Genomic DNA, 461373 nt, shown 5'->3' on the forward strand with positions numbered 1-461373 from the left:
CAAGCGGTCGTCAGGCGGATAAAGAGCGCAAACCTGTTTGAGCCAAAGGCGAGTTTGTTTGTGCTCCCGACTGATGATTGCTTGACTTGGGAACCCGCGCAGCGGGCAACGGCTTCTGCGTCGCCTTCTTTTGCTTACTTTTCTTGGCGAAGCAAGAAAAGTGAGTAGCCGCCGGGCTACCCCCGGCAAGTCACCACGGAGAAGCAAAAATATTAATAACAAAAATACTCACCAATAAAAAATGCCGCCCAGTCAAAACTGAACGGCATTTTCTAATTGAGCCGCTTTGCAACGGCAAACTGCGATCAAACAAACGAGCTTATCAACCCACCCATTTACGTGCATTCCTGAACATCCGCATCCATGGTGAATCTTCGCCCCACGAATCAGGATGATAAGACTGCTGCACACTGCGGAACACGCGTTCTGCATGTGGCATCAAAACCGTAAAGCGGCCATCCGGTGTCGTCACTGATGTAATACCCTCTGGCGAACCATTCGGGTTGTACGGATAGGTTTCGCTGGCGTGACCCTTGTTATCGATAAAGCGCATCGCCACGATAGCCTCGTCGATGTCGCCAGTCAGCGAGAAATCTGCATAACCTTCACCATGTGCGATGGCGATCGGTGCCTGCGTGCCGGCCATATCGTTGAAGAAGATGGATGGTGAATCTGCTACTTCGACCATCGAGAAGCGCGCCTGGAATTGCTCCGCCTTGTTACGTGTGAACTTTGGCCACGCCTGTGCACCAGGAATAATCGATTTCAGATTACTCATCATCTGGCAGCCATTGCAGATACCCAAGGCAAATGTATCTGCGCGATCAAAGTAGGTTGCAAACTCTTCTGCCAATTGCATATTGAACAGAATGGTTTTTGCCCAGCCTTCGCCGGCGCCCAGTACGTCACCGTAAGAGAAGCCACCAACTGCGATCAGACCTTTGAAATCACTCAAGAATGCACGACCAGAAATCAGATCGCTCATGTGCACATCGACTGCCTCAAAGCCTGACTTGTGCATCACATACGCTGTTTCCACCTGTGAATTGACGCCCTGCTCGCGCAGAATCGCCACGCGTGGCCGCGCTCCTTTGGCGATGAATGGGGCAGCGATATCTTCCTGCGGATCGAAAGTCAGTACGGGCTTGATACCGGGATCAAATTTGTCGAGGATGCGATCGTATTCTGCATCGGCGCAATCCGGATTGTCACGCAAACGGGCAATGCGCCAGCTGGTTTCGCTCCAGAAGCGATGCAAGTCCATGCGCGACTGGCTGTAAATAACCTTCGCATCACGGGTGAATTCAATTGTTTCGTCATCGCTCAGCTTGCCGATGATGTGACTGCAGGCACCAAGATTGTATTCACGCAGCACATTCATGACATCCGATTTCTCGGCCGCGCGCACTTGAATCACCGCACCCAGTTCTTCGTTGAACAAGGCACGCAAGGTCATGTCGTTGCGACGTTCTGCAATCTGGCTGGTCCAGTTTTTCGCATCACCACCATCGCTGGCATGTTCACCTTCCAGCGTCAGGATGTCCAGATTGACAGACAGGCCGCTATGACCGGCAAACGCCATTTCGCACAAGGTTGCGAACAAGCCACCGTCTGACCTATCGTGATAGGCGAGCAGTTTCTGTTCCTTGTTCAAGCGTTGAATCGCGTTAAAGAATCCTTTCAGGTCTTCTGCGCTATCAACGTCCGGCGTCTCATTACCGAGCTGCTGTATGACTTGCGTAAAGGCAGATGCGCCTAAACGGTTCTTGCCGCGCCCCAGATCAATTACGATCAATACGGTATCACCCACATCGGTGCGCAGTTGCGGCGTCAGCGATTTACGCACATCATAGACTGGTGCAAATGCCGATACGATCAGTGAGACAGGTGAAATAACGGCCTTGTCTGCGCCATCGTCCTGCCATGTCGTACGCATGGACAAGGAATCCTTACCGACCGGGATGCTGATGCACAGGGCCGGGCACAATTCCATACCGACAGCCTTTACCGTATCAAACAGCGCTGCATCTTGCCCCGGTTGGCCGCAAGCAGCCATCCAGTTAGCAGACAACTTGATATCGGAAATGTCAGCAATCGGTGCTGCAGCAATATTGGTCAGCGCTTCGCCCACCGCCATACGGCCGGACGCTGCTGCATTGATGACGGCCAAAGGCGTACGTTCGCCCATTGCCATGGCTTCACCGAGGTAACCTTCAAAGCTCATCGCGGTGACAGCGCAATCGGCCACCGGTACTTGCCACGGACCGACCATCTGGTCACGCACCGTGGTACCGCCGACGGTACGATCACCGATCGTGATCAGGAATGATTTATCGGCGACAGTAGGCAGGCGCAACACGCGTACCGATGCTTCCAGCAAATCGATGCCGGTCAAATCGACTGCAGGCAAGGTTTGCTGGACGTGGCTGACGTCTCTGTGCATTTTCGGCGGCTTGCCGAGCAAGACATCCATCGGCATGTCGACAGGCTCATTGCCGTGTTGCGGATCGATCACCTTCAGTTGACGTTCTTCGGTCGCGGTGCCGACGACGGCAAACAGACAGCGCTCGCGTTTGCACAGGTATTCGAATTGCGGCAGGCTTTCCGGCGCAATCGCGAGAACATAACGTTCCTGCGATTCATTGCTCCAGATTTCCTTCGGTGCCATGCCGCTTTCTTCCAGCGGAACTGCGCGCAGATCAAAGATCGCGCCGCGTTTTGCATCGTTGGTGATTTCCGGAAATGCATTCGACAAACCACCGGCACCTACGTCATGTATCGACAGAATAGGATTGTCATCCTGCATGGCCCAGCATGCATTGATAACTTCTTGCGCCCTGCGTTCCATTTCAGGATTGCCGCGTTGTACCGAATCGAAATCCAGATCCGCAGTATTTGCACCAGTCGCCATCGACGAAGCGGCGCTGCCGCCCATGCCGATGCGCATGCCCGGGCCACCCAACTGAATCAACAAGCTGCCGACCGGCAGATCGTGCTTCTTCGTATGTTTGGCCGAAATGCTGCCGATACCGCCGGCGATCATGATCGGCTTGTGATAGCCGTTGACCGAGCCGGCCACGTTTTGTTCGTAGGTACGGAAATAACCGCCCAGATTCGGACGGCCAAATTCATTGTTGAACGAAGCCGCACCGATAGGACCCTCGATCATGATCTGCAAAGCCGATGCGATGCGATCAGGTTTGCCGTACACATTAGATTCTGAATCTTCTGTAATCGCGATGGTGACATCGTTAGCGTTTTCCCACTGCTGCACCGCATCCGGCAACATCAGATTGGAAACCGTAAACCCGCTCAAGCCAGCCTTCGGCTTGGCGCCGCGACCAGTTGCACCTTCATCGCGAATTTCGCCGCCGGCTCCCGTCGAAGCACCAGGAAATGGCGAGATCGCAGTCGGGTGATTATGCGTTTCGACCTTCATCAGAATATGCGTCAACTCTTCCGATGCTTGATACACGTTGCCGCTGGCTGCGCCGCGTGGATAGAAACGCGAAACGGTCGCACCTTCAATCACCGATGAATTGTCACTGTATGCAACCACGGTGCCGCGCGGTGCCAGTTGGTGGGTATTCTTGATCATGGCGAACAGGGATTTATCCTGCTTCTCGCCATCTATCGTCCAGTCGGCATTGAAAATTTTATGGCGGCAGTGTTCACTGTTTGCCTGTGCGAACATCATCAATTCGACGTCGGTCGGATTGCGTTTGGCCGTGGTGAATGCGGCCAGCAGATAATCGATTTCGTCCTCAGACAAGGCCAGGCCGAGTTCGGTATTGGCATTCACTAATGCGTCTTTGCCGCCTTGCGCGATATCGATGAATGCCAATGGCTTGGCTTCGAGTTCGCCAAACAGGCCAGCGGCTTTTTCGGCGCTGCGCAACACCATTTCCGTCATGCGATCGTGCAGCAAAGCCTGTACGGCGGCGATGCCTTCATCTGATAATTTTTTAACGCCGCCAAGCAAACCTGATTTCAGGTGCACGACATACAGGATGCCGCGTTCTATGCGGCGGATATCCGTCATGCCGCAATTGTGCGCAATATCGGTGGCCTTGCTGGCCCATGGCGAAATCGTGCCGAAGCGCGGGATCACGACGAATTCTTCGCCTTCGATCTTGCCATCAAATGGCTCACCGTAAGTCAGCAAACCAGCCAAGCGCTTGACATCGTCAGGCGCGATAGCCACAGCGGAATCGACAAAATGCATATATCGTCCGGTAATGCTGACGATTGCATGATCGATTTCTTGCAGTTGCAGTAAGAGGCGTTCGGTACGAAAAGCAGACAGGGCGTTGGAACCTGGCAAAATCAGCATGGCGAGAAGGTAGTTGATGCAGAAAAGCAGAGTAAATCCGCTGCCGTCCCGCGAGTTAAATCAGAAAGCGTGATTATACCGCGACAGAGACCGTTTAACTGCCGGGTAACTGTCTAAAAACTGCCTGAACGGCAAGGATTACTGTCATCGAAATGCATAAGGGACGCATTTCCATGCGTCCCTTATTGATCCATACGGCATATTCACAGCGGGTGTAGTCTGGCCAGGATCAATTCCACCTGCCGCCACGACCACCCAGGCTAAAGCGTCCCGCCCCAAGGAAAGCCAGTGCCAGCGCTGTCACCAGGAACATGCCTTGCAGTTCCAGCGCCCAGCCGCCCTGCTCGTTCAGCGATCCCAACTGTTTCATATGCACGAGGAAAATCGCAAAAGCCATATTGCCGGCGATGATCAATGCTGCCGGTCGTGACCAGATGCCGACAATTAACAAGATTGGAGCGAGGACCTCGCCCACATAGACGAGATAAGCCAGTTGCGACGGCAAGCCGGCCGCCTTTACCGAGGCAATAATAAATGCCGGACCAGCAATGATCTTTGCGATGCCGTGCAACAGGATCAATATCCCCAGCACTAGCCGCAAAAGCAGCTTTCCGAAGTCATCAGTATTTTGCATAACGTTCATCCTTGATTGATGGTGTTTGGTAAATAAACTCTAGAACCATAGCGCCAACAATAGTGCGCCGACTTAGTTGACAGACACATAATACGCCGACTGATGGAAATGCGGCACATCCAGTGAAAACTGGCTGGCAAGTGATCATTCACCTAAAAGTTCGGCAATAACTTGCCAGCCCTCTATGTGCTCCGAAATGACTTTGACGATCACGATGATCGGAATCCCGAGCAGCATGCCCCACACGCCCCATAGCCATGTCCAGAACAGGAGCGACACAAAAACTGCCACCGTATTCATCCTTGCGATGCGCCCCGTCATCCAGGTCGTCACGAATGTTCCTACGATAGTGGCAATCGCCAGCGTGGCACCAGTGACAGCCAATACAGAAGCGAAGGTTCCGAACTGCATGAAAGCAGATACGCCTGTGGCCGCGACGATCAGCAACGGCCCGAAATAAGGAATGATGTGCAGGAATCCGGCCGCAACTGCCCACGCTCCTGCATTTTCAAGGCCTATCCAGCGTAGCGCAATCCACATCAGCAAGCCGAAAATGACATTGGTAATCAACATCATCAACATGTAATTCTGAATCGAAGTATTGATCGCATCCAGAATGTGCACGGTAATTTTGCGGGATGACAGCGAATGGCCACTGATTTTTACCAGCTTGCGCTTGAACATGTCACCAGACAGCAAAAAGAAAAACACCAGGAAAATCACCATCAAGGCCTGGCTTACAAAAGCAACTACACCTACCGAACCAGACCACAACCATTGGCTTAAATTAAATACGGATTGCTCGGTGCTGCCGCTTTTTACCACCGGCCGCGCTCCGGTGGCCTGATTGGTTGCTTTTTCAATTTCTGACGCCGCAACCTGCATTTGCTGGATAGTGCTGGTTTGATCGCGTTGTAACTGCTTGATAGAGCGCGATAACTTTTGCGTCGCTGCCGGCAAACTGACCAATATCGAATTGAATTCATCCCGCAGATTATTCGCTGTCCACAATGCACTGGTTAATATCGTCGTGATTACCACCACGGTCCCGATCACACGTGGAATACGTAAGCGTTCAAGGCGAACCACCAATGGATTCAAGGTATAGGCAATGAAGATGCCGAATACCAGCGGGATGAAAAATTTATGCGCGGCCGATAGTGCGAATACAAAGGCCACGCTAGCCAGAATGGTCAGCGCCACACCACGCGCATTGACCGGGATATGGATGCGCTCCATCTCTGCGGCACCTGAAGGTGTCTGAAACTTAAGCTCATCAGGCACTACCATGTCATCTTGTTTATCTGTCTTATTATTATTCATGATTGTGTACCTGAAAAATTGATCGCCGCATTAAGAACACCATACTGATGAAATAAACGTGCAGCGATTGTCCCATAGGCTTCTCTATAAATCATGGCCATTCACACCATAAATCCTATCGATGTATCTATGTTCGATAACGTACAGAGGAGCAATAGGCGTAGCGCTAAACTGCGAACAAGCTAATTGCAAATCTACTGGATTACTGCGATCGCTATTTTTATCGGCATATGTACATACGATACCGGCGTAAGTTGCCGGCGATAAAAATAGAGCTTAAAGTTGCTATAGCGAGCATTCCATCATGAACCAATAAATCGAAAGGAAATTGCCATGCTCTATACCATTGCAGTCGTACTTGTAATCCTGTGGCTGGTCGGTCTGGTCAGTTCTTATACCATCGGCGGTTTCATCCATATTCTGCTGGTAATTGCCATCGTGATTATCCTGCTGCGTATCATCAGCGGCCGCAAGCCCTTGTGACGATAGACGCCAAGTCGGCCGCTTACTTGCCGATTTACTTAAAAACCGTGCTTCAGGCACGGTTTTTTTATGGGTACGTCAATATTAATTAAAGCAAATTTCGCTTGGCACGGCCCCAAGCTATCGCATCCGTGCAACTTATTAGCGATTTCACCTTGTTGTGCTGGCGTATTGATAGGGCCGCTTGGTAACATGGCGAGCTAATTCCAGGAAGGATAGAAGTAATGCAAGTAGCAGTTGTTGGTGCGGGTGTAATTGGTGTCTGTACTGCCTATTTTTTAGCTGAAGCAGGACACGAAGTCGTCGTCATCGAACGTCGCAACAATGTGGCGGAAGAAGCCAGCTTTGGCGACTCCGGCATACTCGCCCCTTCCAGCATCGCACCCTGGGCAGCGCCGGGCGTGCCGCAATCCTTTTCCTCTTATCTGCTGAAAGCAGAATCGCCTTTATTCTTCAATCGCGTGCTCGACCCGTCACTGTGGCGCTGGATGCGCCGCTGGCTGAAGGAATCCGATATCGCCCGCTATCAAATCAATCGCGAACGCATGCAACGCATTGCTTTTTACAGCAGCGACATCATGCAGCAACTACGCGACCGGCATCAGCTGGACTACGAACAGGCGGCAGGCTATCTTCAATTGTTCCGTTCAGAACGCGACCTGCAGTTAGCGAAACCCGGCATCGACTTTCTGGCTGCTAATGGCATTCGGCATGACTTGCCTGATGCGGATGCATTGCGCGCGATCGAACCGGCGCTAAATACCAATACGCCGCTGGCCGGCAGCCTGCATTTGCCGGCAGATGAATCCGGCAACTGCCCGTTGTTCACCCGTCAGATTCGCCAGCTTGCGCAAGCGATGGGAGTTGAGTTTCATTTTGCCAGCAACGTCAAATCGATACGCCAGATCGCGCGCGGGGTGGATATTCGGATTGACGATTACAGCTATTCTGCAGACAAAGTGGTACTCGCAAGCGGAGCCGACAGTGCCAAACTCCTGGCTCCGATGGGCGTGCATTTACCCGTTTATCCAGTTAAAAGCTATTCCGCTACAGCGACCATACGCAACTTTGAATCTGCGCCAATCGCCGCAGTCTTCGATGAGGCATACAAGGTGGCGATCACGCGCATGGGTAATCGCATACGCATTGCTGGCACTGCGGAATTGGGCGCACGCACACAGGAACTGCGCCAGGCAGCATTGAACACCTTGCTTAAAGTGGGCTATGACTGGTTCCCGGATGCATGCAACTTGAATACTGCGTCTTTCTGGTCCGGCACCAGCCTGATGATGCCGGACGGCCCGCCTGTGCTGGGCGCAACGCCAGTCAGAAATGTATACGTCAATATCGGCCACGGCGCGACGGGCTGGGCCATGGCGGCCGGCTCGGCCAAAGTAGTGGCGGATATCGTTTCTGATCACACGCCGGATATCGACCTGGATGGTTTGACGCCGATGCGCTTTGGCTGATTGCAGCCAATCAACGCTACTTATTCTAAATCCGCGTGCTGTTTGCAGTACAACGGATCGAAGTGAAAGCGGATTGGACTAGAATCAAGATAATTTGTCATTGCAGCCTGCTTTCACATTTTTTCAGATTGCACCATCCGATGCCCAGCAACCTCACCCTTTATACCGTTGCAGAAATCCGCCAAATCGAACACGCGGCGTTCGCAACATGCCCGTCTTATACGCTGATGCAGCGTGCAGGGACGGCCGCTGCCGACTATGCGCGGCAATTGCTGGCAGATCATGATGGCGGTGCGACGATACTGGTCCTGGTCGGCCCCGGCAACAATGGCGGCGATGCGCTAGAGGCAGCAAGTCAGTTGGCGAACTCCGGCTGGGATGTCGCGATTCATTTTTCTTGTGATCCGGCTCGCCTGCCGGCGGATGCGCAACAGGCCTTGTTGCGCGCACAGGACAGTCCTGCTCATGTGATCCACGACATTCTTCCTACGCATAACGATTGGGCACTGGTCCTAGATGGCTTGTTCGGCATTGGGTTAACGCGTCCGATTACTGGCGACATTGCCAGACTCATCGAATATATCAACAACCTCCACTGCCCTGTACTCGCACTTGATGTTCCCAGCGGGCTGGACGCAGATACCGGCATGATTGTCGACGCCAACGCCTTCATTCCAGGAGATGGCAGAGCCGCTGCAATCCGGGCGACGCATACGATCACCTTCATCGGCAATAAAGCCGGATTACATACCTGTGATGGCCGCGATTACGCAGGCCAGGTACAGGTCAGCGATTTGGGGCTGGAGGCGGCTTTATATCCGCCATCGTCATCACAGTTGAATCATGTTGAATTGTTTGCAAACACGCTGCAACACAGGCGGCAAAATTCACACAAGGGCAGTTACGGCGATGTCAGCGTGCTTGGCGGCGCGCACGGGATGGTCGGCGCCGCAGTACTGGCTGCGCGAACGGCTGCAAAATCTGGTGCAGGCCGCGTATTCATTGCCGGCATTGACGAAGCATTAAACTACGACAATGCACAACCCGAACTCATGTGTCGACGGGCCGCCGACTTCGACTTCAACAGCGCGACGATTGTGGCAGGGCCAGGGCTGGGAACGTCGCGGGATGCCCACGATTTTTTGCTCCAGGCGCTAGCCGCAAATGTGCCGCTGGTATTGGATGCCGATGCCTTGAATCTCATTGCAGTGGAAAGCGGCCTGCAACAAAAATTATTGTCGCGCAAAGCCCTCTCGCTCTTGACGCCGCACCCTTTGGAAGCCGCGCGCCTGCTCGGAATTTCAAACTCGCTCATACAGGCAGATCGTTTGGCGGCAGCGCGCACTATTGCAAAAAAATTCAATGCAGTGACGATACTGAAAGGTTCCGGCTCAGTCATCGCGGCACCGGATGGTGCAGTCGTGATCAACACAACAGGTAACCCGGCACTGGCGACTGCCGGTGCGGGTGATGTGTTGTCGGGCTTGTGCGGAGCCCTGCTGGCACAGAAATGGCCGGTGTGGGAAGCTGCGCTGGCCGCCGTCTGGTTGCACGGCAAGGCGGCGGACAATCTGGTGGCAAGCGGCATCGGGCCAATCGGCGTCACCGCAAGCGAGTTGATTCCTGAAATACGTGCGGTACTGAATCAGCTCGTATCAAGACAGCACTCGCCGCGGTAGCTGCGGCAACAATCAGTGCGACAACAATCACCTTCTATACAAGACGACCCGCAGCGATCGTGATGGTGCGTTTGCACAAGGCGGCAATCGATGGATCATGCGTCACCAACACCAAAGTCGACTTGCGCTCCTGGTTCAATTCGAACATCAATTTGATTACCGACTCGCCAGTCGCAGCGTCCAGACTGCCGGTAGGTTCATCCGCAAACAGCAATGGTGGCTCACTGACAAAGGCGCGCGCCAATGCAACCCGCTGCTGCTCGCCGCCCGAAAGGTATTTCGGGTAATGCTTCAAACGACTGGAGAGGCCCACGCGTGCCAGCATGGCTTCAGCTTTCTCTCGCGCCTTGCCATCATTACGTAATTCAAGCGGCAACATGACGTTTTCCACTGCATTCAAATGTCCCAGCAATTGAAACGACTGGAAAACAAAACCGAGTTTTTCCTTACGCAAACGGGCGCGGCCATCTTCATCGAGCGCGAAGATATCCACGTTGTCCAGTTTGACCGTTCCATCGGATGGGGTGTCCAATCCCGCCAGCAAACCGAGCAGGGTTGACTTGCCAGAGCCCGATGCGCCGACGATGGCCAGCGTATCTCCCGCTTGCACGGTAAAATCAACCGCTTGCAGGATGGTCAGCTCCCCCGTTGCATCGGCCACACGTTTAGTCAGATTGATTGCTTCGATTGCAGGATAAACAGTAGAGGATTCAGGCATGCGGATAGATTTCAGGTTTTCGTATCAGATGGGAAAAGGATTAAGGACGACATTGCACGCGCTGATGTTGGCTGCCTTGATGTCGTTTGGAACGAGTGCTTATTCTGCATCAAAAACCATACTCGTGCTCGGCGACAGTCTGTCAGCAGAATACGGGCTGGTCCGCGGTGAAGGTTGGGTCACTCTGTTGCAGAAAAAAATGGAGACCGAAAAGATTGCTGCACCAATCGTCAATGCCAGCATCAGCGGTGAAACTACCAGCGGCGGAAAAGCAAGACTACCGGCCTTGCTCGCAAAGCATCAACCAGCCGTTGTGATCATCGAACTCGGTGCCAATGATGCGCTACGCGGTTTGTCACTCACCGCCACGCAGCAGAATTTGCGCAGCATGATCCGAAGTGCGAAGGATGTGAAAGCAAAAGTGTTATTGGTGGGCATGCAGATACCGCCTAATTACGGTGGCGATTACACCAAACAATTTGCCGCCCTCTTCCCCACGCTGGCCAAGGAAAACAAGATTGCGCTCGTCCCCTTCATGCTGCAAGGCGTGGCTGAAAAACCCGAGCTGTTTCAAGCAGATCGTATTCATCCCAGTGCTGCGGCACATCCCAGAATACTCAACAATATCTGGCCGCAACTGAAGCCACTGATTATCACTTTAAAATAAAAAAAGCCGCTAGTGATTAGCGGCTTTTCATATTCTCAAACATCTTCCGAATTATTCAGTAGTCTCGGATTTGGCAGCGAGCGGCTTCACAATCTTCACTTTGGCCTTTTTCTTCAAGGCCTCAATATAGGCATGTGTTTCCTGCTGAGCCAATGCTGCGGCAATCTGTTGGTGCTCGGCCTGGCGCTTGGCACTATCAACATTAGTCGGCTGCACAACCCGAACCACTCTCAGCACGGCATAACCTTGCGGCGCTTCCAAACCGGCATAAGACGGCAACTTGCTGGTGTCTGCCTTCATCACGGCCAAAAATACTGCAGGATTCAGGCCCTGGCTTTTTGCTCGCGAAACGGTTTGCGTTGCGGAGAAACCAGTCGCATCATCCTTCTCTTTCAAGGCAGCCAATTTCGCTTCGCCAGCCTTTTTCGCCAATGCGTGCGCTTCAGTCTGAATCACGCGTTCTTGCACCAATGCCTTAACTTCATCAAAAGGACGCTTGGTCGCTGGCTTGTATTCAACGACACGACCTGCGATCAGCGTGTTCGGTGCAACTTCGACCGCCTCTGTATTGCGTTTGTTTTTCAGTGATTCATCCGAGAACAAAGCCGTCAGGAATTTTTGATTATTGTAAGGGGCGGTAGGTGCCACAGCAGGATTCACCTGACGAGTCAGCGTACCGGTCGTTTCAATTTTCAACTTCAGTTTGTCTGCAACCGCTTTCAAACTATCTGCCTGCTCGTAGACCGTGTTGTTAAACACATCTGCTGTTTCCGCATATTTTTTGCCGACCAATTGCTTTCTGATGTCGTTGGCAATTTCACTTTTTACTTGTTCCAGCGGCTTGACCGCAGCAGGTTTGATAGCGGTGACTTTGATGATATGGAAACCATAATCCGATTGCACCAGATCGCTCACTTCATCCTGCTTCAACTTGAAGGCAGCATCTTCAAATGGCTTGACCATGGAACCCTTGCCGAAAAATCCAAGATCGCCACCGCGTTCTGCGGAGCCTGTATCAACCGAATTTTCCTTGGCCAATTTGGCAAATTCCTGCGGATTCTTGCGCAGCGAAGCCAGCAATTTTTCTGCCTTGGCCTTGGCCGCAGCTTTATCTGCATCGGATGCATCTTTATTGACGCCGATCAGAATATGACTGGCACGACGCTGTTCTTCGGTGCCGTACTGTTTTGTGTTTTGTTCGTAATACGATTTGATGTCAGCATCGCTGACATTGATTTGCGCCGCCAGAGCATCTGCAGTCAACACTACATATTCCGCTTTAACCTGCTCCGGCAAATCAAACTGATTACTCCTTTCGTAGTACGACTTAAGCATGTCGTCACTTACCTTGACCTGCGCTACATAATCCGATGCGCGGAACGCCAATTGCTGCACTTCGCGCTCTTGCTCGCCCAACTCCGACAAGCGCTTAGCCAATGAGTCTGGCGCAAACGCAGTACTTTGAATTGCCGCATTGACTTGCTGCGACGTCAGATCCTGGCGCAGACGTGCTTCATAGGTAGTTGGCGTCATGCCTTGCGCAGCAAGAATGGATTTGTAGCGCTCGACGTCGAACTTGCCATCGGCAGTCGTCAAGCCACCCATATTGATAATGGTTTGCTGCAGGGATTGATCCGACACAAAGAGTTTGTTTTGTTTGGCTTCAACTGCGAGCACGCGTTGAGCAATCAGGTTATTCAAAATTTCCTGTTTGGCTTCTGGCGTATCAAACATCTTTGCGTCGAACTGTTCGCCGAACATTTGACGAAAACGTTCCATCTGTTCGCGTTGCGCCGCATCCCATTCAGGTTGCGTAATAGTTTGATCACCGACCTTCGCCACTGTATTTGAAGCGTCGCCCATGCTGGTATAGCTTTCCAGTCCGACGAAAGCGAACGAAGGCAGAATAATCAACAGCAGTACAAACTGCATGAGGCGTCGATGGGTGCGGATAAATTCGAACATGGCTAACCAATCACAAACAGATTATTACGTCGCATATGAAAAAAGGCGAACTCTCGTTCGCCTTTTTTGCTTTTTTGGCGGAGTGGACGGGACTCGAACCCGCGACCCCCGGCGTGACAGGCCGGTATTCTAACCAGCTGAACTACCACTCCTAAACTACTTGATGATTATTTGCGAGTTTGACTGATGGTGGGTGCTGACGGGGTCGAACCGCCGACCTACGCCTTGTAAGGGCGCCGCTCTACCAACTGAGCTAAGCACCCGACTGCGTATATTTCCCGCACTTGCTTAATTCAGCCAAACATACAGCGTTGTCACCACGCCGCAAAGAAATTATTTTACAGCATGTTGAAGCAATTTGCACCAGCAAATTGTGTTCAGCAATGATTAATTAACGGCGTCTTTCAGAGCCTTGCCTGGTTTGAATTTAGGCACTTTGGCTGCTTTGATTTTAATCGCTTCGCCTGTGCGTGGATTTCTACCTGTGCGTGCTGCACGCTTGCCTACAGAGAATGTACCGAAACCAACCAAGGTTACTGTGCCACTTTTTTTCAAAGTTGTTTTGACTGCAACGATAACAGCATCAAGCGCGCGCGTTGCAGCAGCTTTGGAAATGTCGGCGGAACCAGCAATGTGGTCAATCAATTCTGTCTTATTCACTAACGTCCCCTCACAAAGGTTGAAAGCCGCATCATCATGCTCGCCGGGATCAGCAAGACGAGGATGCGGTCGCAGAAAAATCTGCAGCAGGTATTAAACAAGCCGCAAAGCCTTGTGTCAAGCGCTTTGCGGCGTTTTCCCCTATGAAAACAAGGCGTTCATGTTCGATTTTCCATGTGCTTGTGCAGCATTCCTTTTTTAAACGAAAAAAAAGCGCTCCGCAGAGCGCTTTCTTAGCAAGAGACAACTTAGTGTTTCACGACACCGGAATCCGTCGGTTCGGATGGTTTGGCAACAGCAGCTTCCACCACAGCAGCCTCCTCGTCTGTCAAGGCAACTGGTGCGCGCTCTAATGCAATCTCAAGCACTTTATCAATCCAGCGTACCGGCACGATCTCCAACTTGTTTTTTACATTGTCGGGAATCTCTGCCAGATCCTTCACATTTTGCTCTGGAATCAAAACAGTCTTGATACCGCCACGATGCGCTGCCAGCAGTTTTTCCTTCAAGCCACCAATGGGCAAGACTTCACCACGCAAAGTAATTTCACCCGTCATGGCTACGTCTGCACGTACTGGAATGCCGGTAAAGACCGATACCATCGCAAGCGTCATCGCAACACCGGCCGACGGTCCGTCTTTCGGCGTCGCACCTTCAGGGACGTGAATGTGGATATCGCTCTTTTCGAAAATGTCAGCTTTGATACCGAGTTTTTTCGCACGACTGCGCACAACCGTGCGGGCCGCTTCGATTGATTCCTTCATCACATCACCCAAAGTCCCGGTACGGATAATGCCGCCCTTGCCTGGCATGCTCATAGCTTCGATAGTCAGCAAATCACCGCCAACTTCAGTCCATGCCAAACCAACGACTTGGCCGATTTGATTTTCTTTTTCAGCTACGCCGAAATCGAATTGACGCACACCGAGGAACTTGTCGATATTTTTCGAAGTGACCGCAATTTTTTTCTCCTGCTTTTTAAGTAGAAGCATTTTTACGACCTTGCGGCAGATTTTCGAAATTTCACGTTCCAGCGAACGCACGCCAGCTTCACGTGTGTAGTAACGAATGATGTCGCGTATCGCTGATTCCGCCACGCTGATTTCACCTTCTTTCAGACCATTGTTCTTGATCTGCTTAGGCAACAAATAGCGTTGTGCAATGCTAGTTTTTTCATCTTCGGTATAACCCGACAGACGAATCACTTCCATACGATCCAGCAATGCAGGTGGAATGTTGTACGAGTTTGAAGTCGCAACAAACATGACATCCGACAAATCGAAATCAACTTCGATGTAGTGATCAGAGAACGTGTGGTTCTGTTCTGGATCAAGCACCTCAAGCAAAGCTGATGACGGATCGCCACGGAAGTCAGCGCCCATCTTGTCAATTTCATCGAGCAAGAACAATGGATTGCGCACGCCAGCCTTGGCCATGCTTTGCAAAATCTTGCCCGGCATCGAACCGATATAGGTACGACGATGACCGCGAATCTCTGCTTCATCACGCACGCCACCTAAAGCCATACGAATGAACTTGCGGTTCGTCGCGCGCGCAATCGATTGACCGAGCGAAGTTTTACCCACGCCTGGAGGACCGACGAAGCACAAAATCGGAGCCTTCAGTTTGTCGACACGTTGTTGTACGGCGAGGTATTCCAGTATGCGTTCTTTTACCTTGTCGAGACCATAGTGATCATCTTCCAATACTTTTTCGGCATTGCTCAGATCGTTGTTCACTTTGGATTTTTTCTTCCAAGGCAAACCGACTAGGGTATCAATATAGTTACGTACAACTGTTGCTTCAGCTGACATAGGCGACATCAGCTTCAGTTTTTTCAACTCATTTTGAGCTTTGGCAAGTGCCTCTTTCGGCATCTTGGCTAGCAGCACTTTTTTCTCGAGTTCTTCGAAATCAGCGCCCTCTTCGCCCTCACCTAATTCTTTTTGAATCGCTTTGACTTGCTCGTTCAAATAATATTCGCGCTGCGATTTTTCCATCTGACGTTTGACGCGGCCACGGATACGCTTCTCGACTTGCAAAATATCGAGCTCGCCTTCCAGTTGACCCAACAGATGTTCGTAACGCTTGGAGACGTTGAAAATTTCCAGAATGACTTGCTTCTGTTCCAGCTTCAGCGGCAGGTGCGCAGCAATGGTGTCAGCCAGACGACCAGCATCATCGATTCCTGCCAACGAGGTCAGAATTTCTGGTGGAATTTTTTTGTTCAGTTTGACGTACTGGTCGAACTGCTGAACGATCGCGCGCCGCATCGCTTCGACTTCAGATTCTTCGCCCACTTCAGATTCGATCGGCGTCAAATCGGCCACAAAGTGTGTGTCGAGTTCGCTGATGTGATGAATGCGCGCGCGCTGTGCACCTTCGACGAGTACCTTGACGGTTCCATCCGGCAGCTTCAGCATTTGCAAAATATTGGCGACGCAACCGATTTCATATATGTCATCGGCGGAAGGTTCGTCCTTGGCAGCGGCTTTTTGCGCCGCAAGCATGATGCTCTTGCCTTGCTCCATCGCAGCTTCGAGTGCCTTGATGGACTTCGGACGACCGACGAACAGAGGGATCACCATGTGCGGGAAGACAACGACATCGCGCAACGGCAATAGAGGTAGTTGGGTTTGTTCAGTGGAAATAGTAGTCGTCATGGCGAGCCTTATCGATAAACATGTTAATGATGTTGGCGCTAACGGCCAAAACACAAGCCCGGACAGCAACAAAAATCAGCCCGAAAAACAAAAAAAGCCACCCGCGAAGTTGTCTTCGAAGTGGCTTTACGATGTAAGCCTGAATGATCTCTGCTGACTTTATTGTACTGCGTTTTAAATTAAAAACAGGCTCAAAAGAGCCTGTTTTTTGATATTTCCTGCTGTTTTTGCAGATATTTACTATTTTGCGCCAGAAACCTTAGGTTGCTCGTGATAGATCAGCAATGGTTTTGCACCGTTGGTAATCGTGCCTTCGTCGATGACGACCTTCGAAACATTTTGCTCGTTTGGCAATTCATACATAACGTCGAGCAATGCGTGTTCCAGAATCGACCGCAAACCACGTGCTCCGGTCTTGCGCGCAATTGCTTTCTTCGCGATTGCTTGCAAGGCAGCAGGACGGATTTCCAGTTCAGCGCCTTCCATTTGCAACAATTTGGAGTATTGCTTGATCAACGCATTTTTCGGCTCGAGCAAGATCTGAATCAGTGCTTCTTCATCCAGTTCACGCAAGGTGGCGACGACTGGCAAGCGGCCTACCAATTCAGGAATCAGACCAAATTTGATCAAATCTTCTGGCTCGGTATCCAGCATAACTTGACTTGCCGTACGCTCTTCACGGCTCTTCACGGTAGCTGAGAAGCCGATACCGCTCTTCTCTGAACGCTCGGAAATGATCCTGGCCAAACCGTCGAACGCACCGCCGCAAATGAACATGATATTGGTGGTATCAATCTGCACGAAATCCTGGTTAGGATGCTTGCGACCGCCTTGTGGCGGTACTGAAGCCATCGTGCCCTCGATCAGTTTCAGCAAAGCTTGTTGTACGCCTTCACCGGAGACGTCGCGGGTAATCGAAGGGTTGTCTGACTTGCGTGAAATCTTGTCGATTTCATCGATATAGACAATCCCTTTTTGCGCGCGCTCGACTTCGTAGTTACAGTTTTGCAGCAACTTTTGAATGATGTTTTCTACGTCTTCACCAACATAACCCGCTTCCGTCAGCGTGGTAGCGTCGGCGATAACGAAAGGCACGTCCAGCGTACGGGCAAGTGTTTGTGCCAGCAATGTTTTACCGGAGCCGGTTGGACCGACCAGCAAAATATTACTCTTTGCCAATTCAACGTCGTCTTTTTTACCCAGATGTTTCAGGCGTTTGTAGTGGTTATAAACCGCTACCGACAAAATGCGTTTGGCTGAATTTTGGCCGATCACATATTGATCAAGCAACTCGCACAATTCCTGCGGTGTTGGCAGGTCGGTGCGCGGGCCACCAGCCAGCGTTTCCACGCTGGAGGCTTCATCGCGAATAATGTCGTTGCACAAGTCGATGCACTCATCGCAAATGAACACGGATGGTCCCGCGATGAGCTTTTTAACCTCGTGTTGGCTCTTGCCGCAAAACGAGCAATAGAGCAATTTTTCGCCGCTTGAGGATTTTTTTTCTGACATGGTGCGCGTTATCTTTGGTTGATACAGATTGATCTTGATTGCGGGTTGATATTACCTGTGAATTACAGATTCGTCACGTCGTGCACGAAATCAACATTAACCAAGATCACAATGTAAAACGCCCGAACGTTGAAGCGCCCGGGCGTCACTTTGTACAACAATTACAATCCTATCAGGATCGCGTTGCTAAAACACTATCAATCATGCCGTATTCGACAGCAGCCGCGGCTGACATGAAGTTGTCCCGATCAGTATCTTTGCTGATCTCATCAATTGACTTGCCGGTTCTTTCAGCAAGAATCGCATTCAGACGTTCACGCAGATAAAGAATTTCGCGCGCTTGGATTTCGATATCCGAAGCCTGGCCTTGTGCGCCGCCCAATGGCTGATGAATCATGATGCGTGAATTAGGCAAAGAGAAACGTTTGCCTTTTTCACCAGCAGCCAACAGGAAAGCACCCATCGATGCAGCCAGACCGGTACACAGCGTCGAGACATTCGGTTTAATGAATTGCATCGTATCAAAAATCGCCATGCCTGCCGAAACAGAACCGCCTGGCGAATTGATATACAAGGAAATATCCTTGTCCGGATTTTCGCTTTCAAGGAACAGCAACTGCGCAACAATCAGATTGGCCGAATGGTCATTGACCGGTCCGACCAAAAAGATAATGCGCTCTTTCAACAAACGCGAATAAATATCGTACGCGCGTTCGCCGCGACCGCTCTGCTCGATCACCATCGGGACCATACCGAGCATGTCAGTATCGAGAGCGGAAGTACGAGTCATGCTAGTAGTCATGTGCTTTCCTTATGGAGCGCACAAAGCGATTAGCCTTGTGCGTTATTGCCCATCAATTCATCGAACGCAACCGACTTGTCGGTTACTTTGGATTTACCCAACACGTAATTGACGACGTTTTCTTCCAATACAAGAGCTTCTACTTCGCCCAAACGATTACGGTCGCTGAAATAATACTTCAGAACCTGAGTTGGGTCTTCGTAGCTCTGTGCGAACTCTTCAACTTGCGCTTTGACTTGTTCTGGTTTTGCTTGCAGGTCGTTCGCTTTAACGACTTCGGCCAGGATCAAGCCCAAACGTACGCGACGCTCTGCTTGCTCGGTGAACAATTCAGCAGGGAAAGGCAAGTCGCTGACTTTCATGCCGCGCTGTGTCATGTCTTGACGCGTCGATTCCATCAAACGCTGGGTTTCTTGATCGATCAGCACTTTAGGCACATCGAATTCGCTGATCTTGATCAATGCATCCATGACGCTGTCTTTGGTACGCGCTTTTACGCGATTGCTGACTTCACGTTCCAGATTTTGTTTGACGTCTGCACGCATTTTGGTCAGATCGCCGTCTTCGATACCCAGCGATTTTGCAAATTCTGCATCGACTTCTGGCATGTGCGCCCATTCGATTTGCTTCAGGGTGATCGTGAACTCGGCGGTTTTGCCGGCTACATCTGCACCGTGGTAATCGGCTGGGAACGACAATGGGAAAGTTTTGGACTCGCCGACTTTCAAGCCGATGGTGCCGGCTTCGAATTCAGCCAGCATGCGGCCTTCGCCCAAAACAAATGCGTAGCCTTCTGCTTTGCCGCCTTGAAATTCAACGCCGTCGATAGTGCCAACGAAATCGATGGTTACGCGATCGCCGTTTTTAGCGGTCAAATCCGAACCGCCGTCGCCGTGTGCGCTTTGCTCGCCTTTGACGTGGTAATGCACACGTTGCTTGCGCAGGATATCGATGGTTTTATCGATTTCAGCGTCGCTGACTTCAACAGTTGTCTTTTCGATTTCTGCTGTAGCCAGATCGCCTACCTTGATTTCTGGGTAAACTTCGAATGTTGCGTTGAAAGCCAATGTGCCTTCAGCGACGTCGTCGTTCTTGGCTTCAATTTTTGGATAACCAGCGACCCGCAGCTTGTTTTCGCTGGTTGCTTCGCCGAATGCCTGGCCGACTTTGTCGTTCAGCACTTCGTTTTCGATTTGGTAGCCATATTGTTGCGCGACCATTTTCATCGGTACTTTACCGGCACGGAAGCCTGGCGCCTTGACCGTGCGAGCACGGACCTTCAGACGTTTTTCAACTTCCGCTTGTACATCAGCCATTGGCACGGTGATCGTGATACGGCGTTCAAGTTTGTCCAGAGTTTCGACTGCAGTTGCCATGTGAATCGTCCAAATAAATAAGAATTCTGTGGTGCGAGGAGGGGGACTCGAACCCCCACACCATTGCTGGCGTCAGGACCTAAACCTGGTGCGTCTACCAATTTCGCCATCCTCGCGGGAATGTGCACTAAGTGCGCAAATACAAAAGCAAAGGGCGACCTGGAAGTGAAACTGTGGGTCGCCCTGCACTGCCTTTTGTATCGGCCGTTCAACTTCAACCCGGGATTTTACTGGATTTTGCAGCACCTGCGCAGATTTTGACAGTTTGCCTACGTCATTGTCTTGATTAGCCCATACCCGAAAGGCGTTCTGCCCTTGTTTAAAGGCAATTCCAGATGTCTATCGCCAACAAAATACATGAGAATTGTTGCAACGCATATTTGCCTGTAAGACACGCATTTTCATTTACTATGCGGGCTGGCCTCCTGCTTCGTTGGCATGGATTTACGAGCAGATCATCTCTACGCGCATTGAATTACTCCATCCATGGCTGTCGATCACTACGAAAATTTTCCTGTCGCCTCAATTTTGCTGCCTGCACGATTACGTCCTGCGGTCGAAATCATTTATGCCTTTGCCCGTAGCGCCGACGACCTTGCAGATGAAGGCGATGCAGACGCGGATGAACGCCTTGCAGCGCTTGCTGCATATGAGAATGGTCTGGACCAGATCGCGGCGGCAGTTATACCCAGCGACGCCTTATTTCGCGACTTGGAAAAGGTGATTACTGAATATCGATTACCCTTGCAACCCTTTCGCGACTTGCTATCAGCCTTCAAACAGGATGTGGTCACGACACGTTATGCCGATTTTTCAGTGCTACTCGATTACTGCCGTCGCTCAGCCAATCCGGTCGGCACCCTCATGCTTCATCTTTACGGTGCCGCGACTGAAAAAAACCTGCGCGATTCCGATGCCATCTGCTCGGCGCTACAGTTAATCAATTTCTGGCAAGACGTTGCTGTCGACATACAAAAAGCGCGTATTTACATACCACTGGATGACATGCAGAAATTTTTGGTGAATGAAGACCACATCACAAGCCAGCGGCCTGACGATGCTTGGTGCAAGCTGATGCAATTTGAAGTGGCCCGCGCCCGCAGCATGCTGCTTTCAGGCGCACCCTTGGCATTACGCTTGCCGGGCCGTATCGGCTGGGAATTGCGCCTGGTCGTCCAAGGTGGCCTGCGGATTCTCGAGGGTATAGAGGCCGTCGATTACGACGTCTTTCAACAGCGTCCCAAACTAGGTAAAAGCGATTGGCTGCTACTGGTTTGGCGCGCGATCACAATGAAAGTGAATTCAACGGCAGGGCCGTCAAGATAAAACAATTAGTACAACCATTTTGTACGCAGCGTTGTATTCCCATCAAAAGAATCAGACACAAGACAGCGACATTATTTGTCCCGATTGCCTTAGTCGGCTAGCATAGCGGCTTCATCAGCGCCAAGCGCTCTACCTGCTCTACTTGCCCTACTTTTATGTCACCCGACGATTACTGCCAACAAAAAGCCGCTCAGAGCGGTTCCAGCTTTTACTACAGCTTCCTTTTTCTGAAGGCGGATCGCCGACTCGCCATTACTGCGCTGTATGCATTCTGCCGCGAGGTCGATGACACCGTTGATGAATGTACCGATGTCGGAATTGCGCGCACCAAGTTGAGCTGGTGGCGTTCCGAGGTGGCCGCGATGACATCAGGCACGCCAACGCATCCGGTTGCGAAAGCGCTGCAACCTCATCTGGCGACCTTTTCACTGGATACACAACATTTGCTGGCGATCATCGATGGCATGGAAATGGATCTTGATCAAACGCGCTATCTCGATTTCCCCGGTCTGCAGAAATACTGCTGGCACGTCGCCAGCGTTGTCGGCATTTTGTCCGCCAAGATTTTCGGCGTCACTCATCCGCAAACGCTGGAATATGCGGAAAAACTGGGACTCGCATTTCAACTCACCAATATCATTCGCGACGTCGGTGAAGACGCCCGCAAAGGCCGTATCTACCTGCCGGTCAACGAGCTGCAGCAATTCAACGTCACCGCTGCCGATATTTTGAACGCGCGCCACAGTGAAAATTTTGAAAAGCTGATGCAGTTCCAGGCAGCGCGTGCACAAAAATATTATGACGAGGCATTCGCCTTGTTGCCGAAAGAAGACCGTCGGGCACAACGTCCAGGATTGATCATGGCGGCGATTTACCGCGCTGTTCTGAATGAAGTGGAACGTGACGGCTTCCACGTTTTGAACCAGCGTATTTCGCTCACACCGATACGCAAGCTCTGGCTCGCATGGATCACCTATGTCCGCGGTTGATGCGGCTTATGTATAGCGCGCCCTGCTTGATATGAACAAATCATGAGCAAATCCATCGCTGTCATCGGTGCCGGTTGGGCAGGATGCGCAGCGGCGGTCGAACTGGCGACAGCCGGCCATAACATCACACTGTATGAATCGTCGCGGACATTAGGCGGTCGCGCACGCGCGGTCGATATCAACGGCCAACTGCTGGATAACGGACAGCATATTCTGCTGGGTGCATATTCAGAAACCTTGCGCATGTTGCAACGCGTGGGTGTCGATGCTGACAAAGCCTTGCTGCGCCTGCCTTTGCAAATGCGCTATCCAGGAAATTCCGACGGAATGGATTTTGTGGCACCACGACTTCCCGCTCCTTTCCATTTGATCGCCGCCTTGTTGCGCAGCAAAGGCCTTGTTGGCGCTGACAAAATGGCTCTCGCTCGCTTCTCTTCAGCCGCTCGCTGGATGGATTGGCGTTTGAATACCGACTGCAGCGTCAGCGAATTATTGCAACGCTTTGACCAAACCGAACGTCTGATCAAGTTGATGTGGCGACCGTTATGCATTGCTGCACTCAACACGCCACCAGAACGCGCTTCCGCACAAATTTTTCTGAATGTGCTGCGCGATAGCCTAGGCGCGCGACGGGCCGCATCCGACATGTTGATTCCTCGTGTGGATTTGAGCAGCTTGTTTCCGCAACAAGCCGCCGCGTTGATTCAGCAATATGGTGGCGCAATCAAACTCGGCACGACGATTAAAACAATTGTCAGGAGCGGCGATGGCTGGCGCCTCACGCAAGATAAAGCAGAAAGCGAGATGTACGACGCGATTGTCGTCGCCACCTCGGCAAGCCAGGCTGGCTCTTTGCTGACCGATCCAGCCATGGCGGCAGATATCCCTGCTTTTGAATACGAACCAATCACCACTTGCTATTTGCAATATCCATCCGCCACAAAGCTTGATATTCCGTTTTATGCGTTAAATGATGATCCCGAAGCACAATGCTGGGGACAATTTGTATTTGATAGAGGTCAACTGGACGCCACGCAAAGCGGTTTGTTTGCGGTAGTGGTTAGCGCATCAACAGAAGCGATTGCGTTGGGACATGAGGCGTTGTCAGCAGCAATTGCAAAACAACTTGCCGACGCTCTGCAAATGCCACATTTGGCGACGCCGGAATGGAGGCGGGTTATTACCGAAAAACGGGCGACGTTTTCCTGCACTCCCGCCTTGCAACGTCCGCAAGAACATACCGGGCTGCCGGGTCTTGTTTTAGCGGGCGACTATCTGGCCAGCGACTATCCGGCCACGCTGGAATCCGCCATACGCAGCGGTATCAAAGCGGCAAAGCTTTTGAATGAAAACCTCATGTCAGTCTGAATAAGCAACTTGGCCAAACCGGCCTTTTGCTTTCATTCATATTCCCGCACACGATTCAATGCTTCATCAATCCGTTCGACCGCGATGATGGTTAAGCCTTCTATCTTTTGTTTGGGTGCATTCGACTTGGGAATCAAGGCTAGCGAAAATCCCAGCTTGGCCGCTTCGCGCAAACGTTCCTGACCACGCGGTGCCGGACGAATTTCACCAGCCAGTCCTACTTCACCAAACACGACCAAACCGCGTGGCAAAGGTTTACTGCGCATCGAAGAATGAATCGCCAGCAATACCGCAAGATCGGCCGCAGGTTCAGTAATTTTGACACCACCAACCGCATTGATGAAAACATCCTGATCGAAGGCGGCGACGCCGGCATGCCGGTGCATGACCGCCAACAGCATCGCCAACCGATTTTGCTCAAGCCCGACTGATAATCGGCGCGCATTCGGCAAATGCGAGGTATCCACCAGGGCCTGAATTTCTACCAGCAATGGCCTCGTTCCTTCTTGCGTCACCATCACGCAAGCGCCGGGGACAGGATTATCATGCTGGGACAAGAATAAGGCGGAAGGATTGGACACACCTTTCAATCCTTTTTCCGTCATCGCGAATACGCCCAATTCGTTGACTGCGCCAAAGCGATTTTTAATCGCGCGGACCAAGCGAAAACTGGAATGTGTATCCCCTTCGAAATACAAAACCGTATCGACGATATGTTCCAGCACGCGCGGCCCGGCCAATGCACCTTCCTTGGTGACGTGACCGACCATGATGATGGTAATACCGGTCTGCTTGGCGACCCGCGTTAGTTGCGCTGCGCACTCGCGCACTTGCGCAACTGAACCCGGGGCCGAACTGAGCGCGTCCGAATACACCGTCTGTATTGAATCGATAACCGCAACATCCGGCTTGTGTTCGGCCAAGGTATTAAGAATTTTTTCCAGCTGAATTTCAGCTTGCAGCTTCAAATCTTTTGCATCAACCGCAAGACGCTTGGCGCGCAGTGCAATCTGTGCACCCGACTCTTCACCGCTGACGTACAAGACTTTTTTGATCTTCGATAGATTCGCGAGCGCTTGCAGCAACAGGGTCGATTTGCCGATACCCGGGTCACCACCGATCAACACCACTCCGCCCGCAACCAGACCACCACCAAGCACACGATCAAACTCTTCGATACCGGTACCAAAGCGCGGTACGTCGGTCGCCTCGATATCGGCCAGACTCAATACAGGCGCGGATTGCGTCAAACCCTGGTGTTGCACCGAAAAACGATTCGACCCAGTTTCCACGACAGTTTCCACCAGGGTATTCCATGCGCCGCAAGCCGGGCACTGACCACCCCACTTATTGGTAATACCGCCACATTCGCTACAGGTGTAATTGGTTTTGGCTTTTGCCATCAGGGTCTATTTCAAATGGAGTGGTTAGGTTTCTCAAGCACATCGATTTCGGCAATCTGTACACGTGGTGCGATCGCACACATCAATTCATAACCGACAGTACCCGCAGCGTTCGCAACTTCATCAATCGGCAGATCGTTTCCCCACAACACGACTTTGCTGCCGACACGAGCATGGGCAATCGGCGTCAGATCGACAGTAATCATGTCCATCGATACGCGCCCTACCATCCGCGTCCGAATGCCATCGACCACGATCGGCGTACCGGTGGGAGCATGACGCGGATAGCCATCAGCGTAACCGCATGCCACTACACCAATCGTCATTGCCTTGTCGGCGACAAAGCTGCTGCCATAACCAACAGCATCGCCGGCAACGATATGCTGGATGCCGATGATTTCGCTGCGCAGGGTCATGGCAGGCTTTAAACCAAATGTCTCAGCAGTCGTGTTTGCCGGCGTTCCGCCATACAGCATCACACCTGGCCTAACCCAATCCGCAGCGCACTCAGGATGAATTAGATCAGCAGCAGAGTTTGACAGGCATCGCTCGCCGGGCAAACCTTCCACGGCAGTGTGAAAGCGCCGTACCTGCTGCGCCAGCGATACTCTGGGATTGCTTGCATCTTCTGCATTGGCAAAATGCGTGAGGAAGGAAATATCCTGTACAGCGGGTATGGCGTGCAGGCGTTGATAAACGGCCTTGCATGCCGATGGCAGAAAACCCAAACGATTCATGCCGCTATTGATTTTCAGATGCACATTCAGTCGACCGCCCAGTTGCGTACTTTCCAGCATCTCGATTTGCTCGATGCAATGCACAACCGTATCCAGCCTATGCTCAATTATTGCTGCCAGGTCAGACGTGTCAAAAAAACCTTCCAGCAAGACGATGCGTTTTTGCCAGCCGAGCTGCCGCAACCTTGCTGCATTATCTACTTCGATCAAGCCCAGACCGTCCGCCTCGGCGAAGCCGCGCATGCTTCGCTCAAGACCATGTCCGTATGCATTTGCCTTTACGACTGCCAAGACTTTGGAATTCGGCGCGCAACGTTTTGCGACGCCAAGGTTATGTCGCAAAGCAGCAATGTTAATAGTGGCAACGAGCGGTCGAGGCATACGCAAATGTAAAGAAAGTTAAATCACAAGCCAGGTTCAAGAAGAGTGCCTTATTTTACCGGACGCATCCCACTGAATGACGGCCATTTCAATCGAAGTTCCATATTTTCATGGTATAAAGCAGACCGGAGATACATAGACAAATAGATCAATACGGATGAATCGCGGTTTTTACACCATCATGGCGGCGCAGTTTTTTTCATCGCTCGCCGACAACGCCCTCCTCATTGCGGCTATCGCTTTATTGACAGTAATGAAGTCACCCGATTGGATGACTCCATTGCTGAAGCTTTTCTTCGTCCTGTCTTATGTATTGCTGGCTGCATTTGTTGGCGCTTTCGCAGATGCCCTGCCTAAGGGGCGCGTCATGTTCGTGACCAATCTGATCAAGATCTTCGGTTGCGGCATGATGTTCTTTGATGTGCATCCACTGATCGCGTATGCAGTAGTCGGCTTTGGCGCGGCAGCTTATTCACCCGCCAAGTACGGAATTTTGACTGAACTGCTACCGCCGGAAAAACTGGTCGCTGCAAATGGTTGGATCGAAGGTCTTACGGTTTCGTCCATCATTCTCGGTACCGTGATGGGTGGCGCATTGATCAATCCTGGCATCGCGGCAAAATTGCTTGCTTTCGATTTTCCATTCTTTAATTTCGGCATCGATACACCCGCGGAAACCGCCCTGTGCATCATCGCCGTTGTCTATCTGCTGGCCGCGCTGTTCAATCTCAAAATCCCGGATACCGGTGCGCGCTATCCGCATCAGGAACGTAACCCGATCAAATTGATCGGCGATTTCGCACACTGCTTTACGACCTTGTGGAAAGACAGGCTCGGTCAGATTTCACTTTCTGTCACGACTCTGTTCTGGGGAGCCGGTGCGACCCTGCAATTCATCGTCTTGAAATGGGCGGGTCAATCATTGGGCATGCCGCTGGACAAAGCCGCCATCCTGCAAGGAGTTGTGGCCGTTGGCGTTGCCATCGGCGCTGTCGCAGCGGCCCGCTTTGTCCCCTTGAAGAAATCATTATCCGTGATGCCTCTGGGTGTCATTATGGGTATCGTCGTTATTGTCATGACCATGGTGCACTCGGTCTGGCTGGCCTATCCTTTACTGGTATTGGTCGGTGCCCTGTCCGGTTATTTCGTCGTACCGATGAACGCTCTGTTGCAACACCGTGGCCACGTGTTGATGAGTGCAGGTCATTCGATCGCCGTGCAAAATTTCAACGAAAACCTGTCGGTGCTGACGATGTTGCTACTCTATGCGCTGATGGTCAAACTCGACTTGAACATCAACATTGTCATCGTACTGTTTGGACTATCTGTTTCCGGCATCATGTTGCTGATCATGCGCCGCCATGCTGCCAATCAGCGTGAACATGATTCGCTATCCTTGATTGGCGAACACAAGCATTAATCTTCGTATTTAATCTTCAACTGATGAGCCAGATTGTCTCTAGCCTTGCTTCGTGGCCCTTTATGTCGATGAATGTGCCAGCTTCACTCTTTGTCCAGCACGCGTACGCCAGTCATCCGGCACGATAAATCCGCGTCGCACCTCCGTCGCCACATCACCATTTACTTCAAGTAACGCAATCAGCACGGGCATCGTATCGTCAACGAAATATTCAGCCAGGTGGCGCTGTAATGCTTGCTTATCCATCGCCTGCTGCGCAGGCAATTTGGCTGGTGCGAGCCACTGCAAACGCGGCAAGATAATGTAGCGCTCGGCGCGTAAATTCACGGTCTCGGAAAACGTACACCAGAAGCCGCGACAATGCGCAACTGATGTGCCGAACAAAGGGGAGTGTTGTGGCTCATTGTGCGGATAAAACAGCCAGCCTTTGACGAGCGCCTGCGCACAGTCAACAGGTTCGGGGAGGTGGATTTGTGCGGCGGGATGTGTGGAAAGAAGTAATTGCCGGTCAAGTATCTTGTACATTTTTGCACCCAGCGTGTCCGCAAGATTAGGGCCAACAAAGTAGTCAGCATCGTCGCCCGCACCGCTGGACTCGAGCAAATAGAATTTGGTGGCGAATTCCCAATGGATTAGCTTTTCATTTATCCATAGCAGAAAATCGAATTCTCCTATCGTGCTATTTTTCCCTGCTCGCACTTGAACCCCATGCGCAAAGAGTACGTCCTGCCCCTCAAGGAAAAAAGCCATCAACTTCTCGGCATAACGACCTAGTCTCGCGAAGGGTTGCAACTCCAGATAGCTGTGAAGGACGTCCGGCTGGCGATCTAGATTTTGCAACCAGACATCCAGACCTTCCAGCATCTGTACTGGCATCGTCGCGATCTTGCCATGCCATTGTGGCGCGTATGTATCGAGCAGATCGGGCGCCAACAATAACCACGCCAACGCGCGTACGTGAGGATCGTTCAGATATCCACAACGCCGGTGGAATTCAAATTGAAAACTATCCGCAGATTTAAACGACTGCACTGCTGGCATAGGTTTGCATGGCCAGACACAAGTCGGCCCAAGTCTTACTCTTTTCTGCTGGACTGCGCAGCAAGTACGCCGGGTGATAAGTGACGATGACAGGTAGCTCGGCATAGCGATGCACGGTCCCGCGCAACTTGCTTAATGTTGTCGCCGGGTCCAGCTTCAGCAAAGACAGCGCCGCTGTTTTTCCAAGGGCGACGATGACCGTCGGCTTGATCAATGCAATTTGCCGCTCAAGATAAGGTAGGCACGCATTTACCTCATCTCCAGTGGGCGCTCGATCGCGTTTATTCGAGTCCGTCGGTCTGCACTTCACGACATTGGCAATGTACGTGTTTTCACCGCGCCTCACCCCCATGGCGCCAAACATATTGTCCAGCAGCTTGCCAGCCGGACCTACGAAAGGCTCCCCCTGGAAATCCTCGTTTCGTCCCGGACCTTCGCCGACAAACAACCATCTGGCTTTTTGATCGCCAACGCCAAATACCGTTTGAGTGCGGCTTTTACATAAATCGCATTGCGTGCAAGTCGATACTATCGATTGCAGCTGGTTCCACTCCATGTGCGCAACATCGTTGACAGGCATCGCGGGTTTCACTAAAGCTTGTACCGGTGCGATAATTTTTGCCGGCTCTGCATCCCCCCATGCCGATGACGTTGGTTCGGCAATCCGGGCCTCGGCGGCCAGTACGATAGGGGGAGTTGCAGGCTGCGTGACCAGCGCCTCTTCGTCGGCTTGCAGCAGGGCTGCGGCACTACGTTGCGACCATACCGGCCCCAAGCCCATTTCAGTCAAGAATGTCACACGCCGGTTTTGATCACTCATAAATCCAACTTCATTACTATTGCATCTTCCCTTTGATTATTCGGAGCCGGGTAATATCCTTTGCGAATACCGATGCGGGCAAAACCATAACGTTCATAAATTTTTTCAGCACGAGTATTGGATGGACGCACTTCGAGTATCAGCGCAGGCAACTTTCTTTCAAGCATGATGGCCTTCGCCTTGTTCAGCAATAACAGTCCTATCCCCTGACCTTGCAAATCGCGTTGTACCGTGATGTTTAGCAAATGTGCATCATCAACGGATGGCATCAACAAGAAATAGCCATTCAATATGCCTGCCCCATCGCGAAGTATCCAGGTTTCATAGCCGCTGTTGATGGAATCAAGAAAATTCCCACGCGTCCACGGGAACGGATAAACGTCATTTTCAATCGCCAGCACATCGCTGATATCAGCCGACTGCATTCGATAAAAATACAACTTCAGGGTACGCGGTGGCGGTGATGGCAACGGCGGAATCGGACTTTGCACAGAACTCATGCAGCCTCCTTAGCTACCTTCGCAAGACGTTCGTTCGTCGTCAGCGCAATTTTGTTACGCAAATACAGAGGTTCGGCAGCGGCAACAGGCACACTCAATCCCTGAGCCAAGGCAATCGCACCCAAATGTGCAATGTGGATCGCGTGCGGCACCCAATCTTTCAACGCCGTGCTAAAAAAAGATCTTGATGAAAATGCTGCAGCATAAGCATTCAATCCATTACCACATGCAACGACATCCCCCATTGGCAACACATCCCCCGGCGCTGACAAAGTCGGAGGTACAACGATATGCCACGCTCCATCAAATTTGTACTGCGCCCAATATACTTCGCCCATGCGCGCATCCAGCACGGTCAATACATCGCATGCACCATTTTTTTCATGACAAGCCTGCGCCAGTGCCAGTAATGTCACTGTAGGCAACACCGGAAGATCCGCACCGTAGGCCAATCCTTGTGCGATCCCGCAGGCGGTACGCACACCGGTAAATGAACCTGGGCCGGAGCCAAACGCAATCGCATCGCAATCGGCCAGCTTGATATACGCATCGGCAAGCAGCTTCTGCACCATGGGCAAGATGCTTTGGGAATGCGTAACGACACCAGTCGCCTCTGCTGACGTCATGACACCGTCATGCAACAGAGCTGCGGAAGCCAGTTCCGACGAAGTTTCTATAGCGAGAATAGTAGACATGGCGGTATTTTACAGCGCGTACGCGGGAAGTCGCTTGGAACGTACGCAACTGTTCAGAGAAATAGTCAAAAAATTCTATACCTGCAGTGATTCACTCTCGCCCGGGAGAAACCGGTAAAATACCGCCATGCCAAGTGTCACCCTAAAACCGGAAAACCTGCATCAGCTCGCGCAACGCATGAAAGATGACGTATGGGTTGTTGCCTGCCTGTGTGCGGCCTGGTGCGATGTATGTACAAGCTACCGCCCAGGATTTGACGAACTGGCAGCGCAACATCCGGACAAGCTTTTCGTTTGGATTGATATTGAGGATCGCGCAGATTTAGTAAGCGATTTTGATGTTGAAAATTTTCCTACGCTGTTAATTCAACGCGGTGACGATGTCATGTTCTACGGCACCACGATGCCTGATCCTCGCATCGCCAATCGCCTGATCACATCACATGCAGAAAAAAATGAATCTGAATTAAAGAAGCAGGCACAAGGCAGTGCCGAATATAGAGAGTGGCAGCTAGAGCGCAATCTCCGGAAGGCATTGACTCAAGCCTGAGGTGCATGCGCGTGCCACTTGCGCCTTGAGCTTCACCTCAAAATTTTGAATACCCAACCAAAATTCAGACAAAAAAAATCCCCGGCGAACCGAGGATTTTCTATTTCGCTTGATTCAGCTTAGATAGGCTGAATGTTCGAAGCTTGCTTGCCTTTAGGGCCAGCAGTCACTTCAAAAGAAACGCGTTGGTTCTCTTGCAGTGATTTGAAGCCGCTCGACTGGATAGCCGAGAAGTGAGCGAACAGATCTTCGCCGCCTTCGTCAGGGGTGATAAAGCCGAAGCCCTTCGAATCATTGAACCATTTTACGATACCAGTTGCCATTGCAATTCCTAATTTCAGTTAAGTTGGGCAGTTGCCCGTTAGATCGTTTCAACCAAGACAGGAATGACAGACAGACTGCACCACTAGCTCGAATCTCAACGATGATTGATTATATACCGGATAAAACTAAAAAAGTTAAACTTTGATAATTACGCAATATTGCAATGAAAAACGAATGATTTCCAACATTTAAATAGCCTTGCCCGCGCGGAAATATGCGGCTTTTCAAGCTGATCAAACTCTTTCATCCTGTCAACTTTACAAGTGGACGCAATATCAATTTGCTTTCATACCTTCTTTTTCAGCCTTCTTCTGCAGTATTTCTTTCTGGCGAGCCTCCGAGGCTTTTACCTTTTCCTCATATTTTTTAATATTTTCAGCCCGTTTTAGCTCTTCAACGGCCTCATTCGCCTTTAAATTCTGCTGCCTCTCGACATATTCCGCATTTTTCTTTGCATAAGCATCAGCACGTGCCTTGCGCTCAGACTCCTTCGCTACACTATTTTTTTCGCTTTCGCTATTTTGCGCATCCGTTACTGCTCTATTCTCACCCGATGTTTCATTCAACATCGGCTTGCCTGCATTCTCGGCCGCTTTTTCTGCCAAGCGACGATCGCGTTCAAGCACACGAGCATGACGTATATAAGCATTTGCCTCGACTTCTAGCGGTTTTACCGCTAACAAATCCACACGGTGGCGCTCAGCCGCCTTGTTCAAGCATGACGTCGTAAAGAATTTAGGATGACAGATACGTTGATCTACCTTGTAGCGGGCTTCAATATTGGCACGTGCTGCTGCCACCATTTGAAGAGCGCTACTTGCTGCTTCTTGCGATTGAATCGACCCGGCTGGATATTGCTCAAGCACCTCTTGCACCGAATACGTTTGCAAGGCTGCCTCGTCTATCCGTGAGGTTTCCGCCGAAGAAAACTGGCAGGAAAAAAGTATCGAGCTGGCTGCGAATATCTTTAATATCAATTTCATAAATTACAGTTTCGAGTAAGGTTAAATGCCGCTTTTATAAATTGCATTTTCTGAATACCGGCGTTAATTCTTGTCCGGATAAGTTACTACATGGCATTTCCGGTGCGACGACGCTCGGCTTCCATATATTCGGTCGATTGCATTTCGATCAGACGCGACACGGTACGCTGAAATTCCATCAGCAACGCGCCGTCGGTGTAAAGCTTATTCATTTCGACAGCGGCCGACATGAGTAGTTTGATTTTGTGATCGTACAGCACATCAATCAGCCAAATAAACCGGCGCGCCTCGGAAGACATTCCTACCGACATGGCAGGCATGTCCGACAATACAAGGGTATGAAAACGGCTGGCAATTTCCAGATAGTCATTTTGCGAACGCGGTCCGCCACATAGCGTAGCAAAGTCGAACCATATCACACCGCCTGCCCGCCGCAACGCCCTCAACTGGCGCCCTTCAACATTAATGAGTGGATTTTCATCGCTTGTTTCCGCAATGCGCGCAAAGGCGTTACGCAAGGCCTCATCTGCCTGCGCCCCCAAAGGAGTGTGATAGGCGTGGACCTGGGTTAATGCGCGCTTGCGATAATCGTTACCGCCATCGACGTTTAAAATATCCAGCTTTTCTTTCAATAGCGCAATGGTCGGCAACATGCGATCTCGATGCAAACCATCTGGATAAAGTGTATCGGGTTCAAAATTGGACGTGATGATGAACGACACGCCATTGTGAAACAAGGCCTTGAACAGGTTGTACAGAATCATTGCATCCGCAATATCCGTGACGTGAAACTCGTCAAAACAGATCAGACGATACTTCTTTGCAAGTCGCCGCGCCACTTCATCCAATGGATTGGCGATCATTTTCAACTCATCAAGTTCGCGATGCACACTGCGCATGAACTCATGAAAATGCACACGTGTCTTGCGCACGACAGGTACGACAGAATAAAAACTATCCATCAAAAATGATTTGCCGCGACCGACGCCACCCCACATATATACACCGCGTGGAATCTCAGGTGGTTTGAGAAAACGCATGAAAGCATTGGCACGTTGCGCCTTGTAATCTACCCATTCGTCGTAGGTTCGCTGCAATTGAATAACCGCAACTCTCTGGGCTTCATCTGCCTTGAAACCACGCTCCGACAAGGCTTGATCATAAAACTCCTGAACATTCATCCTGTTCGAATCCAATTCGCTTCTGTTTTAATAGACGGCTTAATATTTATTCACATATGAGATAAAAATGGGCGAGTCATGACTCGCCCAGAAATCCCCAGTTCGACACGTCTAATGCAAACGCTACTGTGGATACATATTCACCACAATCCGCGGCGGATAATTGCCACCGGAAGACATGATGGGCAGGCTGAAACCCAAGCCGACTCCCACGCCCCCACTACCACCACCCAAACCAAGACCGACACTGGCCCCGGATGGTCGAACATAAGCGGGCAATCTTAACTCAGACGTGCGATAACCGATCCGGTTACAAACTACTCGCAGTTCGCTATTGGCTTCGCCCAATTGCAAGGTGGCCGGGGTTGTAATCTTCCAGCTACCGGCACCAGTCGTCACCACGCAATGTGCACCACTGAACTCGTAACCATTGCTTGCTGTCACAATCGACACCAGGCCGTCACCCTGCTCTGTGGTCGCGCATGCGGCGAGCAGTACCGATACAGATAAAGCCACAAAAGTAAAAATACGCATTTGCAGACCCTAGAAGTTCAGTGCCCGACCATCCACTGCGAGAGCTGCCTCTTTTACCGCTTCAGACAAAGAAGGATGGGCATGGCAGATACGTGCAATATCTTCCGATGATGCACGGAATTCCATTGCCACGACTGCTTCCGAAATCAATTCAGAGGCTTGCGGCCCGATAATATGTACGCCTAAAATTTCATCAGTCTTGGCATCAGCCAAAAACTTGACGAAACCTGTGGTGTCGCCCAATGCACGTGCACGACCGTTAGCCAGAAAAGGGAAAGACCCCGTCTTATAAGCGACCTTCTCGGCTTTCAATTGCTGTTCGGTTTTGCCTACCCAGGCAATCTCCGGTGACGTGTAAATCACCCATGGAATCGTGTTGAAATTAACATGACCATGCTGGCCTGCAATGCGTTCCGCGACAGCCACACCCTCTTCTTCCGCCTTGTGCGCCAACATGGGACCGCGTACCACGTCACCGACTGCCCACACATTCGCGAGGCTTGTTTTGCAATCGCCATCCACTGCGACGAAGCCGCGCTCGTCAAGCTTCAATCCCACTGCTTCAGCATTTAAGCCAATGGTGTTTGGAATGCGACCGATAGACACAATCAACTTATCAAACACAGCTTTTTGGGCTACGCCCTTGTCATCAACATAGTTGACCGTAACATCGTCCTTGCCCGCAGTGATAGCACCGATTTTTACGCCTAGACTGATTGCAAGACCTTGCTTGGTGAATTGCTTCTGTGCTTCCTTCGCGACCTGTTCATCCACGGCACCAAGAAAAGCCGGCAATGCTTCCAGCACCGTGACTTCGGAGCCAAGGCGGCGCCATACACTGCCCATTTCCAGACCAATCACACCAGCACCGATCACGCCCAGACGCTTTGGCACCTCCGCAATCGCGAGCGCGCCTGTATTCGACAGAATCAATCTTTCGTCGAAATCTGCACCTGGCAAGACACGCGGGTTGGAACCTGTTGCCACGACCACATGCTTGGCAATAATGCTTTCTTCGGTAGCGCCGGCAATCTTGATTTCATGCCCGCCATCCACCGCTTTGACAAATGATCCGCGGCCGTGAAAGAAGGTCACTTTGTTCTTCTTGAACAGGTACAGAATGCCATCGTTGTTTTGCTTAACAACCGTATCTTTACGCGCCAGCATTTTTTTCATGTCAAGCGACAAGCCTTTGACTTCGATTCCATGTTCGGAAAATGCATGTCCGGCGTGTTCATAATGTTCCGACGATTGCAGCAAAGCCTTGGATGGAATGCAACCGACATTGGTACAGGTTCCACCGGGTGCTGCACCGCCTTTGGCATTTTTCCATTCGTCGATACAGGCAGTTGAGAATCCCAATTGCGCTGCACGAATTGCCGCGATGTAGCCGCCCGGGCCACCGCCAATTACCACCACATCAAAATTTTTCGACATATCTTTATCCCGCGAAGTGTTTCAGATAAGTAAAAAGGCACGGAGGCATGGCTCGGTAAATTGAATCCAATGCGCTCGCGTGCCCTTTTATCTGTTCGGTCTTAAAGATCCAGCAGCAAGCGTGCCGGATCTTCCAATGCCTCTTTCATCGCGACCAGGCCCAATACAGCCTCACGTCCATCGATGATGCGGTGATCGTAAGACATCGCCAGATAATTCATCGGACGAATCACAATCTGGCCGTTTTCAACCACTGCGCGCTCTTTGGTTGCATGCACCCCAAGAATCGCCGATTGCGGCGGGTTAATGATAGGCGTCGACAACATAGAACCGAAGATACCGCCGTTCGAGATCGAGAAGGTGCCGCCAGTCAAATCGTCGAGCGTCAACTTGCTTTCTTTTGCCTTGTTGCCGAATTCGCCGATTTTCTTTTCGATGTCGGCAATCGACATTTGATCTGCATCGCGCAAGATAGGGACAACCAGGCCGCGTGGCGAACCGACAGCAATACCGATATCGAAATAGCCGTGGTACACGATGTCATTGCCATCAACTGATGCATTGATGATCGGATATTTTTTGAGTGCAGCTACCACTGCCTTGACGAAGAAAGACATGAAGCCGAGTTTGACGCCATGTTCTTTTTCGAACTTGTCCTTATACTTGGTGCGCAGATCGATAACCGGCTGCATATTGACTTCGTTGAACGTGGTCAGGATCGCGTTGGTCGATTGTGACTCCAGCAAACGTTCGGCAATACGTGCACGCAAGCGGCTCATAGGGACGCGCTCTTCCGGGCGATTGGCAAGCGCAGCGGGCGAGTTTGGCGTGGCGACTTGTTGCAGTGCAGGTTTGGCAACCGGCGCAGGCGCAGCAGGTTTTTCCAGCTGATTGATCACATCACCCTTGGTCACACGACCATCTTTGCCCGTGCCGGCAACATCTATCGCAGCCAGTTTATTCTCAGCCAACATCTTGGCAGCCGCCGGCATCGCAATACCGCTCGCCGCATTCGAAGCTGCAGGTGTACTGGTCGTCGCGGGCGCCGTAGCCGCCGCTGGAGCAGAAGCCGTTACAGCAGCTGGCGCTGCTGCTGCGGGAGCAGCCACTGCCGACATGTCGGTATCGAGCAGTGCAATGACTTCGCCAGCCACCACAACACTATTGTCATCGCGGACGATTTGGGTGATCACACCAGCTTCCGGCGCAGGCAACTCCAGTACGACTTTATCGGTTTCGATATCGATCAGGTTTTCGTCACGGGTGACGGTCTCGCCTACTTTTTTATGCCATTGCAGCAAAGTTGCTTCTGCAACGGATTCCGACAGTTGCGGAACTTTGATTTCAAGAATTGCCATTTAACTCTCCGTTTCGGTTTGTTCATACGACATCCCAGCGTCTGGTATGTCGCAGGGTCATTATTTCGTTTGGATAAAACCTTTTAACTTGCTGAATGCTGTTTCTATCAACGCCTTTTGTTGCGCGTAATGCTTATCGTAATACCCAACAGCCGGCGATGCACTGGCTGGGCGTCCTGCATATGCCAGCTTTTGTCCATCGGCCATGTTTTCCAGAATGTTGTGTTGAATCTGGAACCAGGCACCCTGATTTTGCGGCTCATCCTGCGTCCAGACCAAATCGCCTGCATTCGGATATTTCTTGAGTTCAGCCGCAAATGCCTTGTGCGGGAACGGATAGAGTTGCTCGATACGAATAATCGCCACATCGTTTTGCGCGCGTTCCTTGCGCGCATTGACCAGGTCGTAATACACACGGCCCGAGCAAGCGATGATGCGCTTCACTTTTTTCGCATCGATCGTCGCATCCGTTTCGCCGATAACGGTCTGGAATGAGCCTTTGGCCAATTCATCCAGCGGCGAGCCGGCCTCCTTATTTCGCAACAAGGATTTTGGCGTCAGGATCACCAGTGGTTTGCGGAATTTGCGTATCATCTGGCGACGCAGCAAATGGAAAATCTGTGCCGCGGTGGTCGGCTGTACCACTTGCATATTGTTATCTGCGCACAATTGCAGGAAACGTTCAGGACGCGCAGAAGAATGTTCCGGCCCCTGCCCTTCGTAACCATGCGGCAGCATCATCACCAAGCCAGATGCGCGACCCCATTTCACTTCGCCGGAGCTGATGAACTGATCAATGACGACTTGCGCACCGTTGACGAAATCGCCGAACTGCGCCTCCCAGATGACCAGCGTATTCGGCTCTGCTGTGGAATAACCGTATTCGTACGCAAGCACTGCTTCTTCCGACAAGACTGAATCGATTACACGGAACCAGGCTTGCTGATCGGAGACGTTTTGCAGCGGGCAATACGTACCGGCATCCCAGCGCTCGCGATTTTGATCATGCAAGATTGCGTGGCGATGAACGAAAGTCCCGCGCCCGGCATCCTGCCCGGTCAGACGAACCGCGTAACCGGAAGAAACCAGCGATGCATAGGCCAGGTGTTCGCCCATGCCCCAATCCAGATTCAATTCCCCACGTCCCATGCTGGCGCGATCGGCCAACACTTTTTCAACCAGAGGATGCACCTTGAAACCTTCTGGAATCGCGGTAATACGCTTGGACAAGCGTTTCAGTTCCGTGATCGGAATGGCGGTGTCAGCGGCATCAGTCCACTTGCGATTCAGGAACGGCAACCAGTCAACCGCATACTTGCTTTTGAAGTTGGAAATAACAGGATCTATCGTGTGCTTGCCGGCATCCATCGCATCGCGGTAAGCCTTGACCATCGTTTCCGGCTCGTCAGCCACTACCGTTCCCTGAGTAAGCAGTTTGTCGGCATACAGCTTGCGCGTTCCCGGATGCTGGGCAATTTTCTTGTACATCAGTGGTTGCGTCAGTGCCGGTGTATCTTGTTCGTTATGACCGAGTTTGCGATAGCAGACGATATCGACCACGATATCCTTGCGGAATTCGAGACGGTAATCGAGCGCAATCTGCGCGGCAAAAACGACCGCCTCAGGATCGTCGCCATTCACATGTATAACTGGTGCTTCAATCATTTTCGAAACGTCTGTGCAATACAAGGTTGAACGAGAATCGCGCGGATCCGAGGTCGTAAAACCGATCTGATTATTGATAATGATATGCACCGTACCACCGGTGCCGTAACCGCGTGTCTGCGCCAGATTCAACGTTTCCATAATGACGCCCTGACCGGCAAAAGCCGCATCACCATGAATCAGAATCGGCAACACTTGCTGCGAAGGATCGTGTTGTCCGCGACGCTCGATACGCGCACGCACCGAACCTTCAACCACTGGGTTAACGATTTCCAGATGTGAAGGATTAAAGGCCAGTGACAAATGTATCGGGCCGCCCGGCGTACTGATATCGGATGAGAAGCCTTGATGATATTTGACATCGCCGGAAGGCAAATCATCGCCATGACGGCCTTCAAATTCGGCAAACAATTCCTGCGGCATTTTGCCGAGAATATTGACCAGTACATTCAAACGGCCACGATGCGCCATGCCGATAACGATTTCCTGCACGCCTTTTTCACCGCCGCGCTGGATGACTTCATCAAGAGCTGCGATAAAGCTTTCACTACCCTCAAGAGAAAAACGCTTTTGGCCGACGTATTTTGTATGAAGATAGCGCTCCAGACCTTCTGCCGCCGTCAGGCGCTCCAGAATATCCTTCTTCTTTTCGCTGGAAAAAGTCGGCGTCGAGCGTATCGATTCAAAGCGTTCCTGCAGCCACAATTTTTGCGCAGGATCGCTGATATACATGAATTCCGGTCCGATAGAACGACAGTATGTATCGCGCAGAGCATTCAGCAAATCGCGTAGCGAAGCTGTTTCAGAACCGAAGTGGGTATTGCTGATATTGAAAACGATGTCCATATCCGCATCGGTGAAACCATAGAAAGCTGGTTCCAGTTGCGGAATCGATGGACGTTCCTGGCGTTGCAGCGGATCGAGATTGGCCCAGTTATTACCGAGTACGCGATAGGCAGCGATTAGTTGGGTGACAGCGACCCGCTTGCGTCCCATCTCGACATCTTCCGACGCCGTAACGGTTCGAATAGGACCGTGTTTGGCACGTTCGGCAAAAGACGCAATGACCGACGCATGAGCGACGTCAGGTTTGCTGGATCCATCGACGGCAGGCACGTGCTGCATGGCATCGAAATAGGCGCGCCAGTTGTCTGGAACGGAGCCCGGATTGTCTAGATACGCTTCGTACAGTTCTTCAACGTACGGCGCATTGCCTCCAAACAGATAAGAGTTGGATTGGCTTTGTTGCATCATCTTGCTCACCTTTCTTCGCGTTTCGCGAGATTAGCGGGTTAATTTAACCTTCCGCGGCACGGCCTGACCGTTTGGCGGATTGCACATCAAGTTGTGGGGAAGGACTTTTTATTCGCTGGCTTAAAATTCTATAACTAAAAAAATAATGTGAAACGAGAATAACATAAAACAAATCTGCAAAAAACGAATCACCAGACCCGCTTTTTGCACTTTTTTTACCTGATTGTTTACTTATCTAATCAGGCTGGACGTTTTGACATCTCAGGTACATCGCGCGCTTTTTCGCCGATATACAACTGACGTGGGCGGCCGATTTTTTGCTCTGGATCTGAAATCATTTCATTCCATTGCGCAACCCAACCTACCGTACGTGCCATCGCAAAAATACCGGTAAACATTGAAACCGGAATACCCAAGGCTGATTGAACGATGCCTGAGTAAAAATCGACATTCGGATACAACTTGCGTGACACAAAGTATTCATCTTCCAGTGCGATTTTTTCCAAAGCCATTGCCAACTTGAATAATGGATCGTCATGCAAGCCCAATTCTTCGAGCACTTCATGGCAGGTTTCACGCATAAGCTTGGCACGAGGATCAAAGTTTTTGTAGACACGATGACCGAACCCCATCAACTTAACACCAGAGTTCTTGTCCTTGACCTTTTCAAGGAACTCGGGAATCTTGTCAACCGAGCCGATTTCTTTCAGCATGTTCAAGGCGGCTTCATTGGCGCCGCCATGAGCAGGCCCCCATAAACAGGCGATACCTGCGGCGATACAGGCAAATGGATTTGCGCCTGATGAACCTGACAAACGCACTGTCGATGTTGAGGCGTTTTGTTCGTGATCTGCATGCAGGATCAAAATCCGATCAAGCGCACGAACCAAAACCTCATTGATTTTGTATTCTTCATTCGGTGTCGAAAACATCATATGCATGAAGTTGGCACTGTAAGACAGATCGTTACGCGGATAAACGAAAGGCTGGCCTACTGAATACTTGTACGACATTGCCACCAGAGTTGGCATCTTGGCGATCAAACGAATAGCAGATACTTCGCGATGATGTGCGTCGCTGATATCGAGCGAGTCATGATAGAAAGACGACAGTGCGCCAACGGTTCCTACCAATACCGACATAGGATGCGCATCGCGGCGGAAACCGCGGAAGAAAAATTGCATCTGCTCATGCAACATCGTATGACGCGTCACCGTCGTGACAAATTCCTTGTTCTGCGCTGCGGTAGGCAACTCACCCTTCATCAGCAAATAGCAGGTTTCCAGGAAATCGCATTTCACTGCAAGTTGTTCAATAGGGTAACCGCGATAAAGCAACTCACCCTTGTCGCCATCGATATAGGTAATGGTCGAGTTACATGCTGCGGTCGACATAAAGCCTGGATCGTAAGTGAATTTACCGCTTGCGCCGTAGAGCTTGCGAATATCAATCACGTCAGGACCGATGGTGCCCTTATAGATCGGGAACTCCACTGATGGCGAACCGTCGGAAAACGACAGTGTGGCTTTGGTGTCAGATTGAGATTGGGGCATGGCTCTTCCTTCTAAATAACAAGCGGGTAGTCGATTCAAGAATAAATCGCTAAATTAAAAAACCTTTATCGCTGCACGCCTGATGGACTTCAATCAGATAGCGCGCAATCTTGTGAGCAGCGCATGCACATGAGGCACATCGGCCTCGTCCTGTGGTTCATTGCGTGCCAACAGCAAATTCAGTAAATCGTTATCCGGCAATTCCAGCAATATCGAAAAGGCTTCCACCTCTTCATCCGTCAGCGTTTCTTCGTGTTGATCCAGAAAGCGCGTCAGGAGCAAATCATTTTCAAGCAAGCCGCGGCGGCCGCGCCATCTGAGGCGTGCACGCTTTACGGGATCGGCTTGATGGGTGTTCGACATGGATACTCACTCAATCTGTTTAACGCTTTTCCACGTCACTTATTGCGACCACTAATCGTCTATGACCAAGAAAGAAACAATGCGGCAAATCAAACGATTCGCCGCTACGCGAACGCTACACAGCCCGCCGCACCATCAGTTCCTTGATTTTTCCAATTGCGCGGGTTGGGTTCAAACCTTTAGGACAAACGTCCACGCAATTCATAATTGTATGACATCTGAACAATCGGTATGGATCTTCCAGATTATCAAGACGTTCGCCGGTCGCATGATCGCGGGTATCGGCAATGAATCGGTAAGCCTGCAACAAACCTGCCGGGCCGACGAATTTATCAGGATTCCACCAGAACGACGGGCATGAGGTCGAACAGCATGCGCACAAAATGCATTCGTACAAGCCATCGAGCTCTTCGCGCTCGGCCGGAGTCTGCAAACGTTCCTTCTCAGGCGGGATTGTATCGTTAATCAGGTAAGGTTTGATCGAATCGTATTGTTTGAAGAATTGCGTCATGTCCACGATCAGGTCGCGTATCACCGGCAAACCAGGCAAAGGACGCAACACAATCGGCTCGGTCAGCTCGTTCAGATTGGTCGTGCAAGCCAGTCCATTCTTGCCGTTGATATTCATCGCATCCGAGCCGCACACCCCTTCGCGGCAGGAACGGCGCAGGGCAAGCGAGTCGTCCACATCGGCCTTGATACGCTGCAGGGCATCCAGCAGCATTTTGTCATTCGCCTGCAACTCAACCGTCACATCCTGCATGTACGGTTTTGCATCCTTGTCAGGATCATAGCGATAAATCTGAAGTCTGAGCGTACGTGCCATGTCTGACCTTTTAGAAAGTGCGTGGTTTAGGCTTGAAGGTATCAACCGTCAATGGTTTGGTGACCACTGGCTTGTAATCAAGCCGGTTGCCTTCAGAGTAAAACAGCGAATGTTTCATCCAGTTTTCATCATCGCGTTTTTCGAAATCGCGATGTGCGTGCGCGCCGCGTGATTCCTTGCGCGCTGCGGCTGAGGTAATCGTCGCCTTGGCGGTTTCGATCAGATTATCGAGTTCCAGCGCTTCGATGCGCGCGGTGTTGAATACCTTGGATTTATCCTTGAACGACACGTGCTTGCGGCGCTCGTCCAGTTCCATGATTTTCTTGTAACCGGTCTGCAGCAAGGCATCCGTGCGGAACACGCCGCAATACTGCTGCATGGTCGCGCGAATATCGTTGGCCACGTCCTGTACACGCTCACCGCCAGTGCTGTGCTCAAGATGGGAAAGACGCGCCAATGCAAGATCTGCCGCATCTGGCGGCAAAGGCTTGTGCTGACGCTGTTTCAAATTGCTCTGCACAATGTGATTGCCGGCGGCGCGACCGAATACGATCAAATCGAGCAATGAATTGGTACCAAGACGATTTGCACCATGTACCGATACACAGGCACATTCACCAATCGCATACAGGCCATTGACAACGTGATTTGGATTACCGTTCTTCGGTTCGACGACCTGGCCGTGAATATTGGTTGGAATACCGCCCATTTGGTAATGGATGGTTGGTACTACTGGTATCGGCTCGCGTGTCGCATCGACATTAGCGAATTTGTGTGCGATTTCCAGAATCGATGGCAAGCGCTTTTGAATCGTCTCAGCGCCAATGTGGCGCAAATCCAGCATCACGTGATCCTTGTTCGGACCACAACCGCGCCCCTCCTTGATTTCCTGATCCATGGAACGCGAGACAAAGTCGCGCGGCGCCAGATCTTTCAAGGTCGGTGCATAACGTTCCATGAAACGTTCACCCTGACTATTCACCAGAATCCCCCCCTCACCGCGCACGCCTTCTGTAATCAGCACGCCAGCACCAGCGACACCGGTTGGGTGGAACTGCCAGAATTCCATATCTTCCAGAGGCAGGCCGGCGCGTGCCGCCATGCCCATACCGTCGCCAGTATTGATGAAAGCATTGGTTGATGCAGCCCAGATACGGCCGGCACCGCCAGTGGCAAACATAGTCGTTTTGGCTTCCAGCATCATGACGTTGCCGGTTTCCATTTCCAGCGCAACCACGCCGATCACGTCGCCTTCGGCGTCGCGCATCAAATCGATAGCCATCCACTCAACGAAGAAATGCGTACGAGCGCGCACATTGCGCTGGTACAGCGTGTGCAGCAAGGCATGACCGGTACGGTCGGCAGCAGCGCAAGCACGTTGTACCGGTTTTTCACCGAAATTGGCAGTGTGTCCACCGAAAGGACGCTGATAGATCGTGCCGTCCGAATTGCGGTCGAAAGGCATGCCGAAATGTTCCAGCTCGTAGACAACTTTAGGCGCTTCGCGACACATGAATTCAATCGCGTCCTGGTCGCCCAGATAATCTGAACCCTTGACGGTATCGAACATATGCCAATACCAATTGTCTTCCGCCATATTGCCTAGCGATGCGCCGATGCCGCCTTGCGCCGCAACGGTATGCGAACGCGTTGGAAACACCTTGGACAACACTGCAACGTTCAAGCCTGCTTCTGCAAGCTGCAGCGATGCGCGCATACCAGAGCCGCCGGCACCGATAATGATGGCGTCAAAATGGCGTGTAGGAATGCTTGTTTTAATTGCTGCCACGTTACGCTCTCCAGAGAATCTGTGCCGCCCATCCGGCACAAGCGACCAGCCACACGATCGTGGCAACCTGCAATGCGAGGCGTATGGAAACCGGTTTGATGTAATCCATCCAGATATCACGCATACCGACCCATGCGTGATAAAACAATGCGAGGAAGGTAACGAAGGTCATCATTTTGAACCACTGCTGCGCAAACAACCCGGCCCAGCCTTCATAACTGAAATCGCTGGCAAACAAGAAAGCGACCAGCAAAACCAGCGTATAGCTGATCATGATGATGGCCGTTACACGCTGCGCCAGCCAATCCTTGAAGCCGTAGTGCGCGCCGACGACGAGGCGATGCGGACCGATATTATCTTTTGGCATCAGAACACTCCAAACAGTTTGAGCGCGACAAGTGCAGTTAATGGCAGGCTGACGGCCAATACCACTGCGGCCGATTTTTTTGCCTGTTCTTTCTTCAATCCGAAATGGACATCCATGAAGAGATGGCGAATGCCAGCACAGAAATGATGCAGATAGGCCCAGCACAGCGCGAGAATGATGAGTTTGATGAACCAGTGGGAAACGATGCCTTTGAAATATTCGAAAGAAATTTCAGACAGCAGACTCTTATCGAGCAGCAGCAAAATGAATGGCAACAACACAAACATGAAGGCGCCACTGATGCGGTGCAAAATAGACAGTATCCCGGCCAGCGGCAAACGGTAGCGTACGAGATCCGTCACATGAATATTGCGGAATTCCGGCTTGCTGGTTTTGAGTGAATCAGACATGACGTGACTTTCCCAAACGAGATGAACGTGTAATTTTCACCGATTTTGGTGCAGCACACCAAAATAAATTGCACTTAATTAAATCACTTTGAATAATTTTCATCCGCTTGCCTGTTTGACAAATAACATGCATGTGAGAACAACCCACTTCATGCTCAACTCAGTTCGTTCTGATAATGATGATGATTTGTCACATATAAAGAGCGTCTGACCTCGACCGCCTTATCTCCATATGTAAACGAAACCCGATTCACACTTAACAAGGGTGTGTTCAATTCCACTGCCAGCAAGCCTGAAGCACTCGTATCCGCAAGCACTGCACGGATATTTTCAACCGCACGGATCATCTGGATACCGAACTCAGTTTCCAGTAACGCGTACATTGGCCCCTTGTATTCCAGCACGCGCTCGACCGACAAGCCTTTGAAAATCACTCCCGGTAGCCACAATTCTTCCAGGATAGTCGGCGCCTCACCGAAGGATTGAACGCGCTTGATGAAATACACCGAGTCGCCGGTTTTGATATCCAGTTGGCGCGCAATATCCGCAGGCGCCCGCAGGCGCTTTGCTTCTACAATATTATTGTCAGGATATTGCGCCTCGCCGACATCCGGCTTCAGACGCAAGAAACGGAACTGTGCGCGGGCCTCGTGATGTGTCGCGACAAATGTCCCTTTTCCCTGTCGGCGCACTACCAGATTTTCGGCCGAAAGTTCATCGATTGCCTTGCGCACCGTACCCTGGCTCACCTTGAAACGATTGGCCAGTTCGATTTCGCTAGGGATCAACTCACCAGGGCGCCACTCACCCGACTGCAGGCTTTGCGTAATCAATGCTTTGATTTGCTGATAGAGCGGACTGAAGGTAGGTGAAGATGTCGCAGACTGGCTACCGGTAGCGGAAGAAGCCGGGTTGTTGATCGACGAGGAATGGGCTGAGCTCATGGATCAGGATTTCACCACAAAACAAGCAGTGCCGTCCAGCAAAAGATTAAATTAATATGTCTTATATAAGACATAAGATACATATTGACAGTGCAATATCGAAAGTCTACACTTCCCGCAGCATCGTTTTGCGACCGTTACTTTGACTTGATTTTGTTCAGCAGTCATCAAATAGGTGGTTTGCTGGTGAATAGCCCCGCTGACTTCTCAGGTATACAACTGTATCATTGCGCCACGCGGAATATTTTCCCCATACCCAACTTCGATTTCATCATTACCTTGGAGATTCAACATGGCTAAAGCCCCTATGCGTGTTGCCGTCACCGGCGCCGCCGGCCAGATCGGTTATTCCCTGTTGTTCCGCATCGCTAACGGCGATTTGCTGGGCAAAGATCAACCGGTCATTTTGCAGTTGCTGGAAATCGATAACGAAAAAGCTCAAAACGCGCTGAAAGGCGTGATCATGGAAATCGATGATTGCGCATTCCCTTTGCTGGCCGGTGTTTCCGCTCACAGCGACCCAATGACCGCATTCAAAGATGCGGATATCGCATTACTGGTCGGCGCCCGCCCACGTAGCGCCGGCATGGAACGCAAAGACTTGCTGGAAGCGAATGCCCAGATCTTCACGGTACAAGGCAAGGCGCTGGATGCAGTTGCCTCACGTAACGTCAAAGTGCTGGTGGTCGGCAACCCAGCCAACACCAATGCTTACATCGCAATGAAATCGGCACCAAGCCTGCCGGCGAAAAACTTCACAGCGATGCTGCGCCTGGATCACAACCGTGCCTTGTCACAAATCGCAGCGAAGACCGGCAAACCGGTTGCATCGATCGAAAAACTCGCGGTCTGGGGCAATCACTCGCCAACCATGTACGCTGACTATCGTTTCGCTACCATCGATGGCAAATCGGTCAAGGAAAGCATCAACGACGACGCATGGAACAAAGACACCTTCCTGCCTACCGTGGCCAAACGCGGCACCGCCATCATTGAAGCACGCGGCGTTTCGTCGGCAGCATCGGCAGCGAATGCAGCAATTGATCACGTGCGTGACTGGGTACTCGGCACCAACGGCAAATGGGTGACGATGGGCATTCCATCGGATGGCTCATACGGCATTCCTAAAGACACCATGTTCGGCTTCCCGGTAACTACCGAAAACGGCGAGTACAAAATCGTTCAAGGTCTGGACATTGATGCATTTTCGCAAGAACGCATCAACCTGACGTTGAAAGAATTGTCAGAAGAACGTGAAGGCGTCAAACACCTTCTGGCCTGAAAATAGCCACGGGCAAATGACCGTTACGGTCGTTTGCCCTTCCTTCTGCAGCCAGCCAATAGCCAGCGCGAATTAACCCACCATTCATGCATCCTTCAGAAGTTCTCTTTCAAGGCACCTTGCCCCCGGTTTCAATTCCGGTCTGCGATCACTATGCAGGCTCTGAAAAACTGATGCGCAAGTCGTTGGCTCTGCAAAAAGAACTGGGACCTGTGTTCGATATCACCTTCGATTGCGAAGATGGCGCCGCACATGGCAATGAGCAAGCGCATGCAAAGTTAATCGGCAGCCTGATTGCCGGAGAAGAAAATTTGTTCGGTCGCATCGGTGCACGCGTGCACGATGTCACCAGTGAATTTTTCGAGCAGGATATAAAGATCATCCTGCAACATGCCGCGCAACGACTTGCTTACCTTGTTATTCCCAAAGTCGATAATCTTGCTGACGTAGAGAATGCGATCAGCCTGATCAATCGCCACGCAAATGGCCGCGCTGATCTGCCAATCCATGTCCTGATCGAAACACATGGCGCATTGAAAGATGCGTACGCGATTGCCGCTCTGCCGCAGGTCGAATGTCTGTCCTTCGGCATCATGGATTTTGTTTCTGCGCATTACGGTGCCATTCCCGGCAGCGCGATGCGTTCCCCAGGACAATTTACGCACCCTTTACTGGCACGCGCCAAGCTCGAAATCGCTGCTGCCTGCCATGCCCATGGCAAGACGCCTTCGCATAACGTCACGACGGAAATCAGCGACACTTCGATCGTCGCCGGCGACTCGCAACGCGCGGCAGCCGAATTTGCGTATACGCGGATGTGGAGTATTCATCCTAGCCAGATCAAGCCTATTCTGGAATCGTTTGCACCTCAGCTCTCGGAAGTGAACGAAGCGGCCGCCATCCTGTCGCAAGCACAAGCGATGCAATGGGGCCCGATCCAGCACAATGGTAAATTGCATGACCGGGCCAGCTACCGTTATTACTGGACGATACTGCAGCGCGCACAATCGAGCGGTCTGGCCTTGCCCGATTCGGCTCGCACTATTTTATGAATATCTGTTCGTTTGCAACACATAAGGATGCAAACGAACCATTAAAATTTATTGGAGATTTGGAATGAAGAAACTGCTCTACGTAATGCTGCTGGCGGGTATGTCGTCGATGGTCAACCCCGCTTTTGCGCAATCAACAACCACCGCGCCCAAAAAAGAAGCGGTCAAAAAACCGGTCAAGAAAAGCAGCAAGAAAACAGTAGAAGAAAAAGCCGCACCTGCAGCTGCGGCCGCCAGCGAGGATGAAGATGAAGATTTGGGCGAAGCCAATATTGAAGGCTCCACCGTGACTCACTTCAATTGTGAACTCGGGAACAAGATCACGACTTACTACAATGCCAGCGATGACAAGCACATGGCGATCCGCTGGAAAGACAAGCTCCAGCGCCTGCGCAGAGTCGGTACCAGCACTGGTGCAAATCGTTTTGAGAATCGCAAAGCCGGCCTAGTCTGGATCAACATTCCGACCAAGGCAATGTTGCTCGATTCCAAAAAAGGCCAGCAACTGGCCAATGAATGTAGAGATCCGGATCAAGCCAAAGCCTTCGCTGCCAAGATCAAGAGTTAACAGTTAATAGCGATGCTGCCATCAATGAATGACAGCATCGCATAAGCAAGCATTAGCAAATTTTCGTATCGGTTATTTTGTATCAAGGAGAAAGATCATGTCGCGCAACACATTGAATACGCTTAAGGAATTCAATATTTCAGGCTCAAAAAAGGGCGCGTTTTATTCGCTGCCTGCATTGGGTAAAAAACTCGGCGTGAATGTTTCTCGCTTGCCGATTTCGATTCGCATCGTACTGGAATCGGTACTGCGCAATTGCGACGGTAAAAAAGTAACCGAAGAACATATTCATCAACTGGCCAACTGGTTGCCAGGTGCAGCGCGTACCGATGAAATTCCTTTCGTCGTCGCGCGCGTGGTGCTGCAGGATTTCACTGGCGTACCTCTGCTTGCAGATCTGGCAGCCATGCGTGGTGTCGCAAAAAAAATGGGCAAGGACCCGAAGAATATCGAACCGCTGGTGCCTGTCGATCTGGTCGTCGATCACTCGATCCAGATTGATCATTTCCGTCAAAAGAACGCGCTGGACCTGAACATGAAACTGGAATTCCAGCGCAACAACGAGCGCTATCAGTTCATGAAATGGGGCATGCAGGCCTTCGACACTTTCGGCGTGGTGCCACCGGGTTTCGGCATCGTGCATCAGGTGAATCTGGAATACCTCGCACGCGGCGTACACAAACGTAAAGATGGCGGCAAAACCGACGTCTACTACCCGGACACGCTGGTCGGGACCGATTCGCACACCACCATGATCAACGGCATCGGCGTGGTCGGCTGGGGTGTGGGCGGGATTGAAGCAGAAGCAGGCATGCTGGGCCAACCGGTTTACTTCCTGACGCCTGACGTGGTCGGCGTGAACTTGACCGGCATGTTGCGTGAAGGCTGCACAGCTACCGATCTAGTGCTGACCATCACAGAATTGCTACGTAAGGAAAAAGTCGTCGGAAAATTTGTTGAATTCTTTGGCGAAGGCACCGAGTCCTTGTCGCTGACAGATCGCGCCACTATTGCCAATATGGCACCAGAGTATGGCGCGACTATGGGCTTCTTCCCGGTCGACGATGCCACCATCGATTACTTCAAAGGCACTGGCCGTACCAAGGCAGAGATCGATGCATTTGAAAACTATTTCAAGGCGCAAGGTTTGTACGGCGTGCCAAAATCGGGCGAGATCGATTACACGCACGTCGTTGCGCTCGACCTCGGTTCCGTCGCGCCGTCCCTGGCTGGCCCGAAACGTCCGCAAGATCGTATTGAAATCGGTAACGTCAAAGCCAACTTTGCGGAACTGTTCGCCAAACCAACGGCAGAAAACGGTTTCAATAAAAAAATCGAAGATCTGGACGCGACCTACACCAATAGCGATGGCGTCAAAGTTAAAAACGGCGATGTGCTGATTGCTGCAATCACCTCATGCACTAACACATCGAACCCTAGCGTCTTGCTGACGGCCGGTTTGCTGGCGAAAAAAGCTGTTGAAGCTGGCCTGAAAGTTTCGCCGCACATCAAGACTTCGCTTGCACCTGGCTCACGTGTAGTCACTGAATATCTGCAAGCTGCCGGCCTGCTGCCATATTTGGAAAAACTTGGCTTCGGTGTCACCGCTTACGGTTGCACGACCTGTATCGGTAACGCCGGCGATTTAACGCCGGCAATGAATGAAGCGATCGTGCAAAACGATATCGTTGCCTCAGCCGTGTTGTCAGGTAACCGTAACTTTGAAGCACGTATTCATCCGAACATTCGCTCCAACTTCCTGGCATCGCCACCACTGGTTGTTGCATACGCAATCGCCGGCAACATGACGCGCGATCTGATGACGGAACCTGTCGGTCGCGGCAAAGGTGCCGACGGAAAAATGCGCGACGTCTATTTGGGCGACATCTGGCCGACTTCGCAGGAAGTTTCCAAGCTGATGAAGTTTGCGATGAACGCCAAGGTATTCAAGGACAACTACGCACAAGTCAAAACCGCACCGGGCAAGTTGTGGGAAGGCATCAAGGGCGTCGCCGAAGGCCAGGTCTACAACTGGCCAACCTCGACCTACATTGCAGAACCGCCCTTCTTCGATGACTTCACGATGGAACCGAAAGCAGCGGCAACCGGCATCACTGCGGCGCGTGCGCTCGGCGTCTTTGGCGACTCAATCACCACCGATCACATTTCGCCTGCAGGCTCGATCAAGGACAGCAGCCCGGCTGGCAAATGGCTGACTGAAAAAGGCGTATTGAAAGCGGATTTCAACTCCTATGGCTCACGTCGCGGCAATCACGAAATCATGATGCGCGGCACCTTCGCCAACGTTCGCATCAAGAATTTGATGATTCCGCTCAAACCGGACGGCTCACGCGTAGAAGGCGGCATCACCCGCTTCCAGCCTACCGGTGAAGAAATGTCGATCTATGACGCAGCAATGCGCTATGTCGCCGCTGGTACGCCGACCATGGTTTTCGCAGGCGAAGAATATGGCACCGGCTCTTCGCGCGACTGGGCGGCAAAAGGTACGCAATTGCTAGGCGTGAAAGCAGTGATCGCGCGTTCATATGAACGTATCCATCGCTCCAATCTGGTCGGCATGGGCGTACTGCCGTTGCAGTTCCTCGGCGATGACAGCGTTACGACCTTGGGTATCACTGGCGCAGAAACCTTCGACCTGAAAGGCCTGGAAGGCAATCTGCGACCGCAGCAGGAAGTGACGCTGGTGATTCATCGTGCAAACGGACAATCACAAGATGTCAAAGTCTTGTTACGCATCGACACCCCGATCGAAGTTGACTACTACAAACATGGCGGCATTCTGCCTTTCGTGCTGCGTCAATTGCTGTCAGCCTGATCCCGTTTCTGGCCGAAGTTAGCGAAACAAATAAGTCAGTACAAGATAAAAGCCACATGCTGCATGCATGTGGCTTTTTTATTGGCGGCCAGCAAACCGGAGGCTATGCAACACAGCGTGAATCACGCTTCATTCATCAAAGTGCGATCTAAATGTGATGCCGGCGTTTGGCATGCACGTAATCCACTACAATACAAATTCCATCGCCCTATTCAGATCGTTCTTTCATGCGTCGTCCATCAAAAAATAGTAACCATAAACTGTCAGCTGACAGCCAGCGATTGGCTACGCTTGCACAAGCGATCATTCAGGCTGCCAGCCGTCTGGAAGAGCGCAACTGGGAACGCCAGCTGGATACGCTGCTGCGCAAGCTGTTGAAAGGGAATCATCAAGATGTAGTCGACGCTGCGCTCGATCACTTGTTCAAACTGGAGTCGGCGGCCTACGATGCCTTGATGGAATGTGCCGAAGCCGCCAGCGAGTCGTGTCAGGTCGAACAGGATGGCACCAGCTATGACGCGCTGCTGGTCGCCATACCCATCCTTGCATGGACGCGATTTACCATTGCATCAGGTCCGATTGCGACCGATATGGTGTCTACCTTATCGGCCCACTTGCACGCCCATGTATTAGCTCCAGACACAAAAATGGCGATGGCGCCGAATCTGTTTTCTATCGATCAGTTACCACGCAGTCATGCAGAAACTTTCGCGCTCACGCAACGCATGGCAGTGGCGGCACTGAAAGATAGTGCATTGAAGCAGCTGGCGCAGCCGGCTGAAACAGCCCCTTTTCTCGCTGATACACGCTATCTGCTAGTCGTAGTCATTGCAGCGACAGGGGAGCCACTATTTCGCTGGCAGGCGTCGGCCAATCTGGTTGAGCGTGACGAAGCCTTGTCGCAATGGAATACGCAAGCGATGCCCACCATCACGCGACTGCTGACGGGTTGCGGTATCGAGTTGCTGTTGCCTGAAGCATATTTCGTTGCCTGCCGTGAAGGTGACAAGCAAATCCGCCCTGCGTCCATACGCGCTGCCGTGCATTATTTGACTTACACGTTGGGCGTAGAGCCACATGAGCTACATGCCATTATCGGCAGCTTTGGAGAAGAATCTGCCGAAGCACGCGTCGATGAATACCGAATCAGCTTTGCACGGACGGAAAATTTTGAAGTAATTTATGGCATCGTGTGGCCGCTGTATGGGCAGGAAGATGAAGAAGAACTGCAGTATCGCGATATGGATATTCCGGTCGACCCCGTTATTTCTGCCGACGTCGAACGCAAATCACCCATTGAAGAAATTCTTGCACTGCTGGAGGAATGTGGCATCACCAATGTGAAGCGCCACGCCGAATTGTTTGCGATGGAGTTTTGCGATGATTGCGGCGCACCGCTGTTCCCGGATATGGAAGCAGAACTGGTACACGCAGAAATGCCGGAAGATGCACCGACAGGTTCAACCCATCTGCATTAACAGCACTAGTTGGCGCGGTATGCACCGCGCCGCAGCTACCTCACCAGGCAGAGTATGGGTGGCGTAACAGGTTTGCATTGAAGTAGCGCGCATCCTCTGTCACTTCTTCTGCGATCCAGTCCGGTTTGGCAAACGCTTGCGCTTCGCTTTCCAATTCGATCTCCGCAACAACCAGGCCCAGATTGTCGCCAAAAAACTCATCAACTTCCCACGTCATGCCTTTATACGCAATCCGTGTACGGATTTTTTCGATCAACGGCCGTTCGCACAAATCCGATAACAACTGATCGGCGTCTGCCAAGGGAATCGGATATTCCCATTCCCCGCGTGTGATGCCGGTCGTTCGCCCCTTGATAGTCAGCGTGGCCTTTTCATCTTCAATTCTTACGCGTACCACCCGATCCGGATTCGTAGACAGATATCCCTGACGTATCGCAACACCCTGCGCCAGCGCTTTCCATTCCGTTCCCCGCACCAGGAATTTTCTTTCTATCTCCACACTCATCGTGCACCTCGCTCCACGTTGTGCAGAATCGCTGGAAGTATCTGCTTACCCAGTTGTGCGCTACGTGCGCCGTTCCAACCTACTTTGGGCTCAGGGGAACGAGCATTGTCCTTGAACGGCATCTCGAGTGTCAGCGATACACATTTGAATGTATGGCCGATATATTTGGATGCCAGCTTCAACATCTCTGCGCGATACTTACCACTGCCGTAACCGAATTCAGTTTGAAAATCCTCGCTGGCACGCATGAACTGCGTGATGAAAGCCTGCTGCTCATCTGCCTGCTCTTGCGTAAAACCTTCCAGCATTTCACTGCCGGCAACGAATACATAAGGCAAACCTTCATCACCGTGGATATCCAGAAAAAGATCGCAGCCGGCCTCATGAATCGCGTTCTTCACATGAAAAACTTCCGGGCTACTTTCCAGACTTGGCGTCATCCATTCGCGATTCAGGTTTGCACCTGCGGCATTGGTACGCAAGTTGCCGTTTACCGCGCCATCCGGATTCATATTGGGAACGATATAGAACACCGCATGTTGCAAGATCTTTTGCGCAACTGGATTTGCCGTATCCAGCAGAGCATCGATCATCCCTTCAGCAAACCATTCCGCCATCGTCTCGCCCGGATGCTGACGCGCAATGACCCAGACTTTTTTGCGTGCGGCTGGATTGCCTATCACGAGTAGATTCAGGTCCCGACCTTCGATGGTAGAACCGATATCTTTAACACGTGCCAGCGGCGATGCTTGCGCTCTTGCTAGCAGATTAAGATGGCGTTCCCACGAATATGGCTCGAAATATGCGTAATACACACTGTCGAATTGAGGCGCGTGCGAAATCGTCATCACGCTGCCATCGAACGAAGTCGGCACACGAAACCAGTTCTTGCGATCGTAACTGGCGACTGCCTGATAATCCTTCCAGCCATCGGGATAAGTTGCTGCGCCTGCATTCAAGAATCGCATCGTACAGCGCTCATTACGCGCGCCCTGCACGCGAAAGTAAAACCATTGGGCAATATCAGCATGCGTGTCTTTACGCAAATTAAGGTCGATCGCCTGCGTGGTTTCCGCGCGCACGACATCGATCGAGCCCGCATCGAAATGGGAGCTGATTTTAATAGACATTATTTTCCCGAAAAATGAAACTGAACATTGCCTACAGGATAACGTATATCACTAACAGCGGGCAGCAGCACACGCGCGGGCGATTGCAACTTTTATTAAAGTGTTGATCACTGACGTCTATCTAGAGGAATGCAAGAAATGCGAGACGGATTTTCAAGATGGCAGCATGATGAGTGCTGACTACGAAGAAGTGATGTTGATGTATTGCAGGTTGATGTATTGCAGGCAAATGGATTGCGGTTGAATTATTGCCACTGAGGCAGTGCACGCAATACAAGAAATTGGTGCCGGTATATTTTCGAACCGCCGGCTCCGGTGATAGTGAGATGCATCATATTGCACATTTCATATCACTAGTATCGGAATAACACTGAACAGCATGTAGGAAAAACGGAAATATATCGCGCAATTTCTTCACTGAAAAATGCGTATTCAGAGCAAACCAAATTCTTTCATTGCAGGTAACAGATTGGCATTTTTGTGCCCGGAACGCGTGAGCTTGATCAGGGCAAAACGCTGCAAGTCGCTTAATCCAGACCAATGCGCATTGGTCGGCAAAGGCAAGCCAAGTTCCTGAAGAGAGTCGATCATATTCTGTGGCAATCCATCCCTGTTTTGCCATGCTGGTGCTTGCTCGACTTCAACCAATTCGATAGACGCATCAGGATTATCCGCGTGCTGCGCCAACATTGCCGCAAGGCGCGCACGATAAAGATCCTTCTCATAATCTGATTCGCACGGCATGCAAACCAGTTCCTCACGCTGCTCCCGGCTCAAAGTGATCCACGCAGTCAGTGAAATTTTTATGCCGCATGCATCCAGATTGAAACGCATGACCATAGGAATACGGCGCAAAGGGTAACGACCATCCTGCTCAAATTCAAAAAGTCCCAGCATGGTCAAAAGCTATTCCAAAGAAAAATACGTTTCATCCTACTTGCATTCATTATTTTTTAGTTGCCACAAATAGATAAGTCGATACGCATGGAGTTGGCGATACCTGAACTCACAAAATCAGGTCTTCTTAATTGAAGCCATGCTTATTTAAAATACCTTGCGCCGGAGCTAGCATGATGAACTTCACAAAATCTTTTCCGACAATAGAATTCACGTCTGCGGCAATACCGTATTCACTGCGTACATTCAGTTCATCCGAAATACGTACCACATTCAAATGCGGCAAGGCCTGTTTGGTGATGACCGCATTGGTGCAATACATGATGTACGCATGAGCCTTGTCGTCTTCAAAAGCCGTAATGTATGGCAGCTTTTCGCCGGCTGCCGGTACGCTGCTACCGGACAGCTTGCGTGCCTTGGCATCGAGTAATTTATAGATGCCGGGCTGCTTTTTTTCCGCATTCTTGAAGAACTGCCATGTGTAATCTCCCATTGGATCGCTCACTGGTGTCGAGGTGGCGATACGCACGGAAGGCTTGCTCAAGATTTCCAGCATATTCGCGGCATTCAAATTTAGTTCAGGCCGCACGACTATGCAAAGATCATTGTGTGTGAACACCTTGGAGGGCCCCAATAATTTTTTCTGTGCCAACGCTTGCGTATGATCGGTTGAAGCGGAAGCAAATACATCCACTTTTGCTCCCGCCTCTATTTCTTGCCGCAGCTTGCCCGACGGACCATATTTTGCCGTGAAAACCGTCCCGCCTTGTGTCTGGTATGCATGAATAATTTCATCCATCGCAGTGCGTAGGCTACCTGCGGCAAATATGACCGTTTTCGCCTTTTCCTCCAATGAAGGCGTCACCTGCGCAAAAACGGAAAATCCATGAGTCGCCATTATGATTCCTGCCATGATTATTTTTCTTGAAGTTTTTTTCATCACTGGAACACAACAAGGATTGAAAGGGAATGACGCGTCTTCATGCATGGTACGCATCATTTCAAAGGACTCCAATATGAATACGTATGCATATTATCCGTGAGGGGTACCGCACTGTTGATTTACATCGAAAGCTTACCCACGTTTAGAACACAATCCTACTGAGTTATCTGCGCGCTAAAACTGTCTAGCCAGCCTATGCTGATCGACGTTCTCCCACGTCTCTCGACAAATAGGCGTTCAAGCTTTCGGCCTGGTTAAAAACCGAGGCGACGAAGCCACGCAAGCAAAGGCGGACTTTGAAACAGATGCACATCAATCTTTGTGCGGTGGGATTTAAAGGGTCGTATGACCGGGTCGCAGCCTTCGCCAGACCGTGGAACGTGGATCACAGCTGGAGGGGGTCAATTCTGCGAGCAAATCAACAATATTGACAATTAACGAGATTTTTCTAGGGCATTAACAGTGCACGGATTGATAAAAACAAAAAGGCCAATCAAAAGATTGGCCTAAGTATTTGATTCTATTGGTCGGGACGGAGTGATTCGAACACTCGACCCCTTGCACCCCATGCAAGTACGCTACCAGGCTGCGCTACGCCCCGACAAGCGCAAAATTATACCAGAGCAGAACTGTATTTTTGTCATGAAAAATGCCCCGCCTGCCTTAACAACCGGATTTACTTCAGCAGAGTCAGAATTTCCATCAGTTCTTTGCGAATCGCAAGCATGGCATTCGGGTCTATGGTTACACCATCGAGCGGCAGATCATCGTCGCCACGCGCATCCAGAATCCGGCTATCAAGCTTGTTGCGTGCACCGCTGATCGTGAACCCTTGTTCATACAACAATTCGCGTATGCGACGAATCAGCAGTACTTCGTGATGCTGGTAGTAGCGCCGATTACCGCGCCGCTTGACGGGTTTGAGTTGTGTAAATTCCTGTTCCCAATAACGCAGAACGTGCGGTTTCACACCGCACAACTCACTCACTTCACCGATCGTGAAGTAGCGTTTTGCTGGAATTGGCGGCAATGCGACCAATTCAGGTTTGTTGAGCCGTTCGTTCATCTATCAGCTTGTTTGGGCAAACGTTTTTTGGCTGGAAGTGTCGACCATACCTTTGAGCTTCTGGCTCGCATGGAAGGTAACTACGCGGCGCGCCGTGATAGGAATTTCTTCACCGGTTTTTGGATTACGGCCTGGACGTTGCGGCTTGTCGCGCAACTGAAAATTACCAAAGCCGGACAGTTTGACGGCTTCGCCACGTTCCAAGGCATTGCGAATTTCGTCAAAAAAAGTCTCGACCATATCCTTGGCTTCGCGCTTGTTCAATCCGACTTGCTCAAACAGCAACTCGGCCAGCTCGGCCTTGGTTAAGGTAGGCAGATCCTTTTCCGCTTGCGAGCGCACTTGCGCCTCCAGCATTGCGCGGTTCAGGTCTGCTGCCAATACAGATTGGAGTTCAGCGGAATTCACATCATTCATATTCGGTATATTCACTGCTTGTTTTGACCTTGAACCTAAATCTGAACTTGAAAGTCGGAATCATCTTTTGCATGGTTTCTGCAGCAAGCTGATTCCGGATTCAAGTGAACTGCTTATGCGCGTAATTTAGCGCTGTGTTTGATACCAGCAGCCGCTACAAAGGCAGACATTGCGGCATCGACCAAATCATCCTGCAGGGTTAATTGAGTATCTTGCAAGGTGAAGCGGAAAGCAAGGCTTTTTTCGTCGCTTTCCAAGCCTTTACCGCGATATTCATCAAATAAAACAACCACTTGCAGAATATTACAGATTGGATTAGCTTGCTTTTCCGCAACAAAAACATCCATTAAATCCTGCATCGAGACATTGTTTTTGACGACTAAAGCAAGGTCGCGCGTGACCGCAGGGAACTTCGAAATTTCCTTATAGAAAGGAATATCCAGCTTTTGCAAAGCACTGGCATCGACCTCGAATAAAACAGGAGCCAGAGGCAAATCGTACTTTTGCTGCCAACGCGGATGTAACTCACCGATAAAACCAACGACTTTGCCATCCAGCAAGATATTGGCGGACCGGCCAGGGTGCAGAGCCGGATGTTCCAACTTGGCAAAAGTAAGAGCCTTGGGCGCAAACAAGGCTTCCAGATCAGCCTTGACGTCGAAGTAATCGACGTTACGCGAATCCATGCCCCATTGCTCTTCCACGATTGGACCGTAGGCAATGGCAGCGACACGTTTAGGCTGATCATAACCAGCTACGGAGAGCGGACCGTCCTGCTCGATGCTATTGCGCAGATAAACCGCACCGATTTCAAACAGCCTTATGCGGCTGACCTTGCGATTCAGGTTGTAGCGCACATTGGCGATCAGATTGCCGATCATCGATGAACGCATCACGCTCATCTGGCTGGCAATCGGATTCAGCAATTTAATCGGGTTGCTGTTACCGGCAAAATCTGATTCCCACGCTTGCTCAACAAAGCTGAAGTTGACCACTTCCTGATAATCGGAGTCAGCCAATTGACGACGGATCGTAAATAGCGAGCGCGTGTTCTCAGGACGAATGCGCATTGCATTCGCCGCTACCGGCGGCAAGGCTGGAATGTTCTCAAAACCGTAGACGCGCGCGATCTCTTCAATCAGATCTTCTTCGATTTCGATATCGAAACGATAGGACGGTGGCGTCACCGAAAACACGCCATCTTTTTGCGTGAATGGCAAAGCCAGACGTGTGAAGATATCAGCGATCTGCGCATCAGTCAACGCGACGCCGATAACCTTGACGGCACGCGCAGTACGCACGCTGACAGGGTCACGTTTAGGCAGATTGACAATGTGGTCGTCGATAGGACCAACGGCTGTTTTATCTTTTTGTCCGCAGATCTCGACGATCAGTGCTGTGATGCGTTCGATGTGTTCGACCGTAGTTGCAAAGTCGACGCCACGCTCAAAGCGATGCGCTGCATCAGTCGAAAAATTGAAGCGACGTGCACGACCTTGAATCGCGTTTGGATACCAGAATGCTGCTTCCAGATAAATGTCTTGTGTGTCTAGCGATACGGCTGTTGCATCGCCGCCCATGATGCCGGCCAGCGATTCGATCTGATTGTCGTCGGCGATCACGCCTATCCATTCATCAACAGCAACCGTGTTGCCGTTCAGGAGCTTTAGCGATTCGTCTTTTTTACCCCAGCGCACATTCAAGCCGCCGTGAATTTTATCCAGATCAAATACATGCGTAGGACGACCCAGTTCGAGCATGACGTAATTGGAAATATCGACCAAAGCAGAAATCGGACGTTGCCCGCTGCGCTCCAGACGTTGCTTCATCCAATCGGGAGTCTGTGCTTTCGCATTCAAGCCGCGAATAATGCGACCGGAAAAACGACCGCATAGATCCGGCGCGGAAACCGTCACTGGCAAAACATCGTTAATCGTCGAAGCAACTACTTGATAAGACGGTGCTTTCAAAGGCGTACCGGTCAATGCGGATACTTCGCGCGCAACGCCCAATACGGACAGGCAATCTGCCTTGTTCGGCGTCAGCTTGATCGTGAATTTCAGATCATTCAGTTGATAGTAATCGCGGAAATTCTGGCCGATCGGTGCGTCCGATGGCAAGTCCATCAAACCGGCCTGCTCGTCCGATAATTTCAATTCTTTTGCCGAGCACAACATGCCTTGCGATTCCACGCCGCGCAATGCGCCAACCTTGATCTCAAACGGCTTGCCATCTTCACCTGGCGGCAATATTGCGCCAGCCAATGCACACACGACCTTCATGCCTACGCGCACATTCGGCGCACCGCAGACGATGTTCAATATTGTTCCTGTGCCAGCATCCACCTGACAAACATTCAGGCGATCAGCATTCGGATGTTTGGCGATCTCACGCACTTCAGCCACGACGACATTCGAGAATGGCGGCGCGACCGGTTCGACTTCTTCGACTTCCAGACCAGACATCGTCAACATGTGCGCCAATTCGTCCGACGTCATGTTCGGATCGACCATCGTACGGAGCCAGCTTTCGGAAAATTGCATGATTTAAAAACCTTTTGCCACAGACATCACAAATACAGAAAAAATCAGCGCACGCGCTTGTTCAGCATGCACTGCCTTGTACTGCTAGTTGAATTGTTTCAGGAAACGCAAATCGCCTTCGTAGAACAGGCGTAGATCATTGATGCCATAACGCAGCATAGTCAGGCGTTCGAGACCGGAACCGAACGCAAAGCCGATGAATTGTTCAGGATCGAATCCCATATTGCGCATCACGTTCGGATGCACCTGGCCAGCGCCCGACACTTCGAGCCAACGGCCTTTCAATGGACCACTACCAAAAGCGATGTCGATTTCAGCCGACGGTTCGGTAAATGGAAAATACGATGGACGGAAGCGAACTTGCAAATCGTCGGTTTCGAAAAACGCTTTGACGAAATTGAGGTACACACCCTTCAAGTCGGCGAAGCTGATGTTCTCGTCGATCCACAAACCTTCGACCTGATGGAACATAGGCGAGTGCGTTGCATCGCTGTCGACGCGGTAGGTACGACCGGGTGCGATCACGCGAATCGGCGGTTTGTTCATCCGTGCATAGCGCACCTGCATAGGGCTGGTATGCGTACGCAGCAGCAGAGGCTTGCCTTGCGTATCGTTGCCTTCGATGTAAAACGTATCCTGCATCGAACGTGCCGGATGATTTTCCGGGCTGTTCAATGCGGTGAAATTGGTCCAGTCGTTTTCGATTTCGGGGCCGTCTGCCACGTCAAAACCGATCGAACCGAAAATTTCCTCAACGCGCTGCCATGTACGCATGACAGGGTGAATACCGCCGGTACCGCGACCACGGCCAGGCAAGGTAATGTCGATGGCTTCCGCATTCAGGCGGGATTCCATTTGTGCATTGGACAAGGCATCGCGACGCGCCGTCAGCGCAGCCTCGATCTTCTCTTTTGCGGAATTGATGATAGCGCCTTGCGTCTTGCGCTCATCCGGCGCGAGCTTGCCCAGGCTCTTCATCTGTTCAGTAATCTGTCCGGTTTTACCGAGGTACTTCGCTTTCGCGTTTTCCAGTGCGGCGGCATCGTCTGCGGCGGCGAAATCAGTCTGGGCTTGTGTGACTAGCTGTTCTAGGGGATTCATGCGGTTTGTTTTCGTCCTTAGCAAGGAAGCCGAAAAAGAAGCCAAATAGGGAAGTAAAAATAAAAACGGGACATAGGTATGAACCCTGCCCCGCTTCGATATTGCTGCATCGTCCGAAGACGATGCATACGATCACAACACTTAAGCAGCGATGGTTGTTTTCACCTGATTCACGATTGCCGCGAATGCTGGTTTATCCATCACAGCCATATCGGCCAGGACTTTACGGTCCAGCTCGATTGATGCGCGTTTCAGACCGTTCATGAACACGCTGTATGTCAGGCCATGTTCACGCGATGCTGCGTTGATACGAGTGATCCACAATGCGCGGAAAACACGTTTCTTGTTACGACGATCACGGTATGCATATTGACCAGCGCGCATAACTGCTTGCTTGGCAATACGGTAGACCTTGCTGCGGCGACCACGATAGCCTTTGGCTTTGTCGAGGATTTTTTTATGACGGGCCCGTGCTGTGACCCCACGTTTTACTCTAGGCATGATTGCTCCTGATTATTGAGTGAGGTTAAGCGGTCGGCATCATTGCGCGAACGGAATTCATGTTGGTGTCATGAACACCGACAGAACCGCGCAATTGACGTTTATTTTTTGTGGTTTTCTTGGTCAAAATATGACGTTTGAAAGCTTGACCGCGTTTAACGGTTCCACCTGGACGTACACGAAAGCGCTTTTTGGCGCTGCTTTTCGTTTTCATTTTAGGCATGACACTATCTGTCCTTTGGGGACAGCTCCATTTTTAACATGATTGCAGGTGGTAGCAATTTCGCTACACTTGGATGCCTACTCTCACTTGTTATGCAGTGGAATCGAGTCCACCGCTATTTTGTGCGAGTCGCCCGTTACCGGTCGATTCGCACGAAATTCTATTATTTCTTTTTCTTCGGCGACAGAACCATTATCATCTGACGGCCTTCCATCTTCGGAAACTGCTCAACCTGGCCGTATGGCTCCAAATCAGCCTTCAAGCGTTCCAACATACGGAAACCAATGTCCTGATGCGCCATTTCACGACCGCGGAAACGCAGCGTGATTTTGGTTTTATCGCCATCGTCCAGGAATTTAATCAAATTGCGTAGCTTGATGTTGTAATCACCATCATCGGTACCAGGCCGGAATTTGACTTCCTTGACCAGAATAACCTTCTGCTTGAGCTTGGCTTCGTGCGCCTTCTTTTGTTCCTGGTATTTGAACTTGCCGTAATCCATCAGGCGTGCGACCGGTGGTTGCGCAGTTGGCGCAATCTCTACCAGATCGACGTTAGCTTCTTCCGCCAAGCGGAAAGCATCTGCCAGACTAACGATACCGAGTGCCTCATTTTCGACACCACTCAAACGCAACTCAGGCGCTGTAATTTCACCGTTGATCCGATGCGACTTATCAGTAGCTATTGCAATTTCCTTTTAAAATCAAATAATTAAGCCGTGCTCTTGCGCTACGGGTTTGATCCCTCAGGCTTTGGTTTCGACCTCATTATTGAGGCGATCCACCAATAAATCGACAGGCATGACACCCAGATCGACATTACCTCGCGCTCGCACGGCCACTGTACCTGCGTCCCGTTCTTTATCACCAATCACGATGATGTACGGCAGCTTCTGAACGGAATGCTCGCGTATTTTATAGGTAATTTTCTCATTACGCAAATCGATGTGCACTCTAAACCCTTGTTTCTTCAGGTTTTGTGCAACAGCTTGGGCGTAATCAGCTTGCGCGTCAGAGATATTCAACACCGCAATTTGGACTGGCGCCAGCCATAACGGCAAGGCGCCGGCGTGATTTTCGATCAACATGCCGATAAAGCGCTCGAAGGAACCGAGGATCGCGCGGTGCAACATGACCGGAATCTTCTTGGTGTTGTCTTCGGCGACATATTCCGCACCTAAACGTGCCGGCATCGAGAAATCGACCTGTATCGTGCCGCATTGCCACATACGGCCGATCGCATCCTTCAGTGTGTATTCAATCTTCGGGCCGTAGAAGGCGCCCTCGCCAGGCGAAATTTCATACGTGCAGCCAGAACGGTCCAGAGACGCAATCAGCGCGGCTTCAGCTTTATCCCACGCTTCATCGGAGCCAACACGTTTTTCAGGGCGCGTAGCCACTTTATAAATAACATCATTGAAACCGAAATTGCGATAAACCTTTTGCAACAATGCAGTAAAGGCGACGCACTCATCCAGAATTTGGTCTTCGGTACAGAAAATGTGGCCGTCATCCTGCGTAAAGCCACGCACACGCATCATGCCGTGCAAGGAACCGGATGGCTCATTACGATGGCACTGGCCGAATTCGCCGTAACGCAACGGCAGTTCGCGATATGAACGCAAATCCGACGCGAAAATCTGCACGTGACCCGGACAGTTCATCGGCTTCAACGCATACGAGCGGTTTTCCGACTCGGTCGTGAACATATTCTCTTTGTAGTTTTCCCAGTGGCCGGATTTCTCCCACAGGCTGCGATCGAGAATCTGCGGCGCTTTAACTTCCTGGTAACCATTGTCTTGATAGACGCGGCGCATGTATTGCTCAACTTGCTGCCAGACCGTCCAACCTTTTGGATGCCAGAAAATCAGGCCTGGTGCTTCTTCCTGGAAGTGGAATAGATCCAGCGCGCGACCCAGCTTGCGGTGATCGCGCTTCTCGGCTTCTTCCAGCATGTTCAGATAGGCTTCTTGCTCTTCCTTCTTCGCCCACGCAGTGCCGTAGATACGCTGCAGCATTTCGTTCTTGGAATCGCCGCGCCAGTATGCGCCAGCCAATTTCATCAGCTTGAATACTTTCAACTTGCCGGTCGATGGTACGTGTGGACCACGGCACAAATCGGTGAATTTGCCTTCGCTATACAGCGAGACATCCTGATCAGCCGGAATCGACGCGATGATTTCTGCCTTGTAGGCTTCACCGATAGATTTGAAATACTCAACTGCTTCGTCGCGCGGCAAAACTTTGCGAGTAACTGGCTCGTCTTTTTTAGCCAGTTCGGTCATTTTCTTTTCGATCGCCAGCAAATCCTCTGGCGTGAACGGGCGCTTGTACGAAAAATCGTAGTAGAAGCCGTTATCGATGACAGGACCGATCGTCACTTGCGCATCAGGGAAGAGCTCCTTGACTGCGTAGGCCAGCAAATGTGCGGTGGAGTGACGGATCACGTCAAGGCCATCGGCATCCTTGTCGGTTATGATCGCCAGATCGCTATCCTGCTCAATCAAATACGAGGTATCAACCACATTGCCGTTGACCTTGCCAGCGAGTGCCGCCTTGGCAAGACCGGCACCAATATTGCCAGCGACTTGCGCCACGGTGACAGGGGAATCGAATTCGCGTTGCGAACCATCAGGAAGGCGGACTGTAATCATTTTGCTCTCCGTTTCAGCGGGGACCTGCTTGCTGACGCTAGATTAATTGAACAACAAAAAATGCGGACGAAAAAAAACGCGGGCTAGCCGCGCTTTTTCAAATTGCAATGACGAAAAAGAACCCGACTTAGCGTCGCTCAGAAACCAGTATGGTTGTCGTTCGCGGTGTCATAACCGGGTTTGCCTTTCTCGCTCTTACAGGTTTTACCAATTTTTCGTTGGTAGGCACGATTGGACTCGAACCAACGACCCCTACCATGTCAAGGTAGTGCTCTAACCAGCTGAGCTACGCGCCTAAAGAAGCGAAATTATAGCGACAAATTATCTTCTTAGCTAGCCCCTAAATGAACTTGTTTTAAAAAACACGATGCGGCCCGACTTTGAGTGCGCGCCGGCAGGGAGCGATTTCCAGAAAATCGATCAATGACGCTTGGCTTCCACCACACCATTGACTTCTCGTATTACCGTCAGCGCCTTCTGCAATTGCGCCGTCGATCCGATTTCTGCCGTAAATGCCATACGCGCCTGGCCCTTGACACTCTGCGTACTGACGCCAATGACATTGATTTTTTCGCGCAGGAAGATATCCGAAATATCGCGCAACAAACCTTGCCTATCGCCGGCCAAGACGAAAATATCCACCGGATAAACCGTTGACGATTCGGGACCGCCCCACGCAGTATGAATCACACGCTCAGGTGCCTTGCGCCGCATCTCGGAAAAATTTCTGCAGCCAGCGCGATGAATTGACACACCTTTGCCACGCGTCACAAAGCCGACGATAGGATCTGGCGGTGCCGGTTTGCAGCATTTTGCCAATTGCGTCATCAAGCCGTCGGTACCAACTACCAGCACGCCTGACTTCGCGCCCTGCACCACACTGGATGCGCGGCTCTTGCGCGGAATGACGGTATCGTCGAGTTCGGCCTGTTTGGCAGCACTCGCCTCATCAGCGTGCAAGGCATGCTCAACCGTACGCAGGCTGAACTCATCCTTGCCCACGGCCAGAAATAGATCATCAAGCTTGGAGAACCCAAGCTTGTGCGCGAGTTCTTCCAGATTGACAGCGGTCTTGCCTTCGCGCTGCAATGTTTTTTCTATCAGGCCACGGCCGGTAGAAAGTGTCTCTTGCTGGTCGATTGCGTTGAACCACGCACGCACCTTGGCACGTGTGCGTGAACTCGCCGCATAACCGGGTGCAAGCCAGTCACGCGAAGGGCCAACCGTGCCCGTGACCGTACTAACACCTTTCGCGGTGATGATGTCTACAGTCTGGCCGTTTTTCAAAACGGTATTCAGTGGCACCAGCGTACCGTCGACGCGCGCACCGCGGCAACGATGGCCGACATCGCTGTGCAAGTGATAAGCAAAGTCAATCGGCGTAGCGCCATTCGGTAATTCGATCACCCGTGCTTGCGGCGTCAGTACATAGATGCGGTCGTCCAGTGTCGCGGACTTGAGTTTTTCCACCCAGTCGCGATGTACGTCTTCTTGCCCGACGACGGTATCGACGACTTCACTTTTCCAGGCCAGCAATTGCCGCAACCAGGCGATTTTTTCATCATACTTTTGCCCTGAAAAATTCGAGCCGCCAGCTTCCTTGTAACGCCAGTGCGCGGCCACGCCGTACTCGGCGAAGTCATGCATGTCGTTGGTGCGTATCTGTACTTCGAGCGGCCGGCCGTCTTCGGCCATGACAATCGTATGCAGGGATTGATAGCCGTTGGACTTGGGGCGAGAAATGTAATCATCGAACTCCGACGGTATCGGCGTCCAGATGTTGTGCACAATACCGAGCACCGTGTAGCAGGTTTTTACATCATCAACGATGACCCTGAATGCACGTACATCGTACAAATCGGAGAATTCGATTTCCTTGCCGCGCAACTTGCTCCAGATACTGAAGATATGTTTCGGTCGACCGAATACTTCGGCCTTGATACCGGCAGCCGCCATTTCTGATTGCAGGCGCTTGATCGAATTTTCAACGAAGGCTTCACGCTCCACACGTTTTTCTTCCAGCAAGGAAGCGATACGCTTATACGCTTCCGGCTGCAGAAAGCGGAAAGACAAATCTTCCAGCTCCCATTTCAACTGCCATACCCCGAGCCGATTTGCGAGAGGCGCATACAGATCAAAGGTCTCTCGCGCATACTGCCGCGAACGTTCATTTTGCAATTTGTTGTCCGCAAAATAACGCAGTGTCGTCACGCGCGTGCCCAGACGCACCAGCACCACTCGCATATCCGTTGCCATTGCCAGCAACATCTTGCGCACGACTTCCAGTTGCGATGCAGCTTCTTGTGCAGCATTTTTACCGCGTGTTGCTTCGTGCTGCACAAAGGTCACTTCATGCAGCCGCATCAGTTGACGCACACCGGCAACCAGATCGTCGACTTCCTTGCCGAAACGCTCGCCTATCTGGTCTGCCGCCGTAGGATTGATGGTTGCCAACTCAAACAGCAAGGCGGCAATACGCGTATCTGCATCTGTTTCCAGCTGTGCAAGCACCGTGGCAACACCTTGCGCAAACTCGAAGGCGTCCTGCTCACTTTCGAAGGCATCCTGTCCGGCAGAAACGGATTTCCCGGTATAGAACGGTTTGACGAACGCAAGCGCATCCATCACGCGTGCGCTGTCATGTTCTGTCAAGCCTGAGCGAAGAAGCTCTTGTGTGTCACTCTGTGAGGATGCTACGGAAACCATGTTGAACCTAGGAAGATGCTGCAACCACAATTATTTCAATCAAGCGCTTCGGATCAGGGAAGCGGACCGCGACAGTTGCTCTTGGTGGCGCATGTCCTTCTGGCACCCATTCATTCCACGCTGCGTTCATGCCATCGAAATCGTTCACGTCGGCAATAAAAATCTGACACGACAGAATCCGGGTTTTATCGCTGCCGGCCTCGGCCAGCAGACGATCGATATGACCAAGCACTTCGCGTGTCTGGCCGTGAATATTCTGCGTCGTATCTTCGGCGATTTGTCCAGCCAAGTATACCGTGCCATTGTGAATGGCAATTTCGGATAGCGTATCGCCTATATGCAAGCGGGTAATATTCATGAGGTTCCAAATTCAAAAAGTATTCGAAGGCAAAATGGGTATCAATATGCATTCGACAAGAGCTAGCCAAGGAAGAAATTTTTCGCTATAGCGATTTGCGTGTCGCTGAGAAAGGTCGGAGCATGCCCGACGCCTGCAATTTCCACCACTTGTGCTTTCGGCCCACGTTGCGACATCGCAGCAGCTGTTTCCCTTGTTAGCAAATCTGAGTCGGCACCACGCACCACCAGCGTAGGACAGGAAATTGCCTCATATGCAGCCCACAAACGCTGTTCATCCACTTGTACACTCTGCGCCGTTGTTGCCTTGAATGGCACGGCGAGCGCGGGGTCGTAGACAAACGTCCATTTCCCTTCTGCATCCTGTCGCATCACGTCGGATGCCAGCTTGCGCCATTGCTCATCGCTATGCGGCCCGAAGGACAGCGAAATTGCACGAACGTACTGCCACGCCTCATCAAAAGTGGCAAAGTGTACCTTCAGTCCTACATATTCCCCTATACGTTTCAGCGCTTCGGCGTTGAGTGAAGGACCTATATCGTTGAGTAATAATTTGCGTACCGGGTTGCCCGGTAGCGATGCCAAAATCATTCCGATCAAACCACCCATAGACGTTCCCAGCCATTGGATGGATGCAACATCAAGACGCGCAAGCAGCGTCACCATATCGCTGACATATTGCGGCACTTGATAAAAATTCGGATCACGCAAATGTTCAGACCTTCCGCGCCCGACTATGTCTGGACAAATCACGCGATAGTCGTTCGCCATTGCTTTTGCCAACGCATCAAAATCATCCGATACCCGCGTCAAGCCATGCACGCACACTAATACATTCGGATTACTAGGATCACCCCATTCCTTGTAGGCCATGCGGTGCAAACCGGCAGGAGAAAGACATTGAACAGTTTTGATATGGGCTTGTGTCATATTGGTCGCAAGAAGATGAACGCAGTATTCTACGGGTGTAAGCTAGCGATGTTATACGTAAAATCTTATCAAAGATCGCCGCTTCCGAATGTCAGTCTGAAAGGCACATCATGCAGAGTACTTCACTTCAAGGCAAAGCTGCCTTGGTCACCGGTTCCACGTCGGGCATAGGTCTGGGCATTGCACGTGCGCTGGCACAACAAGGAGCGCATATCGTGCTGAATGGTTTTGGCGCTGCAGATGAGATCAAGGCTTTGCAAATAGCCTTGCAAAAAGATTTCGGCATCACAGCCATTCATCACGCCGCCGACATGTCCCGGCCAGCGGAAATCGCCGCCATGATGCAAGTCGCCGTTGAGAAATTCGGCGCCGTCGATATCCTGGTCAACAATGCCGGCATCCAGCATGTTGCGAACATTGAGGATTTTCCGATCGATAAATGGGATGCGATCATCGCCATCAATCTCTCTTCTGCATTCCATACGACACGCCTCGCGCTGCCCGCAATGAAAGAGAAAAACTGGGGCCGCATCATCAATATTGCATCTGCACATGGCCTGGTCGGCTCGGCGCAAAAGTCAGCATATGTCGCCGCCAAACATGGCATCGTCGGCTTCACCAAAGTCACTGCACTGGAAACTGCACAAACTGGCGTGACCTGCAATGCCATCTGTCCGGGCTGGGTATTGACACCGCTGGTACAGAAACAGGTGGATGCGCGCGCCGCCAATGAAGGCATCTCCAATGACGAAGCCAAGAAAGGGCTGCTATCTGAAAAGCAACCATCAGGAGAGTTTGTCACACCAGAACAACTAGGTGCGTTAGCGGTCTTTCTTTGCAGCGAAGCTGCGAATCAGGTACGCGGTGCCGCCTGGAATATGGATGGTGGCTGGATTGCGCAATAACCCCCCAAGTACTCAATAATCTCGCCCCGCTTCTAGGTCGGGCGCACGTGACGAGAATCACATTTAGCGATCACGACCGGCGTCGCGTTTTCCGGCCAATCAATGCACCGCACTCACGTCCAGCGGTGCGCCGGTATCCGCTACTACTTCTTCTTTGCTTACACCCGGAGCCAGTTCAACCAGACGCAATCCATTCGGCGTGATGTCGATCACCGCCAGATCCGTAATGATGCGATCAACCACGCCGACGCCGGTCAGTGGCAAATTGCAAGACGATAAAATCTTGTGCGAGATCGCGCCATCTTTGGCGCGCGCAACATGCTCCATCAGCACGACGATGCGTTTGACGCCAGCCACCAGGTCCATCGCGCCGCCCATGCCTTTCACCATCTTGCCAGGAATCATCCAGTTGGCGAGATCACCCTTCTCCGACACTTGCATCGCTCCCAGCAAAGCAATATCGATTTTTCCACCGCGTATCATTCCGAATGAATCTGCCGAGTTGAAATACGACGAGCCAGGCAGAGATGTCACCGTCTGCTTGCCGGCATTGATCAAATCCGGGTCCACTTCGTCCTCTGTGGGAAACGGACCTATACCCAGCATTCCGTTTTCTGATTGCAGCCACACGTGAATATCCGGCGCGATGAAATTTGCAACTAATGTCGGCAAGCCGATACCCAGATTAACGTAAGCGCCATCTTGCAATTCTTGCGCTGCGCGTGCTGCCATTTGATCTCGTGTCCAGGCCATATCGTTCTCCACCTATATTGCTATTGTCGTTGCGTTCAGAAGCAAACACGCGCCTGCATTGATCACTGCTCTTTGCATGGCGCGTCATTTCACTTAGTGCTTAGTGTGCGCTGCTCGATGCGCTTTTGCGGATGCGCATTGAGTACGATGCGATGAATGAAAATGCCCGGCGTGTGCACGTGGTCAGGATCGATTTCCCCTATCTCAACCAATTCTTCCACTTCCGCCACGGTAATTTTTCCTGCCATCGCGGCGTTCGGATTGAAGTTGCGCGCAGTGTGGCGATACACCAGATTGCCGGCCTTGTCTGCCTTGTAAGCCTTGACGATCGCGACATCGGCAATCAATGCGCGCTCCATCAAGTATTGCTCGCCATCAAATTCGCGCACGTCCTTACCTTCGGCGACGATGGTACCCACACCGGTTTTGGTGAAAAATGCCGGAATACCTGAACCACCGGCGCGCAATTTTTCGGCCAGTGTGCCTTGCGGCGTAAATTCGACTTCCAGTTCGCCAGCGAGGTATTGGCGTTCGAACTCCTTGTTTTCACCGACGTATGACGCAATCATTTTCTTGATCTGACGCGTCATCAGCAATTGCCCCAAACCGGCATCGTCGACCCCAGCATTATTGGAAATCGCCGTCAGGTTCTTGACACCGGAATCGCGTAGCGCAGCAATCAGTGCCTCGGGGATGCCGCACAGGCCAAAACCGCCGACAGCAATGGTTTGCCCATCTTTGACGATACCGGCCAGAGCAGTTGCTGCATCGGGATAAACTTTATTCATAGTTACCCTTCTTTGTGTAGAGTAAGGGGAAGACGTGTGTAGCGCATCTCTCAGCATAAGGCGATGCCGCTATCGTCACAATACCGTAGAACTACTAGCGCCTCTTGATGCGCCTGGGCAAATCTGAACAACGAGGCATTGCATGACGATATCAGCAACGATCGATTATGAAAGCATTTTTCAGCATGCGCCTGTCGGCATGTGCGTCTCGCAGCATCGCGTGATTCACGCCTGTAATGACGCACTCGCAACCATGTTCGGTTACCCCAAAGATGCGCTCAGCGGACAGTCGTTTGCCATCCTGTATCCCAGCTATGCCGAATTCGAACGTACCGGTGCACGTATCGTTCCCATCATGAATGCAAAAGGATATTATTCAGACGAACGCATCATGAAACGCGCCAATGGTCAGTTATTCTGGTGTCATGTCAGTGGTCGCGCATTATTGGCCCACGATCCGCACGCGGCGGGCATCTGGACGTTTGAAGATTTGAGTGAGAAAAGACCCGTAACGGCAGCATTGACACCACGCGAACGAGAAATCGCTGCCATGCTGGTCGATGGAAAAACCAGCAAGACAATTGCGCGACAACTTGGATTGAGTCCGCGCACGGTAGAAATGCACAGGTCGAGATTAATGCGGAAATTTGCCGCCACAACTGCCAGCGAATTAATCAATCGATTGCTGGGTGTGTCGCGGCAAATTGAAACGACGGAAACACATACTGAAGTTTAATTGACGAACTTATTTGATAAGTTCGTCCATGCCTTAGCTGATGCTCATCCCATCATCAGCTGTCATGATTGCGCCATTAATGAAGTGTGACTCCTCAGCAGACAATAGCAGCAACAAGCCATCCAGATCTTCGGGCTTGCCGACGCGTTTGCGCGGCAATGTATTCATCAATTGCTGACCTTGCTCGCTCCCGAGATAATCCAGATTCATTTCTGTCTCTATGTATCCCGGACAGATGGCGTTGACATTGATGCCGAACTTGCCCCACTCCACCGCCATCGATTTCGTCATGTGCACGATCGAGGCTTTGCTCATGCTGTACAAGCCAAGTTCAGGCACCACGCGCAAGCCGGCGACCGATCCGATATTGACGATACGATGCTGCTTTCTGGCGTCGCCCTTGTAGCGCGCAATCATCCGCTTGGCGACTTCCTGTGCGACGAAGAAAGCACCGCGTTGATTGGTATCCATCACAAACGCATATTCTTCCGGCGTCACGTCGACCAAACGACCACTGGCAGAAACGCCAGCGTTATTGACCAGAATATCGATAGCACCGGCTTCTGTTTCGGCGTGGGCAATCGCCGATTTGATACTGGCGTAATCGGTAACATCCAGCGTCACGACATGCGCTGCGCCGCCCTCTGCCTCGATCTCTGCACGTAATTCCTTGAGCCTGTCTACACGTCGGGATGCCAGTATCACTTGCGCTCCGGCCATCGCCAGCACTTTCGCGAAACGCGCGCCAAGTCCGCTGGAAGCACCTGTGATCAGGGCGACTTTACCTTCAAAATTAACTTCAATACCCACGAATTTCTCCTGACGTTCTCTTGATTAATTAACGCACTGAAAATGAAAAGTGACGTTAGAGGCGTTATGATTACACGAAAGCGCAGCAATGCGCGGTTTTGCACTTCGCATTCACTACGAAACCGGGGACAATAACGGTTTCGCACGCACATAATCTGACTGTTATTACACCATGACACCAAGCGCATCCACAGCATCCAGCCTGCTAGAACAATACGGCCCCCGCGAAGCGATGGAATATGACGTCGTGATCGTCGGCGGCGGACCGGCAGGCCTCGCTGCAGCGATTCGACTCAAGCAACTTGCCGCTGAAAAAAACCAGGACGTGTCCATCTGCATACTGGAAAAAGGCGGCGAGCTGGGCGCGCATATTCTTTCCGGCGCAGTGATGGATCCGCAAGCATTGACCGAGTTGCTGCCGAACTGGAAAGAACTGGGCGCACCGCTCAATACAGAGGTATCTGAAGATCGCTTCCTGTTCCTGACCAAAAGCAAAGCCTACAAGACGCCAAACTTTCTGCTGCCGGCCTGCTTCCAGAATCACGGCAACTATGTCGTCTCGCTGGCCAATGTCGTGCGCTGGCTGGGCCAGCAGGCCGAGGCACTGGGCGTCGAAGTATTCCCTGGTTTTCCTGCTGCAGAAATTTTGTACAACGATGATGGATCCGTGCGCGGGGTTGCTACCGGCAATATGGGTGTGGATCGCGCCGGCATACCGACCGCGGCCTTCCAATTGGGTATGGAATTGCAAGCCAAGTACACCTTGTTTGCCGAAGGCGCACGCGGCCATCTGGGCAAGCAGTTGATCGAAAAGTTTGATCTGAACAAAGACATGGCACCACAAACCTATGCGATCGGCATCAAGGAATTGTGGGAAATCGATCCTGCCCTGCATCAACCGGGCCTGGTGATCCATACCGCCGGCTGGCCGCTTGCTAGCGACACGTATGGCGGCTCATTTTTATATCACCTGGAAAACAATCAGGTTGCCGTCGGCTATGTGGTCGGGCTCGGCTACGATAATCCCTATCTGTCGCCGTTTGAAGAATTCCAGCGCTACAAAACACACCCGGAAATCAGCAAATTCTTCAAGGACGGCAAGCGAGTTTCCTACGGCGCGCGCGCGATCACCGCGGGTGGTTTGCAATCCTTGCCGAAACTGGTCTTCGCCGGAGGCGCACTTATAGGCTGTGACGCGGGCTTCCTGAACGCGAGCCGGATCAAGGGTAGCCACGCTGCGATGAAGAGCGGCATGATGGCTGCAGACGCTGCATTTGCAGCATTGGCGGGTGGCCGGCAATTCGACGAGTTGAGCGATTATCCGCAAGCGTTCGAAAAATCCTGGCTACATGAAGAACTGCATGTCGCGCGCAACTTCAAGCCGTGGATGAGCAAGGGTTTGTACACCGGGGCATTGATGGTCGGCATCGATCAATTGCTCTTGCGTGGCAAGGCACCATGGACCTTGCGCAATACGCACGCCGATCACACCTGCCTGCGCCCCGCTTCTGAATTCCAGCCGATTGAGTATCCCAAGCCCGACAATACGCTGACCTTCGATAGATTGTCCTCGGTCTTCATCTCCAACACCAACCATGCAGAAGATCAGCCCATCCATTTGACATTGAAGGATGCCAGCGTACCGGTAGCCATCAATCTGGCGCAGTATGCGGGGCCGGAGGCGCGTTACTGTCCGGCTTCCGTGTATGAATTTGTCAAAACAGATGCAGGCGAAGACAGGCTGCAGATCAATGCGCAGAATTGCGTCCATTGCAAAACCTGCGATATCAAAGACCCTACGCAAAACATCGTATGGGTGACACCCGAAGGTGGTGGTGGGCCTAATTATCCGAATATGTAAAAAGATGCACCGAACAGACAAAAGAAAAAAGCCGCTATGCGGCTTTTTTTACCATCATCATTTCTGCTGCTAACATCAAAGCTTCCATGTACCGTTCAGAATTTTTTCCAGCCAGAACGCGCCGATCAACGTTTTCACATCGGTAATCTTGCCTTCCCTGATCCACGCCATCAAATCTTCGGGTGCGGCCTTGAAGGTATCGAGAAACTCTTCATCATCGAGCTTGCGCTCACCCTCGATCAAGCCGCTAGCCAGATATAAATCGAGATGCTCGTCCGAATACGCGATGGCATTGTGTATCGTGCAAACGAATTGCCAGTCGGTCGCGGTGTAGCCGGTTTCCTCCAGCAATTCACGCTTGGCACATGCAAGAGGAGCTTCACCGGGATCTATTTTGCCGGCAGGAAATTCGATAAATACGCGGTCAAGCGGATAACGGAACTGCCGCTCCATCAGTACCAAGCCATCGTCCAGCAGGGGAAGAATCACCACCGCACCAGGATGCTTGATGTACTCGCGCGTAGTCGGGTGTCCATTCGGCAGACGCACCGTATCGCGCTGCACTTTCAGGAATGATCCATCGTAGGCCAGTGCGCTATCGATGCGGATTTCTTTTAAATGATTATCCATATTTCATCTCCGAAATACGTCAGGCAGGAATGGCAAATTGTATGGGCGCCAGAACAAAACGGGGAATGGGACCGCACATGGTGCGCATCAGGCGATCTATCAATGATGTCGCTTGCGCATGTAGCGCATGACAAAACCCGGGTAGGCAAGCACGAGAAACAAGCAACCGGTCACGGCAAAAAATTCCCAGCCTTGCGGAAAAATACTACCGATGCGGGATTCGAGTCGGCGCGCAACGAGGCCGACTAGAAAATACAGAACGAATAGCTCAATCAAGCGCAACCAGATTGGCTTGATCCCCGAAGAGAGGGGAACAAGCGCGAACAGGCGTTCATTGAAGAAAGGAAGGTTGGCGCAAAATAGCGCCAACAGAATGACAAACCAGCTTGCTAGAGAGACATCCACTCGCTCAGCAAGCAGTCATCAGGAAGCCAGCGTTTTGACGATAGCAGCAGCGCATGCTGTCATCAATGGGCCAGGCACCAGGCCCAGCACCAGCAAGGCTGCACCATTGATACTCAATGCGACGGTTACATCTTTGCTTGCAACGATTTTTGAATTGTCGACAGGTTCGTCAAAGTACATGACTTTGACGACGCGCAGATAATAGAAGGCACCAATCAGTGAGAACAATACAGCGATCACTGCCAACCAGATCTGACCGGTACTCAACACAGCCTGCAACACTGACAACTTGGCGTAAAAACCAACTACTGGCGGCACACCTGCCAGGGAGAACATCAGCATCAAAGTGACCAGTGCAAACCATGGGCTGCGTTGGTTCAATCCTTTGAAATCGTCAATGTTGTCAGCCTCGAAACCGGCACGCGACAACAACATGATGACGCCGAACATGCCCAAAGTGGTCAATACATAAGTAATAACATAGAACATCGCCGCACTGTAACCGTTGGTCGTCGAGCCATCAGCGCCCGCCACGATACCGGACAACAAACCGAGCAATATGAAACCGATTTGCGAAATGGTCGAATACGCCAGCATGCGCTTGATATTGGTTTGCGCGATCGCGGCAATATTACCGATCGCCATAGACAGCACGGCCAGGATGGTCAGCATTTGCTGCCAATCGATAACCAGCGCTGGCAACGTTTCCACCAACAGACGAATCGTGATCGCGAAGGCTGCCAGTTTAGGCGCACCGCCCAGCATCAAGGTCACGGCGGTTGGCGCACCTTGATAAACGTCAGGCACCCACATATGGAACGGGACCGCGCCAAGTTTGAACGCCAGACCTGAAACCACAAACACCAGACCGAAAATCAATACCGGTTTATTGACGGCACCGGTAGAAATAACACGTGCAACCTCAGTCATGTCGAGCGAACCGGTCGCGCCGTACAACATCGAGATACCGTACAACAGGAAGCCTGAGGCCAGCGCACCTAGTACGAAGTATTTCATCGCAGCTTCGATCGCAGCCGTATTCTCGCGACGGAAGGCAACCAATGCATACAACGCCAGCGACATCATTTCCAGACCGAGGTAAATGATCAGGAAGTTGTTGGCCGAGATCATGACCATTTGGCCGAGTACGGTAAACAAGGCCAGAATGTAGAACTCACCGCCCAGACGACCGTTTACCATTTCGCGTTGCTCAAGATACTGGCGCGAATAGACCAGCGTCAGCGCTACGGCGATGCAGGTACAGACCTTGAGCAGACCAGACATAGGATCAGACACGACCATATTGCCAAAGCCGTAGACAGTTGCACCGGTATTGAAGTCACACAGACTGAGTGCGGCGCTGCCTATCAATGCCGCAATCGACAATACATAAGTGATATAGCGTTTCGCGTCCGACAGAAACAAGTCAATCAGCAAAATTGCGCAGATCGCAATCGCCAGGAATATTTCAGGAAGGACGGATATCAGATTCAAATTATTCATTTTGTCGCAGTTAGTGTGCGTTCAGTTGCGCGATTGCGGAGCCGTTTATTAATTAAGTTTCGAAATCGAGACGTGCTTCAGCAAGTCGGTAACCGAAGTTTGCATTGCATCGGTGAAGGGTGCCGGGTACAGACCCATCGCCAACACAGCAATTGCCAACACGCCTAGCATCAGGAATTCACGCTTGTTAATATCTGTCAGTTCCGCGACGTGATGATTGGTTACTTCACCGAAAATCACACGCTTGGCCAGCCACAGGGAATACGCAGCACCAAGGATCAGCGCAGTTGCCGCCAGCATACCGATCCAGAAATTGAACTTGACCGCACCCAGAATCACCATGAACTCACCGACGAAACCGGAGGTTGCTGGCAAGCCGGCGTTAGCCATCGAGAACAGGATAAAAAAGGCAGCGAACTTAGGCATCTTGTTCACCACTCCACCGTAGTCGGCGATGTTACGGGTATGCATGCGGTCATACAGCACGCCGATACACAGGAACATCGCGCCGGAAACAAAGCCGTGCGAAATCATTTGTACGATACCACCCTGCACCGCCATGTCGTTGAACATGAAGAAGCCGAGTGTTACGAAGCCCATGTGCGCAATTGATGAATACGCAACCAGCTTTTTCATGTCGGTCTGTATCAGCGCAACCAGACCAATATAGATCACGGCGATCAGCGACAGGGTAATCATGAAACCGGAAAGGTAATGACTGGCATCAGGCGTGATCGGCAGCGAGAACCGCAGGAAGCCGTATGCGCCCAATTTCAACATGATCGCAGCCAGTACGACGGAACCACCGGTAGGCGCTTCAACGTGAGCATCAGGCAACCATGTATGTACTGGCCACATTGGTACCTTGACCGCGAACGCCATCAGGAACGCCAGGAAGATCAGTATCTGTGCATCCATCGGCAACGGCAATGTATGCCACGCCAGAATATCGAAACTATGACCCGACTTGAAGTACAGATACAACAGGGCCACCAGCATCAACAATGAACCGAAGAACGTATATAGGAAGAACTTGATCGATGCATAAACACGATTTGCACCGCCCCAGACACCGATGATGATGAACATCGGAATCAGTGTCGATTCAAAGAATACATAGAACAGCAAGCCGTCGAGTGCACAAAACACGCCGATCATCAGACCCGACAGGATCAGGAAAGCACCCATGTACTGGGCGACGCGCTTTTCGATTACTTCCCAGGCTGCGATCACGACGAAAATAGTAATAAAGGCCGTCAGCACGACAAACCACATCGACAGTCCGTCAACGCCAAGCGAATAGTTGATATTGAAAATATCAATCCACTTGAATTTTTCGACGAACTGCATGCCATGGGCGGCATTGTTGAACTGGGAAACCAGTGGCAAGGTCACCAGGAAACTGACGATGGCACCCACCAGCGATACGGTACGCACAACGTTTGGATTATCGTCACGGCCAAAGGCAATTACGAAGATACCGAACGCGACTGGAAGCCAGATCGCGAGACTTAAAAGGGGAAATGTTGACTGCATCATGATTTTTATTTGCTTTACTTCGCTAACTTATTGGGCGAACGATGGGAACGGCAAGAAATAAATCAGGAAACCCAGCACGCCGAGAATCATGACAAATGCGTAGTGATAAATGTAACCGGTCTGAAAGGTACGAACGATGCGTGAGAACCATCCGACAACTTTTGCACTACCGTTCACAATTAATCCATCGATCAGTGTCTTGTCACCGACTTTGGACAAACCGCCACCCAGCAAACGTGCACCGCCTGCCCAGAAAAAGTCGTTGAACTTGTCCATGTAGTACTTGTTGTCCAACAGTGTGTGGATAGCACGGAAGTTCTTGTAGAACCAGGCTGGCACACGTGGATTGATCATGTAGCAGTAGTACGCAGCGGCCACACCACCAAAAGCCAGCCAGAATGGTGCCGTCTGCAAGCCGTGAATCGCCATCGCCATCGCGCCGTGGAATACTTCATTCAGTTCCGTCATTGCGCCATGTTTAGGATCGACAAAGATCACGCCTTTGAAGAAATCGCCGTGCAACATAGGTTCGATCGCAAAGTAACCAATGATGACCGAAGGAATCGCCAACAAAATCAACGGCAAGGTCACTACCCATGGCGACTCGTGCGGTTTTTGACCTGGAGCCAGACCATGATGTTCATCATCGCCATGATCGTCATCATGAGCGTGTGCATCATGAGCGTCGTGATGATCGGCAACCTTGGCATGTGCATGATCGTCGTGATGGGCGTGTGCTGCATGTTCCTTACCGAAACGCTCTTCACCGTGGAAAACCAGGAAGTACATGCGGAAAGAATAAAAAGCTGTAACGAACACACCTGCCAGCACCGCAAAGTTGGCAAAGCCTGCGCCGGTAATATGCGTCGCATGCACTGCCTCGATAATGCTGTCTTTTGAGTAGAAGCCCGAGAACAATGGCGTACCGATCAATGCCAGCGAACCCAACAAGGACGTGATCCAAGTGATCTTCATATATTTGCGCAGACCACCCATGTTGCGGATGTCCTGGTCATGATGCATGCCGATGATGACGGAACCCGCAGCAAGGAACAGCAATGCTTTAAAGAATGCGTGTGTCATCAGATGGAACACGGCAACTGAATAAGCCGATGCGCCGAGCGCAACCGTCATGTAACCAAGCTGCGACAACGTCGAGTAAGCAACCACGCGCTTGATATCGTTCTGGATGATACCCAGGAAACCCATGAACAAAGCCGTGATCGAACCGATGATCAAGATGAATGACAAAGCGGTATCCGACAGTTCAAACAATGGCGACATGCGTGCCACCATGAAAATACCTGCGGTAACCATTGTCGCCGCGTGAATCAGAGCGGAAATCGGTGTAGGACCTTCCATCGAGTCCGGCAGCCACACGTGCAGCGGGAACTGAGCCGATTTACCCATCGCGCCGATGAACAGGCAGATACAGGCTACGGTCAACAACATCCAGTCTGTACCAGGCAAAGTCAGGGTCGCGAGTTGTTCTTTCTTGGCAAAGACTTCTGCGTAGTCCATCGAACCTGCATAAGCCAGCAACAAGCCAATACCGAGAATGAAACCAAAGTCACCAACACGGTTAACCAGGAAAGCTTTCATGTTCGCGAAAATCGCGGTCGGTTTTGTGTACCAGAAACCGATCAACAGATAGGAGACCAGACCCACTGCTTCCCAACCGAAGAACAGTTGCAAGAAGTTGTTACTCATGACGAGCATCAACATCGCAAACGTGAACAACGAAATGTACGAGAAGAAGCGGTTATAGCCTTCGTCCTCTTCCATGTAGCCGATTGTGTAAATGTGCACCATCAGCGACACGAAAGTCACGACGCACATCATCATCGCAGTCAGGCTGTCGACCAGGAAACCGACCTCAAGCTTGATGCCGGCCACCGTCATCCACGTGTACAGATTGTCGTTGAAGGTAGCGCCATCAAGCACTAGCGACATCGTGTGCAGCGACAGGATGAAAGCGATCAGCACGCCAAGTATCGTCACAGTATGCGACGTCTTGCGACCAATGATATTACCGAAAAATTTTGTACCAAACAGACCTGCGATCATGGAGCCGGCAAGTGGTGCCAGCGGTACGATCAACAAGAGGTTAGGGTTAAGTTGCCCCGCCATGATGAACCTTATCGTTATTGTTCGGAATTAGCCTTTGAGGCTGTCTAGATCTTCGACATTGATGGTATCCAGTGCACGGAACATGGAAACCAGAATGGCAAGACCAATTGCAGCTTCAGCAGCGGCTACCGTCAAGATGAAGAAAACAAAAATTTGGCCTGCTGCGTCACCCAGGAAATAAGAGAACGCGACAAAATTCATATTCACAGCCAACAGCATCAATTCGATCGCCATCAGCAAGATGATGATGTTTTTACGATTCAGAAAAATACCGACTATCGAAATCGCGAACAGAATCGCGCCGAGAATCAGATAATGTACGAGCGATAACTCCACAACACTCCCCTTATTTTTGTTCTGCTGCAGGAGCAGCTGGTGTTTGATCGCCGCCGTTACCACGCATGGAATCGGCCTTCATCTTTACTATGCGCAGACGATCACCCGACTTGACCTTGACTGCATCGCCAGGCGAGAAATACTTGCTGTCCTTGCGCTTGCGCATTGTCAATGCAACCGCTGCAACCATACCGACCAGCAGAATCAACGCGGCAATTTCAAATGCATAAAGGTAGTCGGTGTAGATCAGTTTGCCCAATTCCTTTGTGTTGCCGATCATCGCGGCGCCTTCCGGCACCACGGTATGCGACTTCCAGAAACCGCGAAACAGCACTGCTGCCATTTCCAGCACGATCACGACACCGATCGTGGCGGCCAGCGGCAGATAACCCCAGAAACCTTCGCGTACCTTGGTCAACTTGATATCGACCATCATCACGACAAACAGGAACAGCACCATCACTGCGCCTACATATACCAGCACAAGTACGATGGAAAGGAACTCTGCTTTGAGCAACATCCACAGCGCAGCTGCGGTACAGAAGGACAGCACAAGAAACAAAGCCGCATGAACCGGATTGGAATCAGTGATGACACGTATGGCAGCGAAAACCAGAATCGCTGAAAACACGTAAAACAATACAGTTGTAAATTCCATAATCAACCAAAAAGTCAGCAAAAAGTCAGCGTAAAAGTCATCGTAATACTGCTGCTAATACTATTAAATCAACGATAGGCCGCGTCGGCGGTACGTGCAGCTGCAATTTCAGATTCGTAGCGGTCGCCGACGGCCAGCAGCATCTCTTTCGTGTAGTACAGATCGCCGCGCTTTTCGCCGTGGTATTCGAAAATATGTGTTTCAACAATCGAATCGACCGGGCAAGATTCTTCACAGAAACCGCAGAAGATACATTTGGTCAAATCAATGTCATAGCGTGTAGTACGACGTGTGCCGTCCTCACGCTGGTCAGATTCGATCGTGATTGCCATGGCCGGACAAACTGCTTCACACAGTTTGCAGGCGATACAACGCTCTTCACCGTTCGGATAGCGACGTAATGCATGCAAACCACGGAAACGTGGCGACTGCGGCGTCTTCTCTTCCGGGAACTGCACGGTAATCTTGCGCGCAAACATATAGCGACCTGTCAGGGCCATGCCCTTGAGCAGTTCACGCAACATCAAACTACCGAAAAAATCCTTAATTGCTTCCATCTTGGCTTCCCTCTTTGCTCAGCCTTGCTGCATTAATTCCAGATATTCCACGAGGTTTTCATCCAGATCGCGACGATCAACAGATAAACCAAAGTCAATGGAATGAAAACTTTCCAACCTAGGCGCATGATTTGATCGTAGCGATAGCGTGGGAACGATGCACGGAACCAGATAAACAGGGTTACAACGAACCATGTCTTTGCACCGAGCCAGATCCAGCCCGGAATCCATGTGAATGGAGCCATATCGATAGGTGACGACCAGCCGCCCAGGAACATCAGCGTTGCCATGATCGAAATCAACCACATGTTGGCGTATTCAGCCAGGAAGAACATCGCGAATGACATACCCGAGTATTCAACCATGTGACCAGCGACGATCTCTGATTCACCCTCAACCACGTCAAATGGATGGCGATTCAATTCAGCCGTACCCGAGATGATGTAGATGACAAACATTGGCAGCAGCGGCAACCAATTCCACGACAGGAAAGTCAGGCCCATGTTGGCACCATTGCCCGTAGTTTGCTGCGCCACGATTTCAGACAAATTCAAGCTGCCCGATACCATCAAAATGATCACCAGCACGAAGCCCATCGCGATTTCATATGAAATCATTTGTGCCGATGCACGCATCGCACCGAGGAACGCATACTTGGAGTTGGATGCCCAGCCTGCCACGATCACACCATAGACTTCCAGCGAAGTAATTGCCATTACGAACAGCAAACCTGCATTGACGTTTGCCAATGCAGCGTCTGGTCCGAATGGAATCACAGCCCATGCTGCCAGCGCCGGCATGATAGTCATGACTGGAGCGATCAAAAACAAGGCCTTGCTTGATTTTGCCGGAACAACGATCTCTTTCAACAAGAGTTTGACGCCATCGGCGATCGGTTGCAGCAGACCTGCAGGGCCGGTGCGGTTGGGGCCATGACGAACGTGCATCCAGCCGATGACTTTACGTTCCCACAAAGTCAAATAAGCGACTGCACCCATCAATGGCGCGACAACTGCAATGATTTTTACCAAATTCCACACCAGCGGCCAGTAAAAGCCGAGGAACGATTGACCCGTTGCGTGGATGGATGCCAACAATTGATCCATTACGCTTTCTCCACGCTGATAGAACCAAACATCGCGCCCAGACCAGCTGTCTCTTGACGGCCGGCAGCAACGCGCACCACATTCGCTGGCAATGTAGAAGCAATCGCTGCGACCAGCACTGCACTACCCTCGCCTTGTTTTACTTTTACCTGATCACCGGCAGCCACACCCAACTTGGCAGCCAGATCAATCGACAGCCACGCTTTAGGTGCAGCTGCATCACTGGTTTCTTGCAATGCAGGTGCACGACGAACGATGGCATCGGTCGAATAAATCGAGACATCAGCTACACGTTCCAGGGACATGGCAGGCGCAGCGACTGCGGCTTGCGGCATCGCTTTGCTGATATTGTTCAAACGTGGGACCAGATTCGCGTCAGCTGGAGCGTTGACGCCCAGAATTTCATTGCGGATCGCTTCCGATGTTTCATATTCAAAACCTTGCAGGCCGGCCAGATTGCCCAACACGCGCAGTACTTTCCACGCCGGACGTGTATCAGCCAAAGGCTTGACAGTCCCGTTGAAGCTCTGTGCACGACCTTCGCAATTGACGTAGGTGCCGGAAGTTTCGGAAAACGGAGCAATCGGCAACAAGACATCGGCGAAATCCATGCCGTGCTTATATGGCGACATTGCAACAACCATCTCCGCCTGGTCCATCGCGCGACGCGCAGCTTGTGGATTGAATGTGTCCAGCTCTGGCTCTGTGTTCAACAGCAAGAATGCTTTACGTGGCTGCGCGAGTATCTGCTCAGCAGCGACACCGTTTGCACCAGCCAGGTAACCACCAACACTATTTGCGGCTTCGGTCAGGAAACCAAATTTTGCATCTGTGTTTTGTGCAATCCATTGTGCTGCAGCGTGCAATTGTGCTGCCTGCGGATGTTGCAGGACAGCGTTGCCGAGCAAGACTGCTTTTGGTTCGCCGGACAACAGGCTGGCCGCAATTTGTTTTGCTTCTGCCGATGCTTGAATGCTGTCAAAGCCTGCTGGAGCAGCCACACCTTTAGCTTGTGCAACGGCGACAACAACTTCAGACAATGCTGCCAACCAGTCGGATGGCGCTTTGATCATCTTGTTTGCAACCGGCATCAACAGATCGTCGTCTGTCGCATGCAGGATGCTGACGCTTGCACCTTGCTTGACTGCTTGACGCAGACGCGCAGCCAGCAGTGGATGATCTTTACGCAGGAAAGAACCGATTACGAATGCGCGTTTCAACGCTGCGAACTCATTGATCGACATACCCAACCAAGGTGTGATCGAAGGATCGAGTGCTCCATCAGCTTGACGCAGGCGGAAATCCACATTGTTCGAACCCATGCCACGCACGAGTTTTTGCAACAGATTCAATTCTTCCATTGTCGAATTCGGCGTCGCCAATGCAGCAATCGCATCCGCACCGTGTTCGTGCTTGATGTTACGCAAACCGTGCGCCACATATTCAAGTGCTGTCTGCCAATCGGTTTCCTGCCATTTTCCGTCTTGCTTGATCATTGGTGTCGTCAGACGATCTTCGCTGTTCAGGCCTTCATAAGCGAAACGATCTTTATCCGAGATCCAGCATTCATTCACATCATCGTTTTCCAGTGGCAGCACGCGCATGACTTTGCCGGCTTTCACTTGAACGACCAGGTTTGCACCCAGGCCATCATGCGGACTTACCGATTTGCGACGCGACAATTCCCAGGTACGAGCACTGTAACGGAACGGCTTCGATGTCAGTGCGCCAACCGGGCACAGATCGATCATGTTGCCCGACAATTCGGAGTCAACAGTTTTACCGACAAACGATGTGATCTCTGCATGCTCACCACGACCCAGCATGCCGAATTCCATCACGCCTGCAACTTCCTGACCGAAACGGACGCAACGTGTGCAGTGGATGCAACGGCTCATCTCTTTCATCGAGATCAGCGGACCGACGTCTTTTGGCACGACTACACGTTTTTCTTCTTCGTAACGCGAAGAAGACTCGCCGTAACCGACTGCAAGATCCTGCAATTGGCACTCACCGCCTTGATCGCAAATCGGGCAATCGAGCGGGTGATTAATCAGCAAGAATTCCATCACGCCTTTTTGCGCCTTGACCGCTTTTTCGCTGTTTGAGCGAACGATCATGCCTTGCATTACTGGCGTCGCACAGGCTGGCAATGGCTTAGGTGCTTTTTCAACCTCGACCAGGCACATACGGCAGTTCGCCGCGATGGACAATTTTTTGTGGTAGCAGAAGTGCGGGATGTAGGTGCCGAGTTTATTGGCAGCATCCATTACCATGCTGCCCTCTTGCACTTCAACTTTTTTACCGTCTATTTCGATTTCAACCATGACTTTGCTTTTGTTGACTTCAGTGTTCTCACTAGGTTTATAACGCTAACGAAGTGATCGGCTAAATGTAAGCGGGCACCAAGCAATGCTTATGCTCAATGTGATATTCAAACTCTTCACGGAACTGCTGAATCATTGCACGTACCGGCATCGCAGCTGCATCGCCGAGCGCACAAATCGTACGACCCTGAATGTTGTCGGCGACCGAATTCAGCATATCCAGATCTTCGGGACGACCTTGTCCGTTCTCAATACGATGCACCATACGGTACAACCAGCCGGTACCTTCGCGGCACGGCGTACACTGACCGCAGGATTCTTCAAAATAGAAGTAGGACAGTCGCAAGAGCGCCTTGACCATGCAGCGCGTCTCGTCCATCACGATGACAGCACCGGAGCCCAGCATAGAACCTGCCTTGGCGACCGAATCGTAATCCATATCGGTAGCCATCATCAGCTCACCCTTGACGACTGGCACTGACGAACCACCAGGAATAACCGCCTTGAGCTTTTTACCGCCGCGCACGCCACCGGCTAACTTCAGCAGTTCGGCAAATGGGGTACCAAGCGGAATTTCATAATTGCCCGGTCTCTCCACGTCGCCAGACACCGAAAATATCTTGGTGCCGCCGTTATTTGGTTTGCCGATTGCTGCGTAAGCCTCAGCCCCCACCTGAAAGATGAATGGCACTGCAGCAAAAGTTTCGGTGTTGTTAATCGTGGTTGGCTTGCCGTACAAACCATAGCTTGCAGGGAATGGCGGCTTGAAGCGAGGTTGGCCTTTTTTGCCTTCCAGCGATTCCAGCAGAGCGGTCTCTTCGCCGCAGATATACGCGCCAAAACCATGGAATGCATGCAACTGAAAGCTGTATTCAGTATCCAGAATGCGATCACCGAGAAAACCTGCTGCGCGGGCTTGTTCCAGCGCTTCTTCGAAACGATCGTATTCGGCAAAAATTTCGCCATGAATATAGTTGTAACCGACGCTGACACCCATTGCATATGCAGCAATGGTCATGCCTTCAATCACGGCGTGCGGATTGTAGCGAAGGATATCGCGATCCTTGAATGTACCTGGCTCGCCTTCATCAGAATTACAAACCAAATATTTTTGGCCTGCGTAATTCTTAGGCATGAAGCTCCACTTCAAACCGCTGGGGAAGCCCGCGCCGCCACGACCGCGCAGCGTCGATGCCTTGACTTCGGCAATGACTTGATCAGGCGTCATGCCTTCGCTCAGGATGCGCTTCAATGATGCGTAGCCACCACGCTTGACATACTCTTCCAGACCCCAGTTATCGCCGGTGAGGCCGGCGAGAATCAATGGCTTGATATGACGATTATGCAGACTGGTCATTTCTTCAATTCCTCTACCAGGGCGTCGATTTTTTCATCCGACATAAAACTGCACATACGCTTGTTATTAACCAGCATGACAGGCGCATCACCGCAAGCACCCATGCATTCACCCTCAACCAGCGTGAACTGGTCATCTGCCGTCGTTTCACGATAATCGATACCAAGCTTTTGCTTCAAGTAATGCGCAGCCTTCTCGCCACCAGACAATTGACACGGCAGATTGGTACACACCGAGATCTTGAACTTGCCGACCGGTTTGGTGTTGTACATATTGTAAAAGGTTGCAACCTCTTGCACCGCGATCGCAGGCATGCCCAGATAGTCAGCGATATCTTGCATGACTTCAGGCGGCAGCCAACGGGTTTCATCCTGAGCAATTTGCAGTGCGGCCATGACCGCAGACTGTTTTTGATCTGGAGGGAACTTGGCGACCTCGCGGTCGATTTTTTTATACGCTTGCTCTGATAACAGCATGTCTATGCCTCAATTATTGATCCGCGATTAGCGGTCAATTTCACCAAACACAATATCTTGCGTGCCGATGATGGTTACTGCATCGGCAATCATGTGACCCTTGGCCATCTCATCCAATCCTTGCAGGTGCGGGAAGCCAGGCGCACGAATCTTCATGCGATAAGGCTTGTTCGCGCCATCGGAAATCAGATAGACACCGAACTCGCCCTTCGGATGCTCGACCGCAGCATAGGCTTCACCTGCCGGTACGTGGAAACCTTCAGTGAACAGTTTGAAGTGATGGATCAAATCTTCCATGTTCGACTTCATGCCCACGCGTGATGGCGGTGCAACCTTGTGGTTGTTCGTCATCACAGGACCCGGATTGTTACGTAGCCACTCCACGCACTGCTTGATGATGCGATTGGATTGGCGCATCTCTTCGACACGCACCAGATAGCGATCGTAGCAATCGCCATTGGTACCAACCGGAATATCAAAATCCATCAGGTCGTACACTTCGTACGGTTGCTTCTTGCGCAAATCCCATTCGATGCCTGAACCGCGCAGCATCGCGCCGGTAAAGCCCATCGCCATCGCACGCTCAGGTGACACCACGCCGATACCAACCAAACGCTGCTTCCAGATACGGTTATCGGTCAGCAAGGTTTCGTATTCATCGACATAGGTCGGAAAGCGATTGGTAAAATCTTCAATGAAATCAAGCAGGGAACCCTGGCGATTCTCATTCAGTTGATTAATTGCTTTGGCATTGCGAATGATCGATGCTTTGTGCTGAGGCATCGCATCAGGCAGATCGCGATAAACGCCGCCTGGACGATAGTAAGCAGCGTGCATACGCGCACCAGAGACCGCCTCGTAGCAATCCATCAAATCTTCACGCTCACGGAAGGCATACAGAAACACGCCCATTGCGCCAACGTCGAGCGCATGCGCGCCGAGCCACATCAGGTGATTCAGGATGCGGGTGATTTCATCGAACATGACGCGAATGTATTGCGCACGCAAAGGCACTTCGATATTGAGCATTTTCTCAATCGACATGACATATGCATGTTCATTACACATCATCGACACATAGTCGAGACGATCCATGTAAGGAACGGATTGCAGATAGGTTTTTTGCTCTGCGAGTTTTTCAGTAGCGCGATGCAGCAATCCGATATGCGGATCGGCACGTTGAATCACTTCGCCATCCAACTCCAGAACCAGGCGCAACACACCATGCGCAGCAGGATGTTGTGGGCCAAAGTTAAGCGTGTAGTTCTTGATTTCAGCCATTATTTCATCCCGTAGTGTTCTTCACGAATGACACGCGGCACGTTTTCACGCGGGTCGATCGTTACAGGTTGATAAATGACGCGTTTTTGTTCCGGATCGTAGCGCATTTCAACATAGCCAGAGACAGGGAAATCCTTGCGGAATGGGTGACCGATAAAACCATAGTCGGTCAAAATGCGACGCAAATCGTTGTGACCTTCGAACAGGATGCCGAAGAAGTCAAACGCCTCGCGCTCATACCAGTTGGCTGAAGGCCAGATATCGATCATCGACGCAACGACGGGCATTTCATCGTCCGGCGCAAATACGCGCACACGCACGCGCCAGTTATGCTTGATTGACAACAAGTGAGAAACCACAGCGAAACGCGGACCTTCCCACACGCCATCGCCATACGTCGAATAATCAACGCCGCACAAATCAACCAATTCTTCAAAACGCAAATCCGCATGGTCACGCAACACACGCATTGCGGACAGGTAGTCATGCGACTTTACGACTATGGTAGCTTCGCCCAACGCCAGCGAAAGACTTTGAAGCTGATCGCCCAGCGCATTGCGCAGAGCAGCTTCGAGGAGTTCAAGTTTGATCGTCATATGTACTATTCAGTCTCTTAGCGAGCGATCGTATTGGTACGACGGATCTTGTTTTGCAACTGCATGATTCCGTACAGCAGTGCCTCAGCGGTTGGAGGACAACCCGGCACATACACGTCAACAGGAACAATGCGATCACAACCGCGCACTACAGAGTAAGAGTAATGGTAATAACCACCACCATTGGCGCACGAACCCATCGAGATAACCCAACGAGGCTCAGCCATTTGATCGTAGACTTTGCGCAAAGCCGGCGCCATTTTATTGCACAAGGTACCGGCAACAATCATTACGTCGGACTGACGCGGCGAAGGACGAAATACCACGCCAAAGCGATCCAGATCGTAACGCGACGCACCTGCGTGCATCATCTCGACCGCGCAGCACGCGAGACCAAAGGTCATCGGCCACATCGACCCGGTACGAGTCCAGTTGATCAGTTTATCGGCTGTCGTCGTAACGAAGCCTTCATTCAATACGCCTTCAATTGCCATGACTTACTCCCAATCCAGCGCGCCTTTTTTCCATTCGAACACCAGACCGATGGTCAGTATTCCAAGGAAAATCATCATTGCCCAAAATCCCAGCATGCCAACTTCACGCATTGCAGCTGCCCAAGGGACAAGGAACGCCACCTCAAGGTCAAACAGAATGAATAAAATAGCGACGAGATAGTAACGCACATCGAACTTCATGCGCGCATCTTCAAATGCTTCGAAACCACACTCGTACGGGGAAAGTTTTTGATCGTCCGGATTATGCGGACCGAGAATGCGACCCAATATCTGCGGCGCAACACCGACGCCGATACCGACCAGGATAAAGAGTAAAACGGGGAAGTAATTTTCGAGGTTCACGATTAGCTGGCTGTAAGTTGAACGATAAATGGCTGGCAAAAATACGTTGAATCAAATACTGAATACGATGCATCTAACGACAAATTTCCAACCACATCTTTGTCGATAAAAAGCCAGCTTAGGCATTCCCTTGCTGGCCTTAAATTTTTTGGTGCCGACGGCGAGACTCGAACTCGCACAGCTTTCGCCACTACCCCCTCAAGATAGCGTGTCTACCAATTTCACCACGTCGGCGCAAGACGCACATTTTAACCTGCTTTAAGACATTTATTCAATGTGCAATTGCATTAGAACAAGAAGAAAACAGGCTTTACGCACACTTATTTTGGAATCTGATTTGATTGACCTGTTCCACTCGACGAAGCAGGTGCTGCAGGCACTGTTGTCGGCGCTGTTGCAGGTGCGGCAGATGACGCTGCCGGAGCAGTTGCCTCAGCACCAGGAACTGCAGAAACAGGTAAATTCTCCATCACGCCAGCACTGGTTGCAGGAGGCTTGTTGCTGATGAAGGCAAGACCCAATGTCGCAGCAAAGAAAATCGCAGCAGCAACACCGGTGAACTTCGACAAGAAGTTAGACGATCCTGTCGCACCGAACAAACTGCCTGACGCACCCGAACCAAAGGAGGCGCCCATATCAGCACCCTTACCATGTTGCAGCAATACGAGGCCGACAATCGTCAATGCTGACAGCACTTGGACAACGACGATGATGGTATGCAAACTATTCATTTCAATTTCCAGTCTTAGGTAATTCGTAATAGAGCTTGGCGCTTCTTGATACTTTTTAATATTTTTTTAGCACTTAGGCCGCACGGATAATCGAAAGAAAATCCATCGCTTTCAATGCCGCTCCGCCAATCAAGCCACCATCAATATCCGGCATGGCGAGCAATTCTTTGGCATTCTCCGGCTTCATGCTGCCACCGTATAAAATTTTCACTTGCATTGCGGCCTGCGCATTCTTTGCAGAAAGGCGCTTGCGCAACATGGCATGGACTTCCTGCGCCATTTCTGGCGTTGCGGTCTCGCCGGTTCCAATTGCCCAAACCGGCTCATATGCCACTACAATTTTCGACAAGTCGTTTTCCGCAATCAATGACAGGACCGCATCGATTTGTTCACCCACGATTACGTCGGTCCGCCCTGCTTCGCGCTGCGCCAATGTTTCACCAACACAGACGATAGGAATCAGCCCTGCCTTGATTGCACGCACTGCTTTTTGCGCAACCAATTCATTCGTTTCGCCAAAATACGCACGACGCTCAGAATGCCCGACTATCACATAGCGGCAGGAGAATTCCAGCAACATTGATGCCGATACCTCACCGGTATAAGCACCCGCGTCATGCGCGGACATATCTTGTGCACCCAGCGCTATTGCGCTACCAGACAACAAAGCCTGACATTGCGCGAAATAAGGCGCTGGAACGCATACTGCAGCATCACATGCAGCGTTGCCCAACCCGGCTTTGATTTCCGCTAGCAAAAGTGCATTGGCAGCAATACTGCCATTCATTTTCCAGTTGCCTGCGACGAGTTTGCGGCGCATATGAAACCCATGATTCTAATAACCGGCTATTGTAGCGTGTTGCGACGAGGTGGGTCAAACGCAAGAATGCATTCTCCCAATGAAAAACCGCCCACAGCGCTAGCCGTGGGCGGTTTTTATGCTGCGTCCAAACAAGAATAATTATTCTTGTGGTGCAGCCTCAGGCGTTTCTTCAGACACTGCTGCTTTCATCGACAGTTTCAAACGGCCGCGATCATCTGTTTCCAGAACTTTAACGCGAACTTGCTGACCTTCTTTCAGGTAATCAGCCACTGCGTTGACGCGTTCGTTGGCGATTTGGCTGATGTGCAATAAGCCATCTTTGCCTGGCATCACTTGAACAATCGCACCGAAATCCAGCAATTTCAGAACGGTACCTTCGTAGACTTTACCGACTTCAACAGAAGCGGTCAGTTCTTCGATGCGACGTTTAGCTTCCTGGCCAGCAGTTGCATCGACTGAAGCGATGGTGACTACACCTTCATCGCTGATGTCGATTTGGGTGCCGGTTTCTTCGGTCAGCGCACGAATAACAGCGCCGCCCTTGCCGATTACGTCACGGATTTTTTCCGGATTGATCTTGATGGTGATCAGGCGTGGTGCGAAGTCAGACAATTCACCGGTGGTGCCGCTAGGAACTGCTTTTTCCATTTCGCCGAGGATATGGATACGGCCTTCTTTCGCTTGCGCCAAAGCGACTTGCATGATTTCCTTGGTGATACCCTGGATTTTGATGTCCATTTGCAAAGCGGTAATACCGTTTGCTGTACCAGCCACTTTAAAGTCCATGTCGCCGAGGTGATCTTCGTCGCCGAGGATGTCGCTCAAGACTGCGAACTTGCCGCCATCCTTGATCAAGCCCATTGCGATACCAGCCACGTGTGCTTGCATAGGAACGCCAGCATCGATCAATGCCAGGCAACCGCCGCAGACAGAAGCCATAGACGACGAACCGTTGGATTCGGTGATTTCCGAAACCAGACGAACCGAGTAGCTGAAATCTTCTGGTGCCGGCAGAGCAGCGACCAGCGCGCGCTTAGCCAAACGGCCGTGACCGATCTCGCGACGTTTAGGGGTACCAACACGACCGGTTTCACCAGTAGCGAACGGAGGCATGTTGTAATGCAACATGAAACGATCCGAGTACTCGCCCATCAACGCATCGATTTTTTGTTCGTCGCGTGCTGTACCAAGAGTTGCAATTACCAAGGCTTGTGTTTCGCCACGGGTAAACAAGGCCGAACCATGGGTACGCGGCAAGACGCCGGTACGAATCGAGATTGGACGCACAGTACGTGTGTCGCGACCATCGATACGTGGCTCGCCATCAAGGATTTGCGAACGGACGATTTTTGCTTCCAGGTCGAACAAGATGTTGCCAACTTCGGACGAATCCGGCGCAGCGCCGCCTACCGAAGTAGCCTCTGCAGCGAGTTCAACATTCACTTCAGAGAATGCATCTTTCAACTTGGCAGTACGTGCCTGCTTGTCTTTAGTTTGGTAAGCAGCGCGCAACTTTGCTTCAGCAAAGTGCGATACACGAGCGATCAACGCCTCGTTTTTTGCCGGCGGAGTCCACTGCACTTCTGGCTTGCCACCGTCACGCACCAGATCATGGATAGCATTGATGACTGCTTTCATTTGATCGTGGCCGAACACAACTGCACCGAGCATGACTTCTTCTGACAATTGTTTGGCTTCTGACTCAACCATCAGCACAGCGATTTCGGTACCAGCAACAACCAGATCCAGATCCGATGTTGCCAATTGTGATGTGGTCGGGTTCAATACGTATTGGCCATCGATGTAACCAACGCGTGCCGCGCCGACCGGACCAGCGAATGGAATGCCGGAAATCGACAATGCTGCCGATGCGCCGATCATTGCAGCGATGTCCGGATCAATCTCTGGATTGACCGACATTACGTGAATGATGATCTGCACTTCATTCAAATAACCTTCAGGGAACAGCGGACGAATCGGACGATCGATCAGACGCGATGTCAGGGTTTCTTTTTCGGAAGGACGGCCTTCACGTTTGAAAAAGCCGCCTGGAATACGACCGGCAGCATAGGTTTTTTCTACATAATCGACGGTCAACGGGAAGAAATCCTGACCTGGCTTGGCATCTTTCTTTGCCACTACGGTAGCCAGTACAACAGTATCTTCAATCGAGACGAGTACGGCACCGGAAGCTTGACGGGCGATTTCGCCGGTTTCAAGCGTGACCGTATGTTGACCATACTGGAAAGTTTTAGTGACTTTATTAAACACGGTGTTCCTTTCTAATTTTACCGACAGATTTTCAGGCGCTGTCGCCCACCTCACCACGAACACTCCATCAAAATGATGGTGCGCTTTATTACTCAACTCAAATTTATTAAGTGAAGCTTTACCAACATTACGAACCACAAACTGCCAAAAGACAAAATGCCCGCATCAGCAAACTGACGCAGGCATTTTTTTATGCAAGCCGGATAAAATAACGCAATGAATTACTTGCGCAGACCGAGCTTTACAATCAGATCACGATAACGAGTCGCATCTTTACTTTTGAGGTAAGACAACAAGCTCTTGCGACGGTTAACCATCATGATCAAACCGCGGCGGGAATGGTGATCCTTCGAGTGTGCTTTGAAGTGACCGTTGAGTTCGTTGATACGTGCGGTCAACAGAGCGACTTGCACTTCTGGTGAACCTGTATCGTTTTGGCCACGTGCGTTATCGGCAACGATAGCGGCTTTGCTTGCTTTTTCGAGAGACATGAGACTTACCTTTCACATGCGATGCATAGAGTCTTCACCCCACACACCGTGAACAACGATTAATAAAACAGGTCAAATTGACCAGCCCGGAGTATAGCGGAAAGACCGAGGCGATTCAAACACTTAGCGCATTTATTTGAGGAAAACAGCATGAAATCTAGTCAAACAGCAATATTGGGTGGATTACTCCTCATGCTGAGTGCCTGTGCTGCACTCATGCCACCGCCGATCAACGTTGGCGAACCGGAAGCATCGGTAGTCGCCAAACTGGGACGGCCGACCGCGCGCATTCCTGACAGTAACGGTTATCTGCTGGAGTACTCCCGCAACCCTTGGGGACAAGCTATAGACATGGCGCGCTTTGACGATGACGGCCGATTGATTTCGTACGAGCAAGTACTGACGATGGAGAAATTCGCCACCATCAAGCCAGGTGTATCGACCAAAACCGAGGTCTTGCGCACCATCGGCCACCCTTCGGAAACATCGTATTTACCACGCTTGCAACTGGAAGTATGGACGTATCCCTACAAGGAAAGCGGTGTGTGGAATTCAATGATGCATGTTCATTTCAACAACAATGGCACCGTCAACAAAATGGAAAACGGGCCGGACCTGCGTTTTGATCGTGACGGCAAATTCGGCTTCGGCGGCTGGTAAATCATCGTCGCATACAGAAAAAGGGTTGATGCTTGTCGCATCAACCCTTTCGATTAGTCCATTCATATGGACTAATTCACTCCGCAGATATTAGATCCCTGACGTATCAGGTACAAAACTTAAACCATTACGCAGCAACGCGTTGGCCACTTTCTTCAGTTGCGGCAACGGTAGCAGCTCCTTTAGCAATCATGCGCAGGCGCATCGGTTGCAAAATGAACTTGGCAGACACGCCCGCAATGATCGTAACAACTGCTGCGACGATGAACACACGATTCCAGTTACCGCCAACCGCCAAAGCCGATCCCAGTGGAACCAGCAATGCGGACGTACCTTTCGCTGTGTACAACGTACCGGCGTTACCAGCAGCGAATTTACTACCGAACGTATCTCCGCAGATTGCAGGGAAGATCGAGAAGATTTCGCCCCAGCACAGGAAGACCATTGCTGCGAAGAACATGAATGCAACGGGGTTATGGCCGAACTGCATCAGGCCCAACAGTGCCAAGCCTTCGCCAATAAATACGATGAACATGGTGTTTTCACGACCGATCTTATCGGAGATGAAACCGCACAGTGGACGAGTCAAGCCGTTAGCGACGTTATCGATCGACAGCGTCATCGTCAACAACGGCAATGTGGCTCCGAACAATGTCATAGGCAATGCTGCAAAGCCGTAGTCAGTGGCGATTGGACCAAGCTGAGCCACGGCCATCAAACCACCAGAAGACACCAGAACAAACATTGCGTAGAGAATCCAGAACACTGGCGTTTTCAGCATTTGCTTGGTTGTGTAGTCTACTTTGGTTGCCACAGTGCGCGCACCAACAGCTCCTTTAGGTGCAACTGGTTTCACCAGCAGCAATGCCGCGATGAAAATCAAAACGCCCTGAATAATGCCGAACGTGAAGAATGTGTGTTCGTAACCAGAAGCCTTAATCATGTTCGCGATAGGAATCACGGTGATCGCAGCACCAGCGCCGAAGCCAGCAGCGGTCAAGCCCGCAGCCAGACCACGGCGATCCGGGAACCATTTCAACGCATTACCAACGCAAGTACCGTAGACGCAACCTGCGCCGATACCTGAGATAACAGCCGCTGTGTACAGCATAGGCAAGGATGTTGCATAGCTATTCAAAACCCAACCGAGACCAGCGCAAATTGCACCGCCAGCAACGACAGGGCGCGGACCGAATTTATCGACCAGGTAACCTTCGATAGGTACCAACCATGTTTCAGTCACGATGAAGATCGAGAATGCGAGTTGAATCGCAGCTTTGCCCCAGTGGTGAGCATTGTCCATTGGCGTTACGAACAGTGTCCAACCATATTGCAGGTTGGCGACCAGACCCATACAGAAAATACCGATAATAAGTTGCACCCAGCGATTTTTGTAACCTGTTGCGCTCGGAGTATTCGATGCGCTTGTTTGATTGTTACTCATTAACTACCTCTCAAGAAGTCATAAACGTGGAAACGATCAAGGCCACGTCGTGGACATGCCGATCTGTTTCGAATGTGATTTGTGACTGCAGGTAAGGGTGCGGCATAACCAGACGCGGTCAAGACCATCCAACGAATAGTGATTCGTTGTGTACGGTATTTTGTAATGACGTTGACCTGCGAGGCTAATAAATGCGTGCGTCTATGCGCACCCATTGCTCACCAAATACCTGCTACAGGAGAGGTGGAGCGCGAGAGGAGTAATGCGTGGATGCTTTGGAGAAGAATTGCTTGATCGAAGCTTGTGGTGGCTCAATCGCAAGGTTGGGCAATTCCAGCAGGGGAAAGGAAGTGGTCAGCCCATTATCGAAATCATCGAAGACCAGATGCGAAACCGCACCACCATCGAAACAGGCACCGTCATCATAGAGGCACTGATAATCGACCTGCGCGCGCTTGATATTCGTTAACGTCTCGGCGAACGCCAACTGCTGCGCAAACAGCAGAGCAAAGGCAAGCCAAATATTAACGAGAAGACGCGATTTCATCAGAGGTAATGAGGACAACCCTGCGCAGAAGTGAATTACGTGAGCAGAGAGCAGCCTGAATAATTACTGGGATGCAGGAATTATAGATCGATTTGTAAAACCGCGTTATCAGATATTGATTTTGCGGCTAACTGATATTCCATCGCCGCATATCATCATGATTTTTGCTTATTGTTCAACTCGCCCGCAAACCTAGCAAGGAAGCGTGCCTAACTTTTGCATATAAATAACACTAAAAAACAAAGCGGATGCAACTGGCACCGTCGTTGTATGAATGAACAAGTATATCGACAAGTCCTGATTATCCATCAGCGAGTTATTATCACGCACAGTCTTACATAAAGTCGACCATGCATCAGTTGCAAGCGCTTTGTATTTATAAATCGGTAATCTTTTTTAAGAAATTACCAATTATTTATTTTTGCCGACTTCATTTCCGATAACACCACCGACAGCGGCGCCACCCACTGTGCCGAGAGTGCTGCCTCCTGTGAGAACAGACCCACCAATCGCTCCGGCTCCTGCGCCGATCACTGTGCTTTTATCTTGTCTGGACATGCCTTCGCAACCTGCTGCGCTCAGCAACACAACAGTAGCCAACAAGGAGAATGCAAATTTTTGCGTCGTTTTCATGGAACACCTCATTTTTAGAGCATTGAACAAAAATATTTTTGTCGAATCTTAAAATAGTCGCCATTTCAAATAAGGTCCGTGCGATAGCGCACTTATATATATGCATCAATCAAAATTAAGATAAGGTTATGTGCAGGCAATAACGTTGCAGCTTTGAATCTTTGGGATAATGTGCGAGCCTGGTTCACTGTGCGATTTCGTTCAGAAATATTGAGGTCGCCCCCCCCTATACGCGAGAAAAATATGAAGCTAGTCAAACACGCAATTGCCTGGCTGCTGGCGACGGCAATGCTGCATACAGCAGTGGCAGCGGAACCTGTGCCCGAGCATATAGGGCAGGAAATAGCCCAGGCCCGCGTAGCGGGAAAGGGGAGTTTTCGATGGTTTGGATTAAAAATTTACGATGCAAAACTGTGGGTAGGTGACAAGGGCTATCAGACACACGCGCCGGCCACTGCCCCACTCGCTCTGGATTTGCGCTATGCACGTAGTTTGCAAGGCAAAAAGATCGCCGAAGCCAGCGAGGATGAAATGCGCAAATTGAATCTGGGCTCTGCCCAACAGCGCGCAAATTGGCAAGCAGCGATGGAAAGAATTTTTCCTGATGTGAATGAAGGCACGCATCTGACCGGCGTATATCTTCCCAACCAAGGGACGCGCTTTTACCTGAATGGGAAATTTCTTGGTGAAATCATGGACACCTCTTTTAGTCATGCTTTCTTCGCGATCTGGCTAGACCCGAAAACTACTGCATCCGAATTGCGCACCGCATTGCTGACCGATGCGGGACCGCGCCAATGAGCAGACTGACTGCAAAGTCGTTTTTTGCCTATGGCTTGTTCGGACTACCTCTCGCACTGGTCGCACTACCTATCTATGTATACGTACCGCAGTTTTATGCTGAACGCTTCGGCCTGTCACTGACACTGATCGGCGCTGCACTCTTGGCTGCGCGCGTGTTCGATGCATTTATCGATCCATTGATAGGCTTGTGGATAGACCGCGCCAAGAACCGCAAAGGTTATGGCGGCTTCATATTGATTTCACTGCCCTTGCTATCGCTCGGTTTTCTTGCCTTGTTCCACCCGCCTGCCTTGCTGCACGATGCAGCATTACTGTGGTTCCTGTGCACGCTGTTATTGGTTTATGCCGGCTTCAGTCTGGCGAGCATTGCCCATCAGAGTTGGGGCGCGGCGCTAACGCAAGAGCTGGGAGAACGCTCGCGCCTTACTGCAACGCGGGAGGCTTGCGGCTTAATCGGCGTCGTGCTGGCGGCTTCACTGACTGGATTGCTGGGCTTCGATTGGCTGATCGGCATCTTCGTTGTCACCCTCTCGATAAGTGCCATCATCCTGCTCAAGCTTGCACCACGACCTCCCACCTGCATCGCTTTGCATGCAGGCTGGTCTGCGATGATCGAACCATTTCATAACAGACGTTTTCGCTGGCTGTTCACAGTCTTGATCGTTAATGGCATTGCAGCATCGATCCCGGCTACCCTTTTCTTGTTTTTTGCCAAGGATCAGTTGCAACTTGCGCAGCATGCCGGCCTGTTCCTGGTTTTGTATTTCATTGCCGCAGCATGCTCTATGCCCTTATGGGTCGCGCTTGCGAAACGTCATGGTGAAGCGCGCATCTGGTTAATCGCGATGTTGCTGTCGGCCGCTGCTTTTATCTGGGCTTACGGCTTGTCAAGCGGCGCTGCGCTTCCATTTGCGGTGATCTGTGTACTGTCAGGATTGACGCTCGGCGCCGACCTCGCGCTGCCGCCGGCCTTGCTGGCCGCTGTCATTGGCCGGGCTGGACACAGCGGCCAGCGTGAAGGCGCTTATTTTGGCGCATGGAATTGGGCGACTAAAATGAATCTGGCGCTAGCGGCTGGCATATCCCTGCCTTTACTGGAACAGCTAGGCTACATTCCAGGAACGGTAAACAGTGACGGTGCGCATGCACTTTCCGTCGCCTATGCTTTGCTCCCTTGCCTACTTAAATTGGTGGCAGCCAGCATTCTTTGGCGTGCGCCTTTGCATGATGTATGAGAGCACATCTTCATGCCAACCAAGCATAGTGAATTAGAAAAGTGTTTCCTTCGGATGCCAATCTCTGGATGGCTACTGCTGTTGCCAACTGGAACAATGACTAGTGACGAAACATTTGCTTGAGGACTACTGAATAGCAGAAATTCTCTTCACCCTAAAATCACTGGACAAAGAAAAACGGGTTAGTGCTTGTGGCACTAACCCGTTGATTTACTGCTCGTTCTGGTGCGGCTGGCAGGAATCGAACCCACGACCCCTTGGTTCGTAGCCAAGTACTCTATCCAGCTGAGCTACAGCCGCGAAAAACAAAATTATAGCATGGGTGCAATTCATTTTGGAAGCCCTATTCGCAGACTTTATTCAAGATATCTATTTATTCTCATGCAAAGTCGAGAGCAACCACAAAAATGTCCAGCGCCGTGCCACTCTGTGCGTCAATTGTGCGAAAAAACTTAGCTAATGTCGGTCAATAACTTTTACACTCAAACAACTCGACAGCATTGCCAATCAGCTGCTCATCCAATCGCCAACCGCCTGTTCCACTTTAATACCTGCATACTCAACAATGAAACCTGAAGCAAATATCATCAACAAGATGCATGCAGAATGGTTGCCGACCATTCTGCGCGGATCGTTCAGCGAAATTTATGTATTGAACTGCGACACCCTGCGCTTCGAATATGTTAATCCCACGGCGTCCAATAATCTGCAATACAGCAACGACGAACTGGCTGGCATGGCGCCCACAGCGATAGCGAAGAACAGTACGAATGAAGCGTATAAACAATGCTTCGAGGAGTTACGCGACGGGAATCAGACTTCGGCAGCTATCAATACTGTGCATACGCGCAAGGATGGCACCACTTATCCGATTGAATTTCAACTGTTTTATCTGGCGTCGGATACCGGCCCCGTCATTATCGCCATAGGCAATGATGTCAGCTCGCGCGACAAATCGGATAAAGCACTGCGCGCCAGCGAATCGCGACTCAACGCCATGGTATCCAATATGCCAGGCTTGGTTTATCAGTTTCTCTTATGTGAAGACGGACAATTTTCATTCCCCTATCTCAGCGATGGGTGCGAAGCCTTGCTGGGGGTTAGCACAGAAGAATTACGCGATGATCCTGCAATGTTTGTCAGATTGATTTTGGCTGAAGACAGGCAATCCTATCGCGACACGATGCTGACATCGACTAGTCAGATGAGTAACTGGAACTGGGAAGGACGCATCTGGATCGAGAAATGGAAAGACGTTAAATGGATCAATCTTCGCGCCACTCCGCGCATATTGGAGGGGCATGCGGTGCAATGGGAAGGCATCATGACGAACATCACCGCCAGCAAGCTCGAACAGGAAGAAATCATTCGATCGCGCGCGCAACTGGCCGAACTGTCAGCACACATTAATACCGTCAAGGAAAAAGAACGTACGCATATCGCACGCGAAATCCACGACGATCTGGGCGGCAACTTAACTGCCATCAAGATGGCGCTCGCGCTGTTAACGCGACGCATGCCAAACGACAATCCAGAATTGATTGAAAAAGCGGACTATGTTGAATCGCTGGTCGACCGTACGATAGAAACAGTACACAGAATCGCCGGCAATCTACGGCCGGGAATACTTGATTTCGGACTGGTCGCGGCCATCGACTGGCAAGCAAAAGAATTTGTGAAGCAAGTCGGCATTCCCTGCAAATTTTCGTCCAGTCATACCGAAATTGATTTGGACCTCGATCATGCAACGGCCCTCTTCCGTATTTTTCAAGAGGCCCTCACCAATATCGCCAAACATGCAAAAGCCAGCGAAGTGGATGTTCATTTGGTACACACGCATCAATATGTGAGACTGGAGATTATTGATAATGGCGTTGGTATCAAAATGGCTGATCGTACAAAGTCCAAGTCATTTGGCATACGCGGCATGGTGGAAAGATCAATCGCGATGGGTGGCAGCCTGACTGTGAGTACCGCGTCGAGAGGTGGCACAATCGTTGCTATAAACGTCCCGCTGGTATCGTTCCCCCTTGCAACAGAGCAAAATCAGCGTTAAAACAAACAGTATTGGTAAATACCTGACCGAATTTGCCCATTTGGAATCGTATAATTCCAAAATTTGTCACATCCAAAAGAACAGCAAGCTGGCATCTGACACCATGCAGATTCTATAAAGCAGAATAATGACAACCAAGAATGTAATAAAAGTCCTGATTGCCGACGATCACGCGATCGTACGCGAAGGCCTCAAACAAATTTTGGCCGACACCAAGGATATTATCGTCGCCGGCCATGCAGAAAACGGCAACGAAGCCATCAAGCTGTCGCGCGAAGGCGCATGCGATGTCCTGCTGCTGGATATCTCCATGCCCGATCGCAGCGGCATCGAAGTGCTCAAGCAGGTCAAGAAGGAAACGCCCAGCATCGCTATTCTCATGCTCTCGATGCACAGGGAAGATCAATATGCGATCCGTTCACTGAAGGCCGGTGCCTCCGGCTATTTAAACAAGCAAAGTGCGCCGGCCGAATTGGTCAATGCAATTCGGCAGGTTGCCAGTGGACGTAAATACATTAGTGCAGCGCTCGCGCAGGAATTAGCCAATCAGATCAATGACAATCATGAAGCACCTTTGCATGAAACCTTGTCGGACCGTGAATATCAAACGCTGACCATGATCGCATCCGGCAAAACTGTCAGCGACATTGCAGCCGAACTGGTTTTATCAGTAAAAACCATCAGTATGTATCGTTCACGTTTGTTGCAGAAAATGAAACTTCGGCACAATGCCGAGTTGACGCATTACGCGATTAAAAACCATCTGGTCGATTGATTAATGCGAAACATAAGACGCGAAGTTGCACTATTGGCATTATTTATTCCAGCAATAACAAAACACCAAACTAACAACGATTTTCTGCGCTAATTCAATTATTAAATCTGCCGACATTGCTCTATTATTCGACGATAGGCCGATCTCCGACCATCTAACAATAAAGCGCCCGCGCAGTCATGCCAGACAATTCAGGAAAACCACAAAATCCCGCAGAACTTGCACGTGAAGCATTTCGCCAACTTGCCATACGCAAAATCGCTCCGACGCCTGATGCCTACCGCAAGATTTATGATGAAATCGCCGGTTATGCACAAGAGCCAACACCAGAAGCTATTCTCGGCAATTTTGCCGGCACTCTGATCACGGCGCCGGATGGCGTAGCGCCTATCGGCAAAGCGTTGCAAGTCGCAGCAGCGACACCTTACTGGCCGGATTACGGCAAAGGTCTGTCCGAACTGGTCAAGCATTACCAAACGCAGCTTGCCAACCGTGGCAGCGTTGCTGCAAATGCCACATCTTCTTTGATCGACGATCCGCAACCTGCAATGTTGCGCGATTTGCTGACGCGTACACTGACACTCGCAGTCGCCTCCCTGTTGCAAAGCGTACCCGCACTTGCGGAAGAAGCCGAAGTATTGGGTCGCTCTATCAAAGACGCTCAAACAGAACAAGCGCTGCAAGAAGCATCCACACGTCTGAAGCAGCTCTGCTTCAAGATCGAATTGAAGAGCGGCGACATGGCAGAGCAACATGAGCTGCTGCTACGCCTGTTCAATTTGCTGCTGGAGAATGTCGGTGGCTTGCTAGATGATGATTCATGGATGCACGGGCAAATCGAAGCAGTACAAAATCTGATTACCGGACCGATCGACGATATTGCGCTGAAAGAAGTGATGCGCAGTCTCAAGGAAGTGATCTATAAACAGAGCGCCTTGAAACACAGCCTCGTCGATGCCAAGACCACGGTCAAAAACATGATGGTCACATTCATTGACCGTCTTGGTGAAATTGCAACGACGACAGGCAATTATCACAAGAAAATAGACGGCTATTCCAAACAACTTAGTAACACAGCAGATGTCGGCAAGCTTGGCAAGATCCTCGATGAGGTGATGAAAGAGACGCGCCTCGCCCAAACTGAAGCCTTGCGCTCACGCGATGCGATTCTGGCGGCACGCAAGGATGTTGAAGATGCCGAAGCGCGGATCCATAATCTTGAAGCCAAACTGGAACAAATGAGTGAACTGGTACGCGAAGACCAATTGACAGGCAGCCTCAATCGTCGCGGCCTGGAAGATGTTTTCGAACGTGAGTTGGCTCGTGCCGAACGCCGCGCCTCTCCGCTTTGTATCGCCATGCTAGACCTCGATGATTTCAAAAAAATCAATGACAATTACGGCCATACTGCTGGCGACGAAGCCCTGATCCACCTAGTCCGCGTGATCAAGGAAACCCTGCGCACCATGGATATCATCGCCCGCTTCGGTGGTGAGGAGTTCCTGATCGTCCTACCCGACACCCCGCTGGAAGAAGCGGTGCAGACCATCACCCGTCTGCAGCGCGAACTGACCAAGCAGATTTTCATGCACAATCACACGCGCCTCCTGATGACTTTCAGCGCTGGCGTTGCCTTGCGAAAAGAGCAAGAAGACCAGCAATCGATGATCAAGCGTGCCGATGCCGCGTTGTATGAAGCGAAAAGAACAGGTAAAAATCGCGTCATCGCCGCAACTTAAGCCTTTTTAAAACATTCGCAACCGTTACGAACAGCCCTGACAGCCGGATTCATTCAAACCCGTTTACATATATTTTTCCTTCGCCATCTTCTTTTTGGCGAGGGAAATTACCTTCTTCCCTTCTTTTGTCGGCAACACCACCTTTCTTCTCACATTTATTTGCACTGCATATAATAGGGGAAACAAGCAAAAGGTGATCATTTTGGCAAGCACCCTACTCGACAGGAAATAAGAAAAATAAAGGGTAAAAACCCTTTTTATTTGTTTTCTTTTTTAAGAAAATTCCTTAAAGATTTTCCACAAAGCAACCGTGAAAGAAACTATCTGGCTGCAGTTTGGGTGAAACCGGAAAAAATTTAGTTTTGCTGTAGCACTAAACTTTTTCCGGAATCGTCCGATAAAACTTACAACGACGCTGTACATGCGAAATCACGCAAGGCAGACGTTGACAGTGCTTCAGTCAGACTTCCATCGGACTACAACAGGAGAATCATCATGGCAGCAGTCATTAACACCAACACCTCGTCGCTGAATGCACAACGCAATCTGACGATGTCCCAGTCTTCACTTGCAACATCCCTGCAACGTTTGTCGTCCGGTTTGCGCATCAACAGCGCAAAGGATGATGCAGCAGGCTTGGCAATTTCCGACCGTATGACCAGCCAGATCAATGGCTTGACTCGTGCAGCTCAAAATGCAAACGACGGTATCTCGATGGCGCAAACCGCTGAAGGCGGCTTGGGCACAGCAACCGATCTGTTGCAACGTATCCGTACCCTGGCTGTTCAATCCGCCAACGGCACCAACTCTTCGTCAGACCGCGCTTCTCTGCAAGAAGAAGTCAGCCAACTGCAACAAGAATTGAACCGCGTCGCAAACACAACCCAGTTCAACGGACAAAACATTCTGGACGGCTCTCTGAGCAACGCTCAGTTCCAGGTTGGCGCGAACGCAAACCAAACAATTAACTTCTCGATCAGCAGCGCTCAAGCGTCGGCGATCGGCAACAACAGCCTGGCAACTGCCAGCGGCGGCACGATGGTCAATGCTGTCGCAGTTGGCGCAACCGTTCCAGCAAATGCTGTTGCAGGTGGTGCACTGACAGTTCAAGGTAATGGCACAACCAGCACAGTTACTGTTGCTGCCGCTGCTTCTGGCAAAGTCATTGCTGACCAAATCAACGCTGCTGCTGGTGCAACTGGCGTAAGTGCTTCCGCAACCACCGTAGCAACACTTGGCGCTTTCGCAGCAGGTACAGTTTCGCTTACATTGCAAGGCACACCAACTGCTGCTGGCGCTGCAAACCCAGTGACGGTTAGCGCAACCCTGGCAACTGCAACGGACGTTGGTAGTTTGGCTAAAGCAATCAATGACCAAGCTGGCACTACTGGTATCACGGCAATTGCTGATTTGACAAACGGCACCATCTCGTTGACGCAATCGCAAGGCTACGATATCGGCGTAACCAACAACACAACTCAAACAGGTATCACCTTCAAAGGTGCTCCCACTACCGATGGTGGTACAGGTGTAGCCGTGACTCTGGGCGCAGGCGGTGCAAATGATTCGTCAGTCGTCGGTGCAAAAGTAACGCTCAACTCGTCGGAAGCCTTTACAGCAAGTTCGGCTGGCGTGGGCATCTTCACCGGTGCAGCGGCAGCAGTTCAAAGCAGCACATTGGCATCCGTTGCTTCGATCGATATCACCACCGTCACCAACGGCATCCCGTCGGGCGCCAACAGTGCATTGCAGATCATTGACTCCGCTCTGGCTAACCTGAGCTCGTCACGTGCATCACTCGGTGCGCTGCAAAATCGCTTCACATCGGTTGTTTCGAACCTGAGCACAACCAGCGAGAACTTGAGTGCAGCGCGTAGCCGTATTCTGGATGCTGATTTTGCTTCGGAAACAGCCAGTCTGACACGTGGTCAGATCCTGCAACAAGCTGGTACCGCAATGTTGGCTCAGGCAAATGCCCTGCCAAACGGCGTACTCGCTCTGTTGCGCGGCTAATCGCTAGCAGCTGTACGGTAAGGAACGGTTCCCCGACTGCAATTCAGCAGCCGGGGAATTGTCACAATGGGAGTCAATCATGGATATCGGACAAGTAGGTAGTGCCACCAAAGCGACTGCAAGAGTCGATCAATCGATACCTGTCACAGGCACACCAAATACAGTAGTAAAAGAGAAACCTGCAGCGGCGATGACGGCAAATGCCGTGCAACAACCCGATGCCGCAGCCGCACAAAACCAGGTCGGACAAGCGTTGCAAAGTATCAACAAGGCATTGCAAAAGTTATCGTCGAATCTGGAATTTACGGTAGACGCAGACAGCAATCGCACCATCGTTAAAGTCATGGATACGCAGACGCAAGAAATCATTCGTCAAATGCCATCCGTAGAAGCAATCGAAATCTCCAAGGCGCTGGACAAGTTGCAAGGTTTACTCGTTCGGCAAAAAGCCTGAACTTGTTTTAAACAGGAAGGTAAATCTCCTTCTAACCTTCGCTTGCCATCTTCAGTTGCCGTTTATAGTATGGTTTTTCTCTAGCAGGAGAAGCAAATGGCCGTTTCCTCTATCGGCGTTGGCTCCGGTCTACCCCTCGACGAATTATTGACCAATATCATGGCGGCTGAAAGCCAGCCACTGACATTGATGGCCAAGAAAGAAGCCAGCTTCCAGGCCAAGCTGTCCGCTTACGGCAATCTTAAGGGTGCGCTCGCCACATTTCAGACTGCCATGGCAGCATTGGGAAAAAGCTCGACCTTCGAAAATCTGCAAACCACCATCGCAGACAAAACGATTTTTACCGCGACGGCCACCAATAAGGCGGCTTCCGGCACTTATCAAGTCAACGTGACACAAATGGCGCAGGCACACAGCATTTCGTCTGCCGGTCAAACCAGCAAGACCGCGCTAATCGGCAGCGGCGCTGACACGACATTGACCTTCCAGTTCGGCACCATCAGTGGTGGCACCCTCGCGGATGGCGCTTATACCGGCGCGACTTTTACCCAGGATGCGAAGCAGAAAACCGGCACAGTCGTTATCAAGAATGGTGACAACTCACTGCAAGGAATACGCGATGCGGTCAACGCCGCAAATATCGGCATCACGGCGACCCTGGTTTCTGACGGTAGCGCAACACCAGATCACTTGATTTTCACGTCGAATCAAACTGGCGTGGAGTCCAGCATGAAAATCGACGTTAGCGGCGATCCCGCCTTGCAGGGACTGCTGGAATACGACCCGGCTGGTACACAGACATTGAAACAAACCAGCGTCGCGCAAAATACGCAATTGACGGTCAACGGTTTTTTCGTCAATAGCCCGACCAATGAAGTTAAGGAAGCAATTCAAGGCGTGACGCTGAACGTCATCAAAACCGGCACTACATCGATAGTCCTCGCAAAAGACACCGCAGCGGTAGAGGCCAGTGTCAACAGTTTTGTGAAAGCCTATAACGACCTTAACAAGACCTTGAAAAGCCTGACCGGCTATAACGCGGACACAAAAACCGGTGGCTTGCTGGTGGGTGACTCCACAGCACGTACAATCCAGGACCAGATTCGCAATACATTGTCCTCTGCATTATCAGGTTTGAGCAACAGCAATATGTCGCTCCCTCAAATCGGCGTCGCGTTTCAAAAAGATGGCACGCTTGCGGTGGATGCAGTCAAGCTGAAAAAAGCAATGGATACCAACTACGGCGATATCGCCGGTCTATTCGCTACCGTCGGCAAGACTACCGATAGCTTGATTAATTTCACCAGTTCTACCTCTGCGACAAAGGCGGGCAGCTACGATATCACCGTAACGAAACTGGCGACGCGCGGCAATGTCACTGGTGACGTCGACCTGAATGCAGCCCCGACCGTCATTGCACCGAATACGAAACTAAGCGTCACCATTGATGGTGTCGCGGCCAAGATTGCGCTAACAGAAGGTAGCTACACATCAGCGCAGCTTGCGGCACTGGTTCAATCGGCAATCAATGGCGCATCCGAGATCTCTGCAGCCGGCTCCAAGGTCACAGCGACTATCGACAGCAATGGCTTCTTGAACTTGCAGTCCGATCGCTACGGCTCTGCCTCCAAAGTCATCATTAACTCGGATACCGGAACGCCTGCGTCAAGCTTGTTAGGCACCGTTTCAACCGGCACTGTTGGCAGCGACGTCGAAGGTACCATCGGCGGCGTGGTGGGCACCGGTTCGGGCCAGATCCTGAGTGCAGGCAGAGGGTCTGATGCTCTCGGACTAAAAATAGAAATCGTCGGCGGTACTTTAGGCAGTCGCGGTCGTATCGATTTCTCACAAGGCTACGCCGACCGCCTGAGTAAATTAACCGATCAATTCATTGGTGCTGAAGGCTTGATTACTGGAAGCACAAAAAGTCTGAATAGCAGCATTGAGCGCATTACCGACGATGCCGACGCATTCAAATTAAGGCTGGTCGAGATCGAGAAACGTTATCGCAAACAATTTTCCGCGCTGGATTCAATGATTGCGAGTATGCAAAGAACGCAGACTTATCTGACCCAGCAACTTGCATCGATCTCTGCAAATAGCAGCTCGAGTTAATAGAATAGTTTCGGGAGACATCACATGTTTGGATCAGTACAGAGCGGAGCGAACGCCTATGCCAAAGTCGGCATGGAAACTGGCGTCGTCGCGGCCAATCCGCACAAATTAATTGTCATGCTGTTTGAAGGTGCGCAGATTGCACTCAGCAGCGCACTGCAACATATGCAAGCCGGTAATATTCCGGAACGAGGAAAAGCTCTTTCGAAGGCGATCGCTATTATAGAAAATGGTTTGCGCGCGAGTCTGGATAAAACGGTAGGCGGACAAATTGTGCTGAATCTGGATGCACTGTACGAATACATGAATAACCAGTTGTTATTGGCAAATCTGAACAATCAACCTGAGCTCATTCAGGAAGTCCAAGCGCTGTTGCATGACATCCAGGGCGCATGGGAAGAGATCGCACCAAAATCTGCAACATCAACTCAAGCCGCACCATTGGCAGATCAGACCATGTCTGGTTCCTATGACGCACTCGCTCCTAACACGCCACGATTAATGAAAGCCTGATCGATGATGAACGAACAAGAAGTCATTTATCTGTACGAAAACGTCGCCACGATTACCGACCAGATGCTGGCAGCTGCACGTGTCGGTGATTGGGAACAACTGGCAGCGCTGGAATCCCGCTGTGCAGACCAGGTTAACATTCTTAAAACCGGCGAACCGCCAGTACCGCTTACCGGTATCAGCCGCGCACGCAAGGTGGAAATCATCAAGAAGATCCTGGCTGACGATAAAGAAATCCGCACAATCACGGAACCGTGGATGAATAAATTATCCATGATGATCAATAGCACAGGGGCCGAACGCAAACTCAACCGCGCTTACGGTGCCAATCAATCGGGATAAATAAATGCTGCCACGGGTCGACATTGCGGGAACCCGGCCCGTCGTCCTGGTTGAGGCTAGCCCGCTGGCAAATGCCATTGGAAGTGCCAGACAGGAATCTGTTGACCGGCTGATTCAACTCACGCTGGGCAAGGAATACCAGGCGCAGGTTTTATCGCGGCTGAGCGACGGCAGCTTTCTCGTCAAAGTCGACGATGCTGTAGCCAGCATGAAGCTGCCAGCAGGTAGCAAAGCGGGTGACACGCTAGACCTCACCTTGCTCGCAACGCAACCCCGCCCCACTTTCATCCTGGGCAAAGCAGAAGCTGGTGCCACCACGTCCCTCAGCAATGCGGGGCGTCTGATCGGCAACATGCTGCAATTGGCCCAACAAGATGGCATGCCTACCGCCATTGTCGGGAAAACCCCGCTGGTTGCCACATCCGGTGCTAGTGCCCCCCAAATTGCCACCGCCTTGCAAAATGCTGTTGCCTTCAGTGGACTGTTTTATGAATCGCACGTTGCGCAATGGGCGGCGGGTACGCGGCCGGCAAGTGCTCTATTACTCGAACCTCCAGCAAAACAGAGCAACGCAGCGCTCACAAATTCAGCCACCAACGGGCAATCCTTGTCCGTCGACGCGAATGGCAATGATCTTGGCAGACTGATGTCAAATGTACGTGAATGGGTAGGCGGGGAACGCGCCTTAAGCGATCTATTACGTACGACGCAAAGCAAGCCGGCAGATGCGGATAGCGCCGCGCCGCTTATAGCCAAACAAGATGTATCCGGGAATGAAGGCGTCAAACTAATCAGCCTGCAACTCGACACGCTTGAGCAGCGCCGCATCATGTGGCAAGGCGAGTTATTTCCCGGACAGCCGCTGGAGTGGGAAATTTCCGATGACACGCCAGAGAAAAATCTGGATCAGGCGGAACCCGAGAAGTCCTGGAACAGCACTGTGCGTTTTACCTTGCCCAGCCTGGGCACAGTATCCGCAACCATTCGATTGACGGGTGATCATGTGCAGGTACAGGTCGCCACCGCCAATGAAGAAATCGCCACTACGCTGCGGAGTAATGGCAAATTGCTGGCCGATGCGCTGGATTCGGCGGGCTCCAAGCTGGATTCCCTGCTGGTCAAGCAAGCCGAAACGCGCAATGGATAATTTCAAGCCGCCGCCCAGTGCCGTCGCTCTGGCTTATCAGACCGGTGACTCAGCGCCACGTGTGGTTGCCAAGGGGCGCGGCATGATCGCCGAACAGATTATCGAACGCGCAAAGGAACATGGCGTGGCAGTGCACGAATCGAAAGAACTGGTCGCTTTACTGATGCAGGTAGAGCTGGATGACGATATCCCGCCGGCACTGTATCGTGCAGTCGCCGAACTTTTAGCATGGTTATATCGCGTCGAAGCTGCCCAACAACGTGGCGGCAATGTATGATTGTCGGTTAGAAAAGTTTAATATCGATGCCCTGCACTCTGTTTGAAAAAGAATAATGACTCTCGCTAGTGAATACGAAAATGATGATTTGAACCCGTTTCGGGTTCGTTCCCGTCGGGAAGTAATCGCCTTGTTGCGCAGCATAGGTGAGCGTAATCAGCTTGTTCGCATGCTAATCAATCATGGTCAAGACACTATCGTTACTTCAATTCTGAATATTGATGAAAAAAACGATATCGTTCTCTTGGATTGCGCGCCAACGGCCATCATGAATCAGCGCGTGCTCGACAGCGAAAACTTATCTTTTGAAACCGTACTGGAGAATATTCGTATTCTGTTCAATTCGCCGGCTGCCGAGAGTTGTGTATATGAAGGCTTGCCAGCCTTCATGATCCCGCTGCCTGTCAATGTGGTTCGCCTGCAACGACGTGAGTTCTATCGTGTTCCTACCCCTTTCACCAATCCTGTCCATTGCACGATACCTGTCAAAAATGATGATCAGGTCATTCCTGTCGTGACGACATTACACAATATCAGCGGTGGCGGCATATCGATAGTTGATGAGAAAAAATTGATAGATACGACCCAAGGTCGTATCTATGAAAAGTGTCGGATTGATTTACCCGGCGGACCGGTTACGGTAGATTTGCAAATTCGTAATTTGCTGGAGGTCACTCTGACCAATGGCAAGGTCATCAATCGGGTGGGATGTGCGTTTGTCGATCCATCAAACGGCACATTGGGCGCAGTGCAGAAGTACATTACGAAGCTCGAAAGAGATCAGAATGCGAAAGCGACAGGACTGGGTTGAATCGCGGGAAGACGGCAAAAATCTATTTCTGGAAGTAAAGCGACCTGGCAAATAATAATGGCGCTGCAACAAATCAATCGCTTAAAAGCACACAATACTGCCCGCGCTATACCTGCATGTTCATCATTTCCTGATAGGCCGACACCAGCTTGTTACGTACTTGCACCGTTGCCTGAAAAGAAATACTCGCTTTTTGCATAGAAATCATCACATCCGACAGGTTGACGCTGTCATCCCCCATCGTGAACTTCTGCCCCAATTTGTCAGCGTGATTTTGCGCGCTAGCGACATTATCCAGCGACGCTTTCAACGCTTGGGAAAAATCCACCTTCGTTGCCGATTTCTCGACCGGTGCGGCGCCCATCAGATTTGCCGCAGGCTGCGAGCGTGCAGCCGCAGCCTTGAGCTGGGCAACCATGGCATCTATTGCCGTTGAATCAATTCCACCGACTTTCATCATTTTCTCCAACTGTTGCGGCCAAGCACTATAATTGTCTTAACCGATCTGTCCGGACTCCCAACAGGGATTCCAAGCTACCTCACCAAGTTATCACGCACGTCAAATTGAATCGGTCTGATAAGGGATAGAAACATTGCTCTATTCCAAAGATTGAATTTCCTCGTACCCTTGACAATTCATGCTACGGAAAAAAGTTTGAAGAGCGAGAATATCGATGAATAATTCAGTCCAATTTGACGATCGCCACGCAGGAGCAAAATCATGGCAGTAGTCGTAGCAGGTGAAGGCGGCCTATCGCAAGGTACGGAGCTCGGCGGAAATAGTCCAAGCACCATCCTTAATATGGCGAAGTCGCCTAACGGCCGCAAATTCGTATTGATGGTCGGCATCGCCGCGGTGATATCCATCATGATCGGCTTGGTCCTGTGGGGCCAGAAGCCGGAGTATCGCGTGCTCTTTTCCAACTTCTCGGATCGCGATGGCGGCGCCATCATGACCTCGTTGCAAGCTGCCAACGTCCCTTATAAATTCGCTGAAGGCGGCGGTGCGATTCTGGTACCGGCGGACAAAGTTCATGAGATACGCCTGAAACTGGCTGCGGAAGGTTTGCCTAAAGGCGGCAGCGTTGGCTTTGAATTGATGGAAAACCAAAAACTCGGGGTTTCGCAATTCCTTGAACAGGTGAACTTCCAGCGCGCTTTGGAAGGCGAACTCGCTCGCTCCATCCAATCCGTCGGTGCAGTGCAATCAGCGCGTGTGCATCTGGCACTGCCTAAGGCATCTGTCTTCGTACGCGATCAGCAAAAACCAACCGCATCGGTTTTATTGAACCTGCATGCTGGCCGGTTCCTGGATCAACAACAAGTCAGCGCGATCGTTCATCTGGTCGCCAGCAGCGTGCCCGAACTATCCCCCAAGAATGTCACCATTGTCGATCAGGCAGGCAATCTACTTTCAGAAAACAACAAGCCCGCAGGAAATAACACGCTGGATCCGTCGCAGCTCAAGTACGTACAAGAATTACAGCAAAGTATTGCCAAACGCATCGAATCGATCATTACGCCCATGGTCGGTCTGAATAATGTTCGCGCTGAAGCCACGGCCGATGTTGATTTCTCGACCAGCGAACAAGCAGCTGAAATCTACAAACCAAATCAAGTACCAAACAGCGCCACCGTGCGCAGCATGCAAAGTAGCGAATCATCGAATGGTGGCGCCAACGCAACCGGTGTTCCGGGTGCGTTGACCAATCAACCAGCACCAGCAGCCACTGCACCGCTAAACACCACGCCGCCACCAGCTGCACCAGGAACTGCCGCTGCTGCGGCTGGTACGCCTGGAGCGGCGGGTGCCGCTGGAGCGACGACGGCAGCCGCTGCAAGTGCAACACCGACGCAACGTGACACCACTACCAATTACGAAGTAGACAAAACAGTACGCTACGTGCAGCAACCTATGGGCGGCTTGAAACGTCTATCCGTCGCAGTCGTCGTCAACTACAAACGTGTGGTCAACAAAGACGGAAAAGTCAGCATCCTGCCTTTAACTCAAATTGAGAAAACCCAAATCACCGATCTGGTTAAAGAAGCCATGGGTTACAACAAGGACCGCGGCGATACGCTCAATGTGGTTAACAGCCCATTCGCGGGCATCGACAAGGAAGAAGCGCCCAAACCACCACTTTGGGAACGTCCTGAAGTGATCGACATGGGCATCCAAGGCGCAAAATATGTCTTGCTCGGCATCGTGCTTCTGATCTTGTACCTTAAAGTCTTGAAACCCATGCTCAACAAGCTGAATCCTCCGCCGCCACTGGCGTTGACGGATGAAAGCGGTCAACCTATCGATCAGGTGCAAGAACTGCAAACGGAAGTCGGACCGATGGGCGTACAACAGAACAGCTACCAGCAGAATCTGGACGCGGCCAAAGAGCTTGCCAGGAAAGACCCGAAAGTCGTCGCAAACATAGTCAAAGCGTGGGTGGGAAATGAGTGATAACGGCATACATAAAGGCGCTGTACTGATGCTGGCACTCGGCGCGGATGAAGCTGCCGAAGTAATGAAATTTCTGGGCCCGCGGGAAGTGCAAAAGCTAGGTGCAGCGATGTCGACCATGAAGGCCATACAAAGCGAAGAGCTGGTGTCCGTGCTCAGCGAATTTCGCAGCGAGACGGAAAAAAATACGTCTCTCGGCCTCGATTCTGACGAGTACATTCGTGACGTGCTGACCAAGGCATTGGGCGATGACAAAGCATCGTCCCTGCTCAATCGCATTCTGGGCACCCGCGATTCCAGCGGCATCGAAAGCTTGAAATGGATGGACGCGCAATCGGTCGCCGATCTGGTACGCAACGAACATCCACAAATTATCGCTACCATTCTGGTTCATCTGGAACGCGACCAAGCGAGTGAAGTATTGAATCACTTCACCGAACGTCTGCGCAATGATTGCGTATTGCGTATCGCCACCCTGGACGGCGTACAACCTGCCGCGTTGCGTGAGCTGAATGAAGTGCTGACCAAGCTGTTGACAGGCAATGAAAGCCTGAAGAAAAAACCGATGGGCGGCATACGCGCGGCAGCTGAGATTCTCAACTTTTTCAATGGCGAAAATGAAATTTCAGTCATGGCCAATCTCAAGGGCTACGACAACGATATGGCGCAAAAGATCATGGACGAAATGTTCGTGTTCGATAACATCATGGATATTGAAGATCGCGGCATCCAGTTGCTGCTGCGCGAAGTGCAGTCTGAAACCCTGATCGTTGCTCTCAAAGGTGCAACACCGGAGCTGCGTGAAAAATTCTTCAAAAACATGTCACAACGTGCAGGCGAAATGATGCGCGAAGATCTCGAATCAAAAGGCCCGGTTCGCTTATCGGAAGTCGAAGCAAACCAAAAAGAAATTCTGGTTATAGTGCGCCGTTTGGCAGATGAAGGCCAACTGACCATAGGCGGCAACGCGGAAGATGCTTATGTCTGACGTCATCCCAAAAGAAAAACAATCAGCGTATCAACGCTGGGAAATGACTTCATTCGGCGACGAAAAGTCAAACGGTGGCAAGACTGGGCAAAAAAACGGCGAAGCCGGCATCGCAGAAGAAAAAGCAGCGGCAAACGCCGCCGCCTCTGCGCAAATGGCCAATATCGCAGCGATGGCCAAGCAGATTGAAGAAGCACGCGCACAAGCACATGCGGAAGGCTACGCCACCGGGTTAGAAGAAGGTCGCGCGGCAGGATTGGCGGAAGGCCGTGCACTGGCCGAGAAAGAAAGACTCGGCCTGCAGGAAATCGCAGAAGCTTTCGGTACTGAAGTGGCACAAGCCAATGAATTGATCGCAAACGATATGCTCGATCTTTCGCTGGATCTGGCGAAAGCAATGCTGAAAACTGCTTTGCATGTCCGTCCGGAACTGATCGTTCCAACGGTGCGCGAAGCAATCCATTATTTGCCGACTTTACAGCAACCTACCCTGCTCCATTTGCACCCTGAAGACGCGGTGATTGTGGCTACCCACATGGGCGATGAGCTGAAGACAGCCGGTTGGCGCGTGGTCGAGGATATTCACATGCATCGCGGTGGCTGCCGTGTAGAAACCGTGACGAATCAGATCGATGCCACCACGCCGACTCGCTGGCAGCGCATTGCCGCCACCCTCGGCAAAGATTCCGACTGGCTCATCTAATGTCCTCCACGCCGCCACCTGTTGCGCCAAAATCAACGACTCCCAACAGCAGTCGCTGGCAGGCGTATCTGCGCGATTGCGGCACCTTGCTGGATATCGCAGAACCGATGCTGGTATCCGGCCGCATCACGCGCGTTGCTGGCTTGGTGATGGAAGCGGTCGGTTTGAAACTGGCGGTGGGTAGCGCCTGTACGATTCCCCTTTCGAACGGCGCGCGCATTGAAGCGGAGGTTGTAGGTTTCGAGGACGACAAACTTTTCCTGATGCCGCAAAGCGATGTCGAAGGCATCGTGCCAGGCACACGTGTGTATCCAATCGAAGTCGTGCAATCACTACCGCGTCCAGGTGCAGTATCACACCCGCGTCGTCGTCCTAGCGATCGCGGTCGCCATCTGCCGGTCGGCATGGAATTATTGGGACGTGTGCTGGACGGCGCAGGTCGTCCGCTCGATACATTGGGACCGCTGAACGCAGCCCACGCAGCGCCGCTGAATGTACGCGCAGCCAATCCCTTGTCGCGCGCACCGATCAAGGACATTCTCGATGTCGGTGTACGTGCAATCAACAGCATGCTGACCGTCGGACGTGGTCAGCGCATGGGATTGTTTGCCGGCTCCGGCGTCGGCAAAAGCGTCTTGCTCGGCATGATGGCACGCTACACGACTGCCGATGTGATCGTGGTCGGCCTGATAGGCGAACGGGGCCGCGAGGTCAAGGAATTCATTGAACAAATCTTGGGGCCGGAAGGTTTGGCGCGCTCTGTTGTGGTCGCAGCGCCGGCCGACACCCCGCCCTTGATGCGCTTGCAAGGCGCGGCTTATGCGACCGCGATTGCCGAACATTTCCGCGATGAAGGCAAAGACGTGTTGCTGATTATGGACTCGCTGACCCGCTATGCGATGGCGCAACGCGAGATTGCACTGGCAATCGGCGAGCCGCCAGCGACCAAGGGTTATCCACCATCGGTTTTTGCCAAACTGCCAGCATTGGTTGAACGCGCCGGTAACGGCAAGGAAGGTGGCGGTTCGATCACTGCTTTCTATACCGTACTGACCGAAGGCGATGATCAACAAGATCCGATTGCTGATGCGGCACGCGCGATCCTGGACGGCCACATTGTGTTGAACAGATCATTGGCAGAAGCGGGACATTACCCGGCCATCGATATCGAACAATCGATCAGTCGCGCAATGCACAACATCACTTCGCCGGAACACCAAAAACAGACCCGCAAGCTGAAGCAGCTGACATCGCGTTACCAGCGCAATCGTGACTTGATCAGCGTAGGCGCTTATAGTGCAGGTTCAGACCCGGTACTGGATGAAGCGATCGCCTTGAACACAAAAATAGAGTTGTTTTTGCAACAAGATATTACCGAACGCAGCGACATAAACGAGAGCTTGGGGCAACTTGCCTCGCTATTCTCGTGATGGATATCCCCCACCAAAAAATATAATTAAGCAAAATGGCCACCTCCTCTGCACTGGACACACTGATAGAACTGGCAACCAAGGAGACTGACGAAGCTGCCAAGCGCCTGGGCACCAGTATGAAAGCGGCAGAGGATACCGAACAGAAGCTGGCCTTGCTGATGCAATATCGCGACGATTATTCAGCGCGTTTTCAGCAAAGCCTTTCGACCGGCCTGACTGCAATGGGCTATCGGAATTTTCAGGTTTTCATGGACAAGTTGGAACAGGCAATCAGCGGTCAGCAGTTGGTAGTGCGTGATGCGCATGCGCGTGTAGATCGGGAACGATCCGCATGGCAAGCCAGCGAACGCAAGCGCATGTCCTACGGAACATTGGCAAATCGTGCGTTGAAAGCCAAGCAACTGGCAGAAAACAAGCGCGACCAAAAGCAGACAGACGAACATGCGGCACGATTATTTCAGTACAAAAGATAAACGATCAAAACAGGCGGCAGAATAATGAATACTCCAGCGATCAATAGTCCCCTTGCCGCATTGACTCCCGCAGCAAATAACAGCAAGCAGGATTCCTCTGCTTCGTCAGAAGCTGGCGCATTCAATCAGGTACTTTCGCGTGAAATTTCCGACCGTAACAATGCAGGCAATGCGAACAATGACGTAAGCAAAAACACGCAAAAGGACTCGTCAGCGAAAGACGACAAATCTGCGAATAGCGCGGCAAACGCGAACGAAACCTCAGGCACAAGCGACGCAGTCAAAGCCACTGATGACGACAAAACCGCGACAGTAACCGATGGCAAGGATGTCGAGGTCGCCACCGGCCCTTCCGCCGAGTTACTCGCCTTTGTTGCCGCTTTGACCCAGGCCAATACTGCGGTTGCACAAACTCCGGTAACGGATGCTGCTGTTGAATCTGCAACAAGTGCCAAGATCAGCGATATTGATGCCAAGCTGGACACGACATTGGGCGTCGCCTCGACAGCAACGGCCAGCAGCGAGAAAGACGCGATCGGCAAAAAATCTGATTTCGTGGCTGCACTCGATAAAGCCACCACTGCTAGCAGTGATGGCAAAGCGCCAGCCGCAACTGCCGCAGCAGTAAAACCAGCGGTAGATCTGGCCGCCGTCGTCGCTGCTCCAAAATCAATGGAGACGGTAACCGTAGCAAATCCGCAAGCCATCGCATCCGTCAACACGGCAGCGCTGCAACAGCTGGCGGACGCAACAGCCGTGCAATCGAACAAACTGGCTCCGCAAGTCGGTAGCCCGGGCTGGGATCAGGCTTTGGGACAAAAAGTAGTATGGATGGTACAAGGCGCACAACAAACAGCGACACTAACCTTGAACCCGCCAGACCTGGGCCCCATGCAAGTGACCTTGAACGTATCCAATAATCAGGCTACGGCAAACTTCACTGCACATCAGCCTGAAGTTCGGCATGCACTGGAAGCCGCCATGCCACGTCTGCGTGAGATGCTGAACGACGCAGGCATTCAACTGGGTCAGTCCAACGTCAGCGCCGGTACGCAGCAACAACAGCAAAATGCCTTCGGCGAGCAGCGCCAAGGCGGACGCCAATCAGGTCAAAGCAGCAATTCGGTTGAGCCGGTGATTCATGTCAGCCATGTCCCTGTCCCGAATGGCGGGAATAGCATTGTGGATACCTTCGCCTAAACTGGTACGCGCCAGCAAGCCACAGAAAACTAGTCAGACGACTAAGTCTTGCAAACTACTTTTTCAGGAAGTAGCAAAGTACAGCGCTCTATACCAAGCAGAGCGATAGCCTTCTTTCAAGATTAACGCTACATCTGCAGATGTGTCGTTAATCTATTCAAAAATCCTATTGTTTTTTCACACGATGCGGGCGTCTGTCGCGCTAATAATGGTTTAATAGCATCTTGAACAGGGATTCTGTATTTGCCACTGGCGTACAGTATTCGCTGAAAGAAGCGACCACAGGACTGGATAGCTGGGATACGACGATATGCGTCATGTTCACCTCTCTTTTCAATGCATCCTGTGTGCCGTTTTTTTTTAATAATGGCATGTAAGAAAAAACATGCCGCACTTGAGGAAAACAGATGGCAACAAAAGCAGCCCCTAAAGCAACCGGCACGGACGAAGCGAAACCAAAAAAATCAAAGACGCTGATTATCGTGCTTGCCTTGGTAATCCTATTGGCGGGCGGCGGCGCTGGTGCGTGGTATTTCATGACTCAAAAAGCGGCTGCACCAGCACATGCACCCGAAAAACAGGTAGAAGCAGCAAAGCCTCCTGTGTTTTTGCCGATGGAAGCATTCACAGTCAATCTACAAGCCGAAAATGGTGAACAGTTTTTGCAAACCACGTTGACACTGGAAGTCGCAGACCAGGCTCAGGTTGACTTGATCAAGTTATATATGCCACATGTGCGCAGTCGCCTGCTGCTTTTACTATCAAGTAAAAAAGCTTCGGAAATCTTGAGCGTAGAAGGCAAGAACAAATTATCAGATGAAATTTTGACTATTTTCAAACAACCATTTACACCACAGGGTCCGACCATCAAGGTAAGCAGCGTATTGTTTACTTCATTCGTCGTGCAATAAACCATGGCCGATAATTTTCTCTCACAAGAAGAAGTTGATGCCCTGCTTAAGGGCGTCAATGGCGATCAGGATGAGACTGGCAAACCAGAAGATACGACGGGCGTACGCCCGTACAATCTGGCGACCCAGGAGCGTATCGTGCGTGGTCGCATGCCAACGCTGGAAATTATCAACGAACGTTTTTCACGCCTGTTGCGCATCGGCCTGTTCAACTTCTTGCACCGTAGTGCGGAAGTGTCGATCGGTCCAGTGCGCGTTTCAAAATACAGCGAATTCATCCGCAATCTGGTTGTACCGACCAACCTGAATTTGATACACATGAAGCCGTTGCGCGGCATCGGTTTGATTGTCATCGATCCAAATCTCGTGTTCCTGCTGGTTGACAATTTATTTGGCGGCGATGGACGTTTCCATACCCGCGTCGAAGGGCGCGACTTTACCCAGACTGAGCAACGCATCATTCAACGCATACTCGAAATCATTTTCGAAACCTACGCCAAGTCGTGGGAACCGGTTTATCCGGTTGAGTTTGAGTACATCCGTTCGGAAATGAATACGCAGTTTGCAAATATCGCAACCCCAAATGAAGTCGTCGTCGCCACCACCTTCACGATTGAACTCGGTCCGGTGAGCGGTGACCTGCACTTCTGTGTGCCCTACTCGATGATCGAGCCAATCCGCGATCTGCTGACCAGTAGCATGCAAGGCGAGACGCTGGAAATGGACAAACGCTGGATACGCTTGATGACGCAGCAGATCCAGACCGCAGAAGTCGAAATTCTAGCCAATATGGGCTCGGCTAACGTGACGCTGGGCGACATCCTCAACATGAAAGTCGGCGACGTTATCTCGATCGCCGTGCCGGACCAAATCACTGCTGCAGTCGATGGCGTGCCCGTGATGGAATGTTCGTACGGCAAACTGAATGGTCAATATGCATTGCGCGTGGAAAAACTGATCTACAGCGCAAACGACTCACCGCAAGGAGAAGAACATGAGTGATGAAAACGAATCCCAAACAACAGCAGAAGACGATTGGGGCGCGGCGATGGCCGAGCAGGAGCAGACTGAAGCGGAAGCTGCTGCACTTGCCCCAAAACCGGCAACTGCTACTGTATTCAAGGATTTCGCCGGCGGCGACTTGAAGACCGGCACGCACAACGATATCGATTTCATTCTCGATATTCCAGTCCAACTGACGGTTGAACTCGGCCGTACCAAAATCGCCATTAAAAATCTGCTGCAACTGGCACAAGGTTCGGTCGTCGAACTTGATGGCCTCGCAGGCGAACCGATGGATGTATTGGTCAACGGCTGCCTGATAGCGCAAGGCGAAGTTGTCGTCGTCAATGACAAGTTCGGCATCCGCCTGACTGACATCATCACGCCGTCAGAACGCATTCGCAAGTTGAACAGATGATCCGTGTTTTTTCATTTTTAACGGCACTGTTCTCAGTGTCAGCGGCCCATGCGCAAGCCGCCGCTACAAGTACGGTAACCACGGTCAGCACAACGCCTACGTCAACTGCCGGCAACCTGATGCAGGTTACCCTGGGTTTGCTGGTTGTCCTCGCCTTGATGGCTGCCGCAGCCTGGGTCTTACGTCGTTTCAATACGGCGAAAGGTAATAACGCGGCACAGATCAAAATAATCGGCGGCGTCAGCGTTGGCAATCGTGAACGTGTAGTGGTGGTGGAAATAGCCGACCAATGGATAGTCGTGGGTGTCGCACCAGGTCGGGTCAACGCGCTGGCCACGATGTCCAAACAGGAAAACAAGCAGGAAACAACATTAGTCACTACCGATGCACCGCCATCGAAAAATTTTTCGAGCTGGCTCACGCAAACAATCGAAAAACGTAATGGCCAATAATTCATTCTTCATGCTGCGTCGTTTGTTGCGTCTTGCACTGCCACTGCTACTGGCCTTGCCTGTGGCTGCCATGGCGCAGCAAGCCGGTCTGCCCGCATTTACCAGCACACCAACTGCAGGCGGCGGCCAGACTTACTCGCTCAGCCTGCAAACCCTGTTGCTACTGACCGGCCTGTCATTCCTGCCCGCAGTGTTGCTGATGATGACCAGTTTTACACGCATCATCATCGTACTGTCTTTGTTACGTCAGGCGCTCGGCACACAAAGTTCACCGCCAAATCAAGTCATTATAGGACTTGCATTGTTCCTGACACTGTTCGTCATGAGTCCAGTGCTGGACAAGATCTATGTTGATGCCTACCAACCGTTTACGGCCAACAAGATAAAGATGGACGAAGCCCTGGAAAAGGCAGTGGCACCGCTGAAAACCTTCATGGTCAAGCAGACGCGCGAGTCGGATCTGGCGCTGTATGTCAAATTATCCAAAGGGCCTGAGCTCCAAGGACCAGAAGATATTCCATTGCGCGTATTGGTACCGGCATTTATCACGAGTGAATTGAAAACTGCATTTCAAATCAGCTTCGCCATCTTCATCCCATTTTTAATCATCGATATGGTGGTCGCCAGTGTGCTGATGTCGATGGGTATGATGATGGTGTCACCGTCGATTGTGGCCTTGCCATTCAAGTTGATGTTGTTTGTGCTGGTTGATGGTTGGCAATTGCTGATCGGCTCGCTCGCACAGAGTTTTTACTGAGGACATGCAATGACTCCCGAAAGCGTCATGACGATGGGCCGCCACGCCATTGAAGTCACCTTGATGGTGGCGGCGCCGATGCTGCTGATCGCGCTCGCAATTGGCTTGATTGTCAGCATCTTTCAGGCCGCGACGCAAATCAATGAACAGACCCTCACTTTCATTCCCAAGCTAATCGGCATTTTTGTCGCCTTGGTGGTCGCCGGTCCATGGATGTTGACCATCATGCTGGATTACATGCGCGAGATGTTTACCAATATCCCCCTGCTTGTCAGCTAGTCGTCGCGCCGGCTTCACCGGTGTATTCTGCATTCAATTCATCCTACGGTCCGCATGATCAGCATAACCAGCGCAGAACTGAATACGTGGATCACAGGATTGCTGTGGCCGCTGACGCGCATCATGGGTTTGATTTCCGTTGCACCTTTGTTCGGTAATGTCAGCGTACCAGCGCGCGTCAAGATCAGCCTCAGCATCATGCTGGCACTGATCATTGCCCCCACCGTCCCGGCAATGCCAGCAGTGGATCCCATATCGTCCACTGGCTTCCTGATTTTGATGCAGCAACTGCTGATCGGTTTGACGATGGGCTTTGCGATGCGGATTGTGTTCGCCGGCGTTGAAATGGCAGGTGAAATTACCGGCATGACGATGGGTCTGGGCTTCGCGAGTTTTTTCGATCCGCAAACGCGTGCACGAACCTCAGTGATCAGCCAGTTCCTGGCATTGTTGATCCTGATGATCTATCTATCCACCAATCTTCATCTGGTGGTCTTGTCCACGCTGGCGCAGACTTTTGAATTGCTGCCGATTACAGGGAGCTTTGTTTCAAATGCAGGCTTGTTCGAAATCGTGAAATGGGGTGGGCGTATCTTTAGCGCCGGCGTACAACTTTCTCTGCCTATGGTGGCCGCCCTGTTGATCACCAACATCGCACTCGGCGTGTTGACGCGAGCCGCACCTCAACTGAATATTTTCGGCATTGGTTTCCCGACCACGATAGCTGTCGGCTTCATCATGATCGGCGTTGTACTGCCTTATTTGATGAATCCGTTTATCAATTTGATTCAGGAAGGAATCGATGCGATGGGGAGAATTACCGTTGCATTTACACCGCTACAGCAATAGGCACAAATGAATGAGATAGTTTGTTCTCGCGACCGCAAGAACAAACTATTCGATCAGGTCAGCATGTTGAACAACGACAAGCCTGATATTTTGATGAACGACTGGCGTGCTGCTTCCAGCGTGTATTGTTGCTGGGTAAAGCTCGAATAGGCTTCGATAGGATCGACTTCCTGCAATTGCTTTAAAGTCTCTGTGTATTTGACTTTCAAGTCGGAGCCTGCGGTATCGAGGTTATCGATCTCCTTCAGACGAGAACCAATTGTGGTGCGTACTGCCGATACATTCACAAGCGTATTGGCGATACTGTTATTAGCGGCGGCCAGACCATTTGCCAATTTGGTTTGTCCTTGAGCGCCAACAGCAGATGTTGAAATCGTTGCAAGCAAATCAGTAATCACAGTGAAAACATTTTGTTTTTGGCTAGGCTTCACGCTGAAAGTGTCGCCATTGGCCGGCGCACCTTTGATGTCGAATTGCATGCCACCGAAACTGATTGCCTGTCCGCTCACATACGGTTGTGGTGTGGCTGGCGTGGCAGGTGGTGGCGTTTCTGTCACGAGATAGGTCGTAACTCCAGCCGCATCGATAGAAAATGTAACTGCATAGTCATGGCCCGTCAATTGTGTCTGATCGGTCACCGAACCAGTACTGATCAAACCTGTTCCTGTATTGCCTGCCCCAGCTGCCGTAACGAAGCGGCCATTACCGCTCATGCCTGCTTCAAAGACGGTGGAACCTGCATCACCCACCGCCATTTGACGCGCAGCACCTACCTGCAACATGCGTTGCCCCTGGTCACCGCCATAGTTAGCGCCTGTCGCAGATTGGGTATATGGCTGGACTGTTGTTTGGTAGCCGGCAAAAATATAATTACCACTGCTATCGCGTGAATTTGCCAGCGACATCAACTCGTCAAAATTGTTACGCAACTGAGTCGCATACATTTTTCTTTGCTCATCATCGAGCGCACCATTACCGGCACCAACGACTACATCCTTGACCGATTGCAGGAGCGAATTAACACTTTGCAAAATACTTTCTTCTTCAGACAAAGCGCTTTTTGCATTGGAACGATTGAGGGCAAACTGATCATTGATGGCCAGTGCCTGATCCATACCCAATGCAGCAGCAGCGGCAACAGGATCATCTGCAGGCGTCAAAATACGCATACCACTGGAAACCTGTTGCTGTGTCCTGAACAAGGCGGTCTGCAGATCGCTGATCTGGCGGGAGCCTAGTTCATACATTGTGTTTGTGCTGATACGCATGATTAATTATCCCTATCGTCCCAACGAAGCCAGAATATCAAACATATCGCTTACAGCCTGCATCACCTTCGCAGCGGCTTGATAAGCCTGTTGATACTGAATCAAATTGGCCGCTTCTTCATCCAGATTTACGCCGGATTCAGACTGTTGCGCGGTTTTCAGTTGTTGCAGCAACCCGCCTTCAGCCGCACTATTAACCTGCAGTTCACGTGTCTTGTTACCGACCAGACTAACCAACTGACTGTAAGCCGTGTTGTAGTTTGCCGTCCCGCCTTGCAAGGTATTCTTGGTCTGCAACTCACCCAGGGCCAGCATGTTGCGACTGTCACCTTGACCATTGACGTTGGCGCTGATCTTGAAGGTATCTCCATCTGCCGGCGCACCAGTCAGTTTGATTTCTGCACCGCCAAAAGAAATCGTCGAACCTGCCGTATAAGGAACCGCCGCACCCGCAGCATAAGTCGTAGGTACGCCATTGGTTGTTACGGTTACAGGCATCGTGGCTGGGAAACCAGTCAAGGTACCGCCAGCCGAGTTGTATGTCAGCGTTACAGGTGTAGATACAGTCGCAGCGGTAAAGGCCGCGTTAATCGAGCCAGCGCTGATAGCGCCCGTACCTGTATTGGTGGTGGTTGCGCCGGTTACGATAGGCGTAGCTGCCGCGATCGATGACAAATCCTTGATCAAGACATTGAAGTCGGCGGCGCCATTGACGGTTGGTCGCACGATATAGTGATCACCAGCGGCCATCGGCCCCGATGTCATCGTAAGATCTACACCATCAATCGTGGCAGTCGGAAATGTTGCGCCGGAATACATGGACGCATTATCAGAAATGCGCGTCACGCTGTAGTTGCTACCATCGTATGACACACGATAATCGCTGGTAGTCAGTGCACTGACATTGCTGATCGTCGCACCGACAACTGCAGTACCGGTGTTGTTGTAATCAGCATTGACGGCAGGTTGGGCAGAATTGAAAAAGTCGCCGCCCAAATTACCGTTTTGATCTTGCCCGAGGCGATGTTGCGCATTGAAGGTTTCTGCCATGCCCAGTGCGATACGACCCAAGGAGTTTTGGATTGGGTCCAGCGACTTGTTACGGAACTCAATCAAACCACCCAGTTTGCCACCTGTTATTGACTCTTCAGGCAGGGTAACCGTGGTCCCTTTCGAAATATAACCAACTTGCAGACGTCCCAAATCAGTCGACGATGCAACGGTGGTTAATTTATAGACGGAATTACCAACAACCAAAGGCTGGCCATTCCCGATATAGACGCTGTAACCGCTACTCTGCTTGTTAACAGTAACTTTGGCTTCCTTCGCCAATTCGCCAACCAGGTAATCGCGCTGGTCGAGCAAATCGTTAGGCGGTTGTCCATTGGCCTGTGCTTTGGAAATCGCGATATTTAATTGACTAATCTGTTCAGCATAACCGTTGATATTGGTGACGCTTGCGCTAATTTCAGTATTCACGCCTTCGCGGATTGCACGCAACTGACCGTCCATGGTCTGAAAACGTGCCGCCAGCGATTCTGCGCCCGACAACATAGCTTGACGTGACGGCGACGAGCCAGGGTTGCTGACTAAATCCTGTATGCCCTTGAAGAAATCCTGAATTACTGGTGTCAGACCAGTGGCGGAGTCGGCGATCATATTATTGATCTTGCCAATTTGAGTAGCGTAACTCTGCAGTTGGCTGGCGCTACCTTGCGCAGCGACAACTTGCTTTGAGATGAATTCGTTATAAACGCGCTGTACGGTTTCTACTGTCGTGCCGTTACCAATATAACCACCACCAAGATTTTGCCCGCCCAGCGACGTCTGAATCACCAATTGGCGACTGTAGCCCGGGGTTTTCTGGTTTGCGATATTGTGTCCGGTCGTCGCCAGACCAGCCTGGGCTGCGGCAAGTGCACTGGTCGCGATACTGAGAATATTAGGCATGGTCTATTTCTTTGAACGCTATATCGTTGTGTACGGCACATCAAGGGAAAACTTGAGCCCCTCATTCCCGCCCTTGCTACTTGCACAACTATTCAAGTTGTATGAATGATTAGGCTCAGACTGACAGATTCCGATTGATGAGGTTGGTCAATTTCTCCGCGTACTTGGGATCCGTCGCGTAGCCGGCCTTTTGCAAGCCTTGTGCAAAACCTTTTACATCAGTCGCGTTTGCCAGAACTTTTTCATAGCGTGGATTATCTCGTAGCAATTTGGCATAATCGCGGAATGAATCTGCGTAAGAGTCATAGGCGCGGAATTTTTCTACACGTTTCTGTGGCACGCCATTGACGTACTCGGTCGTAACTGCATCCACTGTTTTTCCCTTCCAGCCGCCGGTTGCCTTGATACCAAACAAGTTGTGGCTGGTGCCGCCATCTGCAGTACGGATAACATGCTTGCCCCAGCCGCTTTCCAGAGCGGCCTGGCCCAGCATGAATTTGGCAGGAATACCGGTCGTCTTGCTCGCTTCTTCCGCATGTGCAGTGAGCTTGTCCTGGAATGCCTGTACATGCTTGGGCTTGTCAGTTGCGGCGACCGCTTGGTCAGTCGGTGGCGGCGCACGCACCGCGCGCTCGGATAGCGAGCGCAGCAAGTCTGTTTTCAAACTCGAACTCAGGTCATCTGCGCCACTATTTTGGTTTGCAGCAGTTTCACTGGCCACTGCCGCATTCATTTGATTGCCTGACAGTTGTCGAATCAACACATCGGCCAAACCCACACCGCGGCTCGTCATGTTCTGACTCAGCTGTTGATCCAGCATAGAGGTGTACATTTTGGTTTGCTGATTATCGAACACGCCTTCTTGCGGCGTTGCATCGCGCATGCTCTTCATGATCATGTTCATGAACAGCGCTTCGAATTGCTTGGCCGCGACCTTAATCGATTCAGGCGAATTCTGACGCGCCGATTGTTTCAGCGCATCAAGGCCCTTGGCATCGATCGCCAGGCTATTGTTCGAATTGTCAGCAGGCGTAATCATGTGACGATTAAATAATTTCCAGTTCTGCGCGCAGCGAACCTGATGCCTTCATGGCCTGCAAAATCGCCAGCAAATCCTGTGGTGTTGCGCCTATCGAATTCAATGCCTTGACCACCTCCGCCAACGAGGCGGAATTTTTCAGCAAGATGACCTTGCCCGGATCCTTGCTGATTTCGATTTGCGATTGTTGGGCCACCACGGTTTGCCCACCGGAAAGCGGTGCCGGCTGGCTGATCACAGGCTGGGTATTGATCACCACGGACAGATTGCCGTGCGATACGGCGCAGGTATCCAGCGTCACTGCCTGATTCATGACGACTGAACCAGTGCGCGCATTCATGATCACTTTTGCACTCACTTGTGCCGGCGTGACATTGATGCTTTCCAGGGCTCCGAGAAAAGCCACCCGTGCATTGTTATCTAACGGCGCATTGACGCGAATCACACGTCCATCCTGTGCGGAAGCGGTCTGCGCGCCAAAGCGGGCATTGACTGCATCGGCAACTCGACTAGCAGTGGAAAAATCGCTTTCTTTCAACTCAAGATAAATAACATCGCCCTGCCCCAAAGCAGTGTTGACGGCCCGCTCGACGGTGGCGCCTGCGGAAATCCGGCCCACGCTCAAATGATTGATCTGTGCCTTGCTGCCATTTGCCGCAGCACCGACACCACCCACCACGACATTACCCTGCGCCATCGCGTAAATCAGACCATCTGCGCCTTTGAGCGGCGTCATCAGTAGAGTACCGCCACGTATGCTTTTTGCATTACCCATGGACGAAACGGTAATATCCAAAGTCTGACCAGGTTGTGCAAATGCAGGCAAGGAACTGGTCACCATTACGGCAGCGACATTTTTCAATTGCAAATTGGTACCTTGCGGCAGATTCACACCCATCTGCTGCAGCATGCTCACGATGCTCTGCACCGTAAATGGCGTTTGTGTCGTTTGATCGCCACTACCATCCAGGCCAACTACCAGACCGTAACCCAGCAATTGATTCTGCCGCACGCCTTGCACGCTGGTCAGATCTTTCAGGCGCTCTGCTTGCGACGTCAATGGCAACAGCAGGCACGCCGAACAGGCGATTATCTGCAGCGTTTTTTTCAAAACGGACGGTGTACTTGTTGACGTACTGATTGCGGTTTTCATGTGTATTCCTTGTTGCCTCGCGACAGGATCAGAGAGGCAGTACGCTGAGGAAGAAGCGAGCCAGCATGGATGCTACTTCGGCGCCATCCACCGTACTGTTGGTGCGATATTCGATTTTTGCATCGGCGACCTGCGTCGACGAAACGATATTGCCGGAGTTGACAGTACTTGGATCCACCACACCCGAAAAACGAATGAATTCGGAACCCTTGTCGAGAGAAACCTGCTTCTCACCTGCGACAATCAAGTTGCCATTCGAGAGGACATCGATCACCGTTACGGTCAAAGTGCTGATGAAGTTATTACTGGAAGTAACTGCACCCTTATCTTCATACTTGAGTGCATTCGAGGCACTCGCATTCAGACGCCCTGTGATCGAACTGAACAAACCAAAAATATTCGGTACGCCTGCTGCAACCGATCCGGTTTTGCTGGCGGAGCTGCCTGCAAGTTTGCCGGCTGAACTCTTTTCATTAATGATGATGGTGATGGTGTCGCCTATCAAACGCGCCCGCCTATCCTCGAACATCGGACGGTAAGCAGCACTTTGGAAAATGGCACCATTAGCTGGCGGCGCAATCGCGCTAGAGGCCTGCGGACGCGCGGTCAATGGCGTCTGCACGATCGTATCCGGCATCGTTGCGCAACCTCCTAGCAACGTAGTTACTGCAACCAGCATCAGAATATATTTTTTCATTGCAAATCCTTTACCTCGTTTTACCCTTGCTGCTGCCCTGCTTAAGCCAGTTAATCTCACAATTGCAGGAAAGAACCACGCATTACATCTGCGTCAGGCGCTGCAGCATCTGATCCGAGGTAGTAATTGCCTTGCTGTTGATTTCATATGCACGTTGGGTCTGGATCATGTTGACCAGTTCTTCCACCACGTTGACGTTGGATGTTTCTGTGTAATTCTGAACCATGATGCCGGCACCGTTGGTACCTGGCGTATTGGCATTGGCATTGCCGGAGGCACCGGTTTCCACATACAGGTTTTCGCCCTTGCTTTCCAGACCGGCCGGATTGATGAAGGTTGCCAATTGCAAGTTACCAACTTCCGTTGCCGCCACTGCCCCCTCCAACTTGACGGACACAATACCGTCACGACTGATCGTCAAGCCGGTTGCACCGACAGGGATAGTGATCGCCGGTTGAATTGGAAAACCACTGGAAGTAACCAGCTGCCCCTGATCATCTGTTTGAAACGAACCATCGCGCGTATATGCCGTATTGCCATCCGGCAGCAGGACTTGAAAGAAACCCGCGCCATTGATGGCAACGTCTTTAGAATTGCCGGTCAGTTGCAAGTTGCCTTGTGTATGAATTCGTTCGGTCGCAACCGGACGGACACCCGTACCCAATTGCAGGCCGGATGGCAGATTGGTTTGCTGCGACGAGGCCGCACCCGGCTGGCGTATCGTCTGGTACAACAAGTCCTCAAACACTGCGCGTGTACGTTTGAAACCGGTAGTACTGACGTTTGCCAAGTTATTGGAAATGACGTCCATCTGCGTTTGTTGCGCATCCAGACCAGTTTTAGAAATCCATAAGGAACGAATCATTTTCTTCTCCAATATTTCGGCAAGCTGACTACAGACATTTCGTCCATTCTCATTTTGCGCGTAGCTGCATTAATTCAAAGCGAGAAATTCAGTAGCTTTCGCAGCGTTACTCTCGGCATGCTTCAACATATTCATATGAAGCTCGAACTGTCTTGCAAGGCTGATCATGTTGACCATGGCATCGACGGCATTGACGTTACTGCTCTCAACGTAACCGGCCGCAACTGTGACGTTTGCATCAACCTCAGCCGCTTCGCCGTCCTTGGTTATAAACAGGCCATCATCGCCCCGCACTAGGTTTTCCTGCGGCGGATTAACCAGCTTCATCCGTGCCAATTGAATCGAAACGCCTGGCTTGGAGCCTGCTTCGACGGTTGAAATCGTGCCGTCTTTTGCAATCGACAACACAATGTCAGGCGGGATCGTGATCGGTCCGGCATCACTCAGCACATTCAATCCGCTCTGCGTTTGCAGTACACCGTTTTCATTGACCTTCAAGCTGCCACTACGCGTGTAACCTTCGGTGCCGTCAGCACGCTCTACCGCCAGCCAGCCCTGACCTTCCAGCGCCACATCCAGCGCACGACCGGTTTGTTGCAAAGGTCCAGCGCGAAAATCGCTGCCGACTGTTGAGTCCACAACAAAAGTCCGTGTCGGCAAGCCCTCGCTGACCACTGGCACTGCGCGGAAAGTATCCAGCTGCGCACGAAAGCCATTCGTCGAAACGTTGGCCAGATTGTTGGATACTGTCGCCTGCTGTTCCAGTATCTGTTTGGCCCCCGACATCGCGGTATATATCAGTCTATCCATCTCATTCCTCCTGTAGTCAGGCGCATCAGTTATTCAAAGCCGCCGATGCACCGACCATCACTGCCAGAGCGTAGGTTCTTCCGCTCAGATTCAACTCGACTTCAGCATTAACGCAAGTTCACCAGAGTTTGCAGAATCTGATCCTGCGTTTTAATCGTCTGCGCGTTAGCCTGGTAGTAGCGCTGGGCGGTAATCATATTGACCAGCTCAGCCGTCAAATCGACGTTCGAATCTTCAACGCGCGACGACTGCACCGAACCCAAACCGCTACTGCCCGGTGTACTTGTCAGCGGTGCGCCGGAGTCTGCGGTTTCTACCCATTGGTTATCACCAATGTTTTGTAAGCCGTTAGGATTGGCGAACGACGACAAGATGACTTGTCCAAGAATATTGCTTTCGCCATTCGTGTAACGACCGACGATCTCACCGTTTGTCGCCACGCTGAAGCCGATTAATGTGCCCGCCGGATAACCATTCGGCAGTTGTTTGGCAACGCCAAAGTCTTGTGCGAATTGCTGCGTTCCGGTGCTATCGATGGAAACAGTAAAGGGTGTTGCCGCGCCACTGGTCACTGCAATGTTCGCTGCGAGAGGCGATGGTGTGGTACCGGTCAACACACCACCATTATTAAAGTCCATCGTGCCAAGCGCGACTGGCGCTGCAGGAGGAACATAGCCAATAGGTATTTCATCGACAGTCGCAAAAACAGTCCATGTCGCGCCAGTCGCGCCACTAGCAGTTTTCACATAAAACGTACGCAAATCATGTGAATTACCCAGGCTGTCAAACACTTTGGCTGAAGTCGAATCTGCAAAGGTAGTCGGATCGGTAGGATCAAAGCTGGCTGCAGGCTGAACTGCCTTGCGTGAATCAAGTGTCAGTTTCAATTCATAGGTGGTTGAAGCGGAAGGTGCCAGATCGGCTTTATCGATGTGTATTTCGGCCGGAGCCCCAATTGCGACATTGCCATCTGCATCGGCAAGGTAACCGGTCAAGCGCTGACCCGACGCGCTTTCGATATAGCCTTCCTTGCTGAGGATGAACTGGCCGTTACGTGAATAGCTGATTGCGCCGTTATCACTCATGCGGAAAAAACCACCACCGTTAATTGCCATGTCGAGCGGATTATTGGAGGCCGTCACATTGCCTTGCGAAAATTGCTGGGCAACCCGCGATACCTGTGTACCGATACCAATCTGCGCGCCACCACCGGAACCAACCAGCGAGTTAGCATAGACATCGGAAAACTGAACCTGTGATTGCTTGAAGCCGACGGTGCCTGCATTGGCGACGTTATGACCGATTGCTTCGAGACTTTTAGTGGCGGCATTCAATCCGCTCAAACCTTGTTGGAAACTCATGTTTATTTCTCCTGGCAGTGAAGGTTTAATTTAATAGGATTGCGCAACATCAAAGGTACTGGCGAATATCTGACAATTCAAGTTCGCCCAAGCCTGGCACATTAAGCTTGACCGACTGACCGGCAGCAGTCGTAACCGTCGCCACCATACCGAATTGCAGTTCGGTGGTTTCGACAGGCTTGCCTGCGAGGGTCGCGGTCACTTCGAATGAATAGGTGCCATCAGCAGCGTCGGTACCATCTGCTTTCTTGCCGTCCCAAATGATCGGTTTGGAGCCCGCAGTTTGTGCCGGCAGGTCTATCGTCTTTACGACGTTCCCCTTCTCGTCCTTGATCGTGATGGTCGCACTATCGACATCGGATGGAAACTCAACACCCATCAACGCCTGCTTTTCAGACAGGCCTGTTTTATTCCCGGGAGCGAGCACGCCGGTGCCGATTAGCGACGCCGCTTGCAGTGTTTGGCTGGTTTGATAACTGCCCATCAGCGATTCCACTGTGCTGTTTAATTTATCGATCCCGGTCACGGTCGATAATTGTGCCAACTGGCTGGTGACTTGTGCGTTATCCATAGGGTTCAATGGATCCTGATTTTTCATCTGCGTCACTAATAGCGTCAAGAATCTATCCTGCGCTTCCGCTGCGGTCGACGCGGCAGAAGCAGCTTTCGGATTCATCGCGTCGAGCAATGACTGTGGCAAGGTATTACCAATAGCGGCCATGATTATTCCTTTTATTATTTACTGACCGAGCGTCAGGGTTTTAAGAAGCATTGTCTTGGCCGCATTCATGGTTTCGACATTGGTTTGATACGAGCGTGATGCGGAAATCATGTTGACCATTTCCTCGACCACATTGACGTTAGGCATCGCGACGTGGCCGGTTTCATCCGCATTCGGATGCTTGGGATCGAACACCATTTTCAAAGGGGATGCATCTTCGACGACGCGATTGACCTTGACACCAGTGGAAGTTGCGCCGGACATAGGCACCGATTGAAATTCAACCTGCTTGGCGCGATAGGTCTGACCGTTGGCGCTGGTAGTACTGTCGGCGTTGGCGATATTGCTGGAAACCACATTCAAGCGCTGACTCTGCGCGCTCATGGCCGAACCGGCAACATTGAAGATATTAAATAGTGACATGATTATTGCCCCTGAATAGCGGTGAGCATACCCTTGATCTTGGCAGATACAAGCGTGATACCAACCTCATAACGCATCGCATTATCGGTAAACTGATTACGCTGCACGTCCATGTCGACTGTATTGCCATCGACATTTCCTTGTTGCGTATTGCTATAAAGCAAAGGCGCACCGCCCAGAGTCTTGTTGGCACTGGAAGCAAGATGCGTGGTTGTCGTTTTTGCCAGCTCGTTCGGCGACGTGGCACCGCTGCTGCTTTTAGCTAGCGCGCCTTGCAAGGCCTTGTTAAAATCGACATCACGCGCCTTGTAGTTGGGCGTATCCGCATTGGCAATATTCGACGCCAGCAACTGTTGTCGCTGCGCACGCAGATTCAGGGCAGTCTCCTGAAAGCGCATCAAGTCATCAAGTTTTCCGATCATTACGACCTCCGAAGTGTGCATTCAGGGAATCTTCCCCGCGCCTGTAATGGATTTCTATAGCGTTGATCATACGGAGCACTCTGTCACGCCGATCAAACGATAAGAAGAGAAAAATCCGTGCTATTCATGGCTTTGGCTGAACGCTGAATCAGTAACATGATCGTGCAATCCAACCACTGGCCGCCATGAAACTCTTCTTCAATTTCGCAATCGTCGTCCTTACCCTGCCATTCGCTCTCTCAACCCAGTTTGCGCTGGCACAAGTCACAGAGCCAGAAGCACGTCAGGATCTGGGCGTATTGAAACAAGCGGCAGTGCAGTTCCTGCGCACGCAGGCATCAGGCTTGCCGGGCGAAGTCAAGGTCACACTTGGGTCCATCGATCAACGCATGAAATTGCCGGCATGTGCGACGCCTGAGGCATTTTTCCCATCATCCAGCAAGGCATGGGGCAAAACCACGGTGGGTATAAGGTGTACCGTACCTTCGCCATGGACAATTTATGTATCGGCCAAAGTTCAAGTGCAGGGCGACTATATCGTTGCCTCGGTACCGTTGGCACAAGGGCAAACTATTACCCAGGCTGACATTGCCAAGGTAATGGGGGATTTGACAGCCATGCCGGCGGGCATCATCACTGATGCATCACAGGCGATTGGCCGCACAGTAGCGAATTCCGTCAGATTAGGCTCACCGTTGCGCCAGGATGCTTTGCGTAACCAGCAAGCGATACAGCAAGGTCAAGCAGTCCGCGTCATCTTGAACGGCAGTGGGTTTAGCGTATCCAGTGAAGCACGCGCATTGAATAATGCGAACGAAGGTCAGTTGACGCAGGTTAGAACCTCAGGTGGTCAAGTCATTAGCGGCATTGCCAAGCTGGGTGGCATAGTGGAATTGAATTATTAACAACATAATTGCGATACATAATTGCACCACTACTCCAATTAGTACTAAAGTTTAGTGCGATAACGCCGATAGACCTGACATGAGATAGGCGTTTTGCCGCACATTAAACGGAGTGATGTCGTGAAAATTGATGACACAAGCAAGAAAACTGCAGCAATAGGCGTCACAACGACGCAAACGCGCGCAGGCAAAGGGGCTGAAAAGGCCGATGCCAGTAGCAAGGCATCTTCCAGCAATGTCACACTGTCCACACAAGTACAGGCGTTGACTGCTCAGGTCTCCGGTGCCAGCGTATTTGACACAAAAAAAGTTGAAGAGATCAAGGCAGCAATTGCCGGCGGTCAGTTCCAGGTAAATGCCGAGCGCGTTGCCGATGGGCTGATGGATACGGTAAAAGACCTGATTTCTGCACGAAAAGGTTAAAACCAACATGAGCGCAATCGATATCAACCCTGCTGACAGTTTGAGTGCAGAGCACCAAGCTATACGCGCATTGACACAATTGTTGCAGCAAGAACAAGAACAATTGGTCTTGGGGGATATCGCAGCCATCGCTGCCTTGACCGAACCGAAGGCAAAAGCGGCAGTAAGGATGGCGGAACTGGCTGCTGGGCGTCACCAGGCACTGGGCAAGGCCGGTTTTGAAGCGGATGAATCAGGAATGAAAGCCTGGCTGGAAACGCCAGCAGCATCAGCTGCGGCGCATACATCCTGGCAAGAGCTGATCGCATTGGCTGAAGTTGGGAAAGAACTGAATCGCGTCAACGGCACGCTTATCAACAAGCAAATGGTACGCAATCAAAACGTACTCAATATTCTGCAACATGGCAGTGTCCAAGGTAATGCGGTCTACGGCCCGGATGGGCAGACTGCAAACAAGTCTGTCAAACGCCATATCGTTGTAGGTTGATTTACAGTCGCCGTTTTTAGCAGCGCTCAATTTCGCTGCAACTCTCGATCACCGCACACTACCTCTGCACAACATGCAGAAAATCTCTATTTTTTTCTAGCGACGTGGCGCATAAATATCACGCCCCGCCTCATCAATTTGGCGGCGCAACGCACGTCGCTCATCAGGTGACAGCCTAGGATCGCGACGCGATGGTTCCGCATTGCGATTTGCACTATTGTCGTTAAAACGATCGGCTGATTGGCGCCTGTCATTGCCACCACGTTTATCTTGATTCGAACGATTACGATCGTCGTTTTGCGAACCGTAACCGAAGGCATATCCCTGAACGCCGGATTGAGCAAACACTACCGTCGCGCTCGTCAAGGCGCTTGCCAACAACATCGTCATCCCTATTCTTTTCAATGTAATATTCATCTTAATCTTCCGCAGCGTTTAAAAAGTTGGCACGCTTATCAATTATCAACGTACAAAGTCTATGCTGCTTTGCCTCTGACCCTAAGTCCATTTCCGTAAAGGTTGTAACACTTTGTAATGCCTTCATTCCCCGCTATGCCGAGAAGTCTTTCTGAAGTTACCATAGCAAAATGAATACGACAAATGCTCCCATGAAGGAAACAACCCATTCGACCAACTCGCATCAGACCAAGGTGCTGGTCGTTGATGACGACGTGCGTTTGCGCGATCTATTGCGTCGCTATCTGTCAGAGCAAGGATTCAATGTCGTCACTGCAGAAAATGCGCAAGCGATGAACAAGTTGTGGTTGCGTGAACGCTACGACCTGCTTGTCCTCGACCTGATGTTGCCAGGTGAAGACGGTCTCTCCATATGCCGCCGCCTGCGCGGTGCCGGCGACAAGACACCCATCATCATGCTGACCGCCAAAGGTGAAGACGTCGATCGCATCGTCGGCCTTGAAATGGGAGCAGACGATTACATACCCAAACCGTTCAATCCACGAGAACTGGTCGCGCGCATTAGCGCCGTTCTGCGTCGTGTCGGCCCAGAGGAAGCGCCAGGCGCACCATCAGAAACGCCGCAATCCTTCACCTTCGGCGAATTCACACTGGATCTCGGCACGCGCACCTTGAAGAAAAATGATGAAACCGTACCCCTGACAACTGGCGAATTTTCCGTATTGAAAGTTTTCGCACGGCATGCGCGGCAACCGCTTTCACGAGAAAAATTAATGGAGCTGGCGCGTGGCCGCGAATATGAAGTCTTCGACCGCAGTCTCGACGTACAAATTTCACGTTTGCGGAAATTGATAGAACCCGATCCGTCTACACCACTCTATATCCAGACGGTCTGGGGGCTCGGTTATGTATTCATTCCTGAAGGCAAGCCGCGCTAAAAATTTAGCCGACTGAAAAATCAAGGAATGTCGACACCATCACCCTATGCTCGCCTGAACTGGATAAAAAGCGGCCTGTTCTGGCGCACCTTTTTCCTGCTGGCGTTTCTGATTGCAGCCAGCATGGCGGCGTGGGTCGCCAGTTATCGTGTTGTAGAGCAAAGACCACGTGCCAATCAAATAGCTGCACAAGTCATTTCAGTCGTCACCATTACGCGCGCGGCGCTCACCCATTCTGCCCCTGATCTTCGTCGTGAATTGCTATTTGATCTTTCCAGCAATGAAGGTGTGCGCGTCTATCCACTGGAAGATACCGATCTGGTCGAGCCGCCAATCGAAAACAGCCTGGTGCAAAGCATTCAGGAAAATGTACGTGCAACCCTTGGCAAGGAAACCCGCTTTGCACGCACAGTGAATGAGGTGCCGGGATTTTGGGTCAGCTTCAAGATCTCCGATGACCAATACTGGCTGATGCTGGATCGTGATCGTGTAGAAGGCACTTTTGGCGTGCAATGGATAGGCTGGGGCGCGGCCACCTTGCTGCTGTCATTGCTGGGCGCCCTGATGATATCCGGCTTGATCAATCAACCATTAGCGCGTCTTACGGCGGCTACTCGTGCCATCGCAAAGGGACAGCGCCCTGCCCCATTGCCCGAGCGCGGCCCCACCGAAATCCGAGAAGCAAATCATAGCTTCAATCAAATGGTTGATGATCTTAATCGTGTGGAATCCGATCGCGCGGTTGTGCTTGCGGGCATCTCGCACGACTTGCGCACGCCGCTCGCTCGCATGCAGCTGGAAGTTGAAATGGCTGGCCTGCCCGACGACGCGCGCAAAGGTATGCAATCTGATCTGCATCAAATGGATGCCATCATTGGCCAATTTCTCGACTATGCAAAACCGGTCGATAGCAGCCATTTTGAAGTAATCGATTTAACTGCCTTGATCAGCGATGCAGCACATGAAGCAGCACGCCTCCCCGACGTCAATATCCATAAATCGATAGAGGACAACGTTACCGTCCTGGGTAACACCATCGATATAAAGAGAATCCTTAACAACCTGGTTGAAAATGCGCGCCGCTACGGCAAGGTGAGCGATGCATCACACGTAGAAATTGATATCAGCTGCCGCGCAGAAGGCGATAAAGTCTTTCTCGAAATTGCCGATCACGGGGCTGGTGTACCTGCTGAGGAGATCAGCCGCTTATTGCGCCCCTTCACGCGGATGGATAGCGCACGTGGGCAGGCAAATGGCGCAGGATTAGGATTGGCCATTGTCGATAGAATCGTCAAACGACACAGCGGCAAACTCAATCTGTTCAATCGAGATGGGGGGGGCTTGAAGCTGCAAATCGTATTGGCTAATCCAAAGAAAAAGCATGGACCTTTTCCGATCTGAAACATCTGTGAAAAATATAGGTTGAATATAGGCTTCGACCGATCAAGAAGAATCGAGCGAAACTATCCATCGATAAAAAAAAACGCACATCCCTGAAAGCGATGTGCGTTTTTTTTATGCGCCGTGTAGATTCAGGCGATGTTGAATTAAAGCTTTTCTTCCTTAATCTCGGTCACGACGCCATCAATGATGTCGCCATGCGCCGACTGCCGATACGCACGCTCAGCTTCGAACCGTGCTTTCAACGCGCGGCGTCTTTTGTACATCAATACCGGAATCAACAACCAGCTCAGCAACAGCACGCTCACGATCAGCAGCAAACCCACCATCAACACGACACCCAGCATCAGCCACGCGAATAAACGCGAAAAGAAACCGCCAGATTGGCTACGGCGGAACATTTGTTGCCACCCTTGTGCATGCTGACTAAACAGAAAAGATGCCATGTAGTTTCACTCCTGAATAACTTGGTAAAGCCGATCATGCAATACGCATAATCACACTATGCGTTAATCCGGCCAATGCTGCAATAGATGGTGCTGCTTTTTGAAAATTCAATGCTTTTTCCGGCTTATGTTTTTTACACCGTTTTCCCGCATTTACTCGTGGTGATCGCCGGTAATCGGACCATCCTTAAACAAGGCATCACGTAACTCTTTGTCCATTTTCGGATCACGTCTGCGTATCCATTCAAGCACCATCGCCGCATGCTCTTTTTCCTCATCACGATTATGTTCAAGTATCTTTTTCAGCTCCGGATCAGTGGCGGCATCGACGCGCTGGTTATACCAGTCAACCGCTTCCAGCTCCTCCATCAGCGAGGTGATCGCCCTGTGCATATCCATGGTTTCCGCTGACAATTTATCAACTGGTTCGTGGTAGCCTTCATTCGCCATATTTCCATATCCTTTCAAGGCATGTTTTCAGATAAATAATTAATACACTTTCTGTAGACATGGCAAATGGAAATAAATTTCAATTTTTTCATCAACTTTGATAAATCAGTGCAATCGCCTCCGCGGCAATACCCTCTTCTCGCCCCAAATAACCGAGTTTTTCATTGGTTTTTGCTTTGATATTCACCTGAATGATCGCAACACCCAGATCTTCTGCAATGTTTGCCACCATCTGTGGAATATGTGGCGCCATCTTGGGTTTTTGCGCAATGATGGTGGCATCCACATTACCGACGCGGAACCCCGCAGCCGCCACGCGCTTGGCAGCCTCACGCAGCAATACACGCGAATTGGCACCGGCAAACTCCAGTGCCGTATCCGGGAAATGCCGGCCGATATCACCCAAGGCGGCTGCGCCAAACAACGCATCGGTAATCGCATGCAGCAACACATCGGCATCAGAATGGCCAAGCAAACCTGTCGTATGTGGAATCGTAACGCCACCAATAATCAGCTTGCGGTCTGCGACCAGCGCATGGCAGTCATAACCCTGGCCGACTCTGAATGGCATCTTTGTAAGAGCCTCGGTTGGAATACGGTCAGTCATACAAGTCCTTTTAAATAAAGTTCGGCAAGCGCCACATCATGCGGCAGCGTCACCTTGAAATTGCGTGCATTGCCTTCCACCAGCTTCGGCTGCAAGCCCAATGCCTCGACCGCACTCGCCTCGTCGGTAACGGTAATGGCCTGCTCCAGGGCCCGCCGCAATAATCCGTAGCGAAACATTTGCGGCGTCTGTGCCGCCCAAAGGCGATCACGCGCCACGGTTTGATCGACACGCCCACCGCTCCCGGAATGCTTCAACGTATCCACCACAGGGACTGCCAGCAAGCCACCGACTTCGTCATCCTGCAAATTGTGTATCAGGGCATCGATCAAGGTAATCGTCAGGCCCGGACGTGCGGCGTCGTGCACCATTATCCAGTCGTCATCCTTGACCTGCTCGCGGATGGCACACAAACCATTCAGCACGGATTGATGGCGCGTCTCTCCGCCGACACGCAGCACGGTCAGATGAGAACGATCTACGGGCAAAGTCGTATCGATGTACGCATCATCCTTGCTCACCACGACAAAAGTATGCGTGACCGATTCCGCAATCGAAAACGTATCCAGCACGCGCCGCAACATTGGTTTTCCAGCAATGGAAACATACTGCTTGGGGATTTTTTCGCCCATGCGCGCACCGACACCGGCAGCAGGAATCAGGGCGAAATAACGGGGTGAATTCATAAAAAAATAAGGGGAATGTGCACGGGTGCGCTCTATTGTAGGGAAAATCGATATTCGTATTGCGCACGCGCCCAAGCGAGCAGGACTCAGCTGTGAGGCTTGGTTTATAATCTCATCATAATTTTTCACTGTCAAATGAAGTGCAGAGCTACACAAAAACCAGTATGCCGGCACTTTTTGACCACCCTGACATGTGCAATGTCGCTATTTGATGTCATTCGACCTAAAAAAATCTCTCCCCAAGCCCGGTTCGCGTTTTGTCCTGCCCCCGATTCATGGTTCGGCAGACGCCTACGTATTAGCGCAAGCCGCTGCCGAACTGCAATCGCACAAGCGCATGCTGACGGTCGTCGTCGCCAGCGCCAGCGATGCGCAACGCCTGCTGACTGAAATACCCTGGTTCACCAGTGAAGGCCAGGACAAGCTGCGCTGCCATCTGTTGCCGGATTGGGAAACCCTGCCTTACGACGCATTCTCCCCACATCAGGATCTGGTATCCGAACGACTGGCAACGCTTTATGAAGTATTGAACGGCCAGTGCGATGTGCTGATTGTGCCTGCCACCACTGCGCTGGTGCGCATGGCGCCGCCGTCCTTCCTCGCGTCCTATACCTTCTTCTTCAAGCAAGGAGAAAAACTGGATGAGGCGAAGCTGAAGGCACAGTTGCAACTTGCCGGCTACAGCCCGGTCAAGCAAGTAATGTCACCCGGCGAATACTCGGTACGTGGCGGCTTGATCGATATCTTCCCTATGGGTTCGGTACTGCCGTATCGCATCGACCTGTTCGGTGACACGATAGACACAATACGCACCTTCGACGCCGATACGCAGCGCTCACTGTACCCGGTCAAGGAAGTGCGGCTGCTGCCGGCACGCGAATTCCCCATGGATGAAGAAGCGCGCACCGCTTTCCGCGGTCGCTGGCGCGAATTGTTCGAAGGCGATCCAAGTCGCTCTGTCATTTACAAAGACATCGGCAGCGGCATTGCATCTGCCGGTATCGAATATTACCTGCCGCTGTTTTTCGAAGAAACCAGCACGCTGTTCGATTATCTGCCGACAGATACGACTTTTGCGCTGGTTGGCGATATCGATGCGGCGATCAAGCGCTTCTGGGCCGATACCCAATCGCGCTACCGCTTTCTCAAATCGGATCGTGAACGGCCATTGCTGGCGCCTGAGCAGATTTTCCTCAGCGACGAACACTTCTTCACGCTGGCCAAGCCTTTCGGTCGTTGGGTCATACAAAACGAGGATATTGCCTCGGAGTTGTCAGCGCCTTTGCCGAATATTGCCGTCAATCGTCGTGCCGATGATCCGCTGGTCAATCTGCGCGCTTATCTGCTGCAGACCGACAAGCGCGTCCTGATTTGCGCCGAAACCAACGGTCGACGCGAAACACTGCAGCAGTATTTCAATGAATACGATCTGCCGCTCGCACCGGCGGATGGCTTTGCCGATTTCAGCACCGCTTCCGCAAAATTGATGCTGGGCGTGGCCCCCATGCATACCGGTTTCGAACTCGGCCAAGCACTCGGCAATCTCGCTTTCATCACGGAAACCGAGTTGTACGCTGGCACAGGCCGTCGCGTCGGCAGCAAGAAGCAGGAATGCGCAACGCAAGTCGAATCGATGGTACGCGACCTGTCCGAGCTCAAGATCGGCGATCCGGTGGTGCACATCAATCACGGCATCGGCCGCTATATGGGTTTGACCAGCATGGATCTGGGCGAAGGTGAAACCGAATTCCTGCATCTGGAATATGCCAAGGACACCAAGCTCTATGTGCCAGTTTCGCAGCTGCATGTAATCTCACGCTACTCAGGCGCATCGCCGGACGACGCGCCCTTGCATGCGCTGGGTTCCGGCCAATGGGAAAAAGCCAAGCGCCGCGCTGCTGAAAAAATCCGCGATACCGCGGCAGAACTATTGAACCTGTACGCTCGCCGTGCCCTGCGTGAAGGCCACAGTTTCGAATACTCGGCCCACGATTACGAAGCCTTTGCAGAAAGCTTCGGCTTTGAAGAAACCGTCGATCAAGCCGCCGCCATCAATGCCGTCATCAAGGACATGACCAGCGGCAAGCCGATGGATCGACTGATCTGCGGCGACGTTGGTTTCGGCAAGACCGAAGTCGCACTGCGCGCAGCTTTCGTCGCCGTACTCGGCGGCAAACAGGTCGCGATTCTGGCGCCGACAACGCTGCTGGCAGAACAACATGCGCAAACTTTTGCAGATCGTTTCGCCGACTGGCCGGTACGCATCGCTGAATTATCGCGCTTCCGCAGCGGCAAGGAAATCACTCAAGCGATGAAAGGCATGGCCGATGGCACGCTGGATATCGTGATCGGCACGCATAAATTACTGTCTGCGGATACCAAGTTCTCGCGCCTCGGTCTGGTCATCATCGATGAAGAACATCGCTTCGGCGTGCGGCAGAAGGAAACCCTCAAGGCATTGCGTGCGGAAGTCGATGTACTGACGCTGACCGCCACGCCGATTCCACGCACACTGGGCATGGCGCTGGAAGGCTTGCGCGACTTTTCGATCATCGCCACCGCGCCGCAAAAGCGGCTTGCGATCAAGACCTTCGTGCGCAGCGAAAATGCATCCGTGATACGCGAAGCCTGTTTGCGCGAGTTGAAGCGCGGCGGCCAGGTTTACTTCCTGCACAACGAAGTCGAGACCATCCAAAATCGCAAGGCAATGCTGGAAGAACTGATGCCGGAAGCGCGCATCGGCGTTGCCCACGGCCAGTTGCACGAGCGCGATCTGGAACGCATCATGCGCGATTTTGTCGCCCAGCGTTTCAATATTCTGCTGTGTACGACGATTATCGAAACCGGCATTGACGTACCGACTGCCAACACCATCATCATGCACAGGGCCGACAAGTTCGGTCTCGCACAACTGCACCAATTACGCGGACGCGTCGGTCGCTCACATCATCAGGCATACGCGTATCTGCTGGTGCAAGACGTACAGGGTTTAACCAAACTCGCACAGCGCCGTCTCGACGCCATTCAACAGATGGAAGAACTTGGTAGCGGCTTTTATCTGGCGATGCACGATCTGGAGATACGCGGCGCCGGTGAAGTGTTGGGCGATAATCAATCGGGCGAAATGACCGAAATCGGCTTCCAGCTCTATTCCGACATGCTGAATGAAGCAGTACGCTCGCTGAAGAATGGCAAGGAACCGGATCTGGCCGCACCGCTGTCGAGTACGACCGAGATCAATCTGCATGTTCCAGCGCTGCTGCCGAGCACCTATTGCGGCGATGTGCACGAGCGCCTGTCCCTCTACAAACGCCTGGCGAACTGCAAAACGCAGGATGCCGTCAACGACTTGCAGGAGGAATTGATCGATAGGTTCGGCAAGCTGCCAGATGCCGCGCAGGCCCTGGTTGAAACGCACAGGCTACGGGTTGCAGCGGTCCCCGTCGGCATTATCAAGATTGACGCGCATGCAGAATCTGCGACACTGCAATTTGAGCCAAATCCGCCTATCGATGCAATGCGCATCATCGAGCTGATACAAAAGAATCGCCACATCAAATTGAGTGGCCAGGATAAATTGCGTATCACCGCCAGCATGCCGGATCTGGCTGCCCGCGTGAGTCAGATCAAGAACACGATACGCGCGCTCCTTACCTAACGAATAACGATCACACTTTAATCGACATCACCATGAACCTGATTTTGCAAGGCCTGACAGTACAGCGACACCTCGTCGAACAGATAGCTGATCTGGCGCGTCCACGCGCGATCGTCGCCATCGGCGAGCATGCCTATCGGTGCGTCGACGTCAGCTACAACGACGAAGTGAAATCGCAAATCGACATGGCCGCGTGGGGTTCAAAACTTGATTATGCGTTTATAGAACGCGGGCGCTCGCTGGCCGACTTCAAGCTGGTGGCGATGGATATGGATTCGACGCTGATCACGATTGAATGCATAGATGAAATCGCCGACATGCAAGGCTTGAAACCACAAGTTGCAGAAATTACCGAAGCTGCCATGCGCGGTGAAATCGAATTCAAGGAAAGTCTGACACGCCGCGTCGCCCTCCTCAAAGGATTGGATGCCGGTGCGCTGCAGCGCGTTTATGATGAACGACTGGCACTGTCATCGGGGGCTGAGAAAATGCTCAGCGCGATACAGGCTGCAGGTTTGAAAACCCTGCTGGTTTCCGGTGGCTTCAGCTTCTTCACAGACCGCATGAAGCAACGCCTCACTCTCGACTACACGCACTCTAACCAGTTGGAAATCGTCGATGGAAAATTAACCGGCCGCGTCATCAACGGCATCGTCGATGGCGAAGAAAAAAAAGCGACGGTGGAACGCGTCTGCAAGGACCTCGGCATTTCTCCAAAACAAGCGATCGTGATGGGCGACGGCGCCAACGATTTGCAGATGATGCGCATTGCCGGATTGTCGGTGGCATTCCGCGCCAAACCGGTAGTGCGTGCACAAGCCGATGTGGCACTGAATTTCGTCGGCCTCGACGGCATCTTGCCCTTGCTGACTGCCTGACTGCAAGCCTGACGAATGTATTTGCGTTCGTGCCGGGATTTACTTATGCTTGAGAACAGATAGACAAGATAAATACAAGCAGCACGGGTTTTTACATTTTCGCAAAAAGATCGCGCGATGCGTGTCGCGCGATCATCATTGACTTCGACAATGACGATGAATACCTTTGGCCCCCGACAAGTCGAGACATCCAGCTGGCAGCGCTGGATCAAGGAAGCCATCCATCTTTCCGGCAAGCACCTGGCATTGAATGTCTGCCTGGTCTTGCTGACCACCGGCTTGCTCAGCCCCTTTCCCGCGCTGCTACTGACGGTCATTTCTCCAGTGCTGCTGGGCGTATTCGTTCTACTGGCCTACTGCGCCGATACCTCAGAACCGATCTTGCCCACGCTCAAAGCCGCATGCGATAGCTTGCTGCGTTTGCTGTTCTGTTCCGCGCTGGCTGTCTGCACCCTCATCATGGCGCTGTCCTTGATCATCCTGATTATCAAGGGTTCCGTGATCGGTCCCGAGACAGGCAGCACGCCTTACATTGCGCAAGCGCACCGGATCAGCGACTTCCTGGCCGGCTCCAAGGCACTCTTCTCGATCGGCATCTGGTTATTAGTGATCCTGCCGTGGTTTGCCATCCCGCTGATCGTCTGTACCCCGCTGCCGCTCAGAGCTTGTCTGGACCAAACCTTCGCGGCATTGAACCAGAACAAGTTTGTCGTCATCGTGATCTTCCTGTCTGCGCTACTGATGATGGCTGGCGCACTGTTTCACGGTCTGACAGTGGTGCCGCTCTACCCGATACTGGGCGGCTTGCTGTATGCATCCTACCGGCATATTTTTCTCGGCCTGCCACCGATGGAACTCAAGCCGGCCAAGGTAAAAAGCGCCGCTCTCAATCGCCGCTTGCAAACCAAGTAACTCCCCCCATCTGAACTGCAGACCTTGCACGCGCGTGCAACTTTATTGCCGTCGGTTAATCTATATAGTTTTAGGGGGAACCATGAATCAGGAAGTCGTGTTCGACAGTCGCCTGCAATCGGCAAAAAATCTGGCGTGGTGGTTGTATATTGCGCACGCCGCCAGCTTGCTGTTTTCACTGGGTGCGTTTTCATTCATTCCATTGATCATTAATTACGTCAAACGTGAAGATGCGGCTAACACCTTTGTCTACAGTCATCACGGCTGGCAGATCCGCTCCTTCTGGTGGTACCTGGTATGGATGACGCTGGGCGGCATCTTATTCCTGACTTTTGTAGGCATTCCGTTCGCATTTCTGATCTGGGCTGTCGCATGGTTATGGAAGCTCTATCGTCTGATCAAGGGCATCGTGGACTTGAACGACAACAAAGCCATGCCTTGAGCATACTTCGATTCACCAATAAAAAAGCGTCCTATCAGGACGCTTTTTTCATAATGCCTTGAAGGCTCGCTCTATATCGGCGATCAAATCCTCGGGGTCTTCCAACCCGATATTCAACCGCACCAGTTGCCCTTGGTGCAACCAGTTATGTCGCATGTGCTGCATGCGATATGGCACCGCCAAACTGTTGACGCCGCCCCAACTGAAACCGATCTTGAACAATTTCAGGCTATCCACAAAGCGATCCGTTTGCGCTTCGCTATAGCGCGGATCGAACAAGACAGAAAACAATCCGCCGGCGCCGCTGAAATCACGTTTCCATATTTCATGGCCGGGGCATTCTGGCAGTGCGGGATGTAATACCGTCGCAATCTCCGCCCTTGTCTGCAGCCAGCTTGCAATCTTGCGCGCCGCTGCATCATGCGCATCGAAGCGCAACTTCATCGTCGGCAAGCTGCGCAACACCAGGTAACTGTCGTCTGCACTGACACCAAAACCAAGCCGCATATGCGCCAGTTCCAGCCGATGATTCAAGGTTGCATCCTGCGTGATCACGGCACCCATTAATACATCTGAACCGCCGGATTGATATTTGGTCAGCGCCTGCATCACGATATCCACACCCAGCTCGAACGCGCGTAAGGCAATTCCGGCCGACCAGGTATTGTCTAGCGCAACCAACACGCCTTTTGCATGGGCAGCTTTGCAAATGGCAGGAATATCCGGCACTTCCATCGATACAGAGCCCGGCGCTTCGGTCCAGATCAGTTTGGTATTCGGTTGAATCAAGTCGGTGATGCCGCTACCGACTAGGGGATCGTAATAGCGTGCGGCAATACCAAAATCATGCGTCAGCCAGTTGGCCAGTTCGCGATTCGGGTTATAGACATTATCCGGGATCAATACATCGTCGCCGCTTTTCAAAAAAGCGAAGTCGACCATTGCAATCGCCGACAAGCCGCTCGGTGCGAGCAGGCAATGCTTGCCGTCTTCAATCGCGGCGAGGCGTGCTTCCAGCGTAAAGGTGGTGGGTGTGCCGTGCAGGCCGTAGGTATATGCCGTCTTGTCCTGCCATTTGCGTGAGCGCATGCTGGCTACATCCTTGAACAATACCGTCGATGCGTGGTGTATCGCTTGCGGAAATGCGGCGAACCCTTCCGGCGCGACATAGTCATTGTGTATCAGTGCGGTCTGGAAGGATAGGCGATCTGTCACGCGAGTCTCCGATGGGCGAATTACTAATTCTTACTACTGTTTGCTGACGACGCCCTTCTGGACTGCCTTGGACGAAGTCTGTTTTTGCGACGGCTTGTGTACTTGCGGAATAATCTTCAGCGAAAACGGTTTGGTAATCGAGCCGTCGGCGGACATCCAGGTTCCTGCGAGAACATCACCTTCCAGTTTGCCATCCCATTGGCCGGAAATATCGGTGCCGTTTATGGACTCTTCCATGAAAATAACACCATCTTTCTCGATTTCGCCAGCCAGCAATATCTTGTGTGAATTGCCGAAAATGAAGTACTCGCCCTCATGGCCTTCATCAACTTCCTCTTTCGGACGCAGGTTGACCTGTATCTGCACATCACCAACGGTGCCGCGCAACGCAACCGGCTTCTGGAAAACGACAGGTGCAGACGATACGGCGACGGGCGCGTATGAGGGAACTGCCGCAACTGCCTCTTGCTTCACGTCCGCTGCAAAACCATTGGCTGCAAACGCCAGCGATGCAATCAGGGATAAGTTAAAAACTTTTTTCATCATGCCTCGGCCCACAGATCATGCGCATCGGCACCAGTGATTTTGACATCGACGAATTCGCCGACCTTGTATTTGATATGCGGCTCGTACGGCGCCTTGACGTAGACGACGCCGTCGATTTCCGGCGCATCGGCACCTGAACGTGCAGTCGCTGCACCGGTGCGGCTGACTTCATCGACCAGTACGCGCATGGTCTTGCCGACTTTTGCCTGCAAACGTTTCTTGGAAATTTCTTCCTGCAGCAGCATCACTCGACCGCGACGTTCTTCACGTACTTCTTCCGGCACTGCATTTGGAATGTCATTCGCAGTTGCGCCTTCAACAGGTGAATACGCAAAGCAGCCCAGACGGTCGATCTCCGCCTCCTTGAGGAAGTCGAGCAGATATTCAAATTCGGCTTCGGTCTCACCAGGGAAACCGGCGATGAAGGTCGAACGAATAGTCAAGTCAGGACACATTGCGCGCCATGCCTGAATGCGCTCTATATTCTTTTCGCCACTGGCTGGACGCTTCATGCGCTTCAATACATCCGGATGCGCATGCTGCAAAGGAACGTCCAGGTACGGCAGTATCTTGCCTTCCGCCATCATCGGAATGATCGCGTCCACGTGCGGATACGGATATACATAATGTAAGCGAACCCATGCGCCATAAGGAGCGGCCAATTCGCCCAGCGCTTCTACCAATTGCGTCATATGGGTTTTGACCGGCTTGCCATTCCAGAAGCCCATACGGAACTTGATATCGACGCCATAGGCGCTAGTGTCTTGCGAGATCACCAGCAATTCTTTCACGCCGGCCTTGAACAAATTTTCCGCTTCCATCATCACATCGGCAATCGGACGCGACACGAGGTCGCCGCGCATCGATGGAATGATGCAGAAGCTGCAACGATGGTTGCAGCCTTCGGAAATTTTCAGGTAAGCGAAATGTTTAGGCGTCAGCTTGACGCCTTGCGGCGGCAGCAAATCAAGGAAAGGTGCGTGCGGCTTGGGCATGTGCAGATGCACAGCATCCATCACTTCACCCAGCGCATGCGGACCGGTAACAGCCAGCACTTTCGGGTGGACTTTCAGAATGATGTCGTCGCCGTTGCTATCTTTTTTCGCACCCAGGCAACCCGTAACGATGACCTTGCCGTTTTCATTCAACGCCTCACCAATGGCATCCAGCGATTCTTGCACCGCTGCATCGATGAAGCCACAGGTATTGACGATGACCAGATCAGCGCCGTCATAAGACTTGGCAGTGTCATAGCCTTCTGCGCGTAGCTGGGTAAGAATTTGTTCTGAATCGACCAGAGCTTTCGGGCAGCCGAGAGAAACGAAGCCGATTTTTGGCGTTACTTGAAGTGCATTGGTCATGGCGAAAGGCAGGCAAAAAAGCGTGTGATTGGGTGCGAACTAAACGAAGCCGCTATTGTACCCTTTTGCCCGCTCGGCCAGCCAGCTGATGCGGCTGGCCCTGCCATTCGGTAAAACGTGTTGTTTTACATGTGCCTAACTTGTCATTCTACTTATTGTTTTTATCGCTCGGTGGCACAGGGGGAACGAAAGGAAATGCACCAAACATATTCTTCGATTGCGCCTGCATCTGCTCCTGCATCTGCACGAACAGGCTTTTGCTCTGTTCAATATAATTGCTCATCATCCCTTGCATCATCGGCCCCTGCACATTCATGAACTGCGTCCACATTTCCGGACTGAACGGTTTGCCTTCGTACAGACCTTTTGAGTTTTCTGTCAGCTTGTTTTGTATATCGATGAAAGCCTGGATATTTTTTTCCAAATACGAACCCATCATGCCCTGCATTGCGTGGCCATAATAACGAATGATTTGCGACAAAGCTGCGCTGGAAAACATCGGCGAGCCGTTTGCTTCTTCTTCCAAAATGATCTGCAACAGAATACTGCGCGTCAAATCTTCATCTGTCTTGGCGTCCACCACCGAGAACTGTTCACTGTCGAGCACTAATTGTTTGACATCTGCAAGCGTAATGTAAGAACTGGTTTGCGTATCGTACAAACGACGATTCGGATACTTCTTGATTAAACGCTCAGCGATTTTTTTAGTACTCGTCATCAGAATTCCCAACTTGCTGCGTCGCAACGCATTTGTGTCTATCGTCTCAGGAAGCGAATGGCATTCGCTTTTAAAGTTCATTATAGTGCTAAAAAACAAAGGTTTACGCAAGCGATGGCATGTTTTACATTCGTGCCGCACTGCAAGAAAAACGTATAACTCTCGCTTTTCGCAAGTTCCATTAACTCGCTTTCACCTTAACATAGCGACCTGGTGCCGCTTCTATCGCCGTGAATTGAGGATTACCCACCTTGTCGGGTGCCTTGATCTGTTTACCTGCCTGTTTCTTCAAAAAATCGATCCAGGCCGGCCACCAACTGCCTGCAACCTCAGTCGCATCCGCCAGCCAGGACAAGGCATCGTCATCATTCCCGCCGGCAGCCTTGTCATTAATCCAGTAATGCCGTTTGCTGCTACTAGGCGGATTGATCACGCCCGCGATATGACCGGAAGCACCCAGTACGAAAAAATTTTGCTGCGGCTTTTTGCGATTCAAAATGTGGGTCGACGCGTAAGCACTAGTCCACGGCACGATGTGATCCTCGCGTGAAGCATAAATAAAACTCGGTACATCAATTTTGCCAAAGTCGATTTTTTTGCCGGCAAGTTTGAATTTATCCAGTTGCTTCAGGTTATTTTCCAGATAAGTATTACGCAGGTACCAGCAATACATGGGACCGGGAAGATTGGTGCTATCTGCATTCCAGTACAACATGTCGAAGGGTGCCGGATTTTCACCCTTCAGATAATGAGAAGTAACATAATTCCAGATCAGTTCATTCGACCGCAGGCTGGCAAAAGCAGCATTGAAATCCAGCCCCTTCATCAAGCCGCCATGTCCTATGGATTGTTCTGTTTCCTTCACTTTTTCTTCATCGATATAGACATTCAGTATGCCGGTATCGGAAAAATCGAGGAAGGTTGTCAGCAAGGTCAAACTGGCAGCTGGCTTTTTGCCACGCGCACAAGCCAGCGCGAGTGCGCTTGTCAGTAACGTACCGCCTACACAAAAACCCAGTACATTGATTTTTTCCTGCGCTGAAATAGCCTGTACAACGTCAATCGCTTGCAACACACCTTTTTCAATATAGTCATCCCAGGTGGCGCCCGCAATCGAAGCATCGGCATTCCGCCATGAAACAAGAAAAACGGTAAACCCTTGCTCCACCGCGTAACGGACGAAGGAGTTATGCGGCTGCAAATCCAGTATGTAATATTTGTTGATGCAAGGAGGCACCAGCAGTACCGGCCGTTCGTAAACGGTCGCAGTCAAAGGCTTGTACTGCAGCAACTGAAACAACTCGTTTTCGAAGATGACTGCGCCTTCGGTAATGGCGACATTACGCCCCACTTCAAACGCTGATTCATCGCTTTGCGAGATGCGGCCTTTCTGTATATCTTTAAACAAATTCGTGAGGCCGGTAGTCAGGCTTTCACCCTTGGTCTCGATAATTTTTTGCTGCGCTTCCGGATTCGAAAAAAGAAAATTGGCGGGCGACATCGCATTCACCATTTGCTCCAGGGTAAACCGAATTTTTTGCTTGGCTTTGGGAGGCACTTGTATCGCATCCGCCATCTCGGCCAGAAATTTTGCATTTAATAAATATGATGCCGCGTTGAATGCATGCAAGGTACTCGATTGCCAGGCAGGATTAGCAAAGCGGCGGTCAGCAACAGGCGGCACTTGCGCCGTCAGCATTTGCTGCCATAGCGCAGTGAACTCTTGCGCATAACGCCTCTGCAATTCGGCTGCGGTCGCAGGATCAATTACGGGATCGAAATGCATGCTCGCTTTGCTGGCCGATGGATCAGGGGATTCTGGCTTATTCATGCTGGCAACTCTCTTTTCGAGTATCTTTGCGGTTTGAATTTCACTTCAGGCATCCATGTACATTATTGCCATCGCTTGGATCTACGTCGTCTTCATGATGGCAATCATGGAAACAACGGCTATCGCAGGGATCATGACTTTTACGCTGTATGGCGTGCTACCCGTGTTGATAATTGTATACGTGATGGGGACCGGTGGGCGCAAGCGTAAACGGCGCGAGCAAGAAATAAAGCGGCAAGAAGATTTAAAGCAGGAATTACTGCGGCAAGAGCGGCAGCAAAAAAGCGATTGACCAAACGCAACTTGCAGAACGCAAGCCGGAAATCTCAAATAAAAATTTAAAATACTGAGCTTCAAACGGCATGGTGTGCCGTTTTGCTTCAGCCTACTCCAGCCAAATCAGTGAGGCCATGCGGCCGGTAACGCCGTCGCGACGGAACGAATAAAATCGCTGCGGCTCGTTCACCGTGCAGTATGTACCTCCAGTAACATGCATCACGCCCGCACGTGCCAGGGTTAACCGTGCCAGTTGGTAAATATCGGCCAAATACTTTCCAGGACGTTGCTCTATCGATTTGAAAGCATCCTGCATCGCCGCATCCTTCGCGACAAATGCCTGCACCACATCGTCACCCACTTCGAATTGCTGCGGACCAATTGCCGGTCCTAGCCAAGCGTACAGATTGGTCGCCCCGGATGCGCGCATCGCGGCGACTGTATTTTCCAAAATGCCACCCGCCAAGCCACGCCAGCCTGCATGCGCGGCACCGACTGCGCGCCCTTGGCCGTCGGCAAATAGCACTGGCAGGCAATCAGCTGTCATGATCGCGCATACCACTCCGGGCTGAGTCGTAAAGCTCGCGTCGGCAAGTGGGGCATCCAGCACTTGTGCCGCATCCAGCACTGTGGTGCCATGAACTTGCTTCAACCATGCCGGCTCAGCCGGAAAATATTTGCGTATTTGCGCACGATTCTGTTGCACATGTTCAATCGCATCACCTACATGGACGCCGAGATTCAAACCGCCGCCCCTGTATCCATCGTCATATGGCGACAGACTGTTGCCACAGCTGCGCGTCGTCGCCATGGCACGCACTGAGGGCAAAGTCTTTCCCCATTGGGGCAATATGATTTCCATGCTCAGGTTTTATCTCGGGTGAATCAAAAGAATTCAGAAAAAAAGCAGCAGGCTGAGGAAGTACCAAATAAACAGAACTTCCCCATGCAGCGCTACTTACTATTGACTCAATAACTCTTGATGCCGCTACGCGCAATCAGGTCTGCAAAGTCTTGCGGCAATTCTGCCGTCCATTCGACTACTTCGCCGGATACCGGATGGATTAACCCGAGGCGCCGTGCATGCAATGCCTGACGCGGGAACACCGTGGTCAGGTGCTGCTTGCCGTACAGAGCATCACCGACCAATGCGAAACCAATCGATTGCATATGCACACGGATTTGATGCGTACGTCCTGTTTCCAGCTGGCAAAGCATCAGGCTGACCGGGCGGCCATCCAGCATGCCGGTTGCCAGTCGCTGAAAATGCGTAACCGCAGGTTTCGCCGTAAGGTTTTCGGAAACTGCCATCTTGACGCGATCGCGTGAATGACGGCCTATGGACGCATCGATTTTCCCGGACGCATTTGGCGTGCCCCACACCAGCGCCAGATACTCGCGCTTGACAGTACGTGCCTGCAACTGCCGCACCAGATCGGTATGTGCTACCAGGCTTTTTGCCACCACCATTAAACCGGTAGTGTCTTTATCCAGCCTATGTACGATACCTGCACGTGGCACACCGGCAATCGCCGGAATGTAGTGCAGCAAACCATTCAACATCGTGCCCGACCAGTTCCCGGCAGCCGGATGGACGACGAGGCCGGAAGGTTTGTTCAATACCAGGATCGCAGCATCTTCATGCGCGATATCCAGATTCATCTCTTCCGGCTTGAAAGCTTCATCTTCAGGGGCCGGTTGCGGGTAAATGACAACTTTTTCATCGCCATAGACTGTCATTTTGGCACGTGCAACTTCGCCGTCCAGGCTAACGTGGCCGCCATCTATCCATTGCTGGAGGCGGCTGCGGGAGTATTGGGGAACAAGGGTGGAAAGTACCTTGTCCAATCGGACGCCGCAGACCTCGGGTGTCAATTCCAACTCTATCGGGGCGACATCGAACAGGTCGCCGTCTCCTTCTTCGACACCTTCCAAATCGGTGGGCGGTATCGTTTTATTCACAATCGGTGTTTCAGTTGGGTTCACTGCAAGTCCCATCGGCTATAATCATTCATTGTCTGGCGGTATCCTCGCAAAATCTCATGCAAAAACAAATGTTAAAACTTACTTACATCGCTCTTGCCTTCCTGTTGTCCGCGTGTAGCCTCACACCGGACCAAATTGACGAGACCAAAAACTGGTCGCCGTCCAAATTATACTCGGAGGCCAGAGATGAAATGAACTCTGGCAACTACGAAAAAGCGGTTAGTCATTTTGAGAAGCTAGAATCGCGCTACCCCTTCGGCACGTATGCCCAGCAAGCGCAAATGGAAATCGCCTACGCTTACTACCGCCAGGGCGATCAGCCCCAGGCGCTGGCAGCCGTCGAGCGTTTCATCAAGTTGCACCCGGACCATGCAAATGTAGATTACATGTACTACCTGCGCGGCCTGATCAACTTCAATGATAAAAAGAGCATGTTTGACTTTGTATCCAGCCAGGATCCAACCGAACGCGATCCCAAAGCTGCACGCGAAGCCTTCGATGCCTTCAAACAGCTGACTGAACGTTTTCCTGACAGCAAATACACACCTGATGCCACGGCACGTCTGGCCTATCTGGTCAATGCGATGGCGCAATACGATGTCCACGTTGCCAACTATTACTACCGTCGCGGCGCCTACCTTGCGGCAGCAAATCGCGCCCAGTCAGCGGTCAAGAACTATCCGGGCGCGCCGGCTGCAGAAGGTGCTTTGTTCATCATGATGAAATCCTACGAAGCCATGAACCTGCCGGAATTGCGCAACGATGCGGAGCGCGTGTTGAAGACCAACTTCCCGAACAGCGTTTATTTTTCGGGCGGCCCGAAAAAAGATGTGCCTTGGTGGCAAATCTGGAATTAAATCTGAATAGCGTCACCCAGTAAAAAAGCCTCGCATTGCGAGGCTTTTTTATTTTCGTGCGTTCAATCAATTATCTTCAATGACTGAATCGAAGACATCTATTCAAGAATGGAACTACACCAAATGCAATGTAGCGAGGCGCGTCACTTGATTCGTGTCATTTGCAGCATAGAAGTACACATCATTACCGGTGTAAAGAACATTTTCACCACCGAATGAAACCGGATTAGTCGCCAGATTGATATCCACCCATAACTCATGCGTACCGCCAGTAATATCGATAATAGACGCCGCAGTTGCAATGAATTTGGTCGTCCCGTTCGCAGTTAAATCCAGCTTGGTAATATTGTTGATGCTATCCGGAGTACTTTGCAAATCAGCCAAAGACAAGGTCGCACCTAAACCATATATTTTCAAAACTGCGGCATTTTGTGTGAACGTGCCACCACCATCGATACTCGCAACATTGCTCTGAAGACCAGTTCCGCTAGCATTCACTTCGAAGATCGTTGTGCCTCCCAAGCTGCCATAAAAATGGTTGGTGCCACCAGCACGGCCATTCAACGTATCAAGACCACCAACAAAGGCAGTGAGATTATTAGTCGTGTCGGTACCGGTCGCTGTCAACACATTAGCTAGATTGTTTCCCGTAAGATTATTCGTAACACCACTAGCAGCGCTACCAGTCAAGTTCTCGATGGTGGTGTACGTGTCACCAGCCGCATCCCCCGTATTTACAGCAGAATTATTCAGATTCGCGGTCACGCCAGTCAGCGATTTTTCATAGCTGACCGTATCCAGACCGCCGCCGCCGGTAAAGAAATTAGCAACACTATTCGCGTAAAACGTATCGGCTCCGCTACCGCCTATCACATCCTGAATATTGATGTATTTATCACCTGCGGCAAGACCGCCTACGCCGGCAGCATTTGGAGTAAACAAATCGACAGTAACGCCGACGCTATCAGTCGCATAGCTGACCAGGTTATGCGCTCCGCCACCCCCATCAAATATATTCACCAGGTTGTTGGCAACAAACGTGTCATTGCCGGTGCCCCCGGTTGCGTTATTGATGTTGAAGTAACTGTCTCCCTGCGCCAGATTATTTGCGCCCAAACCAGTACCCAGACCAGTCAACAAATTAATGGTTACATCCAATGTTGAATGGGAATAGCTGACAGTATCGATACCGCCACCACCGGTAAAAATATTGGCAGCAGAGTTACCGAAAAACACGTCATTACCCGAACTGCCGAGCACGTTTTGAATATTGAATAGCGTATCGCCCTGCGCATCTCCGCCGCTACCGGTGCCATCAAAGAGATCCACACTTACAGCGGTAGAACCTGCATAACTTGCGGTATTGTTAGTACCAACACCGGTCAGGACGTCTGCGCCGCCACCGCCGGTCAAAGTAGAGCCGCCGCCCGCTTTACCAGTCAGACTGTCGTTATAAATACTGCCAATCAAATTCGTAATATTCACTGCACCCGCCGCGTTCAAGAAGGTGTCGCCCTGAGCAAAACCGCCAGTTGCCGCAGCGGTTGTATTCAAATTAACCGTTACTGCCGAAGTCGAATAGAAATAGCTAACTGTATCGGCTCCGGCTCCGCCACCACCGTTAAAATTATTCGCATCCAGGCTGGCGTAAAATAAATCAGCATTTGTTGTACCGATGATGTTCTGGATATTGTTCAGGATGTCGCCGGCAGCATCACCGCCTAGATTCCCCGTTCCCGTATGCAGATTCACTTGAACTGCCGCAGAACCCGCATAATTCACTGTATTGTTGAGGCTGCCCGCATAACCGGAAAGTGTATCGCCCATGGCGCCACCGGTCAGTGTAGAGCCACCGCCAATTTTCCCTGTCAATATATCAACGTAAGCGCTACCCACCAGATTGGTAATTTCGGTGTAAATATCGCCATTCGCGAATCCACCAGTACCTGTTCCGGCAGCAAGACTTGCGGTCACGCCGGCGGTTGCTTTTGAATAGTCAACCGTATCAACGCCGCCATTGCCAGTAAAACTATTAACGTCGACGCTGCCATAAAACACATCGGCCAACGTGGATCCCACCACATTCTCGATGCCAATGTAGGTATCACCAGCTGCGTCGCCACCAACACCCGCCGTCGCTCCAGTTAGATCAACTGTTACTCCCACTGCCGAGAGTGAATAGTTGACTGTGTCAGAGCCGGCGCCACCGGTAAATTTATTGGCTGCCGTGCCTGCAAAAAATATATCGTTGTAGCTCGTACCTGTAATATTTTGGATGCCGTTGAAGGTGTCACCCGCCGCAAAACCACCGGTACCTGTGCCAACCGTAGGCTTCAGATTAATAGTGACACCGTTGCCGTCATTCGCTTTGGAATAATCAACTGTATCTACACCACCGTTGCCGGTGAAAACGTTGACGTCATTGCTCGCGTAGAAAAGATCAACACCGGTGCTACCAACAACGTTTTCAATGCCCACATAAGTATCACCAGCTGCGTCGCCACCAACACCTGCCGTCGCTCCAGTTAGATCAACTGTCACTCCCGCTGCCGAGAGTGAATAGTTGACTGTGTCAGAGCCGGCGCCACCGGTAAATTTGTTGGCTGCCGTACCTGCAAAAAATATATCGTTGTAGTTCGTACCTGTAATATTTTGGATGCCGTTGAAGGTGTCACCCGCCGCAAAACCGCCGGTACCTGTGCCAACCGTAGGCTTCAGATTAATAGTGATACCGTTGCCGTCATTCGCTTTGGAATAATCAACTGTATCTACACCACCGTTGCCGGTGAAAACGTTGACGTCATTGCTCGCGTAGAAAAGATCAGCACCGGTACTACCAACAACGTTTTCAATACCATCGTAGGTATCACCAACCGCATCACCGCCGATACCCGAGGTAGCACCGGTCAGATCGACTGTGACACCAGCCGCAGACAGGGAATAATTGACCGTATCCGAACCAGTACCACCTGTGAATTTATTCGCCAGCGCGCTCGCGTAGAACACGTCGTTGTAGTTTGTACCCGTGATGTTCTGAATATCCGTGAACGTATCCCCAGCAGCAAAACCGCCGGTCGCCGTACCCAATTTCAAATTAACTGTGACGCCATTGCCGTCATTGGCTTTCGAATAATCAACTGTATCAACACCGCCACCACCCGAGAAACTGTTGACGTCATTGCTTGCATAGAACAAATCAGCCGACGTGCTGCCAACAATGTTTTCAATGCCGACATAGGTGTCACCAGCTGCATCGCCACCGATACCAAGCGCATTGGCGGTTGCCAGATCGACTGTGACACCAGCTGCAGATAAAGAGTAATTGACCGTATCTGAACCCGTTCCGCCTGTGAATTTATTCGCCAGCGCGCTCGCGTAGAACACGTCGTTGTAGTCCGTCCCCGTAATATTTTGAATATCGGTGAACGTGTCGCCGGCAGCGAAACCACCAGTCGCCGTGCCCAACTTCAAATTGACTGTGACACCGTTGCCGTCGTTCGCTTTTGAGTAATCAACTGTATCAATGCCACCACCGCCGGTGAATTTATTCGCATCGATACCTGCATAGAACAAATCAGCTGACGTGCTGCCAACAATGTTTTCAATGCCGATATAGGTGTCACCAGCTGCATCGCCACCGATTCCAACTGCATTGGCGGTTGCCAGATCGACTGTGACACCAGCGGCAGACAGGGAATAATTGACCGTATCCGAACCAGTCCCACCTGTGAATTTATTCGCCAGCGCGCTCGCGTAGAACACGTCGTTGTAGTCCGTCCCCGTAATATTTTGAATATCGGTGAACGTGTCGCCGGCAGCGAAACCACCAGTCGCCGTGCCCAACTTCAAATTGACTGTGACACCGTTGCCGTCGTTCGCTTTTGAGTAATCAACTGTATCAATGCCACCACCGCCGGTGAATTTATTCGCATCGATACCTGCATAGAACAAATCAGCTGACGTGCTGCCAACAATGTTTTCAATGCCGATATAGGTGTCACCAGCTGCATCGCCACCGATTCCAACTGCATTGGCGGTTGCCAGATCGACTGTGACACCAGCGGCAGACAGGGAATAATTGACCGTATCCGAACCAGTCCCACCTGTGAATTTATTCGCCAGCGCGCTCGCGTAGAACACGTCGTTGTAGTTTGTACCCGTGATGTTTTGAATATCCGTGAACGTATCCCCAGCAGCAAAACCGCCGGTCGCCGTACCCAATTTCAAATTAACTGTGACGCCATTGCCGTCGTTCGCCGTGACGTAGCTGACAGTATCAAGACCGCCATTTCCGACAAATGAATTGCTGGCGATACTTGCAATAAACGTGTCATCGTAAGCAGTCCCGATTATGTTTTGAATATTGATGAACTTGTCGCCCTTGGCATAACTGGTTGCATTCGCACCGCTCACGTCGCCAGTCGCCATGTCCACCACAATGCCATGCGTGTCGGTCGCCTCGGCATAGCTGACCGTATTGCTGCCGCCACCGCCGTTAAACGTATTCTTGTCTGTGTTCGCGATGAAAATATCGTTGCCGGCACCGCCAATCACATTCTGAATGTGTGCATAAGTATCACCTTGCGCATATCCGCCACTACCCACGCCGTTGAACAAATCGACGGTGACTGCAGTTGAAGCACTGTAATCAACGGTGTCGAAACCACCTGAGCCGCCATCAAACTGGTTCGCGACCGTGCCGCCCTTGAACACGTCGTCGTATGAGCTACCGATGAATTTTTCAATGCTCGCATAGATGTTGCCGTTGGCGTAGCCGCCCGATCCTGTGTTGAGCAGCGTATCGATGGTGACGCCGACATTCGACGTTACATAACTGACCGTGTCATTGCCGGCAGCGCCGCCGTCAAATTTCACACTATCGATGCCTGCGACAAAAATATCGCTACCGCTGCCACCGATTACATTTTGTACACGAATGTAGCTGTCGCCATCCGCGTTGCTGGCCAAATAAACGCTATTGACCGAGTCAAAATCCGCGCTGCTGCCACGACCGGTGACGAAGTTAACCGTTACGCCAACCGCAGAGCCTGCGTAGCTAACCGTATCTGAACCGCCGGTGCCGCCGTCAAATGCATTGGCGGTTGCGCTGGCAATAAACGTGTCGCTATAAGCGGTACCAATGACATTATTAATGCCATGAAAGACATCGCCCTGGCCAAAACCAGCAGCACCGCCGCTGGCATCGCCTGTTGCCATCGCTACCGTGACACCATGCCCGTCATTGGCCTTGGCATAGCTGACAGTATCGCTGCCACCATTACCCGTGAACACGTTGGCGACACTGCTCGCGATAAAAGTGTCGTTGGCATTGGTGCCAATAACATTTTCAATATTGACGAACGAAACGCTGGGCGCATTTCCGCCGACCACCGTGCCCGCAGTCAAATCAACCACCACGGATGGTGTGGACGCGGCGAAACTGATCGTGTCGCTGCCGCCAGTACCGCCATCGACCACACGCGTATTTACACCAACAACAAAGGTGTCATCGTGCGCGCTGCCGATTACATTCTGGATATTCGATAAGGTATCGCCCTGCGCATCACCACCTGTTCCAAGGCCTGTGCTCAAGTCAACCGTAACGCCTGTGCTTGAGGTTTTATAGCCTGCCGTATTGTTACCGGTGCCACCGACCAACATGTCCTGACCTGCGCCACCTTCAAAATAGGTATTGCCCCGGCCGCCATATATGGTGTCGTTACCACCGCCACCGTTCAAACTGTCATTGGCGTTGCTACCGTATATCGTGACTCCGTCGTCATTACCCGCGTAAACGGTATGTGGCACACCTTGTGCCGGTAACACAAACACACTCTCGCCCGTAACCGGATCGGCATAGACCAAATCGTTGGCACTATTAGCATCCTTGACGATCACGCTTTTGACACTGTTAACTGTCTGCACGCCGTCCGCAGTAATCACGGACAACGAAAATGACAATTTAAATTGTTCATGAATCGGTGAACCGGGAGTCGCAGCAACCGTGTCATACTGAAGCTGCAATGAATACTGCTTTTGACCGGGTTGAACGGCGACGGTGTAAGAACCATCCGCTTCAAGTGTGGCGTTTAGAATACTCATGCCACTTGGAACACCGGTAATTTTCAGTGACTGGACATTGCCGTCACCGCTAATGGAGACATCCAGAACCTTGACGAATTTATTGTCAGGCACATTACCGGTAGGCGCTTTTCCTGTCGCATAAATGGTATGCACACCAGCAGCACCAGTTAAGACTTGCGGAGAAAACTGCGGCCCGGGCGAACCGTCACTCGACGATAATGGGGTACCACCGCTACCATACAAAACGCCATTTTCCGTTCTCGTTGATGTCAGATTAAACAGGCTGACGACCATCGCAGGCTCGTTAGGCCCGATGACATATTCCTGCGGCGTTTTACCCGGACGTTCCGGTATTCCCTCGGCTACATGTTTAACCAGAGGTTGCGATTGCGCGTCGCCATTGCCGGTAAAGTTCGACGTAAATTCATTTGCTGGCTGCGCATTATTTTGTATGACGCTGGACAATTGTCCCAAAGCCTGACTGATGGCAGAAAGCGCCGCATTGGTTGCCTGCGCTTGTCCGGCCAAATCATTGGCACCATCATTTTGGCTGGATGCATTCTCTTGATTGCCATGTCCAGCGCTATTGGCAGGTTCGGAATTAAGTACCAGAGGTTGATCGAACTTCTGCAAAGTGATCTTGCCAACCTGGTCCATCAAACGACTGGCTGTGTCCTTGCTATCACTGAACAGCACCGCAACATCGGCATCCATTGCACCAAGTGCGCCCCCGGCCAGCACCACCTTTGTGCCATTAGTGAGTGTGAGCACCATGTCGACGTCGACAATCTGTATGTGCGCAACGTCGCCTTTTGCAATCTTCGGATGAAAATTACCATCCTGATCCGGCGTCACGACCTTGATAGGCGCGCCATTGGGAGGCACTGACGAATTAGCGGAAGATTTAGCAGCGGGAGCAGTAGCCATGAGAGTATTCCTTCTTGTTACGGGCATGGATCACATCAGCCCGCCGTACGTTTTTACTGCAATATTTGAGCCCGTGGGCCATCAGCGACGATCTTGCCATCATTGATTACGATGATTCTGTCCATCTGTCGTAACAACACAGGACTATGCGTTGCCACTATCAGTGTCCGGTTGCCAGCAAAGGCAATTAATCTTTCGACAATTCGACCTTCAGTCATTTGATCTATGCCAGTTGTCGGTTCATCCAACAGCAGCACATTCGGAATACATGCAATCGCCCGGGCCAACGCAATCATCTGTCGCTGTCCACCGGACAAATTGCCTGGCGCGCGAATAATCTGATCCATGCGTAACTGTCCATTCGCAATCAGATCCTCCAGGCAAGAAACCGCTAATGCAGCCTGATAAATATTGGTGCTTACTCTGTTATCGACAAAAATATTCGACGCAACAGTGCCATCAAATAAAAATGGATCCTGCGGCTTGTATGAAATACAACGCATACGCACTTCATCGGGATACGCATTCACTGCAATTCCGTCATACAGAACTTGTCCTGTATCAGGCTTATGAACTCCAGCCAGGCAACGCAGCAAAGTAGATTTACCAGAACCAGAGTGACCGACGATGCCAACCTTCTCGCCAGGATTGATCGCAAAATTCAATTGCTTCAGCATTGCCGGTTCGCCTGGCTTGATGCTAAATGACAGATTGGAAACCTGGATTTTTCCCTGCATCTGTTGGCGATCAACTTCGCCAGACTGGAAATTTGCTTCAGGCGTATCGATGAACAATTCCTCGAACGACGCCCTGGCCTGTTTAAATGCATCGATGCGCCCCATCACCATCGATACCGAAGACAACATCGAGGCTGCGCGTCCAGCCAGCATAGAAGCGGCAATCAACGCACCGACCGTAAGTGCATTCGCCTCAACCAGATACACACCGACGACCAGCGTAGCGATCGTGATAAATGTATAGCCGCTGGAAGAAATCGTGTAACCGACAGCGCCCCAGAAGCGGCCTTTTGATAGCGTTATTGCAGATTGCTTTGCATCGAGATCGAAGAGCTCAACAGCCCGTTTTTGCAAACCAGACGTCTTCAGCGTTTCAATACCAAAAACCAATCCTGCCAGTTTGTCAGTTTTGGTAGCACCGGCGGCCATAGCCATTCTTGCGTAGTCCGTAGCAGGAATTTTGCAAAGTAACTGCGCGCCGACCAGCAATACACCGCAAGCAATGAAGACCCATAAAATCGGTCCAGCAATCATGCCTAACGCGAGCAAATACAGTATTAAAAATGGAAAGTCGATGATGATCAGCATGTAATTCGATGACAGCAATTCACGCGCGCTGGTAATGTCACGATACTTTGCCAACACCACACCAACTGGCCACGATACGCGTGCCGCCAACAGCCGCTGCACAATGACTTGATCAAAATCGACGTCAAACTTGCCAGCCAATTGTTCTATATAAAATGCGCGTATTACACGCAGAGCGAATTCCAGTACGACGAACAGCAGCATCCCCAGCGTCAATGCCCACAAGGTATCCGGAATATGGTTTCCAATTACCTTGTCGTACATCAGCCTTGAGTACAAAGGCATTAACAAGCCGAACAAATTAATCAACAAACCAGCCACAACAATCTCGACCAGCCGTTTGCCATATGCACGCAGCAGCGTCACGTACATAGGATCGTGCGTGATCTTGTTCAGCGTATCGCGCGAGACCTCAACACCACCAACGTTGGCGACAGGCGCCTCGGTGAGTGGTGAAGTTGCGACAGGTTGATCGGGCAATTGGCTCATCAAATTTTCAATACTTCTTATTTGTTCTCGCTACGTGTTGCCAGTTCACGCATTGCCTCACGTAGTTCAAGGCGTAAATCCTTGATCATGGTTTGGCGACCGCTACGCATTTCTTCAATGATGGTTTGCGACATCACGTTTTGACGCATCAGTGCTTCGCTGATACCGGCCAAAGCTTGCGGAATGGCATCCAGCCCTTTGATACGTTCATTCTGCATCGCCATATGTTTCGCCATATCAATCTGCAACTGACGTGCAGCCAGCGCATCACGCGTAATGTTGCTTGAGTTTTCGCCGATGACTGTTCCCAATTGTCCCAAGCGCGTTGCCACTGTCGAATGGATTTCAGATTGATGTTGAATCGCGTTTAACTCATCAGCAATACGAATCGACACCTGATTAAGCAAGCCCGGCAATTGCGCAATGTGTTGCGCCGACTTTTCATGCAGGCTGGCCAAATCAGATTGCTGACTTTGGATAGAAGACAATGCCGATGACAAGGAATTTTGACCGCTCTGTATGGTGCCGACAATTTGCGGCAAGACGTCAAAGCTACGCAATGCAATATCGCCGTTAACACTCAAGCGTTCACTCAGCAAAGACAGGCTTTGTGTAATGTCTTGTGTCGAGGTCATCTTTTGATTAATGATCTGACCCAGATTGCGAATTTCTTCCAGTGTTTGTTGACCTACTTCATGCATGCGCGGACCGAAAGCCACAAGCTGACGCGTGTTCTTCGATTCATCTATGCTTTCTTGGAACAGTTTAGAAATAGACGCCAAACGATCATTCATTGCTTCCAGCTTCATACCAGCTTGCAAAGAAGCGTCAGAGCTATTGCGCGAAGTCAGTACCGATTCACGTTGCAAGACCATCAGATCATGCAAAAACTCCGCAAGGAAGGACTCTGAAATACCTTGGCGTTGTGATGCGCCCGGTCCCGACATTTCATGCACTACGTGTTCCACCATCACACCGATGCACTCACGTGCAGAAACTTCCAGACGTTTACCCGCACCGCGCAAACACACCAGTGTCAAACCGAGTGTCAGTGAACCGATCAAGCCAAACATCGATGCACTGAATGCGGTACCCATACTGGCCAAAGGTTTGTTTAAGTCAGCGACCAGACGAGCAAACGATGCATCCATATCGGAGCCTTGGCTTGCTTTGCCAAAACCGTTAATCAAGTCTGCAGTACTAACCAAGGTTTCCAACAAGCCGATAAACGTGCCCAGCAAACCAAGTGCAATCATGAAGCCGGTCAAATACTGAGGGAACTCCATGCGCGCTTCGAGATGGGCGTGCAACTCGGACAGTGAACGCTCAATGGTTTCCTGTTCAATACGCGAGGTGAGACGGCCTTTGGTGCTCGCGACACTGACCAGAACCTTGGCGATCTCTGATCCTGCAAAGATCGGATCCTGCACCAAGTCTTCCAGCAACTCACCGGCTGAAGCCCGTGCATAAAAAAGCTTCAGCTTGTTGTATTCCCAGTTCACCTTGTACACGTCGTACATGATCAAGGCGACACCGAATACTGCAACTCCAATGATGAATAAATTGAGTACAGGATTAATGTGAATTGCATGGAGAACAAAATCCCTGAACAGCAGGCCGCCACCTAGCAATAGCAGCGAAGGAATCATCGCAAGAACATAGTATTTGCGTAGCGTTTTCATGGTGCTGGGTATTCCTTGAGTTTTAATTTAAATATTCTTGAATCAAACATTTACTGCTTTCTATTACTTCGTCATCTCTGCTCATCTAGGTTCTCGTAGCGCCGTTTGTGCAAATCGATGAACCGGCGACATCAAGTATTGCCATACCGTGCGCCGGCCAACAACGATGTCCGCGGTAGCCGTCATACCTGGCAACAGCGGCATGCCCCCCGCATCTTTTTCCTTGCTTAGGTCACGCGTCACTTCTATCTTGATTCTGTAATTGCGTTCGCCACGCTCTTCCGGCACCGTATCCGCACTGATCTCGGTAACGACACCTTTCATCGAACCAAATACGCCGTAGTCATACGCGGTAACCTTGACGCTCGCTGGTCTGCCAATTGCAAGTTCTGCGCGGTCAGTAGGACTGATGTTGGCTTCGATCACAACTTTGTCATCGATCGGTGTCATCTCAAGAATCGGATCACCCGGTTTAACCACTCCGCCCACTGTATTGACAAAGAATCGATTGATGACGCCATCCATAGGTGCTTTGACTTCAGATCGCAAGACACGGTCATTGCGCGATTTCATTTCTTCGGACAAGCGAGCCAGATCCGTTTCTGCCGTAGTTAGTTCTGCACGAGCATCAGCGCGAAAACGGGTAACGCCATCCTGTACCTTGGCTTGCGCCTCGGAGATCGCCGCACGCAGTCGTGGAATCATTGCACTAGCTGCATTCAGACGGCTGCGCACATCCTGCACGCGAGATTGAGATTGAATGTCTTCCAGTTGCGATGCTGCATTTTTGACATACATCGCATGCACCAATTGATATTGCTGCTGCGCTAAATTGAATTCATCTGTCAGGCTTTTTTGACGGCTTGTGGTTTCTGCCAACTCAGCTTGTCGTTGTGTCGCCTGCTCACGCAGAATACTCACTTCACCATTCAGCTTGCCTTGTCGTGCAACAAAAGCTGCCTGTTCGCTTTGCACTGCAGGCGTATCCAACGGAATGTCGTCTGGAAAACGAATTTGCGTTTCGCCACTGGACTCTGCAATGAGGCGTGCCACTCGCGCACGCAAGCTCAATAATTTGACGCGACCTTCGCCCTGATCCGAACTGGCGCGAACATCTCTAATGACGACAAGAACCTGATCCTTGCGCACAGTCGCACCTTCACGCGCGACAATAGAGGACACGATGCCGCCTTCCAGATGTTGAATCACTTGATTGTGCTCAGAAGGCACGATGCGGCCTTGGCCGCGTACCACCATATCGATAGGTGCAAAAATAGCCCATATCGTTAGCAGCAATATTCCTGCTGCAACCAGTAATACGAAAAATTTTGGCCGTGGCATTTCTCGGTACATTTCCAGGCCTTGGTCCAGCGTAGGCGTCACCTCACGCATCCACGCTTCTATGCGGTGAATGATGCTGGTGACAAAGCTGACAAGGCGAGGAAATTTCATTTTGCGTTTGCCGAATATTGAATAACTACAGACGAATCACTTTCGGCACTTTCCGTACCTGGCACCACTCGGCTGGTAATACGATCTGCCGCAATACCAAGATCAATCAAGTAATTACGCACGGCAATCGTGCGGTAGTAAGCCCGGCGGCGACCTTCGGTGTAAGCAACCGTACCCACCACACCAGTTATCACCAACTTGCCTTGACCTGTCTTGACTTTATCTGTCCAGCGCTTGATGTTGGCATCGAGCACCTTGTTTGTGTCGCTATTGAGCTCGACACCGTCTTTTTCAAAACGCAGCGTGACAGCTTCAAATTTCCCATCGATCTTGATTCCGGGTGGCGCATCAGTAGAGGCACGCGCCTTATCGATTTGGATGACCTTGCTTGGCGCGCTGTCATCGCTACTTAAACTACCTGGTAATGCGCTGTTGGAACCTGCGGCAAGTTTCGCCTGCAGTACGGCAACTTGCCCCTTCAATGCGGCAATCTCGCGAATTTGTTCCTGACTTTCGTTTTTTAAACGCGCAGCATCAGGATTCTTGCCATCGTCCAGGCGACTGATATTTGGCTGATCTTTTGACGGTGTTGCAACCTGCTCCTGCAATTCCTTTTTTTCGATAAACTTGATTGCCTTGAACTGCGCTAATTTCTGCGAGTAGTAAAAAAGCGTGACTACAAAAACCACGACGACAAAGATCATCACCAACACCACATTGGATAAAGCATCTACGAAGCCTGGCCAGAAATTCTGTTCCCTTCCTCCGCCTTCCATCATTCCCCCAGATTCATTGCATTGTTTGCAGTAGCATTTAAAACATCATTTGAGACAGTACTTACTGCAAAGGCGTATTCATTTCATCTACAAATGCAGATGCACGTCCGGTGTTGCGCAAGATTTGGTAACTGATATCAGCTTGCAAAAAAAGCAACTGCGCCAAATCAACCCGCGATTGATACGCTTGTTGGTATGCATCGAGTACATCCAGCAGTTGCTTGCTACCAGTAGCTAACTGGTCAAGGAAAACATCAGCAACATTCGCATTGGTTTGATATGCCTGACCCGCAACCTTGATGCGTTTTTTAACTGCATCAAGCGTGCGATAGTTGATTTCAATTTGTTCTTTCAACTTGCGCTCAACATCGGATGCGATATTTGATTTCTCGACAAACTTACTGCCGATTTCTTTTTGATAGTAATAATCCGAACCACCATTCAACAGGTTCATATTCATTACCAGCATGTAGCGTCGGTCTGTCGTCAACACGCCATCACCGCCAGCGTTGCGCGTTCTTGCTTGAGATAATTCCAGAGCTAAAGTAGGGGAAAAACGTGAGCGTGCAGATTTCAATTCTTCATTCGCAGCAGCCGCGTCCTGACGCGCCGCACGTATTGCCGGATTTTCTTCATAGATGCGCTCCAAGGCAACGCTTGAAGACAGTGGGACGACAGGCATCATCTTGGATGGAATACTCAACTGCTGAGCACGAACACCGGTCAATTGCGTCAAGGTGATCATCGCGCTTTCCAGTACGCCCTCGGCTTCGATTGCAGCCGACTGCGCATTCAGCGCACGTCCGCGGACACGATCAAAATCAACCTTGCTGGCGCCGCCGCCTTGCAAGCGTTTATTCATGTACTCCTGCAAGCTGTCCATACGATCAACGTAGCTGCGTGCGAACGTGAGCGCGACATAGGCTCGCATTAAATCGTAATACGCTTTAATTGCCTGGTAGTACAAAGCTTCGCGCGCATCTTCTTTACGAAAATCTGCGGCGTTAGCCAGCTTGCTCTGCTTGCGATAATCGAAATAAGATCCAGGACTGAAAATCGGCTGGCGAAGAATAACTGTGGAATCCCAGCGAATATGGGTATCGCTAGTAGCTGACTGCCCTGTTGTAGGATCGATAATCGATGCAGGAGCGGAATACTCTCTTCCGCGCTGGCCGCGCACATCAACCGTGGGACCCATTTGACCCAATGCAGCATTTTTGGCGTAGATAGCCCCCTGAGCTTGAGCACTCGTGGCCGCATAGCTGTAACTATTTTGTAGCGCTCTCGCCAATGCTTCTTCAAGCGATAGCAAGTTTTGCATCTGACCACGGCCGGCAGCAATTCCTTCTGGCAAGGTAATGGATGAACCGGCAAATGCCTTATCAGACTGCCTGAGCAGCTTCAAAATCTCATCATCAACACCAACGTTCGCAGAGTTATTTTCACTCGCCATCACGGAATTTTTAACAGCTGGCGTGGCAACTGGCTTGATATCCAAGATTGGAGGCACTACGGTTGGGGCAACGGTTTCAGCTGTTGATGCCGAATTTGAAGTTGGAGCAAGACGCTCTACATCTTGCGTAAATGGCTGGGTATCACGTGGATTTTTTGGACGAGTTAAACCGGTCTGCGCGATCTCGGTAGCGGCAAAGCCAAGCTGAGTAACGGTGATAAGTCCAATGATAAGTCCAAGACTTGCGCTTACATTCAATTTTGATTTACTAATCATTACCCCAGTTGCCGATCAATTCCGCCTATCGGCGATTGTCCTACAAAAAAATGACATGACGAAGACATCAACGGTGATGCGTCATCAAAACAATTCCCCCTGTTACATGCACTTTTTCAATGCCATTTTTATGGCGCAATTATAGAGTGTGGCAACAATAAAAAGCGTTGCCGTGCACCAAAATAGTTGTATGCGCACAACTGGAAAATTGATCAACTAACGCTCGTAAGCTGTTGATTTAACAATTAAATTCCACAAGGAAACTTTCTATCCGACTACGAATTCACAATTTGGAAGAATGTCAAAGCTACAAACCATTGCGCCACCTTATGTTTACGGGTGACAGCACTGGTTTATCTCTAAAATTATTTAACAAATTATGGCAAATGGCAGAAACAGATTCGTGCTGTCAGAATCTATCGATGCGTAAAGCACAGAGAAAAACCTACATATCTCTGATGCTAGTCAGCAAGTTTCATACCATTAATTATCAATGCGTCTTTTGAAAACCCAAGAGCGTTCGGTGGAGTCTGCTTCATCGTAGCCATAGCCATCGACATCGAAGTTTTTCAAAGCCTGTGGTTGCACCAGCCCTTTGACTGCGGCATAACGTGCCATCAAGCCGCGCGCGCGTTTGGCGTAAAACGAAATGATCTTGTATTGACCATTCTTCCAGTCCTGAAAAATCGGCGTAATCACCGGCACATGCAGCAATGCAGGTTTCACGACTTTGAAGTATTCTTCCGACGCCAGATTGATCAGTGCGGAAGATTGTTGCTCTGCAATGACCTCGTTCAGCGCATGGGTCACCGTATCGCCCCAGAATGCATATAAATCCTTGCCCACAGGATTGGCGAGCTTGGTTCCCATCTCCAGACGATACGGCTGCATCAGATCGAGAGGACGCAAGCTGCCGTACAAGCCGGATAAAATACGTACCTTCGATTGCATATACGCAAGTTGTCTGGCATTCAAACTGGCGGCATGCAATCCTTCATACACATCGCCGTTAAAGGCGAGCATGGCCTGCTTGGAATTTTTTAACGTAAATTTGGATGACCAATCGGCAAAGCGATTAGCATTCAACACTGCCAGCGGATCCGAGATGCGCATCAGACTACCGATCTGGTCCGGCGAATATTCTTTCAGGATAGCGATCAGTTCGGCAGATCGCTTGATGAAATCAGGTTTGGTATTGATCTCGGTGTTGGCAGGGGTCGCGTAATCGAGTGTTTTGGCGGGTGATAAAACAATAAGCATGTACAGTTCCAACAAATTAATTTTGCCTATGATACCCAAGATAACGAATCCGAAGATGGTGACGCGCATCGTCATCGACACGAATGTCTGTCTGGATCTGTTCGTATTCCGCGATTCGCGTTGGGCCCAACTGCACGCTGCTTTGCAAAGCGGCGCGGTTGACGCTGTCACGCGCGACGACTGCAGAATGGAGTGGAGTATCGTTCTGCATTACCCGCATCTGAAACTCGACGATGCAGCACGCATCAGGGTCGCCGCGGAATTCGATGCATTGATACGCTGTACGCCGATGCCGGCGGTTAACGAGGCGGCGGTGAGGCTACCGATATGCAAGGATAAGGACGATCAAAAATTCCTCGAGCTATCACGCGACATCAATGCCGACGTCTTGATAACCAAAGACAAAGCGCTGCTGAAGCTGGCCAGAAAAACGCGCCGCGATGGCTTGTTTTCCATCATGACACCAGAGGCATGGACACAGGACGCTTTGGCCGTGCACGAAGTCTTCTTGCGAGCCGACTCATAGCCACTGGCTGGCGCGGTAAAAAGCAGGTGCTTGCTGTATATTCGCAGACACATCCATCTTCTATCGAGACCTTATGTCGGCTGAAATCCGGGCGTCGCGCCACGAAGCAACACTCATACTTACCCTCTCCAATCCAGGCGCAAAAAATGCGCTGCATCCGGATATGTTTGCCGCAGCGATTGAAGCCTTGTCGACTGCCGAACGCGACGATTCAATTCGCGCAGTGATACTGACCGGTGCAGACAATTTCTTTTGCGCCGGTGGCAATCTTAATACCCTGCTGGAGCTTCGTACGCGGGATAGAGTCAAACAGGCCGATGCCGTTGACAGCTTGTGTGGATGGATAGAAGCGATACGCGATTGCCCCAAACCAGTCATGGCTGCGGTGGAAGGCGCGGCGGCTGGTGCCGGTTTTTCGCTGGCACTGGCATGCGATCTGATTATTGCCGGCAGCTCAAGCAAATTTGCGATGTCTTATGTCAAAGTCGGCCTGACGCCTGATGGCGGCGCATCTTGGTTTCTCGGCCAGATGCTGCCGCGCCAATTAGCTACCGAGATTCTTCTGGAAGGAAAACCTGTTCTCGCAACCCGCCTGCATGAACTGGGCGTGATCAATCGCATCGTCGCCGATGGTTCTGCGCTAGACGCAGCATTGCAATGGGCAGATGAACTGGCGGCACTTTCCAGCTATGCTGTGGAGCGCATCAAATCGCTGTCAGGCGAAGCACGCGAGCATTCGCTGTCTGAACATTTTGAAGTCGAAAAACAATATTTCGTCGATAGCCTGAATCATCGCGATGCACAGGAAGGAATTAACGCCTTCCTCGAAAAGCGCACGCCGCACTACAAATGAATCCAGCGAAAAGAAGACGCATCTATCTGATGCGGCATGGCAGCGTCACCTACTTCGATGAGGATGGCAGACCTTATCCACCGGATGACGTTCCCTTGAATGAAACAGGCCGCAGCCAAACCAGTGCAGCTGGTCAGGCTTTCGCCCAGCAGAACATCTATTTTGATCGCGTGATCGTATCCAATTTGCCCCGCACAATTGAATCTGCATTGCGCGTACTGGCACAGACCGGACAGCAAATCGAACTCGAGCAATGGCCGGAATTTCAGGAAGTTCGTGGTGGCGTACTGGAGGATATTCTGGATGATGATCTGGAAGAGGCATTCACCAGCGCCTTCTCCTGCATGGCAGAAGAACACAAGAAATTTCTCGATGGCGAAAGCGTCGGCCAGTTAATCGATCGCATTCATCCCGCCATCGATCTCCTGCGCGCCGATACATCCTGGGATACGATCCTGCTGGTCCTGCATGGTGGCGTCAACCGCGCAATATTGTCTTACGCCATCACAGGGCAACGTCTGTTCCTAGGCAATCTGGAGCAATCGCCCGGGTGTATCAATGTGCTGGATGTCGGCGAGCGACGCAATGACTGGATTGTTCACACCATCAACTATGCACCGCTATTGCCGCTGCAATCTGAATCCAGATATACATCGATGGAAGAAGTCTTGCATCAATATCGCAAATCGCGCGGCCTGTAGGCGCTTCCAGCTGTTCTGCATCGGGCTCAAGCAGTCGCCACACAGTCTGGTCACACGCGGGTAGCCACAGCAGAAAAACCTGAATGTCTGCATAATTAGAAAACTCACATGAAAAATCAGCGCGCGCATTTCGCGCCTATGCATATAGCTCACGACAGCTATCTCAGGAGAAAGAATTGATAGACGTTTATTCAACCGCCACACCCAACGGTCACAAAGTACACATCATGCTGGAAGAATGTGGCCTGCCTTACCGTACACATCACATCGATATCGGTACCGGCGACCAGTTCACCAAAGAGTTTCTGGCTATCTCGCCCAATAACAAGATCCCGGCCATTGTCGATAGCGACGGCCCCGACGGCAAACCGATTTCCCTCTTTGAATCCGGCGCGATCCTGGTTTATCTCGCCAGCAAAGTCGGAAAATTCCTCGGCGACAGCGATAGAGAAAAATTCACAACACTGCAGTGGTTGATGTTTCAGATGGGTGGCGTTGGACCGATGCTGGGCCAAGCGCATCACTTCCGCATCTATGCCCCCGAAAAAATAGACTATGCGTACAACCGCTACACCAATGAAGCGAAACGCTTGTATGGCGTGATCGACAAGCGCCTGGCAGAGAGTGCGTATCTCGCAGGTGATAACTACACGATTGCCGACATCGCGACTTTCCCGTGGCTGCGTTCTTGGGAAAAACAGGGAATTGAATTATCTGATTACCCCAACGTGCAACGATGGTTCAACATCATCAACGCGCGACCTGCAGTACAAAAAGGCGTCACGCTTTTTACCGATGTACGTAAACCGATCACCGACGACAAGGCCAAGGAAATATTATTCGGTGCGACGCAATACTCGAAACACTGAACAGCCTGAAGCAAGCGGACGTTTTTCATGAAAAGGAGACGTCCGCCTTCGCTAACAAAGTATCGCTAGTCGTAATGTCGCAGTACCAGCTCTGCCACACACACCGGTTTATTCGTACCGTCACACTCCAGCGTTACCTCCCACGCCATCTGTACACCACCGGCAATATCTTCCACAGCTTGCAAGGTCATGTGTGCGCGTATGCACTGATCCACTTGCACCGGCGCTGGAAAACGTACTCTGTTCAAACCATAGTTCAGCGCCAATTTGAAAGGTGGGAACGTGATGGAAGACTGCAACAGCATCGGCAACAATGACAAAGTCAAAAAGCCATGCGCAATCGGTGCGCCATATGGTGACTCGTCGCGGCAACGCTCGACATCGACGTGTATCCACTGATGATCGCCGCTAGCTTGGGCAAACAGATTGATGCGCGCCTGATCAATTTTTATCCAGCTGGACACGGCAACTTCCTGACCGACTAAACTTTTTAAATCAGCCACCGATGCGATATGACGCATGATATTTCCTGTCGGGTTACTGAAGCACTTGCTTCAAATGATCTGGCAAAGGCAAAGATACGACTTCAATTCCTTCATCGATCAATTCGGCACGTTCTTCAGACGTTGCCACACCGCGAATGCCACGCTCAGCGGTTTCCTTGTAATGCATGCGGCGTACCTCTTCGGCAAATTGATTGCCAACGTCTTCGGTATGGGCAATCACTTGACGCGCAAACTCCATCAACTGATCCTGCGCGCGATTAGACTCGTCATGCACACGCGCACTTGCACCGGAAATATTTAAACGGGGAGAAGAAGGCAGGCGCTTGATCGTATGATTGCCGCAGAATGGGCACGCGATCAAATGCTGCGAGGACTGCTTGAAAAAGTCATCCTCTGAAGAAAACCATCCTTCGAAGAGATGATCCAGTTCACAGCAGAGGTTATAGACTTTCATGAGTTTGGTGCCCGGGGCCGGACTTGAACCGGCACGCCTATTAGAGCGAGGGATTTTAAGTCCCTTGTGTCTACCGATTTCACCACCCGGGCATGTTCACGCTTTAAAGCACGATCTTAAAGCAGAATTCTAAAACAAGATCGTAAAACAAAATAAAAGCGCCGACGGCGCTTTTGAAAAAACTGGAGGCGGGGGTCGGGATCGAACCGGCGTAAACGGCTTTGCAGGCCGCTGCATAACCACTTTGCTACCCCGCCACGGGTCCGTATTGTACCGCGAAATCAACATCGCATTGTGCGGCACAAACGAAACACTAAAACTGACTTGCTAAGCTTATTACTAAACTTATTTACCAAGCTTACTTAGTAAAACCTGATACTTCTCACGAATAAAAAAGGAAGCTTGAACAGCTTCCTCTTTTAGTAATCTGGAGCGGGAGAAGAGTCTCGAACTCTCGACCTCAACCTTGGCAAGGTTGCGCTCTACCAACTGAGCTACTCCCGCATGTACTACTCACTACTGATAAAACCTTGATTGACATTACTGCAGCAGAATTAGTATTGCGCATCCTGCTGTCATATCAATCAATAAAAAAGGAAGCTGGATCAGCTCCCTTTTAAAATCTGGAGCGGGAGAAGAGTCTCGAACTCTCGACCTCAACCTTGGCAAGGTTGCGCTCTACCAACTGAGCTACTCCCGCATCAACAACAGGTGCACATTATAGAGGATTGACTTTCGTTGTCAAGTACTCCAGTGCGCAAACTTACAGCAAATGCCCGGCGCTTTCCTTGATCAGTGGCCACGCCTTGCGCAAATAATAAAACATAGACCATACCGTCAGGATTGCCGCGATCAGCAGCAGCCATTGGCCCCAGATACGGGTATCGATACCAAAGAAATTTTCGTAATACAACAACATCGGAATCGCGACCATCTGCGCGATGGTTTTGATCTTGCCCAGCGAGCTGACTGCGACTGATTTGGATGCACCGATCTGCGCCATCCATTCACGCAAGGCGGAAATGGTGATTTCCCTACCTATGATGATGAAGGCGATGACTGCATTCACGCGACCAAATTCAATCAGCACCAACAAAGCACCGGCAACCATCAATTTATCCGCAACCGGGTCAAGAAACGCACCGAAAGCGGAAGTTTGATTCCAGCGACGCGCTAGAAAACCGTCTATCCAGTCAGTCAACGCTGCGACGATAAAGATCAATGTCGATGCCAGGCTTTTGTCGAACGGGCCCAGCCATGAATCCGGCAGGTACAACACGCCCACCATCAGTGGAATCAGCGCGACGCGCAACCATGTGAGAAGAATAGGGATATTGAAAGGCATATCAGACTTTATTTACATTTTCATGAATGTGCGCAATGCAGGCGTTGCATGCGCACCCGTAATCTAATGCAATTGCTTGTAAATGTCTTCTGCCAATTGGCGGGAAATGCCCTCGACGGATGATAAATCTTCAACGCTGGCATCCACCACCCCGCGCAAGCCGCCAAAACGGGCCAATAATTTTTGTCGCCGTTTGGCACCGATGCCTTCAATCTCTTCCAGGCGTGAGGTCTGGCGGGCCTTGGCGCGCTTGGCGCGCATGCCAGTGATGGCAAAGCGGTGCGCCTCGTCGCGAATTTGTGCGATCAGCATCAAGGCTCCGGACTCCTTGCCCAGCTCTTGCGGTGCGCGACCATCGACGAACACCAGGGTTTCCAGGCCAACCTTGCGGCCCTCTCCCTTGGAAACGCCGACGATCAGGCTGATATCCAGACCTAGCTCCACGAATACCTGCCGCGCCATTTCCACCTGGCCTTTGCCACCGTCGATCAACACGACATCGGGCATCACGCCATCGCCGTTGGCGACTTTTTCATAGCGACGCATCAGTACCTGCCGCATCGCTGCGTAGTCGTCGCCAGGCGTTATGTCATTGATGTTGTAACGCCGATATTCGCCGTTCTGCATCGCATGATGATGGAAGACAACGCATGATGCCTGGGTCGCCTCGCCCTGCGTATGACTGATGTCGAAGCACTCGACACGGAAAGCTTCGATATCCTCCACATCTATCTTCAATGAATCAACCAGCATGCGCGTACGCGTTTGCTGCGAGCCTTGTTCGGACAACAGACGAGCGAGTGAAATCTCGGCGCCCTTCTGCGCCATCTCCAGCCATTGACGGCGGGGCTCCTGCGGTTGAAATACCAGATTGATGCGATGACCGCATTGCTCCATCAGCGCAAGCATCAGCTCCGGTTCATCAAACTCGGTATTCAACACCAATGTCCCGGGAATAAATTTATCGATGTAATGCTGTGCGAGAAAAGCCTTCATCACTTCAGCAGCGACTGACTCTTCCGCACTCGTCAGCACATTATCGACATGCGTAGGAAAGTAGGCACGATCGCCCAGATGCCGTCCGCCGCGTACCATCGCCAGATTGACACAGGCACGACCGCCCTGCACGATCACTGCAATGATATCGATATCCGCATCACCACCGGTTTCCATGCTTTGCTGATGCAACACTCGTGACAAGGCATTGATCTGATTGCGTACAATTGCGGCCTGCTCGAACTTCAACTCTTCCGCATATGCCTGCATCTTGGCCTGCAATACTTCCAGCACTTCCGTCTGCCGTCCACGCAAAAACTTTGCCGCATTATCGACATCCAGTGCGTAATCTTCGCGACTGATGTAGTTGACGCAAGGACCGCTACAGCGATGGATCTGATGCAGCAAGCAAGGTCGTGTGCGATTGGCGAATACGGAATCTTCACAGGTACGCAGCAGAAAAACCTTCTGCAAAATCTGCATCGATTCCTTGACAGCCCAGCCGCTGGGGAAAGGACCGAAGTACTGATTTTTTTTATCTACCGCGCCGCGGTAATACGCCATGCGCGGGAATTCCTGGCCGGTGATTTTCAGATACGGATAGGATTTATCATCGCGAAACAGGATGTTGTAACGCGGCTGCAGAGTCTTGATCAGATTGTTTTCAAGCAGCAGCGCTTCAGCTTCGCTACGCGTGACTGTGGTTTCCAGACGAACGATCTTTTCAACCATCAAGGCAGTACGCGGACTGGCGAGATTTTTCAGGAAATAGCTGGAAACGCGCTTCTTCAGATCGCGCGCCTTGCCGACATACAGAAGATTGTTTTCTCCATCGAAATAGCGATACACGCCGGGCAGGTGCGGCAGCTTGGCTACCGTTTCCAGCACAATTGCACGCGGATCTGGCGCTTCAATATCAGACATCTTGCACTCACCTGCCCATGATCAAAAGCCGCGACACATCATCAAGCTGATGCCAGCGACAATGCTACTTTCTTCGCTGCGATATAACGCGCGTCTGCTTGCAGATCATTCCACATCAAGGCAGGCGATTGCGGCGTCAATGCTGCGATGCGGGCGGCAGATTGCTGCATCGCTTTGCCATCCTCGATCTTCAGGCCATTCAACAATTGATCGGCCTTGTCAGGCGAGTTACAGATCAGCACCATGTCGCAGCCCGCAGCCAGTGCCGCATGTGCGCCATCAATCACATTGCCGGCCACACTCGCGCCCTCCATGCTCAAATCGTCGCTGAAAATGATGCCGTCAAAACCAAAATCCTTGCGCAACATCGTCAACCATTTGCGTGAAAAGCCGGCAGGATGTTTATCGACCTTGGGATAAATCACATGGGCCGGCATCACGCCGGCGAGACTCAGACCTAGCCAGTCGTAAGGCGCTGCGTCTTCAGCCAGAATCTCTTTCAGCTCGCGTTCATCGACCGGGATTTCCAGGTGCGAATCCGCTTTCACAAAACCGTGGCCGGGAAAATGTTTGCCGCAGTTGAGCATGCCGGCCAGCATCAAGCCGTGATTCAAACTCTTGGCCAGCAGGCTGACTACACGCGCGTCGCGGTGGAAGGCGCGATCGCCGATTACACCTGATTCACCGTAATCGAGATCGAGCACAGGTGTGAACGACAAATCGACGCCACATGCACGCAATTCTGCTGCCAGTACATATCCGACATCAGTAGCAGCTTTGGTAGCGGCCAATACATCCTTGTCCCACAAGGCACCCAACTTGCGCATGGCCGGCAAATGAGTAAAGCCATCGGTTTTGAAACGCTGCACGCGACCGCCTTCATGATCGACGGCGATCACGATGCCGGGACGTGCTGCATGTATGTCGGCAGTCAAGGCTGTCAGTTGTGCTCTGTTCTTGTAATTGCGTGCAAACAGAATCACGCCACCCGTCAATGGATGTTGAATTCTACGTACGTCGTCCGCTGTTAATTCGGTGCCAAGCACGTCCAGCATGACCGGACCAAAAGTGGAATCAACACTTGCTGAATCAAAAGCTGAATTTGTAGCCACTGCTATGTTCATTTTTTCTCCACTATCACAAAAGCGACCGCGTACTCGACTTCATCTGTAATCGAGACTTGCGCGGTCAGTCCATTCATTTCCATATATTCTGCCAGTTTGCCACTGGTGACCACGATGGGTTTGCCGCTGGGCGCATTCAAAATCTGCGCGGCACGCCACGTCATCGGCATGTGTATGCCTAAACCTATGGCTTTGGAGAACGCTTCTTTGGCAGCAAAGCGGGTTGCCAGAAAACGCAAGCCACGCGCTGCCACTTTGGCTTTACGTCGGTGATATTTTTCCAGTTCTTCCACACCGAGTATACGTTCGGCAAAACGGTCGCCGTGACGCTCCAGTGCGGCCGCAATGCGGTCTATCTTCATGATATCGGTGCCGATGCCATAAATCATTTTTGCAACCCGCCCAAACGCGCAGAAGTCATGATGGCCTTCATTTCACGCACGGCTTTTTGCCAGCCGACGAAGACTGCGTGCGCGACGATCGCATGACCGATATTGAGTTCAGCTATATCCTGAATCGCAGCAATCGCCTGCACATTGGTGTAATGCAGACCGTGGCCGGCATTCACTTTCAAGCCGCGTTTCATCCCCTCCAGCACGCCCTGCTGCACACGTTGCAATTCCATCTTCTGACTGGCTTCGTCATGCGCATCTGCATAACGCCCCGTATGCAATTCAATCACTGGTGCACCGGCTTCGGCCGCAGCCTGAATCTGTTTGGCGTCGGCGTCGATGAACAGGCTCACGCGTATGCCTTCTGCTTGCAACTGCTTGATGGCAGCAGATACTTCTGAAAAATATTTGATGACATCCAGGCCGCCTTCGGTTGTTACCTCTTCACGACGTTCTGGTACCAGACAGACATCCTGCGGCTTGATGCGGCAGGCGAAATCCACCATTTCCGATGTGACGGCAGATTCCAGATTCATGCGTGTGCGTAATTGCGGACGTATTAATTCGACGTCTGCATCCTTGATGTGACGCCTGTCTTCGCGCAGATGGAGAGTTATGGCATCTGCGCCAGCTTCCTCTGCCAGCAAGGCTGCCTGCAAAGGATCGGGATAAACCGTGCCGCGCGCATTGCGCAGCGTCGCCACGTGATCGATATTGATACCGAGTTCGATGATGGAAGATTGGGGTTCGAGAAAACTCATCTTGTGTCCGTTAAAGCTGCAGCAGGTCTATTAATATCTGACGCGTATTCAGTGGCGCGCCATTCAGATGATGCGCCAGCAAAAAGCGCATCAGAAATTTGCTTTGCATTTGCGTAGTCGCATTGCTGTAATCTTCGCATTCCATATCCAGCAAGGTCTTGCCGGCAACCTGAGGCCAGGTATCCGAAGGCCGGGCCGGACGCGGGCCGCGCTCTGGATCGACGACGTAGTTAGTGGCAGGGTTCAAGGGATTGCGTGTCGCGGTGCAAATCTGCCAATCGCCGGACACACCCGTTTCTTTCAACAGTGCGCGCTCGAATTTACGCAATACAATTGCCGCCGGCTCATCATGAGCAAGCTGATTCAATGCGCTGACGTAATGATCGAACAATGCAGGATGGGGATCGTCGCGTGCCAGCAGCTTGACCAATAATTCGTTCAGATAAAAACCGCACAGCAATGCCGATTTTTCCAGGGGCAAAAGTCCGCCTACCCATTCGGCCGCGGTCAATGTCCGCACTTCTGCCTTGCCGCTCCAACCTACAGACAGCGGCTGAAAAGTTTGCAGTACACCACGCAATCTGGAATGCGGACGCTTTGCACCTTTGGCGACCAGCGCAATGCGCCCGTGGTCGCGGGAAAAAACGTCGACGATCAGGCTGGTTTCTTTGTAGGGATAACTGTGCAGCACAAAGCCGGGTTGGTCGGCAATGCGTGTATCTTTTTCCATTGAGCGTGTACGCCGCGGCACAGCTTTCGGCGTAACTGTTGCGGCCGGCAATGCCGCCGCCGATGGCAACGAGGGAATATTTATGCTGGCATCATCGGCATGCGCCGCCGACTTTTCTTCATCGGAAGAATAGGATAAAGAGCGGACGTCGGCGATGAGTGCAGTCATCTATGGTTCGATTTTATTCGTAGCCGTATGCGCGCAAACCGGCTTCGTTATCAGCCCAGCCGGATTTAACCTTGACCCAGATTTCCAGATACACAGGACCGCCAAACAGGCGTGCCATATCCAGTCGGGCTTGTGTAGAGATATCTTTCAGACGCTCACCCTTGTTGCCGATCACCATGGATTTATGCGTATCGCGTTCCACCAGAATAGCGGCAAAGACGCGGCGCAAATCGCCTTCGACTTCAAACTTTTCGATCAGCACTGTGCTGGTATAAGGCAGCTCGTCACCGACAAAACGGAATAATTTCTCACGGACGATTTCAGCGGCAAGAAATTTTTCACTCCGATCGGTAATATCATCTTCACCAAAGATAGGCGGATTTTCCGGCAAGTGTTTTTTGATTTCGCCTTGCAGATTATCGAGCTGAAACCGCAATTTGGCAGAAACCGGCACCACGGCAGTAAAGTCGCGCTTGGCGGCGATTTGCTGCGCAAACGGTAACAACACTGCTTTGTCTTTGACACGATCGGATTTATTGATGACTAATATGCATGGCACATTTTTAGGAATCAAATCCAGCACTTGCTGATCAGCCGGGCCAAAAGTCCCTGCCTCTATGACAAACAAGATCACATCGGACGCAGTCAGCGTATTCGTCACGGTGCGATTCAATGTCTTGTTCAATGCATTCGAATGACGCGTCTGAAAACCTGGAGTATCGACGTAGACAAATTGTGCATCGTCTATGGTTTGAATACCCGTGATGCGATGACGCGTGGTTTGTGCCTTGCGTGATGTGATGCTGACCTTGGCGCCGATCAGTTCATTCATCAACGTGGATTTACCTACGTTAGGGCGACCGACGATCGCGATATAACCGCATCGAAAGTGTGACAGTGCGGTGGATTCAGTCATGCAATTTTGGAATGGGAAGTGGTAGAGGTTTTTTTGACGACGTCGTCCTCTGCGGTCGATGTCGCATTGTTTGTAGATTTTGATACTGAAGTTATTGCAGGAGCGATCACTGCGTCAGCTTCGACAATCAAGCTCTTTTGAGCATCCGAGGCCGGATCTGAAATCATATCTGATTTCAGATCGGCTTTGATTTCAGTGTCGGTCTTGGCTTCTATCTTGGCCGTTTTTGAATCTGGCTTGGCTTTGGATACCGGCTTGATTTCATCCAGCTGCACGGTCGCAATACCAGCCAACTTCAGCTGCGCGGTCCGCGGCTTGCTCTTGCGACTTGAGCCCGGCGTTTTTACCAACGCAGCCTGTACAGCTTCCAGTGCGAGTTTGGCTGCGGCCTGCTCACCGGCGCGACGGCTACCGCCTGTGCCGAATACCTGAATATCCAGTTTCGGTACCAGACATTCAATTTCAAATTCCTGATTGTGCGCAGCACCGTGCGTGGCGACGACATTGTATTGAGGCAGTGCGATTTTTTTACCTTGCAGGTATTCCTGCAACAGGGTTTTTGCATCCTTGCCCAGCGTTTTGGGATCGACGCTATCGAGTATAGGAATGTAAAGCGCACGAATCGCGTCGCGCGCAGCATTGAAGCCGGCATCGAGAAAAATCGCACCAAACAATGCTTCCAGCGTATCGGCCAGTATCGAAGGACGACGGAAACCGCCGGATTTCAATTCGCCTTCGCCCAGACGCAAAAACTGCGACAACTCCAGACGCTGGGCGATTTCATACAGGGACTGCTGCTTGACCAGATTGGCACGCAGGCGCGATAAATCGCCTTCATCTATCTTGCTGTAACGGTCGAACAGCAAGGAGGCAACCACACAGTTCAAAATGGAATCGCCAAGAAACTCCAGGCGCTCGTTATGCACACTGCTATGGCTGCGATGCGTCAAAGCCTGCTGCAGCAATCCAGCATCCTTGAACGTATGGCCTAGCCGATTTTGCAGTAACGTTACATCCATTTTTCTATCGCTTCTTACCTTAAGGTGCTGCTTTTTTCTTCAGTCTGTTTTCGTTGGTTGAACCGGCATAATCAATCAACAGGCTGACCGGTCCAACGAGCGGAATAATCTTTTGGTACGCGAAGCTGATTTCGATATCTTCGCCATTTTTCAGAATTTCCAGATCCTTGCCACTAATCGCATCGATGTAGCCCACTTCAGCCTGACGATTGAATGCTGAGCGCATTTCAGGAATGCCGCCACCGGCTACCTTGACGCTAGCTATCGCTTTCTTGATCGAAAAATATTCGGTAACGGTAGGAGTGACTTTCATTGCCAGCACCGCAATGACGCCTATGATAGCCAGCACCAGTATCAATCCAACCAGAGTGACGCCCTTTTGCTTGCGATACATGCGTGCTGCCCTTGTCATGTTTGCCATCTACTCGCGCTCCTGACTATGATTATTGAAAACTGCCGATGCGACCAAGGTTATTCGGGAAATTATTCAAATTCAACCACACGAAAAATGCTTTTCCGACAATATTTCTATCCGGCACAAAACCCCAATATCGACTGTCCAGACTATTATCACGATTATCGCCCATCATGAAATATTGTCCAGCCGGGACTTTGCAGGTAAATCCTTCTGCGTCGTAAGTGCACAAATCGCGATTCGGGAAATCATGCGGATTGGATACATAGGACGGAGCACGCGGATTGTTCAGTATCTGGTGCGCCACGCCGTTCAAATTCTCGCTCAGCAGCTTTGAATAACTAAGTGTCTCTTCATCCAGATAATCAGGCAATGCTTTGTAAGAAACTTGCGCGCCATTAACAGTCAAGCGTTTATTCCGATAAGTGACCGTATCGCCAGGTACACCTACCACGCGTTTGATGTAATCCAACGTCATGTTTTCCGGATATTTGAAAACCATCACATCGCCGCGCTGAGGATCGTTCACTTCGATCACTTTTTTATTGATGATGGGCAGGCGAATGCCATAAGTATATTTATTGACCAGGATCAGATCGCCGACTTGCAGCGTTGGCACCATGGAAGTCGACGGAATCTTGAATGGCTCATAAAGGAACGAACGCAATCCGAACACCAAAGCGATTACCGGGAAAAAGCTGCCTGAATATTCTATCCAGGTTGGTTGACGCATCAAGCTGGCTTGTAATGCGGCACGACCATTGTTATCGGGCTTGACCCCATCGCCTGCCAGCTTGGCATTACGTGCATCGAACTCAGCCAGAACCGCATCCGCATGGGCGCGGCGCTTTTTCGACAGATAAAAAACATCCAGTACCCAGACGATGCCTGTAGCGACTGTCAGGATGAAAAGAATCAGCGAAAAATTGCCCAATAGATCTTGCAGTGTCATTTATCGTCCACTTGTAGAATTGCCAGAAACGCTTCCTGCGGGATCTCGACCGAGCCCACTTGCTTCATGCGTTTCTTACCGGCTTTTTGCTTTTCCAGCAGTTTTTTCTTGCGGCTGATATCGCCGCCGTAGCATTTCGCCAGCACGTTCTTGCGCAGTGCCTTGACGTTTTCACGCGAGATGATATTGGCACCGATAGTGGCCTGGATCGCGACATCGAACATCTGGCGCGGTATCAGTTCACGCATCTTGGCCGCTACCTGACGCCCGCGATACTGGCTATTCGATCTATGCACGATGATGGCGAGCGCATCGACCTTTTCGCTGTTGATGAGCATGTCGACCTTGACTACGTCAGAGGCACGATATTCCTTGAACTCGTAATCCATCGAAGCATAACCGCGCGACGTCGATTTCAATTTATCAAAGAAATCGAGCACGATCTCGGCCATCGGCATCTCGTAGACCAGTTTTACCTGACGACCGTGATAACTCATGTCCATCTGTACACCACGCTTGGCAATACACAGCGTGATGACAGAACCAACATATTCTTGCGGCATGTACAGATTGACGGTGACGATAGGCTCGCGTATTTCTTCAATCTTGGAAGGCTCAGGCATCTTGGACGGGTTATCGACCTTGATCAGGCTGCCGTCGCCCATGATGACTTCGTACACAACGGTCGGTGCCGTCGTGATGAGATCCATATCGAATTCGCGCTCGAGTCGCTCCTGCACAATTTCCATGTGCAGCAGACCGAGGAAGCCGCAACGGAAACCAAAGCCCAGCGCTTGCGAAACTTCAGGCTCGTACATCAGCGCCGCATCGTTCAGCTTCAACTTTTCCAGTGAGTCGCGCAATGCGTCGTACTGATTCGCCTCAACCGGAAACAGGCCGGCAAACACTTGCGGCTGCACTTCCTTGAAGCCAGGCAAAGCTTCAGCGGCTGGACGGCTGGCCAGCGTAACGGTATCGCCAACCTTGGCGGCTTTCAATTCTTTAATGCCTGCGATGATAAAGCCCACCTGCCCTGCGGACAGGGTTGGCAACGAGACCGAGCGCGGTGCAAAGACGCCGATGTTTTCGACCAGATTGACCGAACCGCTCGCCATCAACAGAATTTTTTCTTTTGGTTTCAAGGTGCCGTTGACAACACGCACCAACATCACCACACCGACGTAATTATCGAACCAGGAATCCACTATCAATGCCTGCAACGGCGCGTCCGGATCGCCCTTGGGTGGCGGCACTTTGGCAATCAGCGACTCCAGCACATCCGCCACGCCCAGACCGGTTTTCGCCGAACATTGCACAGCGTCGGTCGCATCGATACCGATCACATCTTCGATTTCCGCGATGGCCGCTGGCGGATCGGCATTCGGCAAATCGATTTTGTTCAGCACCGGAACCACTTCGACGCCCAGATCCAGCGCCATATAGCAGTTCGCTACCGTCTGCGCTTCCACGCCCTGCGATGCATCAACTACCAGCAGCGCACCTTCGCAGGCAGACAATGAACGGCTGACTTCATAGCTGAAATCGACGTGACCAGGCGTATCAATCAGATTCAGGTTGTACACCTTGCCATCGCGCGCCTTGTAGGACAGCGCAGCAGTCTGTGCTTTGATCGTGATACCACGCTCACGCTCAAGATCCATCGAATCGAGGACTTGGGCCTCCATTTCGCGATCAGACAAGCCGCCGCACAATTGAATAATGCGGTCGGCAAGCGTCGATTTACCGTGGTCGATGTGGGCGATGATGGAAAAATTGCGGATGTTGTTCATTAACCAAGTGACAATTACAAAAAAAGCGCTCTTTGCTGGGATGTTTTCCCCAAGCGAGCGCCTTGTTACAGAGGGATGACGGCCCCGGCATTTTACCGGATTTCAGAGGGCAAAGCCCATAAATTCCCGGTCTGCCTGCAGGTAACGCGAAAATTATGCACAGCGGCACATGCATGACCCGCAACAAATCGGTCAAGCCTGGCTGATAAACGCCCGTACGGCCACCTCATCCAGAAAATAATGGCAAAGCTGCTGCACTGGCTGCCCATTCCTGCTGGCGACCAGTACAGGTACCAATTCATCGTATTGGGCGACTAGTGTCTCGTCTGCGTCCACATCGACCACGGCAATTGAGATGGGACCAGCGATTTCCAAGCCGCGTAGTGCTGCCAGCATGTCATCACACAAATGGCAATAGGTCCGGGAGTACAAGGTGAAATGAATCAAAGGAAAATTCCACTCAAAAGAAAAGGCTGCAAGCTTTTCAGCAGGCAGCCTTTTTCTTGAAAATAATCTTATTGGGCGTGCGGTTTAACCGTCACGAATTGCGAAGAGTCTCCTCGACGTACCAGCAACAAGGTCGTTTTCTTCACATCCAGTTTCGCCACCAGTGCATTAAACTGGCGCGTATCCTTGATATCGGTATTATTCACACGCAGCAAAATATCACCGGTACGCAAACCTGCGCGTGCCGCCGAACCCTCAGCCGACTCCACAATAACACCACCATCGATTTTCAATTCCTTGACTTGAGCAGCATTGAGATCGCTGACAATCAAACCTAATGTATTGGCTACCTGCTCAACCTTGGCCTTCTTCTCAACTTTTGCTGCAACTTTTTCCGGCTCCAGCTCGGTAATCGTCAAGGACAGATCACGCATCGCGCCTTTACGCCATACCGTGACAATCGAACGGGTACCAGGCTTGGTACTTCCTACCATGCGAGGCAAATCGCTGGCGCGTTCAATCGCTGCACCATTGAATTTCAAAATCACGTCACCAGCTTCGACGCCGCCTTTTTCAGCCGGACCACCGGCTTCTACACGTTGCACCAGCGCCCCTTGGCTACGCGCCAGGCCCAGAGATTCGGCGACGTCTTTTGTCACTTCACCGATCTGCACACCGATACGCCCACGCGTTACTTTACCGTTTGCACGCAGTTGATCGGAAACGCGCATCGCCTCATCCATCGGCACCGCAAAGGAAATGCCCATGTAGCCACCTGAGCGGCTGTAAATCTGCGAATTGATACCGATGACCTCGCCGCGCATGTTAATCAACGGGCCGCCCGAGTTGCCGGGATTTACCGCAACGTCGGTTTGAATCAGCGGCAGGTATTCCCCTGTATCACGCGCCTTGGCGGACACAATGCCTGCAGTCACCGTGTTATCCAGCCCGAACGGTGAGCCGATCGCAATTACCCACTCACCGACGCGAATTTTATTTGAATCACCCACCGTCAGACGCGGCAAATTGCTGCCTTCGATCTTGACCAAAGCCACGTCAGTCCGCTTGTCTGCACCGATGATCTTTGCCTTGAATTCGCGCTTGTCCGTCAATGTGACATAGACTTCGTCGGCACCATCGACTACATGCGCATTGGTCATCACATAACCATCTGCAGAAATGATGAATCCCGAACCCACGCCGCGCGGCACTTCTTCCTCTGCCTCCGCATCAGGTTTGCTGCGACCACGTGGCGCCGGCTGCTGGCGGGGAGGAATCGGTGTGCCAAAGAAGCGACGGAAAAATTCCTGCATCTCTTCATCTTCGCTGACGCCATTCCCCTGACTAATTTTTGCTTTTTCAGTGGTGCGGATATTCACGACAGCCGCGCCGGTCTTTTCAACCAAATCAGTAAAGTCGGGCAAACCGGCAACCGATGGCGCGGCCACCGCAGATGATGTCAAACCGCTGACAGCTGGAATGAGAAAGGTGCTAGCAACAGCAAGCAAAACGGCAGACAGTTTTTTCTGAACAATGAACTTTGTTTTCATACACTCACAAAAGCCTGATTATGGAAGGATTAAGAATCTGGTGACGAAATAGTATTGATCAATACCATTTAAGACACGAATTGAAGAAGAAAGTTGAGTTTAAGGCTGAGTTTTTAATTCAATCGAATTGGCAACCTGCTTGATTGCAGCCGCCGGCACTTCGCCAACTACCGTCAACCAATAATCGCCATGGCGCTTGCCCACGATATTCATCGCACCTTGTTGCATTGAACCCTCGGTACGACTTTGCGAAGCAGGCTCGATAAATACAGAGATTGCGGCCAAACCATCAGAGTAAACAATTTGTGATACCTCGCGCTGGGTCGACTGCGTACTCTCTGCTGTTGCACTTGCCGGCGTATCCGTAATCAGGCGCTTCATTTCCCGCACCTTCTTGAAGCCTGCAGGCATCGCCTTGACAGTCCAACCGGAAAGATTCGCCTCGCTCATGACAGCGTTCTCTACACGCCACCCCTGAGTATTCTTGACGCTAGGCTTCACGCGGCTGGCATCTATATGTCCAATGACCAACTGCGTAAAAGCAATTTGCTCAACAACCGAATTTTTTTCGTTAAGCGTTTGCGCTTTCAATAGAAGTCCGGTCGATTTTTCTGCCCACAATTTGTAGCCGTAACGCAGCTTATCTTTCGGTTCAAGAATAATGGCTTGGCAATCGAAGCCGGCAACACGGCCGGTTTCGCCCATCTTCAAGTTGTAATGCTCTGCCAACTCTGTCGGATTGGCTCCCAGAATGGCCGGGAAGACATCCTGTGTCACACGTTTTTCTATACGTATCGATTTACTTTCGGGGACGTAGCAAACTATCTCTTCATTATTGCGTATGTATTCGCGTGGTTTGCCGTCGAGGATTTCCAGCTTCTCGACCTCATTTTTACCGTTCAGAATATGCGTAATACGCGAAGTGCGAACCTGACTCCCTTGTTGATAAACAAAGGTACCCGAGTAATTTAACTTCTGCGCAGAAGACTGGATTTTTTTCAGCCAGACTTGGGTGTCGTGTTGAGCCGTTGAAGGCTCAACACTTTCTGCCTGAGCAACTACATTTGCAGAATACGCAAGAACGCTGGAGAGAAAAAAGACGAACTTTAAAATTCCGAATGTCTGCCGCATGTCAATTATTTATCTGAGTCAACAGCAAATGTAGCTGAACGTGCATATTGCGCCGTGCTGTAAACCGAAGGTGAAAAGCGCTGATGCGCCAAAAGATATTCGTCAATCCGCGGATCACGCAAAACATCGCCATCCTGACTGGCAACCGTTACTTTTTCCGGCGCAGCCGAAGCCAGCACGATAGGCGCAGGATTAGAAGCAATTGCAGGAGCATTTTGCGTGTTCATCATCTGCGGCACTGTCAGGAACGCAGCAACCGCCACAGCAGCAACCGCCATACCCGGCACGGCAAAACGCTTAAAGGTATCGGCCTTGGCAACGTGTACGCGTTGCGTTGCCGCCACCATAATCGTCGGTTCAGCATCCAGACTGGCAAATATACGCGAGGTCAAACCAGCATTTACTTGCGTATTCAACTCGTCAGAACGCAAAGCGTCGCCGATCTGATGATAAAGATTCCACGTCTCACGACCCTCTTGCTGACGTAAGGCGGCCAAAGTCACATCGAAATGTCCGTCAGACAATTCGTTGTCAGCAAAAGCGGAAATCTGTTCACGCGTCATATTCGTCGTATTCATCACTACCTCGAAAAAATTAAGGCTAACCCCTATATTTGCAGCAAAAAGTGCTTCTTTATTTATTTTTCACCAACGTTTATCGAGCGCCGTATCCAATAGCGGCCTTAATTTTTCCGAGATAGCCTCGCGCGCCCTGAATATCCGGCTACGCACGGTACCAATAGGGCAACCCATCGATTCAGCAATCTCGTCGTAACTCAATCCTTCGATCTCGCGCAATGTAATTGCCATGCGCAACTCTTCCGGTAACTCATCCATCGCCACATTCAAAGTCTGAGCGATTTGCTTGGTCGCCAATAACGATTCTGGCGTGTTGATATCTCTTAGTCGCTCTCCGTCGTCAAAAGTTTCTGCTTCTTCGACATCTGCTTCGGTTGATGTCGGTGCACGACGGCCTTGCGTGACCAGATAATTTTTTGCGGTATTGATGCCTATGCGATAAAGCCATGTGTAAAACGCTGAATCGCCGCGAAACTGTGGCAGTGCTCGGTAAGCCTTGATAAATGCTTCTTGCACCACGTCTTCAGCCTCGGCCTGGTCGCGAACAAGCCGCGACACCAGTCGCATCAATTTCCGTTGATATTTGATCACTAACAGCTCGAAAGCTTTTTTATCGCCACGTTGTACACGTTCGACAAGTAGCTGATCAATTTCGCGTTCTGTCGTCAATCCCCATTCCCTTGTTATTTTGCAACACGCACGCGGTTCGCATAATTGACTAAGCGAAACATGATTGGTTCAAAAATTCCAGAATTAATTCTTGGCTTAATGCCGAATATCGGACTCTGTGGTATCTACCTGGCGCAATACGATCCAACGACAAGCCACCAACAGTGCTCTAAAGCCCTCTGCAGAAATGGCATCCGTCAAAATCGTCACAACCGTAGTTTGCTGCCGTTCGTTCTGCAAATGCAAGAGTAGCAAACCTGGCCAAATTGTCGATATCGGCAACAGACGTACAAGCTCACCCTCTGCTACATCTACATCAGCATGTTCATTTCTTGTCTCGGTGCGCAACCTGATCTGGCCAGTTCCCGAGATGTGAATGACATGCGTCGTTCTGCCTGCCCTTGACCGCAAAAAGACGGCGACCGCCACTATCGCACAGATCCCCCCCACAACGAATCTTGCAAGCGACGACAAGTCACCAACAGTGCCCGTCGCGACTAGAGCGGCAATCAACAACAAAATAATACTCATCCCGCCAACCAGAGAAAGCAAGCGTCTGGACGGTTTAATCACGGCAGAGACCGCGATAGACATGGGGGAGTGAAGTAAAAAATCCGATCAACCTGTGAAGGTGACCGGATTTTTATCAGGCTTTACCAAAAACCAGGGTACCGTTCGTACCGCCGAAACCGAAGTTATTCTTCATGGCGTACTGAATCGGCATCTCGCGCGCCGTATTGGCGCAGTAATCGAGATCGCATTCCGGATCCTGATTAAAGATATTGATAGTCGGCGGCGAAATCTGATGATGCAGGGCCAAAACGGTAAAGACCGATTCCAGACCACCTGCGCCACCAAGCAAATGACCGGTCATCGACTTGGTCGAATTCACCGTCAGTTTTTTCGCATGCGCTCCAAATGCGGCTTTCACTGCATCTGTTTCGTTTTTATCGCCCAACGGGGTCGATGTGCCATGTGCATTAAGGTACTGCACTTGATCGGCTGCGATTTCCGCACTCTTCAAGGCATTAACCATACTACGACGCGGCCCATCCATATTCGGAGCGGTGATATGGTAAGCATCACCACTCATACCGAATCCCATCAACTCAGCATAGATCTTTGCACCGCGCGCCTTGGCATGTTCGTACTCTTCCAGCACCATGACACCGGCACCTTCACCGAGCACAAAACCATCGCGATCCTTATCCCATGGGCGCGAAGCCGTCGCGGGATCATCATTGCGTGAAGACAGGGCACGAGCCGAAGCGAAACCACCCAAACCTAATGGCGAAACAGTCGATTCTGCGCCACCGGCAATCATGACATCCGCATCACCGTATTCAATCATACGACCGGCAGCGCCTATCGAATGCAAACCGGTAGTGCAAGCTGTCACTATCGCCAAATTCGGTCCTTTCAGACCGTAAATGATCGACAGATGACCGGAAATCATGTTGATGATCGAAGCAGGCACGAAGAACGGGCTGATGCGGCGTGGGCCGCGATTAACCAGTTCAGCATGCGTATTCTCGATCAGTGGCAAACCGCCTATGCCGGAACCGACGATGACACCGATACGCTCAGCATTTTCCTCGGTCACGACCAAACCGCAATCCTGCCAGGCTTGCATGCCGGCCGCCACACCGTAATGGATAAACGTATCCATATGGCGGGCTTCCTTACCGGGAATGTAATCCTCGATATTGAAGTTCTTTACTTCTCCAGCAAAATGCGTGCTGAAGGGGGTCGCATCAAACTTGGTAATGGTTGCTATGCCGGATTGACCGGCAAGAATGGCATTCCATGCATCAGCAACAGTGTTACCAACGGGAGAGACACAACCAAGACCAGTGACGACAACACGACGTTTACTAGAGCGGCTCAAGCAATTCTCCTAGAGTCGTTCAACAAAACTTAGGCAGCTTTTACGTGTGCCTTGGCGTAATCAATCGCCTGCTGCACAGTGGTGATTTTCTCAGCTTGTTCGTCAGGGATTTCCATTTCGAATTCGTCTTCGAGTGCCATCACGAGTTCAACGGTGTCGAGCGAGTCAGCACCCAGATCGTCAACGAACGACGATTCGATTTTGATGTCTGCTTCGGCGACGCCCAGTTGTTCAGCGACGATTTTCTTAACGCGTTGTTCGATATCCGACATGTTTTAACTCCAATGAGTGGTTACAGAAAGTGCGCGCATTTTAGCAGGTTTGCGCACCGAAAATTCACTTTTAGCTTTTGGAATCAAGAAAGTTGAAACTTCGGCTAAAAGTACCTAATTACAACATTAACTCATGTACATACCGCCGTTGACATGCAAGGTGGTACCCGTAATGTAACTCGCCTGAGGCGATGCGAGGAAGCTGACCGCTGACGCGATGTCTTCCGGCATACCCAAACGGCCTAACGGAACCTGTTGCAGCAAGGCAGTAATTTGTTGTTCGCTCAGCGTTTTGGTCATATCGGTATCGATAAATCCGGGGGCTACGCAATTAACGGTAATGTTGCGGCTGCCAATTTCACGCGCCAGTGCACGGCTCATACCGGCGACACCGGCTTTGGCAGCTGCATAATTCATTTGACCGGCATTACCGGCAGAGCCCACCACCGAGGTAATGTTAATGATACGGCCGTGTTTCGCCTTCATCATGCCGCGCAAGACCGCGCGCGACAAACGAGCTACCGATGTCAGATTGGTCGCGATGACACTATCCCACTCCTCATCCTTCATGCGCATGGCCAACTGGTCTTGCGTAATGCCGGCGTTGTTGACGAGAATGGTAACTGCGGCACCGGATTCCTTCTGAATTTCATCTATCAATGCCACGGCGCGTGCCGCGTCATTGACATCGAGTACGACGCCCTTGCCACCTTCAGCCAGATATTCGGAAATCGCAGCCGCGCCAGCTTCCGAAGTTGCGGTGCCAATTACTTTGGCCCCCTGCTTTGCCAAGGAAACTGCAATTGCTCGGCCAATACCGCGCGACGCGCCGGTAACTAGGGCGACTTGGCCCGTCAAATCAACTGTAGTCATTATTTCAAAAGCTCCAAGACAGAGTCCAGCGACGCTTGATCGACAATCGCGTGACCGGTGAGTTCACCATTGATACGTTTGGTCAATCCGGCCAATACTTTACCAGGGCCGCACTCAACCACATCCGTTACACCCTTAACAGCCATTTTCTGCACAGACTCGACCCAACGAACCGGGTTCGCAGCCTGACGCACCAGCGCATCCTTGATACCGTCCACATCGCTGACAATCGCGACGTCGACATTATTGATCAATGGAATTTGCGGTTCACTGAAAGCCACTCCGGCCAAATATTCACGCAGGCGATCTGATGCAGGTTTCAGCAAGGAAGAATGGAAAGGTGCGGAGACTGCAAGCACCAAGGCGCGCTTGGCACCTTCGGCTTTAGCGATCTCACAGGCGCGTTCAATTGCTGCCTTGTGTCCGGCAATCACGACTTGCGCCGGCGCGTTGAAGTTAACTGCTTCGACTACATCGCCCTGCGCTGCTTCTGCGCATACTGCAAGCACGTCGGCATCGGACAAACCGAGAATCGCAGCCATGCCGCCTTGACCGACAGGAACTGCTTCCTGCATTGCCTTGGCGCGGAAACGCACCAATGGAACAGCGTCTTTGAATGGAATAACGCCAGCAGCTACCAATGCTGAATATTCGCCCAAACTATGTCCCGCGACCAACGTCGGTGTTTTGCCGCCAGCGGCAATCCACGCACGATACATTGCAACTGCCGCTGTCAGCATCACAGGCTGAGTGTTGGTTGTCAGATCGAGTTCTTCTTTAGGGCCATCTGCAATCAGCCTGGCCAGATCGAACTGCAAAGCGTCCGATGCTTCTGCCAGCGTTTGTTGCACTACTGCGTTATCGGCAAAACCGTTCAACATGCCGATCGCTTGCGAACCTTGTCCTGGAAAAACGAATGCGAATTTGTTCATATTATTTTTTAATTTGAATACTCAACAGAGTTACGCGAAAGCAGAATTTTACATGCGTGCCAGCACGGCACCCCAGGTAAAGCCACCGCCCACACCTTCCATCATGACGTTCTGGCCCGGCTTGATGCGGCCATCGCGAACGCCAACGTCCAGCGCCAATGGAATCGATGCAGCAGATGTGTTGCCATGCTGATCAACCGTCACAATCATTTTGTCCATGCTCAGACCAAGTTTTTTCGCAGTGCCTTGCATGATGCGAATATTCGCTTGGTGCGGAACGATCCAGTCGACTTCGGACGAATCCATCTTCGCAAGTTGCAAAGCTTCATTGGCGACCTTGTCCAGCAAGCCGATAGCCAGCTTGAACACAGCTTGACCATCCATGTACATGAAGGCACTGCCTTCAAGGACGCCATTGCTAATTCTGCCTGGTCCGCAAAGAATATCGCCATAGCTGCCGTCTGCATGCAACGCAGTCGCCAGCACGCCAGGTTCTTCAGATGCCGTCATAACGACCGCACCAGAACCGTCGCCAAACAAGACGCAGGTCGTTCTATCTTTGAAATCGATAATGCGCGAAAACACCTCAGCACCAATCACCAAAACGTTTTTGTGCGAGCCAGACTTGATGAATTTGTCAGCTGTCGCAAGCGCATACACAAAGCCGCTGCACACGGCCTGCACATCGAGTGCGGGACATCCGTTAGTCACGCCTAATTTTCGTTGCACCACGCATGCCGTACTCGGAAAACCGCCGAAAAAATCCGGTGTCGATGTCGCCAAAATAATCAGGTCGATATCATTCGCAGCCAACTGTGCCATGCCCAGAGCACGTTTTGCCGCTTCCACTGCCAGATCACTAGATTGCATATCTGCACTAGCGTAATGGCGCGCGGAAATCCCGCTACGAGAAACAATCCATTCATCGGAGGTTTCTATCCCATCGAGAGCAAGGCGTTCTATTAAATCCTGATTTGTTACGCGCTGAGGCGGTAAAAAGCTACCGGTACCAATAATTTTGCTATAGAGAGTCATGCGGTTTTCTGTTCTATTGTTTCTGTTGCAGTAACTGAATTTTCGGGAAGCGGCGTCAATGCCGATTGCGGCATCAGATCAGCGATTTTGGTAGAAATACGCGCCAGCACATCGTATTTAGCCGCATCGAAGGCACGCTTGATCGCCCATTGATAACCATATGCGTCTGCACCACCATGGCTTTTAAACACGAGACCGCGTAGTCCCAGCAGGCTGCCGCCATTGTAGCGGGAAGGATTCAAACGTTGTGAAATCGCTTTCAACGCAGAGCGGGCAATCAATGCGCCCAGCATGGTTAAAGGATTTCTTTTGAATTCGGTCGTCAAGACGCTTTTAACAAAACGCCCCAGACCTTCCGATGCCTTCAAGGTCACATTGCCGACGAAGCCGTCGCATACGACGATATCCGTCGTCCCCTTGAAAATATCATTACCTTCGACATTGCCGTAGAAATTCAAGGTCCCGCGCTCATGATCTGCGCGCAGCAATACAGCCGTCTGCTTGACGATGTCATTGCCCTTGATATCCTCTTCGCCGACATTCAACAAACCGACCGTTGGTCTAGGCTTGCCTTCCATCGCAGAGACCAGCGCAGAACCCATCAATGCAAATTGATGCAAATGCTGCGGCTCGCAATCGACATTGGCGCCGAGGTCGAGCATATAGGTAGGACCATCTTTTTGATTGGGAAGAATGCTGCAGATGGCGGGACGATCAACGCCTGGAATCGTCTTCAGCACATAACGCGAAATCGCCATTAAAGCGCCCGTGTTACCAGCCGAAACGCACGCGTCTGCCTGTCCTTGCTTGACCATGTTGATTGCAACACGCATTGAAGAATCCTTCTTGCGGCGCAATGCAACTTCCAGCGAGTCATCCATCGTCACTACTTCAGTCGCGTTCACGACCGAAAGACGGGGATGCTCGCTTGCTTTATGCTTTTTTAATTCAGCCAAAAGCTGATCTTCCAGCCCGACTAAAATCAGCTCGGCGTCTGGCTCGCTTTCGACAAACGAAATGGCGGCGGGAATAGTAACCGACGGGCCGTGATCGCCGCCCATGCAGTCTATGGATATTTTTATTGTCATTGGATTGACTCGTGCCTCACTCTAGCCGCAATTATGGGCCAATTCGGGCTTGATTCAAAATGACGCACTGTGCTGTCTCGGCACATGAAAAAACGGCGCAAAGTTTACACTCATCGCGCCGCTTTCTTCGCCAGAACGACAAACAAATTATTCGTCGTTTTTGGTTTTCAGTACTTTACGACCACGGTAAAAGCCGTTTGGGCTAATGTGGTGACGCAGATGCGTTTCACCTGTGGTTTGCTCAACGCTCAGTTGCGGAGCAACCAGGAAGTCGTGCGAACGATGCATACCGCGTTTCGACGGTGTCTTTTTATTTTGCTGAACAGCCATGATAACTCCTAAACCTTAAGTTCTAAAATTCTAACACATTCGGTTTGCAAACTCACTGCCTACCGACAATCTTTACTACACAACGCTCGCCCTTATTGCAGCGACCGAAAAATCTATTGCTTCAAGCCTTTGAGCACTGCGAAAGGCGATGGCTTCTTGGCACCCATCAAATCATCCAGCGCCGCATTATCCGGACAGACATCATGCTTGGGGGCCAGCGGTATCGCCAGCAAAGCCTCATCCTCAACCAGCTCCATGACATTCAATGCCTTGGAGCCGACAATGACATCGACACTGTCATCATCCAGTAAAGCATCTATCTCATCTGCGCGCTCATCGGTTTTAGCGAGAATCAGTATAGATTCAGATTCAACCGCAAACTTCAGTGGCGTCATGCACCGCTGACACATCAGCTCAATCGAACCTGAAACTGAAACGATCAATTGCGGATGATTCAATGAATCAGCGCCACCCTGCAAAGTCCAATGCAAGGACGCAGATTTATTCACGGACTCGGCCGAAAGTCTCGCCAAATCGGAGACAAGAACATCGCCTTCACGCCGCTCTTTAAGCCGACTAAAATCGAAGGCATCGATTACAAAAGCGCTCATAGGCTTAGCTGAACCCGGAAAACCTGCGATAATAACAGGCTTTCCCTTTATTCGTCAAAGCGTTAGATCACTTTTATTGAGCGGTCATTCAAATAAACATCAAATAATGCCTTCCCCATCCCCACAACCTCGCCTGATACTTGGCTCCAGCTCCATTTATCGCAAAGAGTTGTTATCGCGTCTACATCTGCCTTTTGACGTGATGGTACCGAATATCGACGAAACACCTGCGGTCAATGAATCTCCCGACGCAACAGCATTACGTCTGGCGCAGCAAAAGGCAATTTTCATTGGCAAACAAGCTCCAAACTCTCTGGTCATTGGCTCGGATCAAGTTGCAACGCTGGATGGGGAACAAATCGGCAAGCCGGGCACGCATGCAAACGCACTCAAGCAATTGCAGAAGATGCGCGGCCGCAAAGTGGTATTTCATACAGCCTTGTGCCTGTTTGACACACGCATTGACATTACATCGCCGCAAATCCAGCTGGAAAACATCCAGACTTTTGTGACATTCCGCGATTTACCGGATACCGAACTCGATGCCTATCTGCACATAGAACAACCATATGATTGCGCTGGTAGCGCAAAAAACGAAGGTTTGGGCATCGCCGTCATCGAAAAAATTGAAAGCTGTGATCCAAGCGCCCTGACCGGCCTGCCCTTGATTGCACTGACGAGCATGTTGCGACGTGCCGGCGTTAATTTTTTCGCTACTAGTTCTAATTAATATAAGACCCCCCTTCAGTCACGCACTCATACACACTTATTTTATTCAGCATATGGCAGGCATCCTTTACCTCATCCCCAACACCTTAGGCCAGACTGAAGTTGAAGGCTACGATCCACTCGCGCACATTATCCCGACCGAAGTACAGTCGTTGACGGCCAGACTCGACTACTTCATCGCAGAAAATGCGAAGACCACACGCGCTTTTCTCAAATTGATAGGCGTACGCAATACTCTGGCAAAATCGATACAGGAAATCCGCATCGCGGAACTGAATGTCAACACTGATGCAAAGAATTTACCTGCATTGCTGGAACCAATATTGGCAGGACAAGATGCAGGACTAATCTCTGAGGCTGGCGTTCCGGCGGTGGCCGATCCGGGCGCCAATCTCGTGCGTTTGGCGCATGCGCAAGGTATTCAAGTCAAACCTTTAGTCGGCCCTTCTTCCCTTTTGCTGGCTGTCATGGCGAGCGGCTTGAGCGGACAAAATTTTGCTTTCAACGGTTATTTACCTATTGATGCTGCCGCACGCATCAAGCGCATCAAGCAACTCGAAGAACGTTCGCGCGCAGAAAAACAAACCCAGTTTTTTATCGAAACGCCGTATCGCAATGCCGGCATGCTGGAAACACTGGCCGCAAATTGTAACGGCAGTACACTAATCAGCGTAGCGACTGATCTGACTCTACCATCAGAAAAAATTAACACCAAAACTGCAGCAAAATGGAAGGCGGAATGCGCCTCTGGCAAGACACCAGACTTCCATAAAAAACCAACTGTATTTTTACTGCTCGCAGAATAAGTAGAAAGTAATTCAAACTCAGTACGTAAACGCAAAACGGCGGTGTTTCACCGCCGTTTTGCCTGCTTCCGAAGGAAGCATGAGGAGAGGTCAAAGGACCTACTGTTTTTTACTGCGACACGTTATCAAAATGCGAGCGGTTACAACTTGTTAGTTGCAGACGTTGTTGCATTCACACCTTTAGGTGTCGATAACGCATAATCACTATAGTCGACCTCATTAAAATTACAAGCCGATTTTTCGACTGAGAGAAAAACTTTTTCTCTCATTGAAATAAGTACGATTTATTTAAGGCTAGGCACCGTTTCCAGAGCAAAAGTCTTGACTGCCGATGCGCCCGCTGCAGCACCAAATTTTCTTAACACGCGGTCCGACAAACCTTCTCGTTGCGTATAGTCGACGATGTTAGTCGACTTGAATTCTTCACGTGCCACACTCTCGACCGTGCCGAAACCATCAGCCAGACCGAGTTCAACCGATTTCGCACCGCTCCAGAACAAGCCAGAGAATATCTCAGGCGTTTCTTTCAAGCGCTTGCCACGTCCTTTACGCACTACATCAATAAATTGCTGATGAATTTCATCCAGCATTCCTTGCGCATACATTCTTTGTTTTTCCGTTTGCGGGCTGAATGGATCCATGAAACCCTTGTTTTCCCCTGCTGTCAGCAAGCGACGTTCAACTCCCAATTTTTCCATTGCGCCGGTAAAACCAAAACCATCCATCAATACGCCGATCGAACCAACGATACTGGCTTTGTTGACGTAAATACGATCAGCAGCAACAGCGATGTAGTAGCCACCAGAAGCACAAATTTCATTCACGACAACATACAAAGGCTTCTTCGGATATTTTTTGCGCAAGCGGGTTATTTCATCATTGATGATGCCTGCCTGCACTGGACTACCACCAGGGCTGTTGATCTGCAAAATGAGGCCGACGGAGCCAGGGTCTTCATACGCTTTAGTCAGCGCAGAAATAACGGTTTCTGCATCGCCAGCCCCCTTAGCTTCGATCGTGCCATCAATCTTGACCAGCGCCGTATGCGGCCCGACATTTTCCATGTCGCTCACACTAGGACCGAAGCTGGTCCACAAAGCAAAAGCAATCAAGGACAAGGTGACGATTTTAAAAAATATCCCCCAGCGACGACGTGAACGCTGCTCCTTGATGGTGGCAAAGGCGAGTTTCTCCAGCACTTCCCGTTCCCAACCTTCTTTTTTCGGCACACTCGCGGCGGGCGCTGAAGCCTGCTGCCAGGATGGCGACTGATTTGCTTGATCGTTATCGTTGCTCATAATATTTATGTCATCACCCATTATTCCGTCGCTGCTTGTGCCCGCGCCGGTCTTACATATTCGTCTGGTTGCCAGAATACCTGATTATCTTTTTCCGTGATTTCAATTCGCCGTAAACTGCGGCCCCGGCAAGGGCCACCTTCGCAACGTCCGGTTTCTGGCGCGTAGACTGCGCCATGTGTGGCGCAAATCAAATACAAACCGCTAGACTCAAAGAAATCGCCTTCATTCCAATCCAGTTCCATCGGCACATGCGCGCAACGGTTCAAATAGCCCTGCACCAGACCACTGAATCTGACGACAAAACCGGTTGCATCGTCCCCACCTGCGAGGACTGGAAAACGCACACCTTTACCCCGCTCTTCCAATGCGCTCCCCTCACAAATGTGGATAAGCTCACCAGTCAATTTTTTATCCGTTTGCATCCAGCCAACCATGCAACTCGGAAACAGAGTTGGCTGCATAAAGCGGATTAAGCGTCTGTAATTCTGCCGCTGTGTGCGCGCCATAATGCACCGCAACGCCGGACGCCCCGGCATTTTGCGCCAGCAACAAATCGTGCGTGGTGTCACCTATCATGACAGTACGCTTCATGTCTTGCCCGAGTTCGCGCGTCAATTCCTGCAACATCGCCGGATGCGGTTTGGAAAATGTTTCATCCGCACAGCGCGTTGCATCAAACAAGGATAATAATTTTGATGCATCCAGAGCACGATTCAAACCGACGCGACTTTTCCCTGTTGCAACAGCGAGGAAATATCCCTGCTGCGACAAGTCATTCAACATCTCGCGCACGCCGCTAAAAAGCACCAAACTGCCATCCTGATTGAGATAGTGGTGTCGATAGCGCTCTATCATGCGCGGATAATATTTTGGATCAATGCCCGGCAATGCGACTTCCATTGCACTTTGCAGACTGAGCCCGATCACATGTGACGCCGCCTTTTGATCAGGGATAGGCAAACCAAGATCCTTGGCTGCTGCTTGTATGCAGTTGACAATCACCGCGGTGCTATCCATCAAGGTGCCGTCCCAATCGAACACGATGAGATCAAATTGCTTTCTTGCCATGTAGTCTGACAGCACACGCTGCCAGCTCCTTTTCCCGATATTTATGAGCCGTTTTCCAGCTCGCGATTATATTGATGAGTTCGATGTCTTTTTCAAGCTTTTGAGAAAGCGTTCACACTCAGGCGGCAATGGCGCACTGAGCGTGACCGGCTTGCCGCTCTCAGGATGAATAAAGGTTATCTGGTGTGCGTGCAGGAACATGCGCTTCAACGCGACACGCTCACCATCAGCTTTTTGTAAATCGCGGTTCAATGCAAAATCACCGTACTTGTCATCGCCTGCAATCGCAAAACCGCTGGATGCAAGATGCACGCGTATCTGATGCGTACGACCGGTTTTCAACTCGGCTTCCAGCAAGGCGAATTCGCCATAGCGTTGAATCAGGTTGAAGATCGTGTGCGACTCCATGCCATCAGCCTGCACACGGACCCGTCGCTCGCCATCCGCCGTCGAATACTTATGCAGCGGCAATTTAATGTGCTGACGCGTGTTCTTCCAATCGCCATGTACTAATACTAGATAGCGCTTGTCCGGTTCGCCGCCGCGTATCTGCTCATGCAAATTTGTCAACGCCGAGCGCTTCTTGGCCAAGACCAGAACCCCCGACGTGTCACGATCCAGCCTGTGTACCAACTCAAGAAATTTCGCATCCGGACGCGCCGCGCGCAACTGTTCGATCACGCCGTAACTGACACCCGAGCCGCCGTGTACGGCAACGCCAGCGGGCTTATCGATCACCAGCAAATGATTATCTTCCAGCAAGATTCTGAATTCCGCTCCAGGAGCGGTAGACGGCGCCTTTTCGGCAATCCGAATAGGTGGAATGCGAATAATATCGCCTTCGATCAAACGATAGGTTTGATCAATGCGTCCTTTATTAACGCGCACTTCTCCCGAACGCAATACACGGTAGATGTGACTTTTTGGTACGCCTTTGCAAACGCGTAACAAATAGTTATCTATACGCTGCCCGGCTTCTTCTTCGGAAATGGTCACAAGTTGAACTTGGACCGGAACTTGGGATTGGACCTGTGACGAGCGGGTGGGGGATGGCATTTCAGCCTCTTTCCCTGAAAATCTCGCTAAGTCCTTCATTTTGAATATATAATCGTTTCGCAATGGTCACAAACCATTGCTGGTGTAAGAATAAAAAGCACATTCTACACAGGGGCGTCTCCATCGGCCTCGCCAATTTGCAAATTCGATGGAAAAGATGTGTATGCACCGCCCCTGTGCGAGTCAAGGTTGCACCGTTGTTGTAATCGGATAACGCGCAAGGGTGTTGGTCAAGAATGTTTGGATCGTTAGGATAAAGTCCGGCAAGCTCGCCGTTTAACAGTGAGCTCGCTGGTTGATGTAGTTAAACTGTTTGCCGATTTTGCCCATGTTTTATATGGCTAAAGCACTGTATTCACCACTCGCGACTTTCGTTGCGCTCGATTTATTCGACGCGCACGATGCGGCTGAAGTGAATGCTCGGCATCTGTTTTCCTTCATCCGCGCCCCGTTGTGAATACAGCGCGTCTGCGCTAAGTATCACACACCAAGGCAATTTCCCTCCCCAAGCACTCCTGCCCCGCGTACATCCCTGTACTGTTGCTATAGATGGCGCATATTGCTGTCAATGCAAGATTGAAACGCTCAGTAAGCCGCAATTTGCTGCGATTTTCCCCGATAGCCATGCTATTGCCGCTAATCGCTTCACGCTGGCCAGCCCATAGCGTTTTATATCGGCATCTGACCTCACTATGTAAAGCTACGGCATTAAAACGGCCTTCGGGTCACGGAGCACTTACATGAAACGCATGTTATTTAATGCAACGCAGCAAGAAGAATTGCGCGTTGCGATTGTCGATGGGCAAAAACTCATCGACATCGATATCGAAACAACCGGACGCGAACAGCGCAAGTCCAATATCTACAAGGGTGTCATCACCCGCATCGAACCCTCGCTCGAAGCCTGCTTCGTCAGCTACGGTGAAGATCGCCACGGCTTTTTGCCATTCAAGGAAGTCGCCCGCACCTATTTCAAGGAAGGCGTCGATGTCCGCAACGCTTCCATCAAGGATGCATTGCGCGAAGGCCAGGAAATCATGGTCCAGGTCGAGAAGGAAGAACGCGGCAACAAAGGCGCGGCGCTGACTTCATTCGTTTCCCTGGCTGGTCGTTATCTGGTCTTGATGCCTAACAATCCACGCGGCGGTGGAGTATCGCGTCGCGTCGAAGGTGAAGATCGCCAGGAATTGCGCGAAACCATGGATAAACTGGATTTGCCACAAGGCATGTCCGTCATTGCACGTACCGCCGGCATCGGCCGTAACGTTGACGAATTGCAATGGGATTTGAATTACCTGATGCAACTCTGGCGCGCAATTGAAGGCGCAGGCCAAACCAGCGCTGGCGCTTTCCTTATTTATCAGGAATCGTCATTGGTCATCCGCGCCATCCGTGATTACTTCCAGCCGGATATCGGCGAGATCCTGATCGACACCGACGACATCTACGAACAAGCTCAGCAATTCATGAGCCACGTGATGCCGGACATGGTGCATCGTGTTAAACGCTATCGCGACGACGTGCCGCTGTTCTCGCGCTTCCAGATCGAACACCAGATCGAAACCGCGTACTCGCGCACTGTTCCGTTGCCATCCGGCGGCGCCATCGTGATCGATCACACCGAAGCACTGGTTTCTGTCGACGTCAACTCGGCACGCGCCACCCGCGGCAGCGATATCGAAACCACAGCATTCCATACCAACTGTGAAGCCGCTGAAGAAGTCGCCCGCCAATTGCGCTTGCGCGATCTGGGCGGTCTGATCGTCATCGATTTCATCGATATGGAAAACTCGAAGAATCAGCGCGAAGTCGAAACACGCCTGAAAGACGCCTTGCACTACGATCGTGCTCGCGTTCAGATGGGCAAGATTTCACGCTTCGGCTTGATGGAATTGTCCCGTCAGCGTTTGCGTCCATCGCTGTCGGAAGGCAGCCATGTCACCTGCCCGCGCTGTAATGGCACAGGCCATATCCGCGATACCGAATCGTCCGCATTGCAAGTCCTGCGCATCATCCAGGAAGAAGCAATGAAGGAAAATTCGGCTTCCATCCACGTGCAAGCACCCGTTGACGTCGCAGCTTTCCTGCTGAATGAAAAACGTGGTGAAATCCTGAAAATAGAAACGCGTCATCGCGTCTCCGTTATCCTAATCCCGAACAAGCATCTGGAAACACCGCATTACAAGTTGGAACGTATCAAGCACGACGATCCGCGTCTGGAAGAAACCCAAGCCAGCTACGCGATGACCGAAGAAGCCGACACCGATATCAGTTACGGCAAGCGTCAGAAGGAAGATGTCAAACCACGCCAGGAAGCAATGGTCAAAGGTATTACACCTGACCAACCAGCGCCTATCGTGGAACGCAAAATTGTCGAGGCTGTAAAAGCAGCCCCGGCTGAAAAAGGCTTCTTCCAGAAACTGATGGCATTTTTCAGCGGAGAAACGGAACCGGCGAAAGCAGTTTCCGCACAACCTGCGCAGGAAGAAAAGAATCCACGCAATCGCGAACGTGGCGAGCGTAATTCAAATGGTCGAAATCAACGCAATCGCAGTCGTGGCGGCCGTGGTGGTCGTGACCGTGGCGAAGGTGAAGAAGCTGCTGCCAAGCCCGCACCGGCAGCGCTCGAAACACAAACTGCACGTCCACCACGCCCACCTCGTGAGCCACGCGAGCCGCGTGAACCACGTGAGGGTAATGAAACGCGCAACGAAGGTCGTCGTGAACGCACACCGCGTCCGCCACGTGAAGATCGCAAAGACGTGATTGCAGAAGATCCTGTGTTGCTGCAAGGCGTTCCAGTTGTAAGTGCTTCGCCAAACAAAACTGCACCGCAAGCAACGACAGAAGCGAATGGCAACACTGCAGTCGTGCTCGACGCAAATGGTATTCCTGTTGAAACCATCGACGGCGAAGAGCAACCGCGTCGCCGTCGTCGTCGTGGCGGCCGTAACCGCAATCGCCGTGATCGTGACAGCACCGAATCAGGTACGGAAAACGAAAGCAATGAAGATGGCGTAGTTGCACTGCAAGAAGAAACCTTGCGGGACGAAGCTGCACAAACACCAGCCACTGCGCATGTCAGCGCAGCGGAAATGGCATCGACTATCGTCAATACACCAAGGCATGAAACGTTTGTGCGTGTAGCTGAAATCAGTGAAGCAGTCGAAGCATCGGCGAGTCCGCTGACCTCTGCAATCGCTGCCCCAGTTGCGCCGCAAGAAGTTGCGCGTCGGGTTGAGCCTAGCCCGGTTGTTACTCCTGCTGCTGTTCCAGAAGTTGTAGCGCCAGCTGTCACTGCTCCTATCCCGGCTCCAGAGCCTGTGGCTGTTGCAGCACCTGTCGTTGAAGCAACTCCAGTTGTCGAAACGCCAGTGGTTCAAGCAGCTCCGGTTGCGCCTGCCCCTCAGCCAGCACCTGTCGTTGCTGCAGCACCAGTCGCAGTCACCCCAACACCTGCACCAGCAGCACCAAGCAAAGTCGAAGACTTGAGCGAAGTACTGCGCAATGCCGGTTTGGTCTTGGCGGCAACCAACCCTGAAAAGCTGCGTGCCGCACAGGAAGAAGCTGCGAAGTATGTAGCGCCAGCGCGTGTACCACGTGAACGCAAGCCATTGCCTCCGCAATCGTCTGAGCCTTTGGTTCAGATGGAAACGAAGCGCTAAGACTTGTTCATCCTGCCAACGCAGGATGAACAGTTACAAAAAAGGGAGCCTAGGCTCCCTTTTTTTATTTTCCAACTCTCACACGTTTTGTAATGCTGATGCCCTTCTTGAAAACCTTGCCTAAGCAAGGTCTAATAAGAACTTATGCCGCTATACGATCCTGTGTAATCGAATCAATTTGTTGCAGACGTTTAATGGTGTCGGCACATGCGTGCGCGGCTTCTTTCCCCTTGACCAAAAAGTGATCGTAGAAAAAGCCTTGATGCTCATCGTGCGAATGGAAATGATGCGGTGTCAGTACAGCTGAAATGACTGGCACTTCAGTTTCCAGTTGGACTTGCATCAAGCCACTGATGACAGCCTGGGATACGAATTCGTGGCGATAGACGCCGCCATCGACCACCAGTCCGGTGCCGACGACCGCAGCATAACGGCCACTCTTGGCCAGCAGTTTGGCGTGCAATGGAATTTCGAATGCGCCAGCAACTTCAAAGAAGTCCATCACATCTTCTGAATAACCGCGCGTAGCCATTTCTGCCACGAAGGCGATACGGCATTGGTCGACGATTTCCTTGTGCCAACTGGCTTGAATAAAAGCGATACGACGTGTTGCGGATTTTGTTTTGATATCGATAGCGTGTTGCATGTAAAGCTCCTGTGTACAAATGAAAGTACAGGGCAATGTGAATATCAAGCGGGAATAGCAAACGCACATGACCACAAGTGTCAGTGAATAATGAGTCATCCCGTTCTCTATCATCCGGACTATGACCGTCGGCCTCGGGATCACACCGAGTCTGCTGACCTTGTGAAGCAAGCCGAAGAAATCAGCTTGAAGCTGTAACAAGCGCTCGCGGGCTAAACACAAAATAATGAAACTCTGCGTCATTACCGCCGGTGGGGAATCTCACCCCGCCCCGAGAACGTACTAATGAATGTGCCTGTTGAAAATTCAGCGCATCACTTCATCAGTGAGACGTGAATTTATCATGATTTAAAAAACGTTGCTGGCGACGAACAAACTTCTACTCTTTGTCTTCCAGCAAATCGCCCAAAGGCAAATCCACGCCCAGGAGCTGCTGCGCAGCCTCGCTAGGCAGTGCCTCTACCGACTTCAGTTTGCGCGTCATCTGACGGCTTCTGGTCTCGGCCTGTTCGATGTTCTTGGCAGCGCGTTCCAGCGTCGCCTTAGTCGCTGCCAGCACATCGCCAAACTTACCGAATTCGGTTTTGACTGCACCCAAGACTTGCCAGACTTCTGACGAACGTTTTTCCAGCGCCAAGGTACGGAAGCCCATTTGCAGGCTGTTCAACAAAGCCGACAAAGTCGATGGGCCAGCGATGCTGACTCTATGCGTGCGTTGCAGATCGTCAGCCAAACCAGGTCTACGCATAACTTCGGCATACAAACCTTCAGTTGGCAAAAACAGGATCGCAAAATCAGTCGTCAATGGCGGTGACAGATATTTCTCCGCGATTTTTTTTGCTTCATTACGCACTACCGTTTCTAACTCGCGTCCGGCCTGCAACACGCCGTCTGCATCGGCGCGATCAGCGGCATCTGCCAAGCGCTCGTATTGTTCTTTCGGAAATTTTGCATCGATCGGCATCCAGACTGGCGTATTACCATTGTCTGAACCTGGCAATTTGATCGCGAATTCGACACGTGCGCCGCTGCCGGGAATGGTTTCCACATTCTTTGCATATTGGTCTGGCGTCAGCACTTGTTCCAGTAGCATCTCAAGCTGCACTTCGCCCCAGGTACCGCGCGTTTTGACATTGGTCAGCACGCGCTTCAGATCCCCTACACCGATTGCCAATTGCTGCATTTCGCCCAGGCCTTGATGCACTTTTTCCAGGCGATCGGAGACCAGCTTGAACGATTCACCCAGACGTTGTTCCAGCGTCGCATGCAATTTTTCATCGACGGTCTTGCGCATTTCTTCCAGGCGCGCGCCATTGTCCGTTTGCAAATCCTTGATCTTGGCTTCCAGCGTTGCACGCACTTCTGCCATGCGCTGCGCGTTGGATTCAGTTAGTGTCGTCAAGGTCTGATTCAAGGTATCGCCGAAGCGCTTGAGCGCTGTTGCCTGCTCTTCTCTGCCGGTCTGTGCCTGCAGAGTAATCGCCTGCCGCATGGCTTCCAGCTGCTGTGCATTCGCTTCGTTTAATTTGGCGAGTTGCTGCGCAAATGAATCGATCTGATTGTTTTGTAGCGTCGCCACACTGGTCAATTGCGCTGCTAGTGCCTGCTGGAACTGCATAAAATTACTGCCGAGCTCCTGACGTGTGGCTTGTGCCGTCGACTGCACCTGCTCACGCAACTCGCGCTCGATACGCTCGCTACCTTGCTGCTGATGGCGTTGCAATTCGTTTTGAAAATTTGCCAGTTGCGGTGCGATATCCACGGCACGATTGCGCAGCATGGCGATAATCTGTAACGCAATGATGAACACTGCGACGAGCAGCAAACTAAAGAAGTGCAGTTGTGTCATGGTTGTGTTGGTCCGGGAATAAAATCGAATCGGGAATCTGCAAGAGTGCGATACATCTGCTTGAATTTATTAACCGTGTGTATTGCGCATCCAGTCGGCGGTTTCTGCAAACGATTTTTGCAGATGTTCTTGAAGCGATGGAACGATGCCGACGTCGTTCATAGCCATTTCCATACAACGCAACCATTGGTCACGTTCGTCACTGGCAATCGCATACGGCAAATGGCGTGCGCGCAAGCGTGGATGGCCAAAGCGTTCTACAAAAAGGTTCGGGCCACCAGTCCAGCCAGACAAGAACCAGAACAGCTTGTCGCGTGAACCTTCCAAGGTAGTCGGATGCATGCCGCGTATGCCGGCAAAGGCAGGCTCCAAATCCATCAAATCGTAGAAGCGGTCGACCAGCGCGCGTACGCCCGTTTCGCCGTCTAGAAGCTCGTACAAAGTGCGTTGTTGATTATCTTCAGTAGTCATAGCCAGCATGATAACGCATCGCACCTGTTTTTTTAATGGCGCAGAGGCCCTCGCCGGACCTCTAACGTCAGAGTTTTAGTCTCATCTGGGAACTCAGAGCCAAAGCTCTGCTCTACAAAACAACGATCACCATTTGGAGCAGTACGATGTTATTGACCATGCACCTAAATACCCAACGTAAAAAATCCCGTATTCCACTTCTAGTTTTATTTTCAGCAAGCAGTTTGCTTGTATCCACATATGGACATGCAGCCGTCGTTACCCTCAACAATGGCGATCAAATTACCGGTGAGCTGCATCAATTAAATGACGGCGTGCTGACCTTCAAGTCTGGCGTATTTGGTGAAGTAAAAATTCCATGGGGTAAAGTCGCCAAACTGGTTTCGGATGATGGTGTCCGCGTTCAATTGGACAATGGCGCAATGGTGACTGGAAAAGTAAGCGTTGATGAGAGCGGCAAAGTTGCGCTTGAAAAAACAGATACAGCTCAAGCACAAACGCTGGTTCGCCAGGACATCGCCGCATTAAATCCGCCAGTTGTCGACGATTCCACAAAATATTCAGGGAAATTCGATCTAGGCGGAGCCTTTAACCGCGGCAATTCGCATGACGATCAAGTGCATACCAACGGCGAATTTGTGGCCCGCAATCCTGATGATCGATACACGATCAATTGGGAACTCAACGAAGCCACATCAGCCGGCATCACAACCACATCGAATCGTCGTCTGTTAGGTCAGTACGATGTATTTCTCGATCCCAAAAACTACTTGTTTGTGAACGCAAAAGCAGAACGCGACGAACTCGCTGATCTCAATTTGCGTAGCGGCGGTGGACTCGGTTATGGTCGACAGCTACTCGATACCGACGTAACCAAGCTGTCCAGCGAAGTCAGCGTGAATTACATCAAGGAAGACTACAACGTCTCGGAAGACCGATCTTTTCCGACGCTGGGATTTGGCTTCAAGTATGAACAAAAATTCCTGAACAAGAAGCTGGTCTACTTCAACAACTTCAATGCAGATGCAAATTTGAGCGATACCAGCGACTTACTGCTGCGCAATCGCATGGGCATACGCATACCTATAGCGGCTGGCCTCAATCTAAGTACGCAGTTCAATATCGATTACGACAATGAACCCGCAATCACCAAAAAGAAAATGGATACCGCCCTGATCTTCAATGTCGGCTATGCGTTCTGATTACCGTCAACGAAATATCTTAGATTCAAGCTCGGCAATTCATCAAGAATTGCCGGCTAAATAAAATCAGGCTTCCCGCAGCGTTTGCAAAGGCGGTTGATTCAACACATTGCGCAGGCCAACCCAACCGCCGATAAATGCACACGCGGCACCGACTACAAAGCCGGCAATCCAAACGACCGGGCTGAATTTCCATTCGAAATCGAAGACGAAATGCGCGAGCGACCAGCCGACTGCTGTCGCACCTGCAGCCGCCAACAAACCCGCTAGCCCACCTACCAAGGCAAATTCTATCCACTGCGATTGCGATAACTGTTTACGTGTCGCGCCTAACGCACGCAACAATCCTGCCTCACGTGTACGTTGATCTTGCGAACTGGCGAGCGCTGCATACAAGACCAGCACACCCGACGCCAGTGTGAACATGAACAGAAACTCGACCGCAGTGACAACCTGATCAATCACATCCTGAATCTGCTTAACCACGCTGCCGATATCAACCACGGTTAGATTGGGATAATCGCGCGTCAACTGATTCTCGAAAACAGTGTTGCCTTCTGGCAGATGGAAGGATGTGATCCAAGACTGCGGCATGTCCTTCATCGCGGCGGGATTGATGATGACGAAAAAATTGACCTTCATCGATCCCCATTCCAGTTTGCGCAAACTGGTGATTGGCACTTCGACGGTTTCACCAGCAATTTCGAATTTCAATTTATCGCCTATCTTCAGCTTGAGTGTCTCTGCCAAGCCAGCTTCTACCGATGCTTCCGGCTTGCTATCGTCGAACCAACGACCAGCGGTGATTTCATTCGATGCAGGGAGCTTGGACATTGTCGACAGATTGAATTCTCTATCGACCAAACGCTTGGCTCTATCTTCGACAAAACTTTCGCCATTGATATCGACGTTGTTAATCGCCAGCAAACGGCCTCGTATCATCGGGAATAGATCGGCGTCGGCAATCTTGTTTTGCGCGAGCCGCGCTTCAAACTCGGCTTTTTGATCCGGTTGAATATTGATGACAAACCGATTCGGTGCATTCGGCGGCGTCGCGCTGCGCCACGCATCCACCAGGTCACCGCGAATCACGGTCAACAGCAGCAAGGCCATCAGGCCGAGTGCCAATGCGACGACTTGTATGATGGTCGCGCCAGGACGGCGCTGCAGCGCAGTGACCGCAAAGCGCCAGCTCGCGTTGTTGATTGTGCCGCGCAAAAATTGCAGCGACTTCAATGCCAGCCAGCTGATCAAAGCAAAACCGGCGAGACCGCCGACAAAACCTGCTGCCGTCAACAAGCCCAGCTTGATATTTCCTGCCTGCCATAACAACAAGCCGATAAAGGTCGCCAGGCCAAGCATATAAGTCATGACCGTGATCGGTTGCGGCATATCCTGCTCGCGCCGGATCACGCGGTTATGCGGCACATTGCGCAATTGCAAAATAGGTGGCAATGCAAAACCAATCAACAACAGCAAACCGGTTGCCACGCCCTGCACCGCAGGCAGTATCGATGCCGGCGGCAAATCGCTGGTGATCAGGCGACCCAGCCATTCAATCAATACAAAATGCGCCGCAAAACCGACTGCCGCACCAATTGCGCTACCGATTAAACCAATCACGAAAAATTCAATCAGATATAGCCATGTCACCTGATTCTGCGTCATGCCCAGGCAGCGCAACATTGCGCATGCATCAACGTGGCGCAACATGAAGCGGCGTGCCGCCATTGCGACGGCGACGGCCGCCAACATGGCCGACAGCAGGCCAACCAGCGACAAGAATTCTTCCGCACGCTGCAGTGTTGCGCGCATTTGCGGCTGGCCGGATTCCAGTGATTCGGTGCGCACACCTTTCAATTTGTCCGTCTCGATTTTGTCCTGCACCCACTGATCGAACTTGTCGACATCGGCCGGTTTGCCGGCAACCAGCAGGCGATAAGTAATGCGCGAACCGAGCTGTATCAGGCCGGTCGCCGCCACATCACTGGCCGACAGCATCACGCGCGGTGCAAAGTTCATGAAACCCGCGCCACGATCCGGCTCATTGGTAATGACCTTGGCAATCGTAAAAATCTTGTCGCCAAGCTTGAGTGAATTGCCGACTGCAATATTCAGACTGGTCAGAATACCGGCGTCAACCCACACCGTGCCGGCATCGGGAATGGACTTTGCTGCAACTCCATCACCGTTCACCTGGTTCGCTACTTTTACATTGCCGCGCAATGGGTAACCGGGTGTGACCGCCTTGATCGAAGCTAGCTTGGACACTGCCTGATCGCCTTCACCGGCAATTGCCATACTGGGAAAAACCAGAGTTTCAGCGAGCTGCAAGCCGCGCTTCTGCGCTTCTGCCTTCCATGCGGGCGCGATCTGTTCATCTGTACGTATCAGCAGATCTGCACCCAGCATCTGGTGTGCATCACGATTCAAACCGGTACGCATGCGATCGACAAAAAAACTGACCGACGACAGCGCGGCAACCGCGACAATCAAGGCTACCAGCAAGAAGCGCAACTCGCCCGCGCGCCAGTCGCGCTGCGTCATACGAAAAGATTGAACAAACATCAAGACATTCGCTTTCTGGATATGCCCGCTTTATCGTGAAATCATGCTGAATATTTGGCACGACAAGCCAGACAGCAATAGGAGGAAACAGGATTTGCAATTGCAAACCTGCATAAGACTAGCTTAAAAGCGCATGTGCCGCCGACGCTGCAAAAAACCGACGGCCTCTATTGCTCACTGCGCGAAGAATGCATCTACCTGTGCCAGATACTTTTGCTTCAGATTGTGATCGATAAAGGCTGCATTAAAACTATTGCGGGCCAGTTGTCGCGCATGATGTCTTTGCACAGGCAAGGCCTTCACAAGGGCAACCAGATTATCATTCATGTAGCCGCCAAAATAGGCTGGATCATCGGAATTGACCGTAACCACCAAGCCGGCATCCAGCAAGGTCAATATATTATGCTGCGCCATTGTTTCAAACACGCATAACTTGATATTCGACAAAGGGCATACCGTCAATGGTATTGCCTGCAAAGCCAGGCGCTGCATCAGCACTGGATCATCTGTGCAGCGCACCCCATGATCAATGCGCTCTACCTGTAACAAATCCAGTGCGGTTTCTATATAGGCTGGCGGCCCTTCTTCACCGGCGTGCGCCACCAGATGAAAACCCAGTTCTTTGCAGCGCGCAAAAACCCGAGCAAATTTTTCGGGTGGATGACCGCGTTCTGAGGAATCCAATCCAATCCCGAGGATGTGTTCGCGGTAAGGCAAGGCTTGCTCCAAAGTCAAAAAAGCCTCTTCTTCCGACAGATGACGCAGGAAGCACATGATCAAGCCGCCTGTCATGCCCCATTCCGCATGCGCATCCCGCAAAGCGCGCTGTATACCATTCACCACCACGCCAAACTCCACACCGCGCGCAGTGTGCGTTTGCGGATCGAAAAACAGTTCGGTGTGCAAAATATTATCCGCATGGGCGCGCTCTAAATACGCCCGGGTCATGTCATAAAAATCCTGTTCGGTCAGCAAGACGCTGGCGCCTGCGTAATAGATATCGAGGAATGATTGCAGATTGGTAAATGCATACGCTGCGCGCAGCGCTTCTATTGATGGGTAATTCAGCTCGACGCCATTGCGTTGTGCCAATGCAAAGATCAATTCGGGCTCGAGCGACCCTTCAATATGAATATGCAGCTCTGCCTTGGGCATATTTTTCACGAGTTCTATCAAGCTGAGGGTCATTCTTGTACCTTTCATTTTTCCATGGCGTAAGCCAGCGGATTATTTCATGCCAACACCGACAAGGTCCGTACGTCTATGCATACCAAAATGCTTGTCAAAAAACTGGGAATAGCTGATACAGACTGGTTCGTACAAAGAAAATGGAATCTTTGTCAGATACTTTAGTCAGTATTATAGTGAGATAGATAACTACCTTTTCAGTTCTAAGCAACAAGAGCGATCTTGAAATAGGCAAGGACAACCGTCTGCAAAACCCAGGATTCATTGGATAGAAATGGAATACGAGGTATGCCGCAAATCAGCATTTCAGTTTCTCCCGACGCACATCAAAATCTGCTGAGCAGCTTTCAGCAGGCAGTGGACACAACGCCATCCGGCGCATTGCCACCCAGCTTTGATGACTGGTTACTTGCCAGAATTACATACACGCCTAAAACCGAAATCTCCATATCAGAGAGCAACGATATTTATTCGTTCAATGCAATCGAACGCATGGTAACCCGTCTGCACAAGCATGGTTATGGGCTTGCCTGCTATCCAAAGACGGCGGTTAAAGCAGAGATGTCTGCGGCCTTGCTGGCTAGCGCGATCGTCCAAGACTTGAAGCTGTCAAATTCTTACGTAAAACGCCTGCAGGATTTATTCGACCACTATCAGAAGGATGCAAAGGAAATTGCCGATGCTGCGCAGGTCGGAATGACCAACCGTGCCTATGGCGCGATTAGTGAAGCGTTCAGCCAACTCATCGCACGCACTGAGAAAGCCGAAGATAATCTGAATGAAGAACGCGCGCTTGGCCGGGTTGAGGGCGGCATCGCCATTCTGGTTAGCCTGGAAGTAATGACGCGTGCCACTGCAAGTAAAAAAGCGGCTGAATTCAAGGCTAAATTCCTGACCCAGGAAAAATCGACGTCGAAGGAAACCTGGGTCAACAAGGTATTTGGCGCGACAAACAAGCGAAAATAATGGAAAGGAACGTCCATGCAATTCCATAAGAATCAGTTTGGCGTACCGCAGTATCCACATGACGATGCGCGGCGTTTATTCGTGCTTGCATCCGCCATCGATTTACTTGAGCGCCCTACCGCCACCGCCATCGACGACTTGACCGGCATCGACAAAACAACGATAGATGATGAAGTCGAGAAACTGCGCGAACAATACGGCATGGTGATTCATAAATTCGGCGAGATATATCGCATTGAATCATGGGGAAACATACTCAACAAGGACAACGTCGCCAAGGTGATGAAGCCTGAAGGTTAAGCTTTATCCTTTACCTCTTCTGCGATTTTTGTGTCTGGTTCTTGATAGCGACAATTTCAGGTTGCGGTGCGCCCGACCATGTCAACTCATAGGTGGTGCCACGTCTTACATTGCCTACCAAGGCTGGGCGAAAGCAAGCCAGATTGGTGCCGCCTGCATGCCTGACGCTGGGATAAATAATACCCAGCGATCCCTGTTCCAGCAATTGCGCGGCGAGCTTCTGCGATGCGATATAGCTATCCGGTGCCAAACATTTTTCATGACGAGGAGAGCCGCGCAGATCGTGAAATTCGCTATTGAAATCAGCCAGCAAGTTTTGATAACGCACGCTGTCGTCAAAACGATCGATCTCATAGTATTCCACTGTTTTATGGAAGATGATTTCGTCTAATGCAGTTTCGATATCGAAGGCACAATACCAGGCTCCGCGTTCGTCATTATTGAAACGACTGCCCTCCGGTCGCGCATAGGTGTAGGCGGCGTTGATGATGCGAAAATTCGGGACACCGAATACCAATTCATCCACACCAATTCCGCTCGCGCGTCCGTGCTCGGCAAGCAGACGCTGGTTAGTCGCATTGTCCAGGTCGAAAATATCGGCCAGATGATCCGCGTTTTCAGAAAGCGGCACCAGCACCGAATCTTCTTTATCGACAAACCGCGACGGGATCAATCTGCACGTATCGAACTGACGCAATGGCATTACCGGCACAGCCGCCATTACAGTCCTCCGCGACGTGCATCCAGCAGCTTGCGCACGGTTTGCATCGCGAGCAAGCCGCCTGCCTGCATGAATGCCAGGGGCGTTTGACCGGAAAAAATAACATTCTTGTTGGTCAGGCTCACCCATTCATCGGCCAGCTTGTCGCCATACAAGATGTGCAACGCCTTGTAGATGCCGATCAGATAGGAAATACGCGTGATACGGTCCACCTCAAGCACACGCGCAGGATTCTTTTTCCATTCGTAAAAAGCGCTGCTAGACAGCCCGCCCAGCAATTCGCGCGCATCTTCATCACGTATTTTCCAGGCCTCCACAAGACGAAAGAAACCCTTCAGCGCAGAGCTGGAAAGACGTTCGCGTTCCGACTTCGCATTCAGATCAACCAGCCCGGCTGGTTCAAATCGACTTTTGGGGTAAGCGTAGGCTGCGCTCATAATATTCTCCATTTATGGATATAATATACTCCATATCAGGAAAATCAAGAAAAGCGAGCGAAGACGCTGCTTCCTGCCAGTGATGGGAGGCGGCGGCTTAATGCCAAAACCGATCAAACCGATCAATCAAGGTTGATCCTGAATCCCAGCAACAATAGATTGTTGCGCAAACCGCCGCGCCCAAACTGCGCATCGTAGTTGGCGTACCAACTCACTCGACGGTTGATGGCAGTAGATATGCCAATGCCAGCCCAACCAGTATTACGCTCCAGTCCAATTCCCTGCACCGTAAAATTGCTACCGGGTGCAGCAGCAAATGCGGCCGGCAAATCCAGCTTACCGTCATTCATCGCATGTCGCCAGGCAGCATAGGTTTGTACTGTACTGCGTCCGGCAAACCAATTGACGTCGGACTCGGCACGCACACCAAACTGAGCGGCCCATTGTCGATAATTCTGACGGTCGGCAACCAAGCCGAAACTGCCGCCACTTTCTATAAACGCACCGCGTCGCAAATGGTCATAGCTGATACCGGCAAATGGCGTGAGCAAGGCGTTGGCAGATAAGCGCGTCGCGTAGCCGGTTTCGAGATAAGCAGACAGCATGCGGTCGGTATGTGTGCTGTGCAGGTTTTCGACTTCAGACCCGGCCAGCGCCACACGATTGACGGTGCTCGACACGGTCGCCACACCAAGCCGACCAGCCACATAGGCATTGCTGTTTTCACTGCCATCAGCTGTCGGTATCGCATAGCGACCGTATAGAGAAGCGCTGACGTTCTGGCCTTTGGCAGTGCCGCCTAGACGGTCAAAATTCGCCTCGCTGTCGGAATACGATAATGCCGCGCCAGCGATCGCATGTTCGCCGAGTCGGGTATCGAAGCCGAACTGTCCACCCCACATCCCGGTGTCGCCAGTCGCATAACCACTTTGCGCCAGTTTGCCCGAGGTACCAAAAGCAGCACCCCACAATCCTGTTGTCGCTGCCTTGTCTGGATTACCCAACCAGGCCATGCGATCGGACAATGCACGATTGATCGTCTGCGATTGCTGGAACGTCAATGCCTGCGACGACGCATGGATCTGTCCGGAAAGACTATCCAGTACATCTCCCAGGGCCGCGATAGTAGCGGTCTGCTGCAATGCCGCCGCACTGGTCAGCAAGGCGTTGCCATTGGGATTGTCAGCTGCGGACGCATCTGCAATCAACATCGCCTGTTCGACATTGGCAGCGGTATTCAAGCGGGTCGCATCGCCTGCAAACGCCTGCGTGGCGACAGCGGTAGTGGAAACGCGGCTAATGGTCAGATCAACATCCGTGGGCCTGTACGTTACGCTAGCCGTCAGCAACGGCGGAAAAGCGGTACCTACAGTTTGAAAACCAACATCGCTGAAAGTATTGACGATAGCACCCGCGGTTAATATCGTCTTGGGGATACTGCTGGCTTGCGCGGTGACATAGTTAGTGGCGTTGCCACTACCAGCTGGCACTGTCGCCACCAGATGCGAATTACCCAGCGTCGCGGTGCCGCCCACCACCAGCGTTGAATTGATATCGTTGGCCAGAATCGAATTCGCCGAACCCGTGTAATTCCCTCCAATCGTCAAGCCTGCACCGGTGTTGCTCAGGCGACCATTGTTCGCGACGTTGCCGCCGATCTGGCCACCGGCACCGGACAAATTGCCGGCGGCATCGATTTGCACACCAGTACGAACCGAGCCGGTAATGTTGAGCGTGCCGTTACTGATTCGGCTGCTACCGCTATACGTATTGTTGCCGGATAAGGTCAAGGTACCAGTACCGCTTTTGATCAGCCCTGCATCGCCGCCGATGTCATTGCCGAAAGTCGACGACATGCCATCAAAACTGACGTTCACATTCGACCCCAGCGCCAGACTTTGCGCAAACAAGGCGGGCCCGTCGACCGCCTTGCCGGCATTCAGTAAACCCCAGCCGTAGGTCGCCGTATCGCCCATGCTGGTAGCGGTGGACAAAATCGTTTGCCGCAACAAATCCGCATTCATCCACGGATAAACCTGCTGCACCAGCGCCAGCGCCCCAGTCACTGCAGGTACTGCGAACGAAGTACCGTACACGCGGCGGCCGGCAGTAGGCGAGAAAAAATCGCCGGGCGCTGCCAAGCACCAATTGGCGGCGACGCCACAGCGGCTGGCATAGCTGGAAATAACACCAGGCACTCTATCCGCGCCGGAAAATCCCTCTGCGCCGCCAACCGCATTGACGGCTGTAACTGCAAGCCAGCCGGTTTGCAGATTCGGATACAGCGTCGGCAAGGCTGCCGTCATGCTCGGCTGCGAACTACCGTCGTTGCCCGTCGCCCAGACGAACAATCCGCCGTTGGAAACGAAGGGCTGATAAATATTGTTATACGTTGCACTGTTGGAGGGAGCGGTAATGGTGCCGACAAAACTGGACTGATTGAAAATCCGTATGCCATTGTTGTATAGACGATCATAGATAGCGGAATTGAGTATCACCTCATTGGTGCCGATGCCGGCGGCGATACCGTAAATGCGAACGTTGGGTGCTATGCCGGTGTTCGTCCCGCCCAAAGCTTCTGCCACTTCGGTTCCATGCGGATTGCCGTTTCCGCTGCCACCTATAAAACCGCCGGCAGGCGTATACACGTCTTTGGTAATACGCCCCGCAAGCTCGGGAGCGGAGAGATTGAAATCACTATCGACTACCCCGACCGTCACGCCGGTACCGGTAATGCCGCGTGCATGCGCCGCGCCAGCGTTGCTGAGATCGCTGACCGAGGGGGGGCGGACCCCGCCACCAGCACCACCACCTCCACCCCCGCAACCGGAAAGCACAGACGAAACCGCCATGCTGACAAGGAAAAATCGAAAAGGTATACGGGTTACAAGAGTACGGAAAGACGTATCAGGGGTGCGCTGGTTGCTCATAGTGGATCTATATGGTTGCGGGAAGGAGGTGGTGACAGCTCTCCACAACTAGGCAGGTACCGAATGGCGTTTGCACAGAACTGATGTTGATGCGCAGCGGAGGTATTTTCCGCAGGCAAAAGAAATCAATCGAAAGAAAAGCTAGCGACCCACTAAGGCATCGCCTCTTTTGTCATGAGTGGAAAGGCCGTTACTCCCGATTGGGGAATCATCAACGCAACGACCAATCGCCGACCAGAACTGCAAGCCTGACTTAGTTGGGATGCAGTTGATCTTAGTGTGGCGAAACCACATTTTCCCGACAAAACCTTGTCAAGTTCAGCCAACCTGAATCAGGACCATTGACAAGTTGTCTCTTAGTAAAGTAGCTGCGATGACGTTGATGCAACACTGCCCGCCGACAATTATCGGAACATCAATATCAACGTTTGTATTGGATAACGAGGGATTACCGACCATCTAAAATTTTGCAGTCGCAAAAGATTGGTCAATTGAAGAAGTGTTGAGAACAGTCACTATAAAAAATCGAGACCGATGGCGTCAAGTAGCGATACTAGCGATGAGTCGCGCCAGTCCTAGGCAGTACATGCAGTGAGACAGAAAATGAACCATGTCGCTACCGCTATCAAGCATACCGTCAGCTACTCCTCATCCACCTTACGAAAGAAATAGGTGATTCATAATCGAACCACAATTGGACTTCGCTCGGCTAAGCGATGCTTACCAAACATTTTTACAAGGCATTTACTTTATCCACCGAAAAGATCTCCCGACACCATTGATCAGCCGAGACGGATTGGATTGTCTAAAAAATATACTTTAATCGCAGCGATATTCACGACAGATAACGCTGCCGTTAGCGAGTCGGCACGCCTATTTACTATCGAGCAATGTCCGGTCTATATACAATCGCCCCTGTCGCAACGCATAGGCGGCTGCATCCTCGGAAGAATCAAACATCTTTTCCAACAGACTGATGCTGATGACAGGCACGCCATGTTGCGCCACATGGAAGTTGCCGCACCATTTGCCGTTGTCTTGTTTTTCTCCTGTGCCATGGACGGTATAACCGTGATGGTGCTCGAGATTGGTATGACTCATGATGTCTTCACCCTTGATTAAAATTATGCAGACAGTTGCAGCCTACACCTATTTTCGACGCGGAATTTTCATATCCATAGTTGCCTTGCCGTCGTGCACGGACCATACCCACGTCCGATGCTGCGCAATACCAACATTCAGACCAGACAGGCTGGGCTCAGCCTGGAATTTATAAATTTGATTAGATTGAAATAGAAGAAAAACTTGAACACAGTTTTTCAGACGCACGCTAAATTCTTTTCATTCTGATGTACAACTACGCCATCTATTGTTTGCTCACAGACTGCATCGACCTGTTTGATTCAATGCTTTTTCCTTGTCTCATATATTTAAGCGTGAATATAACTAACCTTCTTTGTGATGTACGTAAGCGAGAAAAGTTCGAATGAGGAAATTGGCAAAAAGTGAAAAATAAAAAAGCCCAAAGCAAATTGCTTTGGGCTTTTTAAATGTCGATTGATTTACAGCACGCAAGCATGCCGTACTTCATTTATTCCGCATCGCGCTTTTCTTCACGCAGTTCATTCACCGCGAATTCAGATTCGGTATCCAGCGCTTTGACCGGAGCCTCTTTGTTGTCACGCACGGCTGCTTGCTCGTCCTGCGCCTTCTTTTTGTCGACAACGTGAATGGTTTTATCAGACGATGAATTATCTTGCTTAGCCATGGAATTCTCCTTTATTGTTGAATAGTCATGAGTTTGATACTAAACAACAGAAGCAAGGACACCAATCAGACAAACCGACATTCGTCTGTAAGACTACAGGTAGTCTTATCTTTTCCCCTGCGCAGGAAAATTTTGCAGGAATGAAAAAACCTTCCACTTCAAGTACTTAACTCACTAGCGCAACGGTTATCCACAGGACTGTCCACATATTCCGGGGATAACTCTACCGTTATCAACATACCCCCTCTGGCTCGGCAACGGCGCGGGGTTTTCCAAGAAAAAAGCTCCTTGCCATTGCGGCAAGGAGCTTTTTTCGAGCGGTGTTTAAATGCTCAATCCTGGAATCTAGCCACCGTGAAAACCGCGTAGTGCTTCGTTCTTGGACTTTTCCGGGGCCACGGCAGAATCATTCTTTCTGTCGGCCGAGTCGGACCCCTGCAGCCCTGAAGCTGGAATAACCGGTGCCGTCGCGGATGGGTTATTCAAGCCATCGCCAAGTGATTCGGCCGACGGCGGAATACTGTCAGTAGAACGCGCTTTATTCACAGTCTGCTTGGGAACCGTCTCAAAACCAGTTCGATTATCGAAAAGCGGTTCGTTTTTTTCTGCAGCAGCTTCGTTACCTCGTTCGTAAACTTCATGCACGGCTTGCCGCTCGGCATCGCTGACATAGGCATTCGATATTTCTCCAACATCAACAGCTTCAACTGCATCTAATGGAGGTGGAAGAATGGACTGCGAAATATGTTTGTTCGGCATGATGAACTCCTTATTGGTTTAATTTAGCTTATGCCAAACTGAATTCAATGTAAGTCAGACAACGTGCCGACTTCTGTCGGATATACGGAAGTAAATAAGCCGCATATAAAAATCTATAGCGTGCCTGTATCGCAAGGCGATGCCATCAAAGACCAGCAAGTTGCCCTGTGGCCCTGAAAAGCTGGACTCAAGCGCGTAAGTAGTCACGAGCGCAATATTCTAAATTCATCCCTACTAACCCTACCTGCAGGTATGCTCATAGGCAACAAAGAACGTTCTGATGATCCATCAGGTCGAATCATTCACCTCACTCCTTGATCGCGCAATCATGACAACTGAATTGTATTTACTTGCCTGCACCTTGGTCCTAGCCATAGTACAAATCATGCTGGCTTCAATTCTCCGCACGCGCGAAACCGGCGGCGCTTACAATACCGGTCCGCGTGATGATAGCGGCCCTCCGGTAGGCAAGCTGACGGGCCGCATGCAACGTGCGCAGAAAAACCTGTATGAAACATTGCCCTTGTTCATGGGTGCGGTACTGATCGTCGCGATCGCCGGTCGCGAAAGCGCGCTGTCTTTCTATGGTGCCTGGATTTATTTTCTGGCTCGTATCGTATATGTGCCCTTGTATGCTGCCGGCGTTCCCGTGTTGCGCACCCTGACCTGGCTGATCTCATTGATCGGCATGCTGATGGTGTTGGCCGCAGCGCTGCTGCCGTTTTAGGTCGCCATACCTTGTTTCACAATTGAATTTCACTGTTAGATCGGCCTGCATGTATTCCCTGTCCCCCGCCTTGCATTTCTATTCTTGCTGTGCCGCTTTGCTGATTTCCTTCAAGCGCACGAACTTCAATCACCTTATTGCAACGCTGCTGGTGTCGCTCCCCTTGCTGCTTTCTGCCGGACAAGCTCAGGCACAGGATGACAAGGCGGTGGCGGTCGACCAGAAACTTGACGGTTTGCGCAAGCAGATCACGCAGATACAGGAAACAATCGAAGGCAAGGCAGAACTCGATGACGCCACGCTATCGCAGATGAAAACGGACGCACTGGCAGCAAGTACCGAAGCCGACAACATTGCGAAGGAACTAACACCGCAATTGACGAGTGTGCAGGCACGGTTGGCGGAATTAGGAACGCCTGCAACAGGCGTCAAAGAAACTGCCGATGTCGTTGCCCAGCGTTCTCAACTGAACCGGGACAATAGCGCGCTCGATGCACAAGTCAAACTGGCACGTCTGCTGATAGTTGAAGCGGACCAGCTTTCCGAACAGGTAACCACAGTGCGCCGCGCGCAATTGCAGGCACGCTTGGGGGAACGGAGTGCCTCGATCCTGGCCGCGCCGTTCTGGCTCCAGCTGCAAGCAGAGTTTCCGCAAAACGCACGGCGCCTGCGCGCGCTTATGAGTGAAATAGGCAGTGCCGCAAGCAGCACACCGTCCATAGTTTGGTCCGCTTTACTGGCTGGCATGCTGACCTTCCTGCTGTTACGTATTTGGGCCGGACGCTATTTGATGAAGTTGACGTCGACCCGCGTACCGCACGGTCGCCTGCGTCGTTCCGTGCATGCGCTGACGCTGACTTTACTTTCTGTCGCCACGCCATTTTTGATTGCCGAGCTACTCAAGCTTGGACTGCGCTGGAACAGCGTGCTGTCCGAAAAAACTTCCGCCTTCCTCGGCAATAGCATCGGTGCCATCTGCTTCGGCGGCTTTGTTGCAGGGCTCGGTTATGCATTGCTTTCGCCGGGTCGGCCATCCTGGCGCCTGCTGCCTTTGCATGACCGTGTGGCGCACCGTATGCGGCATTTTCCTGCCGCTTTTGCCAGCATCATGGTGCTGGTATGGCTGGCCGAGAGTCTATCCACTGTTATCAACACCGGCCTGTCGACCGCCGTCGCCATCAACTGCATCGTTGCGCTGCTGCTGGGCGCGACCATTGCATTCGGACTGCGTCGCGCCAGTCGAGTCTGGAAAAAAGTCAAACTTGAAGATCCCGATCATGCCGTGCCCACGCCGCTATGGTTGCGTGTCGTGGCAATCCTGCTGTGGCTGGCACTGGCCACCAGCGCCATCAGCCTGCTGGTCGGTTATGTCGCCTTCGGCAGCTTTGTCACCAAGCAGGTGAGTTGGATACTTGTAATCGTCAGCGGCACTTATTTGTTCGCAGTACTGGTGGACGATGTCTGCATGCTGTTGTCATCAACCGAACCTGATCCTAATCAGAAAAATCCGGTGCTAGCCACACCACAGGCGCGTGATCAAGCCGCAGTGCTGCTCTCCGGCGTGGGCCGTGTCGTCGTCGTGCTGCTGGCAATCATGCTGCTGCTCGCACCGTTTGGCGAAGGCCCGGCAGAACTCATCCATCGCATCAGCCAACTCGACGACGGTCTGGCCATCGGTGAAATTCTGATCCGGCCAGGCTCAGTCATACAAGCCATGATGGTGATGGTATTCAGCTTTTTCGGCCTTCGCCTACTCAAGCATTGGCTGGAAACCCGCTACCTGCCAACCACCAAACTCGATAGCGGCATGCAGGTTTCTGCCGCGACCTTATTCGGTTATGCCGGCGGCGTCATCGCCGTGGCGCTGGCGCTTTCAGCACTAGGCATAGGCCTGGAACGCATCGCATGGGTTGCGAGCGCGTTGTCGGTAGGCATAGGTTTCGGCCTGCAAGCGGTCGTGCAGAATTTTGTGTCCGGCTTGATCCTGCTGGCGGAGCGTCCGGTCAAGGTCGGCGATTGGGTATCGCTGGGCGGCGTCGAAGGCGATATACGTCGCATCAATGTGCGCGCGACGGAAATCCAGATGGGCGACCGTTCTACGGTGATTGTGCCGAACTCCGAGTTCATCACCAAGACGGTCCGCAATGTGACCCACGCCAGCCCGCTGGGCCTGGTGCAAATCAAACTGCCGCTGCCGCTGGATATCGATGCGGAACAAGCACGCGCGTTGATACTACAAACATTTATCGACAACAACGATATCCTCGCCACGCCTGAGCCCAATGTACAGTTGGACGGCATAGACAACGGCTACCTGATGTTCAACGCCACCGGCTTCGCCTCCTCGCCGCGCCTTGCATACGGCGTGCGCAGCACGCTGCTATTCGACTTGCTCAAACGATTGCGCGCTGCGGATATGCCTATCTCCAAACCGAACACCATGATGTTGAGCACTGCGCCGGCAATAGGCGGCACGCCGCTTAGTACGCCTAACCTGCCGGGAACGCCACCGGTATCAAGCTAACGTGAATTCAGACGTAAAAATACCCGCTTATTGCGGGTATTTTTACGCCTCTCCCAAACTTATGGGATACAAATTAAATGATAACTTTGCTCTAATGCAGTTAGTGCCCTTGATTCGGGTACGTCCTTCCCTTAACCCGTCCATGAGGCGGGTATTTTTTTGTCCGCCGATATCGATAGAGGCATACGCGTTAACGCTCGTACGCGGTGGCGCAAATCGTATGGGTCAAGCAAAGTCAATTTCATCTAACTAGGTTCTATTTGGAAATGTGAAGTATTGCCGACTGGCTTACTGGTGAATACCCCATAAATATGGCTGGCGATATTGAATGTCCGCTTCCGACCCCATGCCGACGCTAACGATTCTCGAATGCGAACAAGTGAATGCCGCTATTTTTCTGACGATTCGAATACCATGCTCCATTCGTCAAAGCCCTTCCTTTTCGTAACGTTCAAATGGAACGAAGATTTGTTCAATTGCGTCAATCCCGGGATAGAAGAAATATCCGAATACACCCAAGAGTAACTTTACGAGCTCGGGAATCGAAGTCCAAAATAAGGCCAAGACAGCGACGATTGCGAGCCAAATAAAAACGATGGCCATGAGGCGAAATCGATACCTACGATACGAATCACGCCCCATCTTCGGTGGACGTGGAAAATTACGAAAAAAAATTGTCATGGTCCTCCTACTAAAACAGATTTTCATGAACGACTGGTATTATTCGATAGCGGACTGACAGCTTACGACCCAAAGCGGACATTCAATTTCAAATATTTTTGTAAAAATAATTGTTGATGTTCACGAATCGCGCTCGACGAAATGTGCGGGATCAACATTGTTTTCAGGTTCGTGTGAATATTTACCTGAGTGTTTTTCCTCCGGCCGATGCACTGCAAACACCATGAAAGCGCCAGCAATTGGAAGCAGCCAAACCAAGCTTATTTGGATGAATCGTTGCTTCGGTTCAGATAGTTTGTCACGTACAACGTGCACAGTGGCTTTAACGTTCAAAGCCATAATCACCACCAGTATTATCGTAACAACGTAAATCATTCCGAGTTCTCGCTTTGTTCGAGTAATTCTAGTATGGCTAATTATCTGTTGGATAAACAGAAACTTCGAGCTGCACACCTAATTCGGCAAGCGATTCAATATCCTTAAACAACAATGTGCATGTGGCATTGGAGTTAAACGCAGCCACTCTTAATATTGGTTTTGAATTTTTAATAGCGGATTTAAATTTTATTGCGGCCGATACAAAGTTTTCTGCCAGTGCAGCCAATGAGTTTTCTTCCGTTTTTTGAAGCCTCAGGACTAGTCCCCATCCTTGTTCAGATCTATCTTCCAACACAAATTTTGTGCGTAGTGTCGCCATCAAAGAATCTGTTAATTTGGATGGATCAGTTAGTGCGAGCTCTAGATCATAAGTTGCTTTACTCATTTATTGTCTTCCCAAAACTGGCGCCGACCTTAACTTTGTAATCATCTTTGACATAAAAGATTGGCTCCATCTTTCGGTGCTCGATAATTTCAGTAATCTCACCAACGGAAATGACTTCATACGTGGGATAACCTTCCGCATAGCCCAGCAAGATAAGCGATGGACGGTCGATGCCCTGCGTCGTGCTCTTCTTACCGAAGCGCAGCGTAAGCAAATTCTAGAAGAAATTATTGACGGTGAATCCGCAATCAATCCAGGACTGACGAGAACAATGCCGCGCGCGCAGAACAAACCTGTTGCCCGCCAAACCCGGAGCGTCGCATGAATCGGCCGCTTACCAACCCACGTTCAACCTTGCACGCCTTGATTCCGTTTGGTGTGGGTACAGCCGATGTCGAAAGTCTGTTGAGCTACTTTTGTCGACTTGCGGTATCTCACAGTGTCTCGACATTGATTCTGTCGCGAACGATTGCACAACATTTTGGACATTCGGTTGCTGCCAATTTTGATTGGCATGAGCGGCAGATTGCGGGAATTCGGGAATCTGCACTGACTTGGTCCGCAGCGTTATCGGCACTGACGTCGGTGCAGAATCTGGATAACTTGACCTTCCTGCCATGGCGAGAAGTCATATCTCAGAACGGACTGTCCATCTTTAAACGCGGACAATTTTGTAGTGATTGCTTTACAGAAGATGTCGCCTGCGGGCGCCAACCATATTTCCGGTTAGCTTGGGAGTCAACTGAGGTGACTTGTTGCCCCATACATCGAAAGCCATTGAGTTGCGACTGCCCAAGCTGCGGAAAAAATAATGTCCGTCACGCTGCAGCGGTAGTTGTACCAGGATGGTGTACGCACTGCGGTGGCTTTTTGGGAGAGACAACGAAGTCTGAAAAATCGCAAGAAGTAGAGCCAGCGTCGCTATGGAAGGCACGACAAATAGGTGAGTTGTTAGCATCGCAAGATAACTTAGCAATTACATCCAACAGAAGTCAGTTTATCGGGGCAATTACACAAATTGTGAGTACGGCGCACGGTGGTAAGGCTGCACCTTTTTCTCGACGTATTGGAATCGCAAAAAGTACGGTGCACCACTGGTTAAAAGAGGGAGGAACCCCTAGCTTGGAAATTAGCTTAAAAATTGCTGCGCATTACGGTGTAAGTCTCAAGAACTTGCTTAGTGGTGAGCTTTCGCAATGGCAGCCTCCAGCCTTAGATGAACAATTGGCATTCGAACTTTCATCAAGCCAAACACTACGTAATGCCCCGCGTACGATTGACTGGACCAGCATTGAGGAAAATCTTGTAGCCTTCTTATCGCTGCCAACACCAATCAGCGTGCTGGAGGCGGCGCGACGGTTAGACATGGAAGCTAGACAGTTGTACCTACGCGCCAACAAAACTACGCGCCAATTAGGCGAGCGCTGGAAAGACCACTTAAAACGAAAGCAGGAAGCGAAAGTGGTTGCGGCATGGCCCTATCTGGAATACGCCTGTCTTGAAATATGGGGAGAAGGAAAAACCGTCACTCGTAGAGAAATCTTAAAACGAGTACCTGAAGAAGTTTTATCTTCAGTGCCGAATCTGTTGAATGTTTTGAAAGAGGTTCAAGAACATCTTCAGCAATCGGAGTCCCTCTCGAAAAGCGAACTTGTAGCCTAGCTATTCTTTACACGAACATAACCGACCCAATTTTGTGGTCGGTTTTTTTTACGTCTAAAGCTTTTGATTCAGCAAAATGTCGCGAGTCGGTAGCACGTTTTTTGAATAAAGCAAAATGTGGCCTATCGTGGAATAAAGCATAAGCTGGCCACTTGGCCACTTTATGCTTAACGGCACATGAAGCTGGGTTACGGTTTGCGGGATTATGGCGGAAGCGGTGAGATTCGAACTCACGAACGGGATAAACCGTCGCCAGTTTTCAAGACTGGTGCCTTCAACCACTCGGCCACACTTCCTTTTGGATATAGACAGATGAACTGTATCGGTCCGATTCCAACCTTGTTGCACAGAGTGTGCAAGCTATCGGCGACCATTTTCATCAACTTCCAAGAGGTCGCATTATACCTAAGTCTCGCGGGAATGCCGACTGCCGGCCGATAAATTATTGACTATTCGGCTAAAAACATTTGTTGCAGGTCATTCAGGAAGCGCTGGCCGAGTTCGGTCGGCTTGATCGTCTTGTAGTCGCGGTACAGCAAGCCTTTGGCTTCGGCATCGTTCAGGGCGCGCTCGATTGCGTTCAAGGGCATACCTGTGCGTTCGGCAAACAGATTTACTTCCACGCCGTTCGTCAAACGCATGGCGTTGAGCATGAATTCAAAACCAAGTTCGGATCGGCCGATTTCTATTTCTTCCTGTATCGGATTACCCAGCCGCATCTGCTCCATATAGGATTTCGGCTGCTTGTAACGCGCCTGTCGCATCACGCGATGCGGGAACGATAATTTGGTGTGTGCTCCGGCACCTATGCCGAGATAATCGCCAAACTCCCAGTAATTGAGGTTATGACGCGCTTGGTGCTTTGGCTGCGCATAGGCAGAAACCTCGTAATGCTGATAGCCAGCCGAAGTCGTTTCTTCCGCGATCATGTCTTGCATGTCGGCACTGGCGTCGTCGTCCGGCACCGTCGGTGGATATTTGGCGAAGACGGTATTCGGCTCCATCGTCAGGTGATAGAGCGACAGATGCGGCGGCGCAAATGCGATGGCAGTCTGCACATCCTGCCGCGCTTCTGCGAGTGTTTGCGACGGCAATGCATACATCAGGTCGAGGTTGAAATTATCGAAATTCGCCATTGCAATATCGACCGCACGGCGCGCCTCATCGCCATCGTGGATACGTCCCAAGGCTTCCAGATGTTCGGCATTGAAACTCTGAATCCCGATCGACAGGCGATTGATACCGCTGCTGCGATAGGACTTGAATTTTTCCGCTTCAAAAGTACCGGGATTGGCTTCCATCGTGATCTCGACCGCACCATCCAGAGGCAGCAAGGTGCGTATATCGGACAGTAGGCGATCCAGGCCCCTGGCCGACAATAAACTTGGCGTGCCGCCCCCAATGAAGATCGTATAAATCTTGCGGCCCCAGATCAGCGGTAACGCCTGCTCGAGATCGGCACGTAGCGCGGACAAATATTCGTCTTCAGGAAAGCCACCCGTCGCTTCATGCGAATTGAAATCGCAGTATGGGCATTTCTTCACACACCACGGAAAATGCACATATAGCGATAGCGGCGGCAACGCCGTCAGGTTCAGTGCACCCGGCTGCAGATAAGCAGTGGCTGCACGCGCGGGCCGGGAATTATCCAGATTGAAAGCCGCGTCGTTGCTGATCGGTTTGATTGGAATCATCGCAACTTCTCGATCAATGCCCGCAGTGCCTGGCCGCGGTGCGACAGGCGATTTTTTTCTTCCGAGCTTAATTCGGCTGCAGTCTTTTGCAGTTCAGGAATCCAGAAATGCGGATCGTAGCCGAAGCCGCCCTGCCCGCGAGGCGCGACAATCATTTCACCATTCCAGCGGCCATCGGCGATCACTGGTTGTGGATCATCGGCGTGGCGCACAAAGACCAGTACGCAATAGTAGTAAGCGGATTTATCTGCGTGCGCAGCGAGATCGGCGATCAGTTTTTCATTATTGCGCTGATCGGATTTCGGTTCACCTGCATAGCGTGCGGAATACACGCCGGGCGCGCCGCCCAATGCATTGACGCAAACGCCGGAATCATCGGCCAGCGCAGGTTTGCCGGTCAGACGTGAGGCATGGCGCGCCTTGGCAATCGCGTTCTCGACGAAGGTAACATGCGGCTCTGCCGCTTCCGGCACATTGAATTCGGACTGCGTATGCAAATCGAAATTGATAGGCGCAAGCAGTGCGCTGAATTCTTTCAATTTACCGGCGTTATTGGAGGCGAGGATAAGGGTGCGCGACATGAAATCTGATCAATCTGAAATTAACACGATATAAAACAATATAAAAACCCGGCTTCAACAGCAGCCGGGTTAAGCAAGGCAACAAACCTTGGCGATTACATTAGAACAAGCTTGCGGTCTGACGTGGCTCTATCGATTTGCCTATTTTACGCAGCAATCGCCAAAGCCTGTTTCTGCATCACGATCAGGTCGCGGATGCCGTCTTGTGCCAGATCCAGCAAGCGGTCCATCGTCGCGCGATCGAAGGCTGCACCTTCAGCCGTGCCCTGTACTTCTATGAAGTGACCGGCGTCGGTCATGACGATGTTCATGTCGGTATCGCAATCCGAATCTTCTGCGTAATCCAGATCCAGCACAGGCTGGCCTTTATATACGCCGACCGAAATCGCTGCGACAAAGTGCTTGAGCGGAATCGCCGGAATCACATTTTGTGCGACCAGTTTGCTGAAGGCGTCATAGGCTGCAACCATGGTGCCGGTAATCGCAGCGGTACGTGTGCCGCCATCGGCTTGAATCACGTCACAATCCAGATGCAGAGTGCGTTCGCCAAATGCCTGCAGGTCAAACGCTGCGCGCAGTGAACGACCGATCAGGCGTTGAATTTCTTGTGTACGGCCCGATTGCTTGCCGCGTGCGGCTTCGCGATCCATGCGGGTGTGCGTCGAACGCGGCAGCATGCCGTACTCGGCTGTCAGCCAGCCCTGGCCTTTACCCTTCAAAAAACCTGGTACGCGATCTTCGATACTGGCGGTACAAATAACCTTGGTGTCGCCGCATTCGATCAAGACCGAACCTTCGGCATGCTTGGTGTAGTTGCGGGTGAGTTTGATGGTGCGCAATGCATCAGCGGCGCGTCCGCTGGGACGATTTTCATACGACATGAGACATTAATTCCTGGAAGTGATACGAGATGATTTATCGATGGCGGTACGGATTTCTTCAATCGCTTTTTCGATATCCGAATCGTTGTAGGTGTCTGCGTTCTCCAGATCGAGGTGCCGTGGCGCCTGGATCGTGGTGGTGACACTGCCGACCGGCAAGGTATGCGTGGTGATGGTGCTATTGCCGTGCAGATTTTCACTGCTTTCCCACATCATCGCCAACGCGGTGACATTATCGCCTGTTTTGCCGGCGATGCCGGTAGCAGTCGTCAGCAATTCTGGAACGGCACGTACGATCGTGTTGCTGTGCAGTCGTTGCGCCAGTTCGTGATCTGGCAAGACTGACCACAGACCGTCCGAGCACAGCAACATGATGTCGCCAGCCTGCAAACTCGCACGACGCGAAATTTCAACGATAGGCATGTTCGGTGCACCGAGGCAATTGAACAGCTTGTTGCGATCCGGATGCGTCTCGCGTTCGGATGCATCGACCTTGCCTTGTGCAATCAGGGTTTCGATACGCGAATGATCGCGCGTACGCGCCAGAATCTGTCCACCGCGCATCCAGTACAAACGCGAATCGCCGCAGTGCGCCCACATCGCATTGTTGTGTTGAATCAGGCAGGCAACGATGGTGGTGCGTGGCGTTTCCGGCAGATTATTGATGGCGCGGTAGCGGTGTATCTCGCGATGCGCAGCGAAGAAACTGTCTTCGAGAAAGCGCTCAGGCTTCTTCACATACGGCGTGGCATTTTCCTGGAATAGCGAAGCAATCGTCTGCATCGCAATCTGTGCCGCCATTTCGCCCATGATGTGGCCACCCATGCCGTCCGCTACCAGCAACAACAAGGCATCGCGCGTGAAGCTGTAGCCCATGCGGTCCTGGTTGTTCTTGCGACCGCCAATATGGCTTTCTTGATAGACGGAAAATCGCATAGTCGGATCGAGTTAAAAGGTAGCGCGATTAATAAAGTGAATACGAAAACTTGATACGAAAATCTGAATCCGCGAATCAGCGCGTATGTTCTTGTATGGTTGTGTTGACGTTCAGCGCCTTCTTGTTCATACCGCCAAAGATGCTCTTCAACTTGCGCGTTACTTGCTGCAACCTGACATTGCCTTGATCTTCCACAATCGGCTCGCGCAAGGCTTTCTGCAAGGCAAACACACTTTGCGGACGCTCCAGCGGATCGATCATCAGACTCCAGCGTATAACCTTGATCAAATCAGAGGAATACACCCCTTCCAGCTTGTTGAAATGCCCATCCATCTTGTCGTTCAGTTTACGCTGATCTGCCGGCTGCGGCGGCGCACCGACCATGCAGGCAAACATGGACGCGCCTATGCTGTAAATATCTGTCCACGGGCCGAGATTACCGTTCTTCAGATACAGTTCTGGCGGCGCAAAACCAGGAGTGTACATCGGGTACAACTTGGGCATATCTGCCTTCAGCGTTTGACGCGCTGCGCCGAAATCGAGCAGGATAGGCGTGCCATCGACGCGTAGATAAATATTTGCCGGCTTCAGATCCAGATGCAACAGCTTGTTGGTATGCACTTCACGCAAACCGTTCATCACATGACTGAACATCTTGCGGATGAAGCGCTCCGATACCAGCGGTTTCTCGCCCTTGTCGCGACGACGCAGGATGTGATCCTGCAGCGAGCGACCTGATTCATAGCCCATGACCATGTAGACGGTTTCATTGGCCCGGAAAAAATTGGTGACGCTGACGACGTTAGGATGCGCGATACGCGCAAGCGCCCTGCCTTCTTCAAAGAAGCATTTGAGGCCGATACGGAAGACCGGCAGGTTTTCCGGCGAAATCGCCGGCACCAGTTCGCCCGGCTGACGCAGTGCCAGCGAGCTGGGCAAATATTCCTTGATGGCGACTGCATTGCCATCTTCATCATAGGCCAGATAGACGATACTGAACCCGCCGGACGCAATCTTCTTTACAATGCGATATCCAGCGATTTCCAGTCCATCCGGCAACGGAGCATTGTTTTGCGCAGCCATGTCTTCCTATGTAGTCTTGGTCGTACCGTTTGAATAAAACACGGCGAAAATTGGAATGGCAATATTGTCTGCCTCTCGTCTCGCAGCCAACATTCGCTCGCGAGGTTCGTTGTGGATTGTGTGGATAAATCGCCGCTTTGTAAAGAAAAACGAGGAACTGATTTTGACCATTTGCAGCATGACCGGTTACGCGGTCACCACTCACGAGACCGCCAGCGGCACCTTGACGATAGAAGTCAAAAGCGTCAACTCGCGCTTTCTCGATTTGCAGTTTCGCATCAATGACGACTTGCGCGCACTTGAACCCGCACTGCGCGAAGCGATCATGGCGCGTGTCACACGCGGCAAGGTTGAATGCCGCCTGAGCTTCGGCCGTAAGGTCGCGGCGGGTGCCACACAGGCGCTGAACGTCACCGCGCTCAACGCGCTGGAAAAATTGCAGGCTGATTTGCGCAAACAATTTTGCGAAGCAGCACCCCTATCCGTTGGTGAATTGTTATGCTGGCCGGGCGTGATTGAAGAAGCCGAAATCGGTCAGGACACCTTGCAAGCCGAGGTCGCCACCGCAATGCAAACCACAATGACGGCGTTTGTAGAAAGCCGCGCCCGCGAAGGCAATGCATTGCAAACCATGTTGCTTACACGCGTCAGTGACATGGAAGAAATCGTCCAGCGCATCACGCCGCTGATCCCGCAGGTCGTTGCACAATTCCAGCAGAAAGCCACCGAGCGCATGCAAGAAGCACTGGGCCTGGCGACAAAGACCGGCGATGCCAACGCGCAGCCGACCATTACGCGCGAAGAAGCTTTGGACAGGATTCGCCAGGAAGTCACCTTGTACGGCATCCGCGTCGATGTCGCGGAAGAATTGACGCGCCTGTCGGCACATCTGGATGAAACCCGCACAATCTTGAAAAAAGGTGGCCAGGTCGGCAAACGTCTGGACTTCATGATGCAGGAACTCAATCGTGAAGCCAATACGGTCGGCTCCAAAGCCGCCGTCAAGGAACTGTCCGATGCATCGATGGCAATGAAATTGCTCATCGAACAAATGCGCGAACAAGTCCAGAATCTGGAATAAGGCGAGCCCAAACGTTCTCAGGCAGCGCTACAATCTGGCTGCCTGCGACATGATTGTGCAGGCAACGCCAAATCATGAGCGCGATATCGATGCAGCGCTGATGTCGCCGATCAACCAATTTCATAGTCAGCTCAGGGATAACAATGTCTGATCAACCCTCCTCTTCCGGCAGCCTGTTTTTAGTCGTCGCACCATCGGGCGCGGGAAAATCCAGCCTGGTCAATGCATTGTTGCAGCAAGAACCGTCGCTGAAGTTGTCGATTTCATACACGACGCGCCCGCCTCGTCCTAACGATCAACATGGTCGCGAATATTTTTTTACCTCGGTCGACGATTTTCTTGAACGCCGACAGGCGGGCGAATTTCTCGAATCCGCTGAAGTATTTGGCAACTATTACGGCACCTCGCGCATCCGCCTGATGGAACAAATGACGGCAGGCGTCGATGTTTTGCTGGAAATCGACTGGCAAGGCGCGCAGCAGGTCAAAAAGCAGTTCCCGCACGCGGTCGGCATTTTCATCCTGCCGCCATCTATTGCCGCGTTGGAAGAGCGCTTGAAAAAGCGTGGTCAGGATGATCACGACGTGATTACACGCCGTATTCTGGCTGCGGGCGGAGAAATCGCGCACGCTTCCGAGTTCGAATATGTTATTATCAATCAAGAGTTTACAGTCGCTTTAGCCGAGTTGAGCGCGATTGTGAAAGCCACTCGCTGTCGCTTCGCGCAGCAAGCAACTCGGAACGCATCCCTGTTCGCCCAATTGGGCATTCATGCCAATTTAAGCTGATATCGTATTTTTAGGAGCACGTATGGCCCGCATTACCATTGAAGATTGCCTCAAACAGATTCCAAATCGCTTTCAACTGACTTTGTCTGCGACTTATCGTGCACGTCAACTACTGCAAGGTCACACACCTAAGGTTGATGCGAAAGATAAACCAACTGTGATCGCATTGCGCGAAATCGCAGCTGGCCATATCGGCATTGAAATGTTGAAAAAAGTCCCAAGCTAATTAATCTCTATTGCTACCGCTATGCGGCTGATAACCAATCAGAATGAGCCTGACACCTGCAGATTCAACGCTATCCGTCGCTCCAAATAACCGAGCGGTTCCCGACCGCTCGGCCTCAAAAGTTACAACGAACAAATCCCCCGCTTCAGCACCCACACCGGTTCCCGGCGTGGCGTCTGTTACGCAACTGACCAACAAGCTCTCTGAATACCTGAATGCTTCTGAACTGAAGAAGATCAAGGAAGCCTATCGCTTCTCGGATGAAGCGCATCTTGGTCAAATGCGCATGTCGGGCGAACCGTATATTTCGCATCCTATCGCTGTCGCCGAAATTTGCGCCGACTGGAAGCTGGATGCCCAGGCGATCATGGCAGCACTGCTGCATGACGTGATGGAAGATCAGGACGTACGCAAGGATGAATTGATCGAACGCTTCGGCGCGCCGGTCGCGAACCTGGTTGACGGCCTGTCCAAGCTGGAAAAAATCGAATTCCAAAGCCAGATAGAAGCGCAGGCGGAAAATTTCCGCAAGATGCTGCTGGCGATGGCGCGCGATGTACGCGTGATTCTGGTCAAGCTGGCCGACCGCCTGCACAATATGCGTACACTGGGCTCGATGTCCACCATCAAGAAACGCCGCATCGCGCGCGAAACGATGGAAGTCTATGTGCCGATTGCGCATAGACTGGGCCTCAACAATATTTATCGTGAACTGCAAGACCTGTCGTTTTCGCATCTGTATCCGATGCGTTATAAAACGCTGGGCAAAGCAGTCAAGGCAGCACGCGGCAATCGCCGCGAAGTCGTCAGCAAGATTCTCGAATCCGTCAATAACACGCTGACGGCAACCGGCATTCCGGCGCAAGTCTACGGCCGGGAAAAAACTCTGTACGGCATCTATTCCAAGATGCTTAACAAACGCCTCAGTTTTTCGCAGGTGCTGGACGTCTATGGCTTCCGGGTCGTCGTCGACAGCTTCGCGAATTGCTATGTTGCATTGGGTACGCTGCACGCATTGTTCAAGCCCATGCCAGGCAAGTTCAAGGATTACATTGCGATTCCCAAGCTGAACGGCTATCAATCACTGCATACGACCTTGATCGGCCCTTACGGCACACCGGTCGAGTTCCAGATACGCACACAAGACATGCATCGCGTTGCCGAGTCCGGCGTCGCCGCACACTGGTTGTACAAGGATGATGAAGGCAGCCTGAACGATCTGCAGCAGCGTACGCATGCATGGCTGCAATCCTTGCTCGACATCCAAAAACAAACCGGTGATTCGGCTGAATTCCTGGAACACGTCAAAGTCGACCTGTTCCCTGATTCGGTTTACGTTTTTACACCGAAATCGAAAATCATCGCCCTGCCGCGCGGCGCGACCGCACTCGATTTTGCGTACACCATTCACACCGATGTCGGCGATCAGACGATAGCGGTCAAGATCAATCTGGAACAAGTGCCTTTGCGCACGGAATTGCGTAACGGCGACATCGTGGAAATCATCACCTCGCCTAGTTCGCGTCCGAATCCAAACTGGCTGAGTTTTGTCCGTACCGGCAAGGCGCGCTCGGCAATACGCCATCACCTGCGCACCATCAATCTGACCGAGTCGATAGAACTGGGCCGCAAGCTGCTGTCACAGGCGCTGGCTGCACTGAATCTGCATACTGATTTACCGACTGCCGTCACCGAGCGTTTGCTCAATGAGAGCAGCGCCAAATCGCTAGATGATCTCTACGCTGATATCGGCGTCGGCAAACGCATGGCCGCCTTGGTGGCGCGCCACATCCTTGGCATGATGGAAAATGAGCAATCGCTGGAGATGCCGCAAATCGATGTCAATGGCGAAGTCGTGCCAAAGAAAATCGATCCCGTCGTTATCTATGGCAGCGAAGGTGTTTCCGTTCAATTGGCGCCTTGCTGCCAACCGATTCCTGGCGATTCAATTATCGGCCAGATGAAACGTGATCAAAGTTTGACCATACACAATATTGAATGCGACATCGCACGAAGACAGCGTTCCAAAGAACCTGATCGCTGGATTGACGTCACATGGGGCGCCGACATTGATCGCCGCTTCGATTGCAATATCACGCTTCTGGCACGTAATGAAAAAGGTATTCTGGCGCGCATTGCAGCGGAAATCAGCGAATCCGATTCCAACATCACGCACGTCGGCATGGATGAAGATAAAGAACACTCGATTACCTATCTGCACTTCACGGTACAAATCGAAGATCGCGTTCACCTTGCACGCGTGATGCGCAATCTGCGTGCCATTCCTGGTGTCACGCGCCTGCTGCGCCATAAGGGCGGTTCTTAAACCGTCTGCGCTATCCGAGCTTCTGGAATGCTCCTATCACAACCGCAGTTGAAATCTGTTTTGAGATTAAACAGCCGGTGCCGGATAAGTAACTTCCAGAATCAGTAATTCTTCAATCCCGCCCGGCGTTTTCAAGGTAACTGAATCGCCCTCACGCGCTTTCGTCAATGCACGTGCAACCGGCGAAATCCAGCTGATTTTTCCGTTCAAGGGATCCAGCTCGTCAATACCTAATATCGTGACCGTATGTTCTTCGCCGGATTGGGTTTCATAGCGCACCGTCGCGCCGAAAAAAATTTGGTCACTGCCATAATGCACGGCAGGATCGACCACTTCAGCCAGATCAAGCCGCTTGGTCAGGAAGCGGATGCGTCCATCGATCTGCCGCAAGCGTCGCTTGCCGTAGATGTAATCGCCATTCTCCGAGCGATCGCCATTTGAGGCCGCCCAGGAGACAATTTGCACGACCTCGGGACGGTCCACATCGATCAATTTCAGCAATTCATTTTTCATGCGCAGGTGTCCCTGCGGCGTCATGTAATTCTTGGCGCCAACAGGAATAGGCGGCGCACCGCCATCTTCTTCATCGTCGTTATCCGGGATCGTTGCTTGATTCATCATGGCCTATTTTAACGTCAAGCACCGCAGACGTTTGCAGCGAACATTCCGTACCGCAAGCGGCATTTGGAAGGTAAGCCTGGAGAATGTGTGAGGACGATCTATGGGAATACCGAAGGCAGCATCTGGGTGCCGCCTAATACGCTGAGCGCGTTTACTTTATGCCCGAGACATTGTTGCTCCAGTCGAATGCCGTTATCTGCAAGGCGTAAAGATCTTCGATGGATAGATTAAGTTTCTTCAGTGTGGGCAGCAGCAAGGTACCGGTTTTGTCGATGCGCTCTATATATTCGGCAAGCTTGAGCAAATCCCCGTAGTAGCCTCTGCGATAGAGCAAGGCATCGCTGACATCATCCACCACCGCAACCTGGGACAGAATCTCATTCATCGATTGGCCGAACAAGGTATCCATCAGCGACATGATGCCGACAGTGAACGCGGTATCTGCCATGGCGCGGTCATTCGGCTTGAGCGTTTCCGTGATCAGCTCCAGCAATTTGCCGCGCGTGGTTGCCAGTTGCAACAAAGGCGAGGCGAAATGACTACCTTTATGATGTTCTGCGTACAGAATGATCTGCAACCAGCGCTGCAATTGGCGGCGACCCAGCACCGTCAATGCCTGCCCCAGCGAATCGATACGCTGCGTAATTCCCATGGCCGGGGTATTGGTCAGACGCAAGAGCGTCAATACCAGCGAGGCATCTTTCTTGATCGCCGTCTCAATTTCGGTGGTTTCCGCATCGGCCACGATCAAGCTCAACAATTGCATAATCGCCAGCTGGGAGGGCGCCAGTTTTTTACCCGAAAGAATGACCGGACGCGCGAAATAATAACCCTGGAAATAATGAAAACCCAGATCCATGCAATCCGTGAACTGCTCTATCGTCTCGACTTTTTCTGCCAGCAGGAGCTTGCCGGATTTGCCAAAATGACTGACCAGTTTGGCCATTTCATCCTTGCTCATACCGGTGATATCAATCTTGATGATTTTCACCAGCGGCAATAATTTTTGCAGCGACTCCGAATGCGAAATCACGTCATCGAGTGCGAAGGTAAAACCCTGCCCCGCCAGTTCAGCCACGCGCGCCACCAGTTCGGGCGTGACTTCTACCGTCTCCAGAATTTCCAGTACGACCTTGTCACACGGCAGGAAATTAACGAAGTCGCACATCAATACTGCAGCATCCACATTGAAGAATCCAAGGGATGCTCCGATCACATTGGAGATGCCCAGTTCCGAAGCATGCGCGATGACAGAAGCCGTGGCCGCCAGATCATCAATCACATTGGCAGGACCGGCAGCAGCGCGTCGAAATAGAAGTTCGTAAGCGACCAGTGACTGGTCGCAATTCAATATGGGCTGACGCGCGAGAAAAAATTCCTTCACACGAGGAAGGTCATCCGGTAAGTGCTGATTGAGATCGGGGATCATCAGAATGTTTGTCTCTGTATTCCAAATTGAACATGATGATCAGCTGCATCGCGTCCTGAATTAACTTATGAAAAACGACCGGTGCGATTGCGTTCGATCAAACATTCAATTGCAGTGTTACCGTCACGTGATTTTTTATTTGTGCCGCTGTTACTAACTGTGGCTCGCTATTACTTATTGCTGCATTGATTCTTTATCTCAGGAAAGAGCATATGCCTATTTCAAACCGAGATAAATTATCCACGCAAATTATTCTTAATTAGCGCCGCTCATTATTCCGTTAATATTTCTATAATGCAAGCGCTGGACATGCACTATGCAGCGTGTGTTTCATACGCTGCATCATTTGACATGTCAGTTCTTTTTTCTTGCAGATTCAAGTTATCTTCAGCGTGGTTTATACGCGACGCGTTCCGGTATTCGTCGCAACCGTTTGGCCCGACTCCAGCGTAAAGCCTGCACCGGAATCGCCACCTAGCGTCTTGACCAGATAAGGCATCAATTCACGCAACATCGGTTCCAGCGTCCACGGTGGGTTGTGCACGAACATGCCGCTGCTATGCAGACCGAATCCATCGGGCGAAGGCGTAGTAACCGACAAGGTTACATTCAGCCAGCCGTTGGCTGTCAGGCGCTTCAATTTTTCTGGCAACGTGCGCGACTCAAGACGATTCAATACCGGATACCACACTGCATATGTACCGGTTGCAAAACGCGTCAATGCATCGGAAACAGTCTGCACCACAGTGCGATAGTCAGTCTTGTCTTCATACGGCGGATCGATCAGCACCAGCGCGCGACGCGATGGCGGCGGCAGCAAAGCCTTCAAACCCTGAAAGCCATTACCGCGCTCGATCATGATGCGCTTGCCGCGCACCGTTTGACGCTGGCCCTGCTCTGCTGCATGGGCTTCCAGTTTGCGGAAATTGTCTGCCAGGTTTTTACTGTCGGCTGGATGCAATTCAAACAGACGCAATCTATCCTGTTCGCGCATGATGCTGTCCGCGCAATACGGCGAACCCGGGTAATAACGCATCTTGCCACTAGGGTTCAATGCCTTCACGACTTGCATGTACTCAGCCAGCGGCACCGGCAAATCCTTGCGATCCCACAATTTGGAAATGCCAGTTTCAAACTCGGCATTTTTCGCGGCGTAGTTACCGTCCAGCGCATACACACCGGCACCGGCGTGAGTGTCGATATACATATACGGCGTATCTTTTTGATTCATGTACTTCAGCAACTGGATCTGCACCAGATGCTTGAGTACATCGGCGTGATTACCTGCGTGGAAGGCATGGCGGTAACTCAACATAGGGAAGGTCTAACCTGGCAAGAATGAAAGAATGGAGACCGCGCAAAGGCAGCAGTTCCGGGAATACGCCATTCTAACAATTCCCGGCGTGAAACCCTACGATTAAAGGTTCTGGCTCGACCTTACCTGTCGTTATCAAATACCAAATAAAACTTCAGAAATAATAAACGGGCATGAGGAATAATCCGCATGCCCGTCTTGACCCGTTGAGTCACCTCAACCCACGCCTGCTCAGGCTTGGGTTGAGGTGGCTTATTGCGTCGGTTTATTACTGCTGAACAGCGACCTCGGCACGCAAGGTGCGCGCTGCCAGTACCATGTTCTCCAGCGCGGCCGTCGTTTCCGGCCAGCCACGTGTTTTCAAGCCGCAATCGGGATTGACCCACAACTGCGCATCAGGAATCACGCCGCGCGCCTTGCGCAGCAGACGCTGCATTTCTTCCACCCGCGGCACACGCGGCGAATGGATATCGTAGACGCCGGGACCGATGTCGTTGGGATAGGCGAACTGGCCAAAGCCGTCCAGCAATTCCATATCCGAACGTGAAGTTTCTATCGTGATCACATCCGCATCCATCGCGGCGATCCACGGCAAAATGTCGTTGAACTCCGAATAGCACATATGCGTATGAATCTGCGTGTCATCCTGCACACCGGATGCGGTGATGCGGAAAGCCTTGACTGCCCAATCCAGATAATGCGGCCAGTCAGCAGCCTTCAACGGCAAGCCTTCGCGAAATGCAGGCTCGTCGATTTGAATCATGCCGATGCCCGCTTTTTCCAGATCGACCACTTCCTCACGCAAGGCCAAAGCGATTTGCAGCGCCGTCGTGTCGCGCGGTTGATCGTCGCGTACAAACGACCATTGCAACATCGTGACCGGACCGGTCAGCATGCCCTTCATCGGTTTACTGGTCAGGCTTTGTGCGAACTCGCTCCAGCCTACTGTCATTGCTTCCGGGCGATACACGTCGCCGTAGATGAATGGCGGTTTGACGCAACGTGAACCATAGCTTTGTACCCAGCCGTTCGCGGTAAAGCCGTAGCCCCACAACTGTTCGCCAAAGTACTCGACCATATCGTTGCGTTCCGGCTCGCCATGCACCAGTACATCGAGGCCGATTTCTTCCTGCTTCTGAACGACGAGGCGCACTTCATCGCGCATCTTGTTCAGGTAATCGAGATGGCCGATTTCGCCGCGTTTGTATTGCGCCCGCGCCTGACGAATATCAGTGGTTTGCGGGAAAGAACCAATGTTGGTGGTCGGGAATGCCGGCAGCTTAAAACGTGCTTGCTGCTTGACGATACGCTTCGCAAAAACATTGTGTCTGGCAGCAGAAATGGTGCTGATTTCACCCAGGCGTTTTTGTACCAATGGATTGTGAATACGCGGCGACTTCTTGCGTGCAGCGACTGCCAAGGCGGCGGCATTGAATTGCTCGGCAACCACATCCTTCTCGCCATTCAGCGCATGTTTGATCGCAGTGATTTCATGCGTCTTTTGAGTAGCGAACGAGAGCCAGCCTTTGAGTTCTTCATCCAGCTTGTTTTCATGCGCCAGATCGACAGGCACGTGAAGCAAGGAACAACTCGCACTGACCCACAATTTGTCGCCAAGTTTTTCGTGCAGCGGCTGCAATGCGAGCAAGGCCGCATCCAGGTCAGCGCGCCAGATGTTGCGACCATCCACAATACCCGCCGAGAGCACGCGATCCTGCGGCCAGTCTTTCAGGAAATCATCCAGCTGCCCTGCACCGCGCACCAGATCCAGATGCACACCGGCGACAGGCAGGCTATGCAGCAAGGCTGTGTGCTCACGCACCTGATCGAAGTAGGTTGCCAGCAGCAATTTAGGTGCAGCCGCGCTCAACGCCTCGTAAGTTGGCACGAACGCATTGCGCCAGACGGCAGCCAATTCCAATGCCAGTATCGGTTCATCGATCTGCACCCATTCCACTCCCGCAGCTTGCAAACGCTTCAATACGTTTTGATAACCGGCGATGACTTTAGGCAGCAGATCCAGCTTGTCGAATTTCTTCTCCCCTTCGCCGGATTTGATCTTACCGAGGTACAGCAGCGTCAGCGGGCCAACTAGGGTGACCTTAGTTTTATGACCGAGCGCGACGGCTTCGGCGTTTTCTTCAAACAGCCAGTCGACGCCACCATCAAAGCGCAGATCAGCCGTAAATTCAGGCACCAGATAGTGATAGTTGGTATCGAACCATTTGGTCATCTCCATCGCGAAGTGCTCAGGATTGCCGCGTGCCAGCGTGAAGTAATCGGCCAGCGTCAATTTTTTCGGATCGAACTTGAAGCGGGTTGGCACCGCACCCAGCAAAGCCAGCGTATTCAATACTTGGTCGTACCAGGCGAAATCGCCCACCGCTACGAAGTCCAGTCCTGCATCAGCCTGCACCGCCCAGTGGCGCTGGCGCAAGGTTTCTCCGGTTTGCTGCAACGCGGCCAGATCGGTCTCGCCGCGCCAGAATGATTCAACAGCGAACTTCAATTCGCGCTGCGCGCCTATGCGGGGGAAACCCAGTATGTGTGCCTTGGCCATGCTAAAACTCCAATAACGATTTCGAGGCTTGCCAGTGTGGACTCCTAAGGTCTATGATTCAAACGATAAATATTAAGAATCATCTTGAATTTAATTCATACACGGACTGAAATGCAATCCATCCTCGAACTACGCCATCTCAAAACCCTGATCGCACTGCGCGAAGCCGGCAACCTGTTGCGCGCCGCTTCGCTCCTCAATGTCACCCAGTCCGCCCTCTCGCACCAGCTCAAGCAACTGGAAGATCATCACGGCACGCAGTTGTTCGAGCGCAAGTCGGTACCGGTACGCTTCACGCCCGCCGGTGAGCGCCTGCTGAAACTGGCCGACGCCGTGCTACCTCAAGTAGCGGAAACAGAGCGCGATCTGGTGCGACTGGCGCAAGGCGTCGCCGGCCAGTTACGCATCGCGGTCGAATGCCACACCTGCTTCGACTGGCTGATGCCGGCGATGGACGTGTTCCGCGGTCGCTGGCCCGAGGTCGAACTCGATATCGTCTCCGGCTTTCAGGCCGACCCGGTTGGCTTGCTGTACGAACACAGAGCCGACGTCGCCATCGTCGCCGAAATCGATACGGATGAAACCGTCGATTACCACGCGCTATTCCGTTTTGAGATCGTCGCACTGGTCGCGCACGATCATCCGCTGGCTGACAAGGAATTCCTGATCGCAGAAGACTTCATAGGCGACACGCTGATCACCTATCCGGTGCCCGACGACATGCTGGACGTCGTGCGACAAGTATTGAAACCGGCCGGCGTCAAAGTCGAACGCCGCACCACAGAGCTGACTGTCGCGATGCTGCAGCTGGTCGCGAGCCGACGCGGCATTGCGACGTTACCGGTATGGGCGGCGCAAAATTATCTTAATCGGGATTATGTGAAGGCCAAACGGATCACTGCAGATGGTTTGACCGGACGCTTGTATGCGGCTTGTTTGCCGGAAGTATCGGAGAAGCCTTATCTGGCGGATTTTGTGACGACTACGCGGGAGAGTTGTTATTTGAATTTGGATAGTGTGGAGTTGCTTTAAGATTCCAAGCGGACAGAGTATTTGCAGGTTTATTGAACTTGATCAACAGGCATGCTGGGTTCCGTGCCCGCTGCTTATTTTGCCATCTAAATCATTCATCATTCATCATTCATCATTTTAAATATTTTGGCCCTAAGCGGAAACTCGGAATGCAGTTTCGAATTGCTAATAGCTAGTTAAGAATTAAAGCGCTCCACCTTTTTAAATCTCAATATTGTTAGGTTTAGACCATGATTGAAGCAACCACCTTCTTTAATATTCTCGATAACATCAAGCAGAAACCGAAACGAATCTTCACTTTGGATTCTGCACATCCTAGCGCAGGAGAGCTAATGCAAAGGCTAAACGAGCGCGATGAGAAAAGCTTTATAGGTATTCTTTTTGCTAACCCCCATATTCCCTATGTGAGAAATGAAATACTTTCGAGTCTTGAATATTTTCATCACAGATCTGGGGGAAATTTTGACTTTTACTGTTGCGGTTATGGAGCGTACTGGCCAGAAAATCAGTACTCTGATCAAAAAATCGTGACATCTGTTGATGGCGTCGATTGGTTTTTTAGTCAACAATCTTTCGCTGAAGTAGTTACATCCTTTGAAGAATGCACGAAGTGGAAATACTCTGGAGAAACCGAGCTTTTGTTGTTGGACGTAAATAAATCAAAGACGACAAAAACGAAACCCGTAATAGACTCAGCTGTCATTCTGAATCTAGAATTAATGCAACAAGATAAAGCAATCACATCTGCCCGATCACTCTTCGAAAAAATAATTAGGTTTGCAAAAGACAAAGATGGCAGAGGCGCATTTGAATTTAGTGACGCGGCGGGTATAGATTCAGCAAAGCAAACCATTAAGACTGCAATATTAGGCTTGCTTCCATCTACCGTAGCTTCCGGTTATTTGAAGACTGAAAACTTTGCCGTGCGCGAAATCTAACCCTTCGGACAAGAGGACGGTAGGTTGGGCTAACGTTTTATCAGCCCAACATTTAAATCGATAAAAGTCAGAATTAATTAGAAATTTAATGAACTCTGATTTCGTATTCGGTAGTGGAACTCATGCAAAGCCGTAGCATCTACCATCCGCACAAGCCAAATTAAAACCGCATTGAAAGGAGAGTCGATCATGTCCACAGGTACCGTAAAACTACATCGCGTGCTACGCGCACCACCTGAACGTGTCTATCGTGCATTTCTGGATGCAGATGCACTGGCAAAGTGGTTGCCGCCTTATGGTTTTACCTGCAAGGTTCACCATCTGGAAGCCAGGGTCGGTGGCACTTTCAAAATGTCGTTTTCGAATTTCAATAGCGGCAACGGCAATTCCTTCGGCGGCGAATATCTGGAGCTCGTTCCGCATGAAAAAATCCGCTATTCGGATAAGTTTGATGATCCGAATCTCTCGGGCGAAATACAGGTAACGGTAAGTTTGGCGCAAGTGTTATGCGGAACCGATATTCATATCGTGCAGGCAGGAATCCCGGAAGTGATCCCCGTCGAGATGTGCTACCTCGGCTGGCAGGAATCCCTCGCTCAACTTGCGACACTGGTCGAACCCGAGATTCCCGGCTGACGAGCCGAGGCAAATCCAAAGCGTAGAAAAATCAAGCAATGCTTTGTTGCACACCGCCTTGGCAGCACAGGCTCGCTGCAGACACAGACCTGCCCTTCACATGACTTGCAGGTAAGATGGAAGCGAAGATTCACTCATACACGGTGCGTCTATGCCTATACCCAGCGCTTCCACGCCCTTCGCCGAAGAAATCATCGGCATGCCATCGCTATTGCGCACTGCCATCACCCGCGCTTGTCGGCGGGATGAAACAGACGCCGTCCAAGATTTGCTGCAACAAGTCAATACTGACCCTGCATTGCAAAGAACAACGCAGGCGCTGGCGCACAAACTGGTAGTAGCAGTTCGCGCCAGTCGCAGGCACACGTCCGGCATCGCGGCATTGATGCATGAATTCTCCTTGTCATCAGAAGAAGGCGTCGCGCTGATGTGCCTGGCCGAAGCAATGTTGCGCATTCCCGATCACGAGACTGCAGACCGCCTGATCGCGGACAAGATCGGTAACGCAGACTGGCAGCGCTATCTGGGCGCATCACCATCGCTGTTCGTCAATGCCGCCACCTGGGGTCTGCTATTGACTGGCAAGTGGGTCAACAGTGCGAGCCAGCACGATCTGGAGACGGCACTCACGCACCTGATCAACAAGGGCGGCGCGGCGCTGGTCCGCAAAGCCGTGGACCTGGCCATGCGCATGCTGGGCAACCAATTCGTCGTGGGCACAACCATAGAACAAGCGCTAGCCCATAGCCGTGAGCGCGAAGCACAAGGTTATCGCTACTCCTACGACATGCTGGGCGAAGCAGCAATGACGGCGGAAGATGCGGCGACTTACTATCAATCCTATGCCGCGGCGATACACGCGATAGGAAAAGCAAGCAAAGGTCGCGGCATCCGCAACGGCCCGGGAATTTCCGTCAAGCTGTCGGCCCTGCATCCACGCTATGTGAGGGCGCAGCGCACGCGCGTCATGCAGGAACTATTGCCGCGTTTGAAAAGCCTGCTTGTGCTGGCCAAACAATATGACATTGGCATCAATATCGATGCCGAAGAAGCCGACCGTCTGGAACTGTCGCTGGATCTGATGGTGGCACTGGCCTTTGCGCCCGAACTGGCGGGCTTCGATGGCCTTGGTTTTGTTGTGCAGGCATATCAAAAAAGGGCTCCTTATGTGATCGATTACCTGATCGATCTGGCGCAGCGCAGCGGCAGAAAATTCATGGTGCGACTGGTCAAGGGTGCGTACTGGGACACCGAAATAAAACGTGCGCAAGTCGAGGGACTCTCCGCTTATCCGGTGTATACGCGCAAGGCCTATACCGATCTTTCGTATCTGGTATGCGCGCAAAAATTGCTGGCGGCCGACAAGCTCATCTATCCACAATTCGCCACACATAATGCGTTGACGGTCGCGGCGATCTACCAGCAGGCCCTTGCGATGCAGGTCACGGATTATGAATTCCAGTGCCTGCATGGGATGGGGGATGCCTTGTACGACCAGATAGTGGGCGGCGATCAATTGAATGTACCTTGCCGCATTTACGCACCTGTCGGTTCCCACGAGACGCTGTTGCCCTACCTGGTGCGGCGCCTGCTGGAGAACGGCGCCAACTCGTCGTTCGTCAACCAGATCGTCGACAACAAAGTCACGCTCGCTACCTTGCTGAAAGATCCGGTGGCAAGCGCCAGCGAAACTGACGGTACACCGCATCCTGCCATCCCCTTGCCTGCCGCCATGTATGTACCGCAGCGCCGCAATTCGGCAGGCATAGACCTCAGCGACGAACATGCATTGCGCACACTCAGTGCGGGCTTGACCGTCTTTGGCGACCATCAATGGCATGCCATGCCCTTGCTCCCCAACACCCGCCCGCATACTTCATCGGCCGTAGTCATACGCAATCCGGCCGACCACGGCGATCTGGTCGGCACGGTACGGGAAGCCACGCCCGAGGAGGTGGAAAACGCACTGGCGTTGACCGCATCCGCTGTGCATGCGTGGCAAGCGACAGCACCGGCACAACGCGCAGCGATATTATGTAGAGCCGCAGAATTGCTCGAACAACACGGTGTGGAACTGATGGCGCTGGCGATCCGTGAAGCAGGAAAAACCCTGCCGAATGCGCTTGGCGAATTGCGCGAAGCAGTCGACTTCCTGCGTTATTACAGCGCGCAGATCGCTAACTCCGGTTATGCAAAGGCGCTCGGGCCGGTGGTCTGCATCAGCCCGTGGAATTTCCCCCTGGCGATTTTTATTGGGCAGATAAGCGCGGCGCTGGCGGCTGGCAATACCGTGCTGGCCAAACCCGCGGAACAAACGCCGCTGATCGCCTTCCGTGCAGTGCAACTGCTGCATCAGGCCGGCATACCGGAAGACGTTTTTCTCTTTGTGCCAGGACGAGGGGAGACAGTGGGCGCGCAGCTGGTTGCGGACGCAAGAGTATGCGGCGTCGTATTCACCGGCTCCACGCAAGTCGCACTGGGAATTAACCGAACGCTGGTGCAAAGAACGATCACTGAACAGAGAGAGATCGCATTGATCGCTGAAACCGGCGGACAGAATGCGATGATCGTCGACTCATCTGCATTGCCCGAGCAAGTGGTGCGCGACGTCATCACATCGGCCTTCGACAGTGCCGGACAGCGCTGCTCGGCGCTACGCGTGCTGTGTCTGCAAAGCGATATTGCCGAAGCCACGCTGCACATGCTGCATGGCGCATTGCGCGAATTGCAGGTAGGTCGTCCGGATCAACTGGCTACCGATATCGGCCCCGTCATAGACGAAGAGGCGCAATATGATCTGCAGGCTTACATAGACCACGCCCGTAGCGCGTCAAAAAAACTGACGCAGCTGGCACTGCCAGCGACTAGCGAGAAAGGGACGTTTATCGCGCCGACCATCATCGAAATCGACCGAATTACAGACTTGCAGCGTGAAGTGTTTGGTCCGGTATTGCACGTAGTACGCTATGCACGCGAAGACTTGCCTCAACTGCTTGACGACATCAATGCAAGCGGCTTTGGCCTGACGCTGGGCGTGCATACACGCATAGCTGAAACAATCGCCACCGTGGTCAATCACGCCCGAGTCGGCAACATCTATGTGAACCGGAATATCGTCGGCGCGGTGGTCGGCGTACAACCATTCGGCGGCGAAGGAAAATCCGGCACTGGCCCAAAGGCCGGTGGCCCGCTGTATCTGAAACGTCTGCAGAGCAACGCAGGCAATGACTTGCCTGCCGATGTGCCGAACAAGGAAGTTGAAAGCGCGAAGCAGCCGGTGGCCGAAACCGCGCTGGCGGCACTACTGTCGTGGAGCGAAGCCCGCAATTTCCCTGTACTCGCGGCGCACATACGCAACTATGCCTGCGGCAGCCTCACCGGACTAAGCCTGCCACTGCCCGGTCCCACCGGCGAACTCAACACCCTGCGCTTTGTCGCGCGCGACGCAATCCTTTGCATCGCCGACCATTCGAGCGCACTATTGAATCAACTTGCAGCAGTGCTGGCGACCGGCAATCAGGCAGTCTTGTTGCAAACGGCCGAAGCGCTATTGCCGGCCGATTTGCCCCAAGAGGTGCGCACCCAAATCCGCTTCATCACCAGTGTTCAAGGCTGCGATGACCTGGCAATGGCCCTTTATGAGTGCAGCACCAGCAGCAAACTGTCTGACGTGTTGACGGCCGTGGCTGCGCGCGACGGTGCTATCGTGCCGCTGCTTGCTACCAGCAGCGACGCACCCATCGCGCTATGGCGACTGGTGACAGAACGCACTGTCAGTATTAACACTACGGCGGTGGGCGGGAACGCCAGCTTGATGAGCATGGAAGGTTGATTCGATGCTGACTGCATACGGATGGCAAGGTATGGACAGATTGGCATCGCAGAGGGAACTAGGTGATCGAAATAACTGAGAGAAGCAACTGAGAGAAACAGCTGATAAATGAGTTAGTCGAAGCGCTAGGATCTTCAGCTTGATTCATGCAATCTATTTTTGTGCATATTGAGCTCGGTCAATATGCAGTGGGATTTCGGCGAGTATCGTAGGATTGTGCATACGGCAGGCGCCGTATCATCGATTACTGTTTGCATATAAAAAGTCAGGTGCTGTCATGTCTTTGAAGAATACCGAAGGCAATAATGTATTGCCCTTCAAACGTGTTGCCAAAGGAGCTACTCCCGCAGCAACGGCAATCTCGGAATTGAACGAGATGCTGATCATTTACGATCATTTGATCGCGCTGCTTAGGGAAACCGACAATGGCGACCTGGATTTTTTAACAGACAGTATTGTCAGTTCTGTCGTACGCTGCAGAGAGACGCTGGCAAACGGGATTGATGATAAAACCGGCCCACCGATGGCGAAGGAAATGAAAGACGGCCTGCACCAGATCCCCGGCGTATTACGCTCATTACTCCCCGGTCTTGGTCCTCGTTTGGGAGAAAGTCTGGAACACAAACTCGGTATCCAGTTTTCCCGCTACTCTTCGTCGTAGCGTCCAGTCACAAGGAAGACATGCAGCCCCTAGATTTTTTCAGACAGTTATCAGGCCAAACCCGAACTCTCCGCGCCAATCAGCAAATCGCAGTCGCACTGGCGTTTGTTGCAGGGGCCGTCAATGCCGGCGGCTTTCTGGCCGTGCACCAATACACGTCGCACATGACGGGTTTCATCTCCGCCGTCTCCGATAACCTGATACTCGGCAACGCCTTGCTGGTCATCGCGGGGATAGGCTCGATGATCTCCTTTATCAGCGGCGCAGCGGCCACCTCCATCATGGTCAACTGGGCCAGGCACCGCAATCTGCACAGCACCTATGCCCTTGTACTCGCAGCAGAATCCTTTCTTCTGCTGTTGTTCGGCCTGTTGGGCGCCAACCTCGACGCCTATCTCGACATCACGGTACCGCTCACGGTGATCCTGCTCTGCTTCATCATGGGTCTGCAAAACGCAGTCATGACCAAGATGTCGGATGCCGGCATACGCGCGACCCATCTCACCGGCGTGGTCACCGATCTCGGCATCGAACTGGGGAAAATGTTTTACTGGAACCACAGGAACGCCAGAAACGCCGAAGGCTATGTACGCGCCCGCCATGAAAAAGTGATCTTCTACGTCGCGCTACTCACGATATTTTTTATCGGTGGCATTCTCGGTGCCGTTGGCTTCAAGTACCTAGGCTACAGCACGGTGCTGCCGCTCGCACTCATCCTGTTTGTGATTGCGTTGATGCCACTTGTTGATGATGCATTCGTGCGCTTTCGCGGCTTGCGTGCCTAGGACGATAGGCATCTTACGTATGACATAAAGCGCAAGGTCTTCCCACCTGCGTTGATGTGAATACAAACAACATTGAAAAATAAAGGGCGGAAAAGCATTTCGCTTTTCCGCCCTTTATTTTCATTGCAGCTTGTCATTCCCGCCTGTGCGGGAATGACGACTACACAGCTTTCAAACAGCTTTCACAAACGCCAGCTCGCCATTTTCGACAGTGACCTTGATCACATCCTTGGGCCCAAACTTGCCTTCCAGGATCGCCTTCGACAATGGATTTTCGATCTGATGCTGAATCGCGCGTTTCAATGGACGTGCGCCATACACAGGATCGAAACCGGCTTCGGCAATCTTTTGCAGCGCTTCTTCTGACATGTCCATAGACATATCCATGCGTGCCAGGCGTTGCTCCAGCGTCGCCAACTGAATCTTCGCGATCGAGCCGATATTCTTTTCATCGAGCGCGTGGAAGACGACGATTTCGTCAATACGGTTGATGAACTCGGGACGGAAATGTCCTTGCACTTCAGCCATCACCGCCATCTTGATCAATGCAGGGTCACTGCCTTCCATCGATTGAATCTTGTGTGAGCCCAGATTCGATGTCATCACAATGACGGTGTTCTTGAAATCGACGGTGCGCCCTTGTCCATCCGTCATGCGGCCATCGTCCAGCACTTGCAGCAAGACATTGAATACATCTGGATGCGCCTTCTCGATCTCGTCGAGCAGGATCACGCAGTAGGGCTTGCGTCGCACGGCTTCGGTCAGATAACCACCCTCTTCGTAGCCGACATAACCCGGGGGCGCACCGATCAGTCTTGCGACTGAATGCTTCTCCATGAATTCGCTCATGTCGATGCGGATCAGCGAATCTTCGGTGTCGAACAGGAAAGATGCGAGCGCCTTGCACAGCTCGGTCTTACCCACGCCGGTAGGTCCAAGGAACATGAACGAACCGTATGGCCGATCGGGATCACCTAGACCGGCGCGCGAACGGCGGATCGCGTCGGACACGGCAACAATCGCTTCGTGCTGACCGACCACGCGCTTGTGCAAAGCGTCTTCCATCTGCAGCAGCTTCTCGCGTTCGCCCTGCATCATGCGTGACACGGGAATACCGGTGGCGCGCGACACAACTTCGGCGATTTCTTCCGCGCCGACCTGGGTGCGTACCAGTTGCGGCCTGCCTGCGGTAGCTTCACCAGTGACGGCATTCTTCAACTGCGCGTCCAGCTCAGGCAAGGTCTTGTATTGCAACTCGGACACACGCTGCCAATCGCTCTTGCGCGTGGCTTCTTCCATTTGCAGGCGCGCTTTTTCTATCGCTTCCTTGATGTGCTGGCTGCCTTGCGCTGCGGATTTTTCAGCTTTCCAGATTTCTTCCAGATCGGCATATTCGCGACCGAGTTTTGCAATCTCTTCCTCGATCAATGCCAGGCGTTTTTGCGATGCCTCGTCTTTTTCTTTCTTGATCGCTTCACGTTCAATCTTCAATTGAATGACGCGTCGGTCCAGCCGGTCCATGACTTCTGGTTTGGAATCGATCTCGATCTTGATCTTGGCCGCCGCCTCATCGATCAGGTCGATCGCCTTGTCCGGCAGGAATCTATCGGTGATGTAGCGATGCGACAGTTCTGCCGCCGCGACGATGGCGGGATCGGTAATGTCGACGCCATGATGGACTTCGTATTTTTCCTGCAGGCCGCGCAGGATGGCGATGGTCGCTTCTACCGTCGGTTCGTCAACAATAACTTTTTGAAAGCGGCGTTCCAGCGCGGCGTCTTTCTCTATGTATTTGCGGTATTCGTCGAGCGTGGTCGCGCCTACGCAATGCAGTTCGCCACGCGCCAACGCCGGCTTGAGCATATTGCCGGCATCCATTGCACCTTCGGCCTTGCCGGCGCCCACCAATGTATGCATTTCATCGATGAAGACAATGGTCTGGCCTTCGTCCTGTGCGAGTTCGGTCAATACCGCTTTCAGACGTTCTTCAAACTCGCCGCGATATTTGGCACCCGCCAGCAGCGACGCCATATCGAGCGACAGCACGCGCTTGCCTTTGAGGCTTTCCGGCACTTCGCCGTTGACGATACGCTGCGCCAGACCTTCGACGATCGCGGTCTTACCCACGCCAGGTTCACCGATCAATACCGGATTGTTTTTGGAACGGCGTTGCAGGATCTGGATGGTGCGACGGATTTCGTCGTCGCGGCCGATGACGGGATCAAGCTTGCCGGCGCGCGCGCGCTCGGTCAGATCCATCGTGTATTTTTTCAATGCTTCGCGCTGGCCTTCACCCTCTGCGGAATCCACCTTGCTGCCGCCACGCACGGCCTTGATCGCTGCTTCCAGCGCCTTGCGGGTCAGACCGTTTTCACGCGCAATCTTGCCGGCGTCGGACTTGTCTTCGGTCAATGCCAGCAACAGCATTTCGGTGGCGATGAATTCATCGCCGTGCTTTTGCGATTCCTTGTCGGCGAGGTTAAGCAGTGACGTCAGGTCGCGTCCGATCTGCACCTGGCCGGCGTTGCCGGAGACCTTGGGCAGGCGCTCCAGCGCACTCTTGAGCGCAGTCACCATGCCATTGATATTGGCACCGGCGCGCTGCAGCAGCGAGCGTGTGCTGCTGTCATCCTGGCTTAGCAGGGCGACGAGTACGTGTACCGGCTCTATGTATTGATTGTCGTTGCCGACTGCATGACTTTGCGCATCAGCGAGCGCTTCTTGCAACTTGGTGGTCAATTTATCTAGACGCATTGCATTTCTCCATCGGTAAATCGTTCATGCAGGGAAAAATTGGGTCGTACACCCTTTTTTCAAGTATGGCGTTGCGCCATATGGAAACGGATATAAAACGAGTATGAATCGAATATGAGCGACAAGAGGGAATTGTGACGAAAATCCCCGGCGCATGCATGCGCTAGATCAAATTCAGGCAAATGCCTTGTAGGTCGCAAAACCGGCAATGCAGAAAAGAATCGAGCCGACCAGGTGCAGCATGATGTGCCCCAGCGCCCAAAGGTAATCGCCGCGTTGCAGCAGCAGGACGGCTTCGGCTGAAAAAGTGGAAAAAGTAGTCAGGCCGCCGAGAAAACCGGTAATGGCGAACAGGCGCCACTCCGGCGGAATGCCTGGATGGCTGCTGAAAAAGGCAACTGCAAGGCCGACCAGATAACCGCCAGCCAGATTGGCAAACACGGTACCCAAGGGGATTTGCGGATTGACCAGGTTAAACCACAGGCCCAGCCACCAGCGCAGCCACGCACCCATCGCGGCACCTGCGCCAACGGCGAGCCAGCTCATCATTTGCCGGCGTCCTTGTGGTCGTCTGTGCTCGATACTGCCGCCCATTTCGCCAGCGCCGTATCGTCAGTGGAACGTGCGTCTACCCAGCGTGCGCCTTGCGGTGTTTGTTCCTTCTTCCAGAACGGCGCATCGGTTTTCAGGTAATCGATGATGAATTCGCAGGCGGAGAATGCCTCGCCGCGATGCGCGGAGGTAACGGCGACGAGAACGATTTGCTCCAGCGGCAGCAAAGGTCCGATGCGGTGGATCACCAGCGCATCGAAAATCGGCCAGCGCGCCCTGGCTTGCTCGACGATGTTCTGCAGGGCTTTTTCGGTCATGCCCGGATAGTGCTCGAGCTCCATCTCTGCCACGCTGGAACCGTCGTTCATGTCGCGCACAGTACCGATGAAAGTAACAACCGCACCCACTTGCGGGCTGTTGGCGCGCAAGTCTGCGACTTCTTTGCTGACATCAAAATCTTCGGTTTGAACGCGGATCGCCATGATTTATATTGCCTTGCCTGTTTATCTGCTTGAAGTACTTGATCAGCCCAATCAGCCGCCAGTGACTGGAGGGAAAAATGCGACCTCGCCACCATCCTTGATGACGGCCGATGCATCTGTCATTTCCTGATCGTAAGCCATGCGCAAGGAACGTTTGTCAGCCAGCGCTTCGGCCCATACGCCGCCGCGTTGCTGCAAAAATGCACGCACGCCGCCCACGGTAGTCACCTCTGCCGGCACGCTCAGTGATTCTTGAGATACGCCCAGTGCTTCACGTACGCTGGCAAAAAATCGAAGTTGAATGTTCATGTTGAATGGTTTTCTACTCTGTTTTTTAATGACACATCAGTGCATTAAATCACTGAAGGAAATAAAGCGCACGAGGTCGCCTTTCGCAATCGTGTTGCCGGGCGGATTATCAATCAAGCCATCGCCCCACACGGTCGACGTCAGCACGCCGGAACTCTGGTTGGCGAATAGATCTAGGCCGCCTTCAGCATTGATTTTCGCACGCAAAAATTCATTGCGTCGATCGCCTTTCGGCAACTCAAAATCAGCCCGCATCGCATAGGCTTTCGGCGCGACATCAGCCACACCTTGCAGGCGCAGAATGAAAGGACGGACAAACAGCAGAAAGGTAACAAAACTCGACACCGGATTACCCGGCAAGCCCAGGAAAAACGCGGTGTCGTTCGTCGTGCCGGATGTGCCTGCGCGCCTGACCTCGCCAAACGCGAGCGGCTTGCCCGGCTTGACGGCGATCTGCCACATGTTCAAATGTCCTTCGGCCTCTACCGCCGGCTTGATGTGATCTTCTTCGCCCACCGATACACCGCCGGACGTGATAATCAGGTCGTGTTCGGCCGCGGCACGGCGCAATGTGTCGCGCGTGGCAGCCAGTGTGTCCGGCACGATGCCGTAGTCGGTGATATCGCAACCGAGATTTTCCAGCAAACCGCGCAAGGTAAATTTATTCGAGTTATAGATCGCGCCCGGCTTCAATGCATCACCCGGCATCGCGAGTTCGTCACCGGTGAAAAAGACAGCGACGCGCAATTTACGCACGACCGGCACTTGCGCCAGGCCGACCGACGCCGCCAGGCCCATCTCTTGCGCACGCAAACGCTGGCCTGCCGACAGGATCGTACTGCCAGCGCGTATGTCTTCGCCGGCACGGCGTATCCATTCGCCGGATTGCGGTGTGTGCTTGACGGTCACCAGATCGCCCTCGGCATCTTTCGATGCGACGCAGACTTCCTGCATCACGACGGCATCCGCGCCTTGAGGAATCATGGCACCGGTAAAGATGCGCGCCGCGCACCCGGCTTGCAGCGGCTGGCCGACATGGCCGGCAGGAATGCGCTGACTGACGCGCAACACGGCTGCACCGCTGATGCAATCAGCGGCGCGCACGGCATAACCATCCATGGAAGTATTGTCGACCGGCGGCACATCCAGTTGCGACGTTTGCGCCACGGCAAGAATGCGGCCATTGGCTTCCAGCGTAGGCAGAATGTTCGTTTCCGTAATCTGTCTTGCCGAAGCAAGCAGAAAGGCTAATGCTTCGGCAACGCTCAACATCGGTTTTGGCTCAGTCATGCTTGCCTCGAAAATCGGTTGATGGAACACGCGAGAATAAGACTCTTGAAGAATGATCATGCAAAGACCCGGCAGCGTTCAGCGCTGCGGAGTCAGCAACTATCTTACAGCCCGGTATGCGTAGCGATGAAGGCTTTCATCTTGTCGATATCGGTCGTCATTACTTCAAAGCGCTGCGGCAAATCTTCAATATTCTCAAAGCCGGCTGGACGTTCCGCATCGCGGTCCAGGGCCTCGCGTATGGTTTCGTTGAACTTGGCGGCCAATGCGGTTTCCAGCACGATCATGGTCACGCCTGGTGTCAGATGTTCGCGCGCGACTTTGACGCCGTCAGCCGTGTGCGTATCGATAATCAGGTCGTACTTGGCTTGCAGGTCGCGGATGGTCACGAGACGATCTGCGTGTGTCGATTTACCCGAAATGAAACCGAACTTTGCAATATTCTTGAATTCATCGCCATCGCTACCCGGCTTGCCGGACAAGTCGAAACCGCCTTGCGTTTCCACTTTCTGGAACAGCGCGCGCACGCGTTCACCATCGCGATCCAGCAAATCGAAGATGAAGCGTTCGAAATTGGAAGCCTTGCTGATATCCATGCTCGGGCTGGTGGTGTGATACGTCTCTGCCGATTTGCGCACGCGATAGACACCGGTGCGGAAGAACTCATCCAGCACGTCGTTTTCATTGGTTGCCGCAACCAGTTGATGTATCGGCAGCCCCATCATGCGTGCAATGTGACCAGCGCAGATATTGCCGAAATTACCGGATGGCACCGTGAACGAAACCTTTTGTTCGTTACTGGTGGTCGCGCTCAGATAACCGCGGAAGTAGTAAATGACTTGTGCAACGACGCGTGCCCAGTTGATCGAGTTGACCGTGCCGATTTTTTTCTGCAACTTGAATTCGTGATCATTCGACACCGCCTTGACCATATCCTGGCAATCGTCGAATACGCCGTCGACGGCGATATTGAAAATATTCGGGTCCTGCAGACTGAACATTTGCGCCGTTTGAAATGCACTCATCTTCTTGTGCGGCGACAACATGAAAACACGTATGCCTTTTTTGCCGCGCATGGCATATTCGGCCGCGCTGCCGGTGTCGCCGGAAGTCGCGCCGAAAATATTCAATTCCGCATGCTGCTTGGCCAAGGTGTACTCGAACAGATTGCCGAGTAATTGCATCGCCATGTCCTTGAATGCCAGCGTCGGGCCGTTCGACAGTGCTTGCAACAGCAGCTTGCTGCCGTCTTTCTCTTCAACCAAGCGCAGCGGCGTGATACGCGCAGCCTCTTCGCCGTGACGGACATTACGATACACATCGGCGGTGTAGGTCTTGTGCACCAATGCATGCAGATCCGCTTCCGGAATATCGGTAGCGAATTTCTTCAATACTTCAAATGCCAGATCGGCATAAGACAGCGTGCGCCAGGCATCGAGTTCTGCACTAGTGACTTGTGGATATTCGGCTGGCAAATACAAACCGCCATCAGGCGCCAGACCACCAAGAAGAATTTGGGAAAAGGACTGGGCAGCGGACGCACCGCGGGTCGAGATATATTGCATGTCGTGGTATAGGGTAAATAGCAATGAAAGCAACTGCCATTATAACGTGGTCACACCCTGCCCCACAGCGCTTTTGCCATTCTGCTCAGATACACATTCCCGACCATGGATCGCCGAGGTGCAATCGGGAAACATGATACGGCCATAACGGCTAACCTCCTGTACCGTCGCTTATGTTGAATACGCCGCTATGGCATCAACTGCACATCCCTAGCAGACATAAAAAAAGCGCTCATACGAGCGCTTTTTTACGACTGGACGAATTCAACATCAGCTCAAATGTTCAAGACGGATCTTGGTGACTTTACCCAGAACGGTAGGCAAGGCTTCGATCTTCTTGATCGCGGCTTCAACATTTTTCTCCTGAGTCTGATGCGTCAACATGATGATGTCGGTTTGGGTCTCACCTAGCGCCGGTTCTTTTTGCAGCATGGCGTCGATGGAAATTGTCGATTCGGCCAGGATGCTGGTGACATTCGCCAGCACGCCGAGTTTGTCCGCCACATGCATGCGCAGGTAGTAGCTGGTCGTCACTTCGGAAATAGGCAGGATAGGCGTATCCGTCATCGAATGCGGCTGGAATGCCAGATGCGGCACACGATGCGCTGGCTGTGCATCGGCTAGACGTGTGATATCGACCAGATCGGCGATCACGGCAGAAGCGGTAGGTTCTGCACCCGCACCTTTGCCGTAATACAAAGTTGCGCCAACTGCGTCGCCTTGTACCAGGACTGCATTCATCGCGCCTTCAACGTTGGCAATCAGACGCTTGGCAGGAATCAGGGTCGGATGCACGCGCAACTCTATACCGTGCGGTGTACGTTTGGCGATGCCGAGCAACTTGATGCGGTAACCGAGTTGTTCTGCATAGCGGATATCGACCGCTTCCAGCTTGGTGATGCCTTCCACATGCGCTTTGCCGAACTGCACTGGAATACCGAATGCAATTGCCGCCATCAGTGTCGCCTTGTGGGCAGCATCGACGCCTTCGATATCGAAGGTCGGATCGGCTTCGGCGTAACCGAGGCGTTGCGCTTCTTTCAAAACGGTATCGAAGTCCAGGCCCTTGTCGCGCATTTCGGACAGGATGAAATTGGTAGTGCCATTAATGATGCCGGCGATCCATTCAATACGGTTTGCGGTCAGGCCTTCGCGCAAGGCCTTGATGATAGGGATGCCGCCAGCCACCGCTGCTTCGTAGGCGACCATCACGCCTTTTGCTTGCGCAGCCTTGAAAATTTCATCGCCATGAATGGCCAGTAAGGCCTTGTTGGCGGTGACCACATGTTTACCGTTGGCAATCGCCTTCAGGACCAAATCCTTGGCAATGCCGTAACCGCCTATCAATTCGATGACGATATCGATGTCTGGATTATTGACCACCAGGTTGCCGTCATTGACGACTTCGCACTGCGCGCCGACCAGCTCCTTGGCACGTGCGACATCCAGATCCGCCACCATGACTATCTCAATGCCGCGTCCGGCGCGACGGGAAATTTCTTCCTGATTGCGCTTCAAGACATTGAATGTACCTGCACCTACGGTGCCGATGCCGAGCAAACCTACTTTGATGGATTTCATAATTTCTGCTTAGTATTTTTGCTTGAATTTCTGCTTGATAAATATCGGATGAAGCGACTATCGCAGTACATGTGCCAGTCGATCCGGCGGGCACATCTGCTGCGAAGAACTCAGCCCAGGCGTTTGCGATAGCCTTCGAGGAAATGCGCAATCCGGCCAATCGCCACTGTCAAATCGTCGGAATTCGGCAGGAATACTACCCTGAAATGATCAGGCGTCGGGCAATTGAAACCCGTACCCTGCACGATCAACACGCTTTCCTCTGCCAGCAATTGATAGGCAAAATCCTGATCGTCCTTGATCGGGTACATCTTGGGATCAAGACGCGGGAACATGTACAGGGCCGATTTCGGCTTAACGCAGGTCACACCCGGAATTTCCGTCAACAACTTGTGCGCCAGATCGCGCTGACGCAACAATCGTCCACCCGGGCCGACCAAATCATTGATGCTTTGATAGCCGCCGAGCGCGGTTTGAATTGCGTATTGGCCAGGCACATTGGCGCACAGGCGCATCGATGCCAGCATGTTCAAGCCTTCGATGTAATCCTTGGCGTAACGCTTCTCGCCCGACACGATCATCCAGCCAGCGCGATAGCCGCAAGCGCGGTAGTTTTTTGACAAGCCGTTAAAGGTTATGAACAACACATCGTCAGCCAGCGATGCCAGCGAGGTATGTGTCTCGCCGTCATACAACACCTTGTCGTAGATTTCATCCGCGAAAATAATCAGTTGATGCTGACGCGCGACTTCCACGATTTGCTGCAGCAATTCAACCGGATACAGCGCACCGGTCGGATTGTTCGGATTGATGACAACAATCGCCTTGGTATTCGAATTGATCTTCTTCTTGATATCTTCGATGTCCGGGAACCAGCCGGCCTGCTCATCGCAAACGTAGTGCACAGGCGTGCCGCCGGACAAGCTGACTGCCGCAGTCCATAACGGGTAATCAGGCGAAGGTACCAGTACTTCATCGCCGGTATTGAGCAAGGCATTGACACTCATCACGATCAGCTCGGATGCGCCGTTGCCGAGATAAATATCATCGATGGTCACGCCGGCGATTTTCTTTTCCTGCGTGTACTGCATGATCGCCTTGCGCGGCGCAAACAGGCCTTTGGAGTCGGTATACCCCGACGCATTCGACATGTTGCGGATCATGTCTTGCACGATCTCATCAGGTGCATCGAAACCAAAAGTAGCCAGATTGCCGATGTTGAGCTTGATGATCTTGTGACCGTCTTCCTCCATCTGGCGCGCTTTCTCCAGCACGGGTCCGCGTATGTCATAACAAACATCAGCCAGTTTTTTCGATTTTTGAATCGGTCGCACAGCAAGTATTCCTTGTTATTTTTTAGAGCTATCGATCAGATCGGATAAGTTCTAATGAAAACGCCGGTTCGTCACAGCCGTCGATCCAAGATCGACAGCCGGAGTCCGGCGAAAAAATGACGGCTGCAATGCTGCAGCGCGAAAGAGGTCCATTTTGCCGAAAGCGACCGATTTTATCAATCGATAAAGGCTGGTTTAAAGCTGAAAACGTTACAATAAGCGTTCTTTATCTTCTAACTATCGGAATTAGGCCCCCTCAATTCCGGTTTACATTCAGCCCATACCGTTATGAAGCTTCACAACACCAGCACCCAGCAATATCAAACCGTTACGTCGTATGAAGAAAATGGCGTAGAAATCAATCTGATCCCGTTTAATACAAGCTTGGTCGTCCTGCCAGAAATCGCACCGGCCCCTTGGTCTGTTAGCTCTTTCGATGCGCTGACGATAGAGAATTTTGAGCAGATCAACGCGATCTCACCAGACGTGGTCATACTAGGCACCGGCATACGCCAACGCTTTGTACACCCGCGCCTGACAGCCCCGCTGACGGCACGCCGCATCGGTGTCGAATGCATGGATAACCAGGCAGCTTGCCGCACCTACAATATCCTGATGGCAGAAGGCCGCAAGGTTGCGCTGGCATTGATTTTTGAAGTGTGACACTACAGCAGCACGCTGACTATTGCCGGATGTAATGTAGCGCCACCGCGACCACTCCTGCTGAACCTGCATCCGCTATGTGAAACCGCCCTGGCGCCCTGAACTATCCCGCAAAATCATTGTCATTTCCTTACTGCAGTATCAACCTTGATACTGTACTGATTCGAAGCACAAGGAAAGAAGAAGAAAAATTTTCAAGTTTCGTTGCTTGAAGGATAAAAACTCGCCCCCATGTTCGCTTCTGGCCGCATAATTTATTTTCATTCACATACGGGAATGACAACAAATCGATAGGTTCCAGTGCGCTACGCGCAGCGCCGTTACCATCGACAGAGAGAGTGATAACAAATGGATCAAGACACATCTGTGGCAGAGCACCCTTCCGCACTCAACAAGACCGTACCGGAATTCTCCGCCGCAATGACCGGCGATCAGACATTTCATCTATCTGATTACAAAGGAAAAAAAATCGTCCTTTACTTCTATCCAAAGGACAATACGCCCGGTTGCACGACAGAAGGTATTCAGTTCCGAGAAATGTATCCGCAGTTCCAGCAAGCCAATGCTGAAATTTTCGGTGTCAGCCGTGACAGCATCCGTTCGCACGAAGGCTTCAAGGCGAAACTGGAAATGCCTTTCCAGCTGATTTCAGATCCGGATGAAACGCTGTGTGCGATGTTTGATGTCATGAAGATGAAAAATATGTATGGCAAGAAAGTGCGCGGCATCGAACGCTCAACTTTTATCATTGACGAGTCAGGCAAATTGGTGAAAGAATGGCGTGGAGTGAAAGTGCCTGGACACATCGATGAAGTACTGGAGTTTGTGAAGGCTCTTGCATAGGTTTGCAGAAACCCATTGAATTCAAAAGAATTTTTCTTCAAGAAAGCCGTTTGCGGATGTGGCCACGGGCCCGCCCAAACGGCTTTTTTACTTTTCGATTTGTATCGTCTTCGTTTTTTCACCGCTGCATCTGTCGTTCAATCCACCCCTCCATCTGTTTTTCGCACCTTTGTCACCGCTTGTACCCGTTTTCATGTTTCCAAACTTACTAGATCGAGGTCCTGATGCCCCTGCCTAAATTACCGACCAAGCCTGCCGCACTGCTGTCACCGCAAGACTATCCGAAGGCGGATAAGGACAAGATTGTCAAAGCACTGACATTGATTGAGCCGGCAGCGCGCCAGAATACACCGACGACAGCGCCCGTACCTGTACGCGCAAAAATCGCTGACAAAGCCCCTGCAGAAAAGACGCGTGCCGTTTCTGCACAAACCGTGGCATTGGCACCGAAATCCGGTAGCCGCCGCCCCGTAGACAAATCCGGCGTCAAAAAATTGTTTGTACTGGATACCAATGTGCTGATGCACGATCCGACATCCTTGTTCCGTTTTGAAGAGCACGACGTCTATCTGCCCATGATGACGCTGGAAGAACTCGACGATCACAAAAAAGGTATGTCGGAGGTCGCACGCAGCGCACGTCAGGTATCGCGCTCACTGGACGCACTCGTCAGCGGAGTCGAAGAAAATGCAATCGATGAAGGCATTCCTTTATCGAAGCTGGGTAATAAAGATGCCAAGGGCCGTTTGTTCTTCCAGACCAAATTGCAAAACGTCACCCTGCCGGAAGGCCTGCCTATGGGCAAGGCCGACAATCAAATTCTGGGTGTGGTGCGTGCATTGGAGGCGCAATATCCGGGGCGCCCTATCGTGCTGGTGTCGAAAGACATCAATATGCGCATCAAGGCCCGCGCGATGGGCTTGCCGGCGGAAGAGTACCTCAATGATCACGTGCTGGAAGATACCGACTTGCTGTATTCCGGCATCATGCAATTGCCGGATGACTTCTGGGTCAAGCATGCGAAGGGTATGGAATCGTGGCAAGAGAACAAGCACGGTACCGGTTATACCTTCTACCGACTCAGTGGTCCGGTCGTTCCGGCAATGCTGGTCAATCAGTTCGTCTTCATGGAACCGAAGAACGGTGAAGCGTCGTTCTATGGACTGGTACGCCAGATCAATGGCAAAACCGCCGTCATCCAGACCCTGCGTGACTACGCACACACAAAAAACAGCGTGTGGGGCGTGACTGCTCGCAACCGTGAACAGAATTTTGCACTGAATCTGCTGATGGATCCGGAATGCGACTTCGTCACGCTACTAGGCCAGGCCGGCACCGGTAAAACCTTGCTGGCACTGGCAGCAGGCCTGGCGCAGGTACTGGAAACCAAGCTCTACAGCGAAATCATCGTCACCCGCGTAACAGTGCCGGTCGGCGAAGACATCGGCTTCCTGCCTGGGACGGAAGAAGAAAAGATGTCGCCATGGATGGGCGCTTTCGACGATAACCTGGAAGTGCTGAACAAGTCCGACAACGATGCCGGTGAATGGGGTCGTGCCGCAACGCAAGACCTGATTCGCTCCCGCATCAAGATCAAGTCGCTCAATTTCATGCGCGGCCGCACCTTCGTCAACAAGTTCCTGATCATCGACGAAGCGCAAAACTTGACGCCCAAGCAGATGAAAACACTGGTGACACGCGCGGGTCCGGGTACCAAGATCATTTGCCTGGGTAACATCGCGCAAATCGATACGCCTTACCTGACCGAGGGTTCCAGTGGCTTGACTTATGTTGTCGATCGCTTCAAGGGTTGGGGGCACGGCGGCCACGTCACGCTGGCACGCGGCGAACGTTCGCGTCTGGCTGATCACGCCAGCGAAGTGCTGTAACAGCTTAAGTCGTCACATACAAAAAAGCCTGCTGAATCAGCAGGCTTTTTTTATGGATCAATCCGTCGCTTGCGGCGAACGCATTACATGATCATCGTGCCTAGCCACCATGCGATCGCTGCGACAAAGGCCGACGCAGGAATCGTGAATATCCATGCCCAGACGATGTTGCCGGCGACGCCCCAGCGCACTGCCGACATTTTGCGCGATGCGCCGACACCGACGATCGCACCGGTAATCGTATGCGTGGTCGAAACCGGTACGCCGATCGCGGTCGCCAGAAACAAGGTGATCGCACCACCGGTTTCAGCACAGAAACCGCCTACAGGCTTCAACTTGGTGATCTTTTGCCCCATGGTCTTGACGATGCGCCAGCCACCGAACAAGGTGCCCAAACTGATAGCGCTATAGCAGCTGATGACAACCCACCATGGCAATGCTTCGTCAACTGTCGAGACGCCGGCGGCGATCAACAACATCCAGATAATGCCCATGGTTTTTTGTGCATCGTTACCGCCATGACCGAGGCTATACATTGCGGCCGAAACCAGTTGCAAGCGTCGGAACCATTTGTCCACACTGCGAGGCGTAGAGCGAACAAACAACCACGACACCAGAATCATCATCAGCGAACCAAAAATAAATCCGAGCAATGGTGACAAGACGATGAAGGCGATAATCTTCAACAAGCCCGATGCGATCAATGCATCCGTACCGGACTTGGCCACGGCGGCCCCCACCAGGCCACCGATCAAGGCGTGTGACGATGAAGATGGCAGCCCGAAATACCAGGTCAGGGCATTCCAGAAAATCGCACCCATCAAGGCGCCGAACACTACGTAATGATCAATAACGATAGGATCGATCGTGCCCTTGCCGATCATCGATGCCACTTTGAGGTGGAAAACACCAATCGCGATGAAGTTGAAAAATGCTGCCATCATCACCGCGTTTTGCGGCTTCAGGACACCAGTCGATACCACAGTCGCAATCGCGTTTGCTGCATCGTGAAAGCCATTCATGAAATCGAACACCAGCGCCAGTGCAATCAACGCGGCGAGGACATAAATGCTCATGGTAAGAGTTTGCATGGAATTTTAATTTCTGTTCTATCTGCACGGGGAGCCAACGATGTCGGCAACCGCAAAACCTGCAATACGTGACTCGGCAAAGTACCCGAGCCAGATGCAATCAAAATACGTTTAAATTCTCAAGCGTTTTCGACGATGATGCCTTCGATAATGTTGGCAACGTCTTCGCAACGATCGGTTACGGTTTCCAGCAATTCGTAAATCGCTTTCAGCTTGATGAGGTTACGTACGTCCGGTTCTTCACGGAACAGCTTGGACATCGCTGCGCGCATCACGTGATCGGCATCGGATTCCAGGCGATCGATTTCCTGGCAGATCGCCAGGATTTCACGCGAGTTATCCATGTTATGCAGCAAGGCAACCGCTGCCTTTACTTTTTCGGTGCAAGCCAGACACAATTCGGCCAGACGTTTTGCTTCCGGCGTGATGGCCTTGATGTCATACAAGGAAATAGTTTGTGCGGCATCCTCGAGCAAATCGAGAATGTCATCCATGCGCGTGATCAATTGGTGAATATCGTCACGATCCAGCGGCGTGATGAAAGTCTTGTGCAGCGCGTCCAGCGTTGCATGTGTCACCTTGTCAGCCTGCTTTTCGATACCCTCGATCGCATGCACACGGATTTCAAGGTCGTCGAAATTAGTCATCAGGGCCACCATCTCTTTTGCACCCTTGACACAAAATTCTGCGTGCTCATTGAAGAGATCGAAAAATTTGCCTTCTTTAGGCATCAGTCGTCCAAACATGATTACTCTCTTTGAATATTAAAATGTTGAAATGAAGTGTTCCGCACGCAATGCTTTGGTGCCGCAGGAAAAATTTAAAATATCTGAAATTATTTTTATCATCAGTTGCACATCAAGCGCGTATCAATCGCCTTGATAAAGCGCAGCAGAACCAGTGTAATTTTCAAACTTGGTGTACTGCCCGAGAAAGGTCAGACGTACACTACCTATCGGGCCGTTACGCTGTTTGCCGATAATGATTTCGGCTGTGCCTTTATCCGGAGAATCGGGGTTGTACACTTCGTCGCGATAGATGAACAAAATCACGTCGGCATCCTGCTCGATAGCGCCGGATTCACGCAAGTCAGACATCACAGGACGCTTGTTCGGGCGCTGCTCCAGTGAACGATTCAACTGTGAAAGTGCGATCACCGGGCAATTCAATTCTTTGGCCAAACCCTTCAAGCTACGCGAAATTTCAGAAATTTCCGTAGCACGATTTTCGCCGGATGAATTGGCAGACATCAGTTGTAGGTAATCGATGATGATCAGGCCGAGCTTGCCACATTGACGAGAAAGGCGACGCGCACGTGCGCGCAATTCGATCGAATTCAGCGCAGGCGTTTCATCAATAAACAATTGTGCATCGTTCATCTTTTGAATCGCATGGGTCAGGCGTGGCCAGTCTTCATCGACTAGGCGCCCGGTACGCAAACGATGCTGATCGAGGCGTCCAACCGAACCCAGCATACGCATCGCCAATTGGGTGCCGCCCATTTCCATCGAGAAGACCGCGACCGGCAAACCGCTTTCAATTGCCACCGTTTCACCGATGTTGATCGAGAATGCGGTTTTACCCATAGATGGGCGACCGGCGACGATAATCAGATCGCCAGGTTGCAAGCCTGATGTCATGCGGTCCAGGTCCGCAAACCCGGTAGGCACACCGGTGATATCGCTGGTGCTATCGCGGCTGTATAGTTCGTCGATACGCTCAACGACTTGCGTCAGCAGCGGTTGAATCTCTTGAAAACCCTGAGCGCCGCGTGCCCCCTCTTCCGCAATGGCAAAAATCTTGGACTCGGCTTCGTCCAGCATCTGCTTGACTTCCTTGCCCTGCGGATTGAATGCATTGCCGGAAATTTCATCCGACACGGTAATGAGTTTGCGTAGCACGCCACGGTCGCGCACGATCTCGGCGTAACGCCGGATATTGGCGGCGGACGGCGTATTTTGCGCCAGCGCATTGAGGTAAGAAACGCCACCTATCTCATCTGCCTTGCCGCTATTCGTCAGCGCTTCAAAAACAGTGATGACGTCAGCCGGACGCGACGCATTGATCAACTTGACGATGTGTTGAAAGATGATGCGGTGATCGTAGCGATAAAAATCGTCCTGATGGACGAAGTCGGCGATCCTGTCCCACGCTGCATTGTCTAGCAGCAAACCGCCAAGGACCGATTGCTCGGCCTCTATCGAGTGCGGGGGAACACGGAGGGAATCTACTTGCGGATCAGCACGGTTGTTCATGGCGCGAATTATACCTGCTAGGAGTGAGCGCTTTGGGAAAATGGGCAATAAAAAAGCCGGGAAAACCCGGCTTTTTAGCGGCAGCAAGTGCCAGACAACTTTTTAACAAACTTAAGCTTGTTCGCCTACGACAGAGATCGTGACTTCGATCACTACGTCTGTGTGCAACGAAACTGACACAACGTGCTCGCCAGTGGTTTTCAGCGGGCCGGTTGGCAAGCGAACTTGCGCCTTTTCAACTGCGAAACCTTGTTTGGTCAACGCTGCAGCGATATCGGCATTGGTTACCGAACCGAACAAACGGCCGTCAACACCCGATTTTTGCGAAACTTGAACAGTTTGACCTGTCAATTTTTCGCCTTGTGCTTGCGATGCTGCCAATTTTGCAGCGGCGATTTTTTCCAGTTCTGCGCGCTTGACTTCGAATTCAGCAACTGCAGCGGTCGTCGCACGACGAGCTTTGCGTTGTGGAATCAGGAAGTTACGTGCGTAGCCGTCTTTAACTTTAACGACTTCACCGAGGTTGCCGAGATTAACGACTTTTTCTAACAAAATGATTTGCATGTTTTTCTCCTATTGCAGTCGTTAATTAAGCGTGGTGCAAATCGGTGTACGGCAACAACGCGAGGAAACGTGCGCGTTTGATTGCTGTATCGACTTGACGTTGATAGATTGCTTTGGTGCCGGTCAAGCGTGCTGGCATGATTTTGCCGTTTTCTTGAACGAAATCTTTCAGTGTGTCCACGTCTTTGTAGTCAACTTGTTCTACATGTGCGGCTGTAAAGCGGCAGAATTTTTTACGCTTGAACAAAGGGTTTTGTTGTTTGCGTTTTTCTTTGAGTTTGCTTTTGTCGAATTTTTTACCGAATGCCATTTTGGGCTCCTGTATCTAAATGTGGGTCTCGAAATCTGTGAGATGGAAAACAAGGCTTTTGCTGTTACGGCTCTTACGTGCCAGGAAACCGGTGAACTGAAATGTCCCGCCTAACTCGGCTTGATTAAATCTGCCTGAAATTTCTCCCGCGGCAATCGCGGCAATCTCAAACTCGACCAATCGTGGAACACCTGCTTCATTCTGTTGCGAACTGTGCAGCAAAACTGCTGACACAATCGGGACACCGGCCGGTGTGTAGCGCAAAATTTCACGCTCGGCGATGGTGGCTACGATTTTGCAATGATTCTGAAGCTGATTCACTCTCCTGATACGTCGTTGCAATAATTAGGCAGCAGGAGCCTCGGTACGATGGCTCTTGGCAGCATCTTCCTTCTGCACAGCCTTCATCATTGGCGACGGCGCTGTTTCAGCCTTCTTCATTTTCACTGTCAGATGGCGCAGAACGGCATCGTTGAATTTGAAGCCGGTTTCGATTTCAGCCAGTGTTTCGCCATCACATTCGATGTTCAGGCAGACGTAGTGGGCTTTAGCCAGTTTTTGGATCAGGTACGCCATTTGACGGCGACCCCAGTCTTCCACGCGATGAACAACACCACCGCGTGTGGTGACGATGCCTTTGTAGCGTTCGATCATTGCGGGCACTTGCTCGCTTTGATCCGGATGGACGATAAATACGATTTCATAATGACGCATGTAAGCTCCTTTTGGACGGATTGAAGATTGCCCACCTCGGCGTCAAGACGAGTGTGGGAAGAGGGAAACCCGCAATCATACGCGCAGAAGCAGGAAAACTCAACGCTTTCAAGCATTTATCGCAGGCAATCGCTTATGTTTTCTGGATAAACAGACGAATCTGCTTGCGTTTAGCCATGCACTGTATAAAAATACAGACTGTTTATATAGACAGTCTGTCGCACCATATGTTCTTCACGTGCATACACATTCCAAGCTAGGCTTACCCGATGATCAAATTGACTGCCCGCCAGGAACAAATCCTGAACCTCATTCGCGATGCGATAGAAAATACCGGCTTCCCCCCTACCCGTGCAGAAATAGCAACGGAACTCGGTTTTCGTTCTGCCAATGCGGCAGAAGAGCATTTGCAGGCACTGGCGCGCAAAGGCGCGATCGAGATTTCACCCGGCACCTCACGCGGCATTCGTCTGCGCGATGTCGGTAGCAATGGTGAAGAACGTTATCCCGGCAGACAGATGGCCTTGCCCCATCCCGCATTGATGCAATTAAGTCTGCCGCTGGTCGGACGCGTTGCCGCCGGCTCACCTATTCTGGCGCAAGAACATATTGAAGCGACTTATAACGTAGATAAGTCGCTGTTCTCTGCCAAACCCGACTATTTGCTGAAAGTGCGTGGAATGTCCATGCGCGATGCCGGCATACTCGATGGCGATCTGCTGGCAGTGAAAAAAGTCGATAGCGCAAAAAACGGTCAGATCGTCGTGGCACGTCTGGGTGATGACGTTACCGTGAAGCGTTACAAGAAGACAGGCTCCTTGATTGAACTGTTACCGGAAAATCCTGATTTTCAAACGATCCGCGTCGATCTTGAACACGATGATTTTGCGCTGGAAGGATTGGCAGTAGGTTTGATGCGTAGCTGGCACTGAACCGCTAAAGTAAGAATCGCGGTTTTGCTGCTTATCTCAAATAATCTCGAACAGCGCCGCGAAGTATCGTGAATGACGCATTGCTCCGCATCAAGCACGTGCATCCAGCAAAATGCAGCGTATTTTTATTTCTTGCACTTCGCCAGAATCTGTTTCGCAATCCCACGCAAAATATTGACCTCTTCCGTTTCGAGCTGGGTGCGGGAAAATAGACGCTTCAGCCGCGGCATCAACTTCTTCGGATTGTCTGCATCAAGAAAGTCGATAGCCACCAGCGCCTGTTCCAGATGCGCATACATGCCATCGATCTGCGTCGTATGCGCCGCCTCCCCTTGAAATCCGATATTGCCAGTTACCGCAGGTGTGTCACCGATCGCTGCCATACGCGCCTCGTACGCCAATACCTGCACGGCTTGTGCCAGGTTCAATGAAGAATAATCCGGGTTAGCCGGAATGTTGATCAGCACATTACATTTTTCAACGATCTCATTCGGCAAACCAAAACGCTCATTGCCGAAGATCACCGCGCCACGCAAGCCAGACTCTTCATTCAATCGCGTCGCCAAGGCGCGCGGGGAAATAACCGGTGGTGAAAACTCACGCAAGCGCGCGGTCACGGCCGCCGCAAAGTTGCAATCAGTCAGCGCCTCTTCCATCGAACCCACTATGCGCACCGCTGCCAATACATCATTGGCACCGCTGGCAAAAGCCACGGCTTCCTCCTGTTTTGCAGCATCGGAAAAACGCGGATTTACCAGCACCAGCTCGGTAAAACCCATATTTTTGATCGCGCGTGCAGCAGCGCCGATATTGCCGGGACGGCTGGTTTCCACCAGGACAAAACGCAGGCGATTGAAAAGAGGCGTGTCAGTTTGGGGCAGGTTCATTTAAAATAGCGGCATTGCGCGGTAGGAATCATGTCGAAATGGCATCTCCATACCGCATCGCTCATTAATTTCAATTTAGGTGGTGCCTTCTTCGCTTACGCGATGGCGCCGCCATTTTAACGGAATCTCTATGCATCCCATGCTTAATACGGCGGTTAAAGCGGCTCGCCGTGGCGCTGCCATCATCAACCGCGCATCATTCGATCTTGATCGCGTCAAGGTTACGGAGAAAAATCCGAATGACTTTGTCACTGAAGTTGATCACGCAGCCGAGCAGGCAATCATAGAGGTTCTGAAAACCGCCTATCCGGATCACGCGATCCTGGCAGAAGAATCGGGCCCGTCTGCCAATCTGCATGACGATAACGAGAATGTCTGGATCATCGACCCACTCGACGGCACCACCAATTTCATCCACGGCTTCCCGCAATACTGCGTATCGATCGCCTTGCAACAACGCGGCCAGATCACGCAAGCGGTTGTCTACGATCCGACCCGTAATGACCTGTTCACCGCCACCAAAGGCGCGGGTGCCTACCTGAATGAAAAACGCATTCGCGTGACCAAGCGTGACAAGATTGCCGACGCTCTGATAGGTACCGGCTTCCCTTTCCGCGATACCGACAATATTGATGAATACCTGAAAATGTTCAAGATCATGACGCAAAGCTGCGCCGGCCTGCGTCGCCCCGGCTCTGCCGCACTCGATCTGGCCTATGTTGCTGCAGGCCGTCTGGATGGCTTTTTCGAAAAAGGATTGAAACCGTGGGATATCGCTGCGGGCTCATTACTGATCACTGAATCGGGCGGCATCGTCGGCACCTTCGCAGGTGAATCGGACTATATGTACAAGGGCGATGTTCTTGCCGGTACGCCAAAAGTGTTTGCGCAAATGGTTTCCTTGCTGGGACCTTTTGCAAAATAGTTTGTCGCATTAAGCCACGGTTCATTGCGATAGCAGATTCTTCGCAACCGTTAAATTAAACAGCGCCGTTCGAGCAATCGATGGCGCTGTTTTTTCAGTTTGCACCCTCAGCGTGCGCCCTCTGCGTCAGGCGCCAACTATTCTGCAGCATGCCATGCGCTGCTGTTATACTCGGCGCACGCGGCATATCTCCAGTCACCTTGCCGCTGTCTCGCGACTTCCGTATTCCAATCCCGTTTGCCTGCGACTGGCGCCCTCTGCGGCGACAGGCCGATATTTTTCTATTGAGTTCTCATGTCCTTTACTGACCTCGGCCTGGCCGAAGGAATTGTGCGCGCTGTTACCGAAAGTGGTTACACCACCCCGACCCCAATTCAGGCACAGGCGATTCCCGCCGTGCTGGCTGGCGGCGATCTGCTGGCTGGTGCACAAACCGGCACCGGCAAAACTGCCGGCTTCACGCTGCCAATTTTGCATCGCCTTGCCACCAGCGGCGTACCACACGCCTCGACAACTGGCGCACGCTCTATCCGCGCATTAGTCTTGACACCGACGCGTGAACTCGCCGCGCAGGTCGAAGAAAGCGTGCGTACCTACGGCAAATATTTGAACCTGAATTCTGCAGTCATTTTCGGCGGCGTCGGCATCAATCCGCAAATCAAGATGCTAAAGCATGGCGTCGATATCCTGGTTGCCACACCTGGCCGCCTGCTGGACCACATGCAGCAAGGCACTGTCAACCTGACCAAGGTTGAAATTCTGGTTCTTGACGAAGCCGATCGTATGTTGGACATGGGCTTCATCAAGGACATTCGTCGCGTACTCGCGGTATTGCCCAAGACGCGCCAAAACCTGCTGTTCTCCGCGACCTTCTCCAACGAGATCAAGGCACTGGCCGATGGCTTGCTAGATTCGCCAGCCATGATCGAAGTCGCGCGTCGCAATTCGACAGTCGAAGTCATCGAACAAAAAATTCATCCGGTCGATCGCGACAAGAAGCATCCTATGCTTGCGCATCTGATCAAGACCAATAACTGGTCGCAAGTGCTGGTTTTCACGCGCACCAAACATGGTGCCAACAAGCTTGTCGAGCAACTGGAAAAAGACGGCATCAGCGGCATGGCGATTCATGGCAACAAGAGCCAGTCGGCGCGTACCCGTGCATTGAGCGAATTCAAGGATGGCAGCTTGCAGGTTCTGGTCGCTACCGATATCGCTGCACGCGGGATCGACATCGATCAACTGCCCCACGTCGTCAACTACGATTTGCCGAATGTGCCGGAAGATTACGTCCATCGCATCGGCCGTACCGGCCGCGCTGGCGCAACCGGTGAAGCCGTGTCACTGGTGTGCGTAGATGAACTCGATATGTTGAAAGACATCGAGAAACTGATCAAACGCAAATTGGTATCCGAAGTGATTCCAGGCTTCGAACCTGATTTGAATGCCAAGCCGCAACCGATACAACGTCGCAGTAACGATGCACCGGGTCGCAGACCCCAACAGGGTCAAGGGCGCAACGCACCGGCAAAATCCACCAAGGCTCCTGCCGGGAAACCGAGCGGCCCAAATGGACAGGCCCGCAGTTTTGGCGGCAACGCCACTGCGCGCCCGGCGGCACCGCATCGTTCAGGCGGCCGCGGGAGATAAACTTATATCGGCCACCTACCTTTTTCGTGGCCGGAGGCTATCCAAGCAGGTGAAATTCCTGCCGCGCCAAACTCAACAAAATCATGTTCGTCGCATACAATGGCATCTTTGTTTTTTCCTGCTCTAAGTGACATATTGCAGGGAAAAATCTTGGAAGAAATTTGGAATCCATCATGTCGTCGGTTACCACGAACACACTCCCCGCCCCATCGAATGACAAGCACACGCCCATGATGCAGCAATACCTGCGCATCAAGGCCGAGCACCCGACAACGCTGGTGTTTTACCGGATGGGCGATTTCTATGAACTATTTTTCGACGATGCGGAAAAAGCGTCGCGTCTGCTTGGCATCACCCTGACCGCACGCGGTACATCCAACGGCAATCCGATCAAGATGGCAGGCATACCTTTCCATGCCGCCGATCAATATTTAGCGAAGCTGGTCAAGCTCGGCGAATCAATCGCCATTTGCGAACAGATCGGCGACCCCGCCACCAGCAAGGGGCCGGTAGAACGCAAGGTCATGCGCGTGATTACGCCGGGTACGCTCAGCGATTCCGACCTGTTGCCGGAAAAATCCGAGCAGCCTTTGCTTGCGCTTTACAGCACGAAGCAACGCAAGACCGTCACTATCGGCATGGCTTGGTTATCGATGGCCAGCGGTGCCTTGAAGTTGATGGAATTCTCTACCGATGCCGAAAATGCAGACACACGTCTGAAGCATGAGCTGGAGCGCATTGCCCCGGCTGAAATTCTATTGCCGGGCAACGTCAACGATTTATTCAATGAATTCGCCTTTGCCAAAAATACTACTGTCCCTGACTGGCACTTCGATATAGCGCACGGCACGAAAGCGCTGTACGAGCAATTGAATGTTGGCGATCTCACCGGTTTTGGCGCGGAGCATTTGGGCGCCGCCGTCGGCGCTGCCGGCGCATTACTACTCTACGCACAATCCACGCAAGGAAAAGGTCTGCAGCATGTGCGTACGCTAACGGTAGAAACAGAAAATGAATTCATCGGACTCGATGCGGCGACACGCCGCAACCTGGAGCTGACGGAGACCATACGCGGTCAAGATGCCAATTCAGGCACGCTCTTTTCCTTGCTCGATCATTGCCGCACTGCGATGGGTTCACGTCTGCTGCGCCATTGGTTGCATCACGCACGCCGCGATCAAACCGTTGCACGCGCACGTCATGCCGCGATCAATGCCTTGATGCGTGCCGATGCAAGTACAGGGATTTCTTCGACACTGGCGTCAGTACCAGACGTCGAACGCATCACCACACGCATCGCGCTGCAATCGGCTCGTCCACGTGACCTGGCCGGCATGCGCGGCGGCTTGCAACAATTGCCATCCTTGCGCGCTTACGTCTCGATGTGCAACAAGGACGCCGATGCGCCGTTACTGAAAGCGATTCACGATGCAATGGCGACGCCGAGTGAATGCCTGGATTTAATAGAACGCTCGATTGCGATGGAGCCAGCCGCCATGGTGCGCGATGGTGGCGTGATTGCCCGTGGCTACGACGCCGAACTGGACGAGTTGCGCGGCTTATCGGAAAACGCCGGACAATTTCTGGTCGACCTCGAAACACGCGAGCGCGCACGCACCGGCATCAGCAACCTGCGCGTCGAATACAACAAGGTGCACGGCTTTTACATCGAAGTCACGCATGGGCAGACCGACAAGGTGCCTGACGATTACCGTCGACGCCAAACCTTGAAGAATGCTGAACGCTACATCACGCCCGAGCTGAAAGCTTTTGAAGACAAGGCCTTGTCAGCTCAGGAACGTGCGCTGTCCAGAGAAAAATATCTGTACGAACAAGTGCTGCAACAAATGGCGCAGCACATTGGTACGCTGCAAAATATTGCACATGCGCTAGCGCAACTCGATGCGCTGGTCGCGCTGACTGAACATGCCTTGCGTCACAACTGGTGTGCGCCGCAACTGGTTGCCGATCCCATGATCAAGATCACGCAAGGGCGACACCCTGTCGTGGAAAACCATATCGAGCGCTTCATCGCCAATGATTGCTTGTTGAGTGATGAAAGCAAGCTGCTGCTGATTACTGGCCCGAACATGGGCGGTAAATCAACTTATATGCGCCAGGTTGCGTTGATTACGCTGCTGGCCTATGTTGGAAGCTTTGTTCCCGCTGCGAGTGCAGCTATCGGCCCTATCGATCGCATCTTCACGCGTATCGGCGCGGCGGATGATCTGGCAGGCGGTCGCTCCACTTTCATGGTGGAAATGACAGAATCGGCGGCCATATTGAATGGTGCTACAGAAAACTCCCTCGTCTTGATGGATGAAGTCGGGCGCGGCACGTCTACCTTTGATGGTTTAGCTCTGGCGTGGGCCATCGCCAAGCATTTGATCGAGACTACCCGCAGCTTTACGCTGTTTGCCACGCATTATTTTGAACTGACGCAATTGCCTGAGGTCCATTCATCTGCCACCAACGTACATTTATCGGCAGTCGAACATAAAGACAAGATTGTTTTCCTGCATGCAGTCGAAGCGGGTCCAGCATCCCAGAGTTATGGTTTGCAGGTGGCACAGCTCGCTGGCGTGCCGCAAGCAGTGATACGCGCAGCGCGCAAGCATCTGGCGTCGCTGGAAGCCGGCTCAATGCAGGCGACGCCGCAGTTTGATTTGTTTGCCGATCCCGGCGTAACTGCGCTGGCTGACGATGACGCGCATACCCGGCCATCTCCGATTGAAGAAGCGCTTGCAACCATCAATCCGGATACCTTGTCACCACGCGATGCATTGGATGAACTTTACAGATTGAAAGAACTGAGCAATCAGCTTAAAGAATGAAGAAATATGTAGTTTCCTCGCTGATGGCTTTTGCGCTGCTGCATCCATTTTTGGCGCACAGTACACAGTCCAGTCCGTTTAGTTTTGGTGTGATTGCCAAACCGCTCAAGGCGGCTAGCGGAGAAAATCTGGTGCGCGACGCCATCACGGAAAGCGATGCCGACAACCTCGCCTTCATCGTAGCCAATGGTGTCAAGGCCGGCGACGAGGGCTGTAGCGACGAGGTCTATCAAAATCGCCGTAGCCTGTTTGATAGCGCCAAAAACGGATTGATCGTTTCCGTCACCGCCGGCGATTGGGCGCAATGCCTGAACGCCAAGAATCGCTCCATTTCAACTGAACGTCTGAGTCGTTTGCGCGATGTATTTTTTGCTGACGAATTCTCTTTCGGCGACAGCAAAATTCCTCTGGTTCACCAGTCCACCATGCCGAAGTTTCGCCTGTATGCGGAGAACATGCACTGGCGCATAGGCGACATCATGTTTGCAACGGTTAATCTGCCGTCAAATAATAATAATTATCTGAATGCGGCCGGTCGCAATAGTGAATTCGAAGACAGGCAAATTGCCAACAGTGACTGGTTGAAGCGTATTTTTTTAACGGCAAAAATCAGCAAGCTGGATGGCGTCGTGATCTTTTGCGATGGCAATCCGCTGGTTCATGCAGAGCATTCATCGTTCTTCTCCGCGAGCAAACGTGAAGGCTTTGCCGACGTACGTCGCCAGATCACTGCATTCGCCGCCAAATTTCCCGGAAAGATATTAATTGTGCACAGCGATCTGGATGCGCGTCGCATATCGAACTTGAAGGGAATCGAGTGGAAGGCAAATATTGGTACACTGCATACCGAAGTACCATGGATAAAGATCACCGTGGATCCAAATCAGCCACAGTTATTCTCCATGAAGAATTCATCCCTGCCTGCACAGGCAGCACGCAGATAAGATCCTAGCATCAAGGTAGACTAAAATAATCGGTAAGTGACATGTGCAATAAAAAAGGATGCGTTGAACGCATCCTTTTTTATTTCAACACCTGCTTTCGTCAAGCAGGTTGCAGGCACCGATCAATGCACAGGGTGGGTACTGAAATGATCGCCGGCTTCTCCATCATCTTCATCCAGGCCATGGTGATGACCGTGCGCACCGTGCACGTGCTCGTGTGCGATTTCTTCTTCGGTTGCAGCACGTACTTCTGTGACTTTCAAGGTGAAGCGCAAAGCCATGCCAGCCAATGGGTGATTACCGTCGAGCACCACTTTGTCATCCGCGATATCGGTCACGGTGAAAATCAGCGGTTGCTCATCTTCATCTTCTGTTTCGGGAGAGCCTTCAAACTGCATGCCGACTTCCAGCGGCGTCGGCAGACGGCCGCGCGGCTCAATTTTCACCAGATTAGGATCGTAGTCGCCAAACGCATCTTGCGGCTCGACCTGGATCGTATCTTCAAAACCGACCTCCTTGCCGTCCAGCGCCTCTTCAATCTTCGGCAAGGTATTTTCATAGCCACCATGCAGGTAGACCATCGGGTCACGGCTCTCTTCAATTAAATCGCCTTGCGCATCTGACAATGTGTAATCAACGGTCACGACCGTATTTTTGGCAATCTTCATGATGATCCTTTCATTTTGTGTGGCGGCCATTATACCCTTCGGGATATGAGATGAATACCTAGCATCGTCCCTGTACTGCGTAGCCTGCCTATATAATGACGCCATGAAAAAATTGACTCTATTAGGCGGCATGACCGCAGCAGAATTCCTGCGTGACTACTGGCACAAAAAACCTCTGGTGATTCGTCAGGCGATTCCAGACTTTCAAGCCCTGCTGTCCCGCGAGGAATTATTCGACCTGGTACAACGCGACGATGTTGAATCGCGCCTGATCATGCAAGAAAAGCGGCAATGGAAGATGGACAACGGCCCTTTCGAGCAAGTTCCACCAGTGACACAGAAAAACTGGACCTTGCTGGTACAAGGTGTCAATCTGGTCGACGAATCGGTCGATGCATTGATGCGACAATTCGACTTTGTCCCGGACGCACGTCTGGACGATCTGATGATCAGCTACGCAACCGAAACCGGTGGTGTCGGCGCGCACTTCGACTCTTATGACGTGTTTCTGCTGCAAGCGCACGGACACCGACGCTGGCGCATCAGCGCGCAAACAGATTTGACACTGGTTGAAGGCATGCCACTGAAAATTTTGAAGAATTTTCAGTCAGAACAGGAGTTCATTCTCGCTCCTGGTGACATGTTGTATCTGCCTCCGCAATACGCGCATGAAGGCGTGGCAATGGATGAGTGCATGACCTATTCGATCGGATTTCGCGCACCGTCATATCAAGAGTTGGGCGAAGCCTTCCTCGAATCGATGATCGAGACTATCGATCTGCCGGGCCGTTATGCAGATCCTGATTTGAAATTACCCAAACATAAAGCCGAAATCAGCAACACCATGCTGTCCCGCGTCAGCGCTGAATTGAACAAAGTAAAATTCACTCAAGAAGATATCACTCTCTTTTTGGGAGAATACTTATCCGAGCCCAAGGCACATATCTTTTTCGACGCCCCGGAGCCCCTTCTGTCCAGCGCCCGCTTCATCCAGAAAGCAAAAAAAAATGGCGTGAGGCTTTCGCTAAAGACGCAAATGCTGCATCGCGGCAATTATGTATTTATCAATGGCACATCCTTTGAAGTGGGAGAAGAAGACTTGCTCGTTCTTCAAGTCTTGGCCAATGAGAGAATATTGACAGATGTCAGTGTTGCATCGGCTTCGCCGGATGTCATTGAAGCCTTGCATACTTGGTACAAGGACGGCTGGCTGACTTTGTAATAATGTAAAAAGAGCGAATTTACCCGAAGTAATCCGGGTCGGAGACCTCTGATTCAACCATATCAGTATCATTTTGGCATGGGTAAAATATTATCAACGCAGCATAATTACCAAAATGTAAAACTGTTGTGTCACAAGCAAAAAGAACCGCTATAATTATCGGTTAGGAAGGTTTCGTTTCATCGCACCGCAACATTTGGTTCGAAATACTACGAAGCGCCCTATAGAGCGATAATTACCGGTAATTATTTCATCGCAATTAATATCAACCCTGACTCTTTATTGAAAGATAATCATGACAAAATCCCTGCTGATCGCATCCCTGTTGGCTATCGCTTTGACCGCTTGCTCGAAAAAAGAAGAAGCACCAGCACCAGCTGTTGAAGTTGTTGTTCCAGCAGCACCAGCTGCTGAAGCTGCTCCTGCTGCACCAGCAGCACCAGCTGCTGAAGCTGCTCCTGCTGCACCAGCTGCTGAAGCAGCACCTGCTGCTCCTGCTGCTGAGCCAGCACCAGCTGCAAAATAATCCAGTTTCTTGGATGAAAAAGCCGACCCTCAGGTCGGCTTTTTTTACGCCTTATTAAGACATAATTGAAATAAAGTCGCATTACGGTGCGACTTTAACGATCTGCCACATCCACCCAACCAAAACCATCTTCCTGGCATGCGATCATCACTTCGATACGATCCGCGACCACATCTGTCAGTGCCGTCCTTGCAAGTTCAGGGGTATTGTTTTTAAGACTGAGATGCGCGCCCACTATGCGTTTCAATCGAGACTTATCCAGTTCATACAAAATTTCACCGGCAGTCTGATTCGAAAGATGTCCATAATCACCCCCAATACGCTGCTTCAGCGAAGGCGGATAAGTCGAATCGCGCAACATCTGCCGATCATGATTACATTCGAGCATCAAAGCATCGCAAGCACCGAGCGCTGCGATCAAATGCGAGGTTGCATGCCCCGTATCGGTCAACACCCCGAGCCTTAACGCACCATTGCTGGCCACATACTGTACGGGTTCACGCGCATCGTGAGGCACCGTATAGGGGGATAGTTCCAGATCGCCAATTGCAAAAGCATTGCCATCGCGGCAGAAATGAATCTGCACGTCATGACAACGTTCACGGGTCGCCTGGTAAGTGCCGAAGGTGAGCCAGACGGGCACGCGATGACGTCGGGCGAATTTGAATACGCCGCCAACATGGTCTTGATGTTCGTGAGTGACGATGATGCCGGTCAGATCGCCGGGTGTCATTTGTAGTCGTGCAAGACGACGTTCGGCTTCCCGAATGCCGAAGCCGCAATCCAGCATGACCGTGGTGCGGGTCGTGCCGGATTGGGTAGAAATGAGTAAGGCGTTCCCTTCACTGCCACTACCGAGGCTGGCAAATTTCACCTACAAACCTCGACAGTCACAATGAGAATAATCCGCTTTTACTTCAATTGTTCATTCAACAAAGTCAGAATTTTTTCGCCGGTTTTCGATACTTCAGGTTTGCCATCGTTGTTCAGCACAGAAATCTGACTGGAACCGGCGACACCCTTGACCGAGATCCGATAACGGGCTGCAGCCTTGTCTTTTTCAGCCTTCGAACCGCCGAAGGTGAACAGGTTACTGAAGAAACCCTTCTTCTCTGTGTTCTTAGCATCGTCGCCTTGATCAACATAACGCACGAAGTACAAGCCTTGGGTGCGATCACGATCTTCAACGGTGAAACCGACACGATCCAGCGCTAGGCCTACACGACGCCATGCACGATCGAAACTCTCGTCAACCTGGACATAACTACCGTTGGTGCTTTTGACCATCTTTGCACGTGACGATTGCGCAGCGACATTCGCGACTGCAGCTTTGGCACGTGTACCCTCAACGCCCAGTTGAACCATCAGGCGCGACAGGAATTCAGCTTCCAGATCCGGATCCGAAGGACGTGCGGTCCAAACTGTGGTTTCCTTGTCTGTGCCAGTCAAGACTTCTTCAGCGCCGCGGTGGCTAACGTAGACTTCAGTCGCGCCATCGCCACGACGCTCAAGACGGGTGCGGAATTTATCGCGCTCGCCGGTTGAATAAAGCGAGTCGAAAATCTTGCCAAGGGAATTGCGAATGAAATCCTGTGGAATCTTTGCACGGTTTTCTGCCCAGTCGGTTTCCATTACGCCGGTCTGCGGGGCATCGAGACTGATCAAAAAACCATTGTCTTGCCAGAAATCCTTGATCAGCGGCCACAAGGTTTCGGGGGTCTGGTTGACGACCAACCAGCGTTGCGAACCATCGCGTTCTACACGTACATCCGACAGTGCTTTGGGAGCAACGGTAGCGGCTTGCTCAGCAGGACGTGTAGTTTGTTGCTGATTATAGGCAGATGCAGTCGCTGTACCACGATTGGAATCCGGCAATGCATAACGATTTTCACGTTGCAACTGAGTCAGATCTGGCGGCACTTCCAGCGTAGGCGTTTTCTTGACCTCGCTCTTGTAATCAATACGGTCCGGTTCCAGCATTGAATTGATAGAGCTGCATCCAGCCAGGCCGGTGAGCGCGAGCACGTAAATCATTCCACGTTTTGCGAAGCTGCTTTGAGCCATGTAAGAAATCTTCCGATTAATAATGTAAATACTTAAAAAGTCTGTTCAGCAGGTAACTTCAGATGCCGATGCCAAATCGAGGCTTATTGTAATACACCTGATTCACGCATCGCCGCCCGCACCTCTTCGTGGTATTCGGCAGCCAATGGCACGATAGGTAAACGCATACCTGATGGAATAAGGCCGATTTCTGCCATTGCCCATTTCAACGGAACAGGATTCGGTTCAACGAACAGCTTGGTGTGCAGAGGGAAAAGTCTGTTGTTGATAATGATCGCTTCAGCAACGCGTTGATTCATCGCTGCTTCACACAACGCATGCATGCCGCGTGGTGCTATGTTTGCCGTCACTGAGATATTTCCTTTGGCACCGCACAGCATCAGCGCCATGGCAGTGGCATCGTCACCCGAATAAACCGCAAATTCAGCCGGCTTCAAGCGCATCAGATCGATGCCGCGCGCGATGTTGCCGGTCGCATCCTTCACACCGATTACACCTGGAATTTGCGCCAGACGCAGGATCGTTTCATTGGACATATCGGCAACAGTGCGGCCAGGGACGTTATAAAGAATCGCTGGCAGATCAACCGCTTCAACGATTTTTTTGAAGTGCTGATACATGCCTTCTTGCGTCGGGCGATTGTAATAAGGCACAACCAGCAAGGATGCATCGGCCCCGACATCTTTGGCAAACTGAGTCAGTTCGATGGCCTCCGACGTGGAGTTGCCTCCGGTTCCGGCAATGATGGGGATACGCTTGGCGGTGTGGTCAACCGCGACGCGAATCAGCTCGCAATGTTCATCAACCGAAACGGTAGGCGACTCGCCGGTGGTACCGACAATCACGATGCCGTCAGTACCTTCGGCGATATGCCAGTCAATTAATTTGCGCAAACCGGGCAAATCAAGTGAGCCGTCAGCGTGCATGGGAGTAACGATTGCGACTATGCTGCCCTGAATCATAATAGTGTGTGAACGAAAAATTAGATAATATTAGATTGTAGCGGATCACCTGCATGTGTGGTGCAGTCTTGCCTCAGCGCAGATCAAATTAAGCGAAGATTTTCCGGTTGCGGGCGATGTCGACTCTTGATGGCGCAGATTCTTTGCACCATGGCCGGTTTTGGCGTATCGATGTAGCCATTTTCATAGGAGATTACCTGCAAGCCATGGCTCTGGGCAATTTCCAGCAACTCGCCGTGCCGCAGTAAAAAATCAGGGTTGGAAGGCTTGCCAAACTGCTCATTCCCCAGAGCGAAAGTCTCATAGATCAAAATACCATCGACGGCCAGGCTGGCGATCAATTTCTTCCAAAGCGGTCTATGCAGATAATTCACGACAACCACGCCGGCAAAACGCTCTGCTGCAAACGGCCAATCCTGTTCGGGATTACCGGTTTCCAGATCCACTTGCTGGGTCTGAACTCCAACGCCAGCTGCCAGCACCAGTGCATCTGCATTGCGATCCGCCGCCAGCACAGGATGCCCTTGCGCCGCCAGCCATCGACTGTGACGGCCGGCTCCAGATGCGAGATCCAGTACTTCGCCTGAGGGAATCAAGTGAGTGAAACGCGTGACCCAGGTCGATGGCGTGGAAATCAAATGGGAATCGGCGTCGTGCACAGCGGCAGGTTTGCCTTCGATGCTCATGAGCGGTAACCCAAACCCATTGCGTCACGTACTTCACGCATGGTTTCCTGCGCCAGCGCACGCGCCTTGTCACGACCATTCGCGACGATTGCGCGTACCAGCGACGGATCGTCAATATATTTCTGTGCGCGTTCACGCATAGGCTCTTGCTCTTTCAGAACACCCTCGATCACAGGCTGTTTGCATTCGAGGCAACCGATGCCAGCTGAAGTACAGCCTTTGACAACCCATTCCCTGGTCGGCGCATCTGAATACACCAGATGCAGTTGCCACACCGGGCATTTTTCCGGATCACCTACATCGGTGCGGCGTACACGCGCCGGATCGGTAGGCATCGTACGAATCTTCTTCGTGAGGCTCTCTTTATCTTCGCGCAAGGTAATCGAGTTGCCATAACTCTTGGACATTTTTTGCCCATCGAGGCCCGGCATGCGCGATGCTTCCGTCAGGCGTGCTTGCGGTTCGAGCAAAATCTGTTTGCGGGTGCCGGCCAGGTAGCCGAACAAGCGCTCGCGATCGGTTTCACTAACGCTTTGTACGCTTTCGAGCAAGGTTTTGGCCCAGCCCAATGCGTCGGCATTGCCTTGTTCCTGATACGCAGTGCGCAATTCCTTGTACTGCTTGGCTTGCTTGCCGCTTAACTTCTTCAATGTCTCGGCGACTTTTTCTTCAAAGCCTTTTTCCTTGCCGTACAAATGATTAAAGCGGCGCGCGATTTCACGCATCATTTCGATATGCGGAATCTGATCCGCGCCCACCGGCACTTGCGTCGCGCGATAAATCAGCACATCAGCCGCTTGCAACAAGGGGTAACCGAGAAAGCCATAGGTCGCCAGATCACGCTCAGACAATTTTTCCTGCTGGTCTTTGTAAGTCGGGACGCGTTCCAGCCAGCCCAGAGGCGTGACCATCGACAGCAGCAGATGGAGTTCAGCATGCTCGACCACCTGCGACTGGATGAAGATGTCGGATTTGGCTGGATCGACACCGGCTGCCAACCAGTCAATCAGCATTTCCCACGTGCTTGCTTCGATGATGCTCGGATCGTCGTAATGTGTCGTCAATGCATGCCAATCAGCGACAAAGAACAGGCAAGGCACTTCATCCTGCAATTTGACCCAGTTCTTCAGCGCACCGTGATAGTGGCCAAGATGCAGCGCGCCCGTAGGACGCATACCGGAAACGACGCGGTCGATAGACATAAAAACTCAGTTCAGAAAAAAAGTAAGGGGAGTAACCAGCAGCAGCAAGAAAGCTTTGGCACCTTGCATCACTGGCATCATCCAGAAATGCAGCACGTTCAAAAACATCAGTGCCAGCACGATAAAGAAACCGTAAGGCTCTAGTTGCGCGAATTTATATGCGTATTTATGTGGCAGCATGCTGGTCATGATGCGGCCCCCATCCAGCGGCGGCACCGGGAACATATTGAAGGCGAAAATTACCAGATTAGTTAGTACGCCTGCTTGTGCCATGCGCATAAAGAACTCTTCGCTGGAATTGAAAGCATGCAGGACGATGATCAAGAGCAGCCACATCAGCGCCATCACCAGATTAGCCAGCGGCCCGGCGAGCGCGACGAAAGCCATTTGCTTTTTCGGATTACGCAGATTGCCGAAATTGACAGGCACCGGTTTCGCGTAGCCAAACAGGAAAGGACTCCCGACGAAATACAGCACGATAGGAATCAGCAAAGTGCCAATCGGATCGATGTGCTTGATCGGATTAAGGCTCATGCGACCCTGCGCATAAGCAGTGGTGTCGCCGAAGTACTTGGCAGCGTAGGCATGCGCTGCTTCATGCAGCGTGATTGCAAATACAATCGGCAACGCATACACGGCAAAAGTTTGAATGAGTTCGTTCATAGAGAGGATTTTATCAGAGGGAACGCTGCAACTTGCGGCTATCAGCAAAGCCGCCTGAATAGTCGCAGGCTTCTTCACATTCCAAAATGCTACTGCAGGCAAATGAGGCGGAAGCGCTCAGCCGTCCGCCACAGGAGAGAAACTTAAAGACCGAACAGCGACGCATCGCCTCGCCCCTGACGCTGCAACACAGGCGCAGGGCCGGTCAAATCGATGACGGTGGTGGGCTGCAGACTGCAGGCGCCGCCATCGACTACCAGATCAACCAGTTTGGCCAGACGATCGCGCACTTCTTCCGGATCGGTCAGCGGCTCTTCTTCATTCGGCAATATCAGGGTCGTACCCAGCAAAGGCTGACCCAACTCTTCGAGCACGGCATGCACAATCCGGTTTTCCGGCACACGCAATCCTATTGTCTTGCGGGAAGGGTGACTTAAGCGGCGCGGCACTTCCTTCGTCGCTTCCAGAATAAAGGTATAGGGGCCAGGTGTCGCCGCTTTCAGCAAACGGTATTGCTGGTTATCGATCTTTGCATACAGGGAAATTTCACTCAGGTCGCGACATAGCAAAGTCAGATGATGCTTGTCATCGACATTGCGTATCCGGCGCAAACGCGTCACCGCATCCTTGTCATCCAGATGACAAACCAGTGCGTAACAGGAATCCGTCGGCAACGCGACGATGCCGCCATCCTTGATAATTTGCACGGCCTGATTGATCAGACGCAGTTGCGGATTTTCCGGGTGTATCTGAAAGAATTGACTCATTAAATGTAAGAATCCAAGTATAAAAATACAAGAAAGACGGCGACCATGAGGTCGCCGTCTTATGTCGCAATAAAAAAGGAATTACCGAATTTCGCGCAAGGCAGCGATGCGTTGTTCAATCGGCGGATGGCTGGAAAACAGTGACATGAAGCCAGGTTTGTCACTGATGCCCATGGACGCCATTCCTTCCGGCAAACTGGACGGCGTGAGGCCACCCAAACGTGCCAGCGCTTTCATCATCGGTTGCGGGCTGCCCAGCAACTTTGCCGCGCCTGCATCTGCGCGGAATTCGCGGTGACGCGAAAACCATGCAACGATTACTGATGCAGCAATACCAAACACGATCTGCGACACGATCACGGTAATCGTGTAACCGATGCCCTGCCCGCCATTATTGTCTTTGTTGATTGCGCGATCCACGAAATACCCCACCACGCGCGACAGGAATACGACAAAGGTATTGACTACGCCTTGTACCAAAGTCATGGTCACCATATCGCCATTTGCAACGTGGGCGACTTCATGCGCCAACACCGCTTCGACTTCTTCCTTAGTCATGCTTTGCAGCAGGCCGGTTGACACCGCAACCAGCGCGGAATTCTTGAATGCGCCGGTTGCAAACGCATTCGGCTCACCGTCATACACGGCGACTTCAGGCATCGCGATGCCGGCGCGTTCCGACAGCTTGCGCACAGAATCGATCAGCCACAGTTCAGTGCTCGACGATGGTGCGTCAATGACGCGGGCGCCAGTCGACCATTTGGCCATCGGCTTGCTGATCAGCAGCGAGATGATGGAACCGGTAAAACCAACCACCAGCGAGAACACCAACAACATGGGAAGGTTCAAGCCGGCTTGCGAAATAAAGCGATCCACGCCCAGCAGCGACAACACAATCGACATCACTGCGATGACGGCAATGTTCGTTGCAACGAAGAGGAAAATCCGTTTCATTCAATAATCTCCAAAGGGAATTAGATGCGTTTGGTAAATAGGGACGCCAGCTGAAATTTCAAGAGCGCAAGATAACTGATTCGGCTACTTCACTCAATCATCAGTTTGCCACCGCCCGGCAATCAGGCCATGAGGGAGAGCGAAATTAAACTCAAAGGTGCCAGTCGTGCCAGATTGGTTTTACGCCAGAAGGCAAAGGCGGCAGTTCGCCAAGATCAACCCGCGATTCGCCGGGGCCGTGGAAATCGGAGCCGCGCGATGCCAAAAAGCCGTAATTATTGGCGACTTTTGCATAATAGTCATACTGATCGATGGTATGACTGCCTGTCGTCACTTCAATCGCGGCGCCACCTAAATCCTTGAATTCACTGAACAATGCATCAAAAGCTAGATCGCTGAATTTGTAGCGCCCCGGATGTGCAATCACCGCGATGCCGCCAGCACTGCGTATCCATTCCACCGCATTTTGCAAAGTCGCCCATCGATGCGGCACGAAACCCGGCTTGCCTTCCCCGAGATAGTCGGCAAATACATCATGCAGATTGTGACTCAAGCCTAATTCGATAATGTAACGGGCAAAATGGGTACGTGAAATCAAGTCCGGATTACCGACAAACTTGAGAGCCCCTTCGAATGCATCCGGGACGCCGGCCAGCGCCAGTTGTGCTGCGATCTCGCGTGCACGTTGCTCCCGTCCGCCGCGCGTCGCCGCAAGCCCCTCAATCAGCGTGGTATTGTTTTCATCGATTTGCAAACCGACGATATGGACAGTTTGGCCTGCCCAGGTGATAGAAATTTCCACCCCCGGCACGAAGGGCAAAGCCAGCGCCTTGGCGACGGCACGCGCTTCCGCAATGCCGCCCACTTCATCATGATCGGTCATGGCCCAGACATCGACGCCATTGGCCTTGGCACGCGTAGCCAATGCCGTCGGCGTCAATGTGCCGTCAGAAACATTGGAATGGCAATGAAGGTCAACGTTCAGCATGGATATATGGGCGGGTAGTGTCAAAAGCAAAGTACAGCTCGATTGTACGCGTGATAATAAATTTTTTGTTGCAATGCAGAATGATTAACGCAGCGCTTTAATCCAGAAATTGATCTATTGCCTGCGCCACGATCTCAGGCTGATCGTGCTGCAGCATATGACCCGCATTTTCGATCATCAATTGCGTGACATTAATGGCACTCCGCAAATACGCAACGCGACGCTCAATTTCTGCACGCGCCTGACAATTGGACCCCATACGCGCCAGCAGTTCACTGTTCTTGGCCTCTACCCACAGGACATCTGCGCGCACCGCTTGCCAACATGCCATGACCTCATCCACCCGATACAAGTTCGGATTCGGCAGCTTGTGCCAGGGATCGGCTTGAATATCCCAGGTCCCTGCTGCGTTCTTCGCAGCCCAGTGTTGCGCCAGAAACTCTGCCCGCTGATCGCTTAAACGTGGATTATTTTTTTGCAGACGTTGCGCGACTTGTTGCAGCGTCGCATAACTGCGCAGATGGGGATTACCCTGCACTTCATCCAGCCATCTTGCATAACGCGCCGGTGCTTCATCTGCTTGCGTTGCCGGCATACCGAATCCTTCGAGCATGATGAGTTTCTTGATGCGTTCGGCACGTACGCCGGCGTAAATGCCAGCGACATTGGCACCCAGACTGTGCCCCAGCAAATTGACTGGCTGCCCTGGCGCATAGTGCTGCAGCAATGCGTCCAGATCGGCCAGGTAATCCGGAAACCAATAAGGCGATGCCGCATATTCACTCAAGCCAAAGCCACGCCAGTCAGGCGCAATCACATGCCAGTCACGCGCTAGCGCATCGACCAAAAACTGGAATGAGGCAGAGACATCCATCCAGCCATGCAACATGAACAACTTCGGCGCCTTGGCGTCACCCCAATGGCGGATGTGATAGTGCATGCCACGAATAGGCAGGAATTCCGAACGCGAAGACTTCATGCGATTGACGATAGAAAGCGGTGAATAAAAATACGACTGAGTATGACCACACCCGAGGCAAAGGTACTTCCCTCAGGACAAGGTAGTGCTACGCATTTTACCTCCTGACACGCGTAGGCTGCCGCCGACATCAAGCGATCGCATGGCATGCACTGACAACAAGTCGCAATACATCAATGCCATCCTATCGAGAATCACAATACAAGGCAGGACGTAAACGAACAAGCGCGCCGATGACGCAATATCATCGACGCGCCCATATTTACGTGATTACTTGTCTTTGGCAGCGTCCTGCATCTTTTGACCTGTTTCTTCCAGTTTCTTGCCAGTTGCGTCCTGCATGTTTGCAGCACCTTGGCTGGCTTCGGCTTTTGCCTGATCAGCTTCCTGGCCCATCTTGGTCGTTGCTTCGTCTACTTTTTGTGCTGCGGTGGCGGCAGCCTGATCAATTTTTTGCCCTGCAGTTTCTGCCGGGCCTTTATCGATAGCGACTTCTTCTTTTTTCTGGCAGGCTGCCAAGCCTGCGATCAATACAGTGGCAGCCAGTATGGAGGTGAGAGTTTTGCTTGGATTCATGATTTTCCCTTTTATAAATTGAAATTACAATTACAGCTGCGCGAAAATGCCTTAAAGCAATTAATGCTTGCGATAACGCTGATGCTTGTAACCATCCTTAAGCATTCTTTGCGCATTCGATTGCGGAGTATCTGAGGAGATAACTCAATCGCAATCTTTCCATCTGACTATCAACTTCTTATCAAGTTTCATTCACGCAGTAACAAGGTGTAACACCGACAACTATTTTCATGCGGTTGCCGCAGGTATGCCATTCACCAGCGCCGTTAATTCGGCTTCACTAAAACCCGCGGCTCGTCTGGCAGACAAATTAAAGGGGCCTCTCAGCACAGGCGCTTTGTATTGCACAGTCAAGGTTGCATAAGTCGCGACCGGATCCAGGCTACGTTCATCGCACAGCACCTTGTACCAGTGATTACCGATGGCGACATGACCAATTTCATCACGCAGAATGATGTCCAGAATCTCCGCTGCCGGCTGATCCCCGGCTTGCGCCAGCTTGGCGCGCGTCATTGGCGTCGCATCCAGACCGCGCGCCTCCAGCGTACGCGGCACCAGCGCCATACGCGCCAGAATATCGCCGCAGGTTTTATCGGCCATTTCCCACATGCTGTTATGTGCAGGGAAATCGCCATATTGATATCCGAGCGTCTGCAAATGCGCCGCCAGTAGTGAGAAATGCAATGCCTCCTCCGCCGCCACTTGCAGCCAGTCTGCATAGTAGGCGTGCGGCATGCCGGCAAAACGCCACAGCGCGTCGAGCGCAAGATTGATCGCATTGAACTCGATATGTGTCAGCGCATGGATCATCGCCGCCCGCCCTTCCACCGTCAGCATTGAACGATGCTTCACAAATTTGGGCGAGATCAGTTCGGGTGCGGCCGGCCGCCCCGGTATCGGCATCCGCGCGCTCAATTGCTGCTGCGTATTCAGCGATAACACGCCGCCACTCCAGCTTGCCGCCATGGCCATCACGCCTTGTGCCTTGCAGGCAGGATCGGTTTCACCCGCCCATCGCAGTGCGAACGCACGCAATTCGGTGATTTCGGTAGAAACAGTAAGGTGGGGAGTATTCATGTGAGTGACGTAAAATAATGCCTTTGCAGGCAGGAGCGATCCAGAGGTGGCATTGTGGAGGAAAAAACCCTTCCATTTGCGCTATTTGACCCCATTTGCATGGATTGCTGGAATTTGACGTATCGATTCGATCAGCTGCAGCCCCGGCACTCACCCATTTTATGAAATCATGGCTATCTATCAATTAGGCGCACACGTTCCCGATATCGCCTCGTCCGCCTACATTACGGATTCCGCCACCATAGTTGGGCGTGTGACGATCAAAGCGCACTCCAGTGTCTGGTTTCAAGTCACCGTGCGTGGCGACAACGAAGACATCAATATCGGTGAAAACTGCAATTTGCAGGAAGGCGCCGTATTGCATGCCGATCCTGGCTTTCCACTAACGCTGGGCGACAATGTCAGCGTCGGTCATCAGGCGATGATTCATGGGTGCAGCGTAGGCGAAGGATCGCTGATCGGCATACAAGCGGTGATTTTGAATGGCGCAAAAATAGGCAAGAACTGCCTGGTCGGCGCCGGTGCGCTGGTCACTGAAGGCAAGGAATACCCGGATAACTCGCTGATCCTCGGCACACCCGCCAAGGTAGTGCGCACCTTAAGCGAAGGCGAGATCGCAAACCTGCGCAGAATCGCCGACAGTTACGTGACGCGCGCACTCGAGTTTAAAAATACATTGAAGAAAATAGGATAAGCATGGCTGACACACTGCACAAATTCTTGTTCGAAGACGCTACCGTGCGTGGCGAACTGGTCGACATTTCCGAAACCTGGCAGCATGTACTGGCGCGCCGCGATTATCCCAAAGCAGTGAAAGCAGTACTGGGTGAATTGCTGTCGGCCGCAGCACTATTGTCCGCCAACCTGAAATTCAACGGTGCCATCATCATGCAGATTTATGGCGATGGCCCGGTACGCTTGCTGGTAGTTGAATGCGACGCCGAACTGAACATGCGTGCGACTGCCAAACTGGCAGACGATGCAGACATCAGCGACGACGCTACCTTGCCGCAACTGGTCAACGTGAAAGGCCAAGGTCGTTTTGTCATCACACTGGATCCCAAAGATAAGTTGCCCGGTCAGCAAGCCTATCAAGGCATCGTACCGCTGGATGGCGATACCGTGGCAACCGTGATTGAACATTACATGCTGCGTTCAGAGCAGCTGGATACCAAACTGTGGCTGGCGGCAGATGACAAGGTATCGCGCGGTTTGTTACTGCAAAAGCTGCCACATGAAGGCGGCATCACCAGTTCTGCCGAAAACGATCTTGGCACATGGGATCGCTCGGTGATGCTTGCATCCACGCTGCATCAGGTTGAGTTGCTCGCAACCGATGGGGAAACACTGATGCGTCGTCTTTTCTGGGAAGAAACGATACGCGTATTCGATCCACAACATCCCCATTTCTTGTGCACGTGTACGCGCGAAAAAGTTGGCACGATGCTGCAAATGCTGGGACAGGAAGAGGTCAATTCAGCGCTGGAGGAATTAGGCAAACTGGAGGTCGATTGCGATTTCTGCGGCCAGCATTATGAATTTGATCCGGTGGATTGCGCTCAGCTGTTTACAACAGAAGCGCCAGTAGAAACCTTGATTGCCGCCAGTCCGATCAAGCACTGATAGAAACAATCCAAGACAAATGTTTACCAATAAAAAACGCGCTTAATCAAGCGCGTTTTTTATTGGTAAACATTATTCAGTGCTTTTCTTTAGGTTCAATCTTGGGCGGCGGAATAGAAACGAATGTGGACTTTTTGTTCGGATCGAGGACTTGCACGAAGATTTCGTTTTCCTTGATCATCCCGAGTTCGTAACGGGCACGTTCTTCGATCGCGCCGGTCCCATCCTTCAAATCCTGCACTTCAGAATTAAGCTTCGCATTGCGCGCTCTTAATTCATCGTTCTTCTTTTGTGCAGCGACCACTTGCTGGTCCAGATCCCACACGCGCAACCATCCACCCTTGCCCAACCACAGGGGGTACTGAATCAGCACGACCAGTGCAGCGAGACAGAGAATGATGAGGCGCATCGGACATTTACACGGCAAATTCGCTCATGCGGCGAGGCCACATGAGCGCATAGGGAATTACTTCAAATTGTAAAACGCATTACGGCCAGGATAGCTGGCGATATCGCCCAGATCTTCTTCGATGCGCAAGAGCTGGTTGTATTTCGCCATGCGATCCGAACGCGACATCGAGCCGGTTTTGATTTGCAGCGAATTGGTACCTACCGCGATATCGGCGATCGTCGAATCTTCTGTTTCACCCGAGCGATGCGAAATCACGGCAGTGTAACCGGCACGCTTGGCCATCTCGATCGCCGCAAATGTTTCTGTCAGCGTACCGATTTGATTAATCTTGATCAGGATCGAATTGGCGATATTTTTCTGGATGCCTTCACGCAGAATCTTGGTGTTGGTCACGAACAGATCGTCACCGACCAATTGCACCTTCTTGCCCAAGGCTGCAGTCAGGGTTGCCCAACCTTCCCAGTCGTTTTCAGCCATGCCGTCTTCGATAGAGATGATCGGATATTTGTCGCACCAGGTTGCCAGCAGATTGGTGAAATCGGTACTCGACAAGGTCAGGCCTTCGCCTTCCAGATGGTATTTGCCGTCTTTGTAGAACTCGCTGGCTGCGCAATCCAGTCCCAGCGCGATTTGCGTACCTGGCTCGTAGCCAGCTTCTTCAATCGCTTGCAAGATCAGTTTGATTGCCGCTTCGTGGTTTTCAACCGATGGTGCGAAACCGCCTTCATCGCCTACCGACGTTGGCAAACCCTTGTCGTTGAGGATTTTTTTCAGTGTGTGGAACACTTCCGCGCCATAGCGCAGCGCTTCGCGGAAACTAGGTGCACCAACCGGAATAATCATGAATTCTTGCAAATCAAGATTGTTGTTGGCGTGCGCGCCACCGTTGATGATATTCATCATCGGTACCGGCATTTGCATCGCGCCCGAACCGCCAAAGTAGCGATACAGTGGCAAGCCCGATTCTTCAGCTGCCGCCTTGGCAACCGCCATCGACACTGCCAGCGTGGCGTTCGCGCCCAGTCGTGCCTTGTTGTCGGTGCCATCCAGATCGATCAATGTTCGGTCGAGGAATGCTTGTTCGTTCGCATCCAGACCCATGATCGCTTCGGAGATTTCTGTATTGATATATTCGCAGGCTTTCAATACGCCCTTGCCGAAATAGCGGCTCTTGTCCCCATCGCGCAATTCGATTGCTTCCCGCGAACCGGTCGATGCACCGGATGGCACCGAAGCACGACCCATGACGCCGGATTCCAGCAGTACATCGCATTCCACGGTTGGATTGCCGCGTGAATCGATAATTTCACGACCTATGATGTCAACAATTGCACTCATCTATTTCTCCCTAATCAGCAAAATTCTTAATAACGTGATGGCAACGATAGCAGGTCAGCATCATGCGCTGACCTGCACTTTCGTCAGGCCACTTTTTCCGATGCAGCGTGTTTGTGCGCCAGTGCCGCCTTGATAAACGAAATGAACAACGGATGTCCATCACGCGGCGTTGACTTGAACTCGGGATGGTATTGCACGCCCACGTACCACGGATGTGCATTCTTGCCGGTGCGCGGCAATTCCATGATTTCACACAGCGATTCGGTTGGGGTACGAGCAGACACAATCAAGCCCGCCTCTTCAACACGGCTCAGATAATGGTTGTTTGCTTCATAGCGATGACGATGGCGTTCGGTCACTTCAGCACCATAGATTTCAGCTGCCAGCGTACCCGGCTTGACTGCGCAAGTCTGCGCACCCAGACGCATGGTGCCGCCCAGATCCGAGTTCAGATCTCGACGCTCAATCTTGCCATCGTGGTTTTGCCACTCGTTGATCAACGCTACTACCGGCTGCTCGGTATCCGGATCGAATTCGGTCGAATTCGCATGCGGAAGACCAGCCATATTGCGTGCATATTCAATCAGCGCGACTTGCATGCCCAGACAGATGCCGAAGTAAGGAATGCTGTGTTCACGTGCAAAACGTGCAGCGGCGATCTTGCCTTCCACGCCGCGCTTGCCAAAGCCGCCAGGCACCAGAATCGCATCGTACTTGGCCAAACATTGCGGCCCTTTGACTTCAATTTCTTCGGAATCCAGATATTCGATATTGACGCGACTTTCGGTATGAATACCGGCGTGACGCAACGCTTCAGTCAACGATTTGTAGGATTCAGTCAGATCGACATATTTGCCGACCATGCCAATGGTGACACTGTCTTTCGGGTTTTCCAGTGCGTGCACCAGCTTGGTCCAGACAGACAGGTCAGCCGGCTTCGGCGACAAGGCCAGCTTTTCGCAGACGATGCGATCCAGCCCCTGGTCGAACAACATTTGTGGAATCTTGTAGATGGTGTCGGCATCCCACACAGAAATGACGGCGTCTTCCTGCACGTTCGAAAACAGCGAAATCTTGGCGCGTTCATCATCCGGAATCGGACGATCGGCGCGGCACAATAATGCGTCTGGCGAAATACCGATTTCGCGCAGTTTTTGGACGCTATGCTGGGTCGGCTTGGTTTTCAATTCACCAGCGGAAACCAGATACGGCACCAGGGTCAGATGGACGAAAGCCGCCGCATTACGACCTGCGCGCAAACTCAGTTGCCGTGCAGCTTCGAGGAAAGGCAGCGATTCGATATCGCCGACGGTACCGCCGATTTCCACCAATGCCACATCGAAACCTTCAGCACCGCGATAAATGTAATCCTGGATTTCATTGGTGATGTGCGGAATAACCTGGACAGTTTTGCCCAGATATTCGCCACGGCGTTCCTTGCGGATCACCGATTCATAAATCTGGCCGGTCGTGAAGTTATTCACCTTGCGCATTTTCGCAGTGATGAAACGTTCATAGTGACCCAGATCCAGATCGGTCTCGGCGCCGTCTTCGGTTACGAAAACTTCGCCGTGCTGGAATGGACTCATCGTGCCGGGATCAACGTTGATATACGGATCGAGCTTGAGAAGAGTGACTTTGAGGCCGCGCGATTCAAGGATCGCGGCGAGAGAGGCGGCTGCAATCCCTTTGCCAAGGGAAGACACAACACCACCAGTTACGAATACAAACTTGGTCATTACAGAAGGTGCCGAACGGCACGTGCGGGAAATTCGAATTATACCTCAAACACTCGCCATTCTTCGAGGTTTTAGGAGGAATTTAAACTGGGTTTTAATCCATTATCTGGAATCCGTAGCCACTATCCCGACCCCACAAGGCCTGCGCCCGTTTTCTAAATGGGCGTCGCATCAATATGAGGGATCCCGGCCGAGTTGCAATTATTGCCATCCAAAAAATATTAACGGCCATACCAATAGCGGGCATGTTCACGACGGTATTCGCTCACTTCTATCGCAGAGCCAAAGCGCAAAGAAATGGCGCCAGCCTCGTCACTGCGCAGGCGCTGAATATCCAGTTCTCCATAGCGTTCGAATATTTCCGCTTTCGGATGACGATAGCGATTGCGATACCCGACCTGGAACAATGCAATCTGCGGCTGCACTGCCTGCAAAAATGGCAGTGTCGATGAAGTACCGCTGCCATGATGAGGCGCCAGCAACACATTTGCCCGCAGTTTGGCGGAGTCGCCGGCCACCAGCTCTGCTTCTTGCACAGCTTCTATATCGCCGGGCAGCAAGATGGAATGCCCTTTCACGGTTATCTTCAAGGTGCAACTACGGGCATTCGGCTTCCACTTGTCGCTGGCATAACTGCCCGCCGTCGGGTGCAGCAATTCAAAATCAGCACCATCCCAATGCCAGGACTGACCAGCAGCGCAGGGTTCATGCAAGGGAGCGGCATGAACAATCGGATGATCCAGCGGCAAGGACGACGATATGCGCGCAACATTGATTTCTCTCATGATCGATAGCGCACCGCCCGCATGATCCATGTCGCTATGCGAAATCATCATGCCATCCAGCCGATTGATGCCGCGTGCGCGCAGATAAGGCAGGATGACGCGATTGCCCCCATCCGATTCCGGCGAATAAGAAGGACCGGTGTCATACAGGAAGCGATGCTGTTCAGTTTCCAGTAACAAGCTCATGCCCTGCCCCACATCAAACGCCGTGATCCACATTTCTCCGGCGCGTGGATGGATCGGCACATTCAACACCAGTGGTAACCAGGCAAACAGGCCCAGATAGCGCGCAGGCCAGCCGCGCGGCGCAAGCATCCAAAGCGTGCCGAGCAAAGCCAGGATGAACATCCACCAGGCTGGTATCGGCGCAGTCCACACCGCGAATGAAAATCCACTCAACCATTGAAGCAGTTGCGCCAATTCCTCAACCACAAAATGGGCAGAGACCAAACACCATGTCGATAGTGGCGCGGGCAATACACTACCGACCAGCGCCAAAGGCGTCACCAGAAAACTGACCAATGGAATCGCGATCGCATTAGCGATTGGACTGACAAGGGATGTCTGAGCGAACAGCAACACTGTCAACGGCACCAAACCCAGCGTGACTGCATATTGCGTCAAGGTCGCATTCGTCAATACCGTTCGCCACTTTGATTGCGCAACGGTTGCATGCTCGGCCGCCCGCCCCACGCTGACATAGAGAATCACCGCTACTGCTGCAAACGACAGCCAGAATCCTGCCCCCAGCACCGCCCATGGATCCAGCAAAACGACCAGCCCCAAAGCCAGACACAGCACGTGAGAAACGCTGGTAATGCGCCCGCACCACAAAGCCGTCGCGACCACAGTCAACATGATCAATGTGCGCTGCGCCGGCAAGCCAGAACCTGCTAGCAATACATACATCAATGCAGCCAACGCTCCGCCCAGTGCCGCCGCTTTTTGTGCAGGCAAGATCAAGGGCAAACGGGCAGAAGTAAAAAATGAACGCCGCCACATTGCAAAAATAAAACTGGCAAACAGGGCTGCCACCATGGTGATGTGCAAACCTGAAATCGAGACCAGGTGAGATATCCCGGTTCGATTGAACACGGTCCAGTCCGATTGGCTGATCGCGCGCTGATCTCCTACTACCAGCGCCACAATCACTCCGGCATAAGGTTTATCCGGCAACGCCTGCTGTACACGCTCGCGCAACCAGCTGCGACAACGCTCAACAATATTATTGAAACTGAAGACGAAACGATCCAGCCGCGTGTTCTTTTGTCCATTTGCAAGATCGGGCCGTATATGCCCGGTCGCCCGGATATTCTGCTCCAGCAACCACATTTCATAATCGAAACCATGTGGGTTCGCGTTGCCGTGCGGCTTGCGCAAACGCACGATGAATTGCCAGCGTTCGCCCGGCTGCACGTCGGCGACTTTCTGGATGTCCTCGGTACCGAAAGCGGAATACCAGGACAAGGCCAGCCTTGATGGCAGCACCGGCGTCATGCCATCAATCGGCAAGACCTTTTCAACGGCGAAATTGAAACGCACACCACGCTCGAAATAGCTGGGCATGCTGTCTATCGTGCCCACGATCGTGACATCCTGCCCTTCCAGTTCTTTGGGCAACTCATGCGACAAATAATATTGCGCAAATAGTGCCGCCCAGACAAAACCGAGCATTACACCCATCGAGGCACGCAAAAGAATGTTGAATGGAAACTGAATGACATGCTGAAGCGCATGACGATGCAATGCAGCCAGCCCACAGGCTATGACGATCAAGAAAACCAGGAGGGAATAGTGAGGCAGCGTAGCCTGCATCTGCAGGCAGGCAGCACCGACGACAAAGCCGACGATCGCGCTGCGCATGCGGCAGCTAGATCACGGCACCGAGTCGCGGCATCGCGGCAAGCGCGTTCGCAGACGTTATTTGGGCAATGGCCGCAATGGGCATGTCACGCAGTTCCGCCAGCACCTGGCCTATACGCGGCAATTGTTCCGGACTATTGCGTTGCGGATGCACCCACGCGGGCGAAATATCGGGCGCATCGGTTTCCAGCACGAGCGACTCGATAGGCAACATGGTTGCCAGACGACGTAGCTGCAGTGCGCGCGTGAAGGTCATCGCACCGCCAAAGCCGAGCTTGAAGCCCAACTCAATAAAGACCTCCGCCTGCTGGAAGCTGCCGTTGAATGCATGGGCAATGCCGCCGATGACATTGATGCGGCGCAGGTATTTCAGGATAGTGTCCTGCGACTTACGCACATGCAACAGCACAGGCAAGCCATATTCGCGGGCGATCTTGAGTTGCTCGGTATAGAAAAATTCCTGTTTTTCGCGCATGACTGGTGTCGTCAATGTTGGCACGAAAAAATCCAGGCCGATTTCGCCTATCGCGACAAAGCGCGGGTCATTCATTGCCGAGGCAACTGCGCTGCGCATCGCTGCAAGATCTTCTTCTTTTGCCTGCGGCACATAGATCGGATGTATACCGAGCGCATACGTGCAATTGGCATTTCTGTGCGCCAGCGTTTCCACGATGGAAAAGTTATCGCGCGCCACTGCCGGGATGACGATCATGTTGACCGCCTGCTGCTGCGCACGTGCGGCGACCGCGTCTTCTTCCGACGCAAACTCCGCTGCATCCAGATGGCAGTGAGTATCTATCCACATGTATTGATCCACGCGTCTTTATTTACGTGAAAGGCCAGTACCATCGAACAGTTAAATCGTATGCGCGCATGCATCATGTCGACTCCTGCTCCACATTAGTGGGTCGCTAATCAGTGTTGGTGCAACTCGTCATTGTAGATTTGCAGTCCCTCGTCTGACAAACGCAGAATGCGATCGCAATGCGTTGCCAGCTCGACATCATGCGTGACGATAACGAAGGCCGTTCCTAGCGTACGCGACAACTCCAGCATCAGGTCGAACGTCTTTTGCGCTGTATGCCGGTCCAGATTGCCGGTCGGTTCATCGGCCAGTACACAGGCCGGCTGTGTCACCAACGCACGTGCCAGTGCTACGCGCTGGCGTTCGCCACCCGAGAGTTCACCCGGTACGTGGGTCACACGATGTTCAAGACCGACCCGCGACAAAATCGCGCGCGCAGCTTCATGCGCTTCTGCCCGTGGCACGCGACGTATCATCAAGGGCATCGCCACATTATCCAGCGCGGAAAATTCCGGCAGCAGATGGTGAAACTGATAAACAAAACCCAATGATCGGTTACGCAGATTGCCGCGCGTCTTTTCATCCAGGCTGGCAAAATCCTGATTCAGCAAGGTCACCGAACCGTTACTGGGCGTGTCCAGCCCGCCCAGTAAATGCAGCAAGGTCGATTTGCCCGAACCGGATGCACCAACGATCGCGACCCGTTCGCCTTTGACGATGTCGAGATTGACGCCCTTTAATACATCGACCGCGTATTTTCCTTGCGTAAACGTCTTCGCAAGATCACGGCAACCCAGTACATGTTCACTCATAACGCAATGCCTCCGCAGGTTTTACGCGGGCTGCCCACCAGCTAGGATAAATCGTGGCCAGGAATGCCAATACAACCGCTACGCCCCCAATAGTCCACACATCGGGCCAACGCAGGTCGGACGGCAAGGAACTGATCAGGTAAATATCTTTAGGCAGGAATTGCACGTGCAATAGTCGTTCGATAAAAGGCACGATGACATCGATATTCGATGCAATCAATACGCCACCGCCAACCCCTATCGCCGTGCCGGACAAACCCACTAGCGCGCCTTGAATCATGAAGATCTTCATGATCGAACCAGGCGACGCGCCCAGCGTACGCAAGATCGCAATGTCTGCCTGCTTGTCGGTTACCGTCATCACCAGCGTCGACACCAGATTGAATGCCGCTACCGCGATGATCAGCGTCAGGATGATGAACATCATGCGTTTTTCTGTCTGTACCGCGGCAAACCAGTTGCGATTTTGGCGCGACCAGTCACGTATCAATACATCGCCGCTCAAGGTACGCGATAAATCCAACGCAACTTCCGGAGCACGTTGCATGTCTTCAATTTTCAAACGCAAACCGGATGGCGCTCCCAGCTTGAACATTTTCATTGCATCGTCGATGTGGATGAACGCCAGCGTCGAATCGTATTCGAAATGACCCGAATCAAATATGCCCACCACCGTGAATTGCTTGAGCCTTGGAATAACACCGGCCGGCGTCACCTGCCCTTGCGGCGCAATCATCGTGACCTTGTCGCCGAGTTGCGCATTCATGCTGCGCGCCAGCTCATTGCCGAGAACAATATTAAACTCGCCGCTACGCAAATCGTTCAGGCTACCCGATTTGACTTGCGAAGCCACATCCGAAACCTTGGGCTCCTGATCCGGCAACACGCCGCGCACGGCAATACCGCGCAGCGTTTCATCACGCGTCATCATCGCTTGCGCATCGACGTAGGGTGCGGCGCCGAGCACTTCCTTGTTGGTGAACGCTTCACGCGCGGTGTTTTGCCAATCCGGCAAAGCACCTTGCGGCTCGAAGATTTCGATATGCGATAGCACGGACAACATGCGGTCACGAACTTCCTTTTGAAAACCGTTCATCACCGATAGCACGACGATCAATGCGGCCACGCCCAGCGCAATGCCAGCCATGGAAATCAGAGAGATGAATGAAATGAAGCTGTTGCGACCGCTACGGCGACCGGCGCGCGTGTAGCGTATGCCGACCAACCACTCGAAAGATAGATTTTTTATGATGCTCAATGAAGGCTCCTGAATGCAGCACGCAGTTTGCCATACATTTCCGCTCGCCAGCAAAGCCGGTGAAGGAATATGGCTGATCCCAATAACTCCATCCATGGACTCTTTGCGGCGATTTCCGTTCCACCTACATGCAAATAGATGTTTCGGTAATCGGCAAAGCTGATGATTCAAAAGATAATCATTCTGTTGTTCCACATAATAAAAGGATGATCATGAAAAAAGCCTTCGCTGTCGCCGCACTCCTCGCTGCATTGAGTCCGCTGTCACAAGCACAAAATTATCCCTCGCCGCATCGCGACACGATGAACCACAGCGAGCCTTGGCGCCCGGGACCGAACATGCGCAATGACCGCCCTGTCATCATCGTGCACGAACGCCCTGTCGTACGCCCCCAGATAAAACAGCGTCCGCATATCCGCTGCCGCGACGGCTCGCGCCAGTACACACAACGCGCGTGCCGCAATCATCGCGGCGTGCGCCGATAACAATCGCGCTGGCGATCATGCCACCCTCGGGTGGCATTTTTATTTCCGTCGCAACTGCGCAGCATGGCGGCCAGGGCATCATTGCCCTACAATCGCGGAATGACTCAACTTGACCTTCTTTTACCGTTTGCGATGCCACCGGGCGAAATGGCGCGCGATCTGCTACGCGAACTGAAAATGCCCTCTCTCGCCACGCTGCTGGCCCGTGCCAGCCGCTCGACACACGAGATTTTCGATGGATTCGCGCGCGCGCTGCCACATGAATACTGGCTGGCGCGCCAGTTCGATATTGCCCCTGTACGCGACTCGGACAACAGCCCTGCACTTGCCGCCAGCACAATGCGCAGCTTCCATCTACCGGCTGAAACCGGTACATGGTTCATTCTGCAACCCGTGCATCTGCACATCACGCGCGACCATCTGGTCTTGACCGATACTCGCCAATTGCAACTTGCAGAATCCGATGCCCGTGCCCTGTTCCATATCGTGCAGCCACTGTTCGAGGAGGTCGGCAAATCCCTGGTCTATGGCGATGCACAAACCTGGTTCATGCGCGCCGACGATTGGCACGCGCTGCAAACATCGACGCCCGACGCTGCGTGTGGCCATAACATCGATATCTGGATGCCGAAGGGATCGCATGAACGCGATTGGCGTCGCCTGCAAAATGAAATTCAGATGCATTGGCACGCCCATGCGGTCAATGAAGAACGTGAAGCACGCGGCCTGAAACCGGTCAATTCGGTCTGGCTGTGGGGCGGCGCAGAGGTACAAAAACGGTCAGATACGAATGCAAAATTTGAAGAAGCATTCATTTTCTCAAATGAGCGAAAACCATTCACAGCGTTGGCCAACCAGAAGATTGCGATCACTTCGGCGGCAGATATGCTCGCGACAAGGCCAGAGCGCGGCCTGCTGGCTATAGACGACCTGATCGAAGCAGCTTTGGCTGGTGATTGGGCTGAATGGCTGCAGCGCTTTCAAGCCATGGAAGAACTTTGGTTCGCCCCCTTGCTGACGGCGTTACAGGATGGTCGACTCGATAGATTGGCAATCACGATCAGCCACAACACCGCTTACTCGACCTTCGACATCAGCAAATCATCGTTGCACAAATTCTGGCGCAAGCCTTCACTAGCACGTCTGGCATCATGACCCGCATTGCCACTCGCCCCTACCCGTTTCGCGACGCAGAACGCATGCGCCAAAGCGGCGTACACCCTGTCATGGCGCGTCTGTATGCAGCGCGCGGCCTGCTTGACCTGAGAGAACTGGCCAGCGACCTCACGGCGCTGATTCCACCATCTGGTTTGCTGCATATCGACGTCGCCGCCGTATTTCTGGCGGATGCGATTGCAGAGAAAAAGAAGCTGGTCATCGTCGCCGATTACGATTGTGATGGCGCGACCGCATGCGCGGTCGCCTTGCGCGGGCTGCGATCCATGGGGGCGATCGTCGATTTCATCGTACCGAATCGATTTGAATACGGTTACGGCCTGACGCCGGAAATCGTTGCCCTCGCTGTACGCGAAAAATCACCGGACATCATCATCACTGTCGATAACGGCATCGCGAGCATAGACGGCGTGGCAGAAGCCAATCGGCGCGGCATAGACGTCGTCGTCACCGATCACCATTTGCCGGCCGATACCCTGCCCAAGGCACGCGTGATCGTGAATCCGAATCAACCGGACTGCGGCTTTCCCAGCAAAAATCTGGCCGGCGTAGGCGTGATGTTTTACGTACTGCTGGCCTTGCGTGCAGAAATGCGCAAGCGCGGCATCTTTGATGCGCAATCCCAGCCCAAGCTGGACGCATTACTGGATCTGGTTGCGCTCGGCACCGTGGCCGACGTCGTCAAGCTCGATGCCAATAATCGCATCCTGGTAGCGCAGGGCTTGAAGCGCATGCGTGCCGGTCGCATGCATGCAGGTGTCGCCGCCCTATTCCGCGCCGCCGGACGTGAAGCGCGGCGCGCTTCGCCTTTCGACCTCGGCTTTGCACTGGGACCACGTTTGAATGCAGCAGGACGCCTGTCGGATATGTCGCTGGGCATCGAATGCCTGACTACCGACGACGAAGGGCGCGCCTGGGCGATCGCGCAGCAGCTCGACGAAATCAATCGCGAACGCCGCACCATCGAAGCCGATATGCAGGACACCGCCCTGCTCTTGCTAGAAAACTTCAACCCGCAAGACAAGACCACCATCAGCGTTTTCGACGCTAGCTGGCATCAGGGTGTAATCGGTATCGTCGCATCGCGTTTGAAGGATAAGTTTTATCGTCCAACCATTACCTTCGCCGATGCAGGCGATGGCTGGATCAAAGGTTCAGGACGTTCGATTGCCGGCTTCCATTTGCGCGATGCGCTGGACCTGGTATCCAAGCACGCACCGACGCTGATCGACAAGTTCGGTGGTCACGCGATGGCAGCCGGTTTGACTATCCGTGCCGACGCGCTGGACGCATTCACGCAGGCTTTTGAAGCGGTCGGCAAGAATTGGCTGAATCAGCATCAGCTGGAGCGCGTGATCGAAACCGACGGCCCGCTGGAATCGGCCTATTTCACCACACAGTTCATTGAGTTGATGGAGGAACAGGTGTGGGGCCAGGGTTTTGCGCCCCCGCTGTTTTGCGATGAATTCCGCGTGGTTAACCAGCGCATTCTGAAAGAACGCCATCTGAAATTAACGCTGGAAAAAGATGGTGTCACCTACGATGCGATCTGGTTTGGTCACATCGACTCCTTACCTGCTCGCGCCAAGGTTGCCTATCGCCTGGACGCCAATGAATTCAATGGCAGAACCCGCGTGCAATTGCTGGTCGAGCACGCCGAGGCCGCCGGGTAAGAAGAAACTGGCCAGGCATCTGCAGAATACCTGCGTCAGCGCACCGGCAGGAATTGCAGCAAAGAGCCGCCGAACAAGTTTTGCACATAGTTGATGCCAACGCGCCGGTATTTTTCGGTGACAAATTCTGCCAATAGATCGAGTCGTCCAATTATCTTGCCAAATTCGCGCTCGAAGCTCAGGTTGCGTCCACTTTCGCTAATATCGTCGGACAGCAATAAAACCCTGCCCGTCGCGTCGCGGCGGCTACCCATCAGCCAGATGGCAATTTCGATATTGCGTGCCGCGTTGTAGAGATGCTGCGCATCCAAACTATCGATGAGGAAGAATTCCATCTTGCCATCGTGTGCGGTGATGATCATGTCGCTGGACGCATAGATAAATGCGGCAACCCGATCACCGCTGAAATCCGGCGTCAAGGCCAGCGATAAAGCCTTGATATCGCGCTGCCCCTGCAATCCCGCCCATGCCTGCCTTTGTTCTATCGCATTACGGACACGTTTGACCGCATCTTCGCGGCTGGCGGCAGTCTTTTTCCATTCAGCCGGATTGCGCCGATACAGCTTGTCCATCAACAAATAAAGACTGTCCAGATTGTCGCGCATGGCGATGGTGGCGATACGATTGGTATCGGACTGCCCCATTTCCTTGCCACTGGTAGAGACGCCCTTGACTTCCCCGCGCGGTGCCGGCGTTGCAGTGCAACCCGCCAACGCGGCACACAGGCACAACAGCCAGCAAGCGCGTCGCGATCCCTCCATATTTATTACTCCCCTCATAATATTTATAGAAAAGAAGACAGCAAAAAGTGAAAACGATTCAATCGGCAAGACTGTATCTGCAGCAGGGCTTAAAACACAGTGTGGCTCGCGTATAATGTCCGGTTTTACCGCAAAAGAAAATACTATGGAAGCCGAACGCCTCAATTCCCTCGAATCCCTGCTCGCCGATCTCACGATACGCGCGACCGAACTTCGGAGGTATCTTTGACTTCGATATCAAGTCAGAGAAGCTAGACCAAGTCAACGGCGAACTGGAAGACCCGAAAGTCTGGGACGATCCAAAACGCGCCCAGGATCTGGGCAAAGAAAAGAAATCGCTGGAAACGATCGTGCATACCCTTATCAAGGTAGATGCTGAGCTGAAAGACGCACAGGATTTGTTTGAGATGGCGCGCGAAGAAAAAGACGAAGACACTGTCGCCGCGATTGAAGCCGATGCGCAAGAACTGCTCAAGATCGTCGAAGGTATGGAATTCCGTCGCATGTTCAACGGCCCCATGGATGCCAACAACTGCTTTATCGACATTCAAGCGGGCGCCGGCGGTACCGAAGCGCAGGATTGGGCATCAATGTTGTTGCGTCAGTATTTGCGCTATTGCGAACGCAAGGGCTTCAAGGTTGAAATTCTGGAACAATCGGATGGCGAGGTCGCCGGCATTAAAACGGCCACGCTGAAAGTCGAGGGCGAATACGCCTATGGCCTGCTGCGGACAGAAACCGGCGTACATCGTCTGGTGCGCAAATCACCATTTGATTCTGCTAACGGTCGCCACACTTCATTCTCAAGCCTGTTCGTGTATCCGGAAGTCGATGACTCTATCGAGATCGACATCAATCCTGCCGACGTGCGTATTGATACCTATCGTGCGTCCGGTGCTGGTGGTCAGCATATTAATAAAACCGATTCTGCGGTGCGTCTGACGCATGGTCCATCGGGTATTGTTGTGCAGTGTCAAAATGACCGCTCACAGCATCGCAACAAGGCTGAAGCGTGGGACATGCTGAAAGCCAAGCTGTTTGAACTGGAAATGCGCAATCGCATGAGCGAACAGCAAAAGCTGGAAGACTCGAAGACCGACGTCGGCTGGGGTCATCAGATCCGCTCTTACGTGCTGGATCAGTCGCGCATCAAGGATTTGCGCACCAGTTTCGAAACCGGCAATACCAAAGCAGTGCTTGATGGCGATCTGGACGACTTCATCGCCGCATCGCTGAAGCAAGGCGTTTAACTCCCCGTCATTCGCCTGATTAAACCACTTCAGCACATTTGCCACTGCTTCATTTTTAAACGCATTCACCTAACAGATTGTTGCCCATGACTACGCATAACGACGACGCTGCAGCCGCGCTACCGATAGACGAAAACAAAATCATCGCCGAGCGTCGCGCCAAGTTGAGCGCCCTGCGCGAACAAGGCATCGCCTTCCCTAATGACTTCCGTCCGCAGCACAAGGCGGCCGATCTGCACGCCCAATACGGCAGCAAGACGCGCGAAGAACTGGAAGCCGAGCCGGTCACCGTGGTACTGGCAGGTCGCATGATGTTGAAACGAGAAGCGGGCAAGAAGGCGGCGTTCGCCACACTGCAGGATGCATCCGGACCAAAGGCTGATGGCCGCATCCAGATCTATGCCACGCTGGACCTGACCGGTGAAGCCGCGATGGCGGCACTACATCACTACGACCTCGGCGATATCCTCGGTGTGAGCGGGACGCTGTTCAAGACCAAGACCGACGAGTTGACGATCAAGGTCACCGAACTGCGCCTGATCACCAAATCACTGCGCCCGCTGCCGGATAAATTCCACGGCCTCGCTGATCAGGAAACCAAGTATCGCCAGCGTTACGTCGACCTCATCATGAATGAGGAAACACGTCGCACCTTCAAGGCGCGTACTGCTGCGATCTCGTCTATCCGTCGTTTCATGGAAAAGAATGAGTTCATGGAAGTCGAAACGCCGATGCTGCACACGATTCCCGGCGGCGCAGCGGCCAAGCCTTTCACTACGCATCACAATGCGCTCGACATGCAAATGTTCCTGCGTATTGCACCTGAGTTGTACCTGAAGCGCCTAGTGGTCGGCGGCTTCGATCGCGTGTTCGAGATCAACCGTAACTTCCGTAATGAAGGCGTCTCGATACGTCACAATCCTGAATTCACGATGATGGAATTCTATGCGGCGTACACCGATTACAAATGGTTGATGGATTTCACTGAAGCGGTGATTCGTCAGGCGGCAATCGATGCACATGGCACAGCAACGTTGACCTACGGCGGTCGTGAACTGGATCTGGCCAAACCATTCCATCGTTTGACCATTGTTGAAGCGATCAACAAATACGCACCCGGTTACACGGCAGAACAACTCAACGACGCAGAGTTCATCAAGAAAGAATTGCTGAAGTTTGGCGTCAAACCACATGCGCATTCCGGCCTGGGCGCATTGCAACTCGGACTGTTTGAAGAAACCGCAGAGGCGCAACTGTGGGAACCAACCTACATCATCGATTACCCGGTTGAAGTATCGCCGCTGGCACGCGCCTCGGATACCGTAGCCGGCATCACCGAGCGCTTTGAATTGTTCATGGTCGGTCGCGAAATTGCCAACGGCTTCTCGGAGTTGAACGATGCGGAAGATCAGGCCGCGCGCTTCCAGGCACAGGTCGCAGCAAAAGATGCCGGCGACGAAGAAGCAATGTTTTACGACGCCGACTATATTCGCGCACTCGAATACGGCATGCCGCCAGCCGGTGGTTGCGGTATCGGCATTGACCGCCTGATGATGATCATCACCGACTCGCCAAATATTCGCGACGTATTGCTATTCCCACATCTGCGCCGAGAAGATTAAGTTTCGAAATAGAAACAATTCTAGCCAAATGCAAATAAAAGGACTGTCTGGACAGTCCTTTTTCTATTTGGGCAACTAATTGCTCTCAGACACAGTCATAGTTACATCAGCTTACATCTGACACAGGTTTAAGCTTTTTATTTGAGACAAGTGGATCAATACTTCATCCACACAAACAAACCGTGGAAATATCCACACCCGGAGGATTTATGGAAACTAACAATAATTCAAAACGTATTCATCCCCTTATCGCTGCAGCTGCCGTCGGCGTACTGCTTGTCAGTCTGGTCGGTGTAGCCGCCATGACCGGCATGCTGCCAAACTCAAATAGTGAAGGCTCTCAAAAAGAAGCCATTGTTGCGCTGGAAAAGGAAGCTGCTGATAAAGCTGCGGCTGCTAAAGAAGCTGAAGACAAAGCAAACCAGGCGCGTAAGGAAGCTGACGAACGTCAAGCCGCAGCGAACAAAGCAGAAAAGCAAGCCAAACGCCAATCTGACACCAAGGTTGCACAAGCGCAAATCTGCTACGACTGCGGCCGTATCGAATCGGTACGCGCAGTCCAAACCCAGGCTAAACCAAGCGGCGTTGGCGTAGTTGGCGGCGCGGTTGTTGGCGGCTTGCTGGGCAACCAAATTGGCGGCGGTAATGGTAAGACTCTGGCGACCGTTGCTGGTGCAGTTGGTGGCGGTTATGCCGGTAACGAAATCGAAAAACGTACACGCACCGCAACAACGTATGAAGTACGTGTCCGCATGGAAGATGGAAAGTCGCGCACCTTCCCTTATGATCACCAACCTAACTGGAATACTGGTGATCGCGTTCGCGTAGTCGACGGTTACTTGCGTTCGCGTTAATCAAGAAGGCAGTTGTACAAAAAAAGGAGCGCCAAATTTGGCGCTCCTTTTTTTGCCTACAATCGTTTTCTCAAAAATGCTCAGAACAATTACTGAATTCCATTAAGTCCGTTGAGGCCATTCATTCAAACATTTATTCGCAACTTTATTCCGCTTCTTCTATCCACGCTTGCTGAATTGCTTCCAGAATTTTTTCACCGGAACGATCCGGAGCATCGTCAAAATCCTCCAGCTCGCATACCCATTTATGCAAATCGGTAAAGCGAATTGTCAGTGGATCGATATCCGGAAATTTATCATTCAGCTCTTCCGCAATGCGGATGGTATCTGTCCATTTCATCGCAAGCTCCTCAGTAATTTTTAGTGATTTTCGCTGGCGTGGTTAATTGTGTAGCGCGGGATTTCCACCACCAAATCTTCTTCTGCCACGATAGCCTGGCATGACAGGCGTGATGCTGCTTCCAAGCCCCATGCCTTATCCAACAAATCTTCTTCGGTATCGCCGGCTTCATTCAAAGACTTGAAACCTTCGCGCACGATCACATGGCATGTCGTGCAGGCACACGATTTTTCACATGCATGTTCGATGTCGATATCGTTTTCAAGCAAAACGTCGCATATCGATTTACCAGCTGGTGCATCAATGACTGCGCCATCCGGGCACAAGGCATGGTGAGGAAGAACAACAATTTGCGGCATTTTGATTACCTAGAAGTTAAGTGTTATTACGTTGCGTAAATGGCGTTATCTTTGCCGACTTGCTACAACGTTTGCTGCTTTTTACCCGATTGAACTCAGGTAAAACGATCTATTAAATTTCGTCCAGTTTCTTGCCCGACAAGGCAGTGCGTACGCTTCTATCCATTCTACGCGCGGCAAATTCTTCCGTGCCGTGCGCCAGCGCATCAACTGCTGCTTTGATAGCGACGTGGTCGGTGCCGCTGCCAGCCTGTCTTACAATATCAAGCAATGCGACAACGTCTTTCTGCTCATTATCCGACAACAGGTTCGCATCCGCATCCAGTGCCGACTGCGTTGCCAGCACAATACGTTCAGCTTCGACCTGCTCTTCGCGCAATGCGCGCGCCGCCATATCGATATCGGCCGACTTGAATGAATCCTGTAGCATTTGCGCGACCTGCTCGTCAGCCAAACCGTAAGACGGTTTAACTTCTATCGATGCCTCGACACCCGAGCGCAATTCGCGCGCAGATACCGACAGCAAACCATCTGCATCCACTTGGTACGTTACACGTATGCGTGCGGCACCGGCAGCCATCGGCGGTATGCCACGCAGCTCAAATTTTGCCAGCGAACGGCAATCCGTTACTAGCTCACGCTCACCCTGCACGATATGGACAGCAAGTGCAGTCTGGCCATCCTTGAAGGTCGTGAATTCCTGCGCGCGCGCGCATGGAATCGTCGAATTGCGCGGGATGACCTTTTCCACCAAGCCACCCATGGTTTCGATACCCAGCGAGAGTGGAATTACATCCAGCAACAACCAGTCATCGCCGGCGGCACGATTGCCAGCCAAGAGATTGGCCTGAATCGCGGCGCCCAGCGCCACCACTTTATCCGGATCGATATTCGCCAAAGGCGTGGCCTGAAAAAAGTCGCCGACCGCCTTGCGTATATGCGGCATGCGCGTCGCACCGCCGACCATCACCACACCGTCGACATCATCGACAGTCAGGTCTGCATCGCGCAAGGCTTTCCTGGTGGGCGTAATTGTCTTCGCCACCAGGTGTTGCGTGATCTGGGTAAACTCTGCCGCGGTGACGGTAAGATGCACTTCTTCACCCGACGTCAACACCGCATCGATATGCGTTTCCGCCTTCGACGACAGCAATTCCTTAGCTTCACGTGCCTTGACCATCAGGATGCTGGTATCGACATCGGACAAAGGCGCCAAGTGCGACTGTTCGATAATCCAGCAAAACAGGCGGTGATCGAAATCGTCGCCGCCCAGCGCAGAATCGCCGCCGGTGGACAGCACTTCAAACACGCCCTTGGTTAATTTCAGGATAGACACATCGAAGGTGCCGCCGCCCAGATCGTAGACGGCAAACACACCTTCAGAAGCATTGTCCAATCCATAGGCAATCGCCGCTGCGGTAGGCTCATTCAACAAACGCAGTACGTTCAGGCCGGCCAATTTGGCCGCATCTTTGGTTGCCTGACGTTGCGCATCATCAAAATAGGCAGGCACGGTAATGACTGCACCAACCAACTCATCGCCCAATGCATCCTCGGCCTGCTGACGCAAGGTTGCGAGAATTTCTGCAGAAATTTCAACTGGGCTCTTCACGCCAGCGATCGTTTTAAGCTGCACCATGCCGGGCGTATCAAGAAAATCGTAAGGCAGATTTTCAGCGTAAGCGATGTCTTTCAAGCCGCGTCCCATAAAGCGCTTGACGGAAACGATGGTGTTTTTAGGATCGATATTTTGTGCGGCTTGTGCCTTGTAGCCGATCTGCGCATTGCCGTTTTTCAGGTAGTGCACGACTGACGGCAGCAAGGAGCGCCCTTCTTCGTCAGTCAATACCTCAGGAATACTGTTGCGCACGGTCGCAACCAGAGAGTTGGTCGTGCCGAGATCAATACCGACCGCCAACCTGTGCTGGTGCGGTGCGGTAGACATGCCGGGTTCGGCGATTTGAAGTAGAGCCATATTCGTTTGTCACTTATCTCAGGTAAGTCGCTGTCATCGCTTGTCGATGGCAGCGAACAAAATGCTAGTCCGGCAAGGCATCCAGCGCGCCGGACACTTCATCTGCAAATTTTTCAAGAAACATCAACTGCCGCACCAAACCGGCGGCTTGCGTAAAGTCATCGGCATCCAGCAATTCTGCGATCGCCGCCAGCTCTACCTTGCGTGCGCTGCGGATCGCGCTATCCAGCGCTTCCAGCTCTGTTCTGTTTTTTTGTGCGCGCGCATCATCGAGTGCCTCGCGCCACTCCATTTGCTGCATCAAGAAATCGACTGGCATCGCCGTATTGGATTCAGTCTGTAAGTCCACGCCATTCAGCTCGCACAAATACGCTGCGCGCTTGAACGGACTCTTTAACGTTTTGTACGCTTCGTTGGCGCGTGTAGCCCATTGCATCGCGACACGTTTTTCAGCATCGGAGGCATTTGCAAACTTGTCGGGATGGACCTGATTCTGCACGCTGTGATAAGCGCCATCGAGCGCACTGACATCAATCGTGAAGCGTTGCGGCAGATGGAAAAGGTCGAAGTGGTTTTGCATTTCTTGTGCGCTGGTGGTCAGCTGGCTTATCTTGCGATGCAACGCGCTCGCTGCCGAATTGTTGTTGCATCAAATAAAAGAGCCTGCACACGTTCTACAGGCTCTCTCGGACAATACATCTGCAACGGTATTAACCGCGCAGTCGTCACTCATCAAATACGGAAGCTTTCGCCACAACCACATTCGTCCTTGACGTTTGGATTATGGAATTTGAAACCTTCGTTCAAACCTTCGCGCGCAAAATCCAGCTCGGTGCCATCGATATATGGCAAGCTTTTAGGATCAACAAAGACCTTGACGCCGTGCGATTCAAATACGCTGTCCTCGGTCGCGCTTTCGTCCACATATTCCAGCTTGTACGCCAGGCCGGAGCAACCGGTCGTGCGCACGCCGAAACGAAGGCCGATACCTTTGCCGCGCCGTTCCATATAGCGATTAATGTGTTTCGCCGCTTTTTCAGTCAGTGTAATAGCCATAATTCTTCGCTCAAATAAATTGCCGTTGAAGCGCGCAGCAAAATACTGCGCGAACCAACAAAATTAAGCTGCTTTTTCCGCTTCTGCTTTTACTTCTGCTACGCCATGCTTGGTTTTGTAATCCAGCACTGCAGCCTTGATCGCGTCTTCAGCCAGAATCGAGCAGTGAATTTTCACTGGTGGCAATGCCAACTCTTCAGCGATGTGCGTATTCTTGATTGCCAGCGCTTGATCCAAAGTTTTACCCTTGACCCATTCGGTCACCAGCGACGACGATGCAATCGCCGAACCGCAACCGTAGGTCTTGAATTTTGCGTCTTCGATCAAGCCGTCTGCACCGACCTTGATCTGCAGCTTCATGACGTCGCCGCAAGCCGGCGCGCCAACCATGCCGGTACCGATCGTGTCATCACCCTTATCGAACGCACCAACGTTGCGTGGATTTTCGTAATGATCGAGAACTTTGTCTGAGTAAGCCATTTTGATGCTCCTTGTTAAACCTTGATTCTGCCGCTATCGGCAGAAACCAAAACGATTAGTGTGCCGCCCATTGGATCGTGCTGATGTCGATCCCGTCTTTATACATATCCCACAGCGGCGACAATTCACGCAGCTTGGTGACTTTTTCCTTGATCAAATTGATCGTGAAATCTACGTCTTCTTCTGTGGTAAAACGACCGAAAGTGAAACGGATCGAGCTGTGCGCCAGTTCGTCGCTGCGACCAAGCGCTCTCAATACATAAGATGGTTCCAGACTGGCCGAAGTACAAGCGGAACCTGAAGAAACAGCCAAATCCTTGATCGCCATGATCAGCGATTCGCCTTCAACATAGTTGAAGCTGACGTTCAGGTTGTGCGGTACGCGGTGATCCATATCGCCATTGATATAGACCTCCTCCATATCCATCAAGCCCTTGGCCAGACGATCACGCAATGCGGTGATGCGGACGATTTCTTCATCCATCTCTTCGCGAGCGATGCGGAAGGCTTCGCCCATGCCGACGATCTGATGCGTTGCCAACGTACCTGAACGCAAACCGCGTTCATGGCCACCACCGTGCATTTGCGCTTCGATACGCACACGTGGCTTACGACGTACATACAAGGCGCCTATGCCTTTAGGACCGTAGGTTTTGTGCGCGGTAAAGGTCATCAGGTCGACTTTGGTTTTTTCCAAGTCGATCTTGACTTTGCCGGTCGCCTGCGCAGCGTCGCAATGGAAAATAATGCCTTTGCTGCGGCACAGCTCGCCGATTTCGTCGATAGGTTGAATCACACCGATTTCATTGTTGACCAGCATGACCGACACCAGAATCGTGTCTGGGCGAATTGCTTCAGCCAATTGTTCGATTGTGATCAAGCCATTGTCTTGCGGCTGCAAATAAGTTGCTTCAAAACCCTGGCGTTCCAGTTCACGCACAGTATCCAGCACCGCTTTGTGCTCGGTTTTCACCGTGATGATGTGCTTGCCCTTGGTTTTATAGAATTGCGCTGCGCCTTTGAGCGCCAGGTTGTTGCCTTCGGTAGCACCCGATGTCCAGATAATCTCGCGCGTATCGGCGTTCACCAGCTTGGCAACTTGTTCGCGCGCATCTTCAACCGCTTTTTCTGCCGTCCAGCCATACATATGGCTGCGCGAAGCCGGATTGCCGAACTGCTCGCGCAGATACGGAATCATCTTGTCGGCTACACGTGGATCGATAGGCGTCGTCGCCGAGTAATCCATATAAATCGGAAAGTGCGGTGCCTTGATCGTATCTATCAGGCTTTTATCTAACGGGGCATTCATCTTTAAGGCTCCAATAATCAAACGGCTGCGTGGTTACGGTGTACGACCACCACGCATTGTTCAGAAATCTTTTGTTTTTGCTGGTCGACCAAATCTTTCAAAGATACAGAATCGAGATAATCCACCATTTTTGAATTCAGCGTTGCCCACAGGTCATGTGTCATGCAACGTCCACCATGTTCATGCTCAGGACTATGGCAATTTTCCTTGCCACCGCACTGAGTTGCATCCAGCGGCTCATCAACAGCAATGATGATGTCGGCGACCGTTACATCTTCTGCGCGACGTGCCAGGTTGTAACCACCACCCGGTCCACGTACCGACTCCACGATTTCATGGCGACGCAATTTTCCAAACAATTGTTCCAGATAAGACAGCGAAATTTCTTGCCGCTGACTAATCCCGGCGAGCGTGACCGGACCATTGTCTTGGCGCAATGCCAAGTCAATCATTGCTGTTACAGCAAAACGCCCTTTAGTCGTCAAACGCATGAAATACCGCCTCCAGAATCAACCAAATGTAATAAACCGAGTTGTTGATCGATTTGGTCAAGTATAACAAACTTGACTGAATCTGTCAGGTACTCGATTTTCAGCAATAAGCCCAAGACACTTGCAGCAGACACTCACTTTCCAGACCGCAATTTTATTGGCAAAGTCGTGGCGCCATCCTTGACCGACGTCACTAAGCTGCATATTGGCTTGCAAATATGCAGGCCTTAAATGCAAGAAAAGTCCCAGCATTCTGACCGACTTAATTCGATCGATCTCCATCCACAATTCATATGTGATGACAAAAGCGATGCTTCACCCCTTGCAGTGCATGGTCGACACACAAACTAAAATTTGAATGACCATTCAATCACCTTGATGAATCGACAGTATTCATTACGTTTAAAGCATTCAAAATCCGGGAGAAATCTCAAGGATGACGAACATGTGCAATAACCAGCAACATTTTGAGCGAATATTCAATTTATAATAGGCGCCACATTAATTGACTGAAACTTCGTTTCGAACTCCGCAATGGCCACACGCATTTCCAAGACCCCTCAATCACCTACTCAAAAAGCCGACAAAAAGCGAATCGAAGTACTCAAGGCAGCCGGAAAATGTTTCCGTAAAACCGGTTTTCATCAAACCTCCATGCAGCAAATATGCGCCGAAACCGGCCTGGGTCCTGGTGCGGTTTATCGCTACTTCACCGGCAAGGAAGCCATCATAGAAGCAATGGTGGAAGACGAACGCCGTCAGGCGCGCGCCATGCTGCTGCAAATGCGCGACGCAGAATCCATACAAGCCGCACTTAGCGCAATCACGCGTCAGTTTGCCGAACGCTATCGGGCCGGCGGCGATGCCAGCCTGATGACTGAGGTGTATGCAGAAGGCATGCGTAGCAAGCGTGTCGGCGCCGTTTTACGCAAGATAGAAGCGGAATGGATAATGGGTTTGACCAATCTTTTGCGCATTGCGCAGGCGCGTGGACAGATAGACGCCACGCTCGATGCTGCGCAAACAGCCTTGTTCCTGACGGGAATGTGGGATGGCATGGTGATACGCCAACATTTTCATGCGCATGAAGATCAGCAGGCGCTGCCGATCTTCTTTGAAAGCATGATTGCGCGACTGCTTGCAAAAGACCACAAGGCTAGCGGCAAGCCACTCACGACGCCGCCTATCGAGAACTCGCTGTTTGCAGAAGAATTGAAGAAGCGCGCAGACTCGGAAGATCTGCGCCAGCTCAGCCTGATTTAAGAGCGTTTCGTTTTCAGCAAATCCATGCTAACAAAAAGCTCTTGCATCACCTGGTTACCAATAAAGCTCAGGTTATAGGGATGCTCGGAGACCTTTTTCGGGAAACGAGTACTTTCCGGTAAAGCCTGCAGCTGCACCGCAATCTTCCCCCACAAGACCAGGGTCGGTGGCTGTTTCGCAGCGCCCTCGGCATGGTCTGCCAAAGCGTTCAGCACTGTTTGCAAAAATGGCATCCAGGGCTTGGCTTCTTTTACCGGCACCACATGCGAACGAAAAACCAGGGCCGCATTCAGCAATAAAAAACCCCGCGACGTCAGATTAGCCTGTAATTCCGGCAAGGTTTGAATCACGGAAGACGGCGCTGCCTGCGCCTTGCTGGATACGCCCGCCAGCGCATCTCCTGTAGTTTGTTCGATGGACAATTGTCCATCTGCCACCAACAGCATCTTCATGAAATTGCGCAATGAAGTCGCGCGATTCACCTGTTTGGACAATCCTTTTTCCGACCACAAGGAACTGACGGCGCCATCCATGAAGCAAACGCCCGTTGCGCTATCGGCACGCGGGTAAGGTCCTTCGCCAACCAATACGTATTGCACGGCATCCAACGGTTGCGCAAATGCGGCGAACAGCCTGCCACCATTCGGCAGGTAATTATCATCAGCCAGCGTCGGCAAATAATCAGGGAAGGCTTTGTGAACCGCAGTCAGGCCAGCCAGCAGAATCGGACGCCAAGAAGCATCAGCGACATCCAGCATGGCAATAAAAGATGATGGAATTGTTTGCATGAGATTTATAACGACAGAGATTTATGCGTGCGGGCGAAAGCTGCGATTGTAGCCGCAACATTTTGCGGCACAAGACCAACTGCAGTCCCTTATCTCATTATTTATCGATCAAGCCGGCACAATATGATCCTCGCCCGGCGCGCCAAACAATTGCTCCTTCAATACTCGCAACTGATCGCGCACTTGCGCCGCCTTCTCGAACTCCAGGTTTTTTGCATGACCCTGCATCTGTTTTTCCAAGCGCTTGATTTCTTTGCTGACCTGCTTCTCGCTCATCGCTTCATACTTCGCGTGTTCTTGTGCAACATTGAATTCTTCGCGCGCATCCTGCTGGCTGTACACGCCATCAATCAACTCACGGATATGCTTCTTGATGCCGATCGGCGTAATGTTATTGGCCGTATTGAAAGCGATCTGCTTGGCGCGCCGACGTTCAGTTTCATCGATGGCCCTGCGCATCGAGTCCGTGATCTTGTCGCCATACAGAATCGCCATACCGCTCAAGTTACGCGCGGCGCGGCCTATGGTTTGGATCAAGCTGCGCTCGGAACGCAAGAAGCCTTCCTTGTCCGCATCCAGAATCGCCACCAATGACACCTCAGGCAAATCAAGGCCCTCGCGCAACAAGTTAATACCCACCAGCACATCGAAAGTGCCCAGGCGCAAATCCCTCAGTATTTCCACCCGCTCAACGGTATCAATATCACTGTGCAGATAACGCACCTTGATGCCGTTATCGCTAAGGAACTCCGTCAACTGCTCAGACATGCGCTTAGTCAGCGTCGTCACCAACACCCGCTCGTGTTTTTTCACGCGCTCGGTAATTTCCGACATCAGGTCATCCACCTGAGTCGAGGCCGGACGCACACTGATCAATGGATCGACCAGACCGGTCGGACGCACAACCTGCTCGACCACCTGATCGGCATGCGTATTTTCATAGTCGGCCGGCGTCGCCGAAACAAACACCATTTGCCGCATCTTGCCCTCGAACTCATCAAAGCGCAGCGGCCGATTATCCAGTGCCGACGGCAGGCGGAAGCCGTAATCGACCAGATTGGTTTTGCGCGCCCTGTCGCCGTTGTACATTCCGTTGAGTTGTCCCATCAGCACGTGCGACTCGTCCATGAACATCAAGGCATCTGGCGGCAGATAATCAACCAACGTCGGTGGCGGATCGCCGGCCTTGGCACCACTCAAGTGGCGCGAATAGTTTTCGATCCCTTTGGTAAAGCCGATTTCCTGCATCATTTCCAGATCGAAGCGAGTGCGCTGCTCCAGACGCTGCTCTTCAATCAGCTTGTTTTCCTTGCGGAAAAACTCCAAGCGCTCACGTAGCTCATCCTTGATGGTTTCGATTGCACGCAAGACCGTCGCACGCGGCGTCACATAATGCGAACCCGGATAAACCGTAAAGCGCGGAATCTTTTGTTTGACGCGGCCGGTCAGCGGATCGAACAGCTGCAGGCTTTCAATTTCGTCATCGAACATTTCCAGACGGATGGCCAGTTCCGCATGTTCCGCCGGGAAAATATCAATCGTATCGCCGCGCACACGGAAAGTGCCGCGGCCAAAATCAACTTCATTGCGCGTGTATTGCATCGCGATCAGGCGCGCAATCACATCGCGCTGGCTGACCTTGTCCTTGGCACGCAAGGTCAGAATCATCTGGTGATATTCGCTCGGATTACCGATACCGTAAATCGCAGAGACCGTTGCAATGATCACCACATCGCGCCGCTCCATCAGCGACTTGGTGCACGACAGGCGCATCTGCTCGATATGTTCGTTGATGGAAGAATCTTTCTCGATGAACAAATCGCGCTGCGGAACGTAGGCTTCCGGTTGGTAATAATCGTAATAACTGACGAAGTATTCCACCGCATTCTGCGGGAAGAACTCGCGGAATTCGCTGTAAAGCTGCGCCGCCAGTGTCTTGTTTGGCGCAAATACAATCGCCGGACGCCCCATGCGGGCAATCACATTGGCAACCGTATAAGTCTTGCCCGAACCGGTAACACCGAGCAAGGTCTGATAAAACAAGCCGTCATCAATACCTTCCACCAGCTTCGCAATCGCGGTCGGCTGATCACCGGCCGGAGGAAACGGCTGATACAGACGGAATGGGGAATTCGGGAAGGTGACAATTTTAGATTCGTCAACAGAATCAGTAACTTGGGATAAATCAGCCATTTAAATCCGACCTTTGGTAAAATAGTGAGTCGCATTTTCCGCAAGACTTATGGTCTTGCGCTCTACACAACCCCACTGCAAAACGACCGTTTGCAGCTAACTTTTGATGTTATCACGATGAACGCACCTCTTCCTGCTTCGCTCCTCAACGCCATCGAAATGGCGCCCCGTGACCCGATTCTTGGTATTACCGAGGCTTTCAATGCCGACAAGAATCCGAATAAGATCAATCTTGGTGTCGGCGTTTACAACGACGATAACGGCAAATTGCCTTTGCTCGAATGCGTGCGCAAAGCCGAAGCGCAATTGATGGAAAAACTGTCGCCGCGCGGCTACTTGCCTATCGACGGCCTGGCCGCATACGACAAGGCAGTACAAGAACTCGTATTTGGTGCCGATAGTGCCGTAGTCAAGGACAAACGTGCAGTAACCGCACAAGCAATCGGTGGCACAGGCGCATTGAAACTCGGCGCCGATTTCCTCAAACGCTTTGCACCAAACGCGCAAGTCTGGATCAGCGATCCAAGCTGGGAAAACCACCGCGCCCTGTTTGAATCGGCTGGTTTCACAGTCAACAACTATCCGTACTACGATGCAGCAACTCGCGGCGTCAATTTTGCCGGCATGCTGGACACACTGAAATCGATTCCTAGCGGTTCGATCGTCCTGTTGCACGCTTGCTGCCACAACCCGACTGGCGCCGATCTGAGCGACGCACAATGGCTGGAAGTGCTGAACGTGGTCACAACACGCGGCTTGATCCCATTCCTCGACATGGCCTACCAAGGTTTTGGCGATGGTATTGAATCGGACGGCAAAGTTGTTCGTCAATTCGCTGAAGCTGGTGGCGCTGTGTTTGTCTCGAACTCTTTCTCCAAATCGTTCTCGCTTTATGGCGAACGCGTTGGCGCATTGAGCATCGTTTCGAGCAACGCAGAAGAAGCAGCCCGCGTCTTGTCCCAATTGAAACGCGTCATCCGTACCAACTACTCCAACCCACCTATCCACGGCGGCCAAGTTGTTGCAACCGCTCTGGCATCGCCAGAACTGCGCGCATTGTGGGAAGAAGAATTGGCAGGCATGCGCGTACGCATCCGTGAAATGCGTCAAGCATTTGTGCAGAAATTGAAAGAACAAGCACCTGCTCACAACTTCGATTTCGTGACCGCACAACGTGGCATGTTCTCTTACTCCGGCTTGACCAAAGCGCAAGTAGATCGCCTGCGTGACGAGTTCTCGATCTACGCTGTCGATACCGGCCGTATTTGTGTCGCTGCACTAAACACAAAAAACATCGATTACGTTATTGCAGCAATCGCAAAAGTTCTTTAATATTCGCGCCTGCAATAAATTTCTGAGTAACAGCAAAACGAAGCAAAGAAATTTATCGCACAAGCTTTGACAAGCGAGCAAGAAACATCTTATAATCTCGCTTCTGTTCCCTGATAGCTCAGTTGGTAGAGCGACGGACTGTTAATCCGCAGGTCCCTGGTTCGAGTCCAGGTCGGGGAGCCACAGAATATTAAGGGCCTAGTTGAAAAACTAGGCCCTTTTCTTTTGTCCAATCCTGTTCGGTATTCGACACTATCTAATAACATTCCTGCCTTCCACCGCAGAAGTAGCCCACCGCTATCGCATTCATATCATCCGCCAAGCGTTTGATGTGCGGCACTCGAAACTATATGTTTGCGACATAATCCCATATGTCGCGAGCGACGAATTCTGTGAATCAAGAGCTCAAGTACATTGGGCCTCGACATCCCTTCGACAGATTGTCTGTACAGTCTAGCCTTCGTAAGTAAGCAAAAACGGAGTCAGTTGGCGAACCTATCTCTGCGAGTGGATTAAGATGTGTGTGGGCTTGTCTGTCGGAACAACAGGGCTTCGAACTCCGCGATAGATAAAGGTCCGCTGAAGAAGTACCCCTGAAACAATGTGCAGCCATTTGATAGCAAAAAAACTTTTTGTTCTTCTGTTTCCACGCCTTCAGCGATCACTTCCAGATTCAGACTGTGCGCCATGGCGATGATAGTCTGCACGACAATCGTATCAGACGTCTTAAGCAGCATGTTATGCACGAAAGACTGGTCTATTTTGAGCTGATTTAATGGCAATTTGGTCAAGCTTGAAAGCGATGAATAACCTGTGCCGAAATCATCCATGGCAAAACTGACACCCATCTTCTTTATGCTTTCCATCTTTTCAGAAGTGGCGTCGATGTCATGCATCATGCTTTCCGTTAGTTCGAGCTTCAGCAGTGCTGGATTAATTCCACTCGCAGCAATCACGTCGATTAGCAAAGACACGAAATCTGCCTGCAAAAATTGGCGTGCACTGACATTTACGGCGATTTGAAGATCACTGGTACGCGGATCCCTTTCCCACGCCTTGAGCTGCTCACAGGCTGTTTGCAATACAAAAAGTCCAATACCCATAATCAACCCGGTATCTTCAGCAATCTTGATGAAGTCGTTCGGCAATATCATTCCACGCTCAGGATTACGCCACCTGACCAAAGCCTCTGCCGCAATAATTTTTCCATCAGAATTTAATTGCGGCTCGAAATAAACTTCTAGCTGGTGCTCTCTCAGTGCGCATCGCAACTCCTGCTCCAGCTTTGAGTAAGCTGCCACAGCGATCTGCATCTCTTCATTAAAAAAACACAAGGAGTTTCTCCCGCCTTTTTTTGCTTGATACATCGCCATATCGGCATTCTGTAGCAACTCCCTCGGCGATTCGCCTCCGTCGAACATGCAGACACCAATGCTGGCGGTACAAGCGAATTCACAATCAAGAAATTGATAGGGTTGGGCTAAAGAGGTCAGAATTTCTCTGCCAATTGCCATGGCCTGCCGCGCTGCCTCCACTTCGCTCGCGTTCAAATCGCTTACCAAAACAACAAATTCATCACCACCCAGTCTGGCGACAGTATCTTCATGTCGCACGGAACGACGCAGTCGCTCGCCAATCTCAATCAGCAATTGATCTCCCGCAGCGTGTCCCTTGGTGTCATTTATTGTTTTGAAGTTATCCAGATCGATGAATAACAGCGCACCGCGCAAACCACTTTGCGGCAACCTGGCCAATACCCTGATGAGTCTGTTTTCTAAATGCAGGCGATTCGGAAGTTGTGTGAGCGAATCATAAAATGCCAATCGCTTGATTTCTTCCTGAGCGCTACTGTGTGTGATGTCGTACAAAAAGCCGACATAATAGGAAACCGTCTTCTTATCCGGTTTGATCGATGAAATGTTGAGCCACCCGACAAAAGGATGTCCATCTTTGCGTCGTTCGCGTATTTCACCCTGCCAACGTCCATTTGTCAGGATGGATTCAAATATCAATTTATACGTTTCTTGCTCTGCACTTTGCGTACTAAGTAGCTGTACGTTCTGGCCTCGTAGCTCTTGCGCTGTAAAGCCGGTTAGCCTGGTAAATGTCTTATTGACCTGCAAAATGATTCCATCGGGATCTGTGATGCAAATACCTGCAACAGATTCAAGTGCGGTAGCAGCAATCCGGAGCTTTTCTTGTGCCTGCTTGTTCGGGGTCATGTCAAACATGATGTAGCGGCAGGATAACAATTGGCCCGCTGCGTCTCTCAGACCACTCGTACTGAGGGAGACGTGACGTGTTGCACCTTCTTTTGATAGCAACTCAAGCTCAACGCCAGAGAATTCAGAGTGAGCAGCTAAAGCAAATTCTGCTTTTAACTTTTCCTGACTATTGCTCGTCAAGAAGTCGCCAAGTTTTTTCTTGCCAATTAATTCTTCCGGAGAGGAAGCAAGCCAATTTGACACATGCGAATCAACGCTTGAGAAAGTACCGTCGTCAGCAAGACTGTAACTACCAAACGGCATTTGGTCATATAAAAGATTGATTTCAACTTCAAGCTTTTCGATTTTTTCTAAAAAAGCAAAAAAGGACCTTTCATTCTTGAGTTCGTAACTGCACATTCCGCCACCTTCAGAAAAATAAGCACTGAATCACTTATAAGAATTTATAGAATGATGATGCAGCCACCGCTATCAGGAATCCTCTTTAAAAAAGAAGCTATCCTGACTTTCTTAGTGAAACGGAAATGTCGTAATTTATTTTGTCAGGGATTTCGCAACCTCAGAAGCACGGTTTGCCATTTTTGCCGCCTCAGCTGCGGCTGAGGTTGCTCTTAATGTTGCATGCGCGGCTTCGGCCGACGCTTGCACTGCGGTTTCTTCTGCCTGCGCTGCGGCGGCAGATGCAGCGGCAGCGGCAGCGGCAGATGCGGCAGCGGCTGCTTCCGATGCGGCTAAAGCGGCTTGACCCGCAGCCTCTGCAGCGGCGGATGTGGCCTCCACTATATGAGCTGAAGCAGACGCAACGGCAGCAGCAGTTGCACTCTTGCAAGCCAAGGCTGATTTTTCAGCGGCGGCAGCTGATCGCAATGCGCATTCCAAGGCATTTTCGGTCAGTCCCTTCATGGTTTGCAGAGTTTCCGTATAGCGCTTGTTAACGATCAGATAGCCATCTCGAAGAGAAGAAAAATCCGACTCTAATCGGGCCAACCTGTCACTAATAATCTTGTCCGAATCGATAGTCATATAACTATTACCTGATAAAAATGAATATTCAATAAAAAGGGTTTTAAGCCCCAATATTTTAAAGTGAAATATCTTATTCAAGTCGCTACATTCGCAACAAAAAACCAACAAATCAAATCCATACTATCGGGCATTGCATACGGGCTTGAGAATAGCGACGCGAGTATTATTGAAACCTCGCCAAAGATACAATCGATTTGATATTTTTCTTATTCTTCTATTTTTACAAACTAGCGTGGCACGACCAAATCAAAACCTTGAATTTCAACATCTGACTTGATAATGACACGCTTTGAGTCTTAGCAATGTCAAATCTAAACTCTATTTTTTTAACCTTTAAAAACGATAACCAACACCTACACCGATCAACCAAGGATCGATTTTGACGGCGCTGAGTTGTCCGGCGGCAGTCGTTACATCACTTCTGATTTGGACTTTTTTCACATCCAGATTCAATGACCAGTTTTTATCCAGTTTGAAATCGACGCCTGCTTGCACGGCCAAACCTACGCTGCTGCTTTCAAGCTGTGCCGCTCCATTCAACAAATGGACGCTGGAAATTCTCGTGTAATTGATACCGGCACCAACATAAGGACTGATCGTCTTTTCTGGTGTGAAGTGATATTGCAAAGTCAGTGTTGGTGGCAGATGTTTGAAGGTGCCAATCTCTGCGCCGTCCAGATAGACTTTTTGTTTTTGCGGATAAGTCAGTACCAGCTCGGTTGCCCAGTTAGGCGTGAAGAAGTAGCTGATATCAAGTTCTGGAATTGTTTTGGAATTGATGGTCAAGCGATCAGATGCACCTGTACCGCCTACAGGATCTGATTTATCGGCAGGGTCGAGATACACGGCACGCACACGAACCAACCATGGACTTTCCCCTGATTGTTGTGCGAATACTTGCGAACTGATGCTGAGTAAAGAAACTAATGCTACTGCCAGAACTGACTTTTTCACGATAACTCCAACGTTGATGGGAACGGACACCAAGGTATCGCACCAACATATTTCGAGTTTGATCTTGATCAAATCTTCAGCAGACAAGCAAAAATAGCGAAACTTAAAATCTGCGGTCGCTGTCACGCTACCTATCAGATAGAACAACTCAACCACTATCCAGTTGTATATATATCGCTACGAGTCAGTGGCACGGCTGGCTTTGCACCCCCCGGCTTGGACGCGAGTATCTGATAAATGCCGGTACCACCTGATTCAAATTCCAACGCGCACGCAGCCATATAGAGTCGCCAGACGCGATAGGCAGATTCGCTGACATATTCCAGCGCCTCTTCACGATGTTCTTCCAGCCGCTGCACCCAATGCCTGAGCGTGAGTGCATAGTGAGGGCGTAATGCTTCTACATCATGGATTTCAAAGCCAGTCTGCTCCATTCTGCGTTGAATATTGCTGACCGTATCGAGCTCACCATCCGGGAATACGTAACGATTGATGAACTCGGTATCGATCGTGCGTTGCCACCCCTCTTCATCATGCGTAATGCCGTGATTGAGAAACAGGCCGCCGGGGCGCAGTACCCTTTTGATGATAGCGTTGTAGGTAGGCAGATTCGATAATCCGACATGTTCAAACATGCCAATGCTGGATATTTTGTCGTAGACGGCTTCGCCCTCAAGATCGCGATAATCACGCAACTCGACAGTAACCAGATCTTTCAAGCCATCGGCCGCAATGCGTGCCTGCGCATATTCAAACTGCTTATGGCTGAGTGTAATGCCATGTGCACGCACACCGTAATGACGAGCGGCCCAGCACACCATGGCACCCCAACCACATCCAATATCGAGCAGGCGCTCGCCCGGCTTCAATCGTAGTTTGCGACAGATATGGTCGAGCTTGTGCTCCTGCGCTCGCTCCAAGGTATCGTGCTCGGATTCGAAGTAGGCACATGAATAGACCATTTCTTTATCCAGCCACAGTTTATAAAACAGATTAGACACATCGTAGTGAAATGCGATGGCAGCCTGGTCGCTCCCCTTTGAATGTCTGTGGGAAAACCCGCCCGAATCAAATGGGGTAGTGACAATATTTCTAGGCTTTGCCGGTAAACGCCATGCATCGCGCAATAAAGCCCAGCGCACACCGAGTGAAAAATCGAATGTCTGAAAATACTGCTTCAGCCCCAGCGCGGCATAAAGATCACCCTCCACATCAATCAAACCATTGATGTATGCATCGGCGAGCGGCAATGGGCTACGGCCGAATATGAGCTTGCGCAAGACCACTGGATCTCTCAATAGGAGGGTAAATTTAGGCGTGACGATTTCTATGTGTTGCAGCTGCTCACTCAACAACCGCAATGTCGTCGCGCCGGGGAAATCCCGTAACAAATGGGTCAGTATCCGCAATGCCGCATGGGCGTGGCCTGCCTCGGCTCCATTGGAGGACATGAAGGAACTGCTAATGACATCATTGTTTCGATTGTTCATTGCCTACCCCTATCTGAAAAAATCTGACGGGTTGCCCAGCAGCAGAGGCGAATGGGCAAACAAATACTGCGCACAGCAACAATCCGATACGCGCATCAGGCGTATCCGGACGATTATCTAAAAATGAAATGGAGCTGCAGCTGTGTCGTTATGCACGACGACAACCATCCGGGCATTTGTAGTGCACGAACACGAGCTTGATGAAAATGCGAATCTGATTGCATGTAATTTTCCTCTTACTTAAAAGCAGAAAAAAACTGACGCCTATCTAGACCGACTTGATTTTTTACAAATACGAGAACGTATCAACTATCCGTAAATGGTGATGCAGGTTCCCAAGGACGCGCATGCATCACCGCTTTTCATACGCAAGATAATTACTTGCTGTGACTGTCTATATCGATCAGACATTCACGCCCTTTTTGCGTGATATTGAAACCACTTGATCCTTCTAGTGCCGCTATGTGGCCTTTCTTGCCCAGAAAGGTTGCGACGTCGGATTTAAGCACCGCCTGAGAATCATTGGCGATGGCGCGCAGACCCTCGATACAACTCTTGATGAACAAAGTCTGCTTGCCTTTATCGGTCAAGCCCAAGCTGCCATCTTTTGTATAGGCAATATATTTCAAGCCGGTCAGACGCTTGGTATTACGCGCCACGCAGGCAGATGGTCGCGCGTGCTTGATGCCTGCGACTATCTGTTCCAGCGCGTCAAATTCATCTGTCGTTAAATCCCCACCCATACACACTTCCCGTCTTTATTATCTGTGATTCCCGCAACCGAATAGCTGCGCTTAAAATCGTGGTAAATCTGCCAGCGTGCGGCCAGGCACATCGTGATCGATCGTATCGATATCTTCAATGCCGTGCTCAGGTATGACGATATGCACACGCGGCCCGAGCACCATTTCGTTACCTACCTTGAATGCTGTCGCCACTTCATCGCCAAAATGCAATGCGTCGACCACCAGACTCACATCTTGCTCTAAAGTAACGGCCTCCCAACCAGGAGAACCATCGGCCTTGCGATGCCCACGTCCCCAACGCACCATTTCTACTTTGTCGCCTGCATCGTTAAATCGCACTGCTTCAATCAAATGAACTGACATCAATCTCTCCGTAAAAGAATGGCTGAATTTTCCGCCCTCATGGTACGCGCCCTGCCAACTCCCAGCAAGGCGCTCTGTTATTTGCACAGAAACCATGCATTGCTATAGTACAAGTGCATATGAAGTATTCATTTACATATCAATATATTAACAATATGCGCTTCTCTTCAAGAGATTTGTTAATTTTTTTAATTAGATTTTTCAGAAAAATATCTAATAACGATCCCTTGCCAACACTGCGCATATTGATTTTTCTTGCGGGCAATTCAGAGTATCAATTGTTAATTTTCTACTGAGCAACAATTCCATATCCCATATTTATGGGATATGGAACAATAAAGCAAATGACTAGACTGAAAGCAAGACACTGAAGCAGTTACTCAATTATCAGCACCACACGCCACATACATAAAAACGCATAAAACGATATGTTGCCTGACGGGTTATTTCAATCAAGATCTTGCAAGATGCATGCATTTTTATGCATCTCATTTTTTATTTTCTATTGGCAATTTCACCGCTTTATAGTTTTACTCGTTCAGATTCATTCAGGTAGTTAAGTTAACGCTCATTTTTTTCATATGCTTGAACGAATTTCAGGCGCTTATCCGCGCAACAGAATGAGCCGGGACGGCTACCTCCGGCGCAATCTTCATTTCATCGTTCTGTGGTCTCTGTTCGCATTGTTATTGACGCTACTTCTCTGGGGCGTCATGTTCTCGAAACTCGAAAGCGACAAGAAACAACTGGAAGAGAATGCGCTTAAGAAATCCGCATCCATCTCTAAAGCCTATGCGCAGTATCTGACCAGAACGGTTGAACAGCTGGATATTCTGGCCAAACAAATAAAGTTTGGCTGGGAAAAATCCAACGGCTCGTTAAGTTTCGAAAAAATGAGCATGGAAGGCGTGCTCAACATTCCTCGATTCGCTTCAGCAGCAATTTATGATGAAAACGGTATGCCAGTCACGGCAACACTTCCGTTGGGAAACAAATTTAATGTGCTGGATCGTGAATATTTTCAATTTCACAAAGCCAATCGGTCGACTGCACTGCGTATCGGGACGCCAACTACAGGACGGCTAAGCGGCAAAAAAATCATTCAAGTAACGCTACGAATTGAAAAGGATGGCGGCAATTTTGGCGGCGTACTTGTGCTTGGTATTACACCGGAATTCTTTACTCTATTTTCCGATGACCAGGTCTTGGGCGAAAGAGGCATTCTGGCCTTCATTGGGGAAGACGGCATAGAACGGATGTCCAAAGTGGGCAATGAGCAACGTGATACCAGCCCGCTATCTGCAAAAAAAATAGATACCGAGCTGGCATCCAGGGCGACCCATCTTTTCCCCGATGGACGAATGCGCTTTATCTCCACCCACAAATTAATCGGTTACCCCTTCTTTGCTTTAGTCGGACTGGATCAACAAGATGTACTGCAGCCCTATGAGCGCAATTTGCTGATGTATCGCAAGATAGGGATTGCAGGCACCATCATCTTCTTCCTGTTTTCCTTTATTGCCATGTGGATGTCGATACGCCTCGCGTGGCGCAATCATCAAGCCAAAACAATACGGGAAACCTATCGCCTTGCTACCGAGGGCGGCAACGAAGGCTTTTACATCCTGCTTTCAGAACAAGACAACAACGGCTTCATTACCGACTTTACGGTAGTTGATTGCAATGAGAAAGGCGCATCATTCTTCGGTCTGCCCAAAGAGAAATTTCTTGGCGCCAAAGTATCCGATTATTACTCCGGCGATTACTTCGACCGTGTCATGAATGCCTACCGTTTGGGCATGGAGAATGGCTTTTACGAAGACGACTACTGCATTCCGGAAGGCAGCCCGATCAAGGCAGAATGGGTAAAACGAAAATTCGTACGTGCCGACAAGGGCCTTGCGATTACCTTGCGCGACATCAGTGAATCCAAACGCCACGAGCGCGAAATGTCTCGTCTGGCGACAGAAGATGCGCTCACCACTTTGCCGAATCGGCACTGGCTGATGCATTATTTGCCAGCAGCATTGGATACTGCCCAAACAAATAAAACCATGCTCGCGGTCCTATTCGTCGACCTGGATGATTTCAAAAACGTCAACGATACCCTGGGCCATTCCGCTGGCGATCAGCTATTGTGTGCTGTCGCTGCTCGCCTGAAATCGGTGGTTCGTTCTACCGATAAAGTGATTCGGCTGGGTGGTGATGAATTTACCGTCGTGCTCGAAGCGATACACAATGAAGAAGAAGTTGCGCGCATCGCATTTAGCATCAATCAGGTTTTGCACAAACCGTTCGAACTTACGCGCGATACGACGACAAAGAAAAACAAGGTCGGCGGCTCTATCGGCATCGCTTTATTTCCCCGTGACGGCCATGATGTAGAAACGCTTTTGAAAAATGCAGACATCGCAATGTATGCAGCGAAGGTAAGTCGCAAGGGGCATTTCCGCTTCTACGATCGCATGTTGTACGAAAATATCAAGTTGCGGTTGGATACAGAACAGGATTTGACTCAGGCTATTCGCGAAGATCAGTTCGAACTGTATTTCCAACCACGCGTTGCCACTCGCACCGGTGTGCTGACAGGCATGGAAGCCTTGATCCGCTGGCGACATCCGACGCGCGGATTAATCCCCGCCACTGAATTTATCGATCTGGCTGAAGGTAGCGGAATGATTAACGCAATCGGCGAAATCGTGATCGACAAGGTATGTGCGCACCTTGCAGCGTGGCTGGCGCAAGGAATACCAGCGGTACCGGTTTCGGTCAATGTATCTGCGCATCAATTCAATGATGGCAAGGTCAAGAACCTGATTGCAGCATGTCTGGCCAGGCATAATGTTCCTGCGCGCTTACTGGAGATCGAGTTGACCGAGTCGGCCATGATGCGCAATAGCGGAGATATTTTCGACGAGATATCCGCCATTAATAAAATGGGAATCACCATGTATGTGGACGATTTCGGCTCTGGGTACTCATCATTGTCACTGTTGCAGCGATTGGATATGGACGTACTCAAAGTCCATCAGGCATTTACTGCACAACTAGGCCTGGGCAAGGATGGCGAAATCTTTTTTACCGCTATCGTCTCTATGGCAAAGGCGCTCGACATGCGGGTAGTTGCCGAGGGCGTGGAAACGCAAGCACAACTAAAGATATTGCAAACCCTCGCTTGCGATGAGATACAGGGCCTCTATATCGTAGAGCCTTTAGCGGCAACCGACGTGCCAAGTCTGATAGCAAAGCACTATCTTTTTCCGTAATTCAATCCTGGGTCTCTGTTATTTGGTCGCAGTCCCATCCTCGTAGCCTTACGCATTTGCGGTACGCGCCGATACGCGCCTCTCTTCCCATACGAATGATCAGCGACAGTTATAATGTCGCCCTTGGCAAGACGGGTGTTTGACGTTGCTTGCCTCACCCTTTTCCCAGCATTTGCTGCCAGCGATGCATCCCTGTTAAGAGAATGTGCACCATGAATAATCAACGTCCTGTCGTACTCTGTCTATCCGGCCACGACCCTAGTGGTGGTGCAGGCCTGCAAGCCGATATCGAAGCACTGATGGCGCAAGGCTGTCATGCGGCGCCTACAGTTACCGCGTTGACGGTACAAAACTCGGTTGACGTCTCCGACTTTCGCGTTCTGGATTCCGAATGGGTCTTGGCGCAGGCGGATGCGGTAATTACCGACTTGCCCGTAGCGGGCATCAAACTCGGCATGCTGGGTTCGGTCAAGATGGTGGATACCGTTGTCGAGATTTTGCAGCGTCTGCCACACGTACCGATCGTGTGCGATCCAGTATTGCGCGCCGGCGGTGGCGGAGCATTGGGCAAGGATGAAGTCGGCTACGCGATGCGCGAGCGTTTGCTGCCACTCGCGACCATCGCGACGCCTAACCTGCCGGAGGCACGCATCCTGGCCGAACTGCCAAACGGCACACCGGATGAATGCGCTGAAAAATTGCTGCCTTTTTGTCAGCACCTGCTGATCACAGGCGGCCACGGTGACGAACACGAAGTCCACAACCGCCTTTATTCACGCGACGGCAGCACCAGTACCTTCACCTGCGCACGACTGCCAGGCAGCTATCACGGCTCCGGTTGCACGCTTGCCAGCGCATTGGCTGGACGTCTGGCGCTTGGCGAAGATACATTGACGGCGGTAGAAACCGCATTGGCTTACACCTGGCGGACCTTGCGCGATGCAGATCGCCCTGGCAAGGGACAATACTTCCCTCGTCGTTTGCCCCTGGATTTCTGCGCTTAGAATACCAAGTGCAGGATTTGCATGAGTGATACAAATAAAAAAGCCTGAAGATTATTCGTCAGGCTTTTTGATTTAGCAGTGCTGCGTCTAAAGCAATTTATGAAAGCGGTGATAGTTCTTCGCGGTGCCAGCCAAATTTCTTCACATAAGCCGTATTCAATCCCAAACATTGTTTGGAGCTGCATTGATCGCGATGAACACACTGGTAAAAACCGTTACGCATGAATTCGGTCCAGAACGCATCATCGATATACAACTCAGGCTGATCGTTATACAAAGCCGCGCGATCGTTACCAAGCAGACACTCGGGGAAGTTTTTAACTTCTATACCGCGCCCGACTGCTTGCGCATCCGCTATCGCCTGTTTCAGTAAAGGCAGCGCAGCGATGTGAGATGCGACCAAATTTTTATCATCGCTCTCGCTCATAGGGAAATAGAACCAGAATTCCATCTGCGCCAATTGCTTCAAATGTGCCAAGCGTTCCACCAGTTGCGGCAGTTGACGATAACTGCGCTCGGTCACGACTGTATTTGTGATGGTAACGACGTCGGGTATCTTGTCGAGAATTTCCAGGCCGCGTATGGTTTTTTCAAATGAACCTGGAACTGTCGTAATACCATCATGCGTGGCGGCATCTGCACCTGCGACACTGATAAAGAATTCATTCACACCGGCATCAACCAGTTCGGTACAATAACTTTCGCTACCGAGACGCATACCATGCGTCTGGATGCGGACTTTTTCGAAACCGGAATTACGCGCCATGCGCACCCATTCAGGCAAGTCCCGATGTAATGTGATTTCGGAACCAGTCAGGATCAAACCTTTCCATTTTCTATGCATGCCGTTTTGCGCAAGCAATGCATGCAACTGCTCAGTCGTCTGTGGCTTGAGCCTGTCCATGGTGTCTTCGATCATGCAATGGACGCACTTCAGGTTGCACCTGAATTCCATCGTCATCGAGACGTACTGCCTGTGATCAAAACAGCCCATGTGGGTCCTTGTTATTTCGCGGATTGCGCGAGTAATCAGCCGCGTTCAAAACACACCATAGTATGCGCTCTTCAATACCTTGACGACGCCATTTTCCATACGGTAATCGATGCCTACGTCGTACAGTAAATGATCCAGCCCGGCACGGTGTTGTTCCGCAAAAGCAATCTGCTCAGTCGGGAACTGCATTTTCCGTAGAAAGAACAGCAACTGATCTATCGTAATCCTTGAAAAATACACGCCATCGTGAGTACGCTTGTTGGCTACGACGATGGTCTGGCATTCGCGCAGTTCCGGCCACAACACGGTATCGAGATCGAAATGTGCCAGATCAAGATAAACCGATGAACGCACTTTATCCACGATCTCCCGTGCCTGCGTACGCGCATCGAAGAAGAAATAAAAATTCTTCATCGTCATCGCGTCTTTTGTGACCGCGTAGCAAATACCGGAGGAAACCGTACTGCCGACATTCCCCATATACATCTGCAACTCATCCATCTGCGCGCCCTCATTCAAAAGGGCGTAATTCAGATCGATGGAAAACATGAAGTAATCAGATGACTCGCGTACCGTTAAATCGCAGGCTATCCATGGCTTGATCACCTGCAGCAATTGCGTAATCGAGCGTGCACGGTGCTGGCGATCGTAATCGTAAAAGTACAACTCCCAACTGATCTTGCCATTCTCTTGCTTGACGCCCCACACCGTGCGCGCCATGCCGAATGCTTGACGAATTGCAGCAATAACTTCAGCTGCATGCGGGCCGATTGCTTCTGATGCAAACGTATTGTTCAACAAATTGATCGAGCGCAGCTTGCCTTGCGGATTCGCAACAGGCGCGTATTCCCAAAGACAATAATCGTAATAACGATCATCCGCCTCAGTTAGTTCAAGTGGAAAAGTTGTGTGTGCATTAGCTAAAGGTTTCACATGCACCTCACTTGATCGCAGTAATCAGGATGAAAGACATATCGAGTTGCACTTCAGCGACAGCAACAGAATGAAAGCCGATAGCTTCCAGTTGCGCCTGATAAGCCTGCGGTGTGCGATACGAACGGAAAAACAGCATCAGCGGCAATTGACCGTAAGCGATCTGTATATCTTTCACGCTTGCTTCAGCGCGCTCAAAAATCATCAGTGTTCCACCAACGTCCAGTGCATCGTAGGCGCGGTGTAAAAAATCACCCATCTCTGCATCCGGCCAATCGTGCAACATGGATTTGAACGTAATCAAATCATAACTACGTGGCAAGGCAAGTTGTGCTGGATCGCGCTTGATGAATTGAATGCGAGCGGCTTCTTGTTCTTCTGCCACGTGCTTGGCACCGATATCGCAAACCAGCGGCAAGTCATACACGGCTGCGCGCAACTCACGATGCTTACGACAAATACGTAAAACAAATTCGCCGCTATTGCCGCCTATATCCAGCATGCGGCGATAGGGTGAAAAATCGAATGCCGCGATACAAGCTTGCGCTTCGTACTTGGTCAACGCTGTCGTGATGCGCATCCAACGCGCGGTCTGCTCGTAATTCTCTGCAGTCGGTTCAAACGCACGCTGATACGAAAACAATTTAAAGATGCGCGCCTGCTCGGAAAACTTCGCTGGTTCCATCAACAAGGCTGTCAATAAATGCAGAAAATCCGGTGCGACCAGATTCGCAAAGTACAACTTGGCTTCCATCAAATCACGAAAGACGACAGCGGCCTTGAAACTTGCAGAAAGCTGGATCTCATCACTTTCATCCGCCATCACCGCATGATTGCACGTGCTTTCAACTACATGATTCGCGCGCAACATGCCCAACAATAATTGCAAACCGCGTCTATCCAATTGCAGATCAACTAGCATTGCTTCGGACGTACATACAGCATGCGCGATCATGTAATCGATGACGCCGGTTTCAAATGCTGTCGACAAGGCACGCGCGCCCACCATATCGGCGATAAAGGCATCAACGCACAAGTAGTCGCGCTCTTTTCCGACATGCTGATCCCAGCGCACTTCACGAATACTCATCGCGCCACCACTGATGATGCAGATTGCGCAAGATGATCCAACACGCGCTGCACGATACTCGCGACCGGCGCTGTGCCATCGACAATCAGGTCAGCCTGCGCAGGTACTACGTGGCGCTGCGCTTCCAGTACCTTGTGTATCGTTTCGATATAGTGCCCAAGATAATCGTTGAGCCAGCCCAAGCCGCGTTTTGCGCTGGCGGCATCTTGACGCAACATGTCCGCACTGACTTCGCGTATGCGACGTGCCAACGCAATATCGAGCGGTACATCCACCCAGACCAGCACGTCGATATTCTCTGCAGTCGCAGACCAGACGCGACCTAAAGGCATTTCAAAAATCAGATCTTGCATACCAGCGTTAATAGCTGATCCATTGCGATCTGTAATCGCGTCGCCGTTACGCAAAGCCGCGAGATCTTCGGCCAAGCCCGGTGCCTGCAACTGATTGAAATCGGCGCCATCGGCCAACCATTTTGCAAGCTCTTCGACGGATTGGCGCGTGGCGGTTTCATAGTCATCAAAACGCAGCGTGGCCGCATCGTTTAATGCAGATGCAAGCGCGGTGACCACTGTCGATTTTCCGCCACCTATTGGTGCGGCAATCACGATGACCTTACGCTGACTGCGAGCTTGCATGATGTTCCGTTTTATTTGACGAAGCGCACATTGCAACGTATCCCGGATGGAATCTTGTTGCCCGGATTACGCAATTCCAAACGTACGCCGAAGGTTCCACTGGCGGCATCAATCACGCGATCGACAACCTTGACACTAGCAACATGACTGCCGCTCACCATGGAGCCCATCGTGACTTCACCTTTCATGCCTGGCTTGATTTCACCAAACAGTTCAACCGGCACAATGACTTCTACATTCAGCGGATCGATTTGCGCCAATTTCAGAATTTTCTCTTGGGCGATGTGATCGCCTGGTGCGAGATATCGCTCAACCACGACGCCGTTCAATGGACTGGTGATGGTACGCAGGTTCAATACTTCCTGCTGTTGCTTGCGTTCGAGTGCGGCGAGTCGCGTTTGGGTTTCGAGCTCGTCCTTGTCACTCGCCGAAATCAGATCCTTCTTGAACAACTCTTCATTACGCTGCACCTTGCGTTGACCATAGGCTTCTTGCGCAGCGCGTAAAGTGACTGTCGCGGCTTCTACAGTTGAATTAAGACGGGCGACGACCTGCCCTTTCTTGACGTCTGAACCACGGTCGACCAAGACTTGACTCAGCGTACCTTCTACCGGGCTGCCCACGTTGGCGATGATATAAGGCTCAAGCAAACATTCCATCTGATCGCCGATATTTTTGCCGCGATTACCGCTTTGTGGCATCGCTGTTGAAGCAGGCTTGGCTGCAGCAGTTGCCTTGTTTGGTGTCGGTGTTGTAACCGGTACAGCTTGTTTTGCACCCGGTGTCAGATTAGGAACCGGAGCCGGCAACGGCGCTGAAAATACCGGCTTGTCGGCCGCCACAGCCATCGATGCGAGCGCGCTCAAAATGAAACCTGCCAGGATGCTGTTCAGTCCGCTGGTGTAATGCTTTTGCATAGATATTCCCTTGTATCTTTGTGATTCTTAAATTGATCGACTGATAAAAATTAAATAAAATTTATTCTGCGCGTCCAGAGAAGGACAAGATATCGCCCATCTGCTTATCCGCTTTCAGCAAGCTCTTGCGTATGCGCGACTGGCTGCGTTCCGTGCGTTTTTGCGCATAGCGTATCCATTTTGCGTGCAGCATTTCCTTCTTGTCGCTGAACCTACTCACCAGACGTCGCAAGACCAAGGCCGACAAGCCATTGTTGTAAGGCACCAGTAACGAATCCTCTAATGACAAAATCGCTTCGACATTGCCAGGATCGCCCTGCCTTGCGCAACGGCCGGCGATCTGTCTGTCTATGCGACCAGCTTCATGCCGCTCCGACAAGATGACATGCAAGCCACCAAGCTCTGCTGCGCCTTCCCGCAATTTGATATCAGTGCCGCGTCCCGCCATATTGGTGGCGATGGTGATGCGACCAACGTGCCCAGCATCCGCCACGATATCGGCTTCTTCACCGTCCTGTTTGGCGTTCAATACTTTGTGTGCAATGCCGCGTTCATCCAGCTTTTGGCTCAACAACTCGGAAGACACGACAGAACGCGTGCCAACCAGAATCGGCGCACCGCGTTGATGGTGATGCAAAATGCGCTCCAGCACGCACGCCCATTTTTCTTCATCGGTAGCAAATACGCGATCTGGATGTGTCATGCGCAAACTTGGACGATTAGTCGGTACCTTGACGACGCCCAAGCCGTAAATGCTGCCAAGTTCAGCCGCAACTTCGGATGCAGTGCCACTCATGCCGGACAAATGTTGATAGCGACGGAAGAAGCGCTGGTAACTGATACGCGCCAAAGGTTCGCGACGTGCAGTGACTTCCAGCCCTTCCTTGACTTCAATCAGTTGATGCAAACCCTGGCCCCACGAACGATCTGCCATCACGCGACCGGTAAATTCATCGATCACCTGAATTTTTCCATCGCGTACCAGATACTGTTCGTCGCGCGAGAACAGTAACAAGGCAGTCAGCGCTTGATTGATCATTTCTTCGCGGCGCAAAGTAATGCTCCATACACCGCCGAGAGACTTACTCAAATCAATCACACGCTGATGACCTTCTTCCTGCATTTCGATACGGCGTTCGCCACGCAGAATACGATAGTGCAAGCCTTCGACTAATTGCTGCGCAAGCTCTATCGCTTGCCCGGCAAACAAAGCCTCATCTGGCGATGAAACTTCTGCAGAAATAATCAATGGTGTACCGGCTTCATCAGCAAGCACGCTATCTGCTTCATCGACAATGGCAAAACTGAGACCACGTAATAACAAACGGCGTATGCGTGATTTGGCTGCATCGCCGCCATAAACTTTTTCCAACTTCAAGTGCAGTGAATCGGACTGCGTACCTAGCACGATACGGTCTCGCAGATAATCGAAAACCACAGTCTTGTTGGTGCAATACACGACATCACAAGCGTAAGCCAACTGACGTTCTTCGTGGCTCATTTCGGATGTGACTGCTGCAGAAGAAATACCCAGCGCGGCATACACCGGCTGCATCAATGCGTGATCGCGTTCGACCAGATAATCATTGACAGTAATAACATGTACCGGTCTGCCAGCCAGCGCCGCGGTGCAGGCTGGCAGCGTTGCTGTCAGCGTCTTGCCTTCACCCGTTTCCATCTCGGCGATCATGCCCTGCAACATGACCCAGCCACCGATCAATTGCGAATTGAAATGGCGCATGCCGTGAATGCGGTCCGAGGTTTCGCGCACCAATGCAAATGCATGCGCGACCAGTTCGTCCTTCATGCCTTCGCGGCGCAGTTTACGCGTCAGCTCGCGTGCCAGTTCGCGCAAACCTTCCCCATCAAGTTCACGCAAAGGCGCTTCAAACGGCGCGACCTGATCAACAATCGCATGCACTCGTTTTGGACGTGCGCGCAACTTGCGGACGATAGTACCGGTCAATGCATTGCCGATGCGGTCCAGCAGTTGATCAGCTTCTGGCTCATCACGCTCGGGATAGATCTGATCAAAACGCGTCAACTGCGGCCGCAACATGAACTCGATATTGGCTCGCAGTCCATCCTTCAAGCGCTGCAACTTGCTTGCTACAGGGTGATCCTGATTCGGCAGGTCACCGTCCAGTTCAGGATCGAACTCGGGAATGGTTTGGACCTGATTAGACATTGAAGGTCCTCAGAAAAATTCGTCGTGCGCCTGAGTACCATTGCAAGCCGATAGGCTCAGGCTGATGCTCGAAGCGGACATAAATCCGGCTGCCGAGTTTATCCATCTTGACGCCTTTCGGTAATTGCAGATCAAGCACAAACAGTTTTTGCAAAGTTTTGGCATCGCCTTCATGCGCGGAGGGATCAAGACCAATCTTGCCACCGCCCTGAAAACTCAAAGTCATGCTCGGCAATTTATCTGTCGCTGCCGGCACTTCGCGTAACACCTTGGCTTCGATCACGGTTGAAGGTTGATCGACCGGTCGCACTTCAACACTTTGCGATCCCTTGCGCACCTTGTCTGCATTCGCTTGCGGAATCACGACACGTATCGTCGTCAATCCTTCGTCCGTCACATATGCCAGTAACTCACCGCGCTGAACAAAACGTCCCTGCATGTTCTGTACGTCAGCCATCACGAAAGTACCGGAACTAGGTGCGCGAACTTCAATTTCCGCAAGACGCTTTTGTGCCAATTCCATCGCAACGCGCGCATGCGCCATCTGCTGCAACAGGATGTCGGCTTGCACGCGATTGCTGGATAATGCCGCAGTGTATTTTGCTTCGAGGCCAGCCAGTTCAGCTTCCAGCACGGTGGAGCGCGCAATCAATTCAGGATCTTCACACTGAATCAACAGCTCACCTTTTTTTACTTGCTGGCCGGGCTGCGCGACAACTTTAGTAATGAAGCCGTCAACGTTGGCACGCACCTGAGCTTCATCCGGCGCCCACACCACGCCTTCACTGCGCGTGAATGACGGTGCAGGCAACCAGAACAAAATCAATGCCGCCAGCAACACTGTTGAGCCACTGATGACAAGAGCACGTGTGCGTTGTTGCCGCAGCTTCGGGCTATTGAACAAATAACTGATCTTCTTCGCGATCGGTTGAATCAACATATTGAACACCGACCACACCGCCATCAAAATACCGAACAAGAAGAACTTGCTCGCCACCAGCAGCACGATGGTAATCATCATGAACATGCGATAGAAGAAAGACGTGATGCTGTAGAAGACGAACCAGCGCGCTTCACCTTTAGCGACAACCGGTGACTGCACGTCTTTTACTTCAAACAAGTAATGATTAATCAGGTAGCCGAGATAATCATTCGAGCGCTGACCGAGATTCGGAATCTCCAGATAGTCGGACAGGATGTAATAGCCGTCGTATCGCAAAAATGGATTGCCGTTAAACAGCAAGGTCGAGATACCTGTGATCAGGATGATGTTGTAGGCAATCGCACGCTCGGTACCGGGCTCGAGATAAACCCACACAATCATCGCAATCGCAGCGATAAACAATTCCGTCAACATACCTGCAGCGCCGACCAGCATGCGCCATTTCTTGTCTTCAAATGCCGATGCGGCAGAAGCATCGACATACGGGATCGGCATCAACAGCAAGAGCATGACGCCCATCTCATGCACCTCGCCACCGCGCGCCTTGACAGCGAAAGCGTGCCCTAACTCGTGCAAAATTTTTACCAATGGAAAAAGTACCCACATCAGCAAAATATTCTCGACCGAGAACACGCGATCCAGCATGCCGCTGGAAAATGCCTTCCAATGCATCGCGGCCAGAATGATCGCCGTCAACATCGTCACGCACCACAGACCTGCGCCAAACCAGCCAAACATCGGCCGCATAAAAGGCATCATGCGCTGCAGTATGCGATCAGGATCGAATAAGGGAAAACGCAGCGACATCGGATTACCGACGTACTGTTTTACTTTTTGTTTTAGATGTTTGCCGCGCCGTTCGTGCTGCTCGCGGATATCTGGCGGCGCATCACTCTGCAATACGTCGGCTCTATGCAGATCCGACATCAGCTTGATCATTTCTGGTTGCGATGGCACTTCATCGCCCAGCTGCTCGCAGGCGATATCCCAGATCTGTTGCATTGTTCGTTCGCCATCCATCAAGCCGATGACGAGATTGGCAACTGGAGTAAAGCGATGGAAGCGGCCGCTGATATGATCTTGCAGCACGTACCAGACACCGCCGCGATAGACGTGCCTGTGAATTTGCGCGTGATTGCGCAGGCGCGGTTTGACATTGGCGACGCGGTACCATGATTCGCTAAAAAGTGACTCTGCCATGAGCTGCGCTTACATCCAGGACCAGAACATCAGGCGCAACCAGTCAAACATTTTGTGCGTCCACTGCCAAATCAATTTGCGATCACCGACATCGATCTTGCCTATGCCTTCCATACCCGGACGCAGGCGTTCGCTGACTTTACCTACCGTCGCTTCGACACGGAAGTAACTACGTCCTTCGCGCGAACTGGTGACTGGCGTCAAATGTGCAATCACCAGCGGAAAAACTTCACCTGGCAAAGATGTCAGCATCAAGGTACCGGTTTGTCCTTGCTTGACGCCCGTGATATCACTTTCATCTACTTCCAGAATCACGCGATATTCATTCAAGGGTGCGACTTCAAACAAGTTCTGACCGCGTTTGACTGCGCTACCGAGTGCTTGCGACAAATCACCGCTGACGACAATCCCGGGGAAAGGCGCGGTGATGTTGGCGCGTGCCAGTTGCTCGGCCAGCAATTCCATCTGTGCTTTGGCTTGTTGTACTTGCGCCAGACTGACGTTGACTTGCACGCGATCTGATTTCGCCAAGGCTTCCTGATACTGATTCGAATATTGATCGGCTTGGCTGGCCCAACGTAAATACTCCAGTTGCAGATCGCGTTGATCGAGAGTCGCCAGCACATCGCCGGCCTTGATCAAATCACCAGCGCGATGACTGGAGGTTTCCACATATCCGTCAAATGGCGCAACCAACACGCGACGTATCGAACCTTCCAGCGCGGCGTTTGCACCGACTGTATAAGTGCTGCTGGCGAAGCTAAAGAATATGACAGCGAACATCAACAATCCGGCTGCCAGCTTGCGACCGAAATAACGCGGGCCGATAAACTTGCGCAATTGGTCACGCGCGATGTCTTTGAAGCGCGCCACCAGAAATCGATCGTTCAGACGTTTTTCTTCAAGTATACGACTGCATAAGGCAACGACTGCCTGGCAAAGCTCAATCTCCGCCAAAGTGAATGGCCGATCACCAGACCGTTCAAAAGTGAACGCACCGCCTACCAATTCGCTGGTAACAAACGGCACTGTCAAAATGTAATCGCTGCCATGCTGGCGTGCGAGTGCCGCGTGGTCACGCGTCACCAATACTTGCTCACCTAAGGCCGGCATTTGTATCAATGATTTTTGATCGATCGCTTCATCCATCGCACTGCCGATGGCACGAACCAGATTCATCCGCTTACCTATCTGTGCGCTATGCGATACGGCATCGACATTACAACGGTCATCGCGACGGAAACCAACACTGACACGATCACAATCAAGTCGAATCGCCAGATCGGTTACCAATGCGTGTGCCGCAGCAGAAAATTTTTGTTCGGTCATCGCCGACGCAACCAGATCCAGCGTGGTCATCAAACGCTCACGCGTACTTTGCTCGTGCGAGGCCTGTTGTCGCAACAATGCGGCTTCTATGCCTTGCATGCCCCATTGTAGTTCGCGTATCAATCCATGCAAGGCGTCGTCGCTGCGACGCAGAGTTTCCAATGCGACCAGGCCATGTAAATGGCCGTCGATGATAATGGGATAAGCGAGCGCGGAATGATTATCGCGATGCTGCAAGGTTGCCTGCCGTCCCTGCAAGGCGATATCAGCAACCTCGACCAACAAAGGGCTGGCTGGCTGAGCTGGCGGCCAGAATGCAACGGGTAAAAAAGGACCGAGGTCGGGAGGACCCAGCACCATCACGGCACGCACCGCTCCCTCTATCATTTCGCATTGCAATGCCAGCCACGTCGCGTTGAATTGCTGCGTATCGGCCGGATCGGCAAAACGAAGCCATAGCGCTTGCTGCTGGTCGATCTCTTCTCCGACCACTACGTCAGATGCTGCTGGTGCAAACAAATTATTGCTCACTTGTTACGTTGTAAAAACGATGGTCTGTATAAAGAGATTGCCGCATCTCCGTGCATTTCTGCGAAAAAATTGCGGCACAGGCTTTGCGATAAATCGCTCAAGACAATTTGATTTCGCCAAAGCGTTGCTCGTACTCGCGCACGCCTTGTTCCATCATCTGGCTCAAACGCTTTGCAGTATACGGCGTCAACACAATACGTTGCGAAAGTTGCACACCGACTTCATCGCTGCCAGCCTGCCACGCTTTATTTGTACCGAACAACAACGTGATCTCTTCACGTGTACCGAGTACGTTGCAGACGTTTGCATACGCGCTTTGCATCTTGCTGTCATCCCATCTTGGTTTAATGGGCACGCTGACTGCTTCGACAGATGCCGCTTTTGCAGTTTTTTCCAATGCTGGCGATTTAGATGACGCTACTTCGGTAACTGCTGCAGAGATTGTTGCTTCTTCCGCTGCAGCGTTTTCTTTTTTACTTTTTGCCATTTCTGTCCTGATCGTTATCGGAAACAAGCCTAGTTCAAGGCGTTGTTTCCGGTTCTTTTTTGCTATTCCAATCGATGGATGAGTTACCGGTATTCACCGCAGCTTCGGTATGCGTTTCGACAATTTCAGCCACGCCAGTGATGCGATCCAGCCAGCTGCGTGCAGCGACCGGTGCTTTCACTACCGCATTTGAGGAAACCACTTCTGCTTGTTGCAACAAGGTGCTGGGATCAAACGTTGTGCGAGCACGCGTCGATTTTTCAGCCTTGCTCCATTTACCAGTACGTGGATCAAATTGCATTGCATCCTTACCGCTACGACCGAGTTTCAGTGCATGTGCGCCAGCCAAACCAGCGAACGCGATATCCACGTTGTCGATTGCAGGAACGACATCACTTGCGTCTGAACTCGGCGCTGGAACAGGTGCTGCCTCAACTGCAGGTGCTGCATCGGGCACAACGGGAGCTGCACAATTTACCGTCGGGAAGCTGCCATCAACATTTGGTATCGTGCAATCGACAGGCTGCTGCTCAAACGCATCTTGTCCCGTCAGACCTTCGACGCCTGCCGCTGTAGCTGGCAACGCATTCAAGTCACCCAACTCGCTGATGTCATTAACAGCAGTTTGCGTTGGGCTATTGCTACGGCTCGAGCTGGACGAGGTCGACGAGTCACTGGAAGAACTTCTAGCCCGCAAATTCAACAAGCTGAGAGAGTCGCCGCCGGTCGCAGAGATACTGGAAATCAAAGCATCCATACGATTTGCAAACGTCACGCCGTATTGCAGACTTGGATTCGACTGCGTCGCTCCTGCCAACGCTGCAACAAACACGTTGTCCTGTTTATTAGCAATCAAATCCGGCGAGTTGTTAGCAGAACCGAAGCGCACCACCGATACCGCCTGACGCTGAACAAAGTAGGCAGCCGCATAATCGCCGGCCATGATGTCGTTGTTGAAATTGCCGTGCAACAGATCGCTATCAAAGCCACCGAAGATTACGCTCAGATCATTACCGCCGTGCAGAATATCGCTGCCGCCGTTATACAGATCAATGGTTTGCGCCAATGACACGAGGCCATCGGTGTATTCAACCAAACCACTGTCGCCGATGATGACGTTGAAGCCGTTATTACCAAACAGTTCATCTGCGCCATTACCACCGAGCAGGACATCTTCGCCGTTACCGCTGACGATCATGTCGTTGCCGCCAATAGTTGGATTGGTTGTCACGATACGTATGTATTTGCCGCTGGCGTCACGTGTGACATCGCCGTTATCGCCGAAGATCACGTTGCCGCCATTGCCTGCGCGCACATCATCGTTACCGATACCGCCAACCAGGACGTTACGGCCATTGCCGCTCACGATGACATCATTGCCGCCAACTGCCGGATTGGTGCTGACCATGGTCAACACGTTACCTGCATTGTCGAAGTCAACTTTGCCGTTATCACCAAATGCGATGTTGTTGCTATCACCCATAGTGATGCGATCGTTGCCGTAGCCGCCGATCACATGCTTGAGGCCTTGCAACGTGACGATCACATCATCGCCACCGCTGACTGCAGTATCGAAGAATGATTCATACGAAGTCGTGATACCCGCTGCATTCAATACGATGCGACCGTTATCACCGAAGATGTAGTCCAGACCATTCGCCGTGTTGATGGTGTCGTTGCCAACGCCGCCCATGACAAAGTGGTTGCCATTACCGGTTTTGATCGTATCGTCGTCGCCGAGTCCGGTGGTGTAGCCGACCGTTTCAGTCAGGTAGCCGGTGGTTTCGATCAACTGCGCGAGATTGCCTGCTGCGTCGAATTCAACAAAGCCGTTATCGCCGAGGAAGATACCGTTGCCAGCACCCACGACGATTTCGTCTTTGCCGACACCACCAATGACAAACTTGTTGCTGTCATCGGAATGAATGATGTCATCGCCGCCGCTAAACTTCGTATCAACATTGGAATCCACACGCGTAACTTTGCCGGCTGCATTCAAGGTGATGCTGCCGTTGTCACCGAGGATGTAATCGGTACCAGTGCCAGTCGTGATCGTATCGCTGCCGAAACCACCGATGATGAAGTGATTACCATGGCCAGTTTTGATCGTATCGTTACCGCCGAGGTCAGCCAGATAGCCTGTGCTTTCGATCGTGCGTGTAATGCCGTTGGCATCGATGGTGACCTTACCGCTGTCACCGACGATCAAGCCGTTGCCAGCCAGGACCGTGACGGTGTCGCCCTCTGTACCGGCGATGACGAACTTGTCGCCGTTGCCTGCACTAATGATATCGACGCCGCCCGTTGCCAGAATACCGACGCCAGCCAGCGTGTCGTCGCTGAAATCCAGCGAGACCACTGTACCTGCCGTATCCAGATCGATAATACCGTTATCGCCAAACAGATAATCGATACCGTTTCCGGTGGTGATCTTATCTGCTCCAAAGCCGCCGATGATGAAGTGATTGCCATTACCTGCTTCGATGGAGTCATCACCACCAAAGCCTTCGTGGTAACCGGTGCTCTTCACTTGACGCAGGATCGTGCCGGCAGCATTGAAGGTCACCAGGCCATTGTCGCCGAGTACGATACTGCTACCGCTATCCACATTGCCGAGTGTAATGCTGTCGTCACCAATACCACCGACCACGATTTTGTTACCGTCAACTGCAGTAATAGTGTCGTTGCCGCCGCCAGTTGCCAGCGTATCGACAGTGCCATCAACACTAATAACCAGACCGGCTGCGTTCAATGTGATGACACCATTGTCACCAATGATGACATCGCGGCCGGTTGCCGTTGCTATCGTATCGGCACCAATACCACCGATGATGAAGTGATTGCCGTCACCAGTAGTAATCGTGTCATCGCTACCCAACAAGCCAGTTGAGAAATCGAGACTTTCAATCACTTGTGGCAAGAGACCTGCAGCATCAAACGTGATGCGACCGTTGTCGCCAACAATGATCGAAGAACCGTTAGCTGTGCCAGTACCGACTTCGATTTCATCTGCACCTACACCAGCGATGACGAACTTGTCACCATCAGCTGCATGGATGATGTCTGCACCGCCACTGATATTGCTATCGACATTCGCTGTCATCGACGTGACCTTACCGGCCGCGTTCAACATGATGTTGCCGTTGTCACCGATGATGTAATCCGTGCCGGTAGCCGTTGTTATCGTATCGTTCCCGATACCGCCGATGATGACGTTGTTACCGTTGCCAGTGCGAATTGTGTCGTTACCGCCGAGCAGGCCGGTTGTGTAATCAAGACTTTCAATCAATTGAGGCAGAAGGCTGACAGCATCAAACGTGATACGACCGTTGTCACCGATAAAAATCGATGCGCCGTTAGCGGTGCCAGTGCCGATTACAACTTCATCTGCCGCTACACCAGCGATGACGAACTTGTCGCCATCAGCTGCGTGGATGATGTCTGCGCCGCCGCTAATCGTACTGTCGACATTCGAGGTTATCGAAGTGACTTTACCTGTCGCGTTCAACACGATATTGCCGTTGTCGCCAAGGATGTAGTCACTGCCGGTGCCGCTAGTGATCGTATCTGCACCGAAACCACCGATGATGAAGTGCTTACCGTTACCCGCAGTAATGGTGTCACCTGCGCCATAACTGGTATCGCCAGCCAGACTCTCGATGCGTCGAACGTTGATACCAGCGGTATCGTAGGTAACGGTGCCGCTGTCGCCCAGAATAATGCCGTCGCCAGCACCGACATTGATAATGTCTAGGCCGGTGCCACCGATAACGATCTTGTTGCCATTGATCGACGTGATCGTGTCATCACCGCCGCTGGTTACGCTGTCGCCGGTCGAAACCAGGGTTTCGAATTTACCTTGCGCGTTGAAGGTGATGACACCGTTGTCGCCGAAGATCGTGTCGTCACCATTACGCGTAGTGATTTGATCAGCACCAAAGCCGCCGATGATCACGTGGTTGCCATCGCCGGTTTTGATGATGTCGTTACCGCCGAGGCTGCCATTAGCAGCCAGATATCCTTCGCTCGCAGCTTGCAACGCAAACGCGCCGGTAGCATCGAGTTGGATAGAGCCATTGTCGCCATTGACGATACCGTTGGTGTTATCCAAAGCTGCAAGGCCTAGCGTAATTTGATCCGCACCTACACCGCCGAAGACAAATTTCTTGCCGCTACCGGTTGTGATGATGTCAGCACCGCCGGATGTTTCTTTGGTGTCCGTTGCGCGCAGCAAGGAAGCGATACCGGTAGCGCTGTAAACGATCTTGCCGTTGTCGCCAAAGATCGTATCGTCACCGATTGCGGTGGTAATGATATCTGCACCGACGCCGCCGAACAGAATGTTGTTGCCGCTTTCCGCAGTAATCGTATCGTTACCACCGAGGAATGAATCGTAGTCGGTAGTTTCAATCGAAACCAGTTTGCTCGCATCCGCAGTAAACACGATCTTGCCGTTGTCGCCGAGTACGATATTGCTGATACCAGCAACCGTGATCGTGTCACCACCGATGCCGCCGAACACGATGTTATTGCCGGAACGATCTGTAATCAGATCCGCGCCACCAGTTGTGTCGTTGAATGTAGCGATCTCCGTCACGCTGCCGTTACTCAGCAAGCGTTTGGTACCAGCGATCTGCGTGATCGTACCGTGATCGCCGATGATGATGTCATTACCTTCGTTGCCATTGATCGTATCGTTGCCGACTGAGAGGTTATCGCGCGTCGCTATGTAATCGCCAGCACCAGCAGCATTGACAACTGTCAGCATGTCGCCGGCAACGCTGAAGCGTTTCGACAAATCGATGTTGAAGCCGGCATCGCCGTAGATATGGTCATTACCCTTCATGCCATTGATGGTGTCATCGCCTGAACCGCCGGCAATCTGATCATCAAAGTCGCTGCCGAAGATCGTATCGTTGCCCTGACCGCCATAAATCGTGACACCGCCACCCGCACCGCGCGCATCGATCAAGTCATCGCCGAAATTGCTGAATGCAAAACCGTGACCCGTAATGTCCAGCACGGTTGAGTTATAGGATTTGCCGTCTTGGCTCGCATCACCAAACAAGACCAACGGTGCTGCAGCGCCACCGCCGCCTGTGACGTAAAGCTTGTCGCTGCCACCGCCACCTTGAATTACTGTGACAGCACCTGCTGTTGTATGCGCAACAGTGAAGGTATCGTCGCCTTTGCCGAGCATGACATCGACGATTTCGATACCGTGATACGTGATGCCGGAATCGAAGGTGCGCCATTCAGGAACTTGCGTAGTACCGAAGTTCAGTGTCACGCCAGCGCCCATGCCGAGACCTTGCAGGTTGGCGAATTCAGCCAGCTTGGCAGCTGTGTTGGTTGCATTGTTGCCGAACAGTGCTGACAGACCGCTCGTGTTGGTCACCTTACCCAAAGTACCGGTGTCGTTCGACACGCTGCCGTCATTGAAGATGTTGAGCGTATCGGTGTTGGTACTTTCCTGCGCTTCCAGATTAACGATAGGCAAAGCTGTATCGGTTTCGGTCGGCAGCATGACTGCGACTTTGAGCGAACGGTCACGACCTTCAATGGCGCTGCCTTCGATGAAGAGCGGGCCTTTAACTTGCGCCACGACGTGCTGCTGGAGTGGATAGGTTTGTACCGGTTGCGTACCTACTACTTGTGGTGCATCCGGATTAACCGCGACCTTGACCTTGAATGCCTGATCCCAGTTTGCCGCTGTAAAGGTGACACTAGGTACGCCATCAATCAATGAGAAACGTGGATCGGTATCGTAACTGCTTAACAATGTTTTGCCATCGGACAGCAGTTTGATCGTGACAGGAGCCGTCGGTTGCTTGGTCAATTGAATCGTGTAGGACTCGTCGCTGGTATCGGATACCAGAGTTGAACCTTCAGACTGAACAACAAGTACGCCACCGATATCGTTGTCTCGCACATCAACTGTCAGGTCTTGTGTATCCACGTTGACGAATTCACGCGCGCCACCGTTGGTGCTGACACTGGTGACGCTATGCTTGATAACGACGCCAGCAGTGTTTTCTGGTGTCGAGTTTTCGACGCCAGTCACTTGCACCACGAACGGCGTATTCCAGTTGCTGCTATCGAATGTGACGGTGCCATTCACAGTATCGATGCGTGCCTGCAAGGCAGCATCGTTGACTGCCGAAGTGATCGCCAGTTGCATCATGTCAAAACCGAGATGCACGGTGACAATCTCATTCGCCGCAGGAGATTTGGTCAATGAAATCGAATACGTATCGCCAGTTGTATCGCCTTCGAGCACTTGAGTTGAGCCTGATGTCTGCGTAAAGATGACACCAGCTTGATCGTTGTCGATTACGCGAACTTGTACGTTGGCGACCAGCAAGTGGTTGAACGCTGGATCTGCACTCAGAATCGAATGACTGATCATCGCTACACGTTCACCTTCTGCTGCGAGGTCACCAGTTGCGCGCACATAAATCTTCTGGTCGCGCAGCCAATCGTTGACTGAGCCAGCCGCAGCGCTTGGATCGAAGGTCAATACCAGCGATTGCGAGAAGTTGATGCCATCAAGTGAAACCTCGATGCTTTTGCCGCCAGCAGCCGTGTCTTTGCTATTCGATTGCGTACCGGATACTGTCAAATAAATCGGCGCAGCATTCGCGTATGTCGGCGGCGCGACGTTCATCGCGATGTTGTAATACGTTGTGTCGGTGCCTAATGCGCCGTTTTCCACGACCGTCAAATCACCTGCAGCCTGTTGCTTGATACCGACTGCGCCCACTGCTCCAGTTGCCACATTGAGCTTGATGCCCTCAGCGTAAATACCGTTGTAGGCTGGATCAGTACTGCTGACTGCATGATTGATAAAGCCGCTAGTGCCTTCGACGTCTTTAGAGACGATTTTTTGGGTAACGTCGCCGCCGATATCAATCGTATCGTTGCCGAGACCACCAATAATCGTCGTGACCATACCAGCTGCAGTGCCGAGAACGAAGAAGTGATCGTCGCCTTCCATGCCGTCGATTTCAAGTTTCTCGACGCCGGTGAAGTCGATATTCAGACCTGCACCTTGCACACCCTTGTCGGTAATGACAAAGTTATCGGACGCTTCAGTACCAACTACAACGATCGTATCGACACCAGTTCCGCCATCGATGCTGACTGGCGCGTTGATGTTGTACTCGATGTGATCGTCGCCGCTGCCGCCGTTCAATTGCGTATCCGCAACCGAAAGGCCGGTACCGGTCAACAAGAACGCACGCACCACGAATTCATCGTTGCCGGCTTCGCCAAACAATTTCAGTGGCGCTTTATTACTGTAGACAGTGAAGCGATCATCGCCGTCGCCACCAAATGCAGTGGTAGCAAAACTGATACCACGCGACAGATAGCCGAGCGTGGTTTGAACCGTTTCGATTTCATCACCTAAAGCGACGTGGGTCGTATCACGGACGGAACCAAACATCTGACCGAACTGGAAGTAGTCCGAACCGTCACCGCCATCGAGAGTGGTGATGGTCGAGTTGTCATCGACGTAGAACGAATCGTCGCCATCCAAACCATTGATCAGCAAACGACCGTTGATGCTTTCGTTGTAGTTAATGCGTTCGACCAGGTTGGTGTAATGAACCTGATCGCCCGCTACAGCAGGAAGTGCATCCATCGATGCTACAAAGTTTTTGCGTACCAGGAATGTATCTTCGGTATTGGTGCCGATGATCGTCAGTTGATCCGCGCCATCGGCTGGTGCACCGCTGTCATTGATGTTGACGATGTAGTCGGAGTTGCCTTTGACATTGATGATGTATTGATCCGTGCCACCTTGACCATTGATCGAAATTTGATCACGTACGCCATTGTGTGATGTCGTCATCGTCAATAAATGACTAACTGACATCGTGTCTTCACCAGTACCGCCTTCAATATTGGTATTGGCTTGCAAGATCAAATTGTAGGTAGCGTTGAAACCGGCGGTCACACTATCCGGATTGAGCGCGATATTATCGTTGCCCGCATCGCCATACAGATTGAACTGGGTCGCTTTGATCGTACCCCAGACGTTGATCGTATCGTCACCATCATCTCCGTGGACGTTGATGGTAGTTGCATTGATGATGCCGTACAGATCGATCTTGTCGTTGCCTTTGGCACCACTGAAATTAACGATAGGTGCCGTGATGGAAGCAGTACCAGACACGATGATCGTATCCGCTTCGACTTCGCCCAGGAAATCAATATGTGTTCCTGCTTTCAAGGTGCCGTTGATCGTAATGGTGCTACCACCGACATCGATGTTGGCTTGACCTGCTGATGCTGCGTTGCCGTCTTTATCGCCTTGATAATCGCCTTCGATAGTCAGTTCGGTTTTGGCAATGACACTCGCACCAGCTTCGACGGTGACGTCATCACCTGCCTTGATATGCACGAACGAGGTCGTACTTTCAATCGTCTTGCCAGCTTTGATGACAATGCTGTCTGTAGTACCACCAGCTTTATCCAGCGCGATCAGCGTAATTCCGCCACCCGCGTCAACGTTTTGGCTGACCGTCATCGGGCTGGCGGTTGTGATGACAACCGTACCGCCCGATGTAATCGCTGCGCTGTTGGCGCCGTCGAGCGTTGCTAATGTCATCGCTCCTGTATTCGAGATATAGGTGCTACCCAGTGTTGCATTGCCTTGCAAGGTACCGACTTTAGTCGTCAGATGCTTGCTGGCAGTACCGATATCATCAGTCGCAAACAACTTGGTGCGACCAGATGTGATATTGCTGCCATTGTCGGAACGTCCGTTGAAAATACTGCCGGCTGATGCAATAAACGCCGTGTATGCAGTATTACCAACTGCATTGACGCCAGTACCGATTTCATTGATGAACAGGTTACCCAGCACTTCGATAATGAAAGTGTCCTGCATGCTGACAGTAGTCAGCGTGCCTGAAGTACCAGCCAGATTGCCGCTATTGGTATCAATGTCGATGTCATTGCCGGAGCGACCGATGGAACCGTTTTGAGCCGTCAGCGAAATACTGCGAGCAAAAATATCGATACCTGGGCGCGATGCGTCAACATCAGCAACGATGCCGACGTCAAGGATGGAACCGCTGGCACCCAAAGTGACATCGCCGCCTGTAGAACGGATGACGTCGAGATTCAGGTCACCCAAGGTTTCCCACATGAAGATGTCACCGCCGGCAGTGGCCAGCAGAGTACCCGTCGCTGTCAAATCTGTTTCCAGCATATTGCCGCTGGCACCGATTGCACCCGAGGCAACCAGCTCAATCCGATTACCAGCGATTTTTGCAGTGTCGCTATTGAGACCGTCAAGGATAGAGCCGGATGTCGCTTCCAGATGCACGGTACCTGTCGTCGATTGAGCGCCTTCCAGCAACATATTGCCGCTAATCTCTGTGATGTACAGACTATTAAACGAACGTGCAGTCAAAGTACCTGTGAGGTTGGTCAGCAGCGCTTTTGAAATCGAACCAATCGCGCCCTGCCCTGCTTCAACAATCAGATCGTTACCAATAACGTTGGCACTACCGGCAACCGCAGCATCGTTGACCACGCCAAACTTGCTCTTGATGCGAATATCCTTGTTATTCGTGCTTACGACCTGATCAATATTCATCGCCTGCTGCAACTGACCAGAACCGAGATAAACCTCGTTACCTGCAGTGACTTTGACGCGGCCAGTAGCATCGACGTTAACATCGTCACGACGTTCGATAACGATTGCTGTCAAGGCTGGACGCAATGCGGCTGGATTCGTGACCTTCGGTGTGAAGATCGCTTCGACGCCGGTTTCGGCAACGAGTGTAGTACCAGCGATTAATGTAATGGTCGATTCCGTGACGCTGGCAATCGTGTAATAGACCGTGCTGCCGGTCGAATTTTTCGTGTTGCCGGAAACCTGGAACAACTCACCTGCAGCAAAGCCATCAGCCAGCCAATCGCCACCATCAGTGCGTGTGATCGTTGGTACGCCTGCGGTCAACGCAAAGTTGATTGCTGCGGAAACCACATCAGAACGTGTTGGATTGAGCGCGATCGGCGTCATCGTGATGACTTTGCCGGTTTCGTTAACCAGAGTTGCGCCTGATGTCAGCGTAATGGTGCTGGTCAACACACCATTGACGGTTACATCTGTGATGCTCTTGATCTGATACGACTCACCTTTGTCAGTTGCATTACCCGTCGCGCCGGAAATCTGGATATGCATACCCGCTGCCAAGCCACTGGAAGTCCAGCTGCTGCCGGTACGTGTGATCGTGTCGTTAGACGTTTGGTTGTCATGGAAGTTGACCGTCGTGTTGACGATAGGATTACCGGCAAGGTAAGTCACATCAATACGATCGGCTGCCGCAAACGCCAGTTTTTGTTCTGGCGTCAGCACCAGTTGCGAGCCATTGGTTGGCAATGTAATCGTCAACGAAGTGTCATTGCTACCGACATTATTCGACGCATTGATCGTCACGTTTTTACCGATGATGTTCGGTGCTTCGATGTTCACCTGCGTATTGGCCGCAGCTTTCAACAAACCGGCACTCATCGTGTTCAACAATTCTGCTTCAGTCCAAACTTTGATAGTCGACTTCAGCTGATTCACTTCTGCCAAGCCATCTCCAGACGTGATGTCGAAGCTGTACGCTGCGTTATACGTATTGCCCACGCTGCCATAGCGAGCGTGAAGTTCTGCGTATTCAGACGTCAGTTTATTTTCCAGCGTAGTGATTTGCGCTGTGCTGTAACCAAGCACACTCGTGTAATACGCCGACTGTTCAGCTGTCAGATGAACCTGGAAGCTTGCATCGTAGACAGCAGGATTCGCCTGCTGTTCGCGATACTTCCAATAAGTGCGGTAATCCTGTTCTTTCGCGTTTTTGTACGCAAGAATAGTGTCGGATACTTTTTGCAAAGCACCGGTACCTTCCGTCAAATTGAGATCTTTCCAGACACCGCCCAGCAGTTCTTCGCGTGCGCGTTCGTCAACTTCCTGCGACTTGTTGCCATCGATCAGCGAACCATCCTTGACTGTCAAGACGATTGTTCCGTTCGAAGAGCGCGATTCGATCAATTCGATACGCATGTGATCCAGGCCACTGGTTCCACCTGCATCGAAGTCGCCTTCGGTCAGATAGATGTTTTGTGCCGCCAACGCGATGATGGTGTCAACCGCAGTGCTGCCGGAGTAAAGCGTCACTGCTTGTGCCGCGCTACCGATGCTGCCGTTCAGTGCGTTCAGCGTGACCGAGCCGCCTGCCTGCGTTTTCGCACCAACGCGACCATCGGTATTTTTTGCCGCGAGTATCGAACCTTGCGCCGTCAAGGTGACAGCTTGTCCAGCACCAGCGCGGATTGCACCAACCGCCATGTCACCGACGATTTCATTGATCAGCACCTTGCCACCAGCAGTGACATTCAACGCAGGCAAGGATTCAACCTTCACCCACTTCGATGTATCCGTATAGTTGGCTGTCGCCAAATCGATCTTGGCTGCATCGCCGATGTATTTGTAGACCTGTCCGACTTCGCCGCCAGCTGCATAGCCGGCACCGATCAGAACCTTCTGACCGACAACGATTTTTGCCGAGTTATCAGCAACGTAACTAGCGCTGCTCGACGTCGTCAATTGCCATTTGCTGGTATCTGAATAATTTTGCGCACCCAGATTGAGCGAGGTGCTGCTGCCGATATATTTATAAACTTTACCTGCCACACCGCCACCGTTATAGGTGGTGGACAACTTGATCTGCGTACCATTAGAAACGGATGTTGCACCAGAGCTGGTTGTGAAATCGTAGGTTGGTGTCGCCGACAAATCGGTGTTCAAGCCATTGATCAGCGTGGTACTGCCACTGACCGAATTGGTACCAATACCGTTAGTCGCTGTCAGGTTGATGATCTGACCACCGACATAAGCGCTATCAACCAGATGGTCAATACGATTGCCTGCAATCAGCGTAGTTGTACCGGACTCATTGGAAATTGTCCCCCCCAGCAGAATCGAACCACCTGATTTGACGGTGACATCGCTGCTGCTATCGCCGATGAAATTGATCTTGATATCGTGATCAGCTTTGATCGAGAACGTGTGAATGTCGGTAAATTTATTTTCCTGGACGAAGGTCGTCCATTGCGTTTCCTTACCGTACCAAGTGCTCGTAGTGTGCTGATTGGTCTGATAGGTTTTGGTACCGGTATCCACGCGGTTGTACGAATAATCGAAATCGTTACCTGTGCCGGTGTAATAGTAAGCGGCACCGCCTATCAATTTAGGCGCACCCAGTGGTTCGGTAGTTTCCCATCTGATCGTGCTTGGATCAGCAGCAAATGCATCGATACCCAGCCAGCTGCTTTGGCCATAGGTAGCTGACTTGCGTTCCGCGGCTTCCTGTGCGATCGCCCAGCCGTAGCGCTGACCGTCTTGTACATCGTAAGTGCTGATGTTATCGACGACTGTTGAGACAGGCGCTTGTCCTGCAATACCTCTATCAACGGTTACCGTAACCTTGTCACCTGATTTTTCATACAAGGTAACGGTGAATGGTTGCGTGGCGACGCCGTTAACAACGACAGGTTTGGAGCGATCAACGATCAACAACTTACCGCTACCACGTTCCGAAGTATCGATACGTTTGATCACCAGATCGTAACTGGTCTGATTGTCGATAGACACATCGGCGTATCCGCCCAGCAGCTTGATTTCACCGGCACCGGTGTTGGTGACATGTGCGTCGAGTTCAATGTAACCACCACTGACACGCAGCTCATCGATTTCGATACGTTTGTCTGCTGTATTCCAGAACACATTGAAGTCACCGTTCGATGCTGATTTCAACAGCACGCGACCAGTCGCATTGCTGGAAATTGCTTCAATCTCGGTCCGGGTCGCATTCGTAATCGTGAGGGTGTAATTATCCTTGCCGCTTTGGATCACGCCGTTCACGTTCAGATATTGCGCCGTGATGTGTATGCGATCCGCATACAAATTCACGCCTGGCATGGATACGGTTGAATACACCGGTGCGCCATCTTTGTAACCAATCACCACGCCACTGGCAGGACCCGCAGCTTTTGCCGCAGCAATCGCAGCCAATGCAGCAGCTGAAGTTGCATTACCTGCGACACCGTCGGTGCCAGCCATGATGGTGTCGGTAACAGTTTTCCATGCTGCCAAAGCTTCGCCGCCAACCGAATACGCAGTCACGCCATCGATATAGACGTTGCCACCTGTGACGATCGCCATATTCTTGGCGCGAACTTGTGCAGAAATCTGAATATCGCCACTACCGCCTTCAATCACTAGCGAGAGGTTGCCACCCAGATTGGTGATTGCTCCCAACACTGTGATGTCAGGCGAGGCAAAATTCACACGTCCTGGAGCTGGTGTGTAAGTGGCAGGATTAAATTTGTTGGTCACCGAGATCAGCGGTGGATTTGCTGTCGCAGTTTGTGTAATCGCATTGAAAGTAGCTGTAGTCGAGACACCTGTCACCGCTGTGTTGAGTGCCGTGATTTCCGTATTGCTGCTAGCTTGCACACCATTGATAAACAGGCCGCCATTACTTTCAGGAATCGTGATACCCATCAGCTTGATGAACGCCGGCGTGTTATTAACGATGACGACCGATGCATCACCTGGCGCGTCAAATTTACCTGTGCCTTTGACGACGTCGGCACGAATGTCGATGATGCCGGCTTGTGCCCAGATTGGATCGACGTACACAGTCGTGACGGATTTATCGACTAATTGACCACGATCGCCAAGCAAACCTTCTGCAGCAAGATCGGCCTTGATACGTGCAATTTCGTTCGTGTAGAACGTAATCAAGGTTGTGTTACCAGAGAACTGATACGCCGCCAATTGTGATTGCGCATTCTGCAACTCTTTGGCGAGACCTGTGAGCAAAGGCTCGGTAACTACACGATAAGTAATGCCATCACCGGTTACGACACCAACGATGCCGTAATCAACCGCAGTGGCAGGATTGGCAGTGCTGGTTGGATCCCAGTTCAATGTCAAGGTTTGAGTACGGGCGATACCAGTCGTCAACGTACCGTTGATGGTGACTATGCCATCGGCATTGCTGTCGAGCGAACCACTGAATGATTCAGAACCGTTGATGGCATCGGCAATCGCACTCGCCCAGTTGACGGCTTTCGCACGGCTGGTCATGTCGGCATAGCCGAGGCGTTCTGCATTCAGATTGATGTCGCGCGCACTGCGCATGTTGGCGCCAGCCGCGACCGTAATCGTATTGGTTTGATACAAAATCGCCGTCGAATCGACATCATCGATAGGGATCGCGCTGCCTGCAAAGGTATCGGTACGCGCGATCAGTTTGTATTGATCGCGATTGAAAGTGATGCTGGTGCCGGACGATACATTCAGATTTGCATCCGCCTGCAACAATGCATCCGCGCTGATAACGACTTCATTGACCGGACGAATATCGGTGACCGATTTCGCTACTGCCACTGTGGCAGCACCGTAAGTCTCTGCATCGACGATAGCCGAGATCGTGCCTTGACCACGTGCAGTAATATCAATTGCGCCGACGGTTTTGACAGTCGCAGCATTACCAATCAGCACACGTGAGAACACGCCATCGGTACGGATGGTCGAGTAAGCACCTGCTCCAGAAATCGCACCACCGGTTTTCAATGTGACTTTATCAAACGCGACAATGTCATTCAAGGCAGCCAGGCGCATGTCGCCCGCTGTGATTCCATAACCGCGTACCTGCAGCAATGACCGATCACCAACCTTGACGGTTGTATCCAGCTTGATGACTGTTTCGCTGGTTGCGCCTGCTGCAGACGCGATACCGCCAGTCACACCGGCGATATTCGCGCCGGACTGTTCTGCTTTCAGCACATGGCTGGTCGCAAGAATGCTGACGTCTTTTGCATATACTTTCACATCATTATTGAGGCCGGAGGTGACTTTGGCATCGACAGTGTGCTGGGATGTTGCACCGCTACCAGCCAGTGCACCACCAGCAACCGTGGTCGTTGTGCTGTTGAAAGCCGCGGTATGTTCAGCCGACATTGACAACTTGCCTGTGCCATCCATGATGCCGATGGCTTTCCATTTCGTCGCATCGGCGAAATTGGCAGTTGCCAGATCGATGCTTGCAGTGGAGCCGAGGTATTGATAGCGTGTACCGACATCACCATTGCCAATATGTGCGGTAGCGACATCGACCGTCTGACCATTGCTCACAGTGCGTACGCCGTTATCGGTGCTGTAATTAGGTGTCGATGAAATCAACAAGATAGGCAAGACATTGTCCGCACCCAACGTGATGTTGCGCGTTGCAACACCGTCGTTAATGAGTGCACTCGTATTGCTGATGTTGCTGGTGTCCGCAGTCGCACCGGCACCTGCCAACACGCCACCGCTACCGGCGATCGTCAATGCAACGTTGTTGTCATAACCGACTGCAGTAATCGCCAGGCTCGCACCGTCAAGCTTGACGCCTGTGCCGAGATAAGCCGACGTCAGTGTGTTTGATTTTGCGTTCGATTGCGCAACACCGGCCGAAACCAGACCGACGGCATAACTGCTGGCATCAGCGGTCTGTTGCGATTTCGCGTTGGCGACTATGGTGGTTGCTCCACGAATGACAAGTGTTGCATTGTCTGCTACGTACGCAGTGACTGCAGACAAACTACCCGTTTTACCGTTGATTGCGGTTGCCGAAGTCGATGCCACGCCGATCAATGCACCGGCAGAACCAGTTGCTTTCGCCAAGGCAGAATCACCTAGTGATGGCAATACCTGCTCGGCACTGATTTTCAATGAGCCCGTCGTAAGTTTTCCACCCACATACGCATTCACAGTTGGCGTAGTGGTCGCAGTTGCTTGCGACACACCAACCGCAAAACCACCCGCAGCGACACCAAATGCATAGGCTTCAGCACGCGGTTTAACGGTGGCAGAAACACTAATTAACTGAGTCGTTGTAATCTCGGTAGTACTAGATGCACCGATATATGCTTCTACAATCGGTGACACCAACGCGGCGGCTACCGTACCGCTGCCAGCCAGGATGCCGCCCGCGACGGCGTAACTTTCGGCCTTCGCGGAATCAGTCGCATAGGCTTTGATATTCAGTTCCTTTGCCGTCGTCACATTACCATTGACATAGGCACGAACAGAGCCATTCGCTGTAGCACTTGCCAGGCTGGTGCCAATCGCCGACATGCCACCCGCAGCACCTATGGTTTTAGTGTTGGAAGAGTTAAGCGATGTTGCAGTGACATCGATCTTTGCTTTGGCACTGAGTGTCGCGCCACTGCCAGCGTAGGAAGACAGATTCGGATTCACAACAGACGTCGCACTTGCACCTGCGCCTGCACCGCCGATAGCGCCAGCGACAGCAGTGGCGTAGGCCAGCGTCGAGATCGAATCGTCCGAATTCGTAGTAATGCTGATGCTGTCCTTGTTCGACGTGACACTTGCATTGTCGATGAAAGCGCTAATACCGCTGGTCACCGTATTGCTGGACAAGGAAGTACCGACCGAGCCACCAACCAAACCTGCGGCTACACTTGCTGAACCGACATGGGCCGTCAGGCGCGCGGTTTCAGATGCACTCAGCGTGATGCCATTCTCGGCCTTCGTGGTGCTCTTCAGTTCCGCGCTGGTACCGGTAATGAATGCCGAAACTGTGTTGTTGATCGTATTTTGCGAATCGGCACCGGCACCTGAGAAGGCCCAACCGATTGGTGCCGCACTCACGCCAACCGAGGCAGCGATCGATTTGGCGCTGATCGTTGGAGTCGAGCTGGCTGTCAGCGCCAACGTCCCAGCGGACGTCACTGTGGTTTCTTTGCTGTAAGCACGAACTGTGTTGGTAACCGTATTTTTTGCCAATGCTGTACCGACAGCAACTGTACCAGCACCGACACCGCCTGCAATAGCAACTGACGCTGCGATGGTATCCGCAGTAATGTTTGCGGTGTCGACTGCACTCAGCGAAATGTTGCCGCTGGTTTCAGTGGTGACATTGGCTGTTTCAAAATAAGATTCGACGGTATTGGTAATCGTGCTGATCGAGCTACCACCAGCACCTGCAGCAGATGCCGCTGCGACACCACCAGACAAGGCAACCGCACCGCCTAGCGAAGTTGCATCAATGATCGAGCTTTCACTTGCGCTCAACACGATATTGCCGCTGGCTGCCTTGACAGTCGACGACTTGATGTAGGCCTGAACAGTATTCTTGATCGTGTTTTTAGCTGTAGCTGCACCGACTGCACCAGCAGCACCGACTGCGCCACCACCAACTGCGCCTGCCATACCACCAGCATTTGCAATGACAGACGCAACGTCAGTTACCGTCAAGCTGATGTTGCCGCCAGCAGTGACGCCTTTGCTGGCATCCGTGGTCGTATCGTTGATATATGCCTGAACGGTATTCGTAATTGTGTTGCTGGAATCTGCACCAGCACCTGCGACGCCGACACCGACCGCGCCACCGCCAACAGCAACAGCACCACCGACTGCATACGATTTGATCGTCGCACTTTCATTCGCAGTAAGACTGAGCGCACGAGCCGATGTGACCTTGGCTGAATCGATGTAAGCCTTGACCGTATTGGTAATTTTATTTTCCGAGAACGCCACACCGAGGGCTGCGCCGACACCCACTGTGCCGCCGCCAACTGCGAGACTCAAGCCGCCTGCATCGGCCGTAATGCTCGATGTATCACTTGCTTCCAGGCTAACGGCACCAAGAGCGCCGGCGCCAGCCGTCGTCGTAACTGCAGCGCTATTTTGGATAGATGCTTTTACTGTATTGCCAATCTTGTTGCCCGAACCAGCACCCGCAGCGCCGACACCAACACCTGCGCCACCACCGCCGCCCACTGCGGTTGCGCCACCTATCGACATCGCCTTGATCGTCGAATTGGAAAGCGCAGTCAATTTCAGATCGTTACCGGTGACATTGACGACGGAATTGTCGATATAAACTTGAACAGTGTTATTGATTTCATTGGTTGCAGCCGAAATACCAACTGCCACACCGACACCGGCTCCACCGCCAGCACCAACTGCGATACCGATACCACCGCCATTCGCAGTGACCTTCGACGTATCTGTTGCGCTCAAAGTCATCGCACCGCGTGCCGATACCGTCTTCTTCTTGTTGATGTCGGTATCACTCTCGTTACTGTCTTTGATATATGCCGAAATCGTGTTGTCGATATCGTTATTGGAACCTGCACCCGCTGCTGCGACACCTACACCGGCGCCACCGCCCGCTCCGACTGCAACAGAACCGCCGATCGAGATTGCATTGATGGTTGCGTTGGAAAGCGCTGTCAGTTCCAGAGCACCTGCTGAGGTCACTTTTGCGTTGTCGATTGCTGCTGTAATCGTGTTGCCGATTTTGTTATTGGCAACGGCTACGCCGAGCGACACACCGACACCAGCGCCGCCGCCGCCGCCAACCGCAATACCAAGTCCACCAGCATTCGCAGTGATGATGGACTCATCTTTTGCACTTAAAGTAATTTTTCCGCTGGTAACGGTCGACACCGCTGCGCTATTGCGGATTGTCGCGAGCACGGTATTACCGATCGTATTACCTGAACCAGCACCTGCAGCGCTCGCGCCCACACCCGCACCGCCACCGCCGCCAACGCCAAGGGCGCCGCCTATAGACAATGCTTCTATCGTTGCGCTGGATGTAGCGCTCAGTTTCAAATCATCTGTCGTCACCTTGACGACAGAATTATCGATATACGATTGAACTGTATTGTTGATTGCATTCTTCGCTGCAGATACACCAACGGCGACACCAACTCCAGCGCCACCGCCACCCGTCAACGCAATCGCGACGCCGCCACCATTAGCAACGATGTGCGATGTATCGCTTGCAGTCAGGCTCATCGCACCTTGTGAAGTGACAGACTTGGTATCGTTGCTGGCAGAGATGGTTGCCGAAATCGTATTGTCGATATCGTTGTCCGAACCCGCGCCCGCGCCAGCTACACCGACACCGCCGCCACCGCCACCGCCCGCAGCAACTGCACCGCCGATCGACAATGCCTTGATCGTCGAGGTAGAGGAAGCGGACAAGGACAATGCGCCGGCCGATGTCACGGTCGAATTGTCGATCAACGCGGCAATTTCATTGCCAATTTTATTAGTCGCTGCAGCCACACCCATCGACACACCTACACCGCCACCGCCACCGCCGGCGATAGCGATACCGACACCACCAGCATTCGCAGTAATGTCGGACTCATCGCTGGCAGTCAGCGCAATTGCGCCGCTGGTCACAGTATTCACATCGCTGCTGTTTTGAATTCGTGCACGCGCCTTGTTGGTCACCGTATTGCCGGAACCCGCACCGGCCAGTCCCACACCCACGCCACCGCCGCCACCGCCGGAACCGGCGATCGCGCCACCGATAGTCAGGGCTGCAATCGAAGCTGTTTCAGTTGCAGTCAGCGAAATGTCGCTAGACGTTGCGGTAACTGTCGAACCGTCGATGTATGCATCAACTGTATTGGTGATGTTGTTGGTTGCTGCTGAAATACCGATTGCGACGCCGGCACCGCCGCCACCGCCGCCCTGGATCGCGACGCCGACACCGCCAGCATCAGCCGTGATTGATGAATCATCGCTTGCAGTCAGCGTAATACCGCCTGTTGCACGTACACCTTTTTCGACACCGTTGTTACCCGTCGTCGTAATGCTGTTGCTGACATAGGCAGCGACTGTATTTTTGATTGTATTGTTGGAACCTGCGCCAGCCGCTGCGACTGCAGCACCACCGCCACCGCCGGCAGATACTGCAACTGCACCGCCGATACTCAGCGATTCAATGACCGAAGTTTGGCTGGCTGATAACAAGACTGCACCCTCAGCGTTCACCAGCGAGTTATCGAAATACGCTTTGACGTTATTTTCAATATTGTTGTCCGCAGCAGCAACACCGAGCGAGACGCCTGCACCGCCACCGCCACCAGCAGAAATACCGATGCCCAAACCACCGGCATTAGCCGTAATGTGCGAGGTATCAGTTGCAAGTAATTTGATTGCGCCGCTGGTACTTGTCGTCACTGTGCTGCCGTTAGTGATAGACGCCAAGGCACTGCTCTTGATTTTGTTACCGGAACCCGCACCAGCCAAACCGACACCCGCTCCACCGCCACCGCCACCGGAAACACCGACCGCGCCGCCAACCGTCAACGCCTGGATCGTTGCATTTTCAGTTGCAGTCAGGACGATGTCATTACCCGTAACGGAAACATCTGCACTGTGGATATACGCTTCTGTCGTGTCGTTAATATCGTTGGTCGCCATCGAGATACCGACCGAACCGCCAACACCGCCACCACCGAAAGAACCAGAGAACGCGAGTGCACCAGCTCCAGCCTTGATGTTCGCTTCATCTGTTGCTGTAATTGTCAGCGGACCTGCAGCCGTGATGCCTTTTCCATTTGCGGTCAGGCTGTTTTTGATGAAACTGGAAATCGTGTTTTTGACTTTATTTCCTGCACCAGCACCAGCACCAGAGCCAGCAAAACCACCGCCGCCGGTACTAGCCGCAACTGCTACGCCTATAGTCAATGCTTCAATCGTTGCTTGTTCTTTTGCACTCAGTGCGATGCCGCCACCGGATGTGATCTTGCCGTTTTCTACATAGCCACGCACCGTGTTTTCAATCACGTTGGACGCGACTGAAACACCAGCCGCGATGCCTGCGCCGCCTTCTTTTGCAATAGCAATGCCGATGCCGCCAGCCAGCACACGGATTTCGGACGTATCTTTAGCGTGGATCGCAACACTGTCTGCCAGCGTGCCGGTAGTCGTGATTGCTGCAACGTTATAAACAAACGCTTCGCTGGTATTGCGAATACGGTTGATCGAAATTGCGCCGCCCAACGCAAACGTGCCAGCTGCCGCACCAGCTACGGTGATGTTATTGATGACACCGTTGTAGCTTGAGCCGATTTCCAGCGTGCCTGCAGTGATGCTGCCGATGACGTTTTCAATCGATGCGCGCACTACATTGTTATTTGTCGTGGCTGGGTGATTTGGATCTCCACCCAGATAGTTGTAAGCAACCGATGCACCTATCGCACCCGATGCACCGGACGCACCGATGCCGGAAATAGCAATCGCGCCAGCCAGTGAACTGATGGTCGAATTGTCGGATGCCAGCACGCTCAATTTGCTGCCAGCCTTGATCGTTTGAGTAGCGCCGATGTTGGAAATTTTTGCGATGACACTATTGCGTACCCAGTTCAATGCAACCGAACCTGCACCGGCAATTGTGTCTGAACCGCCACCGCTAACAGCCATGGCGGCGATTTGTACGTCGAGGCCGATCGGCAACGAACTTGGTTTGGCAAACGTGGCGTCTACCAGAATATTGCCGGTGTGTGCTTCAACCGATGCGTTGTCGATCAACGCAGTGACGCTGTCTTGAATGCTGTTGACTGCGAATGCAAAACCGACACCGAACTTGCCGCCGATTGCTGCGGAAATATTGCCTGCCAATGTGGCAATCGACGCGGTGTCTTTCGCGGTGACAGAAATATCGTTCGATGCGTACACATCCGATGCTACGCCAGCAGTGCCACCTTGAATACTTGCACCGACTGTGTTCTTGATAAAGTTGATCGCGAACGAGCCACCAATTGCATTGCCGCCGCCAGTCGCCGCAGCACCGCCGATCACGACGTTGATGATGCGTGCAGATTCTTCGGCGCTAACAACGATGTCGCCTGCGATCGCCGTTACTTTGGCGCCTGCGATTTGCGCAGTTACCTGATTCTTGATGTCATTGACACCAACCGATGCATTCACTGCGCTGCTCTTGCCAAGCGCGATGCCGAGTGAACCAGTGCCAGTGTTAACTTGCGAAATATCACGTGCCATCACCGTGATGTCGCCGCTACCTGCTTTCACTTCACGTGCGACACCTGCAATGCTGCCGGTATTTGATATATATGCGGACACATTCATGCGCACAAAGTTGAGCGATACTGCACCTGCTCCAGCAGTGTTTTGGCCGCCTGCACCGGCAACCGTGACACTGGTAAGTTGTGCGCCCATGGTCGATGGCAATGCGATCGCCGCACCGGCTGCATTGACTTGGCTTTTCTTGACCACAAAGCTGTGATCGGTACCGCTACCTTTTGAGGTCAGCGTGATCGCTTTGGCATCGTTGGCGGTTGCATCGGCATAGCTTGTAGCCAAACGCACGTGCGTCGCATCGACCTTGATGATGTAATAGGTTTCACCATCGATGAGACCACCGATAGCATTGTTCGCAGTAACACCTTTGCGATAAACAAATGCGTCGCCGGTATTCAAGCCATGCGCTGCAGCGAAGGAAACCGTATCGCCAAAGTTTGTGGAAACTCTCACTGCCGACGACGTGAACACTGTCGCCACCGGTGCTGTCACCGTTGCCAGAACCTGCGTCAAAACGTGTGCTGCACCCGTGCCTTTGCCAGTCAGATCAACCGCGACACCTGCAGTAGCGTTTGCTTTGGTGGTAGCTAATTTGATCGTGTCGGCATCGACGACGATCACATAATAAGAATTGCTGCCCGCAACCAAACCAGCGATATCGGTGCCCGTGCCGTGGCTATATTGGACTGCATCGCCCGTGGTGAAACCATGCGCAGTCGAAGTGATCTTGTCGGTAGCAGTATCGACAGCGGATGTTGGATTGATGGTTTGGACAATAGGTGCGGCTGCAGTAGCAACGAATTTGATAATGCTATGGCTGCTGCCTGTGCCCGTGCCGTTCAACGCGATCGCTTTATTATTCAGCGCATTGTCTTGTGAACTTGCCAGCTTGACGGTGTTCGCATCAACCACGATCACGTAATACTTAGTCCCGCCTACCAGGCCCGTAACATCGGTGCCCGTGCCATGACTATAAATAACAGCGTCGCCGGTTTGATAACCGTGCGGTGCTGTAAAGGTGATCGTGCCATCTGTCGTGGTGACGACTGTAGATGGATTGATGGATTTGATGCCACCCAACAGTGGGCTGGATTCCAGCGTTTTGTTTGGATCATCGAAACCTGCAAGTATCGAGACAGAACCATCAGCTGCCACAGCAGAACCATCAATGAACGCAGTGACACCTGCAGCCGTTGCGGTATCGCTGCCAGTAACGGTTACTGATTTTGAACCGTTGGCATCACTGCCAGCCGGTGCATCTGCAATAGAGATCAGATTAGGGTCAGCAATGCTGCCCGGTGAACCAACAAAGTTATACGACAACACGGCACCGATCGCAGAACCATTCGTCGAAACACCGACTGCGAGAGATGCTGAATACAAGGCCGCCGCTTCGCTGGCGATCACTGTTACGTCGCCTTTTGCAATAATTTTTGAACCGTTATTAATATGTGCATCGATCTGATTCGCGATCGAATTGATCATAAGCGAACCTGCACCGCTGGTGCCTTGACCGCCACCACCGGCAGCACCAATACCTACCAACAGCGCATTCGATTTTGCCGTAACGCTGACTGAGCCAGCTGAACTGTTAGCAGTGGAATTGTTGATGTAAGCAGTAATACCATTACTGACGCGATTCCAGCCGATGGCCACGCCAACGCCTTTTTCCGTGGTCGAGATACCGACTGCACCAGCCAGCGAAACCAGTGTGGATTTGTCTTGTGCAGTGACCGCAATTGCGCCTGCTGTATAAATTTGCGAATTCTTGACGTGTGCATCGATGCTATCAACGATCGTATTGATGCCGATCGAACCGGCAACCGACGATTTTTCTGAGCCGGCACCACCGATGGCGAAGGACATGATGGTCGCTTCTTCACTGGCTGTGACTTTGGCATCTGTGGTTGCATACAGGATCGAATCTTCGATCGCCGCAGTCACATCATTACCGATGATATTGACGCCAGCAGCAATACCGAAAGCTTTGCTGCGGCCCAGTGCGAACCCGCCGGAGAAAGCATAGATCGCGGAAGCATCTGCTGCGCTGACAGTGATCTCGCCGGTTGAACCAGTCAATGAACTACTGTTGAGAATTTTTGCAGAGACAGAGTTATCGACGATATTGACCGAAACCGTACCACCGACTGCAGTACCAACCGCACCGCCACCGCCAGTAGCAATACCGAGCGAGGCCGAGACACTGACGATCATCGCATCGGAATCTGCTGTCACGCGATAGCCGCCCGACTTGGTCAGATTTGCGTTATCAACCGTTGAGGAAATATCGTTGGTCAAGACGTTCACGCCCAGACTTACGCCATAACCACCTTTGCCACCGAAAGCAGCAGCGCCAGCAACACTAATGATGTTGTTATCGTCGTGTGCATCGACCGAAGTCAGACCCAGCACCGAGCCGCCGACGTGACCAAACTTGGAATTTGTTTTGTTATCAGTGACATTGACGCCAACCGAACCGGCAATCGCTTTGCCGCCTGATCCAGAAGCACCGCCGACACCGGCTGCCAACGCAACGATCCAACCGGTACGAGCTGCTTCTATGCTGACCGTATTAGCAGTCAGAGTCGTGACGTAATCAAGGAACGCCTCGTTGTAACCGCCAAAGAAATTGAAGCCAAACGCGCCAGCCATCGCTTTCGCATCTTTGCCCGGGGTCGAAGGCTTGGCCACCGACGCTGCGCCGGCCAGCGATGCAACGATCGTATTATCGAGCGAATCAATCTTCAAGTCATCAACCGTCAAGATACCCAGACGATGCACAAAAGCACGCGTGTTATCGTAGACGATATTGACAGTAACAGCGCCAGAATCGGCGGAGCTACCTTTGGATTCAGCGGGTTCCTTGGTCGCTTCTTTGACTTCGGCCGGCGCTTTATTCATCTCCGCCAGCACCGCCTTCATCTTGTCTTGCCAGCTGGTGAGATCAGCCTGACTTTGTGCAGAACCGTCGGCGCCTTGCGTACCGCCGGTGCCTGGATTGGAAGCCGGTGGTGTTGCGGCTGGAGGATTGGTTGGATTGCTGGCTGCCTTTGCGCCGGCAATTGCCATACTGGCGACCACGCCGGTATTTTTGGCATTGACGCTGACATCGCCGTTAGCAACAAACGAACCTGTGCCCGCGACGTTATCGCCGAGCAAACTACCGATGACAGCCTGGGTATTGCGCTGAACTACGTTGACGCTAAACGAGACTCCAGTACCACTGCTTTCACCTGATGCGACTGCACCTGCGACAGCAAATACATAAGAACGGTCAAGTGCGCTAACGTAAGCAACGGCATCCGGCGAAGCAGCCATGCCGAGCTTGTGATTACCAAGCGTGATGAATGCATCGTTACCGACTTGGGCCAAAGTGTCGTTGAGAACGGCGTTTGCAATACCAACGCCGTTCGCACCCGATGCGCCACCTTTGGAACCAGAACCACCCAGTACTGCTGTCACCACGTCATTTTGCGCAGTAACAGCAAGGCTATCGCCATACAGACGCACTCCGTCTTCCACCACTGCTTTGACCGCGTTATCGAATACATACACACCAAATGCTGCACCCACACCGCTACCGCCGGACGCTGGCGACAAGCCGCCACCCGGCTTCGAGATACTATTCTTGAGCGACCATTCTTTTTCAGTCGAACCGTTGATGCCTGGCGTTTTAAGGTTGCCGACCAGATTGATCAGATGTTGAACGCTTTGCGCATTGACTTTTACATCCTGCAAACCACCTCGGAAGTTATCGAGATTTGTAATACCATTCGCATCCTGATTGATCTGCGCACCGTTCTTGATACTGGCTGCCGCATCATGGTTCAGCACCATCGCGGTAAACGAACCGGCTTTAGTCGCAACTTGACCCGTAGCCGTGGAGTTGCTCCACGAATCGACCAAATTGTCGTCCAAACCAAGATTGTCGTTGAGATAACCGGTGAGATTGGTAACGAAGTTTGTCGCTACCGATTTGGCTGGTGAACCAACGTCTTCCCATAACGCGTTATCGGTAAAATCCGTCGCACTCAAATCGACAGGCAAGCCAGGAACTAGCACACCGCGATACTTATACCAGCTACCGACGTCACCACCAGCAGCATGTCCAGTTGCGACTTCAACTGTGTCGCCGTTAGCGACTTCGGTCGGGCCGTCCGTACTTTTATGATCAGGCGTCATTGCACCTGTAGCAAAAGGCTGCTCAAGATTTTTCCCCCAAGCTGTATCAGGATCGATCTGATTGAGTGTCTTGGCATCAACCGTCAACGTGCCCATCGCGTCTACTTTTGCATTGCCATTGATGTCGGCATGCGCAATGTTGTTATAGACACCGACTGAAATCGCGATTGCCACGCCATTTTGAGCAACGGAGCCTTTGGTCTCATCCTTGGTCGCTTCATTCTCGACTGCGCTGGAGGACGTGATGTCTGGACGGCTTTCTACTTTTGCCAAAACAGAGATCGCACCGTTTGCTTCAACATCGGAAGCATTCACTGTGGCGCCGTCGCCTATACGCGCAATCGCTTCATTGGTGTCAATCGCGACTGCAACCGATGCGCCTACATCCCACTTATTGGTCGAAGGTGTTTCCTTGAATAATCCACCGATCAGCGGAATGCCGGTTGCCTTGGCTTTGGCTTTAGTCTTCGCAGCATCCAGCGCGCCTTTTTGCAGGCCCATCTTCTCAGCCGCTGAGGTCCCTAAGCTACCTGCTTTCGAGTACAAAGATTTCTCAGCGTCATCCAGCAAACTACCTGTGGAATCGATACCAACGTTGGCAGACGCCCTGACGCCACTTACCGCACCCGGAATCTGTTTGAACAGCTGCGCTTGCGATACGTCTGCCTGCTTGGAGGAAGCAGAGACAGTGATGTTCAGCCCCGCATCTGCCTTGCCATCCAAATAGGCATGCGTTTTTCCGTTTTCCACACCAACCACGAATGCCATCGCGAGCTTGCCGTCTTTCGGCGAATTACCTTCGCCAAGAGTACGCGTGCGATCTATCGTTTCCGCATTAATATAAATGCTGCCGCCGCTGGTCAAGCTGGAAGTGTTTGTTGCGTGTGCGGTCGATTCCGAGTTAACGATACTGATCGCGATCGCAATACTGGCGGCTGCGATTGAGCTCGGACGGGAGACGACATTGATTGTGTTATCGGCATTCGATTGCAATGTGATCGAACCGGTGGCATTGATCGTACCGTCCACGGTCACTGTGGCAGTGGTATTGACGATACCAACTGCGACGCCAAGGCCGAAGCCTTTTGGATTCGGTGCGGAAATGGCTTTTGCCGTGGCGAGCGCAACGAAATTACCTTTAGCCGTAATCACACTTGTACTATCAATACTAATCGTGGCGCGCGAAGTGGAAATAGCAACGCCGGCGATCAACGCAAGACTTTCCATACCAGCCAATGCGCCTTGCGCTGCACTCGTCAGCTTGCCGCCTATGCCTGAATCACCGTACGAGATATCGTAACGTTGCGCTGCTGCGGTGGCTGTGATGGTGACATTGCCACCAGTGATATTTGCGCCAACGAGTGTGACCGTTGCTTCATTGAAATCAATATTGGCAAAACCCTGACCAGAGAAGTCTTTTAGTGTGTCTTCGGCCGTAATAGTGATTGCACCATTGGTTCCGGTACCGGTACTGACAGCAGTCAATGTGCCAGTCAAATTGATATGCGCGGCATTAATCGAAATACTTCCGGCGTTGGTCAAGCTGTTGGTATTGATCGTCCAGCCATTCAAATTGAAAGTGTCATATTCGAATGACAGACTCGCACCACCAGAAATAATGTTCTCGGTAATATTACCGGCACCGCCTGTGAAGACAACCTGCGTAGTACTAGCACCGGTCAGTTGCAACCAGTTCAAATCAGCAGCTGTAATATCGCCAGCACCGAGGATATAGACCTTGTCCGCACCAGCTGTCGTATCTACCGTGACTTTATCGGTACCGGTCAAACCTGCGACATCTATATAGAAGACGTCGTTGCCAGTACCGCCAGTCAGAATATCCTTGCCGCCATTGCTGTAGAACGTAACGCCGCCTGAGAAACCAGCTGCATTAAGGGTATCTACCTTGGTGCCGCCTTTGAGGATGGCTTTCTGGATAAAGCTGATTGTATCGTCACCTTCACCGACCACTTTGAACGAGCTGTTCGTCAAAGTCATCGTGTTGCCGGTCGCACCAGAAGCACGCTCTTCGATTAATGTATTGACGCCGCCGCCGCCGTTGATCGTATCGGCACCGGCACCGCCGGTCAGGAAATCGTTGCCTGAACTACCTGTCAAAACGTCGTTGCCCGCGCCACCGTCCAAAGTCACATAGCCAGCTGTAATCAAGGCACTTGTATACGTCGCGCCCGCTTGGGTACCAGCTAGCAAGCCAAGGTCAGTTGCAGCATTCGATGCGCCAGAATTATTCACATCCACCAAGCCACCAGTTGTGGCGCTTGAAGTGATAACAATTTTGTCGCCTTCCGCGTTCAAGCTTGCCGTCAGTGTTGCATCGGCTGCATGGATGGCATCAAACAGATCCTGCACTGTTTCTGCCGCTTTCAAATCAACGACGACCCACGCACCGGCGCGGTTGCGAATGGTAACTGCGAGCGTATTGTCAGCTGCACTGACACCGCTGCCGTTATTCAGGAAAGATAAAGGCGTATCCAGCGAAATACCGGTGAAGGTCGCCGCGGTAATGGTGTTGTTGCCGACGCCGCCTGTCAAGGTTGCGCGCTCGATGCCATTGACGGTACTGGTAACGCCACCGATAGTCAGTGTGGTATTCGTCAAGGCCATGTCGGCATCGCGGATTTCCACGATGGTATCTATGCCTTTGCCACCGATGAAATGGTTCAAACCCGCATTGCCCGTGAGCGTATCGTCGCCAATGCCGCCATCCAGCGTGTCATTGCCAGCACCGCCGATCAAGACGTCGTCGCCATAACCGCCATACATTTCGACATCGCCGGTGAACGCGGACGCATCCATCAAGTTGTTGCTGATGCCGCCAGACAGTTTGGCGCGCGCGATGTTAGTCAAGCTCGAACGCTTGACTTCACCGAGCGTAGTTTGGGTGACGCCGATCGCACCGCCGCCGACCAATGCTGGCGAAACCAGCAAGGCGGCGACGTTCATGCCAGCCAGATTGTTGGTGAAGGAGACAGTCCAGCCGGTTGCCGTGGCGCTCACTTCAACATCGCTATCCCCTATATTGCCGAGGCTGATCAATGCGCCGCGCACTTCTTCGGCAGTGGCATTCCACGCGATGTTCTTGGTTGTTTGTCCGTCGAAGGTCAACGTGAACGTGCCACCAGTAATCGTACCGGTACGGGTGATTGTTTGTACTGAAGAAGAGCCTTGGCTCATGTCGAGCGCAGTATTGGTCAGAACAAAGCGCACATCGGCTGCTTCGACCAGCGTATTGATTCCGCCGACCCCGCCATCGATTACGTCAATGCCACCACCACCGGTGACTGTGTCGTCACCTACGCCGCCAGTGATCGTATCGTTACCGAAACCACCAATCAAAAAGTTGGCATATTGACCGCCGGCAATTGTGTCGTTACCAAAACCGCCATCCAGCGTGACGGTGATTTGTGAAGCGGCCGCAACGGCTGACGCGTCCATAATGTTGGCACTATCGCCGCCAGTAATCGAAATCTTGCTGATGCCACTAAACGTATCAGTCGTGGCAGTACTGCCAACAGTTGTAGCTAATGTACCTGTGTGCAAAGTTGCCGCTGAAACGACAAAGTTTGCGTCGGATGCTTCGACCAGTGTATCTACACCGCCACCACCGACGATTATGTCGGCGCCAGCGCCACCGGTTAGCAAGTTGTCCAGCGTATCGCCGGTCAAGGTATCTGCATAAGCCGAACCGACGATGTTATTGAAATTGCTGATTGCAGTGAAACCGGTCGCAGTGCCTGTCGACAGATTGACCGTTACGCCAGCAGCGTATGCAGAATAATTGATCGTGTCAGCCGCGGTGCCACCGGTCAGAGTCTGAAATTTTTCAAACGCAGTGCCATTCACAGAACCTGCGGCAACACCTGTAATTGCCCAAGTATTCGCCTTGTTCGCGCCAACCATTGTGTTGCTGCCGGTGGCAGAACCAACGATTCTATCGATGCTCGCAAAGCTCATCAGATTGTTGACTTTCAACGTCTGCATGTTGACGTTGATGTCCAATGGAACCAGCGAAAAATCGAGCGTGGTCGTACCATCAAGCGTACCGGTTACGGTACCGGTTAATGCCCCGATAAAGATAAAGTTGTTCTTGCCGAGACCGCCGAGAATATTTTCAATTCCTTCGGCATGCAAAGTACTCACCGTTGTCGGCAACGCATCGAATGCAGAAGCGCTAGTATTCGTTGGCAACAGCGCGCCCCAAACATCAACGCTGCCATCGAGATTGATACGGAATGTCAGGTCGCTTGTGACAAGCGAAAAATCCAGCGTGTCTTTGAAGATCGCATCTGCTGCCTCAACAACGGTGTCATGACCCCAGTTGTCTGAGAATTGATAAGTGTCATTACCCGTTTTGCCCGACATTAAATCATCGTTCAAGGTACCGACCAAGACGTCATCGGTCAACTCGGCACCACTCAACACATCCAGTGTGTAAGCGTAAGCATCTATCGTATAAGTCGTTGCTTCAATGTGACCCGTTGCATACTCGAGCGCCCAATTGCCACCAAGCTCCGTGTTGCCTGTAGCGTTAGTCGACGCAGCCAAATCAGCACCAGTCAAACGCGCCAGACTCTGTACAAAATTAACGCCGTAATTTCCTTGCGCAACATCGCAACCATACAACACGATATCGCCGCCGGCACGCAATGCATTGCCCCACGAGCTGACTCTGGATTGGTATTGATCGAGGTTGCTGCTATCGAGTTCGGCATTGCCGAGATTCAGCGTGCCGCTACTGCCGTGCGACAGAATTTGGACCGCGTCCAGATCCTTGTACGAATTGAGAATTGAGCTGATTTGATCGACGCCGTTGAAGCGTGAGTCGAGCACAATGATATCGGTGTCGCCGCGATGAATCACTTGCAGTTGTGCACTCAACGACGGTGAATCTGCAGACGGATTTTGGCTATCGGCATTCGGATTGGTCGTGTCGTTTTCGCCTGCAGGCATTGCGTTCAGCAAGCCATCCAGCAAATTGCCCACGTGCGGAATCGCCGAATCGACAATCACAACCTGGCTCGCGGCAGGACGCGATTCCATGTACTTGGCAAAATCCGACAACGCGATTTGCGTACCCGGCAACGCGTTTGCAACATCGGAATTTGCAAGTGCGGCGGTGGTATCGGCAGGATTCGAAGATGGAGTCGCGCTACCAAGAACAGGATTGGTCAGCGAGGCATCAGCGGGGGGCGCATCGGCCGGCAAAGTCAGCTTGATTTGACCTGGCTCATTGATCAACAATGGCGCTTCGAGGACCGCTTGCTGCACTGGCGGCGGTGGCACAACCAATTCTGCAGAAAGCAAAAAACGCTGTTCGAGTGCTTCGAACAGCGTTTTGCGACGTGCACTAGGTCTTGGTGCTCCTGAGCGCCGCATTGATTTCGCGATACGTCCGCCGAGTGAAGCCAGTTTTTTCGAAGCCATGGTAGTTCCAGTATGTTCTGTACTCTTTGCTGCATTGCAGCCCGTTAGTTACGCAGACGCCGATCGTCTGCGCACGGTCCGAAACAACTTATTGCATCGCTCTGCTGATCGTCAAAAGATCTTCTTCACTCAAGGTTCCGGCAGCCTGCTTCAGCTTCAAGGTATTGAGTTGATAGTCATATCGTGATTGTGCAAAGTCACGACGAGCTGCATACAGGTCACGTTCGGCATCCAATACGCCGAGCAGAGTTGACAACCCTGCCTTGTAGCCTTCCTCTTTTAATTCGCGCGCACCTTCCAGGGCCTCTACCGACTTATCAAGTGCACGCACACGCGCCGCGCCGCTGACGACACCTTTATAAGCTGCGCGCGCTTGACGCTCGACCTGACGACGATCACGTTCCAGATCGTGCAAGGCTGTCTCGTAATGTTTGCCTGCCTGCCCGGTTTGGGCGCTGGTTGCACCGCCTTCGTAAATCGGAATGTTGATGCGGAACATCACATCATTTTGATTGACGTTGCTGCCGCCACCAAACAAGCTGCCGCCGGTCTCGCGCTGACTGCGCGAAATAGACAAATCTGCGGTTGGGTAATAGCCGGCTTTTTTCTTGTCTATTTCTTGACGGGCTACATCCACCGCCTGCAAGCGCGCTTCCAGCAACAGATTCTTTTCCAGCGATGCGCGAACCCATTCGTCGGCATTCTGCGGATCAGGCGTGAGCAACGGAATTGCTTTTGGCAGCGGTACCAGCGACGTTGCAACGATGCCCGTCAATTCGCGCAATGCCTGAATCTTGTCGGCCAGATCATTTTCTGCAGCGATCACATCGGACTCCTTCAAGGCATTACGCGCTTCCGCGTCGTAAAGATTGACCTTGATCGCCTGACCGCTTTTATACTTGGTGTCAGCCAGAAATAACTGACGCTTGATGGATTCGTTTTCGCTGCGGGCGAATGCAAGCGCATCTTCGGCTGCCAGCACGGCCATGTAAGCAGTCGCTGTGCGCACAATCAAATCCTGCTCCGCCGCTGCATAGGCTGCCGCCGCCTGCTTCTCGGTAGCCTTGGACTGCTTCCAGTTACGCCATGAAGCCAGACGGAAAATCGGTTGCGAAATAGACAGCGTTCTGTCGTTCGTCGGATAGGTTGCGGTGCCTGTCGCAAATACCGTATTCTGACTACTCAAAATATTTTGCGTGGTATTGGTCCGACCGATTTGGTATGAAACCTGCGGCAGCAAAGCAGCACGTGCCTCGGTCACCGCAAAACTGGTCGCCTCATATTCGGTGCGCATGGCCAAATATTTTGGATCACTTTGTTTGGATAGCGCATAAATTTCCGCGAGCGTTTCTGCGGACGCAGAACTTGCAACGAAGCTAGCTGCAATCGTGGCTACAACGATAAAACGTGAGTGCATTAGAGTCATTTTTGTTCTTGTAATTAAACGGTTGACCAACACAATTATTTTTTATTTTCGCCTCCAGCAATTCGTTGAAAAAAACCGCTTTCAACGTGTGTCTATTTATTGCTTTTTCCCCAGACGAAACTAACTAAATTTCTTCCGGAATTATCATGGTTGCAAGCAACATTAACAAGGCAAATTCTTGCATTTAGAGAAATATATTTTAGGTCACGAAAAGTCACAATTTCCCTATGGAAACTAAATGAAATTTATCCCGATAATCATGATTTTTTTGGTGCACTTTTGAAGGCTGATCGATGGGGTAATCAGTGGTCAAAAAGCGGCGTGCTTTTACGCTTCGGAGCGGGCTCTATCGGCACTGCCATTAGCCTAGATCCAGTTGCCGCGAAGCATCTTTCTCTTGGATTGATGAATGCCGTGCACCAACATGAAGCCAGCTTTGGGATCAGTTGGTCAGAGCATGACGACCAACGCAGTGCAATTGCCGAAGCGCGTTTGCACGGTAGCGCTTTGAAAACGAGCAATTCTTTTGCGCACGCTTTGTATCTGCTCATCAAAAATCTGCCGCTTAACGGCTATGAGCGCTCATTCAAAATGGCGGAAGATACTCTATGGAGCGAGCGCTTTCTCGTAGGGATTAGCGTGCATGCAATCGCTGTTGAAGATGTCGATTTTTTGATGATGAAGATGGACGTGCCCGACGTCTATCAAACCCAGATACGTATTCAACTGCCCAATACAAGCTTCATCCATATCGGTTTTGAACAGGGAAACATCAACACGTATAAGTTTTATTTAGAGTTTCTGCCTGGAAATATTGATGCAAATACGCCACACCCACTTTATCTTGGCTATAAATGGAACGCCGAAAATGCAGCGCAACGGGCGATTTCAAGCTACACACAACCCCGGAGATTAAGCTTGCCCCAACTATTGGAAAAAGTGAGCGCAATGTATGGCAGCGAGCCCAAAAATGCTGCAGTGTGCAACATCGCCAAAGCCATCATTACGCATGCAGCAAGAAAAGTTTCGACAACTGAATTGTTGTTTGTGGAAGTTCAGGAAGAAAATACCCCTCGCCTGTCCTTCGACATCAATTTGTATGAAACAGGAATAACCGTAAGCGATCTGCAGCCACTATTGCTCAAGCTGTGCGAACACTACGCGATTGGCAAAAAGGAATTTGACACATTGTTGACGCGCACCGGCAAAGACCTTGCAGGTCATTTATCCGGCGGCACCGATCGCAACGGCAACACGTTTTTAACTACCTATCACGCGCGCGTTACGACCGGAGGAACCATCGACGCTCACAGCGTTTAATGAACTACTGCACTGCCAGTTTCTTCTGCGGTCGGTGCAACTGAAGCGATGCGACGTGCGTCCATGCGCTTGGCCAAGCGTGTCACATTATTCAAGGACATCAAATGCGCATAGATCCATCCCATGTAACCGCTACGCACCAAGTCTAAAGTCGTGGCATCGTCCAACGCATTTAATTTGACTTCATCAACAATCCAGGCGCCTTCCAGCGTTTGCTTCACACCTTCGCGCTCAATCGTCACTACTTTGGATGTCAGCAAGCCAAGCTCAGACATCTTGGCCGCGAAGGCACTCGTGCGTTTCATTTCACTGTGGAAGAGAACCAGGAAATCGATCACGTTTTTCAGATAGGTCGTTTCTGTACCATCTTCAGCGAACAATGCCTCACCACGCTCGTTATTCAAACCTGCGTAGGCTTCGTCTATGCAAACAGTCAACGCCTCAGCATCGTCGCTACCGGCCAACACAAATGGATAGCGACGGATGAATGCGGGAATGTAAGTACCTGGCTCCCAATTGTCACTGTCATTGACCAGCAAGTTGTCTTTATCACCCAAGCCAACAAGCGCAGCCATCGTGAAAGGACCGCCTTCCTTACCGATAAAAACGATAGGGTAATCACGCGAAGCTTCCGTCAATTCACTACCTGCTATGAGGACGGAATTGGTTTTTGCAGCAAACGCAAAATGATTCGTCTTCAATTGAATTTTCAGTTTTTGATGCCGTTCACGATTCAACGCAATCGCGCGTTCGTAAAAAATCATTGTTGTCATTGTGGTCCCTGATAAACGGAAAAAAGTGATAGCCGATGGCTGTAAGTGGTTAGATGCTCGATCTATTGTGCCATAGCAAATAGCTAATTAACGACAAAATTTGAAACCGCAATTCGAGCATGAAATTGTCTGCAACAGGTTTCCCAATACTTCGACAAAAGAAAGAGATAGGTCGTGATGAGCATGTTTTATGCCAATCATCAGCGTAGATAGAGATGAGAGCTGCATTATTAACACCTACTTATAATTAACATTGTTCTAGCTTGTTTTCTGGACAAATACCCTTCACGCACCGATAGCTGTCAGTGATAACCCATAGGTCAGTAAATCTTTTTACCTTCCTCCAATGCCATTATGTAAATTCAATACACCTCAATATGTGTACTCTTATCGAGGTGTAGCCCTGATGTCGAACTCTGCACAGCTATAATGCGCATTGCGACATACCTTAAGCAGCTATAGCTGTTATCCAGCCCGCAGATGAAAAATTTGCGTATAAGTAGATCGTTTTATTTTTCCTCCTCAGCCTATCCGCGCGTACACCCGGGTACACTTTCTGCTTATTGAAAAGCATAAATGATCGAAAAATGGGGCTGCTGATGCACTTGCAAAAGCAATACGCATGCTTGCCCCCAACCCTGTTTCAACGTTGAACGAAAGATTCGATCCATGGCTATTCGCGTCGCGCTGCATCATAAAACCCGATATCAGTACGACCGGCTGGTCAATCTGTCACCGCACGAGGTCCGATTGCGGCCTGCACCGCATGCTCGCACACCGATTCTGTCGTACTCACTGACTGTCGAGCCGGAGCAACATTTCGTCAACTGGCAGCAAGACCCTTATGGCAATTACATCGGGCGTTTTGTGTTCCCGGAAAAGACCGATGTGCTGGAATTTACCGTCGATCTGGTGGCAGACATGACCGTCATCAATCCCTTCGATTTTTTCGTTGAAAAATATGCAGAGCAGTTTCCTTTCAGTTATACGCCTCAGCTCATTACCGAACTGAGCGCCTATTTGAAAGCGGATACCCCAGGACCGCTGCAAGCCAAATGGATAGCCGAAACCAAAGCCGAATTATTGAAAAAGAGTCTGCCGACCAATGATTTTCTGGTAGCTATCAATCAGCGCTTGCAGAAACATATAGGCTATCTGGTGCGTATGGAGCCCGGGGTGCAGAAGCCAGAAGAAACCCTGCTGAACAAGACCGGCTCTTGCCGCGATACCGGCTGGCTGCTGGTGCAAATCCTGCGCAATATGGGGCTGGCGACGCGCTTCGTTTCCGGCTATCTGATTCAGCTCAAATCGGATCAGCAATCGCTGGATGGTCCAAACGGTCCTGATGCCGACTTCACCGACCTGCATGCCTGGTGCGAGGTGTATATACCGGGCGCAGGCTGGATCGGGCTCGATCCGACTTCCGGCATGCTGGCAAGCGAAGGTCATATCCCATTGGCTTGCACGGCGATGCCATCGTCAGCGGCGCCTGTCACTGGCTACTCCGATAAGTCAGAAGTCACCTTCGTGCACGAGATGAAAGTCACGCGCATTCACGAAGATCCTCGCGTTACCAAACCGTATACTGAAGCCGAGTGGAACCGCATCGACGCGCTCGGCCAACTGGTCGATGCCGACTTGAAAAAACATGATGTACGCCTGACCCAAGGTGGAGAGCCTACCTTTGTCTCTATCGATGACATGGACGGCGCCGAGTGGAATACCCTGGCGCACGGCGACAAGAAGCGTGAGCTGGCGGGGCAATTGATGCACCGTTTGAAAAATCACTTTGCGCCTGGCGGCATGGTGCATTACGGCCAGGGGAAATGGTATCCGGGCGAGCCGCTGCCGCGCTGGGCCTTGAATATATTCTGGCGTATCGACGGCCAGCCGATGTGGCGCGATGCCACCCTGTTTTCCGATGAAGAAAAAGATGATGGTTACGACAGCGCCGAAGCCACACGCTTTGCGACCGAACTGGTCAAGGCCTTGTCGCTGCCCGCTGACAGCTTGCTGCCCGCGTATGAAGATGCAGCAACCCAGTCGCAGATCGAGCAGCGCCTGCCAGTCAATCTAGACCCGCTTAAATCCGATCTGGACGCACCGGTGGAACGACGTCGGCTGGCGCGTTTGCTGGAACAGGGACTCGGCGAACTAGTCGGCTACGTGTTGCCGATCAAGCCGGCTGAAGTCGATCCGGATATTGCATTAGGTACATCCTGGCGTACCAGCAAGTGGCCTCTCAAGCGCGAGCATCTCTATTTAGTCGAAGGCGACTCGCCTATGGGCCTGCGTCTGCCGCTCAATGCCTTGCCGTGGGTACTACCGGAAGACGTGCCGCCAGAATTCGATGTCGACCCGTACGCCAAGCGCGGCGCGCTGGCACCAATTAAAACCGAAACAACCAGCAGCGCCGCCCTTGGCAAACCGATAGCGGCGAAACTGGAAGCCGATCCAGACGCACGAGAAGTCATCCACACTGCGCTTTGCGTGCAGGTACGCGAAGGCCGCCTGCATATTTTCATGCCGCCGCTCAAGCGCATCGAAGACTATCTGGCGCTGGTAACCATCATCGAACATACGGCAGCCAAGCTGAGCATGAAACTGTGGATGGAAGGTTATCCGCCACCACGCGATCCACGCATCAAGATGCTGAGCGTTACGCCCGATCCTGGTGTGATCGAGGTCAACATCCATCCGGCAGCGACCTGGAATGAACTGGTCTACAACATCACGACGCTGTATGAAGAAGCGCGCTTGACGCGTCTCGGCACCGAAAAATTCATGGTTGACGGTCGCCATACCGGTACGGGTGGCGGCAATCACGCCACGCTAGGTGGTGCGACTACTGCCGACAGCCCGATGCTGCGCCGCCCGCATGTGCTGAAAAGCCTGATCACCTACTGGCAAAATCATCCGGCACTGTCGTATCTGTTCTCGGGTACGTTCATCGGCCCCACCAGCCAGGCGCCGCGCGTGGATGAAGCGCGCGACGACAACCTGTATGAATTGGCGATTGCCTTCCAGCAGATGGATCAGATGTTGCCCAACATGCAGGAAAGCGAACGGCCTTGGCTGGTCGACCGCTTGCTGCGTAATCTGCTGGTCGATCTGACCGGCAATACGCATCGCTCGGAATTTTCGATCGACAAGCTGTACTCGCCGGCGGGGCCGACCGGCCGACTTGGCATACTAGAGTTTCGCGGATTTGAAATGCCGCCGCATGAACGCATGAGCCTGCTGCAAATGCTGTTGATTCGCGCGTTAGTCGCACGTTTCTGGAACGAGCCGTACCCGTGCAAGCTGGTTCCATGGGGCGTGGCACTGCATGATCGATGGATGTTGCCGCACTTTGTGGCGCAAGATATCCGTGACGTCGTCAAGGATTTGCGCGCAGCAGGCTATGCCTTTGAAGAAAGCTGGTTCGATCCCTTCATTGAATTCCGCTTTCCGCGCTTTGGCACCGTCGTCTACGAAGGTGTGGAGATGGAGTTGCGCCAGGCGATCGAACCGTGGAATGTGCTGGGCGAAGAAGTTGCCAGCGGGGGCACCGCACGCTATGTCGATTCTTCCATCGAACGGATGCAGTTGCGCGTGCGCGGCATGACCGACGGTCGCTACATCGTGGCGTGCAACGGCCGCCCTGTCCCATTGCACCCAACCGGCATACCAGGTGAGTATGTAGCTGGTGTCCGCTTCAAGGCATGGAATCCGTGGTCGGCCATGCACCCGACTATCGGGGTACACGCGCCACTGACGTTTGACCTGGTGGATACCTGGAGCGGGCGTGCGATTGGCGGCTGTACATATCATGTCTCGCATCCGGGCGGCCGCAGTGAAGAAAACTCGCCGGTCAATGCCAACGCCGCCGAAGCACGTCGATTTGCCCGCTTTTGGGAACATGGGCATACTCCGGGTCCGATCACGGTTTACAAGGAAGACTTGAATCCAAGTTTTCCCATGACGCTCGACCTGCGCTGGCAACCATACCGATAAGAGAAAATGTTATTACGACAATTGCTAACGGACTATCCGGCAGCAGAGGGCAGCTTTGACGAGATGCGCGATGAGGCCGGAGAGACACGGGCTCACTGGCGCACTTTTTTGGATTACTTATCCAGAGAAACGCCGAATGAGATGCGTCATCGCATCGATAATGTACGACGACGCTTGCGCAATAATGGCGTCACCTACAATGTGTATGACGACGCCAGCGGCGTACACAGGCCGTGGGATCTGAACGTCTTGCCACTGATTTTGCCGCACGATGAATGGGCCGGAATTGAAGCAGCGGTCACACAGCGCGCCACCCTCCTCAACCACATCCTGCTCGATGTATATGGCGAACAGAAATTACTGGAAGAAGGATTGCTGCCGCCAGCGCTGATCCATGGCAATGCCGGTTTTCTGCGCCCGTGTCACGATATTGCGCATCGCGATGGCACTGCCCTGCACTTTTATGCAGTCGATCTGGCACGTGCGCCCAACGGCCAATGGTGGGTGGTTGCAGACCGCACGCAAGCACCGTCCGGTGCCGGATATGCATTGGAAAACCGCTCCATCATTTCGCGCGCGTTCCCTGATTTATTTCGCGACCTGAAAGTACAACACCTCGCCGGTTTTTTTTCCACCATGCGCGACAGCCTGGCTCACTGGGGCCGCTTGTGCGCCGCCAATCAATATGGCGATGAGCTTGGCCTGCCTTTGCGCGAAGACGAACCGCCACTGATCGTTTTGCTGACGCCGGGACCGTATAACGAAACCTATTACGAGCAAACCTTCCTCGCCAAATACCTCGGTTTTCCACTAGTTGAGGGTAGTGACCTGACCGTGCGTAATGGCATGGTCTGGTACAAAACGCTTTCCGGCCTGCAGCGCGTGCATGTCATCCTGCGTCGCGTCGATGATGATTTTTGCGACCCGCTCGAACTGCGCACGGATTCAGTGTTGGGCGTGGCAGGCTTGATCGAAGCGGCGCGGCGGGGCAATGTATTGATAGCCAACAGCCTCGGTTCCAATCTACTGTCGTCGGGCGCCCTACTGGGGTTTTTGCCTAGCCTTTGTCAACGCCTGCTGGACGAACCTTTGAAAATGCCTTCCGTCGGCACCTGGTGGTGCGGCGAACCGTTGGCGCTCGAGCAAGTAATCGAAAACCTGGACAGACTGATCATCAAGCCTAGTTTTCCACAATTACAAAACATGCCGGTGTTTGGCCAGGATTTAAAGGGCGAAGCACGGGATGCATTTATCGCCAGCATGCGGGCCGAGCCACAAAACTTCGTGGCGCAGGACTTGGTGCAGCTTTCGCAGGCACCTGTGTGGAAATCAGTTGGTCAGCCCGGTCTGGTCGCATCGGCCATCGGCCTGCGGGTATATGCGTGCGCCACACCGGATGGATATGTGGTCATGCCGGGTGGCCTGACGCGGGTCGCTACTGGTCCTGATGCACGGGTGCTGACCATGCAGCGCGGTGGCGGCAGCAAAGATACTTGGGTACAGGGTGTCAGCAGTACTCCTATGCTGAACTTGCGACAACTCGCCGTCAGCAATGAAGACCTACTACGTGAAGATACCCGTATGTCCAGCCGCCTGACGGAAAACTTGTACTGGTTCGGTCGCTACACCGAACGTTGCACTGCTGTAGCGCGCCTGATCCGCACCACGCTAGATTTCATGCTCAATACGCAACCCGAACACCGCGGTAAAGAATGGCCAGTCATCCAAGGCTTGTGCAAGTCCTTCGGTTTGATCGTAAGTGATGAAGAAGAGCAAAACCAGATTCAGAGCCAGGGACAAAATCAAGGGCAAAGTCAGAATCAGGCTCAAAAAGCGGACGAATTGCTGAGCGACGTTGAAATGGAAGAAGCGCTGGTGTTGGCAGTCATGTCGCTCGAGTTGCCAGGCCCAGCCTCCTATCTCGAGCAACTCTACCGCATCGGCAGCCAGCTGCGAGAACGACTGTCGCTAGACAACTGGCGCATCCTGAGCCGGATGGTCGAACGTCCTGACAGCAGCACGCCACCATCGCTCGCCGATGCCACCGTGATGCTGGACGAAACTATCACTTCGTTAATGACGTTGGCGGGCTTCGCCACCGATGGCATGACACGCGATAACAGCTGGCGTTTTCTATCGATAGGGCGACGCATCGAACGCTTGCAATTTCAGTGCGTCATCCTGCAGCATGCGCTGGAAATGAACACCGGCAGCAACCTGGACTGGCTGCTCGACCTGTCTGACAGCAGCGTCACTTACCGCTCGCGCTACAAGGCACGCCCGGAATGGGTACGCACGCTGGATCTGCTACTGCTGGACGAAACCAATCCACGCTCCGTCATATTTCAACTGCAAGGTATTGTGAAGTATCAGGAAAAACTTGCCATGACCTATGGTTACTGCGGCGCAAAATTATTGACGACGGTCATGGATGAGCTAAGTGCGTTGTCACCAAGGACCGACTTGCGCTGCGGCAACCCCCATTTGATTGATTTGCTGGCACGCATCAACCTCGCCAGCTATGAAGTCTCGGAACAACTTGGCTTACGGTTTTTCAGCTATACAGGCAATATTCGCGGCGACAGTATGAACCAAGAGCAGGCAGCATGAGCGCATCACTACCGAGCACGCCGATTGCTCATTATCGGGTTGTGCACCAGACGCGCTACACCTATCAGAGTGTCGTGACCTTGTCGCAGCAATACTTGCACATGTCACCGCGCTCTTTTGCATATCAGGATGTGCTGTCACATGAAGTGCAGATAGAGCCTGCACCGGCAGAATCCTCAGACAGCGCAGACTATTTTGGTAACTGCACCACAAGTATTACCATCACCGCACCGCACCAGGAGTTGTTGGTGCATGCAGAATTCACCGTCGCTGTGCGACCACGGCACAGTCTTGCTGCGATCAGCACTGCCAGGCCGTGGGAAACAGTATGTGATGACTTGCACCAGCTTCAACCTGGCGGTGCGCTGGAGCCTATGCACTTTCTTTATGCATCTCCACATGTTATCTGCAGCATAGAGTTGGCAAAGTACGCTCTGATTAGCTATGTCCCGGACCGCCCGCACCTCGATGCAGCGCTGGACTTGACGAAGCGCATTTACGATGACTTCGAATTCGACGGTGAAGCCACCGAAATTTCCACGCCGCTCAAACAAGTACTCACTAATCGACGCGGCGTATGCCAGGATTTTGCGCAACTGATGATCGGCTGTCTGCGCAGTATTGGATTGCCAGCGCGTTATGTAAGCGGCTACATCCTCACGCATCCCCCCGAAGGCCAGCCGCGTCTGATAGGCGCCGATGCATCGCACGCATGGGTATCGGTATTCTGTCCCGAACTAGGCTGGGTTGATTTCGATCCCACCAACGGCTGCCTCGTACAACATGAACACATCACGCTGGGCTGGGGTCGCGACTTCAGTGACGTTACGCCCATGCGCGGCATCGTCCTCGGCGGCGGCAAGCATAGTCTGCAAGTCAACGTGACGGTAAGTATCAATGAATAGAGCACTCTAGAACGTGCAACTCATGGAACGTTCCTGACTCCAGATGATCAATCTTTTCATATCTGTAACTTACGCAAACAAAACAGGACAGAATGAAAACTTTTCACTGCGACCAATGCGGCCAGCAAGTATTTTACGAAAACGTACGGTGCGAGAACTGTGGCGGCATGCTCGGCTATCTGCCTGATCAGCGGGCGATCGCGACCTTCGAGCCTGACGGTGAAGGTCTGTGGCGCAGCCTGATTCCAAAAAATGTAGGTCTGCACTACAAGCAATGCATTAACTATGCGCAAGAAAATGCCTGCAACTGGATGCTGCCTGCCGATGCAGAAGACGATCTGTGCGTGTCTTGCCAGTTGACCCGTACCATCCCCGACCTGTCTAACGAAAAAAATCTCCTCTACTGGAAGCGGCTGGAAGCGGCGAAACGCCGGTTGTTGTTTTCGCTATGGGAACTGAACCTGCAACCAACGCCCAAACTGGTGGATGACGATACCGGTATGGCTTTCGAATTTCTGGAAGACACGCCGGACAAGAAAGTCATGACTGGCCACGACAATGGGCTGATTGTCATCAATATTGCGGAAGCCGATCCTTCCAGGCGAGAGAAGGCGCGCGAGAACATGAACGAGCCTTATCGCACGCTGCTCGGCCATTTTCGCCATGAGAGCGGACATTATTATTTCGACCGGCTGATTGTCGACACGCAATGGCTTGCACCGTTCAGGGAATTATTCGGCGACGAACAACAGGATTACAGCGAGGCACTGGAAAAACATTACCAAAACGGCCCCCCTGCCGACTGGGAGCAACGCTACGTCAGCAGCTACGCGAGCTCACATCCGTGGGAAGACTGGGCCGAAACCTGGGCCCATTACCTGCACATGATAGACACGCTGCAAACCGCCTATTCCTGCGGCATGACGCTAGAACCGCGCAAGCCGCGCGAACCCACTCTGGCCATCGAACGGCAACCGCTCAAGACGGGTTCGTTCAGCGAATTGGCAGACAACTGGTTTGCCTTGACTTATGTGCTGAACAGTCTCAATCGCAGCATAGGCATGCCGGACGCCTATCCGTTTGCGCTATCGACAGAAGTCATGCAGAAACTGCAGTTCATACATGAGGTAGCGCTGGCGCAAAAAACTGCGCCCCGCACCTAATCGGCACATTACAAAAGCGAGATGTTTTATTTGGAAAGATGTGCGGATTTAAACTTTCCCCACATTTTTCTTACCTTCGGTTCCTCTTCCGCAGCACGTGCAGCGAGATATCCTCGAATGTAGCCTGTAATGCGGGTCAGTTCAGGCTGACCTCTGTCGATTTCCATCAATAGTTCGTCACCAACAGCGATATCGTTTAAGTAACCAAGGCTATCCTGCAAAACAGATAATGCTGCCACATACTCTTTGCTTGCTTTCGGCGCGTACAGCGACTGAAAAAATTCTGTGTCGTAGCGCATTTTCTTGGCTGCAATTCGGAGGCGGTGGCGTGCACGCGCATCTGCGTTCTTCAATTGACGCCCTCGTTTTCTCAAACGTCGCCGATCGTGTTCAAGCATATTTCGGGAGAATATTTTCAGACTCTTCTTCCTATCCTTTGTCTTCAAGCGGGGAAGTAATTCGCGCCCGTCATTACTCTGCAGCCAGCGAGTTAACGACAGTATGAGATGGGTATAGCGGTCTGAATCAATCGCTTTTGCAGCAACCTGGTGAAGTGCAGCAGCCTTTTCCAAGGCAGCTATTTTAACGTCAAAATAGCCTTCTACCTCATCAATCTTGATCGATTCCAAGGTCTTGGTGGCGAGTACGTCCCAATCACGCGCAGCACTGATTGCTTCGGACAGCCAATCCAGTTCTTGTCGCAGTTCGTCGGGGATGGCGATCATTTCTTGAAAGAGCTCCAGAGCGGATCGCAATCTGCGAAGTCCTATACGCATTTGGTGCAAGCTTTCAAGACTATTTGACTGCTCCAAGCATGCGGCGTTGGCTTGTATTTGTTGTAGACAGTTTTCGGCGATCGCTTCAAAGGCCTGATGAATTGTCATTCCTTTAGACAGTATCAAGTGCTTGGCACTCACAGCGATGCATTCTTTTTGCGAATTCAATGCATATCCGCGTGCAGCCTTGCTTTGATTGCCAATCCGTAATGGCACCTTTTCCAACAGCGCCAACGCAAAGTCAACAATATGCAAGACGTTGCCGGACTTCAGTTCCAGTTCGATTTCGCTGATTGGGGCGCTGTACGCTAGATTATTAATACTTCCTTGATCCAGTACGCATTCGATTTCATCACCGGCAGGCAGATGCAATTGCCAACTCGTCCGGCGCACTGTTGCAGTAAAAATCGGACGCAATCTGGCAGCGATCTTGTGAGATGAGATCAGCTCACCGCAGGCGGCATGAGCGCTGATCATTTTTCTTAATACATGCAGATCCGGCTCGGGCCCATGAACGACCGACTCCCATTCTTGCCGCTTATGCAAACCGCTGCCTGCGTTCTCGCCAGCTTTCAAAGTCTGAGTCCAGATGTTCCCCGCCTGCCTTACTCGCAATCCTGCGCCACACCGTTTTAGATCTTGATCAGGTGTATCGAAATAAATATCAGTTTGATCCTGTTCGATAGAAGGCGATTGAGCGTATTTCCTGATCAAAGGATGCTTTTTGAAAGATTGAATATGCTCAGGACGAATCAGCAACTTCAGTTCGATTTCCATTTCATCCCACTTTCCGCAAGATGTGTTCAACAGTTTTATCGGAGTAAATCGGGGGCCGACGGCGACGACTTTTACAAACCCATGTCTAAAAATAGCTCCCATACAAATTCAATCATAGGCAATTGACGGCATCGATCTCGGCAAACAGGTCAAATCTTCTGCATTTACCTGACGGGCCGGTAGGGTTAACTCCACATTTTGGCGGAATTGAAACGTTTCCATAAGTCATTGCCCGGTCATACATGGCTACTAAAATTCAATATACCAATCATTAAGTATGATTTTGATGCTGCATTGGTAGCTTATCTAATCCCTTCTCGACCACTTCAGACGTGGATTTATCACTTGCGCTATCAGTCTGTACCAGAGAAAAACGTGAAAATAGATTTCAACATCCTGTCCGCCATTAGCCCGGTGCAAGCGAGCACTTCCGCACGAGCGCTGGCAGCGCTTGTGCCGACCATATCATTCGATCAATCCAATGCGCAGGTCCTCGAGCTGTTTAGTCAAAATCGTGAATTGATCAGCTTGCCGGTTCTGGAGAAAGAGCGTCCGATTGGCTTGATCAGTCGCAATATCTTCATGTCGCAGATGTCCAAGCCTTACTACAGAGAGCTGTATGAGAAAAAGACATGTATTGCCTTCATGGATAAAAACCCGCTGATCGTGCAAGCGAACACGCATATAGAGACGCTAGCCGCACTTGCGGTCGAATCCGGCGATAAAACATTGGCAGACGGCTTTCTAATCGTTGAAAGCGATAAATTTCTTGGGCTTGGTTCGGGTCTGGATTTAATGCGCATGATGGTTGATCTTCAAACGGAGAAAAACCTTCAGGTCATGCAAAGCATCGACTATGCGAGCACGATTCAGCGCGCCATGATGAGCACGTCACGCGAAGCGATGAGCGCTACGCTGAAAGATGCATGTCTGATTTGGGAGCCTCGCGATGTGGTGGGAGGCGACTTCTATCATTTTCAAAGCTTCAGCGATGGCTGGTTTGCCGCAGTCGCGGATTGCACCGGACATGGTGTGCCGGGAGCCTTTTTGACTTTGATCGCGTCTTCTTTACTATCGCAAGGATTGGGCAAATTGGGCCCCAAAGATCCTGCGATGCTGATGAGCGAAGTCAATCGCGGAATGAAGCAGGCGCTTGGTCAATATGCCGACCAGAATCGATTGTCGGAGTCTGATGACGGCATGGATGCGGCGTTCTTTTGGTTCAACGACGAAACTCGTGAACTAACCTGTGCAAATGCCAAGGCGCCTTTGTTCATTCTTATGCCGGATCAGAACGATATCCAGACGATTGAGGGAAAACGCGTAGGTATTGGTTACGTCGACACCCCTGACGACATGCACTGGGATAACAAAACACTGTCATTAACCGAAGATGCCATCGTACTCAGTGCAACAGACGGCATCATCGATCAGATTGGTGGCATGAAGAATATAGCTTTTGGCAAGCAGCGCCTTCGCGACTTCTTACAGCGTCACCGCGATACACCTATGCTGGAATTTGGCCAATTGCTCATGCTGGAGCAAAAAACGTATCAAGGTTTGCACCGTCGTCGGGATGACTTAACGGTTTTCGGATTTCGACTCCGGGCATAAAACCAGCATCAGGCAGCAATGCAGGCAAATTTCACAAAGGGCGTCGAATCAAGATGGAAATGAAAACAAACCACCAGAATTTACATAAGTCTTGCGAATGCCTCGGTCACAACCAGGTCATTTTTTATTACATGGGGTATTTTTCGCAAAACATTATTGCAGCGATGGCAGACTCAGTCAAAACACGCGTTGAATACATCGGTGCTGCAAGCCCTACTCGTCGCAAGCTGTTTTCATCATTTATTGAAATGGCGCAGAACATCATTCACTACTCGGCGGACTCAGTAGAATCCGCTGGCAAAACTGACGCGGGAATGCGTCGCGGCTCAGTATGCATTTCTGTAGAAAACGATCGTTATTACCTGCAATGCTCCAATTTGGTTCACGCCGACATTGCAGATCTTCTACGCGAGAAGTTAGAACATCTACGCACACTGACGAACGACGAAATTCGTCGGGAATATAAAGAAACGCTACGGTCTGAAACACCGCAGGAAAGCAAAGGTGCCGGCTTGGGACTGTTGACAATGGCACGCGATGCGAGCGAACCGCTGGACTTTGAGTTCACTCCGGAAGGCGCAGATGGAAACATGATGTTCTGTCTCAAAGCGACCATCTGATTACCGAATGCAAATGATATGAAGGCACTCATACACACCTTCACTAAAAAGATAAAACATGAATAATCTGTATATCCCTGCAAGTGCAAGTTCCCCAGAAGTGGATTTCCGCTTCGACGAACATCGTTTGGTTTTGAAGGGCGAAGCTTATCCAGAAAATGCCGCGGTGTTTTGGGGCGACATCATTGCATCCTTGAATATCTACCTCGCTCAAGTTGGGTCTGATCAAGCAATCACTGTGCAAGTTGCCCTCTCATACTTCAACAGTTCCAGTACAAAGATGCTGTTCTCCTTGTTCAGCGCTTTGAACGACAAAGCCCTTGGTGGCAATACCGTTGCTCTTGACTGGTATCACGACGAAGACGACGATACGATTTTCGAGTTTGGACAAGAATTGCATGAAGACTTTCCTGAACTCGTATTCAACGATCATGCAGTGAGGACCTGATGAACGATAGCGATCTGTTTGAAGCTGAAACCGCAGCTTTAAATTCAGCTTACGATGTTATTTCAAAAGATGGCGTGTCTGGTGAAGAATGCAGGCTTGCCTTGGACAATCTCGCAAAAAGCTATCATCGTCTGATGCGTGAAACACGTCGACTGATCGCGCGCAGTGATCGCAAGGAATTGGAGCTCAATACGCTCAACGGGAAATTGCAGCAATTAACTTCTGAACTGGATTACAAAGCGCGACACGACAATCTCACTGGCGTTTTGAACCGCGGCGCAGTGTTCGATCGTGCAGAACACTATCTGACGAAAAACATGCTTGCGTTGATTGTGCTGGATATCGATTTTTTCAAACGCATCAATGATGATTTCGGTCACCCAACAGGAGACGCAGTGCTCCGTGAGTTAGTGCAAAAACTGAAGTCAGCACTGAATGGCGTCGGCGAAATTGGCCGTGTTGGCGGCGAAGAATTCACGGTTTTATTGCCAGACATCACCTTGGAGGATGCAGTAGAAATTGCAGAATGCATCCGCCTGGCAATTGCAAGCGAGAGTTTTTCCTGCTTCCCACGTCCTCACGTAACCGCAAGCTTTGGCGTGAGCTGGAGCCAGGCTAACTGTGATTTTGAAGATGCTTATGGAAGAGCCGACGCCGCTTTGTATAACGCAAAGCATAGTGGTCGCAATCGCGTTGAAGCAGACGGTATATTTGATTGCGGATACCTGTTGAAATCCAGCGAGACTTTTTAGTTGCTGCGTGTACAACTACCACTCTTTCCATGTCTCATCGTTGGCAAGCTATTCGTCATGGCGGGACTGTTTTCGTTTGATCACTATCGTGGCCAGGTGAAGAAAATTCATCCGATAAGTGAAATGTTGAGGCCTATCAGTTTTCGGTTAAAAACAGTAATTCAAAGAACAAAACGTAAAACTTATCGCTTGGGCCCATCAAGCATTGAAACGACAGATGCCGTCGACATCTCGTTTCGATTTCGCGTGAGTATCTCACCACACACGAACAAATCCTAAGCTGCAGAACCAAATATAAGGCTGAAATGCCGAGATTCGACTATGAGCGACTTGGCATAGCCCATGTCATCCGCATGCGCGCCTGCGACATAACTGAGTTGAATTGATACCTAGCGGAACGCCGCGTACATGGCTGTGTAGCCAAGCCACTGCTTGGGAGCGTTTGGGGCGATTCAGCTGATTGGATTGCAGACCAGGAAGACGATAGAGAATGAGCAAAATTGACGCTCAAATAAATGAAAATACCTTTGAACTATCCCTGAAAAGATAAAAATCTTCTAGGTGCAGAGTGAAAACTTTGGTGGGAAGTACAAGTTTCGAACTTGTGACCTATCGCGTGTGAGGCGATCGCTCTACCCCTGAGCTAACCTCCCGAAGCGGCGCAAATTATCTCATAAAAGCTGGCGCCCATCAATTCTCTGACGCGGCACGCCACAGGCACTGGCCCCTGACTTCCTTGTCGAGACTTTTCATTACTAGTTCATGCTCAGCGAGCTCATCCGCCGTGGCCTGCTGCAGCAGCACATCCGCAATCGCAACTGCCTCCAACATCACGCCATCGCTGTCGACTTCCTGGCCGCCCAAATCCATGCTCAAGCTGTTCTGCCCACGCGTCATCGCCAGATACACTTCTGCCAGCAATTCTGCGTCGAGCAAGGCGCCATGCAAGGCGCGGTGAGCGTTCGAAATGCCGTATCGATCGCACAAGGCATCCAGCGAATTGCGCTTGCCCGGATGCATTTCCTTGGCTTGCACCAACGTATCGATGATGTCGCCTACTTGCTCCCTAAAACTCGGCGTATCCACCCGTTTGAGTTCTGCATCCAGGAAACCGACGTCAAACGGTGCGTTATGAATGATCACGTCGGCACCGCTGATGTAGTCGCGGAATTCGTTCACGATGTCGGCGAACTTGGGCTTGTCGCTGAGAAATTCAGTCGTCAAACCATGGACTGCCAACGCGCCTTCTTCCGAATCACGCTCGGGATTGATGTAGTGATGGAAGTTATTGCCGGTCAAACGGCGATCGATCAATTCAACGCAGCCGATTTCAATGATGCGATCGCCGGAGCGTGGATTAAGGCCGGTGGTTTCTGTATCGAGAACGATTTGGCGCATTTTTTAAATTTTCAAAAAGTGATGATTACTTCCGCACGCCCCAGGCAAGCGGAACAACAAGAGGCACTGGAGAACACTGTCCGCACACCAGCCTAAACGAAGGTCAACTGAAAACAATTCTGTGCGGACGGATGTCATCGCGTCGCGAACACATCAGGATTGAATTGTTTCCACACCCCGATTGGCTAACGCATCAGCGCGCTCATTGCCAACGTGACCGTTATGGCCGCGTACCCAGCGCCATTCAATCTTATGTCTCTCTTGCGCCGCATCCAGCGCCTGCCACAAATCGACATTCTTGACCGGCGCCTTTGCTGCAGTTTTCCATCCGCGTGCCTTCCAGCCGTGTATCCATTCGCTGATGCCCTTTTGTACGTATTGGCTATCCGTATGTACGACCACTTCGCATGGTCGGGTCAGCGCATTCAGCGCCTCGATGACCGCCTTCAATTCCATCCGATTATTCGTCGTGCCGGGCTCGCCACCAAACAACTCCTTCTCGCGCTCGCCCATCACAAGCAATGCGCCCCAACCGCCGCGCCCAGGATTTCCCTTGCAGGCGCCGTCGGTAAAAATATCTATCTTTTCCATGTGTTCTTTAACTTGATCTATCGATGAATCTTGTTGGTAGCCGGCACGCCTTGCGGTGCCGCCGCCTTTTGCGCTTTCCATGCCGGCCCGATCAAACGCATGCCTTTGACCCGCTTGACCGCTTGCACCACATATACGGCACCCAGATAAGGCCACCATTGCTCACCCAGTTTTTCCATGAAGGAAAAACGTTGCAACCATTTTTCCGTTTCGCAGGGGGGCACATAGCAACCCAGCTCGCCGCCGCTGACTTCCATATTCAGCAATTTCAACCAATCCTTCAAGCGCGACAGGCTGATGAAATCACCTTCTTGCGGCAGAAAATAGCTTTCACTCAAGCGCCCCGCAATCTGCCGTGCGCCCCACAAACTGAAGGGATTAAAACCGGAGATGATGACTTGTCCCTCCGGAATCAATACGCGCTCCACTTCGCGCAAGACCTGATGCGGTTCTTTTGCAAATTCCAGCACATGCGGCAATACAATCAAGTCTATGCTGCTGGACGCAAACGGCAGCTCTTCAAAATCCTGTACCACGACCAGGGGTTTGACTTGATTGTCGTAACCAGCGGCTGGAATCAGCGTATCGGTCAGCCACTTGTGCGGCATCCGGTTCGCCCGCAAAGTCTGGATCTGCGGCAAACCTATCTGCGTTGCATGAAAGCCGAAAATATCCGCAGTCAATTCATCCAGACGCGCATGCTCCCAATCCCGGACATAATTGCCGGCTGGCGTCTCCAGCCAGGAGCCGAGAGATATAATGGATTTTTCAGACGAAAATTTTTCCATGCGCATGTTGAGTGTATTAACCGTTCCCGCTTTTAATGACAACTATCTATGGATTATCCACGATGGCGTACATGCCGCCGTGGTCGATCCGGGTGATGCTGCGCCGATTCTGGATGCGCTGGAAGAACATAAACTGTCTTTGGTCGCTATTCTACTGACACATCACCATAGTGACCATGTCGGCGGTGTACCGAAACTATTGCAACACTTCAAAGTTCCGGTATTTGCACCACGCAAGGATCCTATTGCCAACGTGACACAGGCGCTGGATGAAGGTGATATCGTCACCATTCCCGAACTCGATCTGCAGCTATCCGTGCTGGAAGTTCCCGGCCATACGCTAGGCCATATTGCTTATGTGGCTGCAAAACAAGGCTGGCTATTTTGCGGAGATACATTGTTTGCTGGGGGTTGCGGCCGCCTGTTTGAAGGAACGCCGAAGCAAATGCTGTCATCGCTGGACAAATTGGCAGCCTTGCCGGATGACACCAAAGTCTATTGCGCGCACGAATACACGATCTCGAACCTGCGCTTCGCGCTCGCCGCCGAACCGGACAATGCGGCGCTGGCCACACGCTTCAGGACTGAACAGGCTAAACGTGAGAAAGACATCCCCACGGTCCCGTCCAGTATTGGCCTGGAAAAATCGACAAATCCATTTTTGCGCGCCCGTGAACCGGCAATTGCTCGGCAATTGAAGGAAGAAGGCCGCGCAAATAGCAATGACGCCGTGACAGTTTTCGCCGCGTTGCGTGAATGGAAAAACGGCTTCCGCTAAGATTTTTCCTTGTATTTTTGGCTACCAATGCTATGTTGATAATGTTTTATCAACACTACTATTAGCTTAAAATCGAATTTAATCACTAGCAGTTGTGTAAATTGTCTTGACGCGCAAAATGCGCATTACTTACACTCGACAATTATTCTTTTGAACCGGCTGATCATGGGTCGGTATTTTGTGAGACCCCATGCCTAGATCCGATTTAAAAGTATCGCTTAAACTTATTTCCGCTACCGTTTTTCTACTCGGCACTGCCTCCGCCTCCCACGCTGCCAGCGATCTTTCCCTCCCGTCCTCTTATAGCAGCTGGGCAAAAGATGCTGCTCTGCAAGACAATCCCAACCTCGCCAATGATCCACTCAGCGAGTTTGTCGTCGCCAGTGATGTTGATGTATGGGCGCGCATACGCAAGGGCTTTGCGATTCCGGATCTGGTCGACAATCAACTGGTGATCAACCAGACCGTCTGGTACAGCTCGCGGCCTGACTATATTGGCCGCACTACCAAACGGGCGTCACTATATCTGTATCACGTAGTCGAAGAGTTGGAAAAACGCGGCATGCCGACAGAACTGGCTTTGTTGCCTTTCATTGAATCCGCATTCAATCCGCAAGCCTATTCCACTGCCAAGGCAGCTGGCATGTGGCAATTCATTCCGTCAACAGGTCGCGACTTCAATCTGAAGCAAAACATGTTCAAGGATGAACGCCGCAGCGTCCTGGCGTCGACCGATGCTGCACTGACCTATCTGCAGCGCCTGTATGGCATGTTCGGTGACTGGCAACTCGCATTGGCCGCCTATAACTGGGGCGAAGGTTCGGTGCAACGCGCAATCAAGAAAGCGGAAGCGGCGGGCGTGGGCACCGATTTCAACAGCCTGTCAGCCTACATGCCGGCGGAAACAAAGAATTACGTACCCAAGCTGCAAGCGGTCAAAAACATCATTGCTACCCCCGATGCTTACGGCATTACCTTGCTGAAGGTGGACAATCAGCCCTACTTTGTCAGCGTTGCCAAAACGCGCGATATCGACGTCAAGCTCGCCGCGCAATTAGCTGAATTGCCGATGGAAGAATTCAAGGCGCTGAATCCGCAATTCAATCGGCCTGTCATCACCGGCAGCAGCAATACGCAAATTCTTCTGCCGCAAAGCAACGCAGAAAAATTCAAAACAAATTTGGCAAAGTGGGGACATGCATTGTCGTCATGGACTGCGCACAAAGTCACCAACGCGCGCGAAAAAATTGAAGTAATCGCCGCCAAATTCCACACCACGCCGCAAGTCATTCGCGAGGTTAACAATATTCCACCGAAGATGGTGTTAAAGGCTGGCTCAACCATCCTGGTGCCGCGTACCGGCGAAACTGCACAAAAGGATATTACGCAAGATATTGCGGACAACGCGACTATGGCGATGGCACCGGATGTGCCGGATTCGAAAAGAATAAATGTCACGGTAAAAAAGAACGAGACGATCAAAGCCATCGCCAACCGTTACAAGGTTACGATAGGCCAGATCAAGAACTGGAACGATTTGCGCAGCGAAAAACTGGCGAGTGGCCAGAAACTTGAGCTGCATGTCCCTGTCCGTAGCGCCAGCCCGACCCGCACTGCCAGCAAATCGAAATCAAGTGAAGTCGTCACGCGGCATGCTAGCCGCAACACCAAGCCCAGCAAAACGGTAGCTGCAAAATCCAGCAGCAGCCGTTCCAGCAAAGTCGTCGTCTCGGCGCAATCCACCCGCATTGCGATCAAGTAATAAAAAAGCCCGACTCTGATTGAGTCGGGCTTTTTTGAATGCGCTTGTTAAAACATCCGCTCGTCTTCACTTCAAATAGATACTTGGCGCATCAAGCCTTTGCTGATCCGTCGTTATTGTCGGCATATACGGCAGCCGCCAGCAACCGCTGCGTATAAGCCTGCGCCGGCTGCGAAAATACCGCATCCGTCGCACCGCTCTCCACCACCTTGCCATCTTTCATCACCAGTACCCTGTGTGCCATCGCACGGATCACCGCCAGATCATGACTGATGAATATATAAGCCATGCCGTATTTCTTTTGCAGTTCTGCCAGCAGCAGTAGCACCTGCTGCTGCACCGACACATCCAGCGACGAAGTCGGTTCATCCAGCAAAATCAAATCCGGCTTCAAGACCAATACACGTGCAATCGCTATGCGTTGACGCTGGCCACCGGAAAATTCATGCGGGTAACGCGACAGGATGTCTGGCGACAAACCGACTTCCTGCAAGCCGGCAGCAACCGCCTTGCGTATCCCTGCGGCTCCCAACTGCGGTTGATGCAAGGCCAGGCCTTCACCGACGATTTGTTCTATCGTGCGGCGTGGCGAAAGGGAGGCAAACGGGTCTTGAAACACGACTTGCATACGCGCACGCAAAGGTCGTAGAGCATCGCTGCGCATCGCGTTGATGGCTTTGCCATCGAAGGCGATAGACCCTTCCACCGTGGCACTGGACAGTCGCAACAGGGCTAGACCCAATGTTGATTTACCGGACCCGGATTCGCCCACTATACCAAGCGTCTCTCCCGGCCGCACCTGCAAACTGACATCATCCACCGCAGCGAATCGGGTCTTCTTGAGCCAGCCCTGCTTGATATCGAACGTGCAAGTTAGCTGTGCGGCATTCATCAAGGGTTGCGCAGCCGAGTCGACCGTATTCACTAATTTGTGCGGCTGACTGGTCAAAAGTTTGCGCGTGTAGGCTTCGCTTGGCGCACGGAATAATTCCTGCGTAGTGGCGACTTCGACCAGACGCCCTTTTTCCATCACACCAACGCGATCGGCGAAATGCCGCACCAGATTCAAGTCGTGCGTGATCATCAGCACGGCCATGTTTTCTTCGCGCTGCAACTGATTCAGCAATTCAACAATCTGCACTTGAATCGTGACATCGAGCGCAGTGGTCGGCTCATCGGCGATCAGCAATTTGGGCTTGCAAGCGAGCGCCATGGCAATCATGGCGCGCTGGCGCTGGCCACCGGATAGCTGATGCGGATAAGACAGGGCGCGACGCTGCGGCTCGGGAATCCCGGTTTTATCCAGCAATTCGATGGACCGCAATGCCGCAGCTCTGGCACTGATGCCTTCGTGCAGCATCAATACTTCAGCGATCTGGTTACCGATGGTAAACAGTGGATTGAGCGCGGTCATCGGCTCCTGGAAAATCATCGCGATATCCTTGCCGCGCACTGCACGCATCGACGCTTCGGTTCTCTGCAAGATATCCTGACCTTCAAACAGGATCTTCCCGCCGTAGCTCACATCCTGATTCAAGCGCAGGATGGACAAGGCCGTTACCGTCTTACCAGATCCCGACTCACCGACCAGCGCGAATTTTTCTCCGGCCGAGATGCTGAAGCTAACGTCATCCACCACCTTGCTCGTATCGAAGGCCACCTGCAGGTTTTGAATCTCCAGCAAACTCATGCCTTCCTCCGGACATCCAGCGAATTGCGCAGCGCATCACCAATATTTGTCAGCAGTAACAGCATCACGGTCAACACGACAAATGTTGACACTGCTATCCACCATGCATCCAGATTATTTTTACCTTGGGCCAGCAATTCGCCCAGGCTGGCGGTCGAGGCCGGTACGCCCAGTCCCAGGAAATCCAGACTGGTCAGCGCCAGAATCGCACCGCTCATGCGGAACGGCAAAAAGGTTACTACCGGCGTAAGGCTGTTCGGCAACACATGACGCCAGATGATCTGGCCGTTCGACAAACCCAATGCGCGTGCCGCCTGTACATATTCAAGATTGCGATTGCGCAAAAAATCGGCGCGCACATAATCGGACAAACCCATCCAGCCAAACAGTGAAAGCAGGAGTAACAGCAAACCGACACTAGGCTGAAAAATCGATGCAAAAATGATTAGCAAATATAGCTCGGGCATCGAACCCCAGATTTCCATGAAGCGCTGGAAGAACAGATCCGTTTTGCCCGCAAAGTATCCCTGGATGGCACCTGTAAGCAGACCCAGCAACACGCCGGTAAACGTTAGTGCCAGACCGAACAACACGGACACACGGAAGCCGTAAAGCAGGCGCGCAAATACATCACGCCCCCTATCATCTGTACCCAGCCAGTTTTCGGCTGAAGGCGGCGCCGGATTTGGCGACGTCGCGAAATAATTCAGCGTATCGAAGTGGTAATGATTAAATGGGTAAATCGCCCAATTACCATCTTTTTTGAATTGATCACGGATGAAGGGATCGAGGTAATCAGCCTGCGATTCAAAATCGCCACCAAATTTCTTTTCCGAATACGTCGTCAACATAGGGAAAACAATGTTGCCGTTATAGCGTGCAATCAAGGGCTTGTCGTTCGACACCAATTCGGCCAGCAAACTGATGACAACCAGGATACTTAACAGAATCAGGCTCCAGTAACCACGACGATTTTTCTTGAAGCGCAGCCAGACGCGCCGACCAGGCGAGATGGATTTCGTCTCCGACAGCGCCGACGTTGCAGCATTAGTTGCAGTGAGGGTCACAGCCGAATCTGCAACTGAATTTACAGGTGAATTCATCGATTGAGGCTTTCAAACTGCAGGCGCGGATCGGCCCAGACGTAGCACAAGTCACCCAGCAACTTGACCAGCAAACCGATTAATGTGAATAGATACAGCGTCCCCATCACGACCGGATAATCGCGTCGTATCACCGATTCATATGACAGCAAACCGAGGCCGTCGAGCGAAAATAAGGTTTCAATCAACAGACTGCCGGCAAAGAACGCACCGATGAACGCGGCTGGAAAACCGGTTACCAGCGGAATCAATGCGTTGCGAAACACATGCTTGTACAGCACAGCATTTTCACTCAGTCCCTTGGCGCGCGCAGTCAACACATATTGTTTGCGTATTTCTTCGAGAAATGTGTTCTTGGTCAGCATCGTCATCACCGCAAACGATCCGGCCACCGATGCCGTCACTGGCAAGGTGATGTGCCACAGATAATCAAGTACCTTGCCTATCCATGACATCTGCTCCCAATCATCCGACGTCAAGCCGCGTAGCGGAAACCATTGCACAAAACTGCCGCCACCAAACATCACCAACAAGAACACGCCGAGGATAAAACCGGGAATCGAATAACCCACCAACACCAGCATGCTGGTGATGGAATCAAAACGACTGCCTTCACGCACTGCCTTCGCGATACCTAGCGGCACTGAAATAAAATAAGTCAGGAAGAAGGTCCACAAACCCAGCGTGATCGACACCGGCAGCTTGGAGACGACTAGTTCCCACACATCCTTGTGATGGTAAAAACTTTTTCCCAGATCGAAGGTGGCGAAGCCTTTCAGCATTTGCCAGAAGCGTTCGGTCGCGGGCTTGTCGAAGCCATACAGCGCCTTGATCTCTGCCACGCGCTCGGCATCTATGCCCTGCCGCCCGCGATATTGCGAAGCGCCCCCGCCGGTCGCTTCTCCTGCACCGACCTGCCCTTTCAATTCAATCAGCGCCTGCTCGACCGGTCCACCCGGCACAAATTGAATCACGGCGAATGTGATTGCGACCACGCCGAGTAGAGTCGGCAGCATCAGCAGCACGCGCTTGATTATGTAAGACCAGATATTCATCGCAGCATCCTCATCTTGCTTTCTGTTGCCACCAGGTTGATATCACATACGGATCGGCCTGATAGTAAAGCGGCGCAGTCGCAGGAATGCCGAAGCGGTCGCGATACGCGACGCGATGCGTGGATGAATACCAGTGCGTCACGACGATGTGTTTATGCAGCAGAACACGATCCAGCGCACGCGCGGCCGCAACCAGTTGCTGACGACTGTCGGCGGCCACCAGTTTTTCGACCAGCCGGTCCACCGCAGCATCTTTCAAGCCCCACGCATTGCTCGAACCTTTTTCATCGGCAGCCTTGGAGCCGAACATATCGAACATTTCATTGCCGGGGCTGCTGACATCCGGGAAGCGGATGCTGGTCATGTCGAAATCAAACTCATCCATGCGTTTTTGCACCAATGCAAAATCGGCAGTGCGCTGCGTGACCTGTATGCCGAGCTTCTCCAGATTGCGGATATAGACGCTAATCACACGCGATAGTGCAGACTGGTCATCAATAATTTCAAATGCAAACGGCTCGCCCTTGGCATTGCTCAAAGCGCCATCACGATAAGTCCAGCCAGCTTGACGGAACAGTTCTACCGCCTCGAGCAAATTCGCTCGCAGTGAGCGCGGCGCATCAGTATTCGGCGGGATAGGCGCAGGACCAAATACAACGGGATCAAGTTTGTCGCGCAGCGGCTCCAATAACTTCAGTTCATCGGCCGAGGGCAAGCCGGTCGCCGCCATCGGGCTGTTATTGAAGAAGGAGTAAATCCGCTTGTAGGAACCGAAGAACAACTGCCGGTTCATCCATTCATAATCTAGCGCGAGGTCGAGAGCACGACGCACACGCACATCCTGGAACTGCGGCCGGCGCAAGTTCATCACGAAGCCCTGCATGCCGGCACCGTTGGAATGCGTCAGTTCGCGCTTGATGATTTCGCCGCTGGTAAATTTGGGGCCCTTGTAACTACGCGCCCAGTTCTTGGCACTGTATTCAACTACCAGATCAAACTCGCCTGCCTTGAAGGCCTCCAGCTTGGCGACATCGTCTTTATAAAAACGATAGTTGATACGCGCAAAATTGAACGTGCCTTTTCGGGTCGGGATATTCGCGCCCCAGTAATCCGGATTCAATTTGTAGCTGATAGAGCGGCCGGTGTCGTAGCGATCAATCAAGTACGGGCCGCTGACGATAGGCGGCGTCAATTGAATCTGATCGAACGCGGTGCCCGCCGCCCATTTGCGCGAGAACACCGGCACACTGCCGACTATCAACGGCAGTTCATGATTCAGCGACTTGAATTCGAAGCGCACCGTGCGCTCATCGACGACCACACAACGCTTCACCTCGGAAAAGATGGATTTGAATTGCGGCGCGCCTTTTTCCATCAAGGTATCGAATGAATATTTGACGTCGGCCGCCAGCACCGGATCGCCGTTATTGAAACGCGCTTTTTGATTGATGTGAAACGTCATCGCCAACCTGTCCGGCGCCAGCACCATGTCATCTGCCAGCAAACCGTACATGGTCGCGACTTCATCGCCGGAACTCACGGCCAGCGTTTCAAACATCAGGTTCGATGCACCCGCTGCGGCCACACCCTTTAAAGAATAGGGATTGAATTTGTCGAAGCTGCTACGACGGTCGGGATTGGCGAGAAACAGCTCACCGCCTTTGGGCGCATCGGGATTGACGTAATCGAAGTGGGTAAAGCCCGCCGGATATTTCGGCGTGTCATATAGAGAGAATGCGTGAGCGGCAAAAGCAGCGCTGCCTTGCGCCATGAAACAGAGCAGCAAAAATGCGTAAATTGATTTAACCATGCGCCTGTCGTGAATGATGTTTGCCAGCCGGGCAATCCTGTACTTGATACAGGATGCTCATGTTGTCGTTCCGGCTATTCTACAGAAACACCCACAGCCAAGCGCGCCGGTGAGCAGCGAATGCGCCGTTCAAGCCAGAAGAAAAGCAGAGAATTGTCACAAAAGTTGCTGTTGTTCCCGTCAGCCCCTACAATCTTGCCCATTCCACACCCATTCCCTAAGAACCACTGGAGTCGTTCATGGCATTCTTGCAAGGCAAAAAAATTCTCATCACCGGTTTGTTATCGAACCGCTCCATCGCTTACGGCATCGCAGAAGCCTGCAAACGTGAAGGCGCCGAACTGGCGTTTACCTATGTCGGTGAGCGCTTCAAGGATCGCATTACCGAGTTCGCCAAAGAATTCGACAGCACCCTGATTTTCGATTGCGACGTCGGCAGCGATGAACAGATCACGGCCTTGTTCGCTGATCTGGGCAAATCGTGGGACCAGCTCGACGGCCTGGTACACGCGATCGGCTTTGCGCCGCGCGAAGCGATTGGCGGCGACTTCCTCGAAGGTTTGTCACGCGAAGGCTTCAAGATTGCGCATGACATTTCGGCTTACAGCTTCCCGGCAATGGCCAAAGCTGCATTGCCGATGCTGAGCCCGAACGCTGCATTGCTGACCCTGAGCTATCTCGGTGCCATCCGCGCCCTGCCTAACTACAACACGATGGGACTGGCAAAAGCATCGCTGGAAGCCAGCGTACGCTACATGGCCGAATCCCTGGGCCCCAAAGGCATACGTGTCAACGGCATCTCGGCCGGCCCGATCAAGACCCTGGCCGCCAGCGGCATCAAGGACTTCGGCAAGATACTCAATTTCGTCAAGGAACATGCGCCTTTGCGTCGCAATGTGACGCAGGAAGATATCGGCAATGCATCCGCCTTCCTGCTGTCGGATCTGTCCAGCGGCATTACCGGCGAAATCACCTATGTCGATGGCGGCTTCTCGCATGTCGTCGGCGGCATGGGCGGGGACTAAATTCTTGCTTGCATTGCAGGGCATTCGAAACCAGCGATTGTCCGATGCAATGAATCAAAAAGCGGCAGAGATTCTGCCGCTTTTTTTATCGATTGATCGCGTGTACCGCCGCTCTTTTTCAGTGCATTGCAGCGAATGACTCGACATCGCCCACGTTCTGTACTACAATGCGCGCTGTGCTTTGCAACAGGCATTGCACTTTGTAGCATCGCGAACCGTTAGCATTAACGATAAAGCCCTCCCGCCTTCAGGTGTTGAAGTTTATACACCGTCCCGGCGCAAAGCTTTTGTGCCGAAATCTCTCAGAGTTTTCACAGCTGTTTCTGTTTCGTTGGTTAGCTTTGCATTTTTGCGCATTTCGCAGTCTCCACTTGGACACGATCCAGGCTAGATCCTGCAGCGCTGCTTTATACGAAAGAAAATAATGACATTTGAATCACTAGGCCTCCACGCGTCCATCATCAAGGCATTGACTGAATCCGGCTACACCGCCCCTACAGGCGTGCAAGCACAAGCGATTCCTGCTGCGATCGAAGGCCGTGACATGATGGTCTCGTCGCAAACAGGCTCCGGCAAGACAGCGGCATTCATGCTGCCTGCTCTGCACAAGTTTGCAGTTCAATCAGAACAACAAGCACCTGAAGGCGGCAGAACGCCAAATCAGGAAGCGCAATCGGCACGCTCACGCGGCGATCGCCCACGCTTTAAAGCTGCTCAACCAAAAATGCTGGTGTTGACCCCAACCCGCGAACTGGCTTTGCAAGTCACCACTTCGACCGACAAGTACGGCGCGTTCATGAAGCGTGTCAAAGCTATTTCGATCCTGGGCGGCATGCCTTACCCAAAACAAATGCAATTATTGGCAAAGAACCCGGAGATCCTGGTTGCTACGCCAGGTCGTTTGATCGACCACATGGAATCGGGCAAAATCGATTTCTCCGAATTGCAAATTTTGGTACTGGACGAAGCTGATCGCATGCTGGACATGGGTTTTATCGATGACATCGAAAAAATCGTGGCAGCAACACCAGAAGGTCGTCAAACCATGCTGTTCTCGGCAACGCTCGACGGCACCGTCGGCACCATGGCTAAACGCATCACTAAAGACCCTTTGGTCATCCAGATTGCCGGCTCAGCCACCAAGCACGAAAACATCAAGCAAGGCGTACATTTTGTCGACGATCTGTCGCACAAGAATCGCCTGCTCGATCATCTGCTGCGTGACGAAACCATGGACCAGGCTGTTGTCTTCACCGCGACCAAGCGCGATGCAGACACGATTGCTGATCGTTTGAACATCGCCGGCTTCGCTGCTGCTGCGCTGCATGGCGACATGCATCAAGGCGCACGTAATCGTACACTTGACGGCCTGCGTCGCGGTCAAATCCGCGTCCTGGTTGCAACCGACGTTGCTGCACGCGGTATCGACGTTCCTGCGATCACGCACGTGTTCAACTACGATCTGCCGAAATTCCCGGAAGACTACGTTCACCGTATCGGTCGTACCGGTCGCGCTGGCCGTAACGGTATCGCGGTTTCGCTGGTCAATCATGCAGAAAGCATGAACGTCAAACGCATCGAGCGTTTCATCAAGCAATTGATCCCTGTCTCGGTAATCGAAGGTTTTGAGCCAAAACGTACGGCCTCGGCGCCACGTTCGAATCACAAACCAGGCGGCTGGAAACCAGGCGACAACCGTGGCAACGCGGCTAAACCAGGTCAACGCACATTCAGCAAACCGAATGCTCCACGCAACGATGGCGGTGGCTACAACAAAGGTCCACGTACCAGCGATGCAGGCGGTGCAACACGTCGTCCTTTCGGCGAGCGTTAATAGCTGATCAAGCTATAACCATAAACAAAAAGCCGGGCCAAAAGTGGTCCGGCTTTTTTACGTCGGTAACCTTTGTAAGGAAATGCAGCAGCTAGCGACTTTTCTGGTTTATGCGCTATATTGAAAGCGCACATAACAAGGAGAATATTCATGAAGCACCTGCTTATTTGCACTGCCTTTCTTATCAGTGCCACTGCCATCGCACCAACTCAAGCCATAGCAGAAGTCAGCGTTTCCGTTAATATCGGCACGGCACCGCCGCCGTTGCGGTATGAACCTATGCCTTCGCCACGTAGCGGTTATGTATGGGCGCCTGGTTACTGGAATTGGAATGGACATACACATGTATGGTCGGATGGTCACTGGGAACGCGAACGATCAGGCTATGTCTATGAATCTCCGGAATGGCATCAGCGCAATGGTCAATGGCAGTTAAATAAAGGTGGATGGAAATCGGGCAATCATAAGAACGGTGGTCACTGCCCTCCTGGTCAAGCCAAAAAAGGTAACTGCTAATCAGCAAGGATGATGCTCTTCAACAGCATCCGTTTTAAGGCATCATCTTGATACCTATAAAGCGGAGAAGAATCTGCTTCATAAACCTCAGCGAAAATACATGCCAAAACCGCTTCCGACCTTCTTCATCCCGCATGGCGGTGGGCCGTGTTTTTTCATGGACTGGCCGGGCGATCCGCATATGTGGGATCACATGGCAGATTTTTTGCGCAATTTGATCATGACTGTAGGCGCACGCCCAGAAGCGATCCTGATTATTTCGGGCCATTGGGAAGAGAACGAATTCACCGTGGGCGCCCATCCGCAACCGCCGCTGATTTACGATTATCACGGTTTCCCCGCACACACTTACCAATTAAGCTATCCGGCACCGGGGGCGCCTGAACTCGCTGCACGCGTCCAAAATCTGCTGACCAAGGCAGGTTTGACGGCACATGTTGATACGCAGCGCGGCTGGGATCATGGCGTCTTCATCCCGTTGAAAGTGATGGCTCCGGATGCGGATATACCGGTCGTACAACTATCGATGAAAAAAGGACTGGACCCAGCTACGCATATACGTGCAGGCGAAGCGCTGCAGATTTTGCGCAGCGAGGGTGTGTTGATCATTGGCAGCGGTATGAGCTTTCACAATATGCGCGGCTTCAATCCTGCATTTAAGGAAGCATCCGAACATTTCGATGACTGGCTGGCCGACGTGGCGACCAAGCCCGAAACAACGCGCAATACACTGTTGCAGCACTGGCAAGATGCGCCGAATGCGCGCGACGTACAGCCGCATCCGGACCATTTTCTGCCTTTGATGGTGGCAGCGGGCGCAGCCGGCAACGACCAAGGTAAACGGATATTCCAGGACACCGTGATGAATGTTGTCGTATCTGCAATCGCCTTTGGTGACATCGCGGAAACTTGACAAGGGCGGCCGCGATCACCTACATTAGCGAGATGTCCTCGACACATTTTCAATTCCGCACGACCTCGTACGCTGCCAGCGCCCTGCTAGCAACGCTACTACTATCGCTACGATTAAACTGATCGTCGCGCGCTGCGCACTGCACTGATGTACCTGCCGGTGTTAATCACCGGACCTCAAAAAACACCAAGGTTTCACCCGAAAAATGACTATCAAGGCCCTTCCTGCATCGTTCATCGCTGGCGCTCTTTCCGCCGTGATGGCCTGTGCGCGTGCTTTGCTATTACTACCGATCGATTACCTGGCCTCGCGTCGCGTGGCAAGTCAGGTAGCCTGTTGCCACAACGGATATTCCCAATTTTAAAAAATAGCAAAGCAAGGAAAACACATCATGATGTTGTCTAACCCAGAGCAAAAATATCGCGCCTTTGAACCTGTCCGTTTGACCGATCGTACCTGGCCCAATCAGGTGATTAGCAAAGCACCGATCTGGATGAGCACCGATCTCCGCGACGGTAATCAAGCACTGATCGAACCGATGGATCACGCCAAGAAATTGCGCTTCTTCGATATGCTGGTGCAAATCGGCCTGAAAGAGATCGAAGTGGCCTTCCCTTCTGCTTCGCAAACCGATTTTGACTTTGTACGCAGACTGATCGAAGAAAAACGTATTCCCGACGATGTCACGATTGAGGTCCTGTCGCCAGCGCGTGAAGACTTGATTCGCCGCACGGTTGAATCCGTGGTCGGTGCGCGTCGCGCCATAGTCCACATGTACAACGCGACTGCGCCTTCATTCCGCAAAATCATCTTTAATATGTCCAAGGATGAAGTCAAAGCAATGGCGGTTGCGGGCACCAAATTGATCAAGGAATTGACCGACGCGCATCCAGAAACTGAATGGGTATTTCAGTATTCGCCGGAAGCCTTCAGCATGACCGAACTCGACTACGCAAAAGAGATCTGTGACGCAGTCTCGGCGACTTGGCAGCCGAGACCTGAACGCAAGATGATCCTCAACCTGCCCGGCACCGTAGAAGCCAGCACGCCCAACGTTTATGCTGATCAAGTCGAATGGATGCATCGCAATATTGCGCGTCGCGACTCTATCGTGCTGAGCCTGCACCCGCACAATGACCGCGGTTGCGCCGTTGCCGCCGCTGAACTCGGCGTGATGGCTGGTGCGGATAGGATCGAAGGCTGCTTGTTCGGAAATGGCGAGCGTACTGGCAACGTCGATCTGGTCACGCTTGCGCTCAATCTTTATTCGCAAGGGATCAAACCAGATTTGGATTTTTCCGATGTCGATGCCGTGCGTCAGTGCGTGGAAGAGTGCAACCAGATTCCAGTACACCCACGTCATCCTTATGTTGGCGATTTGGTCTACACCGCTTTCTCTGGCTCGCATCAGGATGCGATCAAGAAAGGTTTTGCCAAGCAGGATCCGAATGGCATTTGGGAAGTCCCTTACATGCCGGTAGATCCAGCGGATCTGGGACGTAGTTACGATGCGGTCATTCGTATCAACAGTCAATCAGGAAAAGGAGGCATGACGTATTTGCTGGAGCAGGAATACGGTCTTGTCTTGCCACGTCGCCTGCAAATCGAATTCAGCCGGGCCGTACAACGCATCACCGACGAAACTGGTGGCGAAGTCGCAGCGACAGACATCCACAAAGTCTTCAACAGTGAATATCTGAATGCGGTAACGCCGTATCAATATCGCGGTCACCACATCGACGATACAAAAAGTGGTGAAGTGCAAATCAAGGTCGATCTTGAAAAAGACGGAAAAGCACTCTCTGTACAAGGTACCGGCAACGGCCCTATCGATGCCTTCATCAATGCATTGGGACTGGATATCAAACTGATGGATTTTCATGAACACGCGATCGGTGCTGGTGCCAGCGCCAATGCGGCCAGCTATGTCGAACTGCGCGTGAACAATGGCAGCACACGTTTTGGCGTCGGTATCGATGGGAATATCGTGACCGCATCGTTCCGCGCGGTATTGAGCGCAGTCAATCGCGATATTGCACTGTCCGCACAGTAATCATGTGCACTCAAGAAAAAGCCGCTGAGATCAGCGGCTTTTTTATTGTCAACTTGCGGTCTTGCTGCGAAATACTCTGCTTCGGTCAAGCCTCGCGAGTCAACCGGCACAAGCCTATCGTGCCAAACGTATGCCGGAAAACTGCCAGCGCGCCGTCGCCGGGAAAAAGTTTCGATAGGTCGCACGGCTATGGCCATCCGGCGTGACGCAGGATGAGCCGCGCAACACATACTGGTTGGACATGAACTTGCCGTTGTACTCACCCAATGCGCCAGCGGCAGTGGCATAGCCGGGATAGGCTGAATAACTGCTGGCCGTCCATTGCCAGCAATTGCCGAAAAATTGCATGCAGTCTTTCTGTGCGTCGTCCGAAGGCAATGCCAGCATTGCAGCGTGTTCCCACTCAGCCTCCGTCGGCAAACGTGCGCCAGCCCAGCGCGCATACGCATCTGCCTCAAAGTAAGCAATGTGGGTGACTGCCGCATCAAGGTTCAGTGCCTGCAATCCATGCAGGGAAAACGCATGCCATGTCGCAGCATCGCCATCACCGCACTGTTGCCAGTACAAAGGATGCGTGAGTTGCTGGGCCTGCACCCAATCCCATCCTTCCGAAAGCCACACAGCGGGATTTCCGTAGGCTCCAGATTCCACAAAAGCCAGATATTCGCGGTTGGTAACCAAACGTGATGCAAGCGCATACGGTTCCAGAAATTGTCTGTGTACCGGCATCTCATTATCGAAACAGAAGCCTTGATCGTCATGTCCGATTTGCACCACGCCACCATTGAAGGTTAACCACTGCAATTCTGCTGAGGGTTTTGCAACCAGGCGCGGCATTTCGGTATAAGCCGGCTTCAATGGATTGCATGACAGCAAATGCAAGACGTCCGTCATCATCAATTCCTGGTGTTGCTGCTCATGTTGCAAGCCAAGTTCCAGTAAATTCCCCAGCTCGACCTGGACATCGGTAAGCAGCGGATTCCGCAGCACCGCCAGCATACGAGCATCCACCTCGCGCCTGTAATTCAACACATCGGCAAATGGCGGGCGCGTCAGCAAGCCGCGTTGCGCACGTGCATGTTTGTCACCAATCCCGTTGTAATAGGAATTGAAGAGAACGCGGAAGGCGGGATGATAAGGCTGAAAGTCTGACTCAAAACGTTCGAGAATAAAGGTTTCAAAAAACCAGGTCGTGTGTGCCAAATGCCATTTGATCGGGCTGGCATCCGGCATCGACTGCACACAACAATCTTCTTCCGACAAGGGTTCAGCTAGCGCAACCGAATGCGCGCGTACCGTTTCAAAGCGCAAGGACAAATCATGCGACTCACTGAGGTATAGGCGTTCTGTCTGTACGTTCATGATGTTCCATAATGTTGAAGGTGAGACATTGATCACGAGACACTACTTGTTTAAATTCATCCTGCTCTTGATGGCCGGCAAAACGGAGCTGCCAAAGACAACTACTGAAGCGATTCGACCGCTCAGCCCATCCAGCGTTCCAACCCGCATCACAAGTCTTCTATCCAAGCCTTCTATCTCAAACCAGCCGCGCATGACACACCATAAACCACTGCTGCGGATCGCTCCAGGTGGTCACATTCCCGAATCCGGCTGCATTCAACAAACTGATAAAACCCTGACGCGAGTATTTATAACTATTCTCGGTGTGTATCCGCTCGCCACGCTCAAAGCGTCGCACACCATCTGGCCAACGCACAGTCTGATCTGACGCGGCCTCCAGATGCATTTCAACGCGGCTCAATTTTTCGTTGAAAAATCCACGATGGCGCCATTCGCGCACATCAAAATCAGCATCCAGCAAACGATTCAGATGCTGCAATAAATTCAGATTGAAGGACGCTGTCACACCCAGGGCATCATCATACGCCGCACTGAGTATCGTGTTTTCCTTGACCAGATCAACGCCGATCAGCAAACCACCGCCCTTCGCCCCGTCCTGCTCGCAAGCGGCTTTGATCTGCCGCAAAAATATCAGTGCTTCATCCGGTGTGAAATTGCCTATCGACGAGCCCGGATAAAAAAACAGGCGCTGCGCGCTACGTACCGTTTCCGGCAATACCAGACCAGCGGAAAAATCCGTGCCCACGCCCACCATGTCGATAGCCGGAAACCGCTGCTGCAACCGACTCACAGCATCGCTTAAAAAATCGATGGAGATATCGACAGGAACATACTGCGTCGGCTGCAAATATGGGAAAAGACTCGCAGCCTTCGCGCAATTACCGGCGCCGAGGTCAATCAGGGTCGCGCCAGTACCGCAAGCATCTGCAATCTCTTGCGCATGCTTGTGGAAAATTTCAGCCTCGGTACGAGTCGGATAATATTCCGGCAGTTCGCAAATAGCTTCAAACAATTTGGAACCCAACGCATCGTATAAATACTTCGGTGAAGTCGTCGCTTGCGGCGCAGTCAAACCTGCCAGGAGTTCATCTTCAACGGATTGTTTGCGTTGTTCTACGAGTTGAATAAATTGTGCCAAGCTGGCTGCTCCCTATTGTTGGATGTTGCAGATGGATGATTCGATGATATCGGTCTGACTATGCACAGGCTTGTGCGTTCCTCACTATCCGCTCAAATCTGCCGGTTTAATCAAGCAAAGCTTGTTCGCTGCGATACCATCCCCATATGGCATCGCAAGCCAGTGCAAATGCAGTGAAAACAATGTCATTTCTACCGTCATTACCGGTAAGACTTGCAAAATACCTGGGGTGACTGGTGCTAAGCTATGCCCACGATGCAGCGGGACTGACCTGCTTAGGCAACGTGGCAAGCACAGTGCGATAACCTTATCACGCAAAACAAGTACGCATGTGCGCGCCTATCGATGATCCTGCCAAGATCACGCCTTGAATTCGCATTATTTTAAGTAAAGCAGTGAACCATGATCCCGACGACGTCCAGAGAATTACAAAAAGGCAGTATCGCCACTTTGCGCGGACTCCTGACATTTCTACGCCCTTATGGAAAGCAGTTTGCACTGGCAGGCCTTGCCCTGGTGGTTGCTGCAGCGGCGACGCTGACAATTCCGTATGCATTCCGCCAGATGATTGATCTCGGTTTCGGTGCCAATGGCATCCACGACACCGCGAGCATCAATACCTACTTCCTCGCATTGTTCGGTGTCGCCTGCATACTGGCGGTCGCCACTGCTGCCCGTTTTTACATGGTCTCGTGGCTGGGTGAACGCGTGACTGCAGATGTACGCAGCGCCGTCTATTCGCATGTGGTGACACAGAGCCCGCAGTTTTTTGAAACCACACAAAGCGGTGAAGTCCTGTCGCGCATCACCACCGATACGACGCTGATTCAAACCCTGATCGGCACCAGCATATCGATGGCTTTGCGCAATGTGCTGTTGTTCATCGGCGGCCTCGTGATGCTGTTCGTGACGAGCATCAAACTGTCCTCGATTATTGTGGTGATGCTGATCGCAACGGTCTTGCCCATCGTATGGTTCGGTCGGCGCGTGCGCACGCTGTCGCGTGATTCCCAGGACCGGGTTGCCGATGCATCAGCGCTGGCAGGTGAAATCCTGAACGCCATGCCGACTGTCCAGGCCTTCACACATGAAGAGATTGAATCCAGTCGTTTCGGCAAAACCGTGGAAGCAGCGTTCAAGACGGCAATGCGCCGCATACGCGCGCGCTCCATGCTGACGATGATCGCGATCCTGCTGATTTTTGGCGCCATCGTTTTCGTGTTGTGGCTGGGTGCCCATGCGGTCATCAACGGCACGATGAGCGGCGGCGAGTTGGGCCAGTTCATTTTATACTCGGCCATAGTCGCCGGCGCGATCGGCGCGCTCTCTGAAGTGATGGGCGATGCGCAGCGGGCTGCGGGTGCAACCGAACGCCTGCTGGAATTGCTGGCCGTGCAGTCGCCTATCTCGTCACCGGTATCGCCAGTCACATTGCCACCGCGGCGTGCCAATGGCGCTGCCTTGGCACTGGATCTGGTGACTTTCCACTATCCGTCGCGTCCATTGACACCGGCCCTGTCCAATCTGTCGGTCGCAATCAAGGCTGGCGAAACGGTCGCGATCGTCGGCCCGTCCGGTGCCGGCAAGACTTCGCTGTTCCAGTTGTTGTTGCGTTTTTATGATCCACAGGAAGGCGTGATCGAACTCGACGGCATCGATATCCGTCAGCTCGATCTGCACGATTTGCGCAACACGATAGGCATCGTGCCGCAAGACACCGTGATCTTCTCTGCCAATGCGATGGAGAACATACGCTACGGCCGTCCCAATGCCACCGACGACGAAGTCATCGCGGTTGCGAAACTTGCCGCCGCCCACGAATTCATTGAACGCCTGCCGGAAGGCTATCTCTCCTTCCTCGGCGAGCGTGGCGTGCGCCTGTCAGGCGGCCAACGCCAGCGCATCGCCATCGCCCGCGCCTTGTTGAAAAACCCGCCTCTACTCTTGCTCGACGAAGCCACCAGCGCGCTGGATGCTGAATCCGAGCGTCTGGTGCAAGGCGCACTGGAAGCGGCGATGGTCGGCCGCACCACACTGGTCATCGCGCATAGACTGGCAACCGTCAAACGTGCCGACCGCATCATCGTGATGGAACACGGCCGCATTGTCGAAACCGGCACGCATGCATCGCTGGTTGCCGCTGGCGGCTTGTACGCCAGTCTCGCCGCGCTGCAGTTCGGTCAGCATTAAACTCGATCTGGCCGGCTCGTCTGTCTATCGGCCCGTTCAGTTAAAATAGCGGTTTTCTACGGAATATGGGGATACCTATGTTCCGCTGCCAACAAAAATCACAAACGGACTATGCATGAAACAATATCTTGACCTGGTGCGGACCGTCCTCGACTCCGGAACCTGGCAGGAAAATCGTACCGGCATCCGCACCATCAGTATTCCCGGTGCGATGCTGCGTTTCGATCTGCAAAAAGACGGTTTCCCAGCGATCACTACCAAGCGCCTGGCGTTCAAATCGGTCATCGGCGAGTTGATCGGCTTTTTGCGTGCAAGCCGCAGCGCCGCCGAATTCCGCGCGCTGGGTTGCAAGGTCTGGGATCAGAATGCGAATGAAAACGCCGAATGGCTGGCAAATCCGTATCGCCTAGGTGACGACGATCTGGGCCCGGTGTACGGCGTGCAATGGCGCCAATGGCCAGCCTACAAATTGCTGGATGCTGATAACAAAGACCAAATCAAGGATGCGCAAAAACGCGGTTTTCGCCTGGTCTCGGCGGTCAGCGACGACGGCGTCGACAAAGTCTTGATGTACAAGGCAATCGATCAGCTACGTGATTGTCTGGATACCATCATCAACAATCCTGGCAGTCGCCGCATCCTGTTCCACGGCTGGAACTGCGCCGACCTCGACGCGATTGCACTGCCTGCCTGTCATTTGCTGTATCAATTCATCCCGAATGCGACGACTAAAGAGATTTCGCTGTGCCTGTACATCCGCAGCAATGATCTCGGCCTCGGAACGCCTTTCAATCTGGCGGAAGCGGCAGCTTTGCTGCACGTAGTCGGACGCCTGACCGGCTACAAGCCGAAGTGGTTCACTTACTTCATCGGCGATGCACATATCTATGAAAATCATCTGGATATGTTGAATGAACAAATGACGCGCGAACCATATGCAGCCCCTAAGCTGGTGTTGTCGGATCGCATCCCTGATTACGCCACTACTGGCAAATACGAACCGGAATGGCTGGAAAAACTCGAACCCGGCGATTTCAGCCTCGAAAACTACGAACATCACGCGCCACTGACTGCGCCGATGGCGGTTTAATCCTGTTCCCTGAACGAATCACATGCCTGCACACCTGACCATCGTCGTCGCTACCGATACCAATAATGGCATCGGCATCAACAACACCCTGCCCTGGCATTTGCCGGAAGATCTGGCGCACTTCAAGCGCACGACCTCCGGGCACACCATCATCATGGGGCGCAAGACCTTCGATTCCATCGGCCGACCTTTACCGAACCGCCGCAATATTGTCATTACGCGTAATCCCGACTGGCAACATGCCGGCGTGGAAGCCGTGACCTCAATTGCTGCGGCCAAAGAACTGATAGGCAATCAGCAGGCGTTCATCATCGGCGGCGCGCAGATTTACGCCGATACGCTCGCGGCCACCGACCGCCTGATCGTGACCAAGATAGGCAAGAGCTTCAACTGCGATGCATTTTTCCCGGCGATAGACCTCAAAGAATGGCAGGAAGTAGCGCATGAGGAACATCATTCCGAGGCGAATGGTTTCGATTACGCTTACATTACCTATGACCGTATCGGCCAAGACTGAGCTTGAGCCAAAGTTTTTGTCATACCGCCGTCACGCTCACGCGCGACACTAGTGACCATTCCTGTCGTATCACTCTGGTAACAAGGGGCCGTAGTTCACCAGATCCGCGGCTTTTTCTCCCCAAATTCTGTATATATCTGCGAAAATTCGCTTTCCTTATTAGGTGCCCAATGGGTACCACTTCCGTCGTCTTGGAGACTGCATGAAATTCCGTTTTCCCATCGTCATCATTGATGAAGATTTTCGTTCCGAAAATACCTCGGGCCTTGGCATCCGCGCGCTCGCCGATGCGATGGAAAAAGAAGGCATGGAAGTGCTGGGCGTCACCAGTTATGGCGACCTGTCGCAATTCGCGCAGCAGCAATCGCGCGCATCCGCTTTCATCCTGTCTATCGACGATGAGGAATTCGGCGCAGGCTCGTTTGAAGAAACCGATCACGCGCTGAAATCGCTGCGCGCTTTCGTGGAAGAAATTCGCCACAAGAATGCCGACATCCCGATTTATCTGTATGGCGAAACACGCACTTCACGCCACATTCCGAATGACATCCTGCGCGAACTGCACGGCTTCATTCACATGTTTGAAGATACGCCGGAATTCGTCGCACGCCACATCATCCGCGAAGCCAAATCCTACATGGATGGCTTGTCGCCGCCATTTTTCCGCGCGCTGGTTCATTACGCGCAAGATGGCTCATATTCATGGCACTGCCCTGGCCACTCGGGCGGCGTCGCTTTTCTGAAATCGCCTATCGGCCAGATGTTCCATCAATTCTTTGGTGAAAACATGTTGCGCGCCGACGTCTGCAACGCGGTCGAAGAGCTCGGCCAGTTGCTCGATCACACCGGCCCGGTCGCCGCATCCGAACGTAATGCTGCGCGTATCTTCAACGCCGATCATTGCTACTTCGTGACAAACGGCACATCGACCTCGAACAAGATGGTCTGGCACTCGACAGTCGCGCCCGGCGACATCGTGGTCGTTGATCGCAACTGCCACAAATCGATTCTGCATTCGATCATCATGTGCGGCGCGATTCCGGTATTCCTGATGCCGACCCGTAATCACCTCGGCATCATCGGCCCAATTCCATTGGCCGAGTTCACGATGGAAAACATCCGCAAGAAGATCGAAGCCAATCCCTTTGCGCGCGAAGCCGTCAACAAGAAGCCACGTATCCTGACGATCACGCAATCGACTTACGACGGCGTGATCTACAACGTCGAAACGCTGAAAGACATGCTGGATGGCGAAATCGATACGCTGCATTTCGATGAAGCCTGGCTGCCGCATGCGACGTTCCACGATTTTTACAAAAACATGCACGCGATCGGCAAAGACCGTCCGCGCGCCAAAGAGTCGATGATTTTCTCGACGCAATCGACACACAAATTGCTGGCCGGCCTGTCGCAGGCATCGCAAATTCTGGTGCGCGAATCCGAGAAAGTGAAGCTGGATCAGGATGCCTTCAATGAAGCGTACTTGATGCACACATCGACCTCGCCGCAGTATTCGATCATCGCGTCCTGCGACGTTGCTGCTGCCATGATGGAAGCACCAGGCGGCACCGCGCTGGTAGAAGAAAGTATTTTTGAGGCACTCGACTTCCGCCGCGCCATGCGCAAGATCGAAGCAGAATGGGGCCAGGCCGACTGGTGGTTCAAGGTCTGGGGACCGGACACCTTCAGCGAAGAAGGCATAGGGACGCAAGACGACTGGATGATACGCGCCGAAGATACCTGGCATGGCTTCGGCGATCTGGCACCGGGCTTCAATATGCTCGATCCGATCAAGGCAACCATCGTCAATCCTGGCTTGTCACTCGACGGCAAGTTTGGCGAATCGGGTATTCCGGCGTCTATCGTGACCAAGTATCTGGCTGAACACGGCGTCATCATTGAAAAATGCGGGCTGTACTCCTTCTTCATCATGTTCACGATCGGCATCACCAAAGGTCGCTGGAACACGCTTCTGACCGCGCTGCAACAGTTCAAGGACGACTACGACAAGAACCAGCCTATGTGGCGCATCCTGCCGGAATTCGCTGCGGCGAACCCGCGCTATGAACGCGTCGGCCTGCGCGATCTGTGCCAGCAGATACATGATTTCTACAAGGCATATGACGTGGCACGCCTGACCACCGAGATGTATCTGTCCGACATGCAGCCAGCGATGAAACCGTCGGATGCATTCGCCAAGATGGCGCATCGCGAGATCGATCGCGTACCTATCGACGAACTGGAAGGCCGCGTGACGTCCATCCTGTTGACGCCGTATCCACCAGGTATTCCTTTGCTGATCCCAGGTGAACGCTTCAACAAGACCATCGTCGATTACCTGCGTTTTGCACGCGACTTCAACGAGAAATTCCCTGGCTTCGAAACCGACGTCCACGGTTTGGTGACGCGTGAAGTCGACGGCCGACGCGGCTACTTCGTCGATTGCGTGCGTCAATAAGAACGCGCAAATTGACGCATCGATAGCGTCACCACAATAAAATAATGCAGCCTGGTGCTGCATTATTTATTTCCGGCACCTATCTGCATCAACCAGACTATTCCACTTCCGCGCAAAGGAGCCCGCCATGAAACCACGCATCTCCGTCATCACCCTTGGGGTCGATGACCTCGACAAATCACTGCGTTTCTATCGCGACGGACTTGGCCTGCAAACAGACGGCATCATCGGACAGGAATTCGCACATGGCGCAGTTGCCTTCTTTGATTTGCAAAGCGGCTTGAAACTCGCCCTCTGGCCACGCCAAAGTATTGCTCACGATACCGGCCTCGCCGTCACGCCGAGCAGCGCAACGGACTTCACCATCGGCCACAATGCCGGATCAAGGGACGACGTGGATGCACTGATGCTGCAGGCAAAAGATGCCGGCGCAACCATCGTCAAGGCCCCGCACGATACCTTCTGGGGTGGCTACGCGGGCTACTTCAAGGACCTGGATCACCATCTATGGGAAGTTGTCTGGAATCCCGCTTGGGATGCACAGGATTGATCGCTGTGGCATCCGATATCAGTAGCATGAAATTTGAGCATTCCTTCACATACCTCGTCAACCAGCCTTGCCAATTTACAAGAAACGCCATCAATGCATAAAATTACGCTCTTGCTTTGCAGCCTGCTGATCGCAGGCACCACGGTAACCTCCGAGGCTGCCGACAAGCACAGAACTATCAGCGCGACCATGCCGCAAGGCATGACCGTCGTCGCAGAAGAAGGCATGCTGGAGCCGCGCAGTGCCGGCAGCTACAGCTTGCAACTCTATGCAAAGAACGATCCGGCTTACCCCTATGATCGATTCATCACCGGTCTGGTAAGGCCGCGCAACGGTGCACTGACAGAAATCAGGTTCGCAGATCTGACCAATGATGGCAAAGCGGAGATCATCGTCATCACGCGCTATACCGGCAGTGGCGCATTTGTGACGGTAGATGCATTCAGCATACGGAACAACTCAGTACGTTTGCTGACGTCCATCGCAGGAATGGATGCGAAGAAAGATCCCATCAAGGCGCTGAAGAGTAAATTGCATCGTGGACGCTGACCTTGCTTGCGTCTTTGAGATGCGAGGTCTGCAATTTGATTTAAGGAAGAGAAGCGCAAATAACTGATTGCCGCCACTGGAAAGCGCGCGGCTTTCCAGTGGCACATTCACTTTCACACCTACGCTTACGCTTTGCGAATCTGCTCAAGCAACTTCTCGGCGACCAATTGCGACGAGGCTGGATTCTGGCCTGTGATCAATTGACCGTCCACTACTGCATAGGCGGCCCAGTCTGCACCCTTGCTGTAAATGCCGCCGCGCTCCCTGAGCCTGTCCTCCAGCATGAACGGCACTACGTCGCTGAGTTCGACCGCATCTTCCTCACCGTTCGAAAAGCCGGTTACCTTACGGCCCTTGACCAGATAGTCACCGTTGGCATCGCGTACATTCACCAATGCCGCCGGGGCATGACATACTGCCGCTACCGGCTTGCCTGCACGCACAAAAGCCTCCAGCAAGGTGATTGATGTCGGATTGTCCGGCATATCCCACATCGGGCCGTGGCCGCCCGGATAAAAGACGCCGTCGAAGTCCTCCGCCCTCATGTCTGAGAGATTCTTCGTGCTGGCCAGCTGCTTCCTGGCAGCGACATCATTGGCAAAACGTTCTGTACTTTCCGTCTGCGAATCCGGCCCGTCGCTCTTGGGATCAAGCGGCGGCTGACCGCCCTTGGGCGAGGCAAGCACCACTTCTGCACCACCGTCCTTAAGCACATAAAAAGGCGTGGTGAATTCCTCCAGCCAGAAACCGGTTTTCTTGCCAGTGTCGCCGAGGCGGTCGTGTGAAGTCAGAACAAGAAGGATTTTCATGGGTGCTCCAGATGTTGCTGCAGAACAAAATGGTTCGGCAGAATTGAGGGTTAAAACAGCCAAACACGAAAACGCTGCGCTTCGCCAACAACCTTAAGAGTAGATGATAGCGCCCATCGTTCCATCAAACAAAAATCGGGACGGCAATGTCAGACTCGCCACGTCCTTCGCTATTACTCCAGACGGACATAACTCACCGTCAGCATTTCCCATTGATGGCCGTCGGGCTCATTCCAGTAGACGATACTGCCGCCATGCAGCGTATCGACTTGGTAATCAACCGGGCCATGTACCTTGCTGCGATAGGCTATGCCAGCACGCTGGATGCGCGCGAGGATGGCAGTGAATTCGTCCTGACTGACACGAAAAAAATAATGCATCGATGGCACCGGATCGCGCCAGTCATCGAAGTCCAGCGTCAAGCCATCGTTTAGATAAACCGGTGCAAACGGCCCTACTCCAGTTTCAGACCATGGAAGGTCCAGCAATTCAGCCAGCATTTTTGCTGGCAGCCACCTTGTTGCGCGATGGCACCAGAAGGTGATCAAGATGCACAGTCATCATGTACTCCATTCCAGATTTGCACGGTGCGTAGCGACAGGGAATTCCTAAGACGACGCCATCCGTCGTTCACGCTGTCTGTACCGCAGCCTTATGCAGATAATCATTGATGTTCACCTCATCTATCTGCTCGGCTGTCATATAACAATGTGCGTATTCCAGGTAGACACCTGACTCCAGGAATAACGTAAAAAGCTCTGTATCGATGTGCTGATCCTTGCTCATGAAAGCCATGATCTTCAGCGCTTCCGACAGCGGCTTACCTTTCTTGTAAGGACGATCTGCAGCAGTCAGCGCCTCGAAAATATCGGCGATGGCCATCATCCGTGCGACCGGACTCATTTCTTCCCGCTTCAACATCCTCGGATAACCAGTCCCATCCATTTTTTCATGATGTCCGCCGGCGATCTCGGGTACCTGACGCAGATGCCGCGGGAAAGGTAATTGCGACAACATGACGATGGTCTGCATGATGTGTTCGTTGATCTTGTAACGATCTTCTTCCGACAAGGTCCCGCGACTGACGGACAGGTTGTGCAGCTCGCCGCGATTGTAAAGAAGCTCAGGCGCCTTGACGCGGAATCCCCATTTATTATCCGGCGCGATCTTGTCTTGCGCACGACGTTCAAACAAATGCTCAGGCTTGTCAGCCATCAAAGGCTCAGTTACCGGCAATGACGCTCCCGACCCAGCGGACTTACGCTGTTTTTCTTCATGTGAAATCCCCATCGTATCGTCCAGCGTACGCAACCAAGTGCGCGCTGCGATCAGCTTCAGGCGCTCTACCTTTTCTGGCGCCATGAATTCGCCGCCTTCATTGCACGTCGCGACAAAAGCAAATTCTTCATCCAGCTCGCGCCACTCTTCAGCCAACCTTGCCTCTGCGATCTGCTTGTTTTCGCCGGCGGCGATCGCGCGCAGGCAATTGATCTCGACGTCGCGCTTGATGACTTCAAAGCGCATACGCACTTCATGGATACGGTCGTAAATCGTTTCCAGCTTGGTGGCCTTATCCACTATGTATTCGGGGGTAGTCACCTTGCCGCAATCATGCAGCCATGCGGCGACATGCACCGCTTCCCATTCATCCTTGCTCAGATCGAAGTCGGCGTAGGGGCCGCTGTCTTGCACACATGCCGCCCGCGCCAGCATCTTGGTCAACTCAGGCACGCGCGCGCAATGGCCACCGGTATAAGCACTCTTGGCATCGATCGCCCCTGCGATCAATTGTATAAAGGCTTCAAACAATGCCTTTTGATCGCGGATCAGGCCTCGCGTTTCCATCGAACTACTGGCGGAATCCGACAAGGCGCCAACGAAAGCCAGCTGCGCACTGCTAATGCGCGTCTTGCGTTTCAACAGCATCAGCCCTAGCAACTCATGCTGCCGATTGCAAAGCGGCACCGCGACCATCCATGACGCCTCTGTCTGCTCGCACAATGCATTCAAACCCGCAGCTACCACTTCGTCGGCCGTCAGCATTGCATCCTGTGCCTGCTGCTGGTCGATTGCCGTTTGCAAGCTCGTCGGCAGCATATCCAAATCCAGGGGATGTAAACCACGGCTGACTTCTTCACCATTTTTCGACACCGCCGTGAACGGCAGCAGCTTATCGCCGTCTATCAGATACAGTGCACCTGACTGCGCCTCGCCGGCGACCATGGTTTCGCGTAACAACATCGGCAGCAGTTTTTCAAAATCGTTCTCCGCTGCGACCGCATGCGTCATGTCCATAAACTTGCGTACCGTGCTCTTCATTAGGTCCATGGTTTCGGCCAGTGAATTCACCTCGCTGATATGTGAGCGCAAAACGATAGGCTGATCGAACTCAAACTGACGGATAGCCTCGGCTTCATTGGCAAGTATCCGCATCGATTTGGAAATGGCGCGCGCCACAAACCAGATCACAGGCAGCGCAATCAGGATAACCAGCAGGGTAATCAGGATAGAGGCGGAACGAATTTTCAGCGCAGTGGCGAACAACTCGCTCTTCGGAATCGCCGTCATCAGGTATAAGGGCTCGGAGCCTTCGAGTGCTATCGGCAACACGGAAACACGCCAGTCCTCGCCTTCCACCTCAACCGTTCTTGCAATGCCTTGCGATGCCATATTTTTCGTAATCGAGCTAACCGACCCGGCCAGCGCAGGAATGTCGAAATCATCCAGATGCTTAAGTACAGCCTCCCCCTGCGCGCCAGGTTTTGCTGGCACCGCGATCAACCGCCCCAAATCCTCGTAGGCCACCACATGGCCATCACGACTGACCAATACCAACTGACTGGAGGGTGTCACCTTCTGCCGGTGCAAAGCCGCACCCAAGGCAGACAGGGGAATGTCGGCAGCAATCACCGCATGGCCATTCTGCGCCCGCTTGGCGACCGTCAGACCAACCTTGCCGATCGAGAAAAAAAGATAGGGTTCGGTCGTGATGGTGCCCGCAGCACCCTGTGCACTCCGATACCAGCCGCGCTGGCGTGGATCGAACTCTGCAGCGTATTCCGGGTGTGCCTCTTCGGCCAGAACCTGCATCTGCGCATCCAGATAGATGTACTTTCCCTCCACAGCGCTATTGCCGTGCTCAATGCTGCGCAGTTGATAGCGGCTCCCTTCGGGAGCGCGGTACTTGATGTGCTCCTCCTCGCTATCAAGGCGATGCACAAAAAAATAGTCGCCGGTGTCGTAACCGATAAAAAGAGAAGTCAGGCCCGCGTCATTTTCCAACGCAGGCAGGAAGACGTCAAAGCTGGCAAGACGCTCCTGCAGCGATTCTGCAGAAGTCAGCTGGTGATAACTGAGAAGCTCTACGCTGGTATTGGCCGGGCCGATAATGCCCTTGATCTCACCGGCAATTTCGCGGCTGGCACGCTGGGTCAGATCCTGCGCTGACGTCTCCAGCATGTCATAAGACATTTGATAACTGACACCGGCAATGAGACCGCTAATGACGAGCGTCATCAAAAGAAAAAGCGTGGACAGGTGTATATGCAGAGGAAACTTGAACTTCATGAAGCACCTACCCATCTGTGAAATTGTCAGGGAATCAAGTGATGCTTATTCTGCTACAGATTTGTTAAATGCTCATGCAAAAAACATGATTTTTGGCAATGTTTTTGACAATATTTGATGGCATATCCGGTTCAAGCATGGGCAAGGAACGGCTCGCAGTCCGCTGAAATTAAATCTGAGCTTGAATTTTGAGCGAATAGAACGTTAACCCATACGACCTGACCACCTTGAGCAAGATGTCGCCGACTCAACTCAGAATGAATACATACTTTTTTACATGCCAAAAAGAAACTTTTTCCTGATGCTAGGGTAAGCTACTCAAAATTAATTAGATCATTGAGTTGCCATGTTTTCAGAAGACCAGTTAGCGGATATCCTCGCCGCACTTCCTGATCCAGCTTTTATCCTTACTCGCAGTGGCTGCTATGCGGCTATTTTCGGTGGTAGTGATTTACGCTATTACCACGATGGCAGCGGCTTGGTTGGCAAATCGCTTCAAGACGTATTGCATGCTGAAAAAGCGATGTGGTTTGCGAAAGAAATCGAAAAGGCCCTCTCATCACACCAACTCCACATTGTTGAATACGGCCTTGCAGGAAGTGATGTCAAAGGACTGGAAGGGGGACCTTCAAACGTCATTTGGTTTGAGGGACGGGTGCAGGCACTCAATTTTCAGGTGAGAGGGGAAGATGCGGTCCTTTGGGTCGCCAGCAATATCACCGAACGTCACGAGCTAGAAACGCAATTGCGCTCCCTGAGTGAGCGCGATCCGCTGACAAATTTATTCAATCGCCGAAAACTTTTAGCGATGCTGGAGGATCAGCACGAACTTTTCAACCGCTACAAGATTCCCACCGCTGTTTTTATTTTCGATATCAACGATTTCAAAAAAATAAACGACCAGTTTGGTCATCTCATGGGAGATCAAGCGCTACAAGCAATAGCGCAATCCTGCATAGCAGAATTGCGCGCGCCCGACATGGCGGCCCGATTTGGTGGGGATGAGTTTGTAATCGTCATGCCGCATACCGACCAAAATCAGGCTCTCAGCATCATCGAGCGATTAAGTGCAAGTATTGAGAAAACAACCGCTGCAATAGGCTTTGCTAACGGCATCAGGATCAGTGGTGGTTTGAGTGAAATTTTTAGCGGTGACACATCAGTGGACGAAGTACTGCATCGTGCTGATGAAAAGTTATATCAGGAAAAAGAAGCTGGGCGCCGGCGCATGAGTGAGCTGCCACCATTGGAAAAAACATAGTCTCGGGACTGTACCGCCCTCTTTTCTAGACATACCTGCGCTTGAATATTGGGCTGATCAAGCGCTATCCCACCCTATTTGCTGGAATCTACCGCAATGAAGTTTCAATACGATATCGGAACGCAAAAAAATGGCCAGAAACGAGTCTGGCCACATTTGAACGCCTGTGAATACCGGATCACGCCTTAGGCAAAGTCACCCCGTGCTGACCCTGGTACTTGCCGCCCCTATCCTTGTACGACACCTCGCACACTTCATCGCTTTCAAAGAACAGCACTTGCGCGCAACCCTCGCCTGCGTAAATCTTCGCTGGCAGTGGCGTCGTGTTGGAAAATTCCAGCGTTACGTAACCTTCCCATTCAGGTTCGAACGGTGTCACATTGACGATGATGCCGCAGCGCGCGTACGTCGATTTTCCCAGGCAGATCGTCAGCACGTTACGCGGAATGCGGAAGTATTCAATCGTGCGCGCCAGTGCGAAGGAATTCGGCGGGATAATACAGACATCGCTTTTGACATCGACGAATGAATTTTCGTCGAAGTTTTTCGGATCGACAATGGTGCTGTTGATATTGGTGAAAATCTTGAATTCGTCGGCACAGCGAATATCGTAGCCATACGACGATGTGCCGTAGGAAACGATTTTCTGGCCATTGGCCTGACGCACCTGACCCGGCTCGAACGGTTCGATCATGCCGGTTTCTGCCGCCATGCGGCGTATCCATTTGTCAGATTTAATTGTCATGTTTTCGGTAAAAAATTGGGGGTTATTCGGGAGTTCGCGCAATTTTACGCGAAATAGATGCTGCTTCCACGGTTTGAAACAAGTGACAGATTTCAGCGCTGCATCGTCTCCCACACTTTTTGCAAACGTTTCGCCGACACTGGCATAGGCGTACGCAACTCCTGCGCATACAGGGATACGCGCAACTCTTCCAGCAGCCAGCGGAATTCAGTCATCTTCGGATCGCCATGACGCTCCTTCAATGCACGCTGCCACGGCGCAGCGACTTGCTGCCATTCGGTCATGGAGCGCGTGTCGCGCGCCGGATCGGCGCGCAGCTTGTCGATGCGGATATTGATAGCCTTCAGATAGCGCGGAAAATGCGTGAGGTCGATGTAATCGTTATCGGCGATGAAACGCTTGCCGACCAAGCCCTGTAGCTGCGCTTGAATATCGGTCACCGCCTGCGCATGCGCCTTCACGGTTTGCAGTTTCTTCGGCAAGGCGTGATATTCGGTCAGTATCAATCCGGTCAGGCGCGCAATCTCGTTGACCAGCAAGCCAAGCCGCGACTTGCCTTCATCCTTGCGAGCATTGAATTCTTCTGCGTTCTTCGGCAATGGCTCCTGCAGGCAGGCGCGCTCCAGTCCTGCATGAATGATCTGGTCGCGCAACTCTTCCTGCGAACCAAGCGCCATGAACTGCATGCCCATCTGCTGCAGGCCGGGTATGTTCTTTTCCAGATACTTGAGTTGTTCTTTCAACTGCAAAGCCAGTAGGCGACGCAAGCCGATGCGATGGACGCGCGCGGCTTCCCCCGGATCATCAAAGACTTCCAGATCGCAATAGGTGCCTTTGTCGACCAATGCAGGAAAACCGATCAGCGTTTGCTTGCCCTGCTGGATTTCCAGCAGTTCCGGCAACTCGCCAAAGGTCCAGCTCGTCAGGTTTTGATGCGTCGTCGCGCTGGCTGCTTTACCCGCAACCTGAGAAACAGTGCCAGGCTGAGTTGCAGCGCCTGGAATCGACGCTTGCGCCTTGGCTGCGACAACATTGGCTTTACCGGCGCGGGTCGATTGACCAACCAAATTGCCTGTCAGCGGCATCGCCGTCTGTTCCGCAATGCGCTGGAAACTTTCCCTCGCCTGCCCGCCGAATTCTGAGCGCAAGGTTCCAAGGTTACGTCCCATCTCGAGCTGGCGACCATGTTCATCAATGATCTTGAAGTTCATGAACTGATGCGAGGACAAGGTCTCCAGTTTGTAGTCTGTCGTCTTGGTGGCAATGCCGGTTTGTTCACGCACGTCGGCAATCACTGCATCGAGCAAACTACCTTTGCCGAAAGCATGTGCAGTCTGCGCGCGGTCGCAAAAGCCGGCCGCGTAATCGGGAATCGGTACGCAATGCCGGCGCAGCTTTTGCGGCAGCGACTTCAATAGCAGATGGACTTTTTCCTTCAGCATACCGGGCACCAGCCATTCGCATCGATCGGCGGAAACCTGATTCAGCGCATACAGCGGTACAGTCAAGGTCACGCCATCGCGCGGCGTGCCGGGTTCGAAGTGATACGACAGCAGCATCTCGACGCCGGCAACGTTCATCATCTTCGGGAATAACTCGGTCGTCACGCCAGCCGCTTCATGTCGCATCAAATCGTCACGATTCAGATACAGCAGCTTCGGTTCTTTGGCGGTCGCTTCCTTGTGCCACTTCTCAAACGTAATGCCGTTATGAATATCGGCTGGAATAATCTTGTCGTAAAACGCAGCGATCAATTCATCATCGACCAATACGTCGAGTCGACGAGACTTGTGTTCGAGGTTTTCAATCTCGCGTATCAGCTTGTTGTTGTGCGCAAAGAATGGCGCACGCGTGTCGAAGTCAGCGCCGACCAGCGCATCGCGAATAAATATTTCACGCGCATCGGATGGATTGATCAAACCGTATTGAATGCGGCGCTGGCTATACACAACCAGGCCGTACAAGGTCGCACGCTCATAGGCCGACACTTGCGCAGTGCGTTTTTCCCAGCGCGGTTCGCCGTAGGATTTTTTCAGCAGATGACCGGCGACACGCTCCAGCCATTCTGGCTGTATCTGCGCGATGCAGCGCGCGTACAGACGCGTGGTATCAACCAGCTCGGCGGCCATGATCCATTTACCCGCTTTTTTGATTAGCGATGAGCCCGGCCAGATATGGAACTTGATCGCACGTGCGCCTATGTAATGTTGTTCTTCTTCGGACTTGAAGCCGATGTTGCCGAGCAAGCCCGTCAACAGCGCGGTGTGTAATTGCTCGTACGTGGCGGGCGCTTCATTCAAGCGCCAGCCCTGCTCGCGCACGATAGTGAGTAGTTGCGAATGCACATCTCGCCATTCGCGCAAACGTAGTTGCGACAGGAAATTGGCGCGGCATTCTTCCTGCAACAAGCGATTCGATTTCTTGTGTGCGATTGCGTCTTCAAACCATTTCCAGATTTTGAGATAACTCTGGAATTCAGATTTTTCATCGGCGAATTTCTTGTGCGCGTTGTCTGCGGCGGTTTGCGCTTCCATCGGACGGTCGCGCGGATCTTGGACCGACAAGGCGGCGGCGATGATCAATACTTCCGTCAGGCAGACATTGTCTTTAGCGGCGAGAATCATGCGGCCCACGCGCGGATCCAGCGGCAAGCGTGCCAGTTCGCGACCGAGCTTGGTCAGATTATTTTCGTCATCAACTGCGCCCAGTTCTTGCAGCAATTGATAACCATCGGCAATCGCGCGACCTAATGGTGGCTCGATAAACGGGAAGGTTTCTACATCGGCCAGATGCAACGATTTCATCCGCAAGATGACGGATGCCAATGAAGAACGCAGGATCTCCGGCTCTGTGAATTTCGGACGCAGCAAATAATCCTGTTCGTCATACAAGCGAATACAGACGCCCGCAGATACACGGCCGCAACGACCGGCGCGCTGATTCGCTGCCGATTGCGCAATCGGTTCAATCTGCAATTGCTCAACCTTATTGCGATAGCTGTAGCGTTTGACGCGCGCCAGACCGGCATCGACAACATATCGGATACCGGGCACGGTCAACGAGGTTTCCGCAACGTTGGTGGCGAGCACGATGCGACGCGCGTTGGAAATTTTGAATACGCGCTCCTGCTCTTGCACTGACAGGCGCGCGAACAGCGGCAATATTTCTACATGCGGCGGATGATGCTTGCGCAGCGCTTCGGCGGCATCGCGAATCTCGCGTTCACCCGGCAGAAAAACCAGTACATCGCCTGAACCTATGCGCGCCAATTCATCGACGGCATCGACCACTGCATCCATCAAATCGCGTTGCCCTCGTTCTTTCGCGGCCAGCGCGGAGCGCCGCGCTTGTCCTGCATCGGAGGTTGCGTTCGGATTGGGGGTCGCGGCATTTTTGTCGAAAGCTTCGACCGGGCGATAGCGCACCTCGACCGGATACATGCGGCCCGACACTTCTATCACCGGCGCGAGTTTTCCATCATTGCCAAAGTGACGCGCGAAACGATCGGCGTCGATGGTCGCCGAAGTGATGATAACTTTCAGATCCGGGCGCTTGGGCAGCAACTGCTTCAGGTAACCGAGCAGGAAGTCGATGTTCAGGCTGCGCTCATGCGCTTCATCGATGATGATGGTGTCGTACTGGCGCAGCAAAGGGTCGGTCTGGGTTTCCGCCAGCAGAATACCGTCCGTCATCAGCTTGATCCACGCGCCCTTGGTCAGCGTGTCATTGAAGCGCACCTTGAAGCCGACATGTTCGCCGAGCGGTGAACCGATTTCCTGTGCGATCCGCTTGGCGGTCGATGAGGCGGCAATCCGGCGTGGTTGCGTGTGTCCGATCAAGCCGTTCAGGCCGCGCCCCAGTTCCAGGCAGATTTTTGGCAATTGGGTTGTTTTGCCCGAGCCGGTTTCACCACTGACGATGATGACCTGATTCGCCTGAATCGCTTGCGCAATATCGTCGCGCCGGCCGGATACCGGCAACTCTTCAGGAAAAGTAATGACGGGCAGCGGATTACGCAGCGGCAGCTTCAATTCGGGCTGCGCAGCAACGGACGAGTCGCGCGCAGGACGATTACGGGCAGCAGCGGGACGATTCTGCGTATTCTGCATATTATGCGAAAGCGCAGGATTTTTTGGGGTGGATTCTGGAGCGGACATGTAGTGCGGAATTATACAGAGCAGTGTCGTATTTCGGTCTTGCATCGCGCAATCGATTACCGTTGCTATGGTTATAATGTGCCTCATGGAAAATCCAGAACAATTCGTCCAGTGGCTGCGCTCCGTCGCGCCATACATCCACGCCTTCCGCGGCAAAACCTTCGTCGTCGCCTTCCCCGGTGAACTGGTCAAGGCCGGTGCCCTGCCAGTACTGGCACAGGATTTGTCGCTGCTGCATGCGCTGGGCATCAAAGTCGTGATCGTCTACGGCTCACGGCCGCAGGTGGAAGAACAGCTTGCATTGCGGAATGTGGAAGCGCGCTTCCACAACGGCTTGCGCATCACCGACGCTGCCGCGCTGGAATGTGCGAAAGAAGCAGCCGGCGAATTGCGTCTCGACATTGAAGCCGCATTCAGCCAGGGCTTGCCGAATACACCTATGGCACACGCGGCGATCCGCATCATTTCCGGCAACTTCGTCACCGCTCGCCCACTCGGGATTGTCGATGGCGTCGATCTGGAACTGACCGGCGTAACGCGCAAGGTCGCTTACGAAACCATCCATCCGATTTTGAACGCAGGCGGCCTGGTGCTGCTGTCGCCGCTGGGCTTCTCGCCTACCGGCGAAGTATTCAATCTGACGATGGAAGATGTCGCGGTATCGGCCGCGATGGCGCTACGCGCAGACAAGCTGATTTTCATCACGGAGACGCCGATGATCATCGACAAGGCCGGTGTTGAAATCCATGAACTGTCGTCGCACCAGGTCGATGCGGTGCTGAATTACGATTGCGTGCCTGACGATTCAGCTTTTTACCTGCAGCATGCGGTGCAAGCATGTAACGGTGGCGTGCCGCGCGCGCACATCGTGCCGTTTTCTACCGATGGTTCCGCTTTGCTGGAATTGTTTACGCATGATGGCGTCGGCACCATGGTTTCCTTCGAAAATCTGGAAAGCCTGCGCGATGCCACCATTGAAGATGTAGGCGGCATCCTCAAATTGATCGAACCGCTGGAAGCCGACGGCACGCTGGTCAAGCGCGGCCGTGAATTGATCGAACGCGAAATCAATTACTTCTCGGTCATTGAACATGACGGCGTGATTTTCGGTTGCGCCGCGCTCTACCCTTTCCCTGCTGAAAAAATGGCCGAGATGGCGTGCCTGATCGTCAATCCGGAAGTGCAAACCCAGGGCGATGGCGAGCGCCTGTTGAAACACATGGAAAACCGGGCGCGCGCGGCCGGCCTGAAAAAACTGTTCGTGCTCACGACGCGTACTGCGCACTGGTTCCTCAAGCGCGGTTTCGTGCCGGCGACGGTTGACGATTTGCCGAAAGATCGCCAGCATATGTACAACTGGCAGCGCAAATCCCTGGTTTTCACGAAAAACCTATAATGGCGTCACTTTTTCACTACGCTGGCGTTCATTATTGAACGACGGCATACATTCAACCCGGTCTGCATGAACATTCATTGAGCAATCTGGGCAGCAACAGGCACAGTGACACGTTCGCGCAGCAGGCAACACTAAGGAATAGCAACATGACACGCATGGTTCACTGCATCAAACTCGACAAGGAAGCCGAAGCACTGGATTTCCCGCCTTACCCGGGCGAACTCGGCAAACGCATTTACGAAAGCGTATCGAAAGAAGCATGGGCTGCATGGCTCAAGCATCAAACCATGCTGGTTAATGAAAACCGCCTGAACCTGGCCGATGTGCGCGCACGTAAATACCTCGCAACGCAAATGGAAAAACACTTTTTCGGTGATGGTGCCGATGCAGCGCAAGGTTATGTGCCGCCGACGGAGTAAGACCGCTAGCATCGTTTCCTGAACGCTGAAAAAAAGCCCGCAGCTTAATCGCCGCGGGCTTTTTTAATGCTTCACGCTTTTTAATGGCTCATGCTGTTGCGATGAATCAAAGGAAGCGGATTTTCCCGGTCTCTACATCCAGCATTGCGCCGACGACTTTGATCTGGCCTTTCTGCGCCATCTCGCGCAGGATCGGGCTCTTGTCCAGAACAGCCTTCACTTGCAGTTTCACATTGTTTTCTGCCACCGCATCCACGAAGTGATGATTGTTCGAGGAGCGATCGCTGCCGTGCACATCTGGCGTCGTGTTGACTGCAGGACGAATCTTGCCAACCAGTTGCGTCAGATTACCCATTTCTACTGCATCGCATGCGCCCTTGACGCCGCCGCAGTGCGTATGGCCTAGCACGACGATTAATTTGGTGCCGGCCACCTTGGATGCATATTCGAGACTGCCGAGGATGTCTTCGTTGACGACATTGCCGGCCACACTGGCTACAAACAGATCACCTACGCCTTGATCGAATACCTGCGATGGCGCCGAACGGGAATCGATGCAACTCACAATACTCGCCAACGGAAATTGACCGTCATGACCGGTTGCTTTTACCTGCGCCGGCAAATCGCGCTTGACGGTATCGCCCGCGACAAAACGCGCATTGCCATCCTTGAGCGCTTGCAAGGCTTGATCCGCACTCATTTGCGTCTGTTTTGCCTTGGTCATGACTGCCGCCTCAGGCGCAGTACCCGCCGACGGCGGATGCGCGCAAGCAAACAGGGACAGACTTAAAACCAGCACGCTTGCGCAACTGATTATTGGAGACAAGATTCGAGTAGAGAATAAAGAAGCAGCGCCGGTGGTTGGGCACGATGTAGAAGAATGTTTCAGTGAAAATTTCATTTATAAACGTCCATGATGGAGCCGCCACAAAGCGGCGCGGTTTTGTTTTTACTTGAGATTATTTTTCAACCACAGATACGCATGGCATACGCCCGAACTGCGCTCAAAAACGAGATGCAAACCATAGCACCACCATTATCAAAAAAACATGACTATTATCAAGAAAGCACATGAGCGGACAAAAAATAAGCACTATTTTTTGCACAAATGCATAAAAAAAACCGCCGATATTTCGGCGGTTTTTTTATTTCTGATCGTCACTCCCAAATCAGGAGTGATTCCAGTTACTCGTTCAGGCTAACTATTTTCAGGGGCGCGCAATCGGCTCTATCCTGCGCTTGTACAAGGAATTGGTCGCCGCCAGAATTTCACGCAACAGCACGAGAAAACTGCCCACCAGGCAGAGCATCGCAAGCACAAAAAACATGGCAATAAATTTGGACAACTCTACGCTCAACGCATCGCCGATAAACAGCGAGATGATCACCAGACTGACCATCAACGCACACGCAGTGCTCAATGTAATCGCGCGATTGATTAAATGCGCGCGCGGATAAAGCGTGATTAACTCTGCGTTCAAATCAGGATGGTGAACAGGGTCGGTCGTGCGCAATTTTTCTTCCAGCACGCGCGAGCGATCGGTGATGCGCCCAAGACGATTGGTCAAGACCATCAAATTCGTGCCGACACCCGTCAACAAGAACACCGGGGCCACCGACAATTGAATGATATGGCCAATATCGCCAACTTGAATTTCCATAGTTTTTTTAAAATTTGAACGGGTAGAAACTTCGATAAAGATACATCAGCAGACATGCATTGCCAAACACTTCAGCGATTCATCATACGCTTGTTGCTCAGCAAGTTGCATGCCAAAAACCAGGCGCGTGCAGAATGAAAAGCGTCAGCGCACACGCCCGACCATTGCCGATTATTTTTTCTCGATTTCTCCGCCCAATGCCTGTACCAGATCCGCCAGCATGCGGCTTAACTCACCGGTCATCAGCATCACATCCGAATCAAAGCGTTCTTCGTCATTTTGCGCAGTGGTGTCTGCATTTTCCTTGATCACATCGAGCGGTGTGACCCGCTTGATGGTCAGGGATTCAGTCAGTACGAAAGATATCTTGTCAGCCCAGGTCAGTGCAAGACGCGTACATTGCTTGCCGGACGCGATGTGGCGTTGCACGTCTTCGGCTTCCAGCGTGTGGCGCACATAGCGCACCGTCGCCTTGCCTTCGCTATTGGAACGCAACTCTGTATCCTGATCCACCGTGAAGCCGCTCGGTGCTGTATCGGCCAGCAACCATTCCGTCATCGCTGCTACCGGCGATTGCGCAACATGCAAGGCTTCCATCGGCAATTTTTCGATGGATTTGATCAGCAGCTTCAATACTTCATCGGCTTTGGCCGGGCTGCCGGCGTCAACGACCAGCCAGCCATTGACCGGATCGATCCAGACCCAGGTTTGACGCCAGACGCTGAAGGCACGTGGCAGCAACTCATCGGTAACATCTTCCTTGAGTTCCTTCATTTGCTTGCGGCCAGGCTTGAAACCCTGTTGTTCTTCGATTTCTGCAGCCTTGATCTTGGTGACCTGATTGATAACGGTGGTCGGCAGCAGTTTTTTCTCGGTCCCTAGCAAGAGCAGAATCTGTTTGTTCAGCGAATAGACCAGCTCACCATTTTCGCGCGGTGAGACCCACCCCTGACTTTGCATGTCGAGACTGCTGCAAGGCTGGAATGCGTGCGGCGCAAGATCTGCTTCCAGCTGCTCGCTTGTGATGGCCCACGGTGCAGGAAGACGATATATCTGAAGATTCTTGAACCACATGGCTAGCCCCGGCAAAAAAAGGGGCTATTCTACACGCGGGCACCTGCATTCCCGCAGTAAAAATTTGGATTTAATCACGATAAAAATAGTGACAGGAAGCGGTTCACCAAGACGTAAAAGTACAGCGACGACTGCGATGACAAATAGCCTGATGGATCGGTCCATTTATCCGCTCGCTTATCCGTTGATTTATCAGGCAAATCAGCCGCTAAAGCCTGCCCGGGTGCGGTTATAATACGCGTCAACTAATTGCCGGCCGAAGCTTGTGCACGCATCAGGTTACCGCCCGGAAATTGATCCGAAAAATTGCTTTTACATCTGCATCACCAATTATTTTTTCCATGTCCAAAAGCCCATCCCGCAAGCCGATAGAAATCAAGATTTCCACCGTCGTCGCCGTCTCCGCAATTCTGAATGAATCCAATCTGGCCGTACTCGATGCGGCCATGCAAGAGATGACGGGCGGCAATGTAGATTTCTTCGAGGATGAGTTCACCGTCATCGACATCGGCTCCCTCGACGGTGCGCATCAGACTATCGACTGGCATGCCATTACCACGCTATTAAAGGCTTATCGCCTGAATGCGGTGGCGGTACGCAATGCAACGCCGGAAATGGAAGCCGATATTCTGGCGCATGGTTTGAGTCTGGACGGCCCGGTCAAACCACGTGCAGTAGTCGCGACCGATGTTGCCAACGCGCCAGGACAAGCGGAAATCGATCTTGCACCGGCAGAAGAAATCGCCGTAGCGCTTGAAGTCGCGCCACCAGCGCAAGCACAAACTGTCGCGCAGCAAGCCCCCGCTGCTGCGCAATTCGCTGCCAACACGATGATCATCGATACACCGGTACGCGCCGGCCAACGCATTTATGCACGCGGTGCCGATCTGATCATCACCGCCGCCGTCAATAATGGCGCGGAAGTGATCGCCGATGGCAGCATCCACATCTATGCACCCTTGCGCGGTCGCGCATTGGCCGGTGCCAGCGGCAATACCGAAGCACGCATTTTTACGCTGAGCATGGAAGCAGAACTGGTATCCATCGCCGGCATGTACCGCACGTTTGAAGATGGCTTCCCGCCAGATCGCAAACAGCAAGCCACACAAATTCGCCTGATAGGCGATCGCATCGATATGCTGCCTATCAAAGCAGCTGCGTAAATCAATTAAATTATTTAACGAAAAGGGGTTTCCTTTGGCAAAAATCATTGTTGTGACATCGGGTAAAGGCGGCGTTGGCAAAACCACGTCAAGCGCAAGCTTTGGCTCCGGTCTGGCCCTGCGCGGACACAAAACCGTCATCATCGATTTTGACGTCGGCCTGCGTAACCTCGATCTGATCATGGGCTGCGAACGTCGTGTCGTATATGACTTGATCAATGTCGTGAATCAGGAAGCCACGCTCAATCAAGCTTTGATCAAGGACAAGCACTGCGACAATCTGTTCGTATTGCCTGCATCACAAACGCGCGACAAAGATGCCCTGTCGGAAGAAGGCGTGGAACGCGTACTGAAGGATCTGGCAGCGATGGATTTTGAATACATCATCTGCGATTCGCCGGCCGGTATCGAACACGGTGCAGTGATGGCGCTGACCTTCGCCGATGAAGCGATCATCGTTACCAATCCTGAAGTATCGTCGGTGCGCGATTCCGATCGCATTCTCGGCATTATCCAAGCCAAATCGCGCCGCGCGCTGAATGGCCAAGAACCGGTCAAGGAACATTTGCTGATTACCCGTTATGTACCGAAACGCGTAGACGCCGGCGAAATGCTGTCCTACACCGACGTGCAGGAAATCCTGCGCATTCCATTGGTGGGCATCATTCCGGAATCGGAATCCGTGCTGCATGCATCAAACTCGGGCAATCCGGCGATTCATATCGAGGGCACAGAAGTATCGGAAGCGTACAAGGATGTGGTGTCGCGCTTTTTGGGTCAGGAAGTTCCACTGCGCTTTACCGACTACGAAAAGCCTGGCTTTCTGCAGAGAATTTTTGGAGGTAAGTAAACATGGCTCTCCTGTCCTTTCTCTTCAATACGAAACCAAAAGCGACCGCATCGTCGGCAAAGGAACGCCTGCAGATCATCATTGCGCGCGAGCGCAACGGTCGCTCCGGCCCTGACTTCCTGCCTGCGCTGCACAAGGAATTGATTGCAGTCATTTCCAAGTACGTGAAGGTCAATCCGGAAGACATCAAGATTTCACTGAACAGCCAGGGCAATCTGGAAGTCCTGGACGTCAACGTGGTGCTGCCGGAAGACGAGCTCGTCAAACCGTAACGCAAGCAGTCATCGCAAGCATCACGGTAGCCAGCAAGGAAATTAGTCTGTGCGGCTCATCGCTCAACGATGGGCCGCGATGTTGTCCTCGCTGCATGCGTGCAGCGAATATCCGCAGTGCCAAACACATCTGCCTGGATAACGTATCATTCCGCATTGCCCATCTTTTTCAGGATCTCACATGAAAACCAAAGCCGCCGTCGCGTGGAAAGCAGGACAACCGTTAACCATAGAAGAAGTCGAATTAGGCGGCCCGCGTGAAGGTGAAGTACTGGTCGAGATCAAGGCCACCGGCATTTGCCACACTGATTACTACACCTTGTCTGGTGCCGATCCCGAAGGGATTTTCCCTGCGATTCTTGGCCATGAAGGCGCAGGCGTGGTGGTTGAAGTCGGTCCCGGTGTCAAGAGCCTGAAAAAAGACGATCACGTCATTCCGCTCTACACGCCGGAATGCCGCGAATGCAAATTTTGCCTGTCGCGCAAAACCAATCTGTGCCAAAAAATCCGCTCGACTCAAGGTCGCGGCTTGATGCCGGATGCGACTAGCCGCTTCTCTATCGATGGCAAGCCGATTTTCCATTACATGGGTACCTCTACTTTCTCCAACTACATCGTGGTGCCGGAAATCGCCTTGGCGAAGATTCGTGAAGATGCGCCTTTCGACAAGGTTTGCTACATCGGTTGCGGCGTCACCACTGGCGTAGGCGCCGTTCTGTTCACCGCCAAAGTAGAAGCCGGCGCGAATGTTGTGGTCTTTGGTCTCGGCGGCATCGGCTTGAACGTGATTCAGGCTGCACGCATGGTAGGCGCAGACAAGATCATTGGCGTCGATCTGAATCCTGCACGCGAAGCCATGGCGCGCAAATTCGGCATGACGCATTTCATCAATCCAAGCAAAGTCGAAAATGTCGTTGACGCGATCGTGCAATTGACCGACGGCGGGGCCGATTACAGTTTCGAATGCATAGGCAATGTACACACGATGCGCCAGGCGCTGGAATGCTGCCATAAAGGCTGGGGCCAATCGATTGTGATCGGTGTCGCCGAAGCCGGTGCAGAAATCAGCACCCGCCCATTCCAGCTGGTCACCGGCCGCGAATGGAAAGGCTCGGCCTTCGGCGGTGCGCGCGGACGTACCGATGTGCCCAAAATTGTCGACTGGTACATGGAAGGCAAGCTGAATATCGACGACCTGATCACGCACACACTGCCTTTGGAGCGTATCAACGAAGGCTTCGATTTGATGAAGAGCGGCGAATCGATACGCTCAGTCGTACTTTATTAATAGTAAGTGCTAACCAAACATACTTGAAACAGAAATACGCGGAGAAGAAGTGGAACTGATCAGCCAGCATAAATGCTTTCACGGTGTACAAAGCTTTTACAAACACGAATCGACATCGACCAGCTTGCCGATGACCTTTTCAGTCTATGAGCCACCCCAGGCGAAACAGCGCAAAGTACCCGTGCTGTTTTATCTGGCCGGTCTGACCTGCACCGAAGAAACCTTCATGATCAAGGCCGGCGCACAACGCTACGCTGCCGAACACGGCATCATGCTGGTGTCCATGGATACCAGCCCGCGTCGTACCGGCATCAAGGGCGCAGGCGATAGCTGGGACTTCGGTCATGGCGCAGGTTTTTATATCGACGCTACGCAAGAACCGTGGTCTGCGTATTTCCGTATGGAGTCCTATGTCGTACAGGAACTGCGTAAGATCATCATCGACAACTTTGCTGCACGTGCCGATCGTATCGGCGTGTTCGGGCATTCGATGGGCGGTCATGGCGCATTGACGCTGGCCTTGAAGTATCCGGATATTTATCAATCGGTATCTGCCTTTGCGCCTATCACGGCGCCGACCGAAGTTCCGTGGGGACAGAAAGCGTTCTCGGCTTATCTGGGTCCGGATCAAGGTATATGGCTGCAACACGATGCCAGCGCGCTGATGCGCACACGCAAAACACCATTCCCGCAAGGCATACTGATCGATCAGGGACTGGAAGATCAATTCCTCGATGAGCAATTGAAACCGCATCAGTTTGAAGCGGCATGCTGGGCGGCAGACCAGCCTTTGACCTTGCGCCGTCACTCAGGTTACGACCACAATTATTATTTCATCTCGACGTTCATGCAGGATCACATCGCCTTCCACAGCGCGATTCTGAATAAATAAGTATTTTGAAATAGCGCCATGGTCGAACGCCATGCATTTTTTGAAGGCAGACAAATAAAAAAGCCTCGGCGAAGTAAATCGCCGAGGCTTTTTTAATTCCATCCACAATCCGGTCAGACCGGATTGTTCTCTATTAAAACTCTTCCCAATCATCACCACCACCGGTGGTTGCCGGCTTGGCGGGTGCTGCTGGCTTGCGCTCAGGCGCTGCCAGCGATGTTTTTCTGACTGTAGCGGCAATCGGCGCACGCACGGCGGTCGATTGCACGGTGCGACGTGGTGCCTCTGCCTGCATGCCCGTATAAGAAGCATCCACACGGAAGACGCTAACGGCTTGCGCCAGGTTTTTCGCCTGATCCTGCAGCGATTCAGCTGCTGCAGCCGCTTCTTCGACCAGCGCAGCATTCTGTTGCGTAACCTGATCCATCTGGCTGACGGCTTGATTGACTTGCTCGATGCCGTCGCTTTGTTCCTGGCTCGCCGCCGTAATTTCAGCCATGATATCGGCGACGCGTTTTACACCGTCAACGATCTCGTCCATCGTGGTACCGGCTTCTGCAACCAGTTTGCTACCTGCATCGACCTTCTCCACTGAGTCGCCGATCAAGGCCTTGATTTCTTTTGCGGCGGCAGCTGAACGTTGTGCCAGATTGCGCACCTCAGTCGCCACCACGGCGAAACCACGACCTTGTTCGCCGGCACGTGCGGCCTCAACTGCTGCATTCAATGCCAGGATGTTGGTCTGGAATGCGATGCCATCAATGACACCAATGATGTCGACAATTTTCTTCGCCGAGCTGTTGATCGCACCCATCGTATCAACTACTTGGGACACCACTGCGCCCCCCTTGACTGCGACTGTCGATGCAGCAACTGCGAGTTGATTTGCCTGACGTGAATTGTCTGCATTCTGCTTCACTGTCGAAGTCAGTTCTTCCATCGAAGAAGCAGTCTCTTCCAGCGAACTCGCCTGCTGTTCAGTACGCGAAGACAAGTCCAGATTACCACTGGCAATTTCACTCGATGCCGTTGCAATCGTATCGGTACCCATGCGGATTTGCGAAACCGTTCTGGCCAGATTTTCCTGCATGCTACGCAATGCATTGAGTAACAGACCAGGTTCATCCTGCGTAGGCGGCAAGCTGCTGCGCGCCGTCAGATCACCTTCGGCAACTGCCTCAGCCAAAGTCAGAGCTTCTTTCAATGGACGTGTAATACCACTCGTCAAACGCCACGCGATAATCGTACCCAGCAGGATGGCAATCAAGGCACCAATGATCATGGTCATGCGGCCAGACAAGTAATCAGCCGTGATCGATTCGGCAGCCTGTTTGACTTCATTTTCATAATGCCCCAACACTTCCGTTACGCTGTTCTCGTAGGCGTCGAGCGCAGGCACCATTTTCGATTCAATCATCTGATTAGCTTCGTCGACATTCCCACCTGACTTGACCTCAAGAATCGATTTACGAATACTGATGTAGGCACTGCGGTTTTTTGCAACTTCCGCGAATAATTCCTTTTCCCTGTCCGTGCTGATTCGGTCTTCAATTCCTTTTTGAATTTCAGTAATCTTTTTGCTTTCTGCGCTAATACCCTTTTGGAAAAATTCCTGGGTCTCGGTATTCGACGCCTTCACCAAAGCAAGCGTGCGTGACGCATTAACTTTGGTACTCATCAACCAGTTTTGCGCTGATTTTTGTTTTTCCAGCGACTCATCCACCAAATGGCGGCTAGCATTGTTGATGTTTTCCAGACGCATGACGCCGATGATGCCCATCACTGCAACCAGTAACAGAATCAATCCGAATCCCGCTCCAAGGCGCGTACCTATTTTCATATTTGCGATGCGCATGGTGTCTCCTCCAAGGTTTTTATTTGTACTGTAAACATGTTGCTAATTCATCCTCCAGAGTTAAGTCCCATATGCCGTGCGGCACTGGCAAAAATTACGATATTGATGGCATCCAGCCAATTGCTTGCTACTGCAGTGGCAATATCGGAGCATGCAATCAAGACCTGATGCCACATGTCAAATCTACATGCACTTCAAGAAATATCTGTCATACGTTAGTCATATAACGGCGCGTAAAGCACAAGCTTGACGCCCGATTAAAAAAATAGCGCGATGGTTGTGTAAAGACCGACAAGTACTCAACGTCGTCGATCAAGGCTCTGAGCAGAGCGCAGTGAAGGTGTTGCATAAAACGGTCCTTGTCTCCAACTGCTTTTTTTGTAATGTCTTTTTTAAAATCTTTTTACTTGCGGATTTTTATCCGCCAAGAAAATCAAACGTCTGTCTGTTATCAGCATTCATGCTCGATTTAGAAGAACAATCTTGCTAACAAGAACTTTACACCCTATTGATTTAAACATGCCAATCTTATCGCTGTACTTCATACAAAAAACCGCGAAGAGAATGTGGAGCCAATCCTAAACTCAGCATCTGCAATAGAATGACTATCATTTCTACACACGTTCTATTCAAAGAAATAAATAGCACACGCTATAGCCTTTGCGGCTCACATTAAAGCCTAACCTTTTCAACTTACGCTGTACTGACACATTAATGAGTGAATTCTGACAACAACAGAAATGCATGCATCAACACTACTCACATGTGCGTTGATCAAATTTAAATTACCAAAAAAACTACAGAAATAAACGACATAATCAAAAGACAATAAACGTCGATACTTTTCGCACAACCTCTTTAAAATCGTTCATACCCTTTCAGGTAGCGCCATTCGCCTGCAGGCAAACTCGCCATCGGAATGCGTGCGATGCGTATGCGTTTCAAATTGATCAGCTTCAAGCCAACTGCTTCACACATATGCGCAATTTGTCCGCGTCGCCCTGCCTTCAGTGCAAAGCGCAAACGTGTTTCGTTTTGCCAGCTAACCTTAATCGGTGGCAGCGGACGATTGTTAAAGCTCAATCCATGATTGAGCAAGGCCAGGCCGCCTTCAATCAAATCGCCACTGACTTCGGCGATGTATTCCTGTTCGACAGTTGCCGCATCGTCAATCAGCTTGCGCGCGACGTGCCAATCCTGCGTAAAAACAACGAGGCCGCTGGCGTAACTTTCCAGCGTATCAGTGGCCTTGAGCGCAATCGTATGTTTCTTCAGGAAGCGAATACCGGAACGGTCATCCGCATAAAGATTGTTCAACCCAATGCTTTGCACAGCGGCATCCATATCCATGCCGGCCGGCTTGTGAAACAGGATCGTGACCGGATCAACTGCCGCCAGCGTTGCATCGGGTGACAATACGATCGCTTGCTGCGGCGATACGCGACAACCCGGTTCTTCGACGACGATGCCGTCGATCGTGATCCAGCCACCTTCGATATATTGCTCAGCTTCGCGACGCGAGCAGGGAATCGCGTCAGCGACGCGTTTAACGAGTCGGATGGAATCGGTCATGATCAGGCAATCTTGAAAAAGAGGCGTATTGTCGGCTTGCCTGAGATGGATCGCAAGTTTTTTGCGTGCAAGCAGACTGCAATACCGCGCGTTATCGGATTGCCTGCAAGACTATTTCATGCACGGCAACGAAGCGGTCAATCGCTGAGACTGAATTTTATCCAAACCAAACCGCTGCACTGGTGACATGGAGCTGCAAACACTGGACAACAATCAAATCTAGGCTGCAGGTGCGTCTGCTTTCGGTGCGAGGCTGACCGCGCCGGATGGAATGCCTGCACCTTCCCAGCGATCGAATTCACTCATGATGGCTGCATAGGTCTTTTGGCTAATATCAGGCAAGGTTCCGCCCAGCATGTCGGTCGCTTCCTTGAAGCCTTTTTCAACCCCAGCGCGTATCGCCGCGAGTTTGGACGGGTCATCACCTATCGCGCTTTTCGCAAAATTCAAGATGCGCTCTGCAACCTGGCGCACGCCGAATTCACCATCTTCGGCGATCGCTGCTTTGGCCTTATCTATGGTTGCGGCGTCGGTCATCAGTTGCTGCTCACCGCTGACGACTTTGTCTATTTCCAATCCTTGCTGACGCATCAAGGGCAGAATCAGGTTGATGATTTCCTGCACCTTGCGATTGGATTCTTCCAGCATCGCAGAGACATCGGGACGCGTTGGTGCATTTGCATTGCGCGGATTGGAGTAGGTCGGCGTATCCGCAACTTGCGTACCCAAGGTCACCGTATCGGTCACGCTCGCGTCCTCGGTCTTGTCAGCCGCCGGTTGCGTGGATTCGCGTGGGCTCGCTGCAGGAACCGTGGAGGCGCGTTGCGTATTTTGTGTAGTGTTTGAAATTACGATGCTCATGACGATTGCCCTTCATTCATCAACCAACGATGGAAAAGGATCGCAGTGACAACATCATCTTGGAATTTTCCGCGATCGTACTACTTCTATCGGCATAAAATCGGAAAAGGTGAGCGCCCAAACATATTGAGCACTTGTCATATTGGAAATATTTATAAGCCATCCAAGCAAACGCCGTTTAATCGCCTCTTAAGCATCGTCTAGCAAGGCCAAAGCTGTCATACTGTCGGCTTCCTCGCCTCCTCGCGATATGACGCCGCTTTTATCGTCATTTGCCACTGTTTATTCCATGAGCGCTCAGCCCAAAAATCTGTTTTCCTATCCTGTCCAGCCTGCACCGCATGGCAAAGGCACCATCAAGCCTGTTCCGTTCCTGCCAATGTCGCGCGCGGAGATGGACAAACTCGGCTGGGACAGCTGCGATGTAATTTTAGTGACGGGCGATGCCTACATTGATCATCCCAGTTTTGGCATGGCGTTGATTGGGCGACTGCTGGAATCGCAAGGCTTCCGCGTCGGCATCATCGCGCAACCGGACTGGCTGTCGGCCGACGCATTCCGCGCGCTGGGTAAACCCAATCTATATTTCGGCATCACGGCCGGCAATATGGATTCGATGGTGAATCGCTACACGGCTGATCGCAAGATTCGCTCCGATGATGCCTACACGCCCCATGGCGAAGCCAACAAACGGCCGGATCGTGCGCTGACTGTTTATTCGCAACGTGTGCGTGAAGCCTATCCCGGCGTGAATGTCGTGATTGGCAGTATTGAAGCCAGCCTGCGCCGCATCGCGCATTACGATTACTGGTCGGACAAAGTGCGCCGTTCGGTGCTGCCGGATTCCAAGGCAGACATCCTGATATTCGGTAATGCAGAGCGCGCACTGGTTGATCTGACACATCGTGTTGCAGCAGGCGAACCGATTTCTTCGATACGCGATCTGCGTGGCACCGCCTTCATGGTGCCATCCGGATGGAAACCGACACCGGAATGGGCAGAAGCCAATTCGACGCGCGTTGATACGCCGGGCAAAGTCGATGTCCATCCCGATCCGTATGAAATGAAGATGAAGAATACGGAAGGCTGCAAGACCGACGCTGCCGATCCAGCAGTCGCTGCAGCGCCGGTAGAACCAGCCGTCAAAGTCATCAAGATCATGAGTCGCGAAGAACGTCGCGAAGCTGAAAAAGAAGTCCGCAACAAAACCGTGGTGCGCCTGCCCTCTTATGATGTGATCAAGGACGATCCGGTTTTGTATGCCCATGCGTCTCGCGTCTTTCATCTGGAATCCAATCCGGGCAATGCCCGCGCATTGGTGCAGGCGCATGGCGAACGCGATGTCTGGCTCAATCCACCGCCATTGCCATTGGCAATGGACGAAATGGATGGCGTGTACGACATGGCATACGCACGTGCACCGCACCCAAGTTATGGCAAGGCGCGCATCCCGGCCTGGGAAATGATTCGCTTCTCGGTCAACATCATGCGCGGCTGCTTTGGCGGCTGTACTTTCTGTTCGATCACCGAACACGAAGGACGCATTATCCAGAGTCGTTCCGAGCCTTCCATCCTGCGCGAAATCGAACTGATACGCGACAAGACCAAAGGTTTTACGGGCACGATTTCTGATCTCGGCGGCCCGACCGCGAATATGTATCGCCTTGCATGCAAGGACAAACGTATCGAGGAATCATGCCGCCGCCTGTCGTGCGTCTATCCGAGTATTTGCTCCAACCTAGGCACTGATCACAGCAAGCTGATCCAGCTGTACCGCAAGGCACGTGCGATCCCTGGTGTGAAGAAAATTCTGGTCAGTTCCGGCTTGCGTTACGACCTCGCGGTGCGCTCGCCCGAATACGTAAAAGAACTGGTCACGCATCACATCGGCGGCCTGCTGAAAATCGCGCCCGAGCATTCGGAAGAAGGCCCATTGTCGAAGATGATGAAGCCGGGCATGGGTGCCTACGACAAGTTCAAGGAACTGTTCGAAAAGTATTCAAAAGAAGCTGGCAAGGAACAGTATCTGATCCCCTACTTCATCGCGGCGCATCCAGGTACTACTGATGAAGACATGCTGAATCTGGCTTTGTGGCTGAAGAAAAATAATTTCCGCCTGGATCAGGTGCAGACCTTCATGCCGACGCCGATGGCGCTGGCAACCACGATGTATCACACGCGTAAAAATCCTCTGCGTAAAGTGACAGAGGATTCGGAAGCAGTCGAGACCGTGCGCACCGGCAAAATTCGCAAGCTGCACAAGGCCTTCCTGCGTTATCACGATCCGGATAACTGGGAAATTCTGCGCGAAGGATTGCAACGCATGGGCCGCAGCGATTTGATTGGCAGTGGCGAACATCATCTGGTACCGCGCCATGATGCAGGCAACCGCAGTCTGGCGGTTGCAGAACGTCGTCGCGAAACACCCGGCCCTGATCAACTTGCGAAGAAATTCGGCCAGAACAAGCCGCGACCCGGTGGTGCCGTGCAACGCACACCGCTTGCGCGCAACACGACCGGGCGCGTGATCGTGGCGGCCAAGCCTGCACGCAAAGGTATGGCTAATACAGCCAAAGGCGGACGCAAATAAGCGTTGCGACATTGCTTGTTTGCCGGTTGGTGGCAATTTGTATTTCTGACCTGCCAGCCGGATTGAAAAAATCATCCGTCTTTTTTGTTTCCAGTTACAAAAATCCGGTCGTCCTACCTGATTGTCCATTTTCGGTTATTCTTCCGCCAAAGTTGCCGCGCTTAATTCAGCATTAAATGCAGCACTAAGCAGGCGGAATATCGATAGAGGATCACCAATTGAGCAATTTATTTACGCGACGACTCGCGCTGACAGGCAGCGACGCACATCGCAGCCTGCTGAATCAGGGACGCCGCGGCATTGAACGCGAAACCCTGCGGGTAGACATGAGCGGCAAGCTCGCCATCGGCCCACACCCGCGCGCGCTCGGATCTGCATTAACCAACGCGCAAATCACCACTGATTATTCCGAATCGCTGCTGGAGTTCATTACACCAGCCGAGCACGATGTCGCCACTGCACTGGAAGAACTGGATCGTATCCATCGCTTCGTCAGCGCCAAACTGGACCATGAATTATTGTGGAGCCAATCGATGCCGTGCACCTTGCCGGATGAAGAGGATATTCCTATCGCCTGGTATGGCACATCGCACATAGGGCGCATTAAATATGTTTATCGCCGCGGTCTTGCGCTGCGTTATGGCAAGGCCATGCAATGTATCGCCGGCCTGCATTACAACTACTCGCTGTCGGAAGACTTGTGGCGCGTTCTGAAGAACGATGAAAAAAGTACTCTGGACGACAAGACATATCAATCAGAAAGCTATATCGCGCTGATACGCAATTTCCAGCGCTACAGCTGGCTGCTGATGTATCTGTTCGGCGCATCACCGGCACTTTCTACGCACTTCCTGCGCGGGCGCGAACATGAACTGGAAACCCTGTCCGACGACACCCTGTATCTGCCATATGCAACCAGTTTGCGCATGAGCGATCTTGGCTATCAAAACAATGCTCAAGCTGGTTTGATGCCGCCGTATAACGATCTGGAAAGCTATATGCGCAGCCTGTCGCGCGCAGTGCGCCAGGCTTACCCGGCATACGAAGCAATCGGCACGCAGCGTGATGGCGAGTGGATACAACTCAATACCAATCTACTGCAAATCGAAAATGAATATTACGCAACGATACGTCCGAAACGCGTCATCAACAGCGGCGAACGTCCGGTAGAAGCCTTGTGCGCGCGCGGTGTGCAATATATAGAAGTGCGCTGCATGGATATCGACCCGTTCGAGCCGCTAGGCATCAGCTTGTCCACCTCTCGCTTCCTCGATGCCTTCCTGCTGTTTTGCGCATTGGACGACAGTCCATTGATCGATGAAGTGACCAACAAGCGCAATCAGGAAAACTTCGCCAGCGTCGTCAAGGAAGGACGTCGCCCTGGTTTGATGTTGCAAGATGATAACGGCGCAGTCAGCTTGCAAGCGTGGGGGCTGCAACTACTTGAAAAAATCCAGGCAACCGCAACGCTGCTTGATGCACAACGCAATGATCAGCAACACAGCGATGCGCTGACGCTTCAAAAAGAGAAATTACGCAACCCTGAATTGACACCTTCCGCACGTGTACTGGCAGCCTTGAAGGCCACGAACAATTCATTTGAGGAATTTGGTCTGCAACAAAGTTTGCGACATGCCGAGTATTTTCGTCAGCGTCCATTAAGTGCCGATGAAAACGCCTATTTCGAAAATCTGGCAAAAGAGTCTCTTGCAGAACAAGAGAGAATGGAACGCACACAAAACGGCGACTTCGATGCCTTCGTGCTTGCCTATAGTCAAAGAACACCCAGTCAATTGTGTGACTGATATACGTTCCAAGCTTTCTGCCTTATAGCCGTTCATTCCACCTTCACTATTCCCCGATGAAGTCTCGCCGCAGGCGGACTTCATCGCGCCGCCGCGCTAAGCATTAGCAAATAGCAACATAGTCACACTCTGTGTACGTTAGCGCACAGACCACACCGTTGCGCCTCGGTAATCTTGCTTCGTCGGTGGCATTACCAACAGGCATGTCCATCGAAAGTTATATGGATAGTTTCCTTGAGAAATTGGATTAATCGACCAGTTTTCTACGTACGGTATGCACAAAGCCGTACGCTGAAATTCAGGTACCTTTTTTGCAACTTTTAGATGGAAAAACTACTCTAAAACGCGGGATCGAAATTACAAGAATTTTTAAATAATGTATCGCTTGCCGCTACGTTGAACCAACCGGAGAATAAATCATGACTAAAACAAAATTGATGACTGCCCTGCTCGCTGCCGTAATGATGACTGCCGTTGTCGGCTGTGCTTCTACTTCAACCAAAGAAGGTACAGGCGAATACGTTGATGATTCATGGATCACCACCAAAGTAAAAGCAGCGATCCTGAACGAGCCTACATTGAAATCGGCTGAAATCAATGTCGAAACATTCAAAGGTACCGTTCAGTTGAGTGGCTTCGTCAAAGAAAAAGCTGACATCAGCAAAGCAGCTAGCGTCACACGTACCGTTAAGGGCGTAAAAGAAGTCAAAAACGACTTGCGTCAGAAGTAATATGAATGGAGAAACCACTTTGGTGGTTTCTCCATTTTTTTGTACCCTGCATTAATGAACAACGCACCAAAAAGACGGCAATAGTCCACGCGTCTACACTTCCCGATACGCTCTAAATAGTCCTCGCTCTTGTCAACGCATTACCGTCAAAACCGTTAGTTGTTTTGTACTGGATACCCAACCCGCAAACAGAAAATCCATCCCCAGAATCCTTTCAGGAATCTGCATTATGATGGCGTTCTGATGTGGTAATTTTTCGCGTAGATTTGAACGGATGTTCGTTACGCACACTCTACAATTTTTTATAAGGAAACCACCATGCGTAAACTAATGATTGGCAGCATTGCCGCCGTACTCGCACTCTCAGGTTGTGCCAACATGTCTGAAACAGAACGCGGCACCGCACAGGGCGCGGGCATCGGCGCAGGCTTGGGCGCTTTGATCGGCGGCGTTGGTGGTGGCTCGAAAAATATCGCTGGTGGCGCGGCTCTTGGCGGCATCATCGGTGCGGTAGCCGGTAATGTCTGGTCCAGTAAAATGGAAAACCAAAAGCGCTCGATGGAACAGGCAACCCAGGGGACTGGCGTGCAAGTGACGCAAACGGCAGACAACCGCCTGAAGCTTGATATCCCTAGTGATATTTCTTTTGCGACAGGTCGCTCGGACATCAATTCCAGCTTCCGTCCTATCCTCGATCGTTTCGCAGTTGGACTGGTTGATAATCCTGCCGCTACCGTCACCATCATCGGCCATACTGATAGCACCGGCGGCGATGCGATCAATAACCCATTGTCATTCGACCGCGCATCGCGCACGCGTGATTACCTCGCGGGCCGTGGCGTTTCACCACAACGCATCTATGTCGATGGCCGTGGCAGCCGCGAACCGATTGCCAGCAACGCCAATGAATCAGGCCGCGCACGCAATCGTCGCGTCGAGATTTATGTTGCGGAACAACAGCAGCAACAGCAACCTCAACAGCAGCAATATCAACAACGCTAATTTCAGGTGGCGAGGAAATTCCTCGCTTGCTGATAACAAAAAGCCCTCATAACAGAGGGCTTTTTTATATTCATTCACAATAGCAATGCGGCCGCAGTTATTGCATATCCCGCTTATCTGAACAATAAAAAAGCCGCCTATAGCATAGGCGGCTTTTTTCCATGGGATCAGATTTGTTACCTGCCGTTTGCAACCAGCAAGCCATCATATTCCTTGCTTAGGCTGGTATAGCATTCGCAGATTTGCTCTTCCAGACCCGCTCTGTTGACGACAGTAATTTGTCCTCGGCTATAGTGAATCAAACCTTCATCCTGCAATTTGCGGGCTGCTTCTGTCACGCTTTCGCGTCGCACACCGAGCATATTGGCAATCAGATCCTGCGTCATGCTGATTTTGTTCGTAGGCAGGCGATCAAGGCTGAGCAGGAGCCAGCGACACAATTGCTGCACAATCGTATGGTGGCGATTGCATGCAACGGTGTGCGCCATTTGTGAAAACAAGGCTTGCGTGAAACGCAGCAGCAACTGTTGAAGTGGACCACCACGAGCGAACTCTTCGCGCAATACAGAAGCCTTGATGCGGAAGCCATAGCCGGCACTTTTAATGAATGCACGATTCAATGAAGCGCCGCCTCCCATTACAATGTCGACGCCGACCATGCCTTCGTAACCGATCACTGCTGTTTCGGAGGATGCGCCGTCCGCAGTTTCATACAATAGTGAGACGATGCTGCCAGTCAGAAAATAAGCGTATTGCATTTTCTCGCCAGCTTCGCATATCGTCGTGCCGAAAGGCATTTCGACGAATTCAAGATGCGGCAGCAAACGCTCGTAGTCAGCAGCCGGCAAAGCGGCAAGCAAACCGTTATGTTTTGGATTGTGGCCATGCAAACCCGCCAGCGCCTTGGGTGCTATCGGGCGACGATTAAGCGTTTCATCACTCTTAATTTTAAGTGCGGCGATGGCGTTGGAATTAATGACATGATGGCCAACGGGCTTGATACGCAGATTAGAGACTTGTGCCATGGGTATTCCCCTTGTAATCATGATTTCCGAGGCTTGATCATCACACCATCTTCGCGCCAGTAAAATCAGCGCTTATCCCATTTGCGTGTGAGATAGCGCTGACAAACAGACAATGGGCTATCTGCAGCGCCCATTACTCATTGGAAATCACTCCTTAACAATCTATCTGCATTCCCTGCACCGTTGCACCGGACCATAAAAAATGGCCCGCGACATAGGCCATTTTTAACAATTATCAACCCAGCTCTTATTTGGCCGGAGTTTTACGCTCACGCCCCACTTCGGCAATCGCGTCCTGAAATTCGGCAACATCTTCGAAACTCTTGTAGACCGAAGCGAAACGGATGTAGGCAATCTTGTCCAGCCGTTGCAACTCGCGCATGACTAGTTCACCAATCTGTCCGGAAACAACTTCTCGCTCGCCACTGGACAACAACTTTTGTTCAATGCGATGAATAGCCGCATCAACCGCCTCCGCGGAGACCGGCCGTTTGCGCAAGGCGAGTTGCAGACTGGCCTGCAGTTTCTTCGGGTCAAAATCAGTACGGCTTCCGTTCTTCTTGACGATGACGGGCATGGTCAGCTCAATCCGTTCGTACGTCGTAAAGCGCTTATCGCAACTCACGCAGCGACGTCGGCGACGTATGCTGTCGCCCTCTTCGGAAATACGCGTGTCCAGAACCTGCGTATCGTCATGCTGGCAAAAAGGACATTTCATTGCAGTGCGCGGCCTTATGGATCGTTATGTCAGTGAAACCTTGAACATTTTCGGCTACTTTCGCCGGCTCAAAAATACGACTACGACTACCTTACAACTCCACTTTCAGCTACTCGATATCCCAAAATGGCCTCATCCGGTCATTCACCGCAACGAGGCCACCTGGTATTACTTTTTCATTTTTACGAAACAGTACTTTGCTACCAATCCGATTTAAATCACAGACCAAACATCAACAGACCATTTGCCATACTAGCCATATACAGGGAAGGCATCCGTCAATTTCTTGACTTCGGCTTTCACGCGCTCAATGGTTGCTGCGTCACCAGGATTATCCAGTATGTCAGCGATCAGGTTGCCAACTTTGGTCGCTTCCGTTTCCTTGAAGCCGCGAGTCGTCATCGCCGGGCTGCCCAGACGAATACCGGAAGAAATAAACGGTTTTTCCGGATCGTTAGGAATACCGTTCTTGTTGGTCGTGATGTGCGCGGAACCCAGCAATGCTTCAGCATCCTTGCCGGTGATTTTCTTGGCGCGCAAATCGACCAGCATCACATGCGATTCGGTACGATTGGAAACGATACGCAAGCCGCGTGCAATCAATGCCTTGGCCAGCGCATCCGCATTCTTGACGACTTGTTGCTGATAAACCTTGAACTCTGGTGCCAGCGCTTCCTTGAAAGCGACCGCCTTGCCGGCGATCACATGCATCAAGGGACCGCCCTGAATACCAGGGAAGATCGCCGAGTTGATGATTTTTTCGTGCTCGGCCTTCATCAGGATGAAGCCGCCGCGCGGGCCGCGCAGGGATTTGTGCGTGGTCGATGTCACAAAGTCGGCGTATGGCACGGGATTCGGATATTCGCCGGCAGCGATCAGACCGGCGTAATGCGCCATGTCGACCATGAAGTAGGCGCCAATTTCCTTTGCGACTTTTGCAAAACGTTCGAAGTCGATGCGCAGCGCATAAGCGGATGCACCGGCAATGATCATCTTCGGTTTGTGTTCACGCGCCAGACGTTCCATCTGTTCGTAATCGATCTCTTCCTTCTCGTTCAAGCCATAGGACACGACGTTGAACCATTTACCCGACATGTTTAATGCCATGCCGTGCGTCAAGTGACCGCCTTCTGCCAGCGACATACCCATGATGGTATCGCCGGGCTTGAGGACGGCAAAGAACACGCCCTGGTTGGCTTGCGAACCGGAATTCGGCTGTACATTGGCCGCTTCTGCGCCAAACAATTGCTTGACGCGATCAATCGCGAGTTGCTCAACGATATCGACATATTCACAGCCGCCGTAATAACGCTTGCCCGGATAACCTTCCGCATATTTATTGGTCAGTTGCGAACCCTGCGCTTCCATCACCGCAGGCGATGTGTAGTTTTCGGAAGCAATCAGTTCGATGTGATCCTGCTGACGTGTATTTTCCTTCTGGATCGCCGACCACAATTCGGTATCTGTTTTTGCGAGGGTCTGGTCTTTTGAAAACATGAATCACTCCAATCGTTCAAAGATGAGAAGAAAGCTATAGCGTAGGTACAACGGCATATCGAAGTCGCATCAAAGATACGCAACACCAAGACATGCAATTACAACAACCTGGGATAGAAAGAGGGCCGAAATTGAACACACAGGCAGCCTCAGTCTTGCTTACCATTCGGGCTACCCAGGCGCACGGCAATGAAATCTCACGCTTCACGGTGGATAGGCCCACCTTACGACGCGATAGTATCGGTCGGATTCGCCAGTTACGTGAGACGAAATGGTGCTCGAATTTTACGCCAAGCGCCTGTTTTCGGCAAGCAGAGGACTACTGCTACCGAGATGAAAGAATGACAAGGCAGGGCTGACGACGAACGCCCGTCGACTGATACAATTCGGCATCCCGCGCGCAAGCGAAGCAGCATCGCCACGGCGCTAAAAGCAAATCTTGCCGTCACGCTCATCAGTATCGCCATCGGACCATTTAAAACATGAAAATAGCCACCTGGAATGTCAACTCCCTCAAAGTCCGCCTGCCGCAAGTCTTGCAATGGCTGAGCGACAATCCGGTTGATGTACTTTGTCTGCAAGAAACAAAAACCGTGGATGAAAAATTCCCGGTAGCGGAAATTGAAGCCGCCGGCTATCAAGTTGCATTCAGCGGCCAGAAGACTTATAACGGGGTCGCCATCCTGTCACGCCATCCGATTGCAGATGTCGTTAAAAACAATCCGCTGCATGCAGATGAACAACAGCGCATCATCGCCGGCACCATCGAAGGCGTACGCATCATCTGCGCCTACATTCCGAACGGGCAGTCGCTTGACTCGGATAAATACATCTACAAACTGAACTGGCTCAAGGGCTTGCATCAGTGGCTGGAACAGGAGCAACAACAGCATGCGCAACTAGCCTTGCTGGGTGACTACAACATCGCGCCGGAAGACCGCGACGTGCATGATCCGGCAGCGTGGGTGGGACAGGTGTTGGTGTCAGAACCGGAACGCGCAGCCTTCTTTCGCTTGCAGGAAATGGGTTTGACCGATGCCTTCCGCATATTTGAGCAGCCGGAAAAATTGTATAGCTGGTGGGATTACCGCCAAATGGGATTCCGCTTGAATCGCGGCTTGCGGATTGATCACATTTTACTGTCCGCACCGCTGGCCGCGCGCTGCAGCGCCTGCGTTATCGACAAGGTGCCACGCAAATGGGAACAGCCGTCAGATCACACGCCCGTGATTGCCACCATCGATTGATGCGGGCGATGACTGCACAGCACTTCTAAAAAATGCAGAATGTAAAAAAGCCCCGCATGTACGGGGCTTTTTTATTGACATTACAAGCTCACTTTCGTTTGCCTGCTTCCGTGTGATCAGTCTACGGTTGCGCCGCTTTCTTTCACGACTTTCGCCCATTTCACTGCTTCGTCTTTGACGAATGCAGCAAAGTTTTCAGGCGTATCGCCGACATAATCGGAACCGGTATCAGCCAGAATTTTCTGGAAAGTCGGTTCTTTCATGATTTTCTGTGTTTCAGCATTGATTTTTGCAACCAGCGATTTTGGCGTTCCGGCTGGGGCAAAGAAACCATACCAGGCATACGAAACCAGATTTGGGTAACCTGATTCAGCAAAGGTCGGAACATCAGGCAACAAAGACGAACGTTTTGCACCCGACACTGCAATCACTTTGACCTTGCCGCTTTTGATATGCGGCATGATCGCGATCATGCTGTCGAACATCACAGGCACATGACCGCCGAGCAAATCGGAAATCGCCGGTGCCGAACCCTTGTAAGGTACATGTGTGATGTCCAGCTTGGTCACACTCTTGAACAGTTCACCAGTCATGTGTTGCGGCGTGCCATTACCTGCCGATGCATAAGAAAACTGCGGCTGCGTCTTGATGTAAGCGATCAGTTCTTTCAGATTGTTGGCAGGTACGGATGGATTCGCTACCAGTACCAAAGGTACGCGCAACAGATTGGTGATAGGCACCAGATCCTTGCTAGGATCAAATGCCATTTTTTTGTACAGGCTAGGATTAATGACGATCGGTGCGCTGGATGTGATTAACAAGGTATTACCATCTGCAGCAGCACGCGCCACTGCAGCGCTACCGATGTTGCCACCGCCGCCGCCGCGATTATCAATTACAAAAGGTTGACCCAATGTTTCCGTCAAACGTTTGGCAATAGGACGTGCCGCGATATCGGATGGGCCGCCTGGAGGCCAGGGAACCACGACGGTGACCGTCGAGTTAGGCCAGTTTTGCGCAAATGCACTGACTGAAAAACTGGCTGCTGCAATCGCGCAAAAAAGTACTTTGCTCACGCGGGATACTTGTCTCATGATTCAATCCTTATAAAAGTAATCACGCACCAGCTTGTGTCTCGGCTGAAAAATGCCAGCTTGGATCAGTTGATACGTGAAGGACAAGGCGACGGATTACGCCTCGGAAAAAGAAGAATACCGCATCTTGCCGGATGATACTTACCGAATACTTACCAGATACTTACACGACCGATTTATTCAGCCGCATCACTCGCGTAATCGCTGCCCAAAGGGCCGTAAGTCAACGCATATCCTGCATCGTCGAGCACGCTCTGCGCTTCGGCCAGAAAGTGCTGTGCATCCTGATTCGGCGCATAAATAAATTGCACATGTATGGCAAGATCCATGCCGCGCGACGAAGGATAGGCAACAAAAATTTCGCTACTCTCGATGTATTGCAGACTATTGTTGATCTTTGCCTGCAGGTTGGCGAGGTGATCTTCGTCCCCGATCCAAGGCAAAGGGTCAACAATGTTCAATGTGCATATGCCGAACTCGCGATCGATAATGATGCTCTCGATAAGATTGATGCGTTCATCTGTCATGATTTGAATGTACTCGTACTTGATATATGGTGATTGCGTGACTGTTTTTAACGCACGCTCAGCGCTGGCAACAAAGCAGTAATAACAGACTCAGCCGTACCGGCAACACCCGCTGCAGCCCAGGCTTCGCCAACTATCAGCTCTTTTTAACCAACTGCTTTTCGAAAGCGATATCGGATTTGGTTTGGCGGCGCGGCGTTTGCGGACCATAGGCTTTGACGAAACTGACAAACTCATCCAGTGGCAGGTGCGGGCACAAGACAACCGGTGCGCCCTCACCCGAATTGTCGACCAGATAAAACGATTCTGCCGCAGTGCGCACCATCGCGTAACCGTCATTGCCGCTGCGTTCTTTCAGCCGCTCGACGGCGGAAGTGGCTCGGGTTGATCTCACGTCATGCTCCTGTATTAGTCTTAACGCAAGCGCGCGGTCAACATCCAGTAATGTTCAAAATAATGGATGCGCATGTCTTTTAACAAGGGCCCCAGGCGTTTGCGCAGGGTGCTACTGGTATAGTAGTTTTTAAGAATCTCGTAGCGTTCGCCATTTGGCAGCGCATGTATCTGATAAGTATTGCCTTCCTGATCAGTACGCGCGATCACGGTTTTTTCGGTATCGACTTGCGAATTATCGACCAGCACCAGCAAGCCATCCTTACCTATGATCTTGCGTATGCGTGCAATGACTTCACTCTGATCCTGGCGTTTGACATGCGACCACCAGAAGCCGGCGAAACAGGCGGTGAACTCGCCTTCCACCTGCGGATCGAGTGCATCGGTAACTGCAAACTGCACCACTTCCTCAGGCAATTCTCTGGCTTCGGCCTGCTCCAGCAAGGTCGGATTAATATCGGTGGCCAGCACCGAAGCTGCGTATTCCGCCAGTTCATCGGTCCAGTAGCCGTCACCACATGCCAGTTCCAGCACGTGCTCATCCGTCAGTTGATCGCGCAGTTTTTCCATGATGTCATCAAGTGCATCCATCCCATCCGGATTCTCGACATCTTCTTCATCGAAGTTGTTACGCTGCGCGTAATAGGCTGCCATATCGGTATTGACCGGTTTAATCATGCTTCCAACTTCCTAAAATGCAAAACTCAAAATAAAATACAAAACTCAAAAAATTACAAAGCACTTTTTGCGGCTCGGACTACAGTTCGTACATATCCTTCTCGCCGCTCAACACTTGCTCAACCAGTTTGCGATTGAGTGTAGGCGTCAGCAATTCGATAAACGTAAATACATAGCTACGCAGATACGCGCCCTGCTTCAGGGCTACCCGCGACACATTGGTACCAAACAAGTGACCGGCTGGAATCGCGCGCAGATTCTTGTCGCGTTCGGCATCGAAGGCCATGCCGGCAATGATACCGATGCCCATGCCCAGCTCGACATACGTCTTGATCACATCTGCATCGATGGCTTCCAGCAGAATATCCGGCTTCAGATTACGCAGATTGAATGCGTGATCGATCTTGTTGCGGCCGGCGAAGGCACTATCATAAGTAATGATCGGGTAAGCGGCCAGTTCTTCCAGCGTTATCGACTTGGACTTTAACAAGGGATGATCGAGCGGCACCACAACCTGATGCTCCCATTGATAACAAGGCAGGGAAATCAGCCCGTCTATGCTGGCGATCGATTCTGTTGCAATGGCAAGATCGGCCTGGTCCATCAAGACCATATCGGCAACCTGCTTGGGATTCCCTTGCAATAAAGACAAGCGCACCTTGGGAAACTTCTGCGTAAAAGCCTGTACCACCTTCGGCAGCGAATAACGCGCCTGCGTGTGCGTGGTCGCGATCGTGAAGCTGCCGCTATCGTGCGCCGCGAATTCATTGCCTATGCGTTTGAGGCCGTCGATCTCTTGCATGATCAGTTCGACCGACTTCAATACCGCGCGTCCAGGTTCCGTCAGGCCGCGAATACGCTTGCCGTGACGCGAAAAAATATCCACGCCTAGTTCTTCTTCCAGCTCGATGATCGCCTTGGACACGCCAGGCTGCGACGTAAATAGCGCTTTGGCGGCTTCGGTCAAATTGAAGTTTTGTCGAACCGCTTCACGAACAAAGCGAAGTTGGTGGAGATTCATGCCTTCCCCTTATATTTTTAGACCGAAATTGCCTTTCAGTCGTTTTTCACCATTGCTTATATCAAAAATGCATATAAGCAAATAATTACTAAGTAGTTTGGAATAAGGCTCAAGTTTATTACTATTCGCCCTACTTTGCGCGAGGTCTTATGTCTGTTTCTTATATCGTTTCAGGTTTTGCTGTCGGTTTGCTGGTCGGTTTGACCGGTGTCGGCGGCGGCTCCCTGATGACGCCCCTGCTCACCCTGATGTTCGGCGTATCGCCCACGGTTGCGGTAGGGACAGACCTGGCGTTCGCCTCTGTGACCAAGGTCGCCGGCACTTTTGCCCACCGCTATCGCGGAAATGTGCACTGGCACATCGTCCGTCAATTGTGCATCGGTGCGTTGCCGGCAGCCGTATTGACAGCGATCACACTGAAATACCTGGGTGGACTGGATCAGGAAATCGGCCAGGTCATACGGTATTCGATTGCCGGTTCGGTCTTGCTCACCGTGATTGCACTGATATTCAGAACCCGCCTGCAAAAATGGATGAGCGCACATCCGGATCGCCAATTTCACGGTACAAAACTGGTCACCGCAACGATTGTTTCGGGTGCAATTCTCGGTACATTGGTTACAATCTCGTCTATTGGTGCCGGAGCAATCGGCGCCACCATACTGGTTTTGCTTTATCCACGCCTGTCGCCGTCCGAAATTGCCGGTACCGACATTGCCTACGCAGTACCGTTAACCGCGATTGCGGCACTCGGCCACTGGTGGCTGGGATCAATCAATTGGGAGTTGCTGGCCATGCTGTTGCTGGGTTCCGTTCCCGGCATCACGCTGGGATCGCTGGTCTCAAAAGCCATACCGGAAAAAGTGTTGCGCGTCTTGTTAGCCACAGTGCTGACAACCGTTGCCGTCAAGTTAGTTTTTTAAGGAATCAAGATGTATCGCTACGATCAATACGACCATCAAATCGTCAAGGAACGTATCGCGCAATATCGCGATCAGGTCCGCCGTCGTCTGTCTGACGAACTGGCTGAAGACGAATTCCGTATCCTGCGCCTGCAAAACGGCCTGTACATGCAGCGTCATGCATACATGTTGCGTATCGCCGTGCCTTACGGCCTGCTGTCGTCGGCCCAGATGCGCATGTTCGGTCATATCGCCCGCAAGTATGATCGCGGCTATGGCCACTTCACGACGCGTCAAAACATCCAGTTCAAC

At 51.9% G+C, this 461373-nt stretch carries 388 protein-coding genes, 14 tRNA genes, 3 pseudogenes and 2 riboswitches (1 of these 407 only partly in view); of the genes and pseudogenes, 141 read left to right on the top strand and 264 right to left on the bottom strand.

Going from position 1 to position 461373, the window contains the following annotated elements; genetic code table 11:
* Positions 1 to 322 precede the first annotated feature (322 nt).
* The 3 genes from purL to ACFQO0_RS00015 all read right to left on the bottom strand — a co-directional run bounded on the left by purL (position 323) and on the right by ACFQO0_RS00015 (position 6206).
* Positions 323 to 4333, bottom strand: coding sequence for a phosphoribosylformylglycinamidine synthase (purL, locus tag ACFQO0_RS00005; RefSeq protein ID WP_382231844.1), 4011 nt, complete (start codon positions 4331 to 4333; stop codon positions 323 to 325).
* A 229-nt stretch (positions 4334 to 4562) separates the two neighbouring features.
* Complete coding sequence (locus tag ACFQO0_RS00010) at positions 4563 to 4967, bottom strand: DoxX family protein (protein ID WP_382231846.1); 405 nt, start codon at positions 4965 to 4967, stop codon at positions 4563 to 4565.
* Between the two features lie 144 nt (positions 4968 to 5111).
* Positions 5112 to 6206 carry an AI-2E family transporter gene (locus tag ACFQO0_RS00015; RefSeq protein ID WP_382233953.1) on the bottom strand — a complete coding sequence of 365 codons (1095 nt, stop codon included), beginning with the start codon at positions 6204 to 6206 and terminating at the stop codon, positions 5112 to 5114.
* 417 nt (positions 6207 to 6623) lie between these two features.
* On the opposite strand from ACFQO0_RS00015, the gene ACFQO0_RS00020 reads away from it, so the two are divergent.
* From ACFQO0_RS00020 to ACFQO0_RS00030, 3 genes are all read left to right on the top strand, one after another.
* Positions 6624 to 6773: a lmo0937 family membrane protein gene (locus tag ACFQO0_RS00020; protein WP_382231848.1), complete on the top strand. Its 150-nt coding sequence runs from the start codon at positions 6624 to 6626 to the stop codon at positions 6771 to 6773.
* Between the two features lie 224 nt (positions 6774 to 6997).
* Complete coding sequence (locus ACFQO0_RS00025; RefSeq protein ID WP_382231850.1) at positions 6998 to 8242, top strand: D-amino acid dehydrogenase; 1245 nt, start codon at positions 6998 to 7000, stop codon at positions 8240 to 8242.
* Between the two features lie 140 nt (positions 8243 to 8382).
* The gene (locus tag ACFQO0_RS00030) at positions 8383 to 9921 is read left to right on the top strand and encodes an NAD(P)H-hydrate dehydratase (RefSeq protein WP_382231852.1); all 1539 of its coding nucleotides are present in this window, start codon (positions 8383 to 8385) and stop codon (positions 9919 to 9921) included.
* A 34-nt stretch (positions 9922 to 9955) separates the two neighbouring features.
* On the opposite strand, the gene ACFQO0_RS00035 is transcribed toward ACFQO0_RS00030, so the two are convergent.
* Entirely contained in the window at positions 9956 to 10639 is a 684-nt protein-coding gene (locus tag ACFQO0_RS00035) for an ABC transporter ATP-binding protein (protein WP_382231854.1), read from the bottom strand.
* On the opposite strand from ACFQO0_RS00035, the gene ACFQO0_RS00040 reads away from it, so the two are divergent.
* On the top strand, positions 10638 to 11306 hold the full coding sequence (locus ACFQO0_RS00040; protein ID WP_382231855.1) for an arylesterase: 669 nt from the start codon (positions 10638 to 10640) through the stop codon (positions 11304 to 11306). The genes ACFQO0_RS00035 and ACFQO0_RS00040 overlap by 2 nt on opposite strands.
* 51 nt (positions 11307 to 11357) lie before the next feature.
* On the opposite strand, the gene ACFQO0_RS00045 is transcribed toward ACFQO0_RS00040, so the two are convergent.
* From ACFQO0_RS00045 to ACFQO0_RS00085, 9 genes are all read right to left on the bottom strand, one after another.
* Entirely contained in the window at positions 11358 to 13271 is a 1914-nt protein-coding gene (locus ACFQO0_RS00045) for a SurA N-terminal domain-containing protein (RefSeq protein WP_382231857.1), read from the bottom strand.
* Between the two features lie 75 nt (positions 13272 to 13346).
* Positions 13347 to 13423, bottom strand: a tRNA-Asp gene (locus ACFQO0_RS00050).
* A 35-nt stretch (positions 13424 to 13458) separates the two neighbouring features.
* A tRNA-Val gene (locus tag ACFQO0_RS00055) sits at positions 13459 to 13534 on the bottom strand.
* A gap of 124 nt (positions 13535 to 13658) precedes the next feature.
* Positions 13659 to 14021: an HU family DNA-binding protein gene (locus ACFQO0_RS00060; protein WP_382233955.1), complete on the bottom strand. Its 363-nt coding sequence runs from the start codon at positions 14019 to 14021 to the stop codon at positions 13659 to 13661.
* 158 nt (positions 14022 to 14179) lie between these two features.
* The gene (lon, locus tag ACFQO0_RS00065) at positions 14180 to 16594 is read right to left on the bottom strand and encodes an endopeptidase La (protein ID WP_382231859.1); all 2415 of its coding nucleotides are present in this window, start codon (positions 16592 to 16594) and stop codon (positions 14180 to 14182) included.
* A gap of 240 nt (positions 16595 to 16834) precedes the next feature.
* Positions 16835 to 18106 carry an ATP-dependent Clp protease ATP-binding subunit ClpX gene (gene clpX / locus ACFQO0_RS00070; protein ID WP_382231861.1) on the bottom strand — a complete coding sequence of 424 codons (1272 nt, stop codon included), beginning with the start codon at positions 18104 to 18106 and terminating at the stop codon, positions 16835 to 16837.
* Between the two features lie 172 nt (positions 18107 to 18278).
* Positions 18279 to 18908 carry an ATP-dependent Clp endopeptidase proteolytic subunit ClpP gene (gene clpP, locus ACFQO0_RS00075; protein ID WP_382231863.1) on the bottom strand — a complete coding sequence of 210 codons (630 nt, stop codon included), beginning with the start codon at positions 18906 to 18908 and terminating at the stop codon, positions 18279 to 18281.
* Positions 18909 to 18937: 29 nt separating this feature from the next.
* Positions 18938 to 20284, bottom strand: coding sequence for a trigger factor (gene tig / locus ACFQO0_RS00080; protein ID WP_382231865.1), 1347 nt, complete (start codon positions 20282 to 20284; stop codon positions 18938 to 18940).
* Positions 20285 to 20313: 29 nt separating this feature from the next.
* Positions 20314 to 20400, bottom strand: a tRNA-Leu gene (locus ACFQO0_RS00085).
* Positions 20401 to 20770: 370 nt separating this feature from the next.
* Between ACFQO0_RS00085 and hpnC the strand changes: the two genes are divergently transcribed.
* The 3 genes from hpnC to hpnE all read left to right on the top strand — a co-directional run bounded on the left by hpnC (position 20771) and on the right by hpnE (position 23967).
* Positions 20771 to 21610 (top strand): squalene synthase HpnC, encoded by an 840-nt coding sequence (gene hpnC, locus ACFQO0_RS00090; RefSeq protein WP_382231867.1) that lies wholly within the window; start codon positions 20771 to 20773, stop codon positions 21608 to 21610.
* 155 nt (positions 21611 to 21765) lie between these two features.
* Positions 21766 to 22599: a presqualene diphosphate synthase HpnD gene (gene hpnD, locus ACFQO0_RS00095; RefSeq protein WP_382231869.1), complete on the top strand. Its 834-nt coding sequence runs from the start codon at positions 21766 to 21768 to the stop codon at positions 22597 to 22599.
* A gap of 42 nt (positions 22600 to 22641) precedes the next feature.
* Positions 22642 to 23967: a hydroxysqualene dehydroxylase HpnE gene (hpnE, locus tag ACFQO0_RS00100; RefSeq protein ID WP_382231871.1), complete on the top strand. Its 1326-nt coding sequence runs from the start codon at positions 22642 to 22644 to the stop codon at positions 23965 to 23967.
* Between the two features lie 32 nt (positions 23968 to 23999).
* On the opposite strand, the gene radA is transcribed toward hpnE, so the two are convergent.
* Both radA and alr read right to left on the bottom strand, forming a co-directional pair.
* Positions 24000 to 25370: a DNA repair protein RadA gene (gene radA, locus ACFQO0_RS00105; protein WP_382231873.1), complete on the bottom strand. Its 1371-nt coding sequence runs from the start codon at positions 25368 to 25370 to the stop codon at positions 24000 to 24002.
* Positions 25371 to 25381: 11 nt separating this feature from the next.
* The gene (gene alr, locus ACFQO0_RS00110; protein ID WP_382231874.1) at positions 25382 to 26488 is read right to left on the bottom strand and encodes an alanine racemase; all 1107 of its coding nucleotides are present in this window, start codon (positions 26486 to 26488) and stop codon (positions 25382 to 25384) included.
* Positions 26489 to 26645: 157 nt separating this feature from the next.
* Here alr and lplT point away from each other — a divergent pair, with 157 nt between their 5' ends.
* Entirely contained in the window at positions 26646 to 27908 is a 1263-nt protein-coding gene (gene lplT, locus ACFQO0_RS00115) for a lysophospholipid transporter LplT (RefSeq protein WP_382231876.1), read from the top strand.
* A gap of 60 nt (positions 27909 to 27968) precedes the next feature.
* Here the strand turns inward: lplT and ACFQO0_RS00120 are convergent, their stop codons facing one another.
* Genes ACFQO0_RS00120 through tsaB form a run of 4 tightly spaced genes read right to left on the bottom strand, consistent with a single transcriptional unit; the run spans position 27969 to position 30964 of the window.
* Positions 27969 to 28949: a DUF1853 family protein gene (locus tag ACFQO0_RS00120; protein ID WP_382231878.1), complete on the bottom strand. Its 981-nt coding sequence runs from the start codon at positions 28947 to 28949 to the stop codon at positions 27969 to 27971.
* Positions 28927 to 29769: a uracil-DNA glycosylase gene (locus tag ACFQO0_RS00125; RefSeq protein WP_382231880.1), complete on the bottom strand. Its 843-nt coding sequence runs from the start codon at positions 29767 to 29769 to the stop codon at positions 28927 to 28929. The genes ACFQO0_RS00120 and ACFQO0_RS00125 overlap by 23 nt, the downstream gene beginning before the upstream one ends.
* A complete protein-coding gene (gene rimI / locus ACFQO0_RS00130) occupies positions 29766 to 30269 on the bottom strand; it encodes a ribosomal protein S18-alanine N-acetyltransferase (protein WP_382231882.1) in 504 nt (167 codons plus the stop codon). The genes ACFQO0_RS00125 and rimI overlap by 4 nt, the downstream gene beginning before the upstream one ends.
* Positions 30266 to 30964: a tRNA (adenosine(37)-N6)-threonylcarbamoyltransferase complex dimerization subunit type 1 TsaB gene (tsaB, locus tag ACFQO0_RS00135; protein ID WP_382231884.1), complete on the bottom strand. Its 699-nt coding sequence runs from the start codon at positions 30962 to 30964 to the stop codon at positions 30266 to 30268. The genes rimI and tsaB overlap by 4 nt, the downstream gene beginning before the upstream one ends.
* A 127-nt stretch (positions 30965 to 31091) precedes the next feature.
* Between tsaB and ACFQO0_RS00140 the strand changes: the two genes are divergently transcribed.
* A complete protein-coding gene (locus ACFQO0_RS00140) occupies positions 31092 to 31514 on the top strand; it encodes a thioredoxin family protein (RefSeq protein ID WP_382231886.1) in 423 nt (140 codons plus the stop codon).
* 119 nt (positions 31515 to 31633) lie between these two features.
* Here ACFQO0_RS00140 and ACFQO0_RS00145 read toward each other — a convergent pair whose 3' ends face one another.
* The 14 genes from ACFQO0_RS00145 to ACFQO0_RS00210 form a co-directional block, all read right to left on the bottom strand.
* The gene (locus ACFQO0_RS00145; protein WP_009665193.1) at positions 31634 to 31837 is read right to left on the bottom strand and encodes a cold-shock protein; all 204 of its coding nucleotides are present in this window, start codon (positions 31835 to 31837) and stop codon (positions 31634 to 31636) included.
* A gap of 276 nt (positions 31838 to 32113) precedes the next feature.
* Positions 32114 to 32821, bottom strand: coding sequence for a hypothetical protein (locus ACFQO0_RS00150; protein WP_382231889.1), 708 nt, complete (start codon positions 32819 to 32821; stop codon positions 32114 to 32116).
* Between the two features lie 86 nt (positions 32822 to 32907).
* Positions 32908 to 34002 carry a cell division protein ZapE gene (gene zapE, locus ACFQO0_RS00155; RefSeq protein WP_382231891.1) on the bottom strand — a complete coding sequence of 365 codons (1095 nt, stop codon included), beginning with the start codon at positions 34000 to 34002 and terminating at the stop codon, positions 32908 to 32910.
* Positions 34003 to 34125: 123 nt separating this feature from the next.
* Positions 34126 to 34536, bottom strand: a complete 411-nt coding sequence (locus ACFQO0_RS00160) for a hypothetical protein (protein WP_382231893.1) — start codon at positions 34534 to 34536, stop codon at positions 34126 to 34128.
* Positions 34537 to 34545: 9 nt separating this feature from the next.
* Positions 34546 to 35973 (bottom strand): dihydrolipoyl dehydrogenase, encoded by a 1428-nt coding sequence (gene lpdA, locus ACFQO0_RS00165; protein WP_382231895.1) that lies wholly within the window; start codon positions 35971 to 35973, stop codon positions 34546 to 34548.
* A gap of 101 nt (positions 35974 to 36074) precedes the next feature.
* On the bottom strand, positions 36075 to 37331 hold the full coding sequence (odhB, locus tag ACFQO0_RS00170; protein WP_382231897.1) for a 2-oxoglutarate dehydrogenase complex dihydrolipoyllysine-residue succinyltransferase: 1257 nt from the start codon (positions 37329 to 37331) through the stop codon (positions 36075 to 36077).
* Between the two features lie 60 nt (positions 37332 to 37391).
* Positions 37392 to 40250: a 2-oxoglutarate dehydrogenase E1 component gene (locus tag ACFQO0_RS00175; RefSeq protein ID WP_382231899.1), complete on the bottom strand. Its 2859-nt coding sequence runs from the start codon at positions 40248 to 40250 to the stop codon at positions 37392 to 37394.
* Between the two features lie 239 nt (positions 40251 to 40489).
* Positions 40490 to 41803: a citrate synthase gene (gene gltA / locus ACFQO0_RS00180; RefSeq protein WP_382231901.1), complete on the bottom strand. Its 1314-nt coding sequence runs from the start codon at positions 41801 to 41803 to the stop codon at positions 40490 to 40492.
* A 93-nt stretch (positions 41804 to 41896) separates the two neighbouring features.
* Positions 41897 to 42166 carry a succinate dehydrogenase assembly factor 2 gene (locus ACFQO0_RS00185; protein WP_382231903.1) on the bottom strand — a complete coding sequence of 90 codons (270 nt, stop codon included), beginning with the start codon at positions 42164 to 42166 and terminating at the stop codon, positions 41897 to 41899.
* A 115-nt stretch (positions 42167 to 42281) separates the two neighbouring features.
* The gene (locus ACFQO0_RS00190; protein ID WP_382231905.1) at positions 42282 to 42992 is read right to left on the bottom strand and encodes a succinate dehydrogenase iron-sulfur subunit; all 711 of its coding nucleotides are present in this window, start codon (positions 42990 to 42992) and stop codon (positions 42282 to 42284) included.
* A gap of 10 nt (positions 42993 to 43002) precedes the next feature.
* Complete coding sequence (gene sdhA / locus ACFQO0_RS00195) at positions 43003 to 44781, bottom strand: succinate dehydrogenase flavoprotein subunit (protein ID WP_382231907.1); 1779 nt, start codon at positions 44779 to 44781, stop codon at positions 43003 to 43005.
* Between the two features lies 1 nt (position 44782).
* Positions 44783 to 45148: a succinate dehydrogenase, hydrophobic membrane anchor protein gene (gene sdhD, locus ACFQO0_RS00200; RefSeq protein ID WP_382231909.1), complete on the bottom strand. Its 366-nt coding sequence runs from the start codon at positions 45146 to 45148 to the stop codon at positions 44783 to 44785.
* On the bottom strand, positions 45148 to 45558 hold the full coding sequence (sdhC, locus tag ACFQO0_RS00205; protein WP_382231911.1) for a succinate dehydrogenase, cytochrome b556 subunit: 411 nt from the start codon (positions 45556 to 45558) through the stop codon (positions 45148 to 45150). The genes sdhD and sdhC overlap by 1 nt, the downstream gene beginning before the upstream one ends.
* A gap of 155 nt (positions 45559 to 45713) precedes the next feature.
* Positions 45714 to 46502 carry a GntR family transcriptional regulator gene (locus ACFQO0_RS00210; protein ID WP_382231913.1) on the bottom strand — a complete coding sequence of 263 codons (789 nt, stop codon included), beginning with the start codon at positions 46500 to 46502 and terminating at the stop codon, positions 45714 to 45716.
* Positions 46503 to 46794: 292 nt separating this feature from the next.
* On the opposite strand from ACFQO0_RS00210, the gene ACFQO0_RS00215 reads away from it, so the two are divergent.
* The 5 genes from ACFQO0_RS00215 (at position 46795) to ACFQO0_RS00235 (ending at position 53718) form a co-directional block, all read left to right on the top strand.
* Positions 46795 to 47784, top strand: a complete 990-nt coding sequence (locus ACFQO0_RS00215; RefSeq protein WP_382231915.1) for a malate dehydrogenase — start codon at positions 46795 to 46797, stop codon at positions 47782 to 47784.
* Between the two features lie 86 nt (positions 47785 to 47870).
* Complete coding sequence (locus ACFQO0_RS00220; protein ID WP_382231917.1) at positions 47871 to 48836, top strand: HpcH/HpaI aldolase/citrate lyase family protein; 966 nt, start codon at positions 47871 to 47873, stop codon at positions 48834 to 48836.
* Between the two features lie 64 nt (positions 48837 to 48900).
* Positions 48901 to 49404, top strand: a complete 504-nt coding sequence (locus tag ACFQO0_RS00225) for a hypothetical protein (RefSeq protein WP_382231919.1) — start codon at positions 48901 to 48903, stop codon at positions 49402 to 49404.
* Between the two features lie 97 nt (positions 49405 to 49501).
* A complete protein-coding gene (acnA, locus tag ACFQO0_RS00230) occupies positions 49502 to 52240 on the top strand; it encodes an aconitate hydratase AcnA (RefSeq protein WP_382231921.1) in 2739 nt (912 codons plus the stop codon).
* Positions 52241 to 52467: 227 nt separating this feature from the next.
* Positions 52468 to 53718 carry a DUF2863 family protein gene (locus ACFQO0_RS00235; RefSeq protein ID WP_382231923.1) on the top strand — a complete coding sequence of 417 codons (1251 nt, stop codon included), beginning with the start codon at positions 52468 to 52470 and terminating at the stop codon, positions 53716 to 53718.
* A gap of 40 nt (positions 53719 to 53758) precedes the next feature.
* Here ACFQO0_RS00235 and ACFQO0_RS00240 read toward each other — a convergent pair whose 3' ends face one another.
* The 4 genes from ACFQO0_RS00240 to modA all read right to left on the bottom strand — a co-directional run bounded on the left by ACFQO0_RS00240 (position 53759) and on the right by modA (position 57163).
* Entirely contained in the window at positions 53759 to 54223 is a 465-nt protein-coding gene (locus ACFQO0_RS00240; protein WP_382231926.1) for a CYTH domain-containing protein, read from the bottom strand.
* Entirely contained in the window at positions 54220 to 55353 is a 1134-nt protein-coding gene (locus tag ACFQO0_RS00245) for a M14 family metallopeptidase (RefSeq protein WP_382231928.1), read from the bottom strand. Before ACFQO0_RS00245 ends, ACFQO0_RS00240 begins: the two co-directional genes overlap by 4 nt.
* Positions 55354 to 55785: 432 nt before the next feature.
* Entirely contained in the window at positions 55786 to 56250 is a 465-nt protein-coding gene (locus tag ACFQO0_RS00250) for a nitrate reductase associated protein (protein WP_382231930.1), read from the bottom strand.
* A gap of 127 nt (positions 56251 to 56377) precedes the next feature.
* Entirely contained in the window at positions 56378 to 57163 is a 786-nt protein-coding gene (gene modA / locus ACFQO0_RS00255; RefSeq protein WP_382231932.1) for a molybdate ABC transporter substrate-binding protein, read from the bottom strand.
* 218 nt (positions 57164 to 57381) lie between these two features.
* Between modA and ACFQO0_RS00260 the strand changes: the two are divergent.
* Positions 57382 to 57573 (top strand): annotated as a pseudogene (locus ACFQO0_RS00260) (IS21 family transposase); the annotation flags it as partial.
* A gap of 144 nt (positions 57574 to 57717) precedes the next feature.
* Here the strand turns inward: ACFQO0_RS00260 and ACFQO0_RS00265 are convergent.
* The 13 genes from ACFQO0_RS00265 to ACFQO0_RS00325 all read right to left on the bottom strand — a co-directional run bounded on the left by ACFQO0_RS00265 (position 57718) and on the right by ACFQO0_RS00325 (position 69690).
* Positions 57718 to 57794 (bottom strand) — tRNA-Pro (locus tag ACFQO0_RS00265).
* Between the two features lie 75 nt (positions 57795 to 57869).
* The gene (locus ACFQO0_RS00270; RefSeq protein WP_382231934.1) at positions 57870 to 58259 is read right to left on the bottom strand and encodes a MerR family transcriptional regulator; all 390 of its coding nucleotides are present in this window, start codon (positions 58257 to 58259) and stop codon (positions 57870 to 57872) included.
* A 3-nt stretch (positions 58260 to 58262) separates the two neighbouring features.
* Complete coding sequence (locus ACFQO0_RS00275; RefSeq protein ID WP_465261960.1) at positions 58263 to 58616, bottom strand: integration host factor subunit alpha; 354 nt, start codon at positions 58614 to 58616, stop codon at positions 58263 to 58265.
* A gap of 173 nt (positions 58617 to 58789) precedes the next feature.
* A complete protein-coding gene (gene pheT / locus ACFQO0_RS00280) occupies positions 58790 to 61219 on the bottom strand; it encodes a phenylalanine--tRNA ligase subunit beta (protein ID WP_382231937.1) in 2430 nt (809 codons plus the stop codon).
* 84 nt (positions 61220 to 61303) lie between these two features.
* Positions 61304 to 62320, bottom strand: a complete 1017-nt coding sequence (gene pheS, locus ACFQO0_RS00285; RefSeq protein ID WP_382231939.1) for a phenylalanine--tRNA ligase subunit alpha — start codon at positions 62318 to 62320, stop codon at positions 61304 to 61306.
* A 141-nt stretch (positions 62321 to 62461) separates the two neighbouring features.
* Positions 62462 to 62821, bottom strand: a complete 360-nt coding sequence (gene rplT / locus ACFQO0_RS00290; RefSeq protein WP_112992505.1) for a 50S ribosomal protein L20 — start codon at positions 62819 to 62821, stop codon at positions 62462 to 62464.
* A gap of 25 nt (positions 62822 to 62846) precedes the next feature.
* Positions 62847 to 63044 carry a 50S ribosomal protein L35 gene (gene rpmI / locus ACFQO0_RS00295; protein WP_382231942.1) on the bottom strand — a complete coding sequence of 66 codons (198 nt, stop codon included), beginning with the start codon at positions 63042 to 63044 and terminating at the stop codon, positions 62847 to 62849.
* 163 nt (positions 63045 to 63207) lie between these two features.
* Positions 63208 to 63729 (bottom strand): translation initiation factor IF-3, encoded by a 522-nt coding sequence (gene infC, locus ACFQO0_RS00300; protein ID WP_353156032.1) that lies wholly within the window; start codon positions 63727 to 63729, stop codon positions 63208 to 63210.
* A 60-nt stretch (positions 63730 to 63789) separates the two neighbouring features.
* A complete protein-coding gene (thrS, locus tag ACFQO0_RS00305) occupies positions 63790 to 65697 on the bottom strand; it encodes a threonine--tRNA ligase (protein WP_382231943.1) in 1908 nt (635 codons plus the stop codon).
* A gap of 219 nt (positions 65698 to 65916) precedes the next feature.
* Positions 65917 to 65993, bottom strand: a tRNA-Val gene (locus ACFQO0_RS00310).
* A gap of 124 nt (positions 65994 to 66117) precedes the next feature.
* Positions 66118 to 68403, bottom strand: coding sequence for a RelA/SpoT family protein (locus tag ACFQO0_RS00315; RefSeq protein WP_382231945.1), 2286 nt, complete (start codon positions 68401 to 68403; stop codon positions 66118 to 66120).
* Between the two features lie 7 nt (positions 68404 to 68410).
* Entirely contained in the window at positions 68411 to 68761 is a 351-nt protein-coding gene (locus tag ACFQO0_RS00320; RefSeq protein WP_382231947.1) for a RidA family protein, read from the bottom strand.
* A 62-nt stretch (positions 68762 to 68823) separates the two neighbouring features.
* Positions 68824 to 69690 carry an alpha/beta fold hydrolase gene (locus ACFQO0_RS00325; protein ID WP_382231949.1) on the bottom strand — a complete coding sequence of 289 codons (867 nt, stop codon included), beginning with the start codon at positions 69688 to 69690 and terminating at the stop codon, positions 68824 to 68826.
* 110 nt (positions 69691 to 69800) lie between these two features.
* Between ACFQO0_RS00325 and ACFQO0_RS00330 the strand changes: the two genes are divergently transcribed.
* On the top strand, positions 69801 to 70595 hold the full coding sequence (locus ACFQO0_RS00330) for a 3-hydroxybutyrate dehydrogenase (RefSeq protein WP_382231951.1): 795 nt from the start codon (positions 69801 to 69803) through the stop codon (positions 70593 to 70595).
* Between the two features lie 99 nt (positions 70596 to 70694).
* Here ACFQO0_RS00330 and ACFQO0_RS00335 read toward each other — a convergent pair whose 3' ends face one another.
* Positions 70695 to 71348, bottom strand: a complete 654-nt coding sequence (locus tag ACFQO0_RS00335) for a CoA transferase subunit B (RefSeq protein ID WP_382231953.1) — start codon at positions 71346 to 71348, stop codon at positions 70695 to 70697.
* A gap of 89 nt (positions 71349 to 71437) precedes the next feature.
* Positions 71438 to 72136: a CoA transferase subunit A gene (locus tag ACFQO0_RS00340; RefSeq protein ID WP_382231955.1), complete on the bottom strand. Its 699-nt coding sequence runs from the start codon at positions 72134 to 72136 to the stop codon at positions 71438 to 71440.
* A gap of 142 nt (positions 72137 to 72278) precedes the next feature.
* On the opposite strand from ACFQO0_RS00340, the gene ACFQO0_RS00345 reads away from it, so the two are divergent.
* The gene (locus ACFQO0_RS00345) at positions 72279 to 72872 is read left to right on the top strand and encodes a LuxR C-terminal-related transcriptional regulator (RefSeq protein WP_382231957.1); all 594 of its coding nucleotides are present in this window, start codon (positions 72279 to 72281) and stop codon (positions 72870 to 72872) included.
* A gap of 33 nt (positions 72873 to 72905) precedes the next feature.
* Here the strand turns inward: ACFQO0_RS00345 and ACFQO0_RS00350 are convergent, their stop codons facing one another.
* Entirely contained in the window at positions 72906 to 73682 is a 777-nt protein-coding gene (locus ACFQO0_RS00350) for an SDR family oxidoreductase (RefSeq protein ID WP_382231959.1), read from the bottom strand.
* A gap of 232 nt (positions 73683 to 73914) precedes the next feature.
* On the opposite strand from ACFQO0_RS00350, the gene ACFQO0_RS00355 reads away from it, so the two are divergent.
* Positions 73915 to 75543 carry an electron transfer flavoprotein-ubiquinone oxidoreductase gene (locus ACFQO0_RS00355; protein ID WP_382233959.1) on the top strand — a complete coding sequence of 543 codons (1629 nt, stop codon included), beginning with the start codon at positions 73915 to 73917 and terminating at the stop codon, positions 75541 to 75543.
* 75 nt (positions 75544 to 75618) lie between these two features.
* On the opposite strand, the gene ACFQO0_RS00360 is transcribed toward ACFQO0_RS00355, so the two are convergent.
* The 21 genes from ACFQO0_RS00360 to rpsO form a co-directional block, all read right to left on the bottom strand.
* The gene (locus tag ACFQO0_RS00360; protein WP_382231961.1) at positions 75619 to 76173 is read right to left on the bottom strand and encodes an NUDIX domain-containing protein; all 555 of its coding nucleotides are present in this window, start codon (positions 76171 to 76173) and stop codon (positions 75619 to 75621) included.
* A 99-nt stretch (positions 76174 to 76272) separates the two neighbouring features.
* Positions 76273 to 76578: a DUF2818 family protein gene (locus ACFQO0_RS00365; protein ID WP_382231962.1), complete on the bottom strand. Its 306-nt coding sequence runs from the start codon at positions 76576 to 76578 to the stop codon at positions 76273 to 76275.
* Between the two features lie 18 nt (positions 76579 to 76596).
* On the bottom strand, positions 76597 to 78081 hold the full coding sequence (nuoN, locus tag ACFQO0_RS00370; protein WP_382231964.1) for an NADH-quinone oxidoreductase subunit NuoN: 1485 nt from the start codon (positions 78079 to 78081) through the stop codon (positions 76597 to 76599).
* Between the two features lie 48 nt (positions 78082 to 78129).
* Positions 78130 to 79620: an NADH-quinone oxidoreductase subunit M gene (locus tag ACFQO0_RS00375; protein ID WP_382231966.1), complete on the bottom strand. Its 1491-nt coding sequence runs from the start codon at positions 79618 to 79620 to the stop codon at positions 78130 to 78132.
* A 27-nt stretch (positions 79621 to 79647) separates the two neighbouring features.
* A complete protein-coding gene (gene nuoL, locus ACFQO0_RS00380) occupies positions 79648 to 81750 on the bottom strand; it encodes an NADH-quinone oxidoreductase subunit L (protein ID WP_382231968.1) in 2103 nt (700 codons plus the stop codon).
* 27 nt (positions 81751 to 81777) lie between these two features.
* On the bottom strand, positions 81778 to 82086 hold the full coding sequence (gene nuoK / locus ACFQO0_RS00385) for an NADH-quinone oxidoreductase subunit NuoK (RefSeq protein ID WP_304933456.1): 309 nt from the start codon (positions 82084 to 82086) through the stop codon (positions 81778 to 81780).
* 10 nt (positions 82087 to 82096) lie between these two features.
* Positions 82097 to 82744, bottom strand: a complete 648-nt coding sequence (locus tag ACFQO0_RS00390; RefSeq protein WP_382231970.1) for an NADH-quinone oxidoreductase subunit J — start codon at positions 82742 to 82744, stop codon at positions 82097 to 82099.
* Between the two features lie 68 nt (positions 82745 to 82812).
* Positions 82813 to 83301: an NADH-quinone oxidoreductase subunit NuoI gene (gene nuoI, locus ACFQO0_RS00395; RefSeq protein WP_382231972.1), complete on the bottom strand. Its 489-nt coding sequence runs from the start codon at positions 83299 to 83301 to the stop codon at positions 82813 to 82815.
* Positions 83302 to 83333: 32 nt separating this feature from the next.
* Complete coding sequence (nuoH, locus tag ACFQO0_RS00400) at positions 83334 to 84407, bottom strand: NADH-quinone oxidoreductase subunit NuoH (RefSeq protein ID WP_382231974.1); 1074 nt, start codon at positions 84405 to 84407, stop codon at positions 83334 to 83336.
* Entirely contained in the window at positions 84407 to 86734 is a 2328-nt protein-coding gene (gene nuoG, locus ACFQO0_RS00405) for an NADH-quinone oxidoreductase subunit NuoG (RefSeq protein ID WP_382231976.1), read from the bottom strand. The genes nuoH and nuoG overlap by 1 nt, the downstream gene beginning before the upstream one ends.
* A gap of 61 nt (positions 86735 to 86795) precedes the next feature.
* The gene (gene nuoF / locus ACFQO0_RS00410; RefSeq protein WP_382231978.1) at positions 86796 to 88091 is read right to left on the bottom strand and encodes an NADH-quinone oxidoreductase subunit NuoF; all 1296 of its coding nucleotides are present in this window, start codon (positions 88089 to 88091) and stop codon (positions 86796 to 86798) included.
* The gene (gene nuoE, locus ACFQO0_RS00415; RefSeq protein ID WP_382231980.1) at positions 88088 to 88567 is read right to left on the bottom strand and encodes an NADH-quinone oxidoreductase subunit NuoE; all 480 of its coding nucleotides are present in this window, start codon (positions 88565 to 88567) and stop codon (positions 88088 to 88090) included. Before nuoE ends, nuoF begins: the two co-directional genes overlap by 4 nt.
* Positions 88568 to 88594: 27 nt before the next feature.
* Positions 88595 to 89848, bottom strand: coding sequence for an NADH-quinone oxidoreductase subunit D (locus ACFQO0_RS00420; RefSeq protein ID WP_382231982.1), 1254 nt, complete (start codon positions 89846 to 89848; stop codon positions 88595 to 88597).
* Positions 89848 to 90444, bottom strand: a complete 597-nt coding sequence (locus tag ACFQO0_RS00425) for an NADH-quinone oxidoreductase subunit C (protein WP_382231984.1) — start codon at positions 90442 to 90444, stop codon at positions 89848 to 89850. The genes ACFQO0_RS00420 and ACFQO0_RS00425 overlap by 1 nt, the downstream gene beginning before the upstream one ends.
* A 17-nt stretch (positions 90445 to 90461) precedes the next feature.
* Positions 90462 to 90938 carry a NuoB/complex I 20 kDa subunit family protein gene (locus ACFQO0_RS00430; RefSeq protein ID WP_012079319.1) on the bottom strand — a complete coding sequence of 159 codons (477 nt, stop codon included), beginning with the start codon at positions 90936 to 90938 and terminating at the stop codon, positions 90462 to 90464.
* A 3-nt stretch (positions 90939 to 90941) separates the two neighbouring features.
* Positions 90942 to 91301 (bottom strand): NADH-quinone oxidoreductase subunit A, encoded by a 360-nt coding sequence (locus tag ACFQO0_RS00435; RefSeq protein ID WP_382231986.1) that lies wholly within the window; start codon positions 91299 to 91301, stop codon positions 90942 to 90944.
* A gap of 149 nt (positions 91302 to 91450) precedes the next feature.
* Positions 91451 to 91535: transfer RNA gene (locus tag ACFQO0_RS00440), tRNA-Leu, on the bottom strand.
* A gap of 86 nt (positions 91536 to 91621) precedes the next feature.
* A complete protein-coding gene (gene secG / locus ACFQO0_RS00445) occupies positions 91622 to 92032 on the bottom strand; it encodes a preprotein translocase subunit SecG (RefSeq protein WP_382231988.1) in 411 nt (136 codons plus the stop codon).
* A gap of 73 nt (positions 92033 to 92105) precedes the next feature.
* On the bottom strand, positions 92106 to 92852 hold the full coding sequence (gene tpiA / locus ACFQO0_RS00450; RefSeq protein WP_382231990.1) for a triose-phosphate isomerase: 747 nt from the start codon (positions 92850 to 92852) through the stop codon (positions 92106 to 92108).
* A 141-nt stretch (positions 92853 to 92993) separates the two neighbouring features.
* Positions 92994 to 95126, bottom strand: coding sequence for a polyribonucleotide nucleotidyltransferase (gene pnp / locus ACFQO0_RS00455; protein WP_382231993.1), 2133 nt, complete (start codon positions 95124 to 95126; stop codon positions 92994 to 92996).
* A 221-nt stretch (positions 95127 to 95347) separates the two neighbouring features.
* The gene (rpsO, locus tag ACFQO0_RS00460; RefSeq protein WP_112992476.1) at positions 95348 to 95617 is read right to left on the bottom strand and encodes a 30S ribosomal protein S15; all 270 of its coding nucleotides are present in this window, start codon (positions 95615 to 95617) and stop codon (positions 95348 to 95350) included.
* A 150-nt stretch (positions 95618 to 95767) separates the two neighbouring features.
* Between rpsO and bamE the strand changes: the two genes are divergently transcribed.
* Complete coding sequence (gene bamE / locus ACFQO0_RS00465) at positions 95768 to 96277, top strand: outer membrane protein assembly factor BamE domain-containing protein (RefSeq protein WP_382231996.1); 510 nt, start codon at positions 95768 to 95770, stop codon at positions 96275 to 96277.
* A gap of 127 nt (positions 96278 to 96404) precedes the next feature.
* Here the strand turns inward: bamE and oxlT are convergent, their stop codons facing one another.
* The 3 genes from oxlT to ACFQO0_RS00480 form a co-directional block, all read right to left on the bottom strand.
* A complete protein-coding gene (gene oxlT, locus ACFQO0_RS00470) occupies positions 96405 to 97721 on the bottom strand; it encodes an oxalate/formate MFS antiporter (protein ID WP_382231998.1) in 1317 nt (438 codons plus the stop codon).
* 232 nt (positions 97722 to 97953) lie between these two features.
* A complete protein-coding gene (locus tag ACFQO0_RS00475; RefSeq protein WP_382232000.1) occupies positions 97954 to 98268 on the bottom strand; it encodes a hypothetical protein in 315 nt (104 codons plus the stop codon).
* Positions 98269 to 98679: 411 nt separating this feature from the next.
* Positions 98680 to 98901, bottom strand: a complete 222-nt coding sequence (locus ACFQO0_RS00480; RefSeq protein ID WP_382232002.1) for a glycine zipper 2TM domain-containing protein — start codon at positions 98899 to 98901, stop codon at positions 98680 to 98682.
* 243 nt (positions 98902 to 99144) lie between these two features.
* Here ACFQO0_RS00480 and ACFQO0_RS00485 point away from each other — a divergent pair, with 243 nt between their 5' ends.
* Together ACFQO0_RS00485 and ACFQO0_RS00490 are read left to right on the top strand one after the other, a co-directional pair.
* Entirely contained in the window at positions 99145 to 99702 is a 558-nt protein-coding gene (locus tag ACFQO0_RS00485; RefSeq protein ID WP_382232004.1) for a chalcone isomerase family protein, read from the top strand.
* Positions 99699 to 100940, top strand: coding sequence for an MFS transporter (locus ACFQO0_RS00490; protein ID WP_382232006.1), 1242 nt, complete (start codon positions 99699 to 99701; stop codon positions 100938 to 100940). Before ACFQO0_RS00485 ends, ACFQO0_RS00490 begins: the two co-directional genes overlap by 4 nt.
* 223 nt (positions 100941 to 101163) lie before the next feature.
* Here the strand turns inward: ACFQO0_RS00490 and ACFQO0_RS00495 are convergent.
* Positions 101164 to 101240 (bottom strand) — tRNA-Arg (locus tag ACFQO0_RS00495).
* A 265-nt stretch (positions 101241 to 101505) separates the two neighbouring features.
* On the opposite strand from ACFQO0_RS00495, the gene ACFQO0_RS00500 reads away from it, so the two are divergent.
* The 11 genes from ACFQO0_RS00500 to ACFQO0_RS00550 all read left to right on the top strand — a co-directional run bounded on the left by ACFQO0_RS00500 (position 101506) and on the right by ACFQO0_RS00550 (position 113182).
* Entirely contained in the window at positions 101506 to 102996 is a 1491-nt protein-coding gene (locus ACFQO0_RS00500) for a PAS domain-containing sensor histidine kinase (protein WP_382232008.1), read from the top strand.
* Positions 102997 to 103123: 127 nt separating this feature from the next.
* Entirely contained in the window at positions 103124 to 103771 is a 648-nt protein-coding gene (locus ACFQO0_RS00505) for a response regulator (RefSeq protein ID WP_382232010.1), read from the top strand.
* 179 nt (positions 103772 to 103950) lie between these two features.
* Positions 103951 to 105510 carry a GGDEF domain-containing protein gene (locus ACFQO0_RS00510; protein ID WP_382232012.1) on the top strand — a complete coding sequence of 520 codons (1560 nt, stop codon included), beginning with the start codon at positions 103951 to 103953 and terminating at the stop codon, positions 105508 to 105510.
* Between the two features lie 495 nt (positions 105511 to 106005).
* Entirely contained in the window at positions 106006 to 107523 is a 1518-nt protein-coding gene (locus ACFQO0_RS00515; protein ID WP_382232014.1) for a flagellin N-terminal helical domain-containing protein, read from the top strand.
* 79 nt (positions 107524 to 107602) lie between these two features.
* A complete protein-coding gene (locus tag ACFQO0_RS00520) occupies positions 107603 to 107977 on the top strand; it encodes a flagellar protein FlaG (protein ID WP_382232016.1) in 375 nt (124 codons plus the stop codon).
* A 96-nt stretch (positions 107978 to 108073) separates the two neighbouring features.
* A complete protein-coding gene (fliD, locus tag ACFQO0_RS00525; RefSeq protein ID WP_382232018.1) occupies positions 108074 to 110092 on the top strand; it encodes a flagellar filament capping protein FliD in 2019 nt (672 codons plus the stop codon).
* Between the two features lie 24 nt (positions 110093 to 110116).
* Positions 110117 to 110605: a flagellar export chaperone FliS gene (gene fliS / locus ACFQO0_RS00530; RefSeq protein ID WP_382232020.1), complete on the top strand. Its 489-nt coding sequence runs from the start codon at positions 110117 to 110119 to the stop codon at positions 110603 to 110605.
* 3 nt (positions 110606 to 110608) lie between these two features.
* The gene (locus tag ACFQO0_RS00535; RefSeq protein WP_382232022.1) at positions 110609 to 110947 is read left to right on the top strand and encodes a flagellar protein FliT; all 339 of its coding nucleotides are present in this window, start codon (positions 110609 to 110611) and stop codon (positions 110945 to 110947) included.
* 4 nt (positions 110948 to 110951) lie between these two features.
* Positions 110952 to 112094 carry a flagellar hook-length control protein FliK gene (gene fliK / locus ACFQO0_RS00540; protein WP_382232024.1) on the top strand — a complete coding sequence of 381 codons (1143 nt, stop codon included), beginning with the start codon at positions 110952 to 110954 and terminating at the stop codon, positions 112092 to 112094.
* Positions 112087 to 112371, top strand: a complete 285-nt coding sequence (locus ACFQO0_RS00545; protein WP_382232026.1) for an EscU/YscU/HrcU family type III secretion system export apparatus switch protein — start codon at positions 112087 to 112089, stop codon at positions 112369 to 112371. The genes fliK and ACFQO0_RS00545 overlap by 8 nt, the downstream gene beginning before the upstream one ends.
* A 55-nt stretch (positions 112372 to 112426) precedes the next feature.
* Positions 112427 to 113182, top strand: a complete 756-nt coding sequence (locus tag ACFQO0_RS00550; protein WP_382232027.1) for a flagellar brake protein — start codon at positions 112427 to 112429, stop codon at positions 113180 to 113182.
* Positions 113183 to 113288: 106 nt separating this feature from the next.
* Here ACFQO0_RS00550 and fliE read toward each other — a convergent pair whose 3' ends face one another.
* Positions 113289 to 113639 carry a flagellar hook-basal body complex protein FliE gene (gene fliE, locus ACFQO0_RS00555; protein WP_382233961.1) on the bottom strand — a complete coding sequence of 117 codons (351 nt, stop codon included), beginning with the start codon at positions 113637 to 113639 and terminating at the stop codon, positions 113289 to 113291.
* Between the two features lie 381 nt (positions 113640 to 114020).
* On the opposite strand from fliE, the gene fliF reads away from it, so the two are divergent.
* From fliF to fliR, 13 genes are all read left to right on the top strand, one after another.
* Entirely contained in the window at positions 114021 to 115637 is a 1617-nt protein-coding gene (fliF, locus tag ACFQO0_RS00560) for a flagellar basal-body MS-ring/collar protein FliF (RefSeq protein ID WP_417456454.1), read from the top strand.
* A complete protein-coding gene (fliG, locus tag ACFQO0_RS00565; RefSeq protein WP_382232031.1) occupies positions 115630 to 116625 on the top strand; it encodes a flagellar motor switch protein FliG in 996 nt (331 codons plus the stop codon). The genes fliF and fliG overlap by 8 nt, the downstream gene beginning before the upstream one ends.
* Entirely contained in the window at positions 116618 to 117328 is a 711-nt protein-coding gene (gene fliH, locus ACFQO0_RS00570) for a flagellar assembly protein FliH (protein WP_382232033.1), read from the top strand. Before fliG ends, fliH begins: the two co-directional genes overlap by 8 nt.
* The gene (fliI, locus tag ACFQO0_RS00575) at positions 117328 to 118758 is read left to right on the top strand and encodes a flagellar protein export ATPase FliI (protein ID WP_382232035.1); all 1431 of its coding nucleotides are present in this window, start codon (positions 117328 to 117330) and stop codon (positions 118756 to 118758) included. The genes fliH and fliI overlap by 1 nt, the downstream gene beginning before the upstream one ends.
* A 35-nt stretch (positions 118759 to 118793) precedes the next feature.
* Complete coding sequence (gene fliJ / locus ACFQO0_RS00580; protein ID WP_382232037.1) at positions 118794 to 119234, top strand: flagellar export protein FliJ; 441 nt, start codon at positions 118794 to 118796, stop codon at positions 119232 to 119234.
* A 24-nt stretch (positions 119235 to 119258) separates the two neighbouring features.
* The gene (locus tag ACFQO0_RS00585; RefSeq protein WP_382232039.1) at positions 119259 to 120434 is read left to right on the top strand and encodes a flagellar hook-length control protein FliK; all 1176 of its coding nucleotides are present in this window, start codon (positions 119259 to 119261) and stop codon (positions 120432 to 120434) included.
* A 407-nt stretch (positions 120435 to 120841) separates the two neighbouring features.
* The gene (gene fliL / locus ACFQO0_RS00590) at positions 120842 to 121345 is read left to right on the top strand and encodes a flagellar basal body-associated protein FliL (protein WP_382232041.1); all 504 of its coding nucleotides are present in this window, start codon (positions 120842 to 120844) and stop codon (positions 121343 to 121345) included.
* A gap of 3 nt (positions 121346 to 121348) precedes the next feature.
* Positions 121349 to 122347 carry a flagellar motor switch protein FliM gene (gene fliM, locus ACFQO0_RS00595; protein ID WP_382232043.1) on the top strand — a complete coding sequence of 333 codons (999 nt, stop codon included), beginning with the start codon at positions 121349 to 121351 and terminating at the stop codon, positions 122345 to 122347.
* Positions 122340 to 122765: a flagellar motor switch protein FliN gene (fliN, locus tag ACFQO0_RS00600; protein ID WP_382232045.1), complete on the top strand. Its 426-nt coding sequence runs from the start codon at positions 122340 to 122342 to the stop codon at positions 122763 to 122765. Before fliM ends, fliN begins: the two co-directional genes overlap by 8 nt.
* On the top strand, positions 122762 to 123217 hold the full coding sequence (gene fliO, locus ACFQO0_RS00605; RefSeq protein WP_382232047.1) for a flagellar biosynthetic protein FliO: 456 nt from the start codon (positions 122762 to 122764) through the stop codon (positions 123215 to 123217). Before fliN ends, fliO begins: the two co-directional genes overlap by 4 nt.
* Entirely contained in the window at positions 123207 to 123974 is a 768-nt protein-coding gene (gene fliP / locus ACFQO0_RS00610; protein WP_382232049.1) for a flagellar type III secretion system pore protein FliP, read from the top strand. The genes fliO and fliP overlap by 11 nt, the downstream gene beginning before the upstream one ends.
* Positions 123975 to 123983: 9 nt before the next feature.
* Positions 123984 to 124253: a flagellar biosynthesis protein FliQ gene (fliQ, locus tag ACFQO0_RS00615; RefSeq protein ID WP_382232051.1), complete on the top strand. Its 270-nt coding sequence runs from the start codon at positions 123984 to 123986 to the stop codon at positions 124251 to 124253.
* Between the two features lie 54 nt (positions 124254 to 124307).
* Positions 124308 to 125102: a flagellar biosynthetic protein FliR gene (gene fliR, locus ACFQO0_RS00620; protein ID WP_382232053.1), complete on the top strand. Its 795-nt coding sequence runs from the start codon at positions 124308 to 124310 to the stop codon at positions 125100 to 125102.
* Between the two features lie 53 nt (positions 125103 to 125155).
* Here fliR and flgL read toward each other — a convergent pair whose 3' ends face one another.
* The 11 genes from flgL to flgB all read right to left on the bottom strand — a co-directional run bounded on the left by flgL (position 125156) and on the right by flgB (position 135811).
* Positions 125156 to 126370, bottom strand: a complete 1215-nt coding sequence (gene flgL / locus ACFQO0_RS00625; protein WP_382232055.1) for a flagellar hook-associated protein FlgL — start codon at positions 126368 to 126370, stop codon at positions 125156 to 125158.
* Positions 126371 to 126382: 12 nt separating this feature from the next.
* Positions 126383 to 128320, bottom strand: a complete 1938-nt coding sequence (gene flgK, locus ACFQO0_RS00630; RefSeq protein ID WP_382232057.1) for a flagellar hook-associated protein FlgK — start codon at positions 128318 to 128320, stop codon at positions 126383 to 126385.
* A 115-nt stretch (positions 128321 to 128435) separates the two neighbouring features.
* Positions 128436 to 129359, bottom strand: coding sequence for a flagellar assembly peptidoglycan hydrolase FlgJ (gene flgJ / locus ACFQO0_RS00635; protein WP_382232060.1), 924 nt, complete (start codon positions 129357 to 129359; stop codon positions 128436 to 128438).
* Positions 129360 to 129366: 7 nt separating this feature from the next.
* Positions 129367 to 130512 (bottom strand): flagellar basal body P-ring protein FlgI, encoded by a 1146-nt coding sequence (locus tag ACFQO0_RS00640; protein WP_382232062.1) that lies wholly within the window; start codon positions 130510 to 130512, stop codon positions 129367 to 129369.
* Positions 130513 to 130540: 28 nt separating this feature from the next.
* Positions 130541 to 131209: a flagellar basal body L-ring protein FlgH gene (locus tag ACFQO0_RS00645; protein ID WP_382232064.1), complete on the bottom strand. Its 669-nt coding sequence runs from the start codon at positions 131207 to 131209 to the stop codon at positions 130541 to 130543.
* Between the two features lie 82 nt (positions 131210 to 131291).
* Complete coding sequence (gene flgG / locus ACFQO0_RS00650) at positions 131292 to 132074, bottom strand: flagellar basal-body rod protein FlgG (RefSeq protein ID WP_382232066.1); 783 nt, start codon at positions 132072 to 132074, stop codon at positions 131292 to 131294.
* 69 nt (positions 132075 to 132143) lie between these two features.
* Positions 132144 to 132884 (bottom strand): flagellar basal-body rod protein FlgF, encoded by a 741-nt coding sequence (flgF, locus tag ACFQO0_RS00655; RefSeq protein WP_382232068.1) that lies wholly within the window; start codon positions 132882 to 132884, stop codon positions 132144 to 132146.
* A gap of 107 nt (positions 132885 to 132991) precedes the next feature.
* Positions 132992 to 134245, bottom strand: a complete 1254-nt coding sequence (gene flgE / locus ACFQO0_RS00660) for a flagellar hook protein FlgE (protein WP_382232070.1) — start codon at positions 134243 to 134245, stop codon at positions 132992 to 132994.
* Between the two features lie 49 nt (positions 134246 to 134294).
* Positions 134295 to 134966 (bottom strand): flagellar hook assembly protein FlgD, encoded by a 672-nt coding sequence (flgD, locus tag ACFQO0_RS00665; protein WP_382232072.1) that lies wholly within the window; start codon positions 134964 to 134966, stop codon positions 134295 to 134297.
* Between the two features lie 18 nt (positions 134967 to 134984).
* Positions 134985 to 135389: a flagellar basal body rod protein FlgC gene (gene flgC, locus ACFQO0_RS00670; RefSeq protein WP_112991567.1), complete on the bottom strand. Its 405-nt coding sequence runs from the start codon at positions 135387 to 135389 to the stop codon at positions 134985 to 134987.
* A gap of 2 nt (positions 135390 to 135391) precedes the next feature.
* The gene (gene flgB, locus ACFQO0_RS00675) at positions 135392 to 135811 is read right to left on the bottom strand and encodes a flagellar basal body rod protein FlgB (RefSeq protein WP_382232074.1); all 420 of its coding nucleotides are present in this window, start codon (positions 135809 to 135811) and stop codon (positions 135392 to 135394) included.
* A 185-nt stretch (positions 135812 to 135996) separates the two neighbouring features.
* Here flgB and flgA point away from each other — a divergent pair, with 185 nt between their 5' ends.
* The 3 genes from flgA to ACFQO0_RS00690 all read left to right on the top strand — a co-directional run bounded on the left by flgA (position 135997) and on the right by ACFQO0_RS00690 (position 137626).
* Positions 135997 to 136716 carry a flagellar basal body P-ring formation chaperone FlgA gene (flgA, locus tag ACFQO0_RS00680; protein ID WP_382232076.1) on the top strand — a complete coding sequence of 240 codons (720 nt, stop codon included), beginning with the start codon at positions 135997 to 135999 and terminating at the stop codon, positions 136714 to 136716.
* Positions 136717 to 136836: 120 nt separating this feature from the next.
* Entirely contained in the window at positions 136837 to 137139 is a 303-nt protein-coding gene (gene flgM / locus ACFQO0_RS00685; protein ID WP_382232077.1) for a flagellar biosynthesis anti-sigma factor FlgM, read from the top strand.
* Between the two features lie 7 nt (positions 137140 to 137146).
* Positions 137147 to 137626: a flagella synthesis protein FlgN gene (locus tag ACFQO0_RS00690; protein ID WP_382232079.1), complete on the top strand. Its 480-nt coding sequence runs from the start codon at positions 137147 to 137149 to the stop codon at positions 137624 to 137626.
* 96 nt (positions 137627 to 137722) lie between these two features.
* Here ACFQO0_RS00690 and ACFQO0_RS00695 read toward each other — a convergent pair whose 3' ends face one another.
* Positions 137723 to 138043 (bottom strand): hypothetical protein, encoded by a 321-nt coding sequence (locus ACFQO0_RS00695; protein ID WP_382232081.1) that lies wholly within the window; start codon positions 138041 to 138043, stop codon positions 137723 to 137725.
* Between the two features lie 170 nt (positions 138044 to 138213).
* Between ACFQO0_RS00695 and ompR the strand changes: the two genes are divergently transcribed.
* Both ompR and ACFQO0_RS00705 read left to right on the top strand, forming a co-directional pair.
* Positions 138214 to 138981 carry an osmolarity response regulator transcription factor OmpR gene (gene ompR / locus ACFQO0_RS00700; RefSeq protein WP_382232083.1) on the top strand — a complete coding sequence of 256 codons (768 nt, stop codon included), beginning with the start codon at positions 138214 to 138216 and terminating at the stop codon, positions 138979 to 138981.
* A 27-nt stretch (positions 138982 to 139008) separates the two neighbouring features.
* A complete protein-coding gene (locus ACFQO0_RS00705) occupies positions 139009 to 140382 on the top strand; it encodes an ATP-binding protein (RefSeq protein ID WP_382232085.1) in 1374 nt (457 codons plus the stop codon).
* A 146-nt stretch (positions 140383 to 140528) separates the two neighbouring features.
* Here the strand turns inward: ACFQO0_RS00705 and ACFQO0_RS00710 are convergent, their stop codons facing one another.
* From ACFQO0_RS00710 to ispD, 4 genes are all read right to left on the bottom strand, one after another.
* Positions 140529 to 140828 (bottom strand): hypothetical protein, encoded by a 300-nt coding sequence (locus tag ACFQO0_RS00710; protein WP_382232087.1) that lies wholly within the window; start codon positions 140826 to 140828, stop codon positions 140529 to 140531.
* A gap of 153 nt (positions 140829 to 140981) precedes the next feature.
* Entirely contained in the window at positions 140982 to 141278 is a 297-nt protein-coding gene (locus tag ACFQO0_RS00715; RefSeq protein WP_382232089.1) for an encapsulin-associated ferritin-like protein, read from the bottom strand.
* A gap of 91 nt (positions 141279 to 141369) precedes the next feature.
* The gene (ispF, locus tag ACFQO0_RS00720) at positions 141370 to 141885 is read right to left on the bottom strand and encodes a 2-C-methyl-D-erythritol 2,4-cyclodiphosphate synthase (RefSeq protein ID WP_382232091.1); all 516 of its coding nucleotides are present in this window, start codon (positions 141883 to 141885) and stop codon (positions 141370 to 141372) included.
* Positions 141882 to 142571, bottom strand: a complete 690-nt coding sequence (gene ispD, locus ACFQO0_RS00725) for a 2-C-methyl-D-erythritol 4-phosphate cytidylyltransferase (protein WP_382232093.1) — start codon at positions 142569 to 142571, stop codon at positions 141882 to 141884. The genes ispF and ispD overlap by 4 nt, the downstream gene beginning before the upstream one ends.
* A gap of 211 nt (positions 142572 to 142782) precedes the next feature.
* Here ispD and mfd point away from each other — a divergent pair, with 211 nt between their 5' ends.
* The 4 genes from mfd (at position 142783) to ACFQO0_RS00745 (ending at position 148461) form a co-directional block, all read left to right on the top strand.
* Complete coding sequence (gene mfd, locus ACFQO0_RS00730; protein ID WP_382232095.1) at positions 142783 to 146229, top strand: transcription-repair coupling factor; 3447 nt, start codon at positions 142783 to 142785, stop codon at positions 146227 to 146229.
* Positions 146230 to 146261: 32 nt separating this feature from the next.
* Positions 146262 to 147107, top strand: a complete 846-nt coding sequence (gene serB, locus ACFQO0_RS00735) for a phosphoserine phosphatase SerB (protein ID WP_382232097.1) — start codon at positions 146262 to 146264, stop codon at positions 147105 to 147107.
* A gap of 150 nt (positions 147108 to 147257) precedes the next feature.
* Positions 147258 to 148019 carry a hypothetical protein gene (locus ACFQO0_RS00740; protein ID WP_382232100.1) on the top strand — a complete coding sequence of 254 codons (762 nt, stop codon included), beginning with the start codon at positions 147258 to 147260 and terminating at the stop codon, positions 148017 to 148019.
* A gap of 82 nt (positions 148020 to 148101) precedes the next feature.
* The gene (locus ACFQO0_RS00745; protein ID WP_382232102.1) at positions 148102 to 148461 is read left to right on the top strand and encodes a DUF4870 family protein; all 360 of its coding nucleotides are present in this window, start codon (positions 148102 to 148104) and stop codon (positions 148459 to 148461) included.
* A gap of 48 nt (positions 148462 to 148509) precedes the next feature.
* Here ACFQO0_RS00745 and ACFQO0_RS00750 read toward each other — a convergent pair whose 3' ends face one another.
* The 5 genes from ACFQO0_RS00750 to ACFQO0_RS00770 all read right to left on the bottom strand — a co-directional run bounded on the left by ACFQO0_RS00750 (position 148510) and on the right by ACFQO0_RS00770 (position 154132).
* A complete protein-coding gene (locus ACFQO0_RS00750) occupies positions 148510 to 149676 on the bottom strand; it encodes a cystathionine beta-lyase (protein WP_382232104.1) in 1167 nt (388 codons plus the stop codon).
* A gap of 33 nt (positions 149677 to 149709) precedes the next feature.
* Complete coding sequence (locus ACFQO0_RS00755; RefSeq protein WP_382232106.1) at positions 149710 to 150222, bottom strand: hypothetical protein; 513 nt, start codon at positions 150220 to 150222, stop codon at positions 149710 to 149712.
* Complete coding sequence (gene rimO / locus ACFQO0_RS00760) at positions 150219 to 151583, bottom strand: 30S ribosomal protein S12 methylthiotransferase RimO (protein WP_382232108.1); 1365 nt, start codon at positions 151581 to 151583, stop codon at positions 150219 to 150221. Before rimO ends, ACFQO0_RS00755 begins: the two co-directional genes overlap by 4 nt.
* A gap of 148 nt (positions 151584 to 151731) precedes the next feature.
* Positions 151732 to 152301: a polyhydroxyalkanoate synthesis repressor PhaR gene (gene phaR, locus ACFQO0_RS00765; protein WP_382232110.1), complete on the bottom strand. Its 570-nt coding sequence runs from the start codon at positions 152299 to 152301 to the stop codon at positions 151732 to 151734.
* A gap of 181 nt (positions 152302 to 152482) precedes the next feature.
* The gene (locus ACFQO0_RS00770) at positions 152483 to 154132 is read right to left on the bottom strand and encodes a PHA/PHB synthase family protein (RefSeq protein WP_382232112.1); all 1650 of its coding nucleotides are present in this window, start codon (positions 154130 to 154132) and stop codon (positions 152483 to 152485) included.
* A gap of 55 nt (positions 154133 to 154187) precedes the next feature.
* Between ACFQO0_RS00770 and ACFQO0_RS00775 the strand changes: the two genes are divergently transcribed.
* Positions 154188 to 154424 (top strand): hypothetical protein, encoded by a 237-nt coding sequence (locus ACFQO0_RS00775; protein ID WP_382232114.1) that lies wholly within the window; start codon positions 154188 to 154190, stop codon positions 154422 to 154424.
* 93 nt (positions 154425 to 154517) lie between these two features.
* Here the strand turns inward: ACFQO0_RS00775 and pgeF are convergent, their stop codons facing one another.
* Positions 154518 to 155270: a peptidoglycan editing factor PgeF gene (pgeF, locus tag ACFQO0_RS00780; protein ID WP_382232116.1), complete on the bottom strand. Its 753-nt coding sequence runs from the start codon at positions 155268 to 155270 to the stop codon at positions 154518 to 154520.
* Between the two features lie 107 nt (positions 155271 to 155377).
* Entirely contained in the window at positions 155378 to 156406 is a 1029-nt protein-coding gene (locus ACFQO0_RS00785; protein WP_382232118.1) for an RluA family pseudouridine synthase, read from the bottom strand.
* 44 nt (positions 156407 to 156450) lie between these two features.
* Between ACFQO0_RS00785 and ACFQO0_RS00790 the strand changes: the two genes are divergently transcribed.
* Positions 156451 to 157251 carry an outer membrane protein assembly factor BamD gene (locus ACFQO0_RS00790; RefSeq protein ID WP_382233964.1) on the top strand — a complete coding sequence of 267 codons (801 nt, stop codon included), beginning with the start codon at positions 156451 to 156453 and terminating at the stop codon, positions 157249 to 157251.
* 114 nt (positions 157252 to 157365) lie between these two features.
* On the opposite strand, the gene ACFQO0_RS00795 is transcribed toward ACFQO0_RS00790, so the two are convergent.
* The 8 genes and pseudogenes from ACFQO0_RS00795 to yaaA all read right to left on the bottom strand — a co-directional run bounded on the left by ACFQO0_RS00795 (position 157366) and on the right by yaaA (position 172975).
* A complete protein-coding gene (locus tag ACFQO0_RS00795; RefSeq protein ID WP_382232120.1) occupies positions 157366 to 164262 on the bottom strand; it encodes a calcium-binding protein in 6897 nt (2298 codons plus the stop codon).
* 53 nt (positions 164263 to 164315) lie between these two features.
* Complete coding sequence (locus ACFQO0_RS16900) at positions 164316 to 164939, bottom strand: ATP-binding cassette domain-containing protein (RefSeq protein WP_417456457.1); 624 nt, start codon at positions 164937 to 164939, stop codon at positions 164316 to 164318.
* A 216-nt stretch (positions 164940 to 165155) separates the two neighbouring features.
* Positions 165156 to 166076: pseudogene (locus ACFQO0_RS16905) on the bottom strand (ABC transporter transmembrane domain-containing protein); the annotation flags it as partial.
* Positions 166077 to 166093: 17 nt separating this feature from the next.
* Positions 166094 to 167758, bottom strand: a complete 1665-nt coding sequence (locus tag ACFQO0_RS00805; RefSeq protein WP_382232124.1) for a biopolymer transporter ExbB — start codon at positions 167756 to 167758, stop codon at positions 166094 to 166096.
* Between the two features lie 81 nt (positions 167759 to 167839).
* Positions 167840 to 169210: an HlyD family type I secretion periplasmic adaptor subunit gene (locus tag ACFQO0_RS00810; RefSeq protein ID WP_382232126.1), complete on the bottom strand. Its 1371-nt coding sequence runs from the start codon at positions 169208 to 169210 to the stop codon at positions 167840 to 167842.
* Complete coding sequence (locus tag ACFQO0_RS00815) at positions 169207 to 169989, bottom strand: OmpA family protein (protein WP_382232128.1); 783 nt, start codon at positions 169987 to 169989, stop codon at positions 169207 to 169209. The genes ACFQO0_RS00810 and ACFQO0_RS00815 overlap by 4 nt, the downstream gene beginning before the upstream one ends.
* A 58-nt stretch (positions 169990 to 170047) precedes the next feature.
* Positions 170048 to 171715, bottom strand: a complete 1668-nt coding sequence (locus ACFQO0_RS00820) for a TolC family protein (protein ID WP_382232130.1) — start codon at positions 171713 to 171715, stop codon at positions 170048 to 170050.
* Between the two features lie 483 nt (positions 171716 to 172198).
* Positions 172199 to 172975, bottom strand: a complete 777-nt coding sequence (gene yaaA / locus ACFQO0_RS00825; RefSeq protein ID WP_382232132.1) for a peroxide stress protein YaaA — start codon at positions 172973 to 172975, stop codon at positions 172199 to 172201.
* Between the two features lie 28 nt (positions 172976 to 173003).
* Between yaaA and ACFQO0_RS00830 the strand changes: the two genes are divergently transcribed.
* From ACFQO0_RS00830 to ACFQO0_RS00845, 4 genes are all read left to right on the top strand, one after another.
* Positions 173004 to 173501 (top strand): putative toxin-antitoxin system toxin component, PIN family, encoded by a 498-nt coding sequence (locus ACFQO0_RS00830; RefSeq protein WP_382233966.1) that lies wholly within the window; start codon positions 173004 to 173006, stop codon positions 173499 to 173501.
* 73 nt (positions 173502 to 173574) lie between these two features.
* A complete protein-coding gene (locus ACFQO0_RS00835) occupies positions 173575 to 174354 on the top strand; it encodes an oxepin-CoA hydrolase, alternative type (RefSeq protein ID WP_382232133.1) in 780 nt (259 codons plus the stop codon).
* A complete protein-coding gene (locus tag ACFQO0_RS00840) occupies positions 174351 to 175055 on the top strand; it encodes a histidine phosphatase family protein (protein WP_382232135.1) in 705 nt (234 codons plus the stop codon). Before ACFQO0_RS00835 ends, ACFQO0_RS00840 begins: the two co-directional genes overlap by 4 nt.
* A 176-nt stretch (positions 175056 to 175231) precedes the next feature.
* Entirely contained in the window at positions 175232 to 175924 is a 693-nt protein-coding gene (locus ACFQO0_RS00845) for a glutathione binding-like protein (protein WP_382232137.1), read from the top strand.
* Between the two features lie 65 nt (positions 175925 to 175989).
* Here the strand turns inward: ACFQO0_RS00845 and ACFQO0_RS00850 are convergent, their stop codons facing one another.
* From ACFQO0_RS00850 to ACFQO0_RS01000, 31 genes are all read right to left on the bottom strand, one after another.
* The gene (locus tag ACFQO0_RS00850; protein WP_382232139.1) at positions 175990 to 176445 is read right to left on the bottom strand and encodes a MaoC family dehydratase; all 456 of its coding nucleotides are present in this window, start codon (positions 176443 to 176445) and stop codon (positions 175990 to 175992) included.
* Positions 176446 to 176461: 16 nt separating this feature from the next.
* Complete coding sequence (locus ACFQO0_RS00855; protein ID WP_382232141.1) at positions 176462 to 176884, bottom strand: DUF1178 family protein; 423 nt, start codon at positions 176882 to 176884, stop codon at positions 176462 to 176464.
* A 5-nt stretch (positions 176885 to 176889) separates the two neighbouring features.
* Positions 176890 to 176976, bottom strand: a tRNA-Leu gene (locus ACFQO0_RS00860).
* A 91-nt stretch (positions 176977 to 177067) separates the two neighbouring features.
* A tRNA-Cys gene (locus ACFQO0_RS00865) sits at positions 177068 to 177141 on the bottom strand.
* 171 nt (positions 177142 to 177312) lie between these two features.
* Positions 177313 to 177388: transfer RNA gene (locus ACFQO0_RS00870), tRNA-Gly, on the bottom strand.
* Between the two features lie 120 nt (positions 177389 to 177508).
* Positions 177509 to 177584: transfer RNA gene (locus ACFQO0_RS00875), tRNA-Gly, on the bottom strand.
* A gap of 63 nt (positions 177585 to 177647) precedes the next feature.
* Positions 177648 to 178229: a CDP-diacylglycerol--glycerol-3-phosphate 3-phosphatidyltransferase gene (pgsA, locus tag ACFQO0_RS00880; protein WP_382232143.1), complete on the bottom strand. Its 582-nt coding sequence runs from the start codon at positions 178227 to 178229 to the stop codon at positions 177648 to 177650.
* 63 nt (positions 178230 to 178292) lie between these two features.
* Positions 178293 to 180149 (bottom strand): excinuclease ABC subunit UvrC, encoded by a 1857-nt coding sequence (gene uvrC, locus ACFQO0_RS00885; protein ID WP_382232145.1) that lies wholly within the window; start codon positions 180147 to 180149, stop codon positions 178293 to 178295.
* Positions 180150 to 180190: 41 nt separating this feature from the next.
* A complete protein-coding gene (gene nagZ, locus ACFQO0_RS00890; protein ID WP_382232147.1) occupies positions 180191 to 181273 on the bottom strand; it encodes a beta-N-acetylhexosaminidase in 1083 nt (360 codons plus the stop codon).
* Positions 181270 to 181662 carry a holo-ACP synthase gene (gene acpS / locus ACFQO0_RS00895; protein ID WP_382232149.1) on the bottom strand — a complete coding sequence of 131 codons (393 nt, stop codon included), beginning with the start codon at positions 181660 to 181662 and terminating at the stop codon, positions 181270 to 181272. The genes nagZ and acpS overlap by 4 nt, the downstream gene beginning before the upstream one ends.
* The gene (gene pdxJ, locus ACFQO0_RS00900; RefSeq protein ID WP_382232151.1) at positions 181659 to 182426 is read right to left on the bottom strand and encodes a pyridoxine 5'-phosphate synthase; all 768 of its coding nucleotides are present in this window, start codon (positions 182424 to 182426) and stop codon (positions 181659 to 181661) included. The genes acpS and pdxJ overlap by 4 nt, the downstream gene beginning before the upstream one ends.
* Positions 182427 to 182436: 10 nt before the next feature.
* Positions 182437 to 183324 (bottom strand): DNA repair protein RecO, encoded by an 888-nt coding sequence (recO, locus tag ACFQO0_RS00905; protein ID WP_382232154.1) that lies wholly within the window; start codon positions 183322 to 183324, stop codon positions 182437 to 182439.
* A 13-nt stretch (positions 183325 to 183337) separates the two neighbouring features.
* Positions 183338 to 184240, bottom strand: coding sequence for a GTPase Era (gene era / locus ACFQO0_RS00910; RefSeq protein ID WP_382232156.1), 903 nt, complete (start codon positions 184238 to 184240; stop codon positions 183338 to 183340).
* Positions 184237 to 185259, bottom strand: coding sequence for a ribonuclease III (rnc, locus tag ACFQO0_RS00915; protein ID WP_382232158.1), 1023 nt, complete (start codon positions 185257 to 185259; stop codon positions 184237 to 184239). The genes era and rnc overlap by 4 nt, the downstream gene beginning before the upstream one ends.
* Positions 185260 to 185278: 19 nt before the next feature.
* Positions 185279 to 185680: a DUF4845 domain-containing protein gene (locus ACFQO0_RS00920; RefSeq protein WP_382232160.1), complete on the bottom strand. Its 402-nt coding sequence runs from the start codon at positions 185678 to 185680 to the stop codon at positions 185279 to 185281.
* 22 nt (positions 185681 to 185702) lie between these two features.
* Positions 185703 to 186626, bottom strand: coding sequence for a signal peptidase I (gene lepB / locus ACFQO0_RS00925; RefSeq protein ID WP_382232162.1), 924 nt, complete (start codon positions 186624 to 186626; stop codon positions 185703 to 185705).
* On the bottom strand, positions 186623 to 188416 hold the full coding sequence (lepA, locus tag ACFQO0_RS00930) for a translation elongation factor 4 (protein ID WP_382232164.1): 1794 nt from the start codon (positions 188414 to 188416) through the stop codon (positions 186623 to 186625). The genes lepB and lepA overlap by 4 nt, the downstream gene beginning before the upstream one ends.
* Positions 188417 to 188608: 192 nt before the next feature.
* Positions 188609 to 188863, bottom strand: a complete 255-nt coding sequence (locus ACFQO0_RS00935) for a glutaredoxin family protein (RefSeq protein WP_382232165.1) — start codon at positions 188861 to 188863, stop codon at positions 188609 to 188611.
* Positions 188864 to 188931: 68 nt separating this feature from the next.
* Positions 188932 to 190413: a DegQ family serine endoprotease gene (locus tag ACFQO0_RS00940; RefSeq protein WP_382232167.1), complete on the bottom strand. Its 1482-nt coding sequence runs from the start codon at positions 190411 to 190413 to the stop codon at positions 188932 to 188934.
* A gap of 99 nt (positions 190414 to 190512) precedes the next feature.
* On the bottom strand, positions 190513 to 191544 hold the full coding sequence (locus ACFQO0_RS00945; RefSeq protein WP_382232169.1) for a MucB/RseB C-terminal domain-containing protein: 1032 nt from the start codon (positions 191542 to 191544) through the stop codon (positions 190513 to 190515).
* Between the two features lie 5 nt (positions 191545 to 191549).
* A complete protein-coding gene (locus tag ACFQO0_RS00950; RefSeq protein ID WP_382232171.1) occupies positions 191550 to 192122 on the bottom strand; it encodes a sigma-E factor negative regulatory protein in 573 nt (190 codons plus the stop codon).
* A gap of 66 nt (positions 192123 to 192188) precedes the next feature.
* Positions 192189 to 192791 (bottom strand): RNA polymerase sigma factor RpoE, encoded by a 603-nt coding sequence (gene rpoE, locus ACFQO0_RS00955; RefSeq protein WP_382232173.1) that lies wholly within the window; start codon positions 192789 to 192791, stop codon positions 192189 to 192191.
* A gap of 96 nt (positions 192792 to 192887) precedes the next feature.
* Complete coding sequence (locus ACFQO0_RS00960) at positions 192888 to 193385, bottom strand: protein YgfX (protein WP_382232175.1); 498 nt, start codon at positions 193383 to 193385, stop codon at positions 192888 to 192890.
* 52 nt (positions 193386 to 193437) lie between these two features.
* A complete protein-coding gene (gene fabF / locus ACFQO0_RS00965) occupies positions 193438 to 194679 on the bottom strand; it encodes a beta-ketoacyl-ACP synthase II (protein WP_382232177.1) in 1242 nt (413 codons plus the stop codon).
* Between the two features lie 29 nt (positions 194680 to 194708).
* Entirely contained in the window at positions 194709 to 194951 is a 243-nt protein-coding gene (gene acpP / locus ACFQO0_RS00970; RefSeq protein WP_011871492.1) for an acyl carrier protein, read from the bottom strand.
* 126 nt (positions 194952 to 195077) lie between these two features.
* Positions 195078 to 195824 carry a 3-oxoacyl-ACP reductase FabG gene (fabG, locus tag ACFQO0_RS00975; protein WP_382232180.1) on the bottom strand — a complete coding sequence of 249 codons (747 nt, stop codon included), beginning with the start codon at positions 195822 to 195824 and terminating at the stop codon, positions 195078 to 195080.
* Positions 195824 to 196756 carry an ACP S-malonyltransferase gene (fabD, locus tag ACFQO0_RS00980; protein ID WP_382232182.1) on the bottom strand — a complete coding sequence of 311 codons (933 nt, stop codon included), beginning with the start codon at positions 196754 to 196756 and terminating at the stop codon, positions 195824 to 195826. The genes fabG and fabD overlap by 1 nt, the downstream gene beginning before the upstream one ends.
* Before the next feature lie 48 nt (positions 196757 to 196804).
* On the bottom strand, positions 196805 to 197791 hold the full coding sequence (locus ACFQO0_RS00985; RefSeq protein ID WP_382232184.1) for a beta-ketoacyl-ACP synthase III: 987 nt from the start codon (positions 197789 to 197791) through the stop codon (positions 196805 to 196807).
* The gene (gene plsX / locus ACFQO0_RS00990; protein WP_382232186.1) at positions 197788 to 198879 is read right to left on the bottom strand and encodes a phosphate acyltransferase PlsX; all 1092 of its coding nucleotides are present in this window, start codon (positions 198877 to 198879) and stop codon (positions 197788 to 197790) included. The genes ACFQO0_RS00985 and plsX overlap by 4 nt, the downstream gene beginning before the upstream one ends.
* A 147-nt stretch (positions 198880 to 199026) precedes the next feature.
* A complete protein-coding gene (gene rpmF / locus ACFQO0_RS00995; RefSeq protein ID WP_112991500.1) occupies positions 199027 to 199209 on the bottom strand; it encodes a 50S ribosomal protein L32 in 183 nt (60 codons plus the stop codon).
* 113 nt (positions 199210 to 199322) lie between these two features.
* Positions 199323 to 199820 carry a YceD family protein gene (locus tag ACFQO0_RS01000; RefSeq protein ID WP_382232187.1) on the bottom strand — a complete coding sequence of 166 codons (498 nt, stop codon included), beginning with the start codon at positions 199818 to 199820 and terminating at the stop codon, positions 199323 to 199325.
* A gap of 106 nt (positions 199821 to 199926) precedes the next feature.
* Between ACFQO0_RS01000 and ACFQO0_RS01005 the strand changes: the two genes are divergently transcribed.
* Positions 199927 to 200550: a Maf-like protein gene (locus tag ACFQO0_RS01005; protein WP_382232188.1), complete on the top strand. Its 624-nt coding sequence runs from the start codon at positions 199927 to 199929 to the stop codon at positions 200548 to 200550.
* Between the two features lie 52 nt (positions 200551 to 200602).
* The gene (locus ACFQO0_RS01010) at positions 200603 to 201355 is read left to right on the top strand and encodes an SAM-dependent methyltransferase (RefSeq protein WP_382232189.1); all 753 of its coding nucleotides are present in this window, start codon (positions 200603 to 200605) and stop codon (positions 201353 to 201355) included.
* 284 nt (positions 201356 to 201639) lie between these two features.
* On the opposite strand, the gene ACFQO0_RS01015 is transcribed toward ACFQO0_RS01010, so the two are convergent.
* The 4 genes from ACFQO0_RS01015 to ACFQO0_RS01030 form a co-directional block, all read right to left on the bottom strand.
* A complete protein-coding gene (locus ACFQO0_RS01015) occupies positions 201640 to 202653 on the bottom strand; it encodes a S49 family peptidase (protein ID WP_382232190.1) in 1014 nt (337 codons plus the stop codon).
* Positions 202654 to 202673: 20 nt separating this feature from the next.
* Positions 202674 to 203078, bottom strand: coding sequence for a Rieske (2Fe-2S) protein (locus ACFQO0_RS01020; protein ID WP_382232191.1), 405 nt, complete (start codon positions 203076 to 203078; stop codon positions 202674 to 202676).
* The gene (locus ACFQO0_RS01025) at positions 203065 to 203724 is read right to left on the bottom strand and encodes an HAD-IA family hydrolase (RefSeq protein WP_382232192.1); all 660 of its coding nucleotides are present in this window, start codon (positions 203722 to 203724) and stop codon (positions 203065 to 203067) included. The genes ACFQO0_RS01020 and ACFQO0_RS01025 overlap by 14 nt, the downstream gene beginning before the upstream one ends.
* 66 nt (positions 203725 to 203790) lie before the next feature.
* Positions 203791 to 204819: an RluA family pseudouridine synthase gene (locus ACFQO0_RS01030; protein WP_382232193.1), complete on the bottom strand. Its 1029-nt coding sequence runs from the start codon at positions 204817 to 204819 to the stop codon at positions 203791 to 203793.
* Positions 204820 to 205520: 701 nt separating this feature from the next.
* Between ACFQO0_RS01030 and ACFQO0_RS01035 the strand changes: the two genes are divergently transcribed.
* The gene (locus tag ACFQO0_RS01035) at positions 205521 to 208445 is read left to right on the top strand and encodes an Rne/Rng family ribonuclease (RefSeq protein WP_382232194.1); all 2925 of its coding nucleotides are present in this window, start codon (positions 205521 to 205523) and stop codon (positions 208443 to 208445) included.
* A gap of 142 nt (positions 208446 to 208587) precedes the next feature.
* On the opposite strand, the gene ACFQO0_RS01040 is transcribed toward ACFQO0_RS01035, so the two are convergent.
* From ACFQO0_RS01040 to ACFQO0_RS01050, 3 genes are all read right to left on the bottom strand, one after another.
* Positions 208588 to 209091, bottom strand: coding sequence for a 6,7-dimethyl-8-ribityllumazine synthase (locus ACFQO0_RS01040; protein WP_382232195.1), 504 nt, complete (start codon positions 209089 to 209091; stop codon positions 208588 to 208590).
* A 98-nt stretch (positions 209092 to 209189) separates the two neighbouring features.
* Positions 209190 to 209374, bottom strand: a riboswitch (FMN riboswitch).
* A 96-nt stretch (positions 209375 to 209470) separates the two neighbouring features.
* Positions 209471 to 210940, bottom strand: coding sequence for a DNA recombination protein RmuC (locus ACFQO0_RS01045; protein ID WP_382232196.1), 1470 nt, complete (start codon positions 210938 to 210940; stop codon positions 209471 to 209473).
* A 69-nt stretch (positions 210941 to 211009) separates the two neighbouring features.
* The gene (locus ACFQO0_RS01050) at positions 211010 to 211420 is read right to left on the bottom strand and encodes a group II truncated hemoglobin (protein ID WP_382232197.1); all 411 of its coding nucleotides are present in this window, start codon (positions 211418 to 211420) and stop codon (positions 211010 to 211012) included.
* A gap of 215 nt (positions 211421 to 211635) precedes the next feature.
* Between ACFQO0_RS01050 and ACFQO0_RS01055 the strand changes: the two genes are divergently transcribed.
* A complete protein-coding gene (locus ACFQO0_RS01055; protein ID WP_382232198.1) occupies positions 211636 to 212613 on the top strand; it encodes a DUF481 domain-containing protein in 978 nt (325 codons plus the stop codon).
* Between the two features lie 66 nt (positions 212614 to 212679).
* Here ACFQO0_RS01055 and ACFQO0_RS01060 read toward each other — a convergent pair whose 3' ends face one another.
* On the bottom strand, positions 212680 to 215181 hold the full coding sequence (locus ACFQO0_RS01060) for an ABC transporter permease (RefSeq protein ID WP_382232199.1): 2502 nt from the start codon (positions 215179 to 215181) through the stop codon (positions 212680 to 212682).
* 174 nt (positions 215182 to 215355) lie between these two features.
* A complete protein-coding gene (locus tag ACFQO0_RS01065; protein WP_382232200.1) occupies positions 215356 to 216369 on the bottom strand; it encodes an adenosine deaminase in 1014 nt (337 codons plus the stop codon).
* A 288-nt stretch (positions 216370 to 216657) separates the two neighbouring features.
* Here ACFQO0_RS01065 and ACFQO0_RS01070 point away from each other — a divergent pair, with 288 nt between their 5' ends.
* Positions 216658 to 217335 (top strand): hypothetical protein, encoded by a 678-nt coding sequence (locus tag ACFQO0_RS01070; protein WP_382232201.1) that lies wholly within the window; start codon positions 216658 to 216660, stop codon positions 217333 to 217335.
* 15 nt (positions 217336 to 217350) lie between these two features.
* On the top strand, positions 217351 to 217635 hold the full coding sequence (locus ACFQO0_RS01075; protein WP_382232202.1) for a winged helix-turn-helix domain-containing protein: 285 nt from the start codon (positions 217351 to 217353) through the stop codon (positions 217633 to 217635).
* 10 nt (positions 217636 to 217645) lie between these two features.
* Here the strand turns inward: ACFQO0_RS01075 and ACFQO0_RS01080 are convergent, their stop codons facing one another.
* The 6 genes from ACFQO0_RS01080 to ACFQO0_RS01105 form a co-directional block, all read right to left on the bottom strand.
* Entirely contained in the window at positions 217646 to 218356 is a 711-nt protein-coding gene (locus tag ACFQO0_RS01080; protein ID WP_382232203.1) for an RES family NAD+ phosphorylase, read from the bottom strand.
* Positions 218356 to 218793: an antitoxin Xre-like helix-turn-helix domain-containing protein gene (locus tag ACFQO0_RS01085; RefSeq protein ID WP_382232204.1), complete on the bottom strand. Its 438-nt coding sequence runs from the start codon at positions 218791 to 218793 to the stop codon at positions 218356 to 218358. Before ACFQO0_RS01085 ends, ACFQO0_RS01080 begins: the two co-directional genes overlap by 1 nt.
* Positions 218794 to 218915: 122 nt before the next feature.
* The gene (locus ACFQO0_RS01090) at positions 218916 to 221723 is read right to left on the bottom strand and encodes an autotransporter domain-containing protein (protein WP_382232205.1); all 2808 of its coding nucleotides are present in this window, start codon (positions 221721 to 221723) and stop codon (positions 218916 to 218918) included.
* Positions 221724 to 222596: 873 nt separating this feature from the next.
* Positions 222597 to 222824 (bottom strand): hypothetical protein, encoded by a 228-nt coding sequence (locus ACFQO0_RS01095; RefSeq protein ID WP_382232206.1) that lies wholly within the window; start codon positions 222822 to 222824, stop codon positions 222597 to 222599.
* Between the two features lie 490 nt (positions 222825 to 223314).
* On the bottom strand, positions 223315 to 223491 hold the full coding sequence (locus ACFQO0_RS01100) for a hypothetical protein (RefSeq protein WP_382232207.1): 177 nt from the start codon (positions 223489 to 223491) through the stop codon (positions 223315 to 223317).
* A 345-nt stretch (positions 223492 to 223836) separates the two neighbouring features.
* Positions 223837 to 224250 carry a hypothetical protein gene (locus ACFQO0_RS01105; protein ID WP_382232208.1) on the bottom strand — a complete coding sequence of 138 codons (414 nt, stop codon included), beginning with the start codon at positions 224248 to 224250 and terminating at the stop codon, positions 223837 to 223839.
* 328 nt (positions 224251 to 224578) lie between these two features.
* Between ACFQO0_RS01105 and ACFQO0_RS01110 the strand changes: the two genes are divergently transcribed.
* Positions 224579 to 224977, top strand: coding sequence for an MAPEG family protein (locus ACFQO0_RS01110; protein WP_382232209.1), 399 nt, complete (start codon positions 224579 to 224581; stop codon positions 224975 to 224977).
* Positions 224978 to 225026: 49 nt separating this feature from the next.
* On the top strand, positions 225027 to 227501 hold the full coding sequence (locus ACFQO0_RS01115; protein WP_382232210.1) for a DUF3772 domain-containing protein: 2475 nt from the start codon (positions 225027 to 225029) through the stop codon (positions 227499 to 227501).
* Between the two features lie 801 nt (positions 227502 to 228302).
* On the opposite strand, the gene ACFQO0_RS01120 is transcribed toward ACFQO0_RS01115, so the two are convergent.
* Together ACFQO0_RS01120 and ACFQO0_RS01125 are read right to left on the bottom strand one after the other, a co-directional pair.
* Positions 228303 to 228557 carry a hypothetical protein gene (locus tag ACFQO0_RS01120; protein WP_382232211.1) on the bottom strand — a complete coding sequence of 85 codons (255 nt, stop codon included), beginning with the start codon at positions 228555 to 228557 and terminating at the stop codon, positions 228303 to 228305.
* Between the two features lie 37 nt (positions 228558 to 228594).
* Entirely contained in the window at positions 228595 to 228945 is a 351-nt protein-coding gene (locus tag ACFQO0_RS01125) for a hypothetical protein (RefSeq protein WP_382232212.1), read from the bottom strand.
* A gap of 76 nt (positions 228946 to 229021) precedes the next feature.
* Between ACFQO0_RS01125 and ACFQO0_RS01130 the strand changes: the two genes are divergently transcribed.
* Both ACFQO0_RS01130 and ACFQO0_RS01135 read left to right on the top strand, forming a co-directional pair.
* Positions 229022 to 229270: a hypothetical protein gene (locus ACFQO0_RS01130; protein ID WP_382232213.1), complete on the top strand. Its 249-nt coding sequence runs from the start codon at positions 229022 to 229024 to the stop codon at positions 229268 to 229270.
* Positions 229267 to 230607 carry a TniQ family protein gene (locus tag ACFQO0_RS01135; protein WP_382232214.1) on the top strand — a complete coding sequence of 447 codons (1341 nt, stop codon included), beginning with the start codon at positions 229267 to 229269 and terminating at the stop codon, positions 230605 to 230607. The genes ACFQO0_RS01130 and ACFQO0_RS01135 overlap by 4 nt, the downstream gene beginning before the upstream one ends.
* Positions 230608 to 230813: 206 nt before the next feature.
* Here the strand turns inward: ACFQO0_RS01135 and ACFQO0_RS01140 are convergent.
* From ACFQO0_RS01140 to ACFQO0_RS01165, 6 genes are all read right to left on the bottom strand, one after another.
* A tRNA-Ser gene (locus ACFQO0_RS01140) sits at positions 230814 to 230903 on the bottom strand.
* Between the two features lie 153 nt (positions 230904 to 231056).
* A complete protein-coding gene (gene hemW, locus ACFQO0_RS01145) occupies positions 231057 to 232301 on the bottom strand; it encodes a radical SAM family heme chaperone HemW (RefSeq protein WP_382232215.1) in 1245 nt (414 codons plus the stop codon).
* Positions 232298 to 232882 (bottom strand): RdgB/HAM1 family non-canonical purine NTP pyrophosphatase, encoded by a 585-nt coding sequence (rdgB, locus tag ACFQO0_RS01150; RefSeq protein ID WP_382232217.1) that lies wholly within the window; start codon positions 232880 to 232882, stop codon positions 232298 to 232300. The genes hemW and rdgB overlap by 4 nt, the downstream gene beginning before the upstream one ends.
* A 146-nt stretch (positions 232883 to 233028) precedes the next feature.
* Positions 233029 to 233763, bottom strand: a complete 735-nt coding sequence (gene rph, locus ACFQO0_RS01155; protein ID WP_382232218.1) for a ribonuclease PH — start codon at positions 233761 to 233763, stop codon at positions 233029 to 233031.
* Positions 233764 to 233769: 6 nt separating this feature from the next.
* On the bottom strand, positions 233770 to 234699 hold the full coding sequence (locus tag ACFQO0_RS01160) for a PP2C family protein-serine/threonine phosphatase (protein ID WP_382232219.1): 930 nt from the start codon (positions 234697 to 234699) through the stop codon (positions 233770 to 233772).
* Positions 234700 to 234775: 76 nt separating this feature from the next.
* Complete coding sequence (locus ACFQO0_RS01165; RefSeq protein ID WP_382232220.1) at positions 234776 to 235783, bottom strand: serine/threonine protein kinase; 1008 nt, start codon at positions 235781 to 235783, stop codon at positions 234776 to 234778.
* A 178-nt stretch (positions 235784 to 235961) separates the two neighbouring features.
* On the opposite strand from ACFQO0_RS01165, the gene ACFQO0_RS01170 reads away from it, so the two are divergent.
* The 4 genes from ACFQO0_RS01170 (at position 235962) to ACFQO0_RS01185 (ending at position 240204) form a co-directional block, all read left to right on the top strand.
* On the top strand, positions 235962 to 236864 hold the full coding sequence (locus tag ACFQO0_RS01170) for a YicC/YloC family endoribonuclease (RefSeq protein ID WP_382233969.1): 903 nt from the start codon (positions 235962 to 235964) through the stop codon (positions 236862 to 236864).
* 143 nt (positions 236865 to 237007) lie between these two features.
* Positions 237008 to 237652 carry a guanylate kinase gene (gmk, locus tag ACFQO0_RS01175; protein ID WP_382232221.1) on the top strand — a complete coding sequence of 215 codons (645 nt, stop codon included), beginning with the start codon at positions 237008 to 237010 and terminating at the stop codon, positions 237650 to 237652.
* A 22-nt stretch (positions 237653 to 237674) separates the two neighbouring features.
* Positions 237675 to 237878, top strand: a complete 204-nt coding sequence (rpoZ, locus tag ACFQO0_RS01180) for a DNA-directed RNA polymerase subunit omega (protein ID WP_382232222.1) — start codon at positions 237675 to 237677, stop codon at positions 237876 to 237878.
* A 43-nt stretch (positions 237879 to 237921) separates the two neighbouring features.
* On the top strand, positions 237922 to 240204 hold the full coding sequence (locus tag ACFQO0_RS01185) for a RelA/SpoT family protein (protein ID WP_382232223.1): 2283 nt from the start codon (positions 237922 to 237924) through the stop codon (positions 240202 to 240204).
* A gap of 66 nt (positions 240205 to 240270) precedes the next feature.
* Here ACFQO0_RS01185 and greB read toward each other — a convergent pair whose 3' ends face one another.
* From greB to metE, 4 genes are all read right to left on the bottom strand, one after another.
* The gene (gene greB, locus ACFQO0_RS01190) at positions 240271 to 240822 is read right to left on the bottom strand and encodes a transcription elongation factor GreB (RefSeq protein ID WP_382233972.1); all 552 of its coding nucleotides are present in this window, start codon (positions 240820 to 240822) and stop codon (positions 240271 to 240273) included.
* 154 nt (positions 240823 to 240976) lie between these two features.
* The gene (locus ACFQO0_RS01195; protein ID WP_382232224.1) at positions 240977 to 242254 is read right to left on the bottom strand and encodes an EAL and HDOD domain-containing protein; all 1278 of its coding nucleotides are present in this window, start codon (positions 242252 to 242254) and stop codon (positions 240977 to 240979) included.
* Positions 242255 to 242651: 397 nt separating this feature from the next.
* Positions 242652 to 243569: a 23S rRNA (adenine(2030)-N(6))-methyltransferase RlmJ gene (locus ACFQO0_RS01200; protein ID WP_382232225.1), complete on the bottom strand. Its 918-nt coding sequence runs from the start codon at positions 243567 to 243569 to the stop codon at positions 242652 to 242654.
* Positions 243570 to 243837: 268 nt separating this feature from the next.
* Positions 243838 to 246129, bottom strand: a complete 2292-nt coding sequence (metE, locus tag ACFQO0_RS01205; protein WP_382232226.1) for a 5-methyltetrahydropteroyltriglutamate--homocysteine S-methyltransferase — start codon at positions 246127 to 246129, stop codon at positions 243838 to 243840.
* Between the two features lie 111 nt (positions 246130 to 246240).
* On the opposite strand from metE, the gene ACFQO0_RS01210 reads away from it, so the two are divergent.
* The 6 genes from ACFQO0_RS01210 (at position 246241) to ACFQO0_RS01235 (ending at position 254013) form a co-directional block, all read left to right on the top strand.
* The gene (locus ACFQO0_RS01210; RefSeq protein ID WP_382232227.1) at positions 246241 to 247161 is read left to right on the top strand and encodes a LysR substrate-binding domain-containing protein; all 921 of its coding nucleotides are present in this window, start codon (positions 246241 to 246243) and stop codon (positions 247159 to 247161) included.
* A 230-nt stretch (positions 247162 to 247391) separates the two neighbouring features.
* Positions 247392 to 248099 (top strand): hypothetical protein, encoded by a 708-nt coding sequence (locus ACFQO0_RS01215; protein ID WP_382232228.1) that lies wholly within the window; start codon positions 247392 to 247394, stop codon positions 248097 to 248099.
* A gap of 189 nt (positions 248100 to 248288) precedes the next feature.
* Complete coding sequence (locus ACFQO0_RS01220) at positions 248289 to 248735, top strand: SRPBCC family protein (RefSeq protein ID WP_382232229.1); 447 nt, start codon at positions 248289 to 248291, stop codon at positions 248733 to 248735.
* 151 nt (positions 248736 to 248886) lie between these two features.
* Positions 248887 to 252567 (top strand): bifunctional proline dehydrogenase/L-glutamate gamma-semialdehyde dehydrogenase PutA, encoded by a 3681-nt coding sequence (gene putA, locus ACFQO0_RS01225; RefSeq protein ID WP_382232230.1) that lies wholly within the window; start codon positions 248887 to 248889, stop codon positions 252565 to 252567.
* 277 nt (positions 252568 to 252844) lie between these two features.
* Positions 252845 to 253228 carry a hypothetical protein gene (locus ACFQO0_RS01230; RefSeq protein WP_382232231.1) on the top strand — a complete coding sequence of 128 codons (384 nt, stop codon included), beginning with the start codon at positions 252845 to 252847 and terminating at the stop codon, positions 253226 to 253228.
* A gap of 20 nt (positions 253229 to 253248) precedes the next feature.
* Positions 253249 to 254013, top strand: coding sequence for a YoaK family protein (locus ACFQO0_RS01235; RefSeq protein ID WP_382232232.1), 765 nt, complete (start codon positions 253249 to 253251; stop codon positions 254011 to 254013).
* Positions 254014 to 254184: 171 nt separating this feature from the next.
* On the opposite strand, the gene clpB is transcribed toward ACFQO0_RS01235, so the two are convergent.
* The 8 genes from clpB to ACFQO0_RS01275 all read right to left on the bottom strand — a co-directional run bounded on the left by clpB (position 254185) and on the right by ACFQO0_RS01275 (position 263880).
* A complete protein-coding gene (gene clpB / locus ACFQO0_RS01240; protein ID WP_382232233.1) occupies positions 254185 to 256767 on the bottom strand; it encodes an ATP-dependent chaperone ClpB in 2583 nt (860 codons plus the stop codon).
* A gap of 174 nt (positions 256768 to 256941) precedes the next feature.
* The gene (gene crcB / locus ACFQO0_RS01245; RefSeq protein WP_382233975.1) at positions 256942 to 257313 is read right to left on the bottom strand and encodes a fluoride efflux transporter CrcB; all 372 of its coding nucleotides are present in this window, start codon (positions 257311 to 257313) and stop codon (positions 256942 to 256944) included.
* On the bottom strand, positions 257313 to 257801 hold the full coding sequence (moaE, locus tag ACFQO0_RS01250) for a molybdopterin synthase catalytic subunit MoaE (protein ID WP_382232234.1): 489 nt from the start codon (positions 257799 to 257801) through the stop codon (positions 257313 to 257315). Before moaE ends, crcB begins: the two co-directional genes overlap by 1 nt.
* A gap of 51 nt (positions 257802 to 257852) precedes the next feature.
* Positions 257853 to 258110, bottom strand: coding sequence for a molybdopterin converting factor subunit 1 (gene moaD, locus ACFQO0_RS01255; protein ID WP_382232235.1), 258 nt, complete (start codon positions 258108 to 258110; stop codon positions 257853 to 257855).
* 36 nt (positions 258111 to 258146) lie between these two features.
* Positions 258147 to 259400, bottom strand: coding sequence for a molybdopterin molybdotransferase MoeA (locus ACFQO0_RS01260; RefSeq protein ID WP_382232236.1), 1254 nt, complete (start codon positions 259398 to 259400; stop codon positions 258147 to 258149).
* A 104-nt stretch (positions 259401 to 259504) separates the two neighbouring features.
* Positions 259505 to 260965: a threonine synthase gene (gene thrC, locus ACFQO0_RS01265; RefSeq protein ID WP_382232237.1), complete on the bottom strand. Its 1461-nt coding sequence runs from the start codon at positions 260963 to 260965 to the stop codon at positions 259505 to 259507.
* Between the two features lie 270 nt (positions 260966 to 261235).
* A complete protein-coding gene (locus ACFQO0_RS01270; RefSeq protein ID WP_382232238.1) occupies positions 261236 to 262546 on the bottom strand; it encodes a homoserine dehydrogenase in 1311 nt (436 codons plus the stop codon).
* Between the two features lie 110 nt (positions 262547 to 262656).
* Entirely contained in the window at positions 262657 to 263880 is a 1224-nt protein-coding gene (locus ACFQO0_RS01275) for a pyridoxal phosphate-dependent aminotransferase (RefSeq protein ID WP_382232239.1), read from the bottom strand.
* Positions 263881 to 264168: 288 nt separating this feature from the next.
* Here ACFQO0_RS01275 and ACFQO0_RS01280 point away from each other — a divergent pair, with 288 nt between their 5' ends.
* The 3 genes from ACFQO0_RS01280 to ACFQO0_RS01290 all read left to right on the top strand — a co-directional run bounded on the left by ACFQO0_RS01280 (position 264169) and on the right by ACFQO0_RS01290 (position 267275).
* Positions 264169 to 264543 carry an Mth938-like domain-containing protein gene (locus ACFQO0_RS01280; protein ID WP_382232240.1) on the top strand — a complete coding sequence of 125 codons (375 nt, stop codon included), beginning with the start codon at positions 264169 to 264171 and terminating at the stop codon, positions 264541 to 264543.
* 348 nt (positions 264544 to 264891) lie between these two features.
* A complete protein-coding gene (locus ACFQO0_RS01285; protein ID WP_382232241.1) occupies positions 264892 to 265386 on the top strand; it encodes a peroxiredoxin in 495 nt (164 codons plus the stop codon).
* A 224-nt stretch (positions 265387 to 265610) separates the two neighbouring features.
* A complete protein-coding gene (locus ACFQO0_RS01290; RefSeq protein ID WP_382232242.1) occupies positions 265611 to 267275 on the top strand; it encodes a PhoH family protein in 1665 nt (554 codons plus the stop codon).
* A gap of 83 nt (positions 267276 to 267358) precedes the next feature.
* On the opposite strand, the gene ACFQO0_RS01295 is transcribed toward ACFQO0_RS01290, so the two are convergent.
* The 7 genes from ACFQO0_RS01295 to rpsF form a co-directional block, all read right to left on the bottom strand.
* A complete protein-coding gene (locus ACFQO0_RS01295; RefSeq protein ID WP_382232243.1) occupies positions 267359 to 268366 on the bottom strand; it encodes an inorganic phosphate transporter in 1008 nt (335 codons plus the stop codon).
* A 119-nt stretch (positions 268367 to 268485) separates the two neighbouring features.
* Positions 268486 to 269112 (bottom strand): DUF47 domain-containing protein, encoded by a 627-nt coding sequence (locus ACFQO0_RS01300; protein WP_112991431.1) that lies wholly within the window; start codon positions 269110 to 269112, stop codon positions 268486 to 268488.
* A 123-nt stretch (positions 269113 to 269235) separates the two neighbouring features.
* On the bottom strand, positions 269236 to 270621 hold the full coding sequence (locus ACFQO0_RS01305) for a replicative DNA helicase (protein WP_382232244.1): 1386 nt from the start codon (positions 270619 to 270621) through the stop codon (positions 269236 to 269238).
* A 111-nt stretch (positions 270622 to 270732) separates the two neighbouring features.
* Positions 270733 to 271185: a 50S ribosomal protein L9 gene (gene rplI / locus ACFQO0_RS01310; protein WP_382232245.1), complete on the bottom strand. Its 453-nt coding sequence runs from the start codon at positions 271183 to 271185 to the stop codon at positions 270733 to 270735.
* A 25-nt stretch (positions 271186 to 271210) separates the two neighbouring features.
* On the bottom strand, positions 271211 to 271495 hold the full coding sequence (rpsR, locus tag ACFQO0_RS01315; RefSeq protein WP_076591749.1) for a 30S ribosomal protein S18: 285 nt from the start codon (positions 271493 to 271495) through the stop codon (positions 271211 to 271213).
* A 15-nt stretch (positions 271496 to 271510) separates the two neighbouring features.
* Positions 271511 to 271816 carry a primosomal replication protein N gene (gene priB, locus ACFQO0_RS01320; RefSeq protein WP_382232246.1) on the bottom strand — a complete coding sequence of 102 codons (306 nt, stop codon included), beginning with the start codon at positions 271814 to 271816 and terminating at the stop codon, positions 271511 to 271513.
* Positions 271817 to 271840: 24 nt separating this feature from the next.
* A complete protein-coding gene (gene rpsF / locus ACFQO0_RS01325) occupies positions 271841 to 272209 on the bottom strand; it encodes a 30S ribosomal protein S6 (protein ID WP_382232247.1) in 369 nt (122 codons plus the stop codon).
* Positions 272210 to 272478: 269 nt separating this feature from the next.
* Here rpsF and lexA point away from each other — a divergent pair, with 269 nt between their 5' ends.
* The gene (gene lexA, locus ACFQO0_RS01330; RefSeq protein WP_382232248.1) at positions 272479 to 273141 is read left to right on the top strand and encodes a transcriptional repressor LexA; all 663 of its coding nucleotides are present in this window, start codon (positions 272479 to 272481) and stop codon (positions 273139 to 273141) included.
* 125 nt (positions 273142 to 273266) lie between these two features.
* Here lexA and ACFQO0_RS01335 read toward each other — a convergent pair whose 3' ends face one another.
* Entirely contained in the window at positions 273267 to 274028 is a 762-nt protein-coding gene (locus tag ACFQO0_RS01335) for an RNA methyltransferase (RefSeq protein ID WP_382232249.1), read from the bottom strand.
* 130 nt (positions 274029 to 274158) lie between these two features.
* Here ACFQO0_RS01335 and ACFQO0_RS01340 point away from each other — a divergent pair, with 130 nt between their 5' ends.
* From ACFQO0_RS01340 to ACFQO0_RS01355, 4 genes are all read left to right on the top strand, one after another.
* On the top strand, positions 274159 to 274953 hold the full coding sequence (locus tag ACFQO0_RS01340) for an inositol monophosphatase family protein (RefSeq protein ID WP_382232250.1): 795 nt from the start codon (positions 274159 to 274161) through the stop codon (positions 274951 to 274953).
* A gap of 294 nt (positions 274954 to 275247) precedes the next feature.
* On the top strand, positions 275248 to 276603 hold the full coding sequence (locus tag ACFQO0_RS01345) for a DEAD/DEAH box helicase (protein ID WP_382232251.1): 1356 nt from the start codon (positions 275248 to 275250) through the stop codon (positions 276601 to 276603).
* 173 nt (positions 276604 to 276776) lie between these two features.
* Positions 276777 to 279437 carry a DNA mismatch repair protein MutS gene (mutS, locus tag ACFQO0_RS01350; RefSeq protein ID WP_382232252.1) on the top strand — a complete coding sequence of 887 codons (2661 nt, stop codon included), beginning with the start codon at positions 276777 to 276779 and terminating at the stop codon, positions 279435 to 279437.
* Entirely contained in the window at positions 279434 to 280381 is a 948-nt protein-coding gene (locus tag ACFQO0_RS01355) for a hypothetical protein (protein ID WP_382232253.1), read from the top strand. Before mutS ends, ACFQO0_RS01355 begins: the two co-directional genes overlap by 4 nt.
* Positions 280382 to 280503: 122 nt before the next feature.
* Here the strand turns inward: ACFQO0_RS01355 and ACFQO0_RS01360 are convergent, their stop codons facing one another.
* On the bottom strand, positions 280504 to 281049 hold the full coding sequence (locus tag ACFQO0_RS01360; protein ID WP_382232254.1) for an FKBP-type peptidyl-prolyl cis-trans isomerase: 546 nt from the start codon (positions 281047 to 281049) through the stop codon (positions 280504 to 280506).
* A 103-nt stretch (positions 281050 to 281152) separates the two neighbouring features.
* Here ACFQO0_RS01360 and ACFQO0_RS01365 point away from each other — a divergent pair, with 103 nt between their 5' ends.
* Both ACFQO0_RS01365 and ACFQO0_RS01370 read left to right on the top strand, forming a co-directional pair.
* Positions 281153 to 282271, top strand: coding sequence for a JmjC domain-containing protein (locus ACFQO0_RS01365; protein WP_382232255.1), 1119 nt, complete (start codon positions 281153 to 281155; stop codon positions 282269 to 282271).
* Positions 282272 to 282566: 295 nt separating this feature from the next.
* On the top strand, positions 282567 to 282797 hold the full coding sequence (locus ACFQO0_RS01370) for a hypothetical protein (RefSeq protein WP_382232256.1): 231 nt from the start codon (positions 282567 to 282569) through the stop codon (positions 282795 to 282797).
* Between the two features lie 94 nt (positions 282798 to 282891).
* Here ACFQO0_RS01370 and ACFQO0_RS01375 read toward each other — a convergent pair whose 3' ends face one another.
* From ACFQO0_RS01375 to ACFQO0_RS01430, 12 genes are all read right to left on the bottom strand, one after another.
* A complete protein-coding gene (locus tag ACFQO0_RS01375) occupies positions 282892 to 283671 on the bottom strand; it encodes an MBL fold metallo-hydrolase (protein WP_382232257.1) in 780 nt (259 codons plus the stop codon).
* 38 nt (positions 283672 to 283709) lie between these two features.
* Positions 283710 to 284831, bottom strand: a complete 1122-nt coding sequence (gene bamC, locus ACFQO0_RS01380; protein ID WP_382232258.1) for an outer membrane protein assembly factor BamC — start codon at positions 284829 to 284831, stop codon at positions 283710 to 283712.
* A 113-nt stretch (positions 284832 to 284944) separates the two neighbouring features.
* The gene (dapA, locus tag ACFQO0_RS01385; protein ID WP_382232259.1) at positions 284945 to 285823 is read right to left on the bottom strand and encodes a 4-hydroxy-tetrahydrodipicolinate synthase; all 879 of its coding nucleotides are present in this window, start codon (positions 285821 to 285823) and stop codon (positions 284945 to 284947) included.
* A gap of 83 nt (positions 285824 to 285906) precedes the next feature.
* Positions 285907 to 286509, bottom strand: coding sequence for a class I SAM-dependent methyltransferase (locus ACFQO0_RS01390; protein WP_382232260.1), 603 nt, complete (start codon positions 286507 to 286509; stop codon positions 285907 to 285909).
* Entirely contained in the window at positions 286506 to 287711 is a 1206-nt protein-coding gene (locus ACFQO0_RS01395) for a tryptophan--tRNA ligase (RefSeq protein WP_382232261.1), read from the bottom strand. The genes ACFQO0_RS01390 and ACFQO0_RS01395 overlap by 4 nt, the downstream gene beginning before the upstream one ends.
* A gap of 6 nt (positions 287712 to 287717) precedes the next feature.
* The gene (locus tag ACFQO0_RS01400) at positions 287718 to 288374 is read right to left on the bottom strand and encodes a site-2 protease family protein (RefSeq protein ID WP_382232262.1); all 657 of its coding nucleotides are present in this window, start codon (positions 288372 to 288374) and stop codon (positions 287718 to 287720) included.
* 143 nt (positions 288375 to 288517) lie between these two features.
* Positions 288518 to 289141, bottom strand: a complete 624-nt coding sequence (locus ACFQO0_RS01405; protein ID WP_382232263.1) for an L-threonylcarbamoyladenylate synthase — start codon at positions 289139 to 289141, stop codon at positions 288518 to 288520.
* Between the two features lie 81 nt (positions 289142 to 289222).
* Positions 289223 to 290095 (bottom strand): protease HtpX, encoded by an 873-nt coding sequence (htpX, locus tag ACFQO0_RS01410; RefSeq protein ID WP_382232264.1) that lies wholly within the window; start codon positions 290093 to 290095, stop codon positions 289223 to 289225.
* Positions 290096 to 290246: 151 nt separating this feature from the next.
* Entirely contained in the window at positions 290247 to 291083 is an 837-nt protein-coding gene (locus ACFQO0_RS01415) for a 3',5'-nucleoside bisphosphate phosphatase (protein ID WP_382232265.1), read from the bottom strand.
* 97 nt (positions 291084 to 291180) lie between these two features.
* On the bottom strand, positions 291181 to 292062 hold the full coding sequence (locus tag ACFQO0_RS01420; protein ID WP_382232266.1) for an alpha/beta fold hydrolase: 882 nt from the start codon (positions 292060 to 292062) through the stop codon (positions 291181 to 291183).
* A 270-nt stretch (positions 292063 to 292332) separates the two neighbouring features.
* Positions 292333 to 292638: a hypothetical protein gene (locus tag ACFQO0_RS01425; RefSeq protein ID WP_382232267.1), complete on the bottom strand. Its 306-nt coding sequence runs from the start codon at positions 292636 to 292638 to the stop codon at positions 292333 to 292335.
* 228 nt (positions 292639 to 292866) lie between these two features.
* Positions 292867 to 293715: a ferritin-like domain-containing protein gene (locus ACFQO0_RS01430; protein WP_382232268.1), complete on the bottom strand. Its 849-nt coding sequence runs from the start codon at positions 293713 to 293715 to the stop codon at positions 292867 to 292869.
* A 169-nt stretch (positions 293716 to 293884) separates the two neighbouring features.
* Here ACFQO0_RS01430 and ACFQO0_RS01435 point away from each other — a divergent pair, with 169 nt between their 5' ends.
* Positions 293885 to 294409, top strand: coding sequence for a gamma carbonic anhydrase family protein (locus tag ACFQO0_RS01435; RefSeq protein WP_382232269.1), 525 nt, complete (start codon positions 293885 to 293887; stop codon positions 294407 to 294409).
* A 2-nt stretch (positions 294410 to 294411) separates the two neighbouring features.
* Entirely contained in the window at positions 294412 to 295338 is a 927-nt protein-coding gene (gene hslO, locus ACFQO0_RS01440) for an Hsp33 family molecular chaperone HslO (RefSeq protein ID WP_382232270.1), read from the top strand.
* Between the two features lie 76 nt (positions 295339 to 295414).
* Here the strand turns inward: hslO and ftsB are convergent, their stop codons facing one another.
* From ftsB to ACFQO0_RS01475, 7 genes are all read right to left on the bottom strand, one after another.
* Positions 295415 to 295747 (bottom strand): cell division protein FtsB, encoded by a 333-nt coding sequence (gene ftsB / locus ACFQO0_RS01445; RefSeq protein WP_382232271.1) that lies wholly within the window; start codon positions 295745 to 295747, stop codon positions 295415 to 295417.
* Positions 295748 to 295804: 57 nt separating this feature from the next.
* Positions 295805 to 297088 carry a phosphopyruvate hydratase gene (gene eno / locus ACFQO0_RS01450; RefSeq protein ID WP_382232272.1) on the bottom strand — a complete coding sequence of 428 codons (1284 nt, stop codon included), beginning with the start codon at positions 297086 to 297088 and terminating at the stop codon, positions 295805 to 295807.
* A gap of 83 nt (positions 297089 to 297171) precedes the next feature.
* Entirely contained in the window at positions 297172 to 298827 is a 1656-nt protein-coding gene (locus ACFQO0_RS01455) for a CTP synthase (protein ID WP_382232273.1), read from the bottom strand.
* Positions 298828 to 299048: 221 nt separating this feature from the next.
* Positions 299049 to 301475: a DNA internalization-related competence protein ComEC/Rec2 gene (locus ACFQO0_RS01460; RefSeq protein ID WP_382232274.1), complete on the bottom strand. Its 2427-nt coding sequence runs from the start codon at positions 301473 to 301475 to the stop codon at positions 299049 to 299051.
* Between the two features lie 7 nt (positions 301476 to 301482).
* On the bottom strand, positions 301483 to 302280 hold the full coding sequence (locus ACFQO0_RS01465; protein WP_382232275.1) for a TatD family hydrolase: 798 nt from the start codon (positions 302278 to 302280) through the stop codon (positions 301483 to 301485).
* A gap of 110 nt (positions 302281 to 302390) precedes the next feature.
* Positions 302391 to 303092, bottom strand: a complete 702-nt coding sequence (gene lolD / locus ACFQO0_RS01470; RefSeq protein WP_382232276.1) for a lipoprotein-releasing ABC transporter ATP-binding protein LolD — start codon at positions 303090 to 303092, stop codon at positions 302391 to 302393.
* Positions 303085 to 304350 carry a lipoprotein-releasing ABC transporter permease subunit gene (locus ACFQO0_RS01475; RefSeq protein WP_382232277.1) on the bottom strand — a complete coding sequence of 422 codons (1266 nt, stop codon included), beginning with the start codon at positions 304348 to 304350 and terminating at the stop codon, positions 303085 to 303087. Before ACFQO0_RS01475 ends, lolD begins: the two co-directional genes overlap by 8 nt.
* A 212-nt stretch (positions 304351 to 304562) precedes the next feature.
* Here ACFQO0_RS01475 and ACFQO0_RS01480 point away from each other — a divergent pair, with 212 nt between their 5' ends.
* From ACFQO0_RS01480 to recJ, 3 genes are all read left to right on the top strand, one after another.
* Positions 304563 to 304835 carry a hypothetical protein gene (locus ACFQO0_RS01480; RefSeq protein ID WP_382232278.1) on the top strand — a complete coding sequence of 91 codons (273 nt, stop codon included), beginning with the start codon at positions 304563 to 304565 and terminating at the stop codon, positions 304833 to 304835.
* A 99-nt stretch (positions 304836 to 304934) separates the two neighbouring features.
* Complete coding sequence (locus tag ACFQO0_RS01485) at positions 304935 to 305990, top strand: hypothetical protein (RefSeq protein ID WP_382232279.1); 1056 nt, start codon at positions 304935 to 304937, stop codon at positions 305988 to 305990.
* A complete protein-coding gene (recJ, locus tag ACFQO0_RS01490; protein WP_382232280.1) occupies positions 305987 to 307684 on the top strand; it encodes a single-stranded-DNA-specific exonuclease RecJ in 1698 nt (565 codons plus the stop codon). Before ACFQO0_RS01485 ends, recJ begins: the two co-directional genes overlap by 4 nt.
* Positions 307685 to 307719: 35 nt before the next feature.
* On the opposite strand, the gene ACFQO0_RS01495 is transcribed toward recJ, so the two are convergent.
* Positions 307720 to 308445, bottom strand: a complete 726-nt coding sequence (locus ACFQO0_RS01495) for a hypothetical protein (RefSeq protein ID WP_382232281.1) — start codon at positions 308443 to 308445, stop codon at positions 307720 to 307722.
* A 145-nt stretch (positions 308446 to 308590) separates the two neighbouring features.
* Between ACFQO0_RS01495 and prfB the strand changes: the two genes are divergently transcribed.
* From prfB to ACFQO0_RS01510, 3 genes are all read left to right on the top strand, one after another.
* Positions 308591 to 309695, top strand: a protein-coding gene (gene prfB, locus ACFQO0_RS01500; RefSeq protein WP_382232282.1) for a peptide chain release factor 2 whose coding sequence is annotated in 2 segments (ribosomal slippage) — positions 308591 to 308671 and positions 308673 to 309695 — 1104 coding nt in all. Because the reading frame shifts where the segments join, the coding sequence is not laid out codon by codon here.
* A gap of 86 nt (positions 309696 to 309781) precedes the next feature.
* Positions 309782 to 311317, top strand: a complete 1536-nt coding sequence (gene lysS, locus ACFQO0_RS01505) for a lysine--tRNA ligase (RefSeq protein WP_382232283.1) — start codon at positions 309782 to 309784, stop codon at positions 311315 to 311317.
* A gap of 209 nt (positions 311318 to 311526) precedes the next feature.
* Positions 311527 to 312171, top strand: coding sequence for a glycine zipper 2TM domain-containing protein (locus tag ACFQO0_RS01510; RefSeq protein WP_382232284.1), 645 nt, complete (start codon positions 311527 to 311529; stop codon positions 312169 to 312171).
* Between the two features lie 145 nt (positions 312172 to 312316).
* Here the strand turns inward: ACFQO0_RS01510 and iscX are convergent, their stop codons facing one another.
* The 8 genes from iscX to iscR form a co-directional block, all read right to left on the bottom strand.
* A complete protein-coding gene (iscX, locus tag ACFQO0_RS01515; RefSeq protein ID WP_304933664.1) occupies positions 312317 to 312511 on the bottom strand; it encodes a Fe-S cluster assembly protein IscX in 195 nt (64 codons plus the stop codon).
* A gap of 20 nt (positions 312512 to 312531) precedes the next feature.
* Positions 312532 to 312870, bottom strand: a complete 339-nt coding sequence (gene fdx / locus ACFQO0_RS01520) for an ISC system 2Fe-2S type ferredoxin (RefSeq protein ID WP_382232285.1) — start codon at positions 312868 to 312870, stop codon at positions 312532 to 312534.
* 112 nt (positions 312871 to 312982) lie between these two features.
* Positions 312983 to 314845, bottom strand: coding sequence for a Fe-S protein assembly chaperone HscA (gene hscA, locus ACFQO0_RS01525; protein ID WP_382232286.1), 1863 nt, complete (start codon positions 314843 to 314845; stop codon positions 312983 to 312985).
* 64 nt (positions 314846 to 314909) lie between these two features.
* Positions 314910 to 315425, bottom strand: a complete 516-nt coding sequence (gene hscB / locus ACFQO0_RS01530) for a Fe-S protein assembly co-chaperone HscB (protein ID WP_382232287.1) — start codon at positions 315423 to 315425, stop codon at positions 314910 to 314912.
* A gap of 152 nt (positions 315426 to 315577) precedes the next feature.
* On the bottom strand, positions 315578 to 315901 hold the full coding sequence (gene iscA, locus ACFQO0_RS01535) for an iron-sulfur cluster assembly protein IscA (protein WP_112991738.1): 324 nt from the start codon (positions 315899 to 315901) through the stop codon (positions 315578 to 315580).
* A 63-nt stretch (positions 315902 to 315964) separates the two neighbouring features.
* Positions 315965 to 316381 (bottom strand): Fe-S cluster assembly scaffold IscU, encoded by a 417-nt coding sequence (gene iscU / locus ACFQO0_RS01540; RefSeq protein ID WP_382232288.1) that lies wholly within the window; start codon positions 316379 to 316381, stop codon positions 315965 to 315967.
* A 55-nt stretch (positions 316382 to 316436) separates the two neighbouring features.
* Positions 316437 to 317690 carry an IscS subfamily cysteine desulfurase gene (locus ACFQO0_RS01545; RefSeq protein ID WP_382232289.1) on the bottom strand — a complete coding sequence of 418 codons (1254 nt, stop codon included), beginning with the start codon at positions 317688 to 317690 and terminating at the stop codon, positions 316437 to 316439.
* 17 nt (positions 317691 to 317707) lie between these two features.
* The gene (gene iscR, locus ACFQO0_RS01550) at positions 317708 to 318181 is read right to left on the bottom strand and encodes a Fe-S cluster assembly transcriptional regulator IscR (protein ID WP_382232290.1); all 474 of its coding nucleotides are present in this window, start codon (positions 318179 to 318181) and stop codon (positions 317708 to 317710) included.
* Between the two features lie 534 nt (positions 318182 to 318715).
* Here iscR and ACFQO0_RS01555 point away from each other — a divergent pair.
* The gene (locus ACFQO0_RS01555; RefSeq protein WP_382232291.1) at positions 318716 to 319444 is read left to right on the top strand and encodes a TetR/AcrR family transcriptional regulator; all 729 of its coding nucleotides are present in this window, start codon (positions 318716 to 318718) and stop codon (positions 319442 to 319444) included.
* Here ACFQO0_RS01555 and ACFQO0_RS01560 read toward each other — a convergent pair.
* Complete coding sequence (locus ACFQO0_RS01560) at positions 319441 to 320232, bottom strand: uracil-DNA glycosylase family protein (RefSeq protein ID WP_382232292.1); 792 nt, start codon at positions 320230 to 320232, stop codon at positions 319441 to 319443. The two genes, ACFQO0_RS01555 and ACFQO0_RS01560, sit on opposite strands and share 4 nt — an antisense overlap.
* A gap of 108 nt (positions 320233 to 320340) precedes the next feature.
* Positions 320341 to 322425, bottom strand: a complete 2085-nt coding sequence (uvrB, locus tag ACFQO0_RS01565) for an excinuclease ABC subunit UvrB (protein WP_382232293.1) — start codon at positions 322423 to 322425, stop codon at positions 320341 to 320343.
* Between the two features lie 117 nt (positions 322426 to 322542).
* Here uvrB and ACFQO0_RS01570 point away from each other — a divergent pair, with 117 nt between their 5' ends.
* Both ACFQO0_RS01570 and ACFQO0_RS01575 read left to right on the top strand, forming a co-directional pair.
* Complete coding sequence (locus tag ACFQO0_RS01570; RefSeq protein WP_382233977.1) at positions 322543 to 323757, top strand: amino acid aminotransferase; 1215 nt, start codon at positions 322543 to 322545, stop codon at positions 323755 to 323757.
* Between the two features lie 107 nt (positions 323758 to 323864).
* A tRNA-Asn gene (locus ACFQO0_RS01575) sits at positions 323865 to 323940 on the top strand.
* 329 nt (positions 323941 to 324269) lie between these two features.
* On the opposite strand, the gene ACFQO0_RS01580 is transcribed toward ACFQO0_RS01575, so the two are convergent.
* From ACFQO0_RS01580 to ACFQO0_RS01605, 6 genes are all read right to left on the bottom strand, one after another.
* A complete protein-coding gene (locus ACFQO0_RS01580) occupies positions 324270 to 326381 on the bottom strand; it encodes a putative bifunctional diguanylate cyclase/phosphodiesterase (protein ID WP_382232294.1) in 2112 nt (703 codons plus the stop codon).
* 135 nt (positions 326382 to 326516) lie between these two features.
* Positions 326517 to 327005 (bottom strand): hypothetical protein, encoded by a 489-nt coding sequence (locus ACFQO0_RS01585; RefSeq protein WP_382232295.1) that lies wholly within the window; start codon positions 327003 to 327005, stop codon positions 326517 to 326519.
* A 336-nt stretch (positions 327006 to 327341) separates the two neighbouring features.
* Entirely contained in the window at positions 327342 to 327962 is a 621-nt protein-coding gene (locus tag ACFQO0_RS01590) for an OmpW/AlkL family protein (protein ID WP_382232296.1), read from the bottom strand.
* 155 nt (positions 327963 to 328117) lie between these two features.
* Positions 328118 to 329413, bottom strand: coding sequence for a class I SAM-dependent methyltransferase (locus ACFQO0_RS01595; protein ID WP_382232297.1), 1296 nt, complete (start codon positions 329411 to 329413; stop codon positions 328118 to 328120).
* Positions 329414 to 329829: 416 nt separating this feature from the next.
* Positions 329830 to 330195, bottom strand: a complete 366-nt coding sequence (locus ACFQO0_RS01600; RefSeq protein WP_382232298.1) for a hypothetical protein — start codon at positions 330193 to 330195, stop codon at positions 329830 to 329832.
* A 51-nt stretch (positions 330196 to 330246) separates the two neighbouring features.
* Entirely contained in the window at positions 330247 to 330561 is a 315-nt protein-coding gene (locus tag ACFQO0_RS01605; RefSeq protein ID WP_382232299.1) for a hypothetical protein, read from the bottom strand.
* Positions 330562 to 331274: 713 nt separating this feature from the next.
* Here ACFQO0_RS01605 and ACFQO0_RS01610 point away from each other — a divergent pair.
* The gene (locus tag ACFQO0_RS01610) at positions 331275 to 333827 is read left to right on the top strand and encodes an EAL domain-containing protein (RefSeq protein ID WP_382232300.1); all 2553 of its coding nucleotides are present in this window, start codon (positions 331275 to 331277) and stop codon (positions 333825 to 333827) included.
* A 212-nt stretch (positions 333828 to 334039) separates the two neighbouring features.
* Positions 334040 to 334831: a hydroxymethylpyrimidine/phosphomethylpyrimidine kinase gene (locus ACFQO0_RS01615; RefSeq protein ID WP_382232301.1), complete on the top strand. Its 792-nt coding sequence runs from the start codon at positions 334040 to 334042 to the stop codon at positions 334829 to 334831.
* 97 nt (positions 334832 to 334928) lie between these two features.
* Here ACFQO0_RS01615 and ACFQO0_RS01620 read toward each other — a convergent pair whose 3' ends face one another.
* The 11 genes from ACFQO0_RS01620 to ACFQO0_RS01670 all read right to left on the bottom strand — a co-directional run bounded on the left by ACFQO0_RS01620 (position 334929) and on the right by ACFQO0_RS01670 (position 379062).
* Positions 334929 to 335825 (bottom strand): radical SAM protein, encoded by an 897-nt coding sequence (locus ACFQO0_RS01620; RefSeq protein WP_382232303.1) that lies wholly within the window; start codon positions 335823 to 335825, stop codon positions 334929 to 334931.
* 45 nt (positions 335826 to 335870) lie between these two features.
* Entirely contained in the window at positions 335871 to 336758 is an 888-nt protein-coding gene (locus ACFQO0_RS01625) for a hypothetical protein (protein WP_382232304.1), read from the bottom strand.
* Between the two features lie 7 nt (positions 336759 to 336765).
* Positions 336766 to 337848: a methyltransferase gene (locus tag ACFQO0_RS01630; RefSeq protein ID WP_382232305.1), complete on the bottom strand. Its 1083-nt coding sequence runs from the start codon at positions 337846 to 337848 to the stop codon at positions 336766 to 336768.
* Positions 337845 to 338486, bottom strand: a complete 642-nt coding sequence (locus ACFQO0_RS01635) for a nucleoside/nucleotide kinase family protein (protein WP_382232306.1) — start codon at positions 338484 to 338486, stop codon at positions 337845 to 337847. The genes ACFQO0_RS01630 and ACFQO0_RS01635 overlap by 4 nt, the downstream gene beginning before the upstream one ends.
* Before the next feature lie 11 nt (positions 338487 to 338497).
* The gene (locus ACFQO0_RS01640) at positions 338498 to 339403 is read right to left on the bottom strand and encodes an efflux RND transporter periplasmic adaptor subunit (protein ID WP_382232307.1); all 906 of its coding nucleotides are present in this window, start codon (positions 339401 to 339403) and stop codon (positions 338498 to 338500) included.
* A gap of 61 nt (positions 339404 to 339464) precedes the next feature.
* Complete coding sequence (locus ACFQO0_RS01645; RefSeq protein WP_382232308.1) at positions 339465 to 341591, bottom strand: preprotein translocase subunit SecA; 2127 nt, start codon at positions 341589 to 341591, stop codon at positions 339465 to 339467.
* On the bottom strand, positions 341584 to 343734 hold the full coding sequence (locus ACFQO0_RS01650) for an HlyD family efflux transporter periplasmic adaptor subunit (protein ID WP_382232309.1): 2151 nt from the start codon (positions 343732 to 343734) through the stop codon (positions 341584 to 341586). The genes ACFQO0_RS01645 and ACFQO0_RS01650 overlap by 8 nt, the downstream gene beginning before the upstream one ends.
* 9 nt (positions 343735 to 343743) lie before the next feature.
* Positions 343744 to 345594 carry an efflux RND transporter periplasmic adaptor subunit gene (locus ACFQO0_RS01655; RefSeq protein WP_382232311.1) on the bottom strand — a complete coding sequence of 617 codons (1851 nt, stop codon included), beginning with the start codon at positions 345592 to 345594 and terminating at the stop codon, positions 343744 to 343746.
* Positions 345595 to 345691: 97 nt separating this feature from the next.
* Complete coding sequence (locus tag ACFQO0_RS01660) at positions 345692 to 346081, bottom strand: DUF3467 domain-containing protein (protein WP_382232312.1); 390 nt, start codon at positions 346079 to 346081, stop codon at positions 345692 to 345694.
* A 34-nt stretch (positions 346082 to 346115) separates the two neighbouring features.
* On the bottom strand, positions 346116 to 377636 hold the full coding sequence (locus ACFQO0_RS01665) for a DUF4347 domain-containing protein (protein ID WP_382232313.1): 31521 nt from the start codon (positions 377634 to 377636) through the stop codon (positions 346116 to 346118).
* A gap of 88 nt (positions 377637 to 377724) precedes the next feature.
* Positions 377725 to 379062, bottom strand: a complete 1338-nt coding sequence (locus tag ACFQO0_RS01670) for a TolC family outer membrane protein (RefSeq protein ID WP_382232315.1) — start codon at positions 379060 to 379062, stop codon at positions 377725 to 377727.
* 150 nt (positions 379063 to 379212) lie between these two features.
* Here ACFQO0_RS01670 and ACFQO0_RS01675 point away from each other — a divergent pair, with 150 nt between their 5' ends.
* On the top strand, positions 379213 to 380382 hold the full coding sequence (locus ACFQO0_RS01675; RefSeq protein WP_382232316.1) for a hypothetical protein: 1170 nt from the start codon (positions 379213 to 379215) through the stop codon (positions 380380 to 380382).
* Here the strand turns inward: ACFQO0_RS01675 and ACFQO0_RS01680 are convergent.
* Positions 380379 to 381155, bottom strand: a complete 777-nt coding sequence (locus tag ACFQO0_RS01680) for a SapC family protein (protein ID WP_382232317.1) — start codon at positions 381153 to 381155, stop codon at positions 380379 to 380381. The two genes, ACFQO0_RS01675 and ACFQO0_RS01680, sit on opposite strands and share 4 nt — an antisense overlap.
* A gap of 669 nt (positions 381156 to 381824) precedes the next feature.
* Here ACFQO0_RS01680 and ACFQO0_RS01685 point away from each other — a divergent pair.
* From ACFQO0_RS01685 to ACFQO0_RS01700, 4 genes are all read left to right on the top strand, one after another.
* A complete protein-coding gene (locus tag ACFQO0_RS01685; protein WP_382232318.1) occupies positions 381825 to 385151 on the top strand; it encodes a transglutaminase family protein in 3327 nt (1108 codons plus the stop codon).
* Positions 385152 to 385157: 6 nt separating this feature from the next.
* Positions 385158 to 387761, top strand: a complete 2604-nt coding sequence (locus ACFQO0_RS01690; protein WP_382232319.1) for a circularly permuted type 2 ATP-grasp protein — start codon at positions 385158 to 385160, stop codon at positions 387759 to 387761.
* Positions 387758 to 388666, top strand: a complete 909-nt coding sequence (locus ACFQO0_RS01695; RefSeq protein WP_382232320.1) for a transglutaminase family protein — start codon at positions 387758 to 387760, stop codon at positions 388664 to 388666. Before ACFQO0_RS01690 ends, ACFQO0_RS01695 begins: the two co-directional genes overlap by 4 nt.
* Positions 388667 to 388758: 92 nt before the next feature.
* Positions 388759 to 389829 carry a zinc-binding metallopeptidase family protein gene (locus ACFQO0_RS01700; RefSeq protein WP_382232321.1) on the top strand — a complete coding sequence of 357 codons (1071 nt, stop codon included), beginning with the start codon at positions 388759 to 388761 and terminating at the stop codon, positions 389827 to 389829.
* Between the two features lie 26 nt (positions 389830 to 389855).
* On the opposite strand, the gene ACFQO0_RS01705 is transcribed toward ACFQO0_RS01700, so the two are convergent.
* Positions 389856 to 391382 (bottom strand): CYTH and CHAD domain-containing protein, encoded by a 1527-nt coding sequence (locus ACFQO0_RS01705; RefSeq protein WP_382232322.1) that lies wholly within the window; start codon positions 391380 to 391382, stop codon positions 389856 to 389858.
* A gap of 375 nt (positions 391383 to 391757) precedes the next feature.
* Between ACFQO0_RS01705 and ACFQO0_RS01710 the strand changes: the two genes are divergently transcribed.
* Genes ACFQO0_RS01710 through ACFQO0_RS01725 form a run of 4 tightly spaced genes read left to right on the top strand, consistent with a single transcriptional unit; the run spans position 391758 to position 394816 of the window.
* The gene (locus ACFQO0_RS01710) at positions 391758 to 392996 is read left to right on the top strand and encodes a SpoIIE family protein phosphatase (protein WP_382233979.1); all 1239 of its coding nucleotides are present in this window, start codon (positions 391758 to 391760) and stop codon (positions 392994 to 392996) included.
* A 59-nt stretch (positions 392997 to 393055) separates the two neighbouring features.
* Positions 393056 to 393616 (top strand): SiaB family protein kinase, encoded by a 561-nt coding sequence (locus tag ACFQO0_RS01715; RefSeq protein ID WP_382233981.1) that lies wholly within the window; start codon positions 393056 to 393058, stop codon positions 393614 to 393616.
* Between the two features lie 58 nt (positions 393617 to 393674).
* Positions 393675 to 394064, top strand: a complete 390-nt coding sequence (locus tag ACFQO0_RS01720; RefSeq protein ID WP_382232324.1) for a DUF1987 domain-containing protein — start codon at positions 393675 to 393677, stop codon at positions 394062 to 394064.
* Positions 394064 to 394816, top strand: coding sequence for a GGDEF domain-containing protein (locus tag ACFQO0_RS01725; protein WP_382232325.1), 753 nt, complete (start codon positions 394064 to 394066; stop codon positions 394814 to 394816). Before ACFQO0_RS01720 ends, ACFQO0_RS01725 begins: the two co-directional genes overlap by 1 nt.
* Positions 394817 to 395394: 578 nt before the next feature.
* Here the strand turns inward: ACFQO0_RS01725 and ACFQO0_RS01730 are convergent.
* The 4 genes from ACFQO0_RS01730 to ACFQO0_RS01745 form a co-directional block, all read right to left on the bottom strand.
* Positions 395395 to 395469: transfer RNA gene (locus ACFQO0_RS01730), tRNA-Val, on the bottom strand.
* Between the two features lie 37 nt (positions 395470 to 395506).
* Positions 395507 to 396214, bottom strand: a complete 708-nt coding sequence (gene dnaQ / locus ACFQO0_RS01735) for a DNA polymerase III subunit epsilon (RefSeq protein WP_382232326.1) — start codon at positions 396212 to 396214, stop codon at positions 395507 to 395509.
* 153 nt (positions 396215 to 396367) lie between these two features.
* Entirely contained in the window at positions 396368 to 396805 is a 438-nt protein-coding gene (gene rnhA, locus ACFQO0_RS01740; RefSeq protein WP_382232327.1) for a ribonuclease HI, read from the bottom strand.
* 17 nt (positions 396806 to 396822) lie between these two features.
* On the bottom strand, positions 396823 to 397593 hold the full coding sequence (locus tag ACFQO0_RS01745; RefSeq protein WP_382232328.1) for a class I SAM-dependent methyltransferase: 771 nt from the start codon (positions 397591 to 397593) through the stop codon (positions 396823 to 396825).
* Between the two features lie 4 nt (positions 397594 to 397597).
* Between ACFQO0_RS01745 and gloB the strand changes: the two genes are divergently transcribed.
* The gene (gloB, locus tag ACFQO0_RS01750) at positions 397598 to 398371 is read left to right on the top strand and encodes a hydroxyacylglutathione hydrolase (protein ID WP_382233983.1); all 774 of its coding nucleotides are present in this window, start codon (positions 397598 to 397600) and stop codon (positions 398369 to 398371) included.
* Positions 398372 to 398561: 190 nt separating this feature from the next.
* Entirely contained in the window at positions 398562 to 400133 is a 1572-nt protein-coding gene (locus ACFQO0_RS01755) for a transglycosylase SLT domain-containing protein (protein ID WP_382232329.1), read from the top strand.
* Between the two features lie 91 nt (positions 400134 to 400224).
* Here ACFQO0_RS01755 and ACFQO0_RS01760 read toward each other — a convergent pair whose 3' ends face one another.
* Genes ACFQO0_RS01760 through ACFQO0_RS01775 form a run of 4 tightly spaced genes read right to left on the bottom strand, consistent with a single transcriptional unit; the run spans position 400225 to position 405791 of the window.
* On the bottom strand, positions 400225 to 401823 hold the full coding sequence (locus ACFQO0_RS01760) for an ABC transporter ATP-binding protein (RefSeq protein WP_382232330.1): 1599 nt from the start codon (positions 401821 to 401823) through the stop codon (positions 400225 to 400227).
* Positions 401820 to 402926 (bottom strand): ABC transporter permease, encoded by a 1107-nt coding sequence (locus ACFQO0_RS01765; protein WP_382232331.1) that lies wholly within the window; start codon positions 402924 to 402926, stop codon positions 401820 to 401822. Before ACFQO0_RS01765 ends, ACFQO0_RS01760 begins: the two co-directional genes overlap by 4 nt.
* Positions 402923 to 403981, bottom strand: a complete 1059-nt coding sequence (locus ACFQO0_RS01770) for a microcin C ABC transporter permease YejB (protein ID WP_382232332.1) — start codon at positions 403979 to 403981, stop codon at positions 402923 to 402925. The genes ACFQO0_RS01765 and ACFQO0_RS01770 overlap by 4 nt, the downstream gene beginning before the upstream one ends.
* Positions 403982 to 403991: 10 nt before the next feature.
* The gene (locus tag ACFQO0_RS01775) at positions 403992 to 405791 is read right to left on the bottom strand and encodes an extracellular solute-binding protein (RefSeq protein WP_382232333.1); all 1800 of its coding nucleotides are present in this window, start codon (positions 405789 to 405791) and stop codon (positions 403992 to 403994) included.
* A gap of 239 nt (positions 405792 to 406030) precedes the next feature.
* Between ACFQO0_RS01775 and fabI the strand changes: the two genes are divergently transcribed.
* Both fabI and ACFQO0_RS01785 read left to right on the top strand, forming a co-directional pair.
* Positions 406031 to 406816 carry an enoyl-ACP reductase FabI gene (gene fabI / locus ACFQO0_RS01780; RefSeq protein WP_382232335.1) on the top strand — a complete coding sequence of 262 codons (786 nt, stop codon included), beginning with the start codon at positions 406031 to 406033 and terminating at the stop codon, positions 406814 to 406816.
* A gap of 424 nt (positions 406817 to 407240) precedes the next feature.
* Entirely contained in the window at positions 407241 to 408650 is a 1410-nt protein-coding gene (locus ACFQO0_RS01785) for a DEAD/DEAH box helicase (protein ID WP_382232336.1), read from the top strand.
* Here ACFQO0_RS01785 and ACFQO0_RS01790 read toward each other — a convergent pair.
* Positions 408647 to 408802, bottom strand: a complete 156-nt coding sequence (locus ACFQO0_RS01790; protein WP_382232337.1) for a hypothetical protein — start codon at positions 408800 to 408802, stop codon at positions 408647 to 408649. The two genes, ACFQO0_RS01785 and ACFQO0_RS01790, sit on opposite strands and share 4 nt — an antisense overlap.
* A 127-nt stretch (positions 408803 to 408929) precedes the next feature.
* Here ACFQO0_RS01790 and ACFQO0_RS01795 point away from each other — a divergent pair.
* The 3 genes and pseudogenes from ACFQO0_RS01795 to leuA all read left to right on the top strand — a co-directional run.
* Positions 408930 to 408983: pseudogene (locus ACFQO0_RS01795) on the top strand (hypothetical protein); the annotation flags it as partial.
* Between the two features lie 283 nt (positions 408984 to 409266).
* The gene (locus ACFQO0_RS01800) at positions 409267 to 410079 is read left to right on the top strand and encodes a DODA-type extradiol aromatic ring-opening family dioxygenase (protein WP_382232338.1); all 813 of its coding nucleotides are present in this window, start codon (positions 409267 to 409269) and stop codon (positions 410077 to 410079) included.
* A 391-nt stretch (positions 410080 to 410470) separates the two neighbouring features.
* Positions 410471 to 412132: a 2-isopropylmalate synthase gene (gene leuA, locus ACFQO0_RS01805; protein WP_382232340.1), complete on the top strand. Its 1662-nt coding sequence runs from the start codon at positions 410471 to 410473 to the stop codon at positions 412130 to 412132.
* A 114-nt stretch (positions 412133 to 412246) separates the two neighbouring features.
* On the opposite strand, the gene egtB is transcribed toward leuA, so the two are convergent.
* A complete protein-coding gene (gene egtB, locus ACFQO0_RS01810; RefSeq protein WP_382232341.1) occupies positions 412247 to 413494 on the bottom strand; it encodes an ergothioneine biosynthesis protein EgtB in 1248 nt (415 codons plus the stop codon).
* A 178-nt stretch (positions 413495 to 413672) separates the two neighbouring features.
* Positions 413673 to 414635 (bottom strand): L-histidine N(alpha)-methyltransferase, encoded by a 963-nt coding sequence (gene egtD / locus ACFQO0_RS01815; protein ID WP_382232342.1) that lies wholly within the window; start codon positions 414633 to 414635, stop codon positions 413673 to 413675.
* Between the two features lie 402 nt (positions 414636 to 415037).
* Here egtD and ACFQO0_RS01820 point away from each other — a divergent pair, with 402 nt between their 5' ends.
* The 6 genes from ACFQO0_RS01820 (at position 415038) to ACFQO0_RS01845 (ending at position 421989) form a co-directional block, all read left to right on the top strand.
* Positions 415038 to 416825, top strand: a complete 1788-nt coding sequence (locus ACFQO0_RS01820) for an ABC transporter transmembrane domain-containing protein (RefSeq protein WP_382232343.1) — start codon at positions 415038 to 415040, stop codon at positions 416823 to 416825.
* 115 nt (positions 416826 to 416940) lie between these two features.
* On the top strand, positions 416941 to 417915 hold the full coding sequence (locus ACFQO0_RS01825) for a thymidylate synthase (RefSeq protein ID WP_382232344.1): 975 nt from the start codon (positions 416941 to 416943) through the stop codon (positions 417913 to 417915).
* Positions 417916 to 417937: 22 nt separating this feature from the next.
* Positions 417938 to 418432 (top strand): dihydrofolate reductase, encoded by a 495-nt coding sequence (locus ACFQO0_RS01830; protein WP_382232345.1) that lies wholly within the window; start codon positions 417938 to 417940, stop codon positions 418430 to 418432.
* A gap of 202 nt (positions 418433 to 418634) precedes the next feature.
* Entirely contained in the window at positions 418635 to 420890 is a 2256-nt protein-coding gene (locus ACFQO0_RS01835) for an Orn/Lys/Arg family decarboxylase (protein ID WP_382232346.1), read from the top strand.
* Positions 420891 to 421017: 127 nt separating this feature from the next.
* Positions 421018 to 421440, top strand: coding sequence for a VOC family protein (locus tag ACFQO0_RS01840; RefSeq protein WP_382232347.1), 423 nt, complete (start codon positions 421018 to 421020; stop codon positions 421438 to 421440).
* A gap of 93 nt (positions 421441 to 421533) precedes the next feature.
* A complete protein-coding gene (locus tag ACFQO0_RS01845) occupies positions 421534 to 421989 on the top strand; it encodes a PliI family lysozyme inhibitor of I-type lysozyme (protein ID WP_382232348.1) in 456 nt (151 codons plus the stop codon).
* Between the two features lie 125 nt (positions 421990 to 422114).
* Here ACFQO0_RS01845 and ACFQO0_RS01850 read toward each other — a convergent pair whose 3' ends face one another.
* The 3 genes from ACFQO0_RS01850 to ACFQO0_RS01860 form a co-directional block, all read right to left on the bottom strand.
* Positions 422115 to 422798 (bottom strand): type 1 glutamine amidotransferase domain-containing protein, encoded by a 684-nt coding sequence (locus ACFQO0_RS01850; RefSeq protein ID WP_382232349.1) that lies wholly within the window; start codon positions 422796 to 422798, stop codon positions 422115 to 422117.
* A 173-nt stretch (positions 422799 to 422971) separates the two neighbouring features.
* Positions 422972 to 423298 carry a VOC family protein gene (locus tag ACFQO0_RS01855; protein WP_382232351.1) on the bottom strand — a complete coding sequence of 109 codons (327 nt, stop codon included), beginning with the start codon at positions 423296 to 423298 and terminating at the stop codon, positions 422972 to 422974.
* 130 nt (positions 423299 to 423428) lie between these two features.
* Positions 423429 to 426365, bottom strand: a complete 2937-nt coding sequence (locus tag ACFQO0_RS01860) for an HD domain-containing phosphohydrolase (protein WP_382232352.1) — start codon at positions 426363 to 426365, stop codon at positions 423429 to 423431.
* Between the two features lie 346 nt (positions 426366 to 426711).
* Between ACFQO0_RS01860 and ACFQO0_RS01865 the strand changes: the two genes are divergently transcribed.
* On the top strand, positions 426712 to 427626 hold the full coding sequence (locus ACFQO0_RS01865; RefSeq protein WP_382232353.1) for a sensor domain-containing diguanylate cyclase: 915 nt from the start codon (positions 426712 to 426714) through the stop codon (positions 427624 to 427626).
* 178 nt (positions 427627 to 427804) lie between these two features.
* On the opposite strand, the gene dcd is transcribed toward ACFQO0_RS01865, so the two are convergent.
* Both dcd and hrpA read right to left on the bottom strand, forming a co-directional pair.
* Positions 427805 to 428371: a dCTP deaminase gene (dcd, locus tag ACFQO0_RS01870; RefSeq protein ID WP_076591848.1), complete on the bottom strand. Its 567-nt coding sequence runs from the start codon at positions 428369 to 428371 to the stop codon at positions 427805 to 427807.
* A 92-nt stretch (positions 428372 to 428463) separates the two neighbouring features.
* Positions 428464 to 432528, bottom strand: coding sequence for an ATP-dependent RNA helicase HrpA (hrpA, locus tag ACFQO0_RS01875; protein ID WP_382232354.1), 4065 nt, complete (start codon positions 432526 to 432528; stop codon positions 428464 to 428466).
* 85 nt (positions 432529 to 432613) lie between these two features.
* Here hrpA and argA point away from each other — a divergent pair, with 85 nt between their 5' ends.
* Complete coding sequence (gene argA, locus ACFQO0_RS01880) at positions 432614 to 433924, top strand: amino-acid N-acetyltransferase (RefSeq protein WP_382232355.1); 1311 nt, start codon at positions 432614 to 432616, stop codon at positions 433922 to 433924.
* Between the two features lie 146 nt (positions 433925 to 434070).
* Entirely contained in the window at positions 434071 to 434343 is a 273-nt protein-coding gene (locus tag ACFQO0_RS01885) for an oxidative damage protection protein (RefSeq protein ID WP_304782468.1), read from the top strand.
* A gap of 106 nt (positions 434344 to 434449) precedes the next feature.
* On the opposite strand, the gene ACFQO0_RS01890 is transcribed toward ACFQO0_RS01885, so the two are convergent.
* Complete coding sequence (locus ACFQO0_RS01890; protein WP_382232356.1) at positions 434450 to 435067, bottom strand: carbonic anhydrase family protein; 618 nt, start codon at positions 435065 to 435067, stop codon at positions 434450 to 434452.
* Between ACFQO0_RS01890 and ACFQO0_RS01895 the strand changes: the two genes are divergently transcribed.
* Complete coding sequence (locus ACFQO0_RS01895) at positions 435066 to 435260, top strand: hypothetical protein (RefSeq protein ID WP_382232357.1); 195 nt, start codon at positions 435066 to 435068, stop codon at positions 435258 to 435260. The two genes, ACFQO0_RS01890 and ACFQO0_RS01895, sit on opposite strands and share 2 nt — an antisense overlap.
* A gap of 291 nt (positions 435261 to 435551) precedes the next feature.
* Here ACFQO0_RS01895 and ACFQO0_RS01900 read toward each other — a convergent pair whose 3' ends face one another.
* Entirely contained in the window at positions 435552 to 436004 is a 453-nt protein-coding gene (locus tag ACFQO0_RS01900) for a DUF2721 domain-containing protein (protein WP_382232358.1), read from the bottom strand.
* A 171-nt stretch (positions 436005 to 436175) separates the two neighbouring features.
* Entirely contained in the window at positions 436176 to 437078 is a 903-nt protein-coding gene (locus tag ACFQO0_RS01905; protein WP_382232359.1) for a recombination-associated protein RdgC, read from the bottom strand.
* A 341-nt stretch (positions 437079 to 437419) separates the two neighbouring features.
* On the opposite strand from ACFQO0_RS01905, the gene minC reads away from it, so the two are divergent.
* From minC to fghA, 5 genes are all read left to right on the top strand, one after another.
* Positions 437420 to 438241 (top strand): septum site-determining protein MinC, encoded by an 822-nt coding sequence (gene minC / locus ACFQO0_RS01910; RefSeq protein WP_382232360.1) that lies wholly within the window; start codon positions 437420 to 437422, stop codon positions 438239 to 438241.
* Positions 438242 to 438275: 34 nt separating this feature from the next.
* Positions 438276 to 439091: a septum site-determining protein MinD gene (gene minD, locus ACFQO0_RS01915; RefSeq protein ID WP_382232361.1), complete on the top strand. Its 816-nt coding sequence runs from the start codon at positions 438276 to 438278 to the stop codon at positions 439089 to 439091.
* Positions 439092 to 439093: 2 nt separating this feature from the next.
* Complete coding sequence (gene minE / locus ACFQO0_RS01920) at positions 439094 to 439363, top strand: cell division topological specificity factor MinE (RefSeq protein ID WP_304932086.1); 270 nt, start codon at positions 439094 to 439096, stop codon at positions 439361 to 439363.
* A gap of 181 nt (positions 439364 to 439544) precedes the next feature.
* Positions 439545 to 440651, top strand: a complete 1107-nt coding sequence (locus ACFQO0_RS01925) for an S-(hydroxymethyl)glutathione dehydrogenase/class III alcohol dehydrogenase (protein ID WP_382232362.1) — start codon at positions 439545 to 439547, stop codon at positions 440649 to 440651.
* Between the two features lie 49 nt (positions 440652 to 440700).
* Entirely contained in the window at positions 440701 to 441543 is an 843-nt protein-coding gene (gene fghA / locus ACFQO0_RS01930) for an S-formylglutathione hydrolase (protein WP_382232363.1), read from the top strand.
* Positions 441544 to 441676: 133 nt separating this feature from the next.
* Here fghA and ACFQO0_RS01935 read toward each other — a convergent pair whose 3' ends face one another.
* The 3 genes from ACFQO0_RS01935 to ACFQO0_RS01945 form a co-directional block, all read right to left on the bottom strand.
* Positions 441677 to 443398 carry a methyl-accepting chemotaxis protein gene (locus tag ACFQO0_RS01935; protein ID WP_382232364.1) on the bottom strand — a complete coding sequence of 574 codons (1722 nt, stop codon included), beginning with the start codon at positions 443396 to 443398 and terminating at the stop codon, positions 441677 to 441679.
* An 858-nt stretch (positions 443399 to 444256) separates the two neighbouring features.
* The gene (locus tag ACFQO0_RS01940; RefSeq protein ID WP_382232365.1) at positions 444257 to 444970 is read right to left on the bottom strand and encodes an rRNA pseudouridine synthase; all 714 of its coding nucleotides are present in this window, start codon (positions 444968 to 444970) and stop codon (positions 444257 to 444259) included.
* A 219-nt stretch (positions 444971 to 445189) separates the two neighbouring features.
* On the bottom strand, positions 445190 to 445831 hold the full coding sequence (locus ACFQO0_RS01945; RefSeq protein ID WP_382232366.1) for a DUF5610 domain-containing protein: 642 nt from the start codon (positions 445829 to 445831) through the stop codon (positions 445190 to 445192).
* Between the two features lie 379 nt (positions 445832 to 446210).
* Between ACFQO0_RS01945 and ACFQO0_RS01950 the strand changes: the two genes are divergently transcribed.
* The 4 genes from ACFQO0_RS01950 to ACFQO0_RS01965 all read left to right on the top strand — a co-directional run bounded on the left by ACFQO0_RS01950 (position 446211) and on the right by ACFQO0_RS01965 (position 451959).
* A complete protein-coding gene (locus ACFQO0_RS01950) occupies positions 446211 to 448421 on the top strand; it encodes a YgiQ family radical SAM protein (RefSeq protein ID WP_382233985.1) in 2211 nt (736 codons plus the stop codon).
* A 218-nt stretch (positions 448422 to 448639) separates the two neighbouring features.
* Entirely contained in the window at positions 448640 to 450226 is a 1587-nt protein-coding gene (gshA, locus tag ACFQO0_RS01955; protein WP_382232367.1) for a glutamate--cysteine ligase, read from the top strand.
* A 419-nt stretch (positions 450227 to 450645) separates the two neighbouring features.
* Positions 450646 to 450957, top strand: coding sequence for a BON domain-containing protein (locus tag ACFQO0_RS01960; RefSeq protein ID WP_382232368.1), 312 nt, complete (start codon positions 450646 to 450648; stop codon positions 450955 to 450957).
* Positions 450958 to 451275: 318 nt separating this feature from the next.
* Positions 451276 to 451959, top strand: a complete 684-nt coding sequence (locus ACFQO0_RS01965; protein ID WP_382232369.1) for a YiaD family glycine zipper/OmpA-like lipoprotein — start codon at positions 451276 to 451278, stop codon at positions 451957 to 451959.
* A gap of 176 nt (positions 451960 to 452135) precedes the next feature.
* Here ACFQO0_RS01965 and ACFQO0_RS01970 read toward each other — a convergent pair whose 3' ends face one another.
* From ACFQO0_RS01970 to glyA, 3 genes are all read right to left on the bottom strand, one after another.
* Positions 452136 to 452984 carry a Crp/Fnr family transcriptional regulator gene (locus ACFQO0_RS01970; protein ID WP_382232370.1) on the bottom strand — a complete coding sequence of 283 codons (849 nt, stop codon included), beginning with the start codon at positions 452982 to 452984 and terminating at the stop codon, positions 452136 to 452138.
* A gap of 247 nt (positions 452985 to 453231) precedes the next feature.
* Positions 453232 to 453702, bottom strand: a complete 471-nt coding sequence (nrdR, locus tag ACFQO0_RS01975) for a transcriptional regulator NrdR (protein ID WP_382232371.1) — start codon at positions 453700 to 453702, stop codon at positions 453232 to 453234.
* A 252-nt stretch (positions 453703 to 453954) separates the two neighbouring features.
* A complete protein-coding gene (gene glyA, locus ACFQO0_RS01980) occupies positions 453955 to 455199 on the bottom strand; it encodes a serine hydroxymethyltransferase (RefSeq protein WP_382232372.1) in 1245 nt (414 codons plus the stop codon).
* 166 nt (positions 455200 to 455365) lie between these two features.
* Positions 455366 to 455470, bottom strand: a riboswitch (ZMP/ZTP riboswitch).
* 211 nt (positions 455471 to 455681) lie between these two features.
* Between glyA and xth the strand changes: the two genes are divergently transcribed.
* The gene (gene xth, locus ACFQO0_RS01985; RefSeq protein ID WP_382232373.1) at positions 455682 to 456446 is read left to right on the top strand and encodes an exodeoxyribonuclease III; all 765 of its coding nucleotides are present in this window, start codon (positions 455682 to 455684) and stop codon (positions 456444 to 456446) included.
* 116 nt (positions 456447 to 456562) lie between these two features.
* Here the strand turns inward: xth and ACFQO0_RS01990 are convergent, their stop codons facing one another.
* The 5 genes from ACFQO0_RS01990 to ACFQO0_RS02010 all read right to left on the bottom strand — a co-directional run bounded on the left by ACFQO0_RS01990 (position 456563) and on the right by ACFQO0_RS02010 (position 460159).
* The gene (locus ACFQO0_RS01990; protein ID WP_382232374.1) at positions 456563 to 457540 is read right to left on the bottom strand and encodes a Bug family tripartite tricarboxylate transporter substrate binding protein; all 978 of its coding nucleotides are present in this window, start codon (positions 457538 to 457540) and stop codon (positions 456563 to 456565) included.
* A 176-nt stretch (positions 457541 to 457716) separates the two neighbouring features.
* Complete coding sequence (locus ACFQO0_RS01995; protein WP_382232375.1) at positions 457717 to 458067, bottom strand: DUF6572 domain-containing protein; 351 nt, start codon at positions 458065 to 458067, stop codon at positions 457717 to 457719.
* 136 nt (positions 458068 to 458203) lie between these two features.
* On the bottom strand, positions 458204 to 458461 hold the full coding sequence (locus ACFQO0_RS02000) for a hypothetical protein (protein WP_382232376.1): 258 nt from the start codon (positions 458459 to 458461) through the stop codon (positions 458204 to 458206).
* 20 nt (positions 458462 to 458481) lie between these two features.
* Entirely contained in the window at positions 458482 to 459138 is a 657-nt protein-coding gene (locus ACFQO0_RS02005; protein WP_382232377.1) for a class I SAM-dependent methyltransferase, read from the bottom strand.
* 79 nt (positions 459139 to 459217) lie between these two features.
* Complete coding sequence (locus ACFQO0_RS02010; RefSeq protein WP_382232378.1) at positions 459218 to 460159, bottom strand: CysB family HTH-type transcriptional regulator; 942 nt, start codon at positions 460157 to 460159, stop codon at positions 459218 to 459220.
* Positions 460160 to 460308: 149 nt separating this feature from the next.
* Between ACFQO0_RS02010 and ACFQO0_RS02015 the strand changes: the two genes are divergently transcribed.
* Both ACFQO0_RS02015 and ACFQO0_RS02020 read left to right on the top strand, forming a co-directional pair.
* Entirely contained in the window at positions 460309 to 461082 is a 774-nt protein-coding gene (locus ACFQO0_RS02015; RefSeq protein ID WP_382232379.1) for a sulfite exporter TauE/SafE family protein, read from the top strand.
* 9 nt (positions 461083 to 461091) lie between these two features.
* Positions 461092 to 461373 carry the 5' end (the start) of a nitrite/sulfite reductase gene (locus ACFQO0_RS02020; RefSeq protein ID WP_382232380.1) on the top strand. 1413 nt of this gene lie beyond the right edge of the window, so the window shows 282 of its 1695 coding nt (coding positions 1–282); its start codon is at positions 461092 to 461094; the stop codon falls past the right edge of the window.

Origin of the sequence: Herminiimonas aquatilis (assembly GCF_042665175.1) — a bacterium.
Taxonomy (GTDB): Bacteria; Pseudomonadota; Gammaproteobacteria; order Burkholderiales; family Burkholderiaceae_D; genus Oxalicibacterium; species Oxalicibacterium aquatilis.

What these genes read in the sequence shown, in the direction of transcription:
- purL (WP_382231844.1), bottom strand. Translation starts at nt 4,333, where the DNA reads ATGCTGATTTTGCCAGGTTCCAACGCCCTGTCTGCTTTTCGTACCGAA.
- ACFQO0_RS00010 (WP_382231846.1), bottom strand. Translation starts at nt 4,967, where the DNA reads ATGCAAAATACTGATGACTTCGGAAAGCTGCTTTTGCGGCTAGTGCTG.
- ACFQO0_RS00015 (WP_382233953.1), bottom strand. Translation starts at nt 6,206, where the DNA reads ATGGAGCGCATCCATATCCCGGTCAATGCGCGTGGTGTGGCGCTGACC.
- ACFQO0_RS00020 (WP_382231848.1), top strand. Translation starts at nt 6,624, where the DNA reads ATGCTCTATACCATTGCAGTCGTACTTGTAATCCTGTGGCTGGTCGGT.
- ACFQO0_RS00025 (WP_382231850.1), top strand. Translation starts at nt 6,998, where the DNA reads ATGCAAGTAGCAGTTGTTGGTGCGGGTGTAATTGGTGTCTGTACTGCC.
- ACFQO0_RS00030 (WP_382231852.1), top strand. Translation starts at nt 8,383, where the DNA reads ATGCCCAGCAACCTCACCCTTTATACCGTTGCAGAAATCCGCCAAATC.
- ACFQO0_RS00040 (WP_382231855.1), top strand. Translation starts at nt 10,638, where the DNA reads ATGCGGATAGATTTCAGGTTTTCGTATCAGATGGGAAAAGGATTAAGG.
- ACFQO0_RS00035 (WP_382231854.1), bottom strand. Translation starts at nt 10,639, where the DNA reads ATGCCTGAATCCTCTACTGTTTATCCTGCAATCGAAGCAATCAATCTG.
- ACFQO0_RS00045 (WP_382231857.1), bottom strand. Translation starts at nt 13,271, where the DNA reads ATGTTCGAATTTATCCGCACCCATCGACGCCTCATGCAGTTTGTACTG.
- lon (WP_382231859.1), bottom strand. Translation starts at nt 16,594, where the DNA reads ATGACGACTACTATTTCCACTGAACAAACCCAACTACCTCTATTGCCG.
- clpX (WP_382231861.1), bottom strand. Translation starts at nt 18,106, where the DNA reads ATGTCAGAAAAAAAATCCTCAAGCGGCGAAAAATTGCTCTATTGCTCG.
- clpP (WP_382231863.1), bottom strand. Translation starts at nt 18,908, where the DNA reads ATGACTACTAGCATGACTCGTACTTCCGCTCTCGATACTGACATGCTC.
- tig (WP_382231865.1), bottom strand. Translation starts at nt 20,284, where the DNA reads ATGGCAACTGCAGTCGAAACTCTGGACAAACTTGAACGCCGTATCACG.
- hpnC (WP_382231867.1), top strand. Translation starts at nt 20,771, where the DNA reads ATGGCTGTCGATCACTACGAAAATTTTCCTGTCGCCTCAATTTTGCTG.
- hpnD (WP_382231869.1), top strand. Translation starts at nt 21,766, where the DNA reads ATGTCACCCGACGATTACTGCCAACAAAAAGCCGCTCAGAGCGGTTCC.
- hpnE (WP_382231871.1), top strand. Translation starts at nt 22,642, where the DNA reads ATGAGCAAATCCATCGCTGTCATCGGTGCCGGTTGGGCAGGATGCGCA.
- radA (WP_382231873.1), bottom strand. Translation starts at nt 25,370, where the DNA reads ATGGCAAAAGCCAAAACCAATTACACCTGTAGCGAATGTGGCGGTATT.
- alr (WP_382231874.1), bottom strand. Translation starts at nt 26,488, where the DNA reads ATGCCTCGACCGCTCGTTGCCACTATTAACATTGCTGCTTTGCGACAT.
- lplT (WP_382231876.1), top strand. Translation starts at nt 26,646, where the DNA reads ATGAATCGCGGTTTTTACACCATCATGGCGGCGCAGTTTTTTTCATCG.
- ACFQO0_RS00120 (WP_382231878.1), bottom strand. Translation starts at nt 28,949, where the DNA reads ATGCCAGCAGTGCAGTCGTTTAAATCTGCGGATAGTTTTCAATTTGAA.
- ACFQO0_RS00125 (WP_382231880.1), bottom strand. Translation starts at nt 29,769, where the DNA reads ATGAGTGATCAAAACCGGCGTGTGACATTCTTGACTGAAATGGGCTTG.
- rimI (WP_382231882.1), bottom strand. Translation starts at nt 30,269, where the DNA reads ATGAGTTCTGTGCAAAGTCCGATTCCGCCGTTGCCATCACCGCCACCG.
- tsaB (WP_382231884.1), bottom strand. Translation starts at nt 30,964, where the DNA reads ATGTCTACTATTCTCGCTATAGAAACTTCGTCGGAACTGGCTTCCGCA.
- ACFQO0_RS00140 (WP_382231886.1), top strand. Translation starts at nt 31,092, where the DNA reads ATGCCAAGTGTCACCCTAAAACCGGAAAACCTGCATCAGCTCGCGCAA.
- ACFQO0_RS00145 (WP_009665193.1), bottom strand. Translation starts at nt 31,837, where the DNA reads ATGGCAACTGGTATCGTAAAATGGTTCAATGATTCGAAGGGCTTCGGC.
- ACFQO0_RS00150 (WP_382231889.1), bottom strand. Translation starts at nt 32,821, where the DNA reads ATGAAATTGATATTAAAGATATTCGCAGCCAGCTCGATACTTTTTTCC.
- zapE (WP_382231891.1), bottom strand. Translation starts at nt 34,002, where the DNA reads ATGAATGTTCAGGAGTTTTATGATCAAGCCTTGTCGGAGCGTGGTTTC.
- ACFQO0_RS00160 (WP_382231893.1), bottom strand. Translation starts at nt 34,536, where the DNA reads ATGCGTATTTTTACTTTTGTGGCTTTATCTGTATCGGTACTGCTCGCC.
- lpdA (WP_382231895.1), bottom strand. Translation starts at nt 35,973, where the DNA reads ATGTCGAAAAATTTTGATGTGGTGGTAATTGGCGGTGGCCCGGGCGGC.
- odhB (WP_382231897.1), bottom strand. Translation starts at nt 37,331, where the DNA reads ATGGCAATTCTTGAAATCAAAGTTCCGCAACTGTCGGAATCCGTTGCA.
- ACFQO0_RS00175 (WP_382231899.1), bottom strand. Translation starts at nt 40,250, where the DNA reads ATGATGCAACAAAGCCAATCCAACTCTTATCTGTTTGGAGGCAATGCG.
- gltA (WP_382231901.1), bottom strand. Translation starts at nt 41,803, where the DNA reads ATGCCCCAATCTCAATCTGACACCAAAGCCACACTGTCGTTTTCCGAC.
- ACFQO0_RS00185 (WP_382231903.1), bottom strand. Translation starts at nt 42,166, where the DNA reads ATGTCGAACACCCATCAAGCCGATCCCGTAAAGCGTGCACGCCTCAGA.
- ACFQO0_RS00190 (WP_382231905.1), bottom strand. Translation starts at nt 42,992, where the DNA reads ATGGCACGTACGCTCAGACTTCAGATTTATCGCTATGATCCTGACAAG.
- sdhD (WP_382231909.1), bottom strand. Translation starts at nt 45,148, where the DNA reads ATGCCAAAAGATAATATCGGTCCGCATCGCCTCGTCGTCGGCGCGCAC.
- sdhC (WP_382231911.1), bottom strand. Translation starts at nt 45,558, where the DNA reads ATGTCTGATTCACTCAAAACCAGCAAGCCGGAATTCCGCAATATTCAT.
- ACFQO0_RS00210 (WP_382231913.1), bottom strand. Translation starts at nt 46,502, where the DNA reads ATGAGCTCAGCCCATTCCTCGTCGATCAACAACCCGGCTTCTTCCGCT.
- ACFQO0_RS00215 (WP_382231915.1), top strand. Translation starts at nt 46,795, where the DNA reads ATGGCTAAAGCCCCTATGCGTGTTGCCGTCACCGGCGCCGCCGGCCAG.
- ACFQO0_RS00220 (WP_382231917.1), top strand. Translation starts at nt 47,871, where the DNA reads ATGCATCCTTCAGAAGTTCTCTTTCAAGGCACCTTGCCCCCGGTTTCA.
- ACFQO0_RS00225 (WP_382231919.1), top strand. Translation starts at nt 48,901, where the DNA reads ATGAAGAAACTGCTCTACGTAATGCTGCTGGCGGGTATGTCGTCGATG.
- acnA (WP_382231921.1), top strand. Translation starts at nt 49,502, where the DNA reads ATGTCGCGCAACACATTGAATACGCTTAAGGAATTCAATATTTCAGGC.
- ACFQO0_RS00235 (WP_382231923.1), top strand. Translation starts at nt 52,468, where the DNA reads ATGCGTCGTCCATCAAAAAATAGTAACCATAAACTGTCAGCTGACAGC.
- ACFQO0_RS00240 (WP_382231926.1), bottom strand. Translation starts at nt 54,223, where the DNA reads ATGAGTGTGGAGATAGAAAGAAAATTCCTGGTGCGGGGAACGGAATGG.
- ACFQO0_RS00245 (WP_382231928.1), bottom strand. Translation starts at nt 55,353, where the DNA reads ATGTCTATTAAAATCAGCTCCCATTTCGATGCGGGCTCGATCGATGTC.
- ACFQO0_RS00250 (WP_382231930.1), bottom strand. Translation starts at nt 56,250, where the DNA reads ATGCTGGGACTTTTTGAATTTGAGCAGGATGGTCGTTACCCTTTGCGC.
- modA (WP_382231932.1), bottom strand. Translation starts at nt 57,163, where the DNA reads ATGGCAGGAATCATAATGGCGACTCATGGATTTTCCGTTTTTGCGCAG.
- ACFQO0_RS00270 (WP_382231934.1), bottom strand. Translation starts at nt 58,259, where the DNA reads ATGAACGAACGGCTCAACAAACCTGAATTGGTCGCATTGCCGCCAATT.
- ACFQO0_RS00275 (WP_465261960.1), bottom strand. Translation starts at nt 58,616, where the DNA reads ATGCTGGAGGCGCAAGTGCGCTCGCAAGCGGAAAAGGATCTGCCTACC.
- pheT (WP_382231937.1), bottom strand. Translation starts at nt 61,219, where the DNA reads ATGCAATTTTCCGAAAGCTGGCTCCGTACGATGGTCGATCCGAACATG.
- pheS (WP_382231939.1), bottom strand. Translation starts at nt 62,320, where the DNA reads ATGAATCCCCTAGAACAGCTAGTCACACAAGCCCAGACTGATTTCGCC.
- rplT (WP_112992505.1), bottom strand. Translation starts at nt 62,821, where the DNA reads ATGCCTAGAGTAAAACGTGGGGTCACAGCACGGGCCCGTCATAAAAAA.
- rpmI (WP_382231942.1), bottom strand. Translation starts at nt 63,044, where the DNA reads ATGCCTAAAATGAAAACGAAAAGCAGCGCCAAAAAGCGCTTTCGTGTA.
- thrS (WP_382231943.1), bottom strand. Translation starts at nt 65,697, where the DNA reads ATGATTACAGTCCGCCTTCCTGATGGTTCGCAACGCGAATTCGATTCC.
- ACFQO0_RS00315 (WP_382231945.1), bottom strand. Translation starts at nt 68,403, where the DNA reads ATGGTTTCCGTAGCATCCTCACAGAGTGACACACAAGAGCTTCTTCGC.
- ACFQO0_RS00320 (WP_382231947.1), bottom strand. Translation starts at nt 68,761, where the DNA reads ATGAATATTACCCGCTTGCATATAGGCGATACGCTATCCGAAATTGCC.
- ACFQO0_RS00325 (WP_382231949.1), bottom strand. Translation starts at nt 69,690, where the DNA reads ATGACACAAGCCCATATCAAAACTGTTCAATGTCTTTCTCCTGCCGGT.
- ACFQO0_RS00330 (WP_382231951.1), top strand. Translation starts at nt 69,801, where the DNA reads ATGCAGAGTACTTCACTTCAAGGCAAAGCTGCCTTGGTCACCGGTTCC.
- ACFQO0_RS00335 (WP_382231953.1), bottom strand. Translation starts at nt 71,348, where the DNA reads ATGGCCTGGACACGAGATCAAATGGCAGCACGCGCAGCGCAAGAATTG.
- ACFQO0_RS00340 (WP_382231955.1), bottom strand. Translation starts at nt 72,136, where the DNA reads ATGAATAAAGTTTATCCCGATGCAGCAACTGCTCTGGCCGGTATCGTC.
- ACFQO0_RS00345 (WP_382231957.1), top strand. Translation starts at nt 72,279, where the DNA reads ATGACGATATCAGCAACGATCGATTATGAAAGCATTTTTCAGCATGCG.
- ACFQO0_RS00355 (WP_382233959.1), top strand. Translation starts at nt 73,915, where the DNA reads ATGGAATATGACGTCGTGATCGTCGGCGGCGGACCGGCAGGCCTCGCT.
- ACFQO0_RS00360 (WP_382231961.1), bottom strand. Translation starts at nt 76,173, where the DNA reads ATGGATAATCATTTAAAAGAAATCCGCATCGATAGCGCACTGGCCTAC.
- nuoN (WP_382231964.1), bottom strand. Translation starts at nt 78,081, where the DNA reads ATGAATAATTTGAATCTGATATCCGTCCTTCCTGAAATATTCCTGGCG.
- ACFQO0_RS00375 (WP_382231966.1), bottom strand. Translation starts at nt 79,620, where the DNA reads ATGATGCAGTCAACATTTCCCCTTTTAAGTCTCGCGATCTGGCTTCCA.
- nuoL (WP_382231968.1), bottom strand. Translation starts at nt 81,750, where the DNA reads ATGGCGGGGCAACTTAACCCTAACCTCTTGTTGATCGTACCGCTGGCA.
- ACFQO0_RS00390 (WP_382231970.1), bottom strand. Translation starts at nt 82,744, where the DNA reads ATGGAATTTACAACTGTATTGTTTTACGTGTTTTCAGCGATTCTGGTT.
- nuoI (WP_382231972.1), bottom strand. Translation starts at nt 83,301, where the DNA reads ATGGAAGCAATTAAGGATTTTTTCGGTAGTTTGATGTTGCGTGAACTG.
- nuoH (WP_382231974.1), bottom strand. Translation starts at nt 84,407, where the DNA reads ATGGATCAATTGTTGGCATCCATCCACGCAACGGGTCAATCGTTCCTC.
- nuoG (WP_382231976.1), bottom strand. Translation starts at nt 86,734, where the DNA reads ATGGTTGAAATCGAAATAGACGGTAAAAAAGTTGAAGTGCAAGAGGGC.
- nuoF (WP_382231978.1), bottom strand. Translation starts at nt 88,091, where the DNA reads ATGACCAGTCTGCATAATCGTCATATCAAGCCATTGATTCTCGCCGGC.
- nuoE (WP_382231980.1), bottom strand. Translation starts at nt 88,567, where the DNA reads ATGCTGTTATCAGAGCAAGCGTATAAAAAAATCGACCGCGAGGTCGCC.
- ACFQO0_RS00420 (WP_382231982.1), bottom strand. Translation starts at nt 89,848, where the DNA reads ATGGCTGAAATCAAGAACTACACGCTTAACTTTGGCCCACAACATCCT.
- ACFQO0_RS00425 (WP_382231984.1), bottom strand. Translation starts at nt 90,444, where the DNA reads ATGACGATCAAACTTGAACTCCTCGAAGCTGCTCTGCGCAATGCGCTG.
- ACFQO0_RS00430 (WP_012079319.1), bottom strand. Translation starts at nt 90,938, where the DNA reads ATGGCAATTGAAGGCGTATTGAATGAAGGCTTCGTTACGACGACAGCC.
- secG (WP_382231988.1), bottom strand. Translation starts at nt 92,032, where the DNA reads ATGAATAGTTTGCATACCATCATCGTCGTTGTCCAAGTGCTGTCAGCA.
- tpiA (WP_382231990.1), bottom strand. Translation starts at nt 92,852, where the DNA reads ATGCGCCGCAAACTCGTCGCAGGCAACTGGAAAATGAATGGCAGTATT.
- rpsO (WP_112992476.1), bottom strand. Translation starts at nt 95,617, where the DNA reads ATGTCTCTCGAAAAAGCAAGCAAAGCCGCTATCGTTGCCGATAACGCA.
- bamE (WP_382231996.1), top strand. Translation starts at nt 95,768, where the DNA reads ATGAAATCTAGTCAAACAGCAATATTGGGTGGATTACTCCTCATGCTG.
- oxlT (WP_382231998.1), bottom strand. Translation starts at nt 97,721, where the DNA reads ATGAGTAACAATCAAACAAGCGCATCGAATACTCCGAGCGCAACAGGT.
- ACFQO0_RS00475 (WP_382232000.1), bottom strand. Translation starts at nt 98,268, where the DNA reads ATGAAATCGCGTCTTCTCGTTAATATTTGGCTTGCCTTTGCTCTGCTG.
- ACFQO0_RS00480 (WP_382232002.1), bottom strand. Translation starts at nt 98,901, where the DNA reads ATGAAAACGACGCAAAAATTTGCATTCTCCTTGTTGGCTACTGTTGTG.
- ACFQO0_RS00485 (WP_382232004.1), top strand. Translation starts at nt 99,145, where the DNA reads ATGAAGCTAGTCAAACACGCAATTGCCTGGCTGCTGGCGACGGCAATG.
- ACFQO0_RS00490 (WP_382232006.1), top strand. Translation starts at nt 99,699, where the DNA reads ATGAGCAGACTGACTGCAAAGTCGTTTTTTGCCTATGGCTTGTTCGGA.
- ACFQO0_RS00500 (WP_382232008.1), top strand. Translation starts at nt 101,506, where the DNA reads ATGAAACCTGAAGCAAATATCATCAACAAGATGCATGCAGAATGGTTG.
- ACFQO0_RS00505 (WP_382232010.1), top strand. Translation starts at nt 103,124, where the DNA reads ATGACAACCAAGAATGTAATAAAAGTCCTGATTGCCGACGATCACGCG.
- ACFQO0_RS00510 (WP_382232012.1), top strand. Translation starts at nt 103,951, where the DNA reads ATGCCAGACAATTCAGGAAAACCACAAAATCCCGCAGAACTTGCACGT.
- ACFQO0_RS00515 (WP_382232014.1), top strand. Translation starts at nt 106,006, where the DNA reads ATGGCAGCAGTCATTAACACCAACACCTCGTCGCTGAATGCACAACGC.
- ACFQO0_RS00520 (WP_382232016.1), top strand. Translation starts at nt 107,603, where the DNA reads ATGGATATCGGACAAGTAGGTAGTGCCACCAAAGCGACTGCAAGAGTC.
- fliD (WP_382232018.1), top strand. Translation starts at nt 108,074, where the DNA reads ATGGCCGTTTCCTCTATCGGCGTTGGCTCCGGTCTACCCCTCGACGAA.
- fliS (WP_382232020.1), top strand. Translation starts at nt 110,117, where the DNA reads ATGTTTGGATCAGTACAGAGCGGAGCGAACGCCTATGCCAAAGTCGGC.
- ACFQO0_RS00535 (WP_382232022.1), top strand. Translation starts at nt 110,609, where the DNA reads ATGATGAACGAACAAGAAGTCATTTATCTGTACGAAAACGTCGCCACG.
- fliK (WP_382232024.1), top strand. Translation starts at nt 110,952, where the DNA reads ATGCTGCCACGGGTCGACATTGCGGGAACCCGGCCCGTCGTCCTGGTT.
- ACFQO0_RS00545 (WP_382232026.1), top strand. Translation starts at nt 112,087, where the DNA reads ATGGATAATTTCAAGCCGCCGCCCAGTGCCGTCGCTCTGGCTTATCAG.
- ACFQO0_RS00550 (WP_382232027.1), top strand. Translation starts at nt 112,427, where the DNA reads ATGACTCTCGCTAGTGAATACGAAAATGATGATTTGAACCCGTTTCGG.
- fliE (WP_382233961.1), bottom strand. Translation starts at nt 113,639, where the DNA reads ATGAAAGTCGGTGGAATTGATTCAACGGCAATAGATGCCATGGTTGCC.
- fliF (WP_417456454.1), top strand. Translation starts at nt 114,021, where the DNA reads ATGGTCGGCATCGCCGCGGTGATATCCATCATGATCGGCTTGGTCCTG.
- fliG (WP_382232031.1), top strand. Translation starts at nt 115,630, where the DNA reads ATGAGTGATAACGGCATACATAAAGGCGCTGTACTGATGCTGGCACTC.
- fliH (WP_382232033.1), top strand. Translation starts at nt 116,618, where the DNA reads ATGTCTGACGTCATCCCAAAAGAAAAACAATCAGCGTATCAACGCTGG.
- fliI (WP_382232035.1), top strand. Translation starts at nt 117,328, where the DNA reads ATGTCCTCCACGCCGCCACCTGTTGCGCCAAAATCAACGACTCCCAAC.
- fliJ (WP_382232037.1), top strand. Translation starts at nt 118,794, where the DNA reads ATGGCCACCTCCTCTGCACTGGACACACTGATAGAACTGGCAACCAAG.
- ACFQO0_RS00585 (WP_382232039.1), top strand. Translation starts at nt 119,259, where the DNA reads ATGAATACTCCAGCGATCAATAGTCCCCTTGCCGCATTGACTCCCGCA.
- fliL (WP_382232041.1), top strand. Translation starts at nt 120,842, where the DNA reads ATGGCAACAAAAGCAGCCCCTAAAGCAACCGGCACGGACGAAGCGAAA.
- fliM (WP_382232043.1), top strand. Translation starts at nt 121,349, where the DNA reads ATGGCCGATAATTTTCTCTCACAAGAAGAAGTTGATGCCCTGCTTAAG.
- fliN (WP_382232045.1), top strand. Translation starts at nt 122,340, where the DNA reads ATGAGTGATGAAAACGAATCCCAAACAACAGCAGAAGACGATTGGGGC.
- fliO (WP_382232047.1), top strand. Translation starts at nt 122,762, where the DNA reads ATGATCCGTGTTTTTTCATTTTTAACGGCACTGTTCTCAGTGTCAGCG.
- fliP (WP_382232049.1), top strand. Translation starts at nt 123,207, where the DNA reads ATGGCCAATAATTCATTCTTCATGCTGCGTCGTTTGTTGCGTCTTGCA.
- fliQ (WP_382232051.1), top strand. Translation starts at nt 123,984, where the DNA reads ATGACTCCCGAAAGCGTCATGACGATGGGCCGCCACGCCATTGAAGTC.
- fliR (WP_382232053.1), top strand. Translation starts at nt 124,308, where the DNA reads ATGATCAGCATAACCAGCGCAGAACTGAATACGTGGATCACAGGATTG.
- flgL (WP_382232055.1), bottom strand. Translation starts at nt 126,370, where the DNA reads ATGCGTATCAGCACAAACACAATGTATGAACTAGGCTCCCGCCAGATC.
- flgK (WP_382232057.1), bottom strand. Translation starts at nt 128,320, where the DNA reads ATGCCTAATATTCTCAGTATCGCGACCAGTGCACTTGCCGCAGCCCAG.
- flgJ (WP_382232060.1), bottom strand. Translation starts at nt 129,359, where the DNA reads ATGATTACGCCTGCTGACAATTCGAACAATAGCCTGGCGATCGATGCC.
- ACFQO0_RS00640 (WP_382232062.1), bottom strand. Translation starts at nt 130,512, where the DNA reads ATGAAAACCGCAATCAGTACGTCAACAAGTACACCGTCCGTTTTGAAA.
- ACFQO0_RS00645 (WP_382232064.1), bottom strand. Translation starts at nt 131,209, where the DNA reads ATGAAAAAATATATTCTGATGCTGGTTGCAGTAACTACGTTGCTAGGA.
- flgG (WP_382232066.1), bottom strand. Translation starts at nt 132,074, where the DNA reads ATGATTCGTTCCTTATGGATTTCTAAAACTGGTCTGGATGCGCAACAA.
- flgF (WP_382232068.1), bottom strand. Translation starts at nt 132,884, where the DNA reads ATGGATAGACTGATATATACCGCGATGTCGGGGGCCAAACAGATACTG.
- flgE (WP_382232070.1), bottom strand. Translation starts at nt 134,245, where the DNA reads ATGAGTTTCCAACAAGGTTTGAGCGGATTGAATGCCGCCACTAAAAGT.
- flgD (WP_382232072.1), bottom strand. Translation starts at nt 134,966, where the DNA reads ATGGCCGCTATTGGTAATACCTTGCCACAGTCATTGCTCGACGCGATG.
- flgC (WP_112991567.1), bottom strand. Translation starts at nt 135,389, where the DNA reads ATGTCACTATTTAATATCTTCAATGTTGCCGGTTCGGCCATGAGCGCG.
- flgB (WP_382232074.1), bottom strand. Translation starts at nt 135,811, where the DNA reads ATGATCGGAAAACTTGATGACTTGATGCGCTTTCAGGAGACTGCCCTG.
- flgA (WP_382232076.1), top strand. Translation starts at nt 135,997, where the DNA reads ATGAAACTCTTCTTCAATTTCGCAATCGTCGTCCTTACCCTGCCATTC.
- ACFQO0_RS00690 (WP_382232079.1), top strand. Translation starts at nt 137,147, where the DNA reads ATGAGCGCAATCGATATCAACCCTGCTGACAGTTTGAGTGCAGAGCAC.
- ACFQO0_RS00695 (WP_382232081.1), bottom strand. Translation starts at nt 138,043, where the DNA reads ATGAATATTACATTGAAAAGAATAGGGATGACGATGTTGTTGGCAAGC.
- ompR (WP_382232083.1), top strand. Translation starts at nt 138,214, where the DNA reads ATGAATACGACAAATGCTCCCATGAAGGAAACAACCCATTCGACCAAC.
- ACFQO0_RS00705 (WP_382232085.1), top strand. Translation starts at nt 139,009, where the DNA reads ATGTCGACACCATCACCCTATGCTCGCCTGAACTGGATAAAAAGCGGC.
- ACFQO0_RS00710 (WP_382232087.1), bottom strand. Translation starts at nt 140,828, where the DNA reads ATGGCATCTTTTCTGTTTAGTCAGCATGCACAAGGGTGGCAACAAATG.
- ACFQO0_RS00715 (WP_382232089.1), bottom strand. Translation starts at nt 141,278, where the DNA reads ATGGCGAATGAAGGCTACCACGAACCAGTTGATAAATTGTCAGCGGAA.
- ispF (WP_382232091.1), bottom strand. Translation starts at nt 141,885, where the DNA reads ATGACTGACCGTATTCCAACCGAGGCTCTTACAAAGATGCCATTCAGA.
- ispD (WP_382232093.1), bottom strand. Translation starts at nt 142,571, where the DNA reads ATGAATTCACCCCGTTATTTCGCCCTGATTCCTGCTGCCGGTGTCGGT.
- mfd (WP_382232095.1), top strand. Translation starts at nt 142,783, where the DNA reads ATGTCATTCGACCTAAAAAAATCTCTCCCCAAGCCCGGTTCGCGTTTT.
- serB (WP_382232097.1), top strand. Translation starts at nt 146,262, where the DNA reads ATGAACCTGATTTTGCAAGGCCTGACAGTACAGCGACACCTCGTCGAA.
- ACFQO0_RS00740 (WP_382232100.1), top strand. Translation starts at nt 147,258, where the DNA reads ATGACGATGAATACCTTTGGCCCCCGACAAGTCGAGACATCCAGCTGG.
- ACFQO0_RS00745 (WP_382232102.1), top strand. Translation starts at nt 148,102, where the DNA reads ATGAATCAGGAAGTCGTGTTCGACAGTCGCCTGCAATCGGCAAAAAAT.
- ACFQO0_RS00755 (WP_382232106.1), bottom strand. Translation starts at nt 150,222, where the DNA reads ATGATGAAAAAAGTTTTTAACTTATCCCTGATTGCATCGCTGGCGTTT.
- rimO (WP_382232108.1), bottom strand. Translation starts at nt 151,583, where the DNA reads ATGACCAATGCACTTCAAGTAACGCCAAAAATCGGCTTCGTTTCTCTC.
- phaR (WP_382232110.1), bottom strand. Translation starts at nt 152,301, where the DNA reads ATGACGAGTACTAAAAAAATCGCTGAGCGTTTAATCAAGAAGTATCCG.
- ACFQO0_RS00770 (WP_382232112.1), bottom strand. Translation starts at nt 154,132, where the DNA reads ATGAATAAGCCAGAATCCCCTGATCCATCGGCCAGCAAAGCGAGCATG.
- ACFQO0_RS00775 (WP_382232114.1), top strand. Translation starts at nt 154,188, where the DNA reads ATGTACATTATTGCCATCGCTTGGATCTACGTCGTCTTCATGATGGCA.
- pgeF (WP_382232116.1), bottom strand. Translation starts at nt 155,270, where the DNA reads ATGGAAATCATATTGCCCCAATGGGGAAAGACTTTGCCCTCAGTGCGT.
- ACFQO0_RS00785 (WP_382232118.1), bottom strand. Translation starts at nt 156,406, where the DNA reads ATGGGACTTGCAGTGAACCCAACTGAAACACCGATTGTGAATAAAACG.
- ACFQO0_RS00790 (WP_382233964.1), top strand. Translation starts at nt 156,451, where the DNA reads ATGCAAAAACAAATGTTAAAACTTACTTACATCGCTCTTGCCTTCCTG.
- ACFQO0_RS00795 (WP_382232120.1), bottom strand. Translation starts at nt 164,262, where the DNA reads ATGGCTACTGCTCCCGCTGCTAAATCTTCCGCTAATTCGTCAGTGCCT.
- ACFQO0_RS16900 (WP_417456457.1), bottom strand. Translation starts at nt 164,939, where the DNA reads ATGCTGAAGCAATTGAATTTTGCGATCAATCCTGGCGAGAAGGTTGGC.
- ACFQO0_RS00805 (WP_382232124.1), bottom strand. Translation starts at nt 167,758, where the DNA reads ATGAAAACGCTACGCAAATACTATGTTCTTGCGATGATTCCTTCGCTG.
- ACFQO0_RS00810 (WP_382232126.1), bottom strand. Translation starts at nt 169,210, where the DNA reads ATGAAATTTCCTCGCCTTGTCAGCTTTGTCACCAGCATCATTCACCGC.
- ACFQO0_RS00815 (WP_382232128.1), bottom strand. Translation starts at nt 169,989, where the DNA reads ATGATGGAAGGCGGAGGAAGGGAACAGAATTTCTGGCCAGGCTTCGTA.
- ACFQO0_RS00820 (WP_382232130.1), bottom strand. Translation starts at nt 171,715, where the DNA reads ATGATTAGTAAATCAAAATTGAATGTAAGCGCAAGTCTTGGACTTATC.
- yaaA (WP_382232132.1), bottom strand. Translation starts at nt 172,975, where the DNA reads ATGCTTATTGTTTTATCACCCGCCAAAACACTCGATTACGCGACCCCT.
- ACFQO0_RS00830 (WP_382233966.1), top strand. Translation starts at nt 173,004, where the DNA reads ATGATACCCAAGATAACGAATCCGAAGATGGTGACGCGCATCGTCATC.
- ACFQO0_RS00835 (WP_382232133.1), top strand. Translation starts at nt 173,575, where the DNA reads ATGTCGGCTGAAATCCGGGCGTCGCGCCACGAAGCAACACTCATACTT.
- ACFQO0_RS00840 (WP_382232135.1), top strand. Translation starts at nt 174,351, where the DNA reads ATGAATCCAGCGAAAAGAAGACGCATCTATCTGATGCGGCATGGCAGC.
- ACFQO0_RS00850 (WP_382232139.1), bottom strand. Translation starts at nt 176,445, where the DNA reads ATGCGTCATATCGCATCGGTGGCTGATTTAAAAAGTTTAGTCGGTCAG.
- ACFQO0_RS00855 (WP_382232141.1), bottom strand. Translation starts at nt 176,884, where the DNA reads ATGAAAGTCTATAACCTCTGCTGTGAACTGGATCATCTCTTCGAAGGA.
- pgsA (WP_382232143.1), bottom strand. Translation starts at nt 178,229, where the DNA reads ATGCCTTTCAATATCCCTATTCTTCTCACATGGTTGCGCGTCGCGCTG.
- uvrC (WP_382232145.1), bottom strand. Translation starts at nt 180,149, where the DNA reads ATGTCTGATATTGAAGCGCCAGATCCGCGTGCAATTGTGCTGGAAACG.
- nagZ (WP_382232147.1), bottom strand. Translation starts at nt 181,273, where the DNA reads ATGAACATAGCAGTGGCTACAAATTCAGCTTTTGATTCAGCAAGTGTT.
- acpS (WP_382232149.1), bottom strand. Translation starts at nt 181,662, where the DNA reads ATGATTTATGGCATCGGCACCGATATCATGAAGATAGACCGCATTGCG.
- pdxJ (WP_382232151.1), bottom strand. Translation starts at nt 182,426, where the DNA reads ATGAGTTTTCTCGAACCCCAATCTTCCATCATCGAACTCGGTATCAAT.
- recO (WP_382232154.1), bottom strand. Translation starts at nt 183,324, where the DNA reads ATGACTGCACTCATCGCCGACGTCCGCTCTTTATCCTATTCTTCCGAT.
- era (WP_382232156.1), bottom strand. Translation starts at nt 184,240, where the DNA reads ATGACTGAATCCACCGCACTGTCACACTTTCGATGCGGTTATATCGCG.
- rnc (WP_382232158.1), bottom strand. Translation starts at nt 185,259, where the DNA reads ATGGATGTAACGTTACTGCAAAATCGGCTAGGCCATACGTTCAAGGAT.
- ACFQO0_RS00920 (WP_382232160.1), bottom strand. Translation starts at nt 185,680, where the DNA reads ATGGCAAACATGACAAGGGCAGCACGCATGTATCGCAAGCAAAAGGGC.
- lepB (WP_382232162.1), bottom strand. Translation starts at nt 186,626, where the DNA reads ATGACACTGCAAGATCTATTGGGCAATTTTTCGCTGATTCTTTTCATC.
- lepA (WP_382232164.1), bottom strand. Translation starts at nt 188,416, where the DNA reads ATGAACAACATCCGCAATTTTTCCATCATCGCCCACATCGACCACGGT.
- ACFQO0_RS00940 (WP_382232167.1), bottom strand. Translation starts at nt 190,413, where the DNA reads ATGAAAACAAAGTTCATTGTTCAGAAAAAACTGTCTGCCGTTTTGCTT.
- ACFQO0_RS00945 (WP_382232169.1), bottom strand. Translation starts at nt 191,544, where the DNA reads ATGCGGCAGACATTCGGAATTTTAAAGTTCGTCTTTTTTCTCTCCAGC.
- ACFQO0_RS00950 (WP_382232171.1), bottom strand. Translation starts at nt 192,122, where the DNA reads ATGAATACGACGAATATGACGCGTGAACAGATTTCCGCTTTTGCTGAC.
- ACFQO0_RS00960 (WP_382232175.1), bottom strand. Translation starts at nt 193,385, where the DNA reads ATGTCTATCGCGGTCTCTGCCGTGATTAAACCGTCCAGACGCTTGCTT.
- acpP (WP_011871492.1), bottom strand. Translation starts at nt 194,951, where the DNA reads ATGTCGGATATCGAACAACGCGTTAAGAAAATCGTCGCTGAACAACTG.
- fabG (WP_382232180.1), bottom strand. Translation starts at nt 195,824, where the DNA reads ATGACTACAGTTGATTTGACGGGCCAAGTCGCCCTAGTTACCGGCGCG.
- fabD (WP_382232182.1), bottom strand. Translation starts at nt 196,756, where the DNA reads ATGAACAAATTCGCATTCGTTTTTCCAGGACAAGGTTCGCAAGCGATC.
- ACFQO0_RS00985 (WP_382232184.1), bottom strand. Translation starts at nt 197,791, where the DNA reads ATGACTCTCTATAGCAAAATTATTGGTACCGGTAGCTTTTTACCGCCT.
- plsX (WP_382232186.1), bottom strand. Translation starts at nt 198,879, where the DNA reads ATGACAATAAAAATATCCATAGACTGCATGGGCGGCGATCACGGCCCG.
- rpmF (WP_112991500.1), bottom strand. Translation starts at nt 199,209, where the DNA reads ATGGCTGTTCAGCAAAATAAAAAGACACCGTCGAAACGCGGTATGCAT.
- ACFQO0_RS01000 (WP_382232187.1), bottom strand. Translation starts at nt 199,820, where the DNA reads ATGAGCGCTTTTGTAATCGATGCCTTCGATTTTAGTCGGCTTAAAGAG.
- ACFQO0_RS01005 (WP_382232188.1), top strand. Translation starts at nt 199,927, where the DNA reads ATGCCTTCCCCATCCCCACAACCTCGCCTGATACTTGGCTCCAGCTCC.
- ACFQO0_RS01010 (WP_382232189.1), top strand. Translation starts at nt 200,603, where the DNA reads ATGGCAGGCATCCTTTACCTCATCCCCAACACCTTAGGCCAGACTGAA.
- ACFQO0_RS01015 (WP_382232190.1), bottom strand. Translation starts at nt 202,653, where the DNA reads ATGAGCAACGATAACGATCAAGCAAATCAGTCGCCATCCTGGCAGCAG.
- ACFQO0_RS01020 (WP_382232191.1), bottom strand. Translation starts at nt 203,078, where the DNA reads ATGCAAACGGATAAAAAATTGACTGGTGAGCTTATCCACATTTGTGAG.
- ACFQO0_RS01025 (WP_382232192.1), bottom strand. Translation starts at nt 203,724, where the DNA reads ATGGCAAGAAAGCAATTTGATCTCATCGTGTTCGATTGGGACGGCACC.
- ACFQO0_RS01030 (WP_382232193.1), bottom strand. Translation starts at nt 204,819, where the DNA reads ATGAAGGACTTAGCGAGATTTTCAGGGAAAGAGGCTGAAATGCCATCC.
- ACFQO0_RS01035 (WP_382232194.1), top strand. Translation starts at nt 205,521, where the DNA reads ATGAAACGCATGTTATTTAATGCAACGCAGCAAGAAGAATTGCGCGTT.
- ACFQO0_RS01040 (WP_382232195.1), bottom strand. Translation starts at nt 209,091, where the DNA reads ATGCAACACGCTATCGATATCAAAACAAAATCCGCAACACGTCGTATC.
- ACFQO0_RS01045 (WP_382232196.1), bottom strand. Translation starts at nt 210,940, where the DNA reads ATGACACAACTGCACTTCTTTAGTTTGCTGCTCGTCGCAGTGTTCATC.
- ACFQO0_RS01050 (WP_382232197.1), bottom strand. Translation starts at nt 211,420, where the DNA reads ATGCTGGCTATGACTACTGAAGATAATCAACAACGCACTTTGTACGAG.
- ACFQO0_RS01060 (WP_382232199.1), bottom strand. Translation starts at nt 215,181, where the DNA reads ATGTTTGTTCAATCTTTTCGTATGACGCAGCGCGACTGGCGCGCGGGC.
- ACFQO0_RS01065 (WP_382232200.1), bottom strand. Translation starts at nt 216,369, where the DNA reads ATGACCCTCAGCTTGATAGAACTCGTGAAAAATATGCCCAAGGCAGAG.
- ACFQO0_RS01070 (WP_382232201.1), top strand. Translation starts at nt 216,658, where the DNA reads ATGCCGCAAATCAGCATTTCAGTTTCTCCCGACGCACATCAAAATCTG.
- ACFQO0_RS01075 (WP_382232202.1), top strand. Translation starts at nt 217,351, where the DNA reads ATGCAATTCCATAAGAATCAGTTTGGCGTACCGCAGTATCCACATGAC.
- ACFQO0_RS01080 (WP_382232203.1), bottom strand. Translation starts at nt 218,356, where the DNA reads ATGGCGGCTGTGCCGGTAATGCCATTGCGTCAGTTCGATACGTGCAGA.
- ACFQO0_RS01085 (WP_382232204.1), bottom strand. Translation starts at nt 218,793, where the DNA reads ATGAGCGCAGCCTACGCTTACCCCAAAAGTCGATTTGAACCAGCCGGG.
- ACFQO0_RS01090 (WP_382232205.1), bottom strand. Translation starts at nt 221,723, where the DNA reads ATGAGCAACCAGCGCACCCCTGATACGTCTTTCCGTACTCTTGTAACC.
- ACFQO0_RS01095 (WP_382232206.1), bottom strand. Translation starts at nt 222,824, where the DNA reads ATGAGTCATACCAATCTCGAGCACCATCACGGTTATACCGTCCATGGC.
- ACFQO0_RS01100 (WP_382232207.1), bottom strand. Translation starts at nt 223,491, where the DNA reads ATGGCTAAGCAAGATAATTCATCGTCTGATAAAACCATTCACGTTGTC.
- ACFQO0_RS01105 (WP_382232208.1), bottom strand. Translation starts at nt 224,250, where the DNA reads ATGCCGAACAAACATATTTCGCAGTCCATTCTTCCACCTCCATTAGAT.
- ACFQO0_RS01110 (WP_382232209.1), top strand. Translation starts at nt 224,579, where the DNA reads ATGACAACTGAATTGTATTTACTTGCCTGCACCTTGGTCCTAGCCATA.
- ACFQO0_RS01115 (WP_382232210.1), top strand. Translation starts at nt 225,027, where the DNA reads ATGTATTCCCTGTCCCCCGCCTTGCATTTCTATTCTTGCTGTGCCGCT.
- ACFQO0_RS01120 (WP_382232211.1), bottom strand. Translation starts at nt 228,557, where the DNA reads ATGATTTACGTTGTTACGATAATACTGGTGGTGATTATGGCTTTGAAC.
- ACFQO0_RS01125 (WP_382232212.1), bottom strand. Translation starts at nt 228,945, where the DNA reads ATGAGTAAAGCAACTTATGATCTAGAGCTCGCACTAACTGATCCATCC.
- ACFQO0_RS01135 (WP_382232214.1), top strand. Translation starts at nt 229,267, where the DNA reads ATGAATCGGCCGCTTACCAACCCACGTTCAACCTTGCACGCCTTGATT.
- hemW (WP_382232215.1), bottom strand. Translation starts at nt 232,301, where the DNA reads ATGATTCCAATCAAACCGATCAGCAACGACGCGGCTTTCAATCTGGAT.
- rdgB (WP_382232217.1), bottom strand. Translation starts at nt 232,882, where the DNA reads ATGTCGCGCACCCTTATCCTCGCCTCCAATAACGCCGGTAAATTGAAA.
- rph (WP_382232218.1), bottom strand. Translation starts at nt 233,763, where the DNA reads ATGTCGTATGAAAATCGTCCCAGCGGACGCGCCGCTGATGCATTGCGC.
- ACFQO0_RS01160 (WP_382232219.1), bottom strand. Translation starts at nt 234,699, where the DNA reads ATGCGATTTTCCGTCTATCAAGAAAGCCATATTGGCGGTCGCAAGAAC.
- ACFQO0_RS01165 (WP_382232220.1), bottom strand. Translation starts at nt 235,783, where the DNA reads ATGGCTGCGCAAAACAATGCTCCGTTGCCGGATGGACTGGAAATCGCT.
- ACFQO0_RS01170 (WP_382233969.1), top strand. Translation starts at nt 235,962, where the DNA reads ATGACCGGTTACGCGGTCACCACTCACGAGACCGCCAGCGGCACCTTG.
- gmk (WP_382232221.1), top strand. Translation starts at nt 237,008, where the DNA reads ATGTCTGATCAACCCTCCTCTTCCGGCAGCCTGTTTTTAGTCGTCGCA.
- rpoZ (WP_382232222.1), top strand. Translation starts at nt 237,675, where the DNA reads ATGGCCCGCATTACCATTGAAGATTGCCTCAAACAGATTCCAAATCGC.
- ACFQO0_RS01185 (WP_382232223.1), top strand. Translation starts at nt 237,922, where the DNA reads ATGAGCCTGACACCTGCAGATTCAACGCTATCCGTCGCTCCAAATAAC.
- greB (WP_382233972.1), bottom strand. Translation starts at nt 240,822, where the DNA reads ATGAATCAAGCAACGATCCCGGATAACGACGATGAAGAAGATGGCGGT.
- ACFQO0_RS01195 (WP_382232224.1), bottom strand. Translation starts at nt 242,254, where the DNA reads ATGATCCCCGATCTCAATCAGCACTTACCGGATGACCTTCCTCGTGTG.
- ACFQO0_RS01200 (WP_382232225.1), bottom strand. Translation starts at nt 243,569, where the DNA reads ATGTTGAGTTACCGCCATGCCTTCCACGCAGGTAATCACGCCGATGTA.
- metE (WP_382232226.1), bottom strand. Translation starts at nt 246,129, where the DNA reads ATGGCCAAGGCACACATACTGGGTTTCCCCCGCATAGGCGCGCAGCGC.
- ACFQO0_RS01210 (WP_382232227.1), top strand. Translation starts at nt 246,241, where the DNA reads ATGCAATCCATCCTCGAACTACGCCATCTCAAAACCCTGATCGCACTG.
- ACFQO0_RS01215 (WP_382232228.1), top strand. Translation starts at nt 247,392, where the DNA reads ATGATTGAAGCAACCACCTTCTTTAATATTCTCGATAACATCAAGCAG.
- ACFQO0_RS01220 (WP_382232229.1), top strand. Translation starts at nt 248,289, where the DNA reads ATGTCCACAGGTACCGTAAAACTACATCGCGTGCTACGCGCACCACCT.
- putA (WP_382232230.1), top strand. Translation starts at nt 248,887, where the DNA reads ATGCCTATACCCAGCGCTTCCACGCCCTTCGCCGAAGAAATCATCGGC.
- ACFQO0_RS01230 (WP_382232231.1), top strand. Translation starts at nt 252,845, where the DNA reads ATGTCTTTGAAGAATACCGAAGGCAATAATGTATTGCCCTTCAAACGT.
- ACFQO0_RS01235 (WP_382232232.1), top strand. Translation starts at nt 253,249, where the DNA reads ATGCAGCCCCTAGATTTTTTCAGACAGTTATCAGGCCAAACCCGAACT.
- clpB (WP_382232233.1), bottom strand. Translation starts at nt 256,767, where the DNA reads ATGCGTCTAGATAAATTGACCACCAAGTTGCAAGAAGCGCTCGCTGAT.
- crcB (WP_382233975.1), bottom strand. Translation starts at nt 257,313, where the DNA reads ATGAGCTGGCTCGCCGTTGGCGCAGGTGCCGCGATGGGTGCGTGGCTG.
- moaE (WP_382232234.1), bottom strand. Translation starts at nt 257,801, where the DNA reads ATGGCGATCCGCGTTCAAACCGAAGATTTTGATGTCAGCAAAGAAGTC.
- moaD (WP_382232235.1), bottom strand. Translation starts at nt 258,110, where the DNA reads ATGAACATTCAACTTCGATTTTTTGCCAGCGTACGTGAAGCACTGGGC.
- ACFQO0_RS01260 (WP_382232236.1), bottom strand. Translation starts at nt 259,400, where the DNA reads ATGACTGAGCCAAAACCGATGTTGAGCGTTGCCGAAGCATTAGCCTTT.
- thrC (WP_382232237.1), bottom strand. Translation starts at nt 260,965, where the DNA reads ATGCAATATATCTCGACCCGCGGTGCGTCCGCTGCCCAGTCCTTTTCC.
- ACFQO0_RS01270 (WP_382232238.1), bottom strand. Translation starts at nt 262,546, where the DNA reads ATGAAATCCATCAAAGTAGGTTTGCTCGGCATCGGCACCGTAGGTGCA.
- ACFQO0_RS01280 (WP_382232240.1), top strand. Translation starts at nt 264,169, where the DNA reads ATGAAGCTTCACAACACCAGCACCCAGCAATATCAAACCGTTACGTCG.
- ACFQO0_RS01285 (WP_382232241.1), top strand. Translation starts at nt 264,892, where the DNA reads ATGGATCAAGACACATCTGTGGCAGAGCACCCTTCCGCACTCAACAAG.
- ACFQO0_RS01290 (WP_382232242.1), top strand. Translation starts at nt 265,611, where the DNA reads ATGCCCCTGCCTAAATTACCGACCAAGCCTGCCGCACTGCTGTCACCG.
- ACFQO0_RS01295 (WP_382232243.1), bottom strand. Translation starts at nt 268,366, where the DNA reads ATGCAAACTCTTACCATGAGCATTTATGTCCTCGCCGCGTTGATTGCA.
- ACFQO0_RS01300 (WP_112991431.1), bottom strand. Translation starts at nt 269,112, where the DNA reads ATGTTTGGACGACTGATGCCTAAAGAAGGCAAATTTTTCGATCTCTTC.
- ACFQO0_RS01305 (WP_382232244.1), bottom strand. Translation starts at nt 270,621, where the DNA reads ATGAACAACCGTGCTGATCCGCAAGTAGATTCCCTCCGTGTTCCCCCG.
- rplI (WP_382232245.1), bottom strand. Translation starts at nt 271,185, where the DNA reads ATGCAAATCATTTTGTTAGAAAAAGTCGTTAATCTCGGCAACCTCGGT.
- rpsR (WP_076591749.1), bottom strand. Translation starts at nt 271,495, where the DNA reads ATGGCATTCGGTAAAAAATTCGACAAAAGCAAACTCAAAGAAAAACGC.
- rpsF (WP_382232247.1), bottom strand. Translation starts at nt 272,209, where the DNA reads ATGCGTCATTATGAAATCGTATTTATCGTCCATCCGGATCAAAGCGAG.
- lexA (WP_382232248.1), top strand. Translation starts at nt 272,479, where the DNA reads ATGATCAAATTGACTGCCCGCCAGGAACAAATCCTGAACCTCATTCGC.
- ACFQO0_RS01335 (WP_382232249.1), bottom strand. Translation starts at nt 274,028, where the DNA reads ATGAACCTGCCCCAAACTGACACGCCTCTTTTCAATCGCCTGCGTTTT.
- ACFQO0_RS01340 (WP_382232250.1), top strand. Translation starts at nt 274,159, where the DNA reads ATGCATCCCATGCTTAATACGGCGGTTAAAGCGGCTCGCCGTGGCGCT.
- ACFQO0_RS01345 (WP_382232251.1), top strand. Translation starts at nt 275,248, where the DNA reads ATGTCCTTTACTGACCTCGGCCTGGCCGAAGGAATTGTGCGCGCTGTT.
- mutS (WP_382232252.1), top strand. Translation starts at nt 276,777, where the DNA reads ATGTCGTCGGTTACCACGAACACACTCCCCGCCCCATCGAATGACAAG.
- ACFQO0_RS01355 (WP_382232253.1), top strand. Translation starts at nt 279,434, where the DNA reads ATGAAGAAATATGTAGTTTCCTCGCTGATGGCTTTTGCGCTGCTGCAT.
- ACFQO0_RS01360 (WP_382232254.1), bottom strand. Translation starts at nt 281,049, where the DNA reads ATGAAGATTGCCAAAAATACGGTCGTGACCGTTGATTACACATTGTCA.
- ACFQO0_RS01365 (WP_382232255.1), top strand. Translation starts at nt 281,153, where the DNA reads ATGAAAAAATTGACTCTATTAGGCGGCATGACCGCAGCAGAATTCCTG.
- ACFQO0_RS01370 (WP_382232256.1), top strand. Translation starts at nt 282,567, where the DNA reads ATGACAAAATCCCTGCTGATCGCATCCCTGTTGGCTATCGCTTTGACC.
- bamC (WP_382232258.1), bottom strand. Translation starts at nt 284,831, where the DNA reads ATGATTTACGTGCTCGCGCTCACCGGCCTGGCTGGATGCAGCTCTATC.
- dapA (WP_382232259.1), bottom strand. Translation starts at nt 285,823, where the DNA reads ATGATTCAGGGCAGCATAGTCGCAATCGTTACTCCCATGCACGCTGAC.
- ACFQO0_RS01390 (WP_382232260.1), bottom strand. Translation starts at nt 286,509, where the DNA reads ATGAGCATCGAAGGCAAACCTGCCGCTGTGCACGACGCCGATTCCCAT.
- ACFQO0_RS01395 (WP_382232261.1), bottom strand. Translation starts at nt 287,711, where the DNA reads ATGTCTATCGACCGCGTCGTTTCCGGTATGCGTCCTACGGGCGCGCTG.
- ACFQO0_RS01400 (WP_382232262.1), bottom strand. Translation starts at nt 288,374, where the DNA reads ATGAACGAACTCATTCAAACTTTTGCCGTGTATGCGTTGCCGATTGTA.
- ACFQO0_RS01405 (WP_382232263.1), bottom strand. Translation starts at nt 289,141, where the DNA reads ATGAGTCAATTCTTTCAGATACACCCGGAAAATCCGCAACTGCGTCTG.
- htpX (WP_382232264.1), bottom strand. Translation starts at nt 290,095, where the DNA reads ATGAAACGGATTTTCCTCTTCGTTGCAACGAACATTGCCGTCATCGCA.
- ACFQO0_RS01415 (WP_382232265.1), bottom strand. Translation starts at nt 291,083, where the DNA reads ATGCTGAACGTTGACCTTCATTGCCATTCCAATGTTTCTGACGGCACA.
- ACFQO0_RS01420 (WP_382232266.1), bottom strand. Translation starts at nt 292,062, where the DNA reads ATGAAGTCTTCGCGTTCGGAATTCCTGCCTATTCGTGGCATGCACTAT.
- ACFQO0_RS01425 (WP_382232267.1), bottom strand. Translation starts at nt 292,638, where the DNA reads ATGAATCCAAGCAAAACTCTCACCTCCATACTGGCTGCCACTGTATTG.
- ACFQO0_RS01430 (WP_382232268.1), bottom strand. Translation starts at nt 293,715, where the DNA reads ATGAATACTCCCCACCTTACTGTTTCTACCGAAATCACCGAATTGCGT.
- ACFQO0_RS01435 (WP_382232269.1), top strand. Translation starts at nt 293,885, where the DNA reads ATGGCTATCTATCAATTAGGCGCACACGTTCCCGATATCGCCTCGTCC.
- hslO (WP_382232270.1), top strand. Translation starts at nt 294,412, where the DNA reads ATGGCTGACACACTGCACAAATTCTTGTTCGAAGACGCTACCGTGCGT.
- ftsB (WP_382232271.1), bottom strand. Translation starts at nt 295,747, where the DNA reads ATGCGCCTCATCATTCTCTGTCTCGCTGCACTGGTCGTGCTGATTCAG.
- eno (WP_382232272.1), bottom strand. Translation starts at nt 297,088, where the DNA reads ATGAGTGCAATTGTTGACATCATAGGTCGTGAAATTATCGATTCACGC.
- ACFQO0_RS01455 (WP_382232273.1), bottom strand. Translation starts at nt 298,827, where the DNA reads ATGACCAAGTTTGTATTCGTAACTGGTGGTGTTGTGTCTTCCCTTGGC.
- ACFQO0_RS01460 (WP_382232274.1), bottom strand. Translation starts at nt 301,475, where the DNA reads ATGCGCAGCGCGATCGTCGGCTTTGTCGTCGGTGCTGCCTGCCTGCAG.
- ACFQO0_RS01465 (WP_382232275.1), bottom strand. Translation starts at nt 302,280, where the DNA reads ATGTGGATAGATACTCACTGCCATCTGGATGCAGCGGAGTTTGCGTCG.
- lolD (WP_382232276.1), bottom strand. Translation starts at nt 303,092, where the DNA reads ATGAGTGAACATGTACTGGGTTGCCGTGATCTTGCGAAGACGTTTACG.
- ACFQO0_RS01480 (WP_382232278.1), top strand. Translation starts at nt 304,563, where the DNA reads ATGAAAAAAGCCTTCGCTGTCGCCGCACTCCTCGCTGCATTGAGTCCG.
- ACFQO0_RS01485 (WP_382232279.1), top strand. Translation starts at nt 304,935, where the DNA reads ATGACTCAACTTGACCTTCTTTTACCGTTTGCGATGCCACCGGGCGAA.
- recJ (WP_382232280.1), top strand. Translation starts at nt 305,987, where the DNA reads ATGACCCGCATTGCCACTCGCCCCTACCCGTTTCGCGACGCAGAACGC.
- ACFQO0_RS01495 (WP_382232281.1), bottom strand. Translation starts at nt 308,445, where the DNA reads ATGGAGGGATCGCGACGCGCTTGCTGGCTGTTGTGCCTGTGTGCCGCG.
- lysS (WP_382232283.1), top strand. Translation starts at nt 309,782, where the DNA reads ATGACTACGCATAACGACGACGCTGCAGCCGCGCTACCGATAGACGAA.
- ACFQO0_RS01510 (WP_382232284.1), top strand. Translation starts at nt 311,527, where the DNA reads ATGGAAACTAACAATAATTCAAAACGTATTCATCCCCTTATCGCTGCA.
- iscX (WP_304933664.1), bottom strand. Translation starts at nt 312,511, where the DNA reads ATGAAATGGACAGATACCATCCGCATTGCGGAAGAGCTGAATGATAAA.
- fdx (WP_382232285.1), bottom strand. Translation starts at nt 312,870, where the DNA reads ATGCCGCAAATTGTTGTTCTTCCTCACCATGCCTTGTGCCCGGATGGC.
- hscA (WP_382232286.1), bottom strand. Translation starts at nt 314,845, where the DNA reads ATGGCTCTACTTCAAATCGCCGAACCCGGCATGTCTACCGCACCGCAC.
- hscB (WP_382232287.1), bottom strand. Translation starts at nt 315,425, where the DNA reads ATGCAAAACCACTTCGACCTTTTCCATCTGCCGCAACGCTTCACGATT.
- iscA (WP_112991738.1), bottom strand. Translation starts at nt 315,901, where the DNA reads ATGGCTATTACACTGACTGAAAAAGCGGCGAAACACATTAATCGCTAT.
- iscU (WP_382232288.1), bottom strand. Translation starts at nt 316,381, where the DNA reads ATGGCTTACTCAGACAAAGTTCTCGATCATTACGAAAATCCACGCAAC.
- ACFQO0_RS01545 (WP_382232289.1), bottom strand. Translation starts at nt 317,690, where the DNA reads ATGAATGCCCCGTTAGATAAAAGCCTGATAGATACGATCAAGGCACCG.
- iscR (WP_382232290.1), bottom strand. Translation starts at nt 318,181, where the DNA reads ATGCGTTTGACGACTAAAGGGCGTTTTGCTGTAACAGCAATGATTGAC.
- ACFQO0_RS01555 (WP_382232291.1), top strand. Translation starts at nt 318,716, where the DNA reads ATGGCCACACGCATTTCCAAGACCCCTCAATCACCTACTCAAAAAGCC.
- ACFQO0_RS01560 (WP_382232292.1), bottom strand. Translation starts at nt 320,232, where the DNA reads ATGCAAACAATTCCATCATCTTTTATTGCCATGCTGGATGTCGCTGAT.
- uvrB (WP_382232293.1), bottom strand. Translation starts at nt 322,425, where the DNA reads ATGGCTGATTTATCCCAAGTTACTGATTCTGTTGACGAATCTAAAATT.
- ACFQO0_RS01570 (WP_382233977.1), top strand. Translation starts at nt 322,543, where the DNA reads ATGAACGCACCTCTTCCTGCTTCGCTCCTCAACGCCATCGAAATGGCG.
- ACFQO0_RS01580 (WP_382232294.1), bottom strand. Translation starts at nt 326,381, where the DNA reads ATGTGCAGTTACGAACTCAAGAATGAAAGGTCCTTTTTTGCTTTTTTA.
- ACFQO0_RS01585 (WP_382232295.1), bottom strand. Translation starts at nt 327,005, where the DNA reads ATGACTATCGATTCGGACAAGATTATTAGTGACAGGTTGGCCCGATTA.
- ACFQO0_RS01595 (WP_382232297.1), bottom strand. Translation starts at nt 329,413, where the DNA reads ATGTCCTCCAATGGAGCCGAGGCAGGCCACGCCCATGCGGCATTGCGG.
- ACFQO0_RS01600 (WP_382232298.1), bottom strand. Translation starts at nt 330,195, where the DNA reads ATGGGTGGGGATTTAACGACAGATGAATTTGACGCGCTGGAACAGATA.
- ACFQO0_RS01605 (WP_382232299.1), bottom strand. Translation starts at nt 330,561, where the DNA reads ATGTCAGTTCATTTGATTGAAGCAGTGCGATTTAACGATGCAGGCGAC.
- ACFQO0_RS01610 (WP_382232300.1), top strand. Translation starts at nt 331,275, where the DNA reads ATGTTCTCGAAACTCGAAAGCGACAAGAAACAACTGGAAGAGAATGCG.
- ACFQO0_RS01615 (WP_382232301.1), top strand. Translation starts at nt 334,040, where the DNA reads ATGAATAATCAACGTCCTGTCGTACTCTGTCTATCCGGCCACGACCCT.
- ACFQO0_RS01620 (WP_382232303.1), bottom strand. Translation starts at nt 335,825, where the DNA reads ATGGGCTGTTTTGATCACAGGCAGTACGTCTCGATGACGATGGAATTC.
- ACFQO0_RS01630 (WP_382232305.1), bottom strand. Translation starts at nt 337,848, where the DNA reads ATGAGTATTCGTGAAGTGCGCTGGGATCAGCATGTCGGAAAAGAGCGC.
- ACFQO0_RS01635 (WP_382232306.1), bottom strand. Translation starts at nt 338,486, where the DNA reads ATGCAAGCTCGCAGTCAGCGTAAGGTCATCGTGATTGCCGCACCAATA.
- ACFQO0_RS01640 (WP_382232307.1), bottom strand. Translation starts at nt 339,403, where the DNA reads ATGCAAAAGCATTACACCAGCGGACTGAACAGCATCCTGGCAGGTTTC.
- ACFQO0_RS01645 (WP_382232308.1), bottom strand. Translation starts at nt 341,591, where the DNA reads ATGTCTAATCAGGTCCAAACCATTCCCGAGTTCGATCCTGAACTGGAC.
- ACFQO0_RS01650 (WP_382232309.1), bottom strand. Translation starts at nt 343,734, where the DNA reads ATGGCAGAGTCACTTTTTAGCGAATCATGGTACCGCGTCGCCAATGTC.
- ACFQO0_RS01660 (WP_382232312.1), bottom strand. Translation starts at nt 346,081, where the DNA reads ATGGCAAAAAGTAAAAAAGAAAACGCTGCAGCGGAAGAAGCAACAATC.
- ACFQO0_RS01665 (WP_382232313.1), bottom strand. Translation starts at nt 377,636, where the DNA reads ATGGCTTCGAAAAAACTGGCTTCACTCGGCGGACGTATCGCGAAATCA.
- ACFQO0_RS01670 (WP_382232315.1), bottom strand. Translation starts at nt 379,062, where the DNA reads ATGACTCTAATGCACTCACGTTTTATCGTTGTAGCCACGATTGCAGCT.
- ACFQO0_RS01680 (WP_382232317.1), bottom strand. Translation starts at nt 381,155, where the DNA reads ATGACAACAATGATTTTTTACGAACGCGCGATTGCGTTGAATCGTGAA.
- ACFQO0_RS01685 (WP_382232318.1), top strand. Translation starts at nt 381,825, where the DNA reads ATGGCTATTCGCGTCGCGCTGCATCATAAAACCCGATATCAGTACGAC.
- ACFQO0_RS01690 (WP_382232319.1), top strand. Translation starts at nt 385,158, where the DNA reads ATGTTATTACGACAATTGCTAACGGACTATCCGGCAGCAGAGGGCAGC.
- ACFQO0_RS01695 (WP_382232320.1), top strand. Translation starts at nt 387,758, where the DNA reads ATGAGCGCATCACTACCGAGCACGCCGATTGCTCATTATCGGGTTGTG.
- ACFQO0_RS01700 (WP_382232321.1), top strand. Translation starts at nt 388,759, where the DNA reads ATGAAAACTTTTCACTGCGACCAATGCGGCCAGCAAGTATTTTACGAA.
- ACFQO0_RS01705 (WP_382232322.1), bottom strand. Translation starts at nt 391,382, where the DNA reads ATGGAAATCGAACTGAAGTTGCTGATTCGTCCTGAGCATATTCAATCT.
- ACFQO0_RS01715 (WP_382233981.1), top strand. Translation starts at nt 393,056, where the DNA reads ATGAAAACAAACCACCAGAATTTACATAAGTCTTGCGAATGCCTCGGT.
- ACFQO0_RS01720 (WP_382232324.1), top strand. Translation starts at nt 393,675, where the DNA reads ATGAATAATCTGTATATCCCTGCAAGTGCAAGTTCCCCAGAAGTGGAT.
- ACFQO0_RS01725 (WP_382232325.1), top strand. Translation starts at nt 394,064, where the DNA reads ATGAACGATAGCGATCTGTTTGAAGCTGAAACCGCAGCTTTAAATTCA.
- dnaQ (WP_382232326.1), bottom strand. Translation starts at nt 396,214, where the DNA reads ATGCGCCAAATCGTTCTCGATACAGAAACCACCGGCCTTAATCCACGC.
- rnhA (WP_382232327.1), bottom strand. Translation starts at nt 396,805, where the DNA reads ATGGAAAAGATAGATATTTTTACCGACGGCGCCTGCAAGGGAAATCCT.
- ACFQO0_RS01745 (WP_382232328.1), bottom strand. Translation starts at nt 397,593, where the DNA reads ATGGAAAAATTTTCGTCTGAAAAATCCATTATATCTCTCGGCTCCTGG.
- gloB (WP_382233983.1), top strand. Translation starts at nt 397,598, where the DNA reads ATGTTGAGTGTATTAACCGTTCCCGCTTTTAATGACAACTATCTATGG.
- ACFQO0_RS01755 (WP_382232329.1), top strand. Translation starts at nt 398,562, where the DNA reads ATGCCTAGATCCGATTTAAAAGTATCGCTTAAACTTATTTCCGCTACC.
- ACFQO0_RS01760 (WP_382232330.1), bottom strand. Translation starts at nt 401,823, where the DNA reads ATGAGTTTGCTGGAGATTCAAAACCTGCAGGTGGCCTTCGATACGAGC.
- ACFQO0_RS01765 (WP_382232331.1), bottom strand. Translation starts at nt 402,926, where the DNA reads ATGAATTCACCTGTAAATTCAGTTGCAGATTCGGCTGTGACCCTCACT.
- ACFQO0_RS01770 (WP_382232332.1), bottom strand. Translation starts at nt 403,981, where the DNA reads ATGAATATCTGGTCTTACATAATCAAGCGCGTGCTGCTGATGCTGCCG.
- ACFQO0_RS01775 (WP_382232333.1), bottom strand. Translation starts at nt 405,791, where the DNA reads ATGGTTAAATCAATTTACGCATTTTTGCTGCTCTGTTTCATGGCGCAA.
- fabI (WP_382232335.1), top strand. Translation starts at nt 406,031, where the DNA reads ATGGCATTCTTGCAAGGCAAAAAAATTCTCATCACCGGTTTGTTATCG.
- ACFQO0_RS01785 (WP_382232336.1), top strand. Translation starts at nt 407,241, where the DNA reads ATGACATTTGAATCACTAGGCCTCCACGCGTCCATCATCAAGGCATTG.
- ACFQO0_RS01790 (WP_382232337.1), bottom strand. Translation starts at nt 408,802, where the DNA reads ATGAATATTCTCCTTGTTATGTGCGCTTTCAATATAGCGCATAAACCA.
- ACFQO0_RS01800 (WP_382232338.1), top strand. Translation starts at nt 409,267, where the DNA reads ATGCCAAAACCGCTTCCGACCTTCTTCATCCCGCATGGCGGTGGGCCG.
- leuA (WP_382232340.1), top strand. Translation starts at nt 410,471, where the DNA reads ATGATGTTGTCTAACCCAGAGCAAAAATATCGCGCCTTTGAACCTGTC.
- egtB (WP_382232341.1), bottom strand. Translation starts at nt 413,494, where the DNA reads ATGAACGTACAGACAGAACGCCTATACCTCAGTGAGTCGCATGATTTG.
- ACFQO0_RS01820 (WP_382232343.1), top strand. Translation starts at nt 415,038, where the DNA reads ATGATCCCGACGACGTCCAGAGAATTACAAAAAGGCAGTATCGCCACT.
- ACFQO0_RS01825 (WP_382232344.1), top strand. Translation starts at nt 416,941, where the DNA reads ATGAAACAATATCTTGACCTGGTGCGGACCGTCCTCGACTCCGGAACC.
- ACFQO0_RS01830 (WP_382232345.1), top strand. Translation starts at nt 417,938, where the DNA reads ATGCCTGCACACCTGACCATCGTCGTCGCTACCGATACCAATAATGGC.
- ACFQO0_RS01835 (WP_382232346.1), top strand. Translation starts at nt 418,635, where the DNA reads ATGAAATTCCGTTTTCCCATCGTCATCATTGATGAAGATTTTCGTTCC.
- ACFQO0_RS01840 (WP_382232347.1), top strand. Translation starts at nt 421,018, where the DNA reads ATGAAACCACGCATCTCCGTCATCACCCTTGGGGTCGATGACCTCGAC.
- ACFQO0_RS01845 (WP_382232348.1), top strand. Translation starts at nt 421,534, where the DNA reads ATGCATAAAATTACGCTCTTGCTTTGCAGCCTGCTGATCGCAGGCACC.
- ACFQO0_RS01850 (WP_382232349.1), bottom strand. Translation starts at nt 422,798, where the DNA reads ATGAAAATCCTTCTTGTTCTGACTTCACACGACCGCCTCGGCGACACT.
- ACFQO0_RS01855 (WP_382232351.1), bottom strand. Translation starts at nt 423,298, where the DNA reads ATGCTGGCTGAATTGCTGGACCTTCCATGGTCTGAAACTGGAGTAGGG.
- ACFQO0_RS01860 (WP_382232352.1), bottom strand. Translation starts at nt 426,365, where the DNA reads ATGAAGTTCAAGTTTCCTCTGCATATACACCTGTCCACGCTTTTTCTT.
- ACFQO0_RS01865 (WP_382232353.1), top strand. Translation starts at nt 426,712, where the DNA reads ATGTTTTCAGAAGACCAGTTAGCGGATATCCTCGCCGCACTTCCTGAT.
- dcd (WP_076591848.1), bottom strand. Translation starts at nt 428,371, where the DNA reads ATGACAATTAAATCTGACAAATGGATACGCCGCATGGCGGCAGAAACC.
- hrpA (WP_382232354.1), bottom strand. Translation starts at nt 432,528, where the DNA reads ATGTCCGCTCCAGAATCCACCCCAAAAAATCCTGCGCTTTCGCATAAT.
- argA (WP_382232355.1), top strand. Translation starts at nt 432,614, where the DNA reads ATGGAAAATCCAGAACAATTCGTCCAGTGGCTGCGCTCCGTCGCGCCA.
- ACFQO0_RS01885 (WP_304782468.1), top strand. Translation starts at nt 434,071, where the DNA reads ATGACACGCATGGTTCACTGCATCAAACTCGACAAGGAAGCCGAAGCA.
- ACFQO0_RS01895 (WP_382232357.1), top strand. Translation starts at nt 435,066, where the DNA reads ATGACTGCCGCCTCAGGCGCAGTACCCGCCGACGGCGGATGCGCGCAA.
- ACFQO0_RS01890 (WP_382232356.1), bottom strand. Translation starts at nt 435,067, where the DNA reads ATGACCAAGGCAAAACAGACGCAAATGAGTGCGGATCAAGCCTTGCAA.
- ACFQO0_RS01900 (WP_382232358.1), bottom strand. Translation starts at nt 436,004, where the DNA reads ATGGAAATTCAAGTTGGCGATATTGGCCATATCATTCAATTGTCGGTG.
- ACFQO0_RS01905 (WP_382232359.1), bottom strand. Translation starts at nt 437,078, where the DNA reads ATGTGGTTCAAGAATCTTCAGATATATCGTCTTCCTGCACCGTGGGCC.
- minC (WP_382232360.1), top strand. Translation starts at nt 437,420, where the DNA reads ATGTCCAAAAGCCCATCCCGCAAGCCGATAGAAATCAAGATTTCCACC.
- minE (WP_304932086.1), top strand. Translation starts at nt 439,094, where the DNA reads ATGGCTCTCCTGTCCTTTCTCTTCAATACGAAACCAAAAGCGACCGCA.
- ACFQO0_RS01925 (WP_382232362.1), top strand. Translation starts at nt 439,545, where the DNA reads ATGAAAACCAAAGCCGCCGTCGCGTGGAAAGCAGGACAACCGTTAACC.
- ACFQO0_RS01935 (WP_382232364.1), bottom strand. Translation starts at nt 443,398, where the DNA reads ATGCGCATCGCAAATATGAAAATAGGTACGCGCCTTGGAGCGGGATTC.
- ACFQO0_RS01940 (WP_382232365.1), bottom strand. Translation starts at nt 444,970, where the DNA reads ATGACCGATTCCATCCGACTCGTTAAACGCGTCGCTGACGCGATTCCC.
- ACFQO0_RS01945 (WP_382232366.1), bottom strand. Translation starts at nt 445,831, where the DNA reads ATGAGCATCGTAATTTCAAACACTACACAAAATACGCAACGCGCCTCC.
- ACFQO0_RS01950 (WP_382233985.1), top strand. Translation starts at nt 446,211, where the DNA reads ATGTCGCGCGCGGAGATGGACAAACTCGGCTGGGACAGCTGCGATGTA.
- ACFQO0_RS01960 (WP_382232368.1), top strand. Translation starts at nt 450,646, where the DNA reads ATGACTAAAACAAAATTGATGACTGCCCTGCTCGCTGCCGTAATGATG.
- ACFQO0_RS01965 (WP_382232369.1), top strand. Translation starts at nt 451,276, where the DNA reads ATGCGTAAACTAATGATTGGCAGCATTGCCGCCGTACTCGCACTCTCA.
- ACFQO0_RS01970 (WP_382232370.1), bottom strand. Translation starts at nt 452,984, where the DNA reads ATGGCACAAGTCTCTAATCTGCGTATCAAGCCCGTTGGCCATCATGTC.
- nrdR (WP_382232371.1), bottom strand. Translation starts at nt 453,702, where the DNA reads ATGAAATGTCCTTTTTGCCAGCATGACGATACGCAGGTTCTGGACACG.
- glyA (WP_382232372.1), bottom strand. Translation starts at nt 455,199, where the DNA reads ATGTTTTCAAAAGACCAGACCCTCGCAAAAACAGATACCGAATTGTGG.
- xth (WP_382232373.1), top strand. Translation starts at nt 455,682, where the DNA reads ATGAAAATAGCCACCTGGAATGTCAACTCCCTCAAAGTCCGCCTGCCG.
- ACFQO0_RS01990 (WP_382232374.1), bottom strand. Translation starts at nt 457,540, where the DNA reads ATGAGACAAGTATCCCGCGTGAGCAAAGTACTTTTTTGCGCGATTGCA.
- ACFQO0_RS01995 (WP_382232375.1), bottom strand. Translation starts at nt 458,067, where the DNA reads ATGACAGATGAACGCATCAATCTTATCGAGAGCATCATTATCGATCGC.
- ACFQO0_RS02005 (WP_382232377.1), bottom strand. Translation starts at nt 459,138, where the DNA reads ATGATTAAACCGGTCAATACCGATATGGCAGCCTATTACGCGCAGCGT.
- ACFQO0_RS02010 (WP_382232378.1), bottom strand. Translation starts at nt 460,159, where the DNA reads ATGAATCTCCACCAACTTCGCTTTGTTCGTGAAGCGGTTCGACAAAAC.
- ACFQO0_RS02015 (WP_382232379.1), top strand. Translation starts at nt 460,309, where the DNA reads ATGTCTGTTTCTTATATCGTTTCAGGTTTTGCTGTCGGTTTGCTGGTC.